Below are 461,373 nucleotides of genomic sequence, written 5' to 3'. Positions count from 1 at the left end.
GTACTTGATACAGTTTATCCAGGTACAAAAATAACAATTGATGATGTTTCGCAAAAAATAAAAGAACCTATTAAATATGTTACATTTATAAAGGATGAAGCTGATATCAAGATTTTACCATATGGGTAAGGGGGAGATTTATAATGACGGTTAATCCTATTGATTTACAGGTAGCCATACCAAAAATGGTTGAAATAAGCAATATAAAGCAGGTAGAAATTCAAAGGCAAGATATATATGTAGAACAATTTGCTGAAATGATAAATCACGAAAACGACATAAAAAAAAGTAGGACAAATAAGACAAATGAAACAGCAAAATTGTATATAAAAAATAATAAAGACAGAATAAAGAAAAAGAACTATTCAAAGAATAATAAAAAGACACTTTTAGGACATATAGATATTAAAATATGAAAAATATATTGACATTTTAATTATTATATAATATATTAATTTGTGGATAACACACGTTCAATGATTATAAAAATTGGTGCCTTATAAGGTTTTTTTATAAGATGATTTGAACGGAGGAATAACCAGGAGGTGAAAATATGTCAGTTATATCAATGAAACAACTTTTAGAAGCAGGCGTGCATTTTGGTCACCAGACAAGAAGATGGAACCCCAAAATGGCTCCGTACATTTTTACCGAAAGAAACGGAATATATATTATAGACTTACAAAAGACGGTAAAAAAGATTGAAGAGGCTTATGAATTTATAAAACAAGTTGTGTCTGATAATGGAACGATTCTTTTCGTTGGTACCAAAAAGCAGGCTCAGGATTCAGTAAAAGAAGAAGCCGAAAGATGTGGCATGTATTATGTTAATCAAAGATGGCTTGGTGGGATGTTAACAAACTATAAAACAATCAGGAGCAGAATTGACAGATTAAAAGAATTAAAAAAGATGGAAGAAGACGGTACTTTTGAAGTTTTGCCAAAAAAAGAAGTTATTCAGTTAAAAAAAGAAAAAGAAAAACTTCAGAAATATCTCGGTGGAATTGAAGATATGAAGGGAATTCCTGCAGCATTATTTGTAGTTGACCCTAAAAAGGAAGCTATAGCAATTGCTGAAGCAAAGAATCTTGACATCCCGGTAGTCGCCATTGTGGATACAAATTGTGATCCTGAAGAGGTTGATTATCCTATTCCAGGAAATGATGATGCAATACGTGCAGTAAAATTAATTGCTTCTAAAATAGCCGATGCTGTTATAGAAGCTAAGCAAGGCGAACAATTAACTGCAGTAGAAGAATAATTTTATTGTGGTAAGGAATTATTATTTATCCTTACCACTAATTATATAAAGAACAGGAGGTAAATAAATGATTACTGCACAGCAGGTAAAAGAACTAAGAGAACGTACCGGCGCAGGTATGATGGATTGCAAAAGAGCACTAACAGATTCTAATGGTGATATTGAAAAAGCAATAGACTTATTACGGGAAAGAGGATTAGCAGCAGCAGCTAAAAAGGCAGGGAGAGTTGCTAATGAAGGTCTCGTTGAATCATATGTACATGGTGGTGGAAGAATCGGTGTACTTGTTGAAGTAAATTGCGAGACGGATTTTGTTGCAAATACGGATGATTTTAAATCTTTTGTTAAAGAAATATGTATGCAAATAGCTGCGGCAAATCCACAATACATAAAAAAAGAAGATGTGCCACAAGAAGTTCTTGACAAAGAGAGAGAAATATTAAGAGTACAATCATTAAACGAAGGAAAGCCTGAAAAGGTCATTGAAAAAATTATTGAGGGTCGTCTTGAAAAGTTTTATAAAGAAAACTGTCTTTTAGAGCAGTTATATATAAGAGATGATAAGAAGACTATAAAAGACCTACTCAATGAAACAATAGCAAAACTTGGCGAGAATATAATAATTAGGAGATTTGCAAGATTTGAAAGAGGAGAGGGTATTGAAAATTCTTCTGAAGAATAATAAAATTAAATAGGCAACCTAAATAGATGGGACACGGTTGTGTCCCATTTTTAATAAATTAAGAAGGATTTTTTATATTTTTATAGAATTAATAAATGAGGTGTTTAAATGACTACAAAATATAAACGTATAATTCTTAAAATATCTGGCGAAGCTTTATCTGGGAATACAGGTTTTGGAATTGATTTTGAAACAGTTAATTTAATCGCTGACCAGATTAAAGAAGTAAAAGAGATGGGTGTACAGATAGGTATGGTTGTTGGAGGTGGTAACATATGGAGAGGTAGAGAGGGAATTGGAATGGATAGAACTACAGCCGACCATATGGGTATGCTTGCAACAGTAATAAATTCTCTTGCATTGCAGGATGCATTAGAACAACGCGGAGTGGAAACAAGGGTGCAAACAGCTATTGAGATGAGACAAATAGCTGAACCATATATTAGAAGGCGAGCAATAAGGCACCTTGAAAAGGGTAGAGTAGTAATTTTTGCTGCAGGTACTGGAAATCCATTCTTTTCAACGGATACAACAGCGTCATTAAGAGCTGCCGAAATTGATGCCGAGGTAATTCTACTTGCTAAAAAAGTTGATGGTGTTTATGACAAAGATCCAGTAAAGTTTAATGACGCAATAAAATTTGATACACTTACATATCTTGATGTATTAAATAAGGGTCTTGGCGTAATGGATTCCACAGCAACATCATTATGTATGGATAATAAAATACCTATAATTGTTTTTAATTTAACTGTTCCAGGTAACATTAAAAATGTTATTATGGGGCATAAGATAGGAACGCTCGTTAAGGAGGGGTAATAAAATGGGAGATTTATTAAAAAACACCGAAGAAAAGATGAAAAAGTCTCTTGCTGTTCTGAAAAATGAATTAGTGTCAATTAGAGCAGGTAGAGCTAATCCTTCATTGCTTGATAGAATTTCAATTGATTATTATGGTACTATGACACCTATAAATAAGATTGCTTCAATAACAGCTCCAGAACCAAAACTAATTATAATACAGCCTTGGGATACATCAAAAATATCAGAAATAGAAAAAGCCATACAGAAATCTGATTTAAATATAAACCCTACATCAGATGGAAAAATTATAAGGCTCGTATTTCCTGATTTAACAGAAGAAAGAAGAAAGGAACTTGTTAAGCTCGTACACAAAAAAGGAGAAGAAGCAAAAGTAGCTGTAAGACAGATTAGAAGGGAAGCAAATGATACTATAAAAAAGATGGATAAAAATGGAGAAATTTCTGAAGATGAAAGATTAAAAAATGAAGAAAGTGTACAGAAGCTAACAGACAAATACATAAAAGAAATAGATAAAGTTCTTGAACAAAAAGAGAAGGAGATTATGGAAGTTTGATAGATATAATTGGTTATGATTTGGATATCGCTAAGAAGATGCTTTTAAATAACAAAGTAAAATTTGAAATAATAGAAACAAAGCCAACAAAGATATATAACGGCTATCAATATCGAGTAATTAGAACTAAAATTTACAATGATATTTTAAAGGTAACAATTTCTAAATTTTAACCCCCTCAAATGAGGGGGTATTGCCCATATTATAAGGAGGAAAATTAATGAGTTTTCTATTTAATCAAAAAAAGGACGTGGCTAAGAAAACAGGAGAAAAAATAGATATGAGCAATATACCTCAGCATATAGCTATAATTATGGATGGGAATGGTAGATGGGCAAAAAAAAGAGGATTAGTGAGAAGTCTTGGTCACAGAGCTGGCATGGAAGCTGTTAAAAGAGTTGTAAAAGCGTCATCCGAAATAGGTGTTAAATATCTAACACTATATGCTTTTTCAACTGAAAACTGGAAAAGACCTGTTGATGAAATAAATAGTCTAATGAATCTTTTAATAGAATATCTTGGAAGAGAAATTGATGAGCTCAATAGAAATAATGTTAAAATAAATTTTATAGGTGATATATCTAAAATACCAGATAAATGTAAAAGCAAAATAGAAGAAGCGGAAAAAATTACAATGAATAATTCAGGCCTCGTGCTTAACATTGCGTTGAATTACGGTGGAAAGGATGAAATTGTAAACGCAGTTAAAAATATATGTAAATCTATTTTGGAGGGTAAACTGAATTTATCAGACATTGATGAAAATGTTGTAAGTAATAATTTATATACAGCAGGACAGCCTGACCCTGATTTAATTATAAGACCAAGTGGCGAATTAAGGATTAGTAATTTCATGTTATGGCAATCGGCATATTCTGAATTATGGTTTTCTGATATATTGTGGCCTGATTTTGATAAAGAGAATCTTATTGATGCAATAGCTGATTATCAAAAAAGAAATAGACGATTTGGCGGCATATAAATGAGGGGTTGAATATATGTTAAAAACAAGAATTGCAAGTGCGCTCATTGGGCTACCATTAGTTTTTTTTGCATTGTTAATGGGGGGCTTGTATTTAAGATTTTTTTTAATTATTATAAGTTTGATAGGTCTATATGAATTTTATACCGTATTTGACAATATTGATATAAAACCTATTAAATATGTCGGGTATTTATCAATTTTATTTTTTTATATAACTGAATATTCAATCAAGACTGCTGATTCAATTATCATAATATTAATGGCTATTTTTGCTATGCCTGTGTTAAACAAAAAATATAATATAAGGGATGTATCCATAACTATAATAGGTGTATTATATATGATATTTTTTTCGTACATAGGAAAACTAAGAGAATTGGATAATGGTTATTTACTTGTTTGGTTTATTTTTATTATCTCATGGCTAACAGATACATCAGCATATTTTTGGGGTAAATTTTTGGGAAAAAATAAGTTATGTCCTTCAATAAGTCCAAATAAGACTTTGGAAGGGTCGATTGGAGGCTTAATAGGAGCGATAATTGGAAGCATTGTTTTTACTTTTCTTTTCTATGAAAAACTTAAATTAAATATATTTTTAGTGATAGTCTTAAGCTTAATTGGAAGTATAGTAGCACAAATAGGAGATCTTTTTGCATCATCAGTAAAAAGAAATTGTCACATAAAGGATTATGGTAAAATAATCCCTGGCCATGGTGGAATTCTTGACAGATTTGATAGTATATTATATGTAGCACCTTATTTATATCTTTTCTTTACTTATGTACATAGGTGAAAGGAGTTAATTATGAAAAATATAGTTATATTGGGTTCCACTGGTTCAATTGGGACTCAAACACTTGATGTAGTTAGAAAATCAAATGAATTTCGTGTTTTAGGTTTGACATGTTATAATAATATAGAATTAATAAAGGAACAAATAGATGAGTTTAAACCTCAAATTGTCGCAGTTAAAGATACTGAAAAAGCAAAAGAATTAGAAAATATTATTGATACAAGAACAAAAGTATTATCAGGTGAAGATGGGATAAATGAAGTTGCAATGTATGATAATGTACAAACAGTTGTCGTAGCAATTGAAGGTATGGCGGCACTTGTGCCTACAATTAAAGCAATAGAATCAGGACACAATATAGCACTTGCAAATAAAGAATGCTTAGTTACAGGTGGGCATATAATTACAAAACTCGCAAATAAATATAATGTTAAGATACTACCCGTTGACAGTGAGCATAATGCCATATTTCAGTGCTTGCAAAACAATAAAAAAGAATTTGTAAATAGATTGATTATTACAGCTTCTGGGGGACCATTTAAGGGCAAATCTATTGATGAATTAAAAAACGTTACAGTCGAAGAAGCATTAAAACATCCAAATTGGAGTATGGGGAAAAAAATAACTATTGATTCGGCTACACTAATGAATAAGGGGTTTGAAGTTATAGAAGCAAAATGGCTTTTTGATATATCATTAGACAAAATTGATGTTGTAGTACATAAAGAAAGTGTTGTACATTCAATGGTTGAATTTATAGATGGGAGTATTATTGCTGAAATGGCAACAGCTGATATGAGAATACCAATTCAATATGCTTTATATTATCCTGATAGAGAATATATAGAGGGTATCAGATATTTAGATTTTACTGAAATAGGAAAGTTAACCTTTGAAAAACCAGATATTAAGACTTTTAAATGCCTTCAATTAGCATATGAAGCTATAAAAGAAGGCGGAACCATGACAACAGTATTAAATACGGCAGATGAAGTTGCTGTACATCTATTTTTACAAAAACATATTAATTTTGTAGATATTCCCCAAATTATAGAACGATACATGTATAAACATAAAAATATCATGAATCCTGATTTAAATGATATACTAGAAGTAGATAAAAATATTAGGGAAGAAATTCTTAACGAATATTTGAGGTGATATTTTGATAATACTTTTTTACATTTTTGTAAGTCTTATTGTTCTTAGCATACTTGTCATGATACACGAATTCGGACATTTTATTATGGCAAAAATATCAGGGACAAAGGTAAATGAATTTTCTATCGGCTTTGGTCCAAGATTATTTGTAAAAAAATATGGTGATACAGAGTATTCATTTAGAATACTATTGTTTGGTGGTTACTGTGCATTAGCAGGTGAAGATGAAAAATCGAATGATAGAAGGGCAGTAACGAATCAGCCATGGTATATAAGATTGGGTATATTTGCAGCTGGACCATTAATGAATATTGCTATGACATTTGTCCTATTGTTTTTAGTCTTTTATATTGTGGGAAGTCCAATACCTACTGTTAAAACAGTTATGGAGGGATATCCAGCACAAAAAGCTGGTATTTTGCCTGGTGACAAAATTGTTATGGTCAACGACACAAAAATAAATGACTGGAATTCTTTGGAGAATATCATTAATTCTAATAACGGTGTTGAATTAAAGTTTACTATTAAAAGAGATAATATAACATTAACGAAAAATATAGTGCCAAATTATGATAAAAAAGCTTCAAAACCAATGATTGGAATAATACCACAATATGAAAGATCAATATATTTAGCGATAAAAATAGGGATTCAGCAGACCATATATTTTTCTAAAATGATTATAGCATCATTGTATATGCTAGTATCCGGTAAAGTTTCAGCAAACGACCTTATGGGTCCAGTTGGAATTGTACAGGCGGTCGGCACTGTAGCAAGGACAGGATTTTTAAATTTGATGACATTTGCAGCATTAATAAGTGTCAACTTGGGGTTATTCAATTTATTGCCATTTCCTGCACTTGATGGAGGTAGAATTCTCTTTGTCATAATAGAGGGATTAAGAGGTAAACCTGTGGACCCTGAAAAAGAAGGATTTGTTCATTATATTGGTTTTATATTATTGATAGCTCTTATGCTTTTTGCGACATATAGAGATTTAATCAGAATAAATATATTTAAATGATTAGGTGATTATATGAGAAAAAAAACAAAAGAAATAAAGATAGGAAATATAAAAATCGGAGGGAATAATCCTATCGCGGTACAATCTATGACAAATACAGATACAAGGGATGTAAAAAAGACTATAAATCAAATAATAGACCTTCAAAATGCAGGATGCAATATAATCAGAGTAGCGGTTCTTGATATGGATGCTGCAAAGGCTATAAAAGAAATAAAAAGGGAAATAAATATACCAATTGTCGCAGATATTCATTTTGATTATAAGCTTGCGATTGAAGCTATTTTAAATGGAGCTGACAAAATCAGAATAAATCCAGGAAATATTGGTGGTGAAGACAAAATAAAATTAGTTGTGGATGCTGCCAAAGATAATGGTGTTCCTATTCGTGTTGGTGTAAATTCAGGATCTTTAGAGAAGGGTATTTTAAATAAATATGGTGGTGTTACATCAGAAGGAATCGTAGAAAGTGCTTTAAAAAATGTTTCTTTACTAGAAAAGTACGGTTTTTATGATATAGTAATTTCTTTAAAAACATCAAGTGTTCCTTTAACAATAGAATCATATAAATTGATTTCAGAAAAAGTCGCTTATCCTCTTCATGTCGGTGTTACAGAAGCTGGGACATCATTTTCTGGAACAATAAAATCTGCAATTGGAATTGGAAGTCTTTTATATTTAGGGATTGGCGATACTATAAGAGTTTCATTAACAGGTGACCCAATTGAAGAGGTCAGAGTTGGGAGGCAAATCTTAAGATCACTAGGATTATTAAAAGAAGGTATAGAACTTATTTCATGTCCAACATGTGGTAGAACTAAAATTAATTTAATAGATTTAGCTAAAAAAGTTGAAGAGTTAACAAGGGATATAAAGCAAAATGTAAAAATTGCTGTTATGGGATGTGCAGTTAATGGACCAGGCGAAGCAAGAGAAGCTGATATAGGTATTGCAGGTGGTGCTGGTGAAGGACTTATTTTTAAGCATGGTAAAGTATATAAAAAGGTACCCGAAGATAAGCTTCTTGACGAGTTTATGAAAGAATTACGCAATGTATTAAAGGAGAATACTTTATGATATCTGTTATTGTGCCGGCATATAATGAAGAAAAAAACATAAAGAATGTTTTATGTATACTAGAACATATTGACGTTATTGGTGAAATAATTGTTGTTAATGATGGTTCAACAGATAATACTGCAAAAGTTGCAAGCAACTTTAATGTAACAATAGTTAATCAAGAAAAAAATATGGGAAAGGGTGCTGCCATAAAAATAGGCATTCAAAAATCTATTGGTGATATAATTGTAATGCTTGATGCAGATCTTGTAGGATTAACAGAAAATCATTTTAAAAAACTTGTAGAACCAATTTTAGATAATAATGCTGATATGACAATAGGAATATTTTCATCGGGTAGAAAAACCACTGATTGGGCACAAAAAATCGCACCTTTTTTATCGGGCCAAAGGGCTATGAAAAAAAAATTATTTATGGAATTCATTGAAGAAAAAAATATTGATGTATGCAAATATGGCTTGGAAGTTGCTCTAACAAAATATGCTAAGTCGAAAAAATTAAGGGTGCAACATGTCCCATTTGAAAACATGACACATATTATGAAAGAAGAAAAATTAGGACTTATAAGGGGCTTTTATTCAAGATTAAAAATGTATAGAGATATATTAAAAGTTTGGATATAAGGGGGTATAGAAATGTTACCTTCTTTTTTAAAAGAAGATTTTGAGATAAATAATATAGATATAAAAAGAATATGCCTATCAATAAAACAAAAAAAACTTATTGTCTTCTTGCCTTTTACGTTAAAAAACGATATTGATGCATTAAAAAAATTAAAATCAGCTATTAAATCAAAAATTCCATTATTAGATAACATTGAGTTCCGATTTGAAAGACTGCAAATTGACAGAATTGATGCTTTAATTAAAAAATATTGGGACAGTATCATAAAAGAAACAAGTGAAAGATATCCTGGCACATTAAGCTTTATCAAGTCTTGTGATGTATACTGCGATGATGAACATATTGTGATTAAAGCTTCAAATGAATTAGCATACAATTTTTTAAAAAAGAATAAGATTGATTTATATATGTGTGAAGTAATAAAGAGACATTACGATATAACTGCAAAAATCGAGTTAACTCTCGATAAAACAATAAATAATATTATAAAGGAAAAAATACAGAAAGATGAAGAGAAATTTGCACAGGACATTATTACAACGAATTTTGAAGAAGATCAGCATAAAATTCACGAAAATATAGCAGATACAACAAAAGTTTTACTTGGAAAAGAAATCAAATCTGATATAACAAAGATATCAGAAATTACCCAAGAAGGTGACGATATTACAATTGAAGGGGAAATATTCACAATAGATTTTAAAGAAATTAAGTCAAAATATCTTATGACTTTTGATATAACTGATCATACATCATCATTTTCTGTTAAGGCATTCTTAAATGAGGAAAAATACAACATAATAAAGGATAATTTAAAAATAAATAGCTATGTAAAAGTAAGAGGAACAGTAATATATGATAAATATGAAAGGGATCTTATAATAAATGCAAAAGATATAGAATTAGCTGAAAAGAAGATAAGAGTTGACAATGCACCTACAAAAAGAGTAGAACTACATGTACATACCCAGATGAGCAGCATGGATGGAGTAAGTTCGGCAGAGTCTCTAATTAAAAGGGCACATGAATGGGGCCACAAAGCTATAGCTATTACAGATCATGCCGTTTTGCAAGCATATCCTGAAGCACAGGCTGCAGCTAAAAAATATGGTATAAAAGTGATTTATGGAGTTGAAGGGTATCTTGTTAATGACGGCGTACCAATCATTTCAGGAATTTGTGATGGAACTTTTGACGATGAGTTTGTTGTGTTTGATATAGAAACAACTGGCCTTTCAAGTATAAATGATAAAATTATTGAAATAGGTGCAGTTAAGATTAAAAATATGGAGGTTATAGATACTTTTGAAACATTCATAAATCCTCAAACACATATATCGAATTTTATAACAAAATTAACTGGAATAAATGATACAATGGTTAAAGATTATCCTACAATAGATGAGATATTGCCTAGATTTATCGAATTTATAAAAGGCGCAATACTCGTTGCACACAATGCTAATTTTGATGTTACTTTTATAAAAACAAAAGCAAAAAATATGGGTATTGAAATTAATAATGCAGTACTTGACACACTTGAATTAAGTAGGCATATGTACAGCAATCTAAAAAATTATAAACTTGATACAGTAGCAGAATATCTCGGAGTAAATCTTGAAAATCACCACAGGGCTGTAGATGACGCAAAAGCTACGGCCGAAATATTCTTAAAAAGTATAAATGAGTTGAAAAATAATGGCATATATAATGTTGTAGATGTAAATACTTACTTAAAAAATAAAGTGGATATAAAAAAAATGCCTTCATATCATGTGATAATACTTGTTAAAAATCAAAAAGGATTAAAAAATTTATATGAGATGGTATCTAAATCAAACCTTGAATACTACCATAGAAATCCTAGAATACCTAAAAGCCTTTTAACTCAAATGCGAGATGGCCTCCTTATTGGTTCAGCCTGTGAACAGGGAGAAGTATTTAGAGCAATAGTTGCTAATTATGATAATAATAAATTAAATGATATAATTAACTTCTATGATTACCTTGAAATTCAACCAATAGGTAATAACGAATTTTTAATCGAAAAAGGTGAAGTCAAAAATATAGACGAACTAAAGAAGATAAATAAACGAATATTTGATCTAGGTAAACAAAATAATAAACCTGTTGTTGCTACATGTGATGTGCACTTTTTAGAGCCATGGGATGATGTATATAGAAAAATTTTAATGTATGGAAAGGGATTTAAGGATTCGAATAGACAACCACCGCTTTATTTTAGAACAACTGATGAAATGTTGGATGAATTTAATTACTTTGAAAGAGACATAGCGAAGGAAGTTGTTATAGATAATCCTAACAAAATAGCAGATTTAATAGACGATGTAAAACCGATACCTGATGGTACATTTCCCCCATCTATTGAAGGAGCAGAAGAAGAATTAAAAAATATAACAATCAGAAAAGCACATGAAATTTATGGAGATATATTACCGGATATTGTCGAGAAAAGATTACAAAAAGAACTAAATTCTATAATTAATAATGGATATGCTGTAATGTATATAATTGCTCAAAAGCTCGTTACTAAGTCTTTAAATGATGGATATCTTGTCGGTTCAAGAGGTTCTGTCGGTTCTTCTTTTGTTGCTACAATGAGCGGCATTACAGAAGTAAATCCGTTACCACCTCATTATGTTTGCCCTAAATGCAAACATTCGGAATTTGTATTAAATAGCAGCTATGGCTCTGGTGTCGATATGCCCGATAAAAATTGTCCAAATTGTAATATAAAAATGAAAAAAGATGGCCATGATATACCGTTTGAAGTATTTCTTGGGTTTGAAGGTGATAAAGAGCCTGATATTGATTTAAATTTCTCAGGTGAATACCAACCAATAGCACATAAATATACAGAAGAAATATTTGGTGTCGGACATGTTTTTAGAGCAGGTACAATAGGAACACTGGCTGATAAAACGGCTTATGGATTTGTAAAGAAATATTTTGAAGAAAAAAATATAGTAACACATAATGCTGAGATTCGGCGACTCGTTGCTGGGTGTACTGGTGTAAAAAGAACTACCGGGCAACATCCTGGAGGTGTAATGGTAGTTCCCAAAGATAAAAGTATCTATGAATTTACTCCTATACAACACCCTGCAGATGCCCAAGATACGGATATCATAACTACACATTTTGACTATCATTCTATTAGTGGCAGATTACTTAAACTTGATATTTTAGGTCATGATGATCCTACTGTGATAAGGATGTTAGAAGATTTAACAGGCTTAGATGCAAGAAAAATACCGCTTGATGATAAAGAAACTATGAGCTTATTTACTAGTGTTGATGCTCTTCATATAAAACCAGAAGATATAAATTGCAATGTAGGCACATTAGGTTTACCTGAATTTGGGACAAGGTTTGTAAGGCAAATGCTTGTTGATACTAAACCAACAACTTTTGCTGAACTTGTAAGAATCAGTGGACTGTCACATGGTACAGATGTATGGCTTAATAATGCACAGGATATAATAAAAGAGGGAAAAGCTACTCTTAAAGAAGTAATATCAACAAGAGATGATATAATGCTTTTTCTTATAAGTAAAGGAATGGATAAAAAATTATCATTTAAAATAATGGAAAGTGTCCGTAAAGGAAAGGGTATAAAAGAAGAAGAAATTGAAGAGATGAAAAAGCATAATGTCCCTGAGTGGTTTATTGAATCATGTAAAAAAATTAAATATATGTTTCCTAAAGCACATGCAGTAGCATATGTAATAATGGCATTTAGAATTGCATATTTCAAAGTACATTATCCTGAAGCATTTTATGCTACATATTTTACTGTTAGAGCAGATGAATTTAATCTTGATATAATGAATTCATTAGAAAAAATAAAAGAAAATATAAAGTTAATCGAAGCCAAAGGAAATAATGCCACAGCAAAAGAAAAGGGACAATTAACAATATTAGAAATTGGACTTGAAATGTATTTAAGAGGATTTAAGTTTATTAATGTGGATTTATATAAATCAGATGCACTAAAGTTTTTAATAACAGATGAAGGTATTTTACCACCGCTAAATTCATTAGAAGGTATAGGAAAGCAAGCTGCAAAAATAATTGCTGAAGAAAGATGTAATGGTAAATTCTCATCTATAGAAGATCTTAGAAATAGAACTAGAATAAGTAAAACAGCTATAGATATCTTAAAAAATCATGGATGCCTTGATAATATGCCAGAATCTAATCAATTAAGTTTATTTTAATATTGCATTGGCAAATGGTGTATGTTATAATTGTTATGGCAAAATAGGGATTAAACTTGAGAGTGGGATTTCCCACTCTTTCATATTATATAATTTAAATTTAAACAAAAGATAAAAATAAAAATAAGGAGGTTTTAAGATTGTCAAAAATAGAAGAGTTAACAAAAAATCTTGTAATTCCTGCAATCGAAGAAAATAATTTTGAACTTGTTGATGTCGAATATAAAAAAGAAGGCAATAATTGGTATTTGAGAGTATATATAGACAAAGATGGAGGCATAACATTGGACGATTGCCAAATTATAAGTGAATATCTTAGTGAAAAACTTGATGAAGTTGACCCTATAGAGAATAGTTATATACTAGAAGTATCATCGCCCGGTATTGACAGGCCTCTTAAAACTAAAAAGGATTATGACAAATTTAAAGGTAATTTAGTTGAAGTATCACTTTATCAATCAATTGACAAAAAAAAGAAATATGAAGGTGAGCTTGTTGGCTTGATTGATAGTAAAGTTGTAATCTCTGATAAGGGTATTCAGCGAGAATTTGACATTAAGAATGTAAGTCTTGTTAAACCTGTGATTAAATTTTAAATAAAAGGAGGGGATATAATTGAACAGCGAATTTATCGAGGCATTAGACCAAATATGTAAAGACAAGGGTATTTCAAAAGACACAATGTTTGATGCAATTGAAGCTGCACTTGTGTCAGCATTTAAGAAGAATTATGGCACATCACAGAATGTAAAAGTAACAATGGACAGAGAAACCGGTGATGTGAAAGTTTTCGCTCAAAAAACTGTTGTAGAAAATTTATATAATGATTTACTTGAAATAAGCCTTGAGGATGCTCAAAAACTAAATAAAAAGTATCGAGTAGGCGATATAGTAGATATCGAAGTAACCCCGAGGTCCTTTGGCAGAATAGCTGCACAAAATGCAAAGCAAGTTGTTGTACAGAGAATAAGGGAAGCGGAACGTGGTATAATATATGAAGATTTTTTAAGTAAAGAATCCGAAGTGGTAACAGGTATTGTCGAGAGGATAGAAAGAAAAAACGTCTTAATTGATTTAGGAAAAGCTGAAGCAACTTTGACGCCAAATGAACAAATACCAAATGAAACATATAATCATGGAGATAGGATCAAGGTTTATATTGTTGAAGTTAAAAAAACAACAAAAGGTCCACAAATACTTATTTCACGTTCACACCCTGGGTTAGTAAAAAGATTGTTTGAAGTGGAAGTTCCAGAATTACAACAAGGTATTGTAGAAATAAGAAGTATTTCAAGAGAGCCAGGTTCAAGAACAAAGATGGCTGTGTATGCTAAAGACGAAAATGTCGATCCTGTAGGCTCTTGTGTTGGATATAAAGGCGCAAGGGTTCAAGCCGTTGTTAATGAACTAAAAGGTGAAAAAATTGATATAGTAAAATGGAGTTCAAAACCACAGGAATTCGTAACAAATGCATTAAGTCCTGCAAAAGTATTGAGTATTGATATAGATGAAAAAGAAAAAATAGCTAAAGTTATTGTGCCAGATTATCAACTTTCACTTGCTATAGGTAAAGAGGGGCAGAATGTAAGGTTGGCTGCTAAGTTAACAGGATGGAAAATTGATATAACAAGCGAATCAATGACTCAAACTTAATTTTGGGGTGATATGTATGAAAGCTAAAAAAGTGCCAATGAGAATGTGTCTTGGTTGCCAAGAAATGAAGCCCAAAAAAGAGTTATTAAGAATTGTAAAAAAAGCTCATAGCGATGATGTACAAGTTGACCTAACAGGAAAAATTTCTGGTAGAGGCTGTTATGTATGTAGAAATATAGATTGTCTTGAAAAGGCATTAAAATCAAAACGAATTGAAAAGGCACTGGAATGTCCTTTGCCAGAGAATCTTGTTGATATAATAAGAAAAGAGGTTGTTAATGAACAATAAGTTATACTCAATGCTCGGGATATGTAGAAAATCTGGTAATTTATTTATTGGAAGTTTTAGAGTTGAAAAAAGTATTAATGATTCTAAATCGTATTTAGTTATTATATCTTGTGATGCGTCAAACAATACAAAGGAAAAATTTATAAATTTATGTAAAACCAAAAATGTACCTTACTTACTTATAGGCAATAAAGAGCTAATAGGAAAAAGTATTGGAAAAAATGATGTAGCTGTGGTAAGTATAGCAGATGTTCATCTATCAAATAAAATAATAAATCTAGCAAAGGAGGTACTAACTGGTGGAGGTGAATGAAATGTCAAAAACAAGAGTTTATGAGTTGGCAAAGGAATTGAAATTAACAAGCAAAGAACTTATATCCAAATTAAATGAACTTGACATAAATGTAAAAAACCATATGAGTACACTTGAAGATGATGAAGTCAGTCTTATAATAGATTTATTGTCTGAAAAACCAGAATCAGATAATGATAATGATGATTTGGATGGATACGATGAAATTAAAGAAAAGCCCTCAAAAAAATCTACAAAAAAATCTAAAAAAAGTAAAAATAAAGGGGAAAAAAATATTGTAGCAGAGAAGGCCGATGACACTGTAAAAATAATTTCTATACCGTCATTTATCACGGTAAAAGACCTTTCTGAGAAAATGAAGATAAATCCATCAGATATTATTAAAAAATTAATATCGAGAGGAATAATGGTTACAATAAACCAACAAATTGATTATGATAGCGCAGCACAGATAGCAGAAGAGTATGGATTTTTATTAGATAAAAAAGAAGAAGACGTAGATAATCTTGAAATAGTTGATAAAGAAGATGACGAAAAAGATTTGCGTTTAAGGCCACCTGTTGTAACTGTTATGGGCCATGTTGATCATGGTAAAACATCTCTTCTCGACGCTATAAGAAAAACAAAGGTAACACAACATGAAGCAGGCGGTATAACACAACATATAGGCGCATCTGTTGTTGAAATAAATGGCAAAAAGATAGTATTTCTTGATACGCCTGGGCATGAGGCATTTACTGCAATGAGGGCAAGAGGAGCCAGCGTTACAGATATAGCAGTTTTAGTTGTTGCTGCAGATGATGGTGTAATGCCGCAAACGATTGAAGCTATAAATCATGCTAAAGCAGCAAATGTACCTATAATTGTGGCTATAAATAAAATTGATAAGCCTAATGCGAATCCTGATAGAGTGAAACAGGAATTAGCAGAACAGGGTTTAGTACCAGAAGATTGGGGCGGTAACACAATTTGCGTTAATGTTTCGGCACAAAAGAAAATAGGTCTCGATGACCTTCTTGAAATGATACTTCTAGAAGCTGAAATGTTGGAACTTAAAGCAAATCCAAATAGATCTGCAAGGGGTACAATCATCGAAGCTCAGCTTGATAAAAGTAGGGGACCTGTTGCAACTGTATTAGTACAAAAAGGTACTTTAAAGACTGGAGATATTATTATAGCTGGAACAGCTTACGGAAAAGTAAGGGCGATGTTTGACGACAAAGGAAGAAAAATTAAAAAGGCGGCACCATCAATTCCAGTCGAAGTACTTGGACTTTCTGATGTACCAGAGGCCGGTGATATACTTGTAGTGCTTGACGATGAAAAAAAAGCTCGTTCTATATCCGAAAAGCGAAAAGAAAAGCAGAGGGAAGAAGAAATAAAGCAAAAACAAAAAATCTCTCTTGACGAATTATTTAATCAGATAAAGGAAGGTAATGTAAAAGAGCTTAACCTGATATTAAAAGCAGATGTTCAAGGTTCTGTTGAAGCATTAAAAAAATCAATAGAACAATTAAGCAATGAAGAAGTCAGAATTAAAGTCATACATGGTGCTGTTGGAGCAATTACTGAAACTGATGTAATGTTTGCATCTGCTTCAAATGCAATAATTATAGGGTTTAACGTAAGACCTGATGGAAATGCAAAATCATTGGCTGAAAAGGAAAAAGTTGATATAAGATTATACAGAATAATATATGATGCAATAGATGATTTAAAAGCTGCTATGAAAGGCATGCTAGAACCAGAATTTAAAGAGAAAGAGCTCGGAAAGGCTGAAGTCAGAGCAATCTTTAGAGTACCAGGTGTTGGAAATGTAGCAGGGTGTTATGTTACTGAGGGGAAAATAACTAGAAATGCTGATATTAGAGTTGTTAGAGATGGTATTGTAATCTTCGAAGGCAAAATTTCATCACTTAAAAGATTCAAGGACGATGTCAAGGAAGTACAAGAAGGTTTTGAGTGCGGAATTGGAATAGAAAGATTTAATGATATCAAAGAGGGCGATGTATTTGAAGCATATCAAATGGAGGAAATACCACGTTGAAAGGATGAATCAAAGTGCATTACAGAAGTGGTAGGCTATCAGAAGAGATAAAAAGAGAAATAAGCAAAATGATTTTTGAAGAAATAAAGGACCCGAGAATAAGTAGTATGACCAGTGTAACAGATATTGAAGTATCAAAAGATTTGAGATATGCGAAAATATTTATAAGTGTATATGGAAGTACTGAAGATAAGACGAATACAATAGATGGCCTTAAAAGTGCTACTGGTTTTATCAGGCATGAACTTGGGAAAAGAATTAAATTGAGATACACACCTGAATTAATGTTCGAATTAGATAATTCAATAGAATATGGAGCGCATATATCAGAGATTTTAAAGGATTTAGGTGATCAAGGAGGTGAGCATAAATGATATTAAATGATATGATAGATGGTATAAAAAAAGCAAATGATATGATAATCGTAACACATATTTCACCTGATGGTGATGGATTAGGATGTGTTACAGCCATGTACAAAGCGATGATAAAAATAAATAAAAATGTCAATGTTTTTATAGATGATAAATTACCCGATATATATCGATTTTTACCATATATAGAAAAGATAACTAAGCCATTCGATAAAAAGGCTGACCTTCTTTTTATAATTGATTGTGCTGATGAAAATAGGATGGGTAATGCGAAAGAATTATTAAAAACAATACCTATTTCAATAAATATTGATCACCATATTTCAAATACACTATATGCTACAATGAACTATGTTGATACAAATGCTGCATCATCTGCAGAAATTATATATCAGATAATTAAAATGCTTGGTATTGATATTGATAGCGATATTGCGAAATGCCTTTACACAGGTATTGTAACAGATACAGGAAGTTTTATGTACAGTTCAACAACATCATTTACACATGAAGTAGCTGGTGATTTAATAAACAATGGCGTATCAGTTAGTGAAATATCAGATAAAATATTTCATAACATCAAATTTAATAAACTTAAATTGATAGGAAAGATTTTAAATAAAATAGAACTATATGAAAATAATAAAATTGCCTACATGGAAATTAAAAATGAGGATTTTATAGAGACAGGCACAGATTTAACTGATGTGGAGAATATTATTAATTATGGAAGGGATATAGATAGTGTAGAAGTTGCTGTATTGCTAGTTGAAAATAATGATGAAGTAAAAGGTAGCCTAAGATCAAAAAATTATATCAATGTTAATAAGATAGCCAAAGAATTTAATGGTGGCGGACATGTAAGGGCATCAGGCTTTACTATAAATGGTAAATTAAGTAATATTAAAGAGCAAATTTTAAAAGCAATAAAAAATGAATTGAATGAGGGGTATTAGTGGACGGCTTTTTGAATGTACTAAAGCCGCCCGGGATGACGTCACATGATGTAGTGGCCTTTTTGCGTAAAAAACTTAATATTAAAAAAATTGGCCACCTTGGAACCCTTGATCCAGGAGCTGCAGGGGTATTGCCTATTTCTATAGGGAAAGCTACAAGGTTATCTCAATACATATTTGATTTAAAAAAATCTTATAGAGCTGAGATAACTTTTGGATTTTCTACGGATACACTTGATAAGTACGGTAATATTGTTGAAGTAACACCAGTACGTCAATTTACAAATGATATATTAGAGAATGTAATTAAAAAATTTGAAGGAAATATATTACAGATTCCTCCGATATACTCTGCAAAAAAAATTAATGGGAAAAAATTATATGAATATGCAAGAGCTGGTAAAGAAATAAATATTAAGCCATCAACAATAAATATATATGAAATTAAAGTTTTATCTTATGAAATCCCGTATAAATTATTAATTGATGTTAAGTGCTCAAAGGGAACATATATAAGAGCTCTCGTAAGAGATATTTGCAAAAGTTTATCAGTAGCAGGTTATATGTCAATGTTAATCAGAACAAGTGTTGGCTTATTTAATATTGATAATTCATATACATTAGAAGATATTAAATTAGATAATTATAAACTTCTTGATATGGATAGTATTTTGTCTTTACCTTCTGTTTATTTGGACTATATAGATTCTAAAAAAATAATGCATGGACAGTGTATAGAAAATAAATATTTATTTAATACTGAAAAAATTGTAAAATTATATAATAGCGATAAAATGTTTATAGGTATTGGCAATATCAGAAATTCAAAAATTTATGTTGAAAGATTATTATTTGGAGCTGAGGAGTAATTGTTAATACTAGATGAAAATAATATAAATCTTTATAATGATAAAAAAGCTATCGCACTTGGCAATTTCGATGGAGTGCATCTTGGCCATCAGGCTCTAATTAAAAGAGCTATTGAATTGTCAAGGATAAACAATATATTAAGTTCAGTTTTTACATTTAAACAGCATACTATGAAAATAATATGTCCCGATAGGATGCCACAACTTTTAACAACTAACAGAAAAAAAGAAGAGGAGTTATCTAAATTTTCATTAAATTATGCTATATTTTTCGATTTTAATAAAAATTTTTCAATGCTATCACCGGAAGAATTTATTAAAAATATACTTATTGATAAATTAAATATGAAGATTGCAATAGTAGGTGAAGATTATAAGTTTGGATATAAAGCCAAAGGCGATGTAAATTTACTTAAAGATTTATCTACGAAATATAATTATGATGTTGACATAATAGAACCCGTTAAAGTAAATGAAATGATAGTGAGTAGTAGTTATATAAGAGAATTGATTAAAGATGGAAATATTGAAGAAGCTAATAAATGTTTAGGACGCTATTTTAGCCTAGAAGGCTACGTTAAAAGTGGAAGAAAAGTTGGGAGGAAGCTTGGATTTCCAACTGCAAATATAAACATTCCCAGGGATTTTATATTGCCACTTAACGGAGTATATGTGACAAGAGTAAAAGTTTCAAACAATTATTTTTTAGGGATAACAAATGTTGGTATTAATCCTACATTTGGAATGAGCAACATATCAGTTGAAACATATATTATAGATTTTTGTGAAGATATTTATAACTTTTTTATAGAAATAGAATTTGTTAAGAGAATAAGAGATGAAATAAAATTTAATAATACTGAGAATCTTATTAAACAGATGGAAAAAGATTATTTATTTGCAAAGGATTATAAAGATATTTTACATTATTAAATTTTTATGGTAAAATAATATCCGTAGTTACCTTTTGCTTTGATATTCGTTCACCGGCGATATCAATGCTCATAGGCGAATTCATAAAATGGAGGTGAAATATTAATGCTAAATAAAGAAAAAAAGAATGAAATCATAGAACAAAACAGAATTCATGAAAGAGATACAGGTTCCCCTGAAGTACAAATTGCTTTACTTACCGAAAGAATTAATACATTGAATGAGCATTTAAAAGTTCACAAAAAAGATCATCATTCAAGACGTGGACTGCTTAAGATGGTTGGTCAAAGAAGAGGATTGTTAAACTATCTGATGAATAAAGATATCGACAGGTACCGTGCCATCGTTGATAAATTAGATTTAAGAAAATAGAGCGGGTAGCCTCGCTCTTTTTTATGTATTAAAGTTTTTATTATATGAGAAAATATGATAAGAACGAAAGGAGGATAATATGGAAAGAGTATTTGAAATGGATCTTGCGGGCAGAAAATTAACAGTTCAAACAGGAAAACTTGCACAATTAGCAAATGGTAGTGCACTTGTCAGGTATGGTGATACCGTTGTGTTAGTTACAGCCTGTGCCTCAAAAGAGCCAAGGGAAGGTGTTGATTTCTTTCCTTTAAGTGTAGATTATGAAGAAAGATTATACTCTGTAGGTAAAATACCTGGTGGTTTTATAAAAAGAGAGGGAAAACCGACAGAGAAAGCTATACTAACTTCTAGACTAATAGATAGACCGATAAGACCATTATTCCCACATGGATACAGAAATGATGTTCAAGTTATAGCAACAGTTTTGTCAGTTGATCCAGAAGTTCAACCTGAAATAGTAGCTATGATTGGTTCGTCTATTGCATTATCTATATCTGATATACCTTTTAATGGGCCGACAGGGTCTGTATCTGTCGCATTTGTAGATGGGAAATTTATAATAAATCCTGATCTTAAAACTAGAGAAAAAAGTTCACTTCACTTAACCGTCTCTGGTACAAAAGATGCGATAATGATGGTTGAAGCTGGTGCAAATGAAATACCAGAAGAAGTGATGTTAGATGCTATTATGTATGCACATGAGTACATAAAAAAAATAGTAGAATTTATCGAAGGAATAGTTAAAGAAGTGGGAGTACCAAAATCCGAAGTTATTTTACATGAAATAGATGGTGATCTTGAAAATCTTGTCAGAGAATATGCAACAGAAAAGATATACAATGCGTTAAGAACTGAGGAAAAGAAAGAAAGAAATGATAATATCGATAAAGTAGAAGAAGAGGTTTTGGAGCATTTTAAAGACGAGTATCCAGATAATCTTGCAGATATAGACGAAGTTTTATATACTATAACAAAAGAACAAATGAGAAAGATGATTACAGACGAAAAAATTAGAGTTGATGGAAGAGGACTTGATGATATTAGACCAATAACTTGTGATGTAGGTATTCTTCCAAGAACACATGGCTCTGCAGTTTTTACGCGTGGACAAACACAGGTTTTGACTGTTGCTACATTAGGTCCACTCGGAGATATACAGATACTGGATGGGCTAGGTGATGAAGAGTCAAAAAGGTATATGCACCACTATAATTTCCCTCCATTTAGTGTTGGCGAAACAAGACCATTAAGAGGACCGGGGAGAAGAGAAATCGGGCATGGTGCACTTGCAGAAAGGGCATTAGAACCGATGATTCCATCAGAAGAAGAATTCCCTTATACTATAAGACTTGTTTCTGAAGTATTAAGTTCAAACGGCTCAACATCTCAAGCTAGTGTATGTGGTAGTACTTTAGCACTGATGGATGCTGGTGTACCCATTAAATCACCTGTTGCAGGAGTAGCAATGGGACTTATAAAAGAAGGAGATTCTGTTTCAGTGCTTACAGATATTCAAGGTATAGAAGACTTTCTTGGTGATATGGACTTTAAAGTAGCCGGTACTGAAAGGGGCATAACAGCTATACAAATGGATATAAAGATAGCTGGTATAGGTCGAGAGATTCTATCAACGGCGTTAGAAAAGGCAAGAAAGGGTAGGCTTTTTATACTAAATAAAATGTTAGAAACCATTAAAGAACCAAAGAAAGAGCTTTCACCATATGCTCCAAGGATAATAAGATTAAATGTAGATCCAGATAAAATTAGAGATATCATTGGTGCTGGCGGTAAAACAATCAATAAAATAATTGCTGATACTGGTGTTAAAATAGATATTGAAGATGATGGGCGAGTATTTATCTCCTCAGTAGACTTAAAAGCCGGTGAAAAAGCAAAAATGATGATTGAGGCAATTACAAAGGATGTCGAAGCTGGAGCTATATACCTCGGAAAAGTTACTAGAATTGTTTCATTTGGTGCATTCGTTGAAATTGCTCCAGGTAAAGAAGGCCTTGTGCATATTTCAAAGCTTGCTAAAAAACATGTTAATAAAGTCGAGGATGTAGTAAAAGTTGGTGACGAAATTTTAGTAAAAGTAACAGAAATAGATAAACAAGGACGAATAAAATTATCAAGAAAAGATGCTTTACCTGAAGAAAACGAAAAAGAAGAATAAAATGCATAAACCGTATTGGTTTATGTTTTTTATTTATTTCTTTTAATTTGTCAACTTTTTTATTTTATTAACTTTTATATAAATTATGTAATATAATAGTATGCCACCTAATAAAATTTAATTAGAAAAAATAACATAGGTGGTGTTATAATGAAGATATACTATATAAAATATCCTAAAAAATCAATCATTATAATAATTGCTATAATTATTATTGCAATAATTTTATTAAGTTTATTAGTTAATAGAGCCATAACAACATTTAATGTAAATGATCCGATATATAAAGGAGATACTAATGATAAGAAGATAGCCTTTGCATGTAATGTTGCATGGGGAAATGAATATATACCAAAAATGCTTAATATATTTAAAGAGAACAATATTAAAATAACTTTTTTCTTTGAAGGACAATGGGCAGAGAAAAACCCTGATATAGTTAAAAAAATAGCTACAGATGGGCATGAAATTGCTAGCCACGGATATACACATGTTAAATATACACAGTGGAGTAAGGATAAATATGCTGAAGACATTAAAAAATCAGGTGATATATTAGAGAAAATATGTGGTGTCAAACCAAAACTTTTTGCTCCACCTTATGGCGATTTTAATGATGATGTTGTAAAAACCGCCGAAGGATTAGACTATAAAGTTATACTTTGGAGTCTTGATACAATTGATTGGAGCAATCCCGGAATAAATAATATTATTGATAGAGTTGTAAAAAAGGCCCACAACGGTGCGATAGTTTTAATGCATCCGACTAAAGGTACTGTAGAAGCATTGCCTACAATGATTAAAGAATTAAAAGAAAAGGGTTATGTCATAACAAATATTTCAGATATATTAAAATAACAAGGGAGGAAGTACATGTATATACATAAGAAGATAAATGGAATTGATGTTGTATCATATAAAATGCCTTATGTTAATTCAGTCTATCTTGGGATATGGTTAAAAGTAGGATCGAGGTATGAAAATGCAGAAGAAAATGGTATTTCACATTTTATAGAACACATGGTTTTTAAAGGTTCCAATAAGAGAAGTTCCAAACAAATAGCAGAAGAAATCGACAATATCGGTGGCCAGATGAATGGTTTTACAGGAAAGGAAAGTACGTGCTTTTACATAAAAGTATTTAAAACATATATTGAAAAGGGCATTGATATCCTTTTTGATATGGTTTTTAATCCATTGTTTGATGATAATGACATTGAAAAAGAGAAAAAGGTAGTAAACGAAGAAATATATATGAATAATGATTCACCTGAAGACCTCGCATATGATATGCTGGCAGAAACTATATGGAAGGGTAACCCCTTATCATTTCCTGTACTTGGTACAGAAGGTAGTGTTAAATCTTTTAAAAGAGAAACTATCATAGAATATTATAATAAAAACTATATAAAGGAAAATATAGTTATTTCAATTGCAGGAAACTTTGATGATTCAATATTTAATACAATTAGGGAAAAGACTGAAAACATAAAATCACTTAATATTAATAGAAACTTATATAAACCTTTATGGAATAAAGGAGTAGCTATAAAAAATAAAGAATTTGAACAAATAAATATTTGTTTAAGTATGCCAGGGATTAAATATTCTTTTGATGATATCTACACATTATCAATTATAAGCAATGCATTTGGAGGTGGTATGAGTTCACGGTTGTTTCAAAAAATACGTGAAGAAAAGGGACTTGTATATTCAATATATTCTTTTCCATCAATATATGTTGATACAGGTGCGTTTACTATTTTTGCAAGTATGTCATATGACAATTTAAAAGAAGTTTATGATTTAGTAATAGAAGAGATATGTGATATAAGAGAAAAAGGTTTTTCAAATGATGAAATAAATAAATTTAAAGAGCAATTGAGAATAGGAATTTTAATGGATATGGACAGTATTAGTAGCAGGATGTCTGGACTCGGAAAGTCCATGCTTCTGCTTGGGAAAGTATATACACTTGATGATATTTTAAATAAAATTAATGCAATTACAAATGAAGAAGTAAATAGCCTTGCTAAAAATTTATTTCAGATAGAAAAACTTAGTATCTCATTAGTTGGAAAAATAAATGAAAAAAAGATAGGATGGTTAAAAATTGGATAATAGAATAGTACTTATGATAAAAAGAACAAATGATGCTAAAGATTTGCCATTACCACAATATATGAGCAGTGGTGCAGCTGGAATGGACTTATATGCAAAAGTTGACGATACTGTAGTTATAAAACCTGGTGAAATAAAATTAATTGATACTGGTATAATGATTCAATTGCCAGAGGGATATGAAGCACAGATTCGTCCAAGAAGTGGACTTGCATTAAAATACGGAATAACAATGCTAAATTCACCAGGTACAATTGATTCAGACTATAGAGGTGAAATAAAATTAATATTGATAAATCATGGAAAAGAGAATTTTAAAATTGAAAGAGGTTTAAGAATTGCTCAAATGGTTATAAACAAAGTCGAAATCCCTAGAATTGTAGAAGTTTCAGAACTTAATGATACTGAAAGAGGAACATCTGGATTTGGTCATACTGGTTTATAATGTAAGGAGGGCAGTAAGTTGAGATTAAGTGAATTCGGCTATAAAGAAATTGTTAATTTAAATGATGGTAAGCGGCTCGGTCTCATAGAAGATTCGGATCTTATCATAGATGAAAATACAGGTGAAATTAATTCAATAATTGTTTACGAAGCAAAAGGGTCATTATTTAGAAACAAACTTAATTATATTGAAATACCCTGGGAATTTATTAAAAAAATAGGTAATGACATGATTATAGTTGAAATGGAAACAGAAAAGAACAGAAGATATTTATAATTATTAATAAAGGAAAGGAAAAATCCTTTCCTTTATTAATATAATAAAGTATAATATTTATAACAAAAAGGTCTTCTAAAAATATATTATCTATTATAGAAGACTTTGAATGATCTATTACGCTTTTTATTATACAGAATTGAAAGGGTGGTTTTTACGAATATTTTAGTACAAAAATTTGGTGGAACATCAGTATCAACAAATGAAAGAAGAAACATGGCTGTATCCAAAGTAGTAAATGCTATTGAGGAAGGTTTTATGCCTGTAGTCGTAGTTTCAGCAATAGGAAGAAGTGGTGACCCATATGCAACAGATACTCTAATTAATTTTGCAAAATCTATAAATAAAGATATTCCGCGAAGAGAACTTGATATTTTGATGTCTTGTGGTGAGGTTATATCAAGCGTAATATTTGCAAATACATTAATAGGTAAGGGATATAAGGCTAAAGTTTTTACAGGTGGACAAGCAGGAATAATAACAGATGATAATTTTGGAAGTGCAGATATAATAAGGGTTGAACCAAAATATATTCTTGACTCTATAAATCAAAACATAATACCAGTCATTGCCGGATTTCAAGGAATGACTATAGATGGTGATATTACAACACTTGGAAGGGGGGGAAGTGATACTACAGCAGCATTACTTGGAGAAGCATTAAAAGCATATGCAGTTGAAATCTATACAGATGTAGACGGGATTATGACTGCAGATCCAAGAATTGTTACAAATGCCCACATATTAAAGAAGATAAGCTATAATGAAGTTTTCCAAATGGCAGAACAAGGCGCAAAAGTCATACATCCAAGAGCCGTGGAAATAGCTATGAGGGGTAATGTCCCTTTAATAATAAAAAATACGATGACAGATAGTCCTGGTACTATAATTACACAATACAATAACGCATACAGCAACATTTATGAAACGGATAATCTTGTTACAGGTATTGCAAATATGAATAATAGAGTACAAGTAATTATGGAAGTAGATTCAGATGACAAAGATATATTTGAAAAAATTGCTGAAAGTAAAATAAGCATAGATCTTATAAATATATTTCCTGATAAAAAGATTTTTACTATATCAGAATCAGATTTACAAAAATTAGAAGAATTATTAAAAAGTAATATTATTAAATATAACATAAGAAAAAATTGCAGCAAAGTTTCTATAATAGGCAATAAAATACGTGGTGTACCAGGAGTCATGTCAAGGATAATTAAAGCATTATCTAAAAACGGTATTGAGATATATCAAACAGCCGACTCACACAACACAATATCATGCCTTGTAAGCCAAGATAAAGCTGATAAAGCTATTAAAATTTTACATGATGAATTCAAACTTGAAAATTACAATTAGCGCATATTATGCGCTTTTTTTTTAATACTAAATTATAGGAGTGTGATACAATGAGTTCAACACAAATAATGCCATCGGTACAACAAAATATACAAAATTTTGGGCAGACAAATATACCAAATTATGAAAGTAGTATTCATTGCCTTCCAATTATAGGACAGATTGAAGGACATCTTATTCTGCCACCGCAAAATAAAACGACGAAATATGAACATATAATACCGCAATTAGTAGCGATTGAAGAAAATCCTCAAATAAAAGGATTATTAATACTACTAAATACCGTGGGTGGTGATGTTGAAGCGGGATTAGCCATTGCTGAAATGATATCAAGCTTATCTAAACCAACAGTATCGATAGTTTTGGGGGGGGGACATAGTATAGGCGTTCCACTTGCCGTTTCTTCAAATTATTCTTTTATTGTTCCAAGTGCTACAATGACTATACACCCTATAAGAATAACGGGACTCGTCATTGGTGTGCCACAGACATTTGATTACTTTAATAAAATGCAAGATAGGATTGTTGAATTTGTTATTAGAAATTCGAGAATTAAAAGAGATGTATTTATGAATCTTATGCTAAAGATCGGAGAACTTGCAAATGATGTTGGAACAATATTAGTAGGGAAGGAAACTGTTGACTATGGATTAATTGATGAGGTAGGAGGTGTTTCAGAAGCTATTAAAAAACTTCAACAATTAATTGATAAGAAAAATAATTAAAGGTGATGTTTAATGCTATATACAATCATACCATATGAGCTGATTTTTGAGAAACGCGATGATATAAAAAATGGTTATTTAGAAACAACTATAGAAAATAGGCATTTGTTATTAGAAAAGATAACAGATAATAGTTATAAAATAATAAGGATGTATTCGACAAATCCCAATGATTATTTAGATAATAAATATACACCAGGAAATACAATTAATTTAAAGCTAATATAATTTATGTTATAATAGATGTGTTAAACACATCTATTATATTTTTTAAAATAAAAAGGATTTTAGAAATAAATGTAGAATAGAATATTGGGTGATATAGATGAGAACCAAAACTAAAAATAATTACAAGGGTGAAATATTGGGAATAATATTTTGCACTTTTTCGATTATATCTTTGATAAGTCTTTATTCTAATTCAACAGGTGTTATAGGAAAAGAAATAGTGATATTATTAAAAAGTTTATTTGGCATAGGTGCATATGCTTTGTCATTGCTAATACTTGTTTATGCATTAGTTTTTTTATTTAAAAGTAAGGAATTTTTAAATACGAATAAAGTTATTTCACTTTCAATAATATTTTTATGTATGATTAGTCTAGCACATATTTATGTGTTTAATGATTTATCAATTTTTAAGGATTACATATCAGAAAGTATAAGAAATGGTAATCAAAACACCGGTGGTGGTGCTATAGCAGGTATAATAGTATTTACCTTGATAAAATTATTAGGTATTATTGGTAGTTGGTTATTTTTAATTGCTACTATTATCATATGTGGAATAATTTTGACCGATACCTCTTTTGTTAATATTGTAAAATCTTTAGTTAAATTTATTGTCGATAAAATAGATTTAATCAAGAATAAAAAAAATATAATAACAAAAAATGAATCAGATGATATATCTATCGAAAATGTAATTACAAAAGAAAACGCAGATTCAGTTATTGAAGACGGCAAAATCGATAAAAAAGATGACAATAAGCTTCAAATAATTCAGCCTATCAATGAAGATAAAATTTATGCGAACGGTGAAGGTGAACAAATACCGATTAAATTTGATGATAATATTAAAAGTACAAGTAAATATACTTACCCTCCTATAACCCTTTTGAAAGAAGGTAAGCCACAGCAGAAGATAAATAACAATTTGATTTTAGAAAATGCTAAAAAACTAGAACAGACTTTAAGAAATTTTGGAATTGAAGCAAAGGTCATGCAGGTCAGCAGAGGACCTGCTATTACGAGGTTTGAAATACAGCCAAGTCCTGGCGTTAAAGTAAGTAGGATAGTTAGCCTTACAGATGATATTGCTCTAAGTCTTGCTACACCATCTGTAAGAATAGAAGCGCCAATTCCTGGTAAATCTGCTGTTGGAATTGAAGTGCCAAATGAAAAGATAGCAACTGTAAATTTAAGAGAAGTTATAGATACGAAAAAATTTAGAAGTAGCAAATCTGATCTTTCTATAGCATTGGGAAAAGACATTGCAGGTAACATTGTCATAGCTGATTTATCAAAAATGCCTCATTTGTTGATAGCTGGCGCAACCGGTTCTGGTAAAAGCGTCTGTATAAACACGCTGATAATAAGCCTTCTTTATAAAGCAACTCCTGAAAAGGTCAAAATGATTTTGATTGACCCTAAGGTTGTTGAATTAAATATATACAACGGAATTCCTCATTTACTGACACCTGTTGTAACAGATCCTAAAAAAGCTGCTGGTGTATTGAATTGGGCTGTGCAGGAGATGACAAATCGGTATAAGTTATTTGCAGATAATAATGTGAGAGATATAGAAGGATATAATAAATTAAATAATGTTAATATTATGCCTAAAATTGTTGTTATAATAGACGAATTATCAGACCTCATGATGGTATCACCTGCAGAAGTAGAAGAATACATATGCAGATTGGCACAAATGGCAAGAGCCGCGGGAATATATCTTGTCATTGCAACACAAAGACCATCTGTTGATGTAATAACAGGTGTGATCAAAGCAAATATTCCATCTCGCATATCTTTTGCCGTTACATCCCAGATTGATTCAAGAACAATACTTGATATGTCTGGTGCAGAAAAATTACTTGGCAAAGGTGATATGTTATTTTATCCAATCGGTGAATCAAAGCCTATTAGAGTACAAGGCGCATTTATATCTGATAAAGAAGTAGAAGAAGTTGTTAACTTTTTAAAATCGAATCAAGGAGAACCTAATTATGAAGAAATAATTGTAGAGAATAAAAGCACAATAAATAAAAATATAGAAGAAGACGAACTGATGAACGATGCAATTTCTATAATTGTTGAAACAGGTCAGGCTTCGATATCGATGCTTCAAAGAAGATTACGGATAGGATATGCAAGAGCAGCTAGAATAATTGATCAGATAGAGCAAAAAGGAATTATAAGTGGATATGATGGCTCAAAATCTAGACAAATTTTGCTTTCAGAAGATGAGATAAAAAAAATAATAGGTAAATAATATTCTTTACAATGTTATCTATATGGTATATACTTTTCATTGTACAAAGACAAATCTCAGACCCCTAATGAGAAATATTGTCTTTACACAAAGCGAAAATTAGCGTTCATATATTTCATATATAAAATATTGAAAGGAGTTGTAAATGGTTAATGTTGGTATAATTTCCTTGGGTTGTGCGAAGAATACCGTAGATTCTGAAAAAATGCTTGGTATACTAAAAAATAACGGATACAATATAGTAAGCGATGAAAATGATGCAGATGTGTTAATTGTAAATACCTGTGGATTTATTGAAAGTGCAAAGCGTGAGTCGATAGATTATATAATTGAAATGGGCAAACTTAAGGAGAAGAAGTTAAAAGTATTAATTGCAGCCGGATGCTTGTCTGAAAGATACAAAGAGGAGTTGCTTAAAGAGCTTCCAGAGCTTGATGCAGTTATAGGTACAGGAGATTTTTTAAGAATATCTGAAATAATAAATAGTACATTAAATGGTGACCGTGTAATAGAATACGGTCATGCAGACAATTTTGATGATACTAATTTACCAAGGATTTTAAGTACACCGAAGCATTACGGATATTTAAAAATCTCTGAAGGGTGCAATAATAAATGTACTTTTTGCATAATACCTAAACTAAGAGGACATTACAGAAGTATCAAAATAGAGGATTTAGTTAATGAAGCAAAAAGGATGGTTAATAATGGCGTAAAGGAAATTATTTTGATAGCTCAAGATACTACAAAGTATGGAATTGATATATATAAAAAGTTAATGCTGCCTACTTTATTGAGAAAATTATCAGAAGTAGAAGGTTTAAAATGGATAAGAATTTTATACGCATATCCTGATGGCATAAATGACGAATTGATAGATGAGATTAAGACTAACGATAAAGTTGTTAAATATATTGATATGCCGCTTCAACATTCAAATGATAATGTTCTTAAAAGAATGAAGCGGTATACAAGAAGAAAAAATATAGAAGAAATAATAAAAAAATTACGTCAAATACCAGGCATGGTTATAAGAACGACATTTATTGTAGGATTTCCTGGTGAGACAGATGAAGAATTTAATGACTTAAAAGAATTTATAATTGAAAAGAAATTTGAAAGACTTGGTGTATTTACTTATTCAAGAGAAGAAGATACTGAAGCATATAATATGCCAAAACAGATAAAAGAAAGTTTAAAGCTTAAACGATATGATGAAATAATGTCAATACAAAAAGATATATCATTAAAAAATAATATTAAATATATTGGATGTAATTTTGAAGTTGTAGTTGAAGGCTTTGAAAATGGATTGTATTATGGAAGAAGTTATATGGATGCACCAGAAATAGATGGCGTTACTTATATAAAATCAAATAAAAAATTAAATTATGGTGAATTTATTAACGTAAGAATAACAAATGCATTTGAATATGATCTTATGGGGGAGTTAATGTGAATATAGCAAATAAAATTACAATAACGAGGCTTATCTTGGTACCAATTTTCATAGTTATAATGCTATCGAATATTAAATATGGCGATATAATATCAGCCATTTTATTTACCATGGCTTCCCTTACGGATAAGCTTGATGGATATGTAGCAAGAAGGTATAATCAAATAACAAACCTTGGTAAATTTATGGACCCACTTGTCGATAAAGTCATGGTATCATCGGCCTTTATTGCATTAATCCAGCTTGGTCGCATACAAAGCTGGATTGTTATTGTCATACTATCAAGAGAATTTATAGTAACCGGCCTAAGAACTATTGCCGCCAATAAAGGAATTGTGATTGCGGCAAGTAATTTGGGAAAATATAAAACCACTCTTCAAATAGTTGCGATTATATCATTAATGCTAAACAATATTCCATTTAGTTATATATTTTTTCCTTTTTCATCGATTGCAATATATTTGGCTTTATTTATGACTGTATATTCAGGTGTAGATTATATAATAAAATGTAAAAAAATAATCCTTGAATAAGAAGGTGTTTTAAATGAAATGCGAGATTATTTCAGTTGGTACAGAATTGCTTCTTGGGCAAATAGCAAATACAGATGCAAAATTTATTTCAGAGAAATTATCTTCCTTAGGTATCGATGTTTATTTTCATACAAATGTAGGTGATAATGCAGAAAGGTTAAAAGAATGTCTTCGTATAGCTTCAAATCGATCAGAATTAATAATTTTGACAGGTGGTCTCGGACCTACAATGGATGACCTTACTAAGGAAACAGCGGCAGATTTCTTTGGCATTCCACTTGTAGAAGATGTTAATACAAAGTTAAAAATTGAAGAGTACTTTCAAAAGTCAAACAGAGAAATTACATCTAACAATTATAAACAGGCATTATTTCCAGTAGGTTCGAAAATTTTACCTAACGCAAATGGCACCGCACCCGGATGTATTTTTGAAAAAGATAATAAAAAAATTATAATATTGCCAGGTCCTCCATCTGAATTAATACCTATGTTTGATAATCATGTATATCCATATTTAAAAATGTTTAGTAAAGAAATAATAATATCAAAAGTTTTAAAGATATTTGGCTTAGGTGAATCAAAAGTAGAAACTATGGTACATGACATTTTAATGTCTGAAAATCCTACTGTTGCACCATTAATAAGTGATGGTTTTGTTACATTAAGGATTACCGCTAAATCGAGTGATTCAAAAAGTGCAAAAGAAATGATAAGCAAAACGGAATCATCGATAAGAGATATTCTTGGCGAATATATATTTGGCACAGATACTGATACTATAGAATTTGTTGTTTTGAATTTACTAAAGAATAAAAAATTAACACTTGCAACTGCAGAATCCTGTACAGGTGGATTGCTTTCAGAAAAAATAACCAATATACCTGGTGCATCAGAAGTATTTAAATTTGGTGCTGTGACATATAGCAATGAAGCAAAAGAAAAGATTCTTGGCGTTTCGAAAAATACTATAGATCGTTATGGTGCTGTAAGTGAAGAAACAGCAAGAGAAATGGCAATAAATGTAAGAAATATTTCAAGTACCGATTATGGTATATCAATTACAGGAATAGCTGGTCCTGATGGTGGTACATCTGAAAAGCCTGTCGGATTAGTATATATTGGACTTTCATATAAAGATGAATTGTATATTAAAAAAATAATAAGCAGTGGCAATCGTCAGAAAGTTAGGTTAAATTCTGTAATGAATGCAATGGATATGTTAAGAAGACATATGTTGGGATTAAAAATTGACTATTAAAATGTCATAATATATAATTAAATGAGAGCATATGCCTAAATTTGGCGGGAGGAGAAATTATGATAGAAAAACAAAAGGCTCTTGATATGGCCATAAATCAAATTGAGAGACAATTCGGAAAAGGCTCAATTATGAGGCTAGGGGACAATAGCAAGTTGAATGTAGAGGTTATTCCGACAGGTTCTATCGAGCTTGATATTGCACTTGGGGTTGGAGGAGTCCCAAGAGGAAGAATAATCGAAATATTTGGACCAGAATCATCAGGTAAAACTACAATTGCCTTACATATATTAGCTGAAGCACAAAAATTAGGCGGTACAGGTGCTTTTATTGACGCAGAACATGCCCTTGATCCTCTATATGCAAAAAGACTCGGCGTCAATATAGACAGTTTACTAGTTTCACAGCCTGATACAGGTGAACAAGCACTCGAAATTGTTGAAGCCTTAGTTAGAAGCGGAGCTGTTGACGTGATAGTAATTGACTCTGTCGCTGCCCTTGTACCAAAAGCTGAAATAGATGGTGATATGGGTGATGCTCATGTTGGCCTTCAAGCAAGGCTTATGTCACAGGCTTTAAGAAAACTTTCAGGAGTTATAAGCAAGACTAAATGTGTAGCAGTTTTTATAAATCAACTTAGAGAAAAGGTTGGAGTAATGTTTGGAAATCCCGAGACAACACCTGGTGGGAGAGCTTTAAAGTTTTATTCAACAATAAGGCTTGATGTACGCAAAGTTGATGGCTTAAAGCAAGGAAATGACGTAGTCGGAAATAGGACAAGGGTAAAAGTCGTTAAAAATAAAGTCGCACCACCATTTAAACAAGCAGAATTTGATATAATGTACGGAGAAGGTATATCACGAGAAGGAAGTATTTTAGATGTTGCGACGAGCATCGACTTAATAGATAAAAGTGGTGCATGGTATTCATATGGTGATGTAAGGCTTGGACAAGGAAGGGAAAATGCAAAACAGTATTTAAAAGATAATAAAGAAATAGCAGATGAAATAGAGAAAAAGATTAGAGAAAACTTTAATCTTGCTGTAGCAAATTCAAAGCCAATAAATGATGATGAAAAAGCTCACGAAGAGTAACCCTTAAGAGGGGTTATTTTTCTATAAAGGGTGATGTGATGATATGATAATTACAACTATTGAAAGGCAAAAAAAGAGCGATAAAAGATTTAATATCTATATAGATAATGAATATGCTTTTTCTGTTTCTATTTACGAGATTATAGAATTTGATTTAAAAGAAGGAAAAGAAATAAATGATGAACAATATAAATATTATGTAAACTATATTTTAGAAAAAAGCGCCTATAAAGAAGCATTAAAATATCTTTCATACTCTATGAGAACAGAAAAAGAATTAATAGACAAATTAAGGTCTAAGGATTATAATGAATCAGCTATAAACAATGTTTTATTAAAATTAAGAGAGTTAAATTATATAAACGATGCATATTATACAGAACTATATATACAGGAAAAGAAAGATAAGCTTTATAGCAAGTATAGAATATATAATGAATTAATACGGAAAGGAATAGAATCGACTCTCATTAAAAAAAAGCTTGAGGATTTATATGTTGATGAAATAGGTACAATAAAGAAAATTATCAATAAAAAATTTAAGAACAATAACGACATTATAAAAATAAAAAATTACCTATATAGAAGTGGTTTTAAAATAGATGATATAAATAAAGTCCTCACAGATGAGGAGGTTAACTAAATTGCTAAATAGTAATAAATTATTACCTATGATAAACTCTTTAATAAAAAATGAAAAAAACTTATACAGTGAATTAATAGATGATGTAAAAAAGGCTCTAAATGAATTTAATAAAATAGTAGGTAGTGAAAAAGAATTAATAAAAAAAATAGAATCGAGTAATACTTCATGGCTTACAGCAATTCCTTTAGAAAATTTAGATAATATAAGATCTGTACCGAAATTATCATCAGATTATAGCGTTTTAGCTGTTGACGGATCTCAAATTATGCCCGATAGGCATGAAATCAAGTTATGCTATTTAATCAATATTGGCTATGTTATATTTAGTTATGGAAGAAATTCATATGCAAAAATGCAATCTGAACCAACATTATTTTTTGATGATGAAGATTTGTTTAAAGATTTTAATGGAATAAAAATGTTAATTACACCAAAGGATATTACATTTAAAAGAACTATTATGGAATATGATAAAGTTGTAGAATGCATTAAGGAAATAAAAGCTGGTAATAAGATAGCTTTTATAGATGGAACTTTGATTGAATGGATGGTTCAAGGCGATACAAACGAACAATTTATAATTAAAAACATATTAAAGGCTTTTGATACAGCACTGGATTTAAATACGCCTATTGTAGGATATATTAGTTCACCTAAAAGCAATGATTTTATTAATATGCTTCACATCTCTTTATGCCCACAGGATATTGTTAACTGCAATAACTGTATTTATTTAAAAAATGATAGGGATTTGCCGTGTAGTGGTATTACAAAAATTAATGATGTAAATATATTTTCAAAGATATTAAAAGATGGTGAAAGGTCTCCACTATTTTTAAGTACATCCCACATACTTGAGAATTATGGCAAACATAAGATAGCATTCTTTTATTTAAATATAGGGAGTGAAGTTGCGAGAATAGAACTACCATTATGGGCAGCAAATGATGCAAATTATTTAGATTTAATACATTACATATGTTATGACCAGGCACAAAAGGGAAAGGGATATCCTATATCATTACAAGAGGCCCATGAACAAGCAGTTGTTACAGGTTCTGAAAGGGATATGTTTTATAACATGCTATCGAATATATGTATTAAAAATGGAATTAAGGTATCCCGCTCGTATAAATCACAGAGAAAAAGGAGTGGTATCTTATGAACCACATTGGCGAAATAATAGAAACAAACACCTTAGGATTCACATGCCAATCTGTAAAATTAGATGAAAGCCCTGATTTTGGAAGTTTTGTAAAAGCCATATCCAATGATATAACTATATATGGTATTGTATATAATGTTTCTACGATGAGTGAAGATCAGACAAGGAGGCCAGTTGCTTTTGGTCTTTCTGAAGAAGAGCTTAAAATGCAGCAACCACAAATATTTGAGCTAATGCATACATATTTTGATGTACAAATAATAGGTTACAGAAGAGATAAATATATGGGTATAATACCACCAAAACCCGCTAAGATACACACATTCGCGTATGCCTGTGATAATGATGATTTAATAGATATAAAAGAAGATTTAAATTTTGTAAAATATATATTAAATGGAAAAACAGGTATCGAAGATGAACTTGTTGCTGCTGCAATACGAAATTTATCTTATATCTCTGATGACAAAGATTCATATCTAATAAAGGTCGGTAAAGAATTAATAAGATTTTTGAAAAATGATTTTGACAGATTTATAACTATCAAAAGGATGTGTAATTTATGAATGGTAAACTTTTTAGAGGATCAATCTCATCTGGTCTTGACATTAAGCTTTCAGAAGGAAGTCTTATAGAAGATGTAAAAGTAGGCAATTTTGTTGTAATTCAGGGAAAAAAGAATAAATATTTATGTATGGTAACAGATATAAAATATGAGGCTGTAAATCCTCAAATCATGGTAGATGGAGCCGATGTAGATAACGAAATTGATGAAAAAATAATAGATGGTACTGGAGTATATGGTGTTGTTACACTTTCCCCAATGATTCAGGTTGATGAAAATCAAAATGCTTTAACTGTAAAATCAATACCAGCCTATGGTTCCCATGCAAAAGACGCTGATAAAACTGATATATATGCAGTTTTTGGTGAACCTTCAGACGAAAATTTTTATATAGGAACGCCACCGGAAATGGATATACCTATATGTATAAATTTAAAAAAGCTTGTCGAACGCAGTACGGGTGTTTTTGGAAGGGCTGGAACTGGTAAAACATATTTAACAAGGCTTTTATTATCAGGCCTTGCTAAGTCGAAGGCTGCTGTAAGTCTTATCTTTGATGCACATAATGAATATGGTTATGGAGCTAAAAAAGAGGGAAGCACGAATGTAAAAGGTTTAAAACAGCTATTTGGTAGTCAAGTTGCGATTTTCACTCTTGATAGGGAATCTTCATTACGTAGGCATGTTCCTATAGATGGCATATTAAATATTGCTTATAATCAAATTACACCTGATGATATTATGCTTTTAAATTCAATGTTAAATTTAAATAGCACTGCACTAGAAAGTATTTATCAAATAATGAAAAAAGAAAAAGAAAATTGGCTCTATAATTTCATAAATATTGATGCAGCCGATATGGAAGAATATGCCAAGGAAATAGGCGCAAATGAAAGTTCATTACAGGCTTTAAGAAGAAAACTTGAGAGGCTAATTAAATTGCCGTTTTTAATGAATATTGTTCCAACAGACAGTATAAAACAAATCATGGATTTTTTACAAAAGGGAATAAATGTTGTTATAGAATTTGGAAGTGTTTCGACACTTGGATACATGCTAGTAGCAAATATTATAACTCGGCATATACACGATATGTATGTAAAAAAAACAGAAGAGTCCATTGCAAATAATAGTAAAGGCCCTATACCGCTAGTTATAACAATAGAAGAAGCCCATAGATTCTTGGACCCATCAATATCTAAGGAAACTACAATGGGTGAAATTGCAAGAGAAATGAGAAAATACAATGTTACTCTATTAATTGTTGATCAAAGAACATCACAGATTGATTCTGAAGTAATGTCACAGATAGGCACTAAGATTACATGTAGACTTGAAGATGACAATGATATAAGCTCATTTTTATCTGGTGTTAATAATGCCAGTAAATTACGAAATGTATTAGCAAGCCTTGACCAAAAACAACAAGCATTAATTTTAGGACATGCAGTTCCAATGCCAGTAGTTATTAAAACAAGAAATTACGATCAAGAATTTTATAAAGAAATATCACCTTTTAATGGTGATGAATTTATTGATAAACCTTTTTTAGATTTAATGAAAAAGGAGAAGATAGACGAACTTTTTCCAGATTGACATAGGGGGAATTTCTATGATTAATATAGCACATGCAGCGGATATACACATTGGTATTGAAAATTATGGAACTATTGATAAAGAAACCGGAATGAATACAAGACTCGAGGATTTTTTAAATGCTTTTGATAGGTTTGTTGACTATTCTATAGAAAATTGTGATATAGCGATAATATCGGGTGATATGTATAAATCGAGGGAACCAAATCCAACTCAGCAAAGAGAATTAGCAAAAAGGATAAAGAAGCTATCACTAAAAATACCTGTAGTAATAAATAATGGTAATCATGATCAACCAAATTCTGATTCAAAAGCTAGAGCGTTTGATATTTATAAGATATTGGAAGTTAATAATGTTTATGTAGCAAATAAACCCAATATCTTTCTAATAAATACGAAAAATGGCCCAATACAAATTGCGTGTCTGCCATATTTTCCCAAAAGCTTTTTATTAAAATTAGAAGATAGTAAAAATTTAAGTATAGATGAAATTAATAAGAAAATGGTCGAAAAAATAGACAGTATTTTAAGTATACTGACATCAAAGCTTAATCCATCTATACCATCTGTATTGTCAGTCCATCTTTCTGTAACGGGGGCCGTAACAAGTAGTGAAAAGAGTATTATGATAGGTGATGATATTATAGTTCCAATAAGTGTTATTGCAAGGCCTCAGTATAAATATATTGCGCTCGGTCACATACACAAGTACCAAGTTGTATGGGATATGCCACTTACAGTATATAGTGGTAGCATTGAAAAGATTGATTTTGGAGAAGAGAAAGACGAAAAAGGGTTTTGTCATGTTATTATAGACGGTGATAATGTAACACATAAATTTATAAGTACAAATTCAAGGCCATTCAAAACAATAAAAATCGATGTTGAAAGTGATACGCCGACAGAAGATATATTAGAAAGAATAAAATCATTAGATCTAAGTGATTCTATCGTCAGACTAAACATAAAAACCACAAAAGAAATTGATAAACACATAAGATATAGGGAAATAAATAAATTATTATTGCAAAAATGTTATCATTTTGTTGGTATTAAAAGGGACTTTGATATCGATAAAGGCTCATTAAGAAATCCTGAAGTAAATGAACGCCTTAACCCAATAGATGCACTTTCAAAATACTTTTTATCTATTGATTTAGATGTCGATAAAGATGAGCTAATTAAAAGAGCAAATATTTTATATAAAGAGTTAAGAGAAGAGGTGAACAGCAAATGATACCACTTAAACTTACTTTAAAAAATTTCATGTCATACTCAGAATATGAAACGATGGATTTTACTCGGTTTCATGTTGCTGTAATTATAGGCCAAAATGGAAATGGAAAATCTTCTCTATGGGATGCGATTACCTGGTGCATTTGGGGGAGAGCAAGAGGACTAGATGCTGCAGGAAGAGGTAGTGATGACCTTATAAGAATAGGTGCCGATGAAATGGAAGTCGAATTTCTATTTAAAATAGATAATACTAAATACAGAATTTTGAGAAAGAAAAAGAGAAATTCTAATTCTATTTTGGAATTTAATATAATAAATGATGATGGAACATTAAAATCATTAACGCAGGAGAAGATTGAAGATACAAAAGAAAAAATTGAAAATACCATTATGCTTGATTATGACACTTTTGTGTCATCATCGTTTATGCCACAAAATAAGTCTGGCTTCTTTTCGGAAGCTGATCCAACAAAGAGAAAACAAATATTCTCTGAAGTATTAGGCTTAGATATATATGATAAGTTACAAGAAAAAGCTAAGATGAAAAGAAGTGAATACGAGAAGAATATTGCTATAATTGATGAGCAGTTAAAATTATACCTAAAAGAAATTGAAAACAAAGATGAAATAATAAATCAAAAAGTAGAACTATCTCAAAAATATAATAACAAAAAAATTGAAATAGATAATTTAACTAAGGAAATGGACATATTGCAAGAAAATAAACGTAAGATGGATGATATATTAATTAAATATAAGGAATACAGTGAAAGAATTAAATTAGATGAAAAAGTTATATCAGAATATGATAGTATGATAATAGATCTTGAAAATAAAATAAGAGAATTAAAAGAACTATTAAATAAAGAAGATGAAATAGTAAATGGATATAATATTTTTAAATCACTTCAGGATCAATTAGAGGAACTTGATGCTAAATATATTAAATTTAATGAATTTGAAAAAGAAAAAATAAATATAAAAAATAAGATAAATATAATTAGAAGAGAAAACGAACTTTTGCTTAACAATTTAAAGATTAAATACAATGAAACACTTGATAAATATAAAAAGTTAGAAGCAGATGGTGAGGAATTAAAGGCTCTTGAAGAAAAAATGAAAGAATTTGATTCTATCGATGATGATTTATTAAAAAATGAGGAAAAAATTCAAGAATACAATGAAAAATTAGCGGAATTAAAGGCAGAATTTAACAGTTATAATAAAAAGATAGATGAACTTAAAGAAAATTACACCACAATATCAAATACTGATGCTACTTGCCCTGTTTGCAATTCACCACTTGACGATGATAAAAAAAATAATTTGCTAAATGACTTTACAGAAAAAATAAATAATTATAAAAAACAAATTATTAAGATAAAAGATTTAGGAATTCATTTACAAGATGAATTAAAAAAACTTAAAAATGATAGAGCAAAATTAAAAATTTTACAAAAGCAAAAAGATAAATTAAATATAAACATAATTACGATAAAAAATAATCTTTCAGAGAAAGATAGTACATTGGTCAAATTAAAGGAATTAGATAGCAATATCAAAGAACTTACAAATATATTAAATAATAACGATTATGCAAATGATGAAAAAAACAAGCTCAAATATATAGATAATATGTTATTGGAGTTAAATTTTTCTCTTGAATTGTATAAAGAGACAAAAGATAAATATGAAAAATACAAAAATTACGAAAAATTAATGGAAAGGCTCAGTATATCTAAACAAAATATTGAGGATCACAAAAATACATATGATACTTATAAAAAAAATATCAATATATACAGGGAAAATCTTAATAATGATAAAAAAACAATGGAGTATTTTAAAGAACAAAGCAAGGGTTATGATAATCTAGTTAACGATATTAAAAATTTAAAAAACAAAATTGAGAAGGCAAATAAGGATTATTTAGATATAAATGTAAGACTTACCTCTATATTAGATAAAATAAAAAACATCGAAAATATAGAAATAAAAATTAATGAGTTAAAAAAAGAAAGAGATAGAAACTTAAAAGAAAGGCATTATTATGAAATTTTAGAATATTCTTTTAGCAAAAAAGGAATACAAGCTCTTATAATAGAGAATGCATTACCTGAATTTGAAGATACAGCGAATAATTTACTTGCAAAACTTACAGACGGAAAAATGTATGTAAGTTTAATAACACAAAAAACTAACAAAAGTGGTTCAGTGCAAGAAACACTTGATATAGAAATCTCCGACGAGCTTGGTAAAAGAAAATATGAACTTTATAGTGGTGGTGAAGCTTTTAGAATAAATTTTGCATTGAGAATTGCCTTATCAAAATTGTTATCAAAAAGAGCGGGTGTTAAGTTACAAACATTAATAATAGACGAAGGCTTTGGATCTCAAGATAAAATAGGGCGTCAGAACATTATAGACGTTATTAATATGATAAAGGATGAGTTTGAATTGGTAGTTGTCATAACACATATCGATGAATTTAAAGATATCTTTCCATATACAATAGAAATTACAAAGGATGAAAATGGCTCACATATAATTTATGCATGATTGAGAATTCGCTTAACTTGACATAATTTTGAAAGAGGACTAAAATATAAAATGAGTATCTACAAAGGAGGTGTAGGCATATTAACAACATTAGTCCATTAATTTTAGCTATAATTGTATTAATTGCTGTAGCAATTGGTCTTTTTATTGGATATTTTATACGAAAATTTATAGCAGAATCCAAAATAAAAAGTGCAGAAGAATTATCACATACTATTTTGGAAAATGCCAAAAAAGATGGTGAAAATAAAAAGAGAGAGTTGCTGCTGGAAGCAAAGGAAGAAATTCACAAACAGAGAACAGAGCTAGAAAAGGAAGTAAGAGATCGCAGAGGAGAACTGCAAAGATTAGAAAGGCGTTTAATACAAAGGGAAGAATCTCTTGATAGGAGAGCAGAAACGTTAGAGCAAAAAGATGCTTTGATTGAAAGAAAGCAAAAGGAAATTAATGATTTAGAAGAAGAAATAAAGTCGATGCATCAAAAGGAAGTTGAAGAATTAGAAAGAATATCAGAATTAACGAGAGATGAAGCACGAAACATTTTGTTAAACGATGTTAAAAATGAAATATCCCATGAAGCTGCTTTAATGATAAAGGATATAGAAGCAAAAGCTAAGGAAGAAGCGGAGAGACGTGCAAGAGAAATAATAGCTACATCTATTCAGAGATGTGCAGCTGACCATGCGGCTGAAACTACCGTTTCTGTTGTCGCATTACCAAATGATGAAATGAAGGGTAGGATTATAGGACGTGAAGGCAGAAATATTAGAACCCTTGAAACACTTACCGGTATTGATTTAATTATTGACGATACACCGGAAGCTGTCGTAATCTCAGGGTTTGACCCGATAAGAAGAGAAGTTGCAAGAATAGCTTTAGAAAAATTAATAGAAGACGGAAGGATACATCCAGCAAGAATTGAAGAGATGGTAGAAAAGGCTAAAAAAGAAGTCGATAATGTAATTGTAAAGGCTGGCGAAGAAGCGACATTTGAGACAGGTGTGCATGGTTTGCATCCTGAGATAATTAAATTGCTTGGTAGACTTAAGTTTAGAACAAGTTATGGTCAAAATGTATTAAAACATTCTATAGAAGTAGCACATTTAGCTGGACTTATGGCATATGAACTTGGTGCAGATGCTAATATAGCAAAAAGGGCTGGTTTACTGCATGACCTTGGTAAAGCTGTCGACCATGAGGTAGAAGGACCCCATGTTATGATAGGTGCAGAGTTAGCAAAGAGATATCACGAATCTAATGATGTTATACATGCTATAATGGCACATCATAATGATGTTGAACCACAGACCGTTGAGGCAGTATTGGTGCAATCTGCAGATGCAATATCTGCGGCAAGACCTGGTGCAAGGCGTGAAACACTTGAATCATATTTAAAGCGTCTTGATAAATTAGAAGAAATTGCAAATTCCTTTGATGGAGTCGAAAAATCATATGCGATACAGGCCGGGCGTGAAATCAGAATAATGGTAAAGCCAGAAGTTGTTAATGATGAATCGACGGTTTTATTAGCCCGTGATATTAAAAAGAAAATTGAAGAAGAGTTAGAATACCCTGGACAAATAAAAGTTATAGTTGTTAGAGAAACTGTTGCTGTTGACTATGCAAAATGAATATGAAAAAAAAGCGTGCAAATGCACGCTTTTAGATTTATAAATAAATTATAATTATTGTAATATAATAATACTAATATATTAAATGTGGAGGTATATATGAACACCCTTATTATAGGTGATATAGTAGGAAGAACTGGAAGGAATATTTTAAAAGATAAACTGAAAGGTATAATAGCAGAAAATGAAATAAATCTCGTTATTGCTAATGCAGAAAATGCTGCAGGTGGCAATGGAATAACGCGAAAAGTTGCAGATGAATTGTTCGAAATCGGTATATCAGCATTAACAATGGGAAATCATGTATGGGATCAAAAGGATATTTTTAATTTTATTGACGATGAGAAAAGAATTATAAGGCCTGCTAATTACTTACCAAATACCCCTGGAAGAGGATCATCTCTTTTGAATATAAATGATATGAAAGTCGGAATCATAAATTTGCAAGGAACAGTTTTTATGCCATGCAATAGAAACCCATTTTTAATTGCAGAACAAGAAGTTAATGCTTTAAGAGAATCTACAAATATTATAATTATAGATTTTCATGCCGAAGCAACATCAGAAAAAATTGCAATGGGGCATTTTCTCAATGGCAGGGTATCATGTGTTTATGGAACACATACACATGTACAAACCGCAGATGAGAAAATACTATCTGAAGGTACAGCATTTATAACCGATGTTGGAATGACAGGTCCATATGATTCAATACTTGGTATGGATAAAGAAAGAATAATTCAAAAATTTACATCTTCTATACCTGTAAAATTTGATTTGGCTAAAGGTCCAGCACAGATAAATGGGATTGTTGTTAAAATCGATGAAGTTAGTGGAAAATGTACTGATATTTATAGAATTAACAAAAATTATACATAGTTTTAAAAAAGAAGGATTTTTAATATTTTTGTAGAATATACATAATGTATTCGATATATTAAAAGGGGGATAAATGATGGAGGTTTTAAAGGTCTCAGCAAAGTCTAATCCAAATTCAGTAGCAGGTGCACTGGCGGGAGTTTTACGAGAACGTGGTGGGGCTGAAGTACAGGCAATAGGAGCGGGTGCATTAAATCAGGCAATAAAAGCAGTAGCAATTGCGAGAGGATTTGTTGCACCAGGGGGTATTGATTTGATTTGTATACCGGCTTTTACGGACATTGAAATCGATGGCGAAGAAAGGACAGCTATAAAGTTAATTGTAGAACCAAGATAAACAACCTGCTTTGCAGGTTGTTTTTAAGTATATATGATTGGAGTGAATTATATGTTTGCGGATTTACATATACATTCAACGGAATCTGATGGCTCAAATAAACCCAAAGATGTTGTAAAACTTTCAAAAAGAAATGGACTTTGTGCTATCGCATTTACAGACCATGACACAGTAAGTGGAATTGATGAAGCTAAATCAGCTTCAATAATGTATGATATCGAACTTATTCCAGGTATTGAAATTAATTCTTTTGATGGACATCAAGACGTTCATATACTTGGATATTTCATAGATTACAAAAATGAAAATTTCTTAAATGAGCTAAAAAGTATAAGTGATTCTCGTATTTTAAGAGCTAAAAAAATAATTAATAAGCTGAATGAACTAAGAATTAATATATCATATAATGATGTATTATCATTTACTAATGAAAGATTTATAGGCCGTCCACATATTGCAAGAGCACTTGTGAAAGGTGGTTATGTTGGAAGCGTAAAGGAAGCTTTCGATAGATATATAGGTGATGCTTGCCCTGCATATGTTGAAAGATATAGATTGCATCCCTTTAAATCTATAAAATTGATTTTAGAGTCTGGCGGAATTCCGGTTTTAGCACATCCAGGACTCTTAAAAGACAATAATATTATCGATTCATTAATTAAAAACGGATTAAAGGGAATAGAAGTATTTCATTCTAAACATAGCGAGTCAGATACGTTGTTTTATAAAAATTATGCCGAAAAAAATAACCTTTTAATTACAGGTGGATCTGATTTTCACGGCATTGAACTTGATGGAAAAAATTTATTAGGAACAATTAAGCTTGATTATAGTTATGTTGAAAAATTAAAAGAAGCTAATCGAAAATATAGAAATAATATTAAAAATAAGTTAAAATAATAAATATAATATCAGGAGGTGGACAAATGAATTTATCGGAAAAAGCATCAAAAATAGCTCCATCTATGACATTAGAGATAACTGCAAAAGCAAATCAAATGAAATCAAGAGGAATTGATGTTATAGGTTTTGGGGCTGGCGAACCAGATTTTCAAACACCTGATTATATAAAAAAAGCAGCTATTGAAGCTATAGATAAGGGCTTTACAAAATATACTCCCGCATCAGGTATATTTGAATTAAAAGAAGCTATATCGGAAAAATTAAAAAAAGATAATAATTTATTATATGATCCATCACAGATAGTTATATCTAATGGCGCAAAGCATTCGATATATAATGCATTATGTGCAATTCTAAACCCTGGAGATGAGGTAATAATACCATCTCCATATTGGCTTAGTTATCCAGAGATGGTTAGATTAGCTGATGGTATTCCCGTTTTTATTGATACAGATGCTTCTAATGATTTTAAAATAACAGAAGAACAATTAGAAATGGCAATTAATAATAAAACAAAAGCTATTATAATCAATAGCCCTAATAATCCTACAGGGACAGTATATAGCGAAATGGAACTTAAAAATATCGCAAATATTGCTATAAAGCACAACATATTTGTAATATCTGATGAAATATATGAAAAGCTCATATATGAAGGAAAACATGTTAGCATAGCTTCTTTTAATGATGACATAAAAAAATTGACAATTGTTATTAATGGTATGTCCAAGGCTTATGCTATGACAGGATGGAGAATCGGTTATTCAGCATCAGATCGAAATATAGCAAAATTAATAGGTAATATACAAAGTCATACAACTTCAAATCCTAATTCGATTGCGCAGTATGCAAGCATCAAAGCTTTGAGATCTGACAATGACATAATAAATAGTATGGTTAAAGAATTTGATAGAAGACGAAATTTTATGGTCGAAAGAATAAACAAAATTAAGGGATTAAAATGCAACAAACCGCAAGGTGCATTTTATGTTATGGTTAATATAAGCAATTATATAGGCGTAAATATTGACGGCATAATAATTAATGGTTCAATTGATTTTGCTAATTTTCTTTTAGAGAAAGCAAATGTCGCGGTCATTCCATGCTTACCCTTTGGAGTAGATAATTACATCAGATTATCTTATGCTACATCAATTGAAAATATTGAAAAGGGACTTAGTAGAATCGATGATGTTTTAAATAATATATAAAAACAATGGAGGTAAAAAATGTCTAATTTATATGAAAATCCTTTAATAACACGTTATGCAAGTAAAGAAATGGCTGAAATATTTTCAGATGATGAAAAATTTAAAACATGGAGAAAACTATGGATTGCACTTGCCAAAAGTGAAAAAGAATTGGGCTTAAATATTACTGATGAACAAATTAAAGAAATGGAAAACCACATTGATGACATAAATTACGAAGATGCTAAAAAATTTGAGAAAGAATTGCGTCACGATGTCATGGCACATATAAGAGCATACGGCATTCAATGCCCAAAAGCAAAACCCATTATCCATCTTGGTGCAACATCAGCATTTGTAGATGATAACACAGATATCATTTTAATGGATAGAGCATTTAAATTAATAAAAAATAAATTACTAAAAGTTATTGATGTGCTTTCTGATTTCGCATTAAAATATAAAGACATTCCAACATTGGGATTTACTCATTTTCAACCTGCCCAATTGACTACAATTGGGAAAAGAGCGTGTCTGTGGATTCAAGATTTGATACTAGATTATGAAGATTTAAACTATAGGCTTAAAAATATGGCACTAAGAGGTGTTAAGGGTACTACAGGTACACAAGCAAGTTTCATGAAACTTTTTAATGGTGATGAAGGAAAAGTCAAAGCACTTGATAAACTTGTTGCGAAAAAAATGGGTTTTAATAAAGTGTTTGATGTTACTGGTCAAACATATACAAGAAAATATGATTTTATGCTACTTACTGTATTAAGCGGTATAGCACAAAGTGCCCATAAATTTAGCAATGATATAAGACTATTACAACATTTAAAAGAAATAGAAGAACCCTTTGAAGAAAAACAAGTGGGTTCGTCAGCAATGGCATATAAGCGCAACCCGATGAGATGTGAAAGGATGGCCTCATTATGCAGATATATAATAACAACTTTGTTAAATACATCTATCACATCATCTGTACAATGGTTTGAAAGAACACTTGATGATTCGGCAAATAGAAGAATAGTTATTCCAGAGATGTTTCTTACTACAGATGCAGTACTTAATCTATATTTAAATGTTGCATCTGGGCTTAAAGTAAACGAAAAAATAATTGAAAAACATGTTATGAATGAACTGCCTTTTATGGCAACAGAAACAATTTTAATGGAATGTGTAATGAAAGGCGGAGACAGACAAGAAATACATGAGGTTATAAGGATTAATTCACTAAAGGCACAAGAAGCCATAAAAGATGGGGAAGAAAATATGCTCTTAGATTACCTTAAAAATGATAAGAGAATTAATCTAACTGAAAGGGAGATTGATAACTTATTAGATCCCAAAAAATTTATAGGTAGAGCAGAAAATCAAACTTTAGAATATATAAATAATGTAGTAAAGCCAATTTTGAAACAGAATGTTATAGAAGATGTAAATTCCGTTATAGAAGTATAAATATATTTATGCTATAATCTTACGTGTATAGGAGGCTCGAATGATAAATGAATGAAATCAGAATAAATGAAATGAAAAACTTTGTAGGAAAAGAAATTGTAATAAATGGATGGTTGTACAATAAAAGATCAAGTGGTAAAATAAAATTTTTGCAAATAAGAGATGGCTCAGGTTTCGTCCAAGGTGTTGTAGCCAAAAATGATGTTTCAGAAGATGTTTTTGACCTTTGCGAAAAGCTAACACAAGAGTCATCAATTTCTGTAACAGGTATTGTAAGAGAAGATAGAAGAGCACCATCAGGTTATGAACTTACAGTTTTAGATGTTAAATTAGTGCAGATGGCTTTTAATGATTATCCTATATCATTAAAAGAACATGGCGTTGATTTTCTCCTTGATAATAGACATTTATGGATTAGAACACCAAGACAACATGCATTACTTTCTATAAGGCATGAAGTTATAAAGGCGATTCAAGAGTTTTTAAATAATAATGGTTTTATAAGGGTGGATTCACCTATTATAACACCATCCACATGTGAAGGTACATCAGATCTTTTTGAAATAGACTATTTTGGCGAAAATGCATATTTATCACAGACTGGTCAATTATATCAAGAAGCGGCTGCCATGGCTTTTGGCAAAGTTTACAGCTTTGGGCCTACATTTAGGGCAGAGAAATCCAAGACAAGAAGACATTTAAACGAATTTTGGATGGTTGAGCCTGAAATGGCGTATACAGATCATTATAAAAATATGGAAATACAGGAGCAGCTTGTTGAATACATTGTCCAATCAGTCTTAAATAATAAATCCTATGAATTAAAAGAACTTGGAAGGGATATTAGTAAACTTGAGAATATAAAAGCACCATTTCCAAAGATTACATATGATGAAGCTATTAAAATACTAAAAGAAAATGGATATTCAATTGAATGGGGAAATGATTTAGGTTCACCAAACGAGACATTTTTGTCAAATAAATTTGAAAAACCAGTATTTGTGATGGAATATCCAGCAAAATGCAAGGCATTTTATATGCAACCAAGGGAAGATAGACCAGAAGTAGTGATGTGTGCTGATCTACTAGCACCTGAAGGATATGGTGAAATTATTGGCGGCAGTCAGCGTATACATGATTATGACTTACTTATTAAAAGAATAAAAGAAGAAAATCTTCCTGAAGATATATATGACTGGTACATAGATTTGAGAAAATATGGATCTGTACCACATTCCGGTTTTGGACTTGGAATCGAAAGAACTGTTGCATGGATAACTAATATAGAACATGTAAGAGAATGTATCCCATTCCCAAGAACATTATCAAGGATTCGTCCATAATCAATTAATAAGAACATTTCACATCCCAATATCATAAAATAATATAAACATAAAATTGGGATGTGATTCATATGGGAATGTGGCCTATTCATCTTGATAATTTCAAACTTGAAAAAAAGCCAAAATATGATTTAAATGATATTGATCATGATAAAAATCTCGAAAAAGAAGCATTAAAGGAACTTGACTCTTTAATTGGTTTAAATAAAGTAAAACAAATTATAAATGAACTATATGCATTAGAACAATTGCAAAAAAGAAGAGAAAAAGAAGGATTATCTACGGATCCAATAGTCTTACATATGGTATTTAAAGGCAATCCCGGTACAGGTAAGACGACTGTTGCACGTATTCTTGGTAAACTATTGAAAGGTATTGGAGTCCTAGAGAAAGGCCATGTAATTGAAGTCGAAAGAGCTGACCTTGTTGGAGAATATATAGGCCATACTGCACATAGAGTTCAAGAAAGTGTGAAAAAATCATTAGGCGGAATTTTATTTGTTGATGAAGCATATTCACTTGCCAGAGGTGGGGAAAAAGATTTTGGTAAAGAAGCCATAGATACACTTGTTAAAGCCATGGAAGACTATAAAGATAAGTTTATATTGATCCTTGCAGGGTATAGAGATGAAATGGAATACTTTTTAAGTACAAACCCAGGATTAAGGTCGAGATTTCCTATCAAAATTGATTTTCCTGATTATACAATCGATGAACTATTATTAATAGCTGAATTGATGGTAAAAAATAGACAATATATACTTACTGATAATGCAAAAAGAAAAATTATGAAGTCATTGATATACGATAGTACAACAAGAGAAATGGGCAATGCCAGACTTGTAAGAAATATTATTGAAAGAGCAATAAGAAAACATGCAGTTAGAATAATGAATAAAAGGACAATTACTAAGAACGATTTAATGATTATCGATGCAATTGATATTAGAGAGGATTGAAAAAATGGTAAATGAGAATAAATTAAAAGCCTGCTTCAACATCTCAAAAGATGTTATTTTTTTGTTAGAAAAAGCAGAAGATGATGTTAAAATAGAATTTAAAAAAGTAGATACTATTGTCGAAAACAATCAATACAAAATATTATATAGTATGCAGAAAAATAAATTAAGTGATATTCATTTCAATGGTACAACTGGATATGGATATGGTGATATTGGAAGAGACATAATTGAAAAAATATATGCTGATGTTTTTAATGCTGAAGACGCCTTAGTAAGGCCTCAGATAGTTTCAGGAACCCATGCCATATCATTATGCCTATATTCTAATTTAAGGCCAAATGATGAGCTTATATCTGCTTGTGGCAAACCTTATGATACACTTGATGAGATAATAGGAAAGGGAAATGATAATAACGGTTCTTTAAAGGACTATTGTATATCATATAAAGAAATTCCACTTTTATCTAGCGGAAAAATTGACATAGACTTACTTCTTAATAATATAAGTGATAAGACGAAAATGGTTATGATACAAAGGTCAAAAGGATATGATTTCAGGGAATCTCTGTCAATACAAGATATTAAAGATACGATATCAAAAATTAAAAATAAAAAAGCAGATGTTATAGTGTTTGTTGACAATTGTTATGGAGAATTTACTGAAGAATATGAACCTATTGAAGCTGGAGCGGATATAATTGCTGGTTCACTTATAAAAAATGCCGGTGGGGGAATATCTCCGACAGGCGGTTATGTTGCAGGTAAAAAAGAGCTTGTTGAAAAAGCAGGATATAGATTGTACGCACCGGGAATCGGCAAGAAGGTTGGACCTTCATTAAATATAAATCGTTTGATTTTACAAGGTTTATTTTTGTCACCTTTAATTGTAGGCAATGCTCTAAAAGGTGCTATACTTTTATCGAGAGTTATGGAAATACTGGGTTATGATGTTCTTCCAAAATATAATGATAAACGTAGTGATATTGTTCAGGCAGTGAGATTTAATACAAAAGATGAATTAATTACATTTATACAAAGTATTCAAAAAGGGTCGCCAGTTGATTCACATGTAATACCAGAACCTTGGGATATGCCAGGATATGAAGATCAGGTTATTATGGCCGCTGGTGGTTTTATACAAGGGTCATCTATTGAATTAAGTGCAGATGCACCAATAAGAAAGCCATATACAGCTTATGTGCAAGGTGGATTATCGTATTATCAAGTAAAACTAAGTTTAATGATAGCAATTAGTAATATGGCAAATAAAGGTCTAATTAAGATATAAGTTAAGCTCAAATAAAAGTATATACTTTTATTTGAGCTTTCTTATTACACCCGTAACTTTTCCAAGTACTATAACATTATTTACAATAATTGGCTCCATAGTTGGGTTTTCAGGCTGCAAACGTATATGGTCAGTTTCTTTAAAAAATCTTTTAACAGTAGCTTCATCATCAATTAAGGCTACAACAATATCACCATTATCTGCGAAAGATTGTCTTCTTACTATAATATAATCACCATCTAATATTCCTGCATTTATCATACTTTCGCCACGCACTTTTAATATAAAACTTTCACATTCATATCCATTTACAAGGTCTCTCGGAATAGAATAGTATTCATCTATATTTTCTACAGCTAAAATTGGAGTTCCGGCTGTTACTTTCCCAATAACAGGAATCTTAATTACATCACTAAATTCTCGTATTCCATTGTTTAAAACTTCAATAGCTCTCGGTTTTGTTGGATCTCTTCTTATGTATCCCTTTTTCTCTAGTCTTGATAGATGTCCATGAACTGTTGAAGTTGATTTTAAACCAACAGCTTTACATATTTCTCTAACAGATGGTGGATAACCCTTTCTATTTATTTCCTCTTTAATAAAATCAATAATTTCCTGTTGTTTTAGACTTATTTTTGATTTATCGTCTTTCATATTATAATCCCTCCCAGTATAAAAACATTATAACATAATTTTATTAAAAATCAAACATTAGTTCTTTTTATCATGATTTATCTCTGAGAGAGGATTTTTATAAACAGCATCTCTTAATTGAGCATCATCAACATGCGTATATATTTGTGTTGTAGATACATTTGAATGACCTAAAAGCCTTTGGAGTGTTCTTATATCAACTTTGCCATATCTATACATTAATGTAGCTGCTGTATGCCTTAATTTGTGTGTAGAATATTTTTTTCCATCTAGATTAGCATCTCTTAAATATTTTTTTACTAAATATTGAATTGTTTTTATACTTATTCTCTGTAATCTTTTGCTTAAAAAGAGTGCTTTTTTATCTTTGACGCTATCATGTGGCCTTACTTTTAAATATTCATTAATAGCATTTATACACGCATCATTTAAATATACAGTTCTTTGCTTATTGCCTTTACCAATCACGGTTAATTTATCATCTTTTATATCATTTATATTTATATTTGCAAGCTCAGAGAGCCTTAAACCACAATTTAAAAATAAGGTAATAATAGCATAGTCTCGTTCTTTAAATGGGCCCTCAATCGAATCGAGTAATTTTTTGCTTTCATCTAGTGTCAAATAAACCGGTTGTCTAATTCCAAGCTTAGGTGATTCAAGTTCTTGTGCAGGGTTTTTTGATATAACTTTAGACTTTGTATAAAGATAATTATAAAACGACCTAAGGCTTGCTACTTTACGAGCGCGAGCAGGGGGTGTATTTGAACGCTCATTTGCTACAAAGGATAAATATGCATATAAGTCATTTAAACAGATTGATTCTATGAAGTTGGTATCAACGTCACTAATATCTATATTATCAAAATTAGCATCCTTTGCTAAATTTTTTCTAACTTTCATGAACTTTAAAAATAATGTTAGGTCATATGTATACGCCTTTATTGTATTAGGCGATCTTGCTTTGATAGTGGAGAAGTAATTAAGGAATTCTTCAAGTATAGGTGGTAATATTTCATTAGATATATTATTTTCATGATCCATTGATATTTCTCCTCTGTATTATAAAGTTCCAATTATACGAAATAGTTATTTCGTATAATTGGATTTACTAATTTTTATCAAATTTATAGTTGTGTTTTTTAATTTCATCTGTTGCAAGTTTGTCACATCTATTATTGTATTCATTATCTGCATGGCCTTTAACCTTTATCCACTTAACATCATGTAAAGATGTCAATTCTAAAAGTTTCATCCAAAGGTCCTTATTTTCTACAAGCGTCTTGTCAGATTTTATCCAATTTCTTTTCTGCCATTTGTCAATCCATTTTTGATTAAAAGCATTTACAAGATAACTACTATCACTATGTAAATTGACTTTACAAGGTTTTTTAAGCTGACTTAATGCTTTTATAGCTGCTGTTAACTCCATTCTGTTATTAGTTGTATTTTCCTCATAACCTGATATTTCTTTTTGAATATCCTTATAAATTAATATTGCACCCCAACCGCCAGGACCCGGATTCCCACTGCAAGCTCCGTCTGTATATATATCTACTTCCGTAACAATATCCATTTTACTTCCTTTTAACTTTCTCATATGATGCTATAATAGCTTCAATTACTGCACTTCTCATACCATACTTTTCGAGCATTCTAACACCTTGAATTGTCGTTCCACCTGGTGATGTAACCATATCTTTCAAATATCCTGGATGAAACCCTGTATTTAATACCATACTGCCTGAACCAGAAACTGCTTTTGAAGCAAGTTTATAAGAAATATCTCTGGGTAAACCTAATGAAACACCTGCATCTGCAAGTGCCTCTATAAATATGTAAACAAAAGCAGGACTGCAACTTGAAACGGACATTGCTGCGTCTATTAGATTTTCTTTTACTTCGATAATTTCTCCACATGATTTAAATATATTTTCGACTGTTTCTTTATCATTAACTGAAATATTATCCGGATATGATATAGCAGTAATTCCCTCACCAATTAAAGCTGGTGTATTTGGTATAGTGCGAATTATTTTTCCCTTTTTTAATATATCCCTGACTCTTTCAATCGTAATACCCGGTGCAATAATAATTATAATTTTATTATCTGTTACAGCGTCTTTTATTTCATTTAAGACCGAATCATATATATTTGGTTTTATAGCTAAAATTATAACATCACTATCGTTTGCAACATCAACATTATTTTCTTTAATAGTTACGTTTGTTTCATCCTTCAATTTTAAAAGTTTTTCAGATGATGGATCATAAACATTTATATATTGCGGATCAACTATTTTTGAATTTATTATGCCCTTTATCAATGCAGTTCCCATATTACCTGTTCCTATAAATCCTATTTTCATTTTTATAAACCCTCCTGATTTTAAAAAACAGTATTAGTTATCTAATACTGTTTTCTTTTTCCTTACTGTTGCTTTTCATCTTTTTCTGTTGTCGTAAATATTACAGGTTTTAAAGGAGTTATTGTAGAAACAGCATGTTTATAGATAAGTTGCTGCTGTTTATTATCTGTCTCTAAAACAACGGTAAAATTATCAAAACCTTTAACCATTCCTTTTAACTGAAAACCGTTAATCAAGTATACTGTTACTGCTATATGTTCCTTTCTAACCTGGTTTAAAAATATATCTTGTAAATTGATAGCTGCTTTTTGATTCATAGAGCCATCCCCCTTCTTATGTTGTAATATTATTTAATATTCTACTTAAATTTTAATTTTCCTGCTAAATAATCAATAATATTTTTCTTTAGTTCATCGAAATCAGAAAAATCGTCTATATAGAACCACTTTATAATTTTATAGCTTTTAAACCAGGTTATTTGTCTTTTTGCATACCTCCTTGTCCCTTTTTTTAAGTTTTCAATAGCTTCATCAAGAGTAATTTTACCATCTAAATACTCTACAAACTCTTTGTACCCCAAAGCTTGCATTGAAGTATCATACTTATTATACCCTATTTTTAGCAAGTTTACCACTTCATCTACTAAATTATTTTTTATCATTTCATCTACTCTATTATCAATTTTTTTATACAACTTGTTTCTATCTCTATAATTTAAACCTATCATTATTGGATTATATTTTGTGTTTAATCTCTTACTACTTTGTTCTTGATAATGTGAAATTGTTTTGCCTGTAAATTGATACACTTCAAGCGCCCTAATTACCCTTCTTATATCATTGGGGTGCAATTTTTTTGCAACTATTGGATCTATTTTTTTTAATTTATTAAACAAATATTCGTTGCCATAAACACTTGCTATGTTTTTTAATGCATTTCTAAATTCATGATTATTAACAAAATCTGAAAAATTCATTGTGTAAATTAATGAGTCTATGTATAAACCTGTTCCGCCAACTACAATAGGTATTTTGCCTCTATTGTATATATTATCAATAATTGGTTTTGTCATTTTTTCATACTCAGCAACACTAAATTCGACATTTGGATCAACTATATCTATCATATAATGAGGAATTCCTTGTTTTTCTTCTTCTTTAACTTTAGCGGTCCCGACATCCATTTTCTTATAGATCTGCATAGAGTCGGCAGAAATAATTTCACCATCGTAGTGTTTCGCAATTTCTACCGACAATCTTGTTTTTCCTGACGCAGTAGGTCCTACGATGATAAGTAATGGTATTGCCATTAAACCACCTCTACATTATTCGTTTAAACATTTTATCTATTTCACATTTTTTAATTGAAACAATAACAGGGCGACCATGCGGGCATGTATACGGATTTTTTGTTATATTTAAATCATTAAACAAAGAATTCATTTCTTCATTTGATAGTTTATCCATCGCCTTAACAGCCTTTTTACATGCCATCATAATAATATTTTCTTCTTTTAATCTAATATCGTTCACAAAGTCTTTATCTCGCAGTCTATCAATTATATCAATGAATAATTGCCTTGATTCTGGTTGCCCTAATATTATTGGTACTTCTCTTAATATTATAGAATTATTACCAAAATTCTCAAATTTATAACCTAATCTATTGAGTATATCCCTGTTATCATTTAGTATTTCTTCATCACCTGGTTCTATATTTATTAATATCGGCATTGTCGTCTGCTTTCCTTGTACTTTATTATAGTTCGACATAAATCTTTCATATAATATTCTTTCATGTGCTGCATGCTGGTCAATAACATATGCCATATCGTCCTTTTCAACTATTATATAAGTTGAAAATAGCACACCTACAATTTTGTAATCTAATTGTTTATTATCTGGTAATGTATTAAAATCTTTAATATAAGTAATTGTATTTGTTTCATAAACTTTTTCATTATTGATTTTTTCTGATGCAATATTATTTTGTGTAGCATTATCTTGCATTTTTACTGCATTTGATTTAAAAATATTTTGATCATTAGTAATAAAAATATTATTTCGATTTTGACCATTAGGTAATGTATTTATTTGAGTCTGTTCGATCTTTTCTTCTTTATCCATATTATCAAAAGTAAATTTTTTTTCATACTTAACATTAGGAATTAAATTAGTTTTACTTAAACCATCTTTTATAGTTTTATAAATCGCATCAAAGATATCCTTATCGTTTGAAAATTTGACTTCCATTTTTGAAGGATGTACATTAACATCTATTTGTCTTGAGTCAATATCAATATATGTAATAACAATAGGATACCTATTTATGGGTATTAATGTCTTATATGCTTCATCAATAGCAGCATTATAAACTTTGTTTTTCACAAAACGCCCATTAACAAATAATATTTGCATATTGCGATTTGATTTAGTATAAGATGGCTTACATAAAAATATATTCATTTTTAAATATTCACTATCATATTTTGATGATAACAAAGATGAATATAAATCTCTACCAAAAAGCCTTAATATAACATCCTCTATACTATTATTTCCTGTAGTAATGAATTCAAATTTCTTGTCCTTTATATATTTAAAAGATATTTCAGGCCGTGAAAGAGCTATTTTAGAGACTATATCAGTAATATACATTGCTTCTGTCGAAGGACGTTTTAAAAACTTTCTCCTTGCTGGAGTGTTGTAAAAAACATCTTTGACTTCTATCATACAACCCTTTTGGCATCCGCATCTTGTTTTACTAATAATCTTGCCACCTTCAATATTAATTTGTGTTCCATATAGCGAATTATCTTCTTTGGTTTTTAATAACACCTTTGAAACAGCCGAAATACTCGCCAATGCTTCACCACGGAATCCAAGTGTTTCAATATTATACAAATCATTTATTGTCTTAATTTTACTTGTAGCATGTCTTCCAAATGCTAAAACAGCATCAATTTCATTCATGCCGCAACCATCATCTGTAATTTTAATGTAAGGAATTCCACCTTCCATTATTTCTATTGTAATGTTTTTGCTACCAGCGTCAATTGAATTTTCTAAAAGCTCTTTTACGATTGACGATGGCCTTTCCACAACTTCACCAGCCGATATTTTATTTATTAAAGTATCATCAAGGAGTTGTATTTTATTCATCTATAATCACGTCCTTAAAGTTGAAGCTTTTTTCTTTAATTTATACAAATAATTTAAGGCCTCAATTGGTGTAATATTATCAATATCAATATTAATTATTTCTTCAATCAAAGAATCCTTTTCCATACTAAATATATCAATTTGAGTTGCGGCAGTTTCAACCGCAACTTCTATATTACCATTTTCAAGGCTGTTTAGAATATTCTTTGCATTATTTATAACAATATCAGGAAGCCCAGCAAGTTTAGATACTTGAATGCCATAACTTCTGTCAGCTGCACCCGGTATTATTTTTCTTAAGAATATTATATCATCATTTTTCTCTTCTACTGATATATTAAAATTTCTAACACCATCTAATTTGTCTTCTAACTTTGTAAGCTCATGATAATGTGTTGCAAACAATGTCTTTGCTTTGATTTTGTCATGAATATATTCTAATATTGCACAGGCTATACTCATACCATCATATGTACTTGTTCCACGGCCAACCTCATCAAGTATGATGAGGCTTTTTTCTGTTGCTGAACTTAATATATTTGAAACTTCACTCATTTCAACCATAAATGTACTTTGACCAGAAAACAAATCATCTGAGGCACCGACTCTCGTAAATATTCTATCGACAATTCCTATTTTAGCAAATGATGCCGGTACAAAACTACCTATTTGAGCCATCAATACTATAAGAGCTATCTGCCTCATATAAGTTGATTTTCCTGCCATATTAGGGCCTGTTATTATCATTATAGGCTTTTTCTCGTCTATTTCAATATCATTCGAGACAAAAGAATCATCCATTATAGTTTCTATAACCGGATGTCTTCCATCTTTTATAACAATTCTGTCGCTATTGTCAACAGTAGGTTTTACATAATTATTTGTTTCCGCAACATTAGATAAAGAAATAAGCACATCGAGAATTGCTATATTTTTAGCAGTTTTTTGTATTCTCTCAATCTCATTCTTAATTTTTTCTCTGATCTTATTAAATATCTCATATTCAAGGTCAATAAGTTTTGTCTCAGCACCAAGTATTTTTTCTTCTATTTCTTTTAGCTCTGGTGTAACATATCTTTCCGCATTTGCCAGAGTTTGTTTCCTTATATAGTTTTGTGGTACCATTGATATATATGATTTAGACACTTCTATATAGTAACCGAATACTTTGTTATATCCAACTTTTAAAGTTTTTATCCCAGTTTTTTCTTTCTCACTTGCCTCAAGATTTGTAATCCAAGCTTTACCTTCAGTTGAAGCTTTTCTCAGCTTATCTACATTTTCATCGTATCCGTCTTTTATTATGTTGCCTTCTTTAACAGATGTTGATGGATCATCTTTGATAGACTTATCTATTAACTCATAAATATCTTTTAAAATATCCAATTTTAAATAGATTTCTTTAAGACAAATTGTACTGTATTTACTAAGCAAATTTTTAATGGCAGGTAACTTCTCAATAGATATTTTAATAGATATCAAATCTTTTGCATTTATATTTTGATAAACAAGTTTACTTGCAAGCCTCTCAATGTCATAAATACCTCTCAAAACATCCTTTAGCTCTAATCTTCCATCATAATCTTTAAATAATTCTTCAACAGCATCAAGCCTTAATTTTATTTTATCAATGTTTATTAGGGGCTCTTCAAGCCACCTTTTTATCAACCTCCCACCCATAGGCGTTATTGTTTTGTCTAATACTCCAAGTAATGAACCGGTTTTAGAATTTGTTTTGTTTGATTGAAGAATCTCAAGATTTTTTATAGTATTACTATCAAGCATCATAAAGGATTTATCTTCATAATATGTAAGATTATTTATCTGATTCAATTGCACCTTCTGCAAATCCTCAAGATAAAGCAATAAATAGACTAATGAAGCATTAGCATGATTCTTGCCTAATAGACCTAATTCGTTTAAAGGTTTATTAAATTGGCGACATATGATTTCCTCAATTTCTTCATTTGTTTTATTAACATCATATTTATTTAAATAAATGTGATTACTCATAATTATCTTTATAAGTTTTGAATTATTAAAAAAATCTTGGTTTGCTATTATTTCAGAAGGATTATACCTCATTATTTCATCATATACTTTTCTTAAGTCACGACAGTTAGAAATTTCAGTTGTGAATAGGTCGCCTGTAGTAACATCAACAATCGATAATCCGTAATTGTCTTTATTTCGATAAACCGATAAAAGATAATTATTAGTCTTTTCGTCTATAGCACTTGTATTTATTACAGTACCTGGTGTATAGACTCTAATTACGTCTCTATCAACCAAACCTTTTGCAAGGGCGGGATCCTCTAATTGTTCACATATAGCTACTTTATATCCCTTTTTTACAAGCTTATCAATATAAAAATCAGCAGCATGAAATGGTACACCAGCCATAGGAGCCCTTTCATTCTGTCCACAATCTTTTCCGGTTAAAACTATTTCCAATTCTTTTGCTGCAATTGTTGCATCATCAAAAAACATCTCATAAAAATCGCCTATCCTAAAGAATAAGATAGAATCTTTATATCTTTCTTTTATTTTTAAATATTGTTCCATCATAGGGGTATATGCCATTAGTTATTTACCTCCAATTGTATGCAACTAAAATGTTAAATGCCTGTAAGCACTTAACGTTTATTACAATGTCTTTTACATCCTGAACAGGACTTGCTATTGCAATTTTCAGTAACACCATTAATGTAATAATTTAAAATCCCATGTATTTCATCTATTAATTTTTTAGCAGCTTCTTGCGCATTTATTAATTTCATATAACTATCCAGTTGTAATAATTCTTCATTTAACTTTTTAATTTTATCATTATTACTGACTTTTAATTTATTCATCTCAGAAATTATTGATTGGACCTTACTATCATTTAAAAAAATAGCCTCTGATTCCCTTAGATTCAATAAAATATCTGAATTTGCCAACAGTTCACCAAGTTCCTTTGTTTTATCAATGATAATATTTGTTTTAGAATTCATAGCAATTCACCTTGCATTGTCCATGCCTTTGTATCGGTAATTTTTACATCTGCAAATTTACCAATTAATTCTGGCTTAGCTTTAAAATGAACAATTTTATTAGTCCTTGTTCTTCCAGTTAATTTATCACTGTCTCTTTTACTTTTACCTTCAACAAGAACTTCGACTATTTTCCCATTCATTTCAGAATTTCTTTCTAAGCTTATACTGTTTTGCAAATTAATTAATCTTTCAAGTCTTTCATGTTTTACATTTTCTTCTACTTGATTTTCCATTTTCGCAGCAGGTGTACCAGTTCTTTTAGAATATATAAAGGTATATGCTGCATCATACCTTACTCTTTTTACTAGATCCAATGTTTCCTCGAAATCTTCCTCTGTTTCACCAGGGAATCCAACTATTATATCTGTAGTTATAGCACATTCAGGTACATTTTCTCTCAATTTATCAACTATTTCAAGGTATCTTTCTTTTGTATATTTCCTGTTCATTTTTTTAAGAATTCGGTTGCTTCCTGATTGTACTGGTAAATGCAAGTGCTCACATACCTTATCGAGGTCTTTCATCGCATAAATAAGTTTATCAGATATATCCTTTGGATGTGATGTCATAAATCTAATTCTTTTAATGCCATCAACATCATTTAACATATATAAAAGGTCAGCAAAATCCACTTTCTCTGATAAATCATTGCCATAGGAATTTACATTTTGTCCTAGCAATGTTATTTCTTTAAAACCTTCTTTTGCTAAGGATTTAACTTCATCTAAAATATCTTCTGGTTTTCTGCTTTTTTCCCTTCCCCTAACATAAGGTACAATGCAATAGGTGCAGAAATTGTTACATCCATATATTATGTTTACCCATGCTTTTAGCCCTTCAGCTCTTTGTATCGGTATATCTTCAACAATATTTTTATTGTCATCCCATATATCAATAATAGTTGTATCGGAATTTAATGATTCTAATAAAAGCTCTGGAAACTTAAATAAGTTATGTGTACCAAATACAATATCTACATATGGATAATTCTTTTTTATCTTTTCAACAATTTCTTTCTCTTGCATCATACATCCACATATTCCAAGTGTTATATTAGGCCTCCTTAGCTTTAGTTCTTTTAACTGTGATACCCTTCCAAATACTCTTATTTCGGCGTGCTCCCTTACACAGCATGTATTAAAGAGTATTACGTCAGCATCTTCAATATTATCTGTATTAATATATCCCATATCAGAAAGCATTCCTGCTAATTTTTCGGAATCATGGACATTCATCTGACAGCCGTATGTTTCTATATAAAATTTAGGACATCTATCTTTATTTAAATCCGCTATGCGGCAAATAATTTCTTTTTGTTTTTTAATATCTTCTTTAGATACTAAAACTTCTTTTCTTGTGCCCATTAAATGCATACCTCCAAAATAAAATCTCTATACAATTATATATTATATATCATTTTGCAGCAACAAAAAAAGGCCTAAGGCCATTTAATTTTCGATTACTCTCTTTAAAAGTTCAATAGATGCGTTAACATCGTTTATGTCAATTTCTTCAGAAATACTATGAACGTATCTTGTTGGAATGGATATTACGCCAGATGGAATACCGCCTTTTGTCATGTGTATAGATCCTGCATCTGTACCGCCTAATTCAAGTATCTCCATTTGATAAGGTATGCTATATTTTTTAGCTATATCTACCATAAATTCTTTTATTTTAGGATTGACAATAATCGATCTATCCTTGACTTTTATCGCAGCACCTTTCCCAAGTGAAACAACCGTGTTTTTAGATTTTGGCGTATCACCAGTAGATGTTACATCAACGGATATTGATAAATCTGGTTCAATATTATATGCCGCTGTAGTCGCTCCCCTTGCACCGACTTCTTCTTGCACAGTAAAAACAAAATATAATTCATTAACTGTCTTAATATCTTTAAGAGTCTCTAATGCTACATAACATCCGATCCTGTCATCAATTGCCTTTGAAAAGATTCTACTACCATTTGTAAAAAACTCTCCCTTAAATACTGCACTATCACCGACTTTAACGAACTTCTCAGCATCTTCCCTACTTTCTGCACCTATATCTATGTACAAATTGTCAAATTTTATATCTTTTTTATCATCTAAGTGTTCGATACCGACTATTCCATTGAAGCCATTATAAAATTCTACTCTTTTATATAAACAATTTTCTACTTTAATACTACCTATTGGAACAAATCTTAGAAAACCATTTTCATCAATATGTGTTATTAATAATCCTAATTCATCTGAATGGGCAGTAATCATGATTTTCTTTCCGCCACCATTTTTTTTGCATATCATGTTTCCAATATTATCAAAATATATTTCATCGCAGTAATTTTTTGCTTCTTCCTTAATATGTTCCAAAACATTTTTTTCATTACCCGATGGTCCATATGATTGCGTTAATTTTTTTAGTAAATCTAAGTCGATGCTCATAGCAATGCCTCCCTTTCAATATTTTTTATTATGGAATCGATAAGCTTTATTGTATTTGTATAATCATCTAAGTACGCGACCGAGTTAAATGAATGTATATACCTGCATGGTATCGAAATAGCAATAGTTTTAATTCCACCCTTTGTTAAATGAATTTTCCCGGCATCATTACCACCCGATGCTATTCGTCTAAACTGGTGTGGGATACCGTTCTCATCTGCTATTTTAACTACTTTATCAACTAATTCTTTATTATATAAAGATGTCCTATCCATTAAAGATATCGCTGGCCCTCTTCCAAGCTCTGTTGATACAAGATATGGAACAGAATCCGCAACATCTGCAGCAACAGTTCCCTCAACAACTATAGCAAAATCTGGTCCTATATTATATGCTGCAACGCCTGCACCACGCAATCCTACTTCCTCCTGTACCGTAAATGCTGCATATATTGGGTATTCATAATTATTTTTTAATATATCTATTAATACACCGCATCCTATTCTATCATCAAGTGCTTTAGCCTTTACGAAGCCATTTCCAAGCATATCGAAATTTGTATCAAAATGTACATAATCACCTATTGATACATATTTAAGCGCATCATCTTTAGAAATAGCTCCAATATCGATATATAAATCATCGTAGTCAAGTGGTCTTTTTTGCTCATTTTTCTTTTGCAAATGTATTGGCTTCGCACCAATCACGCCATTTATTTTATATTTTCCGACTCTAACTGTCTTTGCAACAAGAACTCTTTTATCAATGCCACCAACCGGTGAAAATTTTAGTGTGCCATCATCATTGATTGATTTAACCATTAGACCTACTTCATCCATATGTGCTGCTAACATTATTTTATTATTCTTTTTCCCATTTTTATATGCTATTAAATTACCTATTTTATCTACATAAACATCATCAACATATGGTTTAACAATGCTCTTTATTTTCTCTCTTATTTCGCCTTCATTTCCAGAAGTGCTCATGATCTCTGTCAGTTCTTTTAATAGCATAAATATTCCTCCAGTTCTAAAGGAAGATTTGAGATATAGTATGCAAGGAGTTTTCCAGAATATAGGACGTCTTTCATACTTATTGTTTCTACAGATGTATGCATATACCTTAATGGTATAGACACAAGACCTGTTGGAACACCTGAAGTAGATATTTGAATTGCCCAAGCATCTGTACCAGAATTCCCTGGCAGTGGTTCAACTTGATATGGCATATTATAAGCCTTTGCTGACTCTATAAGGCCATCAAATATAATTGGGTGTATATTTGGACCTTTTCCAATAGCAGGGCCCTTAGAAAGCTCTAAATCTAAATTTAATCCATGTGCATTACCATGCGTCACATCTATAGCTATGGCCAAATCAGGTTTGACATTATATGCACTTGTAGCTGCACCCCTCATACCCAATTCCTCTTGTGTCGTTGCAACAGCATAAACATCATGATAGTGATATAATTTTTTGAGTTCTTCTAAGCAAACAGCCATAACAACTATACCAGCTCTATCATCTATGGCTTTACATGATACACAATCATTTAAAAGCTCATTAAAATTTCTATGTACAGTTACAGGATCACCTATGTTTATAATATCTTTAGCTTCCTTTTGATTTAATCCTACATCGATATACATATCATCTATTTTTATTGATTTATCGGATTCAGATTTACTTAATAAATGTGGTGGCTTTGAACCAATAACTCCGATTATATCACGTTTAGAATGTACTATTACCTCTTGAGATGGTAATGTTCTTTGGTCGAAACCACCAACAGTCGTGAATTTGATAAATCCATTCTTATCTATATCCTTTACTAAAAGTCCAATTTCATCCATATGTGCTGCTAACATAACTTTATATTTGCTACCTGTTCCTTTTTTTACACAAATTAAATTTCCAAAGCGATCTTCTTTAATATCATCAGATATATTTTGAAAGTTTTCTTTGATAAGATTTGAAACTGTGCTTTCATATCCTGATATTCCAAAACTTTCTGTTAAGACTTTCAAAAAATTTTTATAGTTCATTTTTTACCTCCTCCCACATAAACATATTATATAGCAAATTTCAATATGAATCTATTTATTTTTCAATTTTTTATAGAAAAAAGTTTTTACTGGCTCGAAATTATACTTATATGGGAATATTATCTGCTCAGTGCTGCCAACAAAGAAAACACCTTCGTCTGAAAGACTTAAATTGATCTTTTTATAAATATCATCCTTTGCTTTATCATTAAAATAAATTAATACATTTCTACAGATAATTAAGTCAAAGTTTTCGGGGTATTTATCAATTAGCAAATCATGTTTTTTAAAATTAATATTTTTTCTTAATTCCTCAGAAATTATATATGTATTTTCACCGTGTTTAGAAAAATACTTATAAAAATATTCTTTCGGAATTTTCTCAACACTCTTCTTATTATATATACCCTTTTTTGCTTTTTCAAGAACGCTTTCATCTATATCCGTAGCTAAAATAAATACTTGACTTAAATCAATAAATTCAGATAATATCATTGCTAAGCTGTATGGCTCCTCACCTGTTGAGCATGCAGCGCTCCAGATTCTCATGTTCTTTTTAATAAGTTTAGGCAAAATCTCCAATTTAAGTATATTCCATTGTTCTATATTTCTAAAAAACTCTGTAACATTTATGGTGATATATTTTAAAAATTCATTATATAATCTCTTATCGATAGTTAATTTATAAAAAAATTCATCATAATTTTTACAATTGTTACTTGCTATTAACGAATCTATCCTTCTTTTCATTTGCTTTTCCTTATATAAGGATAGATCTATTCCTGTCAATTTATAAATTTTTATTATAAATTCATCGTAATTCGTAATTTGTTCACCTCCATATTTATACATCAAGATTAAAAAAAGTGGCTAAACTTAGCCACTTAAATGATGTAAAGGGGGTCTCAATGTATTTGTGAGGTTCATTAATATTATTGACCTAACAAATATTAAATATACATAAATACATTTAATATTTACATATTAACTACTTTTACAGGCTGCTCAAATACCCCTCTTTTTACTTCTGTAGCAGTCATGTTCTTAGCTTTTAACATCTTCGTCAGATAATTACATGCATTCCATGGATTAACATTATTCCCACAGGTAAAAACATCTACGGCTGCATAGCCCAATTCCGGCCAAGTATGAATAGTTATATGTGATTCGGAAATAACTACAACACCACTAACGCCCTGGGGGCTGAATTTATGGAAAGCAACTTCACGAACCTCGGCACCTGCTTCTATAGCTGCTTTTACCATTATGTCTTCTATTAATTCACAATCATCAAGAACATTTTCATCGCAACCATAAATTTCTGCCAAAATATGACGTCCCAAAGCATTCATTCTATAATCTTGCCTCCTCGTTTTTTAAAGTACGGATATTCAATAAAATAAATTTTATCAGATTTTTGACTTTTGTCAAGGTATTTCACATGACACTAAAAAATTATTCAATTCTGTCTTTTATTGATACATTTAACTCTTCACTTTTTAATTCATATACTTCGTTGTTTTTATCAACTTCTTTTAAACTTATTTTTTTGTTATCATAGTCAACATCTAATATTTCTACTATTATTTCAGTACCTTCACTATATTCTTTTATCTTTCTTATTAAGTTGGATTTGTGTAATAAACCTTCAATTCCTGGTTCAATTTCAACAAAAACACCAAATGTAGTGATACTTACAATCTTCCCTTTAATTATGTCGCCTATCTTATATTTTCCACTAATAATAGACCATGGCTCTGGTATAAGGTTTCTTAGACTCAATGTTATTCTATCTTTATCCTTGTCTACATTAACGACGTATACATTCACCATATCCCCTACTTTTAGTACTTCACTGATGTCTTTAATTCTTCCCCATGATATTTCGCTTATTGGTATTAATCCATCAACACCACCTACGTCTATAAATGCGCCGAATTTAGTAATGTTTTTTACAGTTCCTTCAATTATCTGTCCTTCCTTAATTTGACTAAACAAGTCTTCTTTCTTTCTCATGTTTTCTTCTTCTAATACTGCTTTTTGTGATGCCACTAATTTTTTATGTGGTATATGTTCTATAATCTTTACTCTGACATCCTTCCCTACATAATCATTTAAATCTTTTATATATTGTACGTCGAGCAAAGATGCGGGTATAAAAGCTTTAACACCCAATACATCGGCAATAACTCCGCCTTTAACAACTTCTATTACTTTACCGTTTATTATATAGCCATTTTTATATGCAGCATCAAGCTTTTCATTTGCCATTTCGATATCTGCTTTAACTTTTGATGCTACGACATTGCCATTTTCATCTTCTCTTTTAATTATATACAAATCAATTTCATCGCCTTCTTTGAAGCTATTGTAAATATTAATATTCGGATCCAGAGACAATTGATCTTTAGATATATAAGCGTCAGATTTATATCCTATGTCTGCTATTACACCATCATCTAATAATTTTATGATTTTACCTTTAACAATATCACCCGAATGAATTAAATTAAAATTATATTCATCCATAAAATTACTCATTACTATCTTCCTTTCTTGTTCCCATAATTTTTTTTATTACTTCTTCTATCAGATAATCAGGTGTTGAAGCACCTGCAGTAATACCGACAATATCAACATCTCTAAATGTATTTATGTCTATCTCACCAGCGCTTTCTATTTGAATTGTATTCTTACAATTACTTTCGCATATTTTTTTTAATTTTTGAGTATTTGAGCTATTTTTCCCACCAATCACTATCATTATATCAACTTCTTTTGATAGTTCTTCAGCTGATTTTTGTCTTTTATGTGTCGCATCACAAATGGTATTAAACGATATCAGTTCATCAACTTTTTTATTTAATATATCTAAAATATCATCCCACATCTCCTGGGTGATTGTTGTTTGTGCAACAACACAAGCTTTATTTAAATGCGGCAATATTTTTGCATCATCAACTGACTTAACTACAAATGCGGAATCATTACACCACCCATTGACACCAATAACTTCCGGATGATTTTTATCACCAATTATAATAATACAATACCCCTTTTTATAATACCCATTGACTATCTTTTGAACTCTTTTAACAAATGGACATGTCATATCTATCAATTCAATCTTTTTTTCCTTCAAATTATTATATATTTTTTCAGATATTCCATGGGTCCTTATGATAATTCTATCATTTTTAGTCAAATTCTCAATTTTTTTTATACTTTTAATACCTTTACCTTCTAGATCGCTTACAACTTGGGGATTGTGTATTAAATCACCATATGTGTAAGTGTTTTTACCGTCCTTGTTATTTAATTGATCATAAGCTTTTTCAACAGCCCTTTTTACGCCAAAACAAAATCCAGCATTATTTGCAACTAAAATTTTCATTATTGCCTCCTAAATCAATTTTGAGATTTCCATCATAATTTTCTCACCTATATTTGTCATATCCTGTGATGTTAGATGTGAACTTTTATATTCATAAAAATAAATTGGTTTACCTATCTTTATTGTTATTTTTGAAAATAATCTATAATTCGACTTAATCCCAACAGGCAAAACAGGAGCTGAACCTTTAACTGAAAGAAGTGATACACCAGGTTCCGCTTTTTGTAATTTACCCGTTTTACTTCTAGTACCCTCAGGAAATATACCAATAGCATGTCCTTTTTTTAGATGCTTTAATGCTGTTTTTATAGCAGTTAAATCTGAAGTTCCTCTTTTTACAGGAAATGCACCTAACCCCTTACTCAATATAAAACTAAATAGAGGATTTTTAAAAAGTTCAACTTTTGCCATAAAGTATATTCTTCTATTGAATAAAGCCCCGATTATAGGTGGGTCAAGAAAGCTTATGTGATTAGGACATATTATTAAAGGACCAGATTTAGGAACATTCTCATATCCCTCGATATGAATTCTAAAAATTATTCTTATAATAAATAATACAATGTATTTCGCTAAATAATAGAACATCACTTTTCCCCCTTTTACTTTTTAGCGATAATACCGTATAATTTATCGACAACTTCATCAATTGACATATATGATGTATCTATTACTATCGCATCTTCAGATATTTTTAATGGTGCAACATCTCGCTCCATATCAATTTTATCTCTTCTTTTAATGTCACATAATATATCTTCAAATTTTACATCAATATTCTTTTCTTTCAACTCATCATAACGACGTTTTGCTCTTATTTCGTCACTTGCTGTTAAATAAAATTTAAACTGGGCATCGGGCATGACAACTGTCGTTATGTCTCTGCCATCCATAATAACATTACTAGTTTGTGACATACTTTTTTGTAGCTGCACCATTATGTCTCTTACTTCAGGAATTTTTGATATAAGTGATACCTTTTCAGTAACATCTTGATTGCGTATCATATCTGTAACATTTATATTATTCAAAAAAATTTTATCGCCTTTTAATTTTAGATCACATTTCTTCGCTAAATCAATGATTTTATCCTTATCATTTATATCGATGCAATCTTTCAAAATTTTATATGTTAAGGCCCTGTACATTGCACCTGTATCTATATATGTAAACCTAAGTTTTTCAGCAAGCTTTTTTGCAACGGTACTTTTGCCAGCGCCAGCCGGACCATCTATGGCCACTTTTATTGTCATATCTTCACCACCTTATGCTATATCAGGCCGCAATGATTTTGCATCTTTTAAATATACATGTTTAACCATTTTTTCTTTGTCACAATCAACCAACACCATAACCCTAATACATTTTTTTAAACTCCCATTAACATCCATTTCCTGAAAACACATCATTGGAACATTTGTAATGCCATAATATCTTAAAGCCTCAGCAGGATACGCACTGTTTAAGTCTTTTGTTGCGCTAAATATTATTGATATAACGTCCGTCAAATCAATTGCATTATTGTTAAAAATTTCTTTTATAAGGTATATAGTATCTCTAAAGATGTCCTCTTTTGTATTTTCAGTAGTAATCGCACCTCTTATTGCTTTAATAAGACATTCTCCTTTCAGTAACTCTTTTAAACTATTATATAGTAAAATTATTATTATAACAATATCATTTTAGTTTAACTCGTCCTACTATTTCTATATTACCATTTACTTTTATTACAGCAGTTTTCTGTGGTTCTATTACATTATCACTTGTATCAGATACTTTCACGTATAAATTTTGTTTATATTTTGTTCCATCAATTTCTATCAGCTCATCCGATTTAACTATTATATCTACAGATCTGTTTTTAAAATTATACTTAGGATCGCCGTTAACGAGCACATAAGCATCTTGTGCTCTATCCTTGCCAACGAGCTCGAGCCTTACTGTTCCCTTTTTCGATAAATATGTATTGATATTTATACCTTCTATTTTCTCCGTTGAATTTAGAAAAACCCTTATATTGTCATTTAGCATTGACACTTGTAAAATGATCATAACAAAAAAGCCAGCAACTACAAATAAACCTACAATGTTTTCGAAACTTATGTAAAATACAGTACTTGATTTTTTAACTCTCTTTCCCATAATTATCCTCCTTATGCATTCTTATATATTTTATGCATAAAATTAAAAAAAATGCGAAAGGAGTATTTAGGAGTTGAGACCTGCTAAATATCCTGTTGAAAAAGCTATTTGGAGATTAAACCCGCCTGTTAAGGCATCAACATCAATAATCTCGCCGGAAAAAAATAGTCCCTTTATTAATTTTGATTCCATTGTTTTCGGATTTATTTCTTTTGTGCTTACACCACCTGAAGTTATAATGGCTTCTTTTATTGGCCTTGTCGATCTTATGTGAAGTGTAAATTCTTTTAACAAACGTATTAGATTATTTCTTTCAGATTTTGTAACTTCAGACGTCTTTTTATCTGGACTTATTCCACTCATTTTGATAATATGTGGGATCATAGACTGTGGCAATAAGTCATTTAGAGAGTTTTTAAACTCTTTCTTCGAGTATTTTGTAAAATCCCTCAACATTCTATCATCGAGTTTTTCAAAACTTAAGGCAGGCTTTAAATCAATTTTAATTATGATACTTTTGTCAATATAATCCTTAATAAAACTACTAAGTGTTAATATAACAGGTCCAGATATACCAAAGTGTGTAAACATCATTTCTCCGAATTCTTCTTTTATTAATTTATTATTGATATATGCCCCAGCATTTATATTCTTAAGCGATAAACCCATCATACTGCTGACATCTTCTTCGGTAACAAGTGGTACCAATGATGGTTTTAATTCAATTATTGTATGACCTAATTTCTTTGCTAAATCATATCCATCTCCTGTAGATCCTGTTAAAGGATATGATAAACCTCCTGTTGACAGGATTATGCTATCGCAATATTTTTTTTCACCGTTGACTACTATTCCGATCACATTTTTGCCATCAGATAAAATTTCGGTAACTCTCGAATTATAATATATATTTACATTATTTTGTCTTAGCATTTTTATAAAAAAATTCAAAACATCATTTGACTTGTCTGAAGCAGGAAAAACCCTACCGCCTCTTTCAACTTTTGTATTTAAACCATTCTTATTAAGAAAATTAATTAGGTCTGTATTAGAAAATTTATTAAATGCACTATAGAGAAATTTACCATTTCTCGGTGTATTATCGACAAATTCTTTTATAGAAGCTACATTAGTTATATTACATCTACCTTTACCTGTAATCAATAGTTTTTTTCCGGGTATATCATTTCTTTCAAATATACAAACTTCGTTTCCTATGCTGGAACTAGCTAAAGCTGCCATCATTCCAGCTGGGCCACAGCCGATAACAAAAACTTTTTTCAATTATTTTCGCTCCTTAAATGGCATGTATCATTTAATAACACTAAAACCGCATTACCATCATCTTTTATGTCTACTATATTTAATGCAGTATTATCCTGTCTTATTTTAGGATAATAGCTTAAATCTAAACCTAATAATCCCAAAATAAGCGATTTTATGGAAGTACCGTGTGAGACAATTAATATATTTTTATTTTTGTATTTTTCTATTAATTTATACGTACCATTCAATATTCTATTTTGGACATCTTTTAGTGTTTCAGCACCTTCAATTATGGCTTTTACAGGATTTGTTCTCCATAGGTCATAAATGTCTTTATAAAGATTTTGTATTTCATTTACTGTTAGTCCTTCCCACACGCCAAATGCTATTTCCCTTAATTCTGGTAGTTTCTTTACATCTAAATTTAATTCATTTGCTATTATAGATGCTGTCAAATAAGCTCTTTTTAAATCACTTGAATAAATTGCGTCTATCTTCTCTGTTCTTAATCTTTTTGATAGCATTCGAGCTTGCATTAATCCCATTTCAGTTAATTCTATATCGCTTGAACCCTGTATCTTGTTTAAGGCATTCCAAGTGCTTTCACCATGTCTTACTATATATAAACGTGTTGGCATATAAATCCCCCATTTAGTATTATATATTATATATCTTTGAAAAAACATTAAATTTTCATTGACTTATTTATTTTAACACATAAAAAAATGCCTTCAATAAAGGCATTTTTTTCATATCCAGCCTCTCATTTTCATTGCCTCATAAATTGAAACATATGAAGCAGACCTCATATTAATTTTATATTCTTTAGATATTTCAAATGCATTTGGCATCAATTGCTTTTGTTCTATCTCCACACCTAAAAGACCACAACCATGCTATTGTAAGAGGATTTAAACACTCTTCAGTCAAAATTATACCACCTTAAATTTTTAAACTGTTTTAGATAAGTAGATACCATATTCATCCCAAATACTCTCTAATTTTTCAAATGTATCGGTTATTTTTTCCTTTTCTTTTATACCGACAGATACAATAAGCGCATTTACTAAACTTAATGGTGCAACTAATGAATCAACAAATGATGCCATATTGCTCTTTGATAGTAACACTTCATCTGCAACAGTTGTAAGTGGTGATATTAAACTATCTGTTATTGTTACTATTTTAGCCTTTTGTGATTTAGCATATTTCAGTACCTCAATTGTTCTTTTTGAATATCTTGGAAAGCCTATACCGATAACAAGGTCATCCGAACTAACCCTGAGCATTTGCTCAAAAACATCAGAAATACCAGGTTTTACTACTGTCACATTTTCAAGTATTAAATTTAAATAAAAGCCTAAATATTCAGCTATTGCTGTAGAACTTCTAAAACCTATTATATAGATTTTTTTAGCTTGGAATATGCTATCTACAACTTTCTTAAATGAGTTTTTATCTAATTCTTCTATTGTTTCTCTTATATTTTCTATGTCAGATTTAAGTACATTATTTAATATAGATATTTCATCTGTTTCATCTGTCATTTCAAGTCTTTGTACAGTTGTTAGCTTATTTTTTATTAACTCCTGCAACGCACTTTGAAGTTCTGGATAGCCGTCATAACCTAGTGTATTAGCAAATCTAACGACTGTTGATTCACTAATGTTTATACTACTTCCTAGTTTTGCCGCAGTCATAAAAGCAGCCTTATCATAGTGATTTATTATATACTCTGCTATAATCTTTTGACTTTTACTTAATTGCGTATAATTATCTTGTATTCTCTTTATAAGATCTTCCGTTTTATCCATTTTATCCATCGTTTAAATCCTTTCTTTATCTTTTATTAATTTATAACCTTCATTAAGAGCATTTTCATTTAATTCCTCTGTACCTGCTGGAACCCTCTCAAGTACAGCCCTTAAAAGAGATTTCTTAGAAACTACATTTGTTAATTCTGCTATAACGCCAAGTGATACTATATTAGCGACAAATGCTCTTCCAAGGATTTTTTGTGCTGTTTCTATTATAGGTAAAGAATAAATAATATTAGTTTCATCAGCATGTTTGAATATTGAATTATCTATGATTATGATACCATTATTTTTTAAATCCTTTCTATATTTGTCATATGCTTTTTGAGATAATGAAAGCAATATATCAGGGTTTAGTACTTTTGGATATTTTATTGAATTATTGCTAATTATTACTTCAGATTTACTTGCACCTCCTCTCGCTTCAGGGCCATAAGATTGGGTCTGAATACAATTTTTTCCGTCTAACATTGCAGCTTCAGCTAAAATTATTCCAGCAAGTATCAAACCTTGCCCACCATAACCTCCTAACCTCAATTCTATTTTATCTTTCATTTATAATTCACCTTCAAACTGTTTATTAATTCTTGGTAGTTGTCTGTAAACTCTGGTTCATTTATATTTAAAAATTCCCCTATAATAAATTTATCTGAAAGTTCCCTTTTTGACATTTTATTCGCCTGATTAATTGTTATAGCATGTTCTTTTTGCCACTCTAACATTTTTCGAGCATCGCCTTTTTTATTTTTTCTTCCATAATATGTCGGACAAATACTAATAGCTTCAACAAAAGAAAATCCCTTATGAAGGATTCCATTTTCAATCAGTTTAACTAACTGCAAAGTATGGTAAGCTGTACCTCTTGCAACATATGTTGCACCTGCAGCTATTGCAAGCTTACACATATCAAAATCTCTGTCTAAATTTCCGTATGGTGCGGTTGTTGCCCTATCCATTGTAGGTGTAGTTGGAGAATATTGACCACCTGTCATACCATATATGCTATTATTAAACATAATTGTAGTTAAATCTATGTTTCTTCTGCACGCATGTATGAAATGATTTCCACCTATAGCAGCACAGTCACCATCACCTGTTATAACAATGACTGTAAGTTCTGGATTTGCTACTTTTATACCAGTCGCGAATGCTAATGCCCTTCCGTGTGTAGTATGAAGTGTGTCAAAATTTAAATATCCTGATGCCCTTGAGGAACAACCTATTCCAGAAACTATACAAACCTTATCTTGGTTTAATTTTAAGTTGTCTATTGCTCTAATAATTGCAGATGTTATAATGCCATTACTACAACCCGGGCACCATATATTTGGCAATGTGTCTATTCTATAATACTTTTCAATAAGTTTAGATGCCATTACAAAGACTCCTTTATGCTATCCACGATAAATTGTGGAGTAAAATATTCACCATTAACCTTATTAATCTTGTTTATCTTTACATCTTTATTAACCAGTCTATCAATTTCTAAGAATAATTGGCCTGAATTCATTTCCACAACAAAAATGTATCTAAATTTATTGCATATTTCTTTAAAGCTTTTATCTGGAAATGGCCAAATAGTTATTGGTCTAAATAAAGATGCGTTTATGCCATTCATTTTTAGAATATCTATTGCTTCTTCACAAGCTCTTGCGGATGAACCGAAAGATACTATAAGAATATCACTATTTTCTATATTTTTTATTTCATATAAGCATATATCATCTTTATTATTTTCTATCTTTCCAATTAACCTTGACATAAGTTTCTCAGTTACATCTGTACTATTTGTTGGAAATCCCCTTTCATCATGTGAAAGCCCTGTCACATGAAATCTATATCCATTGCCAAAGGGTGCAAGTGGAACCACACCATCAAGTATATTTCTATATGGTAAATAGTCTTTTTTATCTGGTATTTCTCTTTTATATATAAAAATATCTTTATCCTCTTCTATATGTACTTTTTCTCTAAGATGTCCTATAACTTCATCCATTAATAAAATTACTGGAGTTCTGTATTTTTCAGATAAGTTGAAGGCCTTTATTGTAACTTCATAAGCTTCTCTTACAGATGACGGTGATAGAACAATTATAGGATGATCTCCATGGGTACCCCATCTCGATTGCATAACATCACCTTGTGATGGCGATGTAGGCATTCCTGTACTTGGTCCGCTCCTTTGTACATCGACAATAACGCAAGGTATTTCAGCCATTGATGCAAAACCGATATTTTCCTGTTTTAGAGAAAATCCCGGACCTGACGTTGCTGTCATTGCCTTGATTCCAGTAAGTGAGGCTCCTATTACGGCAGCCATACTTCCTAATTCATCTTCCATCTGTATAAACTTACCACCTATTAATGGTAGCTTTTCGGCACATAATTCGGCAATTTCAGTTGAAGGCGTTATAGGATACCCAGCATAAAATTTTAAACCCGCTTTTATGGCACCATTGACAACTGCTTCATTTCCTTGCATCAATTTTAACGCCATCATCCATCACCTCTAAGTATATTGCGTAATCAGGACATCTTAATTCACATAAACCACATGCTGTACATTTTAAAGGATTGATTAATAAAACTTTATCGTTTTTTATCTCAAGAACTTTGGCAGGGCAAAATTCAACACATATCCCACACCCTTTACACCAATCACTATTGATTACAAGCTTTTTATTTTTATTCAATATATCACCTTCCATTATTATTTCTATATATATTATTCGATACACATTTTAAAAATCCTGCTAAAAATGAATAAAAAATATCATGAATCTTTATGACACAAATCTTGCATCATAATACAATTTTAAATGCTGATATCCCAATTTTTTAAAGTCTCAATTAAGTCATATCTAGTTAAATCAAAATGAATTGGCGTTATTGAAATATAACCATTTTTAACAGATATAATATCACTACCTTCATTATTTACATCTTGTGATATTTTACCAGCAAGCCAGTAATATTCTTTACCACGTGGATCTACTCTTTTTGTAAAATTTTCTACGTAGCTTCTTCTCCCAAGGGTCGTTATTTTTACTCCCTTATATTTTATATTCATTTTTGGTATATTTACATTCAGAAGTGTGTTTTCAGGTAAACCATTATATATTATATTATCTATAAGATTTTCTATAAAAGAAAAAATAAAATTATTTAAATCTGCACCAGCTTCTAAAGATACCGCAATAGAAGGATAATCATTAATTGCTCCTTCTATTGCCGCAGAAACCGTCCCAGAATAAAGTATATCCGTTCCAAGATTAAATCCATCATTTATTCCAGATATAATTATACCAGGTTTTTCCTTTGATACTACATCTATTCCTAATTTTACACAATCAGATGGTGTTCCATTTACATGGTAAACTTCTAAATTATTTTCTTTTATAATATTTTTAAGTCTTAATGGTTTATGCAATGTAATGGCATGTCCGACAGCGCTTCTTTCTCTATCAGGTGCCACTACTATAACTTTATAATTTTCTTTTAATCTTGACGCTAATTTGTTAATACCTGGTGCAAGTACTCCATCATCATTTGTTAGCAATATATTCATATATATCCTCCCAAAATATTCTCATCTATATTTTGAATAATTAATTTGATTTTAATATAAAATTTATATATAAGCAAGGAGTGATAGTGTGATACAAATTGACGATGCGGGTAGTGGAAGCTTAGTAGGAGGTACCTGCATTGGTATTATTAGAATTGAAACAGATGAATATCATTATGATATAATTCCACTTGACTATTATACAGAAGAAAAATTTAATAAAAAACAGTATTTAAATAAAGCTACTGAAATTGCTATTAGGTTTTTAAAAGAAATGAAGGTTGACAAAAGTGAAGAGATAAACGTATGTAGAGGATATATGTTTGACAATTTAAGGGAATACCTAAAAACCAATGGTTATAATTATAAAAGTGTGAAGATACTAAATCCTCTCCAAGATAAAATAGAAAAATCGTTTGAAAAATATGCATTATCATTAGGATTGCCAAAAAGATTTTTATGTTATACAAAATATCCATTTCATTTTCACAAATTATTAAGGTGGGTATACGCTGATTATGATAACAGATATAAATTATGCAAAACTGGTTGGAAAAGTTTTATAAAATATAGTTCACTTAAAATTGAAGAATCTTATTCTATACTTGATAAGGAGAAAAATTATTGTTGTCCAAGATGCGGAAAAAAGATAGATTTAGGACCAGTTAAAGTAATTAAATTTATAAGCAATCATTTGAATACTATTTATTTGCATGTAAATTGTTAAGATACCGTGTAACCCACGGTATCTTGACTTGTATATAATTTTCTTATTTAATTAGGATCAACGGGTGGGCAATTTGATGGTATACATATCTGTTGTCCTGGATAAATTAAATTTGGATTGGGAATGTGTGGATTTGCTTTAATGAGGCATTCAAGTGGTATACCATACATATTGGCGATAGTCCACATTGAATCACCAGGTTTTACTATATATATTGTCTTACATCGACTAACTGGCGGACAAAATGCTGGTATGCAAATTTGTTGTCCTGGGTAAATTAGATTTGGATTAGGTATTTGTGGATTCGCTTTAATAAGACAATCAAGTGGTATGCCAAACATATAGGCTATAGTCCACATTGAATCACCAGGTTTTACTATATATATTGTTCTACATTGTACTGGGTAGCATTGTGAGTCATACATTACAAAAACCCCCTTTCAGTTTTCTATTACATGTTATGAATAATATAAAATTATGTTACAATAGGAATGATTTTTGTTTATTGAAAATTTGATATAAAAAATACTATAGATATTTGAATCTATAGTATCTTTTAAAATTAAACTGGATATGTTTCATCATCCATATTCACAAGGCTAGAATCAATTTTATATTTTTTAGCTCTTCTATATTCGAAAAACTTTATTGCGACCTGTGGAAATAGTGCGTATGATAGTACATCCTCTTCCTGCTCATAATACTCTTTCATTTCATTTCTTATATTTTCGAGCTGAGGTGTTAATAAATTTGCTGGCCTTTCAATAATAACATCTTCGTCTCCAATAATCATTTTTCGTATCTTATCGGAAATCGGCGCAGGTGGTTTACCATAAAGCCCTTTAACATAATCTTTTATCTCTTTAGGAACTATTTTGTACTTTTCACCTGTTATGACATTTAAGACCGCTTGAGTTCCAACCATTTGACTCATTGGTGTAACTAGAGGAGGATATCCTAAATCTTCTCTAACACATGGAACTTCTTTTAATACTTCATTATATTTATATAAGGCATTCTGTTGTTTTAATTGTGATATTAAATTTGACAACATACCACCTGGAATTTGATAGTGTAGTACGTCAGTATCGACACCCATAAGCAATGACAAATCATTCCCTTTTGTATGATTAGATTTTACTTTCTTAAAGTAATCCGCTATTTCAGATAGCAAGCGAAGGTCTAGCTCTGTGTCATATTCAGTATTTTGTAAAACAGCCACTATGGTTTCAGTAGCTGGTTGAGAAGTTCCCAATGCTAATGGAGAAATGGCTGTGTCTACTACGTCAACACCTGCTTCGATAGCTTTTAAATATGTCATAGCTGCCATTCCAGCAGTATAGTGACTATGCAATTGTAATGGGATATGTATTGTACTTTTAAGTGCTTTTACCAAATCGTAAGCAGTGTATGGGGTTAAAATGCCTGACATATCCTTTATGCATATTGAATCAGCACCCATATCTTGAAATGACTTAGCGACTTTTAAATAATGTTCAATGTTATGTACTGGACTTATTGTATATACAATAGCAGCTTGCGCATGTGCACCAGCCTTCTTTGTAGCTTTTATAGCTGTTTCAAGATTTCTAACATCGTTTAATGCATCAAATATCCTAATAATATCGACTCCATTTTCAACCGATTTCATCACAAATTCTGTAACTACGTCATCGGGATAATGTTTATACCCTAATATATTTTGACCCCTTAAAAGCATTTGTATCGGTGTTTTTTTTATTACCTTTTTTAGCGCTCTTAATCTTTCCCAAGGATCTTCATCGAGAAACCTCATACATGCGTCAAAAGTAGCTCCACCCCATGCTTCAAGTGAATAATATCCAACTTCATCAAGCTTTTCAGCGATTGGTAGCATTTCGTCTGTTGTCATCCTTGTTGCGAGAAGTGATTGATGTGCGTCTCTTAATACGGTTTCAGTTATTTTTATTTTAGACATAAAAAATTCCTCCTCATTATATATTATACTATTATTGTAATAAAAATAAAGACCACAATGTGGTCTTTATAAGAATGATAAAATTGATTCACGAATCAATTTCGCAGCAAGAATTGAAGTTATACCTGAATGGTCGTAATCTGGTGATACTTCTACTAAGTCCATGCCAACTACATTAAAATCCTTTAAAATATGTATTGCCTCAAGTGCTTCTTTTGAAGTTATACCGCCGGGTTCAGGTGTACCCGTACCAGGTGCAAATGCAGGATCCAAGACATCTATATCCCACGTAATGTAAATAGGATTATATTTAATACCACCAACTATTGTTTTTAAAGGTTCAACAACATCAAACAAAAACATATTTGTATTCTTCCCTGAAAATTCATATTCTTCTTTTATGCCTGAGCGTATACCAAAATGATATATATTTTTATTATTGACAAATTCAGTAGCTTTTCTTAAAACTGTAGCATGAGAATTTTCTTCTCCAAAAAACTTAGTTCTCAAGTCTGTATGTGCATCAAAATGTAGTACAACTAAATCATCACCATATTTTTTGTATACTTCTTTTATAATAGGTGCACTAATAAGATGTTCTCCACCTAAAAATAAAGGCTTTTTCCCATCTTCGACTATTTCTTGTGTCGCTTTGCCTATTATCTCAAGACTTTTTTCAACATTTCCATATGGCAATGTTAAGTCGCCAAAATCATAATATTTCTTGTCTCTTAGGTTTCTGTCTACATAAACGCTGTATTCTTCTAAACCTAAGGATGCAGCTCTTATTGCCTGTGGTCCAAAACGCGTGCCTGGTTTAAAACTAACAGTATAATCCATTGGTGCTCCAACAATAACTATTTCTGATTCATTGTAGTCATTTAAGCTGCTCAAATATTTACTGCTATTTGTATAATTGTCTTTTATAACCAATTATCTATGCCTCCTCAAATATATCTTTTATAAATTTAGGCAAAACAAAACAAGATTTGTGTATTTCAGGCGTATAGTATTTTGTGTTAATTTTAGGTATCATATTCACGTCAATTGCTTCAGGGTCATATTTCTTAGAACCCATTGTAAATGTCCAAAGACTTCCGGGATATGTAGGAATTGTACAAATATATGGTTTTACAATTGGGTATATCTCTTTGAACATTTTGCTTAATTTATTTATCAATTTTCCATATATAAATGGTGATTCTGTCTGTGCAACTATTATTCCATCTTCTTTTAGGCATTCATAAACAGATTTATAAAAATCTATTGTAAATAGTCCTACCGCAGGCCCAATTGGATCGGTGGAATCAACAATAACAACATCAAATTCATTTTTATGTTCTTCTACATACTTTATACCATCACCAATCATAATTTCTACTTTTTCATCATCTAAACCATAACTGATAGATGGCAGATATTTCTTAGAATTTTCGACAACTCTCTCATCAATCTCTGCAAGAACTATTCTTTCTACTGTTTTATGTTTCAATATTTCTTTTATAGCACCACCGTCGCCACCTCCAACGATAAGTACACTTTTAGGATTTTTGTGTGTAAAAAGTGGAACGTGTACTATCATCTCATGATAAACAAATTCGTCATTTTCCGTCGTTTGTAATATTCCATCAAGAACAAGTGTCTTTCCGTAATATTCTGTATCGATTATAGCAAGTTCTTGATAATCTGTTTTTTCAGTATTTAATGTTTTTTTAATTTTAAGCGAGTAATTAATATACTCATTATGATGTTCTGTAAACCATAGTTCCATAAAAATTCCTCCTTATTTTTTAAATAGTTCATTTAAATCAACTAATAAACCATTATCAGTTATTTCAAAACCATTTGAAATATAAAAATCATCATGCGCAGAAAAATCAACATTTGCTTTTTTAATACCGAAATTATATAAATTATTCAATATGACTCTAAGGAGCATTGTCCCATAGCCTTTATTTCTATACTCGGGTAATACTGCATGACCTGTTATTATTGCTGTGTCATTTTTTATATTGACAGATATATAACCAAATGGTTTATCATCTATTGCTGTCATAAAAATATTTTTGTTAACGTCGCAAGGAAATGGAATATTATAAATGTTAGCTATGTTTTTTATATATTCTAAATCTTTGATAGATGCAAATTCTATTTTAAACATAATATACCTCACTGTATTCATAGGTTTTTAAGATATTCAATTTCCTCGGTTTTTAGATACCTCCAATTACCAATCCCAAGTTTACCAAGTTTTAAATCACCTATTTTTATACGTTTTAATGTTATAACTGGATGGCCAATTGCATCACACATTTTTCTTATTTGCCTATTTCGACCTTCATGTATAATAATTTTCACGATTGCGTTATTATCTTCTACCTTCAAAATATCTATTTCGGCTTTTGAGGTAAGTCGATTGTCAATAATCAATCCACTCCGAAATCTTTTAAGTTTATTTGCATCAGGGATATCTTTTATTTTAGCTATATATGTCTTACTGACCTCATGTTTTGGATGTGTTAATCTATATGTAAGTTCTCCATCATTTGTTAACAAAAGAAGCCCCGATGTACTATAATCTAGCCGTCCTACCGGATATATCCTTTCTTTAATATTTATCAAATCGATGACAGACGGCCGTTTAAATTGGTCTCTTACAGTTGTTACATAACCTATCGGTTTGTTTAACATAATATAAATATTCTTTTCTATCTTTTTTACTATTTTATTATTATATTCTACAATGTCTTTATCAGGATTTACTTTAAACCCAAGGTTTTTAATAATTAATCCATTAACTTTTACTAGACCAGCCAATATTAATTGTTCACATTTTCTACGGGATGCAATACCACATTCCGCTAAGTATTTTTGCAATCTTTCCATACTAATCTACACCTATTACAATAATTTATATATTTTATTATAACCCATATTTTATAATATAACATCATTTGATTGTGAAGGCAATATTAGAAGAAAAGCGAGCCTATTTTTAGCTCGCTTACACAAGTTTTTCTTCATAGATTCCTATTAAGTTATCTCTCAATATTCTATCTTTAATAAGGTCGGTGTCCGTAGTATATAATCCTAATGCTTTCATTCTATCAAAATATCCTCCACCTGCAAATGTATATCTATTCTTTAATCCCTCCTTAGTCTCAATACATTCATTTTCATATGCAATAAGGTCACCAGATGCTATATTTCTTGGCAATTCAAGCAATGGCATTCCGAGTGCTAACCTTACACTATTATGTCCAGCAAGGCATCCTGTCGTCATAGCTTCTGTATGGCCTGTAAAGAGTCCCGATTTTTCTCCAGCGCAAAGCAGATTATCTATTCTTTTTACTTTCATTCCGTTATTTCTTGGTGCCATTGATAGATATCTTATAGAATTTGCCTTTCCACCTGAATATGGGTCTTCAAATCTTGCTTTTTCAAGGCCTGGTATTTTTCTCAACTTTTCCAGTGGGTAAAATGGAGTCATTAATTTTGCATGGCCTGTATCAAGCAAAATAACATTATTAGCATATTCAGGTAACGCATATTGTTGACATACTTTTAATTTTAATTTATCCATATTTATATCTTCTTCTGGCACAGGCAAAACAACAACACCATCTTTATTAAGTTTTTCTCTTATTTCATCGCTTAACGAATCTTTATTAAGTTTACATGAACCGCTAAAAGCACCATATACTTCATCAGAGCGCATACCTAATATATCATCAACGCCTGCTCTATAACTTATACTTATTCTTGGGCCAAATGAAGGGCATCTTAATATACACATAGAACAGCCATTGCCATACCTTAAACAATTACCCATAGGTCCTGTTGAGCCTGTAGTTTCAATAAAGACGTCGCCATACTCAATTGTATCATCTGCAAGAAGAATTCCTTTGATTTTACTTTTATTCTCCATCACGACATCTGCAGCCCTTGAAATAAATTTTATTTTTACGCCTTTACTTAAAAGCATATTCCTTATAGCCGGTTCTACTTTTGTTATATCGTATAAATTAGCGTGCTTATGTCCAGGAAAATCTATGTTAGTATGTCTTGCACATTTATCAGTTATATCTATAAGTTCTTGTCCTCCGAGGTATTTTATTTCCTCAGCTGCTGTATATCTGCCATTATTTCTCATAATACCACCGACAAGTCCACAACCTAAAAGCATATCAGTCTTTTCAAGAAGTACTACATCGGCACCAGCCTTTCTGGCAGTCAGTGCTGCCGCACATCCTGCCCATCCACCACCTATAACTACAACTTTAAGCATGTAAAATCCTCCTTTCAATTGCCTTTCTTACATCGAGCTGAACTTTGCAAGATCTTATTTTCTGTCCATCAATCTGTACCTCACAGCTACCGCATATTCCTTCTCCACAGCATATTGTATTATTATTTGATACTGCAAGATATGCATCATTATTAAACATATCTATATAATCAAGGATATTCAAATGTTGTTCATCAGAACCACCGCTATATATTAACTTAATATCATTATCTGCAATCGTATTTTTTAAAAGTTTTTGCCCTTCAATACTCAATAAATCCGTTTCTAGAATATTTAATTTCAAATCAGACAAATTTGAATTGATGAAGTTCTCTCCAATTTTTCCTTTATCAATTATTACAGTAATGTCATTATTATTTTTATGAAGTTTATTAATTACAATAACGCCAGGTGCTTGTGCAATTCCTCTTAAAACAACTAAACATTTAGAGTTTCTAATACCTTTTATATATCTATGCCCCATTAATCCATTCCAATATGGTCCTCGTAAGTATACTTCTCCTTTACATTCATCAATTAAGCGCGTTTTGGGACCGTTGATTTGTATGGCAACCTTTATTATTCCTTTCATTTCATCAGAGTACATAATTGACATTGGAGTATCAAAAAAAGATGGGCTTGAAACTCCCCTCAAAAATACGTATGAGCCAGGTTCATTAAGGTCTCTTGCCATTTTATTTGGTACCGAAAGTGTCAATATCAGTAAACTATCGTTTATTTTTTGTTTATCAATGACATTTGAAAAAATTGTATTTCTTGTTGACTTAGCTTTATTACCTGCCCATACATATTCTTGATATATGCAAACTCCTTTCCAATTGCAATCACAAAATTTTTTCCCCTGTAGTTGCGAACATGTTATACACTCGTTTAACTCAGCTAAATAGCATGGACAATAATCACTACCCGCATCAATGCATTCGAGCCTATTCGCCATTTAATCATCCCCCTTACATAAAAAAGCCTTACATAATCAAAGTATTCTCAAATAAAAAAATAGTTACAAAAAACTCTTAGCAAATTTTGCTAAGAGTTTTCATATTGAAATAAATTTAACCAATTTTTAATTATTGTTTCAAGGTTATACTTATAATCTTTTTCATCAATTGTTTTACCAGAAACTATATCTATGGAACCCATGACGCTGCCATTTAAAACTATACTTGCCCTACCAATTTTTTCTCCTATGCCTACAGGAGCTTTTTTTATTCTCGGTATATCGATATTAACTTTAATATTTAGTACTTCATCATCTGAAACAGGCAATGTAAAATCATCATTATAAAGCAATGGTAGATATTTGCTTTTACCATTTTGAACAATTATAGTTTTAACTATTTGGCCCTTTTTAATTATGTTTAAAGGTTTATATTTTGCAAAAGAATAATCAAGAATATTTTGTGAATCATCCCACATAGGGCCACTATTGAGAACTACAGAAATTAATCTATGCCCATCTCTTGTTGCTGATGAAACAAGGCATCTTCCAGCCTTATTAGTAAATCCTGTTTTAACTCCATCTCCGCCTTCATATTGCCAGAGCATCTTATTTTTATTTCTCAAATATCGCCCATAATCGCGTCCACTCCAAGGTATTGTTTTTTCTTTTGTCGAAACAATTTCAGCAAATTTACTGTAATTATTGAAAGCATACCTTGTAATAAGTGCTAAATCGTAAGCAGTTGTGTAATGGTCTTTTATGCCTATATCAAGACCAGATGGTGTAACAAAATTTGTATTGTATGCACCTATTTCTTTAGCTTTAATGTTCATCATCCGAGCGAAATTTTCTACACTACCACCTATATGTTCTGCTATCGCCGTTGCTGCATCATTTCCCGAATTAAGCATTAGCCCATATAAAAGATTCGACAAAGATATCTTTTCACCTGCTGAAAGCCATATTGACGAACCTCCTACACTTGCAGCTCTTTTGCTTACTGTAACAATATCATTTAAATTTCCGTATTCCAGTGCCAAAAGCAGTGTCATAATTTTTGTAGTACTAGCCATTGGCAATTTTTCGTTAATATTTTTTTCGTATAAAATTCTACCAGAATTTTGATCCATGACAATCGCAGCTTTTGCCGCAACTTGTGGTACCTTTATGTTTTCAGCTTTAATGGTTATAGGGGACATAAGGAAATTAGTTAAAAGTAAATACGTTACTAGCTTTTTCATTTTAGTCCTCCTTAAATGTAAATACCTCACATTATGCCCCGCATTAAATTATTAATCTACATTATTCGTAACAGTTATAGGTGTAGATTTTTTATATGTTTTATTTTTCCCAAATACATTCTGCAGCTCTTCCATTAATTTAGGCGCCAAATCAATTATTCTTTCCACCATAGCATTTTGATTAACAGGTAAAAGTCTAATTTGACCTTGTCCAACCACCATAAAGGCTACGGGTTGCACAGATACTCCTGCACCGCTCCCCCCACCGAAAGGAATTTTCGCTTCTTGATTATCTTGCTGTCCTTGACTTTTATCTTTGTCCTGAGATTTTTGGAATTCTCCTCCGCCAGCAGCGAATCCAAAAGTTACTCTAGAAATCGGTATGATCACCGTCCCGTCTGGTGCTTCTACGGCATCACCTACTATTGTATTTACATCAATCATGTCTTTAAGACTTTCCATTGTTGTTTTCATTAAACCTTCTATCGGATGATCACTCATCCTGATCACCTCCATTTAAAATTCTTTATTAATTTTATACCATTAATTATAATATTACCATATCTAAAATCTAATATGCAATCAAAGCTACTTTCTAACACAGTTTTACCATAATATGGTTTAATACTTATTTGAGGCCTTGCTAAAAATTTAGTATTATAATAAATATGTGTTACCACTGGATATAAAATACCATTGATTAAACCATAAAAAATTGAAGTCAATGCTGCATCATTAAAGCCTTCTGTAATTTCAACATTTAGTTTTCTAAATGTAATTGTCCTTAAAAAATTAATATATGTATTATAAAAATTATCTTTGTTTATATACATTGTGTGTAATATCCTTTTTATATCGTGAAAGCTAAATACTTTATTATTATTTTTTTTATGTATAATCTTAAACAGAGATTTTCTATGTATATTATACTCAATAACTGGTTTCTTATCTTTCATAGTTAAATTTGCAACATCAATTACTAAGTTAAATAATTTAATTCCAAATAAAGTTTTAATAACTATTTCAAGCCTGTCATTTTCATCTACACTTTTATAATACATGTTATACAAACCTATTTTAAAAAAATATAGAACATATACATAAATATCAAATATAAAATTTTTGCCTATACTATTAAATTTGATCTTAATTGTCAATGGTAAAAAATATATCATTATTATAACAAATATAAAAAATGCTATTATGTATAAATAATTCACTAATACACCTTCTTTATTCTATTGTTTTTCATAAATATATAAAAAATACTATGTTACATCATTTAGTGGTGGTAAATCCTTTAAAGAAGGCAAATTAAAATATTTTAGAAAATCATCTGTTGTTGAATATAAAATAGCTCTTCCTGGCCCATTCACTCTACCATTTTCTTTAATTAAGTTGAACTCAAGTAGTGTGTTTAGAGCTTTTTCGCACTTAACACCTCTTATTTTTTCTATATCTATTCTTGTAATTGGTTGATTATATGCTATTATTGAAAGGACTTCGAGTGCAGCCTGTGAAAGTCCCTGTTTTATGTCGAGTCCTAAAGCCTTCTTTATGTAATCTGCATATTTTTCATTTGAACACATTTCAAGAGCATTATTTACCATTATAATATCTATTCCGCGATCATTGTCATTATATAACTTTTTTAATCTCGCATAAGCAGATTTAACATCATCAATAGAAACTCCTAAAACATCACTAAGTGTTTTTAATTTAATTGGACTTCCTGCCGCAAATAAAATCGATTCTACTACACAATCTATATTCATGCTTTCACCTCTGCTGCCTTTTAATAATAATATCGCCAAAAATTTTATTTTGTTCCGCTATAATTTTATTTAATTTTACAAGCTCCAACAAAGCCATAAATGAAACAACTTTTTCTATCTTTTGACAATTTCGTATAAATTCACTAAACTTAATGAAAGGTCGTAAAACTAATTTATCAATAAACTGCTTGATTTTATCTTCTACTGTAAATTTATCTTTTGCATATTTAATCGGCATTATGTTATTATTTAATTTATTAGTTATCTTTAAATATGCACTTTTAAGGTCAGATGCAGTATATTTTAATGACAATGACTTATCTATATACTTTATATCTGGGATTTCTCTAAAAAATCTCATTCCGTATAGATTTAATTTTTTTAACTCATTTGCAAACATTTTATATTTTTTGTACTCCAATAACCTCTCCACGAGCTCTTCTCTTGGATCAGCTTCCTCCATCTCCATCTGTCTACCATCAGCCTGCACTTTTGGCAAAAGCATACTGGACTTAATTTCAAGCAAAGTAGCTGCCATTAATATGAATTCCGTTGTAACATCAAGGTCTAATTCTTGCATAGTATTTAAATATTCCATATATTGATCAAGAACTTTTGCAATAGGAATATCTCTTATATCTATTTCATTTTTCTCAATTAGATGAAACAAAAGGTCGAAAGGACCTTCAAATGTTTCTATCTTTATGTTGTACATTATCCCACCCCAAATGGAATTAAAATAGTCGATATTAATGTGTCGAGACCATACACTAATGGATTCATTATATTGCTAATTACACCAGTAAATAATAACAAAAGCAATGCAATCTGTCCAAATTGTTCATATTGTGAAAATGTATATGCCTGCTTAGGAGGAAGAAGACTCCATAAAACTTTAGAACCGTCAAGTGGTGGTACAGGTATTATGTTAAATACCGCAAAAACTAAATTGTATTTGTATAAGCTATATAAAATAGCACCTAATATAGGAACATTCACGAAAAAATTTAGTAAAATCTTTGTAATTGCTGCTAATAAAACATTTGATAAAGGTCCTGCTAATGACACATAAAGTACACCTTTTCTCCTATCTTTAAAATAATATGGATTTATAGGAACAGGTTTTGCCCAACCAAAATAGATTATAAATAACATCAAAAGTCCTAATGGATCTATATGTGCTAGTGGATTAAGAGTCAACCTACCATTCTGCCTTGGAGTAGGGTCACCTAATTTATCAGCAACAAAACCATGACTATATTCATGAAAACTCATAGCGATTATCAATGCCGGTATTCTTATTAAGTAACTTATAATAAAGTTCATATTGATTCACCTCTTTTTACTTTTTCTACGTATATTTTTAAAAGATTTAATTCATCTTTCTTATCTCTTATTTTACCAGATAACTTGTTATTAAAAATTTTACTGAGAATTATCTTATAAATAGGAGATGGTTTTAGTCCTAATTTCATTATATCATTGCCATCAACTTCAAGCTTTAATAGCATTAATTTTTTTAAATAAATGTCAATAGCTTTTTTAATATCTTCATTTTCCATTATATATAAAGCTTTTAAAATCTCTATTCTCTTGTCTTTAAATATATTGTAGATTAAAATATTATCATTTTTTACTAATTTTAATCTTCCTCTTAATTCTATTAGACAATTTAGTGAGTTGGAAAATTCGCTTTTAAGATTATACCTTTCACATATATAATTTAAGCCTGCTTTGTCAATGTAGTAAAACATCAATATAAATCTATATAACAAAAGATTACCATCATCAATTAAAGTATTTAAACTTCTTGAATTTATCTTAATTTCTTTAAATATTTCTTTATCAATTGAATAAAATTTCATTTTTTCAATGATAGTCTCAGGTTCGTTTTCAAGTAATATCAAATATATTTCATTCATAATTCTATCAGACGATATATTATTAATGTAACCATCAGCAATAGATTGTATCATCAATCTTTCGGTATTTGGCTCTATTTTAAAGTTTAACCTGCCACTATATCTTAAAGCTCTAAATATGCGAGTCGGATCATCAATGAAGCTCATATTATGGACAACTCTAATTACTTTTTTATTTATATCGTCGATACCATTATATAAATCTAATAATTTATTATTTGCTATGTCAAATGCCAACATGTTTATAGTGAAATCCCTTCTTTTTATGTCTTCTGTTATGTCGGCAAACTCTACCTTTGGCAATGCTCCAGGATGAATATAATATTCCTTCCTAGCTGACACGATATCTATTAGATATTCATCCGTTTTTATTGATGCAGTTTTAAAATCAGGATGTAGTTCTAATGCACCTTTTAAAAATTTATTTAACTCAGAAGCAAATTGAATTCCATCACCCTCAACGGTAACATCTATATCATTACTCTCTACATTTAAAATCTTGTCTCTTATGTATCCTCCGACAATATATGATTTAACATTCATATCAGCCGAAATTTTCTTAAGTAAATCTAATATATACTTTTTTATATAAAACCCTACCCTTCAAACGATTATCAGTTTAAAATATTATACCATATTTCAACAAAAAAATAAGCATAATCTTTTCAATTATGCTTTTAAAATTTAATAATTTATTTTTTAGTTTTAGGTGTAAATATAATCGAAAATAAGTAACCAAAAAATACTGCTGCAGCAATACCACCAGCAGTTGCTGTTAGTCCACCTGTAAAAGCACCTGTAATACCATCTTTTTTTACCGCTTTTATTGCACCTTGCGCTAATGAATTACCGAAACCAAGAATTGGGATTGTAGCACCTGCGCCACCTATATCAATTAATTTTTTATAAATGCCAATTCCGCCTAATATAGCACCAAGTGTAACATATAAGACTAAAATACGTCCAGGTGTTAATTTTGTCTTATCTATCAATATTTGTGCTATAACACAGATTATACCGCCAACAATAAAGGCCCTTATATAATCCATTTTTATCTTCCTCCTAAATATGTCCTGTAATTGTAACAGCATGTGCTATGCCTGGAATGGATTCTCCTTGCTGTGCGCTAGTTGGTGATAATAATGCACCTGTTGCTACAAATAAAATTCTATTGTAAATTCCATTATTAATTTGATTTAAAAGCCATCCATTTAAGACCACCGCTGAGCAACCCGCACCACTGCCACCTGAGTGAACATCCTGTGTTTCATCAAATATTTCAATACCACAGTCTTTATATTTGCTTTCAATATCATAGCCTTCCTTTGTAAGTAATTCCATTAATATGTTTTTACCAACTCTTGCCATATCTCCAGTAATTATTAAGTCATAATCATTTATAGTAAATCCCGTATCTTTAAAATGTGCTATTATCGTATCGGCCGCAGCAGGGGCCATTGCAGCTCCCATATTGTTTGCATCCTTTATTCCTAGGTCTACTACTTTACCTGTTGTTACATGTGTAATATAAGGACCATTTCCCGTAGAACTTAATAAAGATGAGCCCGAGCCCGTTACTGTCCATTGTGATGTAAATGGCCTTTGGATGCCTTGTTCCAATGGAAACCTGTATTGCCTTTCGGCTGTTGAAAAATGGCTTGCGGTTGTAGCAATTACATAGTCGGCATATCCCCCATCTATAAGCATTGAGCCTATTGAAAGCCCCTCTGCCATCGTAGAACATGCACCATATAAACCAAATGTTGGTACATTAAATTGCCTTGCAGCAAAGCTTGAAGTAATAATTTGATTTAATAGGTCGCCGCCAATTAAATAATCTATATCTGTAATATTTAGATTTGCTTTTTTTAAAGCGAGATTCACAGAATCCTGAAACATTTTGCATTCTGCTTTTTCCCAACTTTTTTCTCCATAAGTATCATCTGTTAAAATCATATCAAAATAATCTTTCAAAGGACCTTGTCCCTCTTTAGGGCCTACTATTGTCCCTGATGATAATATTGTAGGTGGGTTCACAAATTTAACTGTTTGTGATCCAATTCTTTTTAGAGCCATATTTTATCACCTTTCATTTAAGAAAATAATAAATTATTCCTACAAGAATTGATGTGCCAACCCCATAAACTATTACAGGTCCCGCTATATTAAACATTCTTGAGGCAACGCCAAATACATATCCTTCTCTTTTAAATTCCATTGCTGGTGATACAATAGAATTAGCAAAACCTGTTATAGGTACAACTGAACCTGCACCAGCGAATCTCCCAAGGTCATCATAAACACCAATGCCTGTAAAGAATGCACCTAAAAAAACCATTAATATAGCAACTGGTGTGCCTGCTTGTTCAGGCTTCATTCCATGTGATACAAATAGATTTTGAAATATCTGTCCGATATCACATATTAGACCGCCAACAATAAAAGCCCAAATCATATTTTTTAATAACGTAGGTTTTGGTTCGTATTTTTGTGCTATATCTTTATATTCTTGCTGTTTTTTTATATCTTTTTCCATAATAAAACCTCCATTATTGGTGCACCAAATCTGGTGCACCAAATTTATCTTTCAACTCTAAATGCAATCTGCAAATTTGCTTTGTATTCGACTATTTTACCGTCTTTGACATTAGCTGTTTGATTCATTACTTCGATACCCGAAATATTATCAACTGTTTTTGATGCTTCTGCAACCGCATTTTGAATGGCATCATCCCAACTTTTTGTTGAATCTCCTACAACATTTAATATTTTTACTACAGCCATTTTAATTCCTCCTTTATATAAACCAATTTTGCACTATCTGGTATTTTTTTTGCTGTATTAAATTTTAAAAAATATACGCCAATAAGCATTAAAGAAACAATAGTTATAACGATCAACATTTTTTTCATTAGTACCACCTCAGTACAATTATATTATGTGAAATTCTCATATTTTAATTCAAAAGGTGTAGCAATTGCTACACCTCCAAAAGTTTTTCTTTTAGCTTTTTTAATACCTTTTTCTCTATTCTGGATACTTGTACTTGTGAAATTTCAAGAATTTTTGCAACTTCTGTCTGTGTCATATCTTTAAAATATCTTAGAACTATTATTTGTCTTTCACGTGCATTTAACTTCTCAAGTATCATCCTTAATGCAAGTTTATCTTCAATTTCATATTCATCTTCCTCAGTTCCTATTTTTTCAATTAAAAGCATACTATCATCATCATTATGTTGCGAATTATCATATAAATATTCTGTTGCAGTGGTCGATTCAAAAGCCATTGCAATTTCCTCTGCGGTGGCATTAAGCTTCATTGCAATTTCCTGTATAGATGGTTCCCTATTTAACTCTTTTTCTAACTTTTCTTTTACATAATATGCTTTGTTTGATAATTCTTTCAAAGAACGACTAACCTTTATAAGTCCATCATCTCTTAAAAATCTTTTTATTTCACCTAAAATAATTGGAACTGCATATGTAGATAACTTAACATTATATGATTCATCAAATTTGTTTATAGCTTTAACAAAGCCTATACAACCAATTTGATAAAGGTCTTCCGCTTCATATCCTCGATTGGAAAATTTTTTAACAATACTCCATATGAGCCCACTATTTTCTTTTAATAATTTCTCAAGTGCTAATTTATCATTGTTTTTGGACCTTTTAATAAGATCATTGACGTCTTCATTCCTTTCATAGTCTCTATCAATCATGACAGCACCTCATTTGTGGGAATTAATATATTTAACCATTTTAACGGTTGTACCCTTACCAGGAGTTGATTCAACTTTAAGCTCATCCATAAAAGTTTGCATAACAGTAAATCCCATACCAGATCTGTCTTCATCAGGCTTAGTTGTAAATAAAGGTTCCATTGCTTTGTTTACATCTTCTATACCAACTCCATTATCTATAACTTCTATTGATAATTTATTGCCTTCGATATCTGCTTTTAAAGTAATATAATCTATTTTATTCTCATATCCGTGTATTATACAATTTGTCACAGCTTCTGATACAGCAGTTTTAATATCAGCAATTTCTTCAATTGTAGGATCTAGCTGTGCCGCGAAAGCCGCAACTACTGTTCTTGCGAAGGATTCATTTTGTGATTTGCTTAAAAATTTTAATTCCATTTTATTAGAGAAATCCATTTTTATCCCCCTTATAAGTTATTTATTGCGTCATCAATTTTATCATAACAATTTATAACTCTTAAAATGCCAGATAACTCTATGACTTTTAACAATTGTGAATTTGCCCCTACAATTGCAAGCGTACCATTATTTTCTTTAGCCATTTTGTACCTGCCAAGTATCATGCCTATACCAGAACTATCCATAAAATTTAGGTGTTTAAAATCCAAAATAATATTTTTATATCCTTTCTGATATTCATTATTAATGGACTCCTTAAACATATCTGAAGTATGATGGTCAAGTTCTCCTTTAACCTTAACTATTAAAGTGTCATTTTGTTTTTTAAAATCTATGCTCATTTTCATCCCTCCATTGTATATATTCTACACATAAATTCAAATTCCTCCTTTTATGTTATTATTTTCTACTAATAATTTAAAAAAAATACTAAAAACTCATAGAGTTTTTAGTATTTTTTTTAAATTATTTTGAAAGCCATGTTTTATAGATCTTAGAAAAATTATTAATTATATTCGATTTTTTAATATCTTTTGTTGAAAATAAATCAATTGTTTTTATCAAATTATTACCATCATATATTTTTATTGTGCCAAGCTTCATACCTTTTTTAATCGGTGCTTCAACGTATTTATTTAATTCTATTCTTTGCTTTATATTTTTACTTTCGCCTTTTTTCAGTAAAATATATTCATCATCCTTTGATACAGCATTTATACAATTTTGATTTCCCTTTAACACTTTTACTGTCCCATAGGTCTTTTCCAGTTCAGCTACTTTTTTTGTTTCATAGTTCGCAAATCCATAGTCAAGAAGCTTAGAAGCTTCTTTAAAACGTGTATTTGAATCAGGTGCTCCAAATACAACTGCTATAAATCTAGAATCACCCCTTTTAGCTGTCGCCGATAGACAAAATAATGCTTCAGATGTTGATCCGGTCTTTATACCGTCTGCGCCTTGATATCTCCATAAGAGCTTATTTGTATTTGCTAAGCTGAATTTTCCACCTCTAACGGAGTCAATTTTATCTTCCAAATATTTAAATATTCCTTTATGTTTAACAAGTTCTCTTGAAATTAAAGCTGTATCATATACAGTTGTATAGTGGCCTTCTTCTGGTAAACCAGAAGCATTTTTAAAGCTCGTATTTTTAGCACCAAGTTCTTTAGCTCTTTTATTCATTTCTTCTACAAATTTTTCTTCGCTACCTGAAATATACTCTGCTAATGCAACAGATGAATCATTAGCAGAATTCATTGCAACAGATTTTAATAGATCATCTACTGTCATTTCCTCTCCGACTTCCAAATATATCTGTGTTCCACCCATATCAAAAGCGTGCTCGCTTGTAACTACTTTATCATTTGGCTTTATTTTTCCCGAATCCAAAGCTTCCATTACAAGAAGCATTGTCATTACCTTTGTAACGCTTGCTGGAGGTAATTCTTTATGACTATCTTTTTCATACAATACTTTTCCGGTACTCGCATCTATAAGAATAGCTGACTTCGACTTAAGGTCAAAATTGTCTGCATAACCATAATTTTCAGTAAGCAATGTGATTAATAATGTAAATATTAAAATAATTGGTATTATTCTTTTTAGCATTGTGATCCCTCCTCTTAAAATTATTTTTTCTCAAGAAGGGATTATTATTCTTTTATTTTAAGCGCGTGGATGTGCTTTATTATATACCTCTTTTATTTTCGACTTTGAAATAAGTGTAATCAATTCATTTGAATTCATTGCTTTATATCCAAGCATTTCCTGAACACTTCTTATATCAGCACCATTTTCTAACATATGCTGTGCAAAAGATTTCCTCAATATGCTCGGTGTAATGGCAAAACCTGGATTAATAATATTTGTATACTCTTTTATTATTTTCCAGCAGCCTTGCCTTGTAAGTGAATCACCTCTTAAATTTAAAAAAAGGTGGTGTTTGTTTTTTATGTTTTTTCTAATAGAAATATAATTTTTAAGTGCATCTAAAGCATGTGTACCAATTGGTATAACTCTTTCTTTTATGTTTTTGCAATGCACATAGCCATAGTTTAAATTAACATCATCAATATTTAGTGAAATTAGTTCAGATACCCTTAAGCCAGTAGCATATAAAACCTCTATTATAGCTCTGTCTCTTATACCTTTTTCATTTTTTTCAAATTCAAACGACAAAAGTTTATCAACCTGTTCAACAGACAAAGTAACAGGTTTTTTTCGTTCTATTTTAGGAGCATCAAGGGTATATGCTGGTTCTTCATCAATAAGTCTTTTCAAGAAAAGAAATTGATAAAAAGACTTGATCGATGAAAGATGTCTGGAAATAGTTGCTTGTGACCTATTTTGTTGCTTTAAAAGATTCATATAATTAATAATAGTGACTTTTTTAACATCATCATAATTAAGCCTGTTTTTTTCTAAATAATCAATAAATTGTTCAATATCTCTTTTATATGAATCTATTGTATTATTACTTAACTTTTTTTCTTGATAGAGAAATTCAATAAAAGCTTGTACAATGTTTATCATCAACATTACCCCTAAAATTATTCATATAAATAAATATTCAACAAAACTTTTAATTTTCCTTCATAATTATTTAATTATATCTTTTAAAAAATACAATATACTTGGTGTTATATATGATTCAATTACTCCTCCGAGTATCATAACTGCAAAAGCAGTATAAATAATAAGAGTATATGTGATAAATTGTGAAAAAAGGTCACTTACACTAAATCTGCGATTTTTCAATATATACAATGAAAAATTAATACATGTTACAGCTATAAAAAATATTGAAATTAAAATCAACATATTTTGTGGCAAGATTGCAGCAATTGTAAAAATAATACCCTTGAATCTTAATTCACTGATTAAAAATCCAATTGAAAATCCAAGCAAAAACCCTCTTACACCTATGACAAAAAATATAAAAGGTATTCCAATAATTGTTGCTCCAAGCAACCATAAAATAAAAGTAGTTTCAAAACTGTTTAAAACTGATTGCTTAAAAACTTGAATCGGATTTAAGTTTGTATGTCCAAAAATGTCATAAAAATTATTTATATATTTCATCATATTTTCTTTCTGTATGTCGTTAATGGTATTTATAGTAAAAGCTCCGGATGCTATGCCTATCATAAAAGACATTATAATTATAATATATAATATTGAATTATCTCTTATATGTTTTGAAATCTTATCTTTTAAAATTTTCAAGGCATTGCCCTCCTCTTACGCTTAAACCTATATTTAAATTTATGCGCAATTAAGGGGCAATATGATTGTTTTAAATTATTTTCCCGTAGTTTCCACCACCTCCTACTTTTAATTTTACTTTACCATATCTTGCATTGAAAATATTTGATGCTAAATTTTCACCAATAGTATTTTTTAATATTTCATATGGTGCTTCATGTAAAACATATATTTCAGTACCAACTTCATTTAAAAGTTTCTCCATCGTTTTAGGTCCAATACCAGGAATAAATTCCAATGGTATTTGATAGATATACTCAGGCCTAAACATGGGATGTATTGTATTTTGATCTTTTATTTCTGTTATGCGATCCTTAACACCAAATACTATATTTTGACTATTACAAAATATACACTTATATACAGGTGGTACATCTTGTGATACTCTATTACAATCAAGGCAAAATGTCCTATGATATTTGCCAAGTGAAGGATTAAGGCCATAATTCTTTACTATATTATTTTTTGAATTTGTGCCCAATGAAGCTTTTATATTTTCAAAATCTGGTTTATCAATATTAAATATATTGAATTCTCTTCCGATTTTTTGTAGGGAATGTGCATCAGAATTACTCAAAAAAATTTTATCACCTAATTCACTAATTTCATCCGCCATATCTGTATCAGAACTTAGTCCAAGTTCAATAGCCTTTATATCATTAAAGTATTCTTTAAAAACAAAACTTAATCTATTAGTTGTGCTTCCGTAATAACTTTTAAATGGTGTAAAGACATGTGCCGGTACAACAAATCCTCCTAGGTCATTTACTATTTTATAAACTTCTATGCTATTTAATTTGCATCTTTGACTGCTTAAATTTATATTTTTTATATATTTTGAAATAGTATTAGAAAAAGCTCTCATTGATTTTAAATCTTTCAAAAAGCATAATATATGCGGTGATCCCTTTAATTCTCCACCAATTTCAATTTCACTGGCTAGCATTAATACAACTTTGTTTTTATATAATAACCCTCCACCTTCCAATGGCTCCAATAAATTTGATTTTATCATATCTTCAAATTCATTTAAAATTTCGGGTACTGCACAATCAACAATACCAACAATATCTATGCCTTTTTTTGTACACTTTTCTAATATATTAAGTGGTGTTAATTGTGCTGACGCTGTTATTTTTACAGGTCTACCGCTTTTAGTCCTACCAATGTGCACATGGAGGTCAGCATTAAAATACATAAATAATACCTCATTTCATATTGATGTAATATAAAATAGCGATTAATGACTTGGCATCTTCTATTTCGCCATTCATTACCATATTTTTTATTTCATCTAATCCATATTCATATACTTCAAGAAATTCGTCATCATCTCTATGGGGTTCGCCTTTTTCTATTTCTAACGCGAGATATAAATGCAAGATTTCGGTAGAAAAACCAGGTGAAGGATAGAATGAAAATATATGTTTTAAATTATTTGCTATATATCCTGTCTCTTCCATCAATTCTCTTTTAGCACATACTTCAGGCGATTCACCAGGATCAAGTTTTCCTGCCGGTATCTCTAACATTATTTTTTCTGCAGGCTTTCTGTATTGTTTTACCATGAGTATTTTCCCATTTTTATTTACTGCTAAGATCGAAACCCCACCAGGATGTTCGACAATTTCTCTTTTCGCAGTTTTTCCATCTGGCAGTACTACATTATCAATTCTCAAATTAATAATTTTCCCATTAAAAATTTTATCAGAGTTCTTTGTTACCTCGGTTAAATTCATTTAATATACATTCCTTTCTCAATGAATAATTTTTACGATAATAACATAATATAGAATATCAAGGAGGTGATTCCCATGATTATATATAGCAATAAAATATACTTCAAAGGTAAGTTTCATGATTTAATAAAGATACTTAATGAACTTTCTTTAAGGTATAAAACAATGGGAGAATTAATTTATACAAAATAAACTGTTACAGTAAATAGCAGCCGCACCACAAGTATTGAAAAATTCTGGTTCATCATAAATATTTCTTCCCATTGTTGTTAAATTAATATCTCTATAACCTGAGAGTATTTCTTTTGTTATTGATGCATCAATAAAAAACTTATTATATCTTTCAAAAACAGAATTATTGTAAATCTGTTTTTCAATGATTGAATACTTATCATCCTCCATTTTAGGAAATACTATATTGCAATTACTATTTAATAATTCTAAAACTGTAATTGTATGATGGCTTATACCTAGATGCCTTTCTCTTTTGTCATTAAAGCTTATTCTGGGTATTAAGATAGGATTTCCTCCTAATTTATTAATTGCATCTATTATTTGCGCTTGGTCAACACCGGAAAAACCATATTTTGTTCCCGTCCCAACTATCCCCGGGCCCATTGCTATTATAGCTGCATCACATTTTGAAATTTCCCTTGCACATATGAGTGATGTATATATATTAACTGTTTCATAATCACCACCAAAAGCATGACCCATAGTAATTGTACTATCTATAAATTTCTCCTTTTTTAAAAAGTTTACGGCGTTGCTGAACTGCATTGGTATACAAGCGGAATCTGTCATTATGTATGCTAATTTTATTGATGGTCTTAGTTTTTTTAATACGATTGAAAAAGGTGCTACCATGCTATGAAGCTCACCTACTATTACAGGCATACCATTTAAAGTTTTAAAATTATTAAAAACATCATGGTAAGGACTATCTTGTTCTTCTACAGTCATAACATTAATTTGCATAGGAGTATATCTTAATTTCATTATATGGCCCTTATCAAGTAAATTAAAACTGTCATACTTCGTATTTAAAATAACGAAATCATATCCACCTGTACCTAGATTTAGTTTCCTCGCGGTTTGATTTAGATATACCATATCGCCAGATTCTATATCACCTGTAATGTAATTATAATTTACAGCCTTTGTCATAACACCATCAACATCAACCTCGATAAAACATATACCGTCACGTTTAGAAATAATGTTTTTCACAATTCCCTTATTTATTATTATCATTTTAATTCTTTTCACGTCCTCTACCTAACATATCCAAACAATTTAGAACCTTATTTCCTTCTATTATCTTTGTTAGAGAATACTTTTCCGTTATAATATGTATCAATACTAATAATATAAGCAAAATTAATCTTATATTAAAATTAAATATCAAAACACTTGAAATTCCGAGCGTAATACCAAGGATATTAGAACCCGTATCGCCTAACATAATTTTTGCTTTTAAATCAATTGGCAAAAATGCAATTGATGCGCCTAAAACTATAACTAAAAATAATGGGTTGCCTTTACCTATTATTAAGAAGATAACGGATAATAATAAAAATACTTTACCTGCCCTACCCGGTCTTAAATCAAGTAAATTTAAAAAATTTGTAAATAAAGCTATTATAAATGTATTTACAAATACATCGTATATATTCTTGCTTATATTTATGCTTATGTACAATGACGCCATAAATCCTGTTATGGCTTTTAAAGCACCGGTAGTAAGTCTCATATGCAACAATGATTTAATATGGCCCATAAGACCAGTAACGGTTCTATCACCAAGCAAATCATCTATTAAGCCTACATATGACATTAAAATAATAGAAAGCAAATATAGAGGCATTTTATTTTCTTGGTAGCCAATGAGATTTATAATTAAATTAGTTGAAAAAATTGTAGGGATAAATGCAATGCCCCCGCATACTGGTATTGGCACTTTTTTATAATTTGATTTCAAACATACATCTTTATTTAATATTTGAATTATGAATTTCTGAATTATTATCATTAATAAAAATGAGATTGCAAAAGCAAATGATGATGACATATCTTCACCTGCCCTTTGTAAAAGCTTTATTTAAAAGAACCTTTAAAATATCAACAAATTGTTTACCCCTATGCATAAAACCTTTTAAATCCCTCAAAGTCACTGAATGTGACATATTTACATCAACTTCTTTTATCTTATAACCCATATTTAAAATATCAATTGTCATTCCAACTTCAATTCCATAGCCATTATAGAATTTTCTTATTTTGTCAAGAACCTCTTTTTTAAAAACTCTTTGCCCAGATAATGTTGAATCAAATTCATAACCCGTTAGGGATTTTACACCTTTTTTTGCAAGGCCCTTTACAAGTCCAAAACCTGACTTTACATTGACCTTAGGAAATCTTGCTACCGTTACATCTGCTTCATTATTTAATACAGGTAATATTAATTTTTCAATTTCTCTCGAAGTTAACCCAATATCGGCATCGAGAAAAGCAATTATATCATTTTTTGCATATTTTAGTCCTTCTTTTAAGGCACTACCCTTACCTGAATTATTTTTCATATTAACAATTTTAGCACCGGTTTTTTTTGCTTTTTCCGCTGTATCGTCAGTTGATCCATCATTTATAACAATAATTTCATCAATTACTTCAATATTTTCCATTCCTTTTATTGTATCTACAATTCTATCGCCTTCATTGTAGGCTGGTATTAAAACACTAACAGACATTATTTCACCTCGTTTGTCCCATACTATTTTGATTCTGTTGAGTTACTTCAATAAAAGAATCCGGCATTATTGACGTATCACCAGGTTTTATCCCATAATTTCCTTCTTTCCCTTGCATAACCATAATTAGTGACGTTTGGCCGATTACAGAATCTATATTATCAATGGTTGATAAACGCTGCTTTTTATAGGCCTCCATATAAGTGTATTTTACATCGCTCTGCTCTACGCCTACAATAGGTATATTTAAATTTTTTACTTGTTTTATGATTGGTATGTCAATAATATTAACATTATTATTTTTATTATTGCTTCCACCTGCTAATACAACAAAATCTGTACCACCTATAGTACCACTAAAATCTATATAGCCTTTATCCTTAAGAAAATTAATTAAATCACTATCCTGTCCTGTTATTATAGCGTTTGAAAGTTTCTGTGATAAAAATTCAATTATGTGGTTTTCATCAACCTTACCATATTTTGATAAAAAATCTATCAAATCTTTTTTATCAGAATCGCTTAAGTTATTTAAACTATCCTTAAATATTGTTATAGAATTTATTGTCGCCCCCGCTTTTATTAGAGCATTTCTCATACCAGGATATATAAAATCATTATTTGTTTCCATAATTGCGACTTTAACTCCTGTCAATCTATTTTTAACTAACTCCGGAAAAATTATTTTATTGTATTGATTCATATAATCAAGCTGTTTATTTAAGCTCTGAACATTATCCTTTAAATTCGAGTTTTCCGTTTGTATATCTTTAAATTTTTGCTCTAATTGATTTATTATAGTATCCTGCTGCTCTGAGAAAGCTTTTTGACCATCTAACATAAACCCTATAAATATGCCTATACCAAGGGCCATAAAAATTGCTGCAATTGTTAAAACATAATATCTTATATTAACATTCATACTGATCCTCCTAAAATCCAATTAAAAGCCTTATTCTTAATTGCAACAATTTTAATAATTGCTGCATAGGTGGTGAAAAATAAGCTAATACACCAAGTGGTATCATCGCTGCAAATATTATACTTAAGACATATGAAATTTTAAAGCTCTCTCTATATAACTTATTTACACCTTTTGCATCGATTAATTTTGAGCCGATTTTAAGTCTAACGAGAAAAGTACTTGACATTCCCTTACGTCCTTTTTCAAGAAAGTCGATCATGCTAGAGTGTGTACCAACAGCCACTATTAAATCTGCTCCTTTCTCAAATGCAAGAAGCATTGCGATATCTTCACTAGTTCCAGGTGCTTTAAATATATGCGCATCAAGTCCGAGAACTTTAACTCTATCTAGACCTGGTGCTCTTCCATCAGGATAAGCATGGACAACAATTTCTCGTGCTTGTTTTAGTGCTTTATCGCTAACACTGTCCATGTCACCGACAATAATATCAGGATTCAAACCAACCTCAATTAATGCATCAGCACCGCCATCTACACCTATAAGTATTGGTTTTACATCACTAATATATTGTTTTATTGTGTATAAATCCTCTTTATAGTCTTTCCCTCTAACTACAACAAGTGCATGCCTATCTTTGAATTTTGTTTTTACATCAGGTATTTCAACATTACCGAGTATGAAAGATTTCTCACGTTTTGCATACTCAAGTGTATTTTCTATGAATTTATCAAGTTCGGTTTCAAGATTTTCTTTGCTTTCCTCCATCTTATAATTTATAACATCATGTGTTAATAATTTTCCCTTTGCTATCAACTTTCCATCTTTATATATTTCATTATCTATTATAGTTATTCTGTCGTTTTCCCTCAATAAATCAAATATACCTTCCCCAACTTCATCAATAATAGGTATACCTGCCTTGTCTATTATAGCCGGACCTAAATTCGGATATTTTCCACTTATTGATTTACTAGCATTAATAACAGCTAAGATTTTTTTTTCGATGAGGGATTCAGCCCCTATTTCATCTATATCCACATGGTCTATAACGGCTATTTCACCAGGGTTTATACGCTTTGCAAGATTTTTAGTTTTTTTATCAATTTTAATTATACCTGTAATTTGCATGGTTTAGCCTCCATACATATATTCTTTGTTTATTATAGCACAATTTTTAATAAGGTAAAACAAAATACGGTGAAATCAATCACCGTATTTTGTTAACTTGCTTTTAAGCTGAGCCTTAATTTATCTGCTATGAGTGCTATAAATTCCGAATTGGTAGGTTTGCCTTTTTCATCATTTATTGTGTATCCAAATAAATCATTAAGTACATCGACTTTCCCTCGATTCCAAGCGACTTCAATCGCATGCCTTATAGCTCTCTCAACTCTGCTTGGTGTCGTTTCGTATTTTTCTGCAATTTTAGGGTAAAGCAATTTAGTAACAGAATTCAAGTACTCAATATTGTCTATAACAAGTGTAATTGCATCTCTTAAGTATAAATAACCTTTTATGTGGGCCGGAATGCCAACGTCATGAATCACCTGTGTTATTAGTGTCTCTAAGTCAGCAGATTTTTTATTTCCAACGACAGGCATAACAGCCTTAGAAACTACATCTGATTGAAATTCCATAATTTCTGTTATTCTTTTTGAAAGCATTTCTAAGTCGAATGGTTTTAATATGTAATAATCTGCACCAAGATTTATTGCTCTTTGTGTTATTTTTTCTTGACCAACAGCTGACAAAATTATTATCTTGGGTCTTTTGATTTTAAGCTCATTTAATTTTTCCAAAACCCCGATACCATCCAAATATGGCATTATAATATCCAAGATTAACAAATCAGGTTCATTATTTTCTATTAAATCAAGTGCCTGATTGCCGTCGTTCGCTGTTCCTACAATTTCGATATTTTCCTTTGATGACAAATAATCTACCATTATACTAAGAAATTCTTTATTGTCATCACATATTCCGACTTTTATTTTTCTTAACAACTATTTGCCCCTCCTCTTTGCCTTAATCTTATATAATAAAAACAAATCTATTTAATATTATTCTACATAAATTCTGAATTTCCTTCTTTTAACAATAAAAAAATTACAAAAGATTGAAAAAAATGATAGGGAACAATACATTCCCTAATTATTAAAAACTTCTTTATTAGATATTAACTTTTTCATTTCATTAACCATCCATTCTGCATATACTGCATAGCCTTTAGATGGATCATTTACAAAAACATGTGTTACAGCACCAACAAGTCTGCCGCCTTGTATGATTGGACTACCGCTCATACCTTGCACAATACCACCTGTTTTATTAAGCAAATTTTTATCTGTAACTTTTATTATCATTCCTTTTTGATTAGCTGTTTTTTGTTCTACTTTCTTTAATATTTGAATATCAAAAGCTTGTATTCCTCTGTCGTCAATAGTTGTCAAAATCTTAGCCGATCCTTCTTTTACCTGTGACTGGTATCCGATTGGTATCGGTCTACTATATAATTCATTTGATTTATTATTATAAATACTTCCATATATCCCATACTCAGTATTTTTTTCAATATTTCCAATTGTATCAATCTCTTCCAGAAAAATTCCCCTTAGTTCACCCGGACTACTTCTTTTCCCTTTATTAATTGATGTAATTCTAGATTTCATAATTTCACCATTGTCTACTGATAAGATATCACCAGTATCAATATCTGTAATAGCATGGCCTAATGCTGCGTATAAATTTTTATCAGGCGAGTAAAATGTTAATGTACCAATTCCTGCCGTATGATCTCTAACCCATAAGCCTAATCTATATTGTCCATCTTCTTTGGATTTCGCCGGACGTATTGTTGTATATATTATGCTCCCTTTTCTATTTATTTTTAGATTAACAGGGTTACCGCTTAGATTATTAGTAATATTCGTAATGTCATCTGCAGATTTAATAATTTGTCTATTTACTTCGAGAATGATATCACCAATTTGGATTTTCCCTTCCCTATAAGGGCTATAAATCTTATTATTTTCACCAATAATATCTGAATAACCTACAACAAGTGCGCCTTTTGTATTTAATCTCACGCCAATTGACTGTCCACCTGGAATAACATTGATTGCAGGCAATACATCGACGGATACATTTTTTATAGGCAATACGCCGAATAACTTAAAATTAATATTTACTTTACCTTGTTCAACAGTTTCAACTGTAAAAGGCTTTCTTAAATTTAAGATATTTTTATTAGAATTATTATTTATCTTTACAATGCCATCTTTATCTGTATAAAAACCCACTTTTAAAGGCAAATTAAAATTAATATTTATTTTTTCTCCTTTAAAAAATTTAAAATTAGCAGGAGTTTGTGAAATTCCCTTAATTGGTGGCAAATAATTAAAATATATAATTAAAGCTGATAAAAAAATAAAAAACAAATATTTAATTTTATGCCAATTCAACTTTATCACTTCCTTTAATTTTTATATTACTAAGATTAAATTAACCTTTTAGGTACATTAATATACTGTCAATAAAAAGTTACATTTCTAATACATATTATTTAGAAAAAAATTTTTGACAATAAAAAAAAACGGATTAACTTTTAAGTAATCCGTTTTTAATTATGTTTCAATTTATTTTTAAATTTTTGTGCCATGTCGATCAATTCTTTTGAATGATTATATGTAATTTCTGTAACCATCGTTCCACTTATTATTCTTGATAATTCATTAATTTTTCCATTGTAGTCAAGTTTTTCAATTCTAATATATGTCTTATCATTATCAGTTTCTTTTGATATTTTATAATGTATATCCGCCATTGAGGTTATTTGCGGGAGATGTGTTACACATATGACTTGACGATTTTTTGATATATAAGCAATTTTTTCTGCAACTGCCTGTGCAGCTCTTCCACTTATTCCTGTATCAACTTCATCAAAAATCAATGTCGGTATTCCATCAGAAACAGCAAGTATTGTTTTTAAAGCTAACATTATTCTCGAAAGCTCTCCACCTGAAGCAATTTTAGAAAGTGGCTTTAACGGTTCACCAATATTAGTGGATATTAAAAATTCAACCTCGTCTATTCCATTTTCATTTGGAGCATCTAATTTATTTATATCCACTTTAAAAATTGTGTTTGGCATATTTAGTTCATTTAGTACAGTGCTTATTTTCTTCTCAAGGTATTCAGCAATTGATTTTCTCATTTCATGTATTTTATCAGATAATTTGATTATTTCTTCCATTATTTTTTTTCTTTCATCATTGATTTTTTTAATTTCTTTATCAGCATTTAATAGCTTTTGTAATTCTTGTTCCCTTTCATTCTTATATTTTAAGATATACTCAATAGATTGGCCATACTTTCTTTTTAAAGTATTTATAACATCAAGCCTATTTTCTATTTCATTTATACTATCAGGATTAAAATCAATATTTTCAATATAGTTTCTAGCTTGTATTGAACAATCTTCTAAGGTGTATAATATATTTTCAACTGTATCTTTAAGTTTAGATAATTTTTTATCTATTTTACTTGACGCATCTAAATTCTTTATTATAATATTAAGATTATCAATAATAGAACCACTGTTATCTGAACCTTTATATAGCAAATTATATGTTTCGTTCATGTAATTATATAATTTTTCAGAATTCATTAATATGTTGCGATTCTCTAATAACTCCTTCTCTTCATTAACATTAAGTTTGGCATTTTCTATTTCATTTATTTGATATTTTAAAAGGTCAATTCTCGACATTTTTTCATTATCGTCCAAATTAAAATCCTTCAACTTTTTAGTTAATGAATTATATTTCTCAAGAAGATTATTAATTTTTTCTTTTACCGAAAAAAATTCACGATCTTGAAAATTATCTAAAATGGCCATATGTTTGCTGCTGTCAAGCAAAAATTGATGTTCATGCTGTCCTAAAATATCAACAAGATATGAACCAAGTTTATTTAAAAATGACAATGAAACAATTCTTCCATTTATCCTACAATAATTCCTACCATTTGCTGTTATATCTCTACTTATTATTAAAGTATCATCATCTTCATAATCTATGCCAGCTTCGGTTAATATACCATAAATTATATCCTTATTTGAATTTATCAAAAATATTCCTTCAACTGTTGCTTTATCAGTGCCATTTCTGATAATGTCTTTATTTGCCCTTCCACCTAGCAATAGCATCATTGAATCAATAACAATAGATTTACCAGCACCTGTTTCACCAGTAAGGATATTTAACCCTTCATCAAAATTTATCTCTGCTTCATCAATTAGTGCAATATTTTTTATGCTCAGTGCAAGGATCATTGTAAACCCCCCAAATTTACTTGATCAATTTATTTATCCTGTCAATTATCTCCTTTATAGCCTGTTCTGTTCTGACAAGCATGAAAATTGTATTATCACCTGCCAGTGTCCCAACAACTTCATTCCAATTTAATGTATCTAATGCCTCTGCCGCTGCAGGAGCAGTTCCTGACAATGTCTTTATGACTATAGTGTTTCCAGCATAATCTATGCTTACAATACCTGATAATAGTGCAACAAGTTTATCTTTTACTTTATTATCAGTATTTTTTATTGTCGCATATTTATATTTTTTGCCATCATCGCTTAATACCTTTATTAGTCTTAATTCTTTAATATCGCGGGATACTGTTGCTTGTGTAACTCTTATTCCTTCTTTTAGAAGAGCATCTGCTAATTCTTCCTGTGTTTCAATTTCGTTCTTATTGATAATTTCAAGTATTTTTGCATGTCGAGCCAATTTCATCATTCTACACTCCTCATCATATGTTAATGTTTCTTTCAGATAGCTTGTTTCTCAGTAAATCAAAAAAGTTTGTATTTTTAAGCCTAATTAAATTGGTATATTTATTACTTTTATTTATATAAATTGTATCACTACTGCTTAATTTATAACCTTGTTGCCCATCCGTCGTTATCATAACATCCTGATTGCCTTCATCAATTATAAGTTTTACCCTATCTTTTTCTGAAACAATAATAGATCGAGAATGTAGGGTATGTGGACAAATAGGTGTTATGACGAGTAATTCAACATTTGGATAAACAATAGGTCCACCTGCTGATAATGAATATGCAGTAGAACCTGTAGGACTTGAAATAATTATTCCATCTGCCAAATATGTATCAAGATACTGCTCATTGACAAAAGCTTTTAATTGAACCATCCTTGAAAAAGCTCCTCTTGTAACGACAATATCATTAAGTGCGATAAAATTTACAATCTCCATATCATTTTTTACCACGCTGGCTTCAATCATCATTCTCTTATCTATTGTATACTCACCAATATATATTTTTTCTATGGCATCAAAAATATCACCATTATCGACTTCTGCCAAAAATCCCAAATGACCAAGATTGACACCTAGTATAGGTGTAGAATATGGTGCACACTGCCTGGCAACGTTTAATATTGTACCATCTCCACCCAACACTATAATAAAGTCGCATTCCCTATATATTTCTGAAGAACTCTTGCCATATTCTGTATAACCAATCTTAGATGCTATTATCTCATTTAAATACGGAATGCTTTCATGATCTAATATCCATTTAACTAACTTCTTTGTTGTTTCCAAATCTTTATCCTTATGTATATTCGGAATAACCCCTATTTTCTTCATTTAATCACCACATTTTATATACATTTATTCTTAATTCTACATAAGATTTAAATATCCTTCTTTTTTATACAAAATTTTTATTAATTATTCAAGTTCACTGTGTGATTTTTCTACTATATTAACAATATCTATTTCATTATTTTCATATTCATTATTTTTTGCATATATTAAATACTCAATATTACCTTCCGGCCCCTTTATAGGAGAATAAGTAAGCCCTTTAATAGAAAAAGATAAGTTCTTTAATATATTCACAACTTTCTCTATAACTTCTATATGGACATTTTTATCCTTAACGACACCCTTTTTACCAACTTTTTCTCTACCTGCTTCAAATTGTGGTTTTATTAAGGATATTAACTCTCCATCTCCTTTTATAAATTTTTTAATTGCTGGAATAACAATAGATAGTGAAATGAAAGACACATCTATAGTAACAATATCGACAATATCGGGTATATCATTAAGATATCTTACATTTATTCTCTCCATATTAATAACTCTCTTATCATTTCTTAAGCTCCAATCAAGCTGTCCATATCCTACATCAATAGAATAAACTTTTTTGGCACCATTTTTTAAAAGGCAATCAGTAAAACCACCCGTCGATGCGCCAACATCCATTGCTATTTTACCATTCACATCTATATTAAAATATTTTAAAGCCTTTTCTAACTTCAAACCGCCTCTACTTACATATGGATTTGTTTTGCCTTTAATTTCTATATTTGATTTGATGTCTAACATATCTCCGGCTTTATCGACTCTTCTTCCATTTGCATATACTTCACCCGCCATTATAGACGCCTTTGCCTTTTCTCTTGATGTAAATAATCCCCTTTTAACTAATAAAACGTCTATTCTTTCTTTGTCTTTCATGATTTAGCATCACCACATACTTCTATTACATATTTAACCAAGGAATTGCTATCAAGTTTGTACTTTTTAAATAAGGAATCTACATCACCGTGTTCAATGAATTTATCTGGAAAGCCTATTCTTACTACCTTTTTATATATTCCATTTTCATTTAGCAATTCTAAAATGCCGCTACCTATGCCACCTGAAATAACATTATCTTCGATTGTAAATATATAGTCTACTTTTCTTGAAATATCAAGTATCAAATTAATGTCTAGTGGTTTTGCAAATCTCAAATTAATAACATAAGGAAAAATTGAATACTTTTCAAGCTCATACTTTGCTTTCATTGCTGTATTAACCATCCTGCCAAGTGCAAAAATAACTACATTATTGCCCTCACTTAAAACTTCAGCATTACCAATATCAAAGTTACAACTTCTATTTCTATCGTATTCGTCGACTTTTCCTTTCGGGTATCTTATTGCACATGGTCCTTTAATCTTGGTAGATAATTTAATCATTTCTACAAGCTCATTTGCATCCTTAGGTGCCATAATTATCATGTTTGGTATCATTCTTAAATAAGATATATCAAATATTCCTTGATGTGTTTCACCATCTTCACCAACAATGCCTGCTCTATCAATACCTAAAACTACTGGTAGATTTTGTATACATATATCATGTATTACTTGGTCAAAAGCCCTTTGTAAGAATGTTGAATATACTGCAAAATATGGTTTATATCCGTTAACTGCCATCCCGGCTGCAAATGTTACTGCATGCTGTTCGGCTATTCCTACATCATAAAATCGCTCAGGTATCTTTTCCGCAAAATGATTTAATCCTGTACCATCAGGCATTGCTGCTGTTATGGCAACAATTTTAGGGTCTTTCAAGGCTAGGTCTGTAAGAGTTTTCCCAAACACATCCGAATAAGTATCACGTCCGTTTTTTTTAAATTCGCCTGTCGCAATATTAAACGGTGACGCCGAATGAAATTTATCAGGATTATTTTCAGCGTATTTATACCCTTTTCCTTTTTTTGTTATGATGTGGATAAATATCGGACCGGTAATTTTCTTTGCTCTCGTAAATACATCGATTAATGAATCTATATCATGTCCGTCAATTGGGCCAAGATATTTAAATCCCATTTCTTCAAATATCATTCCAGGAACAATTAACTGCTTAATAGAATCTTTGATTTTTTCTATAGATTTGTAGATACTTTTCCCAATTGGCGGTATTATATTTAAAACATTTTCTAAATCCTTTTTTAGTCTAAAATATCCAGGGTCTGTCCTTAATTTACTTAAGTATAATGAAAGGCTTCCTACATTTTTTGATATTGACATTTCATTATGATTAAGTATAACAATTAAATTTGTTTTTGATCTTCCTGCATCATTTAAAGCTTCAAATGCCATTCCACCTGTAAGTGCACCATCACCAATGACGGATATAACTGAATATTTTTCATTATTTAAATCTCTCGCCTTTGCAATGCCCAATGCAGCTGATATTGATGTACTACTATGACCAGTTTCAAATATATCATGAACACTTTCTTTTCTCTTGGGAAATCCGGATAGTCCATTAAATTTTCTGAGTTTATCAAACAAATCGCGACGCCCTGTTAAAATCTTATGTACGTAACTTTGATGGCCCACATCCCAAATGATCTTGTCAATAGGTGAATTAAAAACATAATGTAAAGCGATGGTAAGTTCAACGACACCGAGATTTGACGCAAGATGTCCTCCTGTTTTTGAAATATGATTTATTAAAAATGAACGAATCTCCTCTGATAACAATTCAAGTTCATTAGTATTTAATTTTTTTATGTCGTAAGGTGAATTAATTTTTTCGAGCATGTAGCCCACTCACTTTCTATTTTTATTCCTTCTGTCTGGAAATATGTTTATACCGATATTTTTTTCTATCCAAGCAAGAAATATGCCAACCCAATACACTATTGACTGGCTTTTATAAATTCCAAAACTTTTCCCAATTGCTTTGCCACCAATCGTTATTGCTGATAATATTCCACCAAAAATTGTTGTATATATAGTACTTTTAGTACCTGTTATTGATAATTTTAAAATTATACTTGTAAGAGCAGCACCAGATACTATTCCACATATATCACCAACAATATCGTTACAAAAATTAGTCACAATATTGGCATTTCTAATAAGTCTTATTGATTGTTTCGCACCTAGAACTTTATTAGCTGCCATCGAATGAAAAGGTTCTTCGTTTCCAGTCGCTACAGCTATACCAATTATATCAAATAATATACCAGTAAATACTATTAATAATAACACAAAAAAAGCAATTATAATATTGCTTTTTTTTAATAATATATCTGATGAAAAATTTAAAACAACAGCTAATATGAAGCTAAAAATAGAAGCATTAACAAGCCATTTATAATTAATATTTAAACTCCTTGATTTCATCAAAAAGGGTCCTCCTATGTAGAGAAGTGGCAGCATATTGAGTAAATTTTGTGGCTTAGGTCCAGCAGGGTTTCCCATTCAGGCACCGAATGTCGCCATTCGGCGGTTTCCCTTTAAACCTGAATTTACCTTGTCGCCAATAGTATGACTGGATTACCACTTAGTCCACACTGTAATCCTCAATATGCCTCTATCGAACAGCCTAGGAGCTTTCCTCGACAGTCTGCTAATTCCTATCCTCTTTTGCAATCAAGGTTTCATCAGCAATAGCTTTAACTTAAGAGCTCATTAAGTTAAAGTTTAGTCTGATAACCACCTAAATCACTCAAGGCAGGCTACACTACCCACAGCTTTATTACCGCAAGGTAGGTTCACCCTATGCCGTAGCATAATGCCACGGGAATAGGTCTCCACGAAAAGGGGGTCAACGCCTACATGCCATTGTAGATCGCCCCTCTTTTCTTAACTCCCAGCACAAGCCCTCGATTGGGCATCGAAAGCCTGCACCAGGAACTTCATCGATATGCCTTTAACGGATTTTTAGGCCCGTCTTCAGAATTACCAGTCCTGACTAGGATACTGCACCACTTCGTATTGATATTGATTATAACATTTTTAAATAATACTATCAAATACGCTATTTATTAACTTATGTTTTTAATTGATTATATAAATCATAAAAAAATAAGCTATATAATATAATTAAATGTATGCTTAATTAAGCTTTAGTTTTCTCGTTCTGCCAAATAATTTGTGAGGCTTTTTAAAAATTCTCCTCTACTTCCGAATTCGTTTAATATCTCATTAGCACTTTCAGTCAATTCGCTGACAAGAGCAGTTGAACGCTCTATGCCAAATATACTAACAAATGTTGATTTTCCATTTTCCACATCGCTTTTTATATTTTTTCCAAGCTTTTTTTCATCACCTAAAACATCTAGAAGGTCGTCTTTGATTTGAAAAGCGAGACCCAAATAATCAGCATATTTTCTTAATTTTTCTACTGTTTTATCGTCAGCGCCACCAACAATAGCGCCTGAACAAACAGCTGCTTTTATTAAGGCGCCTGTTTTATAATCATGCATAAATTTAAGTTCGTCTTTACTTATTGTTTTGTTTTCTGAAAGAAGATCAATAACTTGACCACCTACCATTCCGTGACAACCAGCAGCTTTAGCTATCTCATTTGTTGCTTTTAAAATTTTAGTATATAAGTTCGAGTTTAAAGCGTATTGTATTAAAACTTCAAATCCATAATTTAAAAGGGCATCACCTGCAAGTATTGCAATTGCTTCACCATATACCTTATGGTTTGTAGGTTTTCCACGCCTTAAATCATCATTATCCATAGCTGGTAAGTCATCATGAATAAGTGAATATGTATGAATAAATTCAATCGCACATGCTATAGGCAAAGCATCTTCTCTATTACCACCCATAAGTTCACATGCTGATAGACATAAAATGGGGCGAATTCTTTTCCCACCGGCAAATACGCTATACCTCATGGCATCATATAGTACTTCAGGCTTTTCATCTGTATCAAGATATTTCTTTAATCCTTCATTAACATATTCTATTTTTTCCTTTAGTACATCTTCAAACATCTTTGTCCTCCTCAATTTTAAAGGGAACCTTATCATCACCATTGACAAGCATTGTTATTTTTCCTTCAATATTATTTAATAATTCGTTTAATTTTTGAGACAGCTGTAGTCCTTCTTTAAAAAGTTTAAAAGATTCTTCCAATGGTAAATTCCCTTTTTCGAGCTTTTTTACTATATCTTCAAGTTTGTCCATATTTTTCTCAAAGTCCATATCATCATTCATTTTTTTCCACCTCATTAACCGTACATCTTGCCTTGCCATCATTAAACAAAATATATACAATATCATCAACCATTAGATTTTTTGCTAATGTGATTGGTTTTAAATTATTTCTATCCATTGTAACAGTATAACCACGTTTTAAAACATTTAATGGGCTTAAGGTATTTAATTTGTCTACCAAGCTAATATATTTAAACTTTTTATTATTTATTATACTAATAATACTATTTTCCATTATCCTATTCAAGCTCTTTAATTTTATTTTTAACTGTTCGTTCTCTCTTATTGGATTTTTACTAAGAATAGTATTCTTCAAGCCATTTAAATGTTGCCTTTCATTATTAATTATTGCCATGATAGAATGGTACAAACTCTTTTTATAATTATTTATCATATCATTATAAACAGATATATCAGTTACGGCTAATTCAGCAGCTGCAGATGGTGTAGGTGCTCTTAAATCTGCAACGAAATCAGCAATCGTAAAATCTGTTTCATGACCAACAGCAGATATAACAGGTATTTTTGATTTGTAAATTGCTCTTGCTACTTTTTCTTCGCTAAATGGATAAAGGTCCTCAAATGACCCTCCGCCTCTTCCAAGTATAATAAGGTCGATATCTCTTCTTTTATTTAAGGTGTTAATAGCTTCCTCGATTTCTAGTGCCGCCATATTGCCTTGAACTAAGATTGGAACGACAAGAATATCAATAGAGGGTTTTCTTCTTCTTAAAATCTTAATTATATCATGTATTGCAGCACCTGTCGGTGATGTTATAACTCCGATCTTTTTTGGATTTTTAGGAATGGGTATCTTTTTATCACTGTCAAATAATCCTTCGTTTTTTAATCTTTGTTTAAGTTTTTCAAAAGATACATAAAGTGCACCAGAACCCTCAACTTCAATTTTCGTAACATAAAATTCAAAAGTGCCGCTTTTTTCATATACAGATATTCTACCTGTTGCAATAACAGACATTCCATTTTCAAGTTTTAAATCAATTTTTTCTAAATACTCATTAAACATTATACATTTTAATGAAGCATATTCATCAACAAGTGTAAAATACAATGCTTGCGAATGGAACTTTAAATTTGATATTTCACCCTTTATCATTATATTTTTTAATATTATATCCCCGCTCAAAAGTTTTTTTATATATTCATTAACTTCTCTCACGGTAAGTGTTTTTAATAGCATTTTTGTATGCCTCCAGCGTATTTAATAGTACCATTGACGTTGTAACCGGACCCACACCACCTGGAACGGGTGTTATATAATGGCAGTGCCTTTCAACACTATCAAAATCACAATCACCGAAAATTTTGCCGTCGTATTCAGTAATTCCAGCATCAACTAAAATAACTCCATCTTTTATCATATCACCATTAACAAGATTTCTTTTGCCTACTGCTAATATAAGGACATCTGCCTGTCTTGTATATTTTTCTAAATCTATTGTTTTTGAATGACATTGAGTAACTGTCATGTTAAGATCCAGCATTAACTTTGCTACTGGTTTGCCTAAAATATCGCTTCTACCAACAACAACAGCATGTTTCCCTGTGAAATCTATATTTAAATTTTTTAATATGTACAAAATTGCATTTGGTGTGCAAGGTATATAAAGTGGATTACCTGCAAATAACCTCCCCATATTATACGTCGATATACAATCAACATCTTTATATGGGTCTATAATGTCATACGTTCTTTGCTTATTAAAAGAAAGTGGTAGTGGCATCTCAACCATTATACCATGTACATTGGTATCATTGTTTAATTCCTCTAATTTTGCTATATATTTTTTCTCTTCATCTTCATCAAAATAAAAAACATTTGCATCAATTCCAACACTTTTACATGCCTTTACTTTTGTGTTTGCATATATCTTTGAAGCTTCATCATTGCCTGCCATAACTATTGCAAGGTGCGGCTTATAATTATTTTGCATTATTTCAGATTTTATCTTATCTCTAATTTCCTTTGCTATACTTTTACCATCAATAACCATAAATGTTCACCATCACTTACTAATTTCCTTTACAAAGCTGCCTAAAATACCATTGATAAAAGAAGGAGATTTTTCCGTACTATATTTTTTAGCCATTTCAACCGCTTCATTTATAGAAACGCTATGGGGAATATCGCATCTATATAAGATTTCATAAAAACTACACCTAAGTATAGCTAAATCTATTTTTGCAATCCTTCCTATCTCCCAATTTTTTAAATATTTTTTTATGTTATTGTCAATGTCATCTAGATTTTCAATAATACCATAAAAAGTTTTTACTATATAATCTTTTTCATCTCCAGGATTATTTTCCTCATAAAATTTATTCAGTATATTTTCAGGATCTAATTTTGATACATCGAACTGGTATATCATTTTTACTACCCATTCTCTCGCTTGAGTTCTGTTCATTTGAATCGCTCCTAAATACTAAAATTAACCCTCCGCAAATTCAGAGGGTTTACAATACTATTTATTCTCTTTTGGTGTTACTTTTGCTTTTTGCTCCTTCTCCATATTTACTCCTTGCACATGAATGTTCACTTCAACTGCTTTAAGCCCTGTCATTGTCTCAATCGCTTTTTTCACACTTTCTTGAACATTCCAGGCAACTTCAGAAATTCTTACACCATAATCAACAATAATATATAAATCAACAGCTGCTTCTTTTTCTCCAACCTGGACTTTAACACCTTTTGAGAGATTCTTTCGGCCAAGCATTTCTGTAATTCCATTGACAACACCGCCGCTCATTCCCGCAACACCAGGAACCTCAGTAGCAGCTAAACCCGCTATTACAGCAACAACATCATCAGAAATTTTAATTGTGCCAAACTCTAATTCCTGACTTATATTTTCTTCCATTGTAACACTTCCTTTCATAAATATTATAGCAAATAAACATTTATTTTACAATTATAACTAATTCATTCTATTCATGATTTTTATATTATCAAGGGAGAATCCAGTCTGTTGTAATACTACATCTTGTATTTTTGCCACTTCCTGTTCAGACAATTTATCTGCCTGAACAATTACATTTGCAGTATTGTTGTCTATTAAAACAACTGCATCTTGAAATCCTTTTGCTTTTATCAAATTTTCAAGTATTAATTCTTTTTGATTTGTCTCTGTCAATTTTATAATCTGCTTTTGGGCTTCATCTCTTGTTGTCTGGCTCGTATTTTTATTATTGACAATTTCTTGCAATGCTTCAAGACTGCGACTTCTATTTACATCCCTATCTTGCCTATAGGAAGAAAATAAACCCGAAGCTACTGCAGTAGCTGCTTTCGACGCATCTTTGGATGATGTTGTATTGAGTGTCTGATTTTTATCAGTAAGTTGTGTATTTAAGTCCTCCGTCTTTCCAGATGCATTTTTATTAATTCCATTTTGATAGCTGTAATTTATTACGAAAGCTATCGCAATAAGCAAAACAAGAGAAACTATTGCTATTGATTTTTTCTTTAAATACATCATAGTAAAACCTCCTAAAATTATTATTTTGATGAAACAACTTTTACTTTATATGCCGGTATACCTAAGGCCGTCTGAACAGATGTCATTAATTCATATGCTACATTGGGATCTTTTGCACCATCAGCAACAATAACTACGCCTCTAACTTCCGGCATTACCTTTTTTAAAACTATTGGCTGGTTTTGACCGCCTGTATTTTGGGATGTAACAATTTTATTATTTGACTCTGTTTGTACAGTCGTCCTCATACCACCATTATTGTCTTTTTCATTTGTTGTTGTCTGAGATTGTACTATATCCATTGCCGCAACTACCTCATCATTGGAATCCAATGTCACCAAAACATCTACATTGCCTACTCCGTGAATCTTGGATAGAATGTTTTTCAGTTCTATCTCAAGTCCATTAGCATAATCCTCTTCGGTCATTTGCTTTACGACCATCTGCTTATCCGAGTTTTTATTTGTAGGTTTGGGCTTAATAAAAATACTGGCCCCAATCAAAAGGATTAATCCAATTATTAATATTACTGCTAAATCTTGTATAGTTTTACTATCGGTTTTTAATAATTTTTCCTTTAGTTTATTGAAATCCACATTTTATCCCCCTTTCATTTAATTATTTTTCTTCTATAGTTATATTCTTTAACGGTACATTATAGAATGTACTTATATCATTTTTAATATCATCAATATTATTTTTTTTATCATTTGATTGATTTATATTTATTACAACCTTGTCGACATTTCCCTTAGTATTTGGTTTTTCATTAGTTACATTAGATATTTTTATATCAAGACTTTCTATTTTACCAAAATATTTATCATTGATATCATTATCTATTTTAGCATCAACTTGAACATTGGCAGCATCAACTTTTGTCAGTATTCTTTCTTTGATTTGTTCATTCAATCTTCTTTTGTACTCATCAACTATGAGTTTATTTCTCTCTACTTCAGCTTGCTTTGATACGGAATTAATATCAATATCGTTATAGCCATATTCATTTTTTAAAACGGCACTGTTTATATCAATTCCACCCTTTAAGAAAGTTAATATAGGGTTAATTATAGTCATCATAATAATTAAACCTATGACGACTTTAACATATTTTTTTATACTTGAAGATGGAACCATAAATTCAAATATTACCGCTAAAATTGATATATATGCTATTTGTAATATCCAATTTTTTATCATCTCCATGTTTTTTACATTCCCTTCATTTTACGTTTATCTCATCATAACACTTACACTGGCCGCATTTATTACCGCTGTTATCGATAAAAACATCATAATTGTAACTGAAACTAATGCCGCAAAAATATATGCTATAGATGTTGCAATATCTGATATAAAATCAACTATCCTCTTATCCGCTATTGGTTCGATAACCGCCGCAGAAAGCTTATATATAATCATAAGTGTTAATATCTTAATAATAGGCATAATTGATATTAAAATTATTGCAATTAAACCGAATGTACTTATAGCACCCTTAATTAAGAAAGAAGCCCCCATTATTGCATCTATACTGTCAGATAAAATACTACCCACAATAGGTAAAAAAGTGCCTACTGCATATTTCGTAGTTCTTGATATGACACCATCTGCAATTGAGGATGTTATACCTTGAATAGTAATAATACCGATAAATATGCTTAAAAGGATTGATATTGATGCTGTACATACCGTTTTAGTAAAATCACTTAGCTTATTTAAGCTAAACTTATCAGAAATACGACTTACTATTTTAATAACAGTCATAAAAAGAATAGCTGGAAATATAAAATCTCTAATTACCTGTGCTGTAAATTCCACAGCCATTATAATAGCTGGTTGAAAAAATGAAGCTGAAACATAAGCTCCTACTGATACTAACATTGTTATTAAAACCGGCAGTATTGCCTGCATAAAATCAACCATACTATTTATCGCATCTCTGCCAATATTAAGTACTCCCATAAAGCTTTTTATTGCAACTATGATTAAAACTGCGTAAACTGCTAAATGTGCAATCTGACTTATACCCTCTCTTTCAAAGGAACTTTCTAAATTAGTCAAAACAGCGCTTAATATTGCCAATAATATAAGCTGCATCAATAAACCTGATGATGTCATTAACTCCTTAAATAAGATTTTCAATATGTTATTAAATATATCTTTAGCATTAAATGTCTCTTTACCTTTTAACACATTCATTATGTACGTCTTGACATCAGTGAGAGGCATTATATTACCATATTTATCATTAATTCCCTTTATTAAAGAGTCAACTTCGCTAGTATCAACACCTTGTATCTGTGTATAAATATCTGACTTATCATCAGCATATACAGGCTTTATAGGTATCATGATTATAACGATTATGGCCAATAATACTAATATACTTTTTCTCATGTTTTTCACCTCACGGCATTATGGAGACTATTGCATCAACAAGAGCTATTATTATCGGTAATGATAGAAATACAATTATAATCTTTCCTGCTAACTCTATTTTTGAGGCTATATTCTTTTCATTCGCATCTATAGAAAGCTGTGATCCAAATTCTGCAATATATGCAATACCAATAATTTTAAAAACTGTGACGACATAAACATTGTTGATACCGCTTTTATCCGCAAGCGTATTTAAGACTGAAATAATATTGCTTATCTTGGGAATTACAATGAAGAATATGATTATTCCAGCTATTAGACTTATTATTATGGCAATATCAGGATTTGTCTCCCTTAGTATCGTTAAAATAAGCACGCAAATTATACCTATAACTACTATTTGTATAATCTCCATAAAAACAGTTCCTTTCAGTAAGTTTTATCCTTCATTTAAATCGCTAATACAATTGAAATATAGTTTTAACTGCAGTAAATAAGTTATTTATCATTGTTATCACCATCATTAATACTACGACAACACCTGCTAATGTCACCATCATTGCCTGCTCTTCCCTACCAGATCTAATTAAGATTTGATTAAGTACTGTTACAAGAATTCCAATTGCGGCTATCTTAAAAATTATATCAATGCTCAAATTTATTTCCCCCTTATATAAATATGATGATTATCGCGATTCCCACTAAAAGCCCAAGGTTTTTATACATTTTTTCATTTTTTTTGCTCGATTCTTCTGCATCAATAAGTTGTTTTTTAAGCAATTCTACCGTTAATTTATAATTATTTTCCTGATTGTAAATGTCTGAATTTCCAAGTCCGTTACCAAAAGATTTTAATATCTCAATATCTTCCTCATTTAAATTTATATCTTTCATCTTTTTAATCGCTATTTCCCATGCTTCGCCAGCCGTATATCCTTTGTTAGAGTTTAATATTTCAGAAGTTGATATAAATAATTGTTTAACACTCAAATTAGAAATTTTTGATACTTTCATAAAGGCTTCTGATAAAGTAATCTTGCCGTATGTAATCTCTGTCATTAAAATGTTTAAACTTGAAATTAATGATCTTAATGTGCGCCATCTTAAAGAATATTTTAATGAGAGAATGTATCCAATTAATGTCGATGAAGCTAAAACCATTGTCATACCAATTATTTTTATCATATTAATCTACATCCTTTCTATAAGGACCTTTGAAAATAGTTTTGAGATCTCTATCAAGGATAGATTCAATAGTTCCAGCGCCTTTTCTTTTGCTTAAAATAATATATCTTTCAAATTCCTTTCCACTTATAAGTTCATTAAGATATTCTTTTCTTATAATGTCACTTATGTCATTTCCGTGCACAGTTGTAATGATATTAACACCTGCATTTACTGCTTCATGTATTGCTGTAATATCTTCGATTTTGCCTATTTCATCTGTGATTATAACACGTGGTGACATTGATCTTATCATCATCAATATTCCTAAATGCTTTGGACATGAATCAAGTATATCAGTACGGTATCCAACATCATTTTGTGGATCACCTTTGTAACATGCTGCAATTTCAGACCTTTCGTCTATTATCGAGATATTATCGCCTTTAAAGTCAAGTGTCTTCATTCCATTGCTTATATTTCTCGCTATATCCCTTAATAAAGTAGTTTTCCCACATTGAGGGGGAGAAATTATCAATGTGTTATATATAGTATCTGATTGTTTTAAAATATAACGCATGATTTCATCAGAGACACCGATACATTCTCTCATTATTCTGTAATTAAATCCAGATACATTTATAATAGTCTTTATCATTCCATTCTCGAGAACACACTTTCCACATATTCCAACTCTATATCCACCTTTTAATGTTATATATCCATTTTTAATCTCATCTTCAAAAGCATAGATAGAAGACTTAGAGATTAACTGCAATGCTTTTTCACAATCATCATTCGTAACTCTGTAAGCAAAATCAGCTAAATCTACTATTCTACCTTCACTTGATATAAATCGTTCTTGGTTATCTATATGAATCATTAAGGGTTTATTAATTCTCAGTCTTATCTCCTCCATTTTTGCCTTTATATTTTTGGGTATCTTTATAATTATATTTCTTACATTAAATGGCAAAGAGTTAAGTAGTTCATTATAATTTTTACTTTCGTTTATCATAACATGTCCTCCTCTCTACAAAAATTATATTTACTAATGTAAATATTTATGAATAAAAAAAATACCCACTATAAAATAGTGAGTATTTTTAACTAATCATTAATTAATGTTATTCCTTATCGTCATTATCATCTTCACAAACAATAACATCATTTATATTAACTGTTTCATTACAATGAGGACATACAAGCTCTGTGTCACCGTCGTCAAGAAGGTCCTCTTCAACGCTCATTAACATATGGCAATGAGGACATTCTACCTCAACATATTCATCGTCATCATATTCATCGTCATAAACTTCATCTTCAACGTCCGACAAATCTTCATCAATTGCACCTACATAATCATCGAGCTCTGATTGAGATTCTTCTATGTCATTTATTGCATCTGCAAAATCTTCAAGTGCATCGATAATAGCAAGCAAAACTTTGCCTTCCTTTGTAGTTTCATCAATCTCAAGACCATCTACGAGGCCTCTTAGATATGAAACTCTTTCATTTAAATACTCCATTCACAATACCTCCTTTTTTATTATTATTTTTAAAAGGGTAATAAACTATACTCTTTCCAAGTATTCTGAAGTCCTTGTATCAATTTTTATAATGTCACCTTGATTTACAAACAATGGCACTTGAATTATTGCACCTGTTTCAACTTTTGCCGGCTTTGAGCCACCTGTTGCTGTATCACCTTTAAAACCAGGCTCAGTTTCAACTACTTCAAGTTCAACAAATGTTGGTGGCTCAACTGAAAAAGCTTCACCCTTATAAAACTTTATTGTTGCCGTCATGTTTTCTTTTAAGAACTTCATTGCGTCTTCAACTTTTTCGTAGTTTAAAGGAATCTGCTCGAATGTTTCAGTATCCATAAAATAATATAAATTGCCGTCATTATATAGATACTGCATATCCTTTCTTTCTATAACTGCTTCTTCAACTTTTTCAGTAGGGTTAAAAGTTCTTTCAACAACTGCTCCTGTAATTACATTTTTTAACCTTGTTCTTACAAAAGCTGCACCTTTCCCCGGTTTTACGTGTTGAAAGTCTACTACTGTAAATACCTGACCATCAATGTCGATTGTCATTCCTTTTCTGAATTCTCCTGCTGATACCAATTAATATCCCTCCATCATTAGTTATACTTCTATTAATACTTTGGGCGAATTTGTTAAATCAATAACGCCATCCTCTTTTAATAATACCATATCTTCTATTCTAACGCCACCAAAATCGGGAATATATATTCCAGGTTCGATTGTCACAATCATGCCTGCTTTTAATACATTATTTCCTCTTGGGCTCAATACGGGTCTTTCATGTATTTCAAGACCAACACCATGTCCTAATGAATGTCCAAAATAATTTCCATACCCTTTTTCATCAATTACCCTTCTTGCTAGATTATCTCCTTCATTTTCTATCATTCCTGCTTTTAGATTGTTGATTGCATTCATCTGCGCTTCTAAAACTGTATTGTAAATTTCTTTTTGTCTGTCATTTGCCTTTCCTACAACAACTGTCCTTGTCATGTCTGAACAATAACCATTTACTTTGCATCCATAATCAAATGTCACAAAATCTCCATTTTCTATAATCTTATCAGAAGCTTTTCCATGTGGCATTGATGATCTCTTTCCTGATGCAACTATAAAATCAAATGATTTATCTTCAGCACCAAGCTTTTTCATGTGGTATTCCATTTCTAAAGCGATATCTCTTTCTTTCATTCCAACTTTTATAAACTTAAGGAAATATTCAAATGTATTTTCTGTTATATATTGCGCTTTTTTTATATTTTCTATTTCGGTTTCATCTTTTATTTCTCTTAATCCCTCTATAAAGCTTTTTTCCGGTATAAGCTCTACATTTAATTTGTCCTTTAATTCGCTATATTGTCCATATGTAAGATAATCTTCCTCAAAACCTAGTTTTTTAATATGTAGCATATCTACATACTCTTTAATTGCGTCCATAATCCCGGTTTTATGTTCTATAATATTAAAATCCTTCACTTCATGTAATGCCTGTTCAGTATATCTTGAATCTGTTATAAAATAAGAATCTTTTTTGCTTATTATGGCTACACTATCATCGCCAGTAAAGCCTGTCACATATGTAACATTAACAGGTTTAAAGATAATAAAACCATCTAAGCCCTTTTCATTCAATAAATTTTTAGAAGCATTTAATCTACTATACAAATTATCACTCCTCCAACGAGTCTTCTAATAATTTTACAGCGTTTAAAGCAAGTACATAACTATATGGTCCAAAACCGGAAATTTGCCCTAAGCATCTTGTCGCTGTCACAGATGTATGCCTGAAATCTTCACGCTTTTGAATATTTGATAGATGAACTTCTATAACAGGTATATCTATGGCACCAATTGCATCCATTATAGCATAGCTATAATGTGAATATGCACCTGGATTTATTATAATCGCATCAAAATTATTCTTTGCAGAGTGGATAAAATCTATAATCTCTCCTTCGCTGTTTGATTGCTGAATTTTTACGGCTAAATCAAGTTTCGATGCTTCCCTCTTTATTATATTATTAATCTCTTCAAAACTTACATTACCATAAATATTTGTCTCTCTGCTTCCGGTCAAATTCAAATTTGGACCGTGTATAATAAGTACTCTTTTCATAATAAATACCTCACTTTAAAAATTTTATTCTCTTATCTGTCCATTTCCGAGAATTATATATTTATATGTTGTTAATTCTTTAAGACCCATAGGACCCCTTGCATGCATTTTTTGTGTACTTATACCTATCTCAGCGCCAAAGCCGAATTCACCGCCATCCGTAAATCTTGTAGATGCATTGACATATACAGCAGCAGAGTCAATAGCTTTTAAAAACTTCATGGCGTTAGTATAATTTTCTGTTACTATACTCTCTGAATGGCCTGACGAATATTTTGTAATGTGTTCTATAGCATCATCTATGCTATCAACAACTTTGACCGCAAGTATCAAGTCAAGGTACTCAGTTCTCCAATCTTCTTCACTTGCCTCTTTTACATCACTGCATATAGATTTTGTTATGTCACACCCTCTTATTTCAACCCCTAAGGATGTCAATTTTTCTATCATAGTCGGTAAAAAGTTCTTGGCAATATCTTTATGTATTAGAACTGTCTCTATCGCATTGCAAACCCCTGGCCTCTGTGTCTTCGCATTTACGATTATTTTATGTGCCATATCTAAATCAGCATATGAATCAACATACACGTGGCAATTGCCAACACCTGTTTCTATTACCGGTATTGTAGAATTTTTTATAACATTTTGTATTAACCCGGCACCACCTCTCGGTATTAATAGGTCAATTTTGCCGTTTAATTTCATCATGCGGTTTACTTCTTCTCTGTCAGTATTTTCTATAAGCTGTATTGCACCATCAGGAATACCAGACTCAATTGCCGCTTTAGAGATTGTTTCAACAATAGCTATATTTGAATTTATGGCATCACTGCCACCTCTTAATATTACCGCATTTCCCGATTTAAGACAAAGTCCTGCTGCATCGGCTGTAACATTTGGCCTTGATTCAAATATTATCCCTATAACGCCTATAGGGCATCTCATCTTGCCTATTTGAAGACCATTTGGCCTTTTCCACATCTCTTCTATATTGCCAACAGGGTCGGGAAGAGCTGAAATTTCGAGTAGACCCTTAGCCATTCCTTCAATACGCTTTTCATTAAGCCTTAACCTATCAATTAAAGCTGCTTTAACACCTTTTTTCTCAGCATACAACACATCACGTTTATTTGCTTCAATAATAATACCTCTATTATTGATGAGCATATCAGCCATATTTTTAAGAGCTTTGTTTTTAACATTTTCATCAATCAATGCTAATTTTCTGGATGCTATTTTAGCCTTATCTGCTTTTATTTCAATCTCCATTTTTTTAACCTCCTTTAACATTATACAATAATATTAAACATAAATCAGCTTATAATAACTAAATTATCTCTATGGATAACCTCATCATAGTTTTTATATCCCAATATTTTCTCTATGTCACCAGATTTATACCCCTTTATTTTATCAACTTCAGATGATGTATAATTAATTAATCCTCTTGCAATTTCTTTGTCATTAGTATCAACTATAGAAACACAATCACCTACAGAATATTCACCATCTGTATATTTTATACCACCTGGCAAAAGGCTTTTTCCTTTATTTAATATGGCATTTTTAGCACCGTCATCTATGACTAATTTACCTAATACACTTGCATTGAAGGCAATCCATACCTTTCTACTGGAAATTGGATTTTGCATTGGTATAAATGTAGTGCCTATTTTCTCACCATTTGCAATCCTATTTAAAACATTGTCAAGTTTTCCATTTGCTATAATCATTTTTACACCTGAATTATAGCATATCTTTGCTGCCTGCATCTTAGTGTACATTCCACCTGTACCAAATTTTGTACCGGCACCGCCAGCAATATCAAAAAGTTTATCTGAAAATTCCTCTACGATATCGATCAAAATGGCGTCATTGTTAATCGAAGGATTTTTGTTGTAAAGCCCGTCAATATCTGTTAATATTATCAAAATGTCTGCTTCAATAAGACTTGCTACAAGTGCTGAAAGTGTATCATTATCGCCTATTTTTATTTCATCAACAGTAACCGTATCATTTTCATTTATTATTGGCACTACACCATAGTTTAATAGGTTTGATATTGTATAACTTATATTTAAGTATCTATCCCTTATAGAAAAATCGTCTTTTGTTAGCAAAAGCTGTGCAGTTACCTTTCCATACTCATTGAAAAATTTCTCGTAAAGTTCAATTAGTAATCCTTGTCCTACTGCAGCAAGTGATTGCTTTTCCGGCAGTGTTTTAGGCTTTTGTTTTATATTAAGCTTTCCCATTCCTGCACCGATTGCACCTGATGTAACAAGTATAACTTTATCGCCTCTATTTTGCAAATTTGATATCTGCCTCGACAATTTTTCCATCATCTCTAGATTTAGCTGACCATTTTCATATGTCAAGGTACTCGTACCAACTTTAACAACTATTTTCATAAAATATCCATCCTCGTCCTGGGTTTCATTTGTTCTTTAGTTTTGAATATGCCTCAATAACCGCTAAAGCTGCATCATTTATAGTCATGTCAGAAACATCAATTGTATAATCTGCAAATTTATAATAATGTTCCCTTTCATTTAGTAGCTTTTGTACTCTTTCAAGTGTATCATTACACATCAGTAAAGGTCTATCTTTGTTTTCACCCATATTCCTTACAATGATTTCAGGCCTTGCTTTTAAACATATTACAACGCCATTTTTTCTTAATTGTACTATATTTGATGGGTTTAATACAACCCCACCTCCTGTAGAAACAACATAATTTTTTAATCTCGATGCTCTTCTTACTGCAGTTTTTTCGATACCTCTAAAGTATTTTTCACCGTATTTATCAAAAATTTGCGGCACACTTATACCGCAAATTTTTTCAATCAAGCTATCGGTATCAATAAAGCCGAAACTTAATATATTAGCAACATTTTTTCCAACTGTAGTTTTACCAGTTGCCATAAAACCTGTTAAAGCAATGTTTTTCATCGGTACTAATTTCCTCCGGTTGTTTTCCCATTATTATTTAGAGTATTATTTTGTGGCGGTATCACTTTAAGTGCATTATTTAAAGTATCTGTTATAATCTTATTTACATCAATACTCGGTATTGTTTGTTGGTTATTTTGCTTATTTCCTTGATTTTGCATATTTTGTTGAACCTCTTCCAATGGTTTAAATGGATTGCTCCTACCAGTTGTTGATGAAGGTTTGAGATAGCTACCACCTTTTTGATTCATAGAATATATCACTAAGCTCATATTTAGTGTTAATGAATCAGATTCTTTGTCATTTAAAATCTCTAAAGATTTTATATCGTTAATTCTTTTTAACTTTTGAATTTCACTTATAAACGCAGATATATTATTATAATTACCTGTAACGCTAATATTGACTGGTATTTCAACATATTTTTTCTGTGATTTACTATTTCCACCATTTTGCTGTTGCAAATTTTGTTGAGGTGGATTTTGGTTTTGTCCTTGATTTCCATTATTCTGGAAATTTATTTCTTTAAAATTTACACCAGTCGATGCAATGATATTATCCAAAGAGACAATAAATTCTTCAATATTCTCATAATCAGGCAATTCTTCATTCGTAGTATTTATCTTTTGCTCAACTTTCGTTAAACTTTCATTCAAATTCTTTAAATTTAACATATCATATTTATTTGACTCCGTTTTTAGGCTTGTAACTTCATTTTTAAGCTTACTGATATTAGAAAGCTGGCTTGACAAAACAAACTGATAATATAAAGCTATTATGCCTATTACAAGAGCAAGTAATATAAGTACCCTTTCCCTATTTGTCAATTTCATAATATTATACCACCTTAAGTTTAATCTGCAAAGTATATTTTATAAGCCCGTTATCAGATTTTTTTGCCGATACTAAGTTTATGTCATCAACATAATTAAGTTTTCTTAAATTTTGCATAAAATCTGATAAAAATTTATTCATATATGTATTGCCGGTTATTTCAATTACATTGTTGCTAAATTTCAAATCAGTAATAGAAACTTTATCAGGAATATTTACTGATATGTCATCCAATATTTTTGTCATGTCAAATTTATTTTTGTTAAGAACCTTTATAAGTGCTTCCTTATCGGCTAAATATTTTATACGGTTTTGTACTTTTAACTCAATATCAGTTTTTTCTTTTAACTGACTAAGTTTATTATTAAAAACTGATTTATCGTGATTAAGTTTCTGTATGTAAATTTGCGGCAAAAAAATAATTGCTGAAAAAATACATAATATTATGACACCATTTACAAGATTCCTTATTTTCTTCTTTTTATTGTATTCCCTCGTTTTGATTTCTTCTGGTATAAGATTTATATCCTTCATTTTATTCACCTCTAATCAAAGAGCCAAGAACAGGCAAAAAATAAACATAGTCATCACTATCATATGTTATAACAGGTACTTTAAAATAATTTTCAATATATTTGCCGAGTCCAATAAGTTTTGAAGTTCCGCCTATTAATTGTATCCCATTTAAGCTTTTATGATATGATGATTCAAAAAAATCAAAAATCCTTGATATCTCATTTAGCTTGCTATTTAAATGCTCCTTAACATGTTCTTTTAAATCGCTATACTGTTCATCATCTATTAAAAAAGGTTTTGTCCTTTTATACTCTTCTGCAGAACTAAAATCTATATTGTACATATTTGCAATTATCTCAGTTATATCATTGCCACCAAATTGTACTATCCTGCTGAAAGCATACTTTCCTTCATTTAGTAACGTAATATCTGTGTACGCAGCACCTATATTCACAATCGAAACACTGCCTTTAAGTTTACATAATTTATTTACTGACTTATAAATACAGTTGCTGTATACATCTATTACTTCTATACGCATTTTCAACATATCTGTCAACTTCACATATTCAGATATCATATTTTTGGGCGCTGCCACAATCATGACTTTTGTTTTTTTACTATCTTCATCATTATCAATTTGCTTATAATCGATAATGTATTCATCTGAATTGGGTATATACTGATCAATTTCATATTTTAAAGCGCTTTTTAATTCATCATCTTTCATCATCGGCATTATAATTTCTCTTATTATGATATCCGTACTTGAAACACAAAAAAATAACTTCTTTTCTTTAAGAAAATTCTTCTTCAAAATTTCATTTAAAAATTGAAAAAGTAGATTAATATCTTTTATATATCCATTTTCAATACAATTATGAGGCGTCCTTTCGATAATCATATTATTTAATTTTGTATTTTTTTTATCAAAACTACCTATCTTGGTGTAAAAGCTGCCTATGTCAAATCCGATCATATTTGATCCTCTCCATGACGCTTGTGTTCATTCACAAAATATGCTGCCTTTGTAATCTTGCTTATAATGTCCACTTCAAATTGCTGTTTTAGCTCATTAACTTTATTATATAATTCACCTTTTTCTGTTACATAATATTTGGATGGCAAACTGTTAAGTGTCAATGCCATTATATCAAGTTTGCACTTTTCACATTTACACACATCCAGATCCTTTAATACATTGTCAATAATATCCTTTACCGCTTCTTCCATATAATTTTTTAATTCCATATATCTTCTCTCCTTTAATTTGATGGTGGTATATTGTCAATTGTCCAACTTTGAATTGACAATGGGTTGCCAGATTTATTTAAGTCAAGAATTAAAGTGGCATGGCCGTATCTTGTAAGTTTACCGTAGGTACCCGTAGATTCCACTTTGATGTAGAAATAAGGATATGATGGTTCATTATCTTTATATTGATAATATGGCGGTATGATAGTTATACTGTTAATCTTTGCTGTCATATTATTACCATTAAGTGTATATAACTTTATATATTGAGGAAAAACAGTTTGCTCAAGGTAGCTCTTTACAGCTTGATAAATACCTTGATATAATACATTAGGATCTACATTTTTATTTACTTGTTTATATGTAGCTATAATAGTTTTAGCTACACTATTCATTAAATTATTTAAATCTGTCATCATTTGCTGGCTAAAAATGCCTTTTGCAATATCAAGACCCGCTTCAGCTGAATAATTAACTGAAATATTATTGCCATATGCATATGATGCTTTATACTCATATAATGATATCTCTAAAACTGTTACTCCTAAAACAGACAATACTAATAATACCATTAATGTAAATATAAGTGCAGATCCTTTATTGTTGTACATTTATATTACCCTTTCTTAAAAAAATATCTGTTGATAAAGTAAATTCTCCTGTTCCATCATCTTTTTTGCCACCTATCTCTATATTGATCATCTTATCAGTTATTACTTTAATATTAAATATATATATATCTATTGCTAATTGATTTTTAATACCATTTTTTTCACGATAGATTATATTATTATTAAAAGAAAACTTTATATTGCCGTCCTCATTAATAACGGTAATTGAATGGGCAATATTATTATCAAAATTACTCAATATAATGCCATTACTATTTTGATTGATCTGATTCGTTATATATGTCATAGCATATCTAACATTTTGTTCAATGTCGATATTTTTTTGTGTGCTGACATATGATTTATAGCTTGAATAATATAATGTTGAATAAATTGATAAAACAATACCAATTATTGCTAATGTGACTAATAACTCTATTAATGTATATCCTTTATTGATTTTCACCAATTCCATGGTATAAAAAACCACCACCACTCATAATTAGGATCCCAGAATTGTAATGCTTTAGGTATTTTTAGCTCTATTCCCTTTTCAGCTTTTATTTTTACGATTGTATCTTCTGCTATAGAATAAAGATCTTTCAATCCATTGAACCAATCATAAAATATAGTTGAAAAAATTATTTTAAATGCATCTAATAGGCCAATTTTCCATACAGCCACAAATACTGCAAAAAGAAAACCCCACCAAACAATTTTTGCAAGATCCGTTATTTTATCATAATCTATTGGTGGCACATTATTAAAATCAATATTAGGAACGGTCCAATTTATATTTGTCATAGGACCTAAAAATGTTAAAGTATAATTTATATTTGAATTTATTTTCGATACTTGTATAATGTATTTTCTTAAATTTCCAATTGTATCATCATTAGTATTTAATTTATTAATAATTAAACCTTTATTTAATAATTCTTTATTTTTATTTTCTATCAATTGGCTTATAAAATTCGCTAATGCATCGCCTGTTAATTGTTGCGCTTTAATATCTTCCGCAATACTTTGTGCAATAGTAGCTTCTTGTGTTCTAATTTTTGAATCTGCATTTGTTATAACAGATTGATGAAATACCCCCAACAATGGTACCGCTGCTATTGCAAATAATGCTATTGCGACTAAAACTTCTATTAATGTCATGCCTTGTGTATTTTTTAGATATTTCATTCCTCTCACCTCAATAATTCCCTTTAATCATGACTCTGCCTGTAGCTGGTAATATGGTTATCTCTATCTTTTTATTCGAATTATATAAATAAATTGTGCATCCACCGGATATTGGAGCACCTTGGTCGGAAAATGATATATCCATAGAATTATTGCTATAAATTGTAATACCATCCGGTAAAATTTTAGTTTTTATCCTTTTACTCATAGTTCCTGGTTTGTTTATGTAATAGCCACTATGGTCAGTCTGTATTGATAAATATAGCTTCTCATTCTCATATATGTTTTTTTGTTGTACATACCTTATGTCATTTATTAATTCATTTGCAATCATATTAAGTCTAAAGTGAGATATCTTTGCCTTAAAAAAATTTGTTGTTGGCAATGTTATTAGTACAGTCACTGCTAATATGGATAATACCGTGATTAACTCGATTAATGTTAATCCTTTATCATTAGTTCTCATAAATCCTCCGTGGTTATAACATATTTTCTTTTGCATTCCTCAAAGGTATGAGATTCTTCGCAGCCCTCTGGTGACATCTATCATATTATTCAAGAGTCTGAGATTTTTCGTAGCGATTGGATGATACATAATGGAATTACCCTCTAATGTATCCTATGTATAGATTCAATAAATCATATCCATATAATATTGATATAAGACATGCCATACTTATATATGGTCCAAACGGTATATAGTCCTTACGTGTCTTAACCTTAAGGATAATTAAGATAATTCCGCCTATTGCACCTAAAAGTACGGCTATAAATAATGTTGTTAGTGTGAGTTTCCAACCTACAAATAGACCGATCAAAGCCATAAGCTTTATATCACCACCACCCATACCACCGCCAGAAATAATAGATATAAGGAGAAGTATGCCTCCACCGAGTGCAAAACCAATGACGTAGTCTAATATACCATAATTGTACAATAAAACTCTAAATATAATACCACCAATAAGCCCTGTTAAAATTATCTTATTCGGTATTATTTTATGCTCTATATCAATAAAGGTTATTGCAACTAAAACAGCCGATAAAAATATATATGACAACGCTTTTATGCTAAGACCGAAATGATAAAATATAATAAAAAATATGAATCCGGTTAAAAATTCTACAGCAGGATACCGAATTGATATTTTTTCGCCGCAGTGCCTACATCTTCCTTTAAGTAAAATATAACTTAAAACAGGAAATAAATCAACAGGTTTTAACTTATGCCCGCACTTTGTACAATGTGATGGAGGATAAACTATGGATTCTTTACGTGGTATACGGTATATGACCACATTCAAGAAACTGCCGATTATTGTGCCGAATATAAATACGAGTATGTATTGTAAATACATGATAGCCTCCTACGTAAAAAGGTCAGGGAGGGCACTAATGTGCCATCCCAGTTAAATTGTTAATTAGATGGCGGTGTTGGATAATACTCCGTCTCACCAATTTTAACAGTTGCTTGTCCATTAGATGTAATGAGTGTAAAGTCTCCATTTGCTGATGTTTTAGGAACTTTATTTAAATACCCATCTACTACTAATTGATTTATATTATTATTTGGAACTTCATTAACTCCCTTTTCTGCCATATATCTCTCGGCTGCCTGTCCTATAATTTGGGCATTTGCTATATCAGCATTTTTTCTTGCGGTGGAAATTGAACCTGTAATCCTTGGTACTGCAATAGCTGCCAAAATACCAAGTATTGCTATTACTACTATTAATTCCACCAATGTAAAACCTTTTTCATCTTTATTTAATGTCTTTACGAACCATGCCATGTTTTTCACCCCCTTTCTCTTTCCCCATTTGTTGTTTTACTGCCCTACGAAGTTGTACATCTGGAACATCGGCATAACAATAGATATCACTATAAATCCAACTACCGACGCTAATACTACTATTATCAAGGGCTCTATCAACGTGGTCATCTGTGATACTGCTGCATCTACTTCGCTGTCATAAAAATCTGCTGTCTTTTTTAGTATACTATCAAGGGAGCCTGAATCTTCTCCCACGTTGATCATTTGAATGACCATTGGCGGAAATATACCCATCTTTTTTAAAGGCTCTGCAAGACCCTTTCCCCTTTTTATTTCTTCTTCCACCTTTTTTAAACCATCTGCAACGATTGTATTACCTACTACCTTTTCAATAACTGTCATTGCTTCTATTAAAGGTATGCCAGAGCTTATCAATGTAGCAAGTGTTCTTGTAAACCTCGATGTTATTACTTTTTTATTCAATGGCCCAAATATCGGTACTTTAAGTGCAAGACTATCATAAAGCCTTCTGCCATTTTCTGTTTTCAATGCTTTCATAATCAGAAATACTGTTAAAGCAATATCTGCTATGTATACATACCAGTAATGTGAAATGGAATCACTCAAGCCAAGAAGTATCATTGTAGGAAGCGGAAGCTGCGCGCCTGCATTTTTAAACATACCTACGAATGTTGGAAGGACATTTGTCACCAAAAATATTACGACACATATGGCAACTATTGAAACAACCATTGGATATGCCAAAGCTGATTTTACTTTTTGGCTTAGATTATTTTCCTTCTCAAAATGGTCCGCCATCTCATTTAAGACATTATCAAGTGTACCACTCACTTCACCGGCTTCTATCATGTTAAATAAAAGCATTGGAAATACATCTGGATGTTTTCTCATGGATTCTGAAAGTCCTTTTCCTTTTTGTACGTCCTCATAAACCTCTGATAATGCCCCTTTAAGCTTTTTATTTTCAACCTGTTCCACCATTGTAGCAAGTGATGTCACTATTGGAAGTCCTGCATTTATAAGTGTTGCAAATTGTCTGCAAAATACCGCTATGTCTTTGACTTTGACTTTTCGAGATGAATTGATGCTTTCAAATATATCTTTTTTCTCTTCTTTTTCTTTAATGTCCAATATGTAATAATTCTTTTGTTTTAGATTATCTATGCATACAGTTTTTGACTCAAGTTCAAGTGTTCCTGTTATAAGATTGCCATCACTATCCTTGACTTTATAACTATATACTGGCATATTATGCCTTCCTTTCACATGATTAGGATTTGTTGGAAATAATATCTTAGTATTCCTAACGGGTCTGCGATTCTTCGCGACCCCCAGAATGACATAAGTTATATTCTTCATGAATCAAAGATTTCTTAGATGGTTTTAATAAATTAAGCTTCTACATTGGATTTTTTATATCATTCTTGAGAAATTTTCTCTATCAACGCAATATGTCAGTGCATCGTCCATAGATATCAAATTCCTCTTTAAAAGCTGTGATATAGACATATCCATTGTTATCATCCCAAATTTATTGCCTGTCTGTATCATCGATTGTATTTGGAATGATTTACCTTCCCGTATAAGATTCCTTATAGCAGGTGTTGCAATCATTACCTCAACTGCAACAACACGGCCAGAATTATCTATTTTAGGAAGTAGCTGTTGTGATATGATGCCTTCTAATACATTTGAGAGCTGTACTTTTATCTGCTGTTGTTGGTGCGGCGGAAAAACATCAATGATTCTATCAATAGTCTTTGCAGCACCTATTGTATGTAGTGTAGATAGAACAAGATGTCCAGTCTCGGCCGCTGTTATAGCAATCTGAATAGTTTCCAAATCCCTCATCTCACCTACAAGTATCACATCAGGGTCCTCTCTCATAGCAGCTCTTAATGCATTTGCATATGATATAGAGTCATGACCTATTTCTCTCTGATTTACTATACTTCTTTTGTGCTTATGTAAATATTCTATAGGATCTTCAAGTGTCAATATATGACAGTTACGTTCGTTATTTATAAGGTCAATCATGGAAGCCAATGTCGTTGATTTGCCACTGCCTGTTGGTCCTGTCACAAGTATAAGACCTCTCGTCTTTAAAGCAAGTTCTCTTGTAACACTTGGAAGCCCCAATTCTTCTAAGGTGGGTATTCTTAAAGATACAGACCTTATTGCAAGACTATATGTACCTCTTTGCTTATATGCATTTATTCTAAATCTTCCAAGACCTTTTACAGAATATGAAAGGTCTATGTCACCAGTTTCATCAAGCTTATTGAGCTCGTCACTTTTAAGCAGATCTCGCGTCATGTCTTCCGTGTCCTGTGGTGTAAGTGGAGGTAAATCAAGCTTTTCAAGATAGCCATTTATTCTCAATACTGGTGGGATTCCAACCGTTATATGTAAATCAGATGCACCTTTCTCAACTACAAGTTTTAGTAAATCATTTGCTTTCATTTGTTTATCACCTTTTTTATTGAGATTCCTCTATTAAGCTTATTAAATTAAGCCCCTACTTTAATCAATACCCTTAAATTAATTCTTTATAATTTGTGATTCTTCTTCGCTGTGTTCAATGAAAAATATAAAAAATCAATCCTCATATGTTAGTCTTAGCATTTCATCGATCGTTGTAATGCCTTCAAGAACAAGCCTTTTTGCACTTTCCCTCAATACATGCATACCATTTGTTATTGCCTCATTTGTTATTATATCCGACGATGCTTTTTCGTTTGTTAGCTCTTTTATTTTTGGCGTCATCATCATTATTTCATATATAGGTGTTCTACCTCTATAGCCTGTTTTATTGCAAACAGCACACCCTTTCCCACGATAAAGTTTTAAATTCTCATGTATATCTATTCCGAGTATTGCCTTTTCTCTATTTGATGCTTCGTATTCTACCTTGCAATTATTGCAAATTTTTCGCGCAAGCCTTTGCGCTATAACACCTACTATTGACGATGAAACAAGATATGGCTCAATGCCCATATCAATTAGCCTTGTTATAGCACCTGCAGCATCATTTGTATGCAGTGTCGATAAAACAAGATGACCAGTTATGGAAGAACGTATTGCTATTTCTGCTGTTTCCCTATCCCTTATCTCACCTATCATGATGATATCTGGATCCTGCCTCAATATCGACCTTAAAGCAGTTGCAAAAGTAAGCCCAGCTTTTTCATTTACTTGAACTTGATTAATACCTTCTAGCGTGTATTCTACAGGGTCTTCAACCGTTATAATATTTATATCAGGTTTGTTTAGCTCCTTCAGCATTGCATAGAGTGTCGTTGTTTTACCGCTTCCTGTAGGCCCTGTAAGAAGGATAATACCATTTGGATGGCTTATTAAACTATCAAATAAATTCATTTCCTCTTCGCTTAATCCAAGTTTATCTTTTGTTATTATAAATCCGCTTTTATCAAGTATCCTTAAAACAATCTTTTCTCCATAAATGGTAGGTAGTGATGATACCCTTATGTCAATACTTCTACCATCTATATTTGTCTCTATCTTCCCATCTTGTGGTATTCTTCTCTCAGCTATATTCATATTTGCCATTATTTTTATCCTTGTTATTACGGGCCCTTGGGTGTTTTTTATAACCCTCATTGCCTCATGAAGCTCACCATCAACTCTATACCTTATTCTCAAATCTTTCTCTGTTGGCTCTATATGTACATCAGAAGCCCTTCCTTTAACAGCCTGCTCAATGATAGAATTTACAAGTCTTACAGCAGGTGCGTTATTTATTTCCTCTTCTGAAAGGCTTTCAATAGTATTATTTTCAATATCTATACCATGCTGATTAAGTTCTTTTTTGAAATCCTGTACTGCTTTTTCGGCTTCTTCTTTCCCAAATACTCTGTCGATAGCTTTTAATATTCCATCTTCTGAAGCAATCAATGGTTTTACATTCATTTTTGTTATAAGCTTTATATCATCTATGGCAAATATATTGAGGGGGTCTGCCATTGCAACCTGTAACCCATCATGGTCTTTTTTTATTGGTATTACTATATGTCTTTTTGCAATGGATTCAGGTATTAACTTTGCTACATTGGGATCTATAAAAACTTTTTTAATATCAATATGTGGTATACCAAGCTGAAATTCTAATGCTTCTATTATTTGCTCTTCTGTAAGATAGCCTTCCTTAACAAGTATTTTCCCGAGTTTTTCACCCGTTTTTTTTTGTAACATTATAGCATTATCAAGCTGAGATTTATCAATGAGTCCGACCTCAACAAGAAGGTCTCCCAATCTTTTTTTGACCATTAAATTCTTCCTCCAAATAAATAAAGCCGACATAAAGCCGGTTGCGCCACTATATCAGTGAGTCATAAGGCGCCCAAATATATACTCACGTCATATAATCTAATATTCATAATAATTATATAAAAATACCTTTCATATGACAATAAATTCTTTTATTGTCATAAATATCAGTGTATTTATATATATTCTACATTATTTGATAAATTCCTTCTTTCTTAGGACATTTACAATTAAATTTTTGTTAAAATTTTTCCCAAACCAGATTTTAAAGGAATTATTAGCCTGATTTATTAACATATTCAAGCCATTTGAATTTTTTATTCCGTATTTTTTAGCATACCTTAAAAATAAGGTTTCTTTAGGATTATATATAAGGTCATAAATAAATTTAGCCTTTCTTATAATCTTTTCATCAACAGGTGTGGCATTTACATTTGGAAACATTCCAACACTTGTTGCATTTATTAGTATATCGATATTATCAAAGTCAATTAATTCATCCAATGAAGTGTATTTGCATTCGGTTCTAAATTTTTCTTTTATGTATTTATAAAGATTATACGCTTTTCCTTCAGTTCTATTTGCTATTGTAATGGAATTTACATCATTAAGCGAAAAAGCTACTGCTATAGCTCTAGCAGCACCACCAGCGCCTAATATAACTACATTTTTCCCCCTTATTTCTACACCTTGTTCTAAAAGGGATTCGATAAAACCAGACGCATCGGTATTATATCCTTCTAATCTTCCATCATTATTTTTTATAGTATTTACAGCACCTATTAATTTCGCCTCATCTGATATAAAATCGAGATATGGAATAACCATTTCTTTGTATGGTACAGTCACATTAACACCCATTATACCAAGAGCTTTTATACCAAATACAGCATCTTTAATATTTTCAGGCAAAACATCGAAGCAATCGTATATGCAATTTAATTTTTGATCTAAAAATGCAGTATTATGTATCAGTGGTGATAAACTATGACCAACAGGATGCCCTATTAATCCATATATCTTCGTCTTTGAGTCAATATTCACTAATATCACAACCTTTTTAATACTTGTCTTTCAAGTCTTCTCATAAGCTTTGTCCAACCGAATTCTTCTTTTGATATGGGTGTCACCAATATTGTATAAAGTCCTGCTCTATGTCCACCAAGTATATCTGTGAAAATCTGGTCACCAATAATAGCTGTTTCCTCAGGTTTTGCATCTAAAATCTTTAGTGCCTTATTAAATGCACCCCTTCTTGGCTTTATTGCCCATGCTATACCGGGAACCTCTATTTTTTCTCTAAATTCGTCTACCCTCTTATTTGTGTTATTTGAAATCAAGCATACTCTAAAATCCTTTGATTTCAGATATTTAAATAGCCTAATCACATTTCGATCCGCATATCTGACTTTTTGCGGTACAAGTGTATTGTCTATATCAACAACTAAACAATGTATACCCTTCTCTTTTAATTTTTCAAAGTCTATGTCGTATATAGTTTTTACATACATATCTGGAATTAATTTTTGGTACAATACATTCACCTCAAATTCACTTTTTAATTATACTTTATAAAAAAACAAACTGTCAATATAGACAGTTACATAGTCATCTCTTTAAATAATTTATTCAGCGCTTTTTTTTCTATTCTTGAAACATATGACCTTGATATACCAAGCATTTTTGCTATTTCTCTCTGAGTCTTTGCACCGCCATTTCTAAGTCCGTATCTTAATTCTATTATTAGTTTTTCCCTATTCTTAAGAACGCTATTTATCTTATTATAAAGTTTCTTTACCTGCATTCTTAGTTCTACTTGATCGCTTACTTCATCTGTTTCGGTTCCCAGTATATCTATTAAAGAAATTTCATTGCCTTCTTTGTCAACACCGATAGGATCCTGCAGTGATACTTCTGATTTTATTTTCTTTTCCGACCTTAGTGACATCAATATTTCATTTTCTATACATCGAGCTGCATATGTTGCAAGATGGGTCCCCTTTGATGAATCATATGTGCGAATTGCTTTTATAAGACCTATTGTTCCTATCGATATTAAATCATCAATATCTTTACCTGTATTGCTATATTTTTTAACGACATGTGCTACAAGTCTTAAGTTTCTTTCAATTAGTATGTTTTTTGCATCTTCATCACCATTTTTGTATGCTTCAAAGTACTTCTTTTCTTCTTCCAATGTTAAAGGTTGAGGAAATGAACTGGCATTTGTTAAATACCCAAAATTAATAATCTCTTTGACTATCGAAGCTACAAGTGCAATAAGTGCCGCCCACATTATTGCCACCTCCATTTTTAGTGTCACATATAAAATATATGCTTATTATTAATTTTAGGTGCAAGTCTTATCTATAATATTTCATTATTTCACCAGCAATATCTTTAAAAATTGGTGCCGCTTTTATTCCCCCGATATCACCATTTTTTACAAATATTGATATGGCATACTTAGGCTTATCATATGGAACAAATCCGGTAAACCATGCATGATATATATTTAGTTCTTTATTTACTTCTGCAGAACCAGTTTTGCCAGCAGAACCGTATTCTGTTTCTGCATTTTTACCTGTTCCGTTTGTAACAACATCCCTCATCATCTTTTTTACTATTATGGCTGTATTTTCGCTTACTACTCTATATGAATCATTTTTATGAAGATTTTCTATTTCTTTACCATTTTCGTCAACAATAGACTTAAGAAGATTTGGTACATGCCTTATACCATTATTAGCAATTGTTGCGGCGATGTCAGCGGCTTGAAGCGGTGTTATAGAAACATCGCCTTGTCCTATAGAAAGATTACCAATGCCCGCACCATATGTATTTTTTATTGATGGCAATGTACCAATTTCCTCTTCTATGGGTAAATTGTCATCTATAGTTATTCCAAATTTTTTAGCCATATTTATTATTTTATCTCCACCGGTATTTTGACCTATTTTTATAAACGTCGTATTTGATGAAACTTCAAAGGCCTTATCTATATTTATTATCCCGTTAGCTTCATCCATAAAATTATGAAATACAACACTGTTTATATTAATATATGGTTCATCAATAAAATTATCATATATATTAACTTTTCCATTTTCCAAAGCAGCCGATGCCACTATTATCTTAAATATTGATCCAGGTGGATATGCCATTAAAGCTTTATTCATTAGTTCTTCATTAGTGCTATCAAGGTAGCTGCTGATTTTATTCTGATCATAGTTTGGTCTTGACGCCATAGCAAGGATATCACCATTTTTTACATCTAAAACAACTGCTGCACCATTTATATTATTTTTATCGAGTATATTTTCTACAGCCTTTTGTATATGGTAGTCTAGGGTTGTTTCAATAGAAAAAACATTATCCGATGTACTTCTAACTTTTACACCAAGTCCTTTTAAATAATCATTATAGTTATCTTTAAAAATCGCTATAGATTCATTTCCATAAGACCTCAATGCTCTATCAAATGTATGTTCAAGGCCGGAACTAATGCTTCCATAATAACCGATAATATGTCTTGCTAGTGTGTTGGTATCATATCTTTCGGGCACGTCTAATTTAAAAATGCCAATAGGAAGTTTGCTATTGTATGTATTTAAACATTTATATTTTAAGAAATCACTTTTCGAATTTAAATCATTAAAAATTTTTTCTTTAGGATTCTCAGTTATCTTGCTTAATATAGTCGATGCCAATTCTTTGTCTATTATCATTCCAGGTACTGCATAAATATACTCTGTCGAAGTTCTATCTGTAAATGGTATCAAGTTTCTATCATATATTTCTCCTCTTTTTTGCCCCAAATTTAGACTTTTTATCTTTTGTTCAACTGCAATCTTGGCATATGATTCACCTTTAATAACTTGTATGTAAAATAGCCTTGCCATTAATCCAATTGTAAGTAATGTTAAAGAAATAGCCAAAATCACTAATCTCGTAATTTTATTGCACATAAAGAAACTCCTTTCAGGGATGTAAATATTATTCCCTGCAAGGAGTTATTAAATACGTATATTTAAACCTTTTTCCTTAGAATGTAATATTTCTCAACTGGTTTTTGCATTGGTATTTTTATTATCATCTGTGGATGTGGTGCTACATCTATTTCATTTCCATCTATATCAATTATTTTATCGACAGTTTGTGTAAAAAGGTCTTTAGGTCCCATAACTTCAATGATATCATTTTTAAAGAACCTATTCCTTTGCTCAACTATTGCCATTTTATTTTTATCGTCATAGTCAAGTACCATACCTATAATATTATAGTTTCTAATATATGCTGATGTTTCATAATTATGTGACTCCGCACCTGGCTTTCCGAAATAAAATCCCGTAGTAAAACCGCGATTGCTAGCTTTTTCAACTTCTTCTAAAAGACTTTCGTCAAAAACATATTTATCACCAAATTCGAGATAATCGTCAATTGCTTTCCTGTATGCTTTTGTAACAACAGCAACATAATAAGAACTTTTATTTCTGCCTTCAATTTTCAGACTTGTTACACCTGATTTTATAATATCCGGAACATATTTAATCATGCAAAGATCCTTTGAATTCATTATATATGTTCCTCTTTCGTCTTCTTCTATCTTCATGTACTGTCCAGGTCTTTTTTCTTCAACTAGATAATATTTCCACCTGCACGGATGTGTACATTCACCCTTATTTGCATCCCTTCCTGTTAGGTAATTGCTTAGCTGACATCTTCCAGAGTATGAAATACACATTGCACCATGAACAAATGCTTCAAGTTCAAGGTCAATCGGTGTTTTTTTTCTTATGGACTTTATTTCATTTAAAGATAATTCTCTTGCTAAAACAATTCTTTTTGCACCAAGCTTATACCAAAATATTGCGCTTTTATAGTTTACATTGTTTGCTTGTGTGCTAATATGGATTTCCATTTTTGGTGCTACTTCTTTGACAATAGAAAAAACGCCCGGATCTGATAAGATGACAGCATCTATTCCTATTTTGCTTATTTCATCAATATATTCTGGTAAGCCATCTAAGTCTTCATCATGTGGAAATATATTTACAGTCAAATATGCTTTTTTATTATGCTTTTTAATATATTCATTAGCATATTTGATTTCATCGAGGCTTAACCCTACAGCTGCTCTTAATCCATAGTGATTTCCTCCAAAGTATACGGCATCTGCACCATAATTTATCGCTATCTTAACCCTCTCAATATCACCAGCAGGTGATAAAAGCTCAATCATTTTTTGCCTCCTTTATACTAACAGACAATCCATCACCAATTGGTATAATAGATGTCACAATACCTTCTCTATTTAATATTTCATCTATAAAATCTCTCATCCTATATATTATAGTTCTTCTTTTATGTTTTACATTTATTTCATTGGCTACATATCCTTTATAAAGAATATTATCGCATATTAGAATACCATCATCATTTAGTAACCTCAAACATTCATTGAAAAATTCCTTGTAATGACCTTTTGAAGCATCTATAAATATCATATCATATTTGTTATTAAGGTTTGGTAATACTTCAATGGCATCACCTTTAATTAGTTCAACTCTATTGAGAAGTAGTGCCTTCAAAAAATTATCTTTTGCCATTTCGGCTCTTTCCAAATCCTTTTCTATAGTAATTATTTTTGCATCTTTATAAGCATTTAGCATAATAATTGATGAATAGCCAATTGCCGTACCTATTTCAAGAATATTTTTAGGCTTCTTAATTTTGACCATAGTTTCTAAAAATCTAGCAACTTCTGGCTTAACGATAGGTATAAAATTTTTATTGGCATAATCTTCTATATCTTTTAATAAACCTTTATTAACATCAAAGAGATTCCTTATATATTTAATGTCAGCATCTATCATATATTTTTACACCTTCGTAATTCAATTTATCTTTTTCTGGGCTTCTATATGGCTTATATAGGTTTTGCTGAATATGTGTGAACCATCACTTTTGGCGACATAATAATAATAATCATGCTTTGCAGGATTTAGTGCTGCTTTAATGGATTTTAAACCCGGATTGCTAATAGGACCTATAGGAAGTCCAGCATTTAAATATGTGTTATATGGTGACTCAATTTTAAGGTCATTGTATGACAGTTTATCTTTATGTTTTTTTAAAGCATATTCAACAGTTGCATCAATCTGAAGCTTCATGTTTTTATTTAGCCTATTATATATTACACCGGCTATTAATGGCCTATCACTGTCTAGTTTTGCCTCTTTTTCAATCATTGATGCAATAATTACTATCTTATCTGCAGACATACCAACTTTACCTTCATTATCTTTTATATATTTTTTATATACTTCATCAAACCTTGAAAGCATAAGATTTATTATATCGTCTTCACTTGCACCGTTTTTTACTAAATATGTGTCAGGGAAAAGATACCCTTCAAGGCGATCTGGACGACTATAGGGAACATTTTTTAAAAAATCATAATTAAATACACCATATTGTGCATCTTTTAAAAATTTATCCTTATTAACAAGCCCCATATATTGAAGCCTATCAGCTATTTCGCTTACTGTGAATCCTTCCGGTATAGTGACTTTTACAGAGTCTATTATTGACTTTCCATCTTTTAACTTTTTAATTATTTCGTCTGTAGTCATATTTGAACTCAAAAGATACTTTCCTGCCTTCATTTGGACTTCACTGTCATTCAATCTAGATCTTATTATAAAAAACAATTCATTTTTTATAATATTATTTTCATGTAATATCTTTGCTATTTTAATTGTTGATGATCTTGGCGGAATAACCACTATTTTTTGTATTGGATTATTATCAACAGGTTTAAAAAGACTTTTATAATATACAATAGTGGACAATATAAAAAAAACGATAACTATAGCAAAAGTCATAATGCTTTTTTTTCTCTTGTTTTCAGCCCTAATCATCTTATTCTCCCCTTAAAACAAATAAATCGACACTTTATACAATGATTATATAATTATATAAAAACAAAAACAAGTAAGCATAAACTTACTTGTTATATTTAAATTATTTAATATTTACAACATCCATTATAATTTTCGTTATATCATCCATTATTCTAGAGAAGCTATACTCAGCAGTAAGATATGAATTTAGTTCAGGGTTAAGTCTCAGTATTTCATATAACTTTTTTAATTTTTCTTCATCTTCTTTGCTGACTTTCTCACCTGTTAATTCTTTTGACTGAATTTCAAGCTGCTTTTTTCTAAAATCTTCAAGCATTTTTTTATTTTGTTCATTAGAATTAACCTTTTTATAAGCTTCTTTGAATGCGATGTACTCTGGTAATTCCTCAATAGCTCTTTTAAGCTCATATGCTTTGTCATATACGTTCATTCGAATACCCCCTATATTTCCATTATTATTGGCAATATCATAGGATTTCGCTTAGTTTTTTCATATAAAAAGCTACTTAGGCATTCCTTTATCATGGTTTTTATTGATGACCATTCTGTTATATCATCCTTTTCGCATTGTGTCAGCGTTTCTTTTACTAAGTTTTTAGCTTCTTCCATTAAATCTTCAGATTCTCTGACATATACAAATCCTCTTGATATAATATCAGGTCCGGCTATAACGGCACCTTTTTCCTTAGAAATTGTAACAACAACTACTAGGAGACCATCCTGTGAAAGATGTTTCCTGTCTCTTAGGACAATATTTCCAACATCACCGACACCAAGTCCGTCAACAAGTACTTTCCCGGCTGTTACTGTACCTGCAATTCTTCCGGAATTTTTTGTAAACTCAATTACTGTTCCATTATCAGCAATAAATATATTTTTAGGATCCATACCTAAGTCTTCGGCTAATTTAGCGTGCTGTTTTAAGTGTCTATATTCTCCGTGTACGGGGATAAAAAATTGTGGTTTTATTAGTGTGTGGAGTAATTTTATTTCTTCTTGGCAAGCATGTCCTGATACATGTACATCTGCTAAAGCATCATAGATAACCTCTGCACCTTTTTTGAAAAGTTGATTAATTACTCTTAATATAAGTTTTTCATTTCCAGGTATTGCAGATGCAGATATTACCACTGTATCTCCCGGTACTATTTCAACTTTTTTATGCTCTGATGATGCCATTCTCGTCAGGGCTGACATTGGTTCACCTTGGCTTCCCGTCGTAATAATAACAACTTTATCATAAGGTAATTTATTTGCGTCATCTATATCAACTAATGTACCCTCCGGTATGCTTAAGTACCCCAATTCATTAGCAACGTTCACTACATTAACCATACTTCTACCAGATATAGATACCTTTCGCCCATACTTATGAGCGGAATCAATTATCTGCTGAACTCTGTGGATATTTGATGCAAATGTTGCGACTATTATTCTCTGTTCCGCTTTCCTAAATATATTATCAAAAGTATCACCGACAGTTTTTTCTGACATCGTATAGCCTGGCCTTTCAACATTGGTACTATCGCAAAGCATCACAAGAACGCCTTCCTCTCCAAGTTCAGCAAATCTGTGAAAATCCGCAACCTCTCCCCCAATTGGAGTAAAATCTATTTTAAAATCTCCTGAATGAAACACAGTACCGACAGGTGTGTGTATCGCAAGTGCTGCCGAATCAGCTATACTGTGGGATGTCCTTATATACTCTACTTTAAACTGACCGATTTCTACAATTTCCCTTGGCTTTACTATTATAAGCTTGTTATCTCTCAATAATCCATTTTCCCTTAATTTATATTCTACAAGTCCGAGAGTTAGTCGCGTTCCGTATACAGGCAAATTTAATTGTTTTAAAACATAAGGTAATGCACCTATATGATCTTCGTGTCCATGGGTCAAAACAATAGCTCTTACTTTTTCCTTGTTTTTAAGTAAATATGAAATATCTGGTATAACAAGATCAATTCCGAGCATTTCATCATCGGGAAAAGCGAGACCACAGTCAACAACTATTATGTCATTTCCGTATTCAAAAACGGTCATATTTTTCCCGATCTCATTTAGTCCGCCCAATGGTATGATTTTTAATTTTGTCTTATTCGTCAAATACATATCTCCTTTCTTTAAATTATGGATAACATTATTTTATCCAATGATACTAAAACATTACCCGTACATCACACTAATTAATGTAATTATACTTTATTTGAAAAATATGTTCAAGCACATTTATCTAAAATTAAGCCTGTTAAATTAACAGGCTTAATTAATGTTTAGCTTTGCACTTGCTACAATATCCAAAAAATTTTACATTATGGTCAACGATCTCAAAGTTTTTTGTGCTTTCAATGGCTTCTTCTAGATTTTCAAGTAAATCTCCTTCCATTTCAATAACACTACCGCATTTTAAACATATCAAATGGTGGTGCTGATGATCCTCATTATGATAAAGTTCATATCGACTTCTTCCATCGTCAAAATTTAATTTATATATAACCCCTAGATCATCAAATAATTGCAATGTTCTATAAACGGTCGCAAGACCAATTTCAGGATATTTTTCCTTAACAAGGTCATATATTTCCTCTGATGATAGATGTTTCTCTCTATTTTCTATAATAACATCTAGAATTGCACGCCTTTGTGTAGTAAGTTTAAAACCCTTCCGCTTTAAACTTTCTTTAATATCATCAATTTCATTCATTTTTTCACCACCTTGTATATATATCCGTTTATACCAGTTTATGCTCAATATTCTCAATTGTCAACAGTTTTTATTAAAATAAATTGACTTTATTATAATACAATGCAATATAAGATTCAACAACTTTTCATTATCAATTGAAAATAGATTTTTTATTTACATTGCACTTTTTTTTGCATTTCAAGCAATTTCCGGTGCATCCATGTAGTTCAAATAATATTTTATTACAGCGGGGACATCTTAAAGTCTTATCATCTACATTGTATCCGCATTGTGGACATATATTCATTATTATCACCTTTATGATTTCAATTTTTATATTATATTAATTATTTGTGCAAGAGTTCCTCCAACCAAGAACGCGAGAAAAACTGAGCCAAACCATATTATCAAAGATTCATTTTTGCCTCTTTCTTTAAATATCACCATCGTTGCAGCAATACAAGGTACAAAAAGTGTAATAGTCACAAGTGCAACAAGGGTCTGTTTTGGCGATAAATTTAAGGAATAAAGACCTGCAGCGCCGAAATCCCGTCTTACAAAACCCATTATAAAAGCATTAGCAGCTTGTTTTGGAAGTTTAAGCCAGACTGTTGTCAATGGCGATGCCAATCTTTGTATAATATCGAGAATACCCGTATACTGTAAAATTGCTATTATTAAAGATCCAATAGCAAAAAGAGGTACCGCATCTTCTAAAAACATCTTGGTTTTTGATAAAGTCTTTTTAATTACATTTTTTGCTTCAGGCATTTTTAATGTCGGTAGGTCTATAAGAAGATCCGATGATTTGCCTGGTAATACTTTATTTAATATTTTACCTATAGCTAAAAATATAACTATTAAAATACCACTATATGCTAATATATATGATAATCCAAGCGGTGCAATCATGCTTGCAATAACAGCCAATTGTGCAGAACAAGGTATGGCAAGTCCTAATAGCATGGTTGCAATAAATCTCTCACGCCTTGATCCAAGAATCCTTGTTGTTATTGTAGCCATTGTTACGCAGCCTAGGCCAAGAATCATAGGAATAATAGCTTTTCCATTTAGTCCAAGGCCTGTAAGCACTCTATCGACAAGTGCCGCAATTCTCGGTAAATATCCTGAATCTTCTAAAAGTGACAAGAAAAAATAAAAACCTATTACAAGCGGTAAAAGTAATCCAATTACATATATGACTGTCATGGTAAGTAGACCAAATTCGCCGATCAATATACTACCGAAAAATGACTTAATTGGTATTATACTTCCAATTAATTTAACAATAAAAGGTTTGTATATCCCATCCATTATCTCGCCCTCAGTAAATCCTACGACTGTTTGAGCTATAATAACACCTATGACTTCATACATGATACCAAGAGTTATTATCAATAAAGGAATACCTGTTATTGGCTTTAACATCATTCTGCCGAGTTTTATGTTAAACGACGCCCCATTATTCTCTTCTTTTATGACATTATTTATTATTTCATTAACCCTTTTACGTCTTTCATTGTATATAATTTCCCTAAGACCAATTTTCTCTTTGATCCCATTTCTTTTCATAACATTTTCATCGTCTTCAAGAATCAATAGAATCTCTGATTTGTTAGGAACATCAAATTTAAATTCATTATAATATTTTTTGACCACATTCGTTCTATTGCCATATTTAGCATTATATATATTGTTTTTAACTTCTTTTACGCCCATATTTTTAGTCGCTATACATGGTATTACAGTAACGCCTAATTCCATTTCAAGTCTTTTTACATCAATCGAAATGCCATTTCTTTTAACCTCATCCATCATATTTAATGCAATAATTAGAGGTTTACCCATATCTATGAGTTGTTGTGTTAGAAATAAATCTCGTTCTATGTGAAGTGCATCAACTACATTCAGAACAATATCAGCATCAAGAATAACATCCCTTGCAACTCTTTCTTCATCATTAAATGACGACACTCCATAAACACCTGGTGTATCAATTACTACATCATTACCAAACTTACCATGACTTATATCAACAGTAGTACCGGGAAAATTTGACACATCAACATACATTCCTGTAAGAGAATTGAAAAAGACAGATTTACCAACATTCGGATTACCAACGAGGACTATTTTTTTAGCACCCTTTGGTACATCAATTTTTAATTCTGTACAGCAGTTGCTCATCTTAAGCCTCCTCAAGCCTTATTTTTATTTTTTCAGCAAGTCTTCTTCCAATCGCAATTTCCTGCATGCGGTTTTGTATAATTACAGGCCCTTTTGGCAACTTTTCTATACACTTCACCCGGGCACCACCTATTATGCCAAAGCGAATCGCCTGCATTCTTACACTTTCATCTTCAATCTCTTCTATAATGACATTACTTCCAATTTTTGCAAGGTCTAATGTCATCTTAAACACCCCCTCGTATATTATGTAAATGTGATATTGAGATTCATTATCAATTATATTTTATAATTATTATTTCTGATTGTCAATAATTTAATAAAATCAATATTTTTATAATATTTCCCAAGTAATATTTTCTTAATAGAGAATATATTACTAATTGCCAAGAAAATGGATTTGTTGACAACTATTATTCGAATAAAATCTTTAATAATAAAAGATATACCAGAAAGGTATATCTTTTATTCATCATGTTCACATTCACAGTCATCGTCGCATTCACAGTCATCGTCGCATTCACAGCTGTTTTCATCCATCAATTCATTATATGCCTCGACGACATCATTAAATTCTTCTTCGTCCTCTATTCCTACAAATAAGTCCTCGCCATTTTCATCTTGTTCAACCCTTAATATATATGCATCATCACTGTCACTATCGAGTGGTGCAACGACAGCATATTTTGTATCATCAAGTTCAAAAGATGAAATAAGTTCAAATTCGACTTCATTTCCTTCGTCATCAACAAGATGAATTATTTCATTATCCATTTCATTATCCAAAAAAATCACCTCAATTCTTCTATTCGGATAATCTCATTGTATTATACAAAAAATTTCCTGTCAAGTAAATTTATATTTTCCTTTTGTGATCAAGAAATCCTTGAAGAATTATTGTTGCAGCTAATTTATCAATTACTTTTTTCCTTTTGTCACGTCTCATATCAGCTTTTTCTATTAACATCCTGTTTGCTTCAACGGTCGTTAGCCTTTCATCCCATAAAATTATAGGCAATTTTATTTCCTTTTTTAGATTCTCTACAAACTCAATAACTTTTTGTCCTTGTGGTCCAATTGTGCCATTCATATTTTTAGGAAAGCCAACGACTAGCTCTTCTGCTTGAAAGCTATTTACTAACTTCTTGATCTCAATTATATCTTCCTCTATTATAGTCCTCTTTAGTGTTTTTATACCTTGTGCTATTAATCCAGATGGATCACTAACTGCGACCCCTATTGTTTTATCACCTACATCTAATCCTATTGTACGCAACATAATTCTCTCCATTCAAGCAAATACAATATGCCTCACACTTATGTGTGAGGCCAAATTTATTTCCCAAGATAATTTTTAACAAGTTCTTCGACTAATTCATCTCTTTCGATCTTTCTTATAAGATTCCTCGCGTTTTTATGACTAGTTATGTAAGTAGGGTCACCTGAAAGAATATATCCTACTATCTGATTAATAGGATTATATCCTTTTTCCAATAAAGCATCATATACGGATTTTAGTATCTCCCTTGCTTTGTTGTCTTCATTCTCGAGATGGAATCTCATGGTTTCGTCATTTTTATCTGTCATTTTATATCACCTCTATGGGATTTTCATTTAATATATTATACGTCTATAATATATTAAATGATGAATATGAGTCAAGCTCAAGTTTTATTTTATTTGAAGCTTCTCCATAACCAACATCTTTGATGCATTTAAAGCATCATTTATTTTATCTAGGTTATTTCCGACACCTTGTGCCATATCAGGTCTTCCGCCGCCCTTTCCACCGGCAATTTGGCATACTTCCTTTATAATAGTTCCCACATTTATACCAAATTTAACTGCATCTTTTGTAGCCATTCCTACAAAATTAATTTTCCCATTTCTTATTGTGGCAAATACTAAAACAGCACTCTTTAATTTGTCTTTAAGTATATCGCCCATCATTTTCAGTTCATCCACATCCAAATCATTTAGCACAGTGCTAATAAATTTCACCCCATTAAAATCCACTGCTGAATTGATTAATCTCTCAGATGTAGACGAAACAATTTTCGACTTCAACTGTTCTATCTGTTTCTCGTAATCTTTTATAGTCTGATTCAATCCAATTACTCTATTTACTATGTCTTTCTCATTAACTTTAAGGATTTGACCAACATTAGCTATTATTTCCTCTTTTTCATTCAAATACTTTACAGCATTTATTCCAGTTACAGCTTCTATCCTCCTGATACCTGCAGCAACACCACTTTCTGAAATAATTTTGAACACTCCTATATTTCCCGTATTATCTACATGAGTTCCTCCGCATAGCTCTTTGCTATAATCAGATACATTTACAACTCTGACAACATCTCCGTACTTTTCTTGAAATAATGCCATAGCGCCTTTTTTCAATGCCTCATCGTGAGACATAATTTCAACCGAAACATCGATGTTTTCGTATATTTTCTCGTTAACCTCGTTTTCTATTGTCTTAATTTCTTCATCAGTAAGTGCTTGATAATGTGTAAAATCAAATCTGAGCCTTTCTGGTGTAACCAGAGATCCTGCCTGATGTACATGATCGCCTATAAACTTTCTTAATGCGCTATGAAGCAAATGTGTTGCAGTGTGATTTCTGGCTGTACTAAGTCTATTCTTCTTGTCTATCAAAGCTTCAACCGTGTCACCTACGCTTAAAATACCTCTTTCAACAGTACCTATATGAACAAACTTGTTTCCACCTGCTTTTTTACAATCTTTTATATTGATAAAAACATCTTCATTTTTTATAATTCCTTTATCACCAACTTGCCCACCGCTTTCGGCATAAAATGGCGTCACATCTAGAATTACATTTATTTCTTCTCCGGCTTCAGCAGAATCAACAAGTTCATTGTCCTTTATAATAGCTAAAACTTTAGCATCTGACTTTGCAACGTCATATCCTACAAATTTTGTTTCTATATCTTTCAGTGTTGAATAAATATCTTTTTCCCAGAGAGCATTGTCTTCTTTCCTGCTGTTTCTAGCTCTTAATCTCTGTTTTTCCAACTCTTTTTGGTATTCATCTTCATCTACCGTCATACCTGACTCATTAAGTATTTCTTTTGTAAGTTCTATAGGAAAACCGTAAGTATCGTATAATTTAAATGCTTTAATTCCTTCAAGGACGGTTTTTCCCTCGGATTTTAGATCGTTTATATACTCATCAAGTATGTTTAACCCCTGATCTATTGTTTCTTTAAACCGTTCTTCTTCCCTTTTTATTACTTTTTTTATATAATCTCTTTTTTCTATAAGTTCCGGATATGCTCCAGAATAGTGCTCTACAACTGCATCAACGACATTATGTAAGAATGGCTTATCAAGTCCTAATAATTTTCCATATCTTGCTGCCCTTCTCAATATCCTTCTTAATACGTATCCTCTACCTTCATTTGACGGCAATATTCCATCAGAAATCATGAAAGTAACCCCTCTTATATGGTCAGTTATAACCCTTAAGGACACATCGTTTTTCTTGTCGTCTCCATACTTCACACCTGCCATTTTGCCAACATAATCAGTAATCCCTCGTATAACATCAACATCGAATATGCTGTCAACACCCTGCATAATTGTCGCCATTCTTTCAAGCCCCATACCTGTATCTATATTTGGTTTTGGCAATGGGTTGTAATTGCCTTCTGAATCTTTGTCAAACTGAGTAAATACAAGGTTCCAAAATTCTATGAATCTGTCACAATCACAACCAACACCACAAGTTGGCTTCCCGCATCCCTTTTCTTCGCCTCTGTCGAAATATATTTCAGAACACGGTCCGCACGGGCCTGTACCAATCTCCCAAAAATTGTCTTCTTTACCCATCCTAACGATTCTCTCAGGTGGAAGTCCTACAACTTTATTCCATATATCATATGCTTCATCATCGTTTTCATATATGGTTACCCATAGTCTATCTTCCGGCAATTCTAAGACTTTCGTCACAAACTCCCATGCCCATGGTATTGCTTCTTTCTTAAAATAATCACCAAAAGAAAAATTGCCCAGCATTTCAAAAAAAGTCCCATGCCTTGCTGTCTTTCCAACTCTCTCTATATCTGGTGTTCTAATGCATTTTTGACATGTGGTAACTCTTTTTCTTGGTGGAATTTCCTTCCCTGTAAAATATGGTTTTAAAGGCGCCATTCCCGCATTAATCAGCAATAAACTTTTGTCATTTTTTGGCACAAGTGAAAAACTTGGCAATCTTAAATGTCCTTTACTTTCAAAAAAACTTAGATACTTCTCCCTTATCTCATTCATTCCGAGCTTTTCCATATATATCCTCCTTAAGTTTACAAAAAAACGTCCGCAAGGGACGGCAAATACCTTCTCTTTTTATGTATATTTTACAAGAAAGCCTAATTAAAGTCAACAATTGCTATTATACCTCGATAAAAACGTCTTTTAATATAACTTTTATCATAGCCACAACAGGAACAGACAAAAGCATCCCCCATATCCCAAAAAATTGTTCTCCAAATAAAAGTGCAACTATTACAGTTATAGGATGCAGATCTACGCTATCGCTCATGATTTTGGGCGCAAAAAATGCGCTTTCAATTTGCTGTACTAGGAAAAATATGATAAATGCCCAAACACCTTTGTACAAAGAGTCAATAAGTCCCATCATAATGGCAGGAATAGATCCCAGTATTGGTCCAAAATATGGTATTATATTTAAAATTCCAGCTAAAATACCTATCAACACTGAATATTTTACTTTTATTATCATAAGTCCTATTGATGTCAGGATAGTTACAACAATAGAAATGTATATTTGACCTCTTATGTATTTACTCATAACACTGTCTAAATCTTTTAATATCTTTGAAAATCTGCCTCTCATCTTCTCAGGAATTATCTCTTTTATCTCACTTTTTAATATATCCTTATCCTTTAATAGATAAAATGTAATGATAGGTGTTAATATCAAATTTAATATATGACCCGTCAGTGAAATAATACTTTGTATTGATACGTCTATCATAGATGCAATTTCTTTATTGAACATACTAGTACGTTTTACTAATACAGTGCTAAATTCTTTTGGCAGATATGCTAAATAATTATTTTTGATATTATTAATTTTATATGTTAGATCATTAATATATCCGGGAAGCATTTTAAAAAGACTTGACATTTCATTTGTTATTATTGGAAATATAAATAAAACAGTTAATGCTATAATACATAACAACAAAAAATATACAATTACTATCGATTGCACCCTTTTTATGCCTTTATCTTCAAAAAATGATACAAAAGGATTTATAAGGTATGCAATCAAAATAGAAATAAAAATTGGGAACAATATTTCTTTGATTTTATCTATATTTCTAAATGCAAAATACAAAAAAAGAGTTACAATAATTATTGCTATGATATATGTAATATATTTTTTGTTTATTCTCATATAAAACACCTTTTAAATAAAAGGGCTAAAAGCCCTTTTACATTTTATTTGCTTTATGAGCAATCTTGGATAAACCCGTCTGAATCATTTGCATTGCCTTTTTCGAATTGATTTTCGGTATAATAAATGCTGTCAACGCGGCACCAGCTAAAAAGCCCTTTATATATTTGCCCTTGTCTTCCATTTTAACCCTCCTATTTCTAAACTTTAATCAGATTATTAAGTCCACCTCTCGTAAAAAACGTTGCCCCATCTTTGATGATTATTTTTCCATCAAATTTTTCAATACACTCTATGTTGACAATTCTTAGCCCTTTAAATAGGTCAGATGAAAATCCCTTGCTAATTTCAGCATAAAGTATTATTCGCTTTTTTTCATCTAATATCAAGTCATATATCTTTCCCCAATAGTTGCCCTTATTATCGTAAACATCCTTATTTATTATGTCGTTGCTACTATTTTCTACATCATTTATAGATTTCACATCTAAATCTTTTATAGCGTCTTTATTATCTATATATACCTGTTTATTTATACTTATTATATTTTTATTTTCGACCATCTTTGGCGATTTTAGTATTCCACCTTCTTCTATGAGTACACCTATTATTTTGTCTTTTAAGTCGCCATATAGCACATTTTTGGCAGAACCTATTATCTTATCATCTTCTGAGGATATTATTGGCATACCTATAATATCTTTTACAAAAATCACAATAATACCCCCTTCAAATTTCTTTCTTGTATTAATTTTGCCCTATAAAGATAAAAAAATACACTTTATAAAGTGTATTTTGGGGTACTATTTGATAAACAATACATCCGCCACCAATTTAACCAGAATATTCGTATTTGCGTATCTTATTTATTGCAAAAAACAAAATTAATTCAAATAACAGGCTCACGGCTCCCGCATAAAAGGCTATACTAATACCTCTATTTTCCGCAATAGTACCTATTGAAATGCCACTTAATATTTCCCCTATAGAACCAGCCATACTATACACCGATAACATAGTTGCCCTATATTGATCATTTAGTAATCTATTTAGATAATAATCCATGATTGGTTCATAAACACCTGTGAATAATCTAAACAAGATAAATACTAATATAGAATTTAATACCATTTTGACTGATGCTAATAATACTAAAGAGAATATGATTAAAATAGTCACGGCTAAAAAAGCAGTTATATCTTTTAATCTTTTGCTTAAATAATTCACTATTGGTGTTACTAATACTATTAAAACGATATTAGAAATAGCTGTAATCAAGCCAATAATAAAAGTATTTATTTTCAATTTTTCAGAAAATAATATTGTCCAATATTCATCCACTGGTGACAATGAAAATTCGTATATGATAGAAATAATAAATAACAGAATAGCTGTAATAAAAATAACCTTATCTTTTTCTATAAATACCTTACTAATTTCATCTATATGAAGCAAATTTTTAATGTTAAACTTTTCCCCATTATCAAGAAACTTTTCTCTCTTTTCTCTAACAAAAATATAAGAATATACCATTGCTGCAAATCCTAAAAATATGTACAAAAACCATAATATATTTATATTCTTTATACCTAAATAGCCACCCATAACACTACCTAATAGAGAGCCTAATCTTCTACTTTGCGTTCCCGATACAATAGTACTTTTTATATATGAGTCGTCTCCATTTTGTTTTAACGTGTCTATAGCCCATGCCTGTAATGACCCGGAAATAAATGTATACCCAATACCTTGCATGATTGAAGCACACATTATGCCAATAATATTTCTAATTGAAAAATATAAAATTCCGCTAACAGAAAAACTCAAGAAAGATAATAATATTGAAAATCGTCTACCTATTTTATCTGCAATAAATCCAGTCGGAATTTCGAAAATAAAAATGCTTAATTCAAAAATTGTAGATACAAGTCCTATTTGAAATAGATTCAAACCCACATATCTATAGTAGATTGCTATAATTGGTATAGTAAGTCCATTTATAAAATTGACGAAAAAATATATAACTGGATATGGTAAAATATATCTTGGTATTTTATTTACTATTTTTATTGACATAAACACACCTCATTTATATTTTTTGTTAAATTGTATTTTATTACAGGAATTCTCCTTATTAGTTTGTCATATTCAGAAAGATTTTAATTTCACTTTTATCGTTTTTATGATTTGCTTTTGAACATATCTTATTTTATCTAATATCTAAACCAAAAAACAAAATTTATTACTCTATTCCATCATTTGTAGTTACAAAGTGTTCCTGCTCACCATATAATAAATAATTTTTAAAAAACAATATTACAACAAAATTTATAGAGGCACATATAATGATATTTATCCAACTGGGAATTTTGTCAAATAAAATCCCAAATATCATTTGTCCTAATGGGGTCACTATCATTAAACAAGTACTTACCGTCGCTATTACTCTCCCCATCAATTTTAAAGGTATTTCTATTTGCAACATAGTAGTCAAAGCTATATTCCCAATGGATGTAATTAATCCGACAAAAAATATTATTATCATTAAGCTTATGTATGGTTTAAGAATGTAAGAAAAACCCTGCAAATAGATAGGAGAAATTATAAATGACACTAAAAAATATAATATGGAAACCGAAAATATATCTAAAAATAATACTTTACCTAATTTATATTTTTTTGCAATTATACTAGATATGAATGGTGATGCGATCATAGAAATTGCAAATGTAGATTGCAAAATTCCATATTGATAATCAGTAATTTTTAATATTTGTTTCGATATAAATGTCAATCCTACAGATAATATAGGATTTGATGTGAAATTGACAATTATTCCTATAATTAATATATTCAAAATTAGCCTTTTACTTTTAATAAAATCAATACCCGTTAAGAAGTCATTTAAAAACGAATTTAGGTTTATTTTTTCTGGTTTATCATTTGTTTTCTGTATTTCTAACATAGACTCACACATAAATGAAAGAAGAAAACTTATAGCATTAATTGTCAATATTATGAATATATTAAAAACTTCTAATAGAACACCAGCTATAACAGGTGAAATCAAATTTGCTATATTCATAAACATCGTATTAATACCATTAACATCCGCTAATTCATCATCTTCTGCAATGGATGGTATAACTGCTCCCTCCTATTGTAGGATTAAACATTGAGGAAATAGTCGAAAGTAAAACTGATAAAATATAAATTTGAGTTAATGTTAAAACGCCATTCATTTTAAAAATGATAGCATAAATTGCAACAATTGCTGCGCTTAGTAAATCTAACATCATAAGTAATTTTTTTCTATCAAACCAGTCGGCAAGGACACCTGCAATATTGCCAAATATTATTTGAGGTACTAAAGTAATAGCCAATACTGATGCAAATTTTGTTGCAGATCCCGTAATTTTTAAAACGTACAACGACAATGCAAAATTTTGCATTTCACTTCCAAGGAGAGATATAAATTTTCCAGTAATAAGAAATAAAAAATTCTTTCTCTTAAAAATAGAGAGATTCATCTATTTACCTCCAGTAAGTATTTATATCAATTGACGCATCTTAAAAGTCAAACATGCCTTTAAAGCTGTAACTGTATCGTTTTTGTTTTTTTATGCAGATTAAGTATCAATTGCCAAATTGGTTAATAATTCATTACCTATCTCTAATTCATAATCAATATTAATATATATGTTACGTCCTCATAAGATACTATAATGGATAATAACGTGTCTTTCCTTTCATATAATTTAAATAAATTTTTAATAAGTCAAAAAGCGATTATTTCAAATTGAAATTTTCTTTCCCGCAGACTTTTTTATTGTAAAAATGTTTGCAAATATTGTATATTTCAATTATTATAACAGATGTAATTATATAAATAAATGTAGTTAAAACAACGTTTAAATGCATATTGCTAAAATATACGTCAGTATAATCTATCATAATTCCAGCATCTGTAAAGAAATGTACAATTGCTGCGATATATATGTTCTTCGTTCTTAAATAAAGATAACTGAAAAATATACCCCATATAAAAATATTTAAAGTACTAAATATTTCTATATTTTTAACACTTAATACAGGTATATGCGCAATTGTAAATAAAAAACTTGTAATAATAACAGCAATCATCATTCTAAGCTTTTTATTTTTTAGTATAATTGTATCTAAAATTTTATAATACAAAATTACTCTAAATAATAATTCTTCGCCCAACCCTACAAAAACAAAATAAAAATTTTGAAAAATTAATGTTGCATAGCTTTTCCCTGTATTCCATATAAAATAATATCTTATCCGGAATACATTTAATAATAGTATTGTTAATATCAGTAATAACAAGGTATAAACTGTTAATTCAAGAATTGATTTTAAGGATAATTTTACATAATTCATAAAATTAAATTTTTTTAACAAATATATCGCAATGATTAATAATGTAATCTGTATAATATAATTCACTATTGTTTTTGTATTTGGATTATTGCTTTTTAATATAAAAATTTCTATTCCATATAAAATTGGATATAATGCTAGTACAATAGCAAGTATAATTAGAATTATTTTCAGTAATTCTTTTCCTTTTATCATATCAAATCTTCCGTTCAAAAATAATTTAACTCTGTTCGCATTTATTAAATAATTTTAAATAATAATATTTAATGATAAAATATCCTTCTATTAAAACAACCGAAATTATTAAAGAAGCTATTTGGAAATAATATTTTTTATCGACTATTGCCATAATCGGAAAATCGTAATTAAAATGCATTATGCAAGCTAAGTAAATATTGTTAGTTCTTAAAAATAAATAACTAAAGTAAATACCGGATATAAATACTTGTAAAAGCATATAAAAATCATAATTTTGCATTGAAAGATGTCCAATTGAAAATAATATATTTGTTAATATTATACTAAATATTGTTTTTAGAGTATTATTTTTAAAATTAGATATTTCAAGAATTTTTAAATAAAGTATTATTCTAAATAAATACTCTTCTGCTAAAGCAACCAACATAAATAAGGCTACTTGTAATATTGCGACAATATAATCTAATTTACTCCATTCTTTAATAGCATATTTAAGCTCAGTCCATAAAAAATTATTGCTGAACATACTTAGTGCATACTTAGTACATATAAATAGTAATATTGTAAAGGCAATTAGTTTTATAATTGCCTTTACAGATATCTTTATATATTTCGTATATTTAAACCTTTTTAGCAAATATAACGCCAAAAACAACATAAGAATTTGTATAGTATAATTATAAATTAAATTACTACTTATTCTAAGAAATGGATCATTATCTTTTAGATTAAAAAAATGGTATATACCTTCAAACAAATATGTCATTATAAATTTAGAAAAATATAAAGCCATTTCAAAAATAAAGTATAAAAAAATTAAAATATTAAGTTTTTTAAACATATATTTCACCTCGTTATTCAATTTTAGTTTCAAAAACTATTAATCAATATTTCAATACAAATTAATTTAAAAAAATACGGAATTTATTCGAGTACCTGAAAAAATAGTTAATCTTTGAGTTGCCATACAATATGCGATATTATTTTAGATATTAATATCTATGCATATTTATCAATTCTTTAGACAAGCTTACAATGGTCTGATAGGCTAATAATGGCTCACCACCATACCAAGAGACTGAAATATTTTTATACCTACTTATATTTTTAGTAACAAATTCAATTAATAATTTTTGTACATCATTAGACATAAATGAATTTTCATGTGCTTCATAGCAATATTTGCATCTGAAATTACATTGCAATATAGGGGCAATAGTCAAGCCTAATGAACTACTTCCATATCTTATAACTTTTTCGAAAAAGTTCATATATCCAATTTCATCTTCATTATCATTAATGACAAACCCACCATTATATAAGTCCATCGACATTTTTTCATCATAATCCGGATTATTATTCTTAATTTTTAAATATGTTTCATAATGGTCTTCATCAACTTTCGCATAAGCATTACTTAGCGAATTGTATAAATACTTACCTCCATCAATATCAAGTTCAATTGTAAATCTTGATGGTTTCATAAATTATAACCTCATTTCCTCTCTATTTAACTAGATTTCAATTTATCCTAATGCTTTTTCAATAAGTACTCCTGGTCCTGCTTCATCAGCTACCAGATATTTTTGTGGAATTTGCTTAAATGCCATATATTTATGAGGAATTATTAATGTGTTTGTTAATATTATTAACATTGTCAAAATAATTAGAAATATTTTTCTCATTTTACCCACCTCATAAAATTGGTATAATATTTGTTTTTGCAGAGTATGAAGTTGTTTTATTTATACTGTTAAAGTACGTGAACTAGTTTTTCTAGATTTTATTATAATATCTTTATATTTTTTTGTAAAAGTAGTATAATATTAAAAAATAATTGTAATATTTCACCAATGTAATATATTCCCCTAACTTACGTTTTTTCTTATTTTTTTACATGCCATTAATCATAAAACATAAAATTGTAACTGATAGTTACAAGGTGGTGTTATTGGTGGATCTTTATATAGGTACTAAAATAAAGGCTTTGAGACTTCAAAAGAAAATTTCTCAAAGTCAATTGTGCGATAATTTTATGAACAGAGTTGTTTTAAGCAGGATTGAGAATAACAAAGCCCTACCTTCTTTAGAACAGCTTATTCACATATCTGAAAAGCTTAAAGTGCCTTTAAGTTATTTTATTAATGACATTAAATACGATGAATTAATAGAAAATGATGATAGCTCATCATTCATCATCAGTGATTTATTTAATAACCAGAATTATTATGAAATAGTAAAATTAATTGAGTACAATCATGATGAATTTTCAAAGACACAAGATTTCAATAAATATTATTATGCTGGTGCGTCTTTTTTTAACATAGGTTTATATAATGATGCCTTAAAATATCTAAAAAGATATGTTAATTTATTTCTTAAATCAAAGGAAGATATTCAAAAGCAGAATATAGATAATTTTTGTCATGCTTTAAACATATTATTTAAAATAATGCTTAAAAATCGGAATTATGAAAAGGGGATAAACTATCTAGAACTTGCTAAGAAATATTTATACGCACTTGACTCTTTAAACTATTCCATCAGTTTTGTTATACATAATAATCTAGCTTATCTTTATCTAAAGACAAATCAATTTCAAAAGGTAATAAACTTGCTGGAAAGTTTTGTGAATACCCATGATAATCTAATATATATAAATGCTATGCCGCACATTTATATGTCTTTAAACATAGCTTGCTATAACATGGGTTATTATGAAAAGTCTATTAAATATATTAAAAAGGCTATATTGTTGTTTAAGTATTATGAAAATGAATTTGATGCGGCAAGATGTCATCTAAACTATATAAATTCCCTACGATATAGCGGTAATTTTGATAAGGCTTTTGAAATAGTCAATAGATGTAAAAATGAATACAAGAAATATAATAAGCTATACTTAAGCTTTTTCATTCAGGAAATGATATTATATTTCAATATCGGCAATTATGACAAAGTAATGGAGATTTCAAGTGAGATAGAAGTCCACCAACTCTCTGAAATGAGTAAACACAATTATGAATTTATGATGGGCCATATAAAATATTTGCATAATGACTTTGATAATGCTTATAATTTACTTAAAAAATGTGAAAAGTATTTTTTAACACAATACTATTATGGCGATTTATTGATGCTTTATGATGATTTATACTGCATAACAAATGATATTTCTTATAAGGCAAAATCTAATCAACTTATAAATAAAGTCGGGAGAAAAAATATAGTGATGGATTCATGAAATGGTCCATCACATATTGACTATACAAGTTTTTTCTCCTCTTTAACTCTTTCAAAAAGTGGCGACATCTGCCTCAATCTATCTACTATTTTAGGCAGTTTATTTATTACCGTATCGATTTCTTCTTCTGTGTTTTCTTCTCCTATAGTTAGTCGCAATGAACCATGTGCTATTTCTTGCGGTAGGCCAATTGCTAGTAATACATGAGATGGATCAATGCTGCCTGCGGTACATGCAGAACCACTTGATACGCAAATTCCTTCCATGTCAAGACTTAATATAAGCGATTCGCCATCAACAAATTCAAAAGAAACATTGACATTTCCAGGCAGCCTTTTATTTGGATGTCCATTTAGGCGGGTATATGGTATTTTGAGTATCCCATCTATAAGCTTATCTCTAAGCCTTGTCAGTTTCCTTATGTGTTCATCAATGTTTTTAGTAATAAGTTCTATCGCTGTACCAAATCCAACAATTCCGGCGACATTTTCTGTTCCTGCCCTTCTATTTCTTTCTTGGGCTCCACCATGTATTAACGAATCAATTCTTATTCCTTTTTTAATATAAAGAGCACCGATACCTTTGGGACCATAGATTTTATGTGCCGAAATTGACATCATATCGACATCCAGTTTTTTTAAATCAATAGGTACATTGCCAACTGCTTGTACTGCATCTGTATGAAACATCACACCTCTTTCATGTACCACCTTGACAAGATCTTCTATAGGCTCAATTGTCCCAATCTCGTTATTTGCGAACATCACAGAAACAAGTATTGTATTATCTTTTATTGCTTCTTTTAAGTCGTTGGGATCTACTAATCCATACTCATCAACAGGCAAATAAGTTATCTCAAAGCCTTGCTTTTTAAGGTATTGGCACGTATGCAAAACAGCGTGATGTTCTATGCTAGTGGTTATTATATGGTTCCCTTTATTTTTAAGAGCATATGCAGCACCTATGAGCGCCCAATTATCTGATTCAGTGCCTCCACTTGTAAAAAAAATTTCATCAGCACTAGCCCCAATCGCAACCGCCACCTTATCTCTAGCTTCTTCAATGGCCTTTTTAGCCTCTTGTCCATGAGAGTATAGTGCTGACGGATTACCAAAACGATTATCAAAAAATGGCATCATAGAATTTAAAACTTCCGATCTTATTGGTGTAGTTGCTGCATTGTCAAGATAAATCCTATTCATAAAAACCTCCTATATATAATACATATAAGAATTTTTCTGTATCATTTTTTTGTAGTCATCAACCATATCTTGTAGCGTTATTGAATCAATTACTTTATTTATAGCATCTCTGATTTTTTCTAATACTACTTTTGTTGGACATCCCCCTGATCTGCTGCACTCAAATGGTATGTCTTCTACTACACAGTCTGAAGGAGCAAGTGATCCTTCCAACGTCCTAATAACGTCACCTACAGTAATCTTATCAGGCGGAGCCGATAACATATACCCGCCTTGTGCTCCACGTATACTTTTTACCAAATCAGCTTTTCTCAAAACAGCAATAAGCTGTTCTAAATAATGTTCTGATAAGCCTTCATTTTCTGCTATAACCTTTAATGATATTGGTCCCTCACCATAATACAAAGCAAGCTCAAACATAGCTTGAACTCCATATCTCCCTTTTGTTGATAATTTCATATAGACCCTCCTTAATACCGACTATTTGGCTCGGATTTCTAAAAATAAGATATCATTATACAGTTATTTTGTCAACAATTTTTATTTTACCCATAGGAATACTAATTATCCTTTTGTGTCATCATTCTTTTTTAAGAAATTTAACCATTCAGATATTTTCTTTTCGTAACCCATTAAAGAAGGCTTATAATATGTTTTTCCTAATAATTCATTTGGAAGGTATTGCTGCTTAACATAATGATTTTTAAAATCATGTGCATATTTATATCCAATACCTCTTTTTAATTTCTCTGCATCTTTATAATGAGCATCCTGTAAGTGTTTTGGTACAGCACCTGTTTTAAAATTTTTAACATCATTCAGAGCAGAATCAATACCTTCTATGGAGGAATTGCTTTTCGGTGCACATGCGACATAAATTGCCGCTTGTGCAAGTATTATTCTACTTTCAGGCATTCCGATCTGATTTACCGCTTGCATAGCAGATACTGCTATGTTAAGTGCATTAGGATCAGCATTTCCCACATCTTCAGATGCACATATAACGATTCTCCTCGCTATAAATAGAGGATCTTCTCCCGCATAAATCATTTTCGCAAGCCAATACAATACTGCATCTGGATCTGATCCTCTCATGCTTTTTATAAATGCGGAAATTGTGTCATAATGATTGTCGCCATCTTTGTCATATTTTAATACTTTCTTTTGAATACATTCCTGTGCAACATCGATATCAATGTTTATAATACCATTTTTATCTTTTTCAGTTGTAAGATATGCTAATTCTATAGCATTCAAAGCCGTCCTTGCATCACCATCAGAATATGTAATTATATGATTTAACGCATCATCCGTTATCTTAATCTTTTCATTTCCAAGTCCCCGCTCTACATCATCCAAAGCTCGTAAAACTATTTCTTTTATATCTTCATTACTAAGAGGATAAAGTTCAAATATCATTGATCTAGATACTAAAGGGCGGATAACCTCAAAATAAGGATTTTCAGTTGTGGCACCGATCAAAATTATTGTTCCATCTTCAACATACGGAAGCAATGCATCCTGTTGTGATTTATTAAATCTGTGTATCTCATCAATAAATAATATGGTTCTTTTTCCATACATAGACAATCTATCTTTTGACTCATTCACTATTTTCTTTATATCTGCCACACCTGATGTTACAGCATTTAATTTTTCGAAACTAGATTTCGTCGTATTAGCTATTATATTTGCAAGTGTTGTCTTACCTGTACCAGGAGGTCCATAAAATATTAACGATCTGACTTTGTCAGCTTTTATAGCTCTATATAGAAGCTTGTCATGCCCTAATATATGCTTTTGACCAACAAACTCATCAAGAGTAGTTGGCCTCATGCGATCTGCCAACGGCGCATTGTTTTTTCTAAAATTGTTTTGTGCAAATTGAAACATATCCATGATTTTCACCTTTTACAAACTTTATTCATACATCAGCATTATTATACTATACATATGTATGTATATAAAAGTGAGCAAAAATAAAGTTTGTGTCAAGTAGTTTTAGGTAAATTTTTTCTTAAACTATAGATTAGAAAATTCACTTACATAAATTGCCATAATAAACTCACATGAAAAATTTTTAATAAAAAAATAGAAACAAATGTTCCTTTCTATATTGATTTTAGTATATTATTTAAAAACCTTCAAGAGAAGAACAATGGTATGGGCCTCTTGAAGGTTTTCTTTTTGCTTTCTGTTTATTTTTCTAACATGATTTGTATTGTCATGCTTTGAATTGAACGTACATCACGGAAAAGTTCATGTCATTTATACTATGTAAAAACAAGTTAATATATATTGAGTTTTTTTCTACTATATTGACATAAATCCAGCTTACAATTCTTTCATTCTAAGAAATAATCCATCTTCTTCAAAATCTTCGGAGTAAAAAACTAAAAAAACGAAAAATACATAGGATCAATGATTACGTCTTTAGCAAAATCATCTCTATTATTTGGTAAGTATAACCAAAAAAGATAGCACCGACCGCAATAATACCTAAATAAAGTAAAAAGACACGCTTCGAGACAATTCCATATACAGCGGACATGGCAGGAAGTGTAGTGGTTGCCCCAGAAATCAAGAAGGCCAGAGCAGCTCCTCCACTCATATTCTTCGCAAGTAGTCCTCCAATCAAACCCAGCGCTGTAAGATTTGTGGTATAGAGAGGAACACCAAGAATTGTAGCATATAGTACAGAAAAAGGATTGCGAACTCCCAACAGGTTCTGGATCCATTCCTTAGGTACATAAAATGAAATAACTGCCTCCAAGAAATAGGCAATAAAGAGATATTTCCCCACCATCCATAAAACATTCATAAGTTCTTTCCAAAAGTCTTCCCAGGTAAATTTTTTGTTGTTCTCATCTAAAAGAATATTGTTACAACAAGATGATTCCGCTTCTTGTACTTTTGAGATTGAGCAACAATTAGTTTCTTGCTTTTGTACTGAAGCCAAATATATAATAGAAGGCGACATATTGATTTCCGAACAGCATGATGTTTTTGCTTTTTCTTGCTGTGAAAAATCTTTCTGTGGTTTTGCTGTAAAATTAATCTCAAGAAGATTCATTTCTTCATTTACAGCGCCTATGTTAGGTATAGCTTCTTCACAGCAGGCATTTTTGCTGTTGGAGATTTGTTGTTTCTTTGCATTGGATAATTTATACAAAATTGCTTTTATCCTTCCTTTTAGATTTCGTAAAGAAAAGATAGTATGCTGTGGCTCTCTGTTGAGCTTTAGATAGTCTTTACCTATCCATCCTTTTGAAACAAAAAAGTGTGTGATTAATCCTCCACCAAGACTTAAGAAGAAAGTAGCAACTAATCTTGCAAAAGCAAGCGGCCAACCAAGTGATGCAACACTAAGAAAAAAGATTTCTGGATCCATTGATGGCGAAGCAATCCAGAAAGACATTACAGCGGCAAGTGGAACACCTGCTATTAAAAAAGAAGTAATTACGGGTATAACACTACATGAACAAAATGGGCTAAATGCTCCAATAACAGTACCAAAAAATATTGACAAAAAAACATTGTAATTTGTTAGTTTTTTTACATACTTTCCAGTGTCACTGATATTCACCCACACCGCCAAAGGAATGGTAATTAAAAGTAGCCACCAGATGTGCATAAATGAATCCCAAATAAACTTCCCTATTCTGAGTAGTTCATAAAAAATAGTAGCTACACTCATATTTTTTCTCCCCCTTCTTAAACATTAACTTAAAAAATCAGCAACAAATCCCTTAATACATTCTTCATTTAAATGCTTTTTATGAGAATAACCAACCACTCAATATTTTATTTTTTCATTTAACGCTGCACAACAGCATATTTATAAGTAACATTCTCTTCAACATCTTGATTAAGAAGTAGTCTGGTGGCTCTATTCCCCATTATTGACAGCAACATGAACTTTTGTTCGTTCCTTCGTTACTTCCTGGCTTTGTGGAAGTTCCTGTTGTCAAAAGCTGTACAATTTTTCGGCCTTTCAATGCAATTACTATTGCTTCAATTTGTGCAATCTCTTCATTGGTCAATCCTTCTTGTTTTGCTTTCATAAGACCCTCTTTTACAAGTTCTGGATTTTCTTCTGAAAGAGCAAATGTCAGAAGCACTATCGCCTTACTTTTGTTACAAAGAGTTTGGTTTTGATAGGCTTCAGTAATAAATTCAGCAAAACTTTTTTCCAATTGAGAGATAAAATTTAACATATACATCCTCCTCTTTCTTTTGGATTTATAGTAATTTGCACTTGTTCAACTAAAGCATTAACAAGCTGATCTGCCATCTCACCCTCTGGGTCATAACAAATAATATGACCTAAACGCGAGAAATTATCGACCGTTTTCGTAACATAGTCACCAGAGCGAACATAAAACTCCAACTCCAAAACATGGCTATTATCTTTTATATTGTTAAGATAAAATTTCATAACTTCACCATCCATCTCACTAACAAAAAAACGAATCGCTGCTGATCTTGCCACAACGGAATCACGAGGCATTTCCTCAAGACTATACCCTAAAGCCAAGTAAAGTGCAATCTGACGAATATCGTAACCTGTAGTAATATGTACAAGCCGTGGTATTTCATCACCTCCCGGGCGAGCATTGACTTCTACAATCCTGGGCCCATTAGGCGTAAGTTTGATTTCCGTATGTGTTACACATCTTCTAAGACCTAGAGCATCTATGGCCTGCCTAACCAGATCCTCAATTTGTTGCTTTATAAGCGGATCTAATCTAGCAGGACTTAGATGACCAATCTCTACAGCATAAGGAAGAGGAGTTGTCATTTTAGCAGTAATCGAATATATAACCGTTTTCTCATCATCAGTTCCAGCTTCCACGCTAAATTCCGGACCTTTTAAAAACTCTTCTACTAGAATATCTGAATCAAGCTCTTCATTTACATGATTTACTTTAGTATTGGTAATAATATTAAATGCTTCTATTAGTTCAGCCTCATTTCGGCAACAAAATACATTACGACTTCCAGAATCATTAGAAGGCTTTACAACGACGGGATAGCCAATTTCCGACGCAAACTTTTTTGCACTACAACTACAAGTTGCAACTTGATACCTAACAGGTGAAATTCCTTTATCTGCTAACTTTTCCCTTGTAAGTTTCTTATTGCGGCATTTCAAGACTGCATCGAGGTCGACAGGATGTGCCAAACCAAGCAACACAGCAATCTCCTTTGCTAGAGGAACACGATACTCATTTGTTGTAAACGCAGCACAAATATTGAACTTGTTTCGCAATTCTTTGACTTTTTGCATAACTAATTCCTTATCGTTTAATTCGACTTCTACAGGAACATCTACCATTATCAATGCATCCATATCTATTTTTCTGCTTAAAAGAATAACTTTGTACCCTAACCGATGAGCAAGGTTGATATAATAATCTAAATATTTACTAATGGAAACAAACAATACATAATTACTAGCTTGCATACTTAACCTCCTTAACCATGTTAACAACAGCTACTCTCATTGATATCCTCTTTAGTTATATTTTCTCCCTCAAAAAGTGGTTTCAACCCCTTTGTCACTTTAGGATTTCTTTTTTCAGAAATATCGCAGTCGAAAAGTCGAACATCTCCATCTGAAACTTCATTGTAAGGTGGAATACCAATAATTTGTCCCTCATAAATACAACTTGTGAGATTTTTGTATGTTTTCTCACACACAGCCATACGTTGACCACGATATAATCTATGCCCATCATCATCAACCACTTCTTTCCAAGGACCAATATAAAAAACCGCATGCCCCTTTTCAAGACAAGGTCCTTGTTCTCCTTTGTAAGCCTCTATTAGAAAAGGTCTTATCTCAATAGTATTATGGATAAATTGAGGAATTTCTGCACGCCATTTATAACGCATTCCTATATATCCATGTGATGCCAAAACCTCTTCTATCTCATTTTCCAAGGGAATATAATGCATTTTTATATTGTTGCACACATTTAAGTCAGCACTCTTTAGTGGTTCATCGCTCAAATAAACCTTAATCAAAAGTATTCCCTTTCTTTTAAGTATTCGAAATGCTTCGCTAAGCAACAAATTGACATATTCTTTCGTATAACGATTTAGCAAATCAATATAAACAATATCTACACTCTCATTGTTCAAGAAAGGCTCAGCTTCTTTTTGATTTTCTATCTTTTTTTGTAAATTTATGTAATCGCTAAAAGTACGCACAGGAAACATCGATAATTCTTTTACAATATATTCAGGGTTCACCCGCAGATCATATGAACTTACTAAAACAAATTCAGAATTACAAAAACCAATTTCCTTTTGAGTTGCTTCTAAATCCTCTTCTACTCTTACCTTTTCATCCTGATTTTCTGTCACAATGATAACTTTACCCGCCTTCCCTACCGTTAAAACAATATCTTTCACAAATTTAATACCACTGCATCCCATTAACAAAACTTTTTCTTTACCTTGAAAGCTTTCTAAAGGAAAATAATAAAAATGTTCTTCACTTCCCACCATTTTTGCTAAGTCTAAATTGCTGTTATGTTTTAACGCACTCTTAATCATCTTCTGTAACATCTCTCCAACATTCTCCATTTTCACACCTCCCATTTTTATTTATTGGTTTTTCCCAAAAAAGACATCTTTCCTTTTTACAATCCGGTTGCACTCTACTTGCCCAGCAATTTTTTATTTCTATTCTTCGCGCAGGAAAGTCAATCCCGAGCGCATCCTTTACATACTTTACTCCAACTTCTAAAACCACACGCACAGAACCTATACAGCACCTTGGTCCACCTTGTGATGCCACCATTTTTAACCCTTCAGCAGTAGCTTCATTTGCCATACTACGCGACTTATCTGTCATAGGTGTAGCTTTTGTTAATATACTAACAGCAACACCCAGTCCGACTGCAGCTCCACATGTGCCGTAATACCCACACCACCCACCTGGAATTTGAGAAGCCCGCATCATTCCTTCAAAAACATCTTCAAACGTCACCAAATTCAAATTCTTTAAAGCCAACAAAAAAGCTACTGCAACAACAACATGCGGAGAATTACCAGCATAGCCACATTCAATTAAAAGTCTTTCTCCAATATCACAGGGATTTTGGCAATCAATCTCGGGTACCTTTTGAAAAATTTTAGCCATCACAGTTTCGGTTGCACAAGCATTACAAAGATAATGCTCTTTTTCACAAACAATACACGCCCTCTCTTTTTTCCCACATTTAGAACACTTGACAATTATGCTTTCGTTACGATGTTCCAGGTTAGCACCACATACAAGGCATTTTCCAGTAATCATTGAGTTTTTCCTCCTAATTACCTTTGCTTTGTTAATTTATTCTATTCCCCTGAAAGAAAGTCCCCAAGCATGATAAAAATTGTTTGTCTTATTAGCGTAACAAAACAGTAGGTTCCATATTCCTATTCCTTAAAGCTACTGGTATTGATGTTTTTAAAGATTCGGAAGTGTACTTCAATAAAGTGTTTAACGCCATGATACCATTTCTAAATTAACTTGCCGTAAATTGTATTACTGTTTTTTATAGCAACTAAGTACTTATTTGACAATATTTTAACTTTTTTTCTTTTTTCTGTCAAGTAGTTGTTGTTAATTTTTTTCTTAAAATTCCATCCATATAATGTTTAGTATATTGTGAATTTTTGTGTAATTCCTTTCAATCCATTCTTATTTTCACATTACATGTTAAGTTTTAAATTAGATCCTTTTTCTATTTTTTACTGCCTACAAAAATTATACTTTAAGCAAAAATAAAAAATGCCATCAAAAATGATGACATTTACCCTCCCAATGTTATATCTTGCTTAGAATACCATTCAAGTGCTTCATATAGATGCTCTGGTTTGAAATCCGGCCAATAATCATCAATAACATAAAAATCTGAATATATCGACTGTACAGGTAAAAATCCACTTAATCTTCTCCTGCCGCCCCATCTTATGATAAGGTCAACTCTTGAAACGTCTTTTGATGATATTAAATTTAGTATATCATTTGTTTTGCCATAACTTAAAGCTTTTAAAGCATTGTTTAAATCCCACTGCCAACCGTAATTGACAAGAAAATTTACTTTCATTTTACCTTTGCCTATTCTTTTTCTTTCACAGTACGGCAATAATTCTTGTGGGAACATAGGTGAATTGTAATTACCTATGACAAAAAGGTCTGCGTCTTCTTTTTCCAGCATTTTTACAGCATCGACACAGGCTTTTTGAAAGGCCTTTGTTTGAGATGTCGGGCGTTTTGTGTTATCCTGTGTAAAACCATAAAATGTTAATTCCCTAACACCAAGTTCTTTACATAATCTATACAAAACAATTCCAGGCTCTAACCCATAAGCATAGCCTGATTCTTTCGGTAATTTCTTGTTTTGTGCCCATCTCCTATTCCCATCCGGAATAATTCCAATATGGTTTGGTATCCGATACAACTTCATTCCTCCATTACATATTTTGTTACAAATACATTTTAACCATAAATTTTTTTATTATACAAAAAAGTGTATAATATCGCATTTACATGCTGTATCAGATAATTTTTTGATAACACACCACATTTATATCATATCTAAAGCTTAAAATTTTTTAATCCTTATACATTTATTGATATATTTACGGTGTAAAAATAAAAAGCGGCTATCACGTAATTACACGCCAATAGCCCTTAAATAAAATATTTAAACCTTCATTCTCTAAATTTCGAAGTTTAGTCCCATTAATCTTAATTATTCAAAAAAATTGGAATCCAATTAAATTAACTCATTAATATGCATAGATTATGATTAAATACCATAACTCATAAAATTGCACTAATATTAATATACATTAATTATAAAAAAATCCTGTGATAACACAGGACTATATGTTTTTATCAATAAAGTTTTCAAATTCAGATTTTGGTCTCGCACCTACAATTTTATCAACCAATTTTCCATCTTTAAACAATGCTATTGTAGGTATACTCATAACTTTAAACTGTTGAGCAAGTTCATTTTCTTCATCTACATTGACCTTTCCAACCTTGACTTTCCCTTCATAGTCGTTTGCAAGCTCTTCTATAATCGGCGATACCATTCTGCATGGCCCACACCATTCTGCCCAAAAATCTACTAAAACAGGTATATTTGAATTCACAACTTCATCTTGAAAATTAGCGTTCGTAATAGTTACTTCTGCCATTTATTATTACCTCCCATGATTATATTTTTTAACAACTGGTTTATATTCCGTATTTATTATTCTATTACTATAATATTTTATACCCATAAATGAAATAGATGTCAATAATATTCCCGAAATTGCTTCTATTATTTGAGATATATTTTTTAAATTTAATAATTCTGATATAGCATATCCTAAAAATACACCTATGAAGAAAAACAGAAGTGGTATACCATACATTATAAAAGTAGCTTTCAGCATCGATGCCTCCTTCATTTCCAGCGAAACACTATCACCAATCTTTTCGTCATCGTTTATATCAACTTCAATAAGCATTCTATTGTTTGAGCCTATTTCACAGGCATGGCATTTGCCACACATGTCATTTCTTATAAGCTCAACTTTAGCCTTACCATCTTTAATATCAACAATGCGCCCTTTCTCAAGCATTTTTGATACCTCATTTCATAAATTTCATAAATGTTTCAACAAGTTCGTCTATCATCTCATCCTGTTTTTCCGTATTCATAGCGTTCTTAACACATCCACATGTATGGCTTTTTAAAAGTATCTTTCCTACACTATTTATAGCAGACCTAACTGCTGCAACCTGTACAAGAACATCAACACAATATGAATCTTTTTCAATCATTTTTTGTATACCCTTTACCTGTCCCTCAATTTTTTTAAGTCTTCTAAGCAAATCATCTTTATCATTATGATATGAATTCATAGCATACCTCCTATACCCCTATCAGGTACATCTATAGTATATTACCAAAGCTATAATTTGTCAATATGACCTATTTATTATTATATCCAATTAAATCCTTAATAACTTCGCCTGCTAAAATAAAGCCTGCAACAGGTGGCACAAAAGATATGCTTCCGGGTATCTGTCGCCTTTTTGCACAAGTTCTAACTTTATTTGTACATATACAATGCTGTTTACATGTTTCAACATCTATAAGAGGCATAATTGGCTTTTCTTTTGAATATACAACTTTTAATGACTTTATACCTCTTCTGCGAAGTTCGTATCTCATGACCTTCGCAAGCGGGCAAATACTTGTTTCATAAATATCGGCAACCTCAAATTTTGTCGGATCAAGTTTATTAGCCGCACCCATACAGCTTATTATTGGAATACCCATTGCATTACATTTAACAACAAGATCTATTTTTGCCGAGACTGTATCAACAGCATCTACAACATAGTCATAATCTGGTGATAATAACTCATTGCTTTTTTCGCTATTATAAAAAGTTTGGTATGCAATAACCTCTGCTTTAGGATTAATTTCATTGAGTCTCTCCTTCATAACATCAACTTTTGGCCTCCCAACAGTCTTTCTTGTCGCATGAAGTTGTCTATTTATGTTTGTAAGGCAAACTGTATCATCATCAACTATTATTAATTTACCTATACCACACCTTATGAGGGCTTCCGCAGTATATGAACCAACGCCCCCCATTCCAAATACTGCAACAGTACTTTCTTTTAACTTATCAAGATTTTCTTTTCCTATTATTAATTCAGTTCTTGAAAAAGCGTGTAGCAAAATATATTCCCCCATTAAAAAATCCCCATAGTGCCGTTTAGACGGTGGTTTTGAACCTGCTCTCGCAGGTGGGTGCCCTCCTAATAACTTCATATTTCCATTCTAAGATGGCTTATATTCCATTATCAGAGCCCAGGCTCCCTTTTTTATATGTGTTGGCTCAAAACATTAACCGCATTTCACGCACACCATAGGGTTTTCTATAAATATATTATCATATTTCTTTTAATTTTTCAAGGTTAAACGTTTATAGGTCAACTTTTATATGCAGCTCTTTCAATTGGTCATTTGATACTTCTGATGGTGCCTCTGACATAAGGTCACATGCATTTTGAGTTTTTGGAAATGCAATTACATCCCTAATATTATCAGTACCTGTTAAAAGCATTGTTAGCCTATCGAGACCATATGCTATTCCACCGTGTGGTGGTGCACCATATCTAAAAGCATTCATTAAGAATCCAAAACGTTCCTCAGCTACCTCTTCTGTGAATCCAAGTACCTCAAACATCTTTTTTTGAAGCTCAGTATCATGTATTCTTATACTTCCACCACCTATTTCAACACCATTTAAAACCATATCATATGCTTTTGCTCTTACACGCCCGGGATCTTTATCAAGCAATTCAATATCTTCATCTTTGGGAGCTGTAAATGGATGATGCATTGCAACAAATCTCTTTTCTTCTTCACTATATTCAAGTAATGGGAAATCAACTACCCATAAAAATTCATATCGACTTTCATCAATCAAGTTGTATCTTTTACCCATCTCTAGCCTTAAATGTCCTAATGCATCATAAACTACCATATTGTCTTTGTCAGCAACTATAAAAATTAGGTCGTTTTTTTCAGCTTCCATTTTGCTTAAAATCAAGGTCATTTCTTCATTAGATAAAAATTTTGCTATTTGTGATTTTGGTCCATCTTCAAACATCTGAATCCATACCATGCCTTTTGCTTTATATGTTTTAACAAATTCGACGAGTTCGTCAATCTGTCTTCTAGGCATAGATGCAGCACCTTTTACATTTATAGCTCTTACAGAACCGCCATTTTGCACCGCATCTCTAAAGACTTTAAATCCAGAATTAACAAATATATCGGATAGATTTTTAAGCTCCATACCAAATCTTACATCAGGTTTATCTGAGCCATATCTATCCATAGCATCCTGCCATGTCATTTTATTAAAAGGAAGTTTAACATCTATGTTTAAAATTTCTTTAAATACTCGCGATATCATCCTTTCATTTAATGTAAGAATATCATCTACATCTACAAATGACATCTCCATATCAATCTGAGTAAATTCAGGCTGTCTATCAGCCCTCAAATCTTCATCTCTCAAACATTTGGCAATTTGATAATATCTATCAAATCCAGATATCATCAAAAGCTGTTTAAAAATTTGTGGTGACTGCGGTAATGCAAAAAATTTACCAGGCTGAACTCTACTTGGAACCAAATAATCCCTTGCGCCTTCTGGTGTACTCTTAATTAAAAGAGGTGTTTCAATATCGATAAAACCATTTTTATCAAGAAAGTCTCTTACTATTCTTGTTATTTTATACCTTGTCATTAGGATATCTTGCATTGAAGGTCTTCTTAAATCTATATACCTATATTTAAGTCTTATTGCCTCTGATACATTATTTCTATCTTCCACCATGAAAGGAGGTGTTTCTGATTTGCTGAAAATCTTTAGTGTAGTAACATACAATTCTATATTGCCCGTCTTTAAATTTGGGTTTATATTTTCATCCGCTCTCCTTACGACTTCACCTTCAACTGCTAAAACATATTCATTTCTAACACATTGTACCTTAGCAAAGGCTTCTTTTGATAATTGTTCATTAAATACTATTTGTATTAGTCCTGTTCTATCACGCAGTTCCAAAAATACTAACCCACCAAGGTCTCTCCGCCTTTGTACCCATCCCATTACAACTACTTTTTTACCAACATCTTCTAAGGATAGTTCTCCACACATATGGGTTCTTTTCATGCCTGATAACTGCTCTCCCATTATTATACCTCCATTATATATTTTTTATTTTATCAGCAATTTCATCTAAAGCAATTTCATATTCTGTACCATCATCCATGTTTTTAAGTTTCACTAATTTATTTTTTAATTCATCCTCACCTAAAATTACAGTATATTTCACATTTAATTTATTTGCATATTTCATCTGTGCCTTCAAACTTCTACCTATATTATCTATTTCAACGCTAAACCCTAAATTTCTTAGCTTCAATGCTAATGAAAAAGCATATTTCTTCGTTTCATCACCAATATTTCCAATAAAAAGGTCGGTTCTTTTTGGTAATGGTATTTTTATACCACTATTTTCAATAGATATTAATAACCTCTCAATACCCATACCAAATCCCACACCAGGTACAGAAGGTCCACCACATTCTTCTACAAGTCCATCGTATCTTCCACCACCACAAACAGTACCTTGTGCACCTATTTCATTTGAAATAATCTCAAAAGCAGTTCTTGTATAATAATCAAGTCCCCTAACTATGCCTGGATTTACAATAAAGTCAAAACCAGCAGCATTCAAATATTTCTTAAGGTCTTCAAAATGTGCTTTGCAATCATCACAAAGGTAATCAAGTATAACTGGTGCATCTTTTAAAATTGTTTTACATCCCTCAACTTTGCAATCAAGAACCCTCATAGGGTTGATTTTATACCTTTCTTTACAATCATCACATAAATTATCAATATTGTTTCCTATGAATTCTTTTAAAGCTTTATTATATTCTTTTCTACATTTGGGACAGCCAATGCTATTGATGTTAAGTTCTAAGTTTTTTAACCCGATTCTTTTAAAAAGCGTCATCGCTATACTTACTATTTCTGCATCCGCAGCTGCATCATATGAACCAAACATCTCAACACCAAACTGATGGTGTTCTCTTAATCTACCTGATTGAGGCCTTTCATACCTATACACAGGCGTAATATAATAAAGCTTTGTCGGCTGTGCTTCAGCATATAGATTGTGCTCAACAAATGCCCTTACAGCTGGAGATGTTCCCTCTGGTTTTAGAGTAATACTCCTTCCACCTTTGTCAGTAAAAGTATACATCTCTTTCCTGACGATATCTGTAGATTCCCCAACACCCCTTAAAAATAGTTCCGTATGTTCGAAGCCTGGTGTCCTGATCTCCTTAAATCCGAAATTTTCACATATTTCTCTGATAATATTTTCTATATAATGCCATTTATATACTTCCGTCGGTAATACATCTTTTGTACCTCTTGGTGCTTTTGTAAGCATTAAACCAACTCCTCTTAAACTTCTTTGCAAAATCAATAAACTTATATAGCACCCAAAGCAAAAATATTTTTACTTAAACTAGTAAAAAATAAAACCTCTCAACTCTGCAATCAAATTGCAGGGACGAGAGATTTTTCCCGTGGTGCCACCCTGATTAAACTCATTCCTTTAACGCAGGTTTACGTATATGACCTACATATCGGCCAATATGCTAATAGGTGTCTTTCATAAAAGCATTGATATAAAGATACTCTCAGTCACGGTACCTTCTCCCTTTATATGTGCTTTTACTACTCTCCTACTCATCGCATCTTAATATATAGACTGTTTATTTGATATTATAACTTTAATATATTGATGTGTCAATATATTATCTGCTCTTCTTATTAATTAATATAAAGTTTTTCTGAAAAATTTAGTGGCATCAATCCATATTGTAAATGCGATGCTTGAAATTATAATAAGCACAAGGTCTTTTCCAGTAAGCACAGTAAGTCCTAATACAGTCCTAATAATCGGAACATTTATAACTATTATAAAAAATACTACAACTAATATTGCCCATATATCTATCGCAATATTTGAAAATAGTCCAACTCTATATAATGGTACCCTCTTTGTCCTCATAATAATTGCTAATATTACATGCCCTATTAGCCATGTGCCAAATGCCATTGTCTGAGAATACATGACGTTTTCTGTAGTATAAAAGCTAAATAAGTATACAGTCATTACAGCAAGAAATAACCCAATTGCTCCTTGAATAATGCCTGTTACCATTGCTTTATCCAAAAATTTTTCATCTTTTTTCTTAGGCTTTATTTTCATAACATCTATTTCCATAGGTTCAGATGTGAAGGATGCTGAAGCCGCTAAATCCATAAACAGCTCGAGTAAAATAATCTGTATCGGCGTAAAAGGAAAATTAAGCCCAAGAATTAAAGGAAGGATAAACGAAGATACGAGTGCTAATTTACATGATAGATAATATCTAACACCTTTTGTTAGATTATCATATAATCTTCTGCCAACTTTTATGCCTTCAACAATTGCGGGAAAACTATCATCTGTGATTACCAAATCAGATGCTTCTTTTGCGACATCCGTACCATTTTGACCCATTGATATTCCTATATCAGCAGCAGTTAAAGCCGGCGCATCGTTAATACCATCACCTGTTACAGCAACTATTTCACCACATGACTGAAGCGCTTTTACAATATTTAGCTTTTGTTCTGGTGTAATCCTTGCAAATATCGTATTTTTTGATACTAAGGCTTTTAGATCTCCGCTTGCATCTATATTTTCTCCAGAAATAGAATTTTGGCTGTCTATTGATACTCTATTTGCTACACTGATAGCTGTATTTAAGTTATCGCCGGTTAGCATCTTTATCTTTACACCGGCATCAATGCACTCTCTTACGGCATTATCAACTCCATCTCTAACAGGATCGATAAATGCAACCATTCCTAAAAAAGTATATTTATCATTATTATCAATATTTTCACTTTTTGCAAATGCTATGACTCTTAAACCTTCTTTTACATAATTATTGAACCTATATTCAATTTCATCTCTGTTTTCTAAATTTGAAATTTTTAGAATGTATTCCGGCGCGCCTTTAATGACTTTTACAGTATTACCATTATGTGAAAGTATATATGTATAAACTTTTTTGAAATCATCAAAACCATAATCTTTAATAATTTGATATTTATTATATCCTGCCCCATTTTTAGTAATATAACTCAATAATGCTATATCAATAGGATCACCTATTGGCTTTACACCGCTTTCAATGATATCTGTTGATGATGCAGCTAAGTCAAATAGATCATCACTTGCTTTATAAATTTCACTGACCTTCATAATATTTTTCGTCAAAGTACCTGTCTTATCTGTTGCAATTACTGTCACATTTCCGAGTGTTTCAACGGCCTTTAGCTTTCTTGCTAGTATATTGCTTTTTGATAAAGTATATATACCAATCCCAAGAACCATTGTAACTATTATTGGCAATTCTTCTGGAATTACTGCAAATGCCATTGCTAATCCTGTTAGGAACATATTATGAAATGGCATTCCCCTTAAATAGCCTATAAATGGTATGATGATGCTTAGTATAATAGCTACCCAGGCAAAAGTTATTGATAATTCTTTCATAGCCCTTTGTAGAGGTGTTTTTGGTTGTTTTTCTGCAATTGTAAGTCCCTTTATTCTACCTATTTCAGTATCCATCCCAGTTGATACTGCAACAGCAAGTCCCTTTCCTCTTAAAACAGTCGTCCCAGAAAAAACCATGTTTGACCTATTATGCAATGGTATATTTTCAGATAAAACCTTATTTTCTTTATAAACCGGCATAGATTCACCTGTAAGCGGTGCTTCATCGACTTCCAAACCTGATGATTCAAGAATACGGCCATCCGCTGCAACTTTTTCTCCTTTTCTTAAAACCATTATATCACCTGGTACAATTTCTTCTGTATTGATTTCAACAGGCATATTATCTCTTATAACAACAGTTGTTGGTGACGATATTTTATTTAATGCTTCAATATTTTTCTTTGCTCTATATTCCGTAAATACTTCAACAAGTACAAGTAAAATTATGATTGAAAATATAGTAATTGCATCTCCAATATTGCCCCAAAGGCTATATATTACACCAACTAACAGAAGCAATAATATCATTGGTTCTCTTACTTCTTCAAAAAATACATCCCAAAAACTTAAATTTCTTGTTTTAGTAATCTTATTTAGGCCAGATTCTTTCAATCTCTTATAAGCTTCCTCATTTGAAAGTCCTTTGATATCTGTATCGAGGCTTTTTAAAACTTCTTCGCAGTTCATAGAATAGGCGTCTTTGAGCGTTCCCATATTATTCACCTCACATTTTAATAATCTATTCCACTTAATTGTAACAGATGTTACATCGAATAACAATAATTATTTTGCTAAAATTAAAAAAATAAGTAAAAAAGTATTTACTTATTTTTTAAAATATTTATTAGCTTTTCAAAGTAATAAGGTATAGGTGCTTCAAATTCCATATAAATATTTTTTGCCGGGTGTATTAGCCCTAAGAGTCTTGAATGAAGTGCTTGACCTAAAAGATTAAATTTTTGCTTTTTGAAACCATATACTTCATCACCAACTATCGGATGACCTATATATGCCATATGAACACGTATCTGGTGTGTTCTACCTGTTTTTATTGTAGCTTCTATAAAGGAGTTATTCTTATATCTTTCTAAAACTTTATATAGTGTAAGTGCATATCTGCCATCATTTGTTATAGCCATCTTTTTTCTATCAATCGGGTGTCTTCCTATAGGTGCTTCTATCTTTCCTTCATCATCTTTTATCACACCTTCAACAATTGCAATATATTTTTTTAAAATTGTCCTTTCTTTTATTTGATTTGATAAATTTATATGTGCTTTATCATTCTTAGCTACGACCATTACCCCTGACGTGTCTTTATCAAGTCTATGAACAATACCAGGCCTTAATTCACCATTAATGCCAGATAAGTTTTTGCAATGATATAAAAGCGCATTGACAAGTGTTCCACTGTAATTGCCTGGTGCAGGATGTACGACCATACCCTTTGGCTTATTTACAACAATAATATCGTTATCCTCATAAATGATGTCAAGTGGAATATTTTCTGGTATGATATCAATTTTTTCTGCTTCAGGTATAGTTACATTAACTACATCATTTTCTTTTAATTTATAGTTTGGTTTTATTATAGATCCATTAACAATTACAAGTCCTTCTAAAATGAGCTTTTTCAAATAGGACCTTGTATAGTCTAATTCAGATGCGAGGAAAACATCTATTCTTTTATTTAAATCATCCTTTTCTGCAATTAAACTTATTTTGTCAATAATGTTCATATTATCCTTCAATCCTTTCGCTGTCACTGCTATTAAATGCAATTATTTTCTATTTTCTTTAAAAATCAATAAATAACATAAAATAAATGCACCAACGACTATCATTGAATCAGCTAAATTAAATACCGCGGGGAAAAATTTAAAATCAATGAAGTCAATTACATAACCGAGTCTTACCCTATCAATAAGATTACCTATAGCACCACCAAGTATTATCGATAAAGTGATTTTATATAATGTACTTCCCGGTATTTTTACTATTGAGTATACTAATATTGTTCCTACAATTATTGTTATTATAATAAAGAAGAAAGTCTTATTTTGTAGCATTCCAAAAGCTGCACCTTTGTTTTCAACATATGTTAAATGAAAAAAATTTCTTATAATCGGAATTGTGCCAATAGGTTTTAAATATTTGACAATAAACAACTTTGATATTTGATCAATTACTATGACAATCAAAACAATAAAAGCTTCCAAGTTTTTTAACCTCCCATAAAGTCAACTATTATGATTATAACAAAAAATGGCGCATTATACACCATTTTTTAAATCTTTTTTAGAAAATACACCTTTTAAAAGGTATATGCCGAGTGCTATAAAACTAATAGGTACCAAAAATTTGTTAAGTGTTACATAGAAACTAAATCTAAATATCTGTGTAAATATTCCCCAAAGGCCTATACCAATTAATACAATTCCCAATATAAGGGAATTCCGTACTATAAAATTTTTATCAACAAATCCTATGTCTTTACCATCTCCTGAATTATAAAGCATCACTTGATTTTGGGCATCAAATATATTGAATACATAAATTATTATTGCAAGCGCTTGAAATATAAAATTATTTGCTAATATATCAGGTAAAGCCAAAACTAAAAAAAATGCCGCCATTAGCTGAGTGCCCCTATTCATCATCCCTATATACATATGCCCTGCACCGGGCATCAACGAAAACAAAAATACAAGCCCTTTGCTTTTTATTTTTTCATTTTTAGAAAAGGCTAAAAACCTCAAAGCCTTTTGGCTGCAAGATTTACATAATATAGTATTATCGATATTGTATTTACATTCATTGCATATTGGTTTCCCACAGATACTGCAATATGTTTCTGCTTCTTTATCATTATGGTAAAAACACTTCATTTTTGATACCCCCTATATAGATATTTGTCAATAAATTCGAAGGAATTATTGCTGGAGTCTTCTAGTTTAACGATTATCCCTGCTGTATTATAAACTATATTTTTCGCATGGTATATAAAGTCATACCCCGTATATAAAGAGAAAAAAAGCAATATACCAGAGACGACTAAGCTTACACCCATATTTATATTTATTCTTCTGCTTAAATCTTTTTTTATCTTTCTCATAACATTACTTGTAAAACCATCCGGTGCTTTTTTTGAAGGGTTGATAAATTCTTCTTCAAAAATATCCATCATATAAGCCCCCTCATTGCTAATTTTTCTTTTAAAATTTTTTTTGCTCGATATATGCGGGTTTCAACTGTCCTTTTTGGTATATTTAAAGTATTTGCTATCTCTTGATATGAATATCCCTTTATATGATATAGATAGAGCGGTGTCTTATATTTTTCTGGCAAATCATTTATTTCGTTTTTCAAACATTTATAATTATTATTGCTAATAATAGAATCAAGTATATTGTCTTCTGATGGAATGTCCTCAAGTTCTACAAAATTTATATTATTCCTTTGCTTTCTTGCCCAATCAATACAATAATTTTTACTTAGTCTATAAAGCCAAGTTGTAAATTTTGATTCACCACGAAATTTACTGATATTTTTAAAAGCTTTTAAAAATATCTCTTGCGATATATCTTCTGCTACACCTTCATCATTTGTAAATTTATAGACCATGCTGAACACTCTATCCTTGTACCTTTCTATTATTTCTGCAAATGCATTTGTATTACCATTTATAACACTTTTTATAATTTCTTCGTCAGTCAATACAATGCACCTACCTTATAATCGTATCATATGTTTAGACGTTATTAAACAATATGATACTTCAAAACAATTAAAAATAATATAAAGGCCGGATTAAACCGGTCTTTATATTATTTTTATTTTATATAAAACTTTATTAATTCGTCTATTTCCTTTTCATCAATAGAAGGTCTTTTGACATTATCAAACAACTCCCACTCTTCAACATGACTAGTAGATGCTTCAGGTTCTAACTTAACCATTGGTCCTAGAGATTCCATTTCCATCATCCAATCTGTTGTATATGTCTCATACGACGCATTATAATCAGGGTATGTTGCATTCTCATCATGTTTAAAATGCTTTACAAACAGATGATTATGATTAAAATATGCTGCCCAACCATTTTCATTTTGTATACCAAACTTAAATGGCTCTTTAGTATTAACATCTTGTTCAAAAATTATATATTTTTCACCCCAATGAATTCTGTGATCATTCATTTTTGAATATGGCCATAATACTAAAGCTCTATTTGGCAACAATCCAGTATCTTTATCAGGCTGTTGGACAACTTGTAAACCACCTGTAGCCATAACAGATATTGACCATGGCGATAGTTCAACAGGCCATGCTCCCTTATTTGTAATCTTATGTAAAACTTTAACCTTCGGCTTATCAGGATCTAAAGTGATTTCTATTTCTTTTTGCATATTGACCCACGAATCAGATTTTTGAATTAGTTTTATACCATTTTCTAACTCCTTATAATCAATCGGAAAATTGTCAAGAGAATACGTCCTTGGCATCGCTTCAGGACTATGCCATAACCTATGTCCACCATAATTTCTCCATATGTTTTCGCCCTTTTTACCTGCATCTTCGCTATTCACGCTAAATTCATTGACATCACCTATAAAACCGAATCTAATGATTCTTGGTCCAATTTCTGTTGTTGCAACAATATCAACTATACCATTTGACACTTCTATGCAATTATTCCATCCAGAGTATGTTATTTTTTTGATGTTTACACTCACTTGTAACTCATTCCTCTCATTATATGATAATTTTATTCTCGCAAAGATTTATTTAATATCATATTCGACATAAAAATTAATTTTCCTGCTAAAAAGAGTGCCATAATGGCACTCAAAATTATTTTTTAAGTAATTCCAAAGCTTTTTCAACTACATTCTCTACTGTAAATCCAAATTCTTTAAATAGTATGTCACCCGGTGCCGATGCGCCAAAATGGTCGATTCCAATAATTTTTCCATCAATACCTGTATATTTATACCAGCTTAATGGACTTGCCGCTTCTACGGCAATTCTTGCTCTTACATCATCTGGTAATACAGACTTTTTGTATTCCTCTGACTGCTTATCAAATATCTCCATAGCTGGCATGCTTACAACTCTTGCATTAATGCCCTTATCTTTTAATTGTTTATATGCTTCATAAACCAAACGGACTTCAGACCCACTGGCCATCAGAATTATGTCTGGATTGCCATTATCAGCATCACATAATATATAACCGCCCCTCAATGCGTCCTTTGACGACTCTTCATAAACTGGCAGGTTCTGCCTCGTTAATATTAATGCAGTAGGTCCATCCTTTTTATTTAATGCATAACACCAAGCCGCTGCAACTTCTTTTGAATCTGCAGGCCTTATAACTGTCATATTAGGGATGCTTCTAAGCATTGTTAAATGCTCTATCGGTTCATGTGTCGGTCCATCTTCACCAACACCAATGCTATCATGTGTAAAGACATATATAACAGGTAGTTTCATCAATGCAGATAATCTTATAGCACCTTTCATATAATCACTGAAAACAAGAAATGTTGAAACATATGGTATTAAACCGCCATATGCTGCTATGCCATTTGCGATTGCACCCATTGCATGTTCTCTAACGCCAAAATGAAAGTTCGATCCGCCTCTATTTTCGCTGCTATAGTCTCCTCTTCCTTTTGTATATGTTTTTGTTGATGGTGCAAGATCTGCTGAACCACCAATTAAATTTGGAATCATTTTAACAAGATAATTCAAGATTTCTCCCGATGAAGAGCGTGTAGCAGTCTTCAGCTTGAAATTCCACAATCCCTCATCATTTAATAAATCAACAGGTAATTTTGAACTATGCCATTTATCCCATTCTTCCGCCAAATCGGGATATTCTTTTCTGTAATTTTCAAACAGCTCATTCCATTTTTCTTCTTCATTTGCTAATTTGCTTTTTATCTCTTCCATATTTTTGCGTACCTCATCAGGTACATAAAACTCTTCTTCGTAATCCCAACCTAAAAACTTCTTTGTCTCTTTTATATTATCTTCACCGAGTGGTTCTCCATGTGCCGATGCTTTACCCTGCCTTTCAGGGCAACCATAGCCAATCACAGTTTTTACAATAATTAAAGACGGCTTTTCTTTTTCTGACTTAGCCTTTTCAATAGCTTTACTTATTTCATCGATATCATTTCCGTCTTCAACTTTTAATACCTGCCAACCATATGCTTCGAAGCGCAAACCTACATCTTCCGTAAATGCGATATCTATACCACCCTCAATTGAAATATTATTTGAATCATAAAGTGCTATAAGTTTACCGAGTTTCAATGTCCCCGCAAGGGAACATGCCTCAGATGAGATGCCCTCCATAAGGCAACCATCACCAGCAATTACATATGTGTAATTATCAACTATGTTGTAACCTGGACGGTTAAATTTACTTGCCATATATGTCTCAGCAATTGCCATTCCAACGGCATTAGAAATGCCTTGCCCAAGTGGTCCCGTCGTTATTTCAACACCAGCCGTGTGACCATATTCTGGATGGCCAGGTGTCTTACTTTGCCATTGCCTAAAGTTTTTAAGATCATCTATTGTCAACCCATAGCCAAATAGATGCAATAAAGAATATAAAAGTGCCGAGCCGTGTCCAGCAGATAATATAAATCTATCTCTGCCAGCCCATTTCGGATTTTTGGGACTATGCTTTAAATACTTTGACCATAACGTATACGCCATTGGTGCAGACCCCATAGGCATTCCTGGATGTCCTGAATTTGCCTTTTGTACTTGCTCGATAGACAGTATTCGTATAGTATTAATGGTTAATTCATCGATTTTGTTCATACTCTACTCTCCTTTGCATTTAATTTACCAATTTAATTATATCATTTGATAAACTGCAAAAAAAGAATTTTTTATAAATTTTTAACTATGTAACTGGTTAAATTGCAAACTTCTTGTGTGTTTTGTACAATTCCAATTTTTATTATCCTTTGTAATAAGAGCCCATATATATAAAGGTAAAAATGAGTAGCTATATAGAAAAACTGTCAAGAGACCAAGTATCTTTTTAAATGGCTTATCTGTATACATTAGTATTGAATATATCATGTATAAGAATTGCATGACAAGCAACAATATCCATACAGTATCTGGAATCAAATTAACTTCTTTTATAAGTGGTATATAAATAATACCAACGAGACCTAATATTGTATTAAATGGATTTAATGAATATATAGTACCATCAATGGCTATAATACCCTTTAAAAATAACTTTGGTGCATATTTAAAGCATACATTCCAATGTCCTCTTGCCCATCTTAGTCTCTGAATTAGCGAAGCAATAAAATTTGTAGGTTTCTCATCAAATATCTTCGCATAATGGCACCAGTGCGCTGGAATATTTATAAGTAAACACTGCATTTGAAATTCCAAATCCTCTGTCAAGGAAGTCGCTGTCCACCCAATCTTTTTTAAAATATCTGTTGCAACGCAAAAACCAGTACCACCAATTGCAACACCTAATCCGAGCTTTTCTTTGGCCATCTGCCAAGAGCGATTTGTATAATAATATGCATTTGCATATGACATAGAGACTAAATTATCAGTAGGATTTTTGACATCGAGATAGCATTGTATTAATTTATCGCCTGCTATTAGATGGTTATTCATTTCTTCTAAATAATTTAGTGAAACTAAGTTATCAGCATCGAATATACAAACAGCATCATATTTGGTATCATAATCTGATATAACATTCAAAGCATATCTTATCGCATATGGCTTCCCTTTAATTTCTCCGGGCTTACTTTTATGTTCAAGAACAATCGCTCCAAGCTTTTCACATACGTTTTTAGTCTTATCTGTACAATTATCGTCTATGACAACAATATCATATAATTTTTTTGGATAATCAAGACACAGAAGATTTTTGACAAGCGGGCCTATGACCTTCTCTTCATTATGTGCTGGAATAAGTATTAGAAATCTATTTTTAGGTTTGCATTTTTTTCTTCTTGGAGCTTTACCAATCCCGAAAAGACCAATATAAAAATAATAGAATCCAAAAAACAATAAATAGATTTGTAGAGCTATTCCAGTTATTAATAATAACTTATGCAAAATCATTACTATTACCCTCTGGATTTATTAATGTCAGTTACGTCCAAAGATATATTATATTAAAAATTCATCATGGTCAATAAAGTTAACAAATAAATAACATACAAATAACATAAAGTGTCATAAAATGTCAATATATCTATAATACTCTTATAATTTGCCATATCTTATATTCTATAGCTTTTTTAAATATAAATATTATAACTTTTTTCAATAAATAAAATTTCATAAAACTTATATTTTTTCATATCAATAAGAAAACTAATAAAAATTACATATAATTCCCACTAATGGGTAGCACTCATAACAAACTTAATTGGTACTTGTCTTAGTGGACACTTACCTAGGAAAATGGTTGTAGGTATTGTCTAATTATAATGTCATTGGTGGTTTCATCTGTGCTATTGCCATCAGTTTTATTTAGTATTTAAATGCAAAAAAAAACACATAAGAAGCTAATAAATAATTCTGCAAAATATTTAAATTAATCTCATATCAATAGATAGGAGATTAATTATTACAAAAAGCTAATTAATTCTGAATATGATTATGAAAAATCATGAATATCTTGTTGACTGTCGTTAAATACTATGTTATAATAAATCTCGATGCAGGGGAGTAGCTCAATTGGTAGAGCGGCGGTCTCCAAAACCGTAGGTTGCGAGTTCGATTCTTGTCTCCCCTGCCATTTTTTATGTTTAAAATCAAGGATTCAAATATCGTTCCAATTTATACATACTTTTTTGCTGCAAAAAACCATAACTAATTCTATTACCTATTTTGTTCCTGAAGATTTAAATTCGTCAGTATAATTTATATTGCTTATTTGTGACAATGCCTTAAAGTTTTTCTTCAAGTTCACTTTTATTATCGCTTTTTGCTATCTTAAATTCTACCACAACGCCTTTTTTGATATGTCATTTTGTATTATAAAAATAGAATAGTCCCTTTTTAGGGGATTATTCTATTGTTTTTTTATAGTCTTCATTACTTAATTTATCGGTTTCTTCTACATAACCCGAATTATAATCGTCATAGTCATCATCATAGTTATCAATACCTGCTTTTGTTTTATTATATCTTGCAACAGCTTGATATGCATCTTCTGCATCAAACTGATTTTCATCCTTTGAGTCCATATATCCCCACCCAAAGGGATATTTTATCGACCTTTCCTCATTTGACCTTGAATATCTAAGATCACTTAATTTTAGGTCATTATTTTTAGCACATTCTGAGCATAAAGATGCATAAGGTATTGCCTCGAGTCTGTCTAATTCTATCTCTTTATGACAATGGTTACAGTTACCAAATTGCCCCGTTTGCATTCTTTCAAGTGCATCGTCAATCTGCCTTAATACATGCTGTTCATTATCTTTTAATGCGTAGTTTTTTTCTATTTCATAAACTTCCGATCCAATATCTGCTGGATGATTGTCAGCTAATGAAAGTTCTTGATAGTACTCTCTTTCTGCCATTCTGCCTGTACCATCATTATCATCCATTTCATTTAATATATTCAAAATATTATCTCTTTCCTTAATCAGTTTCTGACGAAAATACTCTAATTTTTCGTTATTCATTGTTTCACTTACCCTTCTTTTATAAATTCTGCTGAACAATTTTTATTATATGTGCAATAATATTTCCTATTATCGGTAAATTTAATAATACGGCTCTTTGCAATATATATATTACAATGGCTCCAAGGAGTGTAAAACCTATAGCCATGCCAAATCCGCGTGCAAGTCCACCCACAAAATTAAGCCAAAGGAGTCTAAAAGGGCTTTGCATGAGTTCTACATAATCAGCAATTTTCATTTTTTCCATCATTTCTGACATTTTATCAAGTTGTTTTTTAATTTCATTTAACATAATATTATTATTGTTATTGCTCAAGCCCAATTCCTCCTTTCAATTATTTTTCCTTCTTATAATAAAGTTTATTAATGATTATAAACTTTTATTTTTTAAACTATTAGTCATATTTTTTGATATTTAAACAGATTACAATCTTAGTAGTATATGCTGTAAATATTGTTTTTTTAATATAATTATGATTAAATAAAACTAATGGAATCTAAGTTAATATATAATGTTAGCTTAAAAAACTGAATAAATAAATAATTTTATTGTTATATAAAATATAAATGGGGCGAATAACATGAAAAAGAAAAAAAATAGGGATTTTTTTAATCCTTTTTACAATAGGGTATGGCATAAATATGTAGCACTTTTAATAGTTATTGTAATGATAGTTGCCTTAATAGCGGCATTTAGCATACCAATGTTAAATTTTTAAAGTGCGTTATTCACGCACTTTTAATTTACTTTATCAAGTTCATCCAGCACTTTTTCGAGCGAGAATTATCCCGCTTTATAAAACTTCTTTAATTGATGATACAAAATTTTTCACATATTCGTATATTTCATCTCTATTTCTCGAGTCGTGAATCATTTTAACAATTGCACTTCCAATTATTATTCCATCACAATAAGGTTTAAATTTCTTCGCCATATTTGGTCCAGATATACCAAAACCTATTGCTTTTGGCATATTAGTGTATTCCGCTACAGTATTCATATAATCTTTTATATTTGTTTCTATATTATTCCTTATCCCTGTTACACCTGTCGTAGAAACACAATAGACAAAGCCTCTCCCATTTTCACAAATTTTTTTAATCCTTTCCTTCGACGTTGGTGCAACAAGTGGTATAAGATAAATACCATATTCCTCTGCCATGTCCTTAATATCTTTTCTTTCTTCTAAAGGTAGATCAGGTATTATAAGTCCATCTATTCCCGATTCCTTAGCTTCATTCATAAATTTCTCCATTCCGTATTTAAAAACGGAATTATAATATACGAGATAAATTAGTGGTATTTCACTTTTTAATCTGATTCTTTTAACAGCATCCATTATCCCGGGAATTTTCGTACCATTTTTAAGAGCTCTTGATGATGATGCCTGGATTATTGGTCCATCTGCTAATGGATCGGAGTATGGAATCCCGATCTCGATTATGTCCGCTCCCCCTTCTTCCATAGACAAGACCAAATTGACAGTTGTATCCAAATCAGGATCACCTGCTGTTATAAATGGTATCATCGCTTTTAAGCCATTTTGTTTTAAATCCTCGAATTTTTTATCAATCCTATTAAAATTATTTGTCTTTGTAGCACAATTTAATCTGCTCATATTTTCACCCCCAAAACATTTGCGACTGTATTCACATCTTTATCTCCTCTGCCTGATAAGTTGACGATAATAATATTATCTTTACTTAGTTTAGATGCCAATTTCATTGCGTATGCCACCGCATGTGCACTTTCAAGTGCTGGTATTATTCCTTCTATATGTGATAAATCCATAAAAGCAGATAGTGCTTCTTCATCTGTAGCTGAAACATACTGCGCTCTACCACTGTCTTTTAAATAGGAATGTTCCGGCCCTACGCCTGGATAGTCCAGCCCAGCTGATATTGAATACACGGGCATTATCTGACCTTCATCATCCTGTAATAAATATGTCATCATTCCATGAAGTACGCCAATGGATCCTTTTGCCATTGTTGCAGCGTGCTTATCGGTATCAATACCAAGCCCAGCTGCCTCGACACCTATTAGTTTAACAGAAGTATCATTAACAAATGGATAAAATATCCCCATTGAATTGCTACCACCACCTACACATGCAATTATATAATCTGGTAGTCTGCCTTCTTTTTTAATTATTTGTTCTCTAGTTTCATCACCTATAACTCTCTGAAAATCTCTGACCATTGTCGGATATGGATGCGGGCCAACAACAGATCCCATTACATAAAAAGTGTCCTCGATATTTGTAACCCAGTCGCGAATCGCTTCATTTACTGCATCCTTTAATGTTCCGGTACCTGATTTTACTGGCGTTACTTTTGCTCCAAGTAACTTCATTCTAAACACATTCAATGATTGCCTTCTTATATCTTCTTCCCCCATAAAAATCTCACATTCCATATCAAACATAGCAGCACCAGTTGCTGTTGCAACACCATGCTGGCCTGCGCCAGTTTCCGCTATAACCTTCTTTTTCCCCATTCTTTTGGCTAATAAGATTTGCCCCAATACATTGTTTATCTTATGTGCACCTGTATGGTTTAAATCTTCCCTTTTTAAATATATCTTTGCCCCATTCATCCTTTTAGTAAGATTCTCAGCAAAGTATAGAGGTGTAGGTCTCCCGGAATACTCTTTTAAATAATATTTGTATTCATTTATAAAATTTTCGTCTTCTTTAGCTTTATAAAACTCCTCTTCTAATTCAATTAAAGCATTCATTATTGTCTCTGGTACGTACTGTCCTCCAAATTTACCAAATCTGCCATTCAAAATACTCCCCTCACTTTCTCAATTATATCCTTCATCAAATTAAAATCTTTAAAACCATTTTTTTCAACACCACTTGAAACATCGATTATATCCGGCTTTACTTTATCTATAGCAACTAACACATTATCTGCATTTATTCCACCGGCTAAAATTGTAGTACAATTTACATTTGAATCTTTCAGTAAATCCCAGTTAAATTTTTTTCCTGTTCCTCCATATGCGCTTTCTATTTTGCTATCAAAGAGTATTCCGTCAACATGATATTTCATAGCTTTTACTAAATCAGATTTATCTTTAATTCTTATAGCCTTCCATACAATATAATTTCTGAAATTATTGATATATTCTTGTGTTTCATCACCATGAAATTGTAATACATCTAGTTTAAGGAGACTCGCTATATTATGAACTTTATCAATTTCTTCATTAACAAAAACTCCCACCTTTTTTATATCATTATTGAGATTCTCTAAAAGACTACTCGCAGCTCTTACATCAATCCTTCTTATGCTATTAGCAAAGATAAACCCGGCATATTCTGGTTTTAATTTATTTAAATATTCTATATCTTCAAAGCGCCTTATCCCGCATATCTTTATTTGTGTCATAATCAAACACCTTTCGACAACATAATAAATTCTTTAATTTCTTCTTTTTTATCAATTTTTCTCATAAATGTTTCACCAATTAGAACAGCACTTACACCGATGGAATGTAGATAATTTATATCCTTGGGTGATTTAATACCACTTTCAGATACTACTAAAACATCACTAGGTATATATTTTTTTAGCCTTTCAGTCGTGTTTAAATCGACATGGAAATCTTTCAAATCCCTATTATTAATTCCTATAATTTCAGGGTTAGAATCTAATGCTATATTAAGCTCATGTTCATCATGCACTTCAACAATAGAATATAGATTAAGTTCTTTTGCTTTTTTGTAGAATCTATTTAGATCTTTACCAAGAATAGCTACTATCAGCAAAACGGCATCGGCACCAATTGCTTTCGTTTCATATAGTTGATATTCATCAAATATAAAATCTTTTCTCAGTATAGGCTTTGATGTGACTTTTTTAACATCCTTTATATATCTATCATCCCCTTTAAAATAGTTTTTTTCTGTAAGAACTGAAATAGCGTCGACATTAACATCATTATACAATTTAGCTATTTCAAAATGATTAAAGTTTTCTCTGATTATACCCTTTGAGGGCGATGCCTTTTTAATTTCACCTATTATAGATATATGGTCTTTATCTAATGCAGCTTTGAAGTCTCTTACGTCTTCATTTATGATTTCATTTAAAATTTCTTTTAAAGGTTTTTTCATCTTTTGTATTTTCAATTGTTCTTTTTTCTTTGAAACAATATCATCGAGAATCATTGAAGATACACCTTCTGATAGCTCAATATCTCATTCAATTTATTTAGAGCACTACCTGAATCGATTAAATGTTCTGCAAGCTTAATACCCTCTAAAATACTATTAGCAGCTTTCCCAACGTATAGTGCTGCTGCACTATTCAAGACTACAATATTCCTTTTAGGGCCTTTCTCACCCTTTAATATATCAAGAATGATCTTAGCATTTTCTTTTGCGTCACCTCCTTCTATATCTTTATCATTTGATATTGGAATATTATAATCAAGTGGATCTATTGTATAATCAATGACAGTCCCATTTTTAACTTCAGAAACCTTCGTAGTTGTCGTCGTAGTTATTTCATCGAGGCCATCATTTCCATGAACGACAAGTGCCTTTTCACAGCCTAATTTTAATAAAACTTCTGCAAGTGTATGTGTCATACTTCCATCATATACACCAAGCACCTGCCCTTTAACAGATGCCGGATTTGTCAAAGGTCCCAATATATTAAATATAGTCCTAAGTCCCAATTCTCTTCTTATAGGTGCAACATTTTTCGTCGCAGTATGATATTTTGGGGCAAATAAGAATCCAAACCCCGTATTGTCAATTAATTCTTTTGTAAACTCGGGCTCTATATCAATTTTTATGCCAAGCTCACTTAATACATCTGCACTACCGCTTTTACTTGATACAGCTCTATTTCCATGTTTTGCAACTTTTACGCCAGCAGATGATGTTATTATTGCTACTGCAGTAGAGACATTAAATGTTCTTCCACCGTCGCCACCAGTACCACACGTATCAATAGCATAGTCAGAATTAAGTTTAATCTTCGCTGCATTGTCAATCATTGATTTTGCAGAACCAGTTATCTCATCAATTGTTTCACCTTTCATTCTAAGCCCAATAAGATAACCTCCAATCAGAGATGGTCCTGATTCCCCTCTCATTATGGAATCCATAGCAGTTTTTGCTTCTAATTCTGTCAGGTTTTCTCCAGTAACAATTTTTTCAATCGCATCCTTTAACATTGCATATCCCCTCCACATAATTTTTTAATATTGATTTACCCTTTTCTGTTAGAATTGATTCAGGGTGAAATTGTAGGCCATAAACTGGAAATTCTTTATGTTTGATGCCCATTATTGTTCCATCTGCAGTCTGCGCAGTTATTTCAAGCTCTTTCGTCAATGTATTTCTATCAATGATAAGTGAATGATATCTCATAGCTCTAATTGGATTTTTTATTCCTTCAAATAATCCCTTACCATCATGCATTACCATCGATGTCTTGCCATGTTTTATAACATTTGCTCTTATTATTTTTGCACCATATGCATAACCTATCGCTTGATGCCCAAGGCAAATACCCAATATTGGTATATCTCTCCCAAAATTTTTTATAACATCTATACAAATTCCTGCATCTTCAGGCCTACCTGGTCCAGGTGATAGAATTATACCGTCTGGCTTTAGCATATTTATATCAGATATATCAATTTGATCATTTCTCCGCACTTTAATATCAGAATAAATCTCTCCAATATATTGATAAAGATTATAGGTAAATGAATCATAGTTATCAATTAATAGTAGCATTACAGCACCTCCTTAAGTGCCATTGCTTTATTTAATGTTTCATAATATTCAGATTCTGGATTTGAGTCATATACGATGCCACACCCTGCTTGAAGATATGCTATATTATCCTTTAAAAGTAACGTTCTTATAGCTATACACATATCCATATTGCCATTATAGGAAAAATATCCGACTGCACCAGCATAAAATGACCTTCTTATATTTTCAAGTTCATCAATTATCTCCATTGCCCTCACCTTAGGAGCACCTGTAACTGTACCTGCGGGCAAACATGCTGCTAATGCGTCAAATGCTGTCATATCTTTTTTAAGCTTACCAGAAACTTTCGACACAATATGCATCACATGTGAATAAAAATCTACTTCCATAAACCTATCCAGTTTTACGCTGCCAAATTCACTGACTTTACCTATATCATTTCTTCCAAGGTCAACAAGCATAACGTGTTCTGCTCTTTCCTTTTCATCATTTATAAGTTCTTCTTTAAGTTTTAAATCTTCTTCCTCACTTTTGCCCCTTGGCCTTGTTCCAGCAATAGGATTTGTTATTACTTTGTTACCAAATACAGCAACAAGGCTTTCAGGGGAAGAACCCATTAATTGATAATCACCAAAATCTATATAAAACAAATATGGCGATGGATTTATTGACCTTAACCGTCTATATATATCAAATGGCTGTGAATCAGTTTTAGCTATTAATCTTTGTGATGGTACGACTTGAAATATATCGCCGTTTTTTATATATTCTTTTGCCTTTTCTACCGTTTTGCAAAATTCCTCCATAGTAAAATTCGACTTAAAATTGGTTGCATTAGATTTTACAGGTAACTCATGGTTTTCGATGTTATTTTTAATTTCGTTTAATAGTGAACTCAGCCTTTCTTTTATAGCATCATAGCTTTCAAAATCATTAGGAAATACATTATATATAACAGATACTGTATGCTTGAAGTGATCGTAGCATACAAATTCTTTATAAAACATGAAATACGATTCTGGGACACCTATTTCATCGATGTTTTTATCTGGTAGTTTTTCATATTGCCTAATAATATCGTATCCCGCATATCCAATGGCACCGCCTGTGAAAGGCAACTTGAGTCCATTTTTATCATAATTTTGTTGAATATTTTCTTTGATATAATCAAGTACCTTTCCGTATTTAATTGTTCGTTGCTTATTTTCAATTTCAACCTTATTACCATAACTTTTTACCTTAAGATATGGATTTGAACCAATAAAGGAATATCTTCCCCACTCTTTTCCGCTTTCTGCACTTTCAAGTAAAAATTTGTTCTTTCCTTTCAAATTGTAAAATATACTAACAGGTGTCAGTTCATCACCGTTTATTTCAATATAGATTGGAAAAACAACATTTTTACTTTTGAGTTTATCGAATTCCTCTTTACTAATATTTAACATATACCCACCTCCTTATAAATCAAAAAAGTCACTTCATCCCATGGGACGAAGTGACTCCGCGGTGCCACCCAAATTATTTCATACTTTTGTGGTTTAAAAAAGCACTTCATCCACTAAGGACGAAATGCTTTAATTTCGTTATTGCCACCTAAGTACAAAATATCTCTGCAGGTACAGATTTCTCGATACCCTGTCATTTTAACGGTAGACTACCGGAATATGCTACTTTAATTTCACATTTCATCTCACAGGCCCATTCAATATCACCTTCAGTACCCGGCTTGCACCATTCCGGACTCGCTATAACTTAGTATGATATTTACTACTCCTGGTCATCGATTTTATTCGCTTAAATTAATTAAATTATATAACGCGTTATATTATATGTCAATATTTTTTTATTTTTTTCTTAAATTAACATGTTAAAATCTTTTTGGAGACAAATTTTATAGATATTTCAAAAAGTAATAGATCAAGAATATCTCTGAATTCATTGCAATATTAAAATTTATTGCGGTATATACTTATGTATTTTTTCATCTATTGTTACTCCATTTGGCTTATAGTCTATTTTTACTATGGATACTACTCTTTTTGCACCTTCATTTATACATATATTCTGTGCTACCTTGACAATATCAAGAAGCTTATCGAGTTCTCCTTCCATAGTTGTTTCCATTGGACCTACAATATATTTAACACCCGTTGATTTAATATATTCAATAACTTTATCAACAACAGGATATATCTTTTCTTCTTCAACAGTAGGTAAGATTTGTAAGCTTACATTTACTACTGGCATAATTACATCTCCTTCAACATATCTATCATTTCTTTTACTATATTGCAGGAAATTACAGAGGCTTTCTTAACAAATGTTTTAAAATCGTAAGCAGCGTTGCCATCAGCATTATCTGAAATACTTCTAATTATTACAAATGGAACATTATTTAGATATGCCGTATGGGCGATTGCTGCACCTTCCATTTCTACTGCATACGCATTAAATATTTCTCCTAACCTCTTTACTTCATCTTTTGAAGATATAAATTTATCGCCTGATATTATCCTTCCAACAAAGGCTTTTCCCTCTACATTATCCTTTGTTGCCTTAAATGCAATATCTATCAAATCTTTGTCAGCTTTAAAAATGCTTGTTTTCATTCTTGGTATTACACCAAGCTCATCACCAAAAGCGGTTGTATCAAAATCATGTTCTATTGCATCAGATGATATTACTATATCACCAACTTCTATTCCATTTTTTAATCCACCGGCAACTCCTGTATTTATAATGCAATCAACATCAAATTCGGATATAAGTATCTGGGCTGCTATAGCCGCATTTACCTTTCCTATTCCAGAACGCACTATAACAGAATTTATTCCTTTTAGACTACCTTTATAAAAATCCATTTCGGCGCGGTTTAAAATTTCCTTTAATTCTATATCATGTTTTAATATATCTACTTCTTCGTCCATCGCACCAATTAATCCTATATTTTTCATTCATATCATCTCCATTCAGAAAATAACTATAATTTATATTAAGCAGGAGAAATCTTAATAGTTATATAAAAAGGGAGATTTCTCCCTTTTTATATATGTGAAGCACATCTTGCACAAATTGTAGGATGTTCTTCGTTTGTACCAACTGTCTCACTGTACATCCAGCACCTTTCACATTTATCACCTGGTGCATGGCTTACTTTAACAGCTAATTTATAATCTTCACTTTTATAAGCATCATCAGGTACATTATCATTTTCATTGTGTAATACTGTCTTAGATACGATAAATACTGTCTCAAAATCATTCTCAAATTGCTTCAAAAAGTCATATAAATCATTTGAAGCATATATATCAACTTGTGCTTCTAAGGAATGTCCTATTTCCTTATTTGCGCGTGATAACTCGAGAGCTTTTGAAACATCTTTTCTTATATCGAAAAGTTTATTCCATTTATCAATTATCTCCTTATTGTCATACATATCAACAGGTTTTGGCCAATCAGCAAGCTGTACACTTTCAAAATTATTATCTGAATCATGTTTCATATAGCTCCATATCTCATCAGCCGTAAATGTAAGAACGGGTGCTATAAGCCTTACAAGACCATTTAGTATTGTATAAAGTGTAGTCTGTGCTGCTCGCCTTTCCTTTGATGTAGCCGGGAATGTATACAATCTATCTTTTAATATATCGAGATATAAGTTGCTCATATCAACTATACAGAATGTATGAACCATATGGAGAAAGTCAAAATATCTATATTTGTCGAATGAATTTGTCATTTCTTTAACAAGGCTGTTAAATTTATAAAGTGCCCATTTATCTATATCAAGTAACTCCCCATATGGAACCATATCATTATCTGCATCAAAATCATATAGATTGCTTATGAGAAACTTAGCGGTGTTCCTTATTTTTCTGTATGATTCTGTCATCTGCTTTAGAATATCCTTAGATATTCTCATATCTGATGTAAAATCAGCTGATACGGTCCATAATCTCAATATATCTGCACCATATTCTTTTACAACATCAGCCGGATCAATTCCATTCCCTAGCGACTTTGACATTTTGCGACCTTCACCATCAACGACAAATCCATGTGTTAAAACATTTCTATAAGGTGCCGTACCTCTTGTAGCAACAGATGTCAAAAGTGATGACTGAAACCATCCTCTATGTTGGTCAGAACCTTCAAGATACAAATCTGCCGGCCACCTTAATCCTTCGGTAGTCTCCAAAACAGCCACGTGACTTGACCCAGAATCAAACCATACATCCATTATATCGGTTTCTTTGCGGAATTTATCTGAACCGCATTCACATTTAATACCCTTTGGTAATATTTCTTCCGCACTGAGCTCAAACCATGCATCAGAACCTTTTTCCTTAAATAACTCTTTAACCGCATTTATTGTTTCATCATTTATTAATTCTTTACCGCATTTCTGGCAGTAGAAAATTGGTATAGGCACACCCCATATCCTTTGCCTTGATATACACCAGTCATGCCTATCTCTTACCATGTTTGCTATTCTATCTTCGCCCCACTCAGGAATCCAGTTTACATTTTTAATTGCTTCTAATGCTTCTTTCCTAAAACCTTCTACAGATGCAAACCACTGTTCAGTTGCGCGGAATATAACCGGATGCTTACACCTCCAGCAATGGGGATATGAGTGTGTAAATGTCTTTGATGCAAGTAATGCATTGGCCTTTTCTAAATCTTCTTTAATAACTTTATTTGAATCGGCATAAAATAAACCTTTATATTTTCCAGCTTTTTCTGTAAAATATCCTTTGTCATCTACAGGGTTTAAAACATCAAGTCCATACTGTTGTCCGACAACAAAGTCTTCTTCACCATGCCCAGGAGCCGTATGAACGCAACCAGTACCAGCTTCTAATGTTACATGATCGCCTAGTATTATCAATGAACTTCTATCAAACAAAGGATGTTTTGCTTTCATTCCTTCAAGATCTCTACCCTTAAATGTAGCAATTATATCAGGCTTGCTAAGCCCCGCTTCTTTTTCAACACTATCAAGCATATCCTTTGCTATTATATAAATTTCATTTCCATACTTTGCAAGCGCATAATCAAAATCAGGATTTAAACATATAGCAAGGTTTGCCGGAAGTGTCCATGTTGTCGTAGTCCAAATTACAAAATACACGTTATTTAAATCATCGACAAAGCCTTTAAATTTTCCAAGGTCATCGATAACTTTAAATTTTACATATATAGAATCAGATTTTTCATCTGCATACTCTATTTCTGCTTCAGCAAGTGCTGTTTCGCAATCGGTACACCAATAAACAGGTTTTAACCCTTTATAAATATAACCTTTTTTTGCCATTATGCCAAATACTTCTATTTGTTTAGCTTCATATTCATGCTTTAATGTTAGATATGGGTTACTCCAATCGCCTCTAACGCCAAGTCTTACAAACTGTGCCTTTTGTTTTTCTATTTGTGAAAATGCAAAATCACGGCAAACCTTTCTGAATTCTACAGGGACTACTTCGTGTCTTTTTATTCCAAGAGTTTTTATCGCTTGTTGTTCAATTGGTAAACCGTGTGTATCCCATCCAGGAATATATGGTGTTTCATATCCCCTCATAGTTTTATATTTTACAATAATATCTTTTAAAACCTTATTCATAGCTGTTCCAAGATGTATATTTCCATTTGCATATGGCGGCCCATCATGCAAAATAAATTTTTCTTTCCCTTTATTTTTTTCTAATGACTTTTTATAAATATCCATATCAATCCATCTTTTTAATATCTCAGGCTCCCTTATTGGCAAATTTGCCTTCATCGGAAAATTTGTCTTTGGAAGATTTAGCGTTTTGTTATAATCCATCAAAATACCTCCTAAAATAGAATAAAAATTTAGTCTAAAATAAAAACTTCCCATCCATTAGGGACGAGAAGTCGCGGTACCACCCTTTTTATTAAGGAAAATCCTTAATCACTCATAGAATAACGGGAATCTCCCGGCAAAGCCTACTACTATTTCAGCCCGCGGCTTAGAGGTGATATATGTCAAATAAACTTATTGGCTTGCACCAACCGCCAACTCTCTTAAAAGTTTAATTTGCATAAGTTGTCCTCATCATCGCTTTTCATATTTTAAATAATTATATAATAATTAGAAAAACACGTCAATATCTTATGTCGTTATTGCCGATTTTACTTTTACGCCTTCGATATTCCCGAGTTTTCCAGTCAATGCTCCAATATCATCTGTCGTTCCATCAACAATGATTGCCATTATAGATATACCACGTTCTCTATATGGGATACCCATTCTTCCGACAATAATATCACCATATTCACTAAGTACATGATTTACTTTTTCTGATGACATCTCTCTATTCTGAATCAAAATTCCAATAACAGCAAGTCTATTTTTCATTGTCGTCTTCCTTTGTTTCTTCATCAAAAAACTCTCTGTCATCAATAGATAAAACAGCTTCTAATTGGCCTTCTAAAAGTGATTTAAATTTAGCTTTAAAAACATTGAGCCTCTTTTTTTGGTTTTCAAGTTCAGTTCTTATCCTTACAACCTCTTGATTAGCCCTCTGCATAATCTTTTCTGCATTTTGCTGTGCTTCCTGTATTATTAGTTCCGCTTCTTTTTTTGCGTTTTGTTTTAAATCTTCTGCAGACCTTTGCGCAACAATAAGGGTATTATTTAATGTCTTTTCCATATTGGTATAACTTTGAAGTTTATCATTCATGATATTAACCCTATCTTTTAGTTCGGAATTTTCTTTATAAAGCAATTCATAATCTTCCATTATCTTGTCAAGAAATTCATCTACTTCATTCTCGTTATACCCTCTAAACGAACGTTTAAATTCTTTGTTATGTATGTCCATTGGTGTTAACATAATAAATTCACTCCTCATTCTCTTTTGTTATTTATATCTTAAAATTTGTATAGCAATTCTTCCTTTTTTTGTTGTACCTTTAATTGTTTCGAACTTTATTCTACCATATCCCCTTAAAGATATGATATCACCTTCTTTAACTGCAAAAGACGGGTCTAATGTTGCTTCCCAATTGACCTCCGACATACCCGATTTAATTAATGTGATCGCTTTATTTCTTGATATCATAAAACCCGCCGCAACAACACTGTCAAGTCTAATGGACGCAACTGTCGCATTTATACTTTCGAATTTTAATTCGGGTTCTTTAACATCCGTTAAATTTATTGAATACGTATCAACTCTTTCTTTACCAATCTTATGTAAGTTCATCAATATATACCCGGCTATATCTTTATGTACTATGATATCACAATCTTTCTGTCTTTTTATTATATCACCAATTTTTTCTCTCTTTATTCCTAGTCCAACAATTGAACCTAAGACATCTCTATGTGATAGCAAAGATAGATCTCCAACTAACCTTATCGCATCTAAAGGTACCTCATCTTTATCCATAAAATCTGGATATATATGGGCTATTTTTCTTTCAGCATTGCTATAACCACCGAAAAATCTATAATTTATATCGTCATAAAGATTTATTAACTTTAGCAGAATTTTTTGTTCTCCTAAACTTAAAAAATCAGTATATTTACCCTTTTTATTTTTTTGAACCCATCTTAATATATCATCCAATCTTGCTTTTTTGTAATCAGTTTCCATTATATCACATAATCCTTGCAACAATAGTATAAACTATAGGTCTTATAACATATTGTATAACCAGCATAGCTAGTATTGGTGAGAAGTCTATCATCATGTTTCTTCCTAAAGATGATCTAAATTGTAGCCTTCTAAAAGGCTCTAATATAGGTTCTGTTACCACGATCACAAACTTTGATAAAGGATTGTTCATATTCTCAAGTCTTAATAAAGATAATATGACTCGTATAAGGATAAGCCAGTTAACAATTTCGAAAAAATAATTTAATGTAATTAATAATGCTATATTTGTTGTCAAATTGTATCCTCCTCAATTATTATAAATTAAACATTGAATCAACTTCATCCTGTATATCTCCAGAAATATCAAAATTCTCTGGTACTATTAAAAAAATGCTATTTGCAATTTTTTTAATCTCCCCATCAAGAGCAAAAATAGCTCCACTTAAAAAATCGATAAGCCTTTGAGCATCGTTCTTTTCCATATTTTGAAGGTCAATTATTATAGGTTTTTTGTTTTTTATTTCTTCCAATATATTTTGTGTTTGTTCGAAGTTCTCTGGTTTCATTATAATGACCCTTATTTGTGATTGTGTATGAATATTTACTATTTTTGGTTTTTTATTATATGGTATTTCATTTTCTACTTTTTCTTCTGTTTCATCTTGTTCATCCATTCCAAAAAAATTCAAAAGTTTTTCTATTACTTTTCCTGCCATTTAATTTCCCTCCACTTTATATAATCTTTTACCAAAAATACCAGTACCTATTCGTACAATATTGGCACCTTCTTCAATTGCAATTGCATAATCATTTGTCATACCCATTGATAAATACTTGAAATCTATATTTTTTTGATCAATTTTTTTGATACTTTCAAATAGTTCTTTCATCTTTCTAAAATACGGTCTACAATCTTCTGGATTCACATATGGTGCTACCGTCATTAGTCCTTTTAAACTTATATTTTCATATGCATCAAGGTCTTTTATAAAGTTAACGACATCTGCAGGTTTGACTCCATATTTTGTTTCTTCTAAAGCAATGTTTACTTCAACAAGGCAGTCCATTATAATTCCCTTTTGCATAGCTCTTTTATTTATTTCTTTAGCAAGATGCAGACTATCCAATGAATGTATCATTTTGACTTTGTCTATTATATATTTCACTTTATTTGTCTGGAGATGCCCAATAAAATGAAACTTGACATTATCTTTTAAAAATGGGTATTTATCATTTAATTCTTGAACTTTGTTTTCCCCTATATCTGTTATGCCGAAAGATATAGCCTCATTAATTTTATCAATGTCAACCGTCTTCGTAACTGCCATTAATAGGATATCATCTGGATTTCTATTTGATTTTAGCGCATGTAATTTTATGTTTTCTCTTATCATTTTTAAATTTTCATATATGCCCATATTAAACGCCTCTTATTTCTTTATGTAATTCTTGCCATTTACAACAATTTCGTCATACAACCTAAGTCCATTTGTATTGTCCTTGCTTTCTATTATCGCATTTTCCCGATTTTGTGTCTTTACATTAACTTCTTTAAATATAGGTAAATTATTATCTGAAATAACAAACACACCTGTTTTACCGTCCTTATTAACCAATGAGGATTTTGGTACCATGAAACCTTCATAATCATTTATAGTCAATATAACCGTAATTTTACGCTTTTTATAAAAATCTTTATACTCATCATTCATATCAAGTACTGCTATGTAAGTTTTATTATTTACCGAATATAATTTTAAAATTTTACCTCTTAATGATTGATCATTGCCATCAATTGTTACTCTTATATTAGTTCCCTCTTTTACCATTTTACTTTCTGAATAATTTAACGGAACTAATATGTACCAGTCAGAATTATTTATTATTTTTACAATAGGTTCATTTTGCTTAACACTTCCCTTATTTTCAGTTGGCTCCTTATTAACTGAATTTATATCATTTAAACTTATATTATACAATTTATTTTGATTTAAACTACTTTCGTAATCATCAAAATAATAGCTAATAATTCCAGCATCAGGTGCATACACTTTGTACAAATATTGTGCAATATTTTGCTCTAGAATTTTTTTCTGATTATAAAGCTCATCAAGATTTCTTATTGATTCTGGACCACTTTTCAGTATCTGATTTTTTTTATTTGTTAAATCATCAATCCTCTTTTTTATATCATTTTTCTTTGGACTATTGCTATTTATAGCCTCTTTATATTTCTCTTCTTCAGCATTTATTTGATTATTTAAATTGTCAATATCTGATTCGTAAGGATTTATTTCTTTATTATTTTTAATATCCTGTATTCTCTTATTAATATCATTTAGTTCATTCAATTTTTCTTTGTCAAAAGATTGTGATATAACTTCGGCTACTTCTTTACCCTTTGGTACTCTTGTCCCACTTGCTACAATCTTCTTGAGTTCACCAACTATAGGAGAATTTATAATTATTTCATTCCTTACTATGTAGCCATTTGTATTTATTGTTTCTAATAAATTGCCATACTTTAACGGCACTGTTTTATCCTTACCGCTAATTGTATTTATAGATACTTTACAAATATATAATAAAATTGCGATTATTATTAATGCTTTAAAAATATTTTTCTTCATAAGACCACCTATGAAATATATTCTATATAAAATTAAATTTTCCTTCTTTTAATTTCGGTTTATATACATATTTTATCATATTAAACAAATTAAACATACAAAAATTTTTTAAATATAACGTCTACAATCAACAAAAAATACTTGCATAGAAATGTATTCTATGTTATCATTTAATAAATTATTGAAGTAAAGGATAATTTAATATCTATTAAATGAAACAAGGGCGTTTCATTAGTATCTTTAGTGTATTAATGTTGCTCTTGTTTTATTTTGTTATAATTTATCTAAAAAGTAAAATATTGTTTGAAAGGGGATCTATTATGTCAGAGAGTTCACTTAGAAACATTTTTGGTGAAAATGTATTTAATGAGGCAGTTATGAGAGAACGCCTTCCTAAACAAACATATAATGCGTTAAAGAAAACAATCGATGAAGGACTGCCACTAGACCCTAAGGTAGCCGATGTTGTTGCAAATGCAATGAAAGATTGGGCAATCGAAAAAGGTGCAACACATTTTACACATTGGTTTCAACCATTAACAGGTATTACAGCAGAAAAGCATGAATCGTTTATCTCACCTACACCAGATGGAAAAGTAATAACGGAATTTTCAGGGAAAGAACTTATAAAGGGTGAACCAGATGCTTCGTCGTTCCCTTCTGGCGGATTAAGAGCGACCTTTGAAGCAAGAGGTTATACAGCATGGGATTGTACATCTCCTGCGTTTGTTAAAGATAATGTTCTTTACATTCCTACTGCTTTTTGTTCATATACAGGTGAAGCATTGGATCTTAAAACACCACTACTTCGCTCAATGGAAGCATTATCAAAGGAAGCCATTCGAGTGTTAAGATTATTTGGTAATACAACGTCAAAGAAGGTAATTACAACAGTTGGTCCTGAACAAGAGTATTTCTTAATAGATAAAAAATTATACGAAAAGCGTAAAGATCTAATTCTTACTGGAAGAACTTTATTCGGCTCAAAATCACCAAAGGGCCAAGAAATGGAAGATCATTATTTTGGTACAATTAGAGAAAGAGTATCTGCATTCATGAAAGAGCTAAATGAAGAACTTTGGAAACTCGGAATATCTGCAAAAACTGAACACAATGAAGTAGCACCGGCACAGCATGAATTAGCACCAATATACAACACAACAAATATAGCTACAGATCACAATCAGTTAACAATGGAGATAATGAGAAAAGTTGCTCTAAGACATGACTTAGTATGCCTATTGCATGAAAAGCCATTTGCAGGTGTAAATGGTTCAGGTAAGCATAATAACTGGTCCATGAGCACAGACGACGGTTTGAATCTCCTTGATCCTGGTAAAACACCACATGAAAATGCACAGTTCCTCGTATTTCTGTGTTCTGTGATAAAAGCTATTGATGAATATGCAGATTTATTAAGAGTATCCTGTGCAACACCCGGAAACGATCATCGTCTCGGTGCAAATGAAGCTCCACCAGCTATCATATCAATATTCCTTGGTGACCAGCTTACAGATATATTAAAGCAAATCGGAGAAAATGGTGGTGCTACAAATTCTAAACAAGGTGGAGAATTAAAGATAGGTGTTACAACACTTCCTACACTTCACAAAGATTCTACAGATAGAAATAGAACATCACCATTTGCATTTACAGGCAATAAATTCGAATTTAGAATGGTTGGTTCATCAGCATCTATAGCAACCGCAAATTATATTCTAAATACAATTGTTGCAGAAGTTTTATCAGAAATTGCTGACAGACTTGAAAAGGCTACTAATTTTGATAATGAAGTACAAAATTTGTTAAGAGAAATTGTCAATAATCATAAAAGAGTTATATTTAATGGGAATGGATATTCTGATGAATGGGTAAAAGAAGCTCAAGAAAGGGGATTGCCAAATATCCGCTCAACTGTTGAAGCAATACCTGCTCTATTAAAAGATAAAAATGTTAAAATAATGGAAAAACATGGTGTATTAAGCAAGGTAGAGTTAGAATCACGCTATGAAATAATGCTTGAAAATTATACAAAAACAATCAATATAGAAGCATTGACAATGCTTGATATAGCTAAGAGGCAATTGCTCCCTGCTGTTATCAAGTTTACTAAGGAGATAGCTGATTCAATTAATTCTGTTAAAGATACTGGTTTAAATGTTACTGTTGACGCACAGTCAGTATTGCTCAATGAAGTATCATCACTTGCCGCAGAGTTTAAAAAGAGAATATTAAATCTTGAAAATGCAGTAAATGGAGCAAGCAATGTAGAAGGTGATTCATTTAAACTTGCATCTTATTATAGAGATGAAGTATTTGTAAAAATGAATGAATTAAGAGAAGTCGGAGATCAGCTTGAAACTCTTGTTGATGCAGACTTATGGCCATTACCGACATATGCCGATATGCTATTCTATGTATAGAATATAAATTGAAAAAAGCTATTGGAAAAAAATCCAATAGCTTTTTTACTTTGATTGAAAAACATTAATTTATCTTTCTTATTACTTTTTTTATTCTTTTTTGATTCAACATCACCTTCTTTATTCTCTTTTCATTGGCTATACCCACTTTAGATGTGTCAGTTCGTAATCAAAATCTTTAAAAATTCCTGCATATATCGATATGCTGTTTTTATGTTAATCACTTAAACCTCCGATTGTTTGTTATTGAATTTCCGTTAATCTACCTCAAATTCATATTGAAAATAATGACATACATGCTATGACTATAGAGGAGACGAATTTAATGCCGTAATAGAACCTAAAGATGCTTTAGAATCATTAGAAAAAGCAGTAATGTAAAGAGCTATCGTTGTATACATAACTTGATGAATATCTCCAAACTAATAATTGCATACTAGAAAGAGATGTAACTAATTTCTTTTTGTTACATCTCTTTCTATGTTTATTCAGCTTTTTTATAAATGGCTGTTATATAGTTTTTTACAATCATTTTACTTGGTGGAGACGAAGAGACTCGAACTCTCGACCCCCACAATGCCATTGTGGTGCTCTCCCAACTGAGCTACGTCCCCATTATGTATGGTGGAGGTGCGGGGAATCGAACCCCGGTCCGAAGGTGCCACAGTAAAAGCTTCTCCGGGTGCATTCACCGTTTTATAATTCCCTCCACGATTCTCCCGGTGAAAGGATAATCGCTTTGGTAGCTTCATAAAATCCAATTTGCCTCAAAGCTTTGGCAAATCAGTTCCCCACTAAATCGACGCCCAATCCCTTGATGTGGGAATCAAAGGTTGAACGGCTGCTTATTAATTAAGCAGCGTAAGCTAAATTATCGTTTGCGTTTATATTTAAATCCACCGTTTTACGAGCTGATGGAACCTCGACCCGCTACTTTTACCTCAACTACCCCCGTCGAAACCAGTACACCCCCATGTTAAATATACTGTCTCTCTTTAAAATGCCTTTCTATCTCTCTTTTTGCATCTCTTTTAGCTATATCTTCTCTTTTATCATAAAGTTTTTTACCTCTTGCAACTGCAAGGTCAACTTTTACAAGACCATGCTTTAAATAAACTTTTATAGGTATCAACGTGTAACCCTTTTGTGTTACATATCCAGTTAGTTTATTTATTTCATGTCTATTTAAAAGCAATTTTCTTGTTCTTAATGGATCTTTATTAAATATATTGCCTTTTTCATATGGGCTTATATGCATATTGTACAAGAAAACTTCATTGTTTTCAATACGTGCAAAGCTGTCTTTTAAGTTAACTTTTCCCATACGTACGGATTTGACTTCTGTACCAGAAAGAACGATGCCGGCTTCATAAACTTCGTCTATAAAATAGTCATGACTTGCTTTTTTATTTTGTGCTAATATTTTTATGTTTTCACTCACCATAAGCCAACACCTTTTTTACAAAATTACCCTACTTGCAAAAACAAATAGGGTCACTTGCTAATATATTATAACATATTTAAAGCCTATGTCAAGTATATTTCTCAGGTCGTGTAGTTATTCTGTGATAATGTCATATTGAATTTATTCTGATAAAATGTCATATATGAGAGAGGAGATATTCAATATGACTCAAAAAGAAATAACTCGTCTTAGAGTTATCAATCAAACTATTGATAAAGTCATAATCATCAGAGAAGCTGCTGAGCTTCTGGGCTTAGTGAACGCCAAGTAATTAGGTTAAAAGGAGGATTTTAAAAGATGGTCCTGCGTTCATAATTCATAAAAATAGAGGTAGGAAGCCTCAGCACGCTCTTTTGGATGAAATCAGAACTAGAATTGTTGAATTAAAGCAATCGAGGCTAATTTCATGCATTTTTCTGAGCTGCTTGAGGAACATGAAAATATTAAACTGAGTTATTCAACAATATATAGGGTCCTGACTCAAGAGGGTATTAAAAGCACTAAAAAACATCGTAAGCGTAAATCTCATCATCGAAGAAAGAGAAAACCTCAAAAGGGAATGCTGGTTCAGATTGATGCTTCTCCTCATGAGTATATCATAGGAGGTAAATCATTTACTCTTCATGAGGCAATAGATGATGCTACCGGTGAAATTCTTGCTCTTTTCTTCGCTCCAAACGAGTGTATGGAAGGGTATTTTGAAATTATAAGGCAAATAGTTAGCAAATATGTTGTCCCTATGAGTATATATTGTGACCGTCACTCTATTTTTGTCTCTCCTAATAGTGGTAAACTATCTATAGAAGAGCAATTAGAGGGAAAGACAGTTAATCTTACTCAGTTCGAAAGAGCCATGGGAGAGCTTGGAATCAATATTATTAAGGCTAATTCTCCACAAGCTAAAGGCCACATTGAAAAGCTATGGGATACGCTTCAAAACAGGCTTCCTGTTGAGTTTAAGATTCATGGGATTGACACTATGGAAGCTGCTTATGCCTTTTTATCGCAATTTATTGTTGCTTATGATGAAAAGTTTGGTGTTGAACCTGAAAATCCCGAGTCTGCTTTTAGGCCACTTGATTCTAATATTAACCTTGATTATATTTTATGCGTAAAGGAGGAACGTACTATCATCGAAGGGTCTGCTTTTTCTTACAAGGGTAAGTATTATCAACTTATCAAGAATGGTAAAAAAGGCTCCAGCTATGCCCAAAGCTAAACTTACTGTTTTAAGTAAGCAGTTCTAAAATAGGCTTAAAAAGCTTTGTGTGCTGATGTTATATTGATACTTTGCTTCTTGATGAACGTCCGAAAAAAGAATCTTTAAAATCATCTAAAGAGAAAGCTGTAAAACGGACTATAGTAAAGCCAAGTGCTGATCCCCCATGGCGACAAACACAAAAGAAGAAGCCCAATTGCGCGTATGAAGAAAGCGATCGTGAGATCGTTGAAATGCTTAATCAGCTTTTCAATTCTACGCGTGCATGGGCATAGAAAAATATTGTCATATATTATGATACTCGCTTTGATGGTATTTATCAAGGCTTAATTTCCTATGCCTTTTTAAGGCTTTTCTTTTAAAGATATGTATAGAATAAATTGCATGTTTTTATGTCTATAGATTACAAGACATAACATTCTATACATAGTATGTCTACAATTAACGCGTGCTTTAAAAGGCTTCTTCGACAATTTTATATTATTATCAATTTAAAATCTTTTGCTACAATTTTACTTCGTTTTAAGAAAAAATTTGTTACCATCACTGAAACATAAAAGCATATTTAAACATGGACATTTTTACTGAATAAATTTGCTCTTTTTTAGGTGACATTTTCACAGACTATTGACATATTGCCTGCTTCTTGCCTTTATCAGTACCTAACAACTCCTTTGTAACCGTATTTTGAAAGTTCATCTCTTTATCAAAGTTTATTGACGTGCCAATAATTGAAAAATCAAACACATAATCTTTATTATTTATAGTGGAATTGACAAATGATGTTATTATCGCAATCAATACAGCACCAACAATTATATGTATCTTATAATAATCCCAAATGTATTCTGCTTTTTCTTTAAATGTCATGTTTTTCATCCAATTGTTGGGCTTCATTTATTATCCTCCTATCATGCAAAACTAATTTATCTTTTTCTTTAAATTCAGAAGCTGTTGCGGATCATTTGTAATAATGCCATCAACACCAAACCTTAACATTTTCTCCATTGATTCTATACTATCAACTGTCCAAGGAAATAGCTTAACATTGTTTAATTTACACCCTTTCACAACCTCCGGAATTATATTAAAGTAAAAAGGATGAAGTGAGTAAGCATGCATTCTATTTGCTATATACCATGGCTCCACCAGACCGCATTCATATAAAAGACCAATGTTTAACCTCGGCTCAATCTCTTTCACAATCTTTACACTGTAATGATTAAATGATGATATAACCACCCTATCCTCAAAATTATAATCAAATATACAATTTATTAATTTTTCTTCGATTCCCGGATATAAGATTATTCCACTTTTTATCTCTATATTTAATAAGACATCTTTATTTTTTAAAAGTTCTAAAACCTCTGGTAAAGTAGGAATTTTTTCACCAGCAAATCTTTTGCTGAACTTTATACCTGCGCTTAACCTTTTTAGTTCACTTAATGTATAATCTTTGACATATCCTATTCCATCAGTAGTTCTGTCAACTCTCTCATCATGTATAACAACCAAATGACCATCTTTGCTAAGCTGAACATCAAGCTCAATGCCATCCGAACCGATTTCAACAGCTCTTTTGAATGACGATAGTGTATTTTCCGGTGCATTCTTGGAATCTCCACGATGTGCTATAACTAGCGTTTCAGGCATAATATCAATCTCCTTAATCATAAATTTTTGCACAATAGGTCTTGTCTTTGCAATGCAAAAAAGCAATATATACGCCTTTGTCATTTTCTCCTAAAATATCATGTTTAAAAAATCCTATTGAGATATTTTTACCTTTTTCTATGCTGGACATATTTTTCGCCATAGGCAAATTATGCTGCAACCATTCATCGTCATGCAATAATGACTTTACACTGTCGGGTATTTTCTGATACACATCTTTTAAACAGTTAGGATAAGCTTTGTTGTTTGTTGAGAACATGTAATCATACCTTAGATAATCTTTTATCAACATAGAATCTATTCTTTTAGAAACAGCAAACTTATACATTATGTCGTATAAATCATTTAAAGAATGTCTTCTGTTAAATAAATTGTAACTCTCCCAATAATCGTACATCGATTTATATAAGTCAAATGGTGCATCATAAAAGCTTAATAAGAAATTCAATGTTTTATTAAACCTTCCAGAGTTGTAATATTTATCTACCAAAAAAGCTATACTTTTTAATTCGTGAAGTTCATAATACGACATTGTACTTGTCTTTAAAACCTCATATGGTGCATCACTCCTAAACTCTATACCATATTTATCTTTATATTTCCTTAAGTTCGTTCCTTTCAAAAGCTTTAAAAATCCCAACTGAATCTCATCAGGATTTAATTTGTATACGTCATTAAAAGAATCTGCAACCGAATCAAAGCTGTCGCCCGGCAGTCCCGCAATCAAATCTACATGTACCTTTATACCGGCATCCACAATAAGTTTTATACCGTTTAGCGCACTCTCCACATCTGGGTTTCTTGATACATTTATAAGCGTGCTTTTATTTGTCGTTTGAATGCCAACTTCAAATTGAATCCTATCCTCTATACCTTTTAAGCTGTCTATAAATTCCTTATTGATTAATTCAGGATTAACTTCACAGTGAAATACTGTATCGCCTTTCAATTCTCTTATTATGTTCAGTATCTCTATCGCCCTCTTTATGTTGCTGTCGAAAGACCTATCAATAAGCTTTACAATCTTTGCACCCATTTTTGATAGTGCATTCAAATCCACCTTTACTTTTTCAATGCTTGCGTATCTTAGCTTATTGTCTAACGATGACAGGCAATACGAACACCTAAAAGGGCAGCCCCTTGATGTCTCATAGTATACAAGTCTATCTGAAATTTCTTCATCAGAGTAAGGAAATGGAATATCGTCTAAATTAACATAATCAGCTTTTGCCTTCACTATTATACTTTCATTGGTCCTATAAGCTATACCATCCAAGTCATCTATATTTCCTCCAGTACAAAACCTTGCTAAAAGTTCTTTAAAAGTTATTTCACCCTCACCTAAGACAATAAAATCTATTTGACTAATTTTTAGCAAGTTTTCTGCATCGTAGGATGCTTCCGGCCCACCGAGAACTATGATTATTTCTTTTTTTACTTTTTTTATATATTCACATAGCTTTAAAACCTTTTCTATGTTCCATATATAGCAGGAAAAGCCAACCACATCAGGCATCTTCTTTAATATTTCGTACAATATGTAATCAGTGTCATCATTTATAGTCATTTCTAATATCTCTATCTCCATTGGCTTACAGTACCACTTGATATTTCTTATAGCCAAATTTGTATGATAGTATTTAGCATTTAGCCCAACCAATACTGTCTTCATTTCTACACCTCTAAAAATAATCTAATATAATTATAGCATAGGAAAATCCAAATAAAGCAATAAAATAATTTAATTTTCGATAACGCATATAATATAATATAATCACAGTAATCTTTGAAGAAGGGATGGATAATATTGAGCGTAAAGTTTAACAAAATATGGCTTTTGCTAACTTTTATAGCATTGTTATTTTCTTCATTATACCTATATTACATATTATCACCAAACACTGTTTCACCTGATGTTTACAAGTTTTTTTCTCATTACACAGTAGAAAAATCTATACCATATCACAAAGAAAGTAGGATAATAAATATCATTTCGTTTTTAGTCCAATTGATATTTCTATTATGGTTCGTCTTTGGAGGATTTGCTTTGCGACTTTCAAAAGCGTGTGAAAAGCTTAGTGGAAGAAATTACTATTTAGGTATTTTCATTTTCTTTCTCGTGTTGTGGACAATCTTAAAAGTTTTATCATTGCCTTTCAGCTTATATTTGTTTAAGCTGCAGGTAAAATGGGGGTTCTCAGTACAAACGCTTCAATCTTGGTGGATCGATTATATAAAAAGCTCAGCCATCGACATTGTACTTTCTGGAATTGGAATAATATTATTATTTTTTGCACTAAACAAATGGAATATGACTTGGTGGATATTAGCATCTGTTTTTCTTACAGCCATGCTTTTCTTGCAAAATTTTATATGGCCCTCATTTATCGCTCCTATGTTTAATAAATTTACACCTGTTACTGACCCTGTTATTTTAAATATGGTAAATGATATATCAAAAAACGCAGGAATAAAAATTGACAGGGTTGAAGAAATGGATGCCAGCAGAAGAACTACACTTGCAAATGCATATTTCTACGGTTTCGGCAGTACAAGCAGAATCGTTCTTTACGACACATTATTAAAAAAATACCCTCAAGATGAGATAAAAGCTGTAATAGCGCACGAAGCCGCTCACTGGAAAGAAAATCACGTTTTAAAAAGCATTTTAATAGGTTCAATAGGAATTTTCACAATGCTTTTTATATTTGACATTTTGCTAAAAACTAGTGTAACACAAACACGCAGCAACAAGTACGGACCTTTTGTCATATCCTTACTTTATCTATTTCTGCTTTTGATTAACTTTGATACAAATCCAATTCAAAATTATATCTCTCGGCAAATGGAACGACAGGCAGATCTGCTTTCAGTACAGTATCTGCACAATAAAGATATCGTCATTAAGCTTCAAGTTGACCTTGCAGAAAAAAGCTTATCTGACATTGAACCGTCAAAATTTATAGAGTGGTTTTCTTACACCCATCCCAGCACTATAAATAGAATAAGAGCCATCGAAAAGTCAAATCTATAAAGTAAAATAAGGATGATGACCATCCTTATTTTACTTTAATTAAAATTTACAGCATGCTTAACAGTTTATTAATGATATTTTGAAAAAACTGAAGAATTACCTTTATTATGGATTTTGATTCAGGATTTTTATTTACAAAGTCTTTAAATGATGTAGTAAGATTTTCAAGTCCGCTTTTGACTTTATCCCAATTTATATTGGCATTTTGTAATTTTCGAAGCAGTGAAACGAGGCTACTTATTTCGTCTTGCGTTAAAGTTATTCCTAGACTATTTGCAGTATTTTGTATTAAGCTTCTAAGCTCTGCATCAGAAAGTTTCCCTGTCTGCTTAGACATCTCTTCTTTAAGCCTTTTTAAAAGCTCTACTGCCTTTTCTTTATCACCAATCTTATCGCCAATCTGCCCAGTAGTTACCATCTCTTCATTTGCAATCTTTTTGACATCATCGCTTATGGGTTTTCCAGTTGCATCTTCAAATGCCTTTATTATGCCAGTGAGTGCCGCCGTCCCAGACACGGGATACGGTGCAGAAACTTCAATGTCTGCATCTTCTACACCTGCTGTTATCAAAGCGTTTTTAAACATATCATCAGTAACCCATGTTATATTATGTGTAGTTACGCTTAAACCCGAACCTTTTGCTTTAAATGTAATTAATGATGATGAAATAGCCTTAGACCCTATTACATTTGCAGGCAAGCTATCGCCTAAGTATTTGTGTTCCTCCTGATTTGTCACTTCTACTATGTGTATGTTATTAATATCGCTAACATTAAAATCTCTCAACATCTGATCTCTCTGGTCCTTAGTGAGATCATGGCCGAAAGTAACGTACTGTGTACCCGGGCTTGTATCTGCAAATGCAATAGTAAAAACTGTTGTAAAAACTAATAATATCGTTACTGTGATTTTAAGGTGCTTCATAAATTTCAACATCAGCTACATCTCCTCCTAAATTTTATTTCCCTAAAATTATAATCATTTTATTTATTTTTTTCAAATTTAATCTAAAACAATCCACTCTGATTTATACTTTTCTCCTTTGCCATTATCTATACTTTTGAGCTCTGAATACTACAGCCGCCAATTATCAAAGCAATCATGAGAATTAATAAACATATTTTTAATTTATTCATAATAGATTCTTTTTTTATAATTTTTGCAGTTTCATATTAAATGCATTTTCTAACAAACTCAATAAATGCAAACTCCATATTCCTTGTTATATCTTTATTTATCACGTTCCATAAATCAAACCCTTGAAGTTGACTTTCTGTAATTGTGCCGATCCTCCAGAAAGCCACACCTTTAAGTCCATGCATTCTTACAAGTTTTAGTTTCAAATCTATACTGTCGCTGTTTTCAAACCATATTGTATGTTCTACCCCATTTTCATTGTATATATATCTTTTCATCAAATCTGTAAGGTTGACCACCGAACTTATTGATTACCTCGTCCAATGTAAGCGATTGAGCTTCTGTATCGCCAGCCCAATCATATCCATAAAAATCTATTCCGAGCAAAGCTTTATCCGCCGGTATACCATTATTTAATGCAAAATTTATTACATCATCTACCCACCAATACGGCGCAATAGGACCCGCATCTGTTGACGAATTGCGATAGTCATACGCCATAAGTATAACACTGTCAGATATACTTCCAATAGCTTTAAGATCATATCCTTGATACCATGTTGTGTACGTTGTTATCGGAGGCACTACAACTGACAATTTTAAATTATTTTTATTTGCCATTGTCCTCAAATCCTTTAAAAATAGTATAAAATTATCTTTATCAGCACTTTCTAATCCCTCAAAGTCTATGTTTACTCCATCATAATTATATTTTAATGCAGTTTCGATAATGTTGTTTTCAAGATTGGCACGCTTGACATTATCTTTTAATATAGGGCTTACTACAGCTCTATCACCCATTATCATTGCCGAAAGTTTAGTTCCGCTTTTATCAGCTATTTTTCTAACTTCTTCATACCCATTTGGCAATAACAGCTTTATACTCCCATCTTGACTTACAACAAACCAATATGCTGATGCTTCATTAAAATCCCCGGCTCTCCTTTTAAATTGTGGATACGACCTAACTGCATAAAAGCCAAGTATGTAGCACTTATATGGATCTGTAGAAATATTTACAGTATAAGTACTTTCATCCCAATTGACATCCGCACCAAGTGCTTCGGATATAAACCTTAAAGGTACCATTGTCCTTCCATTAGCTATAAATGGTGCTTCATTAAGACTCTTTTTGATTCCATTTATGTATGGCATTAGCATCACCTATAGTAAGCTTGACACTTTCCTTTCCTCTAATGCCCGTTACAGTCTGTTTACTTGCATCATAGTCAACGCTGGCACCAAGTTTTTCAAATATATCCCTATATGGCACCATTGTACTGCCATTTTTAACGACAGCGCTCTGTGTAAAATTCACCAACTGTCCATCTATTTGGCTGTGCATACGTACTGGTTGAATGAAAAATTAGCAATGTTAGACAGATAAATGTCAATAGTATAGTATTTTTAAAATACCTCACACCTACCCCCTCCCTTAAAAAACAAACTTCATTTTTTTTAGAACGTAAACAATCATACATTTTCTTCATCATTATTGTGAACCATAATTATACATCGTTTATAAATAATTTATTAAATTTAATATTACAATTTGGTAACAATTCCAATTACAAAAATAAAAAAGTTAAAAATTCTGCGGATATTTTGCATAAATTGGCTGAGTATTTTTTATATCTATACCAAGTTTTTTTACACTCTTTTACTAAGACTAATACGAAAAGGCAGAAGCCGTTTTTATACTAATTGTGCTTCTGCCTCTTCATGTTCTATTTTTGAAGAAATAAAACAAATTCTCATACAGATAAAGTTTAAAATGGTCATAAAATAAATTTTGAAGTTTATTTACCGTCAGGAGTTGCCAATACAAAATCTACTTCTCTCTTGTCGACATTTGCCCCAACAACTTTCACATACACTACATCACCTATAGAGAATTTTCTCTTCGTTCTTTCTCCTATCAACGTATATGTTTCATCATCATAATGATAGTAGTCATCATCTAGTGTATCTATGTCGACCAATCCTTCTACAGTATTGTCTAGCTCTACAAAAAATCCGTAATTGGTGACATTAGCAATTATAGCCTTATATACATTTCCAATTCTTTCTTTCATGTACTCTACTTTCTTCAAATCTTCTATCTCTTTCTCTGCTGAATCTGCCGCTCTTTCCCTTTCTGAAGATTTTAATGAAATATCATTTAATATTTTGTTATAATGTTCCTGCCGTTTCTCATTCAATTTGCCATGGATATTCTCTTTAATAATCCTATGGATTATCAGATCAGGATACCTTCTTATAGGTGATGTAAAGTGAGTATAATACTGCGTTGCAAGTGCATAGTGGCCTAAATCCTCTGGGCTATATCTAGCTCTCTTGAGGGATCTTAATAAAAGCGTCTCTACGACCCTTTGTTCATTCTTCCCTCTCACCTGTTTTATAAGTTCTTGTAAAGCTTTTGGATGTATTTCATCTCCTCCAATGCCTTTTATGTGATAACCAAGATTGTGTATAAATTTATTAAATGCCATCAACTTTTCCATATCAGGATGCTCATGAACTCTATACACAAATGGCACGTTAATCCAATGCATGTGTTCGGCAACTGTCTCATTTGCAACAAGCATAAATTCCTCAATAATCCTATGCGCTATATTCCTTTCAACTTTTACAATATCGGTGGGTTTTCCATTTTCATCAACAATTATTTTTGCTTCTTCAAAATCAAAGTCTACACTGCCGCGTCTTTTTCTTCTTTCTAACAATATGTTTGCCAAATCTCTCATATTATTAAAATCCTCTACTAAATCTCTATAACGCTCTTTTAATTCATCATCATTTCCTTCTAAAATTTTGTATACATTAGTATACGTCATTCTTTTTTTGCTTCGTATTACACTTTCAAATATATCATGGTCAATAACATTACCATCTCTATTTATCTTCATTTTGACTGTAAGTGTCAATCTATCCTCTGATGGATTGAGGCTGCAAATTCCATTTGATAATCTCTGAGGTAACATTGGTATAACTCTATCTACGAAATATACACTACAACCTCTATTTAAAGCTTCTTTATCAAGTTCCGAACCTTCTTTTACGTAATGACTGATATCTGCAATGCTAACATAAAGTATATAATCACCGCTTTTTAGTTTTTCTACTGCTACAGCATCATCAAGATCCTTGGCATCTTCACCATCTATTGTCACAATATTCAGGTGGCGCAAATCTGTCCTTCCTGATATTTCTTCACTGGATATTTTTTCTTCGATATTTTCTGATTCTCTTATCACTTTCTGAGGAAATTCTTCTGGTATATTGTATGAGCGAATCACTGACAGTACATCTACTCCAGGATCATTTTTCCTGCCTAAAATCTCAACTATTTTTCCTTCAGGACTTCTCCTTTTTTCTGGCCATTTAGTTATTTTAACTACCACTTTCATGCCATCTTCGGCATTCATGGTATCAGCTTTTGAAATAAATACATCTTGTGTGATGCTCCTATCATCGGGAACTACAAAGCCAAAGTTGCGACTTTTTTCAAAAGTGCCAACTATAGTAGAATTAGCCCTCTTGAGTATTTTTACAACTTCGCCTTCCCACTTTTTACCTTCAACTTTTTTTATCACCCGAACTAATACAATATCATTTTGCATTGCACTGTTTAAATTGTCCTTAGAAATAAATATATCCTTAATGTTTTCATTTTCTGGTATCAAAAAAGCAAAACCCCTTGATGTGGCATCTATTTTGCCTTTTATTATATCAAGCCTTTCTGATAAAGCATACTTTTCATTTTTTGTTTTATATATTGTCCCATCTTTCTCCAAATCCTTTAATAGATCCTCAACAATGCCTTTTTGACTATAATCCACATCAAGCATTTTCAAAATATTATCAATCTTAGAAGGTTTATAATTTTCGTCATTAAAAAGCTCTAATAATTTATATTTAAAATTCATACCGATTCCTCTCAATCCATTAAAATTAAGTATTAATAATTGAAATAAATACATGCCAAATTTCTTACATAATTAATTTTCCAATATCTATTATAATTATAACATCTACCATGAGAAATATTGAAGAAAAACTATAAAATAATTTTCATTTTTCACTTTTGTTTTAACCTTTGTATTAATTTAATCGCTTGAGATCTATATTTATATTTATATTTTTCTGGCAGCAGAGTATCTCCATATGCTAACTCTTGCAAGGCTTTTATCGCATTATCAATACCTATTTTTCTGATAGCAAACTCGTCTGCTCGTTGCTGACACTTCTGTTCGATTTGTATAAAAATTATTAATATTAAACAAATTACAGATACCGCTGCAATAATCATCGTCCAAAAAGTATAATGTAATTTTCCAATAAAATGTAAATAATCAACAATTAATACAGAAATATAAACAACCCACGGGAAAATTACAGGCGAAAAAAAATTTCTCATTATATTATTATAATGATCCTCAATATGACCTTTTTCATGAGCTATTACATAACTTAAAATGTTTTGATTTTTAGATATAAAGGAATTAACAAAAATTTTTCCCTTATGCGCCATCCCCAGCGGACAACCTTGCAAAAAAGGCATTATAGGACTTTCATAGACAGCATAATTACCATCATTTAAAATCAGTTTACTAAATACAACAGCAGATGAGTTTTTATAATTTAATGTAGAAAATACATATGGTCCAATAAAATAAAAATAAAATAATATTATACTGGTATCAAATATTATATGTCCTGCAAATTTTTCAGGCATACCTAACAGTATCAAAACAGTTGCAATATAATCATAAAGTTTTATTATTCCAATTGGTGCAATAATCATCAATACTAAACCTATTATCATAATAATTATTGTTTTTATATATTCGACTTTTTTTATAGGCTCTGTATTTTCAATAAATAAGTGACTCATGTCTATTGGTATGCAAATTTTCTTTAAGCCTGATAATACAATTATATTTCTTTTAATCTTCTGATTCTTTGAACCTTGAAGAAGAAAATTAAGTGTTGTCCATGTATTTGTATAATAATACTCTACTTTCTTGCAGATTGGACGCATTTTAACCGGTTTTAATTTAGGTAATCCCGACGCTAAGATATTTATAAATAAACTAAATATAAAAAATAAAAGATATCTTGAAAAATTAGTATGTAAGAATCCTTGTTCCAGTGGTGTTAATAATGCAAAAACTTCTACCCCAGAAAAACACCAAGATATAAGAGCGGCGCGGACTATCCACGCCGCTAATTCTGCTAATTTTTATCTATAAGGATATTACTTAAACTCATATTAATTCAGGATACAATTTCACCTGCATAAATATTACATTACATAAACCTGTTATTTACTTAACATATATATTCTATTAAAATACAAAAAATCCTTCAAAAAGTTAAAGGAATAAATCAATTATATGAAATAATTTTTACAAAGTAATTAAAGAGTTATAAGCAACATTTTTTAAGCTGCTTATAACAGCTATGCTTGATCGCTAACTGATGTTCAGAAACATAAAGCTGAATTTTGATTATATTATAGATATTTTTTGCAACTGAATGACACCATAATACTATCCATCCTTTTTTAACATATGGATTTATATCAAAGTATTTTGCAAATACATTTACCATGGCTTCCATTTCTTTATAAAGAAGATCTCTCACTGTTTTCAGATAATAAAGATATAAACTTTCGCGAAAGCGGCTAAAAGTCCTTTCGCTAAAAGGTTGACTTTTAAAGCTTGTAGTATGAAGTGCATACTGAAAACGGATATAACATAGGATACTTGCTAATAGGTCGGGTCGTCATCTGTAAGGGTTAAACATTTCTTTTAGTATTAGTGATCCAATTATTGCGTTTACTGGGCTGTTTAGACGAGAAGCGGCATTATCGATGTACAATACAGAAAAATATCTCTCATTTATTGCCGAAAATATTATTTCAGCAAAGTCTTTCGCCAGTAAATTTAATACAAACTTTTTTTGCTCTCTCATCCAAGTTTAAAAATTTGTCATCCATTGTGATTTGTTGAAATTCGTTTAATATGAATGCCAACTATATTTCTATTTTACCATAATTCAGTCAGTATTAAGAGTTTCACATGTATAATTGGATAAAAAAATACTTTTGGCACATTAATCAAAGCATTTTAGGTAAAATTAGAGTGTTTAAAAATAATTACTTGATTTTCTTAAGAAAAATTTAATAAAAAATTTATTTTTTTGTAATTTTTAGCAAAATTAATTATGATATAATTACACTAATTAAATAAATATGTAAAAATATGAAAGGATGTGATATGATAAAAATTACCTTATATGTGATTTTTCATTTATATAAGGAAAAAAGAAAAATAATTTTCAGATGAGGAGATGTTTTTTATGTTAAAGAAATTAGTTTTATTACTTCTAGTTGTTACGCTTCTTACAGTTTCTACCTTTAGTTTAGTTTTTGCTATGGATAGCACTGTAGATAAAAATGTTGAAGCACAAATAAAGAACATTTCAAATTACGGTGAATTTATGATTTGGAATGGAGAAAAAATAAGTGAAAGAATAAATTTATATAATTCGGACGAACAATTATCCGCTTACCTTTATAATATATTGCATGGTAACAAAATAATTGGATATGTCATTGTAGACCCTAAAACTGATAAAATTGTTGAATATGCTCTTGGCCAATCACCATATTCAGACTATCTTTCTGAATATATAAAAGCTAAATCAGACAAATTTAATAATAAGAAAATAACATTATTGTATGATGGACCATCAAACTATGGTGTAGCCGCAGAAGATGAAAAATCAAAATCCAAAGAAATATTTGATTTTACATATGATAGTAGTGTAAAATTAAGTGTAGATACAACTAAGGATGCAAAAAATTTATTAAAAACAAAAAACATTACAACTAGTGTAACCGCGTTATCATCTGGTAAAATACTTTATAATGTTGGAATAGAACAAGTTGTTGGAAATAGATCTTGTGGACCAGTAGCAGCTTATAATTTATTGTACTTCTGGGCGCATAATGGTTATCCTAAATTAATAACAGGTAATGCAGATAATGATATAGCACAACTTACAAAAGATATGGGAACAACAGCCGGTGCAACACCTTTTTTATGGTATAAAAATGGATTAAATCAATATACAAATAGAGTTTACTATGGTCAGTTTTATACTGGGGACCTTGTAACAAGTTATGACTCAATTAAAAATGAAGTAAATAATAATAGACCAGGTACTGTACTTTATTTATTACACCCATATTACGGCAGTCATTATGTAGTATTTATGGGTTATACAACAAATTATTGGTATGTTGTTCATTATGGTTGGAATACCAATGATGTATATAGAGATTTTAATTATGATAAATCCTATATTAGTAATCTTGCATATACAATATGGGGTATGTAAATGTAATCACTAAATAAAATTGATATTATAAACTTAGATTCAGCAGAAAGATTGAACTATTTAATAAAATTAAATATATAAAATAATATTTGATCTGGATTTTTTACTTGCTGAATCTAAGTAAACATTATTTATACTATTGATATTACTGCAAAAAGTAATTTTATAGCAAATCCAAGCTGCAAAATAGTAGCTGAATACGAACCAGTTTTGAAGCCTAATATGTTGTTTGAGGCATTCAGAGCTAAGCCACCATGGAATAAATCGCAAGTCGAAGCGTTACTGATTAAAGATGTGTTCCAGAAAATGACTTTTTACAGTAAAATTATTATTAGGCTTGTTAAAATTCTAAGACCAGCTAGTAAAAGTCAATAGGTTTTAGAAAGAAATTTAAACTTTTTTACGTTGCAAAAAAGGGTATAGCAAACAAACTCAATTAAGAGCCGAACTTTGAAAACTTAATAGAGTTAATAGTTATTTCCAAGCATAATGCAGAAGTTTAAGCAGCTTTATGAATGTTCTGATATTGTAGTTTGTGTTCATCAGGTGTCTTTAATACAAAAGGCTTATTATCCCTTAGAACAGCAAATACAATGTCTGAAATCTTGTGCATAATTGCTCCAAGAGCTACTTTTTTAGGTTTGGATTCCTTCTTTTTCTGGTAATAATCATAAAGTACAGGATTTATTGCTATGCCATTTCTTTTTACTCTTACAGAAGCTAAAGCAATGGCATAAAGAACACGCCTAGCAATTTTAGAACCTCTTTTGGACATTTTATTGTCAGTACCTTTAAAATGTCCAGATTCATTAACAGAAGGATCTACACCAAAATATGCAAAAAGCTGCTTGGGTTTGCTAAATGCTGAAAAATCGCCTATCTCACACATAAGAGTAACCGCTGAAAGAAAACCAACACCAGGTATAGAATCGAGGTAATAAATTTGTTGTACAAATTTCTCAGACTTATTTTTATCCACAAATGCCTTGATTGCAGATAATATCAGGTTAATCTTTTTATCAAATTCTTCTATGAAATAAATATACATTTTTAGTACATCATAGACAGAAGACAAATTATACCTGAAATTTAAGGCGTTTTTAGCAGATTTAAATAACTTATCATACTTAGCTTTAGCGTAATTTAAGCCTTTTCTTGATAACAATGAGATAAGTTCAATAATTTCATCAGGTTGAGCATTTATAACATCTTCTGGTGTTGGGAATCTTTTTAACACAGAAATAGCTGTAATTCCAGTAATATCAGAGAAAACCTTGCAGAAGCCAGGAAAAACAATATGCAATTGAGCTTTAAGTTTATTCACATAAGAAGTACGATTATCGGCAAGGCTATAGTACTCTCTGCATAAACATCTAAGATTTAAAATTAATTCAGTAGGCATAACAGAAAGCTTAGTGTCAGGCGAATAACCAATAGCAGCAATACGTTTTGCATCAAATCTATCATTTTTCACTTTTCTTATACCAATATTTTTGTTAGAATTAGTAATGAGAGGATTAATAACAAAAACCTCAAATCCTAATTCTTTTAGGTGGCAGAAGAGTGGGAAATGGTAGATTCCCGTAGACTCCAGAAATATCTTAGATTTCATGGAGAATTGCTCTTCTGCCTTTTTAATTGTCAGAACAGCGTTCTTTAGAGAATCAGCATTATCGTGTTCAACCTTAAATGGCTTTTTAAACTCCTTTCCATCAGGTGTCAAGATGCAAAACCAGCTAAAATCAGCTGCAACATCAATACCAACACTAATATAATTAGGCAAAAAATTCATTAAACAACAACTCCTTTAAGTAAAAGTGAATAAGAGTATCCATTCTATTTAGTGAGTAAACAACTTAGCATGTGACGCGGGTATCCCGAAAAGCCGGTCCCAACCAGCCAAAACATTAATCCTCACTAAATGGAAAAATTAGCTTAATCACAGGTATAGACCATAAAGATGATCTCCCAGGGGGTGGTACATCTATCCTCTATTCAGAGAAGATTGTACACAAAGTTAAAGCTTAAGTCTATACCGGCTTAAAGGATATCCCAAATTATTTATTTAAAAGCAGCTTAAATGACTTTTAAGATGTGACATATAAAGTCATTTAAGACAAGATATGCATAATATGGGAGTTAAGTATTAGAATAAATCCGAACATAGAAAGGCTATGTTAAATTATTGTTCGGTGTATTAACTCCCGATTTGATATAAATCATGTAACTTTGTTACAAATATATTATACTAGGAGGGTATTATTATAAAAAAGAAATACAAAATACTGTTATTATTTATTTTAATAACCTGTTTTTTTATATTGCTTTTTTTAAGGCAAATACAAGCAATTTCTATAGTTATTTATGAAGGACATACAGTTAAAATTACCTCTTTACATTTTAATAATATTGGTAGACCATTAACTGTAGTAAATGCTATTGACAATAAAGGTAATAAAAATATTTATTTTATAAATCAAATTCATTTTTTTAATCCACATTTAGAATATATTGTTAACTCAAAAGATGGTATTTCAAGAGAAGATGCAATATCAATTGTAAATAATAATAAGTTATGCGACGATATTTGGAAAATAGAGTTGAAACACGAAACAACAGAAAATCCTAGAAAAGAATTAGTTTATTGGGAGATATTAACAAATAAACACAGCTCATATCCAATGATTTTTATTGATTTTTATACCGGGAAGTATAAAGTTATAGATAAAAGAGGTAAGATAATAAAAAGCAATATGTAAAATATGAGTTAAGTATCATAAGCAGCATTTTTTAAGCTGATTATAACAGCTATGCTTGATCGCTAACTGATGTTCAGAAACATAAAGCTGAATTTTGATTTTATTATAGATATTTTTTGCAACTAAATGACACCATAATACTGTCCATCCTTTTTTACAGACGGATTTATATCAAAGTATTTTGCAAATACATTTACCATGGTTTCCATTTCTTTATAAAAAAGGTCTCTGCCAGCTTCCAGATAATAAAGATATAAACTTTCGCGAAAGCGGCTAAAAGTTCTGTCGTTCATCCATTTAATATGAATTCCATCAATATTTCTATAAGTCTATATTAATTAAAAGTTTTACATGTATAATCGGATCAAAAATACTTTTAACACACTTACTATTTTTATACAAATTTTAAAGGCTGCCAGCACACATATGCAAGCAGCCTCAAAGATTAAACCATATTTCTATGCTATTTATTTTTCATCCTTTATTGCAGCTTGTGCAGCAGCGAGTCTTGCAATTGGCACTCTGTATGGTGAACATGATACATAGTCAAGACCTGCTTTATGGCAGAATTCAATTGACGATGGATCTCCGCCATGTTCTCCGCATATGCCTACACTTAAATCAGGTCTCGTTTGTCTACCTAATTTTGTACCCATTTCAACAAGCTTGCCTACACCATTTTGATCAAGCTTTGCAAATGGATCAAAGTCGTATATCTTCTTGTCATAGTATGATTCTAAGAATTTACCTGCATCATCTCTTGAGAATGCAAATGTAAGCTGTGTCAAGTCATTTGTACCAAATGAGAAGAACTCAGCTTCTTTTGCAATTTCATCTGCTGTAAGAGCAGCTCTAGGTACTTCAATCATTGTTCCAACTTGGTACTTAAGATTAGCATTCTTCTCTTTCAATACTTCATCGGCAGTTTTTACTATAATCTCTTTTACATATTTCATTTCTTTTATATCGCCAATGAGAGGTATCATTATTTGTGGTTCAATATTAATACCAAGTTTATTGGATACATTTATTGCTGCCTCAATTATAGCTCTTGTCTGCATCTCAGCTATTTCTGGATACTTAACAGCAAGTCTGCATCCTCTAAATCCAAGCATTGGATTAAACTCTTTAAGACTTTCTACAGTAGCCTTCAAATCTTCAAATGCCATTCCCATTTCGTTTGCCAAAGCTTTTATATCTTCATCCTCATGAGGCAAGAATTCATGTAGTGGTGGATCAAGAAGACGTATTGTTACAGGATGTTCTCCCATAGCCTCAAACAATCCTTCAAAGTCAGACCTTTGCATTGGAAGAAGCTTGTTCAAAGCATTTCTTCTTTGCTCCTCAGTCTTTGATACAATCATTTCTCTCATTGCAGGTATTCTGTCTTCAGCAAAGAACATGTGCTCTGTTCTGCAAAGACCTATTCCTTCAGCACCAAAGTTTACTGCAACTTTTGCATCTCTTGGAATGTCGGCATTAGCTTTTACTTTTAATTTCCTATATCTATCTGCCCAGCTCATCAGTGTCGCAAAATTACCTGTTAATGAAGGTGGTACAGTTTTAATTTCGCCGAGGTACACGTTACCTGTACTACCGTCTATCGATATGTAATCTCCTTCTTTTATAACAATATCGCCAATTTTCATAACTTTTTCATTTTCATCAATCAAGGCAACACTGCAACCAGCAACACAGCATGTTCCCATACCTCTTGCAACAACTGCAGCATGTGACGTCATACCACCACGACCAGTTAAAATACCTTGTGCGGCAGCCATACCTTCGATATCTTCAGGAGATGTTTCCATTCTTACAAGTACGACTTTCTCACCTCTGCCTCTAGTAGCTTCAACTGCATCATCAGCAGTAAAATATACCTTTCCTGCAGCAGCACCAGGTGATGCTGGTAAGCCCTTTGCAATAGGTTTAGCAGCTTTTAATGCACTTGCATCAAATGTTGGATGTAACAATTGGTCAAGTTGCTTTGGCTCAACTCTCAATACAGCTTCTTTTTCATCAATAAGACCTTCTTTAACTAAATCAATAGCAACTTTTAAAGCTGCCTGTGCTGTTCTTTTGCCGTTTCTTGTCTGAAGCATATAAAGTTTGGATTTTTCGATCGTAAACTCAATATCTTGCATATCCCTATAATGATTTTCAAGTTTATTGGCTATATCAGCAAATTGATTGTAAACATCTGGCATAACATCTTTTAATGTTGATATTGGCTGTGGTGTTCTAATACCTGCAACAACATCCTCACCTTGTGCATTCATTAAGAATTCACCGAATAATGCTTTTTCACCTGTTGCAGGATTTCTTGTGAACGCAACACCTGTACCAGAATCATTGCCCATATTACCAAATACCATTGTTTGAACATTTACGGCTGTACCCCAGTCACCAGGTATATCATTTAACCTTCTGTATACAATTGCTCTTGGGTTATCCCATGATCTAAATACGGCTTTAACAGCTTCAAGAAGCTGAACCTTTGGATCTTGTGGGAAATCAACACCCATCTCTTTTTTGTACAATTCTTTATATCTCTTTACAACTTCTTTTAAATTTTCTGCATTTAGATCTGTATCGTATTTAGCGCCATTTTCTTCTTTTACAGCATCAAGGATTGCTTCAAATTTATTCTTATCAATGCCCATAACAACATCAGAGAACATTTGAATAAATCTTCTATAGCTATCAAAAGCAAACCTCTCGTTATTTGTAGCTTCAGCGAGTCCTATAACTGTATCATCGTTTAATCCAAGATTTAAGATCGTATCCATCATTCCAGGCATAGAAACTCTTGCACCTGAACGCACTGAAACTAATAACGGGTTCTTTTTATCGCCAAATTTTTTGTTATTTATTTGTTCGAGAATAGCCATATGTTTGTAAATTTCTTCTACAATATCATCAGATATCTTTTTGCCATCCTCATAATATTTAGTACAAGCTTCTGTCGTTACAGTAAATCCTTGTGGTACTGGTAAACCAAGATTAGTCATTTCAGCAAGGTTTGCCCCTTTTCCACCGAGCAAATTTCTCATAGATGCGTTACCTTCACTAAATAAATAGACATACTTCTTTGCCATTTATAGTCCTCCTTTATTAATTTTATTTAATATTATACTTGCCGTTTCTTCAACAGCTTTATTGGTTACATCAATAACTGTACAATCTAATTTTTGCATCACCTCCTTAGCATAATTAAGTTCTTTAATTATTCTATCTTTAGCAGCATAAACTGCATTAGAATCTAATCCAAGGGATTTTAATCTTTCCTTACGTATTTCTATTAAATTATCAATATTTATCATTAACCCAAATATTTTATTGTGATCTATTTCAAATAATTCCTTTGGTGGATCAACTTCAGGAACAAGCGGAAAATTTGCAGCTTTAATGTATTTATGTGCAAGGTACATACATAAAGGAGTCTTTGAAGTCCTAGATACACCTAATATCACCACATCAGCCAACAATATACCGTTAGCATCTTTTCCATCATCGTGCTTTACAGCGAATTCAATTGCGTCCATCTTTTTAAAATAGTCCTCATCCAATTTCCTCTTAGGAAAGAACAAATCAGAAGGTGGTATACCAGTAGTACCTTCTATAGCATCCATAATCGGTCCCATCACATCTACTATGCGCAAATTAAACTGCTGGGCTTTCTTAAGTAGGTGCTTTTTAAGCTCATCAACTACCATCGTATGTATTATAAGACTATTTTTGTTATTTGATGCATCAATAGCTATTTCATCAATTTGATTTTTATCTCCAACATAAGGAAATTTTTTTATCTGACTTATATTGGTACCAAATCTAGAAGCGGCTATTGCCGCAACATGTTCTGCTGTATCTATATTAGAATCCGAAACGAGATAAATAACAACATTTTCATCCACAATAATTTTAGCCTCCTAAAAATAAGCTAATACCATATCAGTCATGTGGGACAATTTCATTCCCATACGAATAACAGTTTTTAGATTAACGTTTTCTAATGGTTTACAACTACCCTTTTTAAATAAAATTAATTACAATAATGTCCAATAATATTATAACATAAAATATAAAAAAAACCAGGCAATAGCCCGATTTTTTTTATATTTTTAATTTTGATTCTAAGTATAGTTTTACTTCGTTAATTTTTAATCTTACTTGTTGCATAGTATCCCTATCTCTTATCGTTACAGACTCATCATTTAACGAATCAAAATCATACGTAATACAGTAAGGTGTCCCAATCTCATCTTGACGCCTGTATCGTTTCCCTATACTCCCAGTTTCATCATAATCGACAACAAATTCTTTCCTTAGATCGTCATACAATTTATAAGCATTGTCACCAAGTTTTTTAGACAACGGGAGAACAGCCGCCTTTATCGGTGCAAGCATAGGATGTAATTTCAATACAACCCTTGTATCATTTTCACCAACTTCTTCTTCATTATATGCATCTATTAAAAACGCCAAAGCTACTCTGTCTGCGCCAACAGACGGTTCTATACAATATGGTATGTATTTTTCATTTGTATTCGGATCGAAATAAGTTAAATCAGCTCCAGAATGCTCCATATGTCGTTTTAAGTCAAAATCTGTTCTGTCCGCTATGCCCCATAGCTCTCCCCAACCGAATGGAAATCTGTATTCTATATCTGTAGTCGCATTGCTGTAATGGGAAAGCTCTTCTTTGCTATGATCTCTAAACCTTAAATTTTCCTTTTTCAAGCCTAAATTTAATAACCAATTCATACAAAATTCTTTCCAATATTTAAACCATTCTATGTCTTCACCAGGTTTGCAGAAGAACTCCAACTCCATCTGTTCAAATTCTCTCGTCCTAAATGTAAAATTTCCCGGAGTGATTTCATTTCTAAAAGATTTGCCAATTTGCCCTATTCCAAAAGGGATTTTCTTTCTTGTTGTTCTTAATACATTTTTAAAATTTACAAATATTCCTTGTGCTGTTTCTGGTCTTAAATATATTTCTGACTTGGAATCTTCTGTAACTCCCTGAAATGTTTTAAACATCAAATTGAACTTTCTTATATCGGTAAAATTGTGTGAACCACAAACAGGACAAGGTACATTATTATCATCAATGAATTTTTTTAGTTTTTCATCAGACCAACCATCTACAATAGTTTCATTGCCCTGCTCTTTTAAATAATCCTCAACAAGTTTATCAGCACGAAATCTTGACTTACACTCTTTACAGTCCATCAAAGGATCGCTGAATCCCCCTACATGTCCAGACGCTACCCATGTTTCCGGATTCATCAATATTGCACAGTCAAGGCCTACATTATATTGACTTTCTTGAACAAATTTTGACCACCAGGCCTTCTTTACGTTATTCTTAAATTCTACTCCAAGTGGCCCATAATCCCAAGTATTTGCAAGGCCACCATATATTTCAGACCCTGGGAATACAAATCCGCGATTCTTTGCAAGTGATACTATTTTTTCCATTGTCACCTCAAAAGCCATATATAAACACTCCTTTTTATGTATAAACAAAACCCTTTTTCCTATACGGCAAAAAGGGTTAAAGCTCAATTTATTTTAGAATATCAAATAGTTTAATATATGTCAATATAAGATTACAATTTTATTCGTCCTTTTTCTTTTCTTCCTTTAATACTGTAATTTCTTTATTTGGTCTTTCAATTTCAATAGTGCAATTAGTAACGATTGCTAATGCGGCACCAACAAGTGTCAACTGTGGTATTATGATCGCTGATATTGCACCAGCAGTTACGGGTATATCGAGTACTACATTGTCATCTTTTTTAATTCTAATTTTTGTAACATTCCCTTTTTTAACAATTTCTTTCACTTTGTCAATAACTTCTGAACCAGCAACAGATATGTTTTCTGTCCAATTTTTCTTATTGTCTTCAAGGTAAATCAAAGCATCAACAACATTGCCATTACTTTTTTCTAAGGCTTCTTTAGCCTCTTTGTAACTCACACCAGCTCTTGCAACAATTTGGTCTATTTTTTCAAGTTCCTCATTCATTTTATCATCTCCTTACATATTTTTAATTTTTTCCAAAAGATTTTTGGATTGAAAATTTTTTTCAAAATGTACATTAACATATTCAGTTATTATTTTGTCCAATTCTTCAATTGTATGATTAGGAATTTTAATTTTATCTAAACTGTGAAAACCATATTTAAGCAAATATCTCAACACATTTAGTGTGTCTCTTTTTATATATAATATGTCATTTGATATATTCCTGCAATTATTGCATAAAACGCCGCCAATAGATGGTGAAAAAAAATTGATGTTATCCTTTCTGCCACAAGAGGTACAGTTATTTACCTCTGGCAAATACCCCATAAATGTAACAAATCTTAAAACATATAATATTGTTAAAATATCAGGGTTCGTCGCATCTTTTTCAAGTAAAATTAAGGCATATTTAAGAAGATTATATATATTTATATTTTTCTCTTCCTCTTGCAGTAATTTATATACCATGTCAACATAATATGATGCATACGATAATTTTAGTATGTCATCTTCAAATTTAATAAATGTGTGAATAAGTTCCCACTGGTCAATATAGTAATAATTTTGTCCTTCAAATAATACATAATACCCTATGCAAAAAGGATGCGATGCACCTAAAAATCTGCTTTTTGAATTTCTCGCCCCTTTTGCTAAGGCTTGTACTTTTCCATTTGATTTTGTAAAGAGTGTAACAATTTTGTCTGTTTCACCGATTAAACTGCTTTTCAGAACAATAGATTCAGTCTTTATAAATCTCATACTAATTTTGCCCTTTTAAGTTTATTTTTTTCCTTTGTTATACGTTCGTAATCTTTATAAATCATAAAATATTCAATTTTACCTGTCTTTCTAAAAAGGTTCCAAATAAGATGTAGAATCATATTGTTACCATCCCTTTACAATTTGTATACCAGAACTTGTTCCTATCCTATTTGCACCTGCCTTAATCATTTCCCTTGCGACTTCAGCTGTCCTAACCCCTCCAGAAGCTTTTACACCGAAATCATCTCCAACCGCTTTTCTCATAAGTTGTACATCGTGTATAGTTGCACCGCCGCTTCCAAAGCCTGTTGAAGTCTTTACAAAATCTGCACCGGCTTTAACTGTTATCTCACATGCTTTAATTTTCTCATCATCATTTAAATAACAGGTTTCAAGTATTACTTTTACAATAATATTTTTCATTGATTTTGCTTCATGTGTTACTGTTTCAATTTCATTTTTTATATAATCATAATCACCGCTTTTCAGTTTACCAACATTTAAAACCATATCTATTTCTTGTGCCCCATTTAAAATTGCATCTTTTGCTTCAAATACTTTTGACTTAATTGTATTAGCTCCAAGTGGAAAGCCAATTACTGTGCACACCTTTACACTGCTATTTTCAAGAATATCATTGGCGTATTTCACATAGCAAGGATTTATACAAACTGAGGCAAAATTATACTCTTTTGCTTCTTCACATAATTTTTTTATATCAACATCTTTTGCATCAGGCTTTAGTAATGTATGATCAATCATTTTAGCAATTTCCATTGGAATTTCACCTTCCTTACTTATAATTTAACATTAATTAACTGCTTTTGTCAATCACATATCCAAAATTTCTTAATACACTTAAATTATCTCTCCATCCCTTTTTCACTTTGACCCATAAATCTAAATATATTTTTTGACCAAAAAGACTCTCTAATTCGTTTCTTGCACTACTACCAATTCTTCTTAGCATTTGACCGTTTTTCCCTATAATTATTGCTTTATGCGATTCTTTTTCACAGTAAATAAATGCCTCAATATTTAGAATATCTTTGTTTTCTCTTTCAATCATTGTATTTACTTCCACATACACACCATGTGGTACTTCATCTTCAAGGTAATTGAGTATCTTTTCTCTAATAATCTCAGCAACAATAAATTTCTCGGGTCTATCTGTTATATAATCATCCGGAAAATACTTAGGACCATCAGGAAGATAAGATATAATCGTATGCTTTAATAGATCAATATTCTTATTTTTTAATGCAGATATAGGTATTATATCTTTAAAATTATACTGCGCCTTAAATTCATTTATCGTTTTATCAATAACTTCATATGGGGCTATATCAATTTTATTTATTACAAGTATTATCGGTGTAGTTATTGTCTTTAAATTCTCAATAATATATTTGTCACCTGGGCCTACCTCAGCATCAGGCTCTGCCATATATATTATTAAATCTACTTCAGTTAATGTCTTTTTTACCGATTCTATCATGAATTCACTTAATTTGTGCTTTGGTTTATGTATTCCAGGTGTATCAATAAAAATAACTTGATAGTCATCACCTGTTAAAATACCTTGAATAGTATTTCTAGTTGTCTGGGGCTTGTCCGACGTAATTGCAATTTTCTCTTGTATTAAGACATTTAATAATGTTGATTTGCCAACATTCGTTCTTCCAATCAAAGCAGCAAATCCTGATTTATACACCATTTTATCACCTCAAAATATTGTTTCATTTTTTATTTTACAATTTGAAAAAACAATACTGTTATTAATATGCCAATTACTGCACCAATTGCAACTTGAAATGTTGAGTGTATATGTCCTTCTACTCTGCTCTGCGCAACCATAAGTGCCATAATAAAAGTTATAGTAGATACAAGAATGTTTTTAGATATAAAAGTTGATGCTGTTGCAAGGCAAAAAGCAATAGCACTATGCCCACTCGGAAGTCCACCTCTTAATGGTGTACCACCGCCATAATGGGCTTTTAAAATAATAGTAAGCAGCATGACAATTATAAGAGCTGTAAATGTAACATGCGCTGGAGAATTTCTTAATCTTGTTAGTAATATATTTGTCCATGGGTTTATTCTTTTAAAAAAAAGAATATATGCAACAAATATTGCATTTAGCGCTGCAATCAATACGGCTCCTGCCGCGACATTTTTTGCAATTTTTGCAAGTACATGGTATTCTTCAGTCATCATGTCAACAACGGCTTCGATAGCAGTATTAATCATTTCCGCCATAATTACAAGTGTAATAGTAGCCATTATAGCTATCATCTCAAGTTTGCTAAAATTATAAAATAAGCTCAAAATTAAAACTATTATTGCCGCAGCAAAATGAATTTTCATATTTTTTTCAGTTTTAAAAGTATATATTATTCCTTCAATTGCAAAATTAAAGCTGTCTATCAATTTTCTAATTCCCAAGTTTGCATCACCTTTCTAAGTTTAATCGCTTCATTACTTCTTCTTCTTTTTCTCTCATTATCTTTTTGTCTTCTTCTTTTTCATGATCATACCCCATAAGATGAAACATACTATGTGCGGTCAGATATGCAACTTCCCTCAAAAAAGAATGTCCATATTCCATTGCTTGCTGCCTTGCTTTTTCAAGTGATATAACAATATCGCCTATTGGTTCCGGGCCACTTAGATCGTCTTCCTGTCCCTCAACATCTATATCAGAATAAATCTCTTCAAACTCTACAAGAGGAAATGATAAAACATCTGTTTCACTATCGACATTTCTATAATATTTATTTAATTTGTGTATTTCTTCATTGTCAACAAACGATACGCTTACTTCTACATCGTCAATCACACCTTCAACTTCCAAAGCTGTTTTAACAACATCTTTTACTATTTTGTCTAATCCCTCGGCATTTACTTTATCCTGTCTATTATCTATCAAAATATTCATTGTAACACCTCTGCTTTATTATTATTATTTTCTATATCAGGATACTCAATTCTATGGTGAAATATACCATTTAATGATGATAAAAATGATTTACCAAGCGTTTTAATGTCCTTCAATGTAAGATTGCTTTCATCGAGCTGTCCATCTTTTAGCCTATCATCAATTATCTTGTTAACCATTGTCTCAATATCTTCGTCTGTTGGCTCATGAAGTGACCTTACAGAAGCTTCTATTGAATCTGCCAGCATCAATATTGCTGCCTCTTTAGATTGCGGCTTGGGTCCCGAATATCTAAAAGAATTTTCTTCACATAGATCATCAGTTTTTAAAGCCTTACTGTAAAAATATTTTACGAGAGATGTACCATGATGTTCTTTAATCAAATTAACTATATCTTCTGGTAATTTATATTTTTTAGCTAGTTCGATTCCATCTTTAACATGGGATGTTATAACGAGGGTACTTAAATCTGGTGATATTTTATCATGAAGATTCTCTTATGTAAATTGGTTTTCTTTAAAAAAGTAAGGTCTCTTTACTTTTCCTATATCATGATAGTATGCTCCAACTCTCGTAAGTAAGCTATTAGCTCCAATTGCATCTGAACCGGCTTCAGCTAAATTTGCAACTATTATACTATGATGATATGTGCCAGGTGCATCCATCATCAATTTTTTTAATAATGTGTTATTGGGATTAGAAAGCTCTAAGAGTTTTAATGGTGTTATTATGTCAAATCCTGCCTCCCAAAAAGGTAGCAAGCCAATCGCAAGTATTGCACTAAAAGCACCGCTTATAATACCCCATAAGCTGTTTTCAAGAACAGGTATAATGTTATTGCTATTAATTAAACCGACTCCAAGAATTGCTAAAGTATTAACAGCACTAACATAAATGCCAGATTTGATAAAATCTATTCTTTGTCTCGAATTTGCCATCTTAATAGCACCGATAATTCCACCAAACAAAGACATCACTATGTAAGCCTGATTAAAATTTAACATCATGCCACCGATTATTGAAAAAATTGTATTGAGCATTATCGCTATATAAGGATCTAATATAACTGAAACAGATAATGCTAGCATTTCCGATGGAATCAATAAAACATTTATGTTTTTTAATGCTATCACGATAAAATAGTATAACAATCCTAAAAGGCATAAAATCTGAATATATGAATTTTTTTCTTTAACTTTTTTATTAAGTCTATTGATATAATAAATAGATATAAATAATGATAAAGATAATAAAATAACAATGCCAAATAACATAGCAAAGTCTATCTTGCTGTTATTCTTTAATAAACCAAGTGCTTTCAACACTTGTATTTGATCATTTGTAACAACTTCACCACTAATAATTATATTTTGGCCTTTTTTATACATAACAGGTTGTATTTTTTCTGCGGCGTCTTTCCTTGCGATTTCCGTCTCATGTGCATTGTAAATCATGTTTGGTGATATAACCGATGATATTATTGAATATACTATAGGCTTAAGATCGCTCTTTAAATCAGAATTATCAATAATACTTTTAACACTATTTAAAGCCCCGGAAAGAGCATCATCAGTTATTTGTCTTGACATAGTAGCTTTTTCTGTTGATATAGCTATAGATTCGACAGCAATTAAAGTATTGTCTTCGATAGATAGAAGTGTCTTTAATGATTTATCATCAAGTTTAATCGGCAGCTGATCTTTTAATGAATTTAACTTATCTTGTTCTGACGAATTTGACTTTCTAATGCTGCGTAATTTATTAAAAAAATCAGTTAATTTTATATATGACTCTTGTGCTACACTTTCATCGTAATCATACTTTGGATTAACATTGTTTATTGCTTCTTGGATTTTCTTTTGCGTTGCCACATTATCTACAATATCCTTTGGTGCTTTTATATCGATTTGCGCAACATCACCTTCTTTAATATCAAATTTAGGCGGTGTTATTGTCGTATAAAACAAAAAATAAGAAGTCACAAAGTATATTGTAACAAAAAATATTATATATGCTCTTTGATTGAATAATATTTTTTTTAATGGCCTGTCCTTTTTAAACATTAAATTTAATCCTCCCAAGAAGACTTTTTGTCATCAATTTCACTATTATCCTCTTTGGACTTTTCATATACTTCATAAGCCTTTACTATTTTTGCAACAAGTGGATGCCTAATAACATCCTGCTCTTTTAGTAAAACAAATTCAATACCATCTATACCATTCAAAATTTCAATTACATCCTTTAAACCAGATCTTTTCCCCTTAGGCAAATCTATCTGTGTAATATCACCTGTTACAACAGCTTTTGAACCAAAACCAATTCTTGTCAGAAACATTTTCATCTGCTCAGGTGTTGTATTTTGCGCTTCATCAAGAATAATAAATGAATCATCAAGGGTTCTTCCTCTCATATATGCAAGTGGCGCAACCTCTATTAGACCTTTATCCATATACTTTTGAAAAACCTCAGCACCAAGTATATCATACAATGCATCATAAAGTGGTCTTAAATATGGATCAACTTTTTCCTGCAAATCACCTGGCAAAAATCCTAGTCTTTCTCCCGCTTCAACAGCAGGTCTTGTCAATATTATTCTGCCGACCTCTTTATTTTTTAGTGATGTAACAGCCATTGCCATTGCCAAATAGGTTTTTCCTGTACCAGCTGGACCGATACCAAATACAATCTCATTGTTTCTTATGGCATTTACATATCGCTTTTGTCCATATGTCTTGCATCTTATCTGCTTACCTCTTGACGTTATACAAACAATATCTGATAAAATTGACTTCAATTTTTCTTCTTCACCCATATTGACGAGTCTCATCGCATACATTACGTTTTGCGGCGTTATTATATCGCCGCTATTTATGATATCAATTAGCTCATTAAAGACCTTCTCCGCCGCATTAACATTATTTTCTTCACCGCTTATCTTTATCATATCATCTCTAACAATTATCTTTACATCCATTCCCTCTTCTATCAATTTTATATTCTCATCAAACTTACCAAATAGATTTGCAGCTTGTTCAATGTTATTGATATTAATTGTTATTTCTTTCAATTTTTACCTCCGTATTATAATTGATTTTCTCTTGTGTCCCTATATCTTCTATTACTTCAACTGTTATATCAGCTCTAACAATGTTAATATTTATCATTGAAGTATTCTCTTTTTTGCTAACAATTTTTGCATCCTTCCCTAAAGCTGGTTTTATGTTTTCTAAAGCTTTTTCTATAGCTACTTTTTCAGCCTCTTGCCTTGAAAGTTTTTTTGTTATTGGCATTGTTTCATAATATGTCTCCCTTACGATTTTTATTGGTGAATTATTGGAAGTTATCATTTTTTCTTCCTTATCATAACTTTTAAAATCTATTTTTTTAGGCGAAAGCGTTAAATTATTATCACCTATCGATATTCTTGTAATTGTATTTGCTTTGCCGGTTCTTACATTTTCTTGTTTTGTTAGATTAACATCAGCATATCCTTCATACCATGTCCTTCCTAATATTATACCATTAGAATGGGCAAACCGTGTTTCTGTATTTGGCCTCTCTATGACGCCTGAAACAATCACATCACCAGTTTTTACCGTTTCGCCCACTTTCTTTACCGCATCGCCTTCTAATACAGTCATCTTGTATATTATACCATCTTTTTTTGCTATTATATTGCATGGTACATTTTCAGGCAGAATAACAGGTGGGGATGTTTTTTCAATCACTTTGACAAAAGCTTTTGTCCCCTTTAAGTCTATTCCTATCCATGCCGCATCTTTCATGTCTATTAAAAATTGTTGCTGAATTTTAGATATATTAATTGAGGACTTTGATACACCTGCCTTAAGTCCAAGTTTATTTAATTCCGTAAGTATAGACTTCTCATCTATATTTTTTGTACTTTTTACATCAATAGACCATACAAATATAGAGAAAACATATGCTAATATCATGCAAAGCAATGCACCAGCAACTAACATTCTTCGCCTTTTCAAGTATAATATAATAAAAGGTAAACCTCTTTTCTCAACAATTGACACTTTGCAATTTGTGATCCTTGTATATGGTTGAAGTAATTTAAAACCTTTTAAACTTATTTTTGCAATTATAGTAGTAAATCCTATTCTTTCAACATCCCAAATATATATATTTTTTGATATAACAAGGTTTATAAACTTTTCTATTGATAAACCTTCAACTTTTATAATAGCATACCCTTTAAAAAAATTCCACAACTTTATTGCAAGCAAGTATATACCTCCTCATACTGATTTTTAAACAAGAATCTCAATACTTACTATCTTACCTGTCACAACAATTATTTCTGTCATGACAGAATTTATAACCATATTTTTACCACAAATTCTAATCATTCCTATTGTTGAATTGATTCTAATCCTTTCAGGTATGTATTCAATAATACCTTTATGATTTTCAACAGTAACCTGTGTATTGCCTATTACGGTTATTTTAGGGAGGTTTAATAATACCTCCTTTGGAAAATCTACAAGATTCAGAATTCCTTCTTTTATGGTATTTGACTTCATAATAGAGCCTCCCTCCCATAAATTTTATGTGGAAGAAGATAAAAACATTCTATATGAAATGGTATAATGAAAAACAAAAAACGTATGGATTTCCCATACGTACATAAAAAAGTTAATTAATTGTTGATTGTATTGGATATCAAATATAAAAATCTTTTGCTTGCATTTTTACAATAATAAAAAACTTGATACCGTAAAAGTATCAAGTTTTTTATTATTGTAAATGCTGTGAAACAATCATTTTAACTTTTCCGCCATCGGCTTTGCCCTTTACTAAGGGCATAACTTTACTCATTACTCTGCCAATATCATTTTTATTGAAAGCACCTATCTCATTAATTACGCCTCGAACTATTTCATCTATTTCATCCTCTGTAAGTTGTTGCGGCATATAATCAAGCATTATTTCAATTTCACGGTTAGCTTTATCAACTAAATCCTGTCTTCCACCTTTTTCGTATTCTGGCAGGACTTCTTTTCGCTGTTTTATTTCCCTTGAAATTACATTAATGACCCCTTCATCATCAAGCTCTTTTCCTGTATCTTTCTCTACCTGTAATATAGAAGACCTAACCATGCTCAATATATTTTTTTTAAAAGCGTTCTTAGCCTTCATCGCTTCTACCATATCCTTATATATTCGCTCTTTTAGGGTCATAAATACACTTCCTTACTTACCAAATTTGTATTTCCTTTTTCTTGCTGCTTCCGATTTCTTTTTACGCTTTACACTGGGACTCTCATAATGTTCCCTTTTCCTTAATTCTGAAAGGACTCCATTTCTTGAGCACTGCCGTTTAAATCTTCTCAATGCATTATCAAGGGACTCATTTTCTCCAACCCTGATTTCTGACACTAATCTCCCTCCCTCCGGATAAACTGCCAAATGTAAACTACGTATATTGCTGCGACTATTATTGGGATATCTTAATATATTATAATCCTAAAACCAAATTGTGTCAATGTTTACCCTGGAGGCCATGTCATAAATCTTCCTCCAAGAAGATGAAAATGAATATGGAGCACTGTTTGGCCACCATCATTTCCACAATTTGTCACTAATCTATAACCTTTTTTGTCTATGCCAAATTTTTTAGCTAGATTTTTTGCCACTATATAAACATGTCCAATCAATTCTTTATTATCTTCGCCTATATCAAGCGGTGATTTTATATGCTCTTTCGGAACTATTAAAAGATGTACAGGAGCTTGCGGATTAATATCTGGAAATGCGACAACATAATCATCTTCATAGACTATACTCGAATTTATTTTTTTGTTTATAATATTACAAAAAATACAATCTTCCATATTTTCACCTCCTTAAATATTAATTGCCTTTATAGTTATTCTACACCATATACCTATATTCCTTCAACAATTTCTCCAATTACTAAATCTTTTTTTAGTTCATTAAATTTTACAGGCAAAATTTTGTTTTTAATACTTAAATCAGATTTAACTGCCACTCTTATATAGTTGTCAGTAAGTCCTTCAACATAATCATCCATATCTTTGACTCGTTGTTCAAACAAAACATTCATAATTTTATTAATAAATTTTTTGTAAAATTTAGCTTCGTTCTTTTCTGAAAGTTTAATTAATAATTTACTTCTCTCTTCTTTAATAGCGTTTTTAACTTGTTTTGGATATGCGGCGGCTTTTGTCCCTTTTCTTTTTGAATACTTAAATACATGCATTTTACTAAATTCTATTTCTTTTAAGAACTCATATGTCTCATTAAATTCTTCATCTGTTTCACCTGGAAAACCAACCATTACATCAGTTGTTATAGCAACATCGTTAATATATTTTCTAATTCTTTCTATTATATCCCTATATTCGCTTGTCGTATATCTTCGTCCCATTCTTCTTAATGTATTATCTGAACCACTTTGCAATGATACATGATAATGTCTGCAAAATTTCGGAAGCTTCGAAACCTCTTTTATGAAATCCTCTGTTAAAAATGTAGGTTCTATAGAACTCATCCTTATTCTTTCAATCCCATCTACATCGTGGACCATCTTTATTATATCAAGTAAATTAAGATTTCCAAGGTCTTTACCATATGATGCCACATGAATACCAGTAAGCACAATCTCTTTATAGCCTTTATCGCGGAGCCTCTTAACTTCATCTAAAATATTTTCTGGATTTCTACTTCTAACAGGCCCTCTTGCATATGGTATAATGCAATATGTGCAATATTGATTACATCCGTCTTGAATTTTTAAATATGCTCTCGTGTGACCTAACTGAGCGGATATTTTTAATTCTTCAAAGCTTGTATCCTTTGATATATCTTCCACCGCATTTAATTTTGTTTCATTATCAATCTTTATTCGTTCTACTAGATTTACAAGATCGCCTTTATTTTTTGTACCGGCAACAATATTTACTTCTGGAATTTGTAATACTTCTTTTGAAGCAACTTGCGAATAACAACCAACAACAGCTATAACAGATTTCGGATTTAATCTTTTGGCTTTTCTTATTTCTTGCCTAGATTTCATATCACCTCTGCCTGTTACAGTACAAGTATTAATCACATATACATCGGCAACATCATTGAAGTCAACAATTTCATATCCTGAATTTTTAAATATTTCAATCATTGCTTCAGTCTCATACTGATTTACCTTACATCCCAATGTGTGAAACGCTATTCTTTTCATTAATAACCTCCTACCCCAAATCGCCTAGCTCATATAATATTATAGAGCAAGTTACAATACCTGCAGTTTCTGTTCTAAGAATACGCGGTCCTAATGTAACAGGTTTAATACCACATTCGATGGCTGTATTTATTTCATCATCAGAAAACCCTCCTTCAGGCCCAATAAATACACTTATATTTTTTGCTTGTTTATATTCCTTTAATATATCTTTTAATCCCAATCTTTTTTCTTTCTCATATGGTATTATAGATAAATCGTAATCACAAATACCCTTTAAAGATTCTTTAAAATCTATGGGCATTAAAACATCGGGCACGACAGATCTGCCCGATTGCTTTGATGCCTCATGTGAGATTTTTTGCCATCTATTAATTTTGTTTTCAATATTTTTTTCTTTAATTTTAATCAAAGAATATTTGGTTTCTAGCGGTACAAACCGTTTAACACCTATCTCAGTACATTTTTGTATTATAAAGTCCATTTTATCTGATTTAGGTAATCCTTGATATAAAGTTATATTAATAGGACTTTCTACATCTTCATCATGTATATTCATTATTTTTAAGATAACCGATGATTTATTAATACTATCAATCAAAGCTGAATATTGAAGCATACCGTCAGATAGCAATAAATTTGCACCTGGTTTTAACCTTAAAACATGAATAATATGGTGCGCATCATCGCCTATTATTTTTACGATTCCATCGTCAATATCCCTATTTTTGATAAAAATTTTCCTCATTCAAATCACTTTTTCCTAGACAGAATAGCAATCCATTCACCATCTTCTTTTATATCTAAAATATCAAAATATTTATTAATAGTCAATAAAACATCGTCTTTTCTATCTTTAATAATACCACTTGAAATAAATATCCCTTTATCGACAAGATGCTCAAAAATGTCATTTGTTGCTTTAATAATAATATCTGCGATTATATTTGCAACAATAATATCAGCTTTTCCTGTTAAATTATTCAAAATGTCGCTCTTAAATACCTCAACATTTGAAACATTATTAAGCTTGACATTTAAAGATGCTACTTTAACAGCCACATCATCTATATCAACAGCATAAACATTTTTTGCACCAAGTTTTGAACTTACGATTGATAATATTCCAGAACCACAGCCAATGTCAAATACTGTATCACCAGGTTTTAAATTTTCTTCGAGATATTCTATACACAATTTTGTTGTCTCATGTGTCCCGGTACCAAAAGCCATTCCTGGATCCAATTCTACAATTATATCTTCTTTCATAGGATTATAATTTTCCCATGAAGGTTTAATTACAATTCTTTTACCTATTCTAATTGGTTTAAAATACTTTTTCCAACTATTAGCCCAATCATTATCGTCTACTTCGGATGTTTCAAAAGTAAATTCACCTATATCAAGATTAAATTCCTTAAGCCCTACTATTCTGTCCCTAATAAGGCCTACTTTATCTATTGTATCAAGCAATATAGGAAAATAAGCAGATATAACTACTTTGTTGCTGTCATCTATCATCTTAGAATCTATATAATCCCATTCACTTTCGCCGTTAAGCATTTTTATGTCATTTGGATCATTTATTACGACACCACCAGCACCCGCTTCGTGCATTATATTTGTTACAGCTTCTTCCGCCTCTATAGTTGTGGTTACTTTTACTTCAAGCCACTTCAATCACATCACCCTTTTATATTTATGCTCCAAAAGCATCTCTTACTTTTTGAAAAAATGACTTACCATTATTCTCATTGCTTAGCTTTTCAAACTCCCTTAAGAGCTCTTTTTGTCTTTCAGTTAGTTTTTTAGGAACCTCCACATAAACTTCAACAAATTCGTCTCCACGTCCTCTTCCATTAATATGTGGTATTCCTCTATTTCTTAATCTAAACACTGTTCCTGTCTGTGTTCCAGCAGGAATATTATAAATTGCCTTTCCATCAAGGGTTGGTACTTCTACTTCAGCACCAAGTGCCGCTTCAGTAAAGCTAATAGGCATTTTTAGCAAGACGTTGAAGCCATCACGTTTAAATATTTTATGTGGTTTAATATTTATTACAATAAATAAATCACCTTTTGCACCGCCTCTTTCACCGGGCTCACCTTCACCTCTTAATGATACCATCTGTCCATCATCTATTCCCGCAGGGATGTTGACTTTTATCTTTCTTGTCTTTCTTACTTTTCCCGTACCGCGGCAGTATGTGCAAGGGTTTTTAATTATATTACCTTCACCATGGCATTTTGGACATGTTCTGACATTAACTATCCTGCCAAATGGTGTATTTTGCGTAATTCTTACTTCGCCACTTCCATGACATTCTGGGCATACCTCAGGTTTAGTGCCTGGATTTGCACCAGTTCCTTTACACTTATCACATTTTTCGTACCTCTCAACTTCAATCTCTTTTTCAACACCAAATGCAGCTTCTTCAAATGTCAAGGAAAGATTTAATCTTATATCATTTCCTCTTTGAGGGCCTGTTTTTCTTCTACTACTACCGCCAAAGATATCTCCAAAAACATCTCCAAAAATGTCTCCAAACCCTCCAAAGTCAAATCCTCCTTGTCCAAAACCACCAAATCCGCCAAAATCCCCTTGGTTAAATCCGCCTTGATTAAAAGCGGCATCACCAAATTGGTCATATTGCGCTTTCTTTTGAGGATCTGACAAAATTTGATATGCCTCATTAATCTCTTTAAATTTTTGTTCAGCCTCTTTGTTGCCTGGATTTAGATCTGGATGATATTTTTTTGCTAGTGTTCTATACGCTTTTTTAATATCATCTTCTGTAGCATTTTTATCAAGCCCGAGAATCTCATAATAGTCTTTTGCCATCTACTTCACCTGCCCTTCATACATGAATGAGAACCAGGATATACCTGGTTCTTATTTATTCTCTTGATTGTCGTTCTCCATTTTATAGTCTGCATCATATACATTATCTTTATTAGTTCCACCATTGTTTCCTGTATTTCCGCCGGTCTGGCTTGCATTGGCGGATTGTCCAGAACCGCCTGCTTGTTGATAAATACGAGATGAAACACTGTAAAATGCTTGCGATAATTTTTCCGTTGCATTTTTAATCGCATCAATATCATTGCCTTCAAGAGTCTTTCTTACATTAGCTATTTCTTTATTTATATCATCTTTTTCTTGTTGTGTCATCTTGTCTCCTAGATCTTTCATTGTCTTTTCTGTTTGATATATCAACGAATCTGCATTATTTCTTACTTCAATCTCTTCTTTCCTCTTTTTATCTTCTTTTTCATGCTGTTTTGCTTCATTCATCATTCTTTCAATCTCATCGTTACTGAGATTTGTAGATGAAGTAATAGTTATATTCTGTGATTTACCTGTACCTAAATCTTTTGCAGATACATGGACAATACCATTTGCGTCAATATCAAATGTTACCTCTATTTGTGGTACACCTCTTGGTGCTGGTGGAATACCTGTTAATGTAAATCTTCCAAGTGTTTTATTGTCACGGGCCATTGGCCTTTCACCTTGTAAGACATGAATCTCAACTGACGTCTGTCCATCCGCAGCTGTAGAGAAAATTTGACTCTTCTTTGTCGGTATTGTCGTGTTTCTATCTATCAATTTCGTAAATACACCACCTAGTGTCTCAATACCAAGCGATAATGGTGTAACATCTAGTAATAGGACGTCTTTTACTTCACCGCCAAGAACACCACCTTGTATTGCAGCACCAATTGCAACACATTCATCAGGGTTAATTCCTTTATGTGGTTCTTTTCCCATTATCCTTTTCACAGTCTCTTGTACAAATGGAACTCTTGTAGATCCACCAACTAAAAGTACCTTATCAATATCTGATGGTTTCAACTTAGCATCACTTAAAGCACGGTTTACAGGTTCTACAGTTGACTCAACGAGATCTGTTATAAGCTCTTCAAACTTTGCCCTTGTAAGGTTAACATCTATATGTTTTGGGCCTGTGGCATCTGCTGTTATAAATGGTAAATTTATGTTGGCAGTTGTCGCCGAAGAAAGCTCGATTTTTGCTTTTTCAGCTGCATCCTTAAGCCTCTGCATCGCCATTTTATCATTTCTCAAATCAATTCCATATTCTTTTTTGAAATTATCTGCAAGCCAATCCATTATTCTCTGGTCAAAGTCATCACCACCAAGGTGGTTATTTCCGCTTGTTGCAAGAACCTCAAATACTCCATCACCTATTTCAAGTATTGATACATCAAATGTACCACCACCAAGGTCATATACCATTATTTTTTGATTGCCTTGTTTATCGAGGCCGTACGCCAAAGATGCTGCAGTTGGTTCATTTATAATTCTTTTAACATCAAGTCCCGCAATTCTTCCGGCATCCTTTGTTGCCTGTCTTTGGCTATCATTAAAATACGCTGGTACTGTTATAACGGCTTCAGTTACCTTTTCTCCAAGATATGCTTCTGCATCTGCTTTTAATTTCTGTAAGATCATTGCAGAAATCTCTTGTGGAGTGTAACTTTTGCCATCAATCGTTACACGATAATCTGATCCCATATGTCTTTTTATTGACATAACAGTCTTTTCAGGGTTTGTAATAGCTTGTCTTTTTGCTACTTGACCTACTAATCTTTCACCATCCTTTGTAAATGCAACAACAGATGGCGTTGTACGAGCACCTTCAGAGTTTGGAATAACTGTAGGTTGCCCACCTTCCATAACTGCAACACATGAAAAAGTTGTTCCAAGATCAATACCAATAATTTTTCCCATAATCTTTTCCTCCTATTATAGTAACTTTATTTTGCTACTTTAACCATACTTGGTCTTATTACTTTATTATTAAATGTATATCCTTTTTGCAAAACTTCAATGATTTCATTTTCTTTTTTGCCTTCAACTTCCTCTTGCATTACTGCATGATGCTTATATGGATCAAAAATTTGGCCCAAGGCATCTATTTCCTTGACACCTGTCTTTTCTAACACATCCTTGAATTGCCTGTATATAAGCTCAACACCCTCTTTAAAAGATGTGCTATCACTTGCTTGGCTTGCTAGTGCTCTTTCGAAATTATCAATCACAGGAAGTATTTGAGTTAGCACCTTTTCCTTGCCATATTCTACGAGATCACCCTTTTCTTTTTCTGTTCTCTTCCGGTAATTTTCAAATTCCGCTTTAAGCCTTTGTGCGAGTGCCAAGTATTCATTGGCCTCTTCCTCTTTTCGTTTAAGGATTTTCTTCAATTCTTCAATTTCTCCTTCACTTATGCTATTTTCTTTTTCTTCCTCTTTTTTTAAATCTTTTTCTTCGTTTTGCTTATCAAAATCTCTTTGTTTGTCATCTTCTTCAGCGTCATTAATTATTATATTTGATATATTTTCATCTTGCACAGGTGTATTTGTACTTAAATCTTCTTCATTATTTTCTTGCTTTATTGTATCTTTCTCGTTTTCCACAGATTTCACCTCTTATCATCTTTATATATATATGATAATACTCTTGATAGTTCCTTAGACATAGTATTTATCTCATTAATCAATTTCTTATAATTCATCCTAGTAGGTCCTATAATGCCGAAAGTACCAACAGTCTCACCATTTATCTTATACGTGGATTTTATAATGCTAAGATCTTTCATTTCTTCAAACTTATTTTCGCTGCCTATTGTTACATCAATCAAATCATCATCAGGCTCCAAAATTGTATTCATTATTTCTTTATTTTCAATAAGGTCAAAAAACATCCTAGCTTTTATAAGGTCTCTGTACTCAGGGAAATTTAATATATTGGAAGTTCCCTCAGAATACAATTCGGTTTCGTCCATTTGCTTAAGTCCATTTATTATTGTTTCTGTAATTTCATCTATGATGCTTTTTGCATTACCCGATTCCCTTTTAATCTCATTCTTTAAATCATTATTTACTTCTTTTTCACGTTTGCCGGTAACCTTATTATTTATAAGGTTATTTAAAAACTCAAAAAGACTACCATCTATATTTTCTTTTAAATTGATAAGATAATTCTTGATTATACCGGACTCTGTTATGACAAGAAGTATGATTTTATTAGAATCCACAGGCATAATCTGTACTCTTTTTATAGTGTTTTCGTTGATCTTTGGCATTTTCACAACAATAGTATGATTTGTCATGTTTGATAAAATTCGCGCATACTTTTTAACTATTTCATCAATTTCCGCAAACATTTCATTAAAAATATTAAATTTATTATTATATCTTTCATTCAAATAATGCTCTATTATATTATTAACGTAAAATCTATATCCTTTATCAGATGGTACTCTTCCTGCTGATGTATGTGGCTGTTCAAGATAGCCCATTTCTTCTAAATCAGCCATTTCGTTTCTTATAGTAGCAGGACTTATACCAAGATTATAGCGCTTTGCAATAGTCCTCGATCCAATTGGTTCTGCCGTCAAAATATAGTCATTAATAATCGCCTCTAAAATTTTTCTCTTCCTATCATCTAACGGCATATTCACCACCCCAAATTCTATTATTAGCACTCTTATTAAGAGAGTGCTAATTCACGATTTAAAAATACCACTATTGTGGATATTTGTCAATACTTTTAAAGTAAAAAATCCTCAAATACATTATTAGAAATGTCTATACCCTTTTGAGTTAAATGTATGGTATCCCCTTCTCTTTCTAAAAGATTTAATTCAATATTTTTTTCTATTGAATCTTTATATACAGTAAACATGCTTTTTCCAAATCTCATAATAAAGTCTTTATCACATACACCTTTCATCATTCTAAGACCTAAAAACATAAATTCTGCCATTTTGTCTTTTATATCAAGTGCATCTATATCATCAAATGCAAAGCCATCTTTATTTATCATTTCAATGTATGTTTTAATATCTTTTACATTTCCTTTACGCATATCACCTATATATGAATATGCACCGGGACCAAAACCGATATAGTGTAAAGCCTTCCAATACAATATATTATGTCTACATTCATAACCCGGTAAAGAATAATTTGATATTTCATAATGGGTATAGCCATTTTGCTTTAAAAAACTTATCGCATAGTGAAAAAGCATCATTTCATATTCATCATCATGTAACATTATTTTTTTACTTTTAAAAAGTCTATAAAACAGGGTGCCTTCTTCAAGAATTAACCCATAGCAAGAAATATGAGTAGGTTTTAATTCTATTGTATTTAATAATGTCTCTTTCCAATCATCAAATGTCTGCTCTGGAAGAGCATACATGAGATCTATATTTATATTATCAAAGTATTCCTCTGTAAGTTTATAATTATCAATGAATTCATTAATTGTATGCAATCTCCCAATTTTCTTTAGTAAATTGTCTTGCCATGCCTGAAGTCCTATACTTACCCTATTTATATGACATCTTCTATATATTTTAAGCTTATTTTCATCTATTAATCCCGGATTTAATTCAATTGATATTTCAGCATCTTTGCTAATGTTATAATATTTATATACCACATTTAATATTTCCTCTATATACTCTGGAGGAAGTATGTTGGGTGTACCTCCTCCTATGTATATTGAAGAAAATGGTCCCCTTAAAGAATCTTTTCTATTTTCTATTTCCCTTATTATAGTTTCTTTATATATTTCAAAAATCTTGTCTTGGCCGGCATATGAATTAAAATCGCAATAGTAACATTTCTTTTTACAAAATGGTATATGAATATATATTCCCGAACTAACCATTGTCATCATCGAGCTTTAATATTGACATAAATGCCTCTTGAGGTATTTCAACCTTGCCAATCTGCCTCATACGCTTTTTACCTTCTTTTTGCTTTTCTAAGAGCTTCTTTTTCCTCGTTATATCGCCACCATAGCATTTCGCAAGGACGTTCTTTCTTAAAGCTTTTACAGTTTCCCTCGCTATTATCTTAGAACCTATGGCTGCCTGAATGGGAATTTCAAAAAGGTGCCTTGGTATGCTTTCTTTTAATTTCTCTGTCATCTTTCTTGCTCTTTCATATGCTTTATCCTTATGAACTATCATTGAAAGAGCATCAACCATTTCACCATTTATAAGTATATCAAGTTTTACTAGGTCTGATGCTTTATACCCTTTAAGCTCATAATCCAATGAAGCATATCCCTTTGTTCTTGATTTAAGCGCATCAAAAAAGTCGTATATAATTTCATTTAATGGCATGTCATATTTTATCAAAACCCTCGTAGGTTCAAGATAATCCATACCTTTATATATGCCTCTTCTATCTTGGCATAATTCCATAATTGGTCCAACATAGTCAGTCGGAGACATAATCGTAGCATCGATTATCGGTTCTTCTATATGATCAATTTCAGTTTGTTCAGGCAAATTAGCAGGATTGTCAAGTTCTAATATTTCACCATTTGTCTTATATACTTTGTATATAACGCCAGGTGCTGTTGTAACAAGATTTAAATTATACTCTCTTTCAAGCCTTTCCTGCACTATATCCATATGCAATAAACCTAAGAAACCACATCTAAACCCAAAGCCAAGGGCTGCCGATGTATCCGGTTCAAAAGTAAGTGATGCATCATTTAATTGCAGTTTTAAAAGTGCATCCTTCAAGTTCTCATAATCTTCACCTTCTGCAGGATATATTCCGCAATAAACCATTGGTGTAACCTTTTTATATCCAGGTAATGGTTCTGATGCAGGATTTTCGGCATTCGTAATTGTATCGCCAACCCTTGTATCACTTACATTTTTTATACTAGCAGCTATATATCCTACATCACCTGCATTGAGAATATCAACAGAACTTAAATTTGGTCTAAAGATACCAACTTCTGTTACCTCAAATTCTTTACCTGACGACATCATTTTTATTTTGTCGCCTTGTTTTACAGAACCGTCAAATATCCTTACAAAGCTAATTGCACCTTTATAATTATCATAATATGAATCGAATATCAATGCCTTAAGTGGCATATCCGGATCACCTGAGGGTTCCGGTATCTTTTTTACTATGGCTTCAAGGACATCATCAATTCCTATTCCCTCTTTTGCCGACGTAAGTATTGCTTCTTCTGTATCAATGCCTATAACATCTTCAATTTCTTTCTTAACAAAATCAGGATCCGCTGATGGAAGGTCTATTTTATTTATCACAGGAACTATTTCTAAGTCATGTTCTAACGCAAGATATACATTTGCTAATGTCTGTGCCTCTATACCCTGTGTAGCATCAACAACAAGCAATGCCCCTTCACATGCAGCAATACTTCTTGATACTTCATAAGTAAAATCGACATGCCCAGGTGTATCGATAAGGTTTAATTCATACTCTTGGCCATTTTTAGCTTTATATATTAGCCTCACAGGCTGAAGTTTAATAGTTATTCCTCTCTCACGCTCAAGGTCCATACTATCAAGAACCTGTTCTTCCATCTCTCTTTCAGTCAATACTCCAGTCTTCTCAATTAATCTATCTGCTAATGTTGATTTACCATGGTCAATATGTGCAATAATGCAAAAATTTCTTATGTTCTTCTTTTTACCCTTCGACATTTCAAACCTCCTCTTTAACATAATATTATTATAACATAAAGAAATCAGTTATAAAGGGATTTGAAAATATCAAAGACGCCTTTTAATGATACATACTTCTCTTCACCAAAAACAGTAAAATAAATGATATTTCTTTTATAACTCATTTTAAAAAGCGTTTGTTTTACTTCACCTGTACTTAACGTATTAAATGCAAAATTTACGGCAAATAAGCATGATATAATAAATATGATATAGGCAAAAATACATATGTATAAAAGTCTTCTTCTATTAAGTTTTTTTCTTTTTTTTTCTACTCTGCTCAAGTTTTTATTTTCCTCCTAAGGCTATCATATATAAAGTCGATCTCATTTAACATTTTTTCCCGTGAAAAATTATTTATAACATATTCTTTGCCTTTTAGAGAAAATTCTTTCCTCATTCTTTCATCGCTTGCAAGTTTTTTTATAGCAACAGCTAATTCTTGTGGTTTACCTGGCTTAACAATTAACCCATTTACATTATTCTTTATAATTTCAGGTATTCCCCCAACATCTGTTGCAATAACTGGTTTTTCTAAAAACATTGCTTCAGCAACAGAAAGCCCAAAACCTTCACTATATGATGGCAAAACAAAAATGTCTATGTTTCTTAAAAAGTCTGGTATGTCATCCCTATATCCCAAAAATTCTATATTATCAAGTTTCATATCTTTTATCATGCTTTTTAAATCTTCAAGATATGGTCCGTCACCCGCTATGAAAACAAAAAGATTAATTTCATTTTTAATTAATGCCAATGCATTTATTAGGTCTTGAACTCCTTTTGATGGTATAAGTCTTGATATACATCCAATTATCAAAGTATTAGAATCGATATTGTATTCTTTCCTTAAATCCAATGATGGATTGCCTTTGTATGAAGATATATCTACACAGTTATATATGGTTTTTATTTTATTCGGGTTTACGGCCTCAACCCCTTCTATTTCATTTTTTAAAGCATTAGAAACTGTAATAATTTTAGATGTTCGTTTATTTAAGTATCTATTTAAAAACAGGTAGATATTTTTTTTCAATAAATTCATATTATAATAATCAGGAAAATTATGTATTGTAATTACTATTTTTAAATTCAGTCCAATACATGCTATTCTACCTACAAGAGACGCTTTTGAACCGTGAAAATGAATTATTTCTGGTTTAAATTCTTTTATAATTTCCCTTAATTTTATGATTGACTTTAGGTCCTTCGAAGGGTTCAATCCATCGCAAATATCGATGTCAAATACCTTAATTCCATTTTCTTTTAAATTATTTACAGTATTAACATCAAAATTACATCCTACTGCTACTTCATACTTATTTTTATCAAGGTTATTTAATATTGATAATAAATGCTTTTTCATGCCGCCCTCCGCTCTTCTTATTATATGCATTACTTTAATCTTCTCCATTTTAAATCATCCTTTTTCCTCATTATCATGTTCTAATTCATCAATAATAAAGTGTACAATCATAGGTCCAGTATAAACCATCATTGTTGCGGCAGCAACAACACCAGAGTCGTTAAAAACAAGTGCAAATATGCTTCCTATTATTGTTGAGAAAAAACAAATATATACATATTTATGGTTTTTTAAAAAGTTTTTCATAACACCGATTGGTTTATAAAACAACACAAAAAGGACAATTATAAGCGTTATTAGTACTTTACTCCATATAGAATACCTAAATAATTTCATGTTCATACTTAGCTTTCGTGCAAAAATTTTAAATAACGGATTTAAGCCATATCCTTTTATTAAATTAAAAGTCTGTCCTATATGTGTTTGTTGAGATACAGGCCTTAGTGAATCGATATAAAATAAAATCAAAATCAATGCAAAAATACCAATTATGATTGATATAGCATTTTTTAAATTTAACTTTTTTCCTGATAAAAGCAAAATCGCAGTTGAAAAAGCAGCAAATGCTGCAATACCACCACCCACGTTTGTGCCCATGTTGGGAGCGGCTATAAAATAAAACACAATTAAATATATAAAAGCTGTTATGATAAAAATAGGTTTTTTAATATTAAATCTTTCAAAAGATAGTGTCGTAAAGCATAAAGTACCACCTATTAGAACACCCATATATTCATTGCCTATACCATAAAATCTTGCGCCAGCAATAACATCATAACTTAAAAATGAATTTTTAAGTAGAAAACTCCCCGTCATCATATCGATAAGCAAAGTAACAGTCGTTATAAATGCAATCACTGCGTAGTAATAATGGCTTATAGAGCTTATTTTATATATTGCAAAGATAAAAATTGCTGTCAAGAAAAGAACACCTGCTAAGCTGCTTGATACCTTTGTATAATCAAATAATGGCAATAGTAAAAAACTTAAAGGTATAACTGATACAAAAAATAGTAAAGGCTTCATATACACAGAATACTTCTTTAAAAAAATAAGTGTAACTGATGAAAGTATTAATATTATTATCTGCAAAGCTACATATGTTTTTAAAAATGGCGTCCTGTATGTATAATTGTATGTAAGCTGCTCTTCTATTTTTTGTAGCAATTTTAAATTGCCATCAACCTTAGAAGCATATAATTGATGCCCCGTCACAAAAGAAGGTACTTCTATGCCAAAGTAATTTAATACCGTTGGTAAAATATCCATATTTGTTACAACGCCTATTCTCTTCGTAGTATCCGACGTAATAAATTTACCATGATTAATGCCAGGTCCATACATTATAACAGGTGTAAGAAAATCATTTTGACTCATTTCTTTTGTAGGTGGAAGCGGTGTTATAACCATGTAAAGTGTATTTTTGTCATTAACTTTTATAATTTCGCCTATAAAATTATCAGCATTTATCAAAGCTTTTTTTCTATTCATTATGTTTACTTTATCCAATGCATAATTCTGATAGTCATTTGCTCTAGCAGTATCACCCAAATCAAAAATAGTCAAATTTAACGTATCTTTTATTGCATTGTATTTATTATAAATTACATTATAATCCAAAGTTATGCCAAATGGGCTTAAAGGTTCTCTTTTTAAAATATCAGTGCTTACATCACCATATGGTACTATGCCATTATAATCCATTCCAATTAATGGAGCAAATCTTTTTATTTCCTTATCTGTATCTTCATTCCCAAAAACAGCAATATTATAACCATTTTCCTCAAGAAGTTCTCCAAGAAGACCTGGTTTTACAATATGATTACTTTTCATATTGTTCCTTTTTATCTGTGCAATATCTAGATTTAAAATATTTCCATTTCTTGGCACAATACCAGAATTTCTTTCAAATAAAATTGATGCCTTCTCACTATCGACAATTTCCTCAGAATTATAGTTTAAAGATGCTGAACCTGATCCTAGTGCCCTTGTACCGGTACCTATTGTCATAAACACATTTTCGGCAGACCTTCCGCCATCAGAATTAACTGTCATCAATCCATATGCTCCACGATTTATCAAGTTTTTTATATTAGGTAAATCATTTTGTATATAATCATTAAGTGTTACTCTGTTTATTATGAACACAATGACCTTTTTATTGCTAACATCTGTTTTAGCATAACTAACCGAATATATACACGAAAATAATAGCAAAAAAATCAAAATATATTTAAAACGGCTTTTCATAGTTCCCTCCTAATTTATTCACAAATATTAATTTTAGCTAATATTTTTAAAAATATCAAGTATAATAAACCTCCGTTTTTCTGAATATATATTTATAGATTGGAGGCAATTAAATTGAAAAATATTCGTGTTTTCTACCTTAATAAAAAGCATATTTATATATATTTTACCATAGTTATGGTGCTCTTAACCATGACTTTGTTATTTTATGGTATTTTTTCTAACGCTTTTTCATATTCAGTACCATTGTCAGGAAAAACGGTGCTTATAGATCCAGGGCACGGAGGTATAGATGGCGGTACAAATTCTGGTAACGTATTGGAAAAAAATATAAATTTAAATGCATCCCTTATCCTTAAATCAAAACTTATTTCACAGGGTGCACATGTTATTATGACCCGTGATAAAGATATTTCCCTTGAAAATTTTTATAAAGACAATGATTATAGACATAGAAGAGACCTAAAGGCTAGAGTCAATATGATAAATGATAATAATATAGACATCTATTTAAGCATTCACGTTAATGCAATTTCAAATGCCCCACATGTCAAAGGACCTATGGTTTTTTATTCAAATACCAATAAAAATAACAACTACTTGGCTGAAGAAATTCAGAAATCATTAAATAATGCTACGGGTGTTGATAGAAAACCAACTTTAGCTGATTATTACCTACTGACAAATGCAAAAAAAACTGGTGTTTTAATAGAACTGGGATTTATTACTAATAAAGATGATAAAAATCTCCTGCAAAGTAAAGAATATCTTTCAAAATTGTCAGACAGCATTATAGAAGGTATAACCTTATATTTTTCAAAAATATAAGGTTTTTGTAAAGCTAAAGGGGAGGAAACCTAACTCCTCCTTTAATTTAATAATTTATTATCTTTTAAAACTTCATAAATTCCTCTTGCTAGATATGGGGTAGTATTAAGTGCTTCTTCAAGTGTATTATAATTACTGCCCAACTCTATCAATATTCCCTTTTCCGAAAAATGCTGATTATATTCTGCATATTGATGTATCTCTATACCAAGTGATATTCCTGGATATAGCTCATTTAATTTGTCACTAATTTGTTTTGCAAATTCGTAATTTTTTTTCCAGTCTTCCTGCATTTCTTGTGTCCTTCTTGAACCGATAATAAATAGAACCTTTGCAATATTTTGTCCATTAATATTTATAAGATATTTTTTTCTGTATGCTTGGTTTGAAAGGCTATTCAAAGCCGGAATACTATCAACACCTGGTTGCATAACACTTCCATATCCATCGCGGTGCAAATCAATCGTAACCTTAATCGATGGATTATCATTAATATATTTTTTGACAGACAAAGAGGAATTATAGTAAGATAAATCATAATTGTAATCATGAATAGAACGGTCATGAAGAACGCCTACACCATAGTCGTTTACTAAATAATTTGTCAAATAGTCACCAACTTTAACCATATTATAATTCAAATCATTTGTCCTATCATAACCATATGCAGCGACATATTTATATTTCTCAGTTGCAATGTATGATTCCATTGTATGTGTATGATACAATAATAACAATGGCTTATCCGGTGGTTTTATATTTTTTTTATGTTCTGTTTTTGGTAAATTATTTGTAATAATTTCAACCTGATTCGAATAATTAGATTTTTTTTGTTCAATACTATTATTAAGGACTACATTGCTTTTATTAGAATTGTTTTTGTTTATTTGTGCAATAATAGGTATCTGATATTTAAGGATTTTAAGAGGATCTTTTTGACTTAAATCAAGCATTGATGCTATTGTCAAATCTTGTCCATTATAACCCTGTGTTTTATAGCCTACATCGACAACGGGCATTGAATAATTTAAAGCAGTTATAAAAATGCCGTTAATATTATTGTACTCCTCAGCAAATGCCTCTGTAACAAAATTTATATTTGACACCTTTATATCATCGGTAATAAGCCATTTATAAAAAACTATATTCATAATTAATAGTAAAACAAATGATAGTTTTTTAATTCTATAATACTTTATTGAACTTCTAAACAATAAAAGCACCTCTCTTTTGTTTTTTATATTATAAAATATTCATAAGAGAAGTGCTTTATTACAAATTTAATGTACAAGTTGATTCATTTCTTCTACAGTCAAATTCGGCTGTAATGCTAAATTAATGCCCCTTGATATTATTGATGATATATTTTTGATTAGAATATCTATTTCCTTAGGTGTTACCATTAAATTAGCCTCGGGATCCAATACTTCTTTTATAAGTGCATATTTATCTTCATCTCCCATATTTTTTAACACCATATAAAACGGACTGTCTTTACTCGTCTTCTGTATTAATGCATTTGTTAGATATTCCATCGTATCATTAGCAATTGTAGCCGCATCCACAACTGTAGGTACTCCTATAGCTATAACGGGTATACCCAAACTTTCTTCGTTAATCGCTAATCTTCCGTTACCAATACCAGAACCCGGACTTATACCTGTATTTGAGATTTGTATCGTTGTTGCTAACCTTTCGATCCTTCTTGATGCAAGGGCATCAATTGTAATTAGCAAATCAGGTTTAGTTCTGTCAACAATACTCTTGACAATCTCGGCCGTTTCAATACCGGTTATACCTAACACACCAGGTGCTATGGCACTAACAGAACTTATATTATCCCCAAACTGAAGTGGTACAAGTTCTTTAAGATGTCTTGTAACAACAATGTTCTCGGTAACCTTTGGCCCTAATGCATCAGGTGTAACATTCCAATTGCCAAGTCCAATAACAAGTGTCTTTATTTTTACATTGACATTTGCAATTTCCCTTATAACATCTGCTAATATTTTAGCAACTTTTTCTTCAAGCTCAAGGTTTCTGTATTTTAGATCCGGTGCATCGATTGTAATATAATCTCCTATCGGTTTGCCCATTGCTTTTACGCCTTCATTATTTAATATCTTGACTTTTACAATTTTAACACCGTTGTTTTCCCTCTCTTCTAAAAATACACCAGGTATTTCCCCTGCATGGCCTTCTTTATATAATTCACGTGCCTCAACAGCAAGATCTGTTCTTACGCTGAACATTATCTCACCTCAACTCTGTAGGGATAAAAGCATCAACAAGTCCTATTACAAATGCAGCTACTAAAGAACCCAGTATTGTAGCATGTATTGTTGGTACAACAAATTGTGAGACATAAATTACAATTGCTGCAACTACAAATCCGACAATACCTCTGCTTCTTGGTGAAATATTCTTCCCAAGCAATGCTTCAACTATATAACCAAGTATTGCTATTACTACTGCAGAAATCAAAGCACCCCAAAACCCTGCAACGCTAAAACCTGGTACAAGATAGCCAACTATCAATAAGACGATTGCTGATACTATAAACCTAATAATTGTTTTTAGCATAAAATCACCTCCTACAAATATAATGAACAATTTGACAAATATTATACCACTATGGTAAATTATTAATTATTCTGTTGCAAAAAATGTTTTTTCGTGGTAAAATTACACTTGATTGATTTGAGGAGGTGAACAGTTTGGCAAACATAAAATCCGCTAAAAAGAGAATACTTGTTACAAAAAGAAGAACACTTGAAAACAAGATCGTAAAATCGAAAGTAAGAACAGCTATCTCTAAATTTGAAAAAAGTTTAGCAGATGGTAACATAGATAATACAAAAGCTGCACTAAAAGCTGCCATTAAGGAGCTTGACAAAGCTTATTCAAAGGGTACTTTACACAGAAATACAGTAGCAAGAAAAAAATCAAAATTATATGCAAAATTAAATGCATTAAATGCATAAAGGCGTACAATGTACGCTTTTTTAATTACATAACTTCCTTATCAGCGATTCCAAAACTAAATTTCCATTATAGCTTGATTTTAATTCCCTATCACACTTTATACACACATTATATGCATTTATAATATCACTTTCTTCAAAATGTTTGCATTGTTCAATAACATCATTAATAGAAAAATACGGGATTCCTAATCTTGACGACAAATCTCTCCTCTCAATTTTTTGTTTCAAATAGTATTTAGCTCTTATAAGAATGCGGAATTGTCTTACTATCATTGCTAATATACCTATAGGATTCTCATTGCTTTCAATCATTCTATTAAGAATGTAAATAGCAGTTTTCTCTTGCCTTAATCCAATCGAATTTACAAGTTTAAATACACTTTCATTTATATTCGATGACAGTAAATGCTTCACATTTTCTATTGTTACTTCACTGTTGTCACTATATGACACAAGCTTTTTCACTTCATTAAGCAATCTATATAAATCTACTCCACAATTTTTAACTATATATTCTGCTACAGGTTTTTTTATGGTTTTGCCGAAACTTCTTACAAAGTAACCAGTATAATTTACAGCATCATCATGTTTAAGATAATCAAAATTAACTATTGCTCCAACTTTATTAATTGTTTTAAATAATTTTTTTCTCATATCAATTTTGTCATTTAAAACAATAACAAGACAATTGGTGATATCTTTTTTTTCTAAATATTTTATTATTTTATCTATCGCTAAATCATCAAGTTTTTTTAAAAGCTCATCATCTTTTACTATAATAAGCCTATGGTTTGACATAAAAGGAAGTGTCTCTAGGCTATCTATTATATTATTATTATCAGCATTATCAATAATAGATAAGTTCATCGCATCTGTTATACCATCAAGTAACTTGCTCTTTATTTTTTTTACAGCTTCATCTACTAAAAATCTTTCTTCACCGTAAAATACATAAACAGGCAATATATTTTTATTTATCATATTCACAAAATCTGAGTAATTCAATGTCTCACTTCCCGATCATTTTTTTAACATGTATATAAGTACCATTTGTATCAATTATAATAGCACCATCATTATCTGTTCTATATACACTCGATATACTTTTTAAATATTTTACAATATTGTCGTCTGGCTGTCCATAATTATTTTTTCCAACTTGAATAACACAAATTTTCGGATTTACTTTTTCTATAAATTCTTTTTGAGAAGATGTACTTGATCCATGATGTGCAACCTTCAAAATGTCTGATGAAATATTGAGGTTTTTTAAAGCATCTTCGGCCTCTTTTTCTATGTCTCCTGTAAATAAAAAATCTACATCTTTATAAGACATTTTAAACACAAGTGCATTGTTATTTATAGGATTTTCTTGTATAACAGTTTTCCCAGGACTCAATACTTTAAAACATACTTTATCAATTGTAACAGTGTCACCTTCTGTAAGTTCATATACCGGTATTTTCTTCATACTAGCCAAACTAATAAGTTTTTTATAGTTATCATCCTTTTGTACTTGATGCCCTATAAAAATCCTATCTACATCAATGTCATTTAAAATTGATAAAATTCCCCCGATATGGTCCGAATCAGTATGTGAAATAAAAATAGCATCTAAGGAGGAAGCATTTTCATAAAATAAATATGGAAGCAAGATGTTTTGTCCAACATCAAAAGAAGTTTCCCCATTAAATAATGGCCTTCCTCCTCCATCAATTAATATCTTCTTTCCGTGTTGCGTTCTCAAAAACGTGCTGTCACCTTGACCAACATCGAGAAAAGTAACTTCAACGTCTTTTGGTAATATTGCATTTATAGCCATAATTATGATTAATAGTGCCAATATCGAAGAACTTATTATAATCTTTTTTGATCTATCAAAACTACTTAAAGACACTACTAAAACTAAATAATAAAATATAATTATGTAAAATGACGGAATAGGTACATTTATTGAAGCATATGGGACATTGGCAAAAAACTTTGTTAAATACAACACTATTTCAACAATTGGTGTATTAATTATATTTAATAAAAATGCTAAATATGGCATTATTAATCCAAAAAAAGCTGATAAAAAGCCTATAATAACTGTTACGCTTACAATAGGAACAATAATTAAATTTGGCACAAGTGATATAATTGAAATATTATGAAAAACATAAATAGTAATCGGAAGTGTTCCCAATTGTGCAGCAACAGTTAATGAAATAGCATCTCTTATTATTTCATTTTTTAATTTAAGTTTCTCTTTTATAGGTTTATAAAGGCATAATATTGCTAATGTTGCTGCAAATGATAGCTGAAAGCCTATATCATATAACATCAATGGGTTAATAATTAAGATCAACACAGCCGCAAATGAAATAGAATTAAGAGGATAATTATATCTTCCAATAGTTACCGCAATTAATGCCATACAAGCCATGATTGCAGATCTAACAGCAGATGGCGGAGAACCTGTAAGCAATGTGTATAAAATAAGTATAGGTATAACTATCGGTGTGCTGTACCTCTTTATATGAAATATCCCTAAAATAAAAACCATAAATACAGTTAATAAACCGAAATTATATCCAGATACAGCAATTATATGTGATATGCCAGTTACTCTGAAAGAACTCAGTGTATCTTCATCAACATCATTTTCGCCAAGTATCACAGACGAAACAAATTCGGCGTCTTTTTGTGGCATTGATTTATTATAATTTGCTTTTATTTTTTCACGCATGTCTCGGAAAAATTTGTTTATAGGGCTATCAGCACTCTTTTTAAGTATACTCACTGAATAGCTATTTACACTCATCAAAGCATCTATGCCATATTTCTTAAGATATAATTTGTAATCAAATCCACCTGGATTTCTTCTACCTTGAGGTATTTTCACTATTCCTCTTATCTCCACAAGGTCACCATCTTTTGGAGATATCCCTCCTATTTGTGTTACAAGTATTTTATTCATATTTTCTGGCTTTAAAACATATTTATATAGCCTATCTTTATTTTCAACATTTGATATAATTCCTTTAAATGATACCAACTTATCATTTAATTTATCATACATGCCTTTTGAATATGTCACATTCGTGCCATTAATTATTCCAAATATAGCAATACATAACAGTAATAATGTGGTAATATCTTTACCTTTTAAATGTCTATATATACTTACAATTAATGTAAGTATCAAGGTTACACTCGAAACTATTATATTTATTTCTACATACTTACTTAAAATTATCCCAAGTGACAAAGCAATTGCTATATACAAAAAAGGAATGTTCATAATTATATATCATATACTTCAAAATCTTTTGCTATAATCACATCCTGAATCACTTTAGATGCCTCATTAAAATATTCATCAGTGGTATGCTGCGGCCACAAATGTGTAATTATCAATTTTTTGCAATCAGCAGCTTTAGAAATCTCCGCCGCGCGTCTTGCTGTAAGATGTGGGCCTTTTTCATCACCTAGAAGATTTCCATCACACAAAAATACGTCACAACTTTTGATAAATGGGATTATTCTATCATTTTCCATAGTATCACCACTAAAAGCAAATGTTTTTTTACCATCGTTAAATTTAACAGCGTATGTAAGAACAGGATGTTCCATTTTCTCGAAGGATATTAAAAGATTATCTATTTTTAGTTTTGTCTTTTCATCCACTATATTTAACTTAAAAACACCATTGAAATTAAGGTCATCTAATACTTTCAGTGGTTCATTAGGGCAATAGATATTTATAGGTTCTTTTATATCTCCTTTACGCATTCTAATATCAACAGCATAGCGTAGTACCATCATGTCCGAAACATGGTCAGAGTGAAAATGGGTAAGTATTATATATTTTAAATCCCTTAAATCATAATATCGTTGATACCTGCTTAATACACCATTACCACAGTCTATGAGAATGTTCATTCTATTGTTTTCTAATAAATAACCAGAACAGGCCCCATCTTTTCCGGGATACGGTCCATGTGATCCAAGAATTGTTAATTTCATACCATCAACTCCTTTTATTTAAATATGGAAGCTTATTTACAAATTCAAACATATCTTTATAATTTCCATGATTAATTGATGATATATCTTTTGAAGATTTATTTATCATAAAATCCTCAACCAAAAATGTCTTTAATCCTATTTCAGAAGAAATAATATCTTCATCTACATCATTGCCAATCATTATACAATTTTCTGGTTTTTTATTGAGCTTTTCAATGATTTCTTTGTAATATTCTATATATGGCTTACAAAAATGCATTATTTCATATGATGTAATGAAGCTAAAATATTTTTCGTCAACACCTGCCCATTTCAACCTTTCTTTTATGGCTACTTTGGGGAAAACAGGATTTGTTGCAAGTATTATATCATATCCCCTTTCTTTTAATAAATCCAATGTCATCTTAACATATTTATCAGCAGTTATTCCACAGCCCAGACTTTTATAATCATTTTGATAAAAATCATCAAATATAGGCATTAATTTTTCTTTTGGATATTTTGTTTTCTTTAAAAAAGAGTCAAAAAATACCTCCTCATTTGTCTTATCAGGCTCTAAATTATTTATCATTTCCATACTTGATGCAAAAAGCATTTTTTGAAAAAACTGTGGTTCAAATAAATTCGATAATTTTTTTGAAAGCCCCATAAAACAATCCATAATCATTTTATCAGTATCAACCGGTAAAAGTGTCCCATCAAGGTCGAACATCACAGTATCAATCATAAAACCACCTCAAATAAATACTATATAAAAATAATACATTTTTCTGTAAAAAAAAGCAAGGTCTTCAATAACCCCTTTAATATCAAGTATTTGTCGGCAAATTTATTTCTGTTAAAATCAACCATATAACGTTAATTATGTTATGAATCTTTATATATTTTATTTGCCATTGTCTGCTATTCATTCAGGTAGATCAGTTATTTTATATCTTTTCATATATGATATAGCCTTAAATCTAAATTTTATAATTATGCTCTGATTAAAATTTCTTCTATTTTATTTGCCATCATTTCCTTAATTTGCTTTAGAAATTCTGAATTGCAGGCTTTAGCACCGCTAATTTTTCTATCAAGAACATCATTACTGTATTTATAAGCCTGCAAAACATACCTTTTTGAACCCGAAAGCCATTTAGAAATTAAGATAAAATCCTCTAGACAGAGGATTTTATCATTGACAGTTGTCCTGAATTCATAATCCGTATGTGAATTTTTAATAATCTCAACGCTTTCCTTTATTTTATCTATGTCCGATTCATTTTTTGCAAAAATGCCGTATTTATTTATAGGTGCTTTTATGTCCATAGCTATATAATCAATCAATCCGTCATCAATCAGTTCTTTCAATGCATCCGGCCTAGACCCGTTAGTATCAAGTTTTACACTGAATTTAAGCGATTTTATATCTTTTATAAAGTCTTTTAATCCTTTCCACAATGTCGGCTCGCCACCTGTTATTGCAACACCATCAATAAGCCTTGTCCTACTTTTCAAGTACTTGAAAAAATCTTTTTCATCACGAATTCCTTCTCTTACAGGTATAAGCCAAGAATTGTGACAGTATGGACATTTGAAATTGCAGCCGCTTATAAAAGCAGTCGCTGAAATTTTCCCCGGGAAATCAACAAGTGATACAGGGATAAAATCATATATCATACGACAAATTCCTTTCTGTCTTCAAATTCTTTCTGTTTACCTTCATTCCAGTTCTTTACGGGTCTATAATATCCTACAACCCTGCTGTAAACCTCACATTCTTTACCACAGTACGGACATTCAAAATACTCTCCCGATATATAACCGTGATCCTGGCATATTGAGAAAGTCGGTGTTATAGTATAATAAGGTATTCTATAATTATACGCTATTTTTCTAACAAGCGCCTTGCATGTATTTACATCGCTTATACTTTCACCGATAAACCCATGCAGTACAGTCCCTCCTGTATATTTGCACTGCAATTCTTCCTGTAGGTCAAGAGCAGTAAATATATCGTCGGTAAAGTCAACCGGAAGCTGCGTAGAATTTGTATAATACGGCACATCATCACCGCAGGTTATTATATCCGGATACAATTCCTTGTCCTTTTTTGCAAGCCTATAGGATGTGCCTTCTGCTGGTGATGCTTCCAGGTTGTACAGTATATTTGATTCTATTTGATACTTAAAAAGTTTATGCCTCATAAAGTCAAGTACTGTAAGGGCAAATTCCCTACCTTCATCACTCGCTATGCCTTTACCCATAAAATTTAAAAGTGCTTCGTTCATGCCGACAAGTCCTATTGTATTAAAATGGTTTTGCCAATAAAAGCCAAACCTTTTCTTTATATCTCTCAAATAAAATTTAGCATATGGATATAAGCCAACCTCTGTCATCTTCTCAAGTACTTCTCTCTTTATTTCAAGACTTGTCCTGGCAACATCCATAAGCCCTCCAAGTTTTTCAAAAAACTCCTCTTTTGTCTTTGATAAATAGCCAATTCTCGGCATATTTATTGTAACAACACCAATTGAGCCAGTCAGCGGATTTGCTCCAAAAAGTCCTCCGCCACGCTTTCTGAGTTCTCTATTATCTAAGCGAAGGCGACAACACATCGACCTGGCATCTTCGGGATTTAAATCGCTGTTTACAAAATTGCTGAAATATGGAAGCCCGTATTTTGCAGTCATTTCCATTATTTTATCGATAACAGGATTATCCCAATCAAACTCTTTAGTGATATTATAAGTCGGTATAGGAAATGTAAATATCCTGCCGCTTGCATCCCCTTCCATCATAACTTCTGCAAACGCAAGGTTTAACATATCCATTTCTTTTTGAAAGTCTTTATAAGTTTTATCCATCATCTTTCCGCCAATTATAACAGGTTCATCTTCCATCATATCCGGCACGACAAGATCCATCGTAATATTGCTAAAAGGTGTCTGAAATCCTACTCTTGTCGGTACATTTATGTTAAATATAAATTCCTGCAGCGCTTGCTTTACCTCTTTATAAGTCAATTCATCATAATATATAAACGGTGCTAAATATGTATCGAAATTTGAAAAGGCCTGCGCTCCCGCTGCTTCCCCCTGAAGAGTGTAGAAGAAATTGACGATCTGCCCAAGTGCAGTCCTAAAATGCTTCGGCGGTTTACTTGCAACTTTACCTTCAACACCTGTAAAACCTGACAACAGCAAATCCCTCAAGTCCCATCCACAGCAGTAAACAGACAAAAGTCCAAGGTCATGAATATGTAGGTCGCCGTTTTTATGGGCATTTCTTACCTCTTCAGGGTATATTTTGTTAAGCCAGTATTGTGCCGTTATTGTACTGGATATGTGGTTGTTTAGGCCCTGCAACGAATAACTCATATTGCTGTTTTCATTTACTCTCCAGTCAAGCTTTCCTATATATTCGTCAACCATTTTTTCAATATCCATAAACATATCTTTGAAATTCCTTATATCCTGATGCTGCTTTCTGTATAAAATATAAGCTTTTGCGGCTTTTGCATATCCATGCTCAATGAGATGCTGTTCAACAATATCCTGTATGTCTTCTACAGAAGGTAGCCTATCAATAAAATTTCTTTCAAGATACTTAGTTACTTCATCTGAAATGCTTGATGCCTCATCAAATGTACCTGTATCAGTCGCTTTAAAAGCTTTAAATATGGCATTGGCAATTTTAAACTTGTCAAATTCTACTTCTCTTCCGTCTCTTTTTATAACTCTCATCTTTAAGACCTCCAAATGAATTTTTTTGAAAAGCATAATCTATTATATTATTAATATTATTTAATGCATCTCCCTAGTTTACTTATATTTTTCGGCATAATTTAAGCATAAAGAAAGAATAAAAACCCCTTAACTCATACTGTTAAGAGGTTTACAGTCTAAATTACACTTATTAAACCACTTCCTCTATCGCTCGTAGAGTCAGTAATAAAATACAGGCAGGTCTCCTGACTTAAGCTCATCGCTCTTTACGCCTTCCCAATTTCTCAGTGGCATAAATGTAAAGAACTCACCATTACAGTGGCGGGACCGTGCAGGATTTTCACCTGCTTCCCTTTTAAATCTAATCTAAAAGATTAGACACCTGTATCCGTAAATTATTAAATTTTAATTACAAAATATTGTGTATGTATAATTCTACTTCTCAATATATAGTATAATATGTCATTATGTATTTGTCAATTGTTTTTTTTGCACTTACTGCAAATTCCATAAAAATTTAAATCGCCATGATATACATCAAAATCATATGTTTTATCTATTTTTTCAATATATTTTATTAAATCCGGATTACTATATTCATCTATATTTCCACAATATTTACATATTAAATGCGCATGAATTTGCTGTTTATTAAACATCATAAGCTCATAGTACTTTTTTTCTTCGATTACATTTTCTAATACTATGCCTTTTTTTGTTAAAAGTTTTAAATTTCTGTAAAGAGTTGCGATTCCGTAGTGGGGTTTTTCTTTTTTAACAATGTAAATCAATTTGTCAAAATCAAAATGTATATCTGGATTGCTTATAAATGCATTTACTAACAACCGTCTCTCAACAGTTATTTTTATACCATCCGACTTTAAAATTTTTATTATATCTGATAACATTTCATCTTTCATAGTAAAACCTCACCAGTTTTTTATTTTACGTATGTTCAGAATCATAGTTTACAATAATTATTGTCATATGTCAATAACAATTGTTACTCTTTATTCCACAGGGATTCATTTTTGTTCAGTAATATAGATTTAAATTAGTAGATATTATTGATTCGAGCTTTTAATTTGCCTCATTATTTATAATCATAAGATTATCAATAGAAATATTATTTTTTAGTTTAAAAGAATTGGAGCGTAGATTAATTTGGAGTTATTAAATGATTTAAATGCCTTGTATGAAATGCTTGAAACAAAACATGAACTTGATAAAAATAGTTTGGTTCAAAGACTGTAGTACTTCAAAGTGGTGAAAATAAGTCTTTAAACTAAGTGTTTTGTGTAAAATAATCGAAGAAATTAAAAAAATAGATCTAACTGTAACTTTAAGAATTGGAGAACTTTCTAAAAAAAAATTATACTGCCTTAAAAGAAGTAGGTACAGACATATATCTTTTGAGTATTGAAACAGCAAATAAAGAATTGTATCAAAAATTACATTTCGGAATGAGTTATAAAAATCGCATAAGATACCTTATGGATTTAAAAGACCTTAATTATGAGGTTGGCACTGGTTGCCTTATAGGCTTACCGGGACAAACTGCTGAAATGCAGGCAGAAGATCTAATATTTTTTAAAAAAATAGATACAGACATGATAGGTGGATGTGAAGGTACGCCTCTTGAAAATGAAAAAGACGGTAATGAGAAACAACTCTAAAAATGATAGCATTGGTAAGACTACTTAAGCCAGTATAAATATACCTGCAACTACCGCCTTAGGAGTTAAGGACAACTACGGTTATATAAAAGGGTTAAGATGCGACGCAAATGTTATTATGACTAATATGGGAATAAATCTTACTTACTTCTCTTACAATATACTCTACGTTATTATAAGCTTCCCTTTTTATTTGTATTTTTGAAGTTTTCCGCTGGCAATAAACGCAAGCGTCGCTACAGATTTTTGGAGGTATATTGTTTATCCCAACACTTCTTCCCAAACATCTTGATGTATCAGGGCCAAATACTATCAATTAATATACCTCCACTTTGCTTATAATCCTCTAAATTCATCATCATTTACTTTTGATACTTTATAACCGTATCCATTACCTCTACACCAAGCTCTCCTGCTATTATAGGACATTTGGCAATTAGCATAAAAAATACACCGCTGTTTTCGCTCAAACCTTCAAAATTCCCCTGACCTTTAGAAATCACAACATCATGTTGCCTAATCCACTCTTTTACTATATCGTCCACTCGGTTAGGACCTGTATCTCTTACACCATTCCCTAATTTATAAAAAGTTACATTCGGAAGTGTATCTATTCCAGAATCATATGCGTCATCTATCATTGCATCATTAATTATTGGACCACCTTTTACTACGAACGAGATTAATTTAAAAGGTTTTTCTCTTACTTTTATCATTTCTTCAATAAATATTTTATCTAATACTATTTCCCCAGCATTATCAGCAAAATAAAGAAGCTTTTCACCTAATAATATTTTTTCCGCCAATATCTTAAAATCATCAATAGCCGGTTTTTTATTTAATACATCTTTTATTGTTTTATCTAAGTCAAAATCGAATGCTGGACCAAAATCAATAATATTTCCCGCTATTGCAAGCTTTGCCGAAATATAAAGCCGCTTTTCTTTATCGTTAATCATCATAAGTTGATTTTTTAATTTAGGATATAATTCTAATACCATCTCATTACTCTTTTTTTTAATATCCTTGTATGGGTCCATGTTTTTAGTTTCTTCTCTAATTATGTTATAAACTTTATTCACTATTTCATCATGTGAAATATTCCAATCAATACTACATAAAAACAACATAATTTTTTTTAATACATTAGAACGTATTTGGTCATTTTGTTCTCTTGTCGTAAACAAAGCTTGTTTTTGAAAACATGGTATACAATCTAAATAAAGTTTCATATATCTAACATCCTTTTTAATTATATATTAATGTTCTTAAAATCCATTTTTTAGTTATTACTTACAAACTCTTATGCATATTTATTAATTAAGTGATTCCAAAGCTTTTATACACATGTTCATATAATTCTTATTAAACTTTTCGATTTCACGCTATCACATAAACTCGCTAACTCAGAGTCAATTGACAATCTGCCTAGAAATGGAATATTCATTTCCATAGCAACTTCACTATTTTGATTCATTTTATACACCTCATTTTTTAAAATAAAATCTTATCTTTTTAACTTTAATTTTAATAATTAAATGGCATTTTCCTTTTTAATTTTACTCATAGCTACCTGTATCATTATGGCACATTCAATTCTTTTCTTTCGTAATGTACATGAAATTATTTCATTAGGAATTGTAATATCACCACTTGTAAAATAAGCATTCGCATGACAGCCTCCTGAGCAAAACAACTTTGCCCAACAATCTCTACAATTTTTCTTAGTAAGAACATTATTGCTTTTTTACTTAGCTACACAATTATTGATGAACTTGTTGTTAAATAAGCTATATTTCTTCCTAAAACTTTTTTTAAAATTCCATATTCATCTATACCTGTACAGTGTCCTGTATAAATACTTCCTATATTGTATTCACTCATGGCTTTTGCGATATTTATTATATCTTCTTCAGGCATTCCCTTTAAATGAAATCCTCCAATAAGTGATTTTATCCTGTATTCTTTAAATCTTTTCTTTGCTGTATACAGTACATTTAAAATACCCGCATGTGAACATCCTGTAATAATATTGATATAATCTCCCTCTTTAACGACGACAAATATTTCATCCAAAAATCTATCATTTACTTTAATATTGTCTTTTTCAACCAAAAAATTTTCTGTTGTAAAAGCATTATTATATTCTACATCAGCATTTGTAATTGCAAAAAAATCTTTTTCTATTTCTGTATCTTTATTAATTAATATAAAATTGTCTTTGTTTTCTTCATATATTGATGAATCTAAACCTATTTCATCTACTAAACCATTTTTGCGTATTGCATACTTTTTATTAAGTATCATATTGCTTGCATAAATACGCACATTTTTATTTTCATCAATAAGCTTTTTAAGTCCGCCAACATGGTCATAATGCCCATGTGTAAGTACTACCTTACCAATATTCTTTAGATCAATTCCCATTAATCCGGAATTTTTTACAAAATTATCGCTCTGTCCCGTATCTATTAAAACTTCTTTATCTTCTTTCTTTACAAGTAGTGAAAGACCGTGTTCGGCAACAAAGCTTTTTTTAAAAACTACATTTTCAACTAATACCTGAATTTCCATTTATTCACCTCTTTTTACTTAAGAAATTCTATAACTGCCTACTTTTAAAAATAGGCAGCCACACACACAAATTAATCTTCACAATGCCCTTCATGTTCGTGTTTTTCGCAGGCACTACCTGTAGAAACCAGTGTTCCATCAACATATTTCTTTACAACTTCTTCTACATTCCCTTCTGCACCCGTTATAACATCTATCCCGTATCTTAAAAATAAATTAATAGCACTGGAACCCATACCACCTGATATAATACAATCTACACCTTTGTCTTTCAGGTATTCAGGCAAAAATCCCGGCCTGTGCCCTGGATTTGGCAAAAAATTTGAGCTTTTTATCTCATCACCCTCAATGTCAAAAAAAGTGAATCCTTCACAATGTCCAAAATGCATTGAAACATCCCTGCCATCTGACGCAACTGCAATCTTCATTAAACATCAATCCTTTCATTTAAATATTTTTCGATTTTTGTCCACATATTTAAAATTTGATTATAAACAGCACTGTCACTGTATTCAAATAAATTTTTCAAACTCTTAAGTGCTTTTATAACCGTTTCATCAAAATCTATTTTCCCAACAACAAAAATACCATTTTCTTCGCAGTAGCTCTCTATTTCTCTTGAAATCTCCTTATTTAAATCCCATTTGTTTATACATATAAATGACGGAATTTTAAAGCTGCTAATCGCCTTTAAAACTCTCTTCATATCTTCAAAACCCGACATTGTCGGTTCAGCAACGATAAGAACCGCATCAGCTCCAGTTACCGATGCCAACACTGGACATCCTATACCAGGTGTTCCATCAATTATAAGATATTCACTTCCGCCCTGATTTTTAGAAGCTCTTTTCCTTACCTGTGTAACTAACTTGCCGGAACCATCTGCACCAGGATTAAGTTCTGCATATACAATCTTCTCTTTGTCTTTTAATTGAGATATTATAATTTTCCCAGTCTCTTCTTCTTCCATTTTTATAGCACCAGCGGGACATTTATACATGCACAAGCCGCAGCCTTCACAGTGATAAGGATTTATTTTAAAATTTATTATTGCATCATAACGGCAAAGTTTTTCACACAAGCCGCATTGAATACACTTGTCACTGTCAATTATCGCAACTTCCTTACCATAAAAATCATCTTTTTCGACAATTTCGCCTTGTAAAATGATATTAAGGTTTGGTGCTTCTACATCACAGTCAGCCATAATTTTGTTTTTAACAATTGTACTTAGAGTTGTTGCAACTGTTGTTTTTCCAGTACCGCCTTTGCCGCTTAATATTACAATCTGCTTCATTTGCTAATCAGCTCCATTATATCAAAAGACAACTGCTTAAAGCCTTCTTTAATTTTGTTATCAAAGTCAATCAGCAGTTTACCTTTTGAATAGGCTTCGGCAAACTCTTTTTTAAAAGGAATTTTCATTAAAATCCTTATATTCTGTTTACTGCAGTATTTCTCGATAATTTCATCACTTTCACCCGACTTGTTTATTATTACAGCCATCGGTAGATTCATTAACCTTAATAATTTTACCGCAAGGTCAAGATCATGAAGCCCATATGGCGTCGGCTCGGTTACAAGAATGCATATGTCGCTTCCCTCAATTGAATGAATTACTGAGCATGATGTCCCAGGAGGGCTGTCTACTATAACAATATTCCAAGCATTACTTTTAATCATACTGTCAATTCTTCTGAGTACCGGAACTCCAGATGCTTCACCTGTGTTTAACTTACCTTCTATAAATTCAATATTCCCTGCATTACCCACTCTAACATTGCCAATTGTTTTGTTTTTTTCAGTTATTGCATTATGCGGGCACATTTCAAAGCACGCACCACATGAATGGCACAAATGATCAAATACTAGTATTCTTTTACTTAACTTAGACAATGCTCCAAACCTACATGCTTTTACACAGTCACCACATAAAGTACATTTATCATAGTTTATTTCAGGAATTATTACATTAACTGGTATTTCATCATGTATTATAGGCTTTAAAAATAAATACCCGTTAGGCTCTTCAACATCGCAATCTACATATACGCTGTTATCTATGGTTTTAGCAAAATTCACAGAAACAGTTGTCTTACCAGTTCCACCTTTGCCGCTTAATACAGAAATTTTTACACTTTTTATATTAGTGCTCACCATGGTGTCCTCTATTCGTAGGCTCTAAAATTTTTTCAAGTAAGCCTCTATTAAAGTCCTCTAAATTTGTTTTTACATCTCCATTTACCGCTTTATATACAGATATATCTGCAGCATTAAAAACATCCATTGCATTCGGCCCTACATTGCTTGATATAAGAGCTTCAATTTTTTCGTCAAGCAGCAATTGCGATGCTTTTGTTCCCGCACCGCTGCTTTGTGATGCCGCTGTATTATCAAGTACTTTATATTCCATTGTCTGATTGTCAACTATAATAAAATACTGAGCACGTCCAAATCTTGAATCAACCTTCGACTCAAGTGTTTTGCCTTCTGATGAAATTGCTACTTTCATGCTTAAACCTCCATTCATTATTGACATATGCTATTTACATTTATTAATATATAATTATTTTTGTCATATGTCAATAAAATTATTTAAAAAATTTAACATCAAACAACAATGGATTTTTGTCACTTTTGTTATTTAATAATGCAAAACAAAAAGGTTGTCAGCAATATGTTTTTGCCAACAGCCTTAAACATAATGAACTGTCCCTGAATTATTTATCTTCTTTATTGTCTTTTTTATCCAGTTCGTCCAGCCTGTCTTTTATATATTTAAGCTGATCCTCAAGGTATTGAGCTTCTGCTTTCAAATATGCTTTCTCGTCTACAGCATAGCCGAATCTACTCCAACCTGGTATCCCTGTTGCATAGAACATATGTCTATATCCTCTATGCATCCCAAAACCAAATCCATTCATATATCCAGGTACATTATAACCTGCGCAGTAACCCATACCTCTTCCTGTCATTGGTCCAAATCCCATAGGACCTGTTCCATCTCCTCTTGGCATATATATCACTCCTTTTAATTTTGTTATGGTCATATGACCATTTCTTGATTATATAATATCATTATTTTGAACTTATGTCAATAATATTTTACCCTAAAATTATTTTTTTATTGAAATTTTTTCCGCAATGTTTATAACCTTATTAAAGGAATATACAAAAGGAGAATTTTTTATTGCTATAATACGACTATGGCGCAATATTTAGCAAGCATTGATACATAATACAGCGGAATCGCCGTTGGATCACTCAAAGGCTCATCCGTATACCATTTATTAATATCTTTAACAACATCTTCAGGATCTATAATGCATCTTAGCGTCAAGTCTTAGTAGGCAATTTTTTTCTTATAAATCATCCTATATAACACTTTACTATATTTAGGATTTTTGTATGATTTATTCCACTTTTAATCTAAGGCAAGTTATTGTTTTTAAAAAGCTTCCTTCTTTGTTGATTATATAATTTTTAATTCACTTAAACATCTATCTAAGCACTTCTTTTATTGCTTTTCTACCATTTGTCAGTGAACAACCATCAAACAGCATTTCACCTTTATGTACATGATATATATTCAATTTATTGGAATTTTTATTAACATCTACCACTAATAATTCTATTTCTTATTTTATTTTTTTTAATTCGTCTTCTTGTAATATCCATTTAAGTATGAGGATATTACATTGTAAAGCTTACCGCTAGCCTTTCCTTTAATACTAATATCTCCGCTAAATTGTTGTCTCCTTTTTCTTTAAAGCTCATCTTACGTCCTTTCATCCTTTGTGCTAATATGTCGCAAATATTACGCTCCATCGTTCATAAATGCCTATATGATATCCCTTCCGGTGGCTCAGGCAGTTTTATGTCTTCTCTTAAATGATACAGTTTTAAGTCGATTTTATTGCTCACTAAAATTTTAAGTTTAACACGCAGCCTAAAAGGTGAAAGTCCGTTACGGAAGTTGATAGCACCGACCGTTAGCCTAAGACAAGAGTACCCATCGTGTGGTCGGGTACTAACCATATGAAAGTGGCGAAAAAAGTCGGCAGTAAAATCCCAGTCTGACGAACAGAAACTGCATATAAGGCATAAATACACCGGATGAGTCAGCAAAGCAAAACAAAATCCAATGCTATCCGAGGCTTATGGTGTAAATGCAGCAGGTATATGGGAAGAAAGGACGCAAGCTTACTCGAGGAGGTCTTTAAGTATGCTGTGGAGATGAACTTCGAAGCAACAACCCGTGCAGCGATGTGTGGTTGAACTATCAGAAGTCATAATGCAGATGACTATAATGTATAAGATTCTCATTTTACAAAGATAGTTGGATTTGAAGAAGACTAAGAGCTTGCATTTGGAAACAGTGGAAGAAAAACAAAAAGAGGTGTGAAAACTTAATAAAACCATGAATTGAAAGACAATAAGTTTGGGAATACGCCGATTCAAGGAAAGGTTATTGGAGGATTTTCAATAACCCAATCTTATATAAAACTCTTACAAATGATATTTCAAGAAAATAAATCTTTAAAGTATATTTCAAAGGTATAAGATAGTACATAATTCTAAATGAAACGCTGTATACCGAACAGTATATACGGTGGTGTGAGAGGACAGTAGATAAATAATTATTTGTCTTCTATAAAAATATACACTAAGATTAACCCCTCTTTAAGTCTCTGAAATATTTTATTCTCGATAGAGCCTCCACAAGTACAGTTCCTATCACAATACTTGCAATCCCCTGCACTACATTTCCGGGAACATCACCAAATGATGCTTTAAATCCATACATAACTGATCCACCCATGTAATATCCAAAAACCATCCATAATGATGCTATTATAAAAGTTATTATTCTAAACAATATATTTCTATTTTTTCTAAGTAAAAGTGCAACAATAAGTCCTTCTACACCCTTTATTACAAAAGTCCACGGTGCCCATACTGCATATCCTGATAACAAATCTGCAAGTGCAGAGCCAAGTCCACCTGATATAAATCCTGCTAAAGGTCCTAATATGGCAGCTGTTAAAAATATAAAGGAATCGCCAATATTAATATAACCTTTTGTTGCCGGTGTTGGAATCTGAATTACCATCGTTCCAACAGTGATAAGAGCTGTCATCAATGAAATGTAAACAAGCCTTTTTAAATTATTTTCATTCATCATGTATCCCCCTATGTCATTTTTTATATATTATAGCATACAATTGTTATAATTCAATAAATACAATATAATAACAAAATAAAAAATACATAATGTAGTCTATAGACTATTAAATTGAGTGGAATATTTTGTTGTTTTGACTTGCATTGTCTTTTATATTATAATTATATAGTACGGTTTCCGAAATATTTTGGAGGCGAATAAAATGAATGATGATAATATAAAATCACTAGAATATCTTTTAAGAGAAATAAATCACAGAATGAATCTCATAACAAGAAGTTATCTAAACACTAAGGGAATTACAATGTCAAGATTTTGGGTATTAAACAAATTATATAAAGATAAACCCATTACAATGAAACAGCTCCAGATGCAACTTCTTTTATCACCAGGAACCCTTACAGGTTTAATTGATAATCTTGTAAATGATAATCTTGTAAAAAGATGGAGGGATAATGAAGATAGACGCCTTGTATACCTCACATTGACTGAAGAGGGCTATAAACTTTTAGTTGAAATTTTAGAATATCGTTCATCAGTTCTTAAAAAAATAATTGATAATAAAAATTCATTCGATATCAAACAATTAAATGATAATTTAGAATCACTGCTTAAAATGTCTGATGACATTATCGATTTGAAATAATTGCATTAGAAGGTGGATATTTATGAATTTATCAATCAAGATAAAAGATCTCAAAAAGCAATTTAATAATTTTGAAGCAGTTCAAGGCATTACATTTGATGTAAAAGAAGGTGAAGTTTTTGGCCTTTTAGGTCCAAATGGTGCAGGCAAAACAACTACTATAAGAATGATAACGACCTTGATGCCTCCAACATCAGGTGAAATCTTTGTCGCTGGTCTTGATGTAAAAAAAGAAGGTGCTACTGTTCGAAGGCATATAGGATATGTTCCACAAGCTCTTTCTGCAGATTCGACATTAACAGGATATGAAAACCTACTTTTCATTGCAAAATTATTAAGGCTTAAGAAAGACGAAAGAAAGGAACGAATAGATTATATACTCAATATGCTAAATCTTAAAGATGCAGCGAATCGCCTTGTGAGAGAATATTCAGGTGGAATGGTAAGAAGGCTCGAAATCGGTCAGGCTATAATACATAAGCCACAAGTTTTGATACTTGATGAGCCGACAGTTGGGCTTGATCCTGTAGCAAGGCATAACGTATGGAATGTACTTGATAATTTGAGAAAAGAAACAGGTCTTACAATTTTAATTACAACTCATTACATGGAAGAAGCTGAAGCTATTTGTGGAAGAATTGCCATAATGAATAGTGGCAAAATTGCAGCATTAGGTACTCCAAATGAATTAAAGATAAAAACGGGTAATCCGAACGCAAATCTTGAAGATGTGTTTACATTTTTTATTGGAAATCAATTCGAATCAGGAGGTAGTTATCGTGAAGCAAGACAGTTACGCAGAAGATTACAAAAATTTAACTAAGACTAAACCATCTTTGACTTTTATATTTGATTATATGCTCAATTCATTAACTATTGCAGAAATGGAAATAAGAAAGCTAAGGCATGATCCTACAGAACTTTTAACACGAGCTGTTCAGCCTGTTTTATGGCTCCTAATATTTGGTCAGGCATTTTCACGTATTCGTGCAATTCCAACTGGCAATGTAAATTATCAAACATTTATGACTCCTGGTATTTTAGCACAATCTATGATGTTTATATCAATTTTCTATGGCCTTACTATAATATGGGATAAAGATCAGGGCATATTACAAAAATTAATAGCTATGCCGGTACCACGAGCTGCGTTTGTAACAGGTAAAGCATTCGGTGCAGCTGTAAGAGCTACAAGCCAGGTATTCATAATTTTAATATTAGCACTTTTACTGAGGTTAGACATTAAATGGAGTTTTTTAGGTGTTTTTATGAGTATTATCACTATTGTATTTGGTGCTGCTTTTTTCTCATCATTATCAATGGCATTAGCAGCAATAGTAAAAAGTAGGGAAAGATTTATGGGGATAGGCCAGGTTATAACAATGCCATTGTTCTTTGCAAGCAATGCTATTTATCCTATACAAATCATGCCACATTGGCTTCAAATCCTTGCACAAATCAATCCATTAAGCTATGTTGTCGAACTTTTAAGGGGATACCTTATAAATGGCATTACACCTTCTGCTGGGATGGACTGGATAATACTTATATGTGCAACTATATTAATACAGTTTATTTCTGCAATATTATACCCACATATAGTGACATAAAAAACTTATTTAAGTGTTTAAGTGAAAAATAACCACCCCTATGACACTAGGGTGGTTTTTGATTTTGAACCACATTATTTAAAATATTATTTTTTGCTTCCAAAAAATATCGGTTTAATGATTTCCATAATTATTAATGGGGCTAATGACAATAAAATAATAATATCCCAATCATATAAATTTACATTTTTAATATTGAATATAGTATTTAATGGTGTTAATATAACTATCAATTGTAATATTATAGATACAACTAAAGCCAAAATCATATACTTATTTCTAAACAATCCAATTTTAAATATTGATTTATTTGACCTCACATTCATCGCCTGTGAAAGCTGTGAAAGTGTTAAAACCGTAAATGCCATTGTTCTTGCATTGCTTAGACTTTCTTTTAATCCTATGGTAAAAGCCAAAAAAGATACTATACCTATCATTATTCCTTCTACAGGAATTCTAAACCATAGTCCATCTGCAAATACATTTTCATCTTTTGGTCTTGGCTTTTGTAACATAATATCTTTTTCAGAAGGCTCTACACCTAAAGCAAGTGCAGGTAGACTATCAGTTACCAAATTCACCCATAAAATGTGTATTGGCTTTAATGGCATTGGCATTCCCAATAATGTTGCAACAAGTAAAACAAGTATTTCCCCAATGTTACACGATAAGAGATAGTGTATCGACTTCTTTATATTAGCATATATTGTCCTTCCTTCCTCAACAGCGGCAACGATCGTTGTAAAATTATCATCTGTCAATACCATATCAGATGCCTCTTTTGCAACATCAGTACCTGTTATCCCCATTGCTGCACCTATATCTGCCTGTTTCAATGCTGGTGCATCATTTACACCATCGCCTGTCATTGCAACTACAGCTTTATTGTTTTGCCATGCTTTAATAATCCTCATTTTATGCTCTGGTGATACTCTTGCATATACTGATATTTTTTTTACTTTTCCATTCAATTCATCATCTGACATCTTTTCTAAATCCTTACCTGTAACGGCTACATCATCCTTATCTAAAATCCCTAATTCTTTTGCTATAGCCATTGCTGTAATCTTATGGTCTCCTGTAATCATAACAGGTTTTATACCTGCTTTTTTGCATATTTTTACAGAATCTTTTACTTCTTCTCTTGGAGGATCTATCATTCCGATCAATCCGATAAATATCAAATCATTCTCGACACCATCGATGTCCAAAACATTGGGAATATGTTCAATATCTTTATATGATATTGCAAGAACCCTTAAAGCATCTTTTCCCATTTTTTCATTTTCATTCTTTAAATTTAATCTATCATTTTCTTCTAGGGGCTCTACCTTGCCATCTTTTATTATATATTTACATCTCTCAATTACATTATCAGGAGCGCCCTTTGTTATTACACGAAATTTATCGCTTTTCAATCTATGGATTGTCGTCATCATTTTTCTTTCTGAATCAAATGGAATTTCAGCCGTTCTGGGATTTTCCTTTTCGATATCATTTTTTTTAGATACATTATTTTCAAAAGCCGCCACTAATGCAACTTCTGTCGGATCTCCATAGCTTTTACCTTCATTATCGATAAAGGCATCCGTGCATAATGCAGCATTTTTTAAGATGAAGTTCGCATCACTATCATATTTTTCTTTTAAATTTATTTCTTTAAAGTCAGTGTATATTTTAACTACAGTCATTTTATTTTGTGTAAGTGTACCTGTTTTATCCGAGCATATTACACTGGCACTTCCCAATGTCTCAACAGCTGGAAGCTTTCTTATTATAGCATTTCTCTTAATCATCTTTTGAACGCCAAGTGCTAGCGTAATTGTAACAATCGCCGGTAATCCTTCAGGTATTGCCGCAACTGCTAAACTAACTGATGTCATAAACATATCAAAAACAGGCCTTTTTTCCATTATTCCTATAAAAAATATTATAGTGCAAATTATTAATGCTCCTGTACCCAGATATTTGCCGAGCTGTTCCAATTTAATTTGCATTGGTGTTTTTATTTTATCATCATCTTCAAGCATATTTGCAATTTTTCCCATTTCAGTTTCCATTCCAGTTGCAGTGACAATAAATTTTCCCCTGCCATATGTGACGATTGTACCAGCATATACCATATTAATCCTGTCGCCAATATTTAAATCCTTATCAGATAATTTATCGCTTACTTTTTCCACTGGCAAAGATTCACCTGTAAGCGCTGACTCATCAATCTTTAAATTAACAGATTCTATTATCCTTCCATCAGCAGGTACAAAATTACCTGCCTCAAGAAAAATTATATCACCTGGCACAATTTTTTGTGATTCTACATCATTTATTTTACCATCTCTTAAAATTCTTGATACCGGTGCGGAAAGTTTTTTTAATGCTTCAAGCGATTTTTCTGCATTATTTTCTTGTATCATTCCTAAAAATGCATTCATTAAAATAATAAAAAGTATAATAACTGCATCAGTAAACTCACCTAAGAACAATGATACAATAGAAGCGATAATTAATATAATAACCATATAATCTTTAAACTGATCAATAAACATTGAAAGAATTGTCCTTTTATTTTTTGTCCTCAGAGTATTTGGCCCGTATTTCTCAAGTCTTTTAGCTGCTTCGCCCTCGGAAATGCCTGAATTTATGTCTACCTTCATTTCCTTCGCAATTTCTAAAGCATCAAGTGTCCAAATTTCTCTCATTGTAAACCTCCTAAAATTTTTCTTTTAACATAAATAAAGACCTTTATTTTGTATTATTCCACAAAATAAAGGTCTCACTCGCAATTTTGCTTAACCAGCCGGGTATAAACCGAGATGACGACTGATTAAATAAGAGTTACTCCCCTTTATATGTATTATATCATATTATTGAATAACATCGTCACTTGATATATAATTTTTTGCTTTTGTTGAAACATATAATACAATTAAGTCGTCAAGTCTACGGCTTAGGTCAAGTACTATATCATACTTAACCTCCTCCTGCTGAACTAAATCATCAAGTTCATCTCTAAGGCTACTGATTTGTTTTTCCAATATCGAAATATTTTTGCACATCATAAGTTCCCCTTTTCAAATAATCGCATATACAATTTTACCATTTGAAACCAAAAAATTCAATAGGATATTTAAGAAATTCTATTTGATTTTTCTCACTATTTTTGACAATTCTTTGTATAAATCTACTATATTTTTACCAAATTCGATTTCCCAATCTTCTTTTCCTTCTTTAACTGTTAAATCTTCGCCATTTAAAGCTCTACTCATTATGTCGTCATTTAAGATTTTTTGTTTAATTTTTGTCATCGAATTTTCAATTGTTATATCTGCCATATTTTCCATCATAAATCAACTCCTATAATATATTCTATATATAGTTATATATTCTTTATATGTTATTATTTTCCTGCTTTTAACAAAAATTTTTTTATTTCATTGATTCTTTGGATATCATGTTAACTGCTTTATCAATAGCTATATTTAAATTTTCCTTTAATTTTCCACTACCTTGACATGATTTAGGGCTCCCGCCACCTTTTCCATCTATTACGTCCAATATTTCTTTAAAAAATGAATTTATGTTTATATTGACATCATCAGAACGTGAAATTATTATATCAACATTCTCAGAAACATTGCTTAATATGGCAATCATACCCCTTCCTTTCGCAATAATTTGTGATAATGTCCGTAATTCTTTTATTTTACGGTTTTCATACGTTTTTACTATTAATCGATATTTATTTAAATTAATTGATTTATCTAGTAATTTTTCTGCCTCATATGACAATATATTATCCTTTAACTTATTTAATTCCTTTTTTAATTCCTTATTTTCTAATGTTAATTTATTAACGCTATTAATTACACCACTTTCTTGAATCGATAGAATGTTTGTTAATCTATTTATATAATTATTTTTATTTATAAAGTCTTTCACTGCCCTCAATCCGCAGACAAATTCTACTCTTATTCCATCCTTAACCTTTTCCCATTTCCTGATTTTAATAATACCTATTTCGCCTAAATTTTTTACATGTGTACCTCCGCATGGTGAATAATCAAATTCTTTTATCTCAACAATTCTTATATTATTGCTAATCTTAGGTTCTTTTCTCAATGGTAATTCATTCAATTTTTCATTGTCAACAAAATACGTTATAACAGGTAAATTTAAATATATTATTTTATTTGTTTCTTCTTCTACTTTTTCTATATCCTTTTCTGAAAGTTTATCATTCAATATGGTTATATGTGAAAACATATCGCCTATGTTAAAGCTCTCTGTCTCAGCATCATATAATTTGTTGAAGACTGCCGATAAAAGGTGCTGTCCCGTATGCTGTTGCATATTGTCAAACCTTCTATTCCAGTCAATTAAGCAACTGACGGTTTTATTATGAGGACATTCTTTTAAGATGTGAATCACATCATCATCTCTTAAAATAACATTTTCTACTTTTAACCCATCTATAGTACCATGATCAGCTGTTTGTCCTCCGCTTTCAGGATAAAAATATGTTTTATCGAGTATAACCTCATAATATCCGTTAATTTTTCTTATATCGACTACATTTGCAGTAAAATCCTTTGTATAGCTATCATAGTAATATAATTTTTGCATATAACTACACCTCCATGTTAAACTAATAAATTAAAAACGCATGGTATCTACCATGCGCAATTTGGTTTATTCATATACTTTTGTACCATATACTGTTCTAATCTTTTTGAACTCTTCTATAATTTTCTTTGTTATCACTCCTGGTTTTCCATCACCAATCGATCTTTTGTCAACCTCTGTAACAGGTATAGCTTCTGCAGCCGTGCCAGTAAGAAAACATTCATCTGCAGTATAAACATTAAACAGTGAGAAATATTTTTCTTCAAAAGGTATATTCAATTTTTTAGCTATATCTATAACAGTCGCTCTTGTTATACCGCCGAGTGCACCCGCAGCAGAAGGTGGTGTAAATAATGTACCATTTGATACAATAAACACATTATCACCTGTACACTCTACTACATACCCATCCAAATTTAATAGAAGAGCTTCCGGGTAACCAGCATTAACAGCTTCAATCTTTGCAAGTATATTATTTAAATAATTTAAAGATTTAATCTGTGGATCAAGAGTTTGAATTGAATTTCTCCTGTATGTTGATGTTATAATTTTTAACCCCTTTTGATATGTTTCATCGGGATATAATGTTATTTTATCAGCAATTATAACAACTGTTGGGCTTGAACACTTATAAGGATCAAGGCCTAAATCACCCTTTCCTCTTGATACAACAAGCCTTATGTATGCATCTCTTAAATTATTACGTCTCATTGTTTCACAAATTTTTTCTTGCATTTCTTCTTTCGTCAACGGAATATCAAGCAAAATTGCTTTTGACATATTATAAAGCCTTTTTAAATGGTCTTCAAGTTTGAAAATAACTCCATCATATGCTCTTATTCCTTCAAAAACTCCGTCGCCATAAAGATATCCATGGTCAAAAACAGATACAGATGCTTTTTCACTATCTACAAATTCTCCATTTACATAAACAACAGGCATTACGACTCCTCCCATACTTTAATATTTTAAAGTAAATTATATCATTTTAAACTATTAAAGTCAACAAAACAAAAAGCCCCATTTGGGACTTTTTGTATTTTCTTATTCTGCTTTTATAGCTCCTGTTGGGCATACAGCCTCACAAGCACCACAATCAATACATTTATTAGCATCTACTTCGTATTTGCCGTCTCCTTCATGAATAGCATCTACAGGGCATTCTGCAGCACAAGCACCACAGCTAATGCATTCATCTGTAATTAAATGTGCCATTATAGTTTCCCCCTTTCGTTTATACAGTATGTACTTCAAAGCCTATTATATAGCATTTATATTAAGATGTAAACACTTAATGACACAATTGTTAAAAATAAAACTATCACTTTGTAATTTCCCTTGCAGTATCATAACTCGCTTCAATTGTCTTTTCGATATCATCATCACTATGCTCAGTAGATAAAAAAAATGTTTCAAATTGCGACGGTGGTAAATATATTCCTCTCTTAAGCATACCCCTAAAATACTTTGCATACATATCAATATCTGATTTTATTGCCGATTCATAATCATAAACAGATGTGTCATTAAAGAACATACACATCATAGTTCCGACCCTATTTATTGTAACATTAATTCCACACTTTTCCATGCTATCTTTTAAGCCACTACATAACCGTTCAGCTTTTTTGTCCATATCATCATATAATTTAGGATTATTTGATAGAATATCTAGGGTCTTAATGCCCGCTGCCATAGCTAAAGGGTTTCCTGATAAAGTTCCTGCCTGGTATACTGGACCATCTGGTGATATATATCTCATTATGTTCTCTCTACCGCCATAGGCGCCAACAGGTAATCCACCACCGATTATCTTACCAAATGTAGTTAAATCTGGTTTTATACCATATAGGCCTTGTGCACAATTATACGATACCCTGAAACCTGACATAACTTCATCAAATATAAGAAGTGAACCATATTTTAGCGTAACATCCCTCAATGTTCTTAAGAATCCTTCCTTAGGTGGTACTGTCCCCATATTGCCAGCAACGGGTTCTACAATTACACCAGCTATATTATCGCCATATTTTTCAAATATACGCTTTATCATATCAAAATCATTGTATTTTGATATGATAGTATCTTTTGCTATCTCTTTTGTAATCCCTTTTGAATCTGGAACTCCAAATGTTAAAGCGCCAGAGCCGGCTTTTATAAGAAGACTATCTGAATGACCATGGTAGCATCCTGCAAATTTTACGATTATGTCTCTTCCAGTATACCCTCTTGCAAGTCTTATTGCAGTCATTGTGGCTTCTGTACCAGAGTTAACCATTCTAATTACTTCTACTGATGGACATGCTTTTATTATTTTTTCCGCCATTAAAATTTCCAATTCTGTGCATGCACCATAACTTGTGCCTTTTTCAACTTGACTTTTTAATGCATCGGTAACTTCTTTATGAGAATGTCCGAGTATAAGAGGGCCCCATGAAAGTACATAATCAATATATGTATTTCCATCAACATCGGTTATATGGCTCCCAATGCCATATTTTATAAAAGGCGGATTAATTCCGACTGACTTAAAAGCTCTTACAGGGCTATTTACTCCGCCAGGCATAAACTTTTTTGCCCTTTCAAAAAGCTTTTCTGATTTATCTAATATCATATAATCGTCATTCCCTTCTTAAATATAAATATCACTTTAATAAGCCACTATCGTTTATAATTTTTTTATATATTTCAATTTTCTCTTCTGTAGAAAGATTTGATTCTTTTAAAATCTTTCTTTCTTCATAAAGTTTTTTAACCAAATTTATATAACCATCATTTATTTCATTTTTAAGCTTTTCCTTAATCATTTTTGATAACAAAGGACTTTTACCATTAGTTGATATAGCAATAGAAAGATCGCCTCTTCTTACAACTGAAGGTACTATAAATGTAGATAACTCCTTATTGTCTACTACATTTACAAGTACATTATTTCTTTTCGAATCTAATGCAATTTTTTTATTTAAGTTCTCGTTATTTGTCGCAACTATAACCAATTTATAGCCTTCAACATCGTTATCTATATATTCTCTTTTAATTACAGATACTTTGTCTGCCTTTGATAATTCCAAAATTTCATCACATATAGTTGGTGCTATAACAGACACTAAAGCACCACATTCAAGAAGTGATAATATCTTTCTGTACGATACTTTACCACCACCTACCACAAGACATTTATCGCCACTTATATTAAGCATTACTGGATAGTAAGCCATCTTGCGACATCCTTTGCGAAATAAGTTATTATCATATCAGCACCGGCTCTTTTAATTGACGTCATCATCTCTAAAACAATAGATTTTTCATCGACCCATCCCATCTTTGATGCTGCTTTAACCATAGAATATTCACCACTTACATTGTAAGCTGCTAAAGGAATATTAAAATTGTCTTTCGCTCTTCTTACAATGTCAAGATATGATAATGCAGGTTTTACCATGATGATATCTGCTCCTTCATCAATATCAAGACTTATCTCCCTTAATGCTTCATTCGAGTTTGATGAATCCATTTGATAGGATTTTCTATCGCCAAATTGTGGAGCAGATTGTGCTGCCTCTCTAAACGGACCATAAAACGATGAAGCATATTTTGCACTGTATGCCATTATAGGAATATTTACAAAACCTTCTTTATCAAGCAGCTTTCGTATAGCCCCTATTCTACCATCCATCATATCTGATGGTGCGACTATATCCGCACCTGCTTTTACATGTGATAATGCTATTTTTGCTATATATTCCAAAGTTTCATCATTATCAACATAATCATCTTTTATAATCCCGCAGTGCCCATGGCTTGTATATTCACACATGCATACATCTGTTATTACGACCATATCTGAAACTTCACTCTTTATTGCTTTTACAGCCTTTTGAACTATTCCATTATCATCATATGCTTCGCTGCCTAATTCATCTTTGTGTGATGGTATACCAAAAATTAGTACTGCTGGTATCCCAAGTTTTTTTACATCCTTAACCTCTTCAACTAATAAATCAATTGAGTAGTGATAAACACCTGGCAATGAATCAATCTCTTTTTTTATATTTTCTCCCGGCACTACAAAAAGCGGATATATAAGGTCATTAATATCGATTGTCGTTTCTTTTATCATATTCCTTATAGTCTTATTTGTTCTTAATCTCCTTGGTCTTTTAATAATTTCCATAATATACGCCTCTTTATTTAATAATATTTTAAGATCTCTTTTATGAGAGAATCTGTTTCGTATTTTTCTGGCATTATATTTACCTTAAGTCCATATTCCTCTATTGTCTTTTTTGTAACCGGTCCAATTGCTGCAATATTTACACCTTTTAATAAATTTTTTATATCATCCTTAAGTATATCATGCATATATTTAAAAGTTGATGAACTTGTAAATACTGCTATATCAACTCCTTTATTAAGTTCATCATAGAGAATATCTCTTATCTCATAATTTGGTTCATTCTTATACAATACAATTTTTTCTATATAAGCGCAATCTCTAAGTTTATTTATTAATATATCGCCACCTATATCAGATGTCAATATGGCAATCTTTTTGCCTTTTACTAAATCGTATAATTTATCAGCAAGTGCATCTGATGTATATTCCTTAGGCATTATGTCAGGATATATATTTATTTTTTCGAGCATTTGGGAAGTTTTGCTTCCTATAGCCGCGATTTTTACTCCATACAATTTTCTAATATCATATTTTATTAATTTTATTGCTTCCGAAAAAACTTCAACACCATTTATACTTGTAAGAACTATATAATCATATTGATTTATATTATTCAAAAATTTTATAGCATTATCAATATATGGAGTTAGTTTAATAGTAGGACATGTTATTACCTCTGCACCATACTCAGTTAAAATATCATACATTTTATTCGATTGATTATATGTACGTGTCAAAAGGGCTCTTTTCCCAAATAACTTTTTATTTTCATACCACTTAAGCCTATCCCTTAACTTTACAACTTCACCTACCACTATAACTGACGGATTTTTTATATTATGTTTTTCTGCTTTTTCATATATATCATTTAGTGTACCTGTTATTACTTTTTGCTCAGGGGTTGTCCCATTCATTATAACAGCAACAGAAGCATTTATGCTTTTGCCATTCTCTATTAATTTGTCCACTATTGTCTTTAAATTGTTAATACCCATGAGAAATACAAGTGTACCATTCAGTTTTGAAAGAACACTAAAATCTAAATAATTTTCTTTTTCATCGCATTCATGTCCAGTGATAACATGAAATGATGAACTAAAATTCCTATGTGTTATTGGTATTCCAGCATATGCAGGTACAGACACAGCCGATGTTATACCCGGTATGATCTCATATTCAATATTCTTTTCTTCTAAATATTCTGCTTCCTCCCCTCCTCTACCGAATACGAATGGATCTCCGCCCTTTATTCTTGCAACAATTTTGCCTCCAAGTGCCTCTTTATAGATTATCTCATTAATTCTCCACTGTGGTACTTTATGATGATCTGGGAGTTTCCCTACATCTATATACTTCGCGTCCTTTCTTCCCATCAACAATATTCTTTTGTTTATCAATCTATCATATATTAAAACGTCAGCTGTTTTTATTATTTTTGCAGCTTTAATCGTTAAAAGCCCTACATCACCTGGACCTGTTCCAATTAGATATACTTTTCCAGACATCATTTACCTCCACAACTTTTATAAAGTTTTTCAGCAATTTTATCTATGTCATCTATTGTCCCTATTCCTTTACATTTAAAAAGTTTATCACCATATTTATAAGCTATCCTAATATTAACGATATCTTTTTTAGCATCTTTTGTGTATTGTGCATGCACTCCTATTGGTATCTTGCAATTACCGCCAAATCTCTTCATTACTTTTCTTTCTGCTGATGCTTCAAAAAGCGTATTAATATCTAAAAGAATAGGATAAATCTCTTTAAATTCTTCTTCAAAAACCTTCGTGGTTTCTACTGCGAGTATTCCTTGGCACGCTGCTGGAACCATAGTATCAACATCAAAATAGTCAGTTATAAGGTTTTCCATTCCGAGCCTTTTAAGACCAGCAGCAGCAAGTATAATACCATCAAGGTTCTCGTTTTTCATCTTTTTAAGCCTCGTACCGACATTACCTCTTATTTCTACTATTTCAATATCAGGTCTCAAATCAATTAACTGTGCCTTACGTCTTAAGCTGCTTGTACCAATTTTTGCACCCTTTCTTAGCTCCTCAAATCTTACTCCTTTAGATGATATAAACGCGTCTCTTGGATCCTCTCTCTTTAGTACAGCTTTTAGGCTTAGTCCTTCTGGAACATCAAATGGCATATCCTTCATACTATGTACTGCTATATCTATCTTACCTTCAATAAGCTTATCTTCTATTTCCTTTACAAATAGTCCTTTACCCCCAGCATTGTTCAAGGGTTTATCAAGTATTTTGTCACCTTGTGTTTTTATTTTTACTATTTCAAAATCAAAATCAGGTTTGAATTTTTTAATTTCATTAATTAAAATAATTGTCTGTGTTAGAGCAAGTTCACTTCCTCTTGTACCGACACTTATTTTCTTTTTCATATATTTCCTCCATTTTCATCGATAAAATCTATAGCAACTTCTTCATATTTCTTATTAATGATATCATTTTTTATATGTTTTATCATTAAATCTGACATTTTCTTTGCTACTCTTTTTAAAGCGATTTCTATATTTTTTTTATCTCTTTCGTCTATATTTGATAGCTTATTTATAACTCTTTCAAATTCAATCTCAGATATCACATCAGCAAATTTGTTTATATTTTTTATCTGAGGTTCTATTGCAAGTGTTTTAAACCAATTAACAAAATTATTTACCGCCGATTCTATAATTTTCTCAATAACGTTAATAAAACCTATTCGTTTCTTTTTATTTTCATCTGCTGTTTTCTTTAAATCATCGAGCGTGTAAATGCTAACACCTTCAATTTCTCCAATTTTAGGATCAATATCTCTTGGTAATGCTATATCTACCATACATATCTTTTTACCTTTATAGACCTTTATAAACTTTTCATAATCAATTGTATAATGCGGAGCATCTGTTGCACTAATTACTATGTCACTTCTTGCTATTTGAACATATTTATCATCATAAGGAACTACTTCTATTTCAGGTATAATCTTTTTTAAGTCAACTGCTTTACTATGGGTTCTATTTGAAACATAAACTTTTGTACCCTTTGAAATAAGATTTTTTATTGCTATTTGCCCCATTTCACCTGTGCCGATAACAAAAGCTTTTTTATCATTTAAGTCTTTAAATTCGTCACTTATAAATTTAACTGCTATATAACTAATTGATAGTGCTAAATCCTTTATACCTGTTTCTGTTCTAACCTTTTTCCCTAGTGTAATTGCATCTCTAAAAAGTTTATTTAGAATCTTACCTGATGCAAAATTTTCCTGAGAAATACTTATAGCATTCTTAACCTGTCCAAGTATCTGATCTTCTCCAACAACCATCGATTCAAGTCCACATGCAACTCTGAATATGTGTTTTACCGCATCAACTCCTGTTAGAATATATAAATATTGTCCTAATTCATCTTCAGTTACCTTAAAGTATTCTATAAAAAAGTCCTTAATAGTTTTCAGAGCAATATTTTCTGAATAGACGTATATTTCACTTCTATGGCATGTAGACAATATTACAACCTCAGCATTATAAGTTTCCTTGAATTTTAATAAAGCTTTTTTTATTTCTTTACCAAAGGAAACACGTTCCCGTATTTCTATTGGAGTATTTTGATCAATTCCGACCATTTTAATATCATTAATATTCATCATCACGCCTCATTTCTTTATATAGCTCGTCAATACTTGTTACAACATTTGGATAGTCTATTTTTGGCCTTTTAATCAATATAACTGGTATACCAAGCATATTCGCTGCTTCAAATTTTTCTATAATACCTCCTGTATTGCCGCTGTCCTCTGTAACCAATACATCTGCGTCAAAATCCTTTAGCATACAGTAATTCATTTCTTTAGAAAACGGCCCTTCCATTGCAATAATTTGCCTGAATTTAAACCCAAATCTTCACATTTTTTAATGACTGTGCTTTGCGGAAGAACTCTTATAAATAACTTTTTCTCTTTGTTGAGACTAACAAAATATTCGAGATTTTTACTTCCGATTGTTAAAAAAATTATATTAAATTCGACACATCTATCTGCCGCTTCTTTAAAACCATTGGCAATAATAGCATTTTTATCGATAATGCTCTGCCTTTCATACCTTATATATCTTATTTTTGTCTTCTTACAAGCATCTATTGCATTTATACTGGCATTTATTGCAAAAGGGTGTGTAGCATCAACAACCGTATCAATATTATTATTTTTAATAAATTCTATTAATTCATCTTCATTTAAAGCACCTATGTGCACTTTTATATCATTATCATTAAGATTTTCTCCGTAATCAGTTACTGTACTTACAATTATATCAAATCCTGTATTATTTAGATTCTTCGCTATCTCTCTTCCATCTTTCGTACCTGATAAAACAAGTATCACTTTAAACAGTCCTTTCATATATTAGGAACTTGAAGTAAATTATAATTTATACCCTCTTGGTGTTATCATTTTGCCATTTATTACATAAGTTTTTTCGTTTCCTATTATCACTGTTGTTGTCATATCTATTTCGTGATTATTTATTTCTTTTAATGTTGTAATTGTTATATTTTGGCCATTCCTTGATGCATTTTTGACTATTCCTACCGGTGTATCTTCACTTTTATATTTCAGTAGTATATTTTGTGCTAACCTAATACTATCTGGTCTTTCTTTGCTTTTTGGATTATACAATACTATAACAAAATCCGCTTGTGCCGCAAGTCTCAATCTTTTCTCTATTATCTCCCACGGTGTTAAGTAATTTGATAAACTTAAAGATGCAAAATCGTGCACTATAGGTGCTCCAAGAATTGATGCTGATGAATTAAATGCACTAATCCCTGGTATTATCTCAATATCTATATTTTTATTTTCATGTTCCGCTATTTCATACATAAGGCCTGCCATACCATAAATGCCTACATCACCACTTGATATTAAACAAACTTTTTCCCTTCAAGAGCTATTTTAAGACATTCTTTGCATCTTGAGATTTCATTTCTCATACCTGACGATATAATTTCTTTATCATTAATGATCTCTTTCATAAGATTTATATACGTTATATAACCAACAACCACGTCACACTCTTTTATTACATTATATGCCCTAAATGTCATATCATCAATACTTCCAGGACCGATTCCTACTACTTTTTTCCATCTCATTGACTTTTCTCCTCTTTCCTGTAAACTGCCAAAGTTACACCATCATTTATTGTATAATAAATTTCCTTGCCTCTATTACTACCCAAATATGCCGATGGACGTGCAACACTACCAACCACTACAGTCTTTTTTACAAAGTTTGATATAGGATATATATTTTCAACTGCTTTTAGTTCATCTGCACTGTAAAATTTAACGGGCACATTTAAGTATTCAACAATTTTAAGTATACAACCTTCGTCTTTTTTAATATCTATTGTAGTAACTTTATATATACAGTTTAAACTTATATTTAGTCTATAAAATATGACCGTTACAGCACTTATAAGGGTTTCATAGGGAGTATTCCTTTTACAGCCAATGCCTAAAACAATATTTTTCTAAATACTACATATGGTATATCCGGTACATCATAACTTCCATCTCTTATTAAAACACATGCAGAAACATGGTGAGCATCTTTAATACCATGTACTTTAATTATACTATCTGTTTCTTGTAATTTAGTAAATTTATCTCCTACAAAAGCGACTTTCTCACCATTTACTATCGCTGCATTAACCTTTTTTAAGTCTTTAAAATTTTCTATATAATAGCCAATCTCTTTTGCTATGACATCAACTGCTATCATGCCGTTGACATCTGATGCAGTTGTTATAATAGGTTTTGCACCAATAAATGAAGCAACATTTTGTGCAAGCTAATTTGCACCACCAATGTGCCCTGATAATAGACTAATAACATAATTACCCTTTTCGTCTATGACAATTATTGCCGAATCTTGTCTTTTATTTTCTATAACTTTAGCAATAGCCCTAACGACTATTCCTGTAGCCATGATAAATATAAATCCCTTATAGTTTTTAAATATACTATGGACAAATTCTATAAAACTTTTATCAATTGTATTAACTCCATAATATGAATATTTCTTAGGAAGATATAAGTCTGCTTTAAATTTGTCTGATATTTTCTTTGCAAGTTTTGCTCCATTATTTGTTAGTGCTAATACAGCCAATTTCATTATTATTTCCTTTCCTAAATTCATGTGAAAAGTTTTTGTCATATAACTTTGAATACTTATCAATATCACTAAGGAAATTTCCTACAAGTATCATAGCAGTCTTATTTATATTTTTTCTTTTACTTTATTGTCGATGTCTTTCAATTTATCATTAATAATTATTTTATCATCCCATGTTGCCTTATATACCACAGCAACGGGAGTATCTTCATTATATTCTGTTATAAGATCTTTAACAAGCTTGTCAATTTTATGTACACTTAAAAATATTGCCATAGTAGCATGATGCTTTGCCAAAGATTTTAAATTTTCACTTTCAGGCACTGGTGTTCATCCTTCTGTTCTAGTTATAATAACTGTCTGAGATATTTCCGGCAGTGTTAATTCTTTTTTTAATACAGCCGCAGCAGCTGTAAATGAGCTGCGTTCGGGCTTGACAACCCATCTTCCCAAACATAGATAATAGCTAAGCGAAGTATACATAATATCAAGTGGCACTTGATGGATTTAATTATGACAAATTTAGTAAAACAATATTTAATTATCAAGGTTCAATTAAATTTTGTAATCTTTTTAAAGATCGATCTTTTTGGTTGATTACAAATCATATTATACGAGGAGGTCTTTATAATGTATAAACTATCTAAAGAAAATAACATCTTCAGCTTTACAAAAAACAATAAACCTAATCTTTTTGTAAATGACGGCGATGATGTGGAAATCGAAACTCTAGACTGTTTCTCAAACCAAATCAAAACAAATGATGACAAATTGGAAACAATGGATTGGGACAAAGTAAACCCTGCAACAGGTCCAATCTACATCAATGGTGCAAAAGAAAATGACGTATTAGAAGTGACAATCAAAAAAATCGACATCGAAAATAAAGGTGTCGTTGCAACAGGAAAGGATTTAGGAGTTTTAGGCGATAAGATGAATGACCTGTATTCAAAAGTAGTTGAGATAAATAATAGCAAAGTCATTTTCAATGAAAAGCTCTCATTTCCTGTAAAACCAATGATAGGTGTAATAGGCGTCGCTCCAAAGGAAGGCGAAATAAACTGCGGCACACCGGGTCCTCATGGAGGAAATATGGACACTACACTTATCGGTGAAGGCACTAAGCTTTATTTGCCTGTCTTTGTTGATGGTGCACTTTTCGCATTAGGAGACTTACATGCCGTAATGGGTGCTGGAGAGATAGGCGTATCAGGTGTAGAAGTAAACGGCGCCGTTACTGTATGGCTAAAAGTTTTAAAAAATCTAAAAATCCAAAATCCAGTCGTCAAGACAAATGAAGTAACAGCCACAATTGCATCAAATGAATCAATAGAAAAACTATAGAAAAAGCAGTCAAAGACATGGCAGAACTTTTCCAAAAGTACACTGACCTATCGATAGAAGAAATATCAACCCTTTTCAGTATATCTGGCAATGTCCAAATATCGCAAGTTGTTGACCCACTTAAAACAGCTCGTTTCTCAATGCCAAATTGGGTACTTGAGACGTATGGAATAGTATTTTAATCAGGAGGTATAATAATGGATAATAAAAATGACGGTGCTCTGGAAAACTTTGGCTATAAGCAGGAATTAAAAAGAGCTTTAACTGTCTGGGATCTCATCATTTATGGCCTCATATTCATGGTTCCAATAGCTCCCTTTGGTATTTACGGCTTTGTAGCTGACATATCAAAGGGAATGGTAGCACTTGCCTATGTAATAGGCATAATCTGAATGATATTTACTGCATTTAGCTATGCTTCAATGTCTGAAGCTTTTCCAATCGCTGGTTCTGTTTATTCTTATGCGACAAATGGTTTAAACAAAGTCATTGGTTTTTTCACTGGATGGGCTATACTATTAGATTATCTTTTAGTACCTGCACTCTTGTATGTCGTCAGTGCTGCAGCATTAAGCAACATATTCCCATCTGTTCCAGTTGTCATATGGGCATTGGTCTTCATAATCGTTAACACAGTTGTCAATATACTAGGCATAGAATTTACTGCTAAATTTAATAAAATAGTTCTAATACTTGAATTGATCGTTCTGGCATTATTCATAAAATTTGTCTTCAAGAAAAAGGTAGAAAATTTGGATGTGTAAAAATAAGTTAAAGGGCCTCTAAATCACATTGAGACCCTCTTTTACATCTCTTCATCTGCATTTTTACTGCTAAATAAAGCTATATTATCTCTCTGTACAATCAATATACCTATAAGTATTACGATTGTTCCGATTACAAGCTGGATAGTAATTTTTTCTGATAAAAATATTGCTGCAATTATGCTGGCTAGTATCGGCTTTGCAAAGAAAACCATAGATCCTACACCAGTATTTACACTTGATAAACCTAAAAAATAAGTGTAATATGCAATACCTGTAACAAATACAGTTAAATACAGCATTTGCGGTACGGCTTTTGCAGGCAAGCTAAAAATAGGATATCTATTGTACAGAAGCAATGGCATAAGAAGCAAACTTCCTATTATAAAAGAGAATGAATTCATAACAACGCTATCGAACTTAACAGTGAATTTCTTGCCCAACACTGTGTATACACCATACATGATTGACGACAACACAAGAAGTACAATTCCAGTTAAATGATTACCACCTGACATTAGCTGCTTGTAAAATACAATAACCAGACCTATTATGCCCAGTATAAGTCCGTAAATTTTGGCAGAATCTAATTTTTCATTTAATATAAGAGAAGCTGCAATCATTACAAAAAGAGGATTTGAACTGAATATGACGGCAGAAAGACTGGCCGATGTCATGTTTATCCCTATCTGCAAAAATGACATGCTAAATACCACATTTGTAAGCCCTATAAAAACTAATAGTGTAAAATCTTGAAGCGTTATGTGAAGATTTTTCCTTTTAATATTTTTAATGGCAATAGGCAGTAATATAAGTCCGCCGATAAAAAACCTGATGAAATTTATCTGAACTGGATTTACAATGCCTGTAAGTGTCCTTCCCACCACTTCGTAAGTGCTGAAGAACAGTACGGTTATGATAAGGTAGATATAGCCTCTATTCAATCTTGTCACCTTCTTATGTAAAATTTACAACATCATCTTTATTATATACCCTGTGTCAAGATTGTTTTTATGATTTTACACACTCTTCTCATACTTTAAATCAAACTTAATACAGGCACCTCTACCATCTGAGTTGTAAGCTTCAATTTTCCCGCCATGGAGCTCTACCAACTTTTTTGCAATGTAAAGTCCAAGTCCAGCGTGTCCATCTTCTGATGACCTAGATACATCTCCTCTGTAAAATCTATCAAAAAGATGTGCTAAGTCTTTCTGGCTGAATCCACTTCCTGAATCACAAACTGTTATATAAATTTTATCTTCATCGATATTACCTCTTATCTTTATCATTCCTAATTCAGGCGTATATTTTATACTGTTAATAACGATATTATCCATTACCCTCTCAAACTTTTCAACGTCTATATATACCATTGATTTATCATGCCTTTGGTCTAAAATATCCAAATCAAAATTTAAATTTTTGTCTTTTGAAATTTGTTTATATTCATCTATTTTGCGCGTTAAAAAATCTTTTATATTTATCTGACTAAAATTCAGATTGGCTGGTGAATCATCTAATTCAGATATGTACAACATCATCTTTACAATCTTTATACATTTATCAGCATTCTCAACAATCACATCTAAATACTTTTTAAATTTTAACTTGTCGCCTATACAATCATCAAGCAATGATTCAGCATATCCTCTGATTATTGAAATAGGTGTCTTCAAATCATGGGCGAGGGATTCTACCATTTCGTGCCTTTCCTGTTCGATTTTCCACTGAGCAGTAAGAGAATTTTTTAATTCATCTTTCATATCATTAAATGCTACACATAAACTACCAAGTTCATTATCCGCTTTATAATCAATGTCAAAATTGAGATCTCTTTCTTTTATTTTTCTTGACGCCTCGATAATCAAATTTAAAGGTTTTCTTATATTTTTAGTAAATTCCAGAGAAAAAAGTATTGTAAATAAAGCAATGTAAATAAACGGCGAAAATACTATTATTATAAATAATGGCTCGTATAGAATTCTGTCTACCTTATTAATAAAATAAGGCGTTAATGTATAAGACAGTGAAACAGCACCTTCTATCGTACCTTGCTTATTTATTATCGGTATAGTTTTATAATAGTTACCTTTTATACCAGATGTCGTATTTATAATTTTATACAGTTCGTCTCTATCCCTAATCAGCTTCTGATTATCAGTGCCATATATTTTATGTCCATTTTGATTCATCACTTGATACTTAATACCTTCTTTTGGTATGATTTTGTCAATCTTACTTTTATTATTAATATTTAATATATCCGATCCATATCCTCGAATCTTGCTTTCGATTGAAGGAATCATCTTCTCATAGTAATTAGCCGGATAAACCTTTTTATACTGAATATTTAAAAACAACAGATATCCTATATAATACGTCACTATAGTAGCCAGTATGCTTAATATCAATATAGAAACAAAAGATATAATAAACTGTGTCTTTAGCGGTTTATTTTTAAATATCATAAAACCTTCTCCCATTTATAACCTATTCCCCACACTGTCTTAATATATTCTGTGTCAGGATCAAAGTTCTCAATTTTTGCTCTTATATTTTTAATATGCTCTGTAACTGTAGTAGTGTCACCTTCTGCATCAAAACCCCATACTTTTTCATATATCTGTTCTTTTGAAAATACTTGACCGGGATGAAGCGACAAAAGCTCTAAAACATCGAATTCTTTTTTTGTAAGCCCAATAGGATTCCCATTCACCATCACTTCCCGCGACTTTAAATCTATTGTAATGTTTTTAAAATTTAATAAAGCCCTTTTTCCTTCTTCATTTAATAAAATTGCTCGCTTTTCCCTTCGCAAATGTGCATCTATCCTTGCTAACAATTCCTTTAAGCTAAATGGTTTTACAACATAATCATCACCACCTAAGGCAAATCCCTTTATCCTGTCCATTTCGCTTTGTTTTGCACTTAAAAATACGATGGGACAAATTACAGTATCCCTTATCTTACGGCAAACTTCATACCCATCAATATCAGGCATCATAATATCAAGCACTATAAGATCCGGCATTTCTTTAGCTTTTTCAATTCCTTCCTTGCCATTATAAGCAGTCAGAACAGTATTGCCCTTTCTTTCAAGCGAATCTTTTAACAAATCAGCTATCTCTTTCTCATCATCAATAATTAATATTTTACTCATACATTTTCCTGCCTTCCCATCTCTTAAACCATATTATACCACCAACAATCATAAATATAAAAAACAATGAAGCAAAGATGAACCCACTGGCGATTTGATTAATCAATTCTCCCGACGATATTATTTTAGGCGGATACGTCATGCTTGATGTAAAAAGAAGATATGCACCAGGAAGTTCTGATAACCTCACAGGCCATGCCCATGGGATATAAGTCCATATACTATTGCCTAAGTTCGTAGACATAAGCGCAGCAACTAACATGCCAAAGCCACCAAATCCAATTGATGCTCCCAATCCCCATGCAAAACTAATCCACATATACATAGACAATAATGATAATGCACCGATTGATTCTAAAATAAAAGACGCTATATAGATGACCCACGGAAAATTCCCACGTAATATTTCAAACCCAATTCCAAAAATAAATATTGAAATTATCATACTTATCTGTATTGATAATGCTATAATTATGAATTTGCCAATGTATAAACTGCTCCTTTCAAAATTATTGCCAAACAAGTTTATGAAACCTCCAGCATTCTCCTCCTGATTTGCAGCCAAACCAAATAATAAGCCAGCCACAATCGGAACAACCACTGCCGTCCAGATTTCAAAAAAGGCTTGATGTATATAAAAATCAGATAAAGATCTTACTGAACAGTACCATAGAAGTGCAGATGAAAACAATTCCGGAAGCAAAAATGTAATATATCTTAAAGGTGTACGCTTCGTCTTTATTATTTCAGAATACAATATCTTCATCAATTTAGATCTCTCCTTTGAAACCAAATCATAGTAAGAATTGAGAATATCAAAAACGCTAAAGCTGATACAATAACGCCTATCGGGATTACCGATGGATCTCTTAAGGAGTCATTAATCTGTAACAATGTACCGTTAGGGTGAACACCTATTATTGGGCACATAAGCCTTATTGGCCAGCTCCATGGAATATAGATCCAATATAATTTAGAAGCTCCAATCACACCGATAATAAGTCCTACAAACCCTAATGCAATGCTATAAAATGTTCCTTTCATAGTTGCCAGCCATAATTCCAAAGGATTAAGAGCAAGCGATGTAACCCATGTAAAAAATCCTCCTGCAATTATTTTACCCCAAGGAATATCTCCACCTGCCGTTATTGATCCTGTTATAATAATAGCAATAATCAAAACCAATGTTGACAAAAATGTATAGAAGGCCATTATCAATATTTTACCTATCCATATTTTGTGTAGAGAAACATTTCGACTTTTTATACTTCGATATCGGCCAGATTTTTTCTCATGCAAAGCTACCAGCGATGCATAAAGTGCGAAGCCAATCGGTATAAAAATTACCGACCACCAATTGTACACCAAATCAATAAGAAGCTGCCATGGCATGAGATAAGTTGCAGGCATAAATATCTTTTGCGGTAGTGCATACAGCACAAAAAACAGCGGCGCAAATATAATAAGTTTTCTCATAAAAGTCCTTCTGTACTTTAAATTTTCCGATTTCAAAATATTAATCATTTTTTTCACCTCTCACTACATTAAAAAATAACTGTTCAATGTCTTGCTTTTCATCTATTGTTCCTTGGTATTTAATTTTGCCATTACTTATAATACCTATTGTATCAACAAGCTTTGAAACTTCTGTTAAAATATGGCTTGATAATATTACTGTAATACCCATTTTCTGAAAAGACTTTATTAATTCTCGAAGATTCTGTATACCTATAGGATCTAAACCATTGGATGGCTCATCAAGTATTAACAAATCAGGATTTCCTAATAAAGCAATGGCAATACCTAATCTCTGTTTCATGCCTGTAGAAAATTGCGATACTAGTTTTTTACCTGTATCATTTAAATCTACAATTTCTAGAACTTCTTTAATCCTCTCATCAGCAATTCCAATTAATCTTGCGTGAACCAAAAGATTCTCATGTGCCGTCAAATTCCCATATAGTGCAGGTAACTCAATAAGTGCACCAATTCTATCAAGATGTTCTCTTCGCCACCTCTCTCCAAATACAAATATTTCACCTGATGTTGGATGCAGTAAACCAGTTACCATCTTTAATGTAGTAGATTTACCGGCGCCATTAGGTCCAAGAAGCCCATATATAGATCCTCTAGGAACTTTTAATGAAATGTCATCTACAACTAAGTGTTTCCCATAGGACTTTTTTAAATTTCTCGTTTCAAGTATATATTCCATAATATACCACCTTTCTCCCATCTTTTTGTTTGATGTTTGTATTATAAAATTAAATTATAAAGAATTTATAAAGAAATATTTTCTTTTTTCTTATTTAATTAATTTGCAAATAATGTTATAATATTATTAGAAGAAAAATATTATTTATTGATAATGGAGATGATTATATGAATCCTTTAGAGTATGCAATCAAAATGGAACTGGATGGTGTAGATTACTACAATAATCAAGCTGAATTGAATAAAGACAATGAACTTTACAATGTATTTAAAGAGATGGCAAAAGATGAAATGACACATGCAGAAATACTGAAAAACAAAATGGATGAATTTACATTTGAATTAAAAGATGATAGGAATCTAGAAAAGGCTAAAATGTCTATGTTACACTAAAAGTGGTTCTTTCCACAGTTAGTTTAAATCTAATAAATGCATGATATAATAGAATGATAAGAAAATTAGAAAAGAGGACTCTTAGATGGATGAATTTATTAAGATGCTGGATAAAAATTTAGAATATAAAAGCCATGAAATAATTGATGATACTATATATATCAAAGTGGAATCAAATAGAAAAGAATTAAAATGTCCTTTCTGTGGTCAAACATCTACAAAAGTTCATTCACATTATAAAAGAAACTTTTAGTGTAACATAGACAACATAACAAAAAAAATTAAAAAACCAGGTAAATTAAGTCCATTTATAGATGAATTAAATCATTATATTGAGCAAGGATATACATCAGCAAATATTGATGAGATAATTCGTAAAAAAGGTTACAATGGTTCTATTTCCAACATACGTCACTATATTAGCGAATGGAAACATCGTTACAAAAAGGAATATGATAAAGATAAATCTAATGATAATGGAGACAAAATTAGCGAATTAATAGAGCGCAAAAATTTAATAAAGTTGCTGTATAAGCCTATCGAGGAAGTAAAAATGATTACTCAAGAGCAATTGGATAGAGTATGTAATGAATATCCATTTTATGCAAGTATATATCATCTTGTAAATGAATTTAGGGAAATACTGTTAGAGAAAAATATTAGTAAATTAGAAGAATGGATAGATAAAGCCATTTCGTTAAAAATTCACGAAATAGAAAGTTTTGTGAAAGGGCTAGTAAAAGATATAGATGCTGTTAGAAATGCAATAATATATGATTTTAATAATGGTCTTGCGGAAGGCAGTGTCAATAAGCTCAAAGTAATTAAAAGAATTATGTATGGAAGGTGTAGCTTCGATACGCTAAAAGCTAAAGTGCTTTGGTCTGAACATATGCGCAAAATAAACTAACTTTGGAAAGAATCACTTTTATATTAGCATATACACTCAAATTGAGCGTCATGGCGGTATTACAAGGCTTAAAAAAGTCTTAAATATACCTTATAATGACATAACTAGATACACAAAAGATGATTGTATTAATGGACTTAATCAGGCTTATCAATACTTTGGACATTTGCCAAGCATCAATGAGTACAAAAGTGGACGTTTTAAGCCTTCCTATAAAGTTATTATTAGATATTTTAGGACGTGGAATACGGCGTTGGAAGAACTTAAAAAAATTATTAATTTGGTTTACTTTTTGATTTCTTTTTTGTATAATATTGTTAATAGGTTATAAGGTAGGATTGATCTAATTGTTATTATTGTCTATATTAGCAATAATGCCTTTAATTATTTTATTATTGCAGCTAAAATTTAAAAAAATAAAAATTCTAAAATATATTGGATTTTTCTTTTTTTGTATATTCCTCGTTATCAATTCATACGTAAATTATTTCGAAATGGGAATGTTTAATCAGTTGGTTTTAAATAATTTCAGTAATTCAAAAATCGTTTCTGTCACTTTGATTAGGCACACTAACGACTCTAATAATAGTGCAATAACAAAGAGCAGCAATGATTCAAAGATAATAAAAGATTTATTAACATATCTAAAACAATTTAAACTTGTACAATATAACGGTAAATTTACTAATACAAATGATTATTCCTACGAAATTTATTTAGAAACTAATAAAAAAAATGAAAAAATTATGATAAGCATAACCAATGAAAATTATATTAATGTTTTTCTGGAAACCACTAAGACTTATCATTTATTTCTTTTTAATATGTATGATAACATAAACAAAGATAAAAATTATAAAATAATTAATGGCAAAATTAATTATAATTTCTTAAATGCTTTGCTTGAAACTATGCAAAGTTAAAGAGATAACATATATCCCTCCAATAAAAAAACACTCAAATTAATGAGTGCTTAAAGCTCTATATATGCTATAATTATACTTGAGGTAGCTTGATAAGCAGGGTGTGGTTGCCACTCTCCTTATAAGGAGGTATAATTCTCATGCACAAGATTTTAATACTGGGTGGAAGTGGACTTGTAGGAACAGCAATAATAAATGAAATGAATAAATATGATAAATTTCAGGTTTATTCAACGTACTTTCAAAATCCAGTACCATTGAATCAAGATAGAAGTTTTAAGCTCAACATCGAAGATTCGGATAACATAAGTATTATATTGAATACTTTAAAGCCTCATAGTATAGTTTCATGTTTAAGAGGAGATTTTAATAAACAATTGATTCTGCATATAAAAATTGCCAAATACCTAAAGGAAAATGGCGGAAGTTTATACTTTTTCTCTACTACAAATGTCTTTGATAATGACTTAAGTAAACCTCATTACGAAGATGATTTGCCAAATTCTCATAGCGATTATGGACAATATAAGATAGAATGTGAAAAGAGAATGACAGAAATATTACATGATAATGTCTGTTTATTAAGACTTCCTCAAGTTTGGGGGAAAAATTCTCCAAGGATGAACGAATTATTAACCTTGCTTCATAACAACAAAGATGTTGTTGTTTATCCAAAACTTTTTCATAATACAAATACTGATACAATGATAGCAAGACAATTATGTTACATAATAAATAACAATTTAAAAGGAATTTTTCATTTGGTACCAAAAGATATAATCAATTATAAGGATTTTTATTACGAATTAATAACGAGATTGGGTTTTAAAAATGCAAGGATTAAAGAAAATTTTGAGGAAGAAGGATACTTTGCACTTTTATCAAAAAGAAACAGTGAATTTCCTGAACAATTAAGGTTTACTAATAAATCGGTAATTAATTATTTAATTAATTGATGTTTAATATTTATATTTTAAATAATTGAGCAAATTGTATAATTAGCTTTTTTATTAAAACACATCAAAATATTGTAGTTTATTTATGTTTATAACATTATATATTGATTACTTACTTTTTTTAAAAAATAAACAGAAATTTTAAAAAAGACAGGCATTATGCTTGTCCTGATACTGCTTTTTTCAGTTCTGTTTGGTGCTAGTATATAAATGTGGACATGAAAAGTTTAACACAGTAAAATGTATATATGAAAGGTAGTATTAAACAATGTCCAAAAGGTTATTGTATATGAAGATCATTTTAAAATATTCTTAATTGTGGATATCAATGGTAGCCTTAAGGGGAGTCGAACCCCTGTCTTCGCCGTGAGAGGGCGATGTCCTAGGCCACTAGACGATAAGGCCAAAAATAATGGCTGCCGAACTAGGATTCGAACCTAGACTAGATGATCCAGAGTCACCGGTGCTACCGTTACACCATTCGGCATCAACTGACAGTTGTTATTATATCACGGCTTTTTAATTTTGACAAGAGGTTTTTCACTTTTTACAAAATATATAAATATATATTAGTCTTTTTTTTATATTTTATTCCACTACATTAGATTACCCTTGCCGAAAAAACGTTTATGTTTTATTTATTTGATGATAGTAATGTTACATATTTGTTTGCATAAAAACTAAAGTGAATCATTTTTTGATTTCAAAATGGCTCAAATTGGTAATACAATAGGCTTAAATCATTCTAATTAAGAAAAGCCCTATACCAAAACCAGCATGTACCTGTGGTATAACCGTTACTTCATCAAGGTTATATTTTTTCATTGCCTCCTCTTTAACAAGAAGCGCTCTATTTAAGTGTTCATAACCTTGTATTGCAAGATATAAACCTCTTTTTTGATAGATTCAAAGAGTGGGTCAACAATTGCTTTTGCAACATCTAAGCTTCCCGATGTGCCAACTTTCTTACCAAGAACTTCACTGGTATTACCGTCAAGAACAAATAAACCACCTTTTTTAACATTTGCAATGTCTAATAATTCATCTATCACAATTTTGGTCTGTTTCGAAATCTCAATCAAATCCATTCATATCATCCCTCGTATGTACTGAAAAAAAACACTGTAATAGTAAGATAGATATAACCCTTATTCAAAATAAACACCCTCTTTTACTGTAATTTTACAACAACACTTTTATTATATAATATAACATATGTCAACCTTAATAAATGCAATTACATTTTTTGTAATTTTATATATATGTTATTGCAATTTTTATCTATCATTTTAAGACATAAACATTTCATTTTTGTATCAATGTTTAATAACTTAACATATATTAAAAGATGTTAAAAATATTATTAATAACAAATAACAAAAAGAAAATCATAGATTAAGATTTGTATAAAAAACAGAAAACTTGTCCAGACATTCTTAAAACTTCAAGCTATAAATTATAAAAAGCAGAAATCTATAAACTATTGGATATGGTAAAATGATATGAAATATTACTTTTAGTACAAAAGATGATGTTATAAAAACTTTGCATAATAGAAGCATCCTTTTTATAATAGTTTTGTTCACAAACTCATAGAAAAGGATGCTTAAAAATGAACAAAAGTTATTTAAAACAATTACTCACCTATATTAATAGAGTATATGATATGGGTGAAAAATCAATACATTAAAAGATAAAAGAGTAAAATCTCCATGGCATTTAGACCATTGTTTTCTTCATAGCCCAACGTGCATTGAAACAGTGCTAATGTTTATGATAATAGCGTTTAATCTAATGCAATTATATTTTTTTAAAAGTATATGAGGTTTTAGAAATAAGCGTATGTTGTAAAAGTCAATATATCCCTTATATTGACATTCATAATAAATAAGAGAACTAGAATGTTCTCTTATTTACTCTTAATATTTTCTTCGATATATTTTATAGCTTTTTTGATTCTTTCTATTGTTTTCTCTTTGCCCAATAATTCCATTATATCAAATAAGCCAGGGCCAAATGTTCTTCCCGAAATTGCAAGTCTTGTAGGATGAAAAAGGGCTCCGCTTGTAATATTTAATTTTACTATAAGGTTTCTGTATACTTCTTCCGTTTCTATTACATTAAAATTCGATACATCATTAAGTGCTTCGACTGCCTTTTTTAAAATATCAGCAACACCATCTTTTTCAAAATGTTTTTTTACACCTTTTTCGTCATAATCAAATTCATCTATAAAATAATAACTCATAGCATCTGCTATTTCTGCAAGAGTTTTTTCTCTTCCTCTCACAGCATTGACGATTTTTTTGATATAGTTATAATCATAATCATCACTAATAAGGCCATTTTTAATTAAAAATGGTATTACTTCCTTAGTTAATCTATCAATATCATATTCCCTTATGTAAATACCATTTAGCCATGTCAACTTTTTTGTGTCATATATAGCCGGATTTTTTGATACCCGCTCAAGTGTGAATTCTTTTATACTTTTTGACGTATTAAATATTTCTTCACCATCTTCAGGGATCCAACCAAGCAACGTTATATAGTTAATTATAGCCTCAGGCAAATATCCAAGGTCTCTAAACTCTTGAACAGATGTAGCTCCATGTCTTTTACTTAGTTTACTTCTATCCGGTGCTAATATCATTGAAACATGTGCAAACTTTGGAATATCAAATCCTAAAGCTTCATACATCAAAATCTGCTTAGGTGTATTTGAAAGATGTTCTTCACCCCTTATAATGTGAGTTATTTTTAATTCGTAATCATCTACAACTGTTGCAAAATTATATGTTGGCATATCATCGGATTTCATAATAATAAAATCATCAAATGTAGCATTATCAAATTCTACATCACCTCTTATTATATCATGAACCACTGTTTTACCTTCCATAGGGACCTTTAATCTCACAACAGGTTTTTTCCCCTCATCTAAATATTTTGATACTTCTTCACGAGTTAGATTTCTACACTTACCTGTATACATAGGGGGTTTTCCCTCTTTTTGAGCTATATTTCTCATTTCATCAAGCTCTTCTTTTGAACAGAAACAGTAATAAGCTTTGCCTTCATCTATTAATTTTTTCGCATACTTTCTATATTCATCAAGCCTTTTTGACTGATATATAGGGCCTTCATCCCAATCAATACCAAGCCAATTTAATCCGTCAATTATAGCTTTCATCGATTCACCTGTAGAACGCTCCAAATCTGTATCATCTACTCTTAAAACCATTTTACCATTATTGTGTCTTGCAAAAAGCCAATTAAATAATGCCGTCCTCGCACCACCAATATGTAAATTTCCTGTAGGGCTTGGTGCAAATCTTACTCTAATTTCACTCATAAAAACATCCCTTTCAACTTTTGTCTATGGACTTTAAAACTAATTTTGATTATACTTTAATATATAATATTTTTCAACATTTCATCATATTATATGATTATAACCAATTTTAAGATTAGGAGGCACAAAATGAAGGATATCATAATAAATTTATTAAAAGAACGTGGTGTAACAATAAATGATATGGCTGACCTTGTTATAGAACTTCAAAAGAAGTATTATGATTTAACAAGGGAGGAAAGCATAGAGAGTTTAAATGCTGTACTTGATAAAAGAGAGGTACAAAATGCCATTTTGACAGGCATAACCCTTGATAAATTAGCAGAAAAAAATATGCTCGACGAGCCATTATTATCAATATTAAAAAGAGACGAGCCCCTTTATGGTATAGATGAAACATTAGCATTAAGTATAACAAATATATATGGTTCAATAGGACTTACAAATTTCGGATATCTTGATAAAGTAAAGCTTGGAATTATTGGTGTTTTAAATGAACATAAAGATGAAAGATGTAATACTTTTATTGATGATTTAGTTGCTGCGGTTGTAGCAGCAGCATGTTCGAGAATTGCTCACTCAATAAAAAGCGGCAAGCCATTGAAAAGGGACAAATAATATTATAAAATATTAATATATTGGGAGTAGATAGGTGCTGGTGTGCCTACTGGTCTTCAAAACCAGCTTCTCGTCTAAAAAGGCGAGGGGTGGGTTCGATTCCCACATACTCCCGCCATTCTATATCAAGGCTTTATAAGACTTTTTTATTATTTAATTTTTATTTATGCAGATTTTTGCAAGTAAGGGCACATTTTGTGCACTTATTCGGCACAATTAAAATTAAATTTATCTTTACAAAACCATATTTATAAAGTATAATTATATCAATTTAATACTTATTGGTGCATCTAAAACAACACCTATACAACATATAATTAACGTTATTTCTACAGTAACACTCAGACCGAGCTATGCTGTATTAATTGCATTTTGTATATCTTTAATTAGAAATTTCATTGGCACAGGTACTTTACTTGCGTTTCCAGGAAGTATGATCGGTGCTTTATTTGGCGGAATTCTCTATAAAAAAACGGGTAAAAAATTACTCGCATTTTAGGTGAGATAATCGGTACAGGCATAATAGGTGCTATATTAGCTTTTCCTATTGCAAAATTTATTCATTGTAAAAATGTCGCTGCTTTTTTCTTTATAATTCATTTTTCAATTAATACAATTAGTGGTAGCATAATAGCTTTGGCTATATTTAAATTTCTAGAAATGACAAATATATTTCTAAAAAAGTAATGTTTTAAAACTGAGTATTTTTTTAAGCTATTGCAATTACACCAGAAAACAATTAATATGCCTTCTGGTGTTAATATATCATCTTTCTTTTTTAATCCTCCCAATCCCTTAAATTAACATTCTTATCGAGTATTGATTTATATTGTTCTAATATACCATATTTTCCATCACCGTCTAGTTGCATATATCTATTATATTTTAAAAGGCGGTCTTCTTCATTAGCCCAGCCCATGTGTTTTACTCTTATCTCACTGGTTCCTGTTGGAAGTTCAAAAATATTCAAAGGAAATCTCCCACAATGTACAGGTATTTCTCTCCAAACATATTTAAAATATGGCTGGTATCTTATAAGAAAAGGCCACATTCTCTTATGGGCATTCCAATAAATGTCGTCCCTATATTGATGATCGTTCCAAAAGTCATATAATCTAAAACATACTGTATCGTAATATGGTTTATCTATAATTCCTTTTATTTTATGAATGATTTTATCTTCTAATATTTCATCTGCATCAAGGCAGAGTATCCAATCCGGATTTTTAGTTATTGTTTCATTAAAAAGCCTTTTTCTAAGTTCAACTTCGTTGTTAAACATTGATTTTTTATTGACAATGTATGTTACAGGTATCCCACTAAGCTCTTTTAAACATATTTCTTTTGTATTATCTGTACTTGCATCATCAATGATTACAGCGGAATCAACTATTTCGCGTGCGATTTTTAAAACATCTTTTAAATATCTATTAGCTTCATTTTTTAGAACCATAGAAAGCGTGACTCTATTATCCGATATTTTTATTCTTCTATTATATGGCAGCATAATATATTTATATATTCCATTAATTTTTTTTATACATTCTTTATAAATAGATAACCTCTTTAAATCATCACTTCTGTATATGTGAAATGCTGGCCAATGGGTATCCACAAAAAGTTCAAAGCCAAGAGAAACCGCTCTTATGCAAAAATGTCTATCTTCTCCTGAAAAAGAAAGATTATATATTGCACTAAAAGATAATCCAGAATTAATAGCTTTTTTTGATATAAGTGTGCAAGCTCCTAATCCTCCAACTTTATAAATACCTCTATCTAATAGCATGTTTAAAAATCTCATAGTTCTTTCATTTATCACTTCTTGGGTTAATTTTTCACTCATACCTTTTTCAAATAGAGTGTATTGATCAGAAACCCATACTTGTGGCAAATCTATAGAATCCGGTGACCATTTCGTCCAAAAAATCTCTGATATAATATTTTTTTCTGCCATAATCAGCTGTTTTAATGTCATAGGGTGTAAATATAAATCTGAATCAACTAAAAATAAAAAATCATAATTTTTTTCTTTAGCGTAGTTTATTATTTTATTTTTAATATCCGCAACTTTATTCATAAGATCATCTGTCCAATAATGTGTTACATCGTCCCTTAGATATCTCATATTCTTGTTTTCTGCAGTAATTATTTCTACTGTTGATTGAGTAACTTCTTTTTTAAAATCATATAGGAAAATACTTGATCTTTTATCATCATTGTCATCAACAAAATAGTAATCTATTTTTATTTTATCCGATTCAAGATTTTTTATTGATTCCAAAAATTCTCTTAAAATATCATAATCCTGTTTTATAGCACTTCCAATTAAAACTCTCATTACACATCACCTCATTATTTTAATATATTCATTAAAAAAAATATTGCTTATCATATATAACATTTTTATATATAAATCATATATATATATATATATAAAGAATTAAAATATGAGGTGAAAAATATGCCCAACAATATTGTTTTTAATCCTGTAGCAAGCCAGCTCAAAACATTGGTTCACGGACAAACTGCACAAGGAACCGTTACAGCCTTATTGACTGATGCTAGTGGAAATCTTTTAACAACTTTGCAAAATGCCTCTATTACAGTCACGGCGTCGGACCTTAATATAAGACCATTATCATATACAGTAGATAATATAACAGTTCAAAACGTTGTTAGTACTGTAAATACTAATGTTACTAATACGGTGAATACCAATGTTACTAATACAGTAAATATTCGTCCACTTAATTCGAGTATTGATACGATATCCAATGTATTATCTGGTAGGAGTTTTATATCCGTTACTTCTTCAATTAATAATGTTACTGGGACAGGAGCCTTGCTTGCAGAAGATACCTCACAGAAAACAATGTACACTTATTATGTTAGAAATACTGGTAATGCCGCATTTTCCGTTGTATTACAGATAAGTCCGACAACCGCTGAAGCGTATTATATTGATGACGTAACAGGTGAAATAAGTGTTGCTCCAGGTACTGCGGCAACCCTCATTGCTGGTAGATTTCTAAACTATACTCGTATTTTTTATAACGCGGGTACTTCAACTGTTACTGCAGAATTTTATTACAATGCTCAAACTTAAGATAAAGGTGCTTTAAAGCACCTAAATACATAAAAAAGAGGAGGAATGATTTTTGATGCAACCACTTATAAGCCTTTGTATGATTGTAAAAAATGAAGAAAAAAATATTAAAAGGTGTCTTGATAGTGTTAAGGATTTGGTAGATGAAATTGTCATAGTTGATACTGGTTCTATAGATAAAACTGTAGAAATTTCAAGGTCATATGGAGCTAACATCTATAGCGTAGAATGGCATGATGATTTTAGTGAGGCCAGAAATAAATCTTTAGATATGGCACATGGAAAATGGATATTATTTATGGATGCGGATGATGAACTTGATAAAAATGATTTAAAAAAAGTAAAAGAAATATTAAATGACGATGATGAAGCATATTTTTTTAAAACTATAAATTTTGTCGGTAATAGTCCAAGTTATGAAACCGCTATTAATATGAATTTAAGAATTATGAGAAATAGACCTGAATATAGATTTATATATCCAATACATGAACAAATTGCAGTTGTCATACAGAATGTAAATCCAAATGCAAAATTAATAAATACGGATATTAAAGTATATCATTATGGATATTTAAATTATGAAGTCCAAAATAAAAATAAAAGAAAAAGAAATATGTTAATAATTAATAAAGTCCTTAAAAACAATCCACAGGATCCATTTATGAGATTCAACTTGGGAAATGAATATTTTGCACTTGAGGATTACAGTAAAGCACTTGATGAATATATGATATCTCTAAAAAATACTTTTGCCAAAACAGGTTATCTTTCAAAACTATACGTAAGGATCGTTCTATGTCTAAATGAACTCGGAAGATATAATGAATCAATAAAAATGATCGAAAATGGAATATCCTATTATCAAAATTTAACAGATCTTTATTTTTTAAAGGGTTATATACTTCATATCAAAAAAAGATACACTATTGCAGAGAGAATGTTTAAAAAATGCATTGAGATGGGTGATGCACCGGATGATTTAGGTTTTATAGCAGGTACAGGTAGTTATAGAGCATATTATGCCTTGGGTAAATTGTATCTTGAATTAGAAGATTATGATGTTGCATATAAAAATTTTGTTGATTCATATAATAACAATAGAAAATTTAAAGAACCATTATATGACATGAGTTATATTCTTCTTATTACAAAACCTTTAGATATAGCAATGAATGAAATAGAAAAATATTTAGATCCAAATATTTATGAAGATAAAATATTATTGATAAAAATATTTATGAGATTTAAAAGATATGATGTATGCCTCAAATACTTAAATGAACTTATTTTAAATAATACCATTAACGATGAAGTTCTTTATTTGACTGGAAATTGTTTTTTTAATCTTAAAAATTTTAATAATGCATATAAATACTGGAGCAAAGTTGGAAAAGATAGTTCATTCTATGAAAATATAGTACCCGATCTAATTTTATTAAACATAATTAAAAAAGATAATATCAATGAGGAATTAAAATATATTAAAAAAATTAAACCTAAATTATATGACGTCATGTTGAGATTAATGATTTTATCTAAAGGTGAAATGCCTACAACATTAAGTGATGATGAAAAATTATCTTCAGAATATGAAGATATAATATTTGAAATTTTAGAAAGGCTTTTATATCTTGAGGAATTCGAAATATTTGAGAAAGGTTTAAACCTTTTAAACCTCATTAATGATAATAAAGTTTTACTGAGATTAGGTAAATTATACTATAAATATGGATTTTATCAATTTGCATGTGATGAGATTTTGCGGTCAATGAAGCTTTTCAATATTTATGATAAAGAAGCACTTGCAATATTGGACGAAAAAATGGATTAATAAATATAAGGCTTAATATGTAATTCGCTGTCACATATTAAGCCATTTTATAATCTATCTTTTTAAGAGTTCACGTGGAATGTGACAATAGCCGCCGGGATTTTTTTCAAGATATTTTTGATGGTATTCTTCTGCATCGTAAAAGTTTTTGAGTGGTTCTATCTCTGTAACTATCGGTTTTTCATATTTTTTTTGTTCGTTATCCCTTGATTTTATTATAATATTAAGGTCATCATTATCGATATAGTAAATTCCCGTACGATACTGTGTTCCTATATCATTTCCCTGTTTATTTATTGATGTCGGATTTATTATCCTCCAATACGCCTTTAATAATTCTTCTAAGGATATCATATTCTCATCATACTTTATATAACATGCTTCGGCAAATCCGGTTGTATTCGTGCAAACCTCTTTATATGTTGGGTTTTCTTTATTTCCATTAGCATAACCTACTTTTGTAGATATTACACCATCTATCGTATCAAAGTATGCCTGAACTCCCCAAAAACAACCACCTGCAAAAACTATTTCTTTCACGTTAATCCTCCTAATATTGTATAATTAAAAGTAAAATTCAAAAATGTTATAATATTATTCTATCATTTAATCCATTTAATGAAAATCATTTTAAAGTATTTATAATTATTTACTTAATGTAAATATCACATTACCTTCGGATGTTTTCACATCGCTTAGTTTATATGCTACTAATGGGCTTTCAAAATTTAATGTTGTATTGTAATTCCTTAGCATATTGTTTAAATAATCGCCAGTAATAGCAATGCCTTTAATGTCAATAGATTTAATATCAAGCTTGACTTTACCTCCATCAATTGCAAAATTACCTTTAAGTGTATAATTGTCTTGGTCGCTTAATGTAAAACCACTACCATCAAATTTAATCCCAATGCCTTTTAATTTATCATCATAATTATTAATCATATCATTAATGGATTTATCGCTAAATACTGCGGATATAGAAAATAGCGAATAATCTATATTAACAGGTTTTAATGTTTCCCATGGTAATTTTGAAAGATTGTTTAGTAAATAATCAAGTGATGGTAAGCTCATGTCGATCGAATCGCTAATATTCAATATTTTTTGATAATCCGCAATACGCTTTCTTATATCTTCTAGCATCGCTGTTTTACTTATTTTTAATTGATTGATTTTATTTATTACATCATTCTGTTCATGCTGTTTTTTATTAAGGTCATTTTTTTGATTGTTCAAAGAAATTTCTTCGGCCTTTTTATTTTTAAGGAGGTAATTTATATGATCCAATTTCGAGTAAAAATAATTAGTAATTATGTCAATGTAGATTATCCTATGTAAAAGTTCTACAGCATTGCTTGACATTAAAATCAATGAAAGAATTGTATTTGTACCATCCATATACAAGAATCTAAACCAACCTTTTATACGGTTTCTCTCATTTTTAATATTCTGATTAAGACTTATTATTTCCACGTTTTTTAAATTGATTTGTGCATTTATTTTACTTATTTCAGCATTTATCTGGTCAAGTTCCCTTATTGATTTAGTTCTTTCCATGTCTAAATTAAGTAAATCAAGAATAATCTTTTGTTCTTCTGATTCAGCATTTTTTAAATCCAACACAGGGTCACTATACGTAGTTTTTATCATAGAAAATGATAGAGCGAATATTATTATAATTATTACAATTCTTTTCATATAATCTCCTCGAATAATAAAATCTATTTATATATTCGAGAAGATATCAAAAAATCCTTCTTAATATAATCAAGAATTTTTAAATCCCTTATTTAATATTCTAATGTCACCAACTTTTTTTGTTAATTTTATCGCATCAAAATATTCGAGTATACCTATAGCTATTCTGCGGCTCGTTCCTAACAAGTCCCTGTATATAGCAAGGGTGATATCATTATTATCTTTAAGATAATTTATAAGTATTTCCTTTGAATTATTAAAATTATTTTGTGTCAAGTAAATATAATCATTAATTTTAACGAGCTCGCCTTTTTCTACCATATAATTAAAAACAGGCAAAATATTATCATAGTCCTCTATCTCTCTCGGTCTTTTTACATTGTACTTTGCTGTTTCATATAATCTCAATAAACTAATTTCTATATTTTTTTGTTCATGTGTTAATGTTACATTAAAATTATACAGTGATACATTTTTTGCATTTATCTTTATTACTTTATCATCTTCCATTAATTTTAGGATATAATCTGTTAGCTTACTTTTCAAATTGCCAAATAGCTTAACAATAAGCTCTTCTTTTGAAACACCTTCTCTTAAAGGGTATTTTTTATGGTAATTTGATAAATAATCTTTTGCGTTTTTTTGTATACCTTCATATATCTTCTTATGATATAGATATATCACGCCATTAACATTAATTTTCAAAAGAGATGTCATTTTATCTATAACATCCTGAATATCAGGTATATTAAATCTTTTACTAACATCCATAATCGGAATAGGTAAAATAGAATTATAAATATATTTTTCTAATAAATATAGGTCTCCATTTTCATAAATTTTTTTAAGTTCTTCTATTGCCTCATATTTAAATCTTTTAAGTTTTACTGCATTTGGTATTAAAATAATACCACCGCCAATTGTTATCATTGGCGAATATGACCTTATAACAAATCTGTCATCCTTTAGGACACATACATCTTTTTCAAGAATTATCTGAGCATATGTGCTTTCATTACCATTTAATACATCTCTATCAAGTAGTACAACTCTTCCTATAGTTTCTGACGCTCCTGTATAAAGTCTTATTCTCTCTCGATTTTTTATGCTTTTGTTTTTTAATAAAGATAATTTCACGTCAACTATCTTAGAAGGTTCGATGACATCAGGTGGTGCAATAACATCACCACGACTTATTTCATCTTTTTTAACATCAGCAATATTTAATGCCGTTCTTTGACCTGCATAAGCTCTATCAACATTGGCATCATGGACTTGTATATTCCTCACTTTTGTTATTATCATCTCTGGATATATTTCTATTATATCACCATTTGTTATTGTCCCGGATATAAGTGTTCCTGTAACAACCGTTCCAAAGCCATGCACAGTAAAAACCCTGTCAATAGGTAACCTAAATATTCCCTTAAAATTTTTTTCAGTTATTTCTTTTGCTTTATTATCTATTATTCCAATCAATTCTTTTATTCCATAATCTGTTAATGATGATACCTCTATTATTGGAGCATCTTTTAAAAAAGTGTCTTTTAAATATTCTTTAATATCATCTTTAACCATCCTTAACCAATCATTATCGACCTTATCGCATTTGGTTATGACGACAATGCCGTTTTTTATGCCGAGATATGTAAGTATATCTATATGTTCCTTTGTTTGTGGCATCACACCCTCATCAGCAGCTATTACAACTAATACAATATCAATGCCATGTGCACCTGCCAACATATTTTTTATAAATTTCTCATGCCCCGGCACATCTATTACACCTGCCTTAACACCGGACGGTAAATCAAAATAAGTAAAACCTAAATCTATAGTTATACCCCTTTGTTTTTCTTCCTTAAGTCTATCTGTATCATTTCCAGTCAAGGCTTTTATTAAAGCGGTTTTGCCGTGATCGATATGTCCGGCTGTTCCAATAATTATATGTTTCAAGTTACTTCCTCCGATATATTTTTAATTGCATCATGTATAATTATATAATCATCATCAAATAGTGTCCTTACATCTATTATTACTTTATCTTGTATTATCCTTGTAATAATTGGTATTTCATTTATTCTTAATTTTTCTTCTAATTCATTAGCAGTCATATTTCTTATAGTTATAGCTATACCATAAGATGGTATAGCTAAACCTGGAAGTGAACCTCCTCCAGCCATTGATTCTATTTCAGCAATTTTTACATCAAGGTTTTTGATATCACCAGATATATTACGTAGATTTTCGGCTCTTTTGTATAATTCCTCTTTATCTAAAGTAAGCATAGCTAATACCGGTACATTTTTTTGCGGATCATCATCACGGTAAATCTTTAAAATATATTCGAGGGCTGATAAGCACATTTTATCGACCCTTAATGCACGAGTTAAAGGGTTTTTCTTCATCATTTCAATATACTTACGTTTGCCTAAAATTATTCCTGCCTGCGGTCCACCAAGTAATTTATCGCCGCTAAATGTAACTATATCTATCCCAGATTTGATTGATGATTGAACAGTCGGTTCATATGAAAGGCCATATTTAGTTAAATCAACAAGTACACCGCTTCCGAGGTCCTCCATTGTAGGCAGATTATATTTTCGAGCAATCTCAACTATTTTTTCTAATTTTACTTCATATGTAAATCCAATTATTTTATAGTTGCTTGTATGTACCTTTAATATTAAAGCAGTATTTTCATTAATTGCATTAATATAATCATAATCGTGAGTCTTATTTGTCGTACCGACTTCTTTTAATATTGCACCACTTTGGCTCATCACATCAGGCACTCTGAAAGAACCGCCAATTTCTACAAGCTGACCACGCGATACAATTACTTCTTTTCCCTTGGCAATAGTTGATAATGCAAGGAGAACTGCAGCGGCATTGTTATTTACAACTAAAGCCGCTTCAGCCCCAGTTAAAATACATAAAAGCTCTTCAACATGTGAGTATCTTGACCCTCTACTGCCAGCCTCTATATCATACTCGAGTGTTGAATAATGTGTTGATACATCTATTAATTTATTTGACATATTTTTAGGCAATGGTGCTCTGCCAAGATTTGTATGTATTACAATACCAGTACCATTTACTACTCTTCTTAGCTTAAATTGTTTTTCCTTACTTATATATTTAATAGCTTTATTAATAATATCTTTGTTATTAAACTTAATTACATCACCTTTAAGTATTAAATCTCTATAAAAATTTATAGCTTTTCTCACAGCATATATTATATTTTCCCTTTTAATAATTGAAAAAAGTTTTTTTATATCATTGTCTTTCAATATTTCATCAACAGAAGGTAGTTCCCTTAGTAAATCTTTCAAAAAAAATCTCTCCTTGTTCTACATGGAACTATTTTACATAAATATCAAATTCTCCTCTATCAATAACTCTTCCTACTATACTACATTTAAATCTTGTACCACTATTAAGCACCTCATATAGTGTATTTGCCTTATCCTCGCTAACCGATATCAAAAGTCCTCCGGATGTCTGTGGGTCAAATAACAAGTTTTCTATTGTTTCAGCAACGTTGTCTATCCTTATATACTTTTTTAAATAGTTTTTATTTCTATATGTCCCACCTGGTATAAATTCCATTGATGCAAGCTCTTTTGCACCTTCTATAAATGATATTTTGCTTACATCAAATTCTATACTTACTTTACTATAATGTGCCATTTCATAAGCATGGCCCAAAAGACTAAAACCTGTTATATCTGTACATGCATTAACACCAATTTGCATCATTATTGATGATGCATCTTTATTTAGATACTTCATAACATCTACGGCATTTTTTAATACATCTTCAGGGCATTTATCACGTTTTAGCGCTGTACTTATTACACCAGTGCCAATAGGTTTTGTAAGTATAAGAATGTCTCCTGGTTTTGCATTGCAGTTCTTGATAACCATATTCGGTTTTATTAACCCTGTTACAGATAGTCCATATTTCGGTTCATTATCTTGTATGGTATGACCACCAGCTATAAATACTCCTGCTTCTTTAACTTTATCATTTCCGCCTCTTAATATCTCCTTTAACATGTCAAGATATTGTGTTGGGAAGCAAACTATATTTAGTGCTAACAATGGTTTTCCACCCATTGCATAAACATCACTTAAGGCATTTGCAGCCGCAATCTGGCCATAATCGTAAGGCTCGTCTACTATAGGCGTAAAGTAATCAACCGTATTAATAATTGCATTATTTCCATCTATCTTATAGACGGCTGCGTCATCGTTTGTATTTAAACCAACCAACAAATTTTTATCATTAGGTATATCAAATTGACACAGAACCTGTGCCAACGCCTCAGGGCTTAATTTGGCAGCTCAGCCGGAACTGCATGACATTTGTGTTAATCTCACTCTATCTACCATGCAATCACCTTCAATCAACTGTTATTTTATCTTTTATTTGTTCAAATAGCTTAGGGCCAATCCTTGATACATTCATTATATCTTCTATCTTTTGAAATTTCCCATGTTGCTCTCTAAAATCAATTATTCTTTGAGCTGTTACTTCGCCAATCCCAGGTAGTGTATCTAGCTCAGCCTTTGATGCCGTATTTATATTTATTTTACCATCATTTGATTTACTTTCAAAACTATTTTGTCCATTATTACCTCCATCATTATTAGAAGGCCCGTTGTTTTCGCCTAACTTTGGTATCTTTATCATCTGCTCATCTTTTACTTTTTCTGCAAGATTTATGTTTGTAAGGTCTGCACCGTCTAATGCTCCGCCTGCAAGCTTTATTGCATCATCAATTCTGTCACCATCTCTCATTGTATAAACACCAGGTGATTTTACAAGACCAGTTATATATACCTTTAAATCCCTTTTTAGTTGAGACTTTTTTGTTTCTTCATCTTTACTGTCTTTTAAAACACTAGATTCATTTTTTATGTCCACTTTTATACCTGTGTCTTGTGCATTTTTACTTTTTACGTATATAAAATATCCTGAAACAAATAAAACTATAACAAGAAGAATAATTAAAGCGTATTGTTGTCTTTTGTTAAATTTTATCATATGTACACCCCTATTAAATTAATTCATATAATTATTTCTACATTATTATAAAAATTCCTTTTTATTTTTTATATTTTTTTGGTATACTTAGATTATAAGCGCAAAATGGAGGCAGAGAAATGAAAAATTTTTTATTGTCTTTTTTGGTCTTTATATTATTAATAAATTATATACCCCATGTCTACGCTATTGAAGAAAAGCCTCAAATTGTAGGGCCAACGGCAGTTTTGATGGATTTTACGACAGGACAAGTTTTATACGATAAGAATATGCATCAAAGAATGTTTCCTGCCAGCACAACTAAAATCCTAACAGCTATAATAGCATTAGAAAAAGGAAATCTTAGCGACATAGTAACTGCAAATGATGATGTGACTAAGATAGATGGAAATGCCATGTATCTTGTACCTGGTGAACAGCTATCACTTGAACAGCTCCTATATGCTATGTTGCTTGAATCCGCTAATGACGCAGCTGTTGCTATCGCAGACCATATAGGTAGTAGCATCGAAGGTTTTGCCGATTTGATGAATAAAAAAGCAAAGGAAATAGGTGCTAATGATAGCCACTTTGTAAATCCTAATGGGTTACCTAATGAAAATCATTATGCTACACCATATGATATGGCATTAATTGCGAGATACGCTATGAATAATGAGACATTTAGAAAAATCGTTAGTACAATGCATTATCAAATACCACCAACAAACAAATTCAATAAGCCAAGAGACCTTTGGATTAGCAACAAGCTTATAAAGCCGACTAGCTTTCATTATGACGGTGCAGACGGTGTTAAAACTGGTTATACGGTCGCAGCTAATCAAGTTTTCGTAGGATCAGCAACAAGAAATGGGCACAGATTAATTTCCGTTATAATGGGTGATGAAGGTGCAAACATATGGTCTGATACAATTAAATTACTTAACTATGGTTTTAATAATTACAATTTGGTGAAATTAGTTGATAAAGGTACAATTGTAACATACGCTGAAATTGGCAAAGTGAAATTCAAATTGCCACTTGTGTCAAAAGATGCTTTTTACTACGAAGTTCCAAAGGGAGAAGAAAATAGTATTAAATCAAAAGTTGAGCTAAATAATGATATAAACGCACCTATTAAAAAGGGTACTATCTTAGGTTTCTTAAAATATACCTTAGACGGAAAAGAAATAGGTAGTGTTCAATTATTAGCAAATGAGACAGTATATAAAAATTCAATAGGTACTTATTACAATGAAAGCAAAACCAATGTTGTTAAAGATCATAATAAGATAATGACATATATAGAATTCTTTTCCGGATTATTAGTTGTACTTTTAGCAGCTTTATTATGGCGAAAAAAAAAGATAAAAGCGAAAAGTAAATATATTTTTACTAAATAAAAAAGAATTTTTAAACCCTTTTTTATCTATATAAAAATTTTGATAAGTAAGGTCTTTTTATTTTTACTGCTTTATGTGGGCATAATTCTTGACAGCAAAAGCATCTTATACATGTTTTTAAATCAACCAACGGTTTTCTATTAATCATTTTTAGAGCTTTTGGTGGGCAACTCGATACACATATACCGCAGCTTTTACATATTTCATGATTAAATTCTGGATATGGTTTTACATATTTATCTATGTATTTCGATAAAAATGGTGGAATTTTTTCTGTAACGCTAAAACCTCTCAGTGTTGGTATGTCAAAATCACTTACTTTAGCATCGTTAATGCTAAGACCCTTAATATCGATATCTTCTAATTTACCATATCCTCTTTTTTGTGCCATAAAAACAGTAGGCACATCCTCTGGCTTTAATCCTATTATTGATGTTGCAACTGTATCAAGTGAAAATACATCATTTGATGCAATAATTAGGCCAATATCTTTTGGCTTTCCGGCGGATGGTCCATTACCTTCCATACCAACGACAGCATCCATAAAGGTTAAAACAGGCCTCAAAAAATTATTAAGGTCGATAAGCATATCTGCGAAGTCTTTAATGTTTGACATGGTTAAATGGTATCCAGCTTTAACAAGACCAGGTATTACTCCGAACTGATTTTTAACAGCTCCTGTGTATACTGTCATACCGTGTGTCTTTAATTTAGGAATTGAAATAATTAAATCACAATCCATTATTGCTTTCATTATTGTCGCTTGTTTTATTACTTTTCCACCAGGTATCTTTACTGATAGCTCATCCGTTATAAAATTCAGTTCTGCACCTGTTCGCTTTGAAACCTCTTCCATGCCAGTTGACTCATAAATTCCCTTTAATGCCCTTTCACTAAAAGGGCCTGATGGACTGTCACCTATTATCGGTATAGCACCAATATCTTTTACAATGTTTGCAACTGCCTCAACTATAGCAGGATGTGTCGTTACAGCATCATCGGGTTTATTTTTTTTAAGCAAATTTGCTTTTAAAAATACTTTATCACTTTTTTTCACATACTTATCAATGCCTCCAAGATTATTAATACATTTATTAATCGCTGATTTTACCTCAGTGCTACTATATGTCCTGCATCTTTCTATAGATACAATACTCAAGATATACACCGCCTCTTACTTTAATTATTTTAGTACCTATCAATAGAATAATAATACATTATTTCAGAAATAACAATCTTATATAAAATTAAAAAGAACGCTTATATAAGCGTTTCCCTTTGTCTTATGCTACAACAATTAATTTTTGATATTCATCAAGGATTTTTGAAACTCTTTCTTCTTCAGATATAATTCTATCATTTTCGTAATCATATGCATAACATGCTCCATTTACCACTTTAGTTTGTAGTGCTCCTCTTGCGCTCTTATTCCCTTTAAGATGTGGAGCATCTAATATCCCCGTTTTTATAGCTATCGATAGTGAGTGTGGATCTGATAATGGGTCATTGCAATATTCATTTAAATCTTTAATACCTTTTAGTATAATATTTGCATCATTAATAAGCACATTTTTGCGTATTATTATATCACTATCTTTTGTGAAATCTACCATACCCGAAAGTGTATTTTTTATTACAGCTTTTACAATTTTTACGCTTTCTATAATATCATCTGGTGTTGCCGCATGATGTGCTTCACAAAAACCTACAACATGATAAATGTGCGGTTTAATTGCCATTGATAGATACGCACTCGATGCAAGCTGCCCTTTAGCTTCATAAAGGTCCTGCGGCATACTGGCAAGGCCAGCCCTTGCCTGTCTTATAACTTTAAAATTTTTATCTTCAAGGCTTTCAATCATCTCTATAGATGCTAACATTTTTGCAAGATCCATTTTTGGTGAAATAGATGGTGGAACATTAAACATAAATTGAGCTATATAATTTTTAACACCCATTTTTTTAGCATTATATGCAGCTAAGTAACTTGCAGCAACACATATAGCGTCATGAGCATCCCTTAAGCTCCAATGATGTGCTTCATTTACTTCAACAGGTATATTTTGATCTGCATGCCACTTCATCAGTTTTTGATTTTCTGCTATTGCCTCTTCTACCTGTCTTGGACCCCTCCCATCTAATATATTATACCAACATAATGGAATTGCAGCCCATGCATTATGAATAGTGTTTTTAAGCATTTTCGCCATTTTAAAAATGTCATTTGTACCGCTATAGCATCTCAATAATGGATAGTTGCCGCACCTTGATGCCTCATAAAGTCTTCTAAAATCTTCTTCAGTCCTTAAAGGAACACCACCTGCACCATCAAGAGATTTATTGTATTTTTTATCAAAGAAATGCTCTTGAGTGTTTTGATCCGGTGCAAGTGAAATTACATCCAGTATTTTCTCCTCTGCTATTTTTTTAATTCCTTTAAGTGTATCTTCAAATGAAGGTAGTCCAAAATGGTGTCTTATTACAGGGTATGGATAACTTTCATTTATCCTGCTTATTATATCCTGTTCATACATTTCTTCACCAATGGTAATTTTATTACCTTTCAAATATGATATTGTATACTCATCACCATTTGTACCGTCAAATATAGCTTCAAAAATTCCTGACTCTTTCGCAACTATTGCGTTAGGCTCTGTACCACCAAAAATCCATCTTATTTTGTTAAGATCATAATAATCTATTTTACTTTTTAAAGTCTTTAAAATATTTTTAAGTGAATCTGATGTTAATCTGTAGCTTACACCAACAATATCCGGTTTCTTATTTATTACATTATTTATAAGATTATCAATCGAAGTTGCGGGACCTAAAAATTGAGTAGCATACCCTTCCTTTTCTGCTAATCTTAAAAAATTAAAAACACCAGCTACATGTACATCATTTTCTAATGATGCTGCAATAATTAATTTTTTCATGCGACCGTAATCTCCTCCTTTACACCACATGCAATATTTCTAATCTCATCAGCACTTTTACCTTCAAGCCCAAGTTTTTGAGCTGTTCTGCCAATTTTCCAGTAGTTCTTTTCGTGCATGCAAGATGCTAGATGGATTACTGAGTCAATTGTATGTGTAGGAATCCCCAACTGTTTTCCTATAGATGAAATTGGTACAAGGCTCATCGGAACATCTTCAAAAATGTATCTGCACTCAAGTGTCTTTGGTGCTGACAAGCCTCTATATGCATCAGTATCTTGTATTGCCTCATATAGATTATCCCCATGTGAACCATAAGTTTCTTTTAGCCAGTCTAATGCTGTAACGGCATTTACACCAAGTGCATGTGCAACTGCTATTCTTTCTTTATCTATTCTTTCTAGTATTTTTGCTACAGATGGTGATATACCTTCTAAATAATATTGAAAATTTCCATCTGTTGTCTCTATTCGCGCAGAATTTAAAAGAGTTGGTGTTGGATGAAATATCGAACCTATATTATTTAAGCTTGTAACTAAAACATTTTCAGCCGGAATGATTTGTGTATATGCTAAATTCAAAAGATTAACAACATAATTTGTTCTCCACGAAGGTATTGCAGCTAATGATACGACATCTTTTATTCTGTAAATCTTAGCAACACCATTATTTGACCTACATGCATAAATAAATGTATCTGTTTCTGATATTGTAACATCGATATCATTTCTCTTAATAATAATATTGTAAAATTCAATTGCTCCGAATGTTCTTCCAGGATTTAAAACTATTATTTGACCACTTTTTAGATATGGTAACATTTCATATGCTATATCAGAATGTCCTGATGCCGGAATAGTTACCATTATAATATCTACATTGCTTATTGCTTCTTCGATATCATCAGTAATTTTGTTTATTTCACCAAAACCATTTGTTGGGCCCTCAAGATATATACCACCATTATTTAATATTTGAATAAGTTTTTCATACGTCCTATTATAAAGATTGACTGAAAATCCCATCAAAGAAAGATGTGCCGCCATTGCCTGACCGCCATTTCCAGCTCCAATTACTGCAAAAGATGGTAACTTCATTGTACACGACCTCCTTCTACTTTTGGGTAACAAAAAAGCTATAGAGAAAATCTACAGCCTGAACACGGTTACTAGTAGAAGGACTTATAACCGAATATATCCATGCTATCTCCTCCTCTTTCAACGCTTACGAGGTTAGCTGACGGGTTAGGATCGAAAGATAACCCTTCCATGCAATATGGATTCACCCCTTTAACTGGGTCCCCCGCTTCTTATGAATTAAGCGTTTAGCATCATATTAAGTTATATAAATTATACCATTTTTGTCTTAGTATTGCAAATTTATTTTAGTATTTGCTTAAATCATCACCAACCCTTATTTCATCAAGATAATTATATATTGTATATCTCGATACACATAATATTTTTGCCACATAGTCAATCGCGCCTCTTATGAGGAATGTACCTTTAGCATCGAGCATTTTTACCATATTTACTTTTTCTTCCTTAGACATAAAATTCACAGGTTTTCCATAATTCTCAATTGTAGTATTTACTATATTTTCAAGGACATCATTAACATTTCCGCTATAAGGCTCGGCAGATAATTCCTCACCATCGTTTATCTCGCAAAGGTCTTGAAGTGTATTCTTTACCATAATATATTCTGAGATATCAATATTTATGCATAAACACCCAATTGGTCTTCCACTGTCATCTTTAAAATAAACAGTAGTAGATTTTAATATTTTTCCATCTTTACCCTTACTTTTAAAATTAACTTCATTATCAGTTTTATTGGATTTTAATGCTTTTAAAATAATCTCAGGTATTGGGTTACCAACTTCTCTGCCAGTTATGTGGCCATTACCAACTGCGATAACAGAACTCTGTAAATTAGAAAAGTCATAAAGTACAACTTCACAGTTTTTGCCAAATGTTTTTGCAATACTTTCTACAACAGGTATCATGTTCTTTAAAATAGGATGCGTTTTCGATGGCACTTTTATCCCCCCCCAAAACTTCTAAATGTTAATTAAACTAATTTAAATATTATATATTTTATTGAATAAATTATTACGAAAAAAACCTCGCTGCCTTATATATGCAGGCCTGAGAGGTTTATATTAAAAATATTATACTAATCAAATATTAGCTTGTCAAGTACTATTTCTTTCGCGTCACTCCAAAGTCTTTCTAACGAATAAAAATCTCTTTCATCTTTTGTAAAGATGTGAACAACTACGTTGCCATAGTCCATTAAAATCCACCTTGCACTATTGTATCCTTCGATGTGGTTTACCGGTACACCATCTTCATTCAACTTTTCTTCCACTTCATCACACAATGATTTAACATGTGTTATTGAAGTACCACTTGCTATAATAAAATAGTCTGCTACAGTCGTCAAATCTCCTACATATAGTGCTTTTAAATCAATGGCTTTTTTATTATCAAGAATCTTTAAAATTTTAAAAGTTAATTCACTACTGTCTTTATACAATGACAAACCCTCCGAAAACATTATTTTTTGATAAATATTGTTTCAATTTACTATTAAAATAATGCCTATTTAATTAATGTTAGATTTTTCTAATTTTATAAGCATATCATTGCGTGCAATAACAGTCTTATTGTACAACAGTTGATTATTTTTTATTACAAACTCGATTGTCCTATCAAGAGCCATAATAACTGCTTTGTCAAGGTCTTCGTCTGCAGTTTTTCTCAAAACATCTACTCCTTCAAAGTCTCTTCCAGGTTCAATAAAATCCGCCAAAAATATTATCTTGTCAAGAAGTGTCATATCTTTGTCACCTGTTGTGTGTAGCATAACTGCTCTTTTAATTTCTTCATCACATACTCCAAAATTGTCTCTTATTAAATATCCACCAACAGGTCCGTGCAATAAAAATGGTGAATGCCTTAATACATCATCTAATTCAATGTTATATTTTTCTGCAAGTGCAATTAATTCTTCACTACTTAAATTTTTTGCACAGTCATGTAAAAGTCCTGCTACTCTAGCCTTTTCTACATCTGCACCATACCGCTCTGCTAGTTTCACTGCCGTATCCATTACACCTATGGAGTGTTTAAATCTCTTTTCATTTAATAAAGTTTTAAGTCTATCTATATAAAAATCCACATTCATAATGTCACCTTCTTTTATAAAGTCCGCATTTTTCAATATATCTTTCTACAGATTCAGGAAGCAAATATTTAATTGGTCTTCCCTCAAATACTCTATTTCTTATATCTGTTGAAGATATAGCTAGTGATGGCACAGTTACTTGAAAAATATCTTTATTAAACATTCTTTTTATATACTTTATTTTACTATTTATTGTGTCATTTGCATATCCGGGTCTTGTTGCAGCAACAAAATTGCATATATCCAAAAGTTCTTCGGCATTTTTCCATGTCAGTATTTCAAGTATAGCATCTGCTCCAGTAATAAAATAAATATCTGTCGAATCACCATATATTTTTTTAAACTCTTTTATAGTATCAATCGTATATGTGTAGCCTTCTCTTTCTATCTCAATAGCGGATACTTCAAAATAAGGATTTGTAACTGTTGCAAGTATCGTCATTAGATATCTTACTTTTTTGTCCGTAATGCTTCTTTTAATCTTATGTGGTGGATTCCCTGAAGGAACAAATATAACTTTGTCAAGATTAAATTTATCTCTCACTGCTTCTGCTGTTACAAGATGCCCAAAATGTATCGGATCAAATGTTCCACCCATAATACCAAGCCTTAATTTATCATTAGTCATATATGAATGTCCTCCACAATATTTTATCTCACAAATGAAAGTATGAAGATTCTTCAATCTATTACCTTCCACAATGTAAGAAGCAAAAATGTTTCACTTTTCCCAAAAGAATTTTTATTATTACTTTTATATATTATACAATATTTAATGTTCACTAACAACTGTATATATTGTTAATCAAGAAATTTTTCAATTTTTTTAGAATGATTTAAAATTGACTTATCCACCTTTAATCATAATATTCGAATTCAAAATCTCTTACATTTATTATATCACCATCTTTAAGCCCTTTTTCTTTTAGTTCTTCGATTATTCCTGTTTTCTTTAAATTTTTCTCAAAATATCTTAAGGAATTTTCATCTTGCAAATTAACCCTTTTTAAAAGTCTGTCAATTTTACTTCCACTTAAATAAAATGTACCATCTTTTATATCTATATTAACGGTCTCTTCCTCTTTGGGCATGTCATATATTATAACATCTTCGGTGTTAGCTTCTATGTCGACTTTTATTTTATCAAGAATTTCTATAGTTTTATCAAGCAAACTGTCTATACCTGCACCTGACATTGCAGATATTTTATAGACATCATATCCCATTTCCTTAATTTTACTCTCTACAGCATCAATATCCATTTCCTTTAAATCAACAGCATCTATTTTATTTAATACAACTATCTGAGGAAATTTTTTTAATTTATCGCTATAAAGATATAGTTCATTATTAATTTTCTTAAAATTTTTTATCGGGTCAGTAGTTTGATTAGATATATCTACAACATGCAAAATCAATTTCGTTCTTTCTATATGTCGTAAAAAATCGTATCCAAGACCTTCACCATTATGAGCACCCTCTATAAGTCCAGGTATATCAGCTATAACAAAGGACTTTCCCTTATGAAAGACCACACCAAGGTTCGGTGAAAGTGTTGTAAAGGGATAGTCTGCAATTTTTGGCTTTGCTTTTGTACAAGCCGCAAGTAATGTAGATTTTCCGGCATTTGGAAATCCAACGAGGCCAACATCCGCAAGTAATTTTAATTCGAGTCTTACATAGAGTTCCTTTCCCTCCTCACCGCTTTCTGCAAATCTTGGTGTCTTTAATGTTGGTGTAGCAAATTTTGCGTTCCCCCTTCCTCCCTTTCCACCCTTTAAAACAATTGCCTTTTGACCGGGCTTTGTAAGGTCCGCAATTATTTCATTTGTATCATCTCTTATTATCTGTGTCCCTACCGGAATTTTTATATACAAATCTTCGGCATCTTTCCCATATTTTTTATTTCCTTGTCCGTTTTCACCGTTTAATGCTACATACTTTCTCTTATATCTAAAATCCATAAGTGTTGACATATTTGGGTCTGCTATAAATATTACATCTCCACCTTTTCCACCGTCGCCGCCATCCGGACCTCCATAAGCTACATATTTTTCTCTTCGAAAAGAAATTACACCATTGCCACCATTGCCTGACCTTATATAAATTTTAGCAGTATCAATAAACACAAAATCACCTACCCCAAATTAAGCATTCATATCTTTATTTTTTATATATTTTAAGATACTATCCATGTTATTATTATTAAATATTTCCCGTTCTTCATCAAATTCATTTATTACTTTATGCACATATTCTGATATCTTATCAAGTTTACCAAGTTGAGCATATCCAAGTATTACCTGCAGGTCATTCAAATATTGATGCCTTTTCATATTTATATATTTTACAAATAAATCTTCTATTTCTGTCATTAAAATCACCTCACAATTTAGCTAGCTTATTTATATACATTATACCAAAATAATTAAATACAAAAAAGAAAAATCCCGGCTTATGCCAGGACCTCTTTTCTTTTATCATATACGCTTACTTGCTTCTTATGTTTGCCTTTTCTTTCGAATGTCACATATCCATTTGTAAGTGCAAACAATGTATCATCTTTCCCTATGCCTACGTTAATACCAGGATGTATCTTTGTACCTCTTTGTCTAACTAATATATTTCCGGCCAAAACATATTGCCCATCTGCTCTTTTTACGCCAAGGCGCTTTGATTCACTATCACGTCCATTGCGTGTACTTCCCATACCTTTTTTATGAGCAAATAATTGCAGCTTCATTATTCACACCTCCTATCGATCACTCTTACATATTTAGGATAATCTTTTTCGATATCTTTAAGTCCTAAAATCATTGTGTCAATAATTGCACATAATTTTATTTTATCTTCATTTGAACCATTATCTTTTATTTCAACATGCATGTACCCATCATCTATCATCTTATCAATTGATACAGTATGAAGTAGCTCTATGCCAAGTATTGCTGTCTGCGCAACAGCCGTAACACCAGCACACACTATATCCTTATTATACACGTCATACCCTGCATGCCCTTTTATAACGAATTTGTGCACTTTATCATTAATATCGCGAAATATCTCAACTTTAATCATTTTCCTTATACAATCTTTTCTATCTGAACTTTTGTAAATGGTTGGCGATGTCCGCGCTTTTTTCTTTCATTTTTCTTAGGTTTATACTTGAATACAATTATCTTTTTACCCTTGCCATGTTCAAGTACTTTTGCGTCAACTTTTGCATCGTTAAGATAGGGTTTGCCAAAATTTACAGTACCATCATCTTTTGCAACTGCCAATACCTTATCAAATGTATAAACACTACCAGCTTCACAGTTAAGCTTCTCTATTTCGAGAATATCTCCTTCTTGAACTCGATATTGCTTACCACCTGTCTCAATTATTGCGTACATAAAGGCACCTCCTCTATACCAGTCTCGCCGAAAACAAGGTACTTCATCAACTAATATTTGAAGTATTTTCAAAACCCGTTCCGAGCGGCTACAAAGTGTATTCTAACATAATAATAAATAATTGTCAATCACAACTCATAACTTACATCAAAGTCATTTAAATTCATGGCATCACATATAACAGGTACTATAGAAATGCCAAACATTTGTAGGTATTTCTCTTTTAAACCATTTTGTACTATAATATTCGCTATCTTTTTGTTGGATTTTATTATAATTTTTTTTGCATTTGTATTTTTGCATATTCTTTCAATTGTCCTTTTTAATTTTAATAGAAGCATGTCATTCGAAATAATATGTCCTGTTCCATTGCAACATGGACATTTATCTATCATATATTCACTAACATTAGACCTTACTCTTTTTCTTGTCATTTCAACAAGGCCAAGTTGCGTAAAACCGAGCAAGCTACACTTTGATCTATCATTTTTTAAACATTCTTCAAAGACATTGATAAGCTTTTGTCTATCATTTTCATTATCCATATCGATAAAATCTATTATTATTATTCCACCAATATCTCTAAGCCTTAATTGGACTGCAATCTCTTTTGCTGCTTCAATATTTGTTTTTAAAATCGTTTCTTGAAGTGATGAATTACCGATATATTTACCTGTATTAACATCAATAACAGTTAGTGCTTCGACCTTATCAATAATAATAAATCCGCCACTTTTAAGCCAGACTCTTTTATTTAAAAGCCTTTCTACCTGTTTTTCAACTCCATACAGTCCAATTAAGTCGCCTTCTTCATATCTAACAACAAAATTTTTGTGATCTTGATTTTTTAAATAATTTTTTAACTCTTCGTATTGCTTTAAATCATTTATAATTATTTCATCAACCATAAAAGATGACATATCCCTTATATATTTAATAATAAAATTTTCTTCCTCATATATTAAATCAGGTGCCTTTGCTGTTTCATACCTTTCCATAATTTTCTCATACAGCTTACATAAACTTAAAATATCATTTTCAAATTCTTCTTTGCTTACATTTTGCGCTGCAGTCCTTATTATAAGTCCGGCATTTTCAGGCTTTATCCTCTTCGCTATTTCCATAAGCTTTGATTTTTCAATCTCATTATCTATTCGGTGTGATATACCAATATAATCAACTCCGGGCATTAATACAACGTATTTACCTGGTAGTGAAAAATTTGTTGTTACTTTCGGATTTTTTAGCCCCATCGAATCCTTTGAAACCTGCACCATTATCTCTTGTCCTGGTTTTAATAATTTAGTAATTGTCTTTTTTTCAGCATTAGAATCATTTTTTTCAATGATATCATTGATAAATAAGTAGGCATTTTTACCTATTCCAATGTCTATGAAGGCACTCTGCATTCCCTTTATAACATTTTGTACCTTTCCTTTATAAATATTGCCAACAATGCTTCTATTTGCCAGGTTTTCTATATGGTATTCGATTAAAATACTGTCTTTAATATATGCAACTTGATTAAAATTTTCGCTTATGTCAAATAAAATTCGTTTCAAATATTTCACCTCAATCAAGTATAAGGTTTTTTCTATCAATTCTTATATTATTTGTGTCAATTATATAATTTGCAAATCCATTAAAAGCACTTAACACATGTAATGGTCCAGGGGAACCTTCCGCAATGATCAATTTAATGTACAATAATATTATATCACCAACTGTACCTATTACATTAAAATCTACAATATATGGCCTTAAATTAATAATCTTTTTACCGCTCTTACTTTCCTTTTCTATTAGTATTTTATTTTTATTCATAAAATTATTAATAATAGAATCTAAATTCTCTGTATTTTCTAAAGCTATTACCTTTAATATATATTCTCCCTCTTTTATTCTGCTTGACAGTAGGTCTTTATCATCAACTATATAAGATTCTATTATTGTTAAACCATTTGGGAGTGATTCATTCATCTTATCTTTGAATTCTTCTGGTACTATATTTTCATCAAGAATAACATCGAAATAATCACCATGTGTCGTAGCACCTATCATTAATGCTGGACCAAATGATATCAATGGATGTGGATTAAAACCTTTTGATAGTGCAAACTTAATTTTCGCTCTACGCATTGCACGTTCAATCACCCTCATAAGATCCAAATGTGAAATAAACCTTAAATTGTCATCTTTTTCGAATTTATTTCTTAGTTTCAAAACATACAACCCCTTTTTCGAGCTCTTTTATCCCACAACCTGTACAATATAATCTGCAATCATTTGTGAGCACGCCTTCCAAAGATTTTTTATACTCCCTTATAAGGTAATCTTTCTTTACACCTGCATCTATAATGTCCCAAGGGAATACTTCATCAAAATCGCGTTTTCTATTTGCATAAAAATATGGATCGACTCCGACATCATTAAAAGCATCCATCCATATGTCAAATTTAAAAAAGTCATCCCATCCATCAAATTTGCATCCCTTTTCCCATGCTCTGATTATGGCTTGTCCTACTCTTCTATCGCCTTTTGATATTATAGATTCAAGGAAGCTCATCTTAGTTTCATGCCAATTGTAATGAAATATGTGTCCTTTTAATAAACTTTTTAATAGATCTTGCTTTTTTGTAATTATATCCATATTTTCCTGTCCATACCACTGGAATGGAGTAAATGGCTTTGGTACAAATGTTGATGTACTTACAGTTATCTTAAGTCCCTTTGTGTTTCCTTTTACGTCTTTATAGACGTCTGCCACCATATGTGCAAGGTCTGAAATTCCTCTCACATCCTCCATTGTTTCTGTTGGCAAACCTAACATAAAATACAGTTTTACAGTACTCCATCCGGCCTTAAATGCTTCTCTTGTAGAATTTATCAAATCTTCTTCTGTTACACCTTTATTTATGACATCCCTTAATCTTTGTGTACCCGCTTCAGGTGCAAGTGTTAAACCAGTCTTTCTAACTTTCTGTATCTCCTTTAACAAGTTTATAGAAAAAGCATCTATCCTTGTTGATGGTAATGCTACACCTATTCCCATATCTTTGTACTTTTCAATCAAGTCATATATTAGCCCTTCTATTTCAGAGTAATCACATGTGCTTAAAGAAGACAGTGAAATTTCTTCATAACCAGTTGCTTTTATCAATTTATCAGCCAATTCAAGCAAATGCTCCTTTGACCTTTCTCTGACAGGCCTATACAACATGCCAGCTTGACAAAACCTACATCCTCTCGTACAACCTCTAAATACCTCCAACATTATTCTATCATGAATGATATTCATAAATGGTACTATTTGCTTTTCTGGATAGTATGTCTTATCAAGGTCCTTTACAATTCTCTTTTTTATTGATGATGGTACATCTTTTATCAATGGTTTTATTGATGAAATTGTATTATCCTCATTGTATATTTCTTGATAGAATGATGGTACATATATTCCTTTTATTGTTGATGCAAGTTTTAAAAATTTTTCTTTTGTCTCACCAATTTTTTTACATTCTTTATATAAATCTAAAAGTTCATTTATTACTTCCTCGCCATCACCTATTACGAATAAATCTATTACATCTGATAATGGTGCTGGATTATATGAACAAGGTCCACCAGCTATTATTATCGGAAGGTTTTCCCTATCCTTACTTCTAATAGGTATACCCGCAAGGTTAAGCATATTCAGTATGTTGGTATAGCTTAACTCATATTGTAGTGTAAAACCAATAAAGTCAAATCTTTCAAGAGGTGTTTTAGTCTCTAATGAAAAAAGAGGTATATTATTTTCTCTCATGATTTTTTCCATATCTACCCAAGGTGCAAAGACCCTTTCACAATATGTATCTTGTCTATCATTTAAAAGATGATACAGTATTTTCATTCCAAGATGTGACATTCCTACTTCATATACATCAGGAAATGCGAAAGCAAACCTTATGTCTACATTTTTTGTGTCCTTTATCACTGAATTTACCTCTCCGCCTGTATAACGAGCAGGTTTATTTACCATCATTAGTATACTATCTATTTTTTCTTTTATATCAAGCATTGTTACCTCCTATTTTATCTTATTTAAGACATCCCCAACACATAAATTTATACCGTTACTAACAGCATAATCAAAAAGTTCTGTTTCTGTAAGCCTATATTTCTCTCTAAGATTTTTATCCAGCACAACTATTATATGATATTTTAGTGGTAAAAAACAATTAATTATTTTACTTATTTTTTGATTTTCTAAAACAGCTATCTGCCTAACACTCATACATCCTCTCTTATAAAAATCTGCTTTTTTATATGCTACATCCCGTAAATGAAAAAACACCGATAATTTTCTCTCTTTTTTTGCTGCGATAAATAAAAATATAGCAAGGATTATTAATTCATAATTCTTATAGCCATATATTAAAGTAAATATACCATAGTACATTAATGCTAAGGATAAAATATATGATATGTAAACCGCAGTATTATTTGCTTTGATAGTCCCAATAAATCTAGATAAAATACTCTTTAAGGCTCTGCCACCATCAAGCGGAACACCAGGTAAAAGATTAAATATACACATGATAATATTTATACTTATTAAATGATCAAAAGAAATACCTGTTGACTCTGCAATTATTATAAGCAGTAAAACAAAAACAAGGTTTGACAAAGGGCCTGCTAAGGCGATCAAAATTTCCAAATCCGGGCGAATAAATAAAGAACTATCGAGAATAGCTGCACCGCCGAATGGGAATATTTCAATTTGTAAGACATTGACATTGAGTCTTTTTGCCATAATAAAATGACTAAATTCATGAATTGCGACAGTAAGAACTATATTTACTAATTCAACATAATATCTTGTAATGATAAGCAGTAATACAAAAACCCATGTAAATGGGTTTATCTTTATTTTATCAATATCAATATTCATTTTTTAACATCACTTGAAGGTGCATCAAAACTTACCTTTGAAAGTGGATCAATGGGTTTTCCATTTTCCCATATTTCAAAATGTAGTGTTTGTGCAGTAATTTTACCCGTTTCACCAATTTTGCCAATAACCTGTCCTTGTATTATTTTGTCACCTTTTTTAACATCTATTTCTGATAAATGAGCATAAACCGATCTTACATCATTTTCATGCCTCAGTACAACAACTTTGCCAAGGTCCGGATATGTTTCATCTGCAATCATGACTTCCCCACCCAAAACAGCTTTAACGCTTTCGCCAGTGCTAACACTTATGTCAACTCCATCATTCTTTATTTCTTTTCCTGTTTTAGGATCTACTTTTAACCCAAATTTTGAAACCACGCTTCCTTTTATTGGAGCTATCATCCTTGATATAGCATTGTTGGAAATAACATTTTTACTGTCTTCGCTTTTATTTGAAAATACCTTAATTACATCTTCTTTAAAGGTAGGAATTTTACTCATTACTAACTGTAGACCTTTCTTTGTATTTTCATAATTCATATTGTAGTTTAAAACTGACTTAGTACCTTCTGTTATAGTTTTTGCAATAGGTATATTTATAGCCTTTAATAACATAGCTACTCCGACAAGCACGAGACAAATTATAAATTGATTTTCAAATATTTCAATATATTTTTTTAAGTCTACCTTATTTTTTTTAATATAATTGGTAGATGACCATTTATTTGGCTTCATTTGGCCAACCCCCTCTCATGATATATTTATATTATCAATGAGAAGGGATTATGAATAAATTTTATTTTACTGCATTTCTCCATTCTAGTAGTCCCATATCGAGCCCTTTTATCAATACTTCTGCTGTAGCCAAATTTGTTGCTAATGGTATAGAATGCACATCGCAAACTCTTAAAAGAGCCAGTATATCCGGTTCATGTGGTTGCGCTGTCAAAGGATCTCTTAAAAATATGACAAGGTCCATCTTATCTTGAGCAATCATTGCCCCAATCTGCTGATCGCCACCCATCGGTCCAGGCAAAAATTTATTGACCTTAATTCCTGTAGCTTCCTCAACTAATTGTCCTGTAGCACCTGTTGCGTATATATTGCACTTTTTTAGAATATTCTTATAAGCTATAGCGAAATTTACCATGAGAGGTTTTTTCATGTCATGTGCTATCAATGCAATATTCATAAACATCATCCTTTCTTTTCATTTGTAGAAATAAAATATTATATCAATTAAAAATTGATTTTTTGTCTTCGCATGCCGACATTTAATAAAAGGCCAATTGCAATCATGTTGGCAACTATTGAGCTTCCACCATAGCTCATAAATGGTAGTGGTATGCCTGTAATAGGCATTATTCCAACCGTCATTCCTATATTTTCAAATATGTGGAATGTAAACATGGATATAATACCAACTGCTATTAGATATCCATACTTATCCTTAGCCATAAAAGCTATTCTCCAACATTTGTAAAGCATTATTCCATAAAGAAGTATCAATGAAGCTGCACCAATAAAGCCCAACTCTTCTCCAACAACAGAGTAGATAAAGTCCGTCCACGCTTCAGGCAGGTAATAAAGTTGTGTTTGGCTGCCATTATATAATCCCTTTCCCCAAAACATACCAGAACCAATCGCTATTTTTGACTGTATAACATGATATCCAGAACCCATTGGATCGAGATTGGGATTTATAAATGATAAAAGCCTGTTCCTTTGATATGGCTTTAGTATTTTATATGCTACAGGAAGCATTGCAAGCCCTGCGGCAATTAAGCCTCCAAATACTTTAGGTCTTACACCAGATATAAACAACATACCTATAAAGATTGCTATAAATACAAGGGCTGTTCCAAGGTCAGGTTGCAGCATAACAATAATAAATGGAATCCCAACATGTATTAGTGGGCCAATTAAATCTTTAAAACTCCTTACTTCATCCATATCTTTAAATGTATTTGCAAGAGTTAATATAATAGCAATCTTAGAAAATTCTGATGGCTGTATATCAATCGGACCAATATGAATCCAGCTTTGCGCTCCATTACTAACTTTTCCGACAAATAGTACAGATATAAGCACTAAAATATTTAATATATATATAATTTTAGACAACCTTGATATCTGATTGTAATCAAATAATGTTATAATAAATAATAATATAATACCAAATAATATTGCAAATGACTGCACAATTACTTTTTTGTATGATCCTGTTTCAATAGCATGTGAAGCACTTGATATAACAACAATGCTTAATGCACATATTAAGATGACTGTAATAAGGAGTCCAAAATCAAAGTTTTTCCATAACTTTTTATTTAACATTACAGTATATTACCCTTTCTATATAATATCACTTCTTGTATTATATCATACAATGTCGTTATACACCATAACTTGTTTACACTCAATATTTAACAGTATATATAAATTTTTTAAAGGGTAAAAAAAGACCGGTAAATAACCGGTTATCTTATTACTCTTTTCATCTTTTTTATTGGTATGTCAGCATGAAGTGCTGGAACATATGTATCGTCTCTTCTTTTCTCTTTTGTTATTTCAACATTTAATCCTTCTTCATCAATATCAACATAATTAGATATTACATTCATAATTTCTTCCCTCATAACCTCTAAAAATTTTGGAGATACGTCGGACCTGTCATGAACTAGCAATAACTGTAACCTTTCTTTTGCTACATTTTTACTGTTTCTTTTACTGCCAAAAGATTTAAATAAATCCATATGATACACCTCCTGACATTACCGACTTGAAGAAATTTTAAATAAATTTTTTAATCTTTCTAATATACCATTATTTACATCAAGATTTATAAGAGGAACATCTTCACCAACTAATCTTTGTGTTAAATTCCTGTATGCTTGTCCGGCAAGTGATTTTTCATCTGTAACTATTGGTTCACCTTTATTAGTAGATATAACTATATTCTCATCATCTGGTATAACGCCTAATAAGTCTATTGCAAGAATATCCATGATATCTTCAATATTCATCATATCTCCACGCTTTACCATATCCATTTTTATTCTATTTATAACAAGCATCTGATTATTTACTTCTGACGCTTCAAGAAGTCCTATAATCCTATCAGCATCTCTTACAGCAGATACTTCTGGTGTAGTAACCACTAAAGCCCTATCAGCACCAGCTATAGCATTTTTGAAGCCTTGTTCTATACCTGCGGGGCAATCAATAAGAATATAATCAAACTCTTGCCGCAACTCATCTGTAACTTTTCTCATTTGATCTGGATTAACGGCAGTTTTATCTCTTGTTTGGGCAGCTGGTAAAAGATACAATCCTTCATATCTTTTATCCTTTATTAAAGCTTGTTTTAAACGGCACTGTCCCTCTACTACATCTACAAGGTCATATACTATCCTATTTTCAAGTCCCATGACAACATCAAGATTCCTCAATCCTATATCAGTATCAACTAATACGGTTTTAAAACCTTTCATTGAAAGGAATGTACCGATATTCGCTGTTGTTGTTGTTTTACCTACCCCACCTTTACCAGATGTTATTACTATAACCTCACTCATTTACTTCACTCCATTTCTTAGTTTCTCTTTATTGTCTATTTTACTATATTTTACCATATAAGTAAAGTGGCTTAACTATAATTTTATTCTTTTTAATTAATGCAACTTCAGGATACATCGCCTCAATATCATTATCGGGTGACCTTGATATAATATTAGCAATTCTAAGCTGCATAGCACATATTTTTGATGCAGCAATTATTGCTCTATTATTTCCTGATATACCAGCATGTGCAATCCCCCTTAAAGTACCCATTACAATGATATTTCCTGATGCTTGAACGATGCTTCCGGGGTTTACGTCACCAAGTATTATGAGATTTCCATAATACTTTACTACCTGTCCAGACCTAACAGTTCCATTAAAGAATTTCGTCATACCTTCATCGAGACCCTCAAAAATTGCATTCTCTTTTGTTACATTTTTAAGGCGTCTTTCTTGTATTTTTTTAATATTTACATTAACACCATATTTGCCAAAAATAAACTCCTTTAATGCCTCAATACTGCTCTCATCTACATCAAGATTATGTACTTTAACTGTCAGTTGAGCACCTTTAAAAAATGTAATTGAATGCTCAATTCTATTTATAATTTTTTCTTTTAGTGTATCTATATCTGTGATATCACTGGCAATTACCACAAGGCCATCTTTAGAACCATGTATTTTCACATAATCATCTAACATCTTTTGGCCCTCCCATTATAGTCTTAGTCCTAATTATAATATTCTCCATAACTTTTATTTTTCCTTCTAAAAAAACAAAAGAGGATAAAAAATGCCCTCTTTTATTGTCAATAAGTCGAAATATTATTCTCAATGACCATTATTTTGCCCTTGTACATTGTTTTTAGGTTGATTCTGATTTTGTGTTTGATTGTTAGGATTGTTAAAGCCAAAGTAAGCATCCATAATGTCTCTCGCAACTTGTGCTGTATATGCACCTGAACCACCTTGATATATAAGTGCCGTTACTACAATCTGTGGTTTGTCATATGGTGCAAATCCAACAAACCATCCGTAGTTTTGCATTATTTTGCTTCCATGGGAGCCTACCTCAGCAGACCCTGTCTTTCCTCCAACTTCTATAGGAAAATTAGCAAATGCAGCACTTGCCGTACCACCTTCTTCTGTCGCTCCTTTCATTCCGAGCTTAATTGCATCAAGGTAATTTTGTGGTATGTCAATCTTATCAAGTACCTCCGGATTTACTTCCTCTACAATTTTCCCATCCGGTGAAACTATTTTATCAACTAAATGCATTCTATATCTCGTTCCACCGTTTAAAAGTGTAGACAGATAGCTTGCAATTTCTATCGGTGTAAATTGATTACTGCCTTGACCTATTGAAGCATTTGTTGTATCTACCAAAGTCCATCTTGTTCCATCCATGATTCTCCATATATCCATTTGTAATTTCGAATTGGTTATACCCATCTTTTTCAATTCTAAGAATGTCTTATAATCGCTGAAATTCCCTTTGTCTATTAACGCAACTATTTTGTCATATTGATCCTGTGTTATTTTTCCATTTGGGTTTTTATCCGTCTTAACCATAGATTTTAAAATTGCTAAATTATAGTCTTTCTTAAACTGCGGATTTGCGATTATTCCTTGTGTTTCATATAATTCTATTCCGGTTTTTTGATCAAGTCCAAGCTTATGTGCATATTCGTAAATTTTATCAATACCCATTCTTCTACTCATCTCATAGAAATAAGTATCTGTAGAGTATTTTATCGCATCAGACACATTAACAGGACCTTGTCTTTGCCCATATTCACCAAAAAGCCAGTTTTCTTGTCCTGTAGGAGCATATATCCCTGGATCATCATATTTTTCGTTAACTGTTGTTACACCAGACTCCAAAGCAGCAAGTGCAGTAACCATTTTAAATGTTGAACCAGGTGGTGCAGTACCTTGTATTGCATAATTAAAAATTGGACTGGGGTCAATCGTCGCATTTCTCTGGCGAAATAATTCATTGATTATGCTTTGTGGAGGACTACCAGATGCAAAGATATTTGGATCATATCCAGGAACGCTGGCAAGCGCTAATATCTTTCCTGTGTTTATGTCTGTTACTACAGCAGCACCAATATTTGCAGGTAAATACTCTCCGTGTGGCCCTCTTTTGTTTGCCCTTATACTTTCCATCGTCCTTTGCAGTGAATCTTCTGCTACCTTCTGCAATTTTTCGTCGACTGTCAAATATACTGTATTACCTTGTATCGGTTTTATTTCATCTAATTTTTTGATTAACCTTCCGTAGTTATCTACTTCCACTTGTTGTTTGCCATCTGTACCTCTTAAATATTTTTCTAGATAACTTTCTAATCCATAATGTCCAACAAGGTCAGAAATTTGATATCCTTCTTGACTATATTTTTTCCATTCCTCTTGATTCATGCGGCCGATATAGCCAATGGTTTGTGATAAAAGTGTATTAAAAGGATAAACCCTTATGGGTTTGATATCTATTATTATGCCCGGAAGGTCTAAATGATTTTCCTCTATTTGTGCGACAGTTTGCTGATTTGCATCAACTGCTATTTCGACGGGTTTATATTGCGTATATCCCTGCTCAACCATTAATTGCCTAATGGCCATTATTCCTCTTATTTCCTGAGGAGATAATTTTGGAGATATTTTAAATTTCTCAATAAGCATTTTCCATGCTTCGTCAGCTGTAGCAGTTTGTTCTATATTGTTGTTTTTCTTCCATTGTTTTTCCCTCTGCATGAGGACAGCTTGATCGACATTGCTTTCGTCTGGATTTTGAAAATTAAAATATGGCATATTATGATTATCTAAAAATATAGGCAAATCATCTTTATACTTAACATTATTGCTATTGAGTATTTTTAATAATTTTAATATAACGTCATTTAAATTAACATTTTTGACATCGCTTTTCATTAACTCTATAGAAAAGCTTGGCCTACTCGTTGCAAGCTTTACACCGTTTTTATCTACAATATCACCACGAGGAGCAGTAATTGTAATTGGTCTTATTGCATTTCCAATAGACTGTTCTTTGTAATAATCTCCTTTAATAAGCTGTAGATAAACGAGTCTAGCAATAAGTAAAATCAAAATAATTGCTATTATCCAGCCTAACACATTAAATCTTTTTTTTAAACTCTCATTCAATTTAACCACCTTTAAATCTTAAAAAAAAATTTTCTTGACTTATTTATATAATTATTAAATTTAACTAAATATCTGTAAGCAAATATTGTAATTATAGAATTATAAACCGCTTGAACTATTATTATATTAAATAATAAAGCAGGGTTTAATTCATACTTCATGAGGAGCATTGAAAATACCATTATCAAATTGTAAAGAATAGTCCCTAAAAATACAAATACGAATGCAACGAATGTATTTTCTTTAAAAACATTTTTGCCAAGCAATCCAGATAAATAAGCAACTATCAACAAGGAAATAGCTACAAAACCAATAGCATTATTAAAAAGTATATCTTCAAGAAGACCTCCAAACAGGCTTAAAACAATCCCTTCGTTAATGCCATTTAAGAGTGCAAAAGATATAATTAATATTAGCAGTACATCAGGTTTAACGCCTAATATAGCAAAATATCTAAATACCGTTGCCTGCAATACTATCATTAATATAATTAATAAATATTTATATATACTTTTCATTATCTCTACTTCCCCGTAGTTTTCATATTTGTAACAACTTGCACAAATTCGAGCCTTTCAAAATCAGCCTCAGGTTTAATTATCGCTTGTTTTAAAAGTGAGCCTTCTTGCTTTTCTACTTTTTCAACTATCCCGATTATAAGTCCCTTTGGGAAAATACTCATATCAGATGTAGTAATTACATCACCCTTGCTAATTTTGGAATCAGCAGGAATGTAAATCATTGTAAGGTTACCATTAGAATCCCCTCTTATGATACCATTGTCACGAGTTTTTACATCAATCGCACTTACGGAACTGTCTACATCAATTATAGATAAAACTTTTGACCAATTTTTCCCTACGTCTGTAACAGTGCCTACCATATTTCCTTTTTCATCAAGAACGGCCATTTTTGGTTTAACACCATTATCTGAACCTATATCTATATTAAATGTATTAAACCAATTTCCAGGATTCTTACTTACAATATTTGCTGGTTTAGTAGTTATATCAATATTATTATCTTTAAAATTTAAGATGTTTCTTAGTCTGTCATTTTCGCTTATATATTCTTGTAACTTTATATTATCTTTTTTTAATTTAACTATTTCATTTTCAAGGGAAGCATTTTTAACTCGTAATGTACCAATTTCTCTTATAGATACAAAAAAATTTGATACATTATTACCTATGGAATAGAATACTTTTTGTACTGGAGATAAAACACCACCTATAGTTGATTCAATAGATGTTATATCCCGTCCACCACCATAGGTATATGCCATGGCAGAAATAAGTGCCACGGCTATTATTACTACTAATACGAATTGTTTATTTTTTAGAAATCGTGGCACTTTCCCACTCCTCTCAATTTAGCTTATTTATAGGGCTTAAAACTCTTTTAAATAACGAACTTTCTTCTAATATTTTACCCGTACCTAATGCCACACAATCCAATGGTTGATCAGCTATTTGAATTGGCATTCCCGTTTCTTGTCTTATAAGTCTATCTATACCGCTTAATAATGCACCACCACCTGTTAACATTATTCCTCTATCCATTATATCAGCAGCTAATTCCGGTGGTGTCTTTTCAAGTGTCATTTTGATAGCGTCTAGTATGCTTGATACAGGATCTTTTAGTGCCTCAAGTATTTCTGTTGAAGTAATTTTTAGGGTTTTTGGGAGGCCAGACACTAAATCTCTTCCTCTAATATCCATTGTCTCTTCTTTTGCCTTAGGAAATGCAGATCCTATCTGAATCTTTACTTCTTCTGCTGTCCTTTCACCAATCATAAGATTATATTCTCTCTTGATATAGTTTATAATAGCCTCATCCATCTCATCTCCACCAATTCTCAGCGACTTGCTTGTAACTATACCGCCAAGAGAAATTATGGCTACATCAGTCGTGCCGCCACCTATATCAACAACCATGCTTCCAGTTGGTTCTTCGACAGGTAAACCTGCACCAATTGCAGCAGCCATTGGTTCTTCTACTGTATGAGCCTCTTTAGCACCTGCTTGAAACGCTGCTTCTATTACTGCTCTTTTTTCTACTTCTGTTACGCCAGAAGGAATACCAACAATAACTCGTGGCCTAAATAAACCCTTTCTCGGATTTACCTTGCCTATAAAATGATCAAGCATCATTTTCGTTATATCAAAATCAGCTATAACACCATCTCTCATTGGTCTTATAGCAACTATATTACCTGGGGTTCTACCAACCATCTTTTTAGCTTCTTCACCAACTGCAAGAACCGTATGTGTGTCATTTTTTATAGCAACAACTGACGGTTCCCTTAATACTATACCTTTACCTTGTACATAAACAAGTGTTGTTGCTGTCCCAAGATCAATACCTATATCTCTCGAAAATCCTTTCATTATAACTTTAACTCCTTCCTTATTCATCAAAATCATAATATCCTTTTTCTTTCAAACTTACACCTATGCCATCACCTATAATAATATGATCCAACACTTTTATCCCCAATATATTTCCGCTTTTATGAATCCTATTTGATACATCAATATCTTCTTTGCTTGGATTTGGATCGCCGCTTGGATGATTATGAACTAAAATTATCGAAGATGCTGACCTCTCAATAGCAGCTTTAAAAACCTCTCTCGGATGAACGATAGAAGTATTTAAACTTCCTATTGAAATAGTATCGACTGCAATAACTTTATTCTTCACATTAAGCATGACCACTTTAAAATATTCTTTATTAAGATACCTCATTTCATCCATCAATAAACTTATTACATCATCAGGCTTCCTTATAACATAACTATCATTATACCCTGAAAGAGCCAATCTCCTTCCAAGCTCTATAGCGGCCTTTAATTTTGCAGCTTTCGCTACACCTATGCCTTTAATTTCTGAAAGCCTTTCTATTCCTGTATCCATAAGATATTTAAGTCCGCGGCCTTCACTAAGCAATCTTTGCGAAAGCATTATTGCGCTTTCATTTTTATTACCCGTCCCTATAATTATAGCCATTAGTTCTGCATTTGACAATACAGATGAACCATATTTAACAAGCCTTTCTCGTGGCCTATCATCTTCAGGCAAATCTTTTATAGTAAAGCTTGATTCCTCTCCCATTCTTTTTCCCCCTTAAAGCAGGTTTATTTTAAATTCTTTTAAAAGGATATCAGATAATTTTGTAATTGGCAATCCTACTACATTAAAATAATCACCATTTATTTTTTCGACAATAAGTGATCCATATCCTTGAATAGCATATGAACCCGCTTTATCATAACTTTCACCCTTATCAATGTATCGATATATCATATCATCATTGAGATTTTTCATAAGTACATCAGTTGATTCAAAATCTGATACAACTTTAAAATCTTTTGTATTAATAACGGTAATTCCTGTATAGACTTTATGCCATCTTCCGCACAACTTTTTTAACATATTATATGCATCAAGTCTATCCTTAGGCTTACCGAGTATTTCCCCATCAATAACAACAATAGTATCCGCACCAATGACGATTGAATCTGAATCAGCACCCTTTGCTACGTCTTCGGCTTTTTTCTTTGACAAATCCATAACAATATTCTCCGGTTTTACCTCATCTGTTATTTCATCTATATTACTTCCAATTATATCAAAATCGAGGCCTATACCAGACAACAATTCACGTCTCCTTGGAGATTTTGATGCAAGAATAATCTTCATCTTATACTTTCCTTTCGCAGTGCCGCACTTACGCTTTTTATTTTATCTTATAAAACATATATATTGCAGCAATAAGTCCTACAACAGTCCCGATATTGACCTTGAATGCAATCATAAAGGATAACCTTATGAAATTAAGGTCCAAGCTTATAGGACTATTCATTCCTATTATTTGCTGGTATGATAACTGGCTTACATATTTTGCAAGATAATCACCTACAAAGCCACCAAGTATTAGCCCAACAACCAGCAAAAATACCAGTGTCCATGGGCCTTTGCTCCTTCTCATTCTCCCACTCCTTTAAATTATATTTTCTCACTTTCATCGAGATTTAAGACTTTTCCTTTTAATTATATCATAAATAATATATATTTCGACACAAACTAATCTTTTTTTAATAAGTTATTTATGGAAATACAATCAAAGTCCCCACAGCATTTACTATGGGGACTAAATTATTCTATTTACTTAAAGGATATAATTCTTTTTTAGAATAGCTTGTATGGAGGAGATGGTGGGATTTTTCACTCAGTGGTGTGCTAAGATATTCTTCATAAATCTTTATTATCATCGGGTTTTTATGGGATTTCCTTATGGGTAAGTTCCGATCAGCCTCATATATAGCTTTTGCTCTCGCAATCCTAACTTCATGATTTTTATTAGGATTGTGTATCGGTTGACCACCACCCATAATGCATCCACCTGGGCAACCCATAACTTCAATAAAATGATATTCGGCTTCGCCGTTTTTTACTTTATCTAAGAGTTTTTTTGCATTCCCTGTACCATTAGCTATTGCAACTTTAATATCTTTTCCACCAATCTTTATGGATGCTTCTCTAATCCCTTCAAATCCTCTTACTTCACTAAAATCAATATTTTCTAAATCGCGCCCTTCTACTACATCTGCAACAGTCCTAAGCGCTGCCTCCATAACACCACCCGTTGCACCAAATATTACGGCCGCACCTGTTGATTCCCCAAGCGGATTGTCGAAATCCTCATCTGGCAGTTTATTGAATTCAATCCCGGACTGTTTAATCATGCGTGCCAATTCTCTTGTCGTCAGAACTGCATCAACATCCTTAATACCATCCGATTCCATTTCGGGTCTATCTATCTCATATTTTTTCGCCGTACACGGCATAACCGATACTACATATATATCTTTTGGATTAAGACCTTTCTTTTCAGCAAAATAACTTTTTATTAGAGCACCCATCATCATATGTGGCGATTTACACGTAGAAAGATTTTCTATAAATTCTGGATAATATCTCTCACAATAATTTATCCAACCTGGGCTGCATGATGTAATCATCGGAAGTTTACCACCATTATTAATCCTTTGGAGTAATTCGTTGCCTTCCTCCATTATAGTTAGGTCTGCGGCAAAATCAGTATCAAAAACGCTGTCAAATCCTAATCTTTTTAATGCTGAAACCATCTTTCCCGTTACTATTGTTCCATATGGTAAACCAAATTCTTCACCAAGCGCAACCCTCACAGCAGGAGCTGTTTGTACTACGACGTATTTTTTGCCATCATATAGTGCATCATAAACTCTGTTAATATGATCTTTTTCATATATAGCACCAACCGGACATACTTCAATACATTGACCGCAGCTTATACAAGGTGATTCATTTAAGCTTCTGCCAAACACCGGTGCAACTATAGTTTTAAATCCTCTATTAACCATTCCTATTGCAAATACATTTTGAACATTTGAACATGTAGAAACACATCTTCTGCACAGAATACATTTATTTGGGTCTCTAACTATTGATGGTGATAAATCATCCTTTGGATATTTTATATTTTCACCAGTAAATCTAATTTCATTAATACCGAGTTTTTCGCTTAGAGCTTGTAATTCACAGTTTCTATTTCTTTCACATGTAAGACAGCTTCTATCATGTGCAGATAGAATGAGCTCAACGTTCGCACGCCTTGCTTCTCTTACACGCGGTGTATTCGTAAAAACCTCCATTCCATTACTTACAGGATATACACATGATGCTTGTAAATTTTTAACGCCTTTTATTTCGACAATACATACACGACATGCACCAATTTCATTTATTCCTTCCAAATAACAAAGTGTTGGTATATCAATATTTGCCATTTTGGCAGCTTGCAAAACTGTATAGTTAGAAGGAACTTCAACAGGTATTCCATCTATCGTTAATCGCACCTTATCCATTTATTGCACTCCTTTCATAATCTATTTCTTGTATATAGCGTCAAAAGGACATTTATCCATACAAGAACCGCATTTTATACATTTATCATGATCAATAACATGTGGCTGTTTTACTTTACCTGAAATAGCATTTGCCGGACAATTTTTGGCACATATACCACATCCTCTACATTTTTCACTATTGATCACGAATCTCAATAGCGCCTGGCATACACCTGCTGGGCATCTCTTTTCTTTAATGTGTGCTTCATATTCATCTCTAAAATATTTTAGAGTTGAGAGAACCGGATTTGGGGCTGTTTGTCCAAGCCCACATAGTGATGATGCTTTAATAGAATTAGCTAAAGTTTCAAGCTTATCAATATCTCCTTCTTCACCTTTGCCAGATGTTATTTTATTTAAAAGTTCCAACATCCTCCTTGTTCCGATACGGCATGGAGCACATTTACCGCAGGATTCATCGACAGTAAATTCAAGGAAGAATTTTGCAATATCCACCATACAGTTGTCCTCATCCATTACAATAAGACCACCAGAGCCCATCATTGAACCAATACTTAAAAGTGAATCATAATCAATAGGTGTATCAAGATGTTCAACAGGTATACATCCCCCTGAAGGTCCACCAGTTTGTGCTGCCTTAAATTTCTTACCCTTTGGTATTCCGCCACCTATTTCAAAGATAATTTCACGCAATGTAGTACCCATCGGGACCTCAACGAGACCAGTATTATTTATCTTACCGCCAAGTGCAAAGACTTTTGTACCTTTGGATTTTTCTGTACCCAATTTTGAAAACCACTCAGAACCTTTTAATATAATTACAGGTATATTTGCAAATGTTTCAACATTATTTATAATGGTCGGCTTATTCCATACACCTTTTACAGCAGGGAATGGTGGCCTTGGCCTTGGTTCACCACGTTTGCCCATTACTGAATTTAAAAGTGCCGTTTCCTCTCCACAGACAAATGCACCGGCTCCTAATCTTATTTCTATATCAAAGTTAAAACCGGTATTAAAAATATTCTCACCTAAAAGTCCATATTCTCTTGCTTGATTTATTGCAATCTGCAGTCTTTTTACTGCCAGAGGATATTCAGCTCTTACATAAATGTAACCATGATTTGCACCAATTGCATAACCTGCTATTTCCATTGCTTCTAATACACTGTGTGGATCACCTTCAAGTACACTTCTGTCCATAAAAGCACCTGGGTCTCCTTCATCTGCATTACATACTACATATTTGGGTGTATCCTTCTGATTATAAGCAAATTCCCACTTAACTCCTGTTGGGAATCCACCGCCACCTCTACCCCTAAGTCCTGATTTTTTAACTTCATTTATTACCTCCTCAGGCGTCATTTCTGTTAAAACCTTTGCAAGAGCTTTATAGCCATCAAAAGCAATGGATTCATTTATATCTTCAGGATTAATTAAACCGCAGTTTCTTAATGCAACTCTTTGCTGTTTTTTGAAAAACTCAGTTTTTTCAAGTGGTTTTATACCTTCCTCTGTTACACTTTTACCATAAAGATATTTCTTTACAATCCTTCCCTTTAATAGATGTTCTTCAACTATTTCTGGCACATACTCTTCTTTTACTCTGCTGTAGAAAACGCCTTCAGGGTAAACAACAACTACAGGTCCAAGTTCACAAAGTCCAAAACAACCTGTCCTTACAACTTTGATTTCTTTATCTAACCCTTTATTAATTATTTCATCTTCAAAACATTTAGCAATTCTATCAGAGTTTGAAGAAGTACATCCTGTGCCACCACAAATCATAACATGTGATCTAAATAACATTTACACCCCTCCTCTATTCGTAGTTTTCTATAGTCCACTCTTTGATTGGATGTCCATTTATTACATGCTCTAAGACAATTTGTCTTGCCTTACTTTCATCAACCTTTACATAGGTCACTTTGTCCTTACCTGGTATATAAACATCGACAATTGGCTCTAATTTACACATACCAATACATCCGGTTTCGGCTACAACAACATCTGTAAAATTTCTTTTTCCAAGCTCATCGAGTATTGCCATAATTACAGACCTTGCACCTGCTGCAATACCACATGTAGCCATACCTACTGTCACTCTTATCCCGTTTCTATCTTTTCGAAGGTTTACCTTTTTCAATGTTTCTTTTCTAATCTTCTCTAATTCTTCGATTGACTTCATAGTTACACCTCCATAATCTTTTTCATATTATCTTTAAGATACTCTAATATCCAGTTTAGGACAGATATTTCAGTAATTTTAACATTTTTTAATATCTTTCTTATTTCTTTTGTATCAAATTTAAATGATTTTCCATCTACTTTAAATGTGTATACAATATCCACACTATTATCTGAAATGATTATGGATATTATTGTAGAAGGTAAATCGCCAAGCGGTACAAGGTCTATACTTGAAAGCTTAAATGTTGCTGTACAGCATGTACCAATACCTTTGGAAGACTTAATCACTACATTTCCACCGCACTGTTCTGCCAACTCTTTAAATAAAGGTAACCCTAAGCCAACTCTTCTTTCTTTCCTTGTAGTTGTAAAAGGGTCAAAAACTTTATTAAGAAAATCTTTGTCCATTCCACAGCCGTCATCGTTTATAACGATAGAAAGCAAATCTTTTTTGTGATCGATATTCATCTCTATTTCAATATTTTTTGCACCGGCATTTATACTATTTTGAGCTATGTCCAGAATGTAAAGTGCTAATTCTTTCATATTTACTCATATTTTTTAAGGATATCGTCGATATCATCAGGTGTTAATCTGCCAAACACTTCCCCATTTATCATCATTACTGGTGCCAAACCACATGCTCCAAGGCAACGTGTTGCTTCAAGGGAAAATTTACCGTCATTTGTTACATCTCCTACACTTATTCCAAGTTTTTCTTTTAATTTTTCAAGAACCATTGAAGAGCCTTTTACATAGCAAGCAGTCCCAAGGCATAAGCCTATTTTATACTTACCAGATGGTTTTAATGTAAATCTTGAATAAAATGTTGCAATGCCAAATATCTCTGTTAGAGGAACATTCATCTCTTCCGAAATAAATTGCTGTACTTCAATAGGTAAATACCCGAAAATCTCTTGTGCTTCATTCATTACAGCAATTAATGAGCCCTCTTTGTTTTTTAGCTCATCCATGATATTCTTGAATTTATTTATTTTTTCTTCTTCAAATTTCTCATAAATGGCCTTCATTAATATACCCTCCTTCTTGAATAAATTATAGACGTTTTCATATAATATAGATGAGTCAAATTTATTATATCATAAGTTTATTAATTTTTTAACAGGTATTAAAAAGTAAAATTTTTTTATTTTTTTGATAAATTTCTACTAATTCTATCGGCATTCGTCAATTAATTACACAACCAATTAACAATGTCTTTAATGTTTTTTAAATTCTATATAATTTTGTATTTCCGATATGTCACCTAAATGATGTGCATTTTAGCATTTGATGTAGTTTCACAGCTGCATCAAATGAGGATCCTTTGTATGATATTACAGGTATATTCTCTTGATCTGCCTTAACTTTTGCATTATCATCAAGTTTTTCTCCCTCTGAAATAACAATGCAGCTTATCTCTGTAAGCACCGCTACAGCTATTACATTTATATGTGTCTGGATTGTTATCCATGCACTACCACTCTTAACATGTGTCATCACAAAACTCAATAAATCACATACATATATGCCATTCACATCTTTATCGAGCCCACCTTTGCCGGCAACTAATGTAAAATCAGTATTTAAAATATCTTTTACTTTCAAGATTCTTCCTCCTTTTCACCACCGATTACAGGTGGTATTTTCACACCCTTTGCAAGTACTTTTATTCTGTCTTTTAATTTAAATATGCAATCGTACTCATTCGCGTATCTTTTACAATGTCTTCTGCAAGTGCCCTGCATCCAGGTAAGCCACATCTTTTTTTATTTTTTCTATTGTCAAAAATTACACAATATATATTCCTTATAGAAAATACACCATCTATCGATGTTTTTTAATTCCTATAGGATTTTTAACACTCATTACCTTTGCTGCACAAGGCTAGGTCCTCAAATAATTTGTCTTCATAACATTCTGCCTACAATATTTCTTTCACTTTAATAAGCTTCATATGACACTCCTCTATTTCAAAGAACTGATTAGACCATCGTAGCTTTTTATAGAATTTATTAAAGCCTTCTGAGTGATACTAAAAGCATTTCCATCCTGCAGTTGAACTGATGTCTTAAGGTCCTTTATATCACTTAAAATAAAATTATTTATAGATGTAATACCTGATGCTATTTTTTGTAAATTTCCTTTATCATTAAAATATTTTATATTCTTTATTGAATTTTTAATTGTACTTTCTAAAATATCTATATCTTTCACATCAACATTCCCCATAGCTGTTTTATATGATAGTATAGATAACTGTGATAAGTTTTCGTATAAACTATTTACATATTCTTTTGTTATTTCAACATCATGGGATGAATTTTTTTCATATGCTATTTCATACAGAGGACCTTTGTTTAATATTATAGTAGCCTTTACACCACTTATATTAAGCCTTTTATTGTAATCAATCGCATTTTGTTCATTTAGAAAATTGCCTACACTCAAAATATATTTATCACCGTTTAAATAAATATCTCCAAATAATCCTTTCATCATAAGCAAATTCAGATTATACTTAGCCTCATTCTCATCCTTATACTCGCCGAATTTTACCTGATAATAATTTAAAGTAGGTAAATCAAATGTATATTTCTCATACAGCGTATTGTTACTTATCTTTACTATATATGGCTTTATTAAAAATTGAGTTATCAAAAAACCTACTAATATCGATACAATTGGTATAATAAATACTGCTAAAATAATTTTCCTATTGTATCTTTCGTTTTTTTTCTCTTCTGCCCTTGTTCTCACTCTCATCACCCATGATATATATTCTACATAAATATTTAAATTCCTTTTATTTATAAAACAATTATTTTATAGGACTAATTTCCCATTTTTATTATATAAGAAGGAAAACTTAATATTATGTCGAAATATAATATGAAGGAGGTTTTTATGTTGGATTATGTTAATTCATTAATTGAAAGTAAGCTTAATGAGATAGAGTCTCGCCTTCCATTAAATATCAGTCTTACTAAAAAAGATAACACTTTTCAAGAGATGCTTAATAGTTTAATGGAAGAAAAGCCTATAAGCACATATGATGCTGATTATAAAAAGCCGCTTAATTCAACAAATTTACTACAAAATTTTAACATCAAAAATGATGGAAAAAATAATAGTGCATCAATAAATGATATTAAAAATTATATTTTAGATGCTTCAAAAAAATATGGAGTAAGCCCTAATCTAATCGACTCAGTTATAAAAGCAGAATCTGATTATGAACAATATACCGTATCAAAGACGGGTGCCATGGGTCTTATGCAATTAATGCCTTCGACTGCCGCCTATCTTGGAATTGATAACCCTTTTGATGCCAAAAAAAATATTGATGGGGGTACAAAATTATTAAGTGAATTAATTAGCAAATACAATAATGTTAAGTTAGCCTTAGCAGCTTATAATGCCGGAGAAGCTGCCGTTGATAAATATAACGGTATACCACCTTATAATGAAACCATAAATTATGTCAATAAGATATTAAAAGATTTAGAAAAATAAAGGGGTTAAGCACTTTACGTAGCGAACCCCTTTTTTCTATTTATATTTTGCATTTTTGTATCTCTGCTGTGAGCTTAGAATCTTTTTCCTTATCCTTATGCTTTTTGGTGTGACTTCTACTAACTCATCATTTGCAATAAATTCCAATGCCTCTTCAAGAGACATTTCTTTTACAGGTGAAAGTCTTAATGACTCATCAGCCGTTGCCGACCGTAAATTTGTTACATGCTTTTTCTTACATACATTTACATCTATATCTTCGCTCCTTGCATTTTCACCAACAACCATACCTTCATATACTTCTACACCAGGTCCGACAAAAAGTATTCCTCTTTCCTGTGCGTTGTAAAGGCCATATGTTGTAGTAGTTCCAGCCTCAAATGCTACAAGAGAACCCCTCGACCTTGTGGGAATGTCGCCTTTATATGGTTCATAATCATATATAATAGAAGTCATAATTCCATTACCCTTTGTATCTGTAAGAAATTCAGATCGGTATCCTATAAGTCCCCTTGTTGGAATCTTAAACTTAAGTCTTAATGTTCCGGGCTTTAATGTATGCATATCCATAAGTTCGCCTTTTCTTGAACCAAGCTTCTCCATAACAATGCCCATAAAGTCTTCCGGTATATCAATAGTTAAAAGTTCAATTGGCTCATGTTTTACGCCGTTAATTTCTTTTATAATTACCGTTGGCTTTGATACCTGTAATTCATAGCCCTCTCTTCGCATTGTTTCAATCAATATAGATAGATGTAATTCACCACGCCCAGATACCTTAAATGCTTCCGTTGTTTCTGTTTCTTCAACCCTTAATGCTACATTTGTTTCAAGCTCTCTAAATAGTCTATCCCTAAGATGCCTTGATGTAACAAATTTTCCTTCTCTACCTGCAAATGGACTTGTATTAACACCAAATGTCATAGAAATTGTCGGCTCCTCTATTTGTACAAAATCAACAGGCTCTGGATTTTCCGGATCTGCTATTGTCTCACCTATTTCTATATCGCTTATTCCTGATACAGCGACAATATCTCCTAATACGGCATTGTCTACCTGAATTCTTTTTAGTCCTTCATATTGATATAAATTGCTCAGCTTAACATTTTGTACAGATCCGTCTCTTTTGCATATTCCAACCGTTTCACCTGATACAATTTTACCTCTTACAACTTTGCCTATGGCGATTCTTCCAATGTAAACATCATAATCAAGAGTCGTAACGATGAGCTGTAATGGGCCATCAATATCACCTTGCGGTGCGGGTATCTCCTTTAATATAGTTTCAAAGAGTGGACGTAAATCACTTGATTCATCCTTTAAATTTAACTTAGCAATGCCCTCTCTGGCTGATGCAAAAACAACAGGGAAATCTATTTGATTATCATCGGCACCAAGCTCTATAAATAGATCAAGAACCTCATCGATTACCTCTTCTGGTCTTGCATCTGGCCTATCAATCTTATTTATTACAACAATCGGCTTTAAATTGAGTTCAAGTGCTTTACTTAATACGAATCTCGTCTGCGGCATAGGTCCTTCAAATGCATCAACAAGGAGCAATACTCCGTCAACCATCTTAAGTACACGCTCTACTTCGCCGCCAAAATCTGCATGTCCCGGTGTATCAACAATATTTATCTTTACACCTTTGTATCTAATGGCAGTATTCTTAGAAAGTATGGTAATTCCTCTTTCTCTCTCTAATTCATTTGAGTCCATTACCCTTTCCTCTATTTTTTCATTCTGTCTAAATATACCGCTCTGTTTTAACATACCATCGACTAAAGTCGTTTTACCATGGTCTACGTGAGCAATAATTGCTATATTTCTTATATCATCTCTAATAAAACCCATTAGGTTATCTCCTTCCATAAAAAAACACTTTGTATACAACATATAATAATATATTAATACTATTAAATAGTCAATAATAACTCAATATCGTGGTTTTAAATATACACATAAAAAAAGGAATACTATAAAGTATCCCTCTGATTTTGTTTGTTATTTTACAACTCTTCTAGCTGTTGCATAATGTTCATTATAGTATCCACTGCTTAATGAACTTATCATAACCTTGCCTGCTCCTGATGAAGCATGTATAAATTGCCCATTTCCAATATATATACCGGCATGATTTATTGATTTACTGCCGAGAGTTTTAAAAAAAACTAAATCACCAGGTACAAGACTGCTGCGGTCAATACTGGTACCAACCGTTGCTTGGCTATCAGCCGTTCTTGGAAGATCTATACCAATACTGCTAAAAACATACTTTGTAAAACCTGAACAATCAAAACCTACTGACGGGGATTCACCACCGTATACATATCTTGTTCCAAGATACTTTTTCCCAAAATCAATCATTCTTGCAACAGTACTTCTATCGACACTTCCTCTTGAAGTATTATCACTTGATAATCTCAATGATAAATATTTACCAAATATCCATCCTTCGTTGCCATTTGCAAGTCTTATATGGTACCAACCATTATCTTGGCCGAGTACTGTAACCATGTCATTCCAATTTAATTGTGTCACTACTTTAGATGATAAGTTATTACCTGTCCTTATGTTTACGCTGTTGCCTGTAACCATTCCAGTTCCAAGCCCTTCTGCATATGCATGTGTAAATATAGAGCTTCCAACAACAGTCATACCAAAAACGGATACTCCAAATACTATTTTACCCAATGTTTTATTCATAGCTAATCTCCTTCCATTATTTGCCTCCGGAGTTAGTTGACGGGTGCGGGACAAGAAGGCATCCCTACTGCAATAGCAGATTAACCCCATATATGAAAAATCCTCCGTACCTTTTAGGATTCGGCAAGATTGCTAATATGTACAAACTTCTTATATTTTAACAAAGATTATTACAAAAGTCAAGGTTTTCAAAACAATTTTTTAATATTTTTTTTATTATTCTTTAATATATTTTATAAAAATTTAATAATTTTGTTACTTATGTAATGATTTAAGAAAAATTTTATGAAAATAGGACTTCAATGTAGTATAATTTATTTATTAACGTATGAAGGGAGATCAATATGAATCAATTTGTCATAGGTGAAAAAATCTTAACAAGTGTCTTCATAATTTTTTTAGGATATATAGTTAAAAGAATGAAAATCTTACCAACAACGACAGGTAGTGTTTTAAACAAATTTATAATATACATAACATTGCCCGCAAGCATAGCGAAGGTTTTTATTGATACTCATATAAATACTAATTTATTTATACTACCATTTTTAGGATTTTCTTTAGGCTTTATTACATTTGTAATTGGTTATTTATTTTTTAAGAAATGTAATGTAGAAAAACATACTAAAGGTTCTCTTATCGTCTCATTATGTGGTTATAATATAGGACTTTTTGCATTTCCATTTATTCTACAGATTTATGGAAACAATGGATTAATGCACATTGCTATGTTTGATATGGGTAATTCGTTTATTGTCTTTGGTCTTGCTTACATAGTCGCGTACATATTTTCAAAAGATGATGTAATTGATAAGAAAAAAATCCTTAAAAAGATATTATATTTTTTCCCATTTGATATTTATATATTGTCCGTTATACTTAATTTAACTGGAGTTAAATTTCCAAATCTTATAACAAATATAATATATCAGATTTCACTTCCAAATAGCACATTAGCATTATTTGTAATAGGCTATTTCCTTGATTTTAAACTAAATAAAGATGAGATTATATCCCTATTTAAAGGCTTAGTTATAAAATACCTTCCTGGAATAATATTGTTTATAGGATTACCAATTTTCTTTGATACATCATCGATGGTAATCAAAGCAATTATGCTTGGCTCCATAATGCCAACACCACTTATAGCAGTTATATATTCAGATGAAAGAAATTTAAATGTAAAGCTTGCATCAATATTTATTACGTCAACTACTATAGTAAGTATAATCTTTATGTCTTTAATAATGCTAAAATGGTTATAGTTTTATAATAATAAAAATAAGCCTTGAAAGGCTTATTATGTAATCAATTTTAATTTGGTGCGGGAGATGGGACTTGAACCCATACGAGATAATTCTCACATGCCCCTCAAACATGCCTGTCTGCCTATTCCAGCACTCCCGCTTGCATTAAGTATTGTATCATCAAGATGCTAACTTGTCAATATTCGCAAAAGTGTTAATTAATTCTATCACAGAATCGACATCCACGCAAACGTACGCGTCTGCCTATTCCGCCACCCCCGCGTAACTAACTTTTTATCGCTAACACATTAGACATTATATAATGTTTTTTGCTTCGTGTCAATACTCTTTTATCATTTCTATCATTTTATAATAATATCATTTTAAAAATATATTCAGACAAGGTACCTGTCCCCTCATCTGACTACATTATTTTTTTGAGTTTTTTATTTTCTATTCTTCCTGGTATTCTGCCTCTTTTCGCTATTGGCTTTCCTTCAACTTCCTTTATATCCATTGTCATATCAATCGGCTGTGCATCAGATATATAACTTCCTACACCAAATGCGTCTGCGCCACTTTCTGATAATTCTTTTATTCTTTCAGGTGTTAGGCCACCGGATACAATAATCTTAACCTTATCATAACCTTTTTGATTAAGTCTTTGTCTTAATTCATAGACAAGATTTGGTGTAACACCACCTCTTTCAGATGGTGTATCAAGTCTAACACCATACAGTCTATCGCCAAGGAGATCAGCCACTCTTAAAGACTCCTCAATCTCATCTTTAAAAGTATCCACAAGCACGGTAATCTTTTCATCGCTTGGAGAAATTTCACTATATGCTTTTGCTATTGGTAATGTATCACCAGCTATTAGAAATGCTGCGTGTGGCACAGTGCCCTTCGGTTCCCTTCCTTTTAATTTTGCACCAAGAATACAGCTTGCATCGTCTGCGCCGCCTACAAGTGCTGCTCTTTCCATAACAGGTGCGACTGCAGGATGTACATGTCTTGCTCCAAAACATAATACTGGTTTATCTGGCACAGCATCTTTTAAATCTCTAGCTGCTGTAGCCCATCCACACGAACTTGCGAGAATACCTAGTATGACTGTTTCATATGTACCGAATTCATTGTATGGGCCTATTATCCTCATTACGGTTTCTTTAGGTTCAAAAGTATCACCTTCGTCGAGTGACCATACTTCAATATTTTTATCTTTCAAAAGATTTTTAACTTCGGGTAGCCCTGCAAATACACCCTTTTTTCTTGCAAAAATTTCTGCTGTTACTATTTTACCATCGATTCCAAGATGCATTAAGATGTCCTGTGTTCTTAAAAAATACACATCCGTTGTTGCACCATTTTTAATTTCTTCGTGGGTAGCTGAAAAGAATTCTCTATCATTGCTTATCTTAACTTCTTTTAAATCTTCAAGATGTTTTATAGTTTTCATTGGTGTCCTCCCTCTCTATATTCTAAATATCTTTAGCAATATTGTTGTAATGCCAAGTGCTATCATAGGCCCAATAGGCGCACCTCTAAAGAAACTCACACCTATAACTGTGCCAAGCAAAACCCCCACGACACCGTTTGTATCAATTTTCATGGTATCAAGGCCTATAGATGCAAGAATAGCAACTATTATGCCAGCAGCAATCGTTATTATACCTTCTATACTTTTTGTAGCATTCACAAAATCATTTAAAGACACTTTATTCAATGCAAGTGGTGATAGAGCTCCCATCGTTAATACTATTATACCAAGATTTATACCATTTTTCGATATATATTGATTAATTATTTCAAGATTAAGTAATTTTATTGTCAAAAGCAAAGCAATGGCTGCTGCAACACTATTATTTTTACCAATAATGCTGAAAAGAAGCATAACAACAAGCAGTATAACCCCGAAGTCCATAAATATCATTCCTCTCTCCTTATACAAATATTTGTAAATACTTTAAATTATTCTACGTGATTAAACTTATTTTTTATTATATAAATTCTGATATATCCTATAATTTTTTATGACCTTCTTAATATATTTATCTGTTTCAGGAAATGGTACATTTTTAAGATTACTTCCATTTTCAGAATATCTTTTATCTTTAAGCCAGTTTAAAACATTTCCGCTGCCACCATTATATGCTGCAACAGCCAAAGTGACATTATTGTTAAATTGTTTTAAGAGATATTTTAAGTACCATGTCCCAATATTTATGTTGTAATCGGGGTTAAAAAGCATGTCTTTATTGTATCCTTTTATGCCTATATTCTCGGCTACCCATCCGCCTGTTTCTGGTATTACCTGCATAAGGCCTATGGCCTCTTTATGCGATACAATACGTGGATTAAAATTGCTCTCGGCCTTAATCATTGCAAAAATTAAATTAGGGTCAACATTGTATTGTTTAGAATAAAAATATACTTGTTCGCTATATTTCCGTGGATACATTTGCTTCAAAAACCAATTTGTTTTTACAAGATATGCTGTTAATAGTGTAACAATTATTGCAAATATTAGTAAGAATTTTTTTAATATCAATATAATACCTCCAGATGTTTTAGTTTGCAAATCGTCCCCATAATAGGTCAACTTGCTTTTTTATCGCATTGAAGTCCTTACAATTATTTATGATAAAATCGGCATACTTCATTTTGTCTTCGATCGACATTTGGCTTTTTATACGGTTTAATGCATCAATATATTTAAGCTTATCCCTCTCCATAAGCCTTCTAATCTGTGTTTTTCTATCAACCACAACTAACCAGACTTCATCAACCATATTAAATAATTTCATCTCAATTAACAACGCTGCATCAAGAATAATTGCTTTTTCTTTGCCATTTTTTCTTTCTCTTTCTATTATATCTTTTATCCTTTTAATTATTTCAGGGTGTGTTATTGCATTTAGTTCTTTAAGTTTTTTATTATCTGCAAATACTAAATTACCAAGTTTCTTTCGGTCAATTTCCCCATTTTCCTTTAGTATTTCTTTCCCATATTTGCTTACTAATTTATTATATACCTTGCTTCCCTTTAACATTATCTCCCTTGATACAATATCAGCATCAATGATAAATGCACCAAGGTCCCTTAGTATTCCAGAGACAGTGCTCTTGCCGGATGCAATACCTCCAGTTAATCCAATAACCTCCATAATAACATCTCCTGCCTTATATAGAATAATGAAAGTGTCATTTTAACACTTTCATTTTGCATCATACCAATTCATACCTTGTCCTATCTCTACAATCAAAGGAACTTTTAATTTTATAACATTTTCCATACTATTTTTTAGTATATCTTTAACAATTAAAACTTCATCCGGATATGTATCGACTATAAGCTCATCATGTATCTGAAGTATTAATTTTGACTTTAAATTTCTCTTCTTCATCTCATTATATACAATGACCATAGACATTTTTATAATATCTGCAGCACTTCCCTGTATGGGAGTATTCATAGCCATCCGTTCACCAAATGACCTTTGATTAAAATTTCTTGAATTTATCTCTGGTATATATCTTCTCCTATTCATAATAGTAGTTACATATCCATTTTTTTTAGCAAATTTTACTATTGATTCAATATAGTTTTTTACACCTTTATATCTGTCAAAATAATTGTCTATATACTCTTTTGCTTCTCTACGAGATATCTTTAAATCCCTTGAAAGCCCATAGTCACTTATGCCATACACTATACCGAAATTTACAGCTTTTGCATGTCTTCTCATTTCACTTGTCACATTTTCCGGCGCTACTTTAAATACTTCAGACGCTGTTCTTATATGAATATCCTCATTATTTAAAAAAGATTCTATTAGTTTATCGTCATTTGAAATATGCGCAAGAACACGTAATTCTATTTGAGAATAATCCGCAGATACAATATACCCATCTTGGAAACTCGATATAAAAGCACGCCTTATACGTCTACCAAATTCATCCCTTACAGGTATATTTTGTAAATTCGGCTCTGTTGAGCTAATTCTACCAGTTGCCGCAACCGTCTGTTTAAAAGTAGAATGGACTTTATTCATATCATCCATCAGAGGCAAAAAACCATCTATATATGTAGATTTTAACTTTACAAGCTGCCTATATTCGATTATTTCCCCTACTATTTCATTATATGGCGTAAGTTCCATCAGAACCTCAATATCTGTCGAGTAGCCCGTCTTTGTTTTCTTTATTGCAGGCAGATTAAGCTTGTCAAACAAAAATTCTGCCAATTGCTTTGTTGAATTGATATTAAATTCATATCCTGCAGTTTCATAGATATCTTTAATTATTTTGTCGGTTTTTTCTTCTATTTCTTTCGATAATTCGCTTAATACATTTTTATCCAATGTAAATCCATATACTTCCATAGATTTCAAAACTTCTATTAGTGGAAATTCTACGTTATTAAGAAGGTCTTCCATTTCCATTTCTTTTATAAATGATAATAGCTTTTCTTTTAATTTTTCTAACAATGATGCACAACGGCACAAATAGTCGATTAGAAGTTTTTTGTCTATATCCTCATAATGTTTTTTGCTCTTGCCCTTCCCTACAATTTCATCGATATTTGGAACATCTTCTTTTAGATATTTTTTTAGTACTCGATTAATATCATAACTTGATTCTGATGGATTTAAAAGGTATGTCATTATGGCAGTATCGTAGTATCTGCATTTTAAATCTATGTCGTGGTATGAAAGACACACCAAGAAATTCTTTATATCGTGACATATCAGTGTCAAGTTTCCGTTATCTAACATCTTAAATACATCATAATCATCGATATCTATAAAAAATACCTCATCATCACTTGCAAAAGATATAGCCTTTATTTCCCCATCATATATAAATGGATTGATAGATATAGTTGTTTTGTTATTCAAAAATTCTTTAAGATAATTATTGTCTTTCTGCGGCCATTCTTTTACAGTATCAGTATAATTATTATGATCATCTTTTTTTATAATTTCAATTAGACTTGAAAATTCCAACTTTTCAAATAGCTCTTTAAGTTTATCAATATTGTAATCTATCTTACGATAATCATCAAAATTAATATCAAGCGGTATATTTCTTTCAATAGTAGCAAGCTTCTTGCTTAATACGGCCAATTCAATATTTTTTTCTATGTTTTCCTTTACTTTCCCTTTTAATTTATCTGTATTCATCAAAAGATTTTCAATAGAACCAAATTCTTTAATGAGTTTAATTGCTGTTTTTTCTCCGATATTTGGTACGCCAGGAATATTATCAGACTTGTCCCCCATTAAGCCCTTTAAATCGATAAATTGTTCTGGTGTAACCTCATACTTTTCCATTACGTCTTTATCAGTATATTCTTCCATCTGTGTTATTCCTTTTTTGCAAATCTTAACTTTGACACTACCTGATGCAAGTTGCAATGCATCCCTATCACCGGTGACAATAAGAACAGATAAATTATTTTCTTCGGCAAGTTTTGAGACTGTCCCTATTATATCATCTGCTTCAAAGCCTTCCATCTCTAATGTCTTTATATTAAAGGCATCAATTACTTCTTTTAATATATCGACCTGCTCAATCAACTCTTCGGGCATTGATTGCCTTGTCCCTTTATATGCACTGTATTCCTTATGCCTAAATGTAGGTGCTTTTTTATCAAATGCAACAGCAATATAATCCGGTTTTTCCTCATCTAGCAATTTTATAAGCATCATAGAAAAACCATATATCGCGTTTGTATGTAATCCCTCGCTGTTCATAAGGTCAGGTAACGCATAATACGCTCTATACATTAAACTATTTCCATCGATAATCAAAAATTTTGACATAAACTCAACTCCTAAAAAACTTCTTGTATTTTAATATACCGCAAAAAAAAGAAGATGTAAATTGCTCATCCTCATTTTTTGAACAATTTATATCCTCTATACAATAGATATCCAATTAATCCATACGGCAATATATAAATTATGATTATAAATATATCTTTTATAACTTTAAAGAATGTATCTATACTTGTTATTAATGCCTGTATCAAGTCATTTAAAAAGCCTTTACCTATTGTAAAACTTTTATTATCTACTGCTTTGAAAGTGACAAATGTAAGATTTATTGTGCTCATACTTGTCATATTGTCCCAAACCTTAATCTGGGTTTTATATGAGTCAATCTGTGTTCTCACATTATTTAACTCACTTTCCACTTGTAATATTTCAGAAACGGTATTTGCTTTTTTCATTATTTCTTGCAATCTCTGTTCCTGTATTTCGAGATTTTTTATCCTTGATTCAATATCATAATATTGCTCAGTAATATCATTGCTACCGACTCTTATAGCCTTAACACTACCTAAGGCTTTTATATTTGCAATGACATTTTCAAAATCATTAGCAGGTATCTTTAAAATAATATTTATTATCTTTTTATTGTCGCTTGTATCACTTTCGCTTGAATTCTCGACATATCCTTTATATTGATCAGCAAGGCTCAATATTTTGTTGAAACATTTTTCTCCATTGTCTGTTTCAATTGATATTGTAGCATCCTTTGTAATTTTTCTCTCATAACTAGGATTAAAACCTCGATTTATATCAGATTTTGCAGATTGTGAGGATTTGCTTTCACCTGTCGCTAAACCCTTATTCACCGATTGATCTAAAGAATGCGTACTTATTCTATCGTTATTTTTAATTACGTTGCCAAAGAGTTTATATGCAAATGTTAATATAAAAAGAACTGATATAATCACCGTAGCAGTTTTTAGCCACTTCATATTGTCAAAGCCAAACTTTCCCTTAAATTTTTGTAATTTTCGCTTTACATTTAATCTGCTCTCAGTTTTAACTAAATTTTCATGTAGTTTAGCGCTGAAATCTTCGGGCAATGTAACAGGAGGCATTTCACTTAATATTTCTTTTATCGATGATATTATGTTGTAATCCTTTTTGCAATCTTCACATGTATTAATGTGCTCTTTTACATCTCTTCTATTTTTTTCATCTAATTCATCATCAACATATTGATTTATTAATTCTTTAACTTCATTGCAATACATTATATAGGCCTCCTTTCCTCTATATAATTTAAAAACTCTGGCACATGTTTTAAATTTTCTTTCAATATATTTCTCGCTCTTGATATCCTAGATTTTACCGTTCCGAGGCTTGCTTTTGTAATTTTTGAAATTTCACTATAAGAAAGACCTTCAATGTCCCTAAGTATTAAGGCTATTTTATAGTCATTTTGTAATTTATTTAGTTCATCTAAAATTATTTCTCTTGTAATTCTTTCGTCAACGATATCCTCCGGTGTCCTTAAATCACTTATTTCATTCAATTGTTCCTCAACACCTTTTTTCTTTCTTATAAAATCGAGGGATACATTGACAGCAATCTTATATAACCACGTTTTGAATTCACTGTTTCCTTTGAATTTATTAAGATTTATATATGCTTTTATCAATGTTTCTTGTGTAAGGTCCAAGGCATCTTCTTTTAAACCTACAATTCTAAATATAATGTTGTATATATAATTCTGGTAATTACTTATAACGGTTTCAAATGCATTAATATCACCATTCTTTGCAAGATTTAGGAGCTCATTTGCATTCAAACATAAAACCTCCCCTCAATAACATTTGACGGAAAATATCAAAAGAAGTTCCCAAAATGTTTATAATTTAATTTTATCAAAATTGAAATAAAAAGTACATAAAAATTAAGCGCTTCAGCGCTTAATATATATTCTTCTCCCTGCAGAATCTACAACCACATTAAGACCATAGATGTTCATTAAATCTCTTTGACTAAAGAAGGATTTACCATAATATATTTTATAAGGAACTGTCTTACCATCAATGAGTACTCCTTTGCTAGGATCCCACTCTACTTTTCTCCCAGTAACATTGCAAAATTCTTTAATAGGTATTAGTATCTCTCTATTTTGATAATCTGCATAATCAGAGGAATATAAAAATTTCCCCTCATATGTAAAAATATTGCCTGCCATTTTTATCGTTTCTGTTCCTTCATCTACATTAAACTTTAAGCCGGTTATATTCGTTATATCATTTATATTTATGTACTTTTTACTATTTTTGTCTAATAAACTGATGTCCTTAAGATTTTGATCGTCAAGACCTATAAACCCTTTTGCATCATCAACATTCACATAAAGTGTCCCATTATCAGATTTATAAATGTCATTACTTACAAGGCCATGATTATCTATAATTTTATATCCTTCTGAAAATACCAACGGGTCACTTATATTTATATTCTTATAAAGTTTTTGTACAGTTTCTTCACTTATTTTTATACCATTATCATTTAAAGCCTTTACTATTGCCCATTTTGTATTTACACCTTTTTTATAAAAATCAGGGTATACAAATAATGCTTTACCACCTGTCGGTGAATATCTTGTAAACATAGTCTGATATACTACATTTACAGCATCACCATAATTAACCATATTGTAAAGTTCCTCCACGTCCGCTTCATACATTCTTATACATCCAGATGATGCAAGAGTACCAATTGATGATGGCACATTGTTACCATGTATACCATAATCACTATAAAACCCCATCCATCTGTATCCAAGTGGATTATATGGGCCCGAAGGAACACTTCTCCCACCCCATGGCGGATACCACACGGGATTCACCTGTTTATTTATAATTCTATAAGTTCCTAAGGGTGATGTGGATACTATTTTTCCTACTGCGATTGGATAAAGTTTTGCCATATTGGGCGATACAAAATATATTGTCCGTGTTGGAATATTTATTGTTATAGTGCTCGCATAGCTATATCCAATATTTATTGTAAGAAAAATAAAAGAGAAAATTACAGCTAAAACTCCATTAATTTTTAAATGCAATAATAGCACCTCCTTTCACAAATTTTATCAAGATTATAAAAGCGTAAAACAATAATTCTACGCTTTCACATTACTTTATCTATGATAAAATCTGTGAAAATATGATTCATATTTTACTTTCTATGTCAGTTATTAATTTCTTTGAATCAGCTGTTGAAAATATGATTGTATCTGCGTACTTTTCAAAAAATGTAAAATAATATATTTTAACAGGTTTATTCAAGTTTATTTTAAGTAAGTTATTTTTTGAAATAATCATAAAGCATTTATTTTCTTTAATATGTATTCCTTTTTTGTAATTATCTTTATTTTTTATAACTTCAACTGATCTAATATTTTCATATTTTATACGTGTAAAGCCCAATATTCCAAGTGATATGACGAGATAATCCTCTAATAGCATATTTTGAGATATGGTCAAGGAAAATAAAACGGCAGACAATATTATTAGCAAAAAAATATATAAAAGCCACCATAAAATAGATAATTCAATATTAAATCCTTTATTATTTAAATCAATGAATATATATATAAATAAAAATGCTATAGAAAGAAAAAGTAATAATGTTACAGTGTATAAAAAAATTCTGCTAAATTTATTAAAAATATAATACTTCATTTCAGTCCTCCTTAAATGAACTTGATAGATGAAATTTTACATCATCCTTAATTTATTTTCAAGAAAAAAGATGATAAATCACTATCACATTAAAATAAAAAATAAAGCTCCTTTCTATACGTATTTAGTAATAAATCAATGTATGTTTATAATTTCATATGCGAAATAAAAAATAATTAATCAGTCAATAATAAAAATAGTATTTATGGAGGTGTGTTTATATTGGAAAAAGACAATTTAACTGTCAATGAACTTGTTTTAATTGGTGTAGGCGGAATACTTGGTGCGGGTTTTTTTCTTGCCAGCGGCCTTGCAATACATACAGCTGGTCCTATAGTTTTATTAGATTATGCGGTTTCTGCTTTTATAATGTCAGAGGTTTTTTGCGCTTTAACGGAAATGATCGTAGCGAACCCTGTTGATGGTTCATTTAGAGTCTATGCAGAAGAAGCCCTCGGCGACATAGGTGGTTTCTTAAGCGGTTGGATTTATTGGACTGCAGGTGTATTTATCATGTCAAGCGAGGTAACTGCTTCAGCAATATTCACAAGGTTCTGGTTCCCAAGAGTACCTTTATGGATATTTGCGCTTTTATATTCTTTAATGGTATTAGGTATTAATGCATTAGGTACAAAAAATTTTGGCACCGTCGAATCATGGTTTTCAACAATAAAAATATCAGCATTGTTTATCATTACTATAGTTGGCATTTTAACTCTAATGGGTCTATTTGGTAGAACTAAGGAGATTGGTTTACATAATTATTTCTCTCATGGCGGTATTGCGCCAAATGGAATAAAAGGATTTTTTGGTGCACTCTTAATGTCACTTATACCTTTTGGTGGCGTTGAAGTAACAGCTATGACCGCATCAAAAACAAAAAAGCCCCAGAAATATGTACCAATTGCAAGAAAATACATAGTGCTATTTCTAACAGTTTTATACCTTCTATCAATCGGTGTTCTGTTGGGGGTAATCCCATGGTATAAAGTATCTACTAAGGTAAGTCCTTTTATTAAACTGCTTTCATTTACAAAAATACCTTATATAGATTCTATAATGAATTTCGTTATACTGACAGCAGCATTAACTACAATGAATGGGGCAATGTACGGTGTATCGCAAGTTATGTATTCTCTCGGCAAAGGTAGATTTGCCCCTACATTTCTAAGTAAACTTACCAAGCGGGATGTTCCAATATATGCGCTATTATTTAGCAGTATAGGTTTATTGATTGCAGTTATATTATCCTATATCCTTCCGAAAGATGTCTACGAATATATAACAAGCGCAACAGGTTTTGTGCAATTTTTCAATTGGATAATAATATTATATACATTTATCAGATATAGGCCAATGCTTAAAAAGAAAAATCCTTCATATTTTGAATGTCAAAAATCCGGATTTCCAATTAGGCCATGGTTAACAATAGTCTTAATATCAATTGTGCTTCTCTCAACGTTGATTGTTCCTAAACAGGCTATAGGTCTTTTAGGCGGTGTATTGCTTTTATGCATTATCTTAGTCTTATTCTTTATCGCAAATAAATTTGATCTATTTGATAAATGGTAATAGAAAAATCGGGCAAATGCCCGATTTATGCTTCTTCAGCATAATATCCAATTTTATTTATAATTTTTTTAATATCTTTTTTTGTAATTACATTCGGATTGTAATCTACTTTCATTTTACCAGTAGTAAAATTCAAGTCAACATCTTCAATTCCCTTTTGGCTTTTTAAGAGGATTTCTATTTTAGATGCACAACTTGGACAACTCATACCTTCAACATTAAATTTTGACTGCAAGATTATCATCCTTTCAGTATAGTTACATGTGTAAATCCTGTTTCACATATGTTATTTTGTCCAAACAATAACAAAAATAATTAGTAAACATATACTGGAATTATAAAAGTTATAATGGTTAAAATAAATAAAAAAAGTGGAGTTGACCATTATGCCTTTTACAATGGATTATATCAAGATGCCTGATGGGGCACTTCTCGCCATGAGAAAATGGGAAAAGTCAAACAATTTTGATAAAATCATTCTTGCCTTACATGGACTCGGTGTTGACGGCAAGGGTTATGGCATACTCAGCGATGGATTAACCGGCAAAAACCTCATTATTTCTGTCGATTTAAGAGGACATGGAGATTCTGATGGAATACCAGGCGATATTCCAAAATACTGGCAGTACATAGATGATATAAACTACGTTATAAAAAATATTCGTCATAATTACAATAACATTCCATTATACCTATTGGGTGAAAGTATAGGGAGCATCTGTGCTTTAAATTGCTCTATTAACAAATCAAATAATGTAAATGGGCTCATTTTATTAGCACCGGCTCTTAAAACATATATTAAACCGCGTATAGATGATTTAATAGATTTATTTAAATCATATTTTTTCAATAGTAATTTAAACATTGATTCACGGTATTATAAAAACCAGCTTAAAGCAAAGGATGATTTTTGCATTAATTGCATAACACCTAAATTCATTTTGAATTTATGGGCAATGATTACACGTGCCTATTATGTTTCATTTAGATACATCAAAACACCGATTCTTATATTACAGGGAAAAAAAGATAACATAGTTAAACTTGATGCAGTTATAAACTTCTACAAAAAAATAAGGTACAATGACAAAGAAATTGATATATTAGAAAATGGTACACATAGCCTTTTAGCAAATACAGTGACACAAAAAGAATCTATAATCTATATCGACAAATGGATGAAAAAACACTGATTTTAACATACAAAAGATTAATATAATTTAATTATATTGATCTTTTATATTTCTACATCTATTGCCAATTTTTAATAGTATTCTACAAAAAAGTAACAAAAACGTAACATAAATTTAATAATTTTTAATAATTTAAGTGATATAATTAATTTACCGGGGTGATAAATCATGATAACAGATAAGTCAAAAAAACTGAAGTCTGTCATAGCTCTAATTTTTCTTGTAATAATTTCAATACTGATAGGATTCGGCCTTTTCTATAGTAAAAATTTATTTGCAAGTAAACATGTTTCTACAAATTATCCTAAATTTAATAAAATTGCAGCCGCAGCTAAAGTGAAAAAGCCAATTGAAAAAGGTAATAAAGCAATAATAACAGCTAATACCGATGCAAAAAGTCCGATTGGACAAAATACAAAAAGTACAAGTCAAGATGCACCCATAACAACGGCGAATACAACATATATCGACAGCAATACATTATCACTGGTCGATAGAAGTGACAGAGATGAATTTTTTAATAGTCCAATGCCTTTTAATAATAACGTATTTAGTTTAAATAGAAAAGCCGGGAAGATAGTTGCACTTACGTTCGACGATGGACCATCAAAAGAATTTACTAAAAAATACGTAGACATATTAAAAAACTTAAATGTTAAAGCAACTTTTTTCGTAGTAGGAAGAATGGCCGAAAAAAATCCAGATTTACTTAAATATATTGTTGACAATGGGGAGGAAATAGGTCTTCATTCATACAGCCACTCATATATGCCTAAGATGACACCCCAGCAGATGGTTGACGAACTTTATAAAACACAAGCAATTGTTGTCAATGCAACAGGAATAAAACCTAATTTATTTAGACCACCATATGGTGCATTTAATAATACTCTTTTAAAAATATCAAATGCATTAGGACTTCACGTTGTGTTGTGGAGCGTTGATCCAGATGATTGGAAAAGGCCTGGAACATTGAATATAGTAAACAGAATCGTTTCAAAAGCAGGCCCTGGTTCCGTTATCCTTATGCATGAGGGTAAACCGGAGACTTTTGCAGCATTGCCACAAATAATTGAAAAACTTAAATCTGAAGGATATGGTTTTGCAACAATATCAGATCTTATGAATGGGGGAAATACTCAGTAAAAAAGCACAGGTTACCCTGTGACTTTTTATTTATAGACTTTTTACATCTTCTTTAATATAATTGCAAGTCCTATAACTATAAGAACTATAGGCCAAAAAATATGGAACCCCATCCATGGAACAAATATTTTTAGTAAAAACAATATACCAAGTCCTATCAATATCCAGCCAAAGATTTCGCTGTTGCTTTTTCTATTTGAAATATTAGGTCTCTCACCATCTTGTGGTACATCCTCCGGTTTAAATTCAGGATTTTTAATTTGATAAGGATTTTCCGGTATGATTACCCATGCTATAATATAAAACAATAAACCTGTTCCACCCATTAACGCAGCTAAAACCCATATAAGCCTGATTATAGTTACATCAACATCAAAATACTCCGCAATACCACCACAAACACCACCTAACACAGCTTGCGTTTTTGAACGGTATAATCTTTTATCCATTTTAATTCCTCCTATTCATTAATATCAATGCTACCATGATTATTTGTTATATTTACTTCATATTTACCTGATCCAACTCTACCTACAGCACTTGATTCAGTTGAATTCTTTTTATATGATACAGGAAAATCTGTAGTAATAGTTCCAAACTTCGTACTCAAATCAATACTTAAATCCTTCGGAAGACCTCTTACTGATATACTACCAAATTCGTTTATAACATTTAATGAACCATCGATTATATCCGTTATATCGATATTTCCAAATTTATTTTTGACTCTTGCCCCATTAGTACTATTTATATTAATTGAGCCAAATTCATTGCTGACATCCGCAAAACCCTTTATATCTCTTACATCAATTTCACCGTATTTATTTGTAACGGTGGTGTCACCATTTAGATTTTTTAAATCAATATTTCCAAATTGATTGTTGATATTTGTTTTTCCATTGTAATCATGAGCTTCTACAAGGCCGAATCCATTATTAACGGTAATTTTTTTGTTTTGGGGGATTTTTATATCGTAGTCAATTATTACACCGTTATTATCTCGATTTCTCTTTATAAAGTTATCCTTATATTTTTTATCAAATAGATTTGTATCAACATTATAGAAGCTTCTATCGATATTATCGCTTAAATAAGCAGTGTTACCGTCAATATTTAAAATAATTGAATTATCATTTATGTCATTTCTTCCCCCTTTATAACGTATTGTTGCCTCAACTATCATTTTATTGCCATCAGTTCCTGTAAATTTAACACTGCCCATTTTATTTTTTATATCTACGCTATCTATCCCATCTGATACATCTATTTCTTTATTTACAATTTTTGTTTCTCTCGGTCCTACAAAGTCAACTAAATTTCCAAATGAAACACCTCCTAATCTAAATATACTATTCCCAAACGGTGAAAAATAGAAAAACGCCATTGAAATCACCATTACAATTATCGTAAAGAGTACAAGACCAATGTTTATCCCATTATTTTCTTCACCATATATGGTCTTTGAAAATATTATTTCAATACCGAGAAGTATTAGAAATAATGGGCCAATAATATCATAGTATATTGATGGTATTTCTACTTTAAAGTTTTTTAGTAAGAGCAAAACACCAAGCAATATTATCGATATTGAACATGATAAAACACCTGCTTTTTTTTTCATAATTTTTACCTCCTTCACTTTTCATAGATTTAGACGGATAAAAAACAATAATCACTTCAATTCACAATGAAAATTTTATAACGTATTATGTTAAAGATAGAATGATTTTATGGAGGTCTTGTTATGGACAATAAATGGTATTATGATGAGGCGCCTGGTACCCTCGATGATTTAAATGCACATGTACATGACATTACAACACTAATTCCATTTTGGTATGGTGTAAAATCTGACGGAACACTTGTGGATATGTCATCTGAGCAGGTTAAAAATATTGCTTTACAAAATGGTCTTCCTATATATGCGATAATTCACAATTATTCAGACCCTAAAAAAGCACAGCTTATACATGGTCTTTTATCAAATGTATCTTTAAGAAACACTTTAATTAACAGCATAACAAATATAGCTGTCAGCAATAATTTTCCCGGTATAAATATAGACTTCGAGTTTGTTCCTCCTGAAGATAGAAATAATTTAAATGCATTTATGCATGGGCTATATCAATCACTTAAAAATGCAGGAAAAATCGTGACAATTTCATTACCTGCCGAGCTTAAGGATAATCCACAGCATCCCTTTTCAGGTGCATTTCAATATTCTGTCATAGGGCAATATATAGATCAAGCTTACATCTTAGCATATGATGAACATTTTTCACAGCCGGGACCTGTCGCATCAATAGGATTTGTAAGAAACGTCTTAAATTATGCCGTATCTTCAATACCAGCAAATAAAATATGGCTTGGAATTGCTGTATATGGCTACGATTGGGCGGAAGGTGTTAATTATCCAAGGACATTATCATATGCACAAGCAATTGAAGTGGCTAAAAACCTCGGTGCAACTATAACATACGATGAAATAGCACAAGAATCAACATATACTTATACGATAGATGGTACAAAGCACACAGTATGGTTCGAAGATGCGCGAAGTTTTGCAGCTAAAATATCATTATTAGGTCAATATGGTTTACCAGGAATAGCCGTATGGAGGCTCGGTCAGGAGGATCCTGATGTTTGGAATATTATTAGGGGAAGATAAAACTTCCTCATTTTTTTGGGAACTTTTCTATATATTTCTCGTCTAAATAATATATAAGAACAATAATATATAAAAGAAACATTAGAGGAGGGATAGATATGAAAAGGTTTTTTACGGTTACAGTTGCCGTGATTTTGGTATTAACTATGATAATACCTTCGATAGCGGCAGCACAGACAAACACCAAGATTGAACTTAAGCAGGCAATAGAGATTGCCAAAAAAACATTTGACATTCCTGATAGCGGCTACGACTTCAATTCTAATTATTCTGAAAATAATAATAGAAAAACATGGAGCTTAAACTGGAATTTAAAGAATAATAGAAGTATAAGCGTTAATGTAGATGCTGATACAGGTGAAATACTAAACTACAATTCTTATACTCCTGTAAACGGGCCTGTTAGCAGAATACCAAAATATACAAAATACGAAGCAAAAAAAGCAGCAATTGATTTTATCAATAAAGTAGCACCAGATAAATTAAAAGAAACTAAAGAACAGGATTTTTATAACGGTATTGCAAAACCATATTATGATAATAATGAATACTTTTCACCAGTTTACAGCTTTAATTTTGTAAGACTTGTAAATGGCATTCCGTTTCAAGAAAATCAAATATCAGTATCTGTTGATAAAAATACACTTAAAGTCCAATCATATTATCTAAATTGGAATAACAACTATACTTTTCCTGATTTAAATGCCTCAATATCAAAAGAAAAGGCACTACAAATATTTAAAGATAAGATAGGTCTAAAATTACAGTATAATCTTGTATATTCAGATGTATATGATAATAAAGAGCAAAAACCGCAAGCTATTCTTGTTTACGGAATTACTAACAATTCGCCAATTGATGCTACAACAGGTGATATAGTATATCAAGGCTACTATGGTCCTATGTATGGCGGTGGTGGTGATATGGGAATGAATTCTTCAAAGCAAAATCTATCACCACAAGAACAAAAAGCTGTCGATGATACAACAAAATATATCAATAAGGATAAAGCACTTGAATCTGCTAAGAATAGCCTTCCATTTGAAATAGGCCCTGAGTATTTACTTCAAAGTGCAAATCTATATAATGGATATCCTTACGGGACTAACGCATATTGGAATTTTAACTGGAACTACAATAAAGATAACAATTATTATTTTATAAATGCATCTGTCGATGCAGTAACAGGAGAGCTAAAATTCTTCTACCGCGGTGGATCTAATATTGACAATGTGCAAGGCAAAGAACCTAAATACACTAAAGATCAACTTAAAAAGATTGTTGAAGATTATTTAAATAAAGTCCAACCTGATAAATTTAAACAAGTTGAATATCAGGATAGAAATGTAAAAGAAGACCCAAATCATAAAATGCCATATATTCCTTTTGATTATGTAGAAAAAGTCAATGGCATCTTATGTCCATTTAACACATTTAGTGTATCTGTTAGCCCGTATTCTGGTGATATAATAAACTATAATATGAATTGGACAAATGTAGACCTACCGGCAGTAGACAATGCTATAAAGCTCGATGACGCTTATAAAGTGCTTCTTAATAATAGTGAATTTGGATTAAACTACATTGCATATTATAATCCGACTAATGACGGACCTCAAAAACCAGAAATAAAACTTGTTTATCAATTAACAAATTTCAACGGGTTTATAGATGCTAAAACTGGTACATTGTTAGATTATAGTGGAAAGCCAATTGTAAAAGACAATCAAGTTGAATTTACTGATATTAAAGGACATTGGGCAGAAAAAGATATTGCATTACTTGTACAGTATGGAATTGCAGATGGTAAAGACAATAAATTCTCTCCAGATGAGAATATACTTCAAAAAGATTTCATAAAAATGCTTGTTAAATCTATACAACCTGTATATGAACCTATTCCACTAAATTCAAATAATGATTATGACAATTATTATAATGCTGCAATACAAAGAAATATAATCAAAGTTAATGAAAAGAATCCAGATAGTTTAGTTACACGTCAAGATGCGGCAAAATTCCTTGTAAGAAGCTTCGGAGTAAATTTCATTGCTGATTTAAATGACATATATACATTAAACTTTAAAGATACCGATAAGATAGATTCATCATTAAAAGGATATATTGCAATAGCATCAGGCCTTAAAATAATGACGGGTGACAATGGTTATTTCTATCCACAAAATTACATTACAAGAGCGCAAACAGCATCAATGCTTGTAAGATATTTAAGATTAGAAAGGTAACTCTAAAAGGTGCGGATTAACCGCGCCTTTTATAATTCAACAGCCTCATTGCATTTAATGTTACAACAAAAAATATACTTGCTTCATTTATAAACATTCCCGATGCTAAAAATATTTCACCATACAATACAGCAGAAACAACCATAAAAATGTCAGACGGTAATTTATAACCTAAATACTTTAATATACTCATTTTACTAAAAGCAATAAAATAGGAATATCTGTACTTTTTTCGCGAAACAAAAAAATCGTCCCCAAATAAAATTCAATTAAGGAACGATCTTTGATATTTTATCTTTTATATACTGCCCTTTCTCCACCTATTAATTTTGGCCTTGTTCTTGCAGCAACAATTGTCGCGTAACCTATCTTATTCAAACTTAATCTAACTGGAACAACAACAGGCCTTAAATGCATACCAATTAATACAAGACCAATATCAAGACCAGCATGTGCTAAACCCTTTAAATTTTCTACCATTACCGGGTGTTTATATAAATCATATGCATATGTAGCGAGTGAACCACCTGCATGTACCTGTGGTATTACCGTCACTTCATCAAGATTATATTTTTCCATGGTTTCTTCTTCAACAAGGAGTGCTCTATTTAAGTGCTCGCATCCCTGTATCGCAAGATTTATTCCCCTTGATTTTGTAGATTCTAATATTGGGTCTACAATTGCTTTTGCAATATCAAGGCTACCTGATGTACCAACTTTTTTTCCAACTACTTCGCTTGTACTGCCACCAAGCACAAAAAGACCGCCTTTTTTAATATTTGCAATATCAAGCAGTTCATCTACAACAGTTTTGGTTTCTCTTGAAATCTCTTCCATATCCATTTTTAAATATCATTCCTTTCAATATAACTATGCACAAAACCTTTTGAAACTATCAGATGTAAGTAAGAAATTTAATATTCACATTCTACTTTTTATTCACTTATATTATATCACGTAATAAAAAATACTGCTGGTAATTTATATTAGTATCACAGATTCTTATAATCACATATATTGATATAGATATAAAGAGGAGGTATATTATGGATAAGCTTGTTCCAAAAAAATATGATCTTGTATTAGATGGTATATCTGAAAGAACTTTAAAAGAACATTATAAACTATATGAAGGATATGTAAATAAAACAAATGAAATATGGGATAAATTATTAACAGCTGACAAATCAAAAGCAAATGCAACATATAGTGAATACAGAGAACTGAAACTTGAAGAAACTTATGCTCTTGATGGTGTAAAGCTGCATGAACTATATTTCGAAAATCTTGGTGGATCTGGTGGACCTGCAGTTGGATTAATCGCATCCATGATAAAATGTGATTTTGGCACATATGAAAACTGGCTCACCGATTTTAAAGCCTGTGCATTATCAGCAAGGGGATGGACAGCTCTATGTTTTGACCCCATAGATTTAAAGCTTCATAATTACCTGCAAGACTTACACAATCACGGAATTGTTTCAAGGTCCACTCCATTATTAATAATTGATACCTATGAACATGCATATTTTATAGACTATGGTGCAGACAAAAAAGGATATATCGAAGCCTTTATGAAAAACGTAAAATGGAGTGAAGTAAATAGAAGAGTTGCTTTTTGGGTAGATATGAAGAATATATAAAATATACCGGACATGTGATGGTACTCTGTCCGGTGTTTTTTTAGATATCGCTTCTCTAAATCTCTGTATTTTTCAGCATCTGCATAAGATTTAACAGAATACAGATAAAAATTAATAAATATTTCTGTATCTTTACAGTTAAGAATTTTACATTTATTAATAATTTTAATTAAAAAGTGTGATCTGCTTGAATTAAATCCAGAGTCTTATATCATTTATAATTTAAATTTGTCCTGTCTATAAATAATAACCTCAATACTTCTATCGCACTTTTGCTAATATCGCTTTTAGAGCTACTTCCAAAAAGCGCTCCCAGAGGATTTGTCCTTGTATAATAAATAAGCTGCGGATTACCTTTTATTCCTACACTCTTTGCAGCAATATCAACAGCATCATAAAAATCACCAAGCTTATCAACAAGTCCTAGTTTTAAAGCCTGTCTACCTGAAAATACTCTTCCATCTGCAAGTGATTTTACTTTATCATATGGCATTTTTCTTCCTTCTGATACAATATTTATAAATTGGTCGTATGTATCATTTATAATGTCCTGTAAAATTTTTTGTTCATCCGGTGTCAAATCCCTTGTTGGTGAGCCTATATCCTTGTGCTCGGCACTTTTGATTACAACTTCTTTTAAACCAAGCATTTTATAAAGTCCCTCATAATTGGTGTATTCCATTATTACACCAATACTTCCAGTCAATGTCGCTGGGTTTGCAACAATTGTGTCACCTGCAACAGCTGCCATATATCCACCAGATGCCGCTGTGTCACCCATTGAAACTATAATCTTTTTCCCAGATTTTTTAAGTTTCTTTAGTTCTTCGTAAATTTCTACGGATTTTGCTGATGAACCACCAGGACTATTAATTCTAACGACAACAGCTTTAACAGACTTATCATCCATCGCCCGTCTTATCTGTTCCACAGGGTCATTCATGTCTTGTGATAAGCCAAATATCGAAGAATTATCGCCTATTACTCCGTCAATTGTTATTACACCAATAGAACCACTATATGCCACAGATTGTCTATTTGTACGGGGCATAGAATATATCATCGATAGTACAGCTGCAATTACTACAACTACAGATATTACTATTCCGAAAATAGTTTTTTTGTTCATTAAAATCATCCTTTCTATTCGCCTTTATATAGAAAACAGCTTTTAAAGCTATAGTATAGGATAGATATATCATAGCCAATAATAGTAATTCAATAATAAGTTAAGCCAACATGCTATTAATCCCAAAAAATGTGATGGCAAAAGCTCCTCCTATTAAAATCCCTCCCATTATTAAAGAAATTAAAATACTAAAAAAGAACATTTAAATTACCCTTCATGGCTTTCTGCGGGTCTTCTCAATCTAATTTTAAGTTAACTACATCAACGATGATACTTATCAAATTAACTGCAAATATACCGCTTAGCGATAAATTTAATGCAATTAACAATTTTAAACAATACTTCCACTATAGAATTTTTAGACTCCTTTTAGTTCTATCAATCGATCTTCATCCCTTTCATTTATTTTTGTATTAACCAAACTTAGAATTACATTTACGATTATATTATAACATATCTAAATTTTAAAAATATAAATAACAATTTTAACTACATAGTATTATTTATTATAATTAAACATATTATATATAAGTAACATACAGGCAGGGGGGAGATTTATTGCGGAAAAATAAATTATATAAGATAATTGTTCCCTTAATCTTATTAGCAGCTATTAGTATCTGGGGAATGTCATTTTTTAATAAAACAATAACAACTGTTGCAGATAACAAAGAAGAGATAAAACCTCTGATGGATAAATTTTTTGATTCGAGAGGCAAAGTACTATTAAGCAGGGACATTAAAGAAATTGAGAAATACTATGACACATCATCAACATATGGAAAATGGGCCCTAGAACATGAGATGAGAAGAATCAACTATATTAAAGGATGGTCTGAAAAGCGAAATCTAAAATTTACTGAAGCAAAATCAATATACAAAATAAAAAGTATAAAAGTAGGAGAAAAATCTATTTGGCTATATCTCGTAGAAACCATGAAAATGGGATATGAGTATAATGTCAAACCAAATATAGTAAATTACATGGGGCTCGGCATTAGACATTCAATACAGCTAGTAAAAGTCAATGATAGATGGGTAGTTCGCCGTGACTGGTATTATGATCCACTTGATGAAGACTCCGCATTTATCGATATAAGCCCTGCGGATGGCATTGCTCCTGAGATATCTCCTGCAAATTCAAGACCTGTAGGTGAGAATATGAACGAGAAAAAAGGTAACTATGATCGTGAAGGTGCGGTAAATTACGCTAATACATATGCAGGTGCAGCTTGGGGCAGTGGAAATAATTATGAATACAATAAAAAATACAGAGATTACAACGGCGTTGGTGGTGACTGTACAAATTTCGCTTCACAGGTTTTGCACGAAGGCGGTGGACTTAAAATGGATTATGTGTGGAATTTCAACGGTCGTGATTCAAGTACTGCTTGGGCACAAGCACCAGCATTATTCAATTATCTTGTCTACAATGGAAAGGGCAGGCTTATTGCACAAGGTATATATACTAATATGGTAAAACCGACAGATATGCATCCTGCTGGTGCTATAAGAGAACTTCAAAAAGGAGACCTCATCTGTTACGAAGAAAAAGGTGAAATAGTACATTTCGGAGTTGTAACAGGTTTTGATTCATACGGAATACCAGTTGTCAATACACATACATCTGATAGATACCATGTACCATTTGATTTAGGATGGGATAAAAAAGTTATATATAGATTTATCCATATAAATGATTAAAGAGAGGAATACCTCTCTCCTTTTTTATTATTAAGTTTGATCAAGACTTGTAAGTACATCATCAAAAACGTCTATTTTGCATTTCTGATTTTTAGTATCCCAGTGCATGCATATTTCACAGCTTCTGCCGCCTGCTTCGTTAATTGACATTGTTGAACCGTTTTTATAGAGTGAATCATCAAAAGTAAAATCTGGGCACATCTCACCTACTGCTCTTAGCTGATCTCTATTAGCCATTAAAATCACCACCTATGCTTCTTTTTATTTGGCTCTCTACATCTTCCGGAGTTAAACCAGCAGCATCAATCACGGGTGATTTTGTTATTGTATTTTCATATCCTAACATATCTCTGTGTTGTCCTGTTATAACTATAGCATCATAATCCTTGATATCAATACCACTTAATTCGCTGTTTTGTTCAAGGTTAACGACATCATAGCCTTTATCGGTTAGATATCTTTTTACACTGGAAAGCTGTCTTTCTACTGCTATCTTTTTCCCCACTAGAAACACCTCCTATATAATACATAAATAGTATTAAACTAATGAGTTATTTTATTCGTTTATAAGTACCACTAATAATGATAATATTATTAGAATTGCGGATGCAGTCAAAAAAACATTTCCCCAATCTGTCATATAAGCATATTCATTTCTCTTTTCAGGCTGCTCTTCGTTTTTTATAATTTTTTTAATAATTCGTCTATCGTTGAGCCATCGTGATGTGTATAAAAATCCACCAATAATTCCCACCGTACATCCCACTATAAAAAAATAATTGCTGTAATTAATGTAAGTTGTATGTATACCATTTATAATAACATTAGCAAAAAGAGTTAGCACAGCTAAAACAAATCCTAAAATTATTCCTTTCAAAATAACACTCCTCATTTTCTTTATGAATATATTTTATCAAAAAAATATAAATTTATCTATGTAGGACCCGGATATACCCAGGTCACAAAATATAGTATCTAATAATTCTGTCAGCATATTCTGCCCTTTTCTCCCAAGAATTACTTTTTGCAATCTTCATCAACATTTTTCTTTTATTATCATTAACATCATTAATAGCATAAGTAAGCATATTAGCAAATTCTTCTTTGTTATTTGCAACATAAATTTCATCATATCGCTTAACTTCAGGTAAATTCATAGAAACAACTGCCTTGCCAGCGCTCATATACTCATACAACTTAATAGGATCGCAACCCTCCGTCATTGGAGTTATCTTAAATGGAATTATGCAAACATCAAAATATTGTAGGTAATATGGCAGAATATTATAATTCTTTTCACCTAAATAAAAGATATTTTCCCTTTCTGGCAATTGTGATACATTTAAATTTGGTCCAATAAATAAAAAATTATATTCAGGGTGTTTTAAACTTATATAATCAATTAGATCCCAATCAAGCCATGTAGCTAATGCTCCAAAATATCCAATTACAGGCTTTCCAACCGGTATATCTGTTGGCTTTTTGAAAAAAATCTTTCTTGCTTTATTAAAATGTTCAAAATCTGCACCATTTGGAAGTAAAAATGTATGGCTATTATTATTTTTATTTATTTCATATAATTTACTTGATGATGCAAATATGATATTTGCTTCTCTTTGAAGTTCTCTAAAGTTTGATATCCATTCGTTAAATTCATTTGATGGAAAATCTATTGAATCAAATATTATATACTTTTTTACATAACTTTTTATATATCTATAATTTGGAGGATACGAAATCCATAAAATTGGTGTTTCATTTGATTTTATATAACTTAAATCAACGCCATTCACCAAATAGAAATTATTTTTAATCTGTGTTATACCTTTTTTATAATTGCTATCATATGATTTATTGCAGTAATAAACTTTATAATTTTTTTTAGCCATACATGTAAGCAATTGCTGAGGCCTTTGGTAAAGCCAACTAAAATTTATCGTAGGCGGATATATTATTGTAGCCACAATGATACCCCCTTTACAAACCTATTAAATTACCTTCAATAAACATAGTATTCAAAATATAATTATTTCGATAATGTTATAATATTAATGTGTACAATTTCTTATAAACAATAATAGGTTATCAGCACCCCAATCCCATTGAGAGCAATATGGCGTTTTGTTAATTTATTGTCAAAGGAGGAATTTTAAAATAAATATAGAATAATAATATTTGTTGGATTTTTGAAGGAGGGATAAATGGGCTAAATGCATATCAAAAGAAAAAGTGAATACATAAATATCATGATTATTCCTGATTCTAAACATGAGGTTAAGAGCATTAAAATTAATAAATCCATTTTTAAGGTTACTATAGCAACATCCATGGTTATCTTAGCAGGGTTATTTTCAACAATATTCTATTTTGCAGGTACATATACATATCTTTATGCAACAATAAAAGAAAAAGACAAAATTATTTCTTTAAAGGACCAAAAAATATATCAAATTAGCAACATCAAAAAGTCACAAGACGAAAAAATAGCTATGCTAAACGATAATGCGAAGAAAGTTAATGAAAAAATAAAAAGTCTTGATGACCTTGAACAAAAAGTAAGAAGAATGGTGGGACTTAATCCTCAAGAAACAAGCCGTGGTGGAATAACCCGTGATTCAAGGAAGCTGACATATGATGATAAAACGACTAATGAACTTGCAAATGAAATAGATAATAAAACAAATGATTACAAAAATCTCATAAATGATATAAGCAATAGACTTGATTATCTTAATTCATTGCCTTCATCATATCCTGTTTCCGGAAACATAACGTCAAAATTTGGCGGCCGTACATCGCCATATGGTGAGAATTCTGAATTTCATCCTGGCATTGATATAGCTGTTGGCTATGGCACACCTGTCAAGGCTGCGGGAAAGGGTATTGTATCATATGCTGGTTGGTTATCCGGATATGGAAATGTCGTTATGATAAACCATGGTTATGGAATCACTTCTGTTTACGGGCATAACTCTCAGTTACTTGTTAAAGTGGGACAAGCTGTAAATAGGGGTGATGTCATAGCAAAATCAGGAAGTACCGGAAGAAGCACTGGGCCACATGTTCATTTTGAAGTAAGATTAAATGGTAATCCTGTTGACCCAATGAAATATCTAAGCAACTAAAATACATATAAAATTATTGCCGCTATTTTTAAGGAGGTGGAGCGATGTTTCAGAAAAAGAACATTAATATAGCAGATATAAATACTGATAAAATCGATACTATAATAGGTAAAAATACCACTCTTGAGGGCAGCATTAAAGCACAAGGAGCTATGAGAATAGACGGAAATATAAGCGGTAAAATCGAAGTGCAGGGAAATGTAATAATCGGTGAAAGCTCAAAAATCGAAGCAGACATAATAACAGATAATATATCTGTTTCTGGCGAAGTAACTGGAAATATAACTGTGAAAAATCAAGCACAGATTACTTCATCTGGCAAAGTATATGGTGATATAGAAGTCCAAAATCTAATAATAGATGAAGGTGCAGTATTCGAAGGTAAATGTAAGATGAACAAAAAAAGCAATACAATTGAAATTTCCGAAAAGAAAAGGGAAAATAAATAAGGAGCTTAATGCTCCTTATTTATTTAGAACTCTATATAATATGGCTGTTGCTTCAACACGCGTTGCATTATTATATGGCATAAAATGATAATTATCATATCCTGATAATATACCCATATTCGAAAGTGCAATAATATCATTTTTTGCATAACTATTGCTGATATCTGTAAAATTGCTTTCTGCGAATGGTTTATACCCGTATGCTTTTGCAATAACCGCAGCAATCTCTTCTCTTGTTATTTTATTGTCCGGCCTAAAACTGCCATCACTATAACCATTAACAATACCAAGCTTTTTAGCTGTAGCTATTGCATCTTTTGCAAAACTATATTTTGTGTCCCAAAATCCGATTCCCGGTTCTTCTTTTATACCTTTAACCCTCAAAAGTAACGTTATGAATTCTGCTCTTGTTATGTAACTATTTGGCCTAAATGTACCATCATCATATCCGGAAACATATTTGAGCTTTGCCATTTCATTTATATCATCTCTACCCCAGCTTGCAAATATATCCCCAAAGTAATCTCCTGTGCCACCTTCTATAGCACTCCAAAAATCTTCATTTTCAAAACCAAGTTTCCAAAACGAAATATTGTCAATGCCTACAGATGATAGATAATCAAGTTTTAATTTAAAGCTGTATGAGTTTTCAAACCATACAGTATGTCTTATACCGTCTTTATAGTATATATAATAAGGTTCTTTCGAAGTATTATCCCACATTGCATTTCCGCCGTATGTATTTATAAGATTAATAACTTTATCTTCTGTAACAGATGTTGTACCAACTTGTGACCAATCATATCCGTATGCAGGTAGACCCATTACGATCTTATCTTTATCTATCGTTGAAATGGCATACTGTGCGACGTTTTTTATCCATTGGTATGATGCAATAGGTCCGCTTTCACCGCCTGACCAGTGTTCATCATATCCCATTAATATCACTTTATCAACTATTTTAGATATTGCCCTATAATCAAAACCACCAGCCCATGAACTATTAGGTCTATCGGCTGTAAGTGCTGGTATCGCAACTGTTAAAATTAAATTATAACTTGCTAATTTCGATTTTAGGTCAGCTAAAAATTGATTGTAATTTTGCCTATCATTGTATCCGATATTTTCAAAATCAATATTAACGCCTTTATACCCTCCATCTAGTATAGCTTCTACAATTTTATTAATCAAATTGTTTCTTGATTTCTCATTATTTAAAACAGCGTGTATTAAAGTATTGTCAAATGTTCCACCTTTCATATTATGTATAAGTAAAAGCGGTATAATATTGTTTTTTAATGCTTCATCTTTTACAGTATTGTCTTCCGTACCATATAGATTCCCGTTTTCATCTATGCCATATGTAAAAGTTATAACATAATTAATATTTGATTTATTCTTGACGAATGAGTTATACGAATAATTGTCATTTGAATAATCATGTGTTGCATATGTATATACAACTCTCGTTGATGCATTAGATGTGGCAAAATTAAATATGAATATCGATAAGATTAAAAAAGCTATTGCTAACATAAAAAAAATTTTTTTAATATGCATGCCAATATCCCCCTTGTACTATTTTCAATATATATAATAACATTGGCAAACATATCACATCAATAATATACATCTTACTATTAAGGAAGAAAGGCCCAATGGGCCTCTCTCTTTAACCTTGAAACATATTTCTCGTATTATTTATATCCTGTGGATTCGCCTGACTTACAGGGTACCAACCTTTCTGCTTCATTGTATTAAATATTTCATAGTGTATATCATGTTCTTCATTCAAAATATTTTTTATACTTGAAAAAACATTTTGATTTACACTTTCTATACATGCACTATTATAAGATTGTAAAAGCAGTATTTCAGATCTTAAACAATCCGCTGTTACATCTTTCTCTGTTAGTACTTGAGCAGGTTTTACTGCAGGATTATCAACTTGTTCTCTAATATTACTATTAGGGTTTATATTGCTTAAATTTTGCCTTGTTTCATTATCAATTGCTTGGCTTATACTTCCAGTAAAACCGGTATTATTTGGCATTCCTGTCGTATTAATGTTGCTACTTGTAATAGTATCGCTTGTCGACACATTCCTTAAATTTGAATTTGTAATGGAATCAATTTGCTTGCTTATATTACTGCCTATATTTGGCATTCCAGCTACATTCATAGTAGATACTGTTGCTTTAGGTGCCTTTCCCATTCCTATCTCTCCTATCTTAATAAATTTAATAACGTATTATAATGATTCTGGTGTATGCCTACATTTTTTTGAAATAAATTCTTGATTTGCGGATCTGTTACCTGATTTACTGCTGTCTGATATTTTTTTATTACTAATTCTTCTGAAGCAAGTTCATCAGAAATATATCCAAGTTCTTTTTGAGTAAGTGCCATAATTTAACCTCCTTTTTAAATAGACTACAAATTTATTATCTGTAATAAATAAGAACTTAATGCAAAAAAATCGCTCAATGCGCCTTTAAACTATTGGAATATATTCATTATCTTCATTATTATGAATATCTTTCAAAATTTCATTTAAAATTAAAACACCACTTTTAATTTTTTCTACTTCACAAGATGCATAACTTAGCCTTATATGTCTATCATCAATTTTGTTAGGGAAAAACATATTCCCAGGGACAATTGATAAATTTCTTTCAATGCATCTTAAATATAAATTTTTTGCAGAAATATCGTTCTTTAGTGTAAGCCAGAAATAAAAACCACCATCAGGTAATTCAATTTGGTAATGCCCTTTACTATCTAAGAGCATATTTTTCATTTCATAAAAACGTTTTTTCATAATATTTTTAAATTTTTCAATATGTCTTTTCCATATTCCTTCCCGCAAATAAACGTCAAAAGCCCTCTGCATAAGCCCAGATGTCGATAAATCTGACGCATATTTTGCTTCAGCAAAGGCGTTAACAAGATTTTTCGGAGCTATTATAAATCCAAGTCTAAGACCTGGCATATATATTTTAGAGAAACTTTTTATATATATTACCCTGTCAAAATTATCATATGCTTTCATTGGTAAGTGTCTTTTATCGCTAAAATTCAATTCATTTGAAAAATCATCCTCAACAATATATGTGTCGTATTTATATGCAAGTTCCAATATTTTATGGATTTTTTCAATACTGTATGATATACCCGTTGGGTTCTGGAATACCGGCATCGTATAAATCAATTTTGGTTTGAAAATCTTCAGTTTTTTTTCTAATTCTTCAATATTAACACCGTCCTTCATTAGCGGTATATCTACTATATCGGCACCCCTTGATTTGAAAGATACTATTGCCCATGAGTATGTCGGTGATTCAACAAATACACAATCGCCGAAATTTATCAAAACCTTAGAGACAACATCAATCCCTTGCTGACCGCCAGATATTATCTGAATATCTTCATAATCCGTATTTATTCCGTCTTTTTTTATAAATTCACACACAGATTTTCTTAAAGGCATATACCCTTTTGTATCTTGATACTCAAATGCGTAACCTTTATCTCTTTCAAGAACCTTGTCTATTATTATTCTAAAATCGTCAACAGGAAATAGTTCAGGATTCGGAGATGATGATGAAAAATTTATCATATTTTTATTTAGAAGTATTTGACCATGTTCTAAGGCTTTTATATCTTCGCCGCTCAAATCATCAGGTTTTATATTTATAGAAACATATGTTCCGCTTCCAACCCTTTTATCAACATAACCATTTTGTTCAAGCAACTTATAAGCATTTATAACAGTTATATTATTCACACCAAGGTCCTTTGCCAATACTCTTATCGTGGGGAGTTTATAACCTGGTGGAAGGCTACCATTCTCTATATATTTTTTAAACTGGTTAAAAATCTGAAGATAAAGTGGCATATTTTTATTTTTATCTACTGAAAAGTTTATCATGATAAACACCTCTTAATTTGTTACGATACAATTAAATAATAACATAAAATATGAAAATTTAGAATCAAAAAGAGTTATAATAATAAAGAAAATTATATAGAAGGTGATAGATAATGTTTTTGCTTTTAAAAGGTGGAGAAGTTTATACACCAAAGCCTATTGGCAAAATGGATATTCTTACATGTAATGAAAAAATAATTAAAATAGCAGAAAATATTAACCCACCAGACTTACCTGATGTTGAAGTAGTTGATTTAAGTGGTTATATTATAGTACCTGGTTTCATTGATCAACATGTACATATAGCTGGTGGCGGTGGTGAAGGTGGACCCGCTACAAGAACACCTGAAATAAATCTTACAGATCTGACAAGGGCCGGGATTACTACTGTTGTTGGATTGCTTGGTGCAGATGGTATAACAAGGAGCATGTCAGCACTTTTAGCAAAGGCAAGAGCCCTTGAAGAAGAAGGATTAACGGCATATATTTATACAGGTGCTTATGAGCTGCCAACAAGGACACTTACAAATAGTGTAAGGTCTGATCTTGTCATCATAGACAAAGTCTTGGGCACCGGTGAAATAGCTATATCCGACCATAGGTCGGCACAACCAACAATGGAAGATCTTACAAAGCTTGCGGCTGAAGCAAGAGTCGGTGGGCTCCTCGGAAATAAACCAGGTATCGTTCATCTGCATGTAGGTGACGGTGTAAGAGGTTTAACACCGATTATAGATATCGTAAAAAAGACAGAAATACCTGTAACACAATTTATACCAACGCATGTTAACAGAATTGGGCATCTCTTTTCACAAGCTCTTGAATTTTTAAAGATGGGTGGCCGCATAGATCTAACATCAGACATAAAACCTGATGAAAATTCGAAAACGGCTCTGACGCCTTTAAACGCTGTTAAAAAAATAATTGAAAATAATCTTCCTATAGAAAATGTAACAATGAGCTCTGACAGCAATGGAAGTATTCCAGTATTTGATGAAAATAAGAAGCTTATTAAAGTCATGGTTGGGAGTACTTTAACATTGTATAGAGATCTAAAAGAAATAATTGTAAAAGGCATACTGCCTCTTGAACAAGCTATTAAAATAATAACAGAAAATGTCGCTAAAATATTATTTCTATATCCTAATAAGGGCTATATAAAGGAAGATTCTGATGCTGACTTTGTAATACTTGACAACAATTTGAATATATCTTCGGTTATCGCAAGAGGTAAATTTATGATTAAATTCAATGAAATTATTAACAAAGGCATGTTTGAAAAATAATAGACACCAAAATGTTATATAAAGGGTATTTTACTTCAGAAATGCCCTTTTTACTTTATTCAGAGATTTCTTATCACATCAAATAAATTAATATTTCTTTTTAAAAAATTATTTGCTATATCTATCATTAAAGCCTTTTGCTCACAATCAGGCAATATATTAAGAATTTTGACCGCCTTATTTATATACTTTAAAGCAAGGTCTTTAGCATAAATCAATGCCACCACTCTTTTTAAATTTTTTTATTATCTCTTTTATATCTTTTTTTCTAATTAAACTTTAGCTAGTATACTTAATATATCATCTTTATAGTCTGTATTAAGTGCGTATATCAATGGTAAAGTATAAATTCCATTTAGAACATCACTGCCAAGAGGTTTATCAATAATGTTCTCTTTTCCTTCATAATAAAGTATATCATCTGCTATCTGAAACGCCATACCAACATTAGAGCCAAATTTTCTCATAGATCTAATTAAGTCCTTTGATAGATTTACCTCTATAGCACCTGACTCACAGCTTATTGCAAAAAGTAAAGCATTTTTTCTATAAATCCTTCTTAAATATCTCAGAATACTTACATTTAAATTATATCTTCACTGTACTCACCGAATCTCGCAATCGCTAAGACAAGAAGCGGTCTTATCCTTTTCCCGCCAGACAAAACCAATTCATTAACAGCTTTTTCTATTGTTTGTAAATTTGTCTTAACAATCGTTAGGAGAAATTCATCTACTTTTTCATATCTTTCTTTATAAATGTATATTTATCAAACAAAAATAACACCTACCACTTCGAATTATATTCTATGTTTTTTTATATATCCATCAAGGAAATTAGCAACAAGGCCAGTAAAAATCCCCATTAATATTGCAGATAGCATTAAAACAGGTAAATAAGAAAATATCATAAAATTATTTACCACTATAGACGCAACAAATAATTGGCCTACATTATGTGCAACAGAGCCAAAAACGCTTACACCTATAAGGCTAAAATATTTATTTAACCTTTTATATACAAAATACATTACACAATCACTCAAAATTCCTCCGGTAACGCTAAATAAAAATGCCGAAATATTTCCAACAAGCACTTGAGCTAATAAAATCCTCAAAACAACAACAAAAAGTGAAGCTTTGAAACCAAACATTATAATTGTTACTAAAGTAACTATATTAGCAAGTCCAATTTTTATCCCGGGAATAGGTACCGGAACGGGAATAAAATTTTCAATGATATTAAGAACTAACGCCTGCGCTACTAATATTGAAATATAAACAAGTTTTTTAGTTGACAGTTTAATGCCCTCCAATCCATTATAACGCATCATAGATATTATATTTGTTTTTTTACCTATAATCAATGTGGAATAATTATGGCAAAATAATTTATTTATGAATATTATGATACAATCATAGTTGGTAATAATTTTAACACTGGAGGTTTAATTAGCTGAGCAAGAAGATCATTGTTTTAGGTAGGGGTTCGGTTGAGCAACGGCTGCACAAAAACTTGATAAATATTTGCTTAACAAAGATATAGAGATTACGCTAATAGAAAAAACGACAATCAGACATATTTCACTGAACTACATGAAGTAACAAGCAACAGAATAAAGCCTGCAGGTGCAAAGGTTTCATTAAAGGAAGCATTAGAGTATACACGCGTTAAGATTGTGCAGGATGAAATAAATAAAGTTGATACAGAGAAAAAATATTGTATTCTGGATCAGCTGAATACAATTATGATTATCTAGTAATATTTTGTGGTGACGAACCAGCATATTTTGGCATTCCCGGTATGGGAGAACAGGCATTTACGCTTTGGTCATTAAAAGATGCTGAAATAGTAAATAAGCAAATACATGATATGTTTAAAAAAGCAAAATATGAAAATAATCCATCAGAGAGATCTAAAATGCTTACATTCATAGTTGGTTACGGTGGTTTTACAGGTGTTAAAATGATGTACGATATGTAATGCTATGGCTTTCGAAGGTATTAAAACATTGTGTTAGAACAAAGAAATTAAAATTAAATGCCTAAAAACTTTGGAAATTAACTATTAAAATAAATTAAGCAAAAACCCCGTATATAAATCCTATATACTGGGTTTTTTATGAATACTTTCTTAATATCCTTTCAGCTATTGTCTCCATCGGAAGTGTTGAATCCATGCTCATCTTCCTCATAAGAGTGTATGCTTCATTTTCCTCCATTTTTTTCACTTTCATAAGCAGTCCTTTGGCTCTTTCTATCTTTTTACGGGCTTCAATTTGCTTTTTTAAATTTTCTATTTCGTTCTTTAAAGCCGAATACTTCTTATAGTTTTCTACAACAAACTCTACCAACCTTAATAACATAGACCTATCAATAGGTTTTATTAAATATGCAAAAACCGAATAATTCCTTACTTCCTCAATAAATCCTCTCTGAATCGTATGTGTTATTAAAATAACTGGTGCTACATTATCACTGTCAATAATATGTGCAACCTCATATGCATTCATACCCGTTATGCTCATATCAATAAGAACGAGATCGGGCATTAAGGAACGGGATAGCCTGACAGCACTACCCCCATCCCTTGCTTCATAAATCAAATGACCACTTGACAATAACATTCCTTTTAATGTATTTCGGCTTGCATCATTGCTATCAGCTATTATTATGCGCAACTGGCTCATGAAAACACCCCATATCATCAGAATTTAGTAAGGTATTGATCAATTTCCCATTGTGTTACATATGTTCTGTAGGAATTCCATTCAGCCCATTTTGCTTCAATGAATTTATTGTAGATATGGCTACCAAGCGCATTCTTAATCACTTCATCTTTCTCCAGTATGACTAAAGCTTCTTCTAAAGAACCGGGTAGTTTTTCAATACAGAGTTCATCAAGCTCTCTTTCATTCATCTCATAGATATTCTTATCAACTGCCGGAGGCGGTAATATTTTGTTTTTGATACCATCAAGGCCGGAAGCCAATGCAGCAGCAAGTGCCAAATAAGGATTATTTGATGGATCAGGTGATCTAAGCTCAATCCTTGTTGAATTTCCCCTTTTAGCTGGTATTCTTATCAGCGGACTTCTATTCCTACCTGACCACGCAATGTAAACAGGTGCTTCAAAGCCTGATACAAGGCGTTTATATGAATTTACGGTAGGATTTGTAATACATGTAAGTGCCTTTGCGTGTGAGAGAAGCCCACCAATATAGTAATAACATTCTTTACTGAGTCCCAATGGATCATTAGGATCATAGAAGGCATTTTGTCCATCCTTAGTAAGTGATTGATTCATATGCATACCGGATCCTGCTATTCCATAAACAGGTTTTGGCATAAATGTGGCATGGAGCCCATGTTTCTGGGCGATTATTCTGACTACCATTTTAAATGTCATAACATTATCAGCAGTAGTCAATGCATTATCATATTTAAAATCTATCTCATGCTGTCCAGGCCCGACTTCATGATGTGATGCCTCTATGTCAAACCCCATCTCCTTTAAAGTAGATACCATTTCTTTTCTTGCACTTTCACCAAGGTCAATAGGTGCCATATCGAAATACCCAGCTGCATCCTGTGTTATAGTAGTAGGATTACCTTTTTCATCTGTCAGAAACATATAAAATTCGCATTCTGGTCCTACATTCATCGTATAACCAAGCTTGATTGCTTCTTCAAGGTTTCTTCTTAAAATGTATCTTGGGTCACCTTCAAATGGTGTGCCATCCGGGTTATAGATATCACAAATTAATCTCGCTTCAAGACCGCTCGTTGTTCTCCATGGAAATATTAAAAATGTATCTGTATCCGGCCTTAAGTACATATCGGATTCCTCAATCCTTACGAATCCGTCTATAGAAGATCCATCAAACATAAGCTCATTGTTTAATGCTTTGTCAAGCTCTTCTATTGGAATTGATACATTTTTCATTACTCCAAAAATGTCACTGAATTGAAGATGAATAAATTCAACACCTTGCTCTTTTGATATTCTTAGTACATCCTCGGCGCTGTACTTATTTCCCATAATCATCCTCCTTAAATAAAAAATGGGTGAACTCAATTAAAAGGTCTGATTCACTTCTCCCCCCTTTATTGAGGACACCCTTGTCCTACCTATTATATATAATTTTAAAACAATTATAACATATAGTCATTACTTTAACAAGATAAAAAATTAAAACTTTATATCCCACCTATTCATCTTTTTTTCTGACTCTACGTCGATACCATCTATGAATCCAGAAATCACGTTAAAAAACCATGAACCAACTGCGCTGAGTAATGCTATAAAGATTCTGTAAAGTATACTAAATATTACCTATTCCGAACGTTTTCGAATCTGCCATACTTCCTATACTGAAGAAACGATTTTAAATAATTTTAAATCATTAATGCAGAATAGAACGTTGATCATCATCCACAGAATATCGACTATAAAAAAAGCCGGCGAAATAATTGTCCTCGATATTGGGAATATAGTACAACGTGGAAAACATGATGAGTTAATCGCAATGATACGAAAAACAGCTGTTTACAAGAAATAGCATTATGAGTGAAGCTTAAATAAGCATAGTATTAAATATCAGCAAGAATAAATTTCACCTAAATCCTATGACCACAAAATGATGATAAGCTTGTTATCATATATGAAATCTAACAAACTTTATATATTTATATGTATCGTTCAAAGAAAGGATTATATTACAATTTTTACATGTTTCAATATAAAGACCAACTAAAAGGTGAAAAAATACTCGCATATAATGAATTACATTAAAACATATGATGATGGTAATACTATTTTTGAGGTGATTATATGAAAAAATATCTCAGAATAGTATGTACCATCATTATCTTATTAATGGTATTTCAATTTACTGGTTGCAAGAAAAATCAAAAAAAGCCTACATCGCAAAAAAAACCTAGCGTTTCTCAAAAAATGTCTACACCGAAAGAACTTACAAAAATTGAGCAAGATATAGAAACTATAATTAAAGAAGGTCAAAAATTACAAAACGCTCAAAAGGCAGGACAATCTTCAAGCGTTACAACTGTAGCACCGCAAATTAAGCAAAGTTTTAATAAAAAATCTCAACAATGTGTGCAGAAAAGTGGCCAAAATAGCAAACCAAGTCAACCAAAAGAGCCACCTGAAAAGAAGTCATGGAATACAATTGATAAAACAGTAAAAGACATACATACCAATTGGAATGTATTAATCCCTACGGCGACAAAAGCCGGAGCAAATTCCAATTTAATTAATAATGTTAGTACTGCAATAAATACACTGACAACTAATTCAAATAATAAATCCATTAACGATACACTTATTGCTGCTAATAATGTATACAAATATATACCAGATATTGAAACTCTCTTTAAAGCAGAACTAACTCCAGATATAAAAAGACTAAGATATTATAATAGAGATATCGCATTTAATGCAAGTACAGGAAAATGGGATATAGCGAAAAAAGACATTGCAGACTTAAACACGACTTGGAAAACATTAAAAGTTAAGCTTACTAATGAAGCAAAATCCTCGGCTGATAAATTTGATGCAGGATTAGCGGAATTAGAAAAATCGGTCAATTCTAAAGATAGCACAATAACAAAAGTAAAATCAGATGTATTAGAGACAGACATAAAGTCCCTTGAGAAAGCTTCAAAATCTAAAAAATAACTCCGGTTATACTAACCGGGGTTGTTTATTGGTAAACCTTCTTTTATTGACTTCATATAATATTAATGATATATTTTATATAATAAACATGCTTTATTACATTATTTTAATGAATTCATATTTATGAGGAGGATAAGAATGGGAGTCAATGTAGCAATAGTAGGCGCAACAGGCCTTGTAGGAAGAACATTTATAAAAGTTCTAGAAGAAAGGAATTTTCCTGTCGATAAACTATACCTCTTCGCATCTAAAAGATCAGCTGGTCAAAAATTAACATTTAAAGGCAATGAATATACAGTTGAAGAATTAAATGAAAACAGTTTTGATAGGGATATAAAGATAGCCCTATTTTCGGCAGGCGCAACGGTGAGCAAAAAATATGCTCCTATTGCAGCATCAAAGGGAGTAACCGTTGTTGATAATTCTAGTGCATGGAGAATGGATGAAGATGTTCCACTTGTAGTACCAGAAGTTAATCCATATGATGTCAAATGGAATAAAGGAATTATAGCAAACCCAAACTGTTCCACTATTCAAATGGTAGTACCTCTAAAACCACTTCATGACAAATACAAGATTAAAAGAATTGTCGTATCAACATATCAGGCAGTATCTGGTGCAGGTAAAAAGGGTGTAGACGACCTTGAAAGGACATTAAATGGTGAAGAAAATCAATGCTTCCCATATCCAATTGCTAATAATTGTTTACCACACATAGATGTGTTTTTACCTGATGGATATACTAAGGAAGAATTAAAGATGATAAACGAGACAAAGAAGATTATGGGTGATAATTCTATAAAAGTTTCCCCAACTACAGTAAGAGTACCTGTCAAAAATTCCCACAGTGAAAGTGTCAATTTAGAATTCGAAAAGCCTTATGAAATGGAAGATCTAAAAAAAATTCTAATGAATGCACCAGGCGTTGTTCTCATGGATGACCCTGAAAAAAATATATATCCGCTTCCAACACTTGTTACCGGACATGATGAAGTATATGTTGGAAGAATAAGGCGTGATGAAACTGTATATAGTGGATTGAATATGTGGATTGTTGCAGATAATATTAGAAAAGGAGCAGCTTCTAATGCTGTTCAGATTGCAGAGTTATTGATAAAGTAATATTGCTTTTGATTTAAAAGAAAGGATGATTAATAGATGTCAGTATTTAAGGGTTCCGGTGTAGCCCTTGTCACACCTTTTACACAGGATGGCGTTAATTTTAATAAACTTGCTGAACTTTTAGAATGGCATATAAAAGAAGGTACTGACGCCATAATTATTTGCGGAACTACTGGCGAAGCATCGACAATGACAGACAAGGAAAAAATGGACACAATAAAATTCACGGTTGACAAAGTCGCAAGAAGGATTCCTGTTATAGCAGGAACTGGCAGCAACAATACAGCACACAGCATCGAGATGAGCGAATATGCAGCATCCTGTGGTGCAGATGCACTGCTAGTTATTACTCCATATTACAATAAAACTACACAATCAGGACTAGTTAAACATTTTACAGAAATTGCTAGACATGTTGATAAACCTATAATAATATACAATGTTCCCAGTAGAACGAGCATGAATGTAAAACCTGAAACATATTTAGAGATATGCAAATCAGTTAGCAATGTTGTTGGGGTCAAAGAAGCCAGCAGCGATATTGTTCAAATAGCAGAAATCGCCCGCATTATGGGAGATAACTTTGAAATATATTCTGGAAACGACGACCAGGTAGTCCCAATAATGTCACTTGGTGGGCTTGGTGTTATATCTGTTACTGCTAATATAGTTCCCAAAAAAGTACATGAAATGGCAACATCATATCTTGATGGAGATATAGACAAAGCGAGAAAACTACAGTTGGAATTAAATCCATTAAACAAAGTTATGTTTATTGAGACAAATCCTATCCCAGTAAAAACGGCTATGAATCTCATGGGGTATGATGTTGGTCCATTAAGGCTTCCACTTGTCGATATGAGTGAAAAGAATTTAGAAACACTTAAATCGGTTCTTAAGACCTATGGTTTATTATAAGGGAGGCCATAAAATGCTTAAAATTATAATAAATGGCTGTAATGGCAAAATGGGTAAAGTCATCGCAAAACTTGCATCAGAAAACCCCGAATATGAAGTTGTAGCCGGTATTGACCAAAATTCAACATCATACGACTTTCCTGTATATAAAAGCCTTGATGAAGTAAAAGAAGATGGAGATGTTGTAATTGATTTTTCATACCATACAGCAATCCCTGCTCTTCTAAAATCTGCTGTGAATAAAAAATTACCTGTTGTAATAGCAACAACAGGTTTAAGTGAAGAAGAGTTAAAATCTGTTTGTGATGCATCAAAATCAATACCAATATTTAGATCTGCAAATATGTCTTTGGGAATAAATGTCTTACTTAACCTCGTAAAAGAAGCTGCCAGAATTTTAAGCAGTGATTACGATATTGAAATATTAGAGATGCACCATAATATGAAAAAAGATTCTCCAAGTGGCACAGCACTTTTGATAGCAGATGCGATAAATAATGTTTTGCAAGATAAAAAAGAATACGTATATGGCAGACACTCAAAAGCTGATGCAAGAAAACAAAATGAGATTGGCATCCACGCATTAAGAGGCGGAACCGTCGTTGGAGAACATAAAGTCATATTTGCAGGACACGATGAATTGATAACTATAAGTCATTCCGCAAGATCACGTGAAATATTCGGCAATGGTGCTTTAAAAGCCGCAAAATTCTTAGTCGGACAAAAGCCCGGATTATATGATATGGAATCACTTGTCAAGAAAGGATGATAGCATTTTGAACTCAAAAGATGAAATGACAAATCCATATGAGATTGCAAGATTTATAAAAGAATCTAAAAAATCAACACCTGTAAAAGCTTATATAAACGGCAATGTCGATGTTGATTCAAATATTTTTGAAGTATTTGGTGAAGGCAATTTTAAGATTATCTTTGGCGAATTAGATGATATAAAAAAGCTTTTAGATGTAAACAAAGATAAGATTAAAAATTATCATTTAGAATACGATAGACGTAATTCTGCAATCCCTTTACTTGATATAAAGGATGTAAATGCGCGCATAGAACCCGGTGCAATAATCAGAGATAGAGTTAAAATCGGCAAAAATGCAGTTGTAATGATGGGCGCAATAATCAACATAGGTGCCGAGATAGGTGAGAACACCATGATAGATATGAATGCAGTTGTTGGTGCAAGAGGAATGATCGGCAGAAATGTTCATGTCGGCGCAGGTGCTGTTATTGCTGGTGTATTAGAGCCGCCCAGTAGCATACCGGTAATCATTGAAGATAATGTTTTAATTGGTGCAAATGCGGTTGTACTTGAAGGTGTAAGAGTAGGTCACGACTCTGTTGTTGCGGCTGGCTCTGTTGTAACAGAAGATGTACCGCCAAACACTGTCGTAGCTGGTGTACCTGCAAAGATTGTAAAAATAAAAGATGAAAAGACAAAAGATAAAACAAAGTTACTTGATGATTTAAGAGGATAATTAAAACCCGGTTTTTAGCCGGGTTTTAAAATTCTATACCGTATCTTGCTGGTATTCCCTTTTCAAATGGATGTTTTATAAGCTTCATTTCTGTAACAAGGTCAGCTTTATCAATAATTGCTTCCGGTGCATTTCTGCCCGTCATAACCATTTCTATAGTATCAGGTTTTTCATCCATTAATTTAAGCACATCGTCAATTGAATATATGTTATTATGAATAACACCCATAATTTCATCTAATATAAGAAGGTCACACTCATTATTTTTTAAAACATTTTCTATTAATTCATATGCCTTTTTCATTTCTATCCTTAACTCGGTTTTTTCTTCTTCTGTCATCTGCCAGAAAAATTTATCACTGGTCTGGAACCGAAACACCTTAAAATTTTCATAATCTTTAAGAATATGAAGCTCTCCTGTATCTCGTCCTTTCAAAAACTGTACCATATAAACCTTAAAACCTCTTCCAAGAGCTCTAACACAAAGACCTACAGCAGCTGTGGTTTTACCTTTTCCATCACCAGTATAAATCTCAATTAGTCCTCTCTTCAATTTAGCTCTCTCCTTTGTAAATTAAGTATTACTTCTCCTCTTTGGTATCCTCATCCCTTTCTACTTTCTCCATTTTTGTTATTGATACCTCATAAGCAGTTCGTGTAATCACTTCATTGCTGTCATTCTTTTTTTGATACTCTCGGCTTTGAACTCTTCCCCATAATTTAATACGGTCACCAACTTTTAACTTCTCGCAAAATCTTGCATTTCTGCCCCACGCAATTACGGGTATATAATCAGACTTACTGTATGGCCTATTAACGGCTATTAGTAAATCAGCTATTTCCCTTCCGAATGGCGTTGTACGATAAACAGGCTCTTTACAGATAAAGCCATCTAAAAAAATTTCGTTAGGATTCTTAACAAATTCATCATCACTAACGACAATTATATCCCTTGCAAATATTGTTAATATTAATTTGTTTTTACCGCCATTGGGAGATTGCCTATTGTATGACCTTAATTGTCCTTCGACCTTTACTCTTGCACCTGGAATTAAATTTATGCCCTCAAACAATCTATTTGATATTGTTATAGGAAGCATATCCTTGACATCGCTTAATCTAGGAACTTCAAGTATAAAATTATAAAACTCTTCACCATATAATTCATGACTGAATTCAAGGTCATTAGCAATTTTCCCCATTACGTTTACCATATTATTTTCCAATACATTACCTGCCATCTGTTTACTCTCCCCTTCCATCATGTGTACCTTCTAATGATATAAATATTAATAATGGAAAGTATTTATGACAGGTTATCGAAAATATTTAATTGTTTTATTGTAAAAACAATAATAAACTTCATCAGATCACCTAATTTCGAAACAATTTTGTCAACTATTACATCTATATATACTACAATAACAGCTATAAATTGATTCCGTCTTAATATAACTTACAAAGATTATTATAGCATTTTTTCTATATTCTTTCACTATTTTCCCTAATTATAAAATTTACATTAAAAATCATATCATTAATTTAATATTTTTTCAATTGCTATATTCTTATATATAAATTTATTATATAACCTATTAAGACTTAATATGTATGATAAAAAAGAAAAAGACAGGGATAACCTGTCATTCATAAAAATAATTGATTTTATTATTTTTCATTTGTCGTTTCGATAACTGGTCTTTTAAATAAAATCTTCGCGAAGAATATTACAGTTATTACCAGTGTTATAAGCAGTCCAATAGGATAAGATACCTTTGCAGGTATTCTGAAGCCCTCTGGTGCCATTAAAATATATGTGAAGCTAACCGCTGTCATAAATATTGCCGGAATTGTCGCTATCCAATGAAACTTTTTCTCCTTAATAAGGTATGCTGATCCTGTCCAAAGCATTATCATAGCAACTGTTTGATTTGCCCAAGAAAAATATCTCCATATTATGGAAAAATTAATCTGTGTCAAGATGAAACCTATAGCAATCAGTGGAATTGCAATTATATATCTTTTTGAAATTTTTACCTGATCCCACTTAAGAAATTCTGCAATTGTAAGTCTTGCACCTCTAAATGCTGTATCCCCTGATGTTATTGGTAAAACTACTACGCCAAGGACAGCCAAAGTCCCACCTATTGGTCCTAATAAGCCAAAGCTTACCTCCTTTACAACACCGGATGGACCTGCAGGTGTAGCAAGAACCTTACCAAGTCCAACAGTTCCATTAAAGTAGTATATAGCTACAGCTGCCCAAATTAATGCAATAACAGATTCCACTATCATCATACCATAAAAGATTTTACGTCCTTCATTTTCATTTTTTGTACATCTTGCAACTATAGGCGATTGTGTACAATGGAAACCCGAAACGGCACCACATGCTATTGTTATAAATAGAAGTGGCCATCTTGGAAGCCCCTTTGGATTTAAATTTTGAAGCGTCAATTCTGCCATATGATGTCCACCAATACCTAATATCATAGCAGCACCTACTGAAAAACACATTATAATAAGCAATGCTCCAAAATATGGATAAATTCTTCCTATGATCTTATCAATTGGAAGTAATGTCGCTATAAAATAATAAGTTATAATTATTAGTACCCAAGTTAAAAGCGGCATATTTGTTATTGATGCCATAAGACCTGCTGGACCTGCCGTAAAAGTTGCACCAATAAGTACTAATAAGATTACAGTAAATATATTCATCAAAGCCTTCATAACATTTCCAAGATATTTACCAACCATCAATGGAACATTCGCACCACCATTTCTTATGGATATCATTCCTGAAAGATAATCATGAACACCACCAGCAAATATACCGCCAAATACTATCCACAAATATGCAGATGGTCCCCATAATGCACCAGATATTGCACCATAAATGGGCCCTAAGCCAGCAATATCAAGAAGTTGAATAAGTGCGTTTCTTTTCCAATCCATCGGAACAAAATCAACACCATCATTTTTAGTATATGCTGGTGTCTTCCTATTCTCTTCTGCGCCAAATATTCTTTCTATGAGCTTCCCATATACTGTATAGCCTACTAATAGCAGAATCAATGCGCCTAAAAAAGTAATCATGTAAATCCCTCCAACAAAATTTTACTTTTTAATTACATTTTACTATTGTAATATTATTTTGAGGAGAGAAAACGTTCATTATGCTTAGATTATGTTATAAGATGCATTATTCAGCGTATAAAATACTTACTTGAGCAAATTTCATATTTTAAATAGCTTGATATTACTGACTTTTTAAGAAACAAAAAAGGAAGTTCACACCAAATGTCTTGCTTTCACTATCAAGGCATGAATATAAAGGCCTAAAGGATATGACCCATTGCCTTTGCTTTACACCTTGATTGCTATGCAACTTGAGAAGATTCAAAATATAGTAAAGCTTGTTGATAGATTAAAATCAGACCCTGTATTTAGATATAACTGTGGTTTCATTGTATTGGGCCATGTACCATCCACATCAACCGCAAAGACGGTGATTATCTAAAATTCAGATGTCCACATGTATTAGGAAAGGTAGATTGTCCTCATGGTTCTTCTTGGTGCAGCAATTCAAACTATGGGTATTGCCTTAAAATCAATTACAAGAAAAATAATAGGTATTTTAGCTCTCCAATAAGAAGTTCTGATGATTGGCAGGAGATATATAACCTTAGAACTTCTATTGAAAGATGTAACAGCAGGTTAAAAGACTATTTAAATACTGACAATCTGCGCTCAGCAGGTATTAAGAAAGCTAAAACCTTTGCTTTATTAAACTGTATTACACTTGTTGCAGGTACTATTGCTGTTAATGCTACTAAATCATTACCAAAAGCAGCTTAGTTAAATTTTCAAAGTTCATAAGTTATCCACAGTCATTGATATGCTTAGCTTTGCTATTGTCTTTTTTAGCTTCAAAAATTAAAGTTTAATTGTGCAATTTCCTCACTTAAGAACTTTTTCTTTAAACTCTTTTGAAAAGTTCCTGCTCACAGGTACTTCATCATCTATTCCTTTAAATTTAAGCATATATGTGCTATTAAACCATGGAATTATCTCGCTTACTTTATCGATATTGACTAAAAAGCCCTTATGTGTTCGTATAAAGCTCAAGCTCTTTAATTTTCTCTCAAGATCCCTTAAAGTATTATCGGTTAAAAAACTACCATCAAGTGTTTTTATATATACATTTCTTCTCTTAGAATAAATATAATATATATCTTTTATATCTATTAAGTGTATAATTCCATTATCATTTGCAGTTAACTTTAAATTACCTCTCAAATTGTATTTTTCATATATTAAGTCTTGGATTTTTTCTATTGTTGATTTTACTCTTTCATATGAAAATGGTTTTAATATATAGTCCTGTGCATTTACTTCAAATGCTTTAACAGCATAATTTTCATATGCTGTTACAAATACAACTTCGGAAAATACACCTGTTTTTTTTAAATATTCGATAACTTCAAATCCATTTTTATTTCCAAGTTCTATATCAAGAAATATAATATCAGGTTCTATAATTTTTGAAATATTTATAGCTGCATTGAAGCTATCAGCTTCATATATTTCACCTACGCCAATTTTTTTCAGTATATATCTTAATTCGTCTCTTGCAGGTTTTTCATCATCAACCAACAGCACTTTCATTTTTTACAGTTGCCTCCTTGTGGGATATAAAAGCTAATTGTCGTCCCTTGTCCGACTTTACTTTTAAATTTCAAACTAGATTCTGAACCAAAATAGCTTTGAAGCCTCTTATTTACATTTACAAGGCCTATCTTTTCATTACATTTATTATCTTTATTTAAAATACTTTTAATATATTCTTCATCTGTTCCAATTCCATCATCTTTAACAGTAATCATATATCCTCTTTTATAATTCTTTATTATTATATCCACTGTCCCACCAGAGTCCCTTTTTAAAAGCCCATGCTTTATTGAATTTTCTACAAGGGGTTGTATAGTAAGCGGAGGAATATAAAAATTTAGATTATCTTCAATATTGTAATTTACATTAATCTTATTGCCAAATCTCGCCTTTTGTATATAAACAAAAGATTTTACATGATCAATTTCCTTATCAATTGATATTAAATCTATATCGATTTCCATATTTCTTCGCAAAAATAATGATAAGTTAAACAAAACTTCTCTCGCCATTAATGGTTTTGTTCTACATAATGACATAATAGTATTTAAAGAATTAAATAGAAAATGCGGATTAATCTGTGCCTGTAATGCTTTGAATCTAGCCTTATCAAGAAGTTTTTCTTTATTTTCTATATCATGAATTTCAAGTTGTGTCGATATTAACCTGCTTAGTCCTTGAGCAAGCTTAACATCTATATCAGATATTGCGTATGCTTCGATTTTATACATTTTAAAAACTCCAACTATTTCTTTTCCTTTGTAAATTGGGGATATAACTGCTGATTTAAGAGAACATCTAAGATTGTCACATTCAATCTCATTTTTTGTTTGCGCAATTTTTATGCGCCCCGTAGATATAGCATTTTTAGTGATCTGCGTATGAAGTTTATCACCACATTTATGATGGTCATTACCAATCCCTACATGAGCAAGAATTTTTTCTTTATCTGTAAATGCCACAGCATCGACACCGGTAAGTTTTTTTATAATTTTTGCAGCCGATAATGCTGATGTCTCATTATAGCCATCTTTAAAATATTTCATCATTCTATCTGCTATTTCTGTTATAACCAGTGCTTGATTAGCAAGAATTTTTTCTTTCTCAATAAATATACTTTCTATTATCAATATAAATATTCCAATTCCAAGGGAGTTAGCAAAGCTCATTGGTAGCCAAATTATTTTAACCAAGTGCAAAGCTTTTGTGTATGGTCTTGCTGTAAGTAATATAATTATCATCTGCAATGTTTCATTTAATAATCCAGTAGTAAATGCAAATAAAAATTTATTTTTTGCACCTTTAAATTTAAAAGATAAAAACCCGGCTATTATTGCTTCAACTATTGTAGATATAGCACAAGATATTGCAGTAAATCCTCCTAAATCTATTAGATAACGGTGTAAACCTGCGATTAAGCCTGATAATACTCCAACAAATGGTCCTCCTAAAAGTCCTCCAATAATTACTCCAATCGCTCTTCCGTTTGCTAAAGCTCCATCGATAGAAATCCCCGTATATGTTCCAATGATCCCGAATAATCCAAAAATAATTGACAAGATAATCTTATGATATAAATTAATGCTTCTATCTATAATGAGATTTTTAAAAAGCGGTAATCTTGATATAATAAATGCTATCGTTATCAAAACTGATAACTCGTAAAACATGGGAACTAATATTGCACTCATTGATATACCCCCTAATATCATTTTATATTATTGTGTAGTATATTTCAAATACACTATAAAAATAAGGCAAATGTATTCTTTGCCTTATTTTTATTAATATTTATTTCCGAACCAGTGATTGCCAATAACATTTGTGATCGTTAATGACCATATCCAAGGTGATGATGATGTAGCAGGATTAAAGTAGTATAGTGCACCACCTGTTGGGTCCCAACCAGAAATAGCTGCATCAGCAGCTTTAAATGCCTCAAGGTCTGGATCATGGTTAAAAAATTCACCATTTTCGACCGCTTCAAACGCACCCGGCTGGTATATAACACCAATTACGCTATTCGGGAAAATCCCACTTTTAACTCTGTTTAAAATCACAGCTCCAACTGCAACTTGCCCCTCGAAACTTTCTCCTCTTGCTTCTGCATATATCATCTTTGCAATTAGATACCTATTCTGAAGATAATTGCCAGTATCGCTGTTATTCACAGTAATATTATTAACAGGTATCACCAATTTTTCACCTGGATAGATTGTATTATCCCAACTTTTATTAGCGGCTTTTATAGCGTCAACATTGCTGCCATACCAATTTGATATTATATATAATGATTCACCCTTTGATACGACATGTTCTTTTGCATATGCAAAAACAGATTTAAAAGAACTTAACATTATAATTAAAACCAATGCGTAAGCTGTTACGAGCTTAGCCATGTTTTTACGCATAGTATCGCTCCTTTCTATTTATATAACAGCCTGGCAAATAATCTGGAATAATTATAACAATTAATATATGCTATGTCATTGTTGATATTTCCTTATAAGACGGCATTATTCTAAAATACCTCTGTTATAATACATTATAGATATATATTCTCTGTTATATTATGATATATGTATTTTTATATACTAACTGTTAGACGAATCTTTCTTCAAATGCTGTTTGCCTTCATGATCAATATAATAGTTCTCTTTATATATAAGCTGTGAAACAGGAACTATTTGAAACCCTTTTTCTTTTAGTTTGTCAATAATATACGGTAAAGCATCAGCAGTAAAATTTCCATTGTTGTGAAATAATATAATAGAACCATTTTTTACATTTGGCAAAACCCTCTCAATAATAGCTTCTGTATCTAATCCTTTCCAGTCGAGTGAATCAACATCCCATTGTATTGTATAGTAGCCGAGACTTTTAGCTGTTTCAATTAACCGATTGTTATAGTCTCCAAAAGGTGGCCTAAATAATGTTGGCTTTTTACCTGATAAATTGATTATCTTCTCCTCATTCGATTTTAATTCGTCAATAATTTGATTTTCATTTAATTGTGACATATGCGGATGTGTATTGCTGTGGTTTTCAACTTCATGCCCTTCTTCTGCAATCTTTTTAACTAAATTAGGATATTTATCAACCCATAAACCTGTAAGAAAAAACGTCGTCTTAATATTTTTATCTTTTAATATATTGAGAAGTTTCTCTGTCTTATCACTGCCCCATGATGCATCAAATGAAATTGCTACTCTTTTGTCCGGTATGTCGACAGAATATATAGGCAGCTCTCTGTCAATATTTAAAAAAGTATTTATAATCGGTGGCGCACCATAATTAAAATATAAAACAGAAATAATGGCTATTACAATAACTGTTATTATATTAATAATAGCGTTCTTTTTTATATAATAAATTTTCATAAAAAAACACCTCCCATGTTTGCCTATAATAAATTTATTCCCATGGAAGGTTATTATTACAATTTTATATAAGTTTTAATATATCATCAAAACTCCATCAAGGTCAAAAATAATGCATTTGTATTTAACTCTTTATCATTGCTATTATAATCATCAAGGTCCATTCTTGCATTCATAAATTCTCCATTGAAATGCTTGTTATAAAGATAGTTCAAAAACATCGATGCCTATATTATTTTTCTTGATAAAAAAACAGTAGCATAAAAATTTCTGTTCCCAAAAACAAGGATGATAAACACCAAGTTTAATAATTTCAGATACCACAAGCCCGACTGTTTTTGTTTTGTTAGTAACTAAACTCCTCACGATTGAACTACTCATCTGCAATCTTTTTTATTCTTTCCATATAAAAAGGATTATTGCCTTTTTTTATTTCAGTATTTTTTTATTTTTAATTTTGTTTCATTGAAACAGCCATCTGCAGTGCATCGATAGGCTTGAAATTATAATTTATATAGTAAACGCTTGAATCTTTTGTCCAATAAATATTAGTTGTTGTTTTCCCATTAAATATATTTACAACTATTAATCCTTTATAAAGAGGAACAGGTAAATTATAATCCTGGAGATATTTAACCATCTGTTTCGCAAGTTCTATTTCTGGTTTCTCCCCTGCATTTACTTCTACTATCCATCTGCCTTCTCTCCATTGTATACTCGTAATACCATTTTTGTAATATACATTTCCCCAAATAAAATCCTTGTAATTAAGTTTTTTGCTTTTATCATCTATAATAAATCCGTTGTTAAGTTCAATCGTTTTTATATAGTTTTCCGCATCATCGCTAGAACTAAATAGAGAACCACCAAAATTTCCGAGAATGTTATTAAAATTTTCCCTATATATCTCTATTTCGGGGCTATTTATGTCAATAGGTTTATCAGTTAAAATTAGGTCAACCTTGTAATTTCTATTGAATTTTCCCATATAAGGTATTGCAGCAATATATGAATTTTTCTTTACATCAGGTAATGGTACAACAGATGGTGCATAAATCTTAATAATAGAGTTATCGGCAAAATCCTTTAAGGCATCAATTATTACAGGATTTACCAATTTATAATCAATTTGATTATTGCCATTTTTTACAGGGTATTGTTGCTGCCATGTTTGACCTCCATCTAATGTGCTCAGAATTATGCCATTACCATTTTTTGTCGCTGCAATCCATCCATTATATGTGTCTACAAATGAAATTGGTGTAATTCCCTCGATAAGACTTTCTGAATCAAATTGAGGTATATCATATTTATTCCATGTATTCCCATCGTCAGTTGTTCTTGATATAATTATCTTTCCATTATCAGCTACTGGATTTATTCCAATAACAAATGCGGTATTTTTATCAACGACATTAATCGTACTTACATATGAGCCCAAATTATTATTTGATTCATGCTCACCATATAAGCCTTTAAAGTATCCTTCTTCAGCAATAGTTTGCCATTTTCTTCCGCCATCACTTGTCTTTAATAGCATATATGGTTGATGATTCATAGCTGTCTTACTGCCTCTATAAAGTACCCAAATGTTATTGTAGTCAAAAGTATCTAAAACAACATCACATTTACCCTTCAGATTTGGGTCATATGACAAATTCCACGTCAAACCTCCATCTTTTGTATAATATAAATTATTGTTATATGAAGCCCACCCGTTGTATTCATCAATAAAATCATAGGATTCAATTTTAATCTTTGTATTTATACTTTTCCATGACTGGCCACCATCTAATGTTAAATATAACTTTCCATTAGATATGCCAAACCCCTTATTGATGTTTACAAATTTGATGTTCTTAAGCTTTTCCTTAGGGTAGGGTAATTCCATCCATGACTTGCCACCGTCTGTCGTCCTTAACAAAGAATTATCTGATAAAGCCCATCCGTAAAGAGAATTTATAAAGTCAAATGAGGTAATATTAAATGAGCCAGTATATTGCACAGCCCAATTTTGCCCGCCATCGTTAGTTGCCAATATTATTCCTTGTCCTCCAGCCCATCCATCCTTTCCATTGATAAAATATATAGCTTGAAGGCCAAATTTGGGACTGTTATTTAAACCGTATCTATATGTTAAATTGTTATTGCTCTTTACTGTGCCGCTCATAATACCTTTTTCCTGTACTTTATTAAAGCCGCACCCTGAAATAAAAAACATTAGTATTAACATAAGAATAACCGACTTAAAATATCTTCGCCACATGTTTTGTGACTCCTTTTTATTATATTTCTCATATAAATTCTATCAAATTTATTTATAAAGTTTATTAAAAAATTATTAAATTTTCTTTCCATATGGGCATACTTTTATACAAATACCGCAAACAGAACCTCTTCCTATGTGCTTAAATTTTTTATTCATATACTCACTACATGCCCTCGCATCAACTATCTCATTTCTCAGCATCCCAGCTTTCCATGTTTTCCCATATAATGCCATCGCAGGACAATTTCTGACACATAGATTGCAATTACCGCATTTGCTGATTTCGATCGGTGTACCGGAACTTAGTTTCATGTCAGTTAATATGGTGCCAAGTCTTACTCTCGGGCCATATTTTTCTGTAATCAAAAGACCATTTTTACCTATCCAGCCCAATCCCGCTTTTGTTGCAGCTGTCTTGTGTTGAAAAAGTCCTCTATACTCTCCAAGTTCTTTAATAGATTGTGAAGCCGGTACAGCAAGTGCATTATAACCCCATTCTTCTAACATTAAAACAGCCCTCAATGTAATCTGATCAATCAAAGTATTTACAGAACGATAATGATGAAAATACGTATATGTCGGCTTATCACTGATTTCATCTATTATCCTATTCGACAATTTTACAATAACTGTTATACCATATCTTAAATCTTTTAAACTTTCTGGAAGAACATCAATTAAATCTGAAAAGCCAATATCTGATGCACCCCACTCTTTAATTTTTTTTATTAAAATTTTTTCATTGTCCACTAAAATCACCTTTTTATTGTTCGTTTTCAAAAATATTTTAACATATAATAACCAATTTTTAAAAGAATAAATTAAACATATCTACACAAATTAATTATGGGAAAATAAATGAGGAGGGATAAAAATGGCAAGAGGAAGTTGGAATGATAAACCAAAAGTTGTTCCTGAAGCACACCAAGCACTTGATAATTTAAAATATGAAATTGCATCTGAAATGGGTTTACCCGTTAAACAAGGTTCTGAAGACTATTGGGGAAATTTATCTAGTCGTGATTGTGGCGCAGTTGGAGGACACATGCTTAGAAGAATGGTACAATTCGCTGAAGCAGCAATGTCAAATGGCACAAGCATAGGTAGTGGAAAACCAGCACAAGGCGGTGCGAAAGGTGCTGCAGGCAGTGAAGCAGGATATATGCTTAATTAGTTTAAAAAGAGAGTATTTATAAATACTCTCTTTTTTTAATATATATTTTGTGCTAAAATATATATAACATACAATATATAGTAAGGAGAGTGATATGTTGAACTACGAAATACAGGAATTGGCTGAAAATAAGCTCATTATACTATATATATTGAATAGAATCGATATGCCCATAACAGGCGAACAGATCAATAGAATAATACTTGATAATAATTTAATGAATTATTTTTATTTAAGACAGTATTTAAATGAACTTGAAGAAAGCAAATTCATTATACTGGAAGATAATAAATATAACTTAACTGATTCTGGCTTAAATGCTCTAAAATTATTTTTTAAACATATACCCGAAGAGACAAGAAAAAAAATTGATGAATATGTAGTCATAAATAAAGAGAAATTTAAACAAGAATCCCAGTATGTTGCTACATATTACAGAAAATCTGCTAATGAATACATTGCAAATTGCAAAGTCATAGAAAATGAAATTGTGCTTATTGAAATTAATTTAAGCTTAGTCAATGCCCAGCAGGCAAAAATCGTCTGTGATAATTGGAAACAAAAGTCAAATGATGTTTACAGTTATATAATAAAAGCCCTTACGCCTCAAGAATGAGACCATCGGGCTCTTTCCCTACTTCTATACTTTTCTCTATTGATAGTTTGTCGATATTTACAATCAATAACTTATTTTCTCCTGCATTGGATATAAACGCATAATTTTCATATAGGCTAATATATGAAGGCATGTAACCACAGAATAATTCATCATATTGAAGCGTTTTTAAATTTATTTTCATCAAAGTGTTTGAGCAAGAATTGATAACAAACAAATAGTCTTTGCAAAAAGCTATTGATGTCGGTAATTTGCCACATTTAATTTTGTTTAGTACTTTGTCTTCTAATACGTCATAAATAGTTATCGTACCGTCAAGTCCCGTCTCGAGATAAGTATTTGTTATAAATAAATATCTTTCATCATCGGAAAAACACATACCAAATGGTCTTGAATCAACTATTAAATCCTTTTCTGTATTAAAATCACATGGATTTATAAATGTTATAGAATCTGAATTCATGTTTGAAACAAAAATTCTGTCATATCTTTTATTATATAGAATTTCTTGTGGCTGTCCTCCAACTTTGATTTGTTCTGAAATTTTTCCACATTCAACATCAAATATGCTGACACAATCTGCATCACCGTTTGTTATAAAAATATGATTATTTAAAATAAAGCCATCATTAGGACATGAGCCAGCATAAAACGTATTAATCAATTTAAAATCATTTAAATCTATAATACTTATTGAATCGTCAAATACATTAAGTGAATAAAGCTTATTGCATTCTTTATTAAACAATAATCTGTGCGGTCCGACAAATGGCTCCTGACTTTTGCTGTTTCTTAAAAAATTATTTTCATTAGGTACCAATTTGATAAATTTTTTGTTATTTACATTTTTAATACGAGCTATAGTATCGTCACCTTTATTTGCTACAAATATATTCAAGACACATTCCCCCCACACATATGCTACTTTATAATATGCATGGGAAAAATTAATGCCACAAAAATGGTCGGGGCAACAGGATTTGAACCTGCGACCTCACGGTCCCGAACCGCGCGCGCTACCTCTGCGCTATGCCCCGACGCAATTACAATTTTATCATAAATAGATCGATATTTCAAGTAAGCTTTCAGTCTTTAATGCATATGGCATATTTTCATCATTTAAATATGCTTTTATAAATTTATCTTCGTTCCATATAAAACCAAGGACAGGCATTTTATCTCTTTCTCCCTAGCTTCTACCTTAAACTATCTGTCCAATTTCCTATTTCACCTGTTTTAGGAATTATTACTATGTCCTTTTCATTACATTTGATTACACCTAATTTTGCTCTATTACTTCTGCAAATAATGTATAAATACTTTGGCGCGAAATATCACATTCTTATAATTGCATATATTCATAATTATTTAACATATTATGCTTTGTAAATTCATATCCTTATTTTATGCTATTGTATTTTTTATATTAATTAATATTATTTTTAATTAGATTAATGCTGTTTTAACCATTATTTTATTACTTTATGAAATTATATTTTATTAAAATTGCAATTGACAGATAAATGAATGTAGTGTATAATAAAAACATCAAATATAGGGGGTATGTTATTATGAATTATCTTAATATCGAAATTGTAAATAATACAAATGAACATATATTTTTTGATTCCACAAAAGAATGCAATGCAAAAACTTGTATCCACAACTGTAATAGTCATTGTATGGCTTTTAAGGATCAAAATTGTGATTTCTTTGAAAATATGCTATACCAAGAACAATAATATAGCGGCCAATTCGGCCGCTTTTATCACATGTCTATAATTTTTTCATATAAATCTCGTACATCATATTTTATATTCTCTTCTCTTGCAATTTTTAAAAGTCTTAAGTATTCTTGTCTTGCAAAATCATATTTCAATTTGGCAAGTTTTGTTTTAAGGTAGTTGTCTTTTTCTACTCTTTCAAGATATAATTCACTTTCCTTCAATTGCTTTAGTGCTTTATCTATCTCTCGTAGAAGATCTGTATCATTATATTCCACACAACCACCTTCTTGAGACTATAGTTTTCTATATTATATTAATTAAAAGACTAAAATATTACCTTTCTTAAATATGTCCTTACATGTCCGATCATGTATAGCGAACCACAAAACAATACCATGTCATCTTGGTGTGCCATTTTAAGTGCCATATCAGTCGCATCATCTATATTATCAAAATGCAAGACATTTGTGCTACTTATCTTTTCAGACAACTCTTCAGCCGTATAAGCTCTTTCACTAATAGGCATCGTAGTTATTACATAGTCAGCTTCCGGTGTAATTAATTTAATCATGTTTGAAGTATCTTTGTCTTTTAACATTCCAACAACAAGGATGAGTTTTTTATAAGTAAAAAGTTTCAATGCATCTTTCAACACTTTCATACCTTGGGGATTATGCGCACCATCAATCACAATCAATGGTGATCTATTTATGACTTCGATTCTACCAGGCCATTTCGCTTCGTTAAGACCTTTTTTTATAGTATCTATATCGATATTAATGCCATATGATTTTAATTTATCAATTGCCATAACCGCTAATACAGCATTGTATATTTGATGTTTACCGATAATCCTTATCTCAAGATTTTTATAATTTTTATAATCAAATATCTGATGCACACTATTTGATTCATTAATCTTGACATCATCAGCATTCATAACAGTAAGGGTAGCATTTTTTAAATCACAGATCTCTTTAATAACCTTTAATGCTTCATCTCTTTGATAGAAACTAACTACTATGCCGTCTTGTTTTATAATACCTGCCTTTTCAAAGGCTATCTTACTTATAGTATCTCCAAGTTTATCCATATGATCAAAATCAATTGTTGTTATAACAGATACCAATGGTTTATTTATTACATTTGTTGCGTCATATCTTCCACCAAGGCCAACCTCAAGTACGACGAAATCAACTTTTTCATCGTAGAAATATTTAAAAGCAATTGCTGTTATAACTTCAAATTCTGTAGGATGATTATACCCCTCACTAATCATTTTATCGATTATAGGTTTTATATATTCTACATAATTTGTGAGCTTCTCCTTAGGAATATTTTCATTGTTAATTCTCATCCTTTCTTCAAATTCCTCTAGATATGGTGATGTATATAGCCCAACCTTATAACCTGCATCAATCAAAATACTATTTATAAATGAGCATGTTGAGCCTTTACCATTTGTACCAGCAACGTGTATAATTTTGAGCTTTTCCTGAGGATTATCCATGTATTCAAGTAAACGCCTGATATTATCAAGGCCTAATTTTACACCAAATTTATATGTATTGTGAATGTAATCTATCGCATCTTGATATCTCATTATTTCATCCTCCAAAATTCAAAACCCCAGACAGGGGTAGTTTTTGTCTGAGGTTTTTTCATAGAAATAATCCCATCAATATTTCATCGACGTAATTATCACCTATTTTGAATTGTTGTTTTCTTCTCCCTTCTATCTGAAAACCATACTTTTCATATAGGTGTATTGCATTTAAGTTTGAACTAAAAACGCTTAAACACAGTTTTTTATAATTCTTCCTCTTCGCCCATTCAATTGTATATTCAAAAAGCTTTGAACCGATTCCGTTATTTCTAAATTCAGAATCGATACTTATGCCTATTTCACCTACATGTTGAACTTTAGGTGACCTGCCGCCATAATAGCGGAAAAGTGTCAAACAGCCAATTATATTTCCACCATAATCTGCAACAAGAATTAAATCTTTTTCATGGTTAAGTTTTCTTATTAATTGCCTTTCTTCCTCTTCCGTCAACGTATAATTTTCTGTAACCATGTACAGCTTCTCTTTTCCAACACTATCAATGAGTTTTACTATTCCTTTAGCATCCTTTATATTTGCTTCTCTTATGGCTAATGTAGGCTTTTTCTCAACCTTTTTGAATAAAGTAAACATTATATAACCTCCCGTGAGGCATCAAATTACTTTCTAAGATATTCTATTCTCTCTTCAATATTTTCAAGCATCTCTCTGTATTTTGATAGTTTTTCTCTCTCAGCATCAACGACATTCTTCGGTGCCTTATTAACAAAGCACTCATTTTTTAACATTCCCTCAGCACGTTTTATTTCACTAATTATCTTTTCTCTTTCGCTATTTAATCTATCTATTTCAATGCTTATATCGATAAGATCCTCGAGCGGCACAACAATTAATGCGCCTTCAATAGAACCTGACATAGCTTTCTGCGGAAGTCTATCTTTATTATTTTCATATATTACTTCGCTGGCACCAGCCAACTTAATAATATAATTTTTACCATCTTTAAACACATTTATAACATTGTTGTTATCAGATGATATTATAACTCTCGCTTTTTTCGATGGTGTTACATTCGCTTCGGCCCTTAGGTTTCTTATTGTTCTTATAGCATTCATAATAAGTTCCGTCTTTTTTGCATCATCTTTATAATTTAACTCTTCCTTATATTCCGGCCATTTACTTAACATAATGCTTTCACCATCATGTGGTATATTCTTCCATATCTCTTCTGTTATAAAAGGCATAAATGGATGTAATAGTCTCAATGTATTATCAAGAACATACCTTAAAACAGATTTTGTTATTTTTTTGGCTTCAAAATCATCGCCATAAAGTACAGGCTTACTTAGCTCGATATACCAGTCACAAAATTCGCTCCATATAAAGTCATATAGTTTGCCTGCTGCAATACCAAGTTCGTACTTTTCAAGGTTTTCTGTGACTTCTTTTACTACATTATTAAACCTTGTTAATATCCATTTATCAGCTAAATTTAAATTTTCTAAATATAATGCTGTATCATCACTATTTAGATTTAATAGCACATATCTTGATGCATTCCATAATTTATTTGCAAAATTTCTGCTAGCTTCAACTTTGTCATCGCTAAACCTCATATCATTTCCTGGTGCATTTCCAGTTATTAGAGTAAATCTAAGTGTATCTGCACCGTATTTATCTATTATTTCAAGTGGATCAATTCCGTTTCCTAATGATTTACTCATCTTTCTACCTTGTGAATCCCTTACAAGGCCATGTATAAGGACATGCTTAAATGGCACTTCTTTCATGAATTCAAGGCTCATAAATATCATTCTAGCAACCCAGAAGAATATAATATCATATCCTGTAACAAGTACATTTGTCGGGAAGAAATATTTTAAGTCTTCTGTTTTATCCGGCCATCCCATTGTAGAAAACGGCCATAATGCAGAGCTAAACCATGTATCAAGAACATCTTCATCTTGATGTATATTCGTGCTTCCACATTCTTCGCATTCACTTGGGTCATCTTTTGATACGGTAATATGGCCGCAATCGTCACAATACCATGCTGGTATTCTGTGTCCCCACCAAAGCTGCCTCGATATACACCAATCTTTAATATTATTTAGCCAATTATTATATATCTTTTCAAATCTTTCAGGAATAAATTTTACCTTACCTTCTTTTACAGCTTCTAGTGCCGGTTTAGCCAAAGGTTCCATTCTAACAAACCATTGCTTTGATAAAAGTGGTTCAACTGTTGTATGGCATCTATAGCAGTGGCCTACACTGTGATTGAGGTCTTCTACTTTTAAAAGAAGTCCCATACTAGTAAGTTTTTCAACAATCCTCTTTCTGGCATCATATCTATCAAGACCGGCATATTCACCACCATTTTCATTTATGGATGCATCCTCATTCATTATATTTATGAAATCAAGATCATGTCTTATTCCCATCTCAAAATCATTTGGGTCATGTGCAGGTGTTACTTTAACAGCACCAGTACCAAATGTAGGATCAACATAATTATCTTCAATAACTGGTATCTCACGGCCTACTATAGGTAAAATAAGAGTTTTTCCTATCACATTTTTAAATCTTTCATCATCTGGATTAACAGCAACAGCTACATCACCAAGCATTGTTTCAGGTCTCGTTGTTGCTATAACAACATAATCATCTTCATCTTTTATAGGATATTTAATATACCAAAGATGACCTGCTTCATCTTCATGTTCTACTTCAGCATCAGAAAGGGCGGTTTTACAGCTGGGGCACCAATTTATTATCCTATCGCCACGATATATTAAATCTTTTTTATACAATGAAACAAATACTTCTCTTACAGCTTTTGAACACACATCATCAAGAGTAAATCTCTTCCTCGTCCAATCACATGAAGATCCTAATTTTTTGAGCTGATCTAAAATGCGATTTTCATATTTTTCTTTCCAGTCCCATGCTCTATCAAGAAATTTTTCCCTTCCTATATCTCTTTTGGTAAGCCCTGTTTCTTCTTTGAGTTTATCAAGGACTTTGACTTCTGTTGCTATGCTTGCATGGTCTGAACCAGGTATCCAAAGAGCTGCGTATCCTTGCATCCTTTTCCATCTTATAATTATATCCTGCATCGTGTTATCAAGTGCATGTCCCATATGCAATTGCCCTGTTATATTTGGTGGTGGTATAACAATTGCAAAAGGCTTTTTGTTATAGTCTATTTCTGTTGTAAAATATCCTTTTTCTAGCCATTCATTGTAAATTCTATCTTCAAATTCTTTTGGATTATACGTCTTTGCAATATCCATTTTTATCTCCTTTCAATATAATTATATTCCATTTTTAAGTAAATTAAAAAAACCTTCCCCAGTTAAGGGCGAAGGTTATCCGCGGTACCACCTTGTTTTATTTCTTAAGCTATATCGGGCATACCCGCTTAAACCTACTTAAATTTCAGTTTACAGGCTCCAGTGCTACCTTCAATGTACTAAAGGCAAGGAAACCTTTCAGCCTTTTGAGTATCCCTCTCTTTTGCCCCGTACACCTACTCCTCACTTTCACAGCCAAAATATGTGATTAATATATAATATATACATTATTAATCAAATTGTCAATATCGATATTTGTCAACTTAATAATTATTTTAGGTTGACAAATAATAGACTGCAATTATATAATATTAATAAATTCAAATTATAGGAGGCAAATCAAGTGAATCAAGAAAATGTACATAACAGCAATTTTCAAGCAAAAACTATTTTATCATTGCGAGAAATGATACTTGCAGCATTTTTTGCAGCACTAACTTTTATCATGGGATTTATCAGCATACCACTGCCATTTTCACCGGTGCCTATTACAGGGCAGACTTTTGCTTTAATGTTAACAGGAAGCCTCTTAAACCCAATTACTGCTTTTTTTAGTATGGTAGTGTATTTGTTACTTGGTGCTATAGGTATACCTGTCTTTGCAGGTCTTCACGGCGGAATAGGTGTATTATTAGGACCCACAGGTGGTTACCTTTTTGCAATGCCTATTGCGGCACTTATCATGTCATTATTAATAAGAAAAATAAAACTTAATTATTTAAAACTAATTCTTATAAATATTTTTGGCGGCATTTTAGTTGTATATGCAATTGGAATACCACAACTTGCATATGTAGCCGGTATAGGATTAAAAAAAGCACTTCTTGTAGGTGCAGTTCCTTATCTAATTGGTGATTTTATAAAAGTTCTGATAGCATCATACCTGGCTTTAAAGCTCAGACCTATATTAAATAGATACAAATAAAAGCATTAAAAAACTGAAAGGAATATCCTTTCAGTTTTTTAATTTAGGAGTGGGTTAATGTATCTTTTATGATGCCATCCTTTGCTTCATGTTGTTAATTTCAAGCTCATGTTTTCCATACATTGTACACAAAGAATTCATGCTCAACTTTGTTTCCTCAATAAATTCTTCTGGCATCACATTTATTTTTTCAATAGATGCTTCAAGAAGAGTAAATCTGTCATTTACTTCTTGTCTGAACTCATCAAATTCCTTCTTTGTAATTTCTTCATGAACATCTTGCCATTCTTTCATAACAGCTATGTCGCCCTTAATACCTTCAATGTCAAACTTAATTTTGCTTATATCTTTTTCTACTGCATCAAGCCTTTGCTCAACCTTATCAAGCCTTTGCTCAACCTTATCAAGCCTTTGCTCAACTTTATCAAGCCTTTGCTCAACTTTATCAAGTCTTTGCTCAACTTTATCAAGTCTTTGCTCAACTTTGTCCATTCTCTTTGCTAGATTATCTACTTTTACATTTAATGTGACTATTTCCTGCTTAATTTCTTCCTGACCCGCCAACACCTTGTTAAGAAGCGATAAAATCTGTTCCTCCATCCTTTTCCCTCCTAATATGCATTACATGTTTAGAGTAACATTTTAAAATATATAAATCAATATGTATAGCAAATTATTTAATCTATATAAATGAACATATGTCGTAAAAAATATTTTTAAGAATCATAATCATGTAGAATTTTCAGAATGGATTGTATAGAAAGCCCGGTTTTTTCAGCAATAGCTTTTAAATCTTCAAACTCTGGATGCATTTTTATATATTTTCCATCCAAGTAACCCCTTTTTACACGTATATTGCCTAAAGGTGTATTAACAACTTTAAAATCTCTTTGAAGTGCATATCTTTCAACCGAGTATTCCCTTATACCGAATGTCGATGTATCTTCAAAAATAATCCTTTTTAATACATCTGTTTTTCCCTCACTACACAGTACAGACAATTTATGTGCTGGTCTTTGTTTTTTCATTATAATAGGCGTTATAAATGCATCAAGTGCACCATTCTTAAATAGCTTTTCAAATATGTACTGGTAGTATTCTGGGCTCATATCATCTATATTCGTTTCAAGGACTTTAAGAATTTCTACTTTTTTTTTACGTCAATTATGCCGACCATAGTCCTTAGTACATTAGGTATTTCAAAATCCTTTAGTCCTGCACCATACCCTATAGATTTTATCTCAACTTCTGGAATTATGCCAAATTCATCAGCAAGCGTTTTAGCAATAGCTGCACCCGTTGGTGTTACAAGCTCACCTTTTATTCCATTATCATATATAGGAATATCTCTTAATAATTCCATTGTTGCCGGTGCCGGTACAGGTATCAACCCATGTTGACTATTTACAAATCCTGAGCCTATTGGTAATTTTGAAAATATAATCTTGTCAGGCATAATCATATTTATGAGTATAGATGTACCTACTATATCGACAATTGAATCCACAGCACCAACTTCATGAAAATGCACTTCATCAGATGGTAATCCATGAATTTTCCCTTCTGCATCCGCTATATTTTGAAATATCCTTAAGCTCATTTCCTTGACATTTTTGTCTAAATTGCTCTTATTTATAATATCTTGTATATCCTTCATTGACCTATGATGATGGTGATGGTCATCATATTCAACCTTAAAGGTATTTGCAGTTATCCCATTTTTCTTTGTCGTTCCAAAAACCAAGTTGTAACCTTCAAGAGATAATCCTTTTAATTCATCTTTAAATTTTTCAGCATTAATGCCATGGCTTAAAAGTGATGATATTGTCATATCACCGGATATACCCGAAAAGCAATCAAAATAAAGTATCTTCATCTATTACTCTCCTATCTTATTTATTAAACTTGCAGAATAGGCTGCACCGAAACCATTGTCTATATTAACAACACTTACACCGCTTGAGCATGAATTAAGCATTGCAAGTAATGCTGATAAACCATGAAAATTTGCACCATATCCTATGCTTGTCGGCACAGCTATAATTGGGCAGCCAACAAGCCCGCCAACGACAGTAGGTAACGCACCTTCCATGCCAGCTATACATATTATAACTCTAAATTCACGTATCTCATCAATCTTGTTTAATAATCGATGTATTCCAGCTACACCCACGTCATATATACGCTTTACTGAATTACCCATTAGCTCGGCCGTTACTGCTGCTTCCTCTGCCACAGGCAAATCAGATGTACCAGCAGCAATAACACCAATAACACCCTTTGTCTTGGTAATATCTTCTGCTTTAATAGAAATAATTCTCGCTAAATCATAGTATTTTACATCGTCGCAAACTTCTTTTAATGCCTCATAATGTTTAATAGAGGCTCTCGTTCCCAATACATTGCTTCCTCTTTCAAACATATGCATAGCTATTTCTTTTACTTGTTTCGGTGTCTTGCCTTCACAATAAATAACTTCCGGGAAGCCCTTTCTAACTTCCCGGTTGTAATCAATCTTTGCAAATCCAATATCTTCATATGGAAGATGATTTAGTATATTTATAGCGTCATTTAGCTCAATCATGCCATCCTTGTATTTTGTCAGTACATCCTTTAGAGTTTTTTCATACATTATTTATCATCTCCGCCACTGCCTCGTTCATGCTGCCGGTTCTGTAACCTTCAAGGTCTAACGAAACATATTTAAATCCTACTCCCTTAAACTTTTTTATGACATCTTTTCTCATATTTTCATCCATCATCATGTTTATCTGGTCTTGCCTAAGCTCTATCCTCGCAATGTCGCCATGGTGCCTCACCCTAAAGCCAACAAATCCTAATTTTAAAAGATAATCTTCAGCCTTCTCCACCATTGATAATTTATCACTGGTTATCTCTTCACCATATGGGAAACGGGATGAAAGGCAAGCATATGCAGGTTTATTCCACGTTGGAAGTCCTAACTCTTTTGACATTTTTCTTATATCATCTTTTGTAAAGCCACATTCCAAAAGAGGGCTTTTAACACCTAGTTCCTTTGCCGCTCTTCGTCCCGGCCTAAAATCACCTGTATCATCTGCATTTGTACCATCAAGTACATATTTCATGCCTTCTTCTTCAGCAACCTTTATAAGCTTAGAGAATAACTCACTTTTGCAGTAATAACACCTATTTACGTGATTCTTTGCAAAGCCTTCAATCTCTAACTCTTCTGACCTTATAATTTTATGCCTAATGCCGATTTCTTTTGCGAGTTTTATAGCTTCTCTAAATTCCCTTTCAGGATATGTTGATGACGTAGCTGTAACCGCAATAGCCTTATCTTTTAATACATCATAGCATATTTTTAAAAGGAAAGTACTGTCGACACCACCTGAAAACGCAATAACTGCACTTCCAAGCTCTTCTATGTATTTTTTTAATTTTTCATATTTTTCGTTTAATAGCATAACATATACCCCCCTTTAAAAATATACCATAAAAATAATAAATTTCAAAATTATATCTTGAATGCCTTAATAGCATTATCCATTTTTTCTGCAACATCTTTCAACTTTTCTGCCGAATTTGAAAGTTCTTCAACTGTTGAAAGCTGTTCCTCTGCAGATGCACTGACTTCTTCAGATGAGGCAGCAGATTCCATAGATAACGATGATAAATTCTCCATCGACTTCATTATCATATTTTTATCTGTTTTCATAATCTCTATGTCCTTAGAGACATCATCAATCATTTCTGTTATATCATTTATAAACTTCTCAAATTCTATAAAAGAATTTTGAGTACCGTAAACAGCATCTTTCTGTATTTCAACAACTTTATTCTCTATATTGATTGATTCATATGTTTTATTAATAGCTGAAACAATATTATCTATTATTTCTCTAATCTTTCCGGCAGATTCTGCAGATTTTTGTGCGAGATTTTTTACTTCCTCAGCAACAACGGCAAATCCCTTACCAGCTTCACCGGCCCTTGCAGCTTCTATAGCAGCATTTAATGAAAGTAAATTTGTTCTTTTTGATATATCTTCGATTGTCTCTGTTATCTTGCCTATTTCCGTCGAATTTTCTTTTACGATATTAATGCTTTTGAATACATCTGAAGCAGCTTTCAAATTATCATTTGTGCTCTGCTCCAATTCATTAAGCTTTGATACACCATTCGATTTAATTTTATCTGCCTTATTCGAGTATTCTTTCATTTTCGTCATACTGCTTATTATGTTATCTAACACATTACCAAATGATACCACTTTATTATACCCTTCACTTATCTCATTAGATTCCTGCGTTGCCCTCTTAGATATATCCTCAATCGCAGATGCCACATCTTCTATAGTTTTTGTTGTTTCTCTCGATATTTCAGCTAGGGTTTTAGCAGATACATTTACATTATCACCCGATTCTTTTATTGTCGAAACTAGTTCTTTTAAGCGGTCAATAGTATGATTGTATTCCCTTTCTAGTATTCCAAATTCATCTTTCCTTTTCGCATCAACATATGTTGTTAAATTACCTTCTCTTAACTGCGTCATGGCATTTAACAGCTTTTTAACCGGATGTGTAAAGCTATTTGCGTATATATACGCAATTAAAATAGATATGATACAGAATAATACGATTATAAAAGCAAAAGTTCTTTTAATTTTATTAACACCTGACATAAAATCTTGAACCGGAATTGTACCCATTACTTTCCACCCTGTTAAGGCATTTGTTTGATATAAAATTATTCTATCTGCATTGTTATAATTTGTCATAATATATCCTGTTCGATTTTTGAATACATCTTTGGAATAATCTCTTTTATGTATATCAAATCCAATTTTATCTTTACTATTATGTGCAAAAATAATGCCATTCTTGTCAACCAAGAAAGGATAACCACTTTGGCCAAGCCTTACATTTTTTACCATGTTAATAAATCCATAAAGATTAAGGTCAATACCAGCTACACCTATTACTTCATTTGTGATGGGGTTTAAAACAGCTTGTGAAACGGTAATAATGTAATAGCCATCAATGTCCTTATGAAGCTCAGACCAAAATACATTCCCTTTCGCTTTTATTGCACCTTTATACCAATCCTCCTGTGTAGGATCGAAATTTGAACTTGGTGTAGTAGGAAATGTATAAATATTCTTATCAGCTGTAGCGAAATATATGGTCTTTGCATCTGGTGTCATATCTTTTAATTTTATCAATATACCATTTATCCTGTCTGAATCTATTCCTCCACTTATCATTAAATTTGAATCACTTTTGGTAAAATATGTTAAATTATTTGATATACTATTAAGGTACAATGTCAATTGGTTGTTTATAGATGTTATAGTATTTTGCATATTGCCTTTAGTCAAATTTGACACTTCGTTTGTAGTAAAAACATATGTTAAAATACCACTTAACGATAAAGAAATAATAACAATAGCTAATATCATAATACTTATTTTTAATCTGATTCCTATAAATATGTTCCTATTTTTCAATTAAAGATCCCCCCGATAATAGATAATTGTATATTATCATGTATCGGCAGGTTTTCTGAAAACTTTAAAGGCATAGTTATATAATTACTATCCATGACTAGAAAAACTATAATAAAAGATATATTATTGTCTATTATAGAATTTAAATTCAATAGAATATATTGCAAATGCAATAAGTGCAAGCAGTAAAGCAACAATCATCAAAGTCAGCCCATATGGCCATCCAAATATGGAGAAAATTATAGCTATGTAGAAAAGAAGTGTTGTAGCCTTCCCATATTTATTTGCAGGTATTGCAATATCCTTTTTTCGATAGAGTATAAATGCACCAATAATCATTGAAAATTCCTTTATCAATACAATCAAAATTATAAAAAACGGTATAATGCCCTTTAGCCAAAGGCTAACAAGCACTGTAATAATCATCAATTTATCTGCAAGTGGATCCATCAAAATTCCCATCTTTGTAATCTGATTGTAGTGACGCGCAATATAGCCATCGAGAACATCTGTTATACCGGAAACAATAAATATAATAGCTGCAAATATATTTCCATCTGTAATATAAAAATAACTGTATACAAATATCGGTATCAATATAAATCTCAAAAGAGTTAAAACGTTCGGTATGTTCATGCCTACACCTCTTAAAGTATTATCATATGTATTATATTATTTATTAAAGAAAAAGTAAATAAAGGCCTTTAATGGCCTTTAACTAATTTTATCACCTAATCCTATTTCAAATACAAACTCATTATCACATTTTTTAACATCATTTATATTATTAATGTATTTTACAAACCTGTTTTCTTTTGTATGAACTTCAATAATCTTTAATCTTTTTGTTAAAGATATTCTCTTAACTATTGAGTTTATTATATCCCTAGTTTTGCAGCAAATTCTTATATAACGTAACCCGAAACCATTAATTTTACTAATGATTTCGGGTAAATTTATTTTAAAATTTTGTCATTTTTATATGGATTTTTCTGGATTATTGTGTTATAATTAGTATTAAAGGGGGAGCGATGCTACTATGTATCTTAGAAAAGCTACAAATAAAAAAACTGGCCGTACATACTTATCTATTGTTCATAATTATTGGGATAAAAATACCAAAACCACAAGATCTGTAACCATTGAATCTCTTGGTTACCTTGATGAATTGGAAAAAAAGTATGAGAATCCTATTGAATTTTTTACTCACGAAGCGAAAAAGTTAGAGGAACAAAGATTATCTGAAAATGCTCATCTTACGTTTACTATTGCTAAAAATGAGTTGATACCTTCTAACTCTGTTAATCGTAAAAACTTTGGCTATGCAGCTTTTAGTAAAATTTATCATGAGCTTGAAATAGATAAATTTCTAAAAAACAGACAACGTCACTCAAAAGAAGAATATGATGCTAATGCTATCATGAAACTTCTTGTATTCTCACGCTTATTGTATCCTGCTTCAAAGAAAAAGACTTATGAGAATAAAGATATATTCTTTGAGAAATTTGATTTTTCTTTGGATGATGTTTATAGATGTCTTACTTTTTTCAACAAGCATAGTGAAGCTTTACAACTTTGGATTCATGAGCACATTAAATCTTTGTATGATCGTAATACAGATTTGGTTTACTATGATGTTACTAACTATTATTTTGAAATTGATGAGCAGGATGAATTGCGTAAAAAAGGAGTTTCTAAAGAACACAGACCGGATCCGATTGTACAGATGGGATTATTTATGGATACCAATGGTATCCCCATTACATATAAGCTTTTTCCTGGTAATGTGCCTGATAAAACTACTTTGATTCCAGCTTTAAGCAGGATCCAACGAGAATATTCTTTAGGTAGAATAATTATTGTAGCAGATAGAGGATTAACTACTGGTGATAATATCTGGTATATTCTATCAGCTAAGAACGGCTATGTATTAAGTTATTCTATTCGTAGTGCAGACAAAGATTTTCAGGATTATGTTCTTGATGAAAGCGGATATATTAATAAGGGTAATGGCTTTAAAATCAAATCAAGACTTTACCCTAGGGAAATTCAAGTAACTGCAACGAATGGCAAAAAAATAAAAAAGGTAGTAGATGAGAAACAAGTTATTTTCTATAGTCCTGAATATGCAGCTAAAGCCAAGATAGATCATGCAGCTTCAATAGCTAAAGCAATGGATATGATTAAAAATCCTGGGAAGTACAATAAATCTATATCATATGGTGCAGCTAAATATGTAAAGAATCTTGTTTTTGATGCTGATACAGGGGAAATATCCGAGAGTGTGCGTCAGCATTTGGCTTTTGACGAAGAAAAATTACGTGAAGAAGAAAAATTTGATGGCTATTATGCTATAGTGACCAGTGAATACAAAGAGACGCCTGAAAAAATAATTGACATGTATCGTGGGCTTTGGAAGATAGAAGAATCCTTCAAAGTAACGAAAAGTGATTTTGAAAGTAGACCTGTCTATTTGTCGCTAAAAGAGCATATTGATGCTCACTTTTTGATATGCTTTATAGCACTTGTAATTGTAAGGATATTAGAATATAGATTGAAAGGCAAATATTCGGTAACAGAAATACTTGAAAGTCTTGGTAAGGCATGCTGCAGTCATATCAAAGAGAATTATTATTTATTTGATTTTTGTAATAATGCTCTTGAAGATATTGGAAAAGAGTTAAACATTGATTTTAGAAAAAAAATTATGAGTCTTGGGGAAATAAAAAAATCTTTAGCACAGACAAAAAAGTTCTGATCTCACCATGAATCTTTGACAAAAGCAAAAAGCCCAAAACCCTTTATTTTAAAGAGGTTATGGGCATTTTTTGTCCTTTTTTACTGCAAAAGTCAGGACAAGCACTGTAATAATCATCAATTTATCTGCAAGTGGATCCATCAAAATTCCCATCTTTGTAATCTGATTGTAGTGACGCGCAATATAGCCATCGAGAACATCTGTTATACCGGAAACAATAAATATAATAGCTGCAAATATATTTCCATCTGTAATATAAAAATAACTGTATACAAATATCGGTATCAATATAAATCTCAAAAGAGTTAAAACGTTCGGTATGTTCATGCCTACACCTCTTAAAGTATTATCATATGTATTATATTATTTATTAAAGAAAAAGTAAATAAAGGCCTTTAATGGCCTTTAACTAATTTTATCACCTAATCCTATTTCAAATACAAACTCATTATCACATTTTTTAACATCATTTATATTATTAATGTATTTTACAAACCTGTTTTCTTTTGTATGAACTTCAATAATCTTTAATCTTTTTGTTAAAGATATTCTCTTAACTATTGAGTTTATTATATCATGCATTATATCATCGTTGATGTTTTTATCATTGTCAAGGTAAATAAACATACTGCATTTTTTAAGCTGCCAATCAATATTGTAGAGTCCACAAAATCCTATGTTATTTCCTCCATTTGTTTGTAATATAAATACTTTTCTGTTCTTTCCAAATGGTATATTCAATACATTTCCACTTCCGCGAGATGACTTGAACATATTGATCAAAAATTTAACTACATCAACATCTCTAAGCCATAATGAAAAAATCCTTCTGTCTTTTTCATCCATATTTCTTAATAATATCTTTTTTGCTTTCACATTAACACCACCTATATATTTATTATTCTTTATAAATTTAAAAAATCCTTCTTACTAATAGAAAATAATTTTCGACAAATCGGTGGCGTTATATATAAAGCTAAATTAGGAAGCAGAATGCTTCCTTAATATTTTAATGGTATATCTTTTGCTATCGATGAAAATATTGATGCAATTGATGCCCCAATAAATATCATCATTATTATAAATACTATTATCACAACAATAATCGGAAGGAAGAAAGTAAGTGTCGCGTTGCCTCCATTCATCTTATAGTTCTCTTTAATCGCAATAATTTGAAGAACAATAGACCATATAAAAAATATCAAAACAAATAACCAGTTGATATTCCATCCAGTAAATCTAACTAACAAATTTGACAAGGTTAGAAATATCATAGGAAGTGTTGCAAAGGAAAGTCCAGCATATAGCCCCTTACCTGTCCCTATAATGTCTCCTTCTACCTCTTTTGTCTCATGTTCTTCCTCATCACCTTCAGCAATCTCCTTTAAAGACATTTCGGGTGTATCCTTTGTAAACATCTTTGAATCCATAAATTCTGCAATAAGGTGATATATTGCTGTTTTTATAAAAGCTGTCATAGGGTTTATAATTATTGCAAAAGCTATGGCCATAGAATAAAAAGCAGGAATAATTTTTCCAAAGCTGGGAAAATTCGGCTCATTTGTTAATAAGTGATTATATGCCGAATAATCACGTGTGAGAGTCGGTAGTAAACCAGTTATAATAATTACAATTACGGCCTGCCAGAAAGGCTTCTTTCTAACAATCTCCCTTAAAGTCTCAACAGGTTGAAATAATATACCATACAATCTGTCAAAAAAATTCATACTATACCTCCTTAAACTTTTCTATTAATTTATATTCGACTAAAATGTCATTTTTCCTTTCAATTTTATAAATTTTTGTTGAAGGATAATTTTTATGTATGTAGAATATATATATTGGGGTGATTTTATGCAAGCAGCAATAATAAAAGATATACAGCTTTTATCAAATCCAATAATGGACTACATATTTATTGCAATAACAATGCTTGGCAGTTCCGGATTTTATTTTTTAGTTCTCCCGGCATTTTACTGGTGTATTGACAAAAGATTTGGTTTAAAACTCAGTGTCATCCTTATATCATCAATTTATGTAAACACAATTGTAAAAGAAGTAACAATGGTACAAAGGCCTATTGGATATCCCGGAATAAGATCAATCTTTACCCAATCAGCAGGAGGCTATTCCTTTCCAAGCGGACATGCTCAAGGGTCTACGACACTTTGGGGGACTTTAATGATTCACTACAAGAAAAAATGGCTTAATATTTTAGGTATCGCCATCATAGTATTAGTATCTTTATCAAGGCTTTACCTCGGTGTTCACTGGCCCGTTGACATATTCGGCGGAATATTGATTGCTGTTCTAATAATCATTGTAGGTGAACTAGTTGATAATATATTAATTGAAAGTAAAGTAGATATACCATTTATTTACAAAATGATATTATCTATTGCTTTACCAGCACTTTTAATAATCATATTCCCATATAAGGATAATTTTGAATACATGGGATTACTCTCAGGAGTTCTAATGGGCTATTTCATTGATGAAAAATACTATGCTTTTACAGTTAATAACAAAGTAAACAAACAAATTTATAAAATAATTATTGGAGCTATAATATTTTTAGTGTTACAAAGCGGGCTAAAATTTATTCTTCCATACACAGATATATTTAATGCAATAAGATATGGAATAAGTGGATTATGGTTATCAATCGGCGCACCGCTAGTATTTAATAAACTTAAATTAAACCAAAAAACAGTATAATACTTGTAGGGTTAATTTCCTTCAAATATTACAATTTTTCCATTATATCTTTGACATTTACCGCATAATCTAAAACTCTACTTAAGTCCTCACCGATCTCAATAGTCCTTTTTATTTTTGTTGATTTAGATATGTCACCGATAAGGATTGCACCTATTAACCTACTATCCTTCATAAATAATTTGTAGTATGCATTACTATCTCTATATCCATATGGCGTTGCATTGGACAGCTTAACTCTAAATATAGTATGTATAGTATGGTTCATTTGATATTATTGTAATTTTTGAATCTTCATCGTCCTTTCTTATGTTTTCCGCAGCAGAAAGCGCGGCAATGCCATTGCCTATTATGACGTAATTCACCTTTATCAATTCCTTTCACCACACTCTTGATTTATGTAAAAAGTGACATCTGGTGTTATATGCAAAAATACATATAACACTCTTTACACTATACAAGTGATGATGCAAATATTCTACCAAAATCTCTGCATCTTTCTAAATCATCATCATCTGGTATAAAATTAACCTTAAGTCCCGGCTCTACAATATTAAGTTTCAAGCCCTTTAGCCTTTCCTCCATTAAAGGTATCGCTTCGCCACTCCAACCATATGAGCCAAAAACTGCAGCGGCCTTGTTCTTATTCTTTATAGGATTGACCCTGTCAATAACATCCCAGATCGGTTCAACGGCATCGCCTGTTATTGTTGGTGAACCAAATAAGATGCCATCTGCTTTTTCAATCTTATCCTTTGCTTCGTCAAGGTTAACCGCTTTTGCATTGTATATCTCAACATCTATAACACCAGAATCTTTGATGCCTCTACCTATCTCTTCTGCCATCTTTCTCGTATTACCATATGCTGATACGTAATAAATCAATATTTTTTTTCTTTCACCTGGTATATTTGAACTCCATTCTTTGTACTTTTCGATATATTTACCTATATCCTTTCTTAAAACAGGTCCATGGCCTACAGCAATGACATCAATCGGTAAATTTTTAACTTTCTCTATAGCTTCTAAAACTCTTGGTTTAAATGGGCTTACTATTGAGTCAAAATACAGTTTATATGCATCAGAAAAATCATCCTCAAGGTCATTAAACAGATGTTTTGGTGTATAATGGCATCCAAATGCATCACATGTAAAAAGCACTTTATCTTCTACCAAATAAGTAAACATCGTGTCTGGCCAATGCAAGAATGGCGCCATAATAAATTTTAAAGTCCTTCCACCTAAGTCTAATGTATCTCCATCTTTAACAACTCTTGAATTAAAATCATGGTTAACTTGACCTTTTAAAAATGTAATAGCAGTCCTGCTTCCTATCACTTCAGCATTTGTCGCTTCATTTAAAAGCTTTGGAAGTACACCAGAATGATCGGGTTCTGTATGGTCAAGGATGATATAATCAATCTCCTTTGGATCGACAAGACTCCTTATTTTTTCAATATACTCATCGTAAAATGGTTCTTTTACTGTTTCAACTAAAGCTATTTTTTCGTCGCCTTTAATGAGATAAGAATTATATGAAGTCCCCCATGGTGTTCTCCACACAATATCAAAATACTCAAGATCGGGATCCAATACACCTATCCAATAAATATTATTTTTAACTTTAATTACTTTATCCATACATAGCACCTCACTATTAATAATTATTTTCCTTTAATATTGATTTTCTATCATCTATTATATCACTACTCAATAATATTGCAAGGGGTTTTTAATAATTTTTTAACGAAATAAATTAAAATAAAAAAACCTCACATAAAGAGGTTTTTTTACAATATTACATTATGCTTGTCATGGATTTTGTATACTTGTCTGCAACCTTACTTGCACCATATGAATCAGGCTTAACTTGTGCATCAAAACCGCAGCCTGTAACCATACCAACTACTTCTTTGATAATCTCTTTTGTCTTACCATTTTCACCGACATCAAGATGAATTTCTATGTTGAAGTCATTTCTGCCCATTTTTTCAAGTTTTTTAGAAAGCTGATTTGCAAGCTCTATGCTATAATTCGCTTCCATGAAAATTCTTTGCCTTAGAGATGGAATCTTTTTGTGCTGAAACTTTCTATAATAGTACCTAGCACCCTTTCCTTCACGATAAATTATAACCGCTGTAACAAAACAAATAATTTTGCCCGGTTGTGAATCTGTCCCTATCATCAATTTGTAGTTAGAGTTCTTATCATCTTCAACAAAATCCATAATATCATCGAACATTCTGTTTAAATCCATTCGACCTTTAGTTGGATTCACGAAATTCAAAATATCCATCTCCTTTGAATTAACATAGGGGCTTATTTGTATTTATTATACACCAATTTCGTTAACTTTGTGTTAAAATCTTTTTATTTTTTTGTTAAACAATCAATCTAGTAACAAATAATATCAGATGTGATGCTGGAACAAATACAATTTGTGATAAAATAGTACCAATTATTTTACCAAATACAAGTAGTATAACCATCGTATTCACATCCTGTTGTGTTTTTTTGCCGGCAAGAGCTTGGTCAGTTATAAGTGCTGCAACAGGATCAACAATAACAGTTAAAAGTATTGTTGCAAAACCATTTATTATACCTGATAACAAACTTGCTGTTGTGCGGAACTCCGGTAATAAAGCACCTGCATATAAAGATGAAATAATGCCTGTTGTATATATAGAAGTTATTATAACATTATAAATCAAAAAGCTTTTTGGTATTTTCGTATCTCTAATGCCTTTTAACATCCTTAACCTTGGAAGCACTATCTTATCTTTTATGGTTTTTATATTTTTCCATTTGAAAGAATTCAATATAAGTTTAGGAACAGAACCTGCCGTTTCCATTCCATTTATTGCCGCTGAAAATATCGACACAAATGTTGGCATAAGTGGTGCGCCAATCACTGCACCAAGTGTTGCCGAAAGCAATACATATCTCATATTAAGTCCTAGTAATGGTACCAATTTTTCTTTTATCGAAATATCTACTAAGCTTCCAAGAAATGGTCCTTGTATCATGTTAGAAAGCCTTGATATAACAGCCATTATGTTGAACAAAGATAATGATACAGCAAGCTTTTTTGTCCTTACACCAGATGGCCTTATAGAATATGAAAGGGTATCGATCAAGTTTATTATCATCGTGAAAAAGCAAACAATTAATAGTCTTTTTGCATCTACCATTCGTACACATCCTATTCAGTAAAATTTACAAATTAAATTATAGTGAAATATAAGAAAAAAAGCAATATGCACCCATACCCACATATAGAAATATATCCTTTTATTTATGTAATTTTGCTTAAATATGTTATAATTTTTATATTGTAGATGATAAATGTTATCACGATCATATTACATATCCTGTTATTAATGCAAAAGTTTAATACATAATATTAAGAAAGGAAAGTCATCTTAATGGAAAAATTTCGTACTAATAAATGGAGCATATTATCAGCTGTTCTTATAGGAACGGTAATGGGACCAATTGATGGAAGTGTAACAAATATAGCCATGCCTCAATTAGCAAAAATTTTTAACACAGATATCACAACAATAAGCTGGGTAGCTATGACATACCTTTTAATGCTTTCAAGCCTAATGCTTACATTTGGAAGGCTCGGTGATATGATTGGATATAAGAAGCTTTATCAATATGGATTAATAACATTTTCAGCTACATCTGCAATATTAAGCATGTCAAACAATATTTACATGCTAATCATCGTAAGAGCCTTTCAAGCTATTGGTGCCGGTATGCTTATGTCAATGGCACCGGCAATTATAACAGCTACATTTCCTGCAACTGAAAGAGGAAAAGCTTTAGGTTTCAATGCAATGCCAGTATCAATTGGACTTGCCATAGGTCCGACACTGGGAGGATTTTTACTTACATATCTTGGATGGAGGTCTATATTCTACATAAATATCCCTATAGGTATCATAGGATTTATATGGGCTCAGGCTGTCGTGCCTGATAATAAAGGTGTTCCAGAGAAGTTTGACCCTGCGGGAGCTTTATCAGCTTTTCTTTTTCTTGCTGGTCTACTTCTTTTCATTTCAAAAGGTGGCACATGGGGATGGACGTCAAGCGCCAGCATAATTTCGATTGCAATCTTTGTAACATTCTTTATTATATTTATTATAATCGAAAATAAACTCGAATTTCCAATGCTGGATCTAAGCTTGTTTAAAATTAGGACTTTTACATTTGGAAATATAAGCACATTGATAAATTTTATGGCACAATTTACTATGACATTTTTAACACCGTTTTTATTACAGCAAATGGGCTTCTCTACCGATATGGCAGGCATTATAATGACATCATTCCCTTTAATTATGTTTGTAAGTGCGCCATTAAGTGGTATACTTTCTGACAAATATGGTGCACAGATCTTATCAACGATTGGTGCACTTATTTCAGCGGTAGCACTTTTTTCCATGTCAACACTAAATCTTCATTCATCAATGTTTTCTATCATGTGGAGACTTGGCCTTTTTGGAATAGGAAATGGTTTATTTCAGGCACCGAATAATAGCTCTGTAATGGGAAGCGTTTCAAAAAACAGGCTCGGCATTGCATCTGCATTTTTAGCAACAATGAGGAATGCCGGCATGGTACTCGGTATAGCAGCGGGTAGTGCTATATTTACAAATAGGAAGATTTTTTACGAAACTTTAAGCATTAGCAAAACAAATGCTTTTATGTTCGGTTTAAGAGATGCATATATTGTAGCTTCAATATTTTCTATTATTTCTGCATTAACATCGCTTGTTAGGAATAATATTAATATAAAGAATATTATTGAAAGGGATGAAAAGTAATATGGAAAAAACCTTTGCAATGGTAAAACCTGATGGTGTCAAGCGTGGGTTAATCGGTGAAATCTTAAGAAGGTACGAAAACAAAGGACTTAGGCTTGTTGCTGCAAAGATATTTACACCATCTTTAGAGCTCCTTGAAAAGCACTATGAAGAACATAAAGGGAAGCCCTTCTATGATGCACTTATTCGCTATATGACATCAGGCCCTGTTTTTGCTATGGTTCTCGAAGGGGAAAATGCTGTAAAAATCGTAAGGCTACTAAATGGTCCAACAAAATTAGAAGAAGCACTACCAGGGACAATTAGAGGCGATTATTGTACAAGTACGACATTTAATATCATTCATGGTTCAGATAGCATTGAGCATGCTAAGAGAGAAATTCTCCTTTGGTTTCCAGAATTTATGAATAAATTTTAGGACAAGGCCATAAACTCTAATAGAATAATCTAATTCTATTGGAGGAGAATTTCTTAAAATGATAAAAGTAGAAAGTAAAAATAACAAGTATGGTATAATTTATGGTGAAATAGACGGTTACAACTGGTATGCCTTAGTACAGGACAAAAAAGTTGACTACGGCATAAACCCTAAAACGCTTAGAAAGGGAAATGGAAGAATTTCAAGGCTTTTTATCTACAAAGAAACAAATGATAATAAAATAATGGCAAACGAGCTTATAAAATCAGTTATTGCAGATTACCGGCATAAGTGGAACCTTCTCAATAAAGACCAGAAAGACCTAATACAGAGGCTTGTTAACTACTTGGAGCTTAGGTATTCACTAAAAGTATTAAAAAAAGAGGCGAAGTAAAATCTACTTCGTCTTTTTTGCTGGCAATATGAAAGCCGTATATAAATTATTAAAAACGAACTCAATTGATGAGAAAAATATAATGACAAGCCAATCAAACCATGTTAATGCAACTGTCTTAAATACAGCACTTAAAAATGGTATGTATATAGTTGAAACAAAAAGTAAAAAAGATATTATACATGCAATAACTAAATACATATTGGAGAAAATGCCTATCTCAAATATTAAATGCCTTTCAGATCTACATTCAAAGGCATGTATTAATTCGACCATAACAAGTGTTGCAAATGCAATTGTTCGCGCTCTATCAAGTGTACCATATGTTAAAGCAAAAATATATGATGAAAGTGTGCAAAATGCCATTAAAAACCCTACAATCCCGATCCTTATTCCAAGGCCTTTTGAGAATATACTTTCATGGGCACCCCTTGGATTCATATTCATAATATCTCTATCAGCTGGATCAAGACCTAATGCCAATGCAGGTAGACCATCTGTTATAAGATTAACCATTAATATCTGAATCGGTATAAGCGGTAGCTCTAATGATGTCAAGGCCGCTATAAACATCGTTATAACTTCACCAATATTACATGAAAGAAGATATCTTATAAATTTCCGTATATTATCGTATATAATCCTTCCCTCTTCAATTGCTGCCACAATCGTCGCAAAATTATCATCAATTAAAATCATAGATGAAGCTTCTTTAGCAACATCCGTGCCACCTTTACCCATAGAAATCCCTATATCGGCTTCTTTTATTGCAGGTGCATCATTTACACCATCACCTGTCATTGCAACAGTGTATCCTCTATTTTTAAGTGCTCTTACAATGCGAAGTTTATGCTTCGGTGAAACCCTTGCATAAACAGTAGTATTATCAACAGCATCAAAAAATTTCTTATCATCCATTTTATCTATTTCAGAACCTGTCAAGATATTATCCGACTTGTTGTGAATACAAAGCTCATCTGCTATAGCAGCAGCAGTCAATTTATGGTCACCAGTTATCATAATCGGTTTTATGCCAGCTAAACGGCATTTTAAAACTGCATCATACGCCTCTTTCCTAGGCGGATCAATCATTCCTTCCAGCCCAACAAAAACCAAGTCTCTCTCTATATTTTTATAATCATATTTTATTCCATATGGCAATTTTCTATATGAAAATGCCAAAACTCTAAGTGCACTTCTACCTAGCCTTTCATTGGCATCGAGAATTCTCTTCTTTTCAAAGTGACTAAGCGGAACTTCCCTTCCGTCTCTCAAAATCCTAGTGCACAGCTCAACTATGACATCTGGTGCACCTTTAGTAAATGCATACATATTACCAATTTCATCAACTATTACACTCATCCTTTTTCTATCCGAATCAAATGGTATCTCCTCAATCCTTTTTATATACTTATCAACTTTATCCTTCGACACTCCACCTACCACTGAGGCATATAGAATAGCTGCTTCTGTTGGATCACCAGAATACTTCACATTATCTACAATTTCATTGCCTATTTTTATCCTGTCTATTTTTATGTCAGCATTGTTGCATACTGCGCCAATCTCAAGAAGCCTCTTTATGACAGGATCAATAGTTGGATCTATCCTTTTACCCCTCAATATGAATCTACTGCTTAAATCTTTACCTTCAATATCAATGATATCATCATTAGCAAATATTTTCTTGACTGTCATCTTATTTTCTGTAAGCGTCCCCGTCTTATCAGTACATATTACATTTGTACAACCCAACGTCTCAACAGCTGGAAGTTTCCTTATTATAGCATTCTTTTTAAGCATTCTTTGTACACCTATTGCAAGCGATACAGTAACAACAGCAGGAAGCCCTTCTGGTATGGCCGCAACGGCAAGGCTTACACCTGAAAGGAACATGTAATATATAGATTCGCCCCTCATTATCCCAAGTATCGTCACAATGGCACAAATAATCAAAGAACCTGTGACAAGTACTTTGCCAAGTTTATCAAGCCTTCTTTGAAGCGGTGTCACATTATTATCAATTTCTTTTATCATGCCAGCAATTTTGCCCATTTCCGTTCTCATGCCTATATCCATAACAAGCGCTTTGCATCTGCCGCTCGTCACTATAGTTCCCATATATATTATGCTTTTTTTCTCTGTAGACCTCTTTAATTCAATGTTAACAGGTTCTTTTGATACCGGTACAGATTCACCTGTCAATATAGACTCATCTAATTTAAGGTTATGGGCTTCAAAAACAACAGCATCTGCAGGAACTCTATCACCTGCTTCAAGTGCAATAACATCATTAATCGTGACCTCTTCCGCAGGTACTTCCTTAGTTACCCCATCTCTTATTACTTTTGTTGACGGGGCTGCTAACTTTTTTAAGGCTTCCAATGATTGCTCTGTCCTATACTCCTGAATAAACCCCAAAATTGCATTTAAAATGATTATAATAGTAATCGTAATTGCATCAGCCACTTCACCCATAATAGCAGAAATCAGCGTTGCGGCCAAAAGCACCATTACTATAAAATCTTTAAACTGATCCAAAAATATCTCAAATGCCGTTACTTTTTTACCTTCTTCAAGTGCATTCGGTCCGTATTTTAAAAGTCTCTTTCGTGCTTCCTGTTCACTTAAACCATTTTTATCTATCTTATTGTTAAAATAGTAAATCGTATCATTTTCTGGTTTTTTTGTTTGAAACATTTGTACCCCCCTTTGAACATTTCTTCTCATATAAAAATATGAGGTAACATGTAAAAACATGACCTCATATTTTTAAGCTTTGCCATTCATCCCTCGCATAATTTACTATTAAAGTATGTCGATTTCTATCAGGATGATTCATTACCTTATTAAACCATTTAGCAGCTTCATCTTTGTAACCAAGTATTTTATTAAGCTCGCCAATCATATATATAAGCTGTATTTCGCCATCATAGGCCTCTACCCCTTCATATGCCTTTGTATACGAATCGAGGGAAAACTGTAAGTATTTGTTTTCATTACCCTTATCCATTAAAATCCTGTAAATCCACGCTATCCTTAAACATGTCTTGGCTATAATTATATCTTTATCATTTTTTAGTTGTGAGCAGTAAAGTGATAAAAGATATGACTCAAGGGCTTTTTGCGGTGTTCTTTCACCTGAAAACTTTCTTTTTGTCCAGTTAACAGTCACCTTTGACAGTATTTCTTTTTTGGCTCTATCGTCCACCTTATTAAACTCTTCATTTAGAGCAGCATAACCACAATTTGGACATACAATTGGATCGTAAAAAAAAGGCTCTATTCCATCATATTTAGTATAAAAATCTTTTCCCCTCTCCAATACTCTTAGATGTGATGTCCTAACTCTTGTATAGGTAAATTCTCTTTCGCAAACAGGACATACAATTTTACTGTCATACAAAAATGTATTCATTTATTTCACTCCTGTCAATTATTGTCATAATATGTTCTATATTTATTTTATCATAATTAAATATGATATTCGAGGGAAAAATAAATAAATAATATTATTATCTACAAAATTATTATCTACAAAGGTTGGTGATTTTCATGCCTACTTATGAAAATGAAAAGCTGGCTTTTAGATTTTCTCCAAGAAACAATAAAGCTAAAAACATCAATTGGAATGAATGGAGCGAGAAGGCGTTCAATACTGCAAAAAAACAAGACAAATTAGTACTTTTAAGCATAAGTGCCACATGGTGTCACTGGTGCCACGTTATGGATGAAACAACTTTTTCACATGAACCTGTTATAAACTATATAAATCAAAATTTTATACCAGTAAGAGTTGACACAGACATGAGGCCTGATATAAATAGAAGATACAATATGAGTGGATGGCCTACTGTCGCTATTTTAAATTATGATGGAGTTCTATTGAGTGGCGGTACATATATTCCGCCAGAAAAATTTTTAACATTTTTAGAGGAAATACATAGTTATTACAAAAACAATAGGGATGAAATAGAAGTTAAGATAAGAGAAAATAAAAATAAAGCAAAACCAATATTTACATTAAAGACCATATCAAAAGGTTTAGCATGTGATGCCATAAAATATGTTTACGAAAATATAGTAAAAACTTATGATAAATTATACGGTGGATTTGGTATAGAGCCAAAATTCCCAATGAGTGAAGCCTTAGAATTCCTCCTATTCTACTATTCAAAAACAGGTGATGACAATGCATCACTCATGCTTTCAAAGACCCTTACAAACATGCTGGAAGGAGGTATATTTGACCAAACTGATGGCGGTTTTTTCAGATATTCAACAACAAGGGATTGGAGCATGCCACACTATGAAAAGATGCTCGAAGATAACTCTGTGCTTTTAAAAATCTTGCTTGAAGCCTATAATGTAATAAAAAACGATAAATTTAAATATGGTGCTTCAAAAATAATAAGCTACATGAAGTCAGAGCTTTATGACAATAAAAACTCAGTCTTTTATGGAAGTCAAGATGCTGAAGAAGAATTCTACAGATTGCCGCCTGATAAAAGAAAGAAGGCCAAAAAGCCTCTTGTCGATAAAACGATATATACGGATAAAAACGCCTTAGCCGCTATGGGATTTCTATACAGCGGACTAGTACTTGATGACAATTCATATCTGCAAATGATGATAAGCCTTATTAATTTCTTCAACAAAATATTTGACGATGACTACGGTTTTTATCATTATTACACACAAAAACCTGAGCTTTTGGGAATACTTAATGACAATGTTAATATGTTAAATGCTTTCCTAGATCTATATGAAATAACGATTGATGAAATTTATCTTGATAAAGCATCAAAAATTGCTACAATCATTGTTAATAAATTCTTTGATGAAAATAAAGGAGGTTTCTTTGAAGATATAGTCAATGATAAAACTCTAAAAAATATTAATAATGATGAAAAAGATATACTCACAAATTCAAGAGCGGCATTAGCATTAATGAGACTTGACGGAATCTTAGAAAGAGATGATCACAAAAAAGAAATCTCAAAAACACTTAAGCTTTTTAGCAAATCATATAAAAAATATGGCATATATGCATCAACATTTGCGGTTGCGATGGATTTTTATATGAATGGGCCACTTCATATCAATGTCGTAGGAAGAAAAGATGATGATAAAACCAATTCATTCTATAAAAAAGTGTTAAAGACATATGCACCAAATAAAGTTGTCAAATACATCGATGTAGTTAATGACGCATCAAAACTTGATTTAAAAGGCTATTCCCCATTAAAATATCCTGCAGCATATATATGTATAGGTGAAAAATGTATAGACCCTGTAGTAGATGAAGAAGAAATAGAAAATACAATAAGAATAAGCAGCAAGATATTTAAATAAATATAGAAGAACTGACTTATTTGCATATTAGAAATAAGCGGTTCTTCATGTTGTATTATTTCTTTTTGATAAACCATATGTTAAGCCAAAAAGCATTATAATACCGGCATATCCTGCCAAAGGATACATATAATGTACAAGCTTTGAAAATCCAAATCTGCTTAAAACGAGTGCAACCCCTCCGGCTATAATCGTGTATATCTTGTATTTTAAGTTTTTTGTTACCGTAAGCCTCGCTGCAAAACCATAAAGATTCCCGACAGCTGTTGTATATATCTCTGCAATCAATATAAAACTATAAACAAGCTTCAAAGTATTTGAAAACCTACCAGCTATGTACAGCATTGGTATTTGATACTGTGATACTTGCGGCATATTTGTAAGTATAGCAAAAAGTATCATAGTCGCTCCAAAGCCAAGGCCAATACCACCAAATATGGCACCCCATTTAAGCTTCGACTTTGTAGATGTCTGATTTCCAAGTGGTGCTAAGATTGCAACAGACATTAAAAGGTTATATGACGCATATATGATGCCTGATACAAAAAAATTCTTGACTGCCGCATTAATAGGCATTGAAATACGCCCAATAGCAGCTATCTCAGGTGTATAAATAATAGCGAGTAAGCTTACAACAAATACGCCAATTAATAAAATCGGCACTACAAATGATATTGCGGAAATAACACCTGCTATTCCTGTTAAAACAGTCATAACAGATATTACAGCCATCAAAACAGAACCTAATGCTGTAGGCAGTCCAAACTGCTCTTTAAAAATGGCACCTGTGCCGGCCAGCATTGCAGTAAATGCACCAAATAAGAAAAATATTATGACATAGTCTATGATTTTACCGAATACCGGCACACCTGCTTTCATTATGACTTCATAATGTGATGTAGCATTGAGCATATTGCCTAACAAAAGAATTATATACCCATAAACGACGAATATAATCGCCGCAATTAATAAACCTATAAAGCCCTTAACACCATGATATCCAAAAAACTGCAGTACTTCCTGTCCCGAAGCAAACCCCGCACCTACAACAGTACCTATATATGTAGCAGCAATAGAAAAAACGGACAAATCCTTTTTACTCAAAAAAATCCCGCCTTTCTTAATATAGTATATTTTAGGCAGGATATAAAATATTATACTTTTTAATTAACTATTTATGCTTTTTCTTATTTATGAAATCTTCATAACTCGACAATTTACCAAAAAAAATCAATTTTTGCTAAATATTATCCATAAAATGCCGACAATTATATTGACTATGTTTTTTCAAAGTCTTATAATTAAGATGAAATTTTTTACATAGAAAGGGGTGAAATTATTAACAATTTATCAGTATTTAACAAATTATATTATAAAGGGGTGGAGAATATGAAAAAATCTTCATTAGCAAAAATTATTTTAGCTTTCGTTTTATCATTAACACTTATTTTTCCGTATTTAAATGTTACAGCATTAGCAGCAGACTCAGTTACTATCACACAAGATCAACTTGATATTGTTAATCCGTTTATTACTCAAGCAGCTACAACTTTTGCCAATTTGCCAGATACTCAAAAAGGACAAGTTATACAAAAAGTAAGAAATTTTTTAAACGACAATATAAGTCAAACTTCAGAACAATTACTTAATGACGTGGCAGGCATATTACAAGGTTTAAATTCTACAGATTACAAAGTAACATCAAATAATATTGTTCTTCTTGCGCAAGCGATGAAGACATTTATAACGCCTACAAAGCGCCAGGATATACTAAGTCAGATTGAAAGCGGTACAATAAAAGATGTTACACTACACGACTATGACATTAATATGGATGCAGTTAATAAATTTAATAACGATCACAACAATGTTATTAATTTCCTAATAAACAATGTTCAAACAGGCAGTCTATTAAATTTAATCAAAGAGCATCACAATAATTTGAGAATAGACGATAATTTTAAAGTATATTATGTATTATTAGGGAATACTTATTCCTTAGATGACCTTAAAAAGGATGCAGACTTTCAAAATTTAGTAAATAGTTTCCTTGCAGATATAAATCAAAATCAAAGTCAGAAATTAACATTAGATAGTATTGTCACTGCTGCAGATAACTTCTCCACAGCTGCCACAAAATTAACACCAGATAACCAAGAGCTTCTTCGTGCAGTGTTAAATGCATACGGCATTCATAATTACACACCTCCAAATGGTGGAGGAACTAGCAGTGGCGGAGCTATTAGCGGTGGCACAACCGGCGGTGAAACAGGAGTAACTGAAGTTGGCACACCTGTTGCATCAGCCACTGTAGACCTTACAAAGAAAACAACTGTTTCTAGCTCTGATAATGCAATTAGCCTTGATATACCTGCGGGTGTAATAGCAAATAATGATGGATCAACACTTAAGGTTTCTGTAAATGTACTTGATGATACTCAATCTAAAGCAATAGCTGATAAACTAAATACAACATCATTGACATTGCTTGGCAAAGTATATACTTTCTACTTCAAAGCTACTAAAGACGGAAATGACACATATATAACTAAATTCGATAAGCCGATAACAGTTAAATTATCATTGAACGGCATTGATAGCACAAAATACGACCCCAAAAGAATAAGCTTATTTAAAATTGACAATGATACTGCTATATACAAAGGCGGAAAATACGACAAAGCTACAAACACTATCACAACTAAGTTATACGGATTTAGTACATATGCGCTTATGTACTATAATAAGACATTTAAAGATATAGCAAACCATTGGGCAAAAAATGATATAGAATACATGGCATCAAAATATATAACAAATGGTATGACAGCTGATACATTCGTACCAGAAGGAAATGTAACAAGAGCGCAATTTGCTGCATTCCTTATTAAACTACTAAATATACCGTATCAGACAAAGGCAACACCATTTACAGATGTAAAAAGCAGTGATTGGTATTACAATGATGTGACGACAGCATATAATATTGGATTAGTCAAAGGTGTCGCTTCTGATAAGTTTGCTCCAAATGACAATATAACTAGAGAGCAGATGGCTGCAATGGCTCTTGACGCATTGAAATATATGGGTAAAGATGTTACAATTAGTCAAGATGAAGTAACAACAATTTTTGCACAATACAAAGATGCTAAAAACGTATCAGATTGGGCAAAAAATATTGTCGCTGCATCTGTTAAATATAATATAATGAATGGAATGTCAAAAGACAGCTATAGTCCTCTCTCAACATCAACAAGGGCACAAGCTGTTGCTGTAGTAAGTAGATTATTTGACATGCAATAAAAATTTGAAAGGGGGAGGACAGTTCTTCCCCTTCTATTTTATGTATAAAGAGGTACAGTATGAAAAAAATATTGATTATTTCCGCAGTAGCAATATTAATATTATCTGGTTTAACATATTTAGGAATCAATTATGCATTTAACAAAATTTCGTCGAATTTACTGTCAAATGTAGTATTGAAAAATAATACTACCAGTACTCCAGATAATAATTCACAGGATAATAAAAATAATGACAATATAAATGATGCTAACAATACTTTAAAAAATAGCGATACAAATAAAGCAAATAATAATTCTATAGAACCTAAAAATAGTAATTCTTACAATAGCAGCACAAATGAAAGTAACAGCAATAGCACTGCATCAAGTAATTCTACTGTAACAGGAAGTACTATCAAACAAATTGAAAGCTCTGCATCATTTTCAGATAAAGCAGAAATTGTAAAAATGGTAACATCAAAACTTAGTGCAGGTGATATTCAATATTTGATGTCCTTATCAAAAGGTGGTTTAACACTTGAAGAAAAGGAAAAGGCCAAAAGTATCGCATACTCAAAATTTTCACCTGCCGAAATCGAAAAAATAAAAGAATTATATCATAAATATTATAAATAAAAAATCTCCATCTAAAGGAGATTTTTTATTTTAAAATTTAAATAATTTATGTAAAAGATTTTTTTTCTTTAAAACCGGTTCATAAATATCTATATCATGTCCATTTATTACTTTATCGCTATTTGCAACAATATAATCAATCATTTCAACATTAATACCATTATCTTTTAAGACTGTCAATGAGTCAGCAATTTTGGGTGACCTGCCCTTTGTTGTATGGGCATCTGATGCTATAAAATGTACCATGTTACACTTAATCAGGTCAATGGCTTTCCTCATTGTTCCCTTTCCGAATAAACCAGTAATGCTTGTTGAATTAACCTGTGTTAGTGCACCCTTTTTTATAAGCTTATATGCTACAGCAAAGTCATCTTTAATATAATTATATCTCTCTATATGCGCAATTATAGGTGTAACACCCATTAATTTAAATTCAAATATGACATCTTCTGCATATTCAGGATATTCCAACATTGGAAGCTCTATTAGTATATATCTACCGGTATTATTAATAGACATAACACTGCCTTCTTTATATTTTGAAGGTAGTGTATGTGAAATATATGCCTCGCATCCAGGCAATATATTTACGTCTATATTGCTATCTGCTATGTAATTGTTTAACATATCACATTTCTTTAAAATATCATCTTTTTTTATTTCATTCTCATATTCAATATAATGTGGTGTAGCGACTATCGTTTTAATCCCATCATTATACGCTATATTAGCCATCGTAAGAGATGTATCAATATCGTATGCTCCATCATCAATTTCAGGTATGATATGGCAGTGAATATCAACCATCATCTTTTCCTTCTTTTCTTCTTATGTTTGCTTCCATCATCACTATAATAATAATAGTAATAATAGCCTTTATTATGTTCCTTAACTTTATTTAAAACAACACCAAGAATATTGGCTTTTAAATTTGTTAATATTTCTTTTGCCCTCTTAGTAACATCAATTTCTGTCTTATTTGCTTGTACAACAAGTATAACTCCATCAACTATTGGCGCAAGTACAGTAGGATCTGTCACCAATAATACTGGTGGCGCATCAAGCAAAATATAATCATAGTCTTCTTTAAGGTTATTTATAAAATTTTTCATTTTGTTTGAACCAAGGAGCTCAGACGGATTTGGTGGTATTGGACCAGATGGTATAATATCAAGATTATCATATTCTTTATCTGATATTATATATTTTTGATAATTAGCATCTTCGACAATGATATTCGTTAATCCATTCATATTAGATATTTTAAACATCTGATGTACAGTAGGATTTCTTAAATCACAATCAATAACAATAATCCTGCTACCTGTCATAGCCAATGCATATGCAAGATTTTTTATAATTGTACTTTTACCTTCATTTGGTAATGAACTAGTTATAAGTATACTTTTTACCTTATTATCCACACTTGTAAATTGCAAATTTGTTCTTAGTGCACGAAATGCTTCAGAAATTGATGTCTTTGCTTTCACTATATTGCTCTTATCTAAATTATTATTTTCCGCTTCAATCAAAAGAACAACCCCCTCAATCTTTAAGTTCAGGAATTACACCTAATACAGGCAAATCAAGATATTTCTTAACGTCGTCGATATTCTTATATGTCCTATCAAAATATTCTAAAAGAAATATTATAAATATGCTTACCATTATACCTAATATCGCAGCAATAGCTATATTAAGCAATGGTTTAGGACTGACTTTATTCATCGGTGGTATTGCTTTATCAATTACGCTGACATTATCCACTTTCATTATTTTAACTATATTATCAACGAATGAATTTGCTACCGCATTAGCTATATCTGCAGCCATTTTCGGATTATTATCTTTTACGCTTATATTTATAACTTCAGTATCGCCTTCTTCTGCGACATTTATCTTTGATTTCAATTGGTCTGTTGTCAGATTTAATTTTAAGTCATCAATTGCTTCTTGAAGTACGGATCTACTTGTTGCAATTTCAGCATATGTTGAAGCAAGAAGCCTATTTGTTTGAACATCCTGAAACTGAATTTGGCCATTACTGTACTGAGCTGTTTGTGACTTGCTTACAATCAATGATGTACTTGCTTGAAATGTTGGTTTTATTACATAAAACGACAAAATACCACTTATAATAACTGCAAATATAGTTATGACAAATACAATCCACCACTTTTTCCTTATAATTGATAGAATCTCCCTTAAATCTATTTCTTGTTCTTCCATAGCTTCAGCTCTCCTCTTTTATGGTTATAGCTTAATTATTTTATACTTGTATTTGCGGCTTCATCAAAACTTTCGTATTCATTTAATTTTAATGTATGCAAATATTTTATAAATTCATCTTTCAGATCATCTCTCTTAAGTGCATATTCAATCGTTGCTTTAAGATATCCTAATTTATCGCCAACATCATACCTTTTTCCTTCAAAATTATATGCATAAATTGCTTCATAATTTAAAAGGGTCTTTAAAGCATCTGTAAGTTGTATCTCGCCACCTGCACCAGGTTTAGTATCTTCGAGAATTTCAAATATCCTTGGTGATATAATATATCTTCCAAGTATTGCCATCCTTGATGGTGCTTCTTCTTTTTTAGGTTTTTCTATTAGATTATTCACTCGATATAGCCTGCCATCAATTAAATTGACATCTACTATGCCATATTTATCTACATCATCTTGTGGAACTTCCTGTACGCCAATTATAGAACAATTATATCTATCATATTGCTCTATCATCTGCTTTAAAACAGGTACTTTAGCATCAACAATATCATCACCAAGTAGAACAGCGAAAGGCTCATCACCAACAAATGTATGTGCACAATATATGGCATGTCCAAGCCCTTTCGGTTCTTTTTGCCTTATATAATGTATATCGACCATATTCGTTATATCTTCAACAAGATTTAAAAGATTTTCCTTGCCCTTTTTCTTTAATTCAAGTTCGAGTTCTACTGATTTGTCAAAATGATCCTCAATTGCCCTTTTGTTCCTCCCAGTTATAATAAGTATATCTTCTATGCCGGAATTCACAGCTTCTTCTACTATGTATTGTATAGTCGGTTTATCAACAATTGGGAGCATCTCTTTTGGCTGCGCTTTCGTTGCAGGCAAAAATCTTGTTCCAAGACCTGCTGCTGGAATTATAGCTTTTCTAATTTTCATTTTCAAGCCTCCAAAATTTTATTATAATATGTATATTTAAGACACATCACTTAAACTATCAACATTTTCGCTACTAATGTCTTCTATTATATGTAGGCCTAAATCGACTAAATTCGCATTTCCAGAAACATTAAGCCTTACTTTGACTCTTCCCTTTCGTTTATCAATCTTCTCTATAAGGCCTTCATAACCTTTTAATGGTCCGTCTATTATTTTAATCCTTCCACCAATTTTAATACCTGTTGAAAAACCAATAAGATCAGAATCGTTTGTTAATGCTAGTATGATCCTTATCTCATCTTCTTTAACTTCAGCAGGTTCTGATTCATCTTTTAAAAACTTAATTAAATAAGGTAGCTTTGTTATCTTATAATATATATCATAGCACATACCAGTCTTAATAAAAACATAACCCGGAAATAAATACTTGATTTTTTTTATTCTTTGCTTCCCTTTTCTTTCCATTATAATTCTTTTCGGTATTAAAGTTTTAACAACTTTTTTATTAAAATTATTAAATAGTAAATCAATAAATCTTTTTACTTTCATCTCATCTCCTGTCTTCGTATAGATAACATACCACTTTCCCTCATCATTCACATATGCTGCCTCCCCTTTTGTGTATTTCGTCTATATATTCGACATTTATTTCTAAAATTCCTTCTTTTGTGACCGTTTACTACAAATTGGATATAAAAAAATTTTTCACATATAAAAAGGACAGAAAACTGTCCCTTTTTATATTTATTATCTTATTTCAATTCGACACCATATTTATTTAAAATTTCAGCCATTTCATTTTTAATCTCTTCAAGCCTTTTTTCGGTATCTGCTTCACATCTGACAATAAGCTCAGGACCTGTATTAGAAGCTCTGACAAGGCCCCAACCGCCTTCAAACAATACTCTTGCACCATCAATATCTATTAAATCATAACCTTTATTCCTAAAATAATCTGTAACACCTTTTACAACATCAAACTTCTTTTCATCATCACAATGAAGTCTTAATTCTGGTGTCGATGGATACTTCGGTACATCTGAAAGCAGTTCGGACAATGTTTTATCAGTATTTGAAAGTATTCTAAGTAACCTTGCAGCGGCATATGCTGCATCATCATAACCATAATATTCATCCGCAAAGAACATATGTCCAGACATCTCACCCGTAAAAACAGCATTAAGCTCTTTCATCTTTGCCTTTATTAGGCTATGGCCAGTCTTATAGAATATTGGATTGCCACCGAGCTTTTTTATTTCCTCCGGTAATGCCTTTGAGCATTTTACTTCGACGATTGCATCTGCACCTGGGTGCTTCTTCATGATTTCTCTCCAATAAAGAATCATGAGCATATCTCCCCAGATTATATTTCCTTTATCATCAACAACACCTATTCTGTCTCCGTCACCATCAAATGCAATGCCAATGTCTGCATTTAACCTTGCAACCTCTTTTATGAGATCTTCTAGATTCTCAGCTTTTACAGGGTCCGGAAAATGATTTGGAAATGTCGGGTCTGATTCACAATATAGCGGGTATACTTCACAGCCAAGGCCATAAATGATATCAGGATAAATATTTGAACATGTTCCATTTCCACAGTCAACAACAACTTTAAGCTTTCTATCACCAAGTTTTACTTTATCTTCAATCATTTTAATATAGTCATGTATTGGATATGCGTAGTTTACAGTACCTATCCCAGTTTTGAATTTACCTTCCTCAGCGATATAGTAAAGCTTCTGTAATTCATCACCATATATCGTTGATGGACCAAATGCAACTTTAAAACCATTAAATTGTGGAGGATTATGACTTGCGGTAATCATGATACCAGCATCATAATTATATAATATTCGTGAGTAATAAAAAGCAGGTGTTGATAATACTCCTACATCTAATACATCGCAACCTGTAGCATTAAGCCCTCTAATTATAGCATTTCGAATAGGCTTTGATGAAATCCTGTTATCTCTTCCAACAATAACGTCTTTTATGCCCTTTTCATTTTGAATATATGTACCGAATGCATTTCCAATAAGTTCGGCAGTTTCTTCGGTAAGGTCGTCATTCCATACGCCCCTTATGTCATACATTCTAAACATATTTTGATTCAGCGTCATTAATATCCCTCCTGTTATAAAATAATACATCTATAATAATATTATATAATAAATTGTTGCTTTCACAATACATATAAGCATAAAAATGATACAATTTCGTGATATAATAAATTAAAAAGAATATGGAGGTATTAAAATGTGCGGCAGATATTTATTTTTTGGTATTGAGGATACTCAGGAAATAAAGAATATATTATCAGAGCTAAGTCGTAAATATAGCAGTGATGCTATTTCAAATATAAAAAAAGGTGAAATATATCCTACTTATAATATGCCTGTCTTAATTAATGAAGGCAATAATAAATCCTATGAAATATTTAAATGGGGATTTAAAAATTTTAGATCAAATGGAGTCATAATAAATGCTAAAAGTGAAACACTTGATGAGCGAAAAATGTTTAAACAATTAATTAATACTAAAAGATGTTTGATACCTGCTACAGGTTTCTTTGAATGGAATCATATTGACGGAAGTAAAGATAAATTTCTTATAAAGCCTTCTAATATGGATATGTTTTTTATGGCAGGGTTATACAATACATTTAATATTAATGGTGAATACATTACATGCTATGTCATAATAACAACAGAAGCAAATGATGAAATGTCAAAGATTCATAACCGCATGCCTGTAATACTGAAAAAAGAAGTAGAAGATGTATGGTTATATGATATGTCAGCAGACATAAAAAAAATCCTCATACCATATGAGGATCACCTTTTGATTCAAAAAGTAGGATAAAATTAAAATGTACTACCGTTGTACCCCCAATTTTCCCCACTAAATTCCTGAATGACTATATAAATACTATTTTTCGGATAATTTAGATTCTTATTAAGAATATCGCATATACTTGCTGATAATCTCTCTTTTTGGTCTTTGCTTAATCTTCCTATTAACTGTATTTCAACAATTGCTCCTTTATCAAGAGGTTCGCCATGAAAATATATATCATCACCTTCTGTAAATCTAACCATGAGCCAGCTTTCACTTTTACCGGCTACATCCTGCATCATTGATGCAAATTCCTTCTTTAATGTCTCTCTCATGTTGTCACTTAATTTTTCTTTTGTTATAGAATTAATAATAGGCATTATAAACTCTCCTTTCATTTCTAAATCATCTTTTTATCTGAATAACATAGTTATATTATAGAATATCATCTAAATTGCTTCAATAGATATACTGTAGATATTTATTAATTAAAATATCTATGATAAAATTATGGTAAGTAATAATATGAGGAAGTGTTTGCTGTGAAATATAAAAAAGTAGTAATTGGACTTATATTTGCAGTGGTATTAGTAATAACGATAATTGAAGTAAGATATAATTTTTTAAATCACAAAACATATAAACCTGTTATCAATAAAAATATCACAACAGAAGAAAAAACAAAGAACACTAAAAATGTAGTTCAAAAACAAGAAAATAAACCTTCAATTGCAAAGCAGCAGGACAATAAATCTAAGGAATTGGAAGATAAATTTCAACAAAGCTTTTTATTATTCCGTCAGAAAAAATATGTCGATTCTATAAATTTAGCAGAGGAAATAATAAAAGAAGATGCTAATTTTTACGAAGCTTATACGATAAAGGGGCTTGCCCTTTCATATAATGGCAATTTTCAGGAGGGAATGAAAAATATCGACAAAGCTCTTGAAATAAATCCAAATTATGGTTTAGCAAGATACAGTAAGGCATTATCCTATGAATTGTATGGTTACTATGATGATGCTCTAAAATGGTACAATAAGGATTTGGAAGTTGAAAATTATGTTTGGACATATTATGGTATGTCAAGTATATATGGAAGGCGAGGTGACATCGAAAATACTGTTAAATATCTGAAAATCGCTATTAATATGGAACCAAACATAAAAAATCTCGCTAAGGATGAAAAAGATTTTAATCCTGTAAAGCAATCTAAGGAATTTCAAGATTTATTAAAATGAACAAAATGACCTAAAATCGAGTTATTTACCGTCCTCTCACATAACCGTACGTACCGTTCGGCATACCTCGGTTCATTATAAATTATGTACTATCTGATACCTTTCATATTTAATGTTCCTAATTTTTCTCATAATTTTTTATATATTATTATTGTACCATAAAAACAAAAATTCACTTATAATAGATTTTTGTTAATAAATCTATGACAGTTTATATTCTAAGTAATAGGTTTAGATGGATTTTTTAAAAAATTTAATAAATAGATTTTAATAAAACATTATGCTTAGAATTGTTTTACATAAGGAATATAACAGACATTTTTAACAATTGTAATTGAATTTTCTATATAAATAATTTATCATTAATAGTAGCAAAATATTATGGAATACGATACATTTAATCATTTATGAAGGGATATTATTTGATATGAGTATATTGTACAATTTAAAAAAGCAAAGCTGGATATTAATGATATGGTTATTTACAAGAATTACGCTTATATTTGTTGGATGGGCAGCAACCTTAAGAATTCCCGGCGGTCCTCTTGCAGAACCTTGGCCTTTCCCAAAGTTACCGCTTATATTCACTATGTGGGATCGTTTTGATTCCCAATGGTATTTGGCAATTGCTCAATATGGTTATAATTTGCCATATAAAACACATTATAGCCCGCAGGCTTTTTTCCCACTATATCCATTATTGATAGCACTAGTACATAGAATAACGAGTATACCTTATCTTATAGTCGGTATAATTATATCAAATATATTCTTTATCTTAGCATTATATATACTATATCAATTAGTAGAAGACCATTTTGGAGAAAAAATTGCAAGATTATCAATCATATTTATGCTAATATTTCCAACATCCTTCTATTTCTCCGCTATATACACAGAATCGCTTTTTCTCTTTGGGACGGCACTGTCTTTTTGGGCTGCTGATCATAAAAAATGGTGGGTTGCTGGAATAGGTGGGGCTATAGCTGTCTTGACGCGTAACCTCGGCATAACACTTATTATCCCACTTTCAATAATTGCTTGGAAACAATATGGAAAAAAGTCACTTAAAAAATGCTATCCAATATTGCTAATTCCTATAGCTTTCTCAATCTGGGCAATTTATTTATGGCAGTTTACGGGAAATCCGCTACAATTTATACACGCCGAATACGGTTGGGGACACAAATTAATGCCGCCATTTGTTAGTTTGGTAGTAGCTATATACAATATATTTACTGCACCACCTGCAAGCTTCCCACAAGGTGTCTATGTAAGCGCATGGAAAGCACCATTTGCTGCTCTTTACAGTACTATTGACGGAATATCTGCTCTTATAGGGCTCATCGTTCCTTTTATTGGCAGGCGTTATGGATTACCATGGTCTTGGGTTATTTATAGCCTCATAGGTACTCTTGTGCCTATGACAGCACCAACAATTTATGCTATGACGCCTTTAGCAAGCATGTCCAGATACATTGTTGTGCTTTTTCCTATTATGGTAGCATTAGCACAAATCACAATTAATCGTCAAAACCTAAAATTATCCCTTATTATTTCTCTTTCATTAATTCAGGCATTCTTTTTTACACTATTTGTAACCTGGAACTGGATTGCATGAAATGTTAGTTCTTTTATAATAGCTCAAAGAAACTGATACTTGTTCTATTATACACCCTATTGTAAGCGGAGTAGTGGATTAAGATTCAAAATATTGCATAATTTTTTATGCCCAAAGCTGAAGGAAATTCAATTGAAATTTTTTGACAAATACAACAATCTTGTTTTTTAAAAAACTTTATGCAAAGAATGTTAAAGCCATAAGAGGTTTTTGTAAATCCTATTATGGCTTTAACATCATTAATTTACAGTTTTAATCTATGTTTTTTACAATATTACCTTATTCATAAAGTAACATTTTAATTATCAACTTTTTAAGAAATCTAAATAATTATATACACCCTACTTATAGAATTTAACTTTATCAGCATCATTGAACAAATCAATCTTATGGTATATAACTTCTTTCATAGCTTTAATACATGGCGGATAAATTTCATTTGGTTCACGGATAACAGGATCCTGTAAAACTTCACGACATCTTCGATAGAATGCTTCTTTAATATCACTGGAAATGTTAATTTTAGAAATACCTATTTTTACAGATTCCGCGATCTCATCGTCTGGATTAGAAGAACCGCCATGTAATACTAAGGGAATATTTATTGTATCTCTTAAAACCTTTAACAAGTCTAATCTTAATTTTGGTTTCATATTTTTAGGATAGATACCATGAGCTGTTCCTATAGCTATTGCCAATGTATCTACGCCAGTTTTTTCAACAAATTCTTTTGCTAGCGCAGGATCTGTATAAATGATCTTGTCATTTGAGGGTTCTATATCGTTACCTGTCTTACCGATTGTTCCAAGTTCTGCTTCTACAGAAACATTTACAGCATGCGCAGTCTCAACTACTTTTTTTGTAATTGCGATATTATCTTCAAATGGCATTTGGGAAGCATCAATCATAACGGATGTGAATCCACATCTTATTGCATGAACTATCTGTTCAAAGGTTGCGCCATGATCTAAGTGGATAGCAACTGGTACATCAGATTTATATGCTTCTTCTATGACACTAGCTACAAAACTGTCTTCTACAAATGACAATTCATCCGGATGTATTGCTATAATAACTGGAGCTTGTTTTTCATGGCACGCTTCCATCACACCTTTTAATATCATATTACTGCTTGTGTTGAAAGCTGGTACTGCAAAGTGATTTTCCTGAGCTACTTTTAGTAACTGTTTCATGTTCATTAACATAATCTTTTCTCCTTTTTAATTTTTATTTTGAGAGCCGGACAGTTTGATATAATATCTTACTAAATTTATACTGTCCTGCTCAACTTGGTGCATTAATACATAATAATTAATATCTGGATTTTCCTTCAGCCTTGCTTTAATTGCTGCAATATTAGCATTCATGAAATCACATCCCACATTAATTTTATTGATACCATATTTCACAGATTTCAATATATTATCTTCACCAGAGCCCGAACCTCCATGAAGTACTAATGGCATTTTTGTTAATTCTTTAATGACTTTTAATCGTTCAAAATCAAACTTTGGAACCATGCCTTTAGGATAATTACCATGAGATGAACCAATTGAGATAGCCAGAGCGTCAATTCCTGTCTCTCTTACAAAACGTAATGCTTCTTTAGGATTTGTATACATATCGTTTACCGTAAAATTAGCTCCCTCAGTAGCTCCCATACACCCAATTTCACCCTCTACGCTTACTCCTTTGGGATGTGCATATTGTACAATTTCTTTTGTCATGGCAATATTTCCTTCCAAGCCAAAGCGAGATGCATCTACCATTACCGAAGAAAATCCATCGTCAATTGCTTTCTTAAGTAATAGTACATCTTGCCCGTGGTCAAAATTTAAAGCAACTTTTATATTGGTTCTGCTAGCAAGTATTTTTACAATGGGAGTTATTAATCCACTATCACAATGGTTTAACAAATGCTCTTGAACCACATTGATAATAATAGGAGCATTTTCCAATTCAGCGGCTTTTATAACAGCTCTCGCTGTTTCTATATTAAAGCAGTTAATTGCCATTACAGCATAATTATTCTGGTTAGCTTTTTTCAACATTTCTGTCATTGAAACATACATAACAATTCTCCTTTAAACGGTATCACAAAATGCAGTAGATGTACTCTATGATAGTTATAAAATTAATTTATTTTAATGCTTGATAAATCAAGTTCTTCTTCATCTTCATCTTCCTTAGTATCTTCTTCTATTGCATCCTTTTTTAAAAATACCAAAAGAATTGCAGTAATTATTGAGCCTACACTTAAAGCGATTAAGAAACCAAGTGGGTTATGCATAGCAGGAACAATAAACATACCACCTGAAGGAACAGGAGAACCGACTCCTAATAGCATAATCAAGATACCACCGATTGCTGCGCCGAAAGAACAAGAGAAAATAACACGTATTGGATCAACTGCCGCAATTGGAATAACACCTTCTGTAATCATACAAATACCCATTGGGAATGCAATTTTGATGTTCTCAGCTTCCTGTTTACTGTATCTTGATTTTTTTATCAACCATGATAATGTCACACCAAATGGAGGAATCATTGAAGCACAAATCTTAATTGCTTCTGGTCCATAAATCCCCTCTGCTAACAAACCATCTGCAAACAATGATGCAACTTTGTTAACAGGGCCGCCAAAATCAAATGCAGCCATAGCACCCATAATAGCACCAAATATTACTTTAGAGCCTCCATTCATAGAACGTAGGAAGTTTGTCAAGCTTCTTGAAGCTGACGCAATAGGTCCACCGATTACAAAAAACATCAATAAACCGATTACAATTGAAGAAAGTAATGGAATAATCATCATTGGCATTAACCCTTGTGCCCATTTTGGAAGTTTTAGATTGTTTTTTAAGAAATTCACAAAATAGCCAGTGAGGTATCCACCAAGCATGCCACCAAGGAAACCAGCACCAATAGCATTAGCAATCATACCCATCAATAAGCCAGGTGCAATGCCAGGACGATCAGCAATAGAATAAGCAATTGCTGCACTCATTACTGCTGGAATTAACCCCATACCAAATACACCAAGTGATACAGCTGCCTGCCAAATCGTATAGGAGTCTTTGTAATCTTTAATTATAGATGGATTTCCTCCCGCTAGATTGCCAATTGCAATTAATAAGCCAGATGCCACAACTAGTGGAAGCATAAATGAAACACCCGTTAACGCATGTTTCTTTAACTGTAAGTTTTTTAACATATTAGATCTTCTCCCCTCTGTTTTTAATAATTTTTTATAATCCTAATTCTTGTTGGATTTTATTAATCAGTGCTTTTGGAGACTTAATTGCAACTTCAGTAGGAACATCAATGACTTTTTTGCCTGAAAAGCGTTCTCTGCCCTTTACTTTGATATCAGCTGCGATGATTACAACATCAGCTTCTGCAATATCACTTACTTTAAGTTCATCTTCTGTTCCAATAGTTCCTTGAGTTTCAATGTGAATTTCATGTCCCAAACTTTGTGCAGCGCGCACCAATTTTTCTTTTGCTATATAAGTATGCGCAATTCCAGATGTACAAGCTGCAATTCCTACAATCTTCATAAATCTTCCTCCTTTCTATATTTATTCTCCTGC

General features: G+C 31.4%; 482 protein-coding genes, 7 tRNA genes, 2 other RNA genes, 10 pseudogenes, 3 riboswitches and 3 other annotated features (2 of these 507 only partly in view). Of the genes and pseudogenes, 116 read left to right on the top strand and 385 right to left on the bottom strand.

Annotated elements, in window-relative coordinates:
• The 52 genes from CPG45_RS16030 to CPG45_RS15780 all read left to right on the top strand — a co-directional run.
• Positions 1-129, top strand: the final stretch of a protein-coding gene (locus tag CPG45_RS16030) for a flagellar assembly protein A (RefSeq protein WP_096233191.1). The gene continues 1,233 nt to the left of window position 1, outside the view; 129 of the gene's 1,362 nt are visible here — the last part of the coding sequence; the start codon falls outside the window, past its left edge; the stop codon is at positions 127-129.
• A 14-nt stretch (positions 130-143) separates the two neighbouring features.
• Positions 144-416: a hypothetical protein gene (locus CPG45_RS16025; protein WP_096233189.1), complete on the top strand. Its 273-nt coding sequence runs from the start codon at positions 144-146 to the stop codon at positions 414-416.
• A gap of 137 nt (positions 417-553) precedes the next feature.
• On the top strand, positions 554-1,261 hold the full coding sequence (rpsB, locus tag CPG45_RS16020) for a 30S ribosomal protein S2 (protein WP_096233187.1): 708 nt from the start codon (positions 554-556) through the stop codon (positions 1,259-1,261).
• 67 nt (positions 1,262-1,328) lie between these two features.
• Positions 1,329-1,943, top strand: coding sequence for a translation elongation factor Ts (tsf, locus tag CPG45_RS16015; RefSeq protein WP_096233185.1), 615 nt, complete (start codon positions 1,329-1,331; stop codon positions 1,941-1,943).
• Positions 1,944-2,051: 108 nt separating this feature from the next.
• Positions 2,052-2,762 carry a UMP kinase gene (pyrH, locus tag CPG45_RS16010; protein ID WP_096233183.1) on the top strand — a complete coding sequence of 237 codons (711 nt, stop codon included), beginning with the start codon at positions 2,052-2,054 and terminating at the stop codon, positions 2,760-2,762.
• A 4-nt stretch (positions 2,763-2,766) separates the two neighbouring features.
• Positions 2,767-3,321 (top strand): ribosome recycling factor, encoded by a 555-nt coding sequence (gene frr, locus CPG45_RS16005; RefSeq protein WP_096233182.1) that lies wholly within the window; start codon positions 2,767-2,769, stop codon positions 3,319-3,321.
• A complete protein-coding gene (locus CPG45_RS17050) occupies positions 3,318-3,494 on the top strand; it encodes a hypothetical protein (protein ID WP_172856603.1) in 177 nt (58 codons plus the stop codon). The genes frr and CPG45_RS17050 overlap by 4 nt, the downstream gene beginning before the upstream one ends.
• 47 nt (positions 3,495-3,541) lie before the next feature.
• A complete protein-coding gene (uppS, locus tag CPG45_RS16000) occupies positions 3,542-4,303 on the top strand; it encodes an undecaprenyl pyrophosphate synthase (RefSeq protein WP_096233180.1) in 762 nt (253 codons plus the stop codon).
• Positions 4,304-4,319: 16 nt separating this feature from the next.
• Positions 4,320-5,102, top strand: a complete 783-nt coding sequence (locus tag CPG45_RS15995) for a phosphatidate cytidylyltransferase (RefSeq protein WP_096233178.1) — start codon at positions 4,320-4,322, stop codon at positions 5,100-5,102.
• Between the two features lie 12 nt (positions 5,103-5,114).
• On the top strand, positions 5,115-6,263 hold the full coding sequence (gene dxr, locus CPG45_RS15990; protein ID WP_096233176.1) for a 1-deoxy-D-xylulose-5-phosphate reductoisomerase: 1,149 nt from the start codon (positions 5,115-5,117) through the stop codon (positions 6,261-6,263).
• A 7-nt stretch (positions 6,264-6,270) separates the two neighbouring features.
• Entirely contained in the window at positions 6,271-7,287 is a 1,017-nt protein-coding gene (gene rseP / locus CPG45_RS15985; protein WP_096233675.1) for an RIP metalloprotease RseP, read from the top strand.
• Positions 7,288-7,299: 12 nt separating this feature from the next.
• Positions 7,300-8,364 (top strand): flavodoxin-dependent (E)-4-hydroxy-3-methylbut-2-enyl-diphosphate synthase, encoded by a 1,065-nt coding sequence (ispG, locus tag CPG45_RS15980; RefSeq protein ID WP_096233174.1) that lies wholly within the window; start codon positions 7,300-7,302, stop codon positions 8,362-8,364.
• The gene (locus CPG45_RS15975; protein ID WP_096233172.1) at positions 8,361-8,990 is read left to right on the top strand and encodes a glycosyltransferase family 2 protein; all 630 of its coding nucleotides are present in this window, start codon (positions 8,361-8,363) and stop codon (positions 8,988-8,990) included. Before ispG ends, CPG45_RS15975 begins: the two co-directional genes overlap by 4 nt.
• A gap of 12 nt (positions 8,991-9,002) precedes the next feature.
• The gene (locus CPG45_RS15970) at positions 9,003-13,232 is read left to right on the top strand and encodes a PolC-type DNA polymerase III (protein WP_096233170.1); all 4,230 of its coding nucleotides are present in this window, start codon (positions 9,003-9,005) and stop codon (positions 13,230-13,232) included.
• A 140-nt stretch (positions 13,233-13,372) separates the two neighbouring features.
• Positions 13,373-13,828, top strand: coding sequence for a ribosome maturation factor RimP (gene rimP / locus CPG45_RS15965; RefSeq protein WP_096233168.1), 456 nt, complete (start codon positions 13,373-13,375; stop codon positions 13,826-13,828).
• A gap of 19 nt (positions 13,829-13,847) precedes the next feature.
• Positions 13,848-14,885, top strand: a complete 1,038-nt coding sequence (gene nusA / locus CPG45_RS15960; protein WP_096233166.1) for a transcription termination factor NusA — start codon at positions 13,848-13,850, stop codon at positions 14,883-14,885.
• 16 nt (positions 14,886-14,901) lie between these two features.
• On the top strand, positions 14,902-15,174 hold the full coding sequence (gene rnpM / locus CPG45_RS15955; protein ID WP_096233165.1) for an RNase P modulator RnpM: 273 nt from the start codon (positions 14,902-14,904) through the stop codon (positions 15,172-15,174).
• Positions 15,164-15,487, top strand: a complete 324-nt coding sequence (locus CPG45_RS15950; RefSeq protein ID WP_096233163.1) for a L7Ae/L30e/S12e/Gadd45 family ribosomal protein — start codon at positions 15,164-15,166, stop codon at positions 15,485-15,487. The genes rnpM and CPG45_RS15950 overlap by 11 nt, the downstream gene beginning before the upstream one ends.
• On the top strand, positions 15,474-17,534 hold the full coding sequence (gene infB, locus CPG45_RS15945; protein WP_096233161.1) for a translation initiation factor IF-2: 2,061 nt from the start codon (positions 15,474-15,476) through the stop codon (positions 17,532-17,534). Before CPG45_RS15950 ends, infB begins: the two co-directional genes overlap by 14 nt.
• Positions 17,535-17,548: 14 nt before the next feature.
• Positions 17,549-17,908, top strand: a complete 360-nt coding sequence (rbfA, locus tag CPG45_RS15940) for a 30S ribosome-binding factor RbfA (RefSeq protein ID WP_096233159.1) — start codon at positions 17,549-17,551, stop codon at positions 17,906-17,908.
• On the top strand, positions 17,905-18,864 hold the full coding sequence (locus CPG45_RS15935) for a DHH family phosphoesterase (protein WP_096233157.1): 960 nt from the start codon (positions 17,905-17,907) through the stop codon (positions 18,862-18,864). Before rbfA ends, CPG45_RS15935 begins: the two co-directional genes overlap by 4 nt.
• Positions 18,864-19,733 (top strand): tRNA pseudouridine(55) synthase TruB, encoded by an 870-nt coding sequence (gene truB, locus CPG45_RS15930; protein WP_096233155.1) that lies wholly within the window; start codon positions 18,864-18,866, stop codon positions 19,731-19,733. The genes CPG45_RS15935 and truB overlap by 1 nt, the downstream gene beginning before the upstream one ends.
• The gene (locus tag CPG45_RS15925) at positions 19,734-20,666 is read left to right on the top strand and encodes a bifunctional riboflavin kinase/FAD synthetase (RefSeq protein WP_096233153.1); all 933 of its coding nucleotides are present in this window, start codon (positions 19,734-19,736) and stop codon (positions 20,664-20,666) included. It abuts the gene before it with no gap.
• A gap of 105 nt (positions 20,667-20,771) precedes the next feature.
• Positions 20,772-21,038 (top strand): 30S ribosomal protein S15, encoded by a 267-nt coding sequence (gene rpsO, locus CPG45_RS15920; protein ID WP_096233152.1) that lies wholly within the window; start codon positions 20,772-20,774, stop codon positions 21,036-21,038.
• Positions 21,039-21,117: 79 nt separating this feature from the next.
• A complete protein-coding gene (locus CPG45_RS15915) occupies positions 21,118-23,214 on the top strand; it encodes a polyribonucleotide nucleotidyltransferase (RefSeq protein WP_096233150.1) in 2,097 nt (698 codons plus the stop codon).
• A 150-nt stretch (positions 23,215-23,364) separates the two neighbouring features.
• On the top strand, positions 23,365-24,072 hold the full coding sequence (locus CPG45_RS15910; protein WP_096233148.1) for a polysaccharide deacetylase family protein: 708 nt from the start codon (positions 23,365-23,367) through the stop codon (positions 24,070-24,072).
• 15 nt (positions 24,073-24,087) lie between these two features.
• Positions 24,088-25,335: a M16 family metallopeptidase gene (locus CPG45_RS15905; protein WP_096233146.1), complete on the top strand. Its 1,248-nt coding sequence runs from the start codon at positions 24,088-24,090 to the stop codon at positions 25,333-25,335.
• A 13-nt stretch (positions 25,336-25,348) separates the two neighbouring features.
• Positions 25,349-25,780, top strand: a complete 432-nt coding sequence (dut, locus tag CPG45_RS15900; protein WP_172856675.1) for a dUTP diphosphatase — start codon at positions 25,349-25,351, stop codon at positions 25,778-25,780.
• A gap of 18 nt (positions 25,781-25,798) precedes the next feature.
• On the top strand, positions 25,799-26,056 hold the full coding sequence (locus CPG45_RS15895) for a YlmC/YmxH family sporulation protein (RefSeq protein ID WP_096233142.1): 258 nt from the start codon (positions 25,799-25,801) through the stop codon (positions 26,054-26,056).
• Between the two features lie 105 nt (positions 26,057-26,161).
• On the top strand, positions 26,162-27,421 hold the full coding sequence (gene dapG, locus CPG45_RS15890) for an aspartate kinase (protein WP_255405096.1): 1,260 nt from the start codon (positions 26,162-26,164) through the stop codon (positions 27,419-27,421).
• 50 nt (positions 27,422-27,471) lie between these two features.
• On the top strand, positions 27,472-28,146 hold the full coding sequence (locus CPG45_RS15885; RefSeq protein WP_096233140.1) for a ClpP family protease: 675 nt from the start codon (positions 27,472-27,474) through the stop codon (positions 28,144-28,146).
• A 12-nt stretch (positions 28,147-28,158) separates the two neighbouring features.
• Complete coding sequence (locus tag CPG45_RS15880; protein ID WP_096233138.1) at positions 28,159-28,374, top strand: YlzJ-like family protein; 216 nt, start codon at positions 28,159-28,161, stop codon at positions 28,372-28,374.
• Positions 28,375-28,471: 97 nt separating this feature from the next.
• Positions 28,472-30,640, top strand: coding sequence for an FtsK/SpoIIIE family DNA translocase (locus tag CPG45_RS15875; RefSeq protein WP_096233136.1), 2,169 nt, complete (start codon positions 28,472-28,474; stop codon positions 30,638-30,640).
• Between the two features lie 145 nt (positions 30,641-30,785).
• Entirely contained in the window at positions 30,786-32,099 is a 1,314-nt protein-coding gene (gene rimO / locus CPG45_RS15870; protein WP_096233134.1) for a 30S ribosomal protein S12 methylthiotransferase RimO, read from the top strand.
• Positions 32,096-32,632 (top strand): CDP-diacylglycerol--glycerol-3-phosphate 3-phosphatidyltransferase, encoded by a 537-nt coding sequence (pgsA, locus tag CPG45_RS15865; RefSeq protein ID WP_096233132.1) that lies wholly within the window; start codon positions 32,096-32,098, stop codon positions 32,630-32,632. The genes rimO and pgsA overlap by 4 nt, the downstream gene beginning before the upstream one ends.
• Positions 32,633-32,645: 13 nt before the next feature.
• Positions 32,646-33,890 (top strand): competence/damage-inducible protein A, encoded by a 1,245-nt coding sequence (locus CPG45_RS15860; RefSeq protein WP_096233130.1) that lies wholly within the window; start codon positions 32,646-32,648, stop codon positions 33,888-33,890.
• A 59-nt stretch (positions 33,891-33,949) separates the two neighbouring features.
• The gene (gene recA, locus CPG45_RS15855) at positions 33,950-34,984 is read left to right on the top strand and encodes a recombinase RecA (RefSeq protein WP_096233128.1); all 1,035 of its coding nucleotides are present in this window, start codon (positions 33,950-33,952) and stop codon (positions 34,982-34,984) included.
• 43 nt (positions 34,985-35,027) lie between these two features.
• Complete coding sequence (locus CPG45_RS15850; protein WP_096233126.1) at positions 35,028-35,627, top strand: RecX family transcriptional regulator; 600 nt, start codon at positions 35,028-35,030, stop codon at positions 35,625-35,627.
• A 1-nt stretch (position 35,628) separates the two neighbouring features.
• The gene (locus tag CPG45_RS15845) at positions 35,629-36,795 is read left to right on the top strand and encodes a DNA double-strand break repair nuclease NurA (RefSeq protein WP_096233124.1); all 1,167 of its coding nucleotides are present in this window, start codon (positions 35,629-35,631) and stop codon (positions 36,793-36,795) included.
• Complete coding sequence (locus CPG45_RS15840) at positions 36,792-37,361, top strand: HAS-barrel domain-containing protein (protein WP_096233122.1); 570 nt, start codon at positions 36,792-36,794, stop codon at positions 37,359-37,361. Before CPG45_RS15845 ends, CPG45_RS15840 begins: the two co-directional genes overlap by 4 nt.
• Positions 37,358-38,956, top strand: a complete 1,599-nt coding sequence (locus CPG45_RS15835; protein ID WP_096233120.1) for an ATP-binding protein — start codon at positions 37,358-37,360, stop codon at positions 38,954-38,956. The genes CPG45_RS15840 and CPG45_RS15835 overlap by 4 nt, the downstream gene beginning before the upstream one ends.
• 16 nt (positions 38,957-38,972) lie before the next feature.
• Positions 38,973-40,193, top strand: coding sequence for a metallophosphoesterase family protein (locus CPG45_RS15830; protein WP_096233118.1), 1,221 nt, complete (start codon positions 38,973-38,975; stop codon positions 40,191-40,193).
• Positions 40,190-42,751 (top strand): AAA family ATPase, encoded by a 2,562-nt coding sequence (locus CPG45_RS15825; protein WP_096233116.1) that lies wholly within the window; start codon positions 40,190-40,192, stop codon positions 42,749-42,751. The genes CPG45_RS15830 and CPG45_RS15825 overlap by 4 nt, the downstream gene beginning before the upstream one ends.
• Positions 42,752-42,831: 80 nt before the next feature.
• Positions 42,832-44,382 (top strand): ribonuclease Y, encoded by a 1,551-nt coding sequence (gene rny, locus CPG45_RS15820; protein ID WP_096233114.1) that lies wholly within the window; start codon positions 42,832-42,834, stop codon positions 44,380-44,382.
• Between the two features lie 99 nt (positions 44,383-44,481).
• A complete protein-coding gene (locus tag CPG45_RS15815; protein ID WP_096233112.1) occupies positions 44,482-45,261 on the top strand; it encodes a TIGR00282 family metallophosphoesterase in 780 nt (259 codons plus the stop codon).
• Positions 45,262-45,337: 76 nt separating this feature from the next.
• Positions 45,338-45,598, top strand: coding sequence for a stage V sporulation protein S (locus CPG45_RS15810; protein WP_013297863.1), 261 nt, complete (start codon positions 45,338-45,340; stop codon positions 45,596-45,598).
• 51 nt (positions 45,599-45,649) lie between these two features.
• Positions 45,650-46,498, top strand: coding sequence for a PHP domain-containing protein (locus CPG45_RS15805; RefSeq protein ID WP_096233110.1), 849 nt, complete (start codon positions 45,650-45,652; stop codon positions 46,496-46,498).
• Between the two features lie 26 nt (positions 46,499-46,524).
• The gene (locus CPG45_RS15800) at positions 46,525-47,712 is read left to right on the top strand and encodes a pyridoxal phosphate-dependent aminotransferase (RefSeq protein WP_096233108.1); all 1,188 of its coding nucleotides are present in this window, start codon (positions 46,525-46,527) and stop codon (positions 47,710-47,712) included.
• An 18-nt stretch (positions 47,713-47,730) separates the two neighbouring features.
• Positions 47,731-49,155: an adenylosuccinate lyase gene (gene purB, locus CPG45_RS15795; RefSeq protein ID WP_096233106.1), complete on the top strand. Its 1,425-nt coding sequence runs from the start codon at positions 47,731-47,733 to the stop codon at positions 49,153-49,155.
• Positions 49,156-49,202: 47 nt separating this feature from the next.
• A complete protein-coding gene (gene asnS / locus CPG45_RS15790) occupies positions 49,203-50,498 on the top strand; it encodes an asparagine--tRNA ligase (RefSeq protein WP_096233104.1) in 1,296 nt (431 codons plus the stop codon).
• A gap of 71 nt (positions 50,499-50,569) precedes the next feature.
• The gene (spoVK, locus tag CPG45_RS15785; RefSeq protein WP_096233103.1) at positions 50,570-51,457 is read left to right on the top strand and encodes a stage V sporulation protein K; all 888 of its coding nucleotides are present in this window, start codon (positions 50,570-50,572) and stop codon (positions 51,455-51,457) included.
• Positions 51,458-51,461: 4 nt separating this feature from the next.
• A complete protein-coding gene (locus CPG45_RS15780; protein ID WP_096233101.1) occupies positions 51,462-52,748 on the top strand; it encodes a methionine gamma-lyase family protein in 1,287 nt (428 codons plus the stop codon).
• 27 nt (positions 52,749-52,775) lie between these two features.
• Here CPG45_RS15780 and lexA read toward each other — a convergent pair whose 3' ends face one another.
• The 29 genes from lexA to surE all read right to left on the bottom strand — a co-directional run bounded on the left by lexA (position 52,776) and on the right by surE (position 78,636).
• On the bottom strand, positions 52,776-53,402 hold the full coding sequence (gene lexA / locus CPG45_RS15775; protein WP_096233099.1) for a transcriptional repressor LexA: 627 nt from the start codon (positions 53,400-53,402) through the stop codon (positions 52,776-52,778).
• A gap of 57 nt (positions 53,403-53,459) precedes the next feature.
• A complete protein-coding gene (locus tag CPG45_RS15770) occupies positions 53,460-54,446 on the bottom strand; it encodes a tyrosine recombinase XerC (protein ID WP_096233097.1) in 987 nt (328 codons plus the stop codon).
• 67 nt (positions 54,447-54,513) lie between these two features.
• Positions 54,514-54,978, bottom strand: a complete 465-nt coding sequence (gene rnhA, locus CPG45_RS15765; RefSeq protein ID WP_096233095.1) for a ribonuclease HI — start codon at positions 54,976-54,978, stop codon at positions 54,514-54,516.
• A gap of 1 nt (position 54,979) precedes the next feature.
• A complete protein-coding gene (proC, locus tag CPG45_RS15760) occupies positions 54,980-55,771 on the bottom strand; it encodes a pyrroline-5-carboxylate reductase (protein ID WP_096233093.1) in 792 nt (263 codons plus the stop codon).
• 62 nt (positions 55,772-55,833) lie between these two features.
• Entirely contained in the window at positions 55,834-56,088 is a 255-nt protein-coding gene (gene hfq, locus CPG45_RS15755; protein ID WP_015311590.1) for an RNA chaperone Hfq, read from the bottom strand.
• A 41-nt stretch (positions 56,089-56,129) separates the two neighbouring features.
• On the bottom strand, positions 56,130-57,080 hold the full coding sequence (miaA, locus tag CPG45_RS15750; protein ID WP_096233091.1) for a tRNA (adenosine(37)-N6)-dimethylallyltransferase MiaA: 951 nt from the start codon (positions 57,078-57,080) through the stop codon (positions 56,130-56,132).
• 10 nt (positions 57,081-57,090) lie between these two features.
• Positions 57,091-58,932, bottom strand: coding sequence for a DNA mismatch repair endonuclease MutL (mutL, locus tag CPG45_RS15745; protein ID WP_096233089.1), 1,842 nt, complete (start codon positions 58,930-58,932; stop codon positions 57,091-57,093).
• 6 nt (positions 58,933-58,938) lie between these two features.
• Positions 58,939-61,515 (bottom strand): DNA mismatch repair protein MutS, encoded by a 2,577-nt coding sequence (gene mutS, locus CPG45_RS15740; protein ID WP_096233087.1) that lies wholly within the window; start codon positions 61,513-61,515, stop codon positions 58,939-58,941.
• Positions 61,516-61,568: 53 nt separating this feature from the next.
• On the bottom strand, positions 61,569-61,928 hold the full coding sequence (locus CPG45_RS15735) for a YlbF/YmcA family competence regulator (RefSeq protein WP_096233085.1): 360 nt from the start codon (positions 61,926-61,928) through the stop codon (positions 61,569-61,571).
• Positions 61,925-63,334 (bottom strand): tRNA (N6-isopentenyl adenosine(37)-C2)-methylthiotransferase MiaB, encoded by a 1,410-nt coding sequence (miaB, locus tag CPG45_RS15730; protein WP_096233083.1) that lies wholly within the window; start codon positions 63,332-63,334, stop codon positions 61,925-61,927. Before miaB ends, CPG45_RS15735 begins: the two co-directional genes overlap by 4 nt.
• An 84-nt stretch (positions 63,335-63,418) precedes the next feature.
• Positions 63,419-64,402, bottom strand: a complete 984-nt coding sequence (locus CPG45_RS15725) for a M42 family metallopeptidase (RefSeq protein WP_096233081.1) — start codon at positions 64,400-64,402, stop codon at positions 63,419-63,421.
• Positions 64,399-65,418, bottom strand: a complete 1,020-nt coding sequence (locus CPG45_RS15720) for a M42 family metallopeptidase (RefSeq protein ID WP_096233079.1) — start codon at positions 65,416-65,418, stop codon at positions 64,399-64,401. The genes CPG45_RS15725 and CPG45_RS15720 overlap by 4 nt, the downstream gene beginning before the upstream one ends.
• Positions 65,409-66,449 (bottom strand): M42 family metallopeptidase, encoded by a 1,041-nt coding sequence (locus tag CPG45_RS15715; protein ID WP_096233077.1) that lies wholly within the window; start codon positions 66,447-66,449, stop codon positions 65,409-65,411. The genes CPG45_RS15720 and CPG45_RS15715 overlap by 10 nt, the downstream gene beginning before the upstream one ends.
• Positions 66,450-66,500: 51 nt before the next feature.
• Positions 66,501-67,277 (bottom strand): CheR family methyltransferase, encoded by a 777-nt coding sequence (locus CPG45_RS15710; protein WP_284697569.1) that lies wholly within the window; start codon positions 67,275-67,277, stop codon positions 66,501-66,503.
• A 149-nt stretch (positions 67,278-67,426) separates the two neighbouring features.
• The gene (speD, locus tag CPG45_RS15705) at positions 67,427-67,801 is read right to left on the bottom strand and encodes an adenosylmethionine decarboxylase (RefSeq protein WP_013297845.1); all 375 of its coding nucleotides are present in this window, start codon (positions 67,799-67,801) and stop codon (positions 67,427-67,429) included.
• 103 nt (positions 67,802-67,904) lie between these two features.
• Entirely contained in the window at positions 67,905-68,990 is a 1,086-nt protein-coding gene (locus tag CPG45_RS15700) for a 30S ribosomal protein S1 (protein ID WP_096233073.1), read from the bottom strand.
• On the bottom strand, positions 68,983-69,843 hold the full coding sequence (locus CPG45_RS15695) for a 4-hydroxy-3-methylbut-2-enyl diphosphate reductase (RefSeq protein WP_096233071.1): 861 nt from the start codon (positions 69,841-69,843) through the stop codon (positions 68,983-68,985). The genes CPG45_RS15700 and CPG45_RS15695 overlap by 8 nt, the downstream gene beginning before the upstream one ends.
• Before the next feature lie 9 nt (positions 69,844-69,852).
• Entirely contained in the window at positions 69,853-70,431 is a 579-nt protein-coding gene (locus CPG45_RS15690) for a lysophospholipid acyltransferase family protein (RefSeq protein WP_096233069.1), read from the bottom strand.
• 14 nt (positions 70,432-70,445) lie between these two features.
• Positions 70,446-71,096: a (d)CMP kinase gene (gene cmk / locus CPG45_RS15685; protein ID WP_096233067.1), complete on the bottom strand. Its 651-nt coding sequence runs from the start codon at positions 71,094-71,096 to the stop codon at positions 70,446-70,448.
• A gap of 12 nt (positions 71,097-71,108) precedes the next feature.
• Positions 71,109-71,447: a chorismate mutase gene (gene aroH / locus CPG45_RS15680; RefSeq protein ID WP_255405185.1), complete on the bottom strand. Its 339-nt coding sequence runs from the start codon at positions 71,445-71,447 to the stop codon at positions 71,109-71,111.
• 73 nt (positions 71,448-71,520) lie between these two features.
• Positions 71,521-71,985, bottom strand: a complete 465-nt coding sequence (locus CPG45_RS15675) for a hypothetical protein (RefSeq protein WP_096233063.1) — start codon at positions 71,983-71,985, stop codon at positions 71,521-71,523.
• 66 nt (positions 71,986-72,051) lie between these two features.
• The gene (locus CPG45_RS15670) at positions 72,052-73,269 is read right to left on the bottom strand and encodes a BaiN/RdsA family NAD(P)/FAD-dependent oxidoreductase (RefSeq protein WP_096233061.1); all 1,218 of its coding nucleotides are present in this window, start codon (positions 73,267-73,269) and stop codon (positions 72,052-72,054) included.
• On the bottom strand, positions 73,266-73,889 hold the full coding sequence (locus tag CPG45_RS15665) for a histidine phosphatase family protein (RefSeq protein ID WP_096233059.1): 624 nt from the start codon (positions 73,887-73,889) through the stop codon (positions 73,266-73,268). The genes CPG45_RS15670 and CPG45_RS15665 overlap by 4 nt, the downstream gene beginning before the upstream one ends.
• A gap of 312 nt (positions 73,890-74,201) precedes the next feature.
• Positions 74,202-75,065, bottom strand: a complete 864-nt coding sequence (locus tag CPG45_RS15660) for a MurR/RpiR family transcriptional regulator (protein ID WP_096233671.1) — start codon at positions 75,063-75,065, stop codon at positions 74,202-74,204.
• Positions 75,066-75,077: 12 nt separating this feature from the next.
• A complete protein-coding gene (locus CPG45_RS15655) occupies positions 75,078-75,623 on the bottom strand; it encodes a 2-oxoacid:acceptor oxidoreductase family protein (protein WP_096233057.1) in 546 nt (181 codons plus the stop codon).
• Complete coding sequence (locus CPG45_RS15650) at positions 75,620-76,444, bottom strand: 2-oxoacid:ferredoxin oxidoreductase subunit beta (RefSeq protein ID WP_096233055.1); 825 nt, start codon at positions 76,442-76,444, stop codon at positions 75,620-75,622. Before CPG45_RS15650 ends, CPG45_RS15655 begins: the two co-directional genes overlap by 4 nt.
• Entirely contained in the window at positions 76,444-77,568 is a 1,125-nt protein-coding gene (locus tag CPG45_RS15645; RefSeq protein WP_096233053.1) for a 2-oxoacid:acceptor oxidoreductase subunit alpha, read from the bottom strand. Before CPG45_RS15645 ends, CPG45_RS15650 begins: the two co-directional genes overlap by 1 nt.
• Positions 77,537-77,761: a 4Fe-4S dicluster domain-containing protein gene (locus tag CPG45_RS15640; protein ID WP_096233669.1), complete on the bottom strand. Its 225-nt coding sequence runs from the start codon at positions 77,759-77,761 to the stop codon at positions 77,537-77,539. The genes CPG45_RS15645 and CPG45_RS15640 overlap by 32 nt, the downstream gene beginning before the upstream one ends.
• A 122-nt stretch (positions 77,762-77,883) precedes the next feature.
• The gene (surE, locus tag CPG45_RS15635; RefSeq protein ID WP_096233051.1) at positions 77,884-78,636 is read right to left on the bottom strand and encodes a 5'/3'-nucleotidase SurE; all 753 of its coding nucleotides are present in this window, start codon (positions 78,634-78,636) and stop codon (positions 77,884-77,886) included.
• Positions 78,637-78,724: 88 nt separating this feature from the next.
• Between surE and CPG45_RS15630 the strand changes: the two genes are divergently transcribed.
• Positions 78,725-79,363, top strand: a complete 639-nt coding sequence (locus CPG45_RS15630; protein ID WP_096233049.1) for a hypothetical protein — start codon at positions 78,725-78,727, stop codon at positions 79,361-79,363.
• Between the two features lie 47 nt (positions 79,364-79,410).
• Here CPG45_RS15630 and safA read toward each other — a convergent pair whose 3' ends face one another.
• The 101 genes from safA to CPG45_RS16965 form a co-directional block, all read right to left on the bottom strand.
• On the bottom strand, positions 79,411-79,788 hold the full coding sequence (gene safA / locus CPG45_RS15625) for a SafA/ExsA family spore coat assembly protein (protein WP_096233047.1): 378 nt from the start codon (positions 79,786-79,788) through the stop codon (positions 79,411-79,413).
• Positions 79,789-79,925: 137 nt separating this feature from the next.
• Positions 79,926-81,320 carry an oxaloacetate decarboxylase subunit alpha gene (locus tag CPG45_RS15620; protein WP_096233045.1) on the bottom strand — a complete coding sequence of 465 codons (1,395 nt, stop codon included), beginning with the start codon at positions 81,318-81,320 and terminating at the stop codon, positions 79,926-79,928.
• A 66-nt stretch (positions 81,321-81,386) separates the two neighbouring features.
• Positions 81,387-82,253, bottom strand: a complete 867-nt coding sequence (gene speB / locus CPG45_RS15615; protein ID WP_096233043.1) for an agmatinase — start codon at positions 82,251-82,253, stop codon at positions 81,387-81,389.
• A 4-nt stretch (positions 82,254-82,257) separates the two neighbouring features.
• Positions 82,258-83,091 carry a polyamine aminopropyltransferase gene (speE, locus tag CPG45_RS15610; protein WP_096233041.1) on the bottom strand — a complete coding sequence of 278 codons (834 nt, stop codon included), beginning with the start codon at positions 83,089-83,091 and terminating at the stop codon, positions 82,258-82,260.
• 12 nt (positions 83,092-83,103) lie between these two features.
• A complete protein-coding gene (locus CPG45_RS15605) occupies positions 83,104-83,481 on the bottom strand; it encodes a GNAT family N-acetyltransferase (RefSeq protein ID WP_096233039.1) in 378 nt (125 codons plus the stop codon).
• A 17-nt stretch (positions 83,482-83,498) separates the two neighbouring features.
• Positions 83,499-84,206, bottom strand: a complete 708-nt coding sequence (locus CPG45_RS15600) for a pseudouridine synthase (protein ID WP_096233037.1) — start codon at positions 84,204-84,206, stop codon at positions 83,499-83,501.
• 118 nt (positions 84,207-84,324) lie between these two features.
• A complete protein-coding gene (locus CPG45_RS15595; RefSeq protein ID WP_096233035.1) occupies positions 84,325-85,608 on the bottom strand; it encodes an FAD-dependent oxidoreductase in 1,284 nt (427 codons plus the stop codon).
• Positions 85,601-86,566, bottom strand: coding sequence for a sulfide/dihydroorotate dehydrogenase-like FAD/NAD-binding protein (locus CPG45_RS15590; protein ID WP_096233033.1), 966 nt, complete (start codon positions 86,564-86,566; stop codon positions 85,601-85,603). Before CPG45_RS15590 ends, CPG45_RS15595 begins: the two co-directional genes overlap by 8 nt.
• Positions 86,567-86,655: 89 nt before the next feature.
• Positions 86,656-87,810: a D-alanyl-D-alanine carboxypeptidase family protein gene (locus CPG45_RS15585; RefSeq protein WP_096233031.1), complete on the bottom strand. Its 1,155-nt coding sequence runs from the start codon at positions 87,808-87,810 to the stop codon at positions 86,656-86,658.
• A 51-nt stretch (positions 87,811-87,861) separates the two neighbouring features.
• Positions 87,862-88,311, bottom strand: coding sequence for a GerW family sporulation protein (ytfJ, locus tag CPG45_RS15580; protein ID WP_096233029.1), 450 nt, complete (start codon positions 88,309-88,311; stop codon positions 87,862-87,864).
• 5 nt (positions 88,312-88,316) lie between these two features.
• Positions 88,317-89,030: a DUF2953 domain-containing protein gene (locus CPG45_RS15575; protein ID WP_231968866.1), complete on the bottom strand. Its 714-nt coding sequence runs from the start codon at positions 89,028-89,030 to the stop codon at positions 88,317-88,319.
• 48 nt (positions 89,031-89,078) lie between these two features.
• Complete coding sequence (gene scpB / locus CPG45_RS15570; protein ID WP_096233027.1) at positions 89,079-89,585, bottom strand: SMC-Scp complex subunit ScpB; 507 nt, start codon at positions 89,583-89,585, stop codon at positions 89,079-89,081.
• Positions 89,586-89,589: 4 nt separating this feature from the next.
• Positions 89,590-90,300: a segregation and condensation protein A gene (locus CPG45_RS15565; RefSeq protein ID WP_096233025.1), complete on the bottom strand. Its 711-nt coding sequence runs from the start codon at positions 90,298-90,300 to the stop codon at positions 89,590-89,592.
• The gene (locus tag CPG45_RS15560) at positions 90,300-90,911 is read right to left on the bottom strand and encodes a site-2 protease family protein (protein ID WP_096233023.1); all 612 of its coding nucleotides are present in this window, start codon (positions 90,909-90,911) and stop codon (positions 90,300-90,302) included. The genes CPG45_RS15565 and CPG45_RS15560 overlap by 1 nt, the downstream gene beginning before the upstream one ends.
• On the bottom strand, positions 90,908-92,050 hold the full coding sequence (locus CPG45_RS15555; protein ID WP_231968863.1) for a CCA tRNA nucleotidyltransferase: 1,143 nt from the start codon (positions 92,048-92,050) through the stop codon (positions 90,908-90,910). The genes CPG45_RS15560 and CPG45_RS15555 overlap by 4 nt, the downstream gene beginning before the upstream one ends.
• A gap of 149 nt (positions 92,051-92,199) precedes the next feature.
• Positions 92,200-92,556, bottom strand: coding sequence for a stage V sporulation protein AE (gene spoVAE, locus CPG45_RS15550; protein WP_096233019.1), 357 nt, complete (start codon positions 92,554-92,556; stop codon positions 92,200-92,202).
• A gap of 13 nt (positions 92,557-92,569) precedes the next feature.
• On the bottom strand, positions 92,570-93,583 hold the full coding sequence (gene spoVAD / locus CPG45_RS15545) for a stage V sporulation protein AD (protein WP_096233017.1): 1,014 nt from the start codon (positions 93,581-93,583) through the stop codon (positions 92,570-92,572).
• A gap of 13 nt (positions 93,584-93,596) precedes the next feature.
• Positions 93,597-94,043, bottom strand: coding sequence for a stage V sporulation protein AC (gene spoVAC, locus CPG45_RS15540; protein ID WP_096233015.1), 447 nt, complete (start codon positions 94,041-94,043; stop codon positions 93,597-93,599).
• A 44-nt stretch (positions 94,044-94,087) separates the two neighbouring features.
• Entirely contained in the window at positions 94,088-94,291 is a 204-nt protein-coding gene (locus CPG45_RS15535; RefSeq protein ID WP_096233013.1) for a dodecin family protein, read from the bottom strand.
• Positions 94,282-94,419 carry a hypothetical protein gene (locus CPG45_RS16970; protein WP_157732431.1) on the bottom strand — a complete coding sequence of 46 codons (138 nt, stop codon included), beginning with the start codon at positions 94,417-94,419 and terminating at the stop codon, positions 94,282-94,284. The genes CPG45_RS15535 and CPG45_RS16970 overlap by 10 nt, the downstream gene beginning before the upstream one ends.
• Positions 94,420-94,487: 68 nt before the next feature.
• Complete coding sequence (gene sigF / locus CPG45_RS15530) at positions 94,488-95,231, bottom strand: RNA polymerase sporulation sigma factor SigF (RefSeq protein WP_096233011.1); 744 nt, start codon at positions 95,229-95,231, stop codon at positions 94,488-94,490.
• A gap of 9 nt (positions 95,232-95,240) precedes the next feature.
• A complete protein-coding gene (spoIIAB, locus tag CPG45_RS15525; protein WP_096233009.1) occupies positions 95,241-95,672 on the bottom strand; it encodes an anti-sigma F factor in 432 nt (143 codons plus the stop codon).
• Positions 95,673-95,683: 11 nt separating this feature from the next.
• A complete protein-coding gene (gene spoIIAA, locus CPG45_RS15520) occupies positions 95,684-96,016 on the bottom strand; it encodes an anti-sigma F factor antagonist (RefSeq protein WP_096233007.1) in 333 nt (110 codons plus the stop codon).
• 124 nt (positions 96,017-96,140) lie between these two features.
• A complete protein-coding gene (locus tag CPG45_RS15515; RefSeq protein ID WP_096233005.1) occupies positions 96,141-97,283 on the bottom strand; it encodes a D-alanyl-D-alanine carboxypeptidase family protein in 1,143 nt (380 codons plus the stop codon).
• A gap of 57 nt (positions 97,284-97,340) precedes the next feature.
• Complete coding sequence (locus tag CPG45_RS15510) at positions 97,341-98,210, bottom strand: site-specific tyrosine recombinase (RefSeq protein ID WP_172856599.1); 870 nt, start codon at positions 98,208-98,210, stop codon at positions 97,341-97,343.
• 63 nt (positions 98,211-98,273) lie between these two features.
• Complete coding sequence (spoIIM, locus tag CPG45_RS15505) at positions 98,274-98,900, bottom strand: stage II sporulation protein M (protein WP_096233001.1); 627 nt, start codon at positions 98,898-98,900, stop codon at positions 98,274-98,276.
• Positions 98,901-98,970: 70 nt separating this feature from the next.
• Positions 98,971-100,137, bottom strand: a complete 1,167-nt coding sequence (locus tag CPG45_RS15500) for an endonuclease Q family protein (protein WP_096232999.1) — start codon at positions 100,135-100,137, stop codon at positions 98,971-98,973.
• 10 nt (positions 100,138-100,147) lie between these two features.
• Positions 100,148-100,678: an NUDIX hydrolase gene (locus tag CPG45_RS15495; RefSeq protein WP_096232997.1), complete on the bottom strand. Its 531-nt coding sequence runs from the start codon at positions 100,676-100,678 to the stop codon at positions 100,148-100,150.
• A 174-nt stretch (positions 100,679-100,852) separates the two neighbouring features.
• Positions 100,853-101,932, bottom strand: a complete 1,080-nt coding sequence (locus CPG45_RS15490) for a DUF3866 family protein (protein WP_096233665.1) — start codon at positions 101,930-101,932, stop codon at positions 100,853-100,855.
• 1 nt (position 101,933) lies between these two features.
• Positions 101,934-102,749, bottom strand: coding sequence for an MraY family glycosyltransferase (locus tag CPG45_RS15485; RefSeq protein ID WP_096232995.1), 816 nt, complete (start codon positions 102,747-102,749; stop codon positions 101,934-101,936).
• A gap of 4 nt (positions 102,750-102,753) precedes the next feature.
• Complete coding sequence (locus tag CPG45_RS15480; protein ID WP_096232993.1) at positions 102,754-103,428, bottom strand: glycosyltransferase family 2 protein; 675 nt, start codon at positions 103,426-103,428, stop codon at positions 102,754-102,756.
• A gap of 4 nt (positions 103,429-103,432) precedes the next feature.
• Positions 103,433-104,350: a copper transporter gene (locus CPG45_RS15475; RefSeq protein ID WP_096232991.1), complete on the bottom strand. Its 918-nt coding sequence runs from the start codon at positions 104,348-104,350 to the stop codon at positions 103,433-103,435.
• Positions 104,351-104,360: 10 nt separating this feature from the next.
• A complete protein-coding gene (gene steA, locus CPG45_RS15470; protein ID WP_096232989.1) occupies positions 104,361-105,482 on the bottom strand; it encodes a putative cytokinetic ring protein SteA in 1,122 nt (373 codons plus the stop codon).
• A 92-nt stretch (positions 105,483-105,574) separates the two neighbouring features.
• A complete protein-coding gene (gene spo0A, locus CPG45_RS15465) occupies positions 105,575-106,357 on the bottom strand; it encodes a sporulation transcription factor Spo0A (RefSeq protein ID WP_096232987.1) in 783 nt (260 codons plus the stop codon).
• Between the two features lie 144 nt (positions 106,358-106,501).
• Entirely contained in the window at positions 106,502-107,815 is a 1,314-nt protein-coding gene (spoIVB, locus tag CPG45_RS15460; RefSeq protein ID WP_096232985.1) for a SpoIVB peptidase, read from the bottom strand.
• Between the two features lie 158 nt (positions 107,816-107,973).
• Entirely contained in the window at positions 107,974-109,686 is a 1,713-nt protein-coding gene (gene recN, locus CPG45_RS15455; protein WP_096232983.1) for a DNA repair protein RecN, read from the bottom strand.
• A gap of 16 nt (positions 109,687-109,702) precedes the next feature.
• Positions 109,703-110,155 (bottom strand): arginine repressor, encoded by a 453-nt coding sequence (locus CPG45_RS15450; RefSeq protein WP_096232981.1) that lies wholly within the window; start codon positions 110,153-110,155, stop codon positions 109,703-109,705.
• 13 nt (positions 110,156-110,168) lie between these two features.
• Entirely contained in the window at positions 110,169-111,032 is an 864-nt protein-coding gene (locus CPG45_RS15445) for an NAD(+)/NADH kinase (RefSeq protein WP_096232979.1), read from the bottom strand.
• 84 nt (positions 111,033-111,116) lie between these two features.
• Positions 111,117-111,911, bottom strand: a complete 795-nt coding sequence (locus CPG45_RS15440; RefSeq protein ID WP_096232977.1) for a TlyA family RNA methyltransferase — start codon at positions 111,909-111,911, stop codon at positions 111,117-111,119.
• Complete coding sequence (gene dxs, locus CPG45_RS15435) at positions 111,908-113,773, bottom strand: 1-deoxy-D-xylulose-5-phosphate synthase (protein WP_096233663.1); 1,866 nt, start codon at positions 113,771-113,773, stop codon at positions 111,908-111,910. The genes CPG45_RS15440 and dxs overlap by 4 nt, the downstream gene beginning before the upstream one ends.
• Positions 113,774-113,782: 9 nt before the next feature.
• Positions 113,783-114,361: a hypothetical protein gene (locus CPG45_RS15430; protein ID WP_096232975.1), complete on the bottom strand. Its 579-nt coding sequence runs from the start codon at positions 114,359-114,361 to the stop codon at positions 113,783-113,785.
• 725 nt (positions 114,362-115,086) lie between these two features.
• The gene (locus CPG45_RS15425) at positions 115,087-115,968 is read right to left on the bottom strand and encodes a polyprenyl synthetase family protein (RefSeq protein ID WP_096232973.1); all 882 of its coding nucleotides are present in this window, start codon (positions 115,966-115,968) and stop codon (positions 115,087-115,089) included.
• Complete coding sequence (gene xseB, locus CPG45_RS15420) at positions 115,961-116,191, bottom strand: exodeoxyribonuclease VII small subunit (protein WP_096232971.1); 231 nt, start codon at positions 116,189-116,191, stop codon at positions 115,961-115,963. Before xseB ends, CPG45_RS15425 begins: the two co-directional genes overlap by 8 nt.
• Positions 116,184-117,392, bottom strand: a complete 1,209-nt coding sequence (gene xseA / locus CPG45_RS15415; protein ID WP_096232969.1) for an exodeoxyribonuclease VII large subunit — start codon at positions 117,390-117,392, stop codon at positions 116,184-116,186. Before xseA ends, xseB begins: the two co-directional genes overlap by 8 nt.
• Entirely contained in the window at positions 117,358-118,206 is an 849-nt protein-coding gene (locus CPG45_RS15410) for a bifunctional 5,10-methylenetetrahydrofolate dehydrogenase/5,10-methenyltetrahydrofolate cyclohydrolase (RefSeq protein WP_096232967.1), read from the bottom strand. The genes xseA and CPG45_RS15410 overlap by 35 nt, the downstream gene beginning before the upstream one ends.
• A gap of 12 nt (positions 118,207-118,218) precedes the next feature.
• On the bottom strand, positions 118,219-118,620 hold the full coding sequence (gene nusB, locus CPG45_RS15405; protein WP_096232965.1) for a transcription antitermination factor NusB: 402 nt from the start codon (positions 118,618-118,620) through the stop codon (positions 118,219-118,221).
• Between the two features lie 57 nt (positions 118,621-118,677).
• The gene (locus CPG45_RS15400; RefSeq protein WP_096232963.1) at positions 118,678-119,073 is read right to left on the bottom strand and encodes an Asp23/Gls24 family envelope stress response protein; all 396 of its coding nucleotides are present in this window, start codon (positions 119,071-119,073) and stop codon (positions 118,678-118,680) included.
• A gap of 57 nt (positions 119,074-119,130) precedes the next feature.
• Positions 119,131-119,691, bottom strand: a complete 561-nt coding sequence (locus CPG45_RS15395; RefSeq protein ID WP_172856597.1) for a SpoIIIAH-like family protein — start codon at positions 119,689-119,691, stop codon at positions 119,131-119,133.
• A gap of 20 nt (positions 119,692-119,711) precedes the next feature.
• Positions 119,712-120,287, bottom strand: coding sequence for a stage III sporulation protein AG (spoIIIAG, locus tag CPG45_RS15390; protein ID WP_096232961.1), 576 nt, complete (start codon positions 120,285-120,287; stop codon positions 119,712-119,714).
• Between the two features lie 22 nt (positions 120,288-120,309).
• Positions 120,310-120,897, bottom strand: a complete 588-nt coding sequence (spoIIIAF, locus tag CPG45_RS15385; protein ID WP_096232959.1) for a stage III sporulation protein AF — start codon at positions 120,895-120,897, stop codon at positions 120,310-120,312.
• Positions 120,898-120,924: 27 nt separating this feature from the next.
• Positions 120,925-122,079: a stage III sporulation protein AE gene (spoIIIAE, locus tag CPG45_RS15380; RefSeq protein ID WP_502695828.1), complete on the bottom strand. Its 1,155-nt coding sequence runs from the start codon at positions 122,077-122,079 to the stop codon at positions 120,925-120,927.
• A gap of 22 nt (positions 122,080-122,101) precedes the next feature.
• Positions 122,102-122,488: a stage III sporulation protein AD gene (gene spoIIIAD / locus CPG45_RS15375; protein ID WP_096232955.1), complete on the bottom strand. Its 387-nt coding sequence runs from the start codon at positions 122,486-122,488 to the stop codon at positions 122,102-122,104.
• Positions 122,489-122,531: 43 nt separating this feature from the next.
• Positions 122,532-122,729, bottom strand: coding sequence for a stage III sporulation protein AC (gene spoIIIAC / locus CPG45_RS15370; protein ID WP_013787952.1), 198 nt, complete (start codon positions 122,727-122,729; stop codon positions 122,532-122,534).
• A 13-nt stretch (positions 122,730-122,742) separates the two neighbouring features.
• Positions 122,743-123,258 (bottom strand): stage III sporulation protein SpoIIIAB, encoded by a 516-nt coding sequence (gene spoIIIAB, locus CPG45_RS15365; protein ID WP_096232953.1) that lies wholly within the window; start codon positions 123,256-123,258, stop codon positions 122,743-122,745.
• A gap of 1 nt (position 123,259) precedes the next feature.
• The gene (gene spoIIIAA, locus CPG45_RS15360; protein ID WP_197702863.1) at positions 123,260-124,252 is read right to left on the bottom strand and encodes a stage III sporulation protein AA; all 993 of its coding nucleotides are present in this window, start codon (positions 124,250-124,252) and stop codon (positions 123,260-123,262) included.
• A gap of 112 nt (positions 124,253-124,364) precedes the next feature.
• The gene (locus CPG45_RS15355; protein WP_096232949.1) at positions 124,365-124,766 is read right to left on the bottom strand and encodes a CD1247 N-terminal domain-containing protein; all 402 of its coding nucleotides are present in this window, start codon (positions 124,764-124,766) and stop codon (positions 124,365-124,367) included.
• A 45-nt stretch (positions 124,767-124,811) separates the two neighbouring features.
• Positions 124,812-125,369, bottom strand: a complete 558-nt coding sequence (efp, locus tag CPG45_RS15350) for an elongation factor P (protein WP_096232947.1) — start codon at positions 125,367-125,369, stop codon at positions 124,812-124,814.
• Between the two features lie 21 nt (positions 125,370-125,390).
• Positions 125,391-126,455, bottom strand: coding sequence for an aminopeptidase P family protein (locus tag CPG45_RS15345; RefSeq protein WP_096232945.1), 1,065 nt, complete (start codon positions 126,453-126,455; stop codon positions 125,391-125,393).
• A gap of 4 nt (positions 126,456-126,459) precedes the next feature.
• Positions 126,460-126,906 (bottom strand): type II 3-dehydroquinate dehydratase, encoded by a 447-nt coding sequence (gene aroQ, locus CPG45_RS15340; protein ID WP_096232944.1) that lies wholly within the window; start codon positions 126,904-126,906, stop codon positions 126,460-126,462.
• Positions 126,907-126,930: 24 nt separating this feature from the next.
• Positions 126,931-128,175: a glutamate-5-semialdehyde dehydrogenase gene (locus CPG45_RS15335; RefSeq protein ID WP_096232942.1), complete on the bottom strand. Its 1,245-nt coding sequence runs from the start codon at positions 128,173-128,175 to the stop codon at positions 126,931-126,933.
• 44 nt (positions 128,176-128,219) lie between these two features.
• Entirely contained in the window at positions 128,220-129,317 is a 1,098-nt protein-coding gene (proB, locus tag CPG45_RS15330) for a glutamate 5-kinase (protein WP_096232940.1), read from the bottom strand.
• A gap of 25 nt (positions 129,318-129,342) precedes the next feature.
• Positions 129,343-129,858, bottom strand: coding sequence for a shikimate kinase (locus CPG45_RS15325; RefSeq protein ID WP_096232938.1), 516 nt, complete (start codon positions 129,856-129,858; stop codon positions 129,343-129,345).
• 5 nt (positions 129,859-129,863) lie between these two features.
• On the bottom strand, positions 129,864-130,691 hold the full coding sequence (locus CPG45_RS15320) for a type IV pilus inner membrane component PilO (RefSeq protein WP_096232936.1): 828 nt from the start codon (positions 130,689-130,691) through the stop codon (positions 129,864-129,866).
• Between the two features lie 4 nt (positions 130,692-130,695).
• Positions 130,696-131,226 (bottom strand): PilN domain-containing protein, encoded by a 531-nt coding sequence (locus CPG45_RS15315; protein ID WP_096232934.1) that lies wholly within the window; start codon positions 131,224-131,226, stop codon positions 130,696-130,698.
• 1 nt (position 131,227) lies between these two features.
• Positions 131,228-132,187, bottom strand: coding sequence for a type IV pilus assembly protein PilM (pilM, locus tag CPG45_RS15310; RefSeq protein ID WP_096232933.1), 960 nt, complete (start codon positions 132,185-132,187; stop codon positions 131,228-131,230).
• Positions 132,184-132,459 (bottom strand): late competence development ComFB family protein, encoded by a 276-nt coding sequence (locus tag CPG45_RS15305; RefSeq protein ID WP_096232931.1) that lies wholly within the window; start codon positions 132,457-132,459, stop codon positions 132,184-132,186. The genes pilM and CPG45_RS15305 overlap by 4 nt, the downstream gene beginning before the upstream one ends.
• A gap of 14 nt (positions 132,460-132,473) precedes the next feature.
• The gene (locus CPG45_RS15300) at positions 132,474-133,073 is read right to left on the bottom strand and encodes a PilX N-terminal domain-containing pilus assembly protein (protein ID WP_096232929.1); all 600 of its coding nucleotides are present in this window, start codon (positions 133,071-133,073) and stop codon (positions 132,474-132,476) included.
• On the bottom strand, positions 133,060-133,548 hold the full coding sequence (locus CPG45_RS15295) for a prepilin-type N-terminal cleavage/methylation domain-containing protein (protein ID WP_096232928.1): 489 nt from the start codon (positions 133,546-133,548) through the stop codon (positions 133,060-133,062). Before CPG45_RS15295 ends, CPG45_RS15300 begins: the two co-directional genes overlap by 14 nt.
• Positions 133,536-134,261, bottom strand: a complete 726-nt coding sequence (locus CPG45_RS15290) for a prepilin-type N-terminal cleavage/methylation domain-containing protein (RefSeq protein ID WP_096232926.1) — start codon at positions 134,259-134,261, stop codon at positions 133,536-133,538. Before CPG45_RS15290 ends, CPG45_RS15295 begins: the two co-directional genes overlap by 13 nt.
• Before the next feature lie 10 nt (positions 134,262-134,271).
• Positions 134,272-134,727: a prepilin-type N-terminal cleavage/methylation domain-containing protein gene (locus CPG45_RS15285; RefSeq protein ID WP_096232924.1), complete on the bottom strand. Its 456-nt coding sequence runs from the start codon at positions 134,725-134,727 to the stop codon at positions 134,272-134,274.
• Between the two features lie 136 nt (positions 134,728-134,863).
• Positions 134,864-135,622: a prepilin peptidase gene (locus tag CPG45_RS15280; protein ID WP_172856669.1), complete on the bottom strand. Its 759-nt coding sequence runs from the start codon at positions 135,620-135,622 to the stop codon at positions 134,864-134,866.
• A gap of 56 nt (positions 135,623-135,678) precedes the next feature.
• On the bottom strand, positions 135,679-136,053 hold the full coding sequence (locus CPG45_RS15275) for a competence type IV pilus major pilin ComGC (protein ID WP_096232920.1): 375 nt from the start codon (positions 136,051-136,053) through the stop codon (positions 135,679-135,681).
• Between the two features lie 36 nt (positions 136,054-136,089).
• Positions 136,090-137,304 (bottom strand): type II secretion system F family protein, encoded by a 1,215-nt coding sequence (locus CPG45_RS15270; RefSeq protein ID WP_096232918.1) that lies wholly within the window; start codon positions 137,302-137,304, stop codon positions 136,090-136,092.
• Between the two features lie 165 nt (positions 137,305-137,469).
• On the bottom strand, positions 137,470-138,519 hold the full coding sequence (locus CPG45_RS15265; protein ID WP_096232916.1) for a type IV pilus twitching motility protein PilT: 1,050 nt from the start codon (positions 138,517-138,519) through the stop codon (positions 137,470-137,472).
• Positions 138,520-138,654: 135 nt separating this feature from the next.
• On the bottom strand, positions 138,655-140,343 hold the full coding sequence (locus CPG45_RS15260) for a GspE/PulE family protein (RefSeq protein ID WP_096232914.1): 1,689 nt from the start codon (positions 140,341-140,343) through the stop codon (positions 138,655-138,657).
• A 192-nt stretch (positions 140,344-140,535) separates the two neighbouring features.
• Positions 140,536-141,387 carry a shikimate dehydrogenase gene (aroE, locus tag CPG45_RS15255; RefSeq protein ID WP_096232912.1) on the bottom strand — a complete coding sequence of 284 codons (852 nt, stop codon included), beginning with the start codon at positions 141,385-141,387 and terminating at the stop codon, positions 140,536-140,538.
• Positions 141,388-141,392: 5 nt separating this feature from the next.
• Positions 141,393-141,878: a YqeG family HAD IIIA-type phosphatase gene (locus CPG45_RS15250; RefSeq protein ID WP_096232910.1), complete on the bottom strand. Its 486-nt coding sequence runs from the start codon at positions 141,876-141,878 to the stop codon at positions 141,393-141,395.
• A gap of 65 nt (positions 141,879-141,943) precedes the next feature.
• Positions 141,944-142,639: an RNA polymerase sporulation sigma factor SigK gene (gene sigK, locus CPG45_RS15245; RefSeq protein ID WP_096232908.1), complete on the bottom strand. Its 696-nt coding sequence runs from the start codon at positions 142,637-142,639 to the stop codon at positions 141,944-141,946.
• Positions 142,640-142,706: 67 nt separating this feature from the next.
• A complete protein-coding gene (locus tag CPG45_RS15240; RefSeq protein ID WP_096232906.1) occupies positions 142,707-144,311 on the bottom strand; it encodes a peptidoglycan D,D-transpeptidase FtsI family protein in 1,605 nt (534 codons plus the stop codon).
• Between the two features lie 62 nt (positions 144,312-144,373).
• On the bottom strand, positions 144,374-145,585 hold the full coding sequence (locus tag CPG45_RS15235) for a peptidase U32 family protein (RefSeq protein WP_096232904.1): 1,212 nt from the start codon (positions 145,583-145,585) through the stop codon (positions 144,374-144,376).
• Positions 145,578-146,219 (bottom strand): O-methyltransferase, encoded by a 642-nt coding sequence (locus tag CPG45_RS15230; protein ID WP_096232902.1) that lies wholly within the window; start codon positions 146,217-146,219, stop codon positions 145,578-145,580. The genes CPG45_RS15235 and CPG45_RS15230 overlap by 8 nt, the downstream gene beginning before the upstream one ends.
• Before the next feature lie 21 nt (positions 146,220-146,240).
• Positions 146,241-147,266: an endolytic transglycosylase MltG gene (mltG, locus tag CPG45_RS15225; protein ID WP_096232900.1), complete on the bottom strand. Its 1,026-nt coding sequence runs from the start codon at positions 147,264-147,266 to the stop codon at positions 146,241-146,243.
• A 103-nt stretch (positions 147,267-147,369) separates the two neighbouring features.
• Positions 147,370-147,699 carry a YlbF family regulator gene (locus CPG45_RS15220; protein WP_096232898.1) on the bottom strand — a complete coding sequence of 110 codons (330 nt, stop codon included), beginning with the start codon at positions 147,697-147,699 and terminating at the stop codon, positions 147,370-147,372.
• A gap of 11 nt (positions 147,700-147,710) precedes the next feature.
• Positions 147,711-149,381: a ribonuclease J gene (locus CPG45_RS15215; protein ID WP_096232896.1), complete on the bottom strand. Its 1,671-nt coding sequence runs from the start codon at positions 149,379-149,381 to the stop codon at positions 147,711-147,713.
• A gap of 154 nt (positions 149,382-149,535) precedes the next feature.
• Positions 149,536-149,973: a Fur family transcriptional regulator gene (locus tag CPG45_RS15210; protein ID WP_096232894.1), complete on the bottom strand. Its 438-nt coding sequence runs from the start codon at positions 149,971-149,973 to the stop codon at positions 149,536-149,538.
• A gap of 315 nt (positions 149,974-150,288) precedes the next feature.
• Positions 150,289-152,142 carry a ferrous iron transport protein B gene (gene feoB / locus CPG45_RS15205; protein ID WP_096232892.1) on the bottom strand — a complete coding sequence of 618 codons (1,854 nt, stop codon included), beginning with the start codon at positions 152,140-152,142 and terminating at the stop codon, positions 150,289-150,291.
• A 1-nt stretch (position 152,143) separates the two neighbouring features.
• On the bottom strand, positions 152,144-152,368 hold the full coding sequence (locus CPG45_RS15200) for a FeoA family protein (RefSeq protein WP_096232890.1): 225 nt from the start codon (positions 152,366-152,368) through the stop codon (positions 152,144-152,146).
• Between the two features lie 239 nt (positions 152,369-152,607).
• Positions 152,608-152,916 carry a DUF1292 domain-containing protein gene (locus CPG45_RS15195; RefSeq protein ID WP_096233659.1) on the bottom strand — a complete coding sequence of 103 codons (309 nt, stop codon included), beginning with the start codon at positions 152,914-152,916 and terminating at the stop codon, positions 152,608-152,610.
• An 82-nt stretch (positions 152,917-152,998) separates the two neighbouring features.
• Positions 152,999-153,418: a Holliday junction resolvase RuvX gene (gene ruvX, locus CPG45_RS15190; protein WP_096233657.1), complete on the bottom strand. Its 420-nt coding sequence runs from the start codon at positions 153,416-153,418 to the stop codon at positions 152,999-153,001.
• Positions 153,419-153,477: 59 nt separating this feature from the next.
• Positions 153,478-153,729 (bottom strand): IreB family regulatory phosphoprotein, encoded by a 252-nt coding sequence (locus CPG45_RS15185; RefSeq protein WP_096232888.1) that lies wholly within the window; start codon positions 153,727-153,729, stop codon positions 153,478-153,480.
• 84 nt (positions 153,730-153,813) lie between these two features.
• Entirely contained in the window at positions 153,814-156,453 is a 2,640-nt protein-coding gene (gene alaS, locus CPG45_RS15180; RefSeq protein ID WP_096232886.1) for an alanine--tRNA ligase, read from the bottom strand.
• A gap of 106 nt (positions 156,454-156,559) precedes the next feature.
• Positions 156,560-157,591 carry an AI-2E family transporter gene (locus CPG45_RS15175; protein WP_096232884.1) on the bottom strand — a complete coding sequence of 344 codons (1,032 nt, stop codon included), beginning with the start codon at positions 157,589-157,591 and terminating at the stop codon, positions 156,560-156,562.
• A gap of 37 nt (positions 157,592-157,628) precedes the next feature.
• The gene (locus tag CPG45_RS17045) at positions 157,629-157,775 is read right to left on the bottom strand and encodes a hypothetical protein (RefSeq protein ID WP_172856595.1); all 147 of its coding nucleotides are present in this window, start codon (positions 157,773-157,775) and stop codon (positions 157,629-157,631) included.
• A 16-nt stretch (positions 157,776-157,791) separates the two neighbouring features.
• Positions 157,792-158,307, bottom strand: coding sequence for a PRC-barrel domain-containing protein (locus CPG45_RS15170; RefSeq protein ID WP_096232882.1), 516 nt, complete (start codon positions 158,305-158,307; stop codon positions 157,792-157,794).
• 118 nt (positions 158,308-158,425) lie between these two features.
• The gene (locus CPG45_RS15165; RefSeq protein ID WP_096232880.1) at positions 158,426-159,667 is read right to left on the bottom strand and encodes an MFS transporter; all 1,242 of its coding nucleotides are present in this window, start codon (positions 159,665-159,667) and stop codon (positions 158,426-158,428) included.
• Positions 159,668-159,833: 166 nt separating this feature from the next.
• Complete coding sequence (locus CPG45_RS15160) at positions 159,834-160,682, bottom strand: MFS transporter (protein ID WP_255405088.1); 849 nt, start codon at positions 160,680-160,682, stop codon at positions 159,834-159,836.
• 31 nt (positions 160,683-160,713) lie between these two features.
• On the bottom strand, positions 160,714-161,121 hold the full coding sequence (locus CPG45_RS18010) for an MFS transporter (protein ID WP_255405087.1): 408 nt from the start codon (positions 161,119-161,121) through the stop codon (positions 160,714-160,716).
• 259 nt (positions 161,122-161,380) lie between these two features.
• Positions 161,381-162,193, bottom strand: coding sequence for a CPBP family intramembrane glutamic endopeptidase (locus CPG45_RS15155; protein ID WP_096232879.1), 813 nt, complete (start codon positions 162,191-162,193; stop codon positions 161,381-161,383).
• Between the two features lie 25 nt (positions 162,194-162,218).
• Positions 162,219-163,037 carry a CPBP family intramembrane glutamic endopeptidase gene (locus CPG45_RS15150; protein WP_096232877.1) on the bottom strand — a complete coding sequence of 273 codons (819 nt, stop codon included), beginning with the start codon at positions 163,035-163,037 and terminating at the stop codon, positions 162,219-162,221.
• Between the two features lie 151 nt (positions 163,038-163,188).
• Positions 163,189-163,680, bottom strand: a complete 492-nt coding sequence (locus CPG45_RS15145) for a 4Fe-4S cluster-binding domain-containing protein (RefSeq protein ID WP_096232875.1) — start codon at positions 163,678-163,680, stop codon at positions 163,189-163,191.
• A 42-nt stretch (positions 163,681-163,722) separates the two neighbouring features.
• Positions 163,723-163,881 (bottom strand): hypothetical protein, encoded by a 159-nt coding sequence (locus CPG45_RS16965; RefSeq protein WP_157732430.1) that lies wholly within the window; start codon positions 163,879-163,881, stop codon positions 163,723-163,725.
• Between the two features lie 269 nt (positions 163,882-164,150).
• Between CPG45_RS16965 and CPG45_RS15140 the strand changes: the two genes are divergently transcribed.
• Positions 164,151-165,440, top strand: coding sequence for a helix-turn-helix domain-containing protein (locus CPG45_RS15140; protein WP_096232873.1), 1,290 nt, complete (start codon positions 164,151-164,153; stop codon positions 165,438-165,440).
• Positions 165,441-165,460: 20 nt separating this feature from the next.
• Here the strand turns inward: CPG45_RS15140 and nifS are convergent, their stop codons facing one another.
• The 25 genes from nifS to CPG45_RS15015 form a co-directional block, all read right to left on the bottom strand.
• Positions 165,461-166,642 carry a cysteine desulfurase NifS gene (gene nifS, locus CPG45_RS15135; RefSeq protein WP_096232871.1) on the bottom strand — a complete coding sequence of 394 codons (1,182 nt, stop codon included), beginning with the start codon at positions 166,640-166,642 and terminating at the stop codon, positions 165,461-165,463.
• 9 nt (positions 166,643-166,651) lie between these two features.
• Complete coding sequence (locus tag CPG45_RS15130; RefSeq protein ID WP_014758845.1) at positions 166,652-167,101, bottom strand: RrF2 family transcriptional regulator; 450 nt, start codon at positions 167,099-167,101, stop codon at positions 166,652-166,654.
• A gap of 105 nt (positions 167,102-167,206) precedes the next feature.
• Positions 167,207-168,541 carry a replication-associated recombination protein A gene (locus CPG45_RS15125; RefSeq protein WP_096232869.1) on the bottom strand — a complete coding sequence of 445 codons (1,335 nt, stop codon included), beginning with the start codon at positions 168,539-168,541 and terminating at the stop codon, positions 167,207-167,209.
• Between the two features lie 526 nt (positions 168,542-169,067).
• Positions 169,068-170,339, bottom strand: a complete 1,272-nt coding sequence (locus CPG45_RS15120; protein ID WP_096232867.1) for a permease — start codon at positions 170,337-170,339, stop codon at positions 169,068-169,070.
• A gap of 202 nt (positions 170,340-170,541) precedes the next feature.
• On the bottom strand, positions 170,542-170,859 hold the full coding sequence (locus CPG45_RS15115) for a carboxymuconolactone decarboxylase (protein WP_096232865.1): 318 nt from the start codon (positions 170,857-170,859) through the stop codon (positions 170,542-170,544).
• Positions 170,853-172,109, bottom strand: a complete 1,257-nt coding sequence (locus CPG45_RS15110) for an ATP-grasp domain-containing protein (protein ID WP_096232863.1) — start codon at positions 172,107-172,109, stop codon at positions 170,853-170,855. The genes CPG45_RS15115 and CPG45_RS15110 overlap by 7 nt, the downstream gene beginning before the upstream one ends.
• Positions 172,110-172,129: 20 nt before the next feature.
• Positions 172,130-173,236, bottom strand: coding sequence for a DUF8838 domain-containing protein (locus CPG45_RS15105; RefSeq protein WP_096232861.1), 1,107 nt, complete (start codon positions 173,234-173,236; stop codon positions 172,130-172,132).
• Complete coding sequence (locus tag CPG45_RS15100; RefSeq protein WP_096232859.1) at positions 173,199-173,951, bottom strand: DUF5714 domain-containing protein; 753 nt, start codon at positions 173,949-173,951, stop codon at positions 173,199-173,201. The genes CPG45_RS15105 and CPG45_RS15100 overlap by 38 nt, the downstream gene beginning before the upstream one ends.
• 499 nt (positions 173,952-174,450) lie before the next feature.
• The gene (uppS, locus tag CPG45_RS15095) at positions 174,451-175,107 is read right to left on the bottom strand and encodes a polyprenyl diphosphate synthase (RefSeq protein ID WP_172856593.1); all 657 of its coding nucleotides are present in this window, start codon (positions 175,105-175,107) and stop codon (positions 174,451-174,453) included.
• A 421-nt stretch (positions 175,108-175,528) separates the two neighbouring features.
• Positions 175,529-175,849 carry a thioredoxin gene (gene trxA, locus CPG45_RS15090; protein WP_096232855.1) on the bottom strand — a complete coding sequence of 107 codons (321 nt, stop codon included), beginning with the start codon at positions 175,847-175,849 and terminating at the stop codon, positions 175,529-175,531.
• Between the two features lie 6 nt (positions 175,850-175,855).
• Positions 175,856-176,281, bottom strand: a complete 426-nt coding sequence (locus CPG45_RS15085; protein WP_096232853.1) for a SoxR reducing system RseC family protein — start codon at positions 176,279-176,281, stop codon at positions 175,856-175,858.
• A gap of 10 nt (positions 176,282-176,291) precedes the next feature.
• Positions 176,292-176,564 (bottom strand): metal-sensitive transcriptional regulator, encoded by a 273-nt coding sequence (locus CPG45_RS15080; protein ID WP_096232851.1) that lies wholly within the window; start codon positions 176,562-176,564, stop codon positions 176,292-176,294.
• 70 nt (positions 176,565-176,634) lie between these two features.
• Entirely contained in the window at positions 176,635-177,408 is a 774-nt protein-coding gene (locus CPG45_RS15075) for a tRNA threonylcarbamoyladenosine dehydratase (protein ID WP_197702823.1), read from the bottom strand.
• A 3-nt stretch (positions 177,409-177,411) separates the two neighbouring features.
• Positions 177,412-177,593, bottom strand: a non-coding RNA gene (gene ssrS / locus CPG45_RS15070) — 6S RNA.
• A gap of 47 nt (positions 177,594-177,640) precedes the next feature.
• The gene (gene aspS / locus CPG45_RS15065; protein ID WP_096232849.1) at positions 177,641-179,422 is read right to left on the bottom strand and encodes an aspartate--tRNA ligase; all 1,782 of its coding nucleotides are present in this window, start codon (positions 179,420-179,422) and stop codon (positions 177,641-177,643) included.
• Between the two features lie 13 nt (positions 179,423-179,435).
• Entirely contained in the window at positions 179,436-180,692 is a 1,257-nt protein-coding gene (gene hisS, locus CPG45_RS15060) for a histidine--tRNA ligase (RefSeq protein WP_096232847.1), read from the bottom strand.
• Positions 180,693-180,808: 116 nt separating this feature from the next.
• Positions 180,809-181,007: a binding site (T-box leader), on the bottom strand.
• A 75-nt stretch (positions 181,008-181,082) separates the two neighbouring features.
• A complete protein-coding gene (locus CPG45_RS15055) occupies positions 181,083-183,575 on the bottom strand; it encodes a cation-translocating P-type ATPase (protein ID WP_096232845.1) in 2,493 nt (830 codons plus the stop codon).
• A gap of 107 nt (positions 183,576-183,682) precedes the next feature.
• Entirely contained in the window at positions 183,683-184,600 is a 918-nt protein-coding gene (locus CPG45_RS15050) for an RluA family pseudouridine synthase (protein ID WP_096232843.1), read from the bottom strand.
• 42 nt (positions 184,601-184,642) lie between these two features.
• Entirely contained in the window at positions 184,643-185,080 is a 438-nt protein-coding gene (gene lspA, locus CPG45_RS15045; RefSeq protein ID WP_096232842.1) for a signal peptidase II, read from the bottom strand.
• A gap of 54 nt (positions 185,081-185,134) precedes the next feature.
• Positions 185,135-185,749: a B-box zinc finger protein gene (locus tag CPG45_RS15040; protein WP_096232840.1), complete on the bottom strand. Its 615-nt coding sequence runs from the start codon at positions 185,747-185,749 to the stop codon at positions 185,135-185,137.
• Positions 185,746-186,045 (bottom strand): hypothetical protein, encoded by a 300-nt coding sequence (locus tag CPG45_RS15035; RefSeq protein ID WP_096232838.1) that lies wholly within the window; start codon positions 186,043-186,045, stop codon positions 185,746-185,748. The genes CPG45_RS15040 and CPG45_RS15035 overlap by 4 nt, the downstream gene beginning before the upstream one ends.
• Entirely contained in the window at positions 186,045-186,578 is a 534-nt protein-coding gene (locus tag CPG45_RS15030) for an RNA polymerase sigma factor (RefSeq protein ID WP_157732429.1), read from the bottom strand. The genes CPG45_RS15035 and CPG45_RS15030 overlap by 1 nt, the downstream gene beginning before the upstream one ends.
• A 116-nt stretch (positions 186,579-186,694) precedes the next feature.
• Positions 186,695-187,597 (bottom strand): TTE1925 family mutarotase, encoded by a 903-nt coding sequence (locus tag CPG45_RS15025; RefSeq protein WP_096232835.1) that lies wholly within the window; start codon positions 187,595-187,597, stop codon positions 186,695-186,697.
• A gap of 118 nt (positions 187,598-187,715) precedes the next feature.
• The gene (gene tkt / locus CPG45_RS15020; RefSeq protein ID WP_096232833.1) at positions 187,716-189,704 is read right to left on the bottom strand and encodes a transketolase; all 1,989 of its coding nucleotides are present in this window, start codon (positions 189,702-189,704) and stop codon (positions 187,716-187,718) included.
• Positions 189,705-189,785: 81 nt separating this feature from the next.
• The gene (locus CPG45_RS15015; protein ID WP_096232831.1) at positions 189,786-190,991 is read right to left on the bottom strand and encodes a glycosyltransferase family 2 protein; all 1,206 of its coding nucleotides are present in this window, start codon (positions 190,989-190,991) and stop codon (positions 189,786-189,788) included.
• A 606-nt stretch (positions 190,992-191,597) separates the two neighbouring features.
• On the opposite strand from CPG45_RS15015, the gene CPG45_RS15010 reads away from it, so the two are divergent.
• Positions 191,598-191,673, top strand: a tRNA-Trp gene (locus tag CPG45_RS15010).
• Positions 191,674-191,944: 271 nt separating this feature from the next.
• Here the strand turns inward: CPG45_RS15010 and CPG45_RS15005 are convergent.
• Positions 191,945-192,568 carry a TraR/DksA C4-type zinc finger protein gene (locus CPG45_RS15005; RefSeq protein ID WP_096232829.1) on the bottom strand — a complete coding sequence of 208 codons (624 nt, stop codon included), beginning with the start codon at positions 192,566-192,568 and terminating at the stop codon, positions 191,945-191,947.
• A gap of 19 nt (positions 192,569-192,587) precedes the next feature.
• The gene (locus tag CPG45_RS15000; RefSeq protein WP_096233653.1) at positions 192,588-192,860 is read right to left on the bottom strand and encodes a DUF5665 domain-containing protein; all 273 of its coding nucleotides are present in this window, start codon (positions 192,858-192,860) and stop codon (positions 192,588-192,590) included.
• 289 nt (positions 192,861-193,149) lie between these two features.
• Here CPG45_RS15000 and CPG45_RS17040 point away from each other — a divergent pair, with 289 nt between their 5' ends.
• Positions 193,150-193,287, top strand: a complete 138-nt coding sequence (locus CPG45_RS17040; protein WP_172856591.1) for a hypothetical protein — start codon at positions 193,150-193,152, stop codon at positions 193,285-193,287.
• 75 nt (positions 193,288-193,362) lie between these two features.
• On the opposite strand, the gene trpA is transcribed toward CPG45_RS17040, so the two are convergent.
• From trpA to CPG45_RS14915, 17 genes are all read right to left on the bottom strand, one after another.
• Positions 193,363-194,187 carry a tryptophan synthase subunit alpha gene (gene trpA, locus CPG45_RS14995; RefSeq protein WP_096232827.1) on the bottom strand — a complete coding sequence of 275 codons (825 nt, stop codon included), beginning with the start codon at positions 194,185-194,187 and terminating at the stop codon, positions 193,363-193,365.
• On the bottom strand, positions 194,184-195,359 hold the full coding sequence (gene trpB, locus CPG45_RS14990) for a tryptophan synthase subunit beta (RefSeq protein ID WP_096232825.1): 1,176 nt from the start codon (positions 195,357-195,359) through the stop codon (positions 194,184-194,186). The genes trpA and trpB overlap by 4 nt, the downstream gene beginning before the upstream one ends.
• Entirely contained in the window at positions 195,356-195,967 is a 612-nt protein-coding gene (locus CPG45_RS14985) for a phosphoribosylanthranilate isomerase (RefSeq protein ID WP_096232823.1), read from the bottom strand. The genes trpB and CPG45_RS14985 overlap by 4 nt, the downstream gene beginning before the upstream one ends.
• 2 nt (positions 195,968-195,969) lie before the next feature.
• Positions 195,970-196,749 carry an indole-3-glycerol phosphate synthase TrpC gene (gene trpC / locus CPG45_RS14980; protein ID WP_096232822.1) on the bottom strand — a complete coding sequence of 260 codons (780 nt, stop codon included), beginning with the start codon at positions 196,747-196,749 and terminating at the stop codon, positions 195,970-195,972.
• Positions 196,746-197,765, bottom strand: a complete 1,020-nt coding sequence (trpD, locus tag CPG45_RS14975; RefSeq protein ID WP_096232820.1) for an anthranilate phosphoribosyltransferase — start codon at positions 197,763-197,765, stop codon at positions 196,746-196,748. Before trpD ends, trpC begins: the two co-directional genes overlap by 4 nt.
• Entirely contained in the window at positions 197,746-198,333 is a 588-nt protein-coding gene (locus CPG45_RS14970) for an anthranilate synthase component II (RefSeq protein WP_096232818.1), read from the bottom strand. Before CPG45_RS14970 ends, trpD begins: the two co-directional genes overlap by 20 nt.
• On the bottom strand, positions 198,333-199,760 hold the full coding sequence (trpE, locus tag CPG45_RS14965) for an anthranilate synthase component I (protein WP_096232816.1): 1,428 nt from the start codon (positions 199,758-199,760) through the stop codon (positions 198,333-198,335). Before trpE ends, CPG45_RS14970 begins: the two co-directional genes overlap by 1 nt.
• 38 nt (positions 199,761-199,798) lie before the next feature.
• Positions 199,799-200,105, bottom strand: a binding site (T-box leader).
• Positions 200,106-200,268: 163 nt separating this feature from the next.
• Complete coding sequence (locus tag CPG45_RS14960) at positions 200,269-200,562, bottom strand: thiamine-binding protein (protein ID WP_096232814.1); 294 nt, start codon at positions 200,560-200,562, stop codon at positions 200,269-200,271.
• A 2-nt stretch (positions 200,563-200,564) separates the two neighbouring features.
• Entirely contained in the window at positions 200,565-201,269 is a 705-nt protein-coding gene (locus CPG45_RS14955; protein WP_096232812.1) for a 5'-methylthioadenosine/adenosylhomocysteine nucleosidase, read from the bottom strand.
• A gap of 89 nt (positions 201,270-201,358) precedes the next feature.
• Positions 201,359-204,142, bottom strand: coding sequence for an isoleucine--tRNA ligase (gene ileS, locus CPG45_RS14950; protein ID WP_096232810.1), 2,784 nt, complete (start codon positions 204,140-204,142; stop codon positions 201,359-201,361).
• Positions 204,143-204,198: 56 nt separating this feature from the next.
• Positions 204,199-204,407: a binding site (T-box leader), on the bottom strand.
• 44 nt (positions 204,408-204,451) lie between these two features.
• A complete protein-coding gene (locus CPG45_RS14945) occupies positions 204,452-204,697 on the bottom strand; it encodes a TM1266 family iron-only hydrogenase system putative regulator (RefSeq protein ID WP_096232808.1) in 246 nt (81 codons plus the stop codon).
• Positions 204,687-205,175, bottom strand: a complete 489-nt coding sequence (locus CPG45_RS14940) for a DivIVA domain-containing protein (RefSeq protein ID WP_096232807.1) — start codon at positions 205,173-205,175, stop codon at positions 204,687-204,689. The genes CPG45_RS14945 and CPG45_RS14940 overlap by 11 nt, the downstream gene beginning before the upstream one ends.
• Before the next feature lie 27 nt (positions 205,176-205,202).
• Entirely contained in the window at positions 205,203-205,943 is a 741-nt protein-coding gene (locus CPG45_RS14935; RefSeq protein ID WP_096233651.1) for a YlmH family RNA-binding protein, read from the bottom strand.
• Between the two features lies 1 nt (position 205,944).
• Positions 205,945-206,238 carry a YggT family protein gene (locus CPG45_RS14930; protein ID WP_096232805.1) on the bottom strand — a complete coding sequence of 98 codons (294 nt, stop codon included), beginning with the start codon at positions 206,236-206,238 and terminating at the stop codon, positions 205,945-205,947.
• 19 nt (positions 206,239-206,257) lie between these two features.
• Entirely contained in the window at positions 206,258-206,659 is a 402-nt protein-coding gene (locus tag CPG45_RS14925) for a cell division protein SepF (RefSeq protein ID WP_096232803.1), read from the bottom strand.
• Positions 206,660-207,361 (bottom strand): YggS family pyridoxal phosphate-dependent enzyme, encoded by a 702-nt coding sequence (locus CPG45_RS14920; protein ID WP_096232801.1) that lies wholly within the window; start codon positions 207,359-207,361, stop codon positions 206,660-206,662.
• A gap of 12 nt (positions 207,362-207,373) precedes the next feature.
• On the bottom strand, positions 207,374-208,573 hold the full coding sequence (locus CPG45_RS14915; RefSeq protein ID WP_096232799.1) for a biotin/lipoyl attachment domain-containing protein: 1,200 nt from the start codon (positions 208,571-208,573) through the stop codon (positions 207,374-207,376).
• Between the two features lie 320 nt (positions 208,574-208,893).
• Here CPG45_RS14915 and CPG45_RS14910 point away from each other — a divergent pair, with 320 nt between their 5' ends.
• On the top strand, positions 208,894-210,996 hold the full coding sequence (locus CPG45_RS14910; protein WP_096232797.1) for a glutamine synthetase III family protein: 2,103 nt from the start codon (positions 208,894-208,896) through the stop codon (positions 210,994-210,996).
• A 538-nt stretch (positions 210,997-211,534) separates the two neighbouring features.
• On the opposite strand, the gene CPG45_RS14905 is transcribed toward CPG45_RS14910, so the two are convergent.
• The 3 genes from CPG45_RS14905 to smpB form a co-directional block, all read right to left on the bottom strand.
• Positions 211,535-211,610, bottom strand: a tRNA-Ala gene (locus tag CPG45_RS14905).
• 8 nt (positions 211,611-211,618) lie between these two features.
• Positions 211,619-211,969: a transfer-messenger RNA gene (gene ssrA, locus CPG45_RS14900) on the bottom strand.
• Positions 211,970-211,972: 3 nt separating this feature from the next.
• Complete coding sequence (gene smpB, locus CPG45_RS14895; RefSeq protein WP_096232795.1) at positions 211,973-212,440, bottom strand: SsrA-binding protein SmpB; 468 nt, start codon at positions 212,438-212,440, stop codon at positions 211,973-211,975.
• 427 nt (positions 212,441-212,867) lie between these two features.
• Here smpB and CPG45_RS17185 point away from each other — a divergent pair, with 427 nt between their 5' ends.
• Positions 212,868-213,680 (top strand): ISNCY family transposase, encoded by an 813-nt coding sequence (locus tag CPG45_RS17185; RefSeq protein ID WP_197702822.1) that lies wholly within the window; start codon positions 212,868-212,870, stop codon positions 213,678-213,680.
• 624 nt (positions 213,681-214,304) lie between these two features.
• On the opposite strand, the gene CPG45_RS14885 is transcribed toward CPG45_RS17185, so the two are convergent.
• From CPG45_RS14885 to CPG45_RS14875, 3 genes are read right to left on the bottom strand one after another with little or no spacing between them, the layout of a single operon-like run.
• Entirely contained in the window at positions 214,305-214,577 is a 273-nt protein-coding gene (locus CPG45_RS14885; protein ID WP_231968861.1) for a hypothetical protein, read from the bottom strand.
• A gap of 24 nt (positions 214,578-214,601) precedes the next feature.
• Positions 214,602-215,336, bottom strand: coding sequence for a glycerophosphodiester phosphodiesterase (locus tag CPG45_RS14880; RefSeq protein ID WP_096233649.1), 735 nt, complete (start codon positions 215,334-215,336; stop codon positions 214,602-214,604).
• A gap of 13 nt (positions 215,337-215,349) precedes the next feature.
• Entirely contained in the window at positions 215,350-217,029 is a 1,680-nt protein-coding gene (locus CPG45_RS14875; protein ID WP_096232793.1) for a B12-binding domain-containing radical SAM protein, read from the bottom strand.
• Positions 217,030-217,164: 135 nt separating this feature from the next.
• On the opposite strand from CPG45_RS14875, the gene CPG45_RS14870 reads away from it, so the two are divergent.
• On the top strand, positions 217,165-218,391 hold the full coding sequence (locus CPG45_RS14870; protein ID WP_096232791.1) for a M48 family metallopeptidase: 1,227 nt from the start codon (positions 217,165-217,167) through the stop codon (positions 218,389-218,391).
• A 46-nt stretch (positions 218,392-218,437) separates the two neighbouring features.
• Here the strand turns inward: CPG45_RS14870 and CPG45_RS14865 are convergent, their stop codons facing one another.
• The 6 genes from CPG45_RS14865 to CPG45_RS14850 form a co-directional block, all read right to left on the bottom strand.
• On the bottom strand, positions 218,438-219,328 hold the full coding sequence (locus CPG45_RS14865; RefSeq protein ID WP_096232789.1) for a DUF1002 domain-containing protein: 891 nt from the start codon (positions 219,326-219,328) through the stop codon (positions 218,438-218,440).
• A gap of 236 nt (positions 219,329-219,564) precedes the next feature.
• Positions 219,565-219,810, bottom strand: a complete 246-nt coding sequence (locus CPG45_RS17775) for a hypothetical protein (RefSeq protein ID WP_231968860.1) — start codon at positions 219,808-219,810, stop codon at positions 219,565-219,567.
• Complete coding sequence (locus CPG45_RS17770) at positions 219,785-220,684, bottom strand: glycosyl hydrolase family 18 protein (RefSeq protein ID WP_255405080.1); 900 nt, start codon at positions 220,682-220,684, stop codon at positions 219,785-219,787. The genes CPG45_RS17775 and CPG45_RS17770 overlap by 26 nt, the downstream gene beginning before the upstream one ends.
• A complete protein-coding gene (locus CPG45_RS17765; RefSeq protein ID WP_255405079.1) occupies positions 220,650-220,847 on the bottom strand; it encodes a copper amine oxidase N-terminal domain-containing protein in 198 nt (65 codons plus the stop codon). Before CPG45_RS17765 ends, CPG45_RS17770 begins: the two co-directional genes overlap by 35 nt.
• 481 nt (positions 220,848-221,328) lie before the next feature.
• Positions 221,329-223,458 carry a ribonuclease R gene (gene rnr, locus CPG45_RS14855; protein ID WP_096232787.1) on the bottom strand — a complete coding sequence of 710 codons (2,130 nt, stop codon included), beginning with the start codon at positions 223,456-223,458 and terminating at the stop codon, positions 221,329-221,331.
• Between the two features lie 152 nt (positions 223,459-223,610).
• Complete coding sequence (locus tag CPG45_RS14850; RefSeq protein ID WP_172856589.1) at positions 223,611-224,336, bottom strand: M48 family metalloprotease; 726 nt, start codon at positions 224,334-224,336, stop codon at positions 223,611-223,613.
• A gap of 1,559 nt (positions 224,337-225,895) precedes the next feature.
• On the opposite strand from CPG45_RS14850, the gene CPG45_RS14840 reads away from it, so the two are divergent.
• Positions 225,896-226,939, top strand: a complete 1,044-nt coding sequence (locus tag CPG45_RS14840) for a C39 family peptidase (protein WP_096232783.1) — start codon at positions 225,896-225,898, stop codon at positions 226,937-226,939.
• A gap of 499 nt (positions 226,940-227,438) precedes the next feature.
• Here the strand turns inward: CPG45_RS14840 and CPG45_RS14835 are convergent, their stop codons facing one another.
• Positions 227,439-228,731: an IS110 family RNA-guided transposase gene (locus CPG45_RS14835; protein WP_096232781.1), complete on the bottom strand. Its 1,293-nt coding sequence runs from the start codon at positions 228,729-228,731 to the stop codon at positions 227,439-227,441.
• A gap of 529 nt (positions 228,732-229,260) precedes the next feature.
• On the opposite strand from CPG45_RS14835, the gene CPG45_RS14830 reads away from it, so the two are divergent.
• Positions 229,261-229,698 carry a PepSY domain-containing protein gene (locus CPG45_RS14830; protein WP_096232779.1) on the top strand — a complete coding sequence of 146 codons (438 nt, stop codon included), beginning with the start codon at positions 229,261-229,263 and terminating at the stop codon, positions 229,696-229,698.
• 467 nt (positions 229,699-230,165) lie between these two features.
• Here CPG45_RS14830 and ppdK read toward each other — a convergent pair whose 3' ends face one another.
• The 29 genes and pseudogenes from ppdK to CPG45_RS14690 all read right to left on the bottom strand — a co-directional run bounded on the left by ppdK (position 230,166) and on the right by CPG45_RS14690 (position 259,815).
• Positions 230,166-232,796, bottom strand: a complete 2,631-nt coding sequence (ppdK, locus tag CPG45_RS14825; protein WP_096232777.1) for a pyruvate, phosphate dikinase — start codon at positions 232,794-232,796, stop codon at positions 230,166-230,168.
• Entirely contained in the window at positions 232,797-233,612 is an 816-nt protein-coding gene (locus CPG45_RS14820) for a pyruvate, water dikinase regulatory protein (RefSeq protein WP_096232774.1), read from the bottom strand.
• Between the two features lie 199 nt (positions 233,613-233,811).
• Positions 233,812-235,200 carry a glycine--tRNA ligase gene (locus tag CPG45_RS14815; RefSeq protein ID WP_096232771.1) on the bottom strand — a complete coding sequence of 463 codons (1,389 nt, stop codon included), beginning with the start codon at positions 235,198-235,200 and terminating at the stop codon, positions 233,812-233,814.
• Positions 235,201-235,321: 121 nt separating this feature from the next.
• A complete protein-coding gene (locus CPG45_RS14810) occupies positions 235,322-235,732 on the bottom strand; it encodes a DUF4342 domain-containing protein (RefSeq protein WP_096232769.1) in 411 nt (136 codons plus the stop codon).
• Between the two features lie 12 nt (positions 235,733-235,744).
• Positions 235,745-236,491, bottom strand: a complete 747-nt coding sequence (recO, locus tag CPG45_RS14805; RefSeq protein WP_096232767.1) for a DNA repair protein RecO — start codon at positions 236,489-236,491, stop codon at positions 235,745-235,747.
• Complete coding sequence (locus CPG45_RS18005; protein WP_255405078.1) at positions 236,488-236,613, bottom strand: hypothetical protein; 126 nt, start codon at positions 236,611-236,613, stop codon at positions 236,488-236,490. The genes recO and CPG45_RS18005 overlap by 4 nt, the downstream gene beginning before the upstream one ends.
• Before the next feature lie 4 nt (positions 236,614-236,617).
• Positions 236,618-237,271 carry a deoxyribose-phosphate aldolase gene (deoC, locus tag CPG45_RS14800; RefSeq protein WP_096232765.1) on the bottom strand — a complete coding sequence of 218 codons (654 nt, stop codon included), beginning with the start codon at positions 237,269-237,271 and terminating at the stop codon, positions 236,618-236,620.
• Between the two features lie 37 nt (positions 237,272-237,308).
• Positions 237,309-238,211 (bottom strand): GTPase Era, encoded by a 903-nt coding sequence (era, locus tag CPG45_RS14795; RefSeq protein ID WP_096232763.1) that lies wholly within the window; start codon positions 238,209-238,211, stop codon positions 237,309-237,311.
• 29 nt (positions 238,212-238,240) lie between these two features.
• The gene (locus CPG45_RS14790; RefSeq protein ID WP_096232761.1) at positions 238,241-238,939 is read right to left on the bottom strand and encodes a diacylglycerol kinase; all 699 of its coding nucleotides are present in this window, start codon (positions 238,937-238,939) and stop codon (positions 238,241-238,243) included.
• A gap of 7 nt (positions 238,940-238,946) precedes the next feature.
• Complete coding sequence (gene ybeY / locus CPG45_RS14785) at positions 238,947-239,432, bottom strand: rRNA maturation RNase YbeY (protein WP_096232760.1); 486 nt, start codon at positions 239,430-239,432, stop codon at positions 238,947-238,949.
• Positions 239,429-241,495, bottom strand: a pseudogene (locus CPG45_RS14780) (HD family phosphohydrolase). Before CPG45_RS14780 ends, ybeY begins: the two are co-directional and overlap by 4 nt.
• A gap of 5 nt (positions 241,496-241,500) precedes the next feature.
• Positions 241,501-242,502, bottom strand: a complete 1,002-nt coding sequence (locus CPG45_RS14775) for a PhoH family protein (protein WP_096232758.1) — start codon at positions 242,500-242,502, stop codon at positions 241,501-241,503.
• A complete protein-coding gene (gene yqfD, locus CPG45_RS14770) occupies positions 242,483-243,688 on the bottom strand; it encodes a sporulation protein YqfD (RefSeq protein WP_096232756.1) in 1,206 nt (401 codons plus the stop codon). Before yqfD ends, CPG45_RS14775 begins: the two co-directional genes overlap by 20 nt.
• Before the next feature lie 24 nt (positions 243,689-243,712).
• Positions 243,713-243,985, bottom strand: coding sequence for a sporulation protein YqfC (gene yqfC / locus CPG45_RS14765; RefSeq protein WP_096232754.1), 273 nt, complete (start codon positions 243,983-243,985; stop codon positions 243,713-243,715).
• A 214-nt stretch (positions 243,986-244,199) separates the two neighbouring features.
• On the bottom strand, positions 244,200-244,643 hold the full coding sequence (locus tag CPG45_RS14760; RefSeq protein ID WP_096232752.1) for a GatB/YqeY domain-containing protein: 444 nt from the start codon (positions 244,641-244,643) through the stop codon (positions 244,200-244,202).
• A 12-nt stretch (positions 244,644-244,655) separates the two neighbouring features.
• Complete coding sequence (gene rpsU / locus CPG45_RS14755; RefSeq protein WP_096232750.1) at positions 244,656-244,841, bottom strand: 30S ribosomal protein S21; 186 nt, start codon at positions 244,839-244,841, stop codon at positions 244,656-244,658.
• A 110-nt stretch (positions 244,842-244,951) separates the two neighbouring features.
• Positions 244,952-245,296 carry a histidine triad nucleotide-binding protein gene (locus CPG45_RS14750; RefSeq protein WP_096232748.1) on the bottom strand — a complete coding sequence of 115 codons (345 nt, stop codon included), beginning with the start codon at positions 245,294-245,296 and terminating at the stop codon, positions 244,952-244,954.
• A gap of 53 nt (positions 245,297-245,349) precedes the next feature.
• Positions 245,350-246,663, bottom strand: a complete 1,314-nt coding sequence (mtaB, locus tag CPG45_RS14745) for a tRNA (N(6)-L-threonylcarbamoyladenosine(37)-C(2))-methylthiotransferase MtaB (protein WP_096232746.1) — start codon at positions 246,661-246,663, stop codon at positions 245,350-245,352.
• Positions 246,664-246,673: 10 nt separating this feature from the next.
• Positions 246,674-247,411 carry a 16S rRNA (uracil(1498)-N(3))-methyltransferase gene (locus tag CPG45_RS14740; RefSeq protein WP_172856587.1) on the bottom strand — a complete coding sequence of 246 codons (738 nt, stop codon included), beginning with the start codon at positions 247,409-247,411 and terminating at the stop codon, positions 246,674-246,676.
• 5 nt (positions 247,412-247,416) lie between these two features.
• Positions 247,417-248,343 (bottom strand): 50S ribosomal protein L11 methyltransferase, encoded by a 927-nt coding sequence (prmA, locus tag CPG45_RS14735; protein WP_096232744.1) that lies wholly within the window; start codon positions 248,341-248,343, stop codon positions 247,417-247,419.
• Positions 248,344-248,362: 19 nt separating this feature from the next.
• Positions 248,363-249,505: a molecular chaperone DnaJ gene (gene dnaJ / locus CPG45_RS14730; protein WP_096232742.1), complete on the bottom strand. Its 1,143-nt coding sequence runs from the start codon at positions 249,503-249,505 to the stop codon at positions 248,363-248,365.
• Between the two features lie 51 nt (positions 249,506-249,556).
• The gene (gene dnaK / locus CPG45_RS14725; protein WP_096232740.1) at positions 249,557-251,416 is read right to left on the bottom strand and encodes a molecular chaperone DnaK; all 1,860 of its coding nucleotides are present in this window, start codon (positions 251,414-251,416) and stop codon (positions 249,557-249,559) included.
• Positions 251,417-251,442: 26 nt separating this feature from the next.
• The gene (grpE, locus tag CPG45_RS14720) at positions 251,443-252,036 is read right to left on the bottom strand and encodes a nucleotide exchange factor GrpE (protein ID WP_502695827.1); all 594 of its coding nucleotides are present in this window, start codon (positions 252,034-252,036) and stop codon (positions 251,443-251,445) included.
• 71 nt (positions 252,037-252,107) lie between these two features.
• A complete protein-coding gene (hrcA, locus tag CPG45_RS14715) occupies positions 252,108-253,142 on the bottom strand; it encodes a heat-inducible transcriptional repressor HrcA (RefSeq protein ID WP_096232736.1) in 1,035 nt (344 codons plus the stop codon).
• A gap of 95 nt (positions 253,143-253,237) precedes the next feature.
• Positions 253,238-254,368 carry a radical SAM family heme chaperone HemW gene (gene hemW / locus CPG45_RS14710; protein WP_096233646.1) on the bottom strand — a complete coding sequence of 377 codons (1,131 nt, stop codon included), beginning with the start codon at positions 254,366-254,368 and terminating at the stop codon, positions 253,238-253,240.
• Positions 254,361-256,178, bottom strand: a complete 1,818-nt coding sequence (lepA, locus tag CPG45_RS14705) for a translation elongation factor 4 (RefSeq protein ID WP_096232734.1) — start codon at positions 256,176-256,178, stop codon at positions 254,361-254,363. The genes hemW and lepA overlap by 8 nt, the downstream gene beginning before the upstream one ends.
• A 44-nt stretch (positions 256,179-256,222) precedes the next feature.
• Positions 256,223-256,483 carry a hypothetical protein gene (locus CPG45_RS14700; protein ID WP_096232732.1) on the bottom strand — a complete coding sequence of 87 codons (261 nt, stop codon included), beginning with the start codon at positions 256,481-256,483 and terminating at the stop codon, positions 256,223-256,225.
• Positions 256,480-257,613, bottom strand: coding sequence for a glycosyltransferase family 4 protein (locus CPG45_RS14695; protein WP_096232730.1), 1,134 nt, complete (start codon positions 257,611-257,613; stop codon positions 256,480-256,482). The genes CPG45_RS14700 and CPG45_RS14695 overlap by 4 nt, the downstream gene beginning before the upstream one ends.
• 6 nt (positions 257,614-257,619) lie before the next feature.
• Positions 257,620-259,815, bottom strand: coding sequence for an LTA synthase family protein (locus CPG45_RS14690; RefSeq protein WP_096232728.1), 2,196 nt, complete (start codon positions 259,813-259,815; stop codon positions 257,620-257,622).
• Between the two features lie 114 nt (positions 259,816-259,929).
• Here CPG45_RS14690 and CPG45_RS14685 point away from each other — a divergent pair, with 114 nt between their 5' ends.
• Entirely contained in the window at positions 259,930-260,643 is a 714-nt protein-coding gene (locus tag CPG45_RS14685; RefSeq protein WP_231968858.1) for an N-acetylmuramoyl-L-alanine amidase family protein, read from the top strand.
• A 41-nt stretch (positions 260,644-260,684) separates the two neighbouring features.
• Here the strand turns inward: CPG45_RS14685 and spoIIP are convergent, their stop codons facing one another.
• From spoIIP to CPG45_RS14670, 3 genes are all read right to left on the bottom strand, one after another.
• Entirely contained in the window at positions 260,685-261,857 is a 1,173-nt protein-coding gene (gene spoIIP, locus CPG45_RS14680) for a stage II sporulation protein P (RefSeq protein ID WP_096232726.1), read from the bottom strand.
• Positions 261,858-261,923: 66 nt separating this feature from the next.
• A complete protein-coding gene (gene gpr / locus CPG45_RS14675) occupies positions 261,924-262,895 on the bottom strand; it encodes a GPR endopeptidase (protein WP_096232724.1) in 972 nt (323 codons plus the stop codon).
• Between the two features lie 4 nt (positions 262,896-262,899).
• Positions 262,900-263,226, bottom strand: a complete 327-nt coding sequence (locus tag CPG45_RS14670) for a phage holin family protein (protein WP_096232722.1) — start codon at positions 263,224-263,226, stop codon at positions 262,900-262,902.
• A 134-nt stretch (positions 263,227-263,360) separates the two neighbouring features.
• Between CPG45_RS14670 and rpsT the strand changes: the two genes are divergently transcribed.
• Positions 263,361-263,627: a 30S ribosomal protein S20 gene (gene rpsT, locus CPG45_RS14665; protein WP_096232720.1), complete on the top strand. Its 267-nt coding sequence runs from the start codon at positions 263,361-263,363 to the stop codon at positions 263,625-263,627.
• Between the two features lie 21 nt (positions 263,628-263,648).
• Here the strand turns inward: rpsT and holA are convergent, their stop codons facing one another.
• From holA to CPG45_RS14630, 7 genes are all read right to left on the bottom strand, one after another.
• Entirely contained in the window at positions 263,649-264,635 is a 987-nt protein-coding gene (holA, locus tag CPG45_RS14660; protein ID WP_231968856.1) for a DNA polymerase III subunit delta, read from the bottom strand.
• Between the two features lie 4 nt (positions 264,636-264,639).
• Entirely contained in the window at positions 264,640-266,916 is a 2,277-nt protein-coding gene (locus CPG45_RS14655) for a DNA internalization-related competence protein ComEC/Rec2 (protein ID WP_096232718.1), read from the bottom strand.
• 2 nt (positions 266,917-266,918) lie between these two features.
• On the bottom strand, positions 266,919-267,641 hold the full coding sequence (locus CPG45_RS14650) for an MBL fold metallo-hydrolase (RefSeq protein ID WP_096232716.1): 723 nt from the start codon (positions 267,639-267,641) through the stop codon (positions 266,919-266,921).
• Between the two features lie 4 nt (positions 267,642-267,645).
• Complete coding sequence (locus tag CPG45_RS14645) at positions 267,646-268,371, bottom strand: HAD family hydrolase (protein WP_096232714.1); 726 nt, start codon at positions 268,369-268,371, stop codon at positions 267,646-267,648.
• Between the two features lie 248 nt (positions 268,372-268,619).
• Positions 268,620-269,306, bottom strand: a complete 687-nt coding sequence (locus CPG45_RS14640) for an anaerobic ribonucleoside-triphosphate reductase activating protein (protein WP_096232712.1) — start codon at positions 269,304-269,306, stop codon at positions 268,620-268,622.
• Positions 269,303-271,372 carry a ribonucleoside triphosphate reductase gene (locus CPG45_RS14635; protein WP_502695791.1) on the bottom strand — a complete coding sequence of 690 codons (2,070 nt, stop codon included), beginning with the start codon at positions 271,370-271,372 and terminating at the stop codon, positions 269,303-269,305. The genes CPG45_RS14640 and CPG45_RS14635 overlap by 4 nt, the downstream gene beginning before the upstream one ends.
• A gap of 200 nt (positions 271,373-271,572) precedes the next feature.
• Positions 271,573-271,755: riboswitch (cobalamin riboswitch) on the bottom strand.
• Between the two features lie 75 nt (positions 271,756-271,830).
• A complete protein-coding gene (locus CPG45_RS14630) occupies positions 271,831-272,274 on the bottom strand; it encodes a Fur family transcriptional regulator (RefSeq protein ID WP_096232708.1) in 444 nt (147 codons plus the stop codon).
• A gap of 318 nt (positions 272,275-272,592) precedes the next feature.
• Here CPG45_RS14630 and CPG45_RS14625 point away from each other — a divergent pair.
• Positions 272,593-273,169 (top strand): annotated as a pseudogene (locus tag CPG45_RS14625) (radical SAM protein); the annotation flags it as partial.
• A gap of 223 nt (positions 273,170-273,392) precedes the next feature.
• Here CPG45_RS14625 and CPG45_RS14620 read toward each other — a convergent pair.
• From CPG45_RS14620 to CPG45_RS18000, 9 genes and pseudogenes are all read right to left on the bottom strand, one after another.
• Entirely contained in the window at positions 273,393-274,262 is an 870-nt protein-coding gene (locus CPG45_RS14620) for a damage-control phosphatase ARMT1 family protein (protein WP_096232706.1), read from the bottom strand.
• 302 nt (positions 274,263-274,564) lie between these two features.
• Positions 274,565-274,750, bottom strand: a pseudogene (locus CPG45_RS18360) (SPASM domain-containing protein); the annotation flags it as partial.
• Between the two features lie 35 nt (positions 274,751-274,785).
• Positions 274,786-275,604, bottom strand: coding sequence for an MBL fold metallo-hydrolase (locus CPG45_RS14610; protein WP_096232703.1), 819 nt, complete (start codon positions 275,602-275,604; stop codon positions 274,786-274,788).
• Positions 275,605-275,675: 71 nt separating this feature from the next.
• Positions 275,676-276,032, bottom strand: a complete 357-nt coding sequence (locus tag CPG45_RS14605; protein WP_096232701.1) for a NifB/NifX family molybdenum-iron cluster-binding protein — start codon at positions 276,030-276,032, stop codon at positions 275,676-275,678.
• Positions 276,032-276,901 (bottom strand): ATP-binding protein, encoded by an 870-nt coding sequence (locus CPG45_RS14600; RefSeq protein ID WP_096232699.1) that lies wholly within the window; start codon positions 276,899-276,901, stop codon positions 276,032-276,034. The genes CPG45_RS14605 and CPG45_RS14600 overlap by 1 nt, the downstream gene beginning before the upstream one ends.
• On the bottom strand, positions 276,898-277,761 hold the full coding sequence (locus tag CPG45_RS14595; RefSeq protein WP_231968855.1) for an ATP-binding protein: 864 nt from the start codon (positions 277,759-277,761) through the stop codon (positions 276,898-276,900). The genes CPG45_RS14600 and CPG45_RS14595 overlap by 4 nt, the downstream gene beginning before the upstream one ends.
• Positions 277,751-278,116: a NifB/NifX family molybdenum-iron cluster-binding protein gene (locus CPG45_RS14590; RefSeq protein WP_096232698.1), complete on the bottom strand. Its 366-nt coding sequence runs from the start codon at positions 278,114-278,116 to the stop codon at positions 277,751-277,753. The genes CPG45_RS14595 and CPG45_RS14590 overlap by 11 nt, the downstream gene beginning before the upstream one ends.
• Before the next feature lie 208 nt (positions 278,117-278,324).
• Positions 278,325-278,621, bottom strand: a complete 297-nt coding sequence (locus CPG45_RS14585; RefSeq protein ID WP_096232696.1) for a DUF5320 domain-containing protein — start codon at positions 278,619-278,621, stop codon at positions 278,325-278,327.
• Between the two features lie 676 nt (positions 278,622-279,297).
• Positions 279,298-279,432: a hypothetical protein gene (locus CPG45_RS18000; protein ID WP_255405077.1), complete on the bottom strand. Its 135-nt coding sequence runs from the start codon at positions 279,430-279,432 to the stop codon at positions 279,298-279,300.
• 521 nt (positions 279,433-279,953) lie between these two features.
• Here CPG45_RS18000 and CPG45_RS18355 point away from each other — a divergent pair.
• Positions 279,954-280,147: pseudogene (locus CPG45_RS18355) on the top strand (group II intron reverse transcriptase/maturase); the annotation flags it as partial.
• A 129-nt stretch (positions 280,148-280,276) separates the two neighbouring features.
• On the opposite strand, the gene CPG45_RS14580 reads toward CPG45_RS18355, so the two are convergent.
• Positions 280,277-280,786 (bottom strand): ECF transporter S component, encoded by a 510-nt coding sequence (locus CPG45_RS14580; protein ID WP_096232694.1) that lies wholly within the window; start codon positions 280,784-280,786, stop codon positions 280,277-280,279.
• Between the two features lie 205 nt (positions 280,787-280,991).
• Between CPG45_RS14580 and CPG45_RS14575 the strand changes: the two genes are divergently transcribed.
• From CPG45_RS14575 to CPG45_RS14565, 3 genes are read left to right on the top strand one after another with little or no spacing between them, the layout of a single operon-like run.
• Complete coding sequence (locus tag CPG45_RS14575; protein WP_096232692.1) at positions 280,992-281,435, top strand: MarR family winged helix-turn-helix transcriptional regulator; 444 nt, start codon at positions 280,992-280,994, stop codon at positions 281,433-281,435.
• Positions 281,436-281,457: 22 nt separating this feature from the next.
• Positions 281,458-282,258, top strand: a complete 801-nt coding sequence (locus tag CPG45_RS14570) for an ABC transporter ATP-binding protein (protein ID WP_096232690.1) — start codon at positions 281,458-281,460, stop codon at positions 282,256-282,258.
• On the top strand, positions 282,215-283,045 hold the full coding sequence (locus tag CPG45_RS14565; RefSeq protein ID WP_096232688.1) for an ABC transporter permease: 831 nt from the start codon (positions 282,215-282,217) through the stop codon (positions 283,043-283,045). Before CPG45_RS14570 ends, CPG45_RS14565 begins: the two co-directional genes overlap by 44 nt.
• Before the next feature lie 86 nt (positions 283,046-283,131).
• Here the strand turns inward: CPG45_RS14565 and CPG45_RS14560 are convergent, their stop codons facing one another.
• From CPG45_RS14560 to CPG45_RS18570, 19 genes and pseudogenes are all read right to left on the bottom strand, one after another.
• Positions 283,132-285,744, bottom strand: a complete 2,613-nt coding sequence (locus CPG45_RS14560; RefSeq protein WP_096232686.1) for a calcium-translocating P-type ATPase, SERCA-type — start codon at positions 285,742-285,744, stop codon at positions 283,132-283,134.
• A 165-nt stretch (positions 285,745-285,909) separates the two neighbouring features.
• Entirely contained in the window at positions 285,910-286,101 is a 192-nt protein-coding gene (locus CPG45_RS14555) for an aspartyl-phosphate phosphatase Spo0E family protein (protein ID WP_231968845.1), read from the bottom strand.
• Positions 286,102-286,182: 81 nt separating this feature from the next.
• Complete coding sequence (locus CPG45_RS14550) at positions 286,183-286,389, bottom strand: hypothetical protein (RefSeq protein WP_231968843.1); 207 nt, start codon at positions 286,387-286,389, stop codon at positions 286,183-286,185.
• 82 nt (positions 286,390-286,471) lie between these two features.
• Positions 286,472-287,668 (bottom strand): alanyl-tRNA editing protein, encoded by a 1,197-nt coding sequence (locus CPG45_RS14545; protein ID WP_096232682.1) that lies wholly within the window; start codon positions 287,666-287,668, stop codon positions 286,472-286,474.
• Positions 287,669-287,734: 66 nt separating this feature from the next.
• Positions 287,735-288,610 (bottom strand): branched-chain-amino-acid transaminase, encoded by an 876-nt coding sequence (gene ilvE, locus CPG45_RS14540; protein ID WP_096232680.1) that lies wholly within the window; start codon positions 288,608-288,610, stop codon positions 287,735-287,737.
• Positions 288,611-288,712: 102 nt separating this feature from the next.
• Entirely contained in the window at positions 288,713-288,883 is a 171-nt protein-coding gene (gene fdxA / locus CPG45_RS14535) for a 4Fe-4S ferredoxin (protein ID WP_096232678.1), read from the bottom strand.
• 106 nt (positions 288,884-288,989) lie between these two features.
• The gene (gene hemL / locus CPG45_RS14530; RefSeq protein ID WP_096232676.1) at positions 288,990-290,282 is read right to left on the bottom strand and encodes a glutamate-1-semialdehyde 2,1-aminomutase; all 1,293 of its coding nucleotides are present in this window, start codon (positions 290,280-290,282) and stop codon (positions 288,990-288,992) included.
• Between the two features lie 31 nt (positions 290,283-290,313).
• A complete protein-coding gene (locus tag CPG45_RS14525; RefSeq protein ID WP_096232674.1) occupies positions 290,314-290,886 on the bottom strand; it encodes a precorrin-2 dehydrogenase/sirohydrochlorin ferrochelatase family protein in 573 nt (190 codons plus the stop codon).
• Positions 290,868-291,842 (bottom strand): porphobilinogen synthase, encoded by a 975-nt coding sequence (gene hemB, locus CPG45_RS14520; protein WP_096232672.1) that lies wholly within the window; start codon positions 291,840-291,842, stop codon positions 290,868-290,870. The genes CPG45_RS14525 and hemB overlap by 19 nt, the downstream gene beginning before the upstream one ends.
• A gap of 17 nt (positions 291,843-291,859) precedes the next feature.
• Positions 291,860-293,350 (bottom strand): uroporphyrinogen-III C-methyltransferase, encoded by a 1,491-nt coding sequence (cobA, locus tag CPG45_RS14515; protein ID WP_096232670.1) that lies wholly within the window; start codon positions 293,348-293,350, stop codon positions 291,860-291,862.
• Positions 293,350-294,249, bottom strand: coding sequence for a hydroxymethylbilane synthase (hemC, locus tag CPG45_RS14510; RefSeq protein WP_096232668.1), 900 nt, complete (start codon positions 294,247-294,249; stop codon positions 293,350-293,352). Before hemC ends, cobA begins: the two co-directional genes overlap by 1 nt.
• Positions 294,246-295,496 (bottom strand): glutamyl-tRNA reductase, encoded by a 1,251-nt coding sequence (hemA, locus tag CPG45_RS14505; RefSeq protein WP_096232666.1) that lies wholly within the window; start codon positions 295,494-295,496, stop codon positions 294,246-294,248. The genes hemC and hemA overlap by 4 nt, the downstream gene beginning before the upstream one ends.
• Positions 295,486-296,249: pseudogene (gene cobK / locus CPG45_RS14500) on the bottom strand (precorrin-6A reductase). Before cobK ends, hemA begins: the two are co-directional and overlap by 11 nt.
• A 21-nt stretch (positions 296,250-296,270) precedes the next feature.
• Entirely contained in the window at positions 296,271-296,729 is a 459-nt protein-coding gene (locus tag CPG45_RS18580) for a precorrin-3B C(17)-methyltransferase (RefSeq protein WP_255405076.1), read from the bottom strand.
• A 41-nt stretch (positions 296,730-296,770) separates the two neighbouring features.
• The gene (locus CPG45_RS18575) at positions 296,771-297,001 is read right to left on the bottom strand and encodes an SAM-dependent methyltransferase (RefSeq protein ID WP_255405075.1); all 231 of its coding nucleotides are present in this window, start codon (positions 296,999-297,001) and stop codon (positions 296,771-296,773) included.
• Entirely contained in the window at positions 296,998-297,327 is a 330-nt protein-coding gene (locus CPG45_RS17760) for a cobalamin biosynthesis protein (protein WP_231969147.1), read from the bottom strand. Before CPG45_RS17760 ends, CPG45_RS18575 begins: the two co-directional genes overlap by 4 nt.
• Before the next feature lie 38 nt (positions 297,328-297,365).
• Positions 297,366-297,632, bottom strand: a complete 267-nt coding sequence (locus CPG45_RS17755) for a cobalamin biosynthesis central domain-containing protein (protein ID WP_231968840.1) — start codon at positions 297,630-297,632, stop codon at positions 297,366-297,368.
• Positions 297,633-297,701: 69 nt separating this feature from the next.
• Positions 297,702-298,094: a hypothetical protein gene (locus CPG45_RS17750; protein WP_231968839.1), complete on the bottom strand. Its 393-nt coding sequence runs from the start codon at positions 298,092-298,094 to the stop codon at positions 297,702-297,704.
• A gap of 36 nt (positions 298,095-298,130) precedes the next feature.
• Complete coding sequence (locus CPG45_RS18570; protein ID WP_231968836.1) at positions 298,131-298,349, bottom strand: SAM-dependent methyltransferase; 219 nt, start codon at positions 298,347-298,349, stop codon at positions 298,131-298,133.
• A gap of 306 nt (positions 298,350-298,655) precedes the next feature.
• Between CPG45_RS18570 and CPG45_RS14480 the strand changes: the two are divergent.
• From CPG45_RS14480 to CPG45_RS18560, 3 genes and pseudogenes are all read left to right on the top strand, one after another.
• Positions 298,656-299,551 (top strand): annotated as a pseudogene (locus CPG45_RS14480) (acetamidase/formamidase family protein).
• A 15-nt stretch (positions 299,552-299,566) separates the two neighbouring features.
• Positions 299,567-299,761: a hypothetical protein gene (locus CPG45_RS18565; RefSeq protein WP_231968830.1), complete on the top strand. Its 195-nt coding sequence runs from the start codon at positions 299,567-299,569 to the stop codon at positions 299,759-299,761.
• Positions 299,762-300,133: an amino acid permease gene (locus tag CPG45_RS18560; protein WP_231968828.1), complete on the top strand. Its 372-nt coding sequence runs from the start codon at positions 299,762-299,764 to the stop codon at positions 300,131-300,133.
• A 41-nt stretch (positions 300,134-300,174) separates the two neighbouring features.
• Here the strand turns inward: CPG45_RS18560 and CPG45_RS14470 are convergent, their stop codons facing one another.
• From CPG45_RS14470 to CPG45_RS14445, 6 genes are all read right to left on the bottom strand, one after another.
• Positions 300,175-301,077: a DMT family transporter gene (locus CPG45_RS14470; protein ID WP_096232664.1), complete on the bottom strand. Its 903-nt coding sequence runs from the start codon at positions 301,075-301,077 to the stop codon at positions 300,175-300,177.
• A gap of 75 nt (positions 301,078-301,152) precedes the next feature.
• On the bottom strand, positions 301,153-302,604 hold the full coding sequence (locus CPG45_RS14465; RefSeq protein ID WP_096232662.1) for a sensor histidine kinase: 1,452 nt from the start codon (positions 302,602-302,604) through the stop codon (positions 301,153-301,155).
• Complete coding sequence (locus tag CPG45_RS14460; RefSeq protein WP_096232660.1) at positions 302,601-303,296, bottom strand: response regulator transcription factor; 696 nt, start codon at positions 303,294-303,296, stop codon at positions 302,601-302,603. Before CPG45_RS14460 ends, CPG45_RS14465 begins: the two co-directional genes overlap by 4 nt.
• Entirely contained in the window at positions 303,289-304,062 is a 774-nt protein-coding gene (locus CPG45_RS14455; protein ID WP_096232658.1) for a lantibiotic immunity ABC transporter MutG family permease subunit, read from the bottom strand. The genes CPG45_RS14460 and CPG45_RS14455 overlap by 8 nt, the downstream gene beginning before the upstream one ends.
• On the bottom strand, positions 304,062-304,820 hold the full coding sequence (locus CPG45_RS14450; protein ID WP_096232656.1) for a lantibiotic immunity ABC transporter MutE/EpiE family permease subunit: 759 nt from the start codon (positions 304,818-304,820) through the stop codon (positions 304,062-304,064). The genes CPG45_RS14455 and CPG45_RS14450 overlap by 1 nt, the downstream gene beginning before the upstream one ends.
• Positions 304,813-305,511, bottom strand: coding sequence for a lantibiotic protection ABC transporter ATP-binding protein (locus CPG45_RS14445; protein WP_096232654.1), 699 nt, complete (start codon positions 305,509-305,511; stop codon positions 304,813-304,815). Before CPG45_RS14445 ends, CPG45_RS14450 begins: the two co-directional genes overlap by 8 nt.
• Positions 305,512-305,678: 167 nt before the next feature.
• Between CPG45_RS14445 and CPG45_RS14440 the strand changes: the two genes are divergently transcribed.
• The 6 genes from CPG45_RS14440 (at position 305,679) to CPG45_RS14425 (ending at position 308,692) form a co-directional block, all read left to right on the top strand.
• Complete coding sequence (locus CPG45_RS14440; RefSeq protein WP_231968821.1) at positions 305,679-305,903, top strand: ferritin family protein; 225 nt, start codon at positions 305,679-305,681, stop codon at positions 305,901-305,903.
• A gap of 85 nt (positions 305,904-305,988) precedes the next feature.
• Positions 305,989-306,156, top strand: a complete 168-nt coding sequence (locus tag CPG45_RS16950) for a hypothetical protein (RefSeq protein ID WP_157732426.1) — start codon at positions 305,989-305,991, stop codon at positions 306,154-306,156.
• Positions 306,157-306,162: 6 nt separating this feature from the next.
• A complete protein-coding gene (locus CPG45_RS18335) occupies positions 306,163-306,813 on the top strand; it encodes a transposase (RefSeq protein ID WP_096232653.1) in 651 nt (216 codons plus the stop codon).
• A gap of 22 nt (positions 306,814-306,835) precedes the next feature.
• On the top strand, positions 306,836-307,144 hold the full coding sequence (locus CPG45_RS18330) for a homing endonuclease associated repeat-containing protein (RefSeq protein ID WP_350354088.1): 309 nt from the start codon (positions 306,836-306,838) through the stop codon (positions 307,142-307,144).
• A 169-nt stretch (positions 307,145-307,313) separates the two neighbouring features.
• On the top strand, positions 307,314-307,736 hold the full coding sequence (locus CPG45_RS14430; protein ID WP_231968819.1) for a hypothetical protein: 423 nt from the start codon (positions 307,314-307,316) through the stop codon (positions 307,734-307,736).
• A gap of 140 nt (positions 307,737-307,876) precedes the next feature.
• Complete coding sequence (locus tag CPG45_RS14425) at positions 307,877-308,692, top strand: sugar nucleotide-binding protein (protein WP_096232651.1); 816 nt, start codon at positions 307,877-307,879, stop codon at positions 308,690-308,692.
• Between the two features lie 329 nt (positions 308,693-309,021).
• On the opposite strand, the gene CPG45_RS14420 is transcribed toward CPG45_RS14425, so the two are convergent.
• From CPG45_RS14420 to gltX, 4 genes and pseudogenes are all read right to left on the bottom strand, one after another.
• Positions 309,022-309,097, bottom strand: a tRNA-Glu gene (locus tag CPG45_RS14420).
• 8 nt (positions 309,098-309,105) lie between these two features.
• Positions 309,106-309,179 (bottom strand) — tRNA-Gln (locus CPG45_RS14415).
• Between the two features lie 284 nt (positions 309,180-309,463).
• Positions 309,464-309,780, bottom strand: a pseudogene (locus CPG45_RS14410) (DUF436 family protein); the annotation flags it as partial.
• Between the two features lie 821 nt (positions 309,781-310,601).
• Positions 310,602-312,047, bottom strand: coding sequence for a glutamate--tRNA ligase (gene gltX / locus CPG45_RS14400; RefSeq protein ID WP_096232649.1), 1,446 nt, complete (start codon positions 312,045-312,047; stop codon positions 310,602-310,604).
• 129 nt (positions 312,048-312,176) lie between these two features.
• On the opposite strand from gltX, the gene CPG45_RS14395 reads away from it, so the two are divergent.
• The 3 genes and pseudogenes from CPG45_RS14395 (at position 312,177) to thiW (ending at position 313,352) form a co-directional block, all read left to right on the top strand.
• Entirely contained in the window at positions 312,177-312,665 is a 489-nt protein-coding gene (locus CPG45_RS14395; protein WP_096232647.1) for a phosphatidylglycerophosphatase A family protein, read from the top strand.
• Positions 312,666-312,687: 22 nt separating this feature from the next.
• Positions 312,688-312,783 (top strand) — tRNA-Sec (locus tag CPG45_RS14390).
• A 108-nt stretch (positions 312,784-312,891) separates the two neighbouring features.
• Positions 312,892-313,352, top strand: a pseudogene (gene thiW / locus CPG45_RS14385) (energy coupling factor transporter S component ThiW).
• A gap of 91 nt (positions 313,353-313,443) precedes the next feature.
• Here thiW and CPG45_RS14380 read toward each other — a convergent pair.
• Positions 313,444-315,003, bottom strand: a complete 1,560-nt coding sequence (locus CPG45_RS14380; protein ID WP_096232645.1) for a glycosyltransferase — start codon at positions 315,001-315,003, stop codon at positions 313,444-313,446.
• Positions 315,004-315,174: 171 nt separating this feature from the next.
• On the opposite strand from CPG45_RS14380, the gene CPG45_RS14375 reads away from it, so the two are divergent.
• Positions 315,175-315,771: a DUF6385 domain-containing protein gene (locus tag CPG45_RS14375; RefSeq protein ID WP_157732424.1), complete on the top strand. Its 597-nt coding sequence runs from the start codon at positions 315,175-315,177 to the stop codon at positions 315,769-315,771.
• 55 nt (positions 315,772-315,826) lie between these two features.
• A complete protein-coding gene (locus tag CPG45_RS14370; protein ID WP_231969144.1) occupies positions 315,827-317,605 on the top strand; it encodes a glycosyltransferase in 1,779 nt (592 codons plus the stop codon).
• Between the two features lie 54 nt (positions 317,606-317,659).
• Here CPG45_RS14370 and msrA read toward each other — a convergent pair whose 3' ends face one another.
• The 6 genes from msrA to CPG45_RS14340 all read right to left on the bottom strand — a co-directional run bounded on the left by msrA (position 317,660) and on the right by CPG45_RS14340 (position 324,362).
• Complete coding sequence (gene msrA / locus CPG45_RS14365) at positions 317,660-318,145, bottom strand: peptide-methionine (S)-S-oxide reductase MsrA (RefSeq protein WP_096232639.1); 486 nt, start codon at positions 318,143-318,145, stop codon at positions 317,660-317,662.
• Between the two features lie 105 nt (positions 318,146-318,250).
• Positions 318,251-319,306 carry a coiled-coil domain-containing protein gene (locus CPG45_RS14360; protein WP_096232638.1) on the bottom strand — a complete coding sequence of 352 codons (1,056 nt, stop codon included), beginning with the start codon at positions 319,304-319,306 and terminating at the stop codon, positions 318,251-318,253.
• 69 nt (positions 319,307-319,375) lie between these two features.
• Positions 319,376-321,262 carry a selenocysteine-specific translation elongation factor gene (gene selB, locus CPG45_RS14355; protein WP_096232636.1) on the bottom strand — a complete coding sequence of 629 codons (1,887 nt, stop codon included), beginning with the start codon at positions 321,260-321,262 and terminating at the stop codon, positions 319,376-319,378.
• Complete coding sequence (gene selA / locus CPG45_RS14350; RefSeq protein WP_096232634.1) at positions 321,259-322,644, bottom strand: L-seryl-tRNA(Sec) selenium transferase; 1,386 nt, start codon at positions 322,642-322,644, stop codon at positions 321,259-321,261. The genes selB and selA overlap by 4 nt, the downstream gene beginning before the upstream one ends.
• Before the next feature lie 28 nt (positions 322,645-322,672).
• Positions 322,673-323,707 (bottom strand): selenide, water dikinase SelD, encoded by a 1,035-nt coding sequence (selD, locus tag CPG45_RS14345; RefSeq protein ID WP_096232632.1) that lies wholly within the window; start codon positions 323,705-323,707, stop codon positions 322,673-322,675.
• 10 nt (positions 323,708-323,717) lie between these two features.
• The gene (locus tag CPG45_RS14340) at positions 323,718-324,362 is read right to left on the bottom strand and encodes a helix-hairpin-helix domain-containing protein (protein ID WP_096232630.1); all 645 of its coding nucleotides are present in this window, start codon (positions 324,360-324,362) and stop codon (positions 323,718-323,720) included.
• 119 nt (positions 324,363-324,481) lie between these two features.
• Between CPG45_RS14340 and CPG45_RS14335 the strand changes: the two genes are divergently transcribed.
• Positions 324,482-325,744 (top strand): D-alanyl-D-alanine carboxypeptidase family protein, encoded by a 1,263-nt coding sequence (locus CPG45_RS14335; RefSeq protein WP_096232628.1) that lies wholly within the window; start codon positions 324,482-324,484, stop codon positions 325,742-325,744.
• A gap of 22 nt (positions 325,745-325,766) precedes the next feature.
• Here the strand turns inward: CPG45_RS14335 and CPG45_RS14330 are convergent, their stop codons facing one another.
• The 37 genes and pseudogenes from CPG45_RS14330 to CPG45_RS14150 form a co-directional block, all read right to left on the bottom strand.
• Positions 325,767-326,912, bottom strand: a complete 1,146-nt coding sequence (locus CPG45_RS14330) for a DUF362 domain-containing protein (protein ID WP_231968816.1) — start codon at positions 326,910-326,912, stop codon at positions 325,767-325,769.
• A 115-nt stretch (positions 326,913-327,027) separates the two neighbouring features.
• Positions 327,028-328,680, bottom strand: coding sequence for a cobalamin B12-binding domain-containing protein (locus CPG45_RS14325; protein ID WP_096232624.1), 1,653 nt, complete (start codon positions 328,678-328,680; stop codon positions 327,028-327,030).
• Complete coding sequence (locus tag CPG45_RS14320; RefSeq protein ID WP_096232622.1) at positions 328,677-329,777, bottom strand: NAD/NADP octopine/nopaline dehydrogenase family protein; 1,101 nt, start codon at positions 329,775-329,777, stop codon at positions 328,677-328,679. The genes CPG45_RS14325 and CPG45_RS14320 overlap by 4 nt, the downstream gene beginning before the upstream one ends.
• Positions 329,778-329,887: 110 nt before the next feature.
• A riboswitch (cyclic di-AMP (ydaO/yuaA leader) is annotated at positions 329,888-330,013 on the bottom strand.
• A 51-nt stretch (positions 330,014-330,064) separates the two neighbouring features.
• Positions 330,065-330,721, bottom strand: a complete 657-nt coding sequence (locus CPG45_RS14315) for a helix-turn-helix transcriptional regulator (RefSeq protein ID WP_096232620.1) — start codon at positions 330,719-330,721, stop codon at positions 330,065-330,067.
• 137 nt (positions 330,722-330,858) lie between these two features.
• On the bottom strand, positions 330,859-331,242 hold the full coding sequence (rsfS, locus tag CPG45_RS14310) for a ribosome silencing factor (protein ID WP_096232618.1): 384 nt from the start codon (positions 331,240-331,242) through the stop codon (positions 330,859-330,861).
• A gap of 48 nt (positions 331,243-331,290) precedes the next feature.
• Positions 331,291-331,872, bottom strand: a complete 582-nt coding sequence (gene yqeK / locus CPG45_RS14305) for a bis(5'-nucleosyl)-tetraphosphatase (symmetrical) YqeK (protein ID WP_096232616.1) — start codon at positions 331,870-331,872, stop codon at positions 331,291-331,293.
• A gap of 4 nt (positions 331,873-331,876) precedes the next feature.
• Positions 331,877-332,500 carry a nicotinate-nucleotide adenylyltransferase gene (gene nadD / locus CPG45_RS14300; protein ID WP_096232614.1) on the bottom strand — a complete coding sequence of 208 codons (624 nt, stop codon included), beginning with the start codon at positions 332,498-332,500 and terminating at the stop codon, positions 331,877-331,879.
• Between the two features lie 229 nt (positions 332,501-332,729).
• Positions 332,730-334,001, bottom strand: coding sequence for a GTPase ObgE (obgE, locus tag CPG45_RS14295; RefSeq protein ID WP_096232612.1), 1,272 nt, complete (start codon positions 333,999-334,001; stop codon positions 332,730-332,732).
• Between the two features lie 18 nt (positions 334,002-334,019).
• Positions 334,020-334,247: a Spo0B domain-containing protein gene (locus CPG45_RS14290; protein ID WP_096232610.1), complete on the bottom strand. Its 228-nt coding sequence runs from the start codon at positions 334,245-334,247 to the stop codon at positions 334,020-334,022.
• A gap of 80 nt (positions 334,248-334,327) precedes the next feature.
• Positions 334,328-334,615: a 50S ribosomal protein L27 gene (rpmA, locus tag CPG45_RS14285; protein WP_096232608.1), complete on the bottom strand. Its 288-nt coding sequence runs from the start codon at positions 334,613-334,615 to the stop codon at positions 334,328-334,330.
• A complete protein-coding gene (locus CPG45_RS14280) occupies positions 334,615-334,950 on the bottom strand; it encodes a ribosomal-processing cysteine protease Prp (RefSeq protein ID WP_096232606.1) in 336 nt (111 codons plus the stop codon). Before CPG45_RS14280 ends, rpmA begins: the two co-directional genes overlap by 1 nt.
• Before the next feature lie 5 nt (positions 334,951-334,955).
• Positions 334,956-335,267: a 50S ribosomal protein L21 gene (gene rplU, locus CPG45_RS14275; RefSeq protein ID WP_096232604.1), complete on the bottom strand. Its 312-nt coding sequence runs from the start codon at positions 335,265-335,267 to the stop codon at positions 334,956-334,958.
• Between the two features lie 128 nt (positions 335,268-335,395).
• Complete coding sequence (locus CPG45_RS14270; RefSeq protein ID WP_096232602.1) at positions 335,396-336,829, bottom strand: Rne/Rng family ribonuclease; 1,434 nt, start codon at positions 336,827-336,829, stop codon at positions 335,396-335,398.
• Positions 336,830-336,839: 10 nt separating this feature from the next.
• On the bottom strand, positions 336,840-337,490 hold the full coding sequence (locus CPG45_RS14265; RefSeq protein WP_096232600.1) for a TIGR03936 family radical SAM-associated protein: 651 nt from the start codon (positions 337,488-337,490) through the stop codon (positions 336,840-336,842).
• Positions 337,474-339,324: a TIGR03960 family B12-binding radical SAM protein gene (locus CPG45_RS14260; RefSeq protein ID WP_096232598.1), complete on the bottom strand. Its 1,851-nt coding sequence runs from the start codon at positions 339,322-339,324 to the stop codon at positions 337,474-337,476. Before CPG45_RS14260 ends, CPG45_RS14265 begins: the two co-directional genes overlap by 17 nt.
• Before the next feature lie 9 nt (positions 339,325-339,333).
• Positions 339,334-340,197: a M50 family metallopeptidase gene (locus CPG45_RS14255; RefSeq protein WP_096232596.1), complete on the bottom strand. Its 864-nt coding sequence runs from the start codon at positions 340,195-340,197 to the stop codon at positions 339,334-339,336.
• Positions 340,194-340,937 carry a M23 family metallopeptidase gene (locus tag CPG45_RS14250; protein ID WP_096232594.1) on the bottom strand — a complete coding sequence of 248 codons (744 nt, stop codon included), beginning with the start codon at positions 340,935-340,937 and terminating at the stop codon, positions 340,194-340,196. Before CPG45_RS14250 ends, CPG45_RS14255 begins: the two co-directional genes overlap by 4 nt.
• 61 nt (positions 340,938-340,998) lie before the next feature.
• The gene (gene mgsA / locus CPG45_RS14245) at positions 340,999-341,394 is read right to left on the bottom strand and encodes a methylglyoxal synthase (protein ID WP_096232592.1); all 396 of its coding nucleotides are present in this window, start codon (positions 341,392-341,394) and stop codon (positions 340,999-341,001) included.
• A gap of 47 nt (positions 341,395-341,441) precedes the next feature.
• Positions 341,442-342,539 carry a rod shape-determining protein RodA gene (gene rodA, locus CPG45_RS14240; protein WP_096232590.1) on the bottom strand — a complete coding sequence of 366 codons (1,098 nt, stop codon included), beginning with the start codon at positions 342,537-342,539 and terminating at the stop codon, positions 341,442-341,444.
• 143 nt (positions 342,540-342,682) lie between these two features.
• A complete protein-coding gene (minE, locus tag CPG45_RS14235; protein WP_096232588.1) occupies positions 342,683-342,958 on the bottom strand; it encodes a cell division topological specificity factor MinE in 276 nt (91 codons plus the stop codon).
• Between the two features lie 18 nt (positions 342,959-342,976).
• Positions 342,977-343,780: a septum site-determining protein MinD gene (gene minD / locus CPG45_RS14230; RefSeq protein ID WP_096232586.1), complete on the bottom strand. Its 804-nt coding sequence runs from the start codon at positions 343,778-343,780 to the stop codon at positions 342,977-342,979.
• Positions 343,781-343,823: 43 nt separating this feature from the next.
• Positions 343,824-344,468: a septum site-determining protein MinC gene (gene minC / locus CPG45_RS14225; protein ID WP_096232584.1), complete on the bottom strand. Its 645-nt coding sequence runs from the start codon at positions 344,466-344,468 to the stop codon at positions 343,824-343,826.
• Positions 344,469-344,597: 129 nt separating this feature from the next.
• A complete protein-coding gene (locus CPG45_RS14220; RefSeq protein ID WP_096232582.1) occupies positions 344,598-346,934 on the bottom strand; it encodes a penicillin-binding transpeptidase domain-containing protein in 2,337 nt (778 codons plus the stop codon).
• Positions 346,935-346,945: 11 nt separating this feature from the next.
• Positions 346,946-347,452 (bottom strand): rod shape-determining protein MreD, encoded by a 507-nt coding sequence (gene mreD / locus CPG45_RS14215; RefSeq protein WP_096232580.1) that lies wholly within the window; start codon positions 347,450-347,452, stop codon positions 346,946-346,948.
• Between the two features lie 5 nt (positions 347,453-347,457).
• The gene (gene mreC / locus CPG45_RS14210) at positions 347,458-348,288 is read right to left on the bottom strand and encodes a rod shape-determining protein MreC (RefSeq protein ID WP_096232578.1); all 831 of its coding nucleotides are present in this window, start codon (positions 348,286-348,288) and stop codon (positions 347,458-347,460) included.
• Between the two features lie 13 nt (positions 348,289-348,301).
• Positions 348,302-349,324: a rod shape-determining protein gene (locus tag CPG45_RS14205; RefSeq protein ID WP_172856661.1), complete on the bottom strand. Its 1,023-nt coding sequence runs from the start codon at positions 349,322-349,324 to the stop codon at positions 348,302-348,304.
• Positions 349,325-349,343: 19 nt separating this feature from the next.
• A complete protein-coding gene (radC, locus tag CPG45_RS14200; protein ID WP_096232575.1) occupies positions 349,344-350,048 on the bottom strand; it encodes a RadC family protein in 705 nt (234 codons plus the stop codon).
• A 12-nt stretch (positions 350,049-350,060) separates the two neighbouring features.
• Positions 350,061-350,636: a Maf family protein gene (locus CPG45_RS14195; RefSeq protein ID WP_096232573.1), complete on the bottom strand. Its 576-nt coding sequence runs from the start codon at positions 350,634-350,636 to the stop codon at positions 350,061-350,063.
• Positions 350,637-350,673: 37 nt separating this feature from the next.
• The gene (locus CPG45_RS14190; RefSeq protein WP_096232571.1) at positions 350,674-350,925 is read right to left on the bottom strand and encodes a DUF4321 domain-containing protein; all 252 of its coding nucleotides are present in this window, start codon (positions 350,923-350,925) and stop codon (positions 350,674-350,676) included.
• A gap of 172 nt (positions 350,926-351,097) precedes the next feature.
• A complete protein-coding gene (locus CPG45_RS14185; protein ID WP_096232569.1) occupies positions 351,098-352,843 on the bottom strand; it encodes an NADH-dependent [FeFe] hydrogenase, group A6 in 1,746 nt (581 codons plus the stop codon).
• Between the two features lie 21 nt (positions 352,844-352,864).
• Positions 352,865-354,655 (bottom strand): NADH-quinone oxidoreductase subunit NuoF, encoded by a 1,791-nt coding sequence (gene nuoF / locus CPG45_RS14180; protein WP_096232567.1) that lies wholly within the window; start codon positions 354,653-354,655, stop codon positions 352,865-352,867.
• A 13-nt stretch (positions 354,656-354,668) separates the two neighbouring features.
• Positions 354,669-355,034, bottom strand: coding sequence for a (2Fe-2S) ferredoxin domain-containing protein (locus tag CPG45_RS14175; RefSeq protein WP_096232565.1), 366 nt, complete (start codon positions 355,032-355,034; stop codon positions 354,669-354,671).
• A 2-nt stretch (positions 355,035-355,036) separates the two neighbouring features.
• The gene (locus CPG45_RS14170) at positions 355,037-355,582 is read right to left on the bottom strand and encodes an ATP-binding protein (protein WP_096232563.1); all 546 of its coding nucleotides are present in this window, start codon (positions 355,580-355,582) and stop codon (positions 355,037-355,039) included.
• 2 nt (positions 355,583-355,584) lie between these two features.
• A complete protein-coding gene (locus CPG45_RS14165) occupies positions 355,585-356,067 on the bottom strand; it encodes an NADH-quinone oxidoreductase subunit NuoE family protein (RefSeq protein WP_096232561.1) in 483 nt (160 codons plus the stop codon).
• Positions 356,068-356,299: 232 nt separating this feature from the next.
• Positions 356,300-356,644, bottom strand: a complete 345-nt coding sequence (locus tag CPG45_RS14160) for a DRTGG domain-containing protein (RefSeq protein WP_096232559.1) — start codon at positions 356,642-356,644, stop codon at positions 356,300-356,302.
• Positions 356,641-356,798: pseudogene (locus tag CPG45_RS18325) on the bottom strand ((Fe-S)-binding protein); the annotation flags it as partial. The gene CPG45_RS14160 and the pseudogene CPG45_RS18325, both read right to left, overlap by 4 nt.
• A 206-nt stretch (positions 356,799-357,004) precedes the next feature.
• A complete protein-coding gene (locus tag CPG45_RS14150) occupies positions 357,005-357,796 on the bottom strand; it encodes a sporulation protein (RefSeq protein WP_096232557.1) in 792 nt (263 codons plus the stop codon).
• A gap of 147 nt (positions 357,797-357,943) precedes the next feature.
• Between CPG45_RS14150 and CPG45_RS14145 the strand changes: the two genes are divergently transcribed.
• Complete coding sequence (locus tag CPG45_RS14145; RefSeq protein ID WP_172856585.1) at positions 357,944-358,552, top strand: lytic transglycosylase domain-containing protein; 609 nt, start codon at positions 357,944-357,946, stop codon at positions 358,550-358,552.
• A gap of 36 nt (positions 358,553-358,588) precedes the next feature.
• On the opposite strand, the gene typA is transcribed toward CPG45_RS14145, so the two are convergent.
• Both typA and CPG45_RS14135 read right to left on the bottom strand, forming a co-directional pair.
• Positions 358,589-360,409, bottom strand: a complete 1,821-nt coding sequence (typA, locus tag CPG45_RS14140; RefSeq protein WP_096232555.1) for a translational GTPase TypA — start codon at positions 360,407-360,409, stop codon at positions 358,589-358,591.
• A gap of 150 nt (positions 360,410-360,559) precedes the next feature.
• Positions 360,560-361,261, bottom strand: a complete 702-nt coding sequence (locus CPG45_RS14135; protein ID WP_096232553.1) for a C40 family peptidase — start codon at positions 361,259-361,261, stop codon at positions 360,560-360,562.
• Positions 361,262-361,266: 5 nt separating this feature from the next.
• Positions 361,267-361,397: riboswitch (cyclic di-AMP (ydaO/yuaA leader) on the bottom strand.
• Positions 361,398-361,605: 208 nt separating this feature from the next.
• On the opposite strand from CPG45_RS14135, the gene CPG45_RS14130 reads away from it, so the two are divergent.
• Complete coding sequence (locus CPG45_RS14130; RefSeq protein ID WP_096232551.1) at positions 361,606-362,526, top strand: AEC family transporter; 921 nt, start codon at positions 361,606-361,608, stop codon at positions 362,524-362,526.
• A 55-nt stretch (positions 362,527-362,581) separates the two neighbouring features.
• On the opposite strand, the gene CPG45_RS14125 is transcribed toward CPG45_RS14130, so the two are convergent.
• The 10 genes from CPG45_RS14125 to CPG45_RS14080 form a co-directional block, all read right to left on the bottom strand.
• A tRNA-Leu gene (locus CPG45_RS14125) sits at positions 362,582-362,668 on the bottom strand.
• 264 nt (positions 362,669-362,932) lie between these two features.
• Positions 362,933-363,967: a nicotinate phosphoribosyltransferase gene (locus CPG45_RS14120; RefSeq protein ID WP_096232549.1), complete on the bottom strand. Its 1,035-nt coding sequence runs from the start codon at positions 363,965-363,967 to the stop codon at positions 362,933-362,935.
• 15 nt (positions 363,968-363,982) lie between these two features.
• Positions 363,983-364,441, bottom strand: a complete 459-nt coding sequence (locus CPG45_RS14115; protein WP_231968808.1) for a DUF441 domain-containing protein — start codon at positions 364,439-364,441, stop codon at positions 363,983-363,985.
• Positions 364,442-364,498: 57 nt separating this feature from the next.
• Positions 364,499-365,056, bottom strand: coding sequence for a lytic transglycosylase domain-containing protein (locus CPG45_RS14110; RefSeq protein WP_502695826.1), 558 nt, complete (start codon positions 365,054-365,056; stop codon positions 364,499-364,501).
• 22 nt (positions 365,057-365,078) lie between these two features.
• Positions 365,079-365,675, bottom strand: coding sequence for a dephospho-CoA kinase (coaE, locus tag CPG45_RS14105; protein ID WP_096232543.1), 597 nt, complete (start codon positions 365,673-365,675; stop codon positions 365,079-365,081).
• Between the two features lie 51 nt (positions 365,676-365,726).
• Positions 365,727-368,336, bottom strand: a complete 2,610-nt coding sequence (polA, locus tag CPG45_RS14100) for a DNA polymerase I (protein WP_096232541.1) — start codon at positions 368,334-368,336, stop codon at positions 365,727-365,729.
• A gap of 71 nt (positions 368,337-368,407) precedes the next feature.
• The gene (locus CPG45_RS14095) at positions 368,408-369,562 is read right to left on the bottom strand and encodes a DUF4349 domain-containing protein (RefSeq protein ID WP_096232539.1); all 1,155 of its coding nucleotides are present in this window, start codon (positions 369,560-369,562) and stop codon (positions 368,408-368,410) included.
• Positions 369,562-370,119, bottom strand: coding sequence for an RNA polymerase sigma factor (locus CPG45_RS14090; protein ID WP_096232537.1), 558 nt, complete (start codon positions 370,117-370,119; stop codon positions 369,562-369,564). Before CPG45_RS14090 ends, CPG45_RS14095 begins: the two co-directional genes overlap by 1 nt.
• A 114-nt stretch (positions 370,120-370,233) precedes the next feature.
• Complete coding sequence (locus CPG45_RS14085; RefSeq protein ID WP_096232535.1) at positions 370,234-371,391, bottom strand: L,D-transpeptidase family protein; 1,158 nt, start codon at positions 371,389-371,391, stop codon at positions 370,234-370,236.
• A gap of 106 nt (positions 371,392-371,497) precedes the next feature.
• Positions 371,498-372,010: a hypothetical protein gene (locus CPG45_RS14080; RefSeq protein ID WP_096232533.1), complete on the bottom strand. Its 513-nt coding sequence runs from the start codon at positions 372,008-372,010 to the stop codon at positions 371,498-371,500.
• A gap of 222 nt (positions 372,011-372,232) precedes the next feature.
• Here CPG45_RS14080 and CPG45_RS14075 point away from each other — a divergent pair, with 222 nt between their 5' ends.
• Entirely contained in the window at positions 372,233-373,582 is a 1,350-nt protein-coding gene (locus tag CPG45_RS14075) for an amino acid permease (RefSeq protein WP_096232531.1), read from the top strand.
• A 25-nt stretch (positions 373,583-373,607) separates the two neighbouring features.
• On the opposite strand, the gene CPG45_RS14070 is transcribed toward CPG45_RS14075, so the two are convergent.
• On the bottom strand, positions 373,608-373,817 hold the full coding sequence (locus tag CPG45_RS14070; protein WP_157732423.1) for a cation transporter: 210 nt from the start codon (positions 373,815-373,817) through the stop codon (positions 373,608-373,610).
• Positions 373,818-373,968: 151 nt separating this feature from the next.
• Here CPG45_RS14070 and CPG45_RS14065 point away from each other — a divergent pair, with 151 nt between their 5' ends.
• Together CPG45_RS14065 and CPG45_RS14060 are read left to right on the top strand one after the other, a co-directional pair.
• On the top strand, positions 373,969-374,775 hold the full coding sequence (locus CPG45_RS14065; RefSeq protein WP_096232527.1) for an alpha/beta fold hydrolase: 807 nt from the start codon (positions 373,969-373,971) through the stop codon (positions 374,773-374,775).
• 168 nt (positions 374,776-374,943) lie between these two features.
• Complete coding sequence (locus CPG45_RS14060) at positions 374,944-375,921, top strand: polysaccharide deacetylase family protein (RefSeq protein ID WP_096232525.1); 978 nt, start codon at positions 374,944-374,946, stop codon at positions 375,919-375,921.
• 41 nt (positions 375,922-375,962) lie between these two features.
• Here the strand turns inward: CPG45_RS14060 and CPG45_RS14055 are convergent, their stop codons facing one another.
• Both CPG45_RS14055 and CPG45_RS14050 read right to left on the bottom strand, forming a co-directional pair.
• Entirely contained in the window at positions 375,963-376,370 is a 408-nt protein-coding gene (locus CPG45_RS14055; RefSeq protein WP_096232523.1) for a PspC domain-containing protein, read from the bottom strand.
• Between the two features lie 11 nt (positions 376,371-376,381).
• The gene (locus CPG45_RS14050; RefSeq protein ID WP_096232521.1) at positions 376,382-377,542 is read right to left on the bottom strand and encodes a DUF4097 family beta strand repeat-containing protein; all 1,161 of its coding nucleotides are present in this window, start codon (positions 377,540-377,542) and stop codon (positions 376,382-376,384) included.
• 123 nt (positions 377,543-377,665) lie between these two features.
• Between CPG45_RS14050 and CPG45_RS14045 the strand changes: the two genes are divergently transcribed.
• Positions 377,666-378,589 (top strand): glycosyl hydrolase family 18 protein, encoded by a 924-nt coding sequence (locus tag CPG45_RS14045; RefSeq protein WP_096232519.1) that lies wholly within the window; start codon positions 377,666-377,668, stop codon positions 378,587-378,589.
• A 98-nt stretch (positions 378,590-378,687) separates the two neighbouring features.
• A complete protein-coding gene (locus CPG45_RS14040) occupies positions 378,688-380,835 on the top strand; it encodes an S-layer homology domain-containing protein (protein WP_096232517.1) in 2,148 nt (715 codons plus the stop codon).
• Between the two features lie 16 nt (positions 380,836-380,851).
• On the opposite strand, the gene CPG45_RS16940 is transcribed toward CPG45_RS14040, so the two are convergent.
• A complete protein-coding gene (locus CPG45_RS16940) occupies positions 380,852-381,028 on the bottom strand; it encodes a hypothetical protein (protein WP_157732422.1) in 177 nt (58 codons plus the stop codon).
• A gap of 98 nt (positions 381,029-381,126) precedes the next feature.
• Positions 381,127-381,678 (bottom strand): TIGR01440 family protein, encoded by a 552-nt coding sequence (locus CPG45_RS14035; RefSeq protein ID WP_096232515.1) that lies wholly within the window; start codon positions 381,676-381,678, stop codon positions 381,127-381,129.
• Positions 381,679-381,881: 203 nt separating this feature from the next.
• Between CPG45_RS14035 and CPG45_RS14030 the strand changes: the two genes are divergently transcribed.
• A complete protein-coding gene (locus tag CPG45_RS14030) occupies positions 381,882-382,478 on the top strand; it encodes a superoxide dismutase (RefSeq protein WP_096232513.1) in 597 nt (198 codons plus the stop codon).
• A gap of 211 nt (positions 382,479-382,689) precedes the next feature.
• Here CPG45_RS14030 and sppA read toward each other — a convergent pair whose 3' ends face one another.
• Positions 382,690-383,607: a signal peptide peptidase SppA gene (sppA, locus tag CPG45_RS14025; protein WP_096232511.1), complete on the bottom strand. Its 918-nt coding sequence runs from the start codon at positions 383,605-383,607 to the stop codon at positions 382,690-382,692.
• A 627-nt stretch (positions 383,608-384,234) separates the two neighbouring features.
• On the opposite strand from sppA, the gene CPG45_RS14020 reads away from it, so the two are divergent.
• Positions 384,235-385,311, top strand: a complete 1,077-nt coding sequence (locus CPG45_RS14020; protein WP_502695825.1) for an amidase domain-containing protein — start codon at positions 384,235-384,237, stop codon at positions 385,309-385,311.
• 30 nt (positions 385,312-385,341) lie between these two features.
• Here the strand turns inward: CPG45_RS14020 and CPG45_RS14015 are convergent, their stop codons facing one another.
• The 4 genes from CPG45_RS14015 to CPG45_RS14000 form a co-directional block, all read right to left on the bottom strand.
• Positions 385,342-385,548, bottom strand: coding sequence for a hypothetical protein (locus tag CPG45_RS14015; RefSeq protein ID WP_096232507.1), 207 nt, complete (start codon positions 385,546-385,548; stop codon positions 385,342-385,344).
• Complete coding sequence (locus CPG45_RS14010; protein WP_096232505.1) at positions 385,541-385,816, bottom strand: YkuS family protein; 276 nt, start codon at positions 385,814-385,816, stop codon at positions 385,541-385,543. Before CPG45_RS14010 ends, CPG45_RS14015 begins: the two co-directional genes overlap by 8 nt.
• A gap of 51 nt (positions 385,817-385,867) precedes the next feature.
• Entirely contained in the window at positions 385,868-386,188 is a 321-nt protein-coding gene (locus CPG45_RS14005; protein WP_096232503.1) for a hypothetical protein, read from the bottom strand.
• 82 nt (positions 386,189-386,270) lie between these two features.
• Positions 386,271-387,275 (bottom strand): glycosyltransferase, encoded by a 1,005-nt coding sequence (locus CPG45_RS14000; protein ID WP_096232500.1) that lies wholly within the window; start codon positions 387,273-387,275, stop codon positions 386,271-386,273.
• Between the two features lie 246 nt (positions 387,276-387,521).
• On the opposite strand from CPG45_RS14000, the gene CPG45_RS13995 reads away from it, so the two are divergent.
• Positions 387,522-388,436: a M23 family metallopeptidase gene (locus tag CPG45_RS13995; RefSeq protein WP_096232498.1), complete on the top strand. Its 915-nt coding sequence runs from the start codon at positions 387,522-387,524 to the stop codon at positions 388,434-388,436.
• A 44-nt stretch (positions 388,437-388,480) separates the two neighbouring features.
• On the top strand, positions 388,481-388,885 hold the full coding sequence (locus tag CPG45_RS13990) for a bactofilin family protein (RefSeq protein WP_096232496.1): 405 nt from the start codon (positions 388,481-388,483) through the stop codon (positions 388,883-388,885).
• A 15-nt stretch (positions 388,886-388,900) separates the two neighbouring features.
• Here CPG45_RS13990 and CPG45_RS13985 read toward each other — a convergent pair whose 3' ends face one another.
• From CPG45_RS13985 to pdxR, 4 genes are all read right to left on the bottom strand, one after another.
• Positions 388,901-390,445 (bottom strand): S-layer homology domain-containing protein, encoded by a 1,545-nt coding sequence (locus tag CPG45_RS13985; protein WP_096232494.1) that lies wholly within the window; start codon positions 390,443-390,445, stop codon positions 388,901-388,903.
• A 112-nt stretch (positions 390,446-390,557) separates the two neighbouring features.
• Positions 390,558-391,100, bottom strand: coding sequence for a spore coat protein (locus tag CPG45_RS13980; RefSeq protein WP_096232492.1), 543 nt, complete (start codon positions 391,098-391,100; stop codon positions 390,558-390,560).
• Between the two features lie 11 nt (positions 391,101-391,111).
• The gene (locus CPG45_RS13975) at positions 391,112-391,294 is read right to left on the bottom strand and encodes a spore coat protein (protein WP_096232490.1); all 183 of its coding nucleotides are present in this window, start codon (positions 391,292-391,294) and stop codon (positions 391,112-391,114) included.
• 85 nt (positions 391,295-391,379) lie between these two features.
• Positions 391,380-392,816 (bottom strand): MocR-like pyridoxine biosynthesis transcription factor PdxR, encoded by a 1,437-nt coding sequence (gene pdxR, locus CPG45_RS13970; RefSeq protein WP_096232488.1) that lies wholly within the window; start codon positions 392,814-392,816, stop codon positions 391,380-391,382.
• A gap of 113 nt (positions 392,817-392,929) precedes the next feature.
• On the opposite strand from pdxR, the gene iadA reads away from it, so the two are divergent.
• Positions 392,930-394,102 carry a beta-aspartyl-peptidase gene (iadA, locus tag CPG45_RS13965; protein WP_096232486.1) on the top strand — a complete coding sequence of 391 codons (1,173 nt, stop codon included), beginning with the start codon at positions 392,930-392,932 and terminating at the stop codon, positions 394,100-394,102.
• Between the two features lie 59 nt (positions 394,103-394,161).
• Here iadA and CPG45_RS17725 read toward each other — a convergent pair whose 3' ends face one another.
• The 3 genes from CPG45_RS17725 to CPG45_RS13955 form a co-directional block, all read right to left on the bottom strand.
• On the bottom strand, positions 394,162-394,320 hold the full coding sequence (locus tag CPG45_RS17725) for a hypothetical protein (protein WP_231968805.1): 159 nt from the start codon (positions 394,318-394,320) through the stop codon (positions 394,162-394,164).
• A 54-nt stretch (positions 394,321-394,374) separates the two neighbouring features.
• The gene (locus tag CPG45_RS17720; RefSeq protein WP_231969139.1) at positions 394,375-394,626 is read right to left on the bottom strand and encodes a polyprenyl synthetase family protein; all 252 of its coding nucleotides are present in this window, start codon (positions 394,624-394,626) and stop codon (positions 394,375-394,377) included.
• 275 nt (positions 394,627-394,901) lie between these two features.
• The gene (locus CPG45_RS13955) at positions 394,902-395,468 is read right to left on the bottom strand and encodes a Gx transporter family protein (RefSeq protein ID WP_231968802.1); all 567 of its coding nucleotides are present in this window, start codon (positions 395,466-395,468) and stop codon (positions 394,902-394,904) included.
• Between the two features lie 353 nt (positions 395,469-395,821).
• On the opposite strand from CPG45_RS13955, the gene CPG45_RS17715 reads away from it, so the two are divergent.
• Complete coding sequence (locus CPG45_RS17715) at positions 395,822-396,085, top strand: hypothetical protein (protein ID WP_231968801.1); 264 nt, start codon at positions 395,822-395,824, stop codon at positions 396,083-396,085.
• A 136-nt stretch (positions 396,086-396,221) separates the two neighbouring features.
• Here the strand turns inward: CPG45_RS17715 and CPG45_RS13945 are convergent, their stop codons facing one another.
• Complete coding sequence (locus tag CPG45_RS13945; protein ID WP_096232484.1) at positions 396,222-396,791, bottom strand: ANTAR domain-containing response regulator; 570 nt, start codon at positions 396,789-396,791, stop codon at positions 396,222-396,224.
• 17 nt (positions 396,792-396,808) lie between these two features.
• Positions 396,809-398,143 carry a type I glutamate--ammonia ligase gene (glnA, locus tag CPG45_RS13940; protein ID WP_096232482.1) on the bottom strand — a complete coding sequence of 445 codons (1,335 nt, stop codon included), beginning with the start codon at positions 398,141-398,143 and terminating at the stop codon, positions 396,809-396,811.
• Positions 398,144-398,935: 792 nt separating this feature from the next.
• On the opposite strand from glnA, the gene CPG45_RS13935 reads away from it, so the two are divergent.
• From CPG45_RS13935 to dapD, 5 genes are all read left to right on the top strand, one after another.
• Positions 398,936-399,802, top strand: a complete 867-nt coding sequence (locus CPG45_RS13935; protein WP_096232480.1) for a hypothetical protein — start codon at positions 398,936-398,938, stop codon at positions 399,800-399,802.
• A 138-nt stretch (positions 399,803-399,940) separates the two neighbouring features.
• Positions 399,941-400,924 (top strand): aspartate-semialdehyde dehydrogenase, encoded by a 984-nt coding sequence (locus tag CPG45_RS13930; protein WP_096232478.1) that lies wholly within the window; start codon positions 399,941-399,943, stop codon positions 400,922-400,924.
• A gap of 36 nt (positions 400,925-400,960) precedes the next feature.
• Positions 400,961-401,842: a 4-hydroxy-tetrahydrodipicolinate synthase gene (gene dapA, locus CPG45_RS13925; RefSeq protein WP_096232476.1), complete on the top strand. Its 882-nt coding sequence runs from the start codon at positions 400,961-400,963 to the stop codon at positions 401,840-401,842.
• A gap of 13 nt (positions 401,843-401,855) precedes the next feature.
• On the top strand, positions 401,856-402,611 hold the full coding sequence (gene dapB, locus CPG45_RS13920; RefSeq protein WP_096232474.1) for a 4-hydroxy-tetrahydrodipicolinate reductase: 756 nt from the start codon (positions 401,856-401,858) through the stop codon (positions 402,609-402,611).
• Positions 402,580-403,332, top strand: a complete 753-nt coding sequence (dapD, locus tag CPG45_RS13915; protein ID WP_172856583.1) for a 2,3,4,5-tetrahydropyridine-2,6-dicarboxylate N-acetyltransferase — start codon at positions 402,580-402,582, stop codon at positions 403,330-403,332. Before dapB ends, dapD begins: the two co-directional genes overlap by 32 nt.
• Positions 403,333-403,357: 25 nt before the next feature.
• Here the strand turns inward: dapD and CPG45_RS13910 are convergent, their stop codons facing one another.
• The 3 genes from CPG45_RS13910 to CPG45_RS13900 form a co-directional block, all read right to left on the bottom strand.
• Positions 403,358-403,885 carry a cob(I)yrinic acid a,c-diamide adenosyltransferase gene (locus CPG45_RS13910; RefSeq protein ID WP_096232470.1) on the bottom strand — a complete coding sequence of 176 codons (528 nt, stop codon included), beginning with the start codon at positions 403,883-403,885 and terminating at the stop codon, positions 403,358-403,360.
• Positions 403,886-403,913: 28 nt separating this feature from the next.
• Positions 403,914-404,573 (bottom strand): single-stranded DNA-binding protein, encoded by a 660-nt coding sequence (locus tag CPG45_RS13905; protein WP_096233634.1) that lies wholly within the window; start codon positions 404,571-404,573, stop codon positions 403,914-403,916.
• 427 nt (positions 404,574-405,000) lie between these two features.
• Positions 405,001-406,431: a carbon starvation CstA family protein gene (locus CPG45_RS13900; RefSeq protein WP_096232468.1), complete on the bottom strand. Its 1,431-nt coding sequence runs from the start codon at positions 406,429-406,431 to the stop codon at positions 405,001-405,003.
• Between the two features lie 250 nt (positions 406,432-406,681).
• Here CPG45_RS13900 and CPG45_RS13895 point away from each other — a divergent pair.
• Positions 406,682-406,855: pseudogene (locus CPG45_RS13895) on the top strand (transposase family protein); the annotation flags it as partial.
• A gap of 440 nt (positions 406,856-407,295) precedes the next feature.
• On the opposite strand, the gene CPG45_RS13890 reads toward CPG45_RS13895, so the two are convergent.
• The 6 genes from CPG45_RS13890 to CPG45_RS13860 form a co-directional block, all read right to left on the bottom strand.
• Positions 407,296-408,003 carry a LytR/AlgR family response regulator transcription factor gene (locus CPG45_RS13890; protein WP_096232464.1) on the bottom strand — a complete coding sequence of 236 codons (708 nt, stop codon included), beginning with the start codon at positions 408,001-408,003 and terminating at the stop codon, positions 407,296-407,298.
• Positions 408,000-409,697 carry a LytS/YhcK type 5TM receptor domain-containing protein gene (locus CPG45_RS13885; RefSeq protein WP_096232462.1) on the bottom strand — a complete coding sequence of 566 codons (1,698 nt, stop codon included), beginning with the start codon at positions 409,695-409,697 and terminating at the stop codon, positions 408,000-408,002. Before CPG45_RS13885 ends, CPG45_RS13890 begins: the two co-directional genes overlap by 4 nt.
• Before the next feature lie 93 nt (positions 409,698-409,790).
• A complete protein-coding gene (locus CPG45_RS13880; protein WP_096232460.1) occupies positions 409,791-410,417 on the bottom strand; it encodes a cell wall hydrolase in 627 nt (208 codons plus the stop codon).
• Positions 410,418-410,600: 183 nt separating this feature from the next.
• Positions 410,601-411,386 (bottom strand): polysaccharide deacetylase family protein, encoded by a 786-nt coding sequence (locus tag CPG45_RS13875; protein ID WP_096232458.1) that lies wholly within the window; start codon positions 411,384-411,386, stop codon positions 410,601-410,603.
• Between the two features lie 451 nt (positions 411,387-411,837).
• Positions 411,838-413,652: a WD40/YVTN/BNR-like repeat-containing protein gene (locus CPG45_RS13865; protein ID WP_096232456.1), complete on the bottom strand. Its 1,815-nt coding sequence runs from the start codon at positions 413,650-413,652 to the stop codon at positions 411,838-411,840.
• 75 nt (positions 413,653-413,727) lie between these two features.
• Positions 413,728-414,405, bottom strand: coding sequence for a 4Fe-4S double cluster binding domain-containing protein (locus CPG45_RS13860; protein ID WP_096232454.1), 678 nt, complete (start codon positions 414,403-414,405; stop codon positions 413,728-413,730).
• A gap of 124 nt (positions 414,406-414,529) precedes the next feature.
• Between CPG45_RS13860 and CPG45_RS13855 the strand changes: the two genes are divergently transcribed.
• Together CPG45_RS13855 and CPG45_RS13850 are read left to right on the top strand one after the other, a co-directional pair.
• Positions 414,530-414,829 carry an alpha/beta-type small acid-soluble spore protein gene (locus CPG45_RS13855; protein WP_096232452.1) on the top strand — a complete coding sequence of 100 codons (300 nt, stop codon included), beginning with the start codon at positions 414,530-414,532 and terminating at the stop codon, positions 414,827-414,829.
• Positions 414,830-414,923: 94 nt separating this feature from the next.
• Complete coding sequence (locus tag CPG45_RS13850) at positions 414,924-415,445, top strand: DUF4364 family protein (RefSeq protein WP_231968798.1); 522 nt, start codon at positions 414,924-414,926, stop codon at positions 415,443-415,445.
• On the opposite strand, the gene CPG45_RS13845 is transcribed toward CPG45_RS13850, so the two are convergent.
• The 6 genes from CPG45_RS13845 to CPG45_RS13820 form a co-directional block, all read right to left on the bottom strand.
• Entirely contained in the window at positions 415,429-416,343 is a 915-nt protein-coding gene (locus CPG45_RS13845) for a YncE family protein (protein ID WP_096232450.1), read from the bottom strand. The two genes, CPG45_RS13850 and CPG45_RS13845, sit on opposite strands and share 17 nt — an antisense overlap.
• Positions 416,344-416,407: 64 nt before the next feature.
• Positions 416,408-416,482: transfer RNA gene (locus CPG45_RS13840), tRNA-Pro, on the bottom strand.
• Between the two features lie 731 nt (positions 416,483-417,213).
• Positions 417,214-417,447: a hypothetical protein gene (locus tag CPG45_RS13835; protein ID WP_096232448.1), complete on the bottom strand. Its 234-nt coding sequence runs from the start codon at positions 417,445-417,447 to the stop codon at positions 417,214-417,216.
• Between the two features lie 50 nt (positions 417,448-417,497).
• Positions 417,498-418,775 (bottom strand): bifunctional folylpolyglutamate synthase/dihydrofolate synthase, encoded by a 1,278-nt coding sequence (locus CPG45_RS13830; protein WP_096232446.1) that lies wholly within the window; start codon positions 418,773-418,775, stop codon positions 417,498-417,500.
• Between the two features lie 58 nt (positions 418,776-418,833).
• Complete coding sequence (locus CPG45_RS13825; protein WP_096232445.1) at positions 418,834-419,370, bottom strand: GNAT family N-acetyltransferase; 537 nt, start codon at positions 419,368-419,370, stop codon at positions 418,834-418,836.
• Positions 419,371-419,396: 26 nt separating this feature from the next.
• Entirely contained in the window at positions 419,397-422,033 is a 2,637-nt protein-coding gene (locus CPG45_RS13820) for a valine--tRNA ligase (RefSeq protein WP_096232444.1), read from the bottom strand.
• Between the two features lie 403 nt (positions 422,034-422,436).
• Between CPG45_RS13820 and CPG45_RS13815 the strand changes: the two genes are divergently transcribed.
• Positions 422,437-423,018 carry a biotin transporter BioY gene (locus CPG45_RS13815; protein ID WP_231968797.1) on the top strand — a complete coding sequence of 194 codons (582 nt, stop codon included), beginning with the start codon at positions 422,437-422,439 and terminating at the stop codon, positions 423,016-423,018.
• 66 nt (positions 423,019-423,084) lie between these two features.
• On the opposite strand, the gene CPG45_RS13810 is transcribed toward CPG45_RS13815, so the two are convergent.
• From CPG45_RS13810 to CPG45_RS13780, 7 genes are all read right to left on the bottom strand, one after another.
• Positions 423,085-423,618, bottom strand: a complete 534-nt coding sequence (locus CPG45_RS13810) for a hypothetical protein (protein WP_096232443.1) — start codon at positions 423,616-423,618, stop codon at positions 423,085-423,087.
• Between the two features lie 116 nt (positions 423,619-423,734).
• Positions 423,735-424,127, bottom strand: a complete 393-nt coding sequence (gene larC2, locus CPG45_RS17990) for a nickel pincer cofactor biosynthesis protein LarC2 (RefSeq protein ID WP_096232442.1) — start codon at positions 424,125-424,127, stop codon at positions 423,735-423,737.
• Between the two features lie 35 nt (positions 424,128-424,162).
• The gene (gene larC, locus CPG45_RS17985) at positions 424,163-424,894 is read right to left on the bottom strand and encodes a nickel pincer cofactor biosynthesis protein LarC (RefSeq protein WP_096232441.1); all 732 of its coding nucleotides are present in this window, start codon (positions 424,892-424,894) and stop codon (positions 424,163-424,165) included.
• A gap of 3 nt (positions 424,895-424,897) precedes the next feature.
• A complete protein-coding gene (gene larB / locus CPG45_RS13795) occupies positions 424,898-425,602 on the bottom strand; it encodes a nickel pincer cofactor biosynthesis protein LarB (RefSeq protein WP_502695824.1) in 705 nt (234 codons plus the stop codon).
• Positions 425,603-425,642: 40 nt separating this feature from the next.
• Positions 425,643-426,467 (bottom strand): ATP-dependent sacrificial sulfur transferase LarE, encoded by an 825-nt coding sequence (gene larE / locus CPG45_RS13790; protein ID WP_096232439.1) that lies wholly within the window; start codon positions 426,465-426,467, stop codon positions 425,643-425,645.
• 50 nt (positions 426,468-426,517) lie between these two features.
• Positions 426,518-428,509: a methyl-accepting chemotaxis protein gene (locus tag CPG45_RS13785; protein ID WP_096232438.1), complete on the bottom strand. Its 1,992-nt coding sequence runs from the start codon at positions 428,507-428,509 to the stop codon at positions 426,518-426,520.
• A 123-nt stretch (positions 428,510-428,632) separates the two neighbouring features.
• Positions 428,633-429,145, bottom strand: coding sequence for a CDP-alcohol phosphatidyltransferase family protein (locus CPG45_RS13780; RefSeq protein WP_096232437.1), 513 nt, complete (start codon positions 429,143-429,145; stop codon positions 428,633-428,635).
• 403 nt (positions 429,146-429,548) lie between these two features.
• Between CPG45_RS13780 and CPG45_RS13775 the strand changes: the two genes are divergently transcribed.
• Positions 429,549-431,267 carry an IS1634 family transposase gene (locus tag CPG45_RS13775; protein WP_096230283.1) on the top strand — a complete coding sequence of 573 codons (1,719 nt, stop codon included), beginning with the start codon at positions 429,549-429,551 and terminating at the stop codon, positions 431,265-431,267.
• 57 nt (positions 431,268-431,324) lie between these two features.
• Here the strand turns inward: CPG45_RS13775 and CPG45_RS13770 are convergent, their stop codons facing one another.
• From CPG45_RS13770 to CPG45_RS13760, 3 genes are all read right to left on the bottom strand, one after another.
• Complete coding sequence (locus CPG45_RS13770) at positions 431,325-431,594, bottom strand: CDP-alcohol phosphatidyltransferase family protein (protein WP_350354075.1); 270 nt, start codon at positions 431,592-431,594, stop codon at positions 431,325-431,327.
• 78 nt (positions 431,595-431,672) lie between these two features.
• Positions 431,673-432,143, bottom strand: coding sequence for a hypothetical protein (locus tag CPG45_RS13765; protein WP_096232436.1), 471 nt, complete (start codon positions 432,141-432,143; stop codon positions 431,673-431,675).
• Positions 432,144-432,268: 125 nt separating this feature from the next.
• On the bottom strand, positions 432,269-432,994 hold the full coding sequence (locus CPG45_RS13760; protein WP_096232435.1) for a YIP1 family protein: 726 nt from the start codon (positions 432,992-432,994) through the stop codon (positions 432,269-432,271).
• A gap of 127 nt (positions 432,995-433,121) precedes the next feature.
• Between CPG45_RS13760 and CPG45_RS13755 the strand changes: the two genes are divergently transcribed.
• Positions 433,122-433,985 (top strand): phosphatase PAP2 family protein, encoded by an 864-nt coding sequence (locus tag CPG45_RS13755; RefSeq protein WP_096233628.1) that lies wholly within the window; start codon positions 433,122-433,124, stop codon positions 433,983-433,985.
• 28 nt (positions 433,986-434,013) lie between these two features.
• On the opposite strand, the gene CPG45_RS13750 is transcribed toward CPG45_RS13755, so the two are convergent.
• The 5 genes from CPG45_RS13750 to CPG45_RS13735 form a co-directional block, all read right to left on the bottom strand.
• Positions 434,014-434,253, bottom strand: coding sequence for a hypothetical protein (locus CPG45_RS13750; RefSeq protein ID WP_096232434.1), 240 nt, complete (start codon positions 434,251-434,253; stop codon positions 434,014-434,016).
• Entirely contained in the window at positions 434,225-434,350 is a 126-nt protein-coding gene (locus CPG45_RS17035) for an FAD/NAD(P)-binding oxidoreductase (RefSeq protein ID WP_172856581.1), read from the bottom strand. Before CPG45_RS17035 ends, CPG45_RS13750 begins: the two co-directional genes overlap by 29 nt.
• Before the next feature lie 88 nt (positions 434,351-434,438).
• On the bottom strand, positions 434,439-435,626 hold the full coding sequence (locus tag CPG45_RS13745) for an FprA family A-type flavoprotein (protein ID WP_096232433.1): 1,188 nt from the start codon (positions 435,624-435,626) through the stop codon (positions 434,439-434,441).
• A gap of 157 nt (positions 435,627-435,783) precedes the next feature.
• On the bottom strand, positions 435,784-436,242 hold the full coding sequence (locus tag CPG45_RS13740; RefSeq protein WP_502695823.1) for a ribonuclease H-like YkuK family protein: 459 nt from the start codon (positions 436,240-436,242) through the stop codon (positions 435,784-435,786).
• Positions 436,243-436,366: 124 nt separating this feature from the next.
• Positions 436,367-437,176 carry a lipid II flippase Amj family protein gene (locus tag CPG45_RS13735; RefSeq protein ID WP_096232431.1) on the bottom strand — a complete coding sequence of 270 codons (810 nt, stop codon included), beginning with the start codon at positions 437,174-437,176 and terminating at the stop codon, positions 436,367-436,369.
• Positions 437,177-437,410: 234 nt separating this feature from the next.
• Here CPG45_RS13735 and CPG45_RS13730 point away from each other — a divergent pair, with 234 nt between their 5' ends.
• Genes CPG45_RS13730 through CPG45_RS13720 form a run of 3 tightly spaced genes read left to right on the top strand, consistent with a single transcriptional unit; the run spans position 437,411 to position 439,632 of the window.
• Complete coding sequence (locus CPG45_RS13730) at positions 437,411-438,820, top strand: MFS transporter (RefSeq protein ID WP_096232430.1); 1,410 nt, start codon at positions 437,411-437,413, stop codon at positions 438,818-438,820.
• Between the two features lies 1 nt (position 438,821).
• Entirely contained in the window at positions 438,822-439,238 is a 417-nt protein-coding gene (ndk, locus tag CPG45_RS13725; RefSeq protein ID WP_096232429.1) for a nucleoside-diphosphate kinase, read from the top strand.
• A gap of 58 nt (positions 439,239-439,296) precedes the next feature.
• Positions 439,297-439,632, top strand: a complete 336-nt coding sequence (locus tag CPG45_RS13720) for a hypothetical protein (RefSeq protein ID WP_096232428.1) — start codon at positions 439,297-439,299, stop codon at positions 439,630-439,632.
• Positions 439,633-439,635: 3 nt separating this feature from the next.
• Here the strand turns inward: CPG45_RS13720 and CPG45_RS13715 are convergent, their stop codons facing one another.
• Both CPG45_RS13715 and CPG45_RS13710 read right to left on the bottom strand, forming a co-directional pair.
• A complete protein-coding gene (locus CPG45_RS13715) occupies positions 439,636-442,332 on the bottom strand; it encodes a cation-translocating P-type ATPase (RefSeq protein ID WP_096232427.1) in 2,697 nt (898 codons plus the stop codon).
• Positions 442,333-442,396: 64 nt separating this feature from the next.
• Positions 442,397-443,050 carry a DUF2225 domain-containing protein gene (locus tag CPG45_RS13710; protein ID WP_096232426.1) on the bottom strand — a complete coding sequence of 218 codons (654 nt, stop codon included), beginning with the start codon at positions 443,048-443,050 and terminating at the stop codon, positions 442,397-442,399.
• Between the two features lie 137 nt (positions 443,051-443,187).
• Between CPG45_RS13710 and CPG45_RS13705 the strand changes: the two genes are divergently transcribed.
• Positions 443,188-444,987, top strand: coding sequence for a thioredoxin domain-containing protein (locus tag CPG45_RS13705; protein WP_096232425.1), 1,800 nt, complete (start codon positions 443,188-443,190; stop codon positions 444,985-444,987).
• 45 nt (positions 444,988-445,032) lie between these two features.
• Here the strand turns inward: CPG45_RS13705 and CPG45_RS13700 are convergent, their stop codons facing one another.
• Positions 445,033-446,091: a YkvI family membrane protein gene (locus tag CPG45_RS13700; RefSeq protein WP_096232424.1), complete on the bottom strand. Its 1,059-nt coding sequence runs from the start codon at positions 446,089-446,091 to the stop codon at positions 445,033-445,035.
• Positions 446,092-446,376: 285 nt separating this feature from the next.
• Here CPG45_RS13700 and CPG45_RS13695 point away from each other — a divergent pair, with 285 nt between their 5' ends.
• Together CPG45_RS13695 and CPG45_RS13690 are read left to right on the top strand one after the other, a co-directional pair.
• Positions 446,377-448,290 (top strand): S-layer homology domain-containing protein, encoded by a 1,914-nt coding sequence (locus CPG45_RS13695; RefSeq protein ID WP_096232423.1) that lies wholly within the window; start codon positions 446,377-446,379, stop codon positions 448,288-448,290.
• 59 nt (positions 448,291-448,349) lie between these two features.
• Positions 448,350-448,907 carry a hypothetical protein gene (locus CPG45_RS13690; protein ID WP_096232422.1) on the top strand — a complete coding sequence of 186 codons (558 nt, stop codon included), beginning with the start codon at positions 448,350-448,352 and terminating at the stop codon, positions 448,905-448,907.
• A 30-nt stretch (positions 448,908-448,937) separates the two neighbouring features.
• Here the strand turns inward: CPG45_RS13690 and CPG45_RS13685 are convergent, their stop codons facing one another.
• The 6 genes from CPG45_RS13685 to CPG45_RS13660 form a co-directional block, all read right to left on the bottom strand.
• A complete protein-coding gene (locus tag CPG45_RS13685; protein WP_231968794.1) occupies positions 448,938-449,717 on the bottom strand; it encodes a tyrosine-protein phosphatase in 780 nt (259 codons plus the stop codon).
• Positions 449,714-450,439, bottom strand: a complete 726-nt coding sequence (locus CPG45_RS13680; protein ID WP_096232420.1) for a CpsD/CapB family tyrosine-protein kinase — start codon at positions 450,437-450,439, stop codon at positions 449,714-449,716. Before CPG45_RS13680 ends, CPG45_RS13685 begins: the two co-directional genes overlap by 4 nt.
• A gap of 13 nt (positions 450,440-450,452) precedes the next feature.
• On the bottom strand, positions 450,453-451,136 hold the full coding sequence (locus CPG45_RS13675; protein WP_096232419.1) for a YveK family protein: 684 nt from the start codon (positions 451,134-451,136) through the stop codon (positions 450,453-450,455).
• Between the two features lie 35 nt (positions 451,137-451,171).
• Positions 451,172-452,080, bottom strand: a complete 909-nt coding sequence (galU, locus tag CPG45_RS13670) for a UTP--glucose-1-phosphate uridylyltransferase GalU (protein ID WP_096232418.1) — start codon at positions 452,078-452,080, stop codon at positions 451,172-451,174.
• A gap of 36 nt (positions 452,081-452,116) precedes the next feature.
• Positions 452,117-452,680, bottom strand: coding sequence for an antiterminator LoaP (loaP, locus tag CPG45_RS13665; RefSeq protein WP_096232417.1), 564 nt, complete (start codon positions 452,678-452,680; stop codon positions 452,117-452,119).
• Between the two features lie 152 nt (positions 452,681-452,832).
• Positions 452,833-454,203, bottom strand: coding sequence for a phosphomannomutase/phosphoglucomutase (locus CPG45_RS13660; RefSeq protein WP_096232416.1), 1,371 nt, complete (start codon positions 454,201-454,203; stop codon positions 452,833-452,835).
• A gap of 136 nt (positions 454,204-454,339) precedes the next feature.
• Between CPG45_RS13660 and CPG45_RS13655 the strand changes: the two genes are divergently transcribed.
• Positions 454,340-454,945, top strand: coding sequence for an SOS response-associated peptidase (locus CPG45_RS13655; RefSeq protein WP_096232415.1), 606 nt, complete (start codon positions 454,340-454,342; stop codon positions 454,943-454,945).
• 2 nt (positions 454,946-454,947) lie between these two features.
• Here the strand turns inward: CPG45_RS13655 and CPG45_RS13650 are convergent, their stop codons facing one another.
• On the bottom strand, positions 454,948-455,298 hold the full coding sequence (locus CPG45_RS13650) for a phenylpyruvate tautomerase MIF-related protein (RefSeq protein ID WP_096232414.1): 351 nt from the start codon (positions 455,296-455,298) through the stop codon (positions 454,948-454,950).
• Positions 455,299-455,460: 162 nt separating this feature from the next.
• Here CPG45_RS13650 and CPG45_RS13645 point away from each other — a divergent pair, with 162 nt between their 5' ends.
• Positions 455,461-456,159 carry a tetratricopeptide repeat protein gene (locus tag CPG45_RS13645; protein WP_197702820.1) on the top strand — a complete coding sequence of 233 codons (699 nt, stop codon included), beginning with the start codon at positions 455,461-455,463 and terminating at the stop codon, positions 456,157-456,159.
• A 427-nt stretch (positions 456,160-456,586) separates the two neighbouring features.
• Positions 456,587-457,780 carry a glycosyltransferase family 39 protein gene (locus tag CPG45_RS13640; RefSeq protein ID WP_096232413.1) on the top strand — a complete coding sequence of 398 codons (1,194 nt, stop codon included), beginning with the start codon at positions 456,587-456,589 and terminating at the stop codon, positions 457,778-457,780.
• Positions 457,781-458,121: 341 nt separating this feature from the next.
• Here CPG45_RS13640 and CPG45_RS13635 read toward each other — a convergent pair whose 3' ends face one another.
• From CPG45_RS13635 to CPG45_RS13615, 5 genes are all read right to left on the bottom strand, one after another.
• The gene (locus CPG45_RS13635; protein ID WP_096232412.1) at positions 458,122-458,985 is read right to left on the bottom strand and encodes a ketose-bisphosphate aldolase; all 864 of its coding nucleotides are present in this window, start codon (positions 458,983-458,985) and stop codon (positions 458,122-458,124) included.
• 15 nt (positions 458,986-459,000) lie between these two features.
• Positions 459,001-459,852, bottom strand: coding sequence for a class II fructose-bisphosphate aldolase (locus CPG45_RS13630; RefSeq protein WP_096232411.1), 852 nt, complete (start codon positions 459,850-459,852; stop codon positions 459,001-459,003).
• A 62-nt stretch (positions 459,853-459,914) separates the two neighbouring features.
• Positions 459,915-460,994 (bottom strand): PTS fructose transporter subunit IIC, encoded by a 1,080-nt coding sequence (locus CPG45_RS13625; protein ID WP_096232410.1) that lies wholly within the window; start codon positions 460,992-460,994, stop codon positions 459,915-459,917.
• Between the two features lie 34 nt (positions 460,995-461,028).
• Positions 461,029-461,340 carry a PTS fructose transporter subunit IIB gene (locus CPG45_RS13620; RefSeq protein WP_015311257.1) on the bottom strand — a complete coding sequence of 104 codons (312 nt, stop codon included), beginning with the start codon at positions 461,338-461,340 and terminating at the stop codon, positions 461,029-461,031.
• 21 nt (positions 461,341-461,361) lie between these two features.
• On the bottom strand, positions 461,362-461,373 hold the end of the coding sequence (locus CPG45_RS13615; protein WP_096232409.1) for a BglG family transcription antiterminator. The gene runs 2,379 nt beyond the window's last position; only the last 12 of its 2,391 coding nucleotides appear in the window; its start codon lies off the right edge, out of view; it ends in the stop codon at positions 461,362-461,364.

Origin of the sequence: Thermoanaerobacterium sp. RBIITD, from assembly GCF_900205865.1 — a bacterium.
In the GTDB taxonomy this organism is placed as follows: Bacteria; Bacillota; Thermoanaerobacteria; order Thermoanaerobacterales; family Thermoanaerobacteraceae; genus Thermoanaerobacterium.
The sequence above is the reverse complement of the archived record's forward strand: the minus strand, read 5'-3'. Positions and strand labels throughout refer to the sequence as shown.

What these genes read in the sequence shown, in the direction of transcription:
- CPG45_RS16025 (WP_096233189.1), top strand. Translation starts at nt 144, where the DNA reads ATGACGGTTAATCCTATTGATTTACAGGTAGCCATACCAAAAATGGTT.
- rpsB (WP_096233187.1), top strand. Translation starts at nt 554, where the DNA reads ATGTCAGTTATATCAATGAAACAACTTTTAGAAGCAGGCGTGCATTTT.
- tsf (WP_096233185.1), top strand. Translation starts at nt 1,329, where the DNA reads ATGATTACTGCACAGCAGGTAAAAGAACTAAGAGAACGTACCGGCGCA.
- pyrH (WP_096233183.1), top strand. Translation starts at nt 2,052, where the DNA reads ATGACTACAAAATATAAACGTATAATTCTTAAAATATCTGGCGAAGCT.
- frr (WP_096233182.1), top strand. Translation starts at nt 2,767, where the DNA reads ATGGGAGATTTATTAAAAAACACCGAAGAAAAGATGAAAAAGTCTCTT.
- uppS (WP_096233180.1), top strand. Translation starts at nt 3,542, where the DNA reads ATGAGTTTTCTATTTAATCAAAAAAAGGACGTGGCTAAGAAAACAGGA.
- CPG45_RS15995 (WP_096233178.1), top strand. Translation starts at nt 4,320, where the DNA reads ATGTTAAAAACAAGAATTGCAAGTGCGCTCATTGGGCTACCATTAGTT.
- dxr (WP_096233176.1), top strand. Translation starts at nt 5,115, where the DNA reads ATGAAAAATATAGTTATATTGGGTTCCACTGGTTCAATTGGGACTCAA.
- ispG (WP_096233174.1), top strand. Translation starts at nt 7,300, where the DNA reads ATGAGAAAAAAAACAAAAGAAATAAAGATAGGAAATATAAAAATCGGA.
- CPG45_RS15975 (WP_096233172.1), top strand. Translation starts at nt 8,361, where the DNA reads ATGATATCTGTTATTGTGCCGGCATATAATGAAGAAAAAAACATAAAG.
- CPG45_RS15970 (WP_096233170.1), top strand. Translation starts at nt 9,003, where the DNA reads ATGTTACCTTCTTTTTTAAAAGAAGATTTTGAGATAAATAATATAGAT.
- rnpM (WP_096233165.1), top strand. Translation starts at nt 14,902, where the DNA reads ATGAAAGCTAAAAAAGTGCCAATGAGAATGTGTCTTGGTTGCCAAGAA.
- CPG45_RS15950 (WP_096233163.1), top strand. Translation starts at nt 15,164, where the DNA reads ATGAACAATAAGTTATACTCAATGCTCGGGATATGTAGAAAATCTGGT.
- CPG45_RS15935 (WP_096233157.1), top strand. Translation starts at nt 17,905, where the DNA reads ATGATATTAAATGATATGATAGATGGTATAAAAAAAGCAAATGATATG.
- rpsO (WP_096233152.1), top strand. Translation starts at nt 20,772, where the DNA reads ATGCTAAATAAAGAAAAAAAGAATGAAATCATAGAACAAAACAGAATT.
- CPG45_RS15915 (WP_096233150.1), top strand. Translation starts at nt 21,118, where the DNA reads ATGGAAAGAGTATTTGAAATGGATCTTGCGGGCAGAAAATTAACAGTT.
- CPG45_RS15910 (WP_096233148.1), top strand. Translation starts at nt 23,365, where the DNA reads ATGAAGATATACTATATAAAATATCCTAAAAAATCAATCATTATAATA.
- CPG45_RS15905 (WP_096233146.1), top strand. Translation starts at nt 24,088, where the DNA reads ATGTATATACATAAGAAGATAAATGGAATTGATGTTGTATCATATAAA.
- dut (WP_172856675.1), top strand. Translation starts at nt 25,349, where the DNA reads ATGATAAAAAGAACAAATGATGCTAAAGATTTGCCATTACCACAATAT.
- CPG45_RS15885 (WP_096233140.1), top strand. Translation starts at nt 27,472, where the DNA reads ATGAGTTCAACACAAATAATGCCATCGGTACAACAAAATATACAAAAT.
- CPG45_RS15880 (WP_096233138.1), top strand. Translation starts at nt 28,159, where the DNA reads ATGCTATATACAATCATACCATATGAGCTGATTTTTGAGAAACGCGAT.
- CPG45_RS15875 (WP_096233136.1), top strand. Translation starts at nt 28,472, where the DNA reads ATGAGAACCAAAACTAAAAATAATTACAAGGGTGAAATATTGGGAATA.
- rimO (WP_096233134.1), top strand. Translation starts at nt 30,786, where the DNA reads ATGGTTAATGTTGGTATAATTTCCTTGGGTTGTGCGAAGAATACCGTA.
- CPG45_RS15860 (WP_096233130.1), top strand. Translation starts at nt 32,646, where the DNA reads ATGAAATGCGAGATTATTTCAGTTGGTACAGAATTGCTTCTTGGGCAA.
- recA (WP_096233128.1), top strand. Translation starts at nt 33,950, where the DNA reads ATGATAGAAAAACAAAAGGCTCTTGATATGGCCATAAATCAAATTGAG.
- CPG45_RS15850 (WP_096233126.1), top strand. Translation starts at nt 35,028, where the DNA reads ATGATAATTACAACTATTGAAAGGCAAAAAAAGAGCGATAAAAGATTT.
- CPG45_RS15840 (WP_096233122.1), top strand. Translation starts at nt 36,792, where the DNA reads ATGAACCACATTGGCGAAATAATAGAAACAAACACCTTAGGATTCACA.
- CPG45_RS15835 (WP_096233120.1), top strand. Translation starts at nt 37,358, where the DNA reads ATGAATGGTAAACTTTTTAGAGGATCAATCTCATCTGGTCTTGACATT.
- CPG45_RS15830 (WP_096233118.1), top strand. Translation starts at nt 38,973, where the DNA reads ATGATTAATATAGCACATGCAGCGGATATACACATTGGTATTGAAAAT.
- CPG45_RS15825 (WP_096233116.1), top strand. Translation starts at nt 40,190, where the DNA reads ATGATACCACTTAAACTTACTTTAAAAAATTTCATGTCATACTCAGAA.
- CPG45_RS15815 (WP_096233112.1), top strand. Translation starts at nt 44,482, where the DNA reads ATGAACACCCTTATTATAGGTGATATAGTAGGAAGAACTGGAAGGAAT.
- CPG45_RS15810 (WP_013297863.1), top strand. Translation starts at nt 45,338, where the DNA reads ATGGAGGTTTTAAAGGTCTCAGCAAAGTCTAATCCAAATTCAGTAGCA.
- CPG45_RS15805 (WP_096233110.1), top strand. Translation starts at nt 45,650, where the DNA reads ATGTTTGCGGATTTACATATACATTCAACGGAATCTGATGGCTCAAAT.
- CPG45_RS15800 (WP_096233108.1), top strand. Translation starts at nt 46,525, where the DNA reads ATGAATTTATCGGAAAAAGCATCAAAAATAGCTCCATCTATGACATTA.
- purB (WP_096233106.1), top strand. Translation starts at nt 47,731, where the DNA reads ATGTCTAATTTATATGAAAATCCTTTAATAACACGTTATGCAAGTAAA.
- asnS (WP_096233104.1), top strand. Translation starts at nt 49,203, where the DNA reads ATGAATGAAATCAGAATAAATGAAATGAAAAACTTTGTAGGAAAAGAA.
- spoVK (WP_096233103.1), top strand. Translation starts at nt 50,570, where the DNA reads ATGGGAATGTGGCCTATTCATCTTGATAATTTCAAACTTGAAAAAAAG.
- CPG45_RS15780 (WP_096233101.1), top strand. Translation starts at nt 51,462, where the DNA reads ATGGTAAATGAGAATAAATTAAAAGCCTGCTTCAACATCTCAAAAGAT.
- lexA (WP_096233099.1), bottom strand. Translation starts at nt 53,402, where the DNA reads ATGAAAGACGATAAATCAAAAATAAGTCTAAAACAACAGGAAATTATT.
- CPG45_RS15770 (WP_096233097.1), bottom strand. Translation starts at nt 54,446, where the DNA reads ATGGATCATGAAAATAATATATCTAATGAAATATTACCACCTATACTT.
- rnhA (WP_096233095.1), bottom strand. Translation starts at nt 54,978, where the DNA reads ATGGATATTGTTACGGAAGTAGATATATATACAGACGGAGCTTGCAGT.
- proC (WP_096233093.1), bottom strand. Translation starts at nt 55,771, where the DNA reads ATGAAAATAGGATTTATAGGAACAGGTAATATGGGAACTGCATTGATA.
- hfq (WP_015311590.1), bottom strand. Translation starts at nt 56,088, where the DNA reads ATGAATCAAAAAGCAGCTATCAATTTACAAGATATATTTTTAAACCAG.
- miaA (WP_096233091.1), bottom strand. Translation starts at nt 57,080, where the DNA reads ATGGCAATACCATTACTTATCATCGTAGGACCTACTGCGTCAGGAAAA.
- mutL (WP_096233089.1), bottom strand. Translation starts at nt 58,932, where the DNA reads ATGAATAAAATACAACTCCTTGATGATACTTTAATAAATAAAATATCG.
- mutS (WP_096233087.1), bottom strand. Translation starts at nt 61,515, where the DNA reads ATGGCATATACCCCTATGATGGAACAATATTTAAAAATAAAAGAAAGA.
- CPG45_RS15735 (WP_096233085.1), bottom strand. Translation starts at nt 61,928, where the DNA reads ATGAATTCTAAAACAAATATTATCATTGATAAAACAAAGGAACTTGGT.
- miaB (WP_096233083.1), bottom strand. Translation starts at nt 63,334, where the DNA reads ATGGGCACAAGAAAAGAAGTTTTAGTATCTAAAGAAGATATTAAAAAA.
- CPG45_RS15725 (WP_096233081.1), bottom strand. Translation starts at nt 64,402, where the DNA reads ATGAGCATCGACTTAGATTTACTAAAAAAATTAACGCAATCATATGGA.
- CPG45_RS15720 (WP_096233079.1), bottom strand. Translation starts at nt 65,418, where the DNA reads ATGCTATTAAAAGAACTGACAGAGATCATGAGCACTTCTGGAAATGAA.
- CPG45_RS15715 (WP_096233077.1), bottom strand. Translation starts at nt 66,449, where the DNA reads ATGAACTATAAAAATTTTTTGAAAGTCTTAACAGAAAGTTTTGGAATA.
- speD (WP_013297845.1), bottom strand. Translation starts at nt 67,801, where the DNA reads ATGAATGCTTTGGGACGTCATATTTTGGCAGAAATTTATGGTTGCGAT.
- CPG45_RS15700 (WP_096233073.1), bottom strand. Translation starts at nt 68,990, where the DNA reads ATGAGTAATTTTATGGATGAATATAATTTTAATTTAATTCATTCGGGT.
- CPG45_RS15695 (WP_096233071.1), bottom strand. Translation starts at nt 69,843, where the DNA reads ATGAAAATTTTAGTTGCAAATAATGCTGGATTTTGTTTTGGCGTAAAA.
- CPG45_RS15690 (WP_096233069.1), bottom strand. Translation starts at nt 70,431, where the DNA reads ATGTTCTATTATTTAGCGAAATACATTGTATTATTTATTATAAGAATA.
- cmk (WP_096233067.1), bottom strand. Translation starts at nt 71,096, where the DNA reads ATGACAATAAAAGTGGCCATAGATGGTCCGGCTGGCGCTGGCAAAAGT.
- CPG45_RS15675 (WP_096233063.1), bottom strand. Translation starts at nt 71,985, where the DNA reads ATGGGAAAGAGAGTTAAAAAATCAAGTACTGTATTTTACATAAGTTTC.
- CPG45_RS15665 (WP_096233059.1), bottom strand. Translation starts at nt 73,889, where the DNA reads ATGCCAACACGTTTATATATAGTAAGACATGGTGAAAGCACTTGGAAT.
- CPG45_RS15660 (WP_096233671.1), bottom strand. Translation starts at nt 75,065, where the DNA reads ATGGATAAAACGGAAGATCTTATAAAGAGAATACAAGATAATTATACG.
- CPG45_RS15655 (WP_096233057.1), bottom strand. Translation starts at nt 75,623, where the DNA reads ATGAAAGATAAAATAGAATTGAGGTTAGGAGGTTATGGTGGGCAAGGT.
- CPG45_RS15650 (WP_096233055.1), bottom strand. Translation starts at nt 76,444, where the DNA reads ATGGCATCTAAACTTATTGAAAAGTATTATAGAATAGACACATTGCCA.
- CPG45_RS15645 (WP_096233053.1), bottom strand. Translation starts at nt 77,568, where the DNA reads ATGATGGCGTTAAAATTGATGCAAGGAAATGAAGCAGTTGTCAATGGT.
- surE (WP_096233051.1), bottom strand. Translation starts at nt 78,636, where the DNA reads ATGAATATATTGCTAACAAATGATGATGGAGTACTTGCACCAGGTATT.
- safA (WP_096233047.1), bottom strand. Translation starts at nt 79,788, where the DNA reads ATGTATGACTCACAATGCTACCCAGTACAATGTAGAACAATATATATA.
- CPG45_RS15620 (WP_096233045.1), bottom strand. Translation starts at nt 81,320, where the DNA reads ATGTCTAAAATAAAAATAACTGAAACCGTATTAAGAGACGCACATCAA.
- speE (WP_096233041.1), bottom strand. Translation starts at nt 83,091, where the DNA reads ATGGAACTATGGTTTACAGAACATCATAATGAGTATATTAATTACTCG.
- CPG45_RS15605 (WP_096233039.1), bottom strand. Translation starts at nt 83,481, where the DNA reads ATGTTTAAAATAGAATTTGCATCTATCAAAGATTTAGAATATATAAAA.
- CPG45_RS15600 (WP_096233037.1), bottom strand. Translation starts at nt 84,206, where the DNA reads ATGGAAAGATTGCAAAAATACTTAGCGGAATGTGGTATTGCATCCCGT.
- CPG45_RS15595 (WP_096233035.1), bottom strand. Translation starts at nt 85,608, where the DNA reads ATGCTTAAAGTTGTAGTTATAGGTGGTGGATGGGCAGGATGTGCGGCA.
- CPG45_RS15590 (WP_096233033.1), bottom strand. Translation starts at nt 86,566, where the DNA reads ATGGCGAATAGGCTCGAATGCATTGATGCGGGTAGTGATTATTGTCCA.
- CPG45_RS15585 (WP_096233031.1), bottom strand. Translation starts at nt 87,810, where the DNA reads ATGAAAAAGCTAGTAACGTATTTACTTTTAACTAATTTCCTTATGTCC.
- ytfJ (WP_096233029.1), bottom strand. Translation starts at nt 88,311, where the DNA reads ATGAGTGATCATCCGATAGAAGGTTTAATGAAAACAACAATGGAAAGT.
- scpB (WP_096233027.1), bottom strand. Translation starts at nt 89,585, where the DNA reads ATGAATATAGATTGTGTAGTAGAATCGATTTTATTTGCGGCAGGAAGT.
- CPG45_RS15565 (WP_096233025.1), bottom strand. Translation starts at nt 90,300, where the DNA reads ATGTACAACATAAAGATAGAAACATTTGAAGGTCCTTTCGACCTTTTG.
- CPG45_RS15560 (WP_096233023.1), bottom strand. Translation starts at nt 90,911, where the DNA reads ATGAACTTTATTATAAGTTACTTAATAAGAATACCGGCATTGATAATC.
- CPG45_RS15555 (WP_231968863.1), bottom strand. Translation starts at nt 92,050, where the DNA reads ATGAATGTTAAATCATATATTGTCGGAGGATACATAAGAGACAAGATT.
- spoVAE (WP_096233019.1), bottom strand. Translation starts at nt 92,556, where the DNA reads ATGGATTATATAAGGGCCTTTATTGTTGGCGGTATAATCTGTGTTATA.
- spoVAD (WP_096233017.1), bottom strand. Translation starts at nt 93,583, where the DNA reads ATGGCTCTAAAAAGAATTGGATCACAAACAGTTAAATTTGTGAACCCA.
- spoVAC (WP_096233015.1), bottom strand. Translation starts at nt 94,043, where the DNA reads ATGGAAAAAGATATAAAAAAACAGCAAGAATATAAAGATATAGCACAA.
- CPG45_RS15535 (WP_096233013.1), bottom strand. Translation starts at nt 94,291, where the DNA reads ATGGCTGTAGTAAAAATATTAAATGTTGTAGGAGATTCAACAAAAAGT.
- CPG45_RS16970 (WP_157732431.1), bottom strand. Translation starts at nt 94,419, where the DNA reads ATGAAAAAAATGTTGATCGTTATAACTATTGTTTCTTTAATGCTTATT.
- sigF (WP_096233011.1), bottom strand. Translation starts at nt 95,231, where the DNA reads ATGATTGATAGAGACTATGAAAGGAATGAAGACGTCAATGATCTTATT.
- spoIIAB (WP_096233009.1), bottom strand. Translation starts at nt 95,672, where the DNA reads ATGGATTTCTCTAATAAAATGGAATTAAAATTTTTAAGCAAATCACAA.
- spoIIAA (WP_096233007.1), bottom strand. Translation starts at nt 96,016, where the DNA reads ATGAGCATAGATTTTAAAAAACAAAATGACACTTTAATAGTTAAGGTT.
- CPG45_RS15515 (WP_096233005.1), bottom strand. Translation starts at nt 97,283, where the DNA reads ATGCTAAAAAGAATAATACCAATTATTTTAATATTTACATTATTAATC.
- CPG45_RS15500 (WP_096232999.1), bottom strand. Translation starts at nt 100,137, where the DNA reads ATGTATTTTAATGCTGACCTCCATGTGCACATTGGTAGGACTAAAAGC.
- CPG45_RS15495 (WP_096232997.1), bottom strand. Translation starts at nt 100,678, where the DNA reads ATGAATTTAACCGAGGTAACAAAGAACTCTGATAAAATTTTTAATGGG.
- CPG45_RS15490 (WP_096233665.1), bottom strand. Translation starts at nt 101,932, where the DNA reads ATGATAATAATAAATAAGGGAATTGTGAAAAACATTATTTCTAAACGT.
- CPG45_RS15485 (WP_096232995.1), bottom strand. Translation starts at nt 102,749, where the DNA reads ATGTCATCATCATTTGCTTTTGCAATCTCATTTTTATTAATGATAATA.
- CPG45_RS15480 (WP_096232993.1), bottom strand. Translation starts at nt 103,428, where the DNA reads ATGTCTGTTAGTGTTTTAATACCAGCCTACAATGAAGGCGATAGAATT.
- CPG45_RS15475 (WP_096232991.1), bottom strand. Translation starts at nt 104,350, where the DNA reads ATGAATGTTAATATAAGATATTATGTTTTAACAATTGCAGCAATTTTT.
- steA (WP_096232989.1), bottom strand. Translation starts at nt 105,482, where the DNA reads ATGCAAATTACAGGTATAATTAAAATTGATAAAAAAACTAAAAATCTT.
- recN (WP_096232983.1), bottom strand. Translation starts at nt 109,686, where the DNA reads ATGATCCTTGCACTGAGCATAAAAAATATTGCACTAATTGATGAAGCA.
- CPG45_RS15450 (WP_096232981.1), bottom strand. Translation starts at nt 110,155, where the DNA reads ATGATGAAATTGGCTCGACATGCAAAAATACTTGAAATTATCAATAAG.
- CPG45_RS15445 (WP_096232979.1), bottom strand. Translation starts at nt 111,032, where the DNA reads ATGAAGAAAATAGGGGTTATTCCGAATATACATAAGGATAAAGATTTG.
- CPG45_RS15440 (WP_096232977.1), bottom strand. Translation starts at nt 111,911, where the DNA reads ATGAAAGACAAAGAAAGAATAGACGTTTTATTAGTTAAAAGGGGATTA.
- dxs (WP_096233663.1), bottom strand. Translation starts at nt 113,773, where the DNA reads ATGCTCGAAAAAATTAATTCACCTTACGACATAAAAAAATTAAATACT.
- CPG45_RS15430 (WP_096232975.1), bottom strand. Translation starts at nt 114,361, where the DNA reads ATGAAATCAAGGAGTTTAAATATTAATTATAAATGGCTTGTTAATGCT.
- CPG45_RS15425 (WP_096232973.1), bottom strand. Translation starts at nt 115,968, where the DNA reads ATGTTTGAAGATGTACTAAAGGAAAAAATAGAATATGTTAATGAAGGA.
- xseB (WP_096232971.1), bottom strand. Translation starts at nt 116,191, where the DNA reads ATGAATGATGATATGGACTTTGAGAAAAATATGGACAAACTTGAAGAT.
- xseA (WP_096232969.1), bottom strand. Translation starts at nt 117,392, where the DNA reads ATGCTATTAAAAACACTTACCGTGAGAGAAGTTAATGAATATATAAAA.
- CPG45_RS15410 (WP_096232967.1), bottom strand. Translation starts at nt 118,206, where the DNA reads ATGGTTATTGATGGTAAAAGTATAGCAAAGGAAATTAGAGATAAGATA.
- nusB (WP_096232965.1), bottom strand. Translation starts at nt 118,620, where the DNA reads ATGAACAGAACTCAAGCGAGAGAATGGGTAGTAAAAATGATATACCAG.
- CPG45_RS15400 (WP_096232963.1), bottom strand. Translation starts at nt 119,073, where the DNA reads ATGGAAGAAAATATAAGTCAGGAATTAGAGTTTGGCACAATTAAAATT.
- CPG45_RS15395 (WP_172856597.1), bottom strand. Translation starts at nt 119,691, where the DNA reads ATGATGTATTTAAAGAAAAAATCAATAGCAATAGTTTCTCTTGTTTTG.
- spoIIIAF (WP_096232959.1), bottom strand. Translation starts at nt 120,897, where the DNA reads ATGGAGATGATAAAAAATTGGATATTACAAATAGCATATATATCAATT.
- spoIIIAD (WP_096232955.1), bottom strand. Translation starts at nt 122,488, where the DNA reads ATGGAGATTATACAAATAGTAGTTATAGGTATAATTTGCGTGCTTATT.
- spoIIIAB (WP_096232953.1), bottom strand. Translation starts at nt 123,258, where the DNA reads ATGATAAAAATAATTGGTATGACAATGGTTTTAGCTTCATCGACATTA.
- CPG45_RS15355 (WP_096232949.1), bottom strand. Translation starts at nt 124,766, where the DNA reads ATGGAGTATTTAAATGAAAGAGTTTCATATCTAAGAGGCCTCGTAGAT.
- aroQ (WP_096232944.1), bottom strand. Translation starts at nt 126,906, where the DNA reads ATGAAAAGAGTACTTATTATACACGGTCCAAATTTGAATTTGACCGGA.
- CPG45_RS15335 (WP_096232942.1), bottom strand. Translation starts at nt 128,175, where the DNA reads ATGGAGATTGAAATAAAAGCAGATAAGGCTAAAATAGCATCCAGAAAA.
- proB (WP_096232940.1), bottom strand. Translation starts at nt 129,317, where the DNA reads ATGAAAATAGTTGTTAAAGTTGGTACGAGTACCTTGACATATGAAAAT.
- CPG45_RS15325 (WP_096232938.1), bottom strand. Translation starts at nt 129,858, where the DNA reads ATGAAAAACATTGCTTTAACAGGTTTTATGGCAACTGGTAAAACTACA.
- CPG45_RS15320 (WP_096232936.1), bottom strand. Translation starts at nt 130,691, where the DNA reads ATGAAATTGACAAATAGGGAAAGGGTACTTATATTACTTGCTCTTGTA.
- CPG45_RS15315 (WP_096232934.1), bottom strand. Translation starts at nt 131,226, where the DNA reads ATGAAGGATATAAATCTTATACCAGAAGAAATCAAAACGAGGGAATAC.
- pilM (WP_096232933.1), bottom strand. Translation starts at nt 132,187, where the DNA reads ATGATCGGATTTGACATAGGCAGCTTTTACACCAAGATAGGTAGTTTT.
- CPG45_RS15305 (WP_096232931.1), bottom strand. Translation starts at nt 132,459, where the DNA reads ATGGAATTAAAAAATTATATGGAAGAAGCGGTAAAGGATATTATTGAC.
- CPG45_RS15300 (WP_096232929.1), bottom strand. Translation starts at nt 133,073, where the DNA reads ATGTACAACAATAAAGGATCTGCACTTATATTTACATTAATGGTATTA.
- CPG45_RS15295 (WP_096232928.1), bottom strand. Translation starts at nt 133,548, where the DNA reads ATGGAATTGGTGAAAATCAATAAAGGATATACATTAATAGAGTTATTA.
- CPG45_RS15290 (WP_096232926.1), bottom strand. Translation starts at nt 134,261, where the DNA reads ATGAAATATCTAAAAAATACACAAGGCATGACATTAATAGAAGTTTTA.
- CPG45_RS15285 (WP_096232924.1), bottom strand. Translation starts at nt 134,727, where the DNA reads ATGAGAACTAATGATAAAGGATTAACATTAATCGAGTTAATCACGGTA.
- CPG45_RS15275 (WP_096232920.1), bottom strand. Translation starts at nt 136,053, where the DNA reads ATGGCATGGTTCGTAAAGACATTAAATAAAGATGAAAAAGGTTTTACA.
- CPG45_RS15270 (WP_096232918.1), bottom strand. Translation starts at nt 137,304, where the DNA reads ATGCCAGTATATAGTTATAAAGTCAAGGATAGTGATGGCAATCTTATA.
- CPG45_RS15265 (WP_096232916.1), bottom strand. Translation starts at nt 138,519, where the DNA reads ATGAAAGCAAATGATTTACTAAAACTTGTAGTTGAGAAAGGTGCATCT.
- CPG45_RS15260 (WP_096232914.1), bottom strand. Translation starts at nt 140,343, where the DNA reads ATGGTCAAAAAAAGATTGGGAGACCTTCTTGTTGAGGTCGGACTCATT.
- sigK (WP_096232908.1), bottom strand. Translation starts at nt 142,639, where the DNA reads ATGTGGGCGGCACTTATTGCACTTGTAGCTTCGATAGTCAAAGAGATT.
- CPG45_RS15240 (WP_096232906.1), bottom strand. Translation starts at nt 144,311, where the DNA reads ATGTGCAATAAAATTACGAGATTAGTGATTTTGGCTATTTCTTTAACA.
- CPG45_RS15235 (WP_096232904.1), bottom strand. Translation starts at nt 145,585, where the DNA reads ATGATTGAGCTTTTATCACCTGCTGGTGATATTGAGAGGGTTAAGATA.
- CPG45_RS15230 (WP_096232902.1), bottom strand. Translation starts at nt 146,219, where the DNA reads ATGATAGATGCTGACATTAAATATATAAGGAATCTCTTTGATGTTAAT.
- mltG (WP_096232900.1), bottom strand. Translation starts at nt 147,266, where the DNA reads ATGATTAGGGCTGAAAACAAGAGAAAAAAAAGCATTATGACTTTTGCT.
- CPG45_RS15220 (WP_096232898.1), bottom strand. Translation starts at nt 147,699, where the DNA reads ATGAACGTATATGACAAAGCATATGAGCTTAAAAGAGCTATTGAGGAA.
- CPG45_RS15215 (WP_096232896.1), bottom strand. Translation starts at nt 149,381, where the DNA reads ATGTATTTGACGAATAAGACAAAATTAAAAATCATACCATTGGGCGGA.
- CPG45_RS15210 (WP_096232894.1), bottom strand. Translation starts at nt 149,973, where the DNA reads ATGAATGAAATTGATGATATTAAAGAAAGTTTAAAGCGGAAGGGTTTT.
- feoB (WP_096232892.1), bottom strand. Translation starts at nt 152,142, where the DNA reads ATGAGCAACTGCTGTACAGAATTAAAAATTGATGTACCAAAGGGTGCT.
- CPG45_RS15200 (WP_096232890.1), bottom strand. Translation starts at nt 152,368, where the DNA reads ATGACATTAGACCTTGCAAAAATTGGAAGTAATGTCATTATAGAAGAG.
- CPG45_RS15195 (WP_096233659.1), bottom strand. Translation starts at nt 152,916, where the DNA reads ATGGATAATGAAATAATTCATCTTGTTGATGACGAAGGAAATGAAGTC.
- CPG45_RS15185 (WP_096232888.1), bottom strand. Translation starts at nt 153,729, where the DNA reads ATGACAGATAAAAATGACGAAACCATGAGATTCCATCTCGAGAATGAA.
- alaS (WP_096232886.1), bottom strand. Translation starts at nt 156,453, where the DNA reads ATGGAAAAGCTCGGAATGAATGAGATAAGGGAGAAGTATCTAAGTTTT.
- CPG45_RS15175 (WP_096232884.1), bottom strand. Translation starts at nt 157,591, where the DNA reads ATGAGAATAAACAAAAAATATATTACATATATCATAGCAATAATTATT.
- CPG45_RS17045 (WP_172856595.1), bottom strand. Translation starts at nt 157,775, where the DNA reads ATGGAAGACAAGGGCAAATATATAAAGGGCTTTTTAGCTGGTGCCGCG.
- CPG45_RS15165 (WP_096232880.1), bottom strand. Translation starts at nt 159,667, where the DNA reads ATGTCAATAAAAATAGTAAATAAAATACCAAGATATATTTTACCATAT.
- CPG45_RS15160 (WP_255405088.1), bottom strand. Translation starts at nt 160,682, where the DNA reads ATGTTTATGAATATAGCAAATTTGATTTCACCTGTTATAGCTGGTGTT.
- CPG45_RS18010 (WP_255405087.1), bottom strand. Translation starts at nt 161,121, where the DNA reads ATGAATCTCTCTATTTTTAAGAGAAAGAATTTTTTATTTCTTATTACT.
- CPG45_RS15155 (WP_096232879.1), bottom strand. Translation starts at nt 162,193, where the DNA reads ATGATAAAAGGAAAAGAATTACTGAAAATAATTCTAATTATACTTGCT.
- CPG45_RS15150 (WP_096232877.1), bottom strand. Translation starts at nt 163,037, where the DNA reads ATGTTTAAAAAACTTAATATTTTAATTTTTTTATACTTTATTTTTGAA.
- CPG45_RS15145 (WP_096232875.1), bottom strand. Translation starts at nt 163,680, where the DNA reads ATGAAACCATCAAGATTTACAATTGAACTTGATATTGATGGAGGTAAG.
- CPG45_RS16965 (WP_157732430.1), bottom strand. Translation starts at nt 163,881, where the DNA reads ATGAGAAAAATATTTCTAATTATTTTGACAATGTTAATAATATTAACA.
- nifS (WP_096232871.1), bottom strand. Translation starts at nt 166,642, where the DNA reads ATGAATAGGATTTATCTTGACAATGCAGCAACTACACCAATAAGATCG.
- CPG45_RS15130 (WP_014758845.1), bottom strand. Translation starts at nt 167,101, where the DNA reads ATGAAATTATCAACAAAAGGGAGATATGGAGTTCAAGCTATGTTTGAG.
- CPG45_RS15125 (WP_096232869.1), bottom strand. Translation starts at nt 168,541, where the DNA reads ATGGATATGTTTCAATTTGCACAAAACAATTTTAGAAAAAACAATGCG.
- CPG45_RS15120 (WP_096232867.1), bottom strand. Translation starts at nt 170,339, where the DNA reads ATGAGTGTAGCTACTATTTTTTATGAACTACTCAGAATAGGGAAGTTT.
- CPG45_RS15115 (WP_096232865.1), bottom strand. Translation starts at nt 170,859, where the DNA reads ATGTTAAATTTTATCTCTCAATTGGAAAAAAGTTTTGCTGAATTTATT.
- CPG45_RS15110 (WP_096232863.1), bottom strand. Translation starts at nt 172,109, where the DNA reads ATGCAAGCTAGTAATTATGTATTGTTTGTTTCCATTAGTAAATATTTA.
- CPG45_RS15105 (WP_096232861.1), bottom strand. Translation starts at nt 173,236, where the DNA reads ATGGAGAATGTTGGAGAGATGTTACAGAAGATGATTAAGAGTGCGTTA.
- CPG45_RS15100 (WP_096232859.1), bottom strand. Translation starts at nt 173,951, where the DNA reads ATGATTACTGGAAAATGCCTTGTATGTGGTGCTAACCTGGAACATCGT.
- uppS (WP_172856593.1), bottom strand. Translation starts at nt 175,107, where the DNA reads ATGAAGTTGTATCGGATACCAAACCATATTGGAATTATTCCGGATGGG.
- trxA (WP_096232855.1), bottom strand. Translation starts at nt 175,849, where the DNA reads ATGGCAGAAGTAACTATTACGAACGCTAATTTTCAAGATGAAGTTGTG.
- CPG45_RS15085 (WP_096232853.1), bottom strand. Translation starts at nt 176,281, where the DNA reads ATGCTTGAGAAAGGGCGCATTGTTGATATTAAAGATGGTAAGGCTAAA.
- CPG45_RS15080 (WP_096232851.1), bottom strand. Translation starts at nt 176,564, where the DNA reads ATGAATTCATATCATAATGATAAAGATGATTTGCTTAGAAGACTTAAA.
- CPG45_RS15075 (WP_197702823.1), bottom strand. Translation starts at nt 177,408, where the DNA reads ATGGGGGAATATATTTTGCTACACGCTTTTTCAAGAACTGAATTAATA.
- aspS (WP_096232849.1), bottom strand. Translation starts at nt 179,422, where the DNA reads ATGGGAGAGCAGTTATCAGGCATGAAAAGAACCCATATGTGTGGAGAA.
- hisS (WP_096232847.1), bottom strand. Translation starts at nt 180,692, where the DNA reads ATGCTTACAAAAGCACCAAGAGGTACAAAAGATGTATTACCGACGGAA.
- CPG45_RS15055 (WP_096232845.1), bottom strand. Translation starts at nt 183,575, where the DNA reads ATGGGAACGCTCAAAGACGCCTATTCTATGAACTGCGAAGAAGTTTTA.
- CPG45_RS15050 (WP_096232843.1), bottom strand. Translation starts at nt 184,600, where the DNA reads ATGAACATTATTGACAAAATAAGTTTAATTGCAGAAAAGGATGATTTA.
- CPG45_RS15040 (WP_096232840.1), bottom strand. Translation starts at nt 185,749, where the DNA reads ATGAAGTGTTTTTACCATAATGATAAAGAAGCAGAAACATATTGCAGT.
- CPG45_RS15035 (WP_096232838.1), bottom strand. Translation starts at nt 186,045, where the DNA reads ATGGATATTTTTGAAGAAGAATTTATCAACCCTTCAAAAAAAGCACCG.
- tkt (WP_096232833.1), bottom strand. Translation starts at nt 189,704, where the DNA reads ATGAACAAAATCGATGAATTAACCATTAATACTATACGAATACTGTCT.
- CPG45_RS15015 (WP_096232831.1), bottom strand. Translation starts at nt 190,991, where the DNA reads ATGATTTTGCATAAGTTATTATTAATAACTGGAATAGCTCTACAAATC.
- CPG45_RS15005 (WP_096232829.1), bottom strand. Translation starts at nt 192,568, where the DNA reads ATGAATAACGAAAAATTAGAGTATTTTCGTCAGAAACTGATTAAGGAA.
- CPG45_RS15000 (WP_096233653.1), bottom strand. Translation starts at nt 192,860, where the DNA reads ATGTTAAATGAAATTAAAAAACAACTTGATAAAATGTCAGAAATGATG.
- CPG45_RS17040 (WP_172856591.1), top strand. Translation starts at nt 193,150, where the DNA reads ATGAAAAAGAAAAAAAATAGGGATTTTTTTAATCCTTTTTACAATAGG.
- trpA (WP_096232827.1), bottom strand. Translation starts at nt 194,187, where the DNA reads ATGAGCAGATTAAATTGTGCTACAAAGACAAATAATTTTAATAGGATT.
- CPG45_RS14985 (WP_096232823.1), bottom strand. Translation starts at nt 195,967, where the DNA reads ATGACACAAATAAAGATATGCGGGATAAGGCGCTTTGAAGATATAGAA.
- trpC (WP_096232822.1), bottom strand. Translation starts at nt 196,749, where the DNA reads ATGATTCTCGATGATATTGTTTCAAAGAAAAAAGAACAATTGAAAATA.
- trpD (WP_096232820.1), bottom strand. Translation starts at nt 197,765, where the DNA reads ATGTTAAAGGATGCGATTGAAAAAATTGTTACTGGAGAAAACCTGACA.
- CPG45_RS14970 (WP_096232818.1), bottom strand. Translation starts at nt 198,333, where the DNA reads ATGCTACTATTAATTGATAACTATGATTCATTTACCTATAATCTTTAT.
- trpE (WP_096232816.1), bottom strand. Translation starts at nt 199,760, where the DNA reads ATGTTAAATATTAGTAAAGAGGAATTCGATAAACTCAAAAGTAAAAAT.
- CPG45_RS14960 (WP_096232814.1), bottom strand. Translation starts at nt 200,562, where the DNA reads ATGCCAGTAGTAAATGTAAGCTTACAAATCTTACCTACTGTTGAAGAA.
- CPG45_RS14955 (WP_096232812.1), bottom strand. Translation starts at nt 201,269, where the DNA reads ATGAAAAATATAGGATTAATTGGTGCGATGGACGAAGAAGTAGATATA.
- ileS (WP_096232810.1), bottom strand. Translation starts at nt 204,142, where the DNA reads ATGGATTATAACAAAACGCTAAATCTTCCAAAGACAAATTTTCCGATG.
- CPG45_RS14945 (WP_096232808.1), bottom strand. Translation starts at nt 204,697, where the DNA reads ATGAAAAATAGACTTGCTGTTATTGGAATTTTGATTCAGAATAGAGAG.
- CPG45_RS14940 (WP_096232807.1), bottom strand. Translation starts at nt 205,175, where the DNA reads ATGTTAACACCAATGGACATACATAACAAAGAATTTAAACGTTCGTTT.
- CPG45_RS14925 (WP_096232803.1), bottom strand. Translation starts at nt 206,659, where the DNA reads ATGGCAGGAAAAGTAATAGAAAAACTTTTGAATTTTTTTGGAATGGAT.
- CPG45_RS14920 (WP_096232801.1), bottom strand. Translation starts at nt 207,361, where the DNA reads ATGGGCATATATGAAAATTTAAAAATGATAAGAGAAAACATAAAATTA.
- CPG45_RS14915 (WP_096232799.1), bottom strand. Translation starts at nt 208,573, where the DNA reads ATGAAGAAAAATATTTTTAAAGCATTAATAATAATCGCAATTTTATTA.
- CPG45_RS14910 (WP_096232797.1), top strand. Translation starts at nt 208,894, where the DNA reads ATGTCAGAGAGTTCACTTAGAAACATTTTTGGTGAAAATGTATTTAAT.
- smpB (WP_096232795.1), bottom strand. Translation starts at nt 212,440, where the DNA reads ATGGTGAGTGAAAACATAAAAATATTAGCACAAAATAAAAAAGCAAGT.
- CPG45_RS17185 (WP_197702822.1), top strand. Translation starts at nt 212,868, where the DNA reads ATGCATTTTTCTGAGCTGCTTGAGGAACATGAAAATATTAAACTGAGT.
- CPG45_RS14885 (WP_231968861.1), bottom strand. Translation starts at nt 214,577, where the DNA reads ATGAAGCCCAACAATTGGATGAAAAACATGACATTTAAAGAAAAAGCA.
- CPG45_RS14880 (WP_096233649.1), bottom strand. Translation starts at nt 215,336, where the DNA reads ATGCCTGAAACGCTAGTTATAGCACATCGTGGAGATTCCAAGAATGCA.
- CPG45_RS14875 (WP_096232793.1), bottom strand. Translation starts at nt 217,029, where the DNA reads ATGAAGACAGTATTGGTTGGGCTAAATGCTAAATACTATCATACAAAT.
- CPG45_RS14865 (WP_096232789.1), bottom strand. Translation starts at nt 219,328, where the DNA reads ATGTTGAAATTTATGAAGCACCTTAAAATCACAGTAACGATATTATTA.
- CPG45_RS17770 (WP_255405080.1), bottom strand. Translation starts at nt 220,684, where the DNA reads ATGCCATACATAAATGGAATCAAAAAGAGTCTTAATGAAGCACCATTT.
- rnr (WP_096232787.1), bottom strand. Translation starts at nt 223,458, where the DNA reads ATGAATTTTAAATATAAATTATTAGAGCTTTTTAATGACGAAAATTAT.
- CPG45_RS14850 (WP_172856589.1), bottom strand. Translation starts at nt 224,336, where the DNA reads ATGATTATTGCACCAATTGGAATAATAAAACTTTATGATTATATTGCA.
- CPG45_RS14840 (WP_096232783.1), top strand. Translation starts at nt 225,896, where the DNA reads ATGTTAAAGAAATTAGTTTTATTACTTCTAGTTGTTACGCTTCTTACA.
- CPG45_RS14835 (WP_096232781.1), bottom strand. Translation starts at nt 228,731, where the DNA reads ATGAATTTTTTGCCTAATTATATTAGTGTTGGTATTGATGTTGCAGCT.
- ppdK (WP_096232777.1), bottom strand. Translation starts at nt 232,796, where the DNA reads ATGGCAAAGAAGTATGTCTATTTATTTAGTGAAGGTAACGCATCTATG.
- CPG45_RS14815 (WP_096232771.1), bottom strand. Translation starts at nt 235,200, where the DNA reads ATGGCTTTTGAGGTGACAATGGAAAAAATAGTATCACTTGCAAAGAAT.
- CPG45_RS14810 (WP_096232769.1), bottom strand. Translation starts at nt 235,732, where the DNA reads ATGAATGAGGAACTTGAAAAAATAGACCAAATTGTTGCAAGAGCTGGT.
- recO (WP_096232767.1), bottom strand. Translation starts at nt 236,491, where the DNA reads ATGAGATTTATAAAGACTGAATCTATTGTTCTGAAAAGCAGTTTAATC.
- CPG45_RS18005 (WP_255405078.1), bottom strand. Translation starts at nt 236,613, where the DNA reads ATGATTCTACATCTTATTTGGAACCTTTTTAGAAAGACAGGTAAAATT.
- deoC (WP_096232765.1), bottom strand. Translation starts at nt 237,271, where the DNA reads ATGGAAATTGCTAAAATGATTGATCATACATTACTAAAGCCTGATGCA.
- era (WP_096232763.1), bottom strand. Translation starts at nt 238,211, where the DNA reads ATGGTGTATAAATCAGGATTTGCTGCTTTGATTGGAAGAACGAATGTT.
- ybeY (WP_096232760.1), bottom strand. Translation starts at nt 239,432, where the DNA reads ATGAATATTTTGATAGATAATAGACAGGATAAAGTAAATGCCGAGGGA.
- yqfC (WP_096232754.1), bottom strand. Translation starts at nt 243,985, where the DNA reads ATGAAGTCAAATACCATAAAAGAAGGAATTCTGAATCTTGTAGATTTT.
- CPG45_RS14760 (WP_096232752.1), bottom strand. Translation starts at nt 244,643, where the DNA reads ATGACCCTAAAAGAGCGAATATATAAGGATATGGTAGAAGCGATGAAG.
- CPG45_RS14750 (WP_096232748.1), bottom strand. Translation starts at nt 245,296, where the DNA reads ATGGAAGATTGTATTTTTTGTAATATTATAAACAAAAAAATAAATTCG.
- mtaB (WP_096232746.1), bottom strand. Translation starts at nt 246,663, where the DNA reads ATGAAAAGAATAGCGTTTCACACATTGGGATGTAAGGTAAATCAGTAT.
- CPG45_RS14740 (WP_172856587.1), bottom strand. Translation starts at nt 247,411, where the DNA reads ATGAGGAAAATTTTTATCAAAAATAGGGATATTGACGATGGAATCGTA.
- dnaJ (WP_096232742.1), bottom strand. Translation starts at nt 249,505, where the DNA reads ATGGCAAAAGACTATTATGAGATTCTCGGGCTTGATAAAAATGCTACA.
- dnaK (WP_096232740.1), bottom strand. Translation starts at nt 251,416, where the DNA reads ATGGGAAAAATTATTGGTATTGATCTTGGAACAACTTTTTCATGTGTT.
- hrcA (WP_096232736.1), bottom strand. Translation starts at nt 253,142, where the DNA reads ATGCCGTTAGATGATAGGAAGAGAAAAATTTTAGAGGCGATTATTAAT.
- hemW (WP_096233646.1), bottom strand. Translation starts at nt 254,368, where the DNA reads ATGGTTAGTTCGGGAATATATATTCATATACCATTTTGTAAAAAGAAA.
- lepA (WP_096232734.1), bottom strand. Translation starts at nt 256,178, where the DNA reads ATGTCGAAGGGTAAAAAGAAGAACATAAGAAATTTTTGCATTATTGCA.
- CPG45_RS14695 (WP_096232730.1), bottom strand. Translation starts at nt 257,613, where the DNA reads ATGGAGAAGATTAAAGTAATGCATATAATAAGAAGAGCGGAGGGCGGC.
- CPG45_RS14690 (WP_096232728.1), bottom strand. Translation starts at nt 259,815, where the DNA reads ATGAAAAGCCGTTTTAAATATATTTTGATTTTTTTGCTATTATTTTCG.
- gpr (WP_096232724.1), bottom strand. Translation starts at nt 262,895, where the DNA reads ATGTTCAGCGTAAGAACAGATCTTGCTGTTGAGGCACGTGAATTATAT.
- CPG45_RS14670 (WP_096232722.1), bottom strand. Translation starts at nt 263,226, where the DNA reads ATGCTAAAAACAATTATTAGGTTTATAGTATCAGCAATCGTCTTATTG.
- CPG45_RS14655 (WP_096232718.1), bottom strand. Translation starts at nt 266,916, where the DNA reads ATGAACATTCCTTTTTTGTATATAGCAATTGCTTTGTCACTTGGGATA.
- CPG45_RS14650 (WP_096232716.1), bottom strand. Translation starts at nt 267,641, where the DNA reads ATGAAATTAACAATTCTTGGATCACATGGACCGTATCCCGGAAAAGAT.
- CPG45_RS14645 (WP_096232714.1), bottom strand. Translation starts at nt 268,371, where the DNA reads ATGATTGATACTGTGATGTTCGACCTTGATGGGACACTTTTACCGGTT.
- CPG45_RS14640 (WP_096232712.1), bottom strand. Translation starts at nt 269,306, where the DNA reads ATGATATATGATTTTATCCCTGTATCACTTGTTGATTTCCCGGGGAAA.
- CPG45_RS14635 (WP_502695791.1), bottom strand. Translation starts at nt 271,372, where the DNA reads ATGAGAGTTATAAAAAGAGACGGAAGAGAAGTAGAATTTGACAAGTTT.
- CPG45_RS14630 (WP_096232708.1), bottom strand. Translation starts at nt 272,274, where the DNA reads ATGAAAGATGAAATGTTATCAGATATAATAAAAATTTTAAAGTCGGAT.
- CPG45_RS14620 (WP_096232706.1), bottom strand. Translation starts at nt 274,262, where the DNA reads ATGAAACTTTATTTAGATTGTATACCATGTTTTCAAAAACAAGCTTTG.
- CPG45_RS14610 (WP_096232703.1), bottom strand. Translation starts at nt 275,604, where the DNA reads ATGGAAATTCAGGTATTAGTTGAAAATGTAGTTTTTAAAAAAAGCTTT.
- CPG45_RS14605 (WP_096232701.1), bottom strand. Translation starts at nt 276,032, where the DNA reads ATGAAGATTGCAGTTGCGTCAGATGGCAGGGATGTTTCAATGCATTTT.
- CPG45_RS14600 (WP_096232699.1), bottom strand. Translation starts at nt 276,901, where the DNA reads ATGAAGCAGATTGTAATATTAAGCGGCAAAGGCGGTACTGGAAAAACA.
- CPG45_RS14590 (WP_096232698.1), bottom strand. Translation starts at nt 278,116, where the DNA reads ATGAAAGTAGCAATTTCATCAGAAGGCAAAACACTTGAGTCGAAGGTT.
- CPG45_RS14585 (WP_096232696.1), bottom strand. Translation starts at nt 278,621, where the DNA reads ATGCCAAGAGGAGATGGAACAGGTCCTATGGGATTTGGACCAATGACA.
- CPG45_RS18000 (WP_255405077.1), bottom strand. Translation starts at nt 279,432, where the DNA reads ATGGAGCGTAATATTTGCGACATATTAGCACAAAGGATGAAAGGACGT.
- CPG45_RS14580 (WP_096232694.1), bottom strand. Translation starts at nt 280,786, where the DNA reads ATGAATGAAAATAATTTAAAAAGGCTTGTTTACATTTCATTGATGACA.
- CPG45_RS14575 (WP_096232692.1), top strand. Translation starts at nt 280,992, where the DNA reads ATGAATGATGATAATATAAAATCACTAGAATATCTTTTAAGAGAAATA.
- CPG45_RS14570 (WP_096232690.1), top strand. Translation starts at nt 281,458, where the DNA reads ATGAATTTATCAATCAAGATAAAAGATCTCAAAAAGCAATTTAATAAT.
- CPG45_RS14560 (WP_096232686.1), bottom strand. Translation starts at nt 285,744, where the DNA reads ATGAGAGAAATTTGGACACTTGATGCTTTAGAAATTGCGAAGGAAATG.
- CPG45_RS14555 (WP_231968845.1), bottom strand. Translation starts at nt 286,101, where the DNA reads ATGTGCAAAAATATTTCGATATTGGAAAAACAAATCAGTAGCCTTAGA.
- CPG45_RS14550 (WP_231968843.1), bottom strand. Translation starts at nt 286,389, where the DNA reads ATGATGGAAAATATGGCAGATATAACAATTGAAAATTCGATGACAAAA.
- CPG45_RS14545 (WP_096232682.1), bottom strand. Translation starts at nt 287,668, where the DNA reads ATGCAAAAATTATATTACTATGATAGCTATACAAAGGATTTTACTGCA.
- ilvE (WP_096232680.1), bottom strand. Translation starts at nt 288,610, where the DNA reads ATGCCTGTTGTTTATGTAAATGGAGAATTTGTAGATAGTGAAAAAGCA.
- fdxA (WP_096232678.1), bottom strand. Translation starts at nt 288,883, where the DNA reads ATGGCACATTTAATTACAGATGAATGCATTAGCTGTGGTGCTTGTGCT.
- hemL (WP_096232676.1), bottom strand. Translation starts at nt 290,282, where the DNA reads ATGATATTAGATAAATCAGAAAAGCTTTTTGAAAGGGCAAAAAAGTTT.
- CPG45_RS14525 (WP_096232674.1), bottom strand. Translation starts at nt 290,886, where the DNA reads ATGGCTTACTATCCAGTAATGCTTAATATAAGTGGCGATAAATGTCTT.
- hemB (WP_096232672.1), bottom strand. Translation starts at nt 291,842, where the DNA reads ATGGAAATTATTAAAAGACCAAGGAGATTAAGAACAAATAAGACTATA.
- cobA (WP_096232670.1), bottom strand. Translation starts at nt 293,350, where the DNA reads ATGTCTGGAAAAGTATATCTAATTGGAACAGGTCCAGGTGATGTAGGG.
- hemC (WP_096232668.1), bottom strand. Translation starts at nt 294,249, where the DNA reads ATGAAAAAGAAAATAAGTGTCGGTACAAGAGGAAGTGAACTTGCTCTA.
- hemA (WP_096232666.1), bottom strand. Translation starts at nt 295,496, where the DNA reads ATGAATATTAATGATATTAAAATGGTCGGAATTGATCAAAATACTCCA.
- CPG45_RS18580 (WP_255405076.1), bottom strand. Translation starts at nt 296,729, where the DNA reads ATGTATGAAATAGCGGAACATGAAAATAAAAATATAGATATTGAGATA.
- CPG45_RS18575 (WP_255405075.1), bottom strand. Translation starts at nt 297,001, where the DNA reads ATGAGATGGAAAAAAGTAGTAGGAATCGGTCCTGGAAGTATTGATGAT.
- CPG45_RS17755 (WP_231968840.1), bottom strand. Translation starts at nt 297,632, where the DNA reads ATGATAGCAGTTGATGTCATAGCAAAAGAGATTGGCTATTATATAGAA.
- CPG45_RS18565 (WP_231968830.1), top strand. Translation starts at nt 299,567, where the DNA reads ATGGATAATAAAAATGACGGTGCTCTGGAAAACTTTGGCTATAAGCAG.
- CPG45_RS18560 (WP_231968828.1), top strand. Translation starts at nt 299,762, where the DNA reads ATGATATTTACTGCATTTAGCTATGCTTCAATGTCTGAAGCTTTTCCA.
- CPG45_RS14465 (WP_096232662.1), bottom strand. Translation starts at nt 302,604, where the DNA reads ATGATATTTAAAAATAAACCGCTAAAGACACAGTTTATTATATCTTTT.
- CPG45_RS14460 (WP_096232660.1), bottom strand. Translation starts at nt 303,296, where the DNA reads ATGAGTAAAATATTAATTATTGATGATGAGAAAGAGATAGCTGATTTG.
- CPG45_RS14455 (WP_096232658.1), bottom strand. Translation starts at nt 304,062, where the DNA reads ATGAAGATATTGTATTCTGAAATAATAAAGACGAAGCGTACACCTTTA.
- CPG45_RS14450 (WP_096232656.1), bottom strand. Translation starts at nt 304,820, where the DNA reads ATGATTAATATTTTGAAATCGGAAAATTTAAAGTACAGAAGGACTTTT.
- CPG45_RS14445 (WP_096232654.1), bottom strand. Translation starts at nt 305,511, where the DNA reads ATGGAATATATACTTGAAACGAGAAATTTAAAAAAGTCCTATGGGAAA.
- CPG45_RS14440 (WP_231968821.1), top strand. Translation starts at nt 305,679, where the DNA reads ATGAATCCTTTAGAGTATGCAATCAAAATGGAACTGGATGGTGTAGAT.
- CPG45_RS16950 (WP_157732426.1), top strand. Translation starts at nt 305,989, where the DNA reads ATGGATGAATTTATTAAGATGCTGGATAAAAATTTAGAATATAAAAGC.
- CPG45_RS14430 (WP_231968819.1), top strand. Translation starts at nt 307,314, where the DNA reads ATGTTTAATCAGTTGGTTTTAAATAATTTCAGTAATTCAAAAATCGTT.
- CPG45_RS14425 (WP_096232651.1), top strand. Translation starts at nt 307,877, where the DNA reads ATGCACAAGATTTTAATACTGGGTGGAAGTGGACTTGTAGGAACAGCA.
- gltX (WP_096232649.1), bottom strand. Translation starts at nt 312,047, where the DNA reads ATGAGTGAAATTAGAGTAAGATTTGCACCAAGCCCTACAGGAAATTTA.
- CPG45_RS14395 (WP_096232647.1), top strand. Translation starts at nt 312,177, where the DNA reads ATGAAGGATATCATAATAAATTTATTAAAAGAACGTGGTGTAACAATA.
- CPG45_RS14380 (WP_096232645.1), bottom strand. Translation starts at nt 315,003, where the DNA reads ATGAGAGTTTTAATTGGAAGTGCTATAAAACAGGATTATGATATTTTA.
- CPG45_RS14370 (WP_231969144.1), top strand. Translation starts at nt 315,827, where the DNA reads ATGCAACCACTTATAAGCCTTTGTATGATTGTAAAAAATGAAGAAAAA.
- CPG45_RS14360 (WP_096232638.1), bottom strand. Translation starts at nt 319,306, where the DNA reads ATGAAAAGAATTGTAATAATTATAATAATATTCGCTCTATCATTTTCT.
- CPG45_RS14340 (WP_096232630.1), bottom strand. Translation starts at nt 324,362, where the DNA reads ATGATAAAATTTAACAAAAGACAACAATACGCTTTAATTATTCTTCTT.
- CPG45_RS14335 (WP_096232628.1), top strand. Translation starts at nt 324,482, where the DNA reads ATGAAAAATTTTTTATTGTCTTTTTTGGTCTTTATATTATTAATAAAT.
- CPG45_RS14325 (WP_096232624.1), bottom strand. Translation starts at nt 328,680, where the DNA reads ATGAAAAAATTAATTATTGCAGCATCATTAGAAAATGATGTACATGTA.
- CPG45_RS14320 (WP_096232622.1), bottom strand. Translation starts at nt 329,777, where the DNA reads ATGAAGTTACCATCTTTTGCAGTAATTGGAGCTGGAAATGGCGGTCAG.
- rsfS (WP_096232618.1), bottom strand. Translation starts at nt 331,242, where the DNA reads ATGTTTTCGGAGGGTTTGTCATTGTATAAAGACAGTAGTGAATTAACT.
- yqeK (WP_096232616.1), bottom strand. Translation starts at nt 331,872, where the DNA reads ATGAATGTGGATTTTTATATAGATAGACTTAAAACTTTATTAAATGAA.
- nadD (WP_096232614.1), bottom strand. Translation starts at nt 332,500, where the DNA reads ATGACTAATGATAAATTAAGGCTTGGTATTATGGGTGGAACATTTGAT.
- CPG45_RS14290 (WP_096232610.1), bottom strand. Translation starts at nt 334,247, where the DNA reads ATGACAGAAATAGAAGATTTATTTGTAAAATATATAAATATGAAAAGG.
- rpmA (WP_096232608.1), bottom strand. Translation starts at nt 334,615, where the DNA reads ATGAAGCTGCAATTATTTGCTCATAAAAAAGGTATGGGAAGTACACGC.
- CPG45_RS14280 (WP_096232606.1), bottom strand. Translation starts at nt 334,950, where the DNA reads ATGATTAAAGTTGAGATATTTCGCGATATTAATGATAAAGTGCACAAA.
- rplU (WP_096232604.1), bottom strand. Translation starts at nt 335,267, where the DNA reads ATGTACGCAATAATTGAGACAGGTGGTAAGCAATATCGAGTTCAAGAA.
- CPG45_RS14260 (WP_096232598.1), bottom strand. Translation starts at nt 339,324, where the DNA reads ATGCTTGATATAAAAGAAAAAATAGATAGTATACTAATGATGGTAAAT.
- CPG45_RS14255 (WP_096232596.1), bottom strand. Translation starts at nt 340,197, where the DNA reads ATGAATATTGATATTGATAAAATAAAGATAAACCCATTTACATGGGTT.
- CPG45_RS14250 (WP_096232594.1), bottom strand. Translation starts at nt 340,937, where the DNA reads ATGAAGCCAAATAAATGGTCATCTACCAATTATATTAAAAAAAATAAG.
- mgsA (WP_096232592.1), bottom strand. Translation starts at nt 341,394, where the DNA reads ATGAATATTGCATTGATAGCACATGACATGAAAAAACCTCTCATGGTA.
- rodA (WP_096232590.1), bottom strand. Translation starts at nt 342,539, where the DNA reads ATGTTAAATAAAAAGTTATGGAAAAACTTTGATTTTGGACTCCTTATT.
- minE (WP_096232588.1), bottom strand. Translation starts at nt 342,958, where the DNA reads ATGGATTTATTTAAATCTTTTGGCAGTAAAAGAAACAGTAAAAATGTA.
- minD (WP_096232586.1), bottom strand. Translation starts at nt 343,780, where the DNA reads ATGAGTGAGGTTATAGTAATAACATCTGGTAAAGGTGGGGTAGGTAAA.
- minC (WP_096232584.1), bottom strand. Translation starts at nt 344,468, where the DNA reads ATGTTAGATGATTATGTGAAAATACATGGTTCTAAAGATGGCCTTGTG.
- mreD (WP_096232580.1), bottom strand. Translation starts at nt 347,452, where the DNA reads ATGAAAAGTATATATAAATATTTATTAATTATATTAATGATAGTATTG.
- CPG45_RS14205 (WP_172856661.1), bottom strand. Translation starts at nt 349,324, where the DNA reads ATGAAAGGATTTTCGAGAGATATAGGTATTGATCTTGGGACAGCAACA.
- radC (WP_096232575.1), bottom strand. Translation starts at nt 350,048, where the DNA reads ATGGGAGAGGAATCAAGCTTTACTATAAAAGATTTGCCTGAAGATGAT.
- CPG45_RS14195 (WP_096232573.1), bottom strand. Translation starts at nt 350,636, where the DNA reads ATGAAGATTATTCTTGCATCAAAATCTCCAAGGAGACGTGAATTGTTG.
- CPG45_RS14190 (WP_096232571.1), bottom strand. Translation starts at nt 350,925, where the DNA reads ATGAGAAGGAGCAAAGGCCCATGGACACTGGTATTTTTGCTGGTTGTT.
- CPG45_RS14185 (WP_096232569.1), bottom strand. Translation starts at nt 352,843, where the DNA reads ATGGATAAGGTGCGATTAACGATAGATGGAATACCTGTTGAAGTTCCT.
- nuoF (WP_096232567.1), bottom strand. Translation starts at nt 354,655, where the DNA reads ATGTTATTTAGATCACATGTTATGATTTGTGGTGGCACAGGATGTACT.
- CPG45_RS14175 (WP_096232565.1), bottom strand. Translation starts at nt 355,034, where the DNA reads ATGAAGTCAATCGAAGAATTAGAGAAGATTAGAAAAGAAACATTGAAA.
- CPG45_RS14170 (WP_096232563.1), bottom strand. Translation starts at nt 355,582, where the DNA reads ATGAAAGAATTAGCACTTTACATTCTGGACATAGCTCAAAATAGTATA.
- CPG45_RS14165 (WP_096232561.1), bottom strand. Translation starts at nt 356,067, where the DNA reads ATGAAGGCCATTTATGAGAAATTTGAAGAAGAAAAAATAAATAAATTC.
- CPG45_RS14145 (WP_172856585.1), top strand. Translation starts at nt 357,944, where the DNA reads ATGTTGGATTATGTTAATTCATTAATTGAAAGTAAGCTTAATGAGATA.
- typA (WP_096232555.1), bottom strand. Translation starts at nt 360,409, where the DNA reads ATGGGTTTTATTAGAGATGATATAAGAAATATAGCAATTATTGCTCAC.
- CPG45_RS14135 (WP_096232553.1), bottom strand. Translation starts at nt 361,261, where the DNA reads ATGAATAAAACATTGGGTAAAATAGTATTTGGAGTATCCGTTTTTGGT.
- CPG45_RS14130 (WP_096232551.1), top strand. Translation starts at nt 361,606, where the DNA reads ATGAATCAATTTGTCATAGGTGAAAAAATCTTAACAAGTGTCTTCATA.
- CPG45_RS14120 (WP_096232549.1), bottom strand. Translation starts at nt 363,967, where the DNA reads ATGAAAACTATAAAACATCTTGAAGATTTAAAAGAAGTTAAGATAAGC.
- CPG45_RS14115 (WP_231968808.1), bottom strand. Translation starts at nt 364,441, where the DNA reads ATGATATTTATGGACTTCGGGGTTATACTGCTTGTTGTTATGCTTCTT.
- coaE (WP_096232543.1), bottom strand. Translation starts at nt 365,675, where the DNA reads ATGGAGGTTATTGGATTAACTGGAGGTATTGCATCCGGCAAGAGCACT.
- polA (WP_096232541.1), bottom strand. Translation starts at nt 368,336, where the DNA reads ATGTCAAAATTTTTGATTATCGATGGAAATAGTTTAATGTATAGAGCG.
- CPG45_RS14095 (WP_096232539.1), bottom strand. Translation starts at nt 369,562, where the DNA reads ATGTATTGCAATGAAGTTAAAGAATTAATAAATCAATATGTTGATGAT.
- CPG45_RS14080 (WP_096232533.1), bottom strand. Translation starts at nt 372,010, where the DNA reads ATGAAGTATTATATTTTTAATAAATTTAGCAGAATTTTTTTATACACT.
- CPG45_RS14065 (WP_096232527.1), top strand. Translation starts at nt 373,969, where the DNA reads ATGCCTTTTACAATGGATTATATCAAGATGCCTGATGGGGCACTTCTC.
- CPG45_RS14060 (WP_096232525.1), top strand. Translation starts at nt 374,944, where the DNA reads ATGATAACAGATAAGTCAAAAAAACTGAAGTCTGTCATAGCTCTAATT.
- CPG45_RS14055 (WP_096232523.1), bottom strand. Translation starts at nt 376,370, where the DNA reads ATGGATAAAAGATTATACCGTTCAAAAACGCAAGCTGTGTTAGGTGGT.
- CPG45_RS14050 (WP_096232521.1), bottom strand. Translation starts at nt 377,542, where the DNA reads ATGAAAAAAAAAGCAGGTGTTTTATCATGTTCAATATCGATAATATTG.
- CPG45_RS14045 (WP_096232519.1), top strand. Translation starts at nt 377,666, where the DNA reads ATGGACAATAAATGGTATTATGATGAGGCGCCTGGTACCCTCGATGAT.
- CPG45_RS14040 (WP_096232517.1), top strand. Translation starts at nt 378,688, where the DNA reads ATGAAAAGGTTTTTTACGGTTACAGTTGCCGTGATTTTGGTATTAACT.
- CPG45_RS16940 (WP_157732422.1), bottom strand. Translation starts at nt 381,028, where the DNA reads ATGAGTATATTAAAGTATTTAGGTTATAAATTACCGTCTGACATTTTT.
- CPG45_RS14035 (WP_096232515.1), bottom strand. Translation starts at nt 381,678, where the DNA reads ATGGATATGGAAGAGATTTCAAGAGAAACCAAAACTGTTGTAGATGAA.
- CPG45_RS14030 (WP_096232513.1), top strand. Translation starts at nt 381,882, where the DNA reads ATGGATAAGCTTGTTCCAAAAAAATATGATCTTGTATTAGATGGTATA.
- sppA (WP_096232511.1), bottom strand. Translation starts at nt 383,607, where the DNA reads ATGAACAAAAAAACTATTTTCGGAATAGTAATATCTGTAGTTGTAGTA.
- CPG45_RS14020 (WP_502695825.1), top strand. Translation starts at nt 384,235, where the DNA reads ATGTCATTTTTTAATAAAACAATAACAACTGTTGCAGATAACAAAGAA.
- CPG45_RS14015 (WP_096232507.1), bottom strand. Translation starts at nt 385,548, where the DNA reads ATGGCTAATAGAGATCAGCTAAGAGCAGTAGGTGAGATGTGCCCAGAT.
- CPG45_RS13995 (WP_096232498.1), top strand. Translation starts at nt 387,522, where the DNA reads ATGCATATCAAAAGAAAAAGTGAATACATAAATATCATGATTATTCCT.
- CPG45_RS13990 (WP_096232496.1), top strand. Translation starts at nt 388,481, where the DNA reads ATGTTTCAGAAAAAGAACATTAATATAGCAGATATAAATACTGATAAA.
- CPG45_RS13985 (WP_096232494.1), bottom strand. Translation starts at nt 390,445, where the DNA reads ATGCATATTAAAAAAATTTTTTTTATGTTAGCAATAGCTTTTTTAATC.
- CPG45_RS13980 (WP_096232492.1), bottom strand. Translation starts at nt 391,100, where the DNA reads ATGGGAAAGGCACCTAAAGCAACAGTATCTACTATGAATGTAGCTGGA.
- CPG45_RS13975 (WP_096232490.1), bottom strand. Translation starts at nt 391,294, where the DNA reads ATGGCACTTACTCAAAAAGAACTTGGATATATTTCTGATGAACTTGCT.
- pdxR (WP_096232488.1), bottom strand. Translation starts at nt 392,816, where the DNA reads ATGATAAACTTTTCAGTAGATAAAAATAAAAATATGCCACTTTATCTT.
- iadA (WP_096232486.1), top strand. Translation starts at nt 392,930, where the DNA reads ATGTTTTTGCTTTTAAAAGGTGGAGAAGTTTATACACCAAAGCCTATT.
- CPG45_RS13945 (WP_096232484.1), bottom strand. Translation starts at nt 396,791, where the DNA reads ATGAGCCAGTTGCGCATAATAATAGCTGATAGCAATGATGCAAGCCGA.
- glnA (WP_096232482.1), bottom strand. Translation starts at nt 398,143, where the DNA reads ATGGGAAATAAGTACAGCGCCGAGGATGTACTAAGAATATCAAAAGAG.
- CPG45_RS13935 (WP_096232480.1), top strand. Translation starts at nt 398,936, where the DNA reads ATGAAAAAATATCTCAGAATAGTATGTACCATCATTATCTTATTAATG.
- CPG45_RS13930 (WP_096232478.1), top strand. Translation starts at nt 399,941, where the DNA reads ATGGGAGTCAATGTAGCAATAGTAGGCGCAACAGGCCTTGTAGGAAGA.
- dapA (WP_096232476.1), top strand. Translation starts at nt 400,961, where the DNA reads ATGTCAGTATTTAAGGGTTCCGGTGTAGCCCTTGTCACACCTTTTACA.
- dapB (WP_096232474.1), top strand. Translation starts at nt 401,856, where the DNA reads ATGCTTAAAATTATAATAAATGGCTGTAATGGCAAAATGGGTAAAGTC.
- dapD (WP_172856583.1), top strand. Translation starts at nt 402,580, where the DNA reads ATGATATGGAATCACTTGTCAAGAAAGGATGATAGCATTTTGAACTCA.
- CPG45_RS13905 (WP_096233634.1), bottom strand. Translation starts at nt 404,573, where the DNA reads ATGGCAGGTAATGTATTGGAAAATAATATGGTAAACGTAATGGGGAAA.
- CPG45_RS13900 (WP_096232468.1), bottom strand. Translation starts at nt 406,431, where the DNA reads ATGATTACTTTTTTAGGCGCATTGATTCTGCTATTAGTAGGCTATACA.
- CPG45_RS13890 (WP_096232464.1), bottom strand. Translation starts at nt 408,003, where the DNA reads ATGAAAGTGCTGTTGGTTGATGATGAAAAACCTGCAAGAGACGAATTA.
- CPG45_RS13885 (WP_096232462.1), bottom strand. Translation starts at nt 409,697, where the DNA reads ATGAGTGCAATATTAGTTCCCATGTTTTACGAGTTATCAGTTTTGATA.
- CPG45_RS13880 (WP_096232460.1), bottom strand. Translation starts at nt 410,417, where the DNA reads ATGCGTAAAAACATGGCTAAGCTCGTAACAGCTTACGCATTGGTTTTA.
- CPG45_RS13875 (WP_096232458.1), bottom strand. Translation starts at nt 411,386, where the DNA reads ATGAAAATTTATTATATAAAAAAGAACGCTATTATTAATATAATAACA.
- CPG45_RS13865 (WP_096232456.1), bottom strand. Translation starts at nt 413,652, where the DNA reads ATGTGGCGAAGATATTTTAAGTCGGTTATTCTTATGTTAATACTAATG.
- CPG45_RS13855 (WP_096232452.1), top strand. Translation starts at nt 414,530, where the DNA reads ATGGCAAGAGGAAGTTGGAATGATAAACCAAAAGTTGTTCCTGAAGCA.
- CPG45_RS13850 (WP_231968798.1), top strand. Translation starts at nt 414,924, where the DNA reads ATGTTGAACTACGAAATACAGGAATTGGCTGAAAATAAGCTCATTATA.
- CPG45_RS13830 (WP_096232446.1), bottom strand. Translation starts at nt 418,775, where the DNA reads ATGAGATATCAAGATGCGATAGATTACATTCACAATACATATAAATTT.
- CPG45_RS13825 (WP_096232445.1), bottom strand. Translation starts at nt 419,370, where the DNA reads ATGTTTACTTTATTCAAAAAGGTTGAGAAAAAGCCTACATTAGCCATA.
- CPG45_RS13820 (WP_096232444.1), bottom strand. Translation starts at nt 422,033, where the DNA reads ATGGATATTGCAAAGACGTATAATCCAAAAGAATTTGAAGATAGAATT.
- CPG45_RS13810 (WP_096232443.1), bottom strand. Translation starts at nt 423,618, where the DNA reads ATGGAGGAACAGATTTTATCGCTTCTTAACAAGGTGTTGGCGGGTCAG.
- larC2 (WP_096232442.1), bottom strand. Translation starts at nt 424,127, where the DNA reads ATGAGCCCAGAATACTACCAGTACATATTTGAAAAGCTATTTAAGAAT.
- larC (WP_096232441.1), bottom strand. Translation starts at nt 424,894, where the DNA reads ATGAAGATACTTTATTTTGATTGCTTTTCGGGTATATCCGGTGATATG.
- larB (WP_502695824.1), bottom strand. Translation starts at nt 425,602, where the DNA reads ATGATTGAGCTAAATGACGCTATAAATATACTAAATCATCTTCCATAT.
- larE (WP_096232439.1), bottom strand. Translation starts at nt 426,467, where the DNA reads ATGCTATTAAACGAAAAATATGAAAAATTAAAAAAATACATAGAAGAG.
- CPG45_RS13780 (WP_096232437.1), bottom strand. Translation starts at nt 429,145, where the DNA reads ATGAACATACCGAACGTTTTAACTCTTTTGAGATTTATATTGATACCG.
- CPG45_RS13775 (WP_096230283.1), top strand. Translation starts at nt 429,549, where the DNA reads ATGTATCTTAGAAAAGCTACAAATAAAAAAACTGGCCGTACATACTTA.
- CPG45_RS13770 (WP_350354075.1), bottom strand. Translation starts at nt 431,594, where the DNA reads ATGAACATACCGAACGTTTTAACTCTTTTGAGATTTATATTGATACCG.
- CPG45_RS13760 (WP_096232435.1), bottom strand. Translation starts at nt 432,994, where the DNA reads ATGAATTTTTTTGACAGATTGTATGGTATATTATTTCAACCTGTTGAG.
- CPG45_RS13755 (WP_096233628.1), top strand. Translation starts at nt 433,122, where the DNA reads ATGCAAGCAGCAATAATAAAAGATATACAGCTTTTATCAAATCCAATA.
- CPG45_RS13750 (WP_096232434.1), bottom strand. Translation starts at nt 434,253, where the DNA reads ATGAACCATACTATACATACTATATTTAGAGTTAAGCTGTCCAATGCA.
- CPG45_RS13745 (WP_096232433.1), bottom strand. Translation starts at nt 435,626, where the DNA reads ATGGATAAAGTAATTAAAGTTAAAAATAATATTTATTGGATAGGTGTA.
- CPG45_RS13740 (WP_502695823.1), bottom strand. Translation starts at nt 436,242, where the DNA reads ATGGATTTAAACAGAATGTTCGATGATATTATGGATTTTGTTGAAGAT.
- CPG45_RS13735 (WP_096232431.1), bottom strand. Translation starts at nt 437,176, where the DNA reads ATGGTAGATGCAAAAAGACTATTAATTGTTTGCTTTTTCACGATGATA.
- CPG45_RS13730 (WP_096232430.1), top strand. Translation starts at nt 437,411, where the DNA reads ATGGAAAAATTTCGTACTAATAAATGGAGCATATTATCAGCTGTTCTT.
- ndk (WP_096232429.1), top strand. Translation starts at nt 438,822, where the DNA reads ATGGAAAAAACCTTTGCAATGGTAAAACCTGATGGTGTCAAGCGTGGG.
- CPG45_RS13720 (WP_096232428.1), top strand. Translation starts at nt 439,297, where the DNA reads ATGATAAAAGTAGAAAGTAAAAATAACAAGTATGGTATAATTTATGGT.
- CPG45_RS13715 (WP_096232427.1), bottom strand. Translation starts at nt 442,332, where the DNA reads ATGTTTCAAACAAAAAAACCAGAAAATGATACGATTTACTATTTTAAC.
- CPG45_RS13710 (WP_096232426.1), bottom strand. Translation starts at nt 443,050, where the DNA reads ATGAATACATTTTTGTATGACAGTAAAATTGTATGTCCTGTTTGCGAA.
- CPG45_RS13705 (WP_096232425.1), top strand. Translation starts at nt 443,188, where the DNA reads ATGCCTACTTATGAAAATGAAAAGCTGGCTTTTAGATTTTCTCCAAGA.
- CPG45_RS13695 (WP_096232423.1), top strand. Translation starts at nt 446,377, where the DNA reads ATGAAAAAATCTTCATTAGCAAAAATTATTTTAGCTTTCGTTTTATCA.
- CPG45_RS13690 (WP_096232422.1), top strand. Translation starts at nt 448,350, where the DNA reads ATGAAAAAAATATTGATTATTTCCGCAGTAGCAATATTAATATTATCT.
- CPG45_RS13685 (WP_231968794.1), bottom strand. Translation starts at nt 449,717, where the DNA reads ATGATGGTTGATATTCACTGCCATATCATACCTGAAATTGATGATGGA.
- CPG45_RS13675 (WP_096232419.1), bottom strand. Translation starts at nt 451,136, where the DNA reads ATGGAAGAACAAGAAATAGATTTAAGGGAGATTCTATCAATTATAAGG.
- galU (WP_096232418.1), bottom strand. Translation starts at nt 452,080, where the DNA reads ATGAAAATTAGAAAAGCTATAATTCCAGCAGCAGGTCTTGGAACAAGA.
- CPG45_RS13660 (WP_096232416.1), bottom strand. Translation starts at nt 454,203, where the DNA reads ATGACGCTGAATCAAAATATGTTTAGAATGTATGACATAAGGGGCGTA.
- CPG45_RS13655 (WP_096232415.1), top strand. Translation starts at nt 454,340, where the DNA reads ATGTGCGGCAGATATTTATTTTTTGGTATTGAGGATACTCAGGAAATA.
- CPG45_RS13650 (WP_096232414.1), bottom strand. Translation starts at nt 455,298, where the DNA reads ATGCCTATTATTAATTCTATAACAAAAGAAAAATTAAGTGACAACATG.
- CPG45_RS13640 (WP_096232413.1), top strand. Translation starts at nt 456,587, where the DNA reads ATGAGTATATTGTACAATTTAAAAAAGCAAAGCTGGATATTAATGATA.
- CPG45_RS13635 (WP_096232412.1), bottom strand. Translation starts at nt 458,985, where the DNA reads ATGTTAATGAACATGAAACAGTTACTAAAAGTAGCTCAGGAAAATCAC.
- CPG45_RS13630 (WP_096232411.1), bottom strand. Translation starts at nt 459,852, where the DNA reads ATGTATGTTTCAATGACAGAAATGTTGAAAAAAGCTAACCAGAATAAT.
- CPG45_RS13625 (WP_096232410.1), bottom strand. Translation starts at nt 460,994, where the DNA reads ATGTTAAAAAACTTACAGTTAAAGAAACATGCGTTAACGGGTGTTTCA.
- CPG45_RS13620 (WP_015311257.1), bottom strand. Translation starts at nt 461,340, where the DNA reads ATGAAGATTGTAGGAATTGCAGCTTGTACATCTGGAATTGCGCATACT.